The 397,977-nt window shown below is 58.5% G+C and carries 388 protein-coding genes, 6 tRNA genes, 1 other RNA gene and 1 pseudogene (1 of these 396 only partly in view); 161 read left to right on the forward strand and 235 right to left on the reverse strand.

From position 1 onward, the window contains the following. Both ugpC and ACR0B7_RS06655 read left to right on the forward strand, forming a co-directional pair. Positions 1–883: the 3' portion of a sn-glycerol-3-phosphate ABC transporter ATP-binding protein UgpC gene (ugpC, locus tag ACR0B7_RS06650; protein WP_170483028.1), read on the forward strand. Its footprint begins 173 nt before the window's first position; the window shows 883 of its 1,056 coding nt (coding positions 174–1,056); the start codon falls outside the window, past its left edge; the stop codon is at positions 881–883. Next, positions 883–1,830, forward strand: coding sequence for a glycerophosphodiester phosphodiesterase family protein (locus tag ACR0B7_RS06655; protein WP_170569175.1), 948 nt, complete (start codon positions 883–885; stop codon positions 1,828–1,830). Before ugpC ends, ACR0B7_RS06655 begins: the two co-directional genes overlap by 1 nt. Positions 1,831–1,891: 61 nt before the next feature. Here the strand turns inward: ACR0B7_RS06655 and ACR0B7_RS06660 are convergent. After that, positions 1,892–1,981 (reverse strand) — tRNA-Ser (locus tag ACR0B7_RS06660). A gap of 202 nt (positions 1,982–2,183) precedes the next feature. Between ACR0B7_RS06660 and ACR0B7_RS06665 the strand changes: the two genes are divergently transcribed. The 8 genes from ACR0B7_RS06665 to ACR0B7_RS06700 all read left to right on the forward strand — a co-directional run bounded on the left by ACR0B7_RS06665 (position 2,184) and on the right by ACR0B7_RS06700 (position 9,649). Further along, the gene (locus ACR0B7_RS06665; RefSeq protein WP_170576550.1) at positions 2,184–3,344 is read left to right on the forward strand and encodes an SPOR domain-containing protein; all 1,161 of its coding nucleotides are present in this window, start codon (positions 2,184–2,186) and stop codon (positions 3,342–3,344) included. A gap of 16 nt (positions 3,345–3,360) precedes the next feature. Then, positions 3,361–4,536 carry a D-alanyl-D-alanine carboxypeptidase family protein gene (locus ACR0B7_RS06670; protein WP_170483746.1) on the forward strand — a complete coding sequence of 392 codons (1,176 nt, stop codon included), beginning with the start codon at positions 3,361–3,363 and terminating at the stop codon, positions 4,534–4,536. Continuing rightward, the gene (tmk, locus tag ACR0B7_RS06675) at positions 4,533–5,159 is read left to right on the forward strand and encodes a dTMP kinase (protein WP_170483749.1); all 627 of its coding nucleotides are present in this window, start codon (positions 4,533–4,535) and stop codon (positions 5,157–5,159) included. The genes ACR0B7_RS06670 and tmk overlap by 4 nt, the downstream gene beginning before the upstream one ends. Positions 5,160–5,166: 7 nt before the next feature. After that, entirely contained in the window at positions 5,167–6,288 is a 1,122-nt protein-coding gene (locus tag ACR0B7_RS06680; RefSeq protein WP_170576551.1) for a DNA polymerase III subunit delta', read from the forward strand. Next, positions 6,285–7,091, forward strand: coding sequence for a TatD family hydrolase (locus tag ACR0B7_RS06685; protein WP_170483752.1), 807 nt, complete (start codon positions 6,285–6,287; stop codon positions 7,089–7,091). Before ACR0B7_RS06680 ends, ACR0B7_RS06685 begins: the two co-directional genes overlap by 4 nt. Next, positions 7,088–7,885, forward strand: coding sequence for an MBL fold metallo-hydrolase (locus ACR0B7_RS06690; RefSeq protein ID WP_170576552.1), 798 nt, complete (start codon positions 7,088–7,090; stop codon positions 7,883–7,885). The genes ACR0B7_RS06685 and ACR0B7_RS06690 overlap by 4 nt, the downstream gene beginning before the upstream one ends. Positions 7,886–7,946: 61 nt before the next feature. Beyond that, positions 7,947–8,879, forward strand: coding sequence for an AEC family transporter (locus ACR0B7_RS06695; protein ID WP_170483756.1), 933 nt, complete (start codon positions 7,947–7,949; stop codon positions 8,877–8,879). A 71-nt stretch (positions 8,880–8,950) separates the two neighbouring features. Then, positions 8,951–9,649, forward strand: coding sequence for a CbiX/SirB N-terminal domain-containing protein (locus ACR0B7_RS06700; RefSeq protein WP_170483758.1), 699 nt, complete (start codon positions 8,951–8,953; stop codon positions 9,647–9,649). A gap of 10 nt (positions 9,650–9,659) precedes the next feature. Here ACR0B7_RS06700 and ACR0B7_RS06705 read toward each other — a convergent pair. The 4 genes and pseudogenes from ACR0B7_RS06705 to ACR0B7_RS06720 form a co-directional block, all read right to left on the reverse strand. Then, positions 9,660–10,103, reverse strand: a pseudogene (locus ACR0B7_RS06705) (heme NO-binding domain-containing protein); the annotation flags it as partial. A 120-nt stretch (positions 10,104–10,223) separates the two neighbouring features. Next, positions 10,224–11,783: a trimethylamine methyltransferase family protein gene (locus ACR0B7_RS06710; RefSeq protein WP_170483762.1), complete on the reverse strand. Its 1,560-nt coding sequence runs from the start codon at positions 11,781–11,783 to the stop codon at positions 10,224–10,226. A 121-nt stretch (positions 11,784–11,904) separates the two neighbouring features. Then, positions 11,905–12,597: an HAD family hydrolase gene (locus tag ACR0B7_RS06715; RefSeq protein ID WP_170562434.1), complete on the reverse strand. Its 693-nt coding sequence runs from the start codon at positions 12,595–12,597 to the stop codon at positions 11,905–11,907. 24 nt (positions 12,598–12,621) lie between these two features. Further along, on the reverse strand, positions 12,622–12,906 hold the full coding sequence (locus ACR0B7_RS06720; protein WP_170483766.1) for a DUF3572 domain-containing protein: 285 nt from the start codon (positions 12,904–12,906) through the stop codon (positions 12,622–12,624). A gap of 88 nt (positions 12,907–12,994) precedes the next feature. Here ACR0B7_RS06720 and ACR0B7_RS06725 point away from each other — a divergent pair, with 88 nt between their 5' ends. Further along, positions 12,995–14,383 (forward strand): diguanylate cyclase, encoded by a 1,389-nt coding sequence (locus tag ACR0B7_RS06725; RefSeq protein ID WP_170483768.1) that lies wholly within the window; start codon positions 12,995–12,997, stop codon positions 14,381–14,383. Positions 14,384–14,387: 4 nt separating this feature from the next. On the opposite strand, the gene ACR0B7_RS06730 is transcribed toward ACR0B7_RS06725, so the two are convergent. Genes ACR0B7_RS06730 through ACR0B7_RS06745 form a run of 4 tightly spaced genes read right to left on the reverse strand, consistent with a single transcriptional unit; the run spans position 14,388 to position 16,287 of the window. Further along, the gene (locus ACR0B7_RS06730; RefSeq protein ID WP_170483770.1) at positions 14,388–14,861 is read right to left on the reverse strand and encodes a periplasmic heavy metal sensor; all 474 of its coding nucleotides are present in this window, start codon (positions 14,859–14,861) and stop codon (positions 14,388–14,390) included. After that, a complete protein-coding gene (locus ACR0B7_RS06735) occupies positions 14,858–15,205 on the reverse strand; it encodes a hypothetical protein (RefSeq protein WP_170483772.1) in 348 nt (115 codons plus the stop codon). Before ACR0B7_RS06735 ends, ACR0B7_RS06730 begins: the two co-directional genes overlap by 4 nt. Further along, positions 15,202–15,813 (reverse strand): RNA polymerase sigma factor, encoded by a 612-nt coding sequence (locus ACR0B7_RS06740; RefSeq protein ID WP_170576553.1) that lies wholly within the window; start codon positions 15,811–15,813, stop codon positions 15,202–15,204. The genes ACR0B7_RS06735 and ACR0B7_RS06740 overlap by 4 nt, the downstream gene beginning before the upstream one ends. A gap of 6 nt (positions 15,814–15,819) precedes the next feature. Continuing rightward, positions 15,820–16,287 carry an EF-hand domain-containing protein gene (locus ACR0B7_RS06745; RefSeq protein WP_170483776.1) on the reverse strand — a complete coding sequence of 156 codons (468 nt, stop codon included), beginning with the start codon at positions 16,285–16,287 and terminating at the stop codon, positions 15,820–15,822. Between the two features lie 190 nt (positions 16,288–16,477). On the opposite strand from ACR0B7_RS06745, the gene ACR0B7_RS06750 reads away from it, so the two are divergent. Both ACR0B7_RS06750 and ACR0B7_RS06755 read left to right on the forward strand, forming a co-directional pair. After that, on the forward strand, positions 16,478–16,873 hold the full coding sequence (locus ACR0B7_RS06750) for a DUF983 domain-containing protein (protein WP_170384220.1): 396 nt from the start codon (positions 16,478–16,480) through the stop codon (positions 16,871–16,873). Positions 16,874–16,901: 28 nt separating this feature from the next. Then, entirely contained in the window at positions 16,902–17,594 is a 693-nt protein-coding gene (locus tag ACR0B7_RS06755; RefSeq protein WP_170483778.1) for an NUDIX hydrolase, read from the forward strand. On the opposite strand, the gene ACR0B7_RS06760 is transcribed toward ACR0B7_RS06755, so the two are convergent. From ACR0B7_RS06760 to ACR0B7_RS06905, 30 genes are all read right to left on the reverse strand, one after another. Next, positions 17,584–19,254, reverse strand: a complete 1,671-nt coding sequence (locus ACR0B7_RS06760) for a ribonuclease J (RefSeq protein ID WP_170483780.1) — start codon at positions 19,252–19,254, stop codon at positions 17,584–17,586. The two genes, ACR0B7_RS06755 and ACR0B7_RS06760, sit on opposite strands and share 11 nt — an antisense overlap. Further along, positions 19,251–20,030 carry a type III pantothenate kinase gene (locus tag ACR0B7_RS06765; RefSeq protein ID WP_170483782.1) on the reverse strand — a complete coding sequence of 260 codons (780 nt, stop codon included), beginning with the start codon at positions 20,028–20,030 and terminating at the stop codon, positions 19,251–19,253. Before ACR0B7_RS06765 ends, ACR0B7_RS06760 begins: the two co-directional genes overlap by 4 nt. A gap of 11 nt (positions 20,031–20,041) precedes the next feature. Continuing rightward, complete coding sequence (locus ACR0B7_RS06770; RefSeq protein ID WP_170569201.1) at positions 20,042–20,791, reverse strand: biotin--[acetyl-CoA-carboxylase] ligase; 750 nt, start codon at positions 20,789–20,791, stop codon at positions 20,042–20,044. A gap of 54 nt (positions 20,792–20,845) precedes the next feature. Continuing rightward, complete coding sequence (gene nuoN, locus ACR0B7_RS06775; protein ID WP_170483787.1) at positions 20,846–22,288, reverse strand: NADH-quinone oxidoreductase subunit NuoN; 1,443 nt, start codon at positions 22,286–22,288, stop codon at positions 20,846–20,848. Positions 22,289–22,303: 15 nt separating this feature from the next. Further along, a complete protein-coding gene (locus tag ACR0B7_RS06780) occupies positions 22,304–23,848 on the reverse strand; it encodes an NADH-quinone oxidoreductase subunit M (protein WP_170483789.1) in 1,545 nt (514 codons plus the stop codon). After that, positions 23,848–25,989 carry an NADH-quinone oxidoreductase subunit L gene (gene nuoL, locus ACR0B7_RS06785; protein WP_170483791.1) on the reverse strand — a complete coding sequence of 714 codons (2,142 nt, stop codon included), beginning with the start codon at positions 25,987–25,989 and terminating at the stop codon, positions 23,848–23,850. Before nuoL ends, ACR0B7_RS06780 begins: the two co-directional genes overlap by 1 nt. Positions 25,990–25,995: 6 nt before the next feature. Beyond that, positions 25,996–26,301, reverse strand: coding sequence for an NADH-quinone oxidoreductase subunit NuoK (gene nuoK, locus ACR0B7_RS06790; RefSeq protein ID WP_005984024.1), 306 nt, complete (start codon positions 26,299–26,301; stop codon positions 25,996–25,998). 4 nt (positions 26,302–26,305) lie between these two features. After that, complete coding sequence (locus ACR0B7_RS06795) at positions 26,306–26,908, reverse strand: NADH-quinone oxidoreductase subunit J (RefSeq protein WP_039534292.1); 603 nt, start codon at positions 26,906–26,908, stop codon at positions 26,306–26,308. Then, entirely contained in the window at positions 26,905–27,315 is a 411-nt protein-coding gene (locus ACR0B7_RS06800; protein ID WP_170384237.1) for a carboxymuconolactone decarboxylase family protein, read from the reverse strand. Before ACR0B7_RS06800 ends, ACR0B7_RS06795 begins: the two co-directional genes overlap by 4 nt. Continuing rightward, entirely contained in the window at positions 27,312–27,806 is a 495-nt protein-coding gene (gene nuoI, locus ACR0B7_RS06805; protein WP_170483793.1) for an NADH-quinone oxidoreductase subunit NuoI, read from the reverse strand. Before nuoI ends, ACR0B7_RS06800 begins: the two co-directional genes overlap by 4 nt. A 1-nt stretch (position 27,807) precedes the next feature. Beyond that, positions 27,808–28,845 (reverse strand): NADH-quinone oxidoreductase subunit NuoH, encoded by a 1,038-nt coding sequence (gene nuoH / locus ACR0B7_RS06810; protein WP_170483795.1) that lies wholly within the window; start codon positions 28,843–28,845, stop codon positions 27,808–27,810. A gap of 204 nt (positions 28,846–29,049) precedes the next feature. Further along, positions 29,050–31,071, reverse strand: coding sequence for an NADH-quinone oxidoreductase subunit NuoG (gene nuoG / locus ACR0B7_RS06815; RefSeq protein ID WP_170483797.1), 2,022 nt, complete (start codon positions 31,069–31,071; stop codon positions 29,050–29,052). Positions 31,072–31,076: 5 nt separating this feature from the next. Continuing rightward, on the reverse strand, positions 31,077–31,556 hold the full coding sequence (locus ACR0B7_RS06820) for a DUF5333 domain-containing protein (protein WP_480681148.1): 480 nt from the start codon (positions 31,554–31,556) through the stop codon (positions 31,077–31,079). Further along, on the reverse strand, positions 31,553–31,948 hold the full coding sequence (locus ACR0B7_RS06825) for a hypothetical protein (RefSeq protein ID WP_480681150.1): 396 nt from the start codon (positions 31,946–31,948) through the stop codon (positions 31,553–31,555). The genes ACR0B7_RS06820 and ACR0B7_RS06825 overlap by 4 nt, the downstream gene beginning before the upstream one ends. Then, entirely contained in the window at positions 31,948–32,364 is a 417-nt protein-coding gene (locus tag ACR0B7_RS06830) for an MAPEG family protein (RefSeq protein ID WP_170483799.1), read from the reverse strand. Before ACR0B7_RS06830 ends, ACR0B7_RS06825 begins: the two co-directional genes overlap by 1 nt. A gap of 5 nt (positions 32,365–32,369) precedes the next feature. After that, positions 32,370–33,668: an NADH-quinone oxidoreductase subunit NuoF gene (nuoF, locus tag ACR0B7_RS06835; protein WP_170483801.1), complete on the reverse strand. Its 1,299-nt coding sequence runs from the start codon at positions 33,666–33,668 to the stop codon at positions 32,370–32,372. A 12-nt stretch (positions 33,669–33,680) separates the two neighbouring features. After that, positions 33,681–33,902 (reverse strand): DUF5337 domain-containing protein, encoded by a 222-nt coding sequence (locus ACR0B7_RS06840; RefSeq protein WP_170384982.1) that lies wholly within the window; start codon positions 33,900–33,902, stop codon positions 33,681–33,683. 81 nt (positions 33,903–33,983) lie between these two features. Further along, the gene (gene nuoE / locus ACR0B7_RS06845; protein ID WP_170483803.1) at positions 33,984–35,033 is read right to left on the reverse strand and encodes an NADH-quinone oxidoreductase subunit NuoE; all 1,050 of its coding nucleotides are present in this window, start codon (positions 35,031–35,033) and stop codon (positions 33,984–33,986) included. Continuing rightward, entirely contained in the window at positions 35,033–36,256 is a 1,224-nt protein-coding gene (locus tag ACR0B7_RS06850) for an NADH-quinone oxidoreductase subunit D (RefSeq protein WP_170384253.1), read from the reverse strand. The genes nuoE and ACR0B7_RS06850 overlap by 1 nt, the downstream gene beginning before the upstream one ends. Next, complete coding sequence (locus ACR0B7_RS06855; protein WP_257599041.1) at positions 36,256–36,378, reverse strand: hypothetical protein; 123 nt, start codon at positions 36,376–36,378, stop codon at positions 36,256–36,258. The genes ACR0B7_RS06850 and ACR0B7_RS06855 overlap by 1 nt, the downstream gene beginning before the upstream one ends. 1 nt (position 36,379) lies before the next feature. Further along, positions 36,380–36,556: a hypothetical protein gene (locus ACR0B7_RS06860; protein WP_170384255.1), complete on the reverse strand. Its 177-nt coding sequence runs from the start codon at positions 36,554–36,556 to the stop codon at positions 36,380–36,382. Between the two features lie 2 nt (positions 36,557–36,558). Continuing rightward, positions 36,559–37,161: an NADH-quinone oxidoreductase subunit C gene (locus tag ACR0B7_RS06865; protein WP_170384257.1), complete on the reverse strand. Its 603-nt coding sequence runs from the start codon at positions 37,159–37,161 to the stop codon at positions 36,559–36,561. Positions 37,162–37,172: 11 nt separating this feature from the next. Beyond that, complete coding sequence (locus ACR0B7_RS06870; protein ID WP_037307875.1) at positions 37,173–37,706, reverse strand: NuoB/complex I 20 kDa subunit family protein; 534 nt, start codon at positions 37,704–37,706, stop codon at positions 37,173–37,175. Continuing rightward, a complete protein-coding gene (locus ACR0B7_RS06875) occupies positions 37,697–38,062 on the reverse strand; it encodes an NADH-quinone oxidoreductase subunit A (protein ID WP_050602775.1) in 366 nt (121 codons plus the stop codon). Before ACR0B7_RS06875 ends, ACR0B7_RS06870 begins: the two co-directional genes overlap by 10 nt. 187 nt (positions 38,063–38,249) lie before the next feature. Further along, positions 38,250–39,038, reverse strand: coding sequence for a crotonase/enoyl-CoA hydratase family protein (locus ACR0B7_RS06880; protein ID WP_170483805.1), 789 nt, complete (start codon positions 39,036–39,038; stop codon positions 38,250–38,252). Between the two features lie 8 nt (positions 39,039–39,046). Next, positions 39,047–39,901 (reverse strand): hydroxymethylglutaryl-CoA lyase, encoded by an 855-nt coding sequence (locus tag ACR0B7_RS06885; RefSeq protein ID WP_170483807.1) that lies wholly within the window; start codon positions 39,899–39,901, stop codon positions 39,047–39,049. Positions 39,902–39,967: 66 nt separating this feature from the next. Beyond that, positions 39,968–41,896 carry an acetyl-CoA carboxylase biotin carboxylase subunit gene (locus tag ACR0B7_RS06890; RefSeq protein ID WP_170483809.1) on the reverse strand — a complete coding sequence of 643 codons (1,929 nt, stop codon included), beginning with the start codon at positions 41,894–41,896 and terminating at the stop codon, positions 39,968–39,970. Between the two features lie 5 nt (positions 41,897–41,901). Beyond that, entirely contained in the window at positions 41,902–42,321 is a 420-nt protein-coding gene (locus ACR0B7_RS06895) for an ASCH domain-containing protein (RefSeq protein WP_170483811.1), read from the reverse strand. A gap of 5 nt (positions 42,322–42,326) precedes the next feature. Next, complete coding sequence (locus tag ACR0B7_RS06900; RefSeq protein WP_170483813.1) at positions 42,327–43,931, reverse strand: carboxyl transferase domain-containing protein; 1,605 nt, start codon at positions 43,929–43,931, stop codon at positions 42,327–42,329. Further along, positions 43,932–45,461, reverse strand: a complete 1,530-nt coding sequence (locus tag ACR0B7_RS06905; protein ID WP_170483815.1) for an AMP-binding protein — start codon at positions 45,459–45,461, stop codon at positions 43,932–43,934. Positions 45,462–45,597: 136 nt separating this feature from the next. Between ACR0B7_RS06905 and ACR0B7_RS06910 the strand changes: the two genes are divergently transcribed. Continuing rightward, positions 45,598–46,203, forward strand: coding sequence for an OmpW family outer membrane protein (locus ACR0B7_RS06910; protein ID WP_170384986.1), 606 nt, complete (start codon positions 45,598–45,600; stop codon positions 46,201–46,203). 52 nt (positions 46,204–46,255) lie between these two features. Here ACR0B7_RS06910 and ACR0B7_RS06915 read toward each other — a convergent pair whose 3' ends face one another. The 3 genes from ACR0B7_RS06915 to ACR0B7_RS06925 all read right to left on the reverse strand — a co-directional run bounded on the left by ACR0B7_RS06915 (position 46,256) and on the right by ACR0B7_RS06925 (position 49,476). After that, entirely contained in the window at positions 46,256–47,419 is a 1,164-nt protein-coding gene (locus ACR0B7_RS06915) for an isovaleryl-CoA dehydrogenase (protein ID WP_170384271.1), read from the reverse strand. A 155-nt stretch (positions 47,420–47,574) separates the two neighbouring features. Further along, positions 47,575–48,765, reverse strand: coding sequence for an aminotransferase class I/II-fold pyridoxal phosphate-dependent enzyme (locus ACR0B7_RS06920; protein WP_170483817.1), 1,191 nt, complete (start codon positions 48,763–48,765; stop codon positions 47,575–47,577). 39 nt (positions 48,766–48,804) lie between these two features. Further along, positions 48,805–49,476, reverse strand: a complete 672-nt coding sequence (locus ACR0B7_RS06925) for an HAD-IA family hydrolase (RefSeq protein WP_170483820.1) — start codon at positions 49,474–49,476, stop codon at positions 48,805–48,807. Positions 49,477–49,610: 134 nt separating this feature from the next. Here ACR0B7_RS06925 and glmU point away from each other — a divergent pair, with 134 nt between their 5' ends. Genes glmU through ACR0B7_RS06940 form a run of 3 tightly spaced genes read left to right on the forward strand, consistent with a single transcriptional unit; the run spans position 49,611 to position 53,477 of the window. Further along, positions 49,611–50,963 (forward strand): bifunctional UDP-N-acetylglucosamine diphosphorylase/glucosamine-1-phosphate N-acetyltransferase GlmU, encoded by a 1,353-nt coding sequence (gene glmU, locus ACR0B7_RS06930; RefSeq protein ID WP_170483822.1) that lies wholly within the window; start codon positions 49,611–49,613, stop codon positions 50,961–50,963. Between the two features lie 3 nt (positions 50,964–50,966). After that, a complete protein-coding gene (gene glmS / locus ACR0B7_RS06935) occupies positions 50,967–52,787 on the forward strand; it encodes a glutamine--fructose-6-phosphate transaminase (isomerizing) (protein ID WP_170483824.1) in 1,821 nt (606 codons plus the stop codon). A 3-nt stretch (positions 52,788–52,790) separates the two neighbouring features. Continuing rightward, complete coding sequence (locus ACR0B7_RS06940) at positions 52,791–53,477, forward strand: DNA alkylation repair protein (protein WP_170484299.1); 687 nt, start codon at positions 52,791–52,793, stop codon at positions 53,475–53,477. Here ACR0B7_RS06940 and ACR0B7_RS06945 read toward each other — a convergent pair. After that, on the reverse strand, positions 53,465–53,887 hold the full coding sequence (locus ACR0B7_RS06945) for a hypothetical protein (RefSeq protein WP_170569210.1): 423 nt from the start codon (positions 53,885–53,887) through the stop codon (positions 53,465–53,467). The two genes, ACR0B7_RS06940 and ACR0B7_RS06945, sit on opposite strands and share 13 nt — an antisense overlap. Positions 53,888–53,977: 90 nt before the next feature. Here ACR0B7_RS06945 and moaA point away from each other — a divergent pair, with 90 nt between their 5' ends. Next, positions 53,978–54,988: a GTP 3',8-cyclase MoaA gene (gene moaA, locus ACR0B7_RS06950; protein ID WP_170384286.1), complete on the forward strand. Its 1,011-nt coding sequence runs from the start codon at positions 53,978–53,980 to the stop codon at positions 54,986–54,988. Position 54,989: 1 nt separating this feature from the next. Then, a complete protein-coding gene (locus tag ACR0B7_RS06955; protein ID WP_170483829.1) occupies positions 54,990–56,312 on the forward strand; it encodes a 3-deoxy-D-manno-octulosonic acid transferase in 1,323 nt (440 codons plus the stop codon). A gap of 46 nt (positions 56,313–56,358) precedes the next feature. On the opposite strand, the gene ACR0B7_RS06960 is transcribed toward ACR0B7_RS06955, so the two are convergent. The 7 genes from ACR0B7_RS06960 to ACR0B7_RS06990 form a co-directional block, all read right to left on the reverse strand. Further along, positions 56,359–57,522 carry a M20 aminoacylase family protein gene (locus tag ACR0B7_RS06960; RefSeq protein WP_170483831.1) on the reverse strand — a complete coding sequence of 388 codons (1,164 nt, stop codon included), beginning with the start codon at positions 57,520–57,522 and terminating at the stop codon, positions 56,359–56,361. Between the two features lie 40 nt (positions 57,523–57,562). Beyond that, entirely contained in the window at positions 57,563–58,705 is a 1,143-nt protein-coding gene (locus ACR0B7_RS06965; protein ID WP_480681158.1) for an MFS transporter, read from the reverse strand. 69 nt (positions 58,706–58,774) lie between these two features. Further along, positions 58,775–60,052, reverse strand: a complete 1,278-nt coding sequence (locus ACR0B7_RS06970; protein WP_170576554.1) for a DUF3422 domain-containing protein — start codon at positions 60,050–60,052, stop codon at positions 58,775–58,777. 108 nt (positions 60,053–60,160) lie between these two features. Further along, positions 60,161–60,517 carry a VOC family protein gene (locus ACR0B7_RS06975; protein ID WP_170484304.1) on the reverse strand — a complete coding sequence of 119 codons (357 nt, stop codon included), beginning with the start codon at positions 60,515–60,517 and terminating at the stop codon, positions 60,161–60,163. 157 nt (positions 60,518–60,674) lie between these two features. Next, positions 60,675–62,126, reverse strand: a complete 1,452-nt coding sequence (locus ACR0B7_RS06980) for an NAD(P)(+) transhydrogenase (Re/Si-specific) subunit beta (RefSeq protein WP_480681160.1) — start codon at positions 62,124–62,126, stop codon at positions 60,675–60,677. A 13-nt stretch (positions 62,127–62,139) separates the two neighbouring features. Beyond that, complete coding sequence (locus tag ACR0B7_RS06985; RefSeq protein ID WP_170483835.1) at positions 62,140–63,711, reverse strand: Re/Si-specific NAD(P)(+) transhydrogenase subunit alpha; 1,572 nt, start codon at positions 63,709–63,711, stop codon at positions 62,140–62,142. Between the two features lie 131 nt (positions 63,712–63,842). Next, positions 63,843–64,292 (reverse strand): methyltransferase family protein, encoded by a 450-nt coding sequence (locus ACR0B7_RS06990; RefSeq protein WP_170483837.1) that lies wholly within the window; start codon positions 64,290–64,292, stop codon positions 63,843–63,845. Between the two features lie 195 nt (positions 64,293–64,487). Here ACR0B7_RS06990 and kynU point away from each other — a divergent pair, with 195 nt between their 5' ends. After that, positions 64,488–65,681, forward strand: coding sequence for a kynureninase (gene kynU, locus ACR0B7_RS06995; RefSeq protein ID WP_170569213.1), 1,194 nt, complete (start codon positions 64,488–64,490; stop codon positions 65,679–65,681). Here kynU and ACR0B7_RS07000 read toward each other — a convergent pair. Then, the gene (locus tag ACR0B7_RS07000; protein WP_480681163.1) at positions 65,674–66,267 is read right to left on the reverse strand and encodes a TetR/AcrR family transcriptional regulator; all 594 of its coding nucleotides are present in this window, start codon (positions 66,265–66,267) and stop codon (positions 65,674–65,676) included. The two genes, kynU and ACR0B7_RS07000, sit on opposite strands and share 8 nt — an antisense overlap. Before the next feature lie 88 nt (positions 66,268–66,355). On the opposite strand from ACR0B7_RS07000, the gene ACR0B7_RS07005 reads away from it, so the two are divergent. Together ACR0B7_RS07005 and ACR0B7_RS07010 are read left to right on the forward strand one after the other, a co-directional pair. Further along, a complete protein-coding gene (locus ACR0B7_RS07005; protein WP_170483841.1) occupies positions 66,356–66,820 on the forward strand; it encodes a (2Fe-2S)-binding protein in 465 nt (154 codons plus the stop codon). A gap of 3 nt (positions 66,821–66,823) precedes the next feature. Further along, positions 66,824–69,064, forward strand: coding sequence for a molybdopterin cofactor-binding domain-containing protein (locus ACR0B7_RS07010; protein ID WP_170576555.1), 2,241 nt, complete (start codon positions 66,824–66,826; stop codon positions 69,062–69,064). A 46-nt stretch (positions 69,065–69,110) separates the two neighbouring features. On the opposite strand, the gene ACR0B7_RS07015 is transcribed toward ACR0B7_RS07010, so the two are convergent. The 3 genes from ACR0B7_RS07015 to ACR0B7_RS07025 form a co-directional block, all read right to left on the reverse strand. Beyond that, positions 69,111–69,890 (reverse strand): gamma-glutamyl-gamma-aminobutyrate hydrolase family protein, encoded by a 780-nt coding sequence (locus ACR0B7_RS07015; RefSeq protein WP_170483846.1) that lies wholly within the window; start codon positions 69,888–69,890, stop codon positions 69,111–69,113. 219 nt (positions 69,891–70,109) lie between these two features. After that, a complete protein-coding gene (locus tag ACR0B7_RS07020; protein WP_170410912.1) occupies positions 70,110–70,535 on the reverse strand; it encodes a GlcG/HbpS family heme-binding protein in 426 nt (141 codons plus the stop codon). 98 nt (positions 70,536–70,633) lie between these two features. Further along, complete coding sequence (locus ACR0B7_RS07025) at positions 70,634–72,769, reverse strand: malate synthase G (RefSeq protein ID WP_170803622.1); 2,136 nt, start codon at positions 72,767–72,769, stop codon at positions 70,634–70,636. A 205-nt stretch (positions 72,770–72,974) separates the two neighbouring features. Between ACR0B7_RS07025 and pepN the strand changes: the two genes are divergently transcribed. The 5 genes from pepN (at position 72,975) to ACR0B7_RS07050 (ending at position 79,496) form a co-directional block, all read left to right on the forward strand. Beyond that, on the forward strand, positions 72,975–75,527 hold the full coding sequence (gene pepN, locus ACR0B7_RS07030; RefSeq protein WP_480681166.1) for an aminopeptidase N: 2,553 nt from the start codon (positions 72,975–72,977) through the stop codon (positions 75,525–75,527). Further along, entirely contained in the window at positions 75,524–75,952 is a 429-nt protein-coding gene (locus ACR0B7_RS07035; protein WP_170483852.1) for a hypothetical protein, read from the forward strand. Before pepN ends, ACR0B7_RS07035 begins: the two co-directional genes overlap by 4 nt. A 196-nt stretch (positions 75,953–76,148) precedes the next feature. Further along, entirely contained in the window at positions 76,149–77,339 is a 1,191-nt protein-coding gene (locus tag ACR0B7_RS07040) for a hypothetical protein (RefSeq protein WP_480681169.1), read from the forward strand. Between the two features lie 71 nt (positions 77,340–77,410). Next, positions 77,411–78,922 (forward strand): Asp-tRNA(Asn)/Glu-tRNA(Gln) amidotransferase subunit GatB, encoded by a 1,512-nt coding sequence (gene gatB, locus ACR0B7_RS07045; protein ID WP_170483855.1) that lies wholly within the window; start codon positions 77,411–77,413, stop codon positions 78,920–78,922. A gap of 169 nt (positions 78,923–79,091) precedes the next feature. Further along, positions 79,092–79,496, forward strand: a complete 405-nt coding sequence (locus tag ACR0B7_RS07050) for a DUF4177 domain-containing protein (RefSeq protein ID WP_170483857.1) — start codon at positions 79,092–79,094, stop codon at positions 79,494–79,496. Between the two features lie 17 nt (positions 79,497–79,513). Here ACR0B7_RS07050 and ACR0B7_RS07055 read toward each other — a convergent pair whose 3' ends face one another. Beyond that, positions 79,514–79,768, reverse strand: a complete 255-nt coding sequence (locus ACR0B7_RS07055; protein WP_170384324.1) for a BolA family protein — start codon at positions 79,766–79,768, stop codon at positions 79,514–79,516. 107 nt (positions 79,769–79,875) lie between these two features. Between ACR0B7_RS07055 and ACR0B7_RS07060 the strand changes: the two genes are divergently transcribed. Then, positions 79,876–80,502 (forward strand): J domain-containing protein, encoded by a 627-nt coding sequence (locus ACR0B7_RS07060; RefSeq protein ID WP_170384326.1) that lies wholly within the window; start codon positions 79,876–79,878, stop codon positions 80,500–80,502. Between the two features lie 9 nt (positions 80,503–80,511). Here ACR0B7_RS07060 and ACR0B7_RS07065 read toward each other — a convergent pair whose 3' ends face one another. Further along, positions 80,512–81,396 carry a Hint domain-containing protein gene (locus ACR0B7_RS07065; protein WP_170483859.1) on the reverse strand — a complete coding sequence of 295 codons (885 nt, stop codon included), beginning with the start codon at positions 81,394–81,396 and terminating at the stop codon, positions 80,512–80,514. 488 nt (positions 81,397–81,884) lie between these two features. Between ACR0B7_RS07065 and cobS the strand changes: the two genes are divergently transcribed. The 4 genes from cobS (at position 81,885) to ACR0B7_RS07085 (ending at position 87,196) form a co-directional block, all read left to right on the forward strand. Further along, positions 81,885–82,868, forward strand: coding sequence for a cobaltochelatase subunit CobS (gene cobS, locus ACR0B7_RS07070; protein ID WP_170384331.1), 984 nt, complete (start codon positions 81,885–81,887; stop codon positions 82,866–82,868). Between the two features lie 207 nt (positions 82,869–83,075). Then, entirely contained in the window at positions 83,076–84,953 is a 1,878-nt protein-coding gene (cobT, locus tag ACR0B7_RS07075) for a cobaltochelatase subunit CobT (RefSeq protein WP_170410937.1), read from the forward strand. Positions 84,954–85,006: 53 nt separating this feature from the next. Beyond that, on the forward strand, positions 85,007–86,788 hold the full coding sequence (locus ACR0B7_RS07080; protein ID WP_170483862.1) for an aminopeptidase P family protein: 1,782 nt from the start codon (positions 85,007–85,009) through the stop codon (positions 86,786–86,788). A gap of 66 nt (positions 86,789–86,854) precedes the next feature. After that, the gene (locus tag ACR0B7_RS07085) at positions 86,855–87,196 is read left to right on the forward strand and encodes a DUF427 domain-containing protein (RefSeq protein WP_170483864.1); all 342 of its coding nucleotides are present in this window, start codon (positions 86,855–86,857) and stop codon (positions 87,194–87,196) included. Here the strand turns inward: ACR0B7_RS07085 and ACR0B7_RS07090 are convergent. After that, positions 87,193–88,518, reverse strand: a complete 1,326-nt coding sequence (locus ACR0B7_RS07090; protein ID WP_170483866.1) for an NAD(P)/FAD-dependent oxidoreductase — start codon at positions 88,516–88,518, stop codon at positions 87,193–87,195. The genes ACR0B7_RS07085 and ACR0B7_RS07090 overlap by 4 nt on opposite strands. Before the next feature lie 561 nt (positions 88,519–89,079). On the opposite strand from ACR0B7_RS07090, the gene ACR0B7_RS07095 reads away from it, so the two are divergent. Next, positions 89,080–90,447: a DUF3179 domain-containing protein gene (locus ACR0B7_RS07095; RefSeq protein ID WP_170569227.1), complete on the forward strand. Its 1,368-nt coding sequence runs from the start codon at positions 89,080–89,082 to the stop codon at positions 90,445–90,447. On the opposite strand, the gene ACR0B7_RS07100 is transcribed toward ACR0B7_RS07095, so the two are convergent. The 17 genes from ACR0B7_RS07100 to ACR0B7_RS07180 form a co-directional block, all read right to left on the reverse strand. After that, positions 90,444–92,129 carry a chloride channel protein gene (locus ACR0B7_RS07100; RefSeq protein WP_170483871.1) on the reverse strand — a complete coding sequence of 562 codons (1,686 nt, stop codon included), beginning with the start codon at positions 92,127–92,129 and terminating at the stop codon, positions 90,444–90,446. The genes ACR0B7_RS07095 and ACR0B7_RS07100 overlap by 4 nt on opposite strands. A gap of 79 nt (positions 92,130–92,208) precedes the next feature. Next, the gene (gene recN / locus ACR0B7_RS07105; protein WP_170483873.1) at positions 92,209–93,858 is read right to left on the reverse strand and encodes a DNA repair protein RecN; all 1,650 of its coding nucleotides are present in this window, start codon (positions 93,856–93,858) and stop codon (positions 92,209–92,211) included. 35 nt (positions 93,859–93,893) lie between these two features. Then, the gene (locus ACR0B7_RS07110) at positions 93,894–94,736 is read right to left on the reverse strand and encodes an outer membrane protein assembly factor BamD (RefSeq protein ID WP_170384348.1); all 843 of its coding nucleotides are present in this window, start codon (positions 94,734–94,736) and stop codon (positions 93,894–93,896) included. A gap of 127 nt (positions 94,737–94,863) precedes the next feature. Then, entirely contained in the window at positions 94,864–95,784 is a 921-nt protein-coding gene (gene lpxC / locus ACR0B7_RS07115) for a UDP-3-O-acyl-N-acetylglucosamine deacetylase (RefSeq protein WP_170483875.1), read from the reverse strand. Between the two features lie 213 nt (positions 95,785–95,997). Continuing rightward, positions 95,998–97,608, reverse strand: coding sequence for a cell division protein FtsZ (gene ftsZ / locus ACR0B7_RS07120; RefSeq protein WP_170483877.1), 1,611 nt, complete (start codon positions 97,606–97,608; stop codon positions 95,998–96,000). A gap of 54 nt (positions 97,609–97,662) precedes the next feature. Beyond that, complete coding sequence (locus ACR0B7_RS07125; protein ID WP_170483879.1) at positions 97,663–97,842, reverse strand: hypothetical protein; 180 nt, start codon at positions 97,840–97,842, stop codon at positions 97,663–97,665. A 113-nt stretch (positions 97,843–97,955) separates the two neighbouring features. Continuing rightward, on the reverse strand, positions 97,956–98,369 hold the full coding sequence (locus ACR0B7_RS07130) for a hypothetical protein (RefSeq protein WP_480681175.1): 414 nt from the start codon (positions 98,367–98,369) through the stop codon (positions 97,956–97,958). Further along, entirely contained in the window at positions 98,356–99,690 is a 1,335-nt protein-coding gene (ftsA, locus tag ACR0B7_RS07135; protein WP_170411978.1) for a cell division protein FtsA, read from the reverse strand. The genes ACR0B7_RS07130 and ftsA overlap by 14 nt, the downstream gene beginning before the upstream one ends. An 8-nt stretch (positions 99,691–99,698) precedes the next feature. Beyond that, a complete protein-coding gene (locus ACR0B7_RS07140) occupies positions 99,699–100,700 on the reverse strand; it encodes a cell division protein FtsQ/DivIB (protein ID WP_170483884.1) in 1,002 nt (333 codons plus the stop codon). Beyond that, positions 100,688–101,611 (reverse strand): D-alanine--D-alanine ligase, encoded by a 924-nt coding sequence (locus tag ACR0B7_RS07145; RefSeq protein ID WP_170483886.1) that lies wholly within the window; start codon positions 101,609–101,611, stop codon positions 100,688–100,690. Before ACR0B7_RS07145 ends, ACR0B7_RS07140 begins: the two co-directional genes overlap by 13 nt. Positions 101,612–101,712: 101 nt before the next feature. Further along, positions 101,713–102,639 (reverse strand): UDP-N-acetylmuramate dehydrogenase, encoded by a 927-nt coding sequence (gene murB / locus ACR0B7_RS07150; protein ID WP_170483888.1) that lies wholly within the window; start codon positions 102,637–102,639, stop codon positions 101,713–101,715. A 45-nt stretch (positions 102,640–102,684) separates the two neighbouring features. Then, entirely contained in the window at positions 102,685–102,939 is a 255-nt protein-coding gene (locus ACR0B7_RS07155) for a DUF2484 family protein (protein WP_170483890.1), read from the reverse strand. Then, positions 102,936–103,184: a DUF2484 family protein gene (locus ACR0B7_RS07160; protein WP_170410981.1), complete on the reverse strand. Its 249-nt coding sequence runs from the start codon at positions 103,182–103,184 to the stop codon at positions 102,936–102,938. Before ACR0B7_RS07160 ends, ACR0B7_RS07155 begins: the two co-directional genes overlap by 4 nt. A 74-nt stretch (positions 103,185–103,258) precedes the next feature. Beyond that, positions 103,259–104,668, reverse strand: coding sequence for a UDP-N-acetylmuramate--L-alanine ligase (murC, locus tag ACR0B7_RS07165; RefSeq protein WP_170576557.1), 1,410 nt, complete (start codon positions 104,666–104,668; stop codon positions 103,259–103,261). Beyond that, positions 104,665–105,762: a UDP-N-acetylglucosamine--N-acetylmuramyl-(pentapeptide) pyrophosphoryl-undecaprenol N-acetylglucosamine transferase gene (locus ACR0B7_RS07170; RefSeq protein WP_170483894.1), complete on the reverse strand. Its 1,098-nt coding sequence runs from the start codon at positions 105,760–105,762 to the stop codon at positions 104,665–104,667. The genes murC and ACR0B7_RS07170 overlap by 4 nt, the downstream gene beginning before the upstream one ends. Further along, entirely contained in the window at positions 105,762–106,925 is a 1,164-nt protein-coding gene (gene ftsW / locus ACR0B7_RS07175; protein ID WP_170384375.1) for a putative lipid II flippase FtsW, read from the reverse strand. The genes ACR0B7_RS07170 and ftsW overlap by 1 nt, the downstream gene beginning before the upstream one ends. A 173-nt stretch (positions 106,926–107,098) precedes the next feature. Beyond that, positions 107,099–107,497, reverse strand: coding sequence for a rhodanese-like domain-containing protein (locus ACR0B7_RS07180; protein ID WP_170483896.1), 399 nt, complete (start codon positions 107,495–107,497; stop codon positions 107,099–107,101). Between the two features lie 137 nt (positions 107,498–107,634). Here ACR0B7_RS07180 and ACR0B7_RS07185 point away from each other — a divergent pair, with 137 nt between their 5' ends. Beyond that, on the forward strand, positions 107,635–108,813 hold the full coding sequence (locus tag ACR0B7_RS07185; protein WP_170483898.1) for a BaiN/RdsA family NAD(P)/FAD-dependent oxidoreductase: 1,179 nt from the start codon (positions 107,635–107,637) through the stop codon (positions 108,811–108,813). On the opposite strand, the gene ACR0B7_RS07190 is transcribed toward ACR0B7_RS07185, so the two are convergent. The 9 genes from ACR0B7_RS07190 to mraZ form a co-directional block, all read right to left on the reverse strand. Continuing rightward, complete coding sequence (locus ACR0B7_RS07190) at positions 108,810–109,184, reverse strand: glycine zipper family protein (RefSeq protein WP_480681179.1); 375 nt, start codon at positions 109,182–109,184, stop codon at positions 108,810–108,812. The genes ACR0B7_RS07185 and ACR0B7_RS07190 overlap by 4 nt on opposite strands. A 105-nt stretch (positions 109,185–109,289) precedes the next feature. Then, a complete protein-coding gene (gene murD / locus ACR0B7_RS07195; protein WP_170576558.1) occupies positions 109,290–110,690 on the reverse strand; it encodes a UDP-N-acetylmuramoyl-L-alanine--D-glutamate ligase in 1,401 nt (466 codons plus the stop codon). Positions 110,691–110,840: 150 nt separating this feature from the next. After that, entirely contained in the window at positions 110,841–111,923 is a 1,083-nt protein-coding gene (gene mraY / locus ACR0B7_RS07200) for a phospho-N-acetylmuramoyl-pentapeptide-transferase (RefSeq protein WP_170576559.1), read from the reverse strand. 24 nt (positions 111,924–111,947) lie between these two features. Further along, positions 111,948–113,342 carry a UDP-N-acetylmuramoyl-tripeptide--D-alanyl-D-alanine ligase gene (locus ACR0B7_RS07205; protein WP_170576560.1) on the reverse strand — a complete coding sequence of 465 codons (1,395 nt, stop codon included), beginning with the start codon at positions 113,340–113,342 and terminating at the stop codon, positions 111,948–111,950. Then, on the reverse strand, positions 113,339–114,820 hold the full coding sequence (locus tag ACR0B7_RS07210) for a UDP-N-acetylmuramoyl-L-alanyl-D-glutamate--2,6-diaminopimelate ligase (RefSeq protein WP_170483908.1): 1,482 nt from the start codon (positions 114,818–114,820) through the stop codon (positions 113,339–113,341). Before ACR0B7_RS07210 ends, ACR0B7_RS07205 begins: the two co-directional genes overlap by 4 nt. A 22-nt stretch (positions 114,821–114,842) precedes the next feature. After that, complete coding sequence (locus ACR0B7_RS07215; protein ID WP_170576561.1) at positions 114,843–116,630, reverse strand: peptidoglycan D,D-transpeptidase FtsI family protein; 1,788 nt, start codon at positions 116,628–116,630, stop codon at positions 114,843–114,845. Continuing rightward, positions 116,627–116,995 carry a cell division protein FtsL gene (ftsL, locus tag ACR0B7_RS07220; RefSeq protein WP_170384392.1) on the reverse strand — a complete coding sequence of 123 codons (369 nt, stop codon included), beginning with the start codon at positions 116,993–116,995 and terminating at the stop codon, positions 116,627–116,629. The genes ACR0B7_RS07215 and ftsL overlap by 4 nt, the downstream gene beginning before the upstream one ends. Next, positions 116,992–117,984: a 16S rRNA (cytosine(1402)-N(4))-methyltransferase RsmH gene (rsmH, locus tag ACR0B7_RS07225; protein WP_170483910.1), complete on the reverse strand. Its 993-nt coding sequence runs from the start codon at positions 117,982–117,984 to the stop codon at positions 116,992–116,994. Before rsmH ends, ftsL begins: the two co-directional genes overlap by 4 nt. Before the next feature lie 4 nt (positions 117,985–117,988). Next, a complete protein-coding gene (gene mraZ, locus ACR0B7_RS07230; RefSeq protein ID WP_170483912.1) occupies positions 117,989–118,492 on the reverse strand; it encodes a division/cell wall cluster transcriptional repressor MraZ in 504 nt (167 codons plus the stop codon). Positions 118,493–119,403: 911 nt separating this feature from the next. Here mraZ and ACR0B7_RS07235 point away from each other — a divergent pair. Further along, a complete protein-coding gene (locus tag ACR0B7_RS07235) occupies positions 119,404–119,628 on the forward strand; it encodes a DUF1127 domain-containing protein (RefSeq protein WP_170384398.1) in 225 nt (74 codons plus the stop codon). 518 nt (positions 119,629–120,146) lie between these two features. Here the strand turns inward: ACR0B7_RS07235 and ACR0B7_RS07240 are convergent. Further along, on the reverse strand, positions 120,147–122,540 hold the full coding sequence (locus tag ACR0B7_RS07240; protein ID WP_170483914.1) for a UvrD-helicase domain-containing protein: 2,394 nt from the start codon (positions 122,538–122,540) through the stop codon (positions 120,147–120,149). A gap of 181 nt (positions 122,541–122,721) precedes the next feature. Here ACR0B7_RS07240 and ACR0B7_RS07245 point away from each other — a divergent pair, with 181 nt between their 5' ends. The 3 genes from ACR0B7_RS07245 to ACR0B7_RS07255 all read left to right on the forward strand — a co-directional run bounded on the left by ACR0B7_RS07245 (position 122,722) and on the right by ACR0B7_RS07255 (position 129,273). Further along, a complete protein-coding gene (locus ACR0B7_RS07245) occupies positions 122,722–124,494 on the forward strand; it encodes a sensor domain-containing diguanylate cyclase (RefSeq protein WP_170483916.1) in 1,773 nt (590 codons plus the stop codon). A gap of 58 nt (positions 124,495–124,552) precedes the next feature. Next, positions 124,553–125,689, forward strand: coding sequence for an alpha-hydroxy acid oxidase (locus tag ACR0B7_RS07250; protein WP_170576562.1), 1,137 nt, complete (start codon positions 124,553–124,555; stop codon positions 125,687–125,689). A 146-nt stretch (positions 125,690–125,835) separates the two neighbouring features. After that, a complete protein-coding gene (locus ACR0B7_RS07255) occupies positions 125,836–129,273 on the forward strand; it encodes a pyruvate carboxylase (RefSeq protein WP_170483920.1) in 3,438 nt (1,145 codons plus the stop codon). Between the two features lie 52 nt (positions 129,274–129,325). Here the strand turns inward: ACR0B7_RS07255 and ACR0B7_RS07260 are convergent, their stop codons facing one another. Next, the gene (locus tag ACR0B7_RS07260) at positions 129,326–130,291 is read right to left on the reverse strand and encodes a hypothetical protein (RefSeq protein WP_170483722.1); all 966 of its coding nucleotides are present in this window, start codon (positions 130,289–130,291) and stop codon (positions 129,326–129,328) included. Positions 130,292–130,422: 131 nt separating this feature from the next. Then, positions 130,423–130,806 (reverse strand): MAPEG family protein, encoded by a 384-nt coding sequence (locus ACR0B7_RS07265; protein ID WP_170483922.1) that lies wholly within the window; start codon positions 130,804–130,806, stop codon positions 130,423–130,425. A 214-nt stretch (positions 130,807–131,020) separates the two neighbouring features. Between ACR0B7_RS07265 and ACR0B7_RS07270 the strand changes: the two genes are divergently transcribed. From ACR0B7_RS07270 to ACR0B7_RS07280, 3 genes are all read left to right on the forward strand, one after another. After that, positions 131,021–131,095, forward strand: a tRNA-Gly gene (locus tag ACR0B7_RS07270). A gap of 36 nt (positions 131,096–131,131) precedes the next feature. Next, a tRNA-Gly gene (locus ACR0B7_RS07275) sits at positions 131,132–131,206 on the forward strand. Positions 131,207–131,290: 84 nt separating this feature from the next. After that, positions 131,291–132,157, forward strand: coding sequence for a GNAT family N-acetyltransferase (locus tag ACR0B7_RS07280; RefSeq protein WP_170483924.1), 867 nt, complete (start codon positions 131,291–131,293; stop codon positions 132,155–132,157). Here the strand turns inward: ACR0B7_RS07280 and ACR0B7_RS07285 are convergent. After that, positions 132,154–132,393: an Lrp/AsnC family transcriptional regulator gene (locus ACR0B7_RS07285; RefSeq protein ID WP_170411035.1), complete on the reverse strand. Its 240-nt coding sequence runs from the start codon at positions 132,391–132,393 to the stop codon at positions 132,154–132,156. The genes ACR0B7_RS07280 and ACR0B7_RS07285 overlap by 4 nt on opposite strands. A gap of 155 nt (positions 132,394–132,548) precedes the next feature. Here ACR0B7_RS07285 and hisB point away from each other — a divergent pair, with 155 nt between their 5' ends. Next, on the forward strand, positions 132,549–133,136 hold the full coding sequence (gene hisB, locus ACR0B7_RS07290) for an imidazoleglycerol-phosphate dehydratase HisB (protein ID WP_170483926.1): 588 nt from the start codon (positions 132,549–132,551) through the stop codon (positions 133,134–133,136). Next, positions 133,137–133,775, forward strand: a complete 639-nt coding sequence (gene hisH / locus ACR0B7_RS07295) for an imidazole glycerol phosphate synthase subunit HisH (RefSeq protein ID WP_170483928.1) — start codon at positions 133,137–133,139, stop codon at positions 133,773–133,775. It abuts the gene before it with no gap. Between the two features lie 3 nt (positions 133,776–133,778). On the opposite strand, the gene ACR0B7_RS07300 is transcribed toward hisH, so the two are convergent. Next, positions 133,779–134,180 carry a DUF2147 domain-containing protein gene (locus tag ACR0B7_RS07300; protein ID WP_170384421.1) on the reverse strand — a complete coding sequence of 134 codons (402 nt, stop codon included), beginning with the start codon at positions 134,178–134,180 and terminating at the stop codon, positions 133,779–133,781. A gap of 131 nt (positions 134,181–134,311) precedes the next feature. Here ACR0B7_RS07300 and hisA point away from each other — a divergent pair, with 131 nt between their 5' ends. Next, entirely contained in the window at positions 134,312–135,031 is a 720-nt protein-coding gene (gene hisA, locus ACR0B7_RS07305) for a 1-(5-phosphoribosyl)-5-[(5-phosphoribosylamino)methylideneamino]imidazole-4-carboxamide isomerase (RefSeq protein ID WP_170384423.1), read from the forward strand. A gap of 1 nt (position 135,032) precedes the next feature. Here hisA and ACR0B7_RS07310 read toward each other — a convergent pair whose 3' ends face one another. Then, positions 135,033–135,479, reverse strand: coding sequence for a DUF302 domain-containing protein (locus ACR0B7_RS07310; protein WP_480681187.1), 447 nt, complete (start codon positions 135,477–135,479; stop codon positions 135,033–135,035). A 118-nt stretch (positions 135,480–135,597) separates the two neighbouring features. Between ACR0B7_RS07310 and hisF the strand changes: the two genes are divergently transcribed. The 3 genes from hisF to ACR0B7_RS07325 are packed head-to-tail and all read left to right on the forward strand — an operon-like array spanning position 135,598 to position 137,300. Next, the gene (gene hisF, locus ACR0B7_RS07315) at positions 135,598–136,359 is read left to right on the forward strand and encodes an imidazole glycerol phosphate synthase subunit HisF (RefSeq protein WP_170384425.1); all 762 of its coding nucleotides are present in this window, start codon (positions 135,598–135,600) and stop codon (positions 136,357–136,359) included. Beyond that, complete coding sequence (locus ACR0B7_RS07320) at positions 136,356–136,673, forward strand: phosphoribosyl-ATP diphosphatase (protein WP_170384427.1); 318 nt, start codon at positions 136,356–136,358, stop codon at positions 136,671–136,673. Before hisF ends, ACR0B7_RS07320 begins: the two co-directional genes overlap by 4 nt. A gap of 60 nt (positions 136,674–136,733) precedes the next feature. Further along, the gene (locus ACR0B7_RS07325; protein WP_170562205.1) at positions 136,734–137,300 is read left to right on the forward strand and encodes a hypothetical protein; all 567 of its coding nucleotides are present in this window, start codon (positions 136,734–136,736) and stop codon (positions 137,298–137,300) included. Between the two features lie 4 nt (positions 137,301–137,304). Here ACR0B7_RS07325 and ACR0B7_RS07330 read toward each other — a convergent pair whose 3' ends face one another. From ACR0B7_RS07330 to rlmB, 4 genes are all read right to left on the reverse strand, one after another. Continuing rightward, positions 137,305–137,775, reverse strand: a complete 471-nt coding sequence (locus ACR0B7_RS07330; protein WP_170483930.1) for a CoA-binding protein — start codon at positions 137,773–137,775, stop codon at positions 137,305–137,307. A gap of 199 nt (positions 137,776–137,974) precedes the next feature. Beyond that, complete coding sequence (locus tag ACR0B7_RS07335) at positions 137,975–138,424, reverse strand: YHS domain-containing (seleno)protein (protein ID WP_480681190.1); 450 nt, start codon at positions 138,422–138,424, stop codon at positions 137,975–137,977. Positions 138,425–138,532: 108 nt separating this feature from the next. Next, the gene (locus ACR0B7_RS07340) at positions 138,533–138,811 is read right to left on the reverse strand and encodes a hypothetical protein (RefSeq protein ID WP_170778203.1); all 279 of its coding nucleotides are present in this window, start codon (positions 138,809–138,811) and stop codon (positions 138,533–138,535) included. Positions 138,812–138,824: 13 nt separating this feature from the next. After that, positions 138,825–139,598 carry a 23S rRNA (guanosine(2251)-2'-O)-methyltransferase RlmB gene (gene rlmB, locus ACR0B7_RS07345; RefSeq protein WP_170483932.1) on the reverse strand — a complete coding sequence of 258 codons (774 nt, stop codon included), beginning with the start codon at positions 139,596–139,598 and terminating at the stop codon, positions 138,825–138,827. A 116-nt stretch (positions 139,599–139,714) separates the two neighbouring features. Here rlmB and ACR0B7_RS07350 point away from each other — a divergent pair. Further along, a tRNA-Tyr gene (locus tag ACR0B7_RS07350) sits at positions 139,715–139,798 on the forward strand. Positions 139,799–139,871: 73 nt separating this feature from the next. Here ACR0B7_RS07350 and ACR0B7_RS07355 read toward each other — a convergent pair. From ACR0B7_RS07355 to ACR0B7_RS07390, 8 genes are all read right to left on the reverse strand, one after another. Further along, positions 139,872–140,909 (reverse strand): tyrosine-type recombinase/integrase, encoded by a 1,038-nt coding sequence (locus ACR0B7_RS07355; RefSeq protein WP_170576563.1) that lies wholly within the window; start codon positions 140,907–140,909, stop codon positions 139,872–139,874. A 3-nt stretch (positions 140,910–140,912) separates the two neighbouring features. Beyond that, positions 140,913–141,176: a helix-turn-helix transcriptional regulator gene (locus ACR0B7_RS07360; RefSeq protein WP_170352524.1), complete on the reverse strand. Its 264-nt coding sequence runs from the start codon at positions 141,174–141,176 to the stop codon at positions 140,913–140,915. Between the two features lie 4 nt (positions 141,177–141,180). After that, positions 141,181–141,483, reverse strand: coding sequence for a helix-turn-helix transcriptional regulator (locus ACR0B7_RS07365; RefSeq protein WP_480681193.1), 303 nt, complete (start codon positions 141,481–141,483; stop codon positions 141,181–141,183). Positions 141,484–141,485: 2 nt separating this feature from the next. Next, the gene (locus ACR0B7_RS07370; RefSeq protein ID WP_170352522.1) at positions 141,486–142,025 is read right to left on the reverse strand and encodes a helix-turn-helix transcriptional regulator; all 540 of its coding nucleotides are present in this window, start codon (positions 142,023–142,025) and stop codon (positions 141,486–141,488) included. Between the two features lie 55 nt (positions 142,026–142,080). Beyond that, the gene (locus ACR0B7_RS07375; protein ID WP_170576564.1) at positions 142,081–142,551 is read right to left on the reverse strand and encodes a hypothetical protein; all 471 of its coding nucleotides are present in this window, start codon (positions 142,549–142,551) and stop codon (positions 142,081–142,083) included. A gap of 433 nt (positions 142,552–142,984) precedes the next feature. Continuing rightward, on the reverse strand, positions 142,985–144,493 hold the full coding sequence (locus ACR0B7_RS07380; protein ID WP_170352520.1) for a DUF1254 domain-containing protein: 1,509 nt from the start codon (positions 144,491–144,493) through the stop codon (positions 142,985–142,987). Positions 144,494–144,662: 169 nt separating this feature from the next. Further along, entirely contained in the window at positions 144,663–145,619 is a 957-nt protein-coding gene (locus tag ACR0B7_RS07385) for a helix-turn-helix domain-containing protein (RefSeq protein WP_170352519.1), read from the reverse strand. A gap of 115 nt (positions 145,620–145,734) precedes the next feature. Beyond that, positions 145,735–147,753, reverse strand: coding sequence for a type I restriction-modification system subunit M (locus ACR0B7_RS07390; RefSeq protein WP_170352518.1), 2,019 nt, complete (start codon positions 147,751–147,753; stop codon positions 145,735–145,737). 456 nt (positions 147,754–148,209) lie between these two features. Here ACR0B7_RS07390 and ACR0B7_RS07395 point away from each other — a divergent pair, with 456 nt between their 5' ends. Then, on the forward strand, positions 148,210–149,175 hold the full coding sequence (locus ACR0B7_RS07395) for a GIY-YIG nuclease family protein (RefSeq protein WP_170352517.1): 966 nt from the start codon (positions 148,210–148,212) through the stop codon (positions 149,173–149,175). 402 nt (positions 149,176–149,577) lie between these two features. Here the strand turns inward: ACR0B7_RS07395 and ACR0B7_RS07400 are convergent, their stop codons facing one another. From ACR0B7_RS07400 to ACR0B7_RS07435, 8 genes are all read right to left on the reverse strand, one after another. After that, positions 149,578–151,617 (reverse strand): AAA family ATPase, encoded by a 2,040-nt coding sequence (locus tag ACR0B7_RS07400; protein ID WP_170352516.1) that lies wholly within the window; start codon positions 151,615–151,617, stop codon positions 149,578–149,580. Positions 151,618–151,890: 273 nt separating this feature from the next. Further along, a complete protein-coding gene (locus ACR0B7_RS07405) occupies positions 151,891–153,012 on the reverse strand; it encodes an alanine racemase (RefSeq protein ID WP_170483933.1) in 1,122 nt (373 codons plus the stop codon). Beyond that, a complete protein-coding gene (locus ACR0B7_RS07410; protein WP_170483934.1) occupies positions 153,009–154,256 on the reverse strand; it encodes a D-arabinono-1,4-lactone oxidase in 1,248 nt (415 codons plus the stop codon). The genes ACR0B7_RS07405 and ACR0B7_RS07410 overlap by 4 nt, the downstream gene beginning before the upstream one ends. Before the next feature lie 87 nt (positions 154,257–154,343). Continuing rightward, positions 154,344–154,865 carry a DUF2478 domain-containing protein gene (locus ACR0B7_RS07415; RefSeq protein ID WP_170411061.1) on the reverse strand — a complete coding sequence of 174 codons (522 nt, stop codon included), beginning with the start codon at positions 154,863–154,865 and terminating at the stop codon, positions 154,344–154,346. A gap of 72 nt (positions 154,866–154,937) precedes the next feature. After that, a complete protein-coding gene (locus ACR0B7_RS07420; protein WP_170483936.1) occupies positions 154,938–155,603 on the reverse strand; it encodes an NnrU family protein in 666 nt (221 codons plus the stop codon). Between the two features lie 105 nt (positions 155,604–155,708). After that, positions 155,709–157,769, reverse strand: coding sequence for an ABC transporter permease subunit (locus ACR0B7_RS07425; RefSeq protein ID WP_170569334.1), 2,061 nt, complete (start codon positions 157,767–157,769; stop codon positions 155,709–155,711). Next, a complete protein-coding gene (locus tag ACR0B7_RS07430) occupies positions 157,766–158,815 on the reverse strand; it encodes a betaine/proline/choline family ABC transporter ATP-binding protein (protein ID WP_170483940.1) in 1,050 nt (349 codons plus the stop codon). The genes ACR0B7_RS07425 and ACR0B7_RS07430 overlap by 4 nt, the downstream gene beginning before the upstream one ends. Positions 158,816–158,825: 10 nt before the next feature. Continuing rightward, complete coding sequence (locus ACR0B7_RS07435; protein ID WP_170384450.1) at positions 158,826–159,776, reverse strand: ABC transporter substrate-binding protein; 951 nt, start codon at positions 159,774–159,776, stop codon at positions 158,826–158,828. Between the two features lie 391 nt (positions 159,777–160,167). Between ACR0B7_RS07435 and ACR0B7_RS07440 the strand changes: the two genes are divergently transcribed. Further along, entirely contained in the window at positions 160,168–160,830 is a 663-nt protein-coding gene (locus ACR0B7_RS07440) for a DNA-3-methyladenine glycosylase I (protein WP_170483942.1), read from the forward strand. Between the two features lie 41 nt (positions 160,831–160,871). Continuing rightward, complete coding sequence (locus tag ACR0B7_RS07445; RefSeq protein WP_170384455.1) at positions 160,872–161,558, forward strand: hypothetical protein; 687 nt, start codon at positions 160,872–160,874, stop codon at positions 161,556–161,558. A gap of 3 nt (positions 161,559–161,561) precedes the next feature. Here ACR0B7_RS07445 and ACR0B7_RS07450 read toward each other — a convergent pair whose 3' ends face one another. Continuing rightward, the gene (locus tag ACR0B7_RS07450; protein WP_170483944.1) at positions 161,562–161,966 is read right to left on the reverse strand and encodes a c-type cytochrome; all 405 of its coding nucleotides are present in this window, start codon (positions 161,964–161,966) and stop codon (positions 161,562–161,564) included. 92 nt (positions 161,967–162,058) lie between these two features. Between ACR0B7_RS07450 and ACR0B7_RS07455 the strand changes: the two genes are divergently transcribed. Continuing rightward, entirely contained in the window at positions 162,059–162,496 is a 438-nt protein-coding gene (locus ACR0B7_RS07455) for a DMT family transporter (RefSeq protein WP_170483946.1), read from the forward strand. Here the strand turns inward: ACR0B7_RS07455 and ACR0B7_RS07460 are convergent. After that, complete coding sequence (locus tag ACR0B7_RS07460; protein ID WP_170384461.1) at positions 162,480–163,166, reverse strand: ABC transporter ATP-binding protein; 687 nt, start codon at positions 163,164–163,166, stop codon at positions 162,480–162,482. The genes ACR0B7_RS07455 and ACR0B7_RS07460 overlap by 17 nt on opposite strands. Next, positions 163,159–164,454 carry a lipoprotein-releasing ABC transporter permease subunit gene (locus ACR0B7_RS07465; RefSeq protein ID WP_170483948.1) on the reverse strand — a complete coding sequence of 432 codons (1,296 nt, stop codon included), beginning with the start codon at positions 164,452–164,454 and terminating at the stop codon, positions 163,159–163,161. The genes ACR0B7_RS07460 and ACR0B7_RS07465 overlap by 8 nt, the downstream gene beginning before the upstream one ends. Positions 164,455–164,805: 351 nt before the next feature. Here ACR0B7_RS07465 and ACR0B7_RS07470 point away from each other — a divergent pair, with 351 nt between their 5' ends. Continuing rightward, positions 164,806–165,168: a hypothetical protein gene (locus ACR0B7_RS07470; protein WP_170411086.1), complete on the forward strand. Its 363-nt coding sequence runs from the start codon at positions 164,806–164,808 to the stop codon at positions 165,166–165,168. Here ACR0B7_RS07470 and ACR0B7_RS07475 read toward each other — a convergent pair. Next, positions 165,162–166,073 (reverse strand): glycosyltransferase family 2 protein, encoded by a 912-nt coding sequence (locus tag ACR0B7_RS07475; protein WP_170483950.1) that lies wholly within the window; start codon positions 166,071–166,073, stop codon positions 165,162–165,164. The two genes, ACR0B7_RS07470 and ACR0B7_RS07475, sit on opposite strands and share 7 nt — an antisense overlap. Continuing rightward, positions 166,057–167,397: a proline--tRNA ligase gene (gene proS / locus ACR0B7_RS07480; protein ID WP_170384470.1), complete on the reverse strand. Its 1,341-nt coding sequence runs from the start codon at positions 167,395–167,397 to the stop codon at positions 166,057–166,059. The genes ACR0B7_RS07475 and proS overlap by 17 nt, the downstream gene beginning before the upstream one ends. Before the next feature lie 167 nt (positions 167,398–167,564). Between proS and ACR0B7_RS07485 the strand changes: the two genes are divergently transcribed. The 5 genes from ACR0B7_RS07485 (at position 167,565) to ACR0B7_RS07505 (ending at position 173,360) form a co-directional block, all read left to right on the forward strand. Continuing rightward, positions 167,565–168,929 carry an FAD-dependent oxidoreductase gene (locus ACR0B7_RS07485; protein ID WP_170483952.1) on the forward strand — a complete coding sequence of 455 codons (1,365 nt, stop codon included), beginning with the start codon at positions 167,565–167,567 and terminating at the stop codon, positions 168,927–168,929. Beyond that, positions 168,929–169,903 carry a 2OG-Fe(II) oxygenase family protein gene (locus ACR0B7_RS07490; RefSeq protein WP_170483954.1) on the forward strand — a complete coding sequence of 325 codons (975 nt, stop codon included), beginning with the start codon at positions 168,929–168,931 and terminating at the stop codon, positions 169,901–169,903. The genes ACR0B7_RS07485 and ACR0B7_RS07490 overlap by 1 nt, the downstream gene beginning before the upstream one ends. 90 nt (positions 169,904–169,993) lie before the next feature. Continuing rightward, positions 169,994–171,076 (forward strand): AI-2E family transporter, encoded by a 1,083-nt coding sequence (locus tag ACR0B7_RS07495; RefSeq protein ID WP_170411097.1) that lies wholly within the window; start codon positions 169,994–169,996, stop codon positions 171,074–171,076. Continuing rightward, on the forward strand, positions 171,077–171,754 hold the full coding sequence (locus ACR0B7_RS07500) for an HdaA/DnaA family protein (protein ID WP_170384478.1): 678 nt from the start codon (positions 171,077–171,079) through the stop codon (positions 171,752–171,754). It abuts the gene before it with no gap. 61 nt (positions 171,755–171,815) lie between these two features. Continuing rightward, the gene (locus ACR0B7_RS07505) at positions 171,816–173,360 is read left to right on the forward strand and encodes a Ppx/GppA family phosphatase (protein WP_170483956.1); all 1,545 of its coding nucleotides are present in this window, start codon (positions 171,816–171,818) and stop codon (positions 173,358–173,360) included. A 3-nt stretch (positions 173,361–173,363) separates the two neighbouring features. Here ACR0B7_RS07505 and ACR0B7_RS07510 read toward each other — a convergent pair whose 3' ends face one another. The 6 genes from ACR0B7_RS07510 to scpA form a co-directional block, all read right to left on the reverse strand. Then, positions 173,364–173,735: a hypothetical protein gene (locus tag ACR0B7_RS07510; protein ID WP_170483958.1), complete on the reverse strand. Its 372-nt coding sequence runs from the start codon at positions 173,733–173,735 to the stop codon at positions 173,364–173,366. Positions 173,736–173,773: 38 nt separating this feature from the next. After that, a complete protein-coding gene (locus ACR0B7_RS07515; protein WP_170569345.1) occupies positions 173,774–174,778 on the reverse strand; it encodes an exonuclease/endonuclease/phosphatase family protein in 1,005 nt (334 codons plus the stop codon). Positions 174,779–174,783: 5 nt separating this feature from the next. Next, on the reverse strand, positions 174,784–175,464 hold the full coding sequence (locus tag ACR0B7_RS07520) for a molecular chaperone DjiA (RefSeq protein WP_170483962.1): 681 nt from the start codon (positions 175,462–175,464) through the stop codon (positions 174,784–174,786). Positions 175,465–175,473: 9 nt separating this feature from the next. Then, positions 175,474–175,998, reverse strand: a complete 525-nt coding sequence (locus ACR0B7_RS07525; RefSeq protein ID WP_170483964.1) for a GNAT family N-acetyltransferase — start codon at positions 175,996–175,998, stop codon at positions 175,474–175,476. Continuing rightward, positions 175,995–176,597, reverse strand: coding sequence for a VOC family protein (locus ACR0B7_RS07530; RefSeq protein WP_170483966.1), 603 nt, complete (start codon positions 176,595–176,597; stop codon positions 175,995–175,997). The genes ACR0B7_RS07525 and ACR0B7_RS07530 overlap by 4 nt, the downstream gene beginning before the upstream one ends. Positions 176,598–176,696: 99 nt before the next feature. Then, positions 176,697–178,823, reverse strand: coding sequence for a methylmalonyl-CoA mutase (gene scpA / locus ACR0B7_RS07535; protein ID WP_170483968.1), 2,127 nt, complete (start codon positions 178,821–178,823; stop codon positions 176,697–176,699). A 169-nt stretch (positions 178,824–178,992) separates the two neighbouring features. Here scpA and ACR0B7_RS07540 point away from each other — a divergent pair, with 169 nt between their 5' ends. Next, a complete protein-coding gene (locus tag ACR0B7_RS07540) occupies positions 178,993–179,439 on the forward strand; it encodes a DUF4174 domain-containing protein (protein WP_170483970.1) in 447 nt (148 codons plus the stop codon). Positions 179,440–179,515: 76 nt separating this feature from the next. Here the strand turns inward: ACR0B7_RS07540 and ACR0B7_RS07545 are convergent, their stop codons facing one another. The 5 genes from ACR0B7_RS07545 to ACR0B7_RS07565 form a co-directional block, all read right to left on the reverse strand. Further along, entirely contained in the window at positions 179,516–181,561 is a 2,046-nt protein-coding gene (locus tag ACR0B7_RS07545; protein WP_170483972.1) for an acetyl-CoA carboxylase biotin carboxylase subunit, read from the reverse strand. A gap of 114 nt (positions 181,562–181,675) precedes the next feature. Continuing rightward, positions 181,676–181,879: a hypothetical protein gene (locus ACR0B7_RS07550; protein ID WP_170384500.1), complete on the reverse strand. Its 204-nt coding sequence runs from the start codon at positions 181,877–181,879 to the stop codon at positions 181,676–181,678. A 502-nt stretch (positions 181,880–182,381) separates the two neighbouring features. After that, the gene (locus ACR0B7_RS07555; protein WP_170411130.1) at positions 182,382–182,735 is read right to left on the reverse strand and encodes a hypothetical protein; all 354 of its coding nucleotides are present in this window, start codon (positions 182,733–182,735) and stop codon (positions 182,382–182,384) included. A gap of 136 nt (positions 182,736–182,871) precedes the next feature. Beyond that, positions 182,872–183,357, reverse strand: coding sequence for a DUF6497 family protein (locus ACR0B7_RS07560; RefSeq protein ID WP_480681203.1), 486 nt, complete (start codon positions 183,355–183,357; stop codon positions 182,872–182,874). A gap of 100 nt (positions 183,358–183,457) precedes the next feature. Then, the gene (locus ACR0B7_RS07565) at positions 183,458–184,990 is read right to left on the reverse strand and encodes an acyl-CoA carboxylase subunit beta (RefSeq protein WP_170576566.1); all 1,533 of its coding nucleotides are present in this window, start codon (positions 184,988–184,990) and stop codon (positions 183,458–183,460) included. Positions 184,991–185,173: 183 nt separating this feature from the next. Here ACR0B7_RS07565 and ACR0B7_RS07570 point away from each other — a divergent pair, with 183 nt between their 5' ends. Both ACR0B7_RS07570 and ACR0B7_RS07575 read left to right on the forward strand, forming a co-directional pair. Then, complete coding sequence (locus ACR0B7_RS07570) at positions 185,174–186,379, forward strand: multidrug effflux MFS transporter (protein WP_170483976.1); 1,206 nt, start codon at positions 185,174–185,176, stop codon at positions 186,377–186,379. Between the two features lie 65 nt (positions 186,380–186,444). Next, the gene (locus tag ACR0B7_RS07575) at positions 186,445–187,845 is read left to right on the forward strand and encodes a helix-turn-helix transcriptional regulator (RefSeq protein WP_170384510.1); all 1,401 of its coding nucleotides are present in this window, start codon (positions 186,445–186,447) and stop codon (positions 187,843–187,845) included. 75 nt (positions 187,846–187,920) lie between these two features. On the opposite strand, the gene ACR0B7_RS07580 is transcribed toward ACR0B7_RS07575, so the two are convergent. From ACR0B7_RS07580 to lysE, 6 genes are all read right to left on the reverse strand, one after another. Then, a complete protein-coding gene (locus tag ACR0B7_RS07580) occupies positions 187,921–188,160 on the reverse strand; it encodes an HP1242/YdcH family protein (RefSeq protein ID WP_170483979.1) in 240 nt (79 codons plus the stop codon). 78 nt (positions 188,161–188,238) lie between these two features. After that, complete coding sequence (gene betA, locus ACR0B7_RS07585) at positions 188,239–189,897, reverse strand: choline dehydrogenase (RefSeq protein ID WP_170483981.1); 1,659 nt, start codon at positions 189,895–189,897, stop codon at positions 188,239–188,241. Positions 189,898–189,967: 70 nt separating this feature from the next. Beyond that, the gene (betC, locus tag ACR0B7_RS07590) at positions 189,968–191,476 is read right to left on the reverse strand and encodes a choline-sulfatase (RefSeq protein WP_170483983.1); all 1,509 of its coding nucleotides are present in this window, start codon (positions 191,474–191,476) and stop codon (positions 189,968–189,970) included. Then, positions 191,473–192,045 carry a choline-binding transcriptional repressor BetI gene (betI, locus tag ACR0B7_RS07595; protein WP_170411144.1) on the reverse strand — a complete coding sequence of 191 codons (573 nt, stop codon included), beginning with the start codon at positions 192,043–192,045 and terminating at the stop codon, positions 191,473–191,475. The genes betC and betI overlap by 4 nt, the downstream gene beginning before the upstream one ends. Positions 192,046–192,133: 88 nt before the next feature. Then, complete coding sequence (locus ACR0B7_RS07600) at positions 192,134–193,042, reverse strand: DMT family transporter (protein WP_170483985.1); 909 nt, start codon at positions 193,040–193,042, stop codon at positions 192,134–192,136. Positions 193,043–193,082: 40 nt separating this feature from the next. Next, entirely contained in the window at positions 193,083–193,682 is a 600-nt protein-coding gene (gene lysE / locus ACR0B7_RS07605) for an L-lysine exporter (protein ID WP_170483987.1), read from the reverse strand. Positions 193,683–193,767: 85 nt separating this feature from the next. On the opposite strand from lysE, the gene ACR0B7_RS07610 reads away from it, so the two are divergent. Continuing rightward, a complete protein-coding gene (locus tag ACR0B7_RS07610; RefSeq protein WP_170576567.1) occupies positions 193,768–194,628 on the forward strand; it encodes a LysR family transcriptional regulator ArgP in 861 nt (286 codons plus the stop codon). Positions 194,629–194,661: 33 nt separating this feature from the next. Here the strand turns inward: ACR0B7_RS07610 and ACR0B7_RS07615 are convergent, their stop codons facing one another. Both ACR0B7_RS07615 and ACR0B7_RS07620 read right to left on the reverse strand, forming a co-directional pair. Then, complete coding sequence (locus ACR0B7_RS07615; RefSeq protein ID WP_170483992.1) at positions 194,662–195,936, reverse strand: MFS transporter; 1,275 nt, start codon at positions 195,934–195,936, stop codon at positions 194,662–194,664. Positions 195,937–196,086: 150 nt separating this feature from the next. Then, positions 196,087–196,827 (reverse strand): YebC/PmpR family DNA-binding transcriptional regulator, encoded by a 741-nt coding sequence (locus ACR0B7_RS07620; RefSeq protein ID WP_170411159.1) that lies wholly within the window; start codon positions 196,825–196,827, stop codon positions 196,087–196,089. 110 nt (positions 196,828–196,937) lie between these two features. Between ACR0B7_RS07620 and ACR0B7_RS07625 the strand changes: the two genes are divergently transcribed. From ACR0B7_RS07625 to ACR0B7_RS07640, 4 genes are all read left to right on the forward strand, one after another. After that, a complete protein-coding gene (locus ACR0B7_RS07625; protein WP_170483994.1) occupies positions 196,938–198,710 on the forward strand; it encodes an SLC13 family permease in 1,773 nt (590 codons plus the stop codon). A 16-nt stretch (positions 198,711–198,726) separates the two neighbouring features. After that, positions 198,727–199,461 (forward strand): glutamine amidotransferase, encoded by a 735-nt coding sequence (locus ACR0B7_RS07630; protein WP_170483996.1) that lies wholly within the window; start codon positions 198,727–198,729, stop codon positions 199,459–199,461. Between the two features lie 72 nt (positions 199,462–199,533). Beyond that, entirely contained in the window at positions 199,534–200,391 is an 858-nt protein-coding gene (locus ACR0B7_RS07635; protein ID WP_170483998.1) for a bile acid:sodium symporter family protein, read from the forward strand. An 11-nt stretch (positions 200,392–200,402) separates the two neighbouring features. Further along, the gene (locus ACR0B7_RS07640; protein WP_170484000.1) at positions 200,403–202,064 is read left to right on the forward strand and encodes an FAD-binding dehydrogenase; all 1,662 of its coding nucleotides are present in this window, start codon (positions 200,403–200,405) and stop codon (positions 202,062–202,064) included. Between the two features lie 12 nt (positions 202,065–202,076). Here ACR0B7_RS07640 and ACR0B7_RS07645 read toward each other — a convergent pair whose 3' ends face one another. The 3 genes from ACR0B7_RS07645 to ACR0B7_RS07655 all read right to left on the reverse strand — a co-directional run bounded on the left by ACR0B7_RS07645 (position 202,077) and on the right by ACR0B7_RS07655 (position 205,590). Then, positions 202,077–202,817 carry a YbaY family lipoprotein gene (locus ACR0B7_RS07645; RefSeq protein ID WP_170484002.1) on the reverse strand — a complete coding sequence of 247 codons (741 nt, stop codon included), beginning with the start codon at positions 202,815–202,817 and terminating at the stop codon, positions 202,077–202,079. A gap of 98 nt (positions 202,818–202,915) precedes the next feature. Beyond that, complete coding sequence (locus tag ACR0B7_RS07650) at positions 202,916–204,694, reverse strand: SLC13 family permease (RefSeq protein WP_170484004.1); 1,779 nt, start codon at positions 204,692–204,694, stop codon at positions 202,916–202,918. An 80-nt stretch (positions 204,695–204,774) separates the two neighbouring features. Continuing rightward, positions 204,775–205,590, reverse strand: a complete 816-nt coding sequence (locus tag ACR0B7_RS07655; RefSeq protein ID WP_170484006.1) for a TIGR00282 family metallophosphoesterase — start codon at positions 205,588–205,590, stop codon at positions 204,775–204,777. Positions 205,591–205,678: 88 nt separating this feature from the next. On the opposite strand from ACR0B7_RS07655, the gene ACR0B7_RS07660 reads away from it, so the two are divergent. Then, positions 205,679–205,906: a DUF333 domain-containing protein gene (locus ACR0B7_RS07660; RefSeq protein ID WP_170484008.1), complete on the forward strand. Its 228-nt coding sequence runs from the start codon at positions 205,679–205,681 to the stop codon at positions 205,904–205,906. An 8-nt stretch (positions 205,907–205,914) separates the two neighbouring features. Here the strand turns inward: ACR0B7_RS07660 and ACR0B7_RS07665 are convergent, their stop codons facing one another. After that, positions 205,915–206,478, reverse strand: coding sequence for a 5-formyltetrahydrofolate cyclo-ligase (locus tag ACR0B7_RS07665; protein WP_170384549.1), 564 nt, complete (start codon positions 206,476–206,478; stop codon positions 205,915–205,917). After that, positions 206,475–207,869 (reverse strand): magnesium transporter, encoded by a 1,395-nt coding sequence (gene mgtE, locus ACR0B7_RS07670; RefSeq protein ID WP_170484011.1) that lies wholly within the window; start codon positions 207,867–207,869, stop codon positions 206,475–206,477. Before mgtE ends, ACR0B7_RS07665 begins: the two co-directional genes overlap by 4 nt. Before the next feature lie 140 nt (positions 207,870–208,009). On the opposite strand from mgtE, the gene guaD reads away from it, so the two are divergent. Further along, a complete protein-coding gene (gene guaD, locus ACR0B7_RS07675) occupies positions 208,010–209,299 on the forward strand; it encodes a guanine deaminase (RefSeq protein ID WP_170484013.1) in 1,290 nt (429 codons plus the stop codon). Positions 209,300–209,367: 68 nt separating this feature from the next. On the opposite strand, the gene ACR0B7_RS07680 is transcribed toward guaD, so the two are convergent. The 3 genes from ACR0B7_RS07680 to ACR0B7_RS07690 form a co-directional block, all read right to left on the reverse strand. After that, the gene (locus ACR0B7_RS07680; RefSeq protein WP_170484015.1) at positions 209,368–210,702 is read right to left on the reverse strand and encodes an 8-oxoguanine deaminase; all 1,335 of its coding nucleotides are present in this window, start codon (positions 210,700–210,702) and stop codon (positions 209,368–209,370) included. 115 nt (positions 210,703–210,817) lie between these two features. Continuing rightward, complete coding sequence (gene hisN, locus ACR0B7_RS07685; RefSeq protein WP_170484017.1) at positions 210,818–211,609, reverse strand: histidinol-phosphatase; 792 nt, start codon at positions 211,607–211,609, stop codon at positions 210,818–210,820. Between the two features lie 44 nt (positions 211,610–211,653). Then, entirely contained in the window at positions 211,654–212,025 is a 372-nt protein-coding gene (locus tag ACR0B7_RS07690) for a helix-turn-helix domain-containing protein (RefSeq protein WP_170384559.1), read from the reverse strand. A 336-nt stretch (positions 212,026–212,361) separates the two neighbouring features. Here ACR0B7_RS07690 and ACR0B7_RS07695 point away from each other — a divergent pair, with 336 nt between their 5' ends. Further along, positions 212,362–213,318 carry an NADPH:quinone oxidoreductase family protein gene (locus ACR0B7_RS07695; protein ID WP_170484019.1) on the forward strand — a complete coding sequence of 319 codons (957 nt, stop codon included), beginning with the start codon at positions 212,362–212,364 and terminating at the stop codon, positions 213,316–213,318. Here ACR0B7_RS07695 and ACR0B7_RS07700 read toward each other — a convergent pair. Further along, complete coding sequence (locus tag ACR0B7_RS07700) at positions 213,315–214,196, reverse strand: LysR family transcriptional regulator (protein ID WP_170576568.1); 882 nt, start codon at positions 214,194–214,196, stop codon at positions 213,315–213,317. The two genes, ACR0B7_RS07695 and ACR0B7_RS07700, sit on opposite strands and share 4 nt — an antisense overlap. A gap of 127 nt (positions 214,197–214,323) precedes the next feature. Between ACR0B7_RS07700 and ACR0B7_RS07705 the strand changes: the two genes are divergently transcribed. After that, positions 214,324–214,533, forward strand: a complete 210-nt coding sequence (locus ACR0B7_RS07705; RefSeq protein WP_170484022.1) for a YjiS-like domain-containing protein — start codon at positions 214,324–214,326, stop codon at positions 214,531–214,533. A 181-nt stretch (positions 214,534–214,714) separates the two neighbouring features. Next, entirely contained in the window at positions 214,715–215,491 is a 777-nt protein-coding gene (locus ACR0B7_RS07710) for a Bax inhibitor-1/YccA family protein (protein WP_170484023.1), read from the forward strand. A 170-nt stretch (positions 215,492–215,661) separates the two neighbouring features. Here ACR0B7_RS07710 and ACR0B7_RS07715 read toward each other — a convergent pair whose 3' ends face one another. Together ACR0B7_RS07715 and rpmG are read right to left on the reverse strand one after the other, a co-directional pair. Continuing rightward, complete coding sequence (locus ACR0B7_RS07715) at positions 215,662–216,168, reverse strand: hypothetical protein (RefSeq protein ID WP_170484024.1); 507 nt, start codon at positions 216,166–216,168, stop codon at positions 215,662–215,664. 217 nt (positions 216,169–216,385) lie between these two features. Further along, on the reverse strand, positions 216,386–216,553 hold the full coding sequence (gene rpmG / locus ACR0B7_RS07720; RefSeq protein WP_005630270.1) for a 50S ribosomal protein L33: 168 nt from the start codon (positions 216,551–216,553) through the stop codon (positions 216,386–216,388). Positions 216,554–217,085: 532 nt separating this feature from the next. Here rpmG and ACR0B7_RS07725 point away from each other — a divergent pair. Then, on the forward strand, positions 217,086–217,721 hold the full coding sequence (locus tag ACR0B7_RS07725; RefSeq protein WP_170384571.1) for a DUF1326 domain-containing protein: 636 nt from the start codon (positions 217,086–217,088) through the stop codon (positions 217,719–217,721). A 12-nt stretch (positions 217,722–217,733) separates the two neighbouring features. Next, positions 217,734–218,576: a DUF2182 domain-containing protein gene (locus tag ACR0B7_RS07730; protein WP_170576569.1), complete on the forward strand. Its 843-nt coding sequence runs from the start codon at positions 217,734–217,736 to the stop codon at positions 218,574–218,576. Between the two features lie 9 nt (positions 218,577–218,585). On the opposite strand, the gene rnpB is transcribed toward ACR0B7_RS07730, so the two are convergent. The 5 genes from rnpB to gatC form a co-directional block, all read right to left on the reverse strand. After that, positions 218,586–218,985: RNase P RNA component class A (rnpB, locus tag ACR0B7_RS07735), an RNA gene on the reverse strand. Positions 218,986–219,108: 123 nt separating this feature from the next. Beyond that, positions 219,109–219,792: an N-acetylmuramoyl-L-alanine amidase gene (locus ACR0B7_RS07740; protein WP_170484026.1), complete on the reverse strand. Its 684-nt coding sequence runs from the start codon at positions 219,790–219,792 to the stop codon at positions 219,109–219,111. Beyond that, entirely contained in the window at positions 219,776–220,465 is a 690-nt protein-coding gene (locus ACR0B7_RS07745) for a hypothetical protein (protein ID WP_170484028.1), read from the reverse strand. Before ACR0B7_RS07745 ends, ACR0B7_RS07740 begins: the two co-directional genes overlap by 17 nt. 40 nt (positions 220,466–220,505) lie before the next feature. Then, the gene (gene gatA, locus ACR0B7_RS07750; RefSeq protein ID WP_170569361.1) at positions 220,506–221,993 is read right to left on the reverse strand and encodes an Asp-tRNA(Asn)/Glu-tRNA(Gln) amidotransferase subunit GatA; all 1,488 of its coding nucleotides are present in this window, start codon (positions 221,991–221,993) and stop codon (positions 220,506–220,508) included. A 3-nt stretch (positions 221,994–221,996) separates the two neighbouring features. Continuing rightward, on the reverse strand, positions 221,997–222,284 hold the full coding sequence (gatC, locus tag ACR0B7_RS07755) for an Asp-tRNA(Asn)/Glu-tRNA(Gln) amidotransferase subunit GatC (protein ID WP_170325838.1): 288 nt from the start codon (positions 222,282–222,284) through the stop codon (positions 221,997–221,999). A gap of 227 nt (positions 222,285–222,511) precedes the next feature. On the opposite strand from gatC, the gene ACR0B7_RS07760 reads away from it, so the two are divergent. Together ACR0B7_RS07760 and ACR0B7_RS07765 are read left to right on the forward strand one after the other, a co-directional pair. Continuing rightward, positions 222,512–222,670 carry a hypothetical protein gene (locus tag ACR0B7_RS07760; RefSeq protein WP_170484032.1) on the forward strand — a complete coding sequence of 53 codons (159 nt, stop codon included), beginning with the start codon at positions 222,512–222,514 and terminating at the stop codon, positions 222,668–222,670. 145 nt (positions 222,671–222,815) lie between these two features. Further along, positions 222,816–223,379 (forward strand): DUF4202 domain-containing protein, encoded by a 564-nt coding sequence (locus ACR0B7_RS07765; RefSeq protein ID WP_170384583.1) that lies wholly within the window; start codon positions 222,816–222,818, stop codon positions 223,377–223,379. Here the strand turns inward: ACR0B7_RS07765 and ACR0B7_RS07770 are convergent. Beyond that, positions 223,370–224,026 (reverse strand): ceramidase domain-containing protein, encoded by a 657-nt coding sequence (locus ACR0B7_RS07770; protein ID WP_170484034.1) that lies wholly within the window; start codon positions 224,024–224,026, stop codon positions 223,370–223,372. The two genes, ACR0B7_RS07765 and ACR0B7_RS07770, sit on opposite strands and share 10 nt — an antisense overlap. Before the next feature lie 59 nt (positions 224,027–224,085). Between ACR0B7_RS07770 and ACR0B7_RS07775 the strand changes: the two genes are divergently transcribed. Next, positions 224,086–224,778, forward strand: coding sequence for a metal-dependent hydrolase (locus ACR0B7_RS07775; protein WP_170576570.1), 693 nt, complete (start codon positions 224,086–224,088; stop codon positions 224,776–224,778). An 8-nt stretch (positions 224,779–224,786) separates the two neighbouring features. Here the strand turns inward: ACR0B7_RS07775 and ACR0B7_RS07780 are convergent, their stop codons facing one another. Continuing rightward, positions 224,787–225,248, reverse strand: coding sequence for a nucleoside deaminase (locus tag ACR0B7_RS07780; RefSeq protein ID WP_170484037.1), 462 nt, complete (start codon positions 225,246–225,248; stop codon positions 224,787–224,789). Here ACR0B7_RS07780 and ACR0B7_RS07785 point away from each other — a divergent pair. The 15 genes from ACR0B7_RS07785 (at position 225,229) to ACR0B7_RS07855 (ending at position 242,164) form a co-directional block, all read left to right on the forward strand. Next, the gene (locus ACR0B7_RS07785; protein WP_480681215.1) at positions 225,229–226,119 is read left to right on the forward strand and encodes a pseudouridine synthase; all 891 of its coding nucleotides are present in this window, start codon (positions 225,229–225,231) and stop codon (positions 226,117–226,119) included. The genes ACR0B7_RS07780 and ACR0B7_RS07785 overlap by 20 nt on opposite strands. Positions 226,120–226,294: 175 nt before the next feature. Next, complete coding sequence (locus ACR0B7_RS07790) at positions 226,295–227,209, forward strand: 5-bromo-4-chloroindolyl phosphate hydrolysis family protein (protein ID WP_170576571.1); 915 nt, start codon at positions 226,295–226,297, stop codon at positions 227,207–227,209. A gap of 28 nt (positions 227,210–227,237) precedes the next feature. Further along, positions 227,238–228,428 carry a toxic anion resistance protein gene (locus tag ACR0B7_RS07795; RefSeq protein WP_170411238.1) on the forward strand — a complete coding sequence of 397 codons (1,191 nt, stop codon included), beginning with the start codon at positions 227,238–227,240 and terminating at the stop codon, positions 228,426–228,428. Positions 228,429–228,432: 4 nt separating this feature from the next. Continuing rightward, positions 228,433–229,389 (forward strand): DUF2927 domain-containing protein, encoded by a 957-nt coding sequence (locus ACR0B7_RS07800; protein ID WP_170484041.1) that lies wholly within the window; start codon positions 228,433–228,435, stop codon positions 229,387–229,389. Positions 229,390–229,411: 22 nt separating this feature from the next. Then, a complete protein-coding gene (locus ACR0B7_RS07805; RefSeq protein WP_170576572.1) occupies positions 229,412–230,560 on the forward strand; it encodes an SPFH domain-containing protein in 1,149 nt (382 codons plus the stop codon). Between the two features lie 38 nt (positions 230,561–230,598). Continuing rightward, positions 230,599–231,687, forward strand: a complete 1,089-nt coding sequence (locus ACR0B7_RS07810; RefSeq protein WP_170484043.1) for a TFIIB-type zinc finger domain-containing protein — start codon at positions 230,599–230,601, stop codon at positions 231,685–231,687. Positions 231,688–231,787: 100 nt separating this feature from the next. Continuing rightward, complete coding sequence (locus ACR0B7_RS07815; protein WP_170569376.1) at positions 231,788–232,456, forward strand: nitroreductase; 669 nt, start codon at positions 231,788–231,790, stop codon at positions 232,454–232,456. A 19-nt stretch (positions 232,457–232,475) separates the two neighbouring features. Then, positions 232,476–232,913, forward strand: coding sequence for a D-aminoacyl-tRNA deacylase (gene dtd, locus ACR0B7_RS07820; protein ID WP_170576573.1), 438 nt, complete (start codon positions 232,476–232,478; stop codon positions 232,911–232,913). Continuing rightward, the gene (locus ACR0B7_RS07825) at positions 232,913–234,016 is read left to right on the forward strand and encodes a DUF4147 domain-containing protein (protein ID WP_170484049.1); all 1,104 of its coding nucleotides are present in this window, start codon (positions 232,913–232,915) and stop codon (positions 234,014–234,016) included. The genes dtd and ACR0B7_RS07825 overlap by 1 nt, the downstream gene beginning before the upstream one ends. A gap of 51 nt (positions 234,017–234,067) precedes the next feature. Then, on the forward strand, positions 234,068–236,059 hold the full coding sequence (locus ACR0B7_RS07830) for a CocE/NonD family hydrolase (RefSeq protein ID WP_170484051.1): 1,992 nt from the start codon (positions 234,068–234,070) through the stop codon (positions 236,057–236,059). 125 nt (positions 236,060–236,184) lie between these two features. After that, positions 236,185–237,771 (forward strand): ABC transporter substrate-binding protein, encoded by a 1,587-nt coding sequence (locus tag ACR0B7_RS07835; RefSeq protein ID WP_170484053.1) that lies wholly within the window; start codon positions 236,185–236,187, stop codon positions 237,769–237,771. 15 nt (positions 237,772–237,786) lie between these two features. Continuing rightward, positions 237,787–238,743 carry an ABC transporter permease gene (locus ACR0B7_RS07840; RefSeq protein WP_170484055.1) on the forward strand — a complete coding sequence of 319 codons (957 nt, stop codon included), beginning with the start codon at positions 237,787–237,789 and terminating at the stop codon, positions 238,741–238,743. Beyond that, positions 238,740–239,555, forward strand: coding sequence for an ABC transporter permease (locus ACR0B7_RS07845; protein WP_170384613.1), 816 nt, complete (start codon positions 238,740–238,742; stop codon positions 239,553–239,555). Before ACR0B7_RS07840 ends, ACR0B7_RS07845 begins: the two co-directional genes overlap by 4 nt. After that, positions 239,552–241,189, forward strand: coding sequence for an ABC transporter ATP-binding protein (locus ACR0B7_RS07850; RefSeq protein ID WP_170484057.1), 1,638 nt, complete (start codon positions 239,552–239,554; stop codon positions 241,187–241,189). The genes ACR0B7_RS07845 and ACR0B7_RS07850 overlap by 4 nt, the downstream gene beginning before the upstream one ends. Before the next feature lie 138 nt (positions 241,190–241,327). Beyond that, positions 241,328–242,164 (forward strand): alkaline phosphatase family protein, encoded by an 837-nt coding sequence (locus ACR0B7_RS07855; RefSeq protein ID WP_170569383.1) that lies wholly within the window; start codon positions 241,328–241,330, stop codon positions 242,162–242,164. Here the strand turns inward: ACR0B7_RS07855 and ACR0B7_RS07860 are convergent, their stop codons facing one another. The 8 genes from ACR0B7_RS07860 to ACR0B7_RS07895 all read right to left on the reverse strand — a co-directional run bounded on the left by ACR0B7_RS07860 (position 242,165) and on the right by ACR0B7_RS07895 (position 251,102). Continuing rightward, positions 242,165–243,088 carry an alpha/beta hydrolase gene (locus ACR0B7_RS07860; RefSeq protein ID WP_170484061.1) on the reverse strand — a complete coding sequence of 308 codons (924 nt, stop codon included), beginning with the start codon at positions 243,086–243,088 and terminating at the stop codon, positions 242,165–242,167. A 12-nt stretch (positions 243,089–243,100) separates the two neighbouring features. Beyond that, positions 243,101–244,990, reverse strand: a complete 1,890-nt coding sequence (locus tag ACR0B7_RS07865; RefSeq protein ID WP_170576575.1) for an acyl-CoA synthetase — start codon at positions 244,988–244,990, stop codon at positions 243,101–243,103. A 156-nt stretch (positions 244,991–245,146) separates the two neighbouring features. Then, positions 245,147–246,967 carry an ABC transporter transmembrane domain-containing protein gene (locus ACR0B7_RS07870; protein ID WP_170411267.1) on the reverse strand — a complete coding sequence of 607 codons (1,821 nt, stop codon included), beginning with the start codon at positions 246,965–246,967 and terminating at the stop codon, positions 245,147–245,149. Positions 246,968–247,095: 128 nt separating this feature from the next. Continuing rightward, positions 247,096–247,170, reverse strand: a tRNA-Gly gene (locus ACR0B7_RS07875). 139 nt (positions 247,171–247,309) lie between these two features. Then, complete coding sequence (gene nagA / locus ACR0B7_RS07880; protein ID WP_170576576.1) at positions 247,310–248,446, reverse strand: N-acetylglucosamine-6-phosphate deacetylase; 1,137 nt, start codon at positions 248,444–248,446, stop codon at positions 247,310–247,312. Further along, positions 248,443–249,471 carry an SIS domain-containing protein gene (locus ACR0B7_RS07885; RefSeq protein WP_170484068.1) on the reverse strand — a complete coding sequence of 343 codons (1,029 nt, stop codon included), beginning with the start codon at positions 249,469–249,471 and terminating at the stop codon, positions 248,443–248,445. Before ACR0B7_RS07885 ends, nagA begins: the two co-directional genes overlap by 4 nt. A 19-nt stretch (positions 249,472–249,490) precedes the next feature. After that, positions 249,491–250,240, reverse strand: a complete 750-nt coding sequence (locus tag ACR0B7_RS07890; RefSeq protein WP_170484070.1) for a GntR family transcriptional regulator — start codon at positions 250,238–250,240, stop codon at positions 249,491–249,493. Further along, a complete protein-coding gene (locus ACR0B7_RS07895) occupies positions 250,227–251,102 on the reverse strand; it encodes a BadF/BadG/BcrA/BcrD ATPase family protein (protein ID WP_170484072.1) in 876 nt (291 codons plus the stop codon). Before ACR0B7_RS07895 ends, ACR0B7_RS07890 begins: the two co-directional genes overlap by 14 nt. Before the next feature lie 169 nt (positions 251,103–251,271). On the opposite strand from ACR0B7_RS07895, the gene ACR0B7_RS07900 reads away from it, so the two are divergent. The 7 genes from ACR0B7_RS07900 to ACR0B7_RS07930 all read left to right on the forward strand — a co-directional run bounded on the left by ACR0B7_RS07900 (position 251,272) and on the right by ACR0B7_RS07930 (position 259,396). Then, on the forward strand, positions 251,272–252,165 hold the full coding sequence (locus ACR0B7_RS07900; RefSeq protein ID WP_170484075.1) for an N-acetylmuramic acid 6-phosphate etherase: 894 nt from the start codon (positions 251,272–251,274) through the stop codon (positions 252,163–252,165). Positions 252,166–252,182: 17 nt separating this feature from the next. After that, positions 252,183–253,436, forward strand: a complete 1,254-nt coding sequence (locus tag ACR0B7_RS07905; protein ID WP_170484078.1) for an ABC transporter substrate-binding protein — start codon at positions 252,183–252,185, stop codon at positions 253,434–253,436. A 66-nt stretch (positions 253,437–253,502) separates the two neighbouring features. Then, positions 253,503–254,417 carry a carbohydrate ABC transporter permease gene (locus ACR0B7_RS07910; protein WP_170484080.1) on the forward strand — a complete coding sequence of 305 codons (915 nt, stop codon included), beginning with the start codon at positions 253,503–253,505 and terminating at the stop codon, positions 254,415–254,417. 10 nt (positions 254,418–254,427) lie between these two features. After that, positions 254,428–255,267: a carbohydrate ABC transporter permease gene (locus tag ACR0B7_RS07915; RefSeq protein ID WP_170384640.1), complete on the forward strand. Its 840-nt coding sequence runs from the start codon at positions 254,428–254,430 to the stop codon at positions 255,265–255,267. Next, entirely contained in the window at positions 255,264–256,298 is a 1,035-nt protein-coding gene (locus tag ACR0B7_RS07920) for a Gfo/Idh/MocA family protein (RefSeq protein WP_170484081.1), read from the forward strand. Before ACR0B7_RS07915 ends, ACR0B7_RS07920 begins: the two co-directional genes overlap by 4 nt. Further along, positions 256,295–257,287, forward strand: coding sequence for an ABC transporter ATP-binding protein (locus ACR0B7_RS07925; protein ID WP_170484083.1), 993 nt, complete (start codon positions 256,295–256,297; stop codon positions 257,285–257,287). Before ACR0B7_RS07920 ends, ACR0B7_RS07925 begins: the two co-directional genes overlap by 4 nt. A gap of 219 nt (positions 257,288–257,506) precedes the next feature. Beyond that, positions 257,507–259,396 carry a PhoX family protein gene (locus tag ACR0B7_RS07930; RefSeq protein WP_170576577.1) on the forward strand — a complete coding sequence of 630 codons (1,890 nt, stop codon included), beginning with the start codon at positions 257,507–257,509 and terminating at the stop codon, positions 259,394–259,396. Positions 259,397–259,416: 20 nt separating this feature from the next. On the opposite strand, the gene ACR0B7_RS07935 is transcribed toward ACR0B7_RS07930, so the two are convergent. Then, entirely contained in the window at positions 259,417–259,983 is a 567-nt protein-coding gene (locus ACR0B7_RS07935; protein ID WP_170484087.1) for a tetratricopeptide repeat protein, read from the reverse strand. Positions 259,984–260,025: 42 nt separating this feature from the next. Then, the gene (locus tag ACR0B7_RS07940; RefSeq protein ID WP_170411303.1) at positions 260,026–260,502 is read right to left on the reverse strand and encodes an Lrp/AsnC family transcriptional regulator; all 477 of its coding nucleotides are present in this window, start codon (positions 260,500–260,502) and stop codon (positions 260,026–260,028) included. 103 nt (positions 260,503–260,605) lie between these two features. Here ACR0B7_RS07940 and putA point away from each other — a divergent pair, with 103 nt between their 5' ends. Both putA and ACR0B7_RS07950 read left to right on the forward strand, forming a co-directional pair. Further along, entirely contained in the window at positions 260,606–264,007 is a 3,402-nt protein-coding gene (putA, locus tag ACR0B7_RS07945; RefSeq protein ID WP_170484089.1) for a bifunctional proline dehydrogenase/L-glutamate gamma-semialdehyde dehydrogenase PutA, read from the forward strand. A 42-nt stretch (positions 264,008–264,049) separates the two neighbouring features. Continuing rightward, positions 264,050–264,793, forward strand: a complete 744-nt coding sequence (locus tag ACR0B7_RS07950; RefSeq protein WP_170569394.1) for a rhomboid family intramembrane serine protease — start codon at positions 264,050–264,052, stop codon at positions 264,791–264,793. Here the strand turns inward: ACR0B7_RS07950 and ACR0B7_RS07955 are convergent. Next, complete coding sequence (locus ACR0B7_RS07955) at positions 264,764–265,561, reverse strand: IclR family transcriptional regulator (RefSeq protein WP_170484093.1); 798 nt, start codon at positions 265,559–265,561, stop codon at positions 264,764–264,766. The genes ACR0B7_RS07950 and ACR0B7_RS07955 overlap by 30 nt on opposite strands. Positions 265,562–265,789: 228 nt before the next feature. Here ACR0B7_RS07955 and bhcA point away from each other — a divergent pair, with 228 nt between their 5' ends. From bhcA to bhcD, 4 genes are read left to right on the forward strand one after another with little or no spacing between them, the layout of a single operon-like run. Further along, on the forward strand, positions 265,790–266,980 hold the full coding sequence (gene bhcA / locus ACR0B7_RS07960; protein ID WP_170484095.1) for an L-aspartate--glyoxylate aminotransferase BhcA: 1,191 nt from the start codon (positions 265,790–265,792) through the stop codon (positions 266,978–266,980). 11 nt (positions 266,981–266,991) lie between these two features. Further along, a complete protein-coding gene (gene bhcB, locus ACR0B7_RS07965; protein ID WP_170576578.1) occupies positions 266,992–267,963 on the forward strand; it encodes a beta-hydroxyaspartate dehydratase BhcB in 972 nt (323 codons plus the stop codon). An 11-nt stretch (positions 267,964–267,974) separates the two neighbouring features. After that, positions 267,975–269,138, forward strand: coding sequence for a 3-hydroxy-D-aspartate aldolase BhcC (gene bhcC / locus ACR0B7_RS07970; RefSeq protein WP_170484099.1), 1,164 nt, complete (start codon positions 267,975–267,977; stop codon positions 269,136–269,138). A gap of 15 nt (positions 269,139–269,153) precedes the next feature. After that, positions 269,154–270,137 carry an iminosuccinate reductase BhcD gene (gene bhcD, locus ACR0B7_RS07975; RefSeq protein ID WP_480681226.1) on the forward strand — a complete coding sequence of 328 codons (984 nt, stop codon included), beginning with the start codon at positions 269,154–269,156 and terminating at the stop codon, positions 270,135–270,137. Positions 270,138–270,192: 55 nt separating this feature from the next. On the opposite strand, the gene ACR0B7_RS07980 is transcribed toward bhcD, so the two are convergent. Both ACR0B7_RS07980 and ACR0B7_RS07985 read right to left on the reverse strand, forming a co-directional pair. After that, complete coding sequence (locus tag ACR0B7_RS07980; RefSeq protein WP_170484103.1) at positions 270,193–270,978, reverse strand: inositol monophosphatase family protein; 786 nt, start codon at positions 270,976–270,978, stop codon at positions 270,193–270,195. Positions 270,979–271,074: 96 nt separating this feature from the next. Then, positions 271,075–271,980, reverse strand: coding sequence for a LysR family transcriptional regulator (locus ACR0B7_RS07985; protein WP_170484309.1), 906 nt, complete (start codon positions 271,978–271,980; stop codon positions 271,075–271,077). Positions 271,981–272,074: 94 nt separating this feature from the next. On the opposite strand from ACR0B7_RS07985, the gene metF reads away from it, so the two are divergent. Together metF and ACR0B7_RS07995 are read left to right on the forward strand one after the other, a co-directional pair. Next, positions 272,075–272,941 carry a methylenetetrahydrofolate reductase [NAD(P)H] gene (gene metF, locus ACR0B7_RS07990; protein ID WP_170484105.1) on the forward strand — a complete coding sequence of 289 codons (867 nt, stop codon included), beginning with the start codon at positions 272,075–272,077 and terminating at the stop codon, positions 272,939–272,941. Between the two features lie 173 nt (positions 272,942–273,114). After that, the gene (locus ACR0B7_RS07995) at positions 273,115–273,777 is read left to right on the forward strand and encodes a J domain-containing protein (protein WP_170484107.1); all 663 of its coding nucleotides are present in this window, start codon (positions 273,115–273,117) and stop codon (positions 273,775–273,777) included. Between the two features lie 50 nt (positions 273,778–273,827). On the opposite strand, the gene ACR0B7_RS08000 is transcribed toward ACR0B7_RS07995, so the two are convergent. Beyond that, positions 273,828–274,346 (reverse strand): YHS domain-containing (seleno)protein, encoded by a 519-nt coding sequence (locus tag ACR0B7_RS08000; RefSeq protein ID WP_170384674.1) that lies wholly within the window; start codon positions 274,344–274,346, stop codon positions 273,828–273,830. Between the two features lie 247 nt (positions 274,347–274,593). Here ACR0B7_RS08000 and yghU point away from each other — a divergent pair, with 247 nt between their 5' ends. Further along, complete coding sequence (yghU, locus tag ACR0B7_RS08005; protein WP_170484109.1) at positions 274,594–275,472, forward strand: glutathione-dependent disulfide-bond oxidoreductase; 879 nt, start codon at positions 274,594–274,596, stop codon at positions 275,470–275,472. A gap of 39 nt (positions 275,473–275,511) precedes the next feature. On the opposite strand, the gene ACR0B7_RS08010 is transcribed toward yghU, so the two are convergent. Further along, entirely contained in the window at positions 275,512–276,300 is a 789-nt protein-coding gene (locus tag ACR0B7_RS08010) for an SseB family protein (protein ID WP_170484111.1), read from the reverse strand. After that, positions 276,293–276,880, reverse strand: a complete 588-nt coding sequence (locus tag ACR0B7_RS08015; protein ID WP_170484113.1) for a uracil-DNA glycosylase family protein — start codon at positions 276,878–276,880, stop codon at positions 276,293–276,295. Before ACR0B7_RS08015 ends, ACR0B7_RS08010 begins: the two co-directional genes overlap by 8 nt. A 230-nt stretch (positions 276,881–277,110) precedes the next feature. On the opposite strand from ACR0B7_RS08015, the gene ACR0B7_RS08020 reads away from it, so the two are divergent. The 4 genes from ACR0B7_RS08020 to ACR0B7_RS08035 are packed head-to-tail and all read left to right on the forward strand — an operon-like array spanning position 277,111 to position 281,672. Next, a complete protein-coding gene (locus ACR0B7_RS08020) occupies positions 277,111–277,770 on the forward strand; it encodes an ATP-binding cassette domain-containing protein (protein ID WP_170384682.1) in 660 nt (219 codons plus the stop codon). Next, entirely contained in the window at positions 277,748–279,322 is a 1,575-nt protein-coding gene (locus ACR0B7_RS08025) for a capsule biosynthesis protein (protein ID WP_170484115.1), read from the forward strand. Before ACR0B7_RS08020 ends, ACR0B7_RS08025 begins: the two co-directional genes overlap by 23 nt. A 5-nt stretch (positions 279,323–279,327) precedes the next feature. Continuing rightward, entirely contained in the window at positions 279,328–280,161 is an 834-nt protein-coding gene (kdsA, locus tag ACR0B7_RS08030) for a 3-deoxy-8-phosphooctulonate synthase (RefSeq protein ID WP_170384686.1), read from the forward strand. Positions 280,162–280,175: 14 nt separating this feature from the next. Then, on the forward strand, positions 280,176–281,672 hold the full coding sequence (locus tag ACR0B7_RS08035; protein WP_170484117.1) for a phosphomannomutase/phosphoglucomutase: 1,497 nt from the start codon (positions 280,176–280,178) through the stop codon (positions 281,670–281,672). 40 nt (positions 281,673–281,712) lie between these two features. On the opposite strand, the gene ACR0B7_RS08040 is transcribed toward ACR0B7_RS08035, so the two are convergent. Beyond that, positions 281,713–283,668 carry an AsmA family protein gene (locus tag ACR0B7_RS08040; protein WP_170484119.1) on the reverse strand — a complete coding sequence of 652 codons (1,956 nt, stop codon included), beginning with the start codon at positions 283,666–283,668 and terminating at the stop codon, positions 281,713–281,715. A 96-nt stretch (positions 283,669–283,764) separates the two neighbouring features. On the opposite strand from ACR0B7_RS08040, the gene rimO reads away from it, so the two are divergent. Further along, complete coding sequence (rimO, locus tag ACR0B7_RS08045) at positions 283,765–285,153, forward strand: 30S ribosomal protein S12 methylthiotransferase RimO (protein WP_170484121.1); 1,389 nt, start codon at positions 283,765–283,767, stop codon at positions 285,151–285,153. Positions 285,154–285,257: 104 nt separating this feature from the next. Beyond that, positions 285,258–285,674: a hypothetical protein gene (locus ACR0B7_RS08050; RefSeq protein ID WP_170484124.1), complete on the forward strand. Its 417-nt coding sequence runs from the start codon at positions 285,258–285,260 to the stop codon at positions 285,672–285,674. Positions 285,675–285,693: 19 nt separating this feature from the next. Here the strand turns inward: ACR0B7_RS08050 and ACR0B7_RS08055 are convergent, their stop codons facing one another. After that, positions 285,694–286,050, reverse strand: coding sequence for a diacylglycerol kinase (locus ACR0B7_RS08055; protein ID WP_170484126.1), 357 nt, complete (start codon positions 286,048–286,050; stop codon positions 285,694–285,696). A gap of 94 nt (positions 286,051–286,144) precedes the next feature. After that, positions 286,145–286,333, reverse strand: a complete 189-nt coding sequence (locus ACR0B7_RS08060; RefSeq protein WP_170384698.1) for a hypothetical protein — start codon at positions 286,331–286,333, stop codon at positions 286,145–286,147. Positions 286,334–286,548: 215 nt separating this feature from the next. Here ACR0B7_RS08060 and ACR0B7_RS08065 point away from each other — a divergent pair, with 215 nt between their 5' ends. Then, positions 286,549–286,791 (forward strand): CDGSH iron-sulfur domain-containing protein, encoded by a 243-nt coding sequence (locus ACR0B7_RS08065; RefSeq protein WP_170385010.1) that lies wholly within the window; start codon positions 286,549–286,551, stop codon positions 286,789–286,791. Here ACR0B7_RS08065 and ACR0B7_RS08070 read toward each other — a convergent pair whose 3' ends face one another. The 5 genes from ACR0B7_RS08070 to ACR0B7_RS08090 form a co-directional block, all read right to left on the reverse strand. Then, positions 286,792–287,049 carry a DUF6455 family protein gene (locus ACR0B7_RS08070; protein ID WP_170484128.1) on the reverse strand — a complete coding sequence of 86 codons (258 nt, stop codon included), beginning with the start codon at positions 287,047–287,049 and terminating at the stop codon, positions 286,792–286,794. Positions 287,050–287,051: 2 nt separating this feature from the next. Beyond that, positions 287,052–287,321, reverse strand: a complete 270-nt coding sequence (locus ACR0B7_RS08075; RefSeq protein ID WP_480681232.1) for a DUF6455 family protein — start codon at positions 287,319–287,321, stop codon at positions 287,052–287,054. Beyond that, entirely contained in the window at positions 287,321–287,584 is a 264-nt protein-coding gene (locus ACR0B7_RS08080; RefSeq protein WP_170484130.1) for a DUF6455 family protein, read from the reverse strand. Before ACR0B7_RS08080 ends, ACR0B7_RS08075 begins: the two co-directional genes overlap by 1 nt. A gap of 68 nt (positions 287,585–287,652) precedes the next feature. Continuing rightward, positions 287,653–288,021 (reverse strand): YigZ family protein, encoded by a 369-nt coding sequence (locus ACR0B7_RS08085; RefSeq protein WP_170484132.1) that lies wholly within the window; start codon positions 288,019–288,021, stop codon positions 287,653–287,655. Then, positions 288,018–288,725 carry a M48 family metallopeptidase gene (locus ACR0B7_RS08090; RefSeq protein WP_170484134.1) on the reverse strand — a complete coding sequence of 236 codons (708 nt, stop codon included), beginning with the start codon at positions 288,723–288,725 and terminating at the stop codon, positions 288,018–288,020. The genes ACR0B7_RS08085 and ACR0B7_RS08090 overlap by 4 nt, the downstream gene beginning before the upstream one ends. Positions 288,726–288,848: 123 nt before the next feature. On the opposite strand from ACR0B7_RS08090, the gene ACR0B7_RS08095 reads away from it, so the two are divergent. The 3 genes from ACR0B7_RS08095 to ACR0B7_RS08105 all read left to right on the forward strand — a co-directional run bounded on the left by ACR0B7_RS08095 (position 288,849) and on the right by ACR0B7_RS08105 (position 290,651). Then, entirely contained in the window at positions 288,849–289,094 is a 246-nt protein-coding gene (locus tag ACR0B7_RS08095; RefSeq protein WP_170384710.1) for a hypothetical protein, read from the forward strand. A 283-nt stretch (positions 289,095–289,377) separates the two neighbouring features. Beyond that, positions 289,378–289,956, forward strand: a complete 579-nt coding sequence (locus ACR0B7_RS08100) for a nitroreductase family protein (RefSeq protein ID WP_170484136.1) — start codon at positions 289,378–289,380, stop codon at positions 289,954–289,956. Further along, positions 289,956–290,651, forward strand: a complete 696-nt coding sequence (locus ACR0B7_RS08105) for an EI24 domain-containing protein (RefSeq protein WP_170484310.1) — start codon at positions 289,956–289,958, stop codon at positions 290,649–290,651. Before ACR0B7_RS08100 ends, ACR0B7_RS08105 begins: the two co-directional genes overlap by 1 nt. Positions 290,652–290,654: 3 nt before the next feature. Here the strand turns inward: ACR0B7_RS08105 and ACR0B7_RS08110 are convergent, their stop codons facing one another. After that, complete coding sequence (locus tag ACR0B7_RS08110) at positions 290,655–290,930, reverse strand: DUF1467 family protein (RefSeq protein ID WP_170484138.1); 276 nt, start codon at positions 290,928–290,930, stop codon at positions 290,655–290,657. Between the two features lie 21 nt (positions 290,931–290,951). Then, positions 290,952–291,356, reverse strand: a complete 405-nt coding sequence (gene mce / locus ACR0B7_RS08115) for a methylmalonyl-CoA epimerase (RefSeq protein WP_170384716.1) — start codon at positions 291,354–291,356, stop codon at positions 290,952–290,954. Positions 291,357–291,492: 136 nt separating this feature from the next. Between mce and ACR0B7_RS08120 the strand changes: the two genes are divergently transcribed. Together ACR0B7_RS08120 and ACR0B7_RS08125 are read left to right on the forward strand one after the other, a co-directional pair. Further along, the gene (locus ACR0B7_RS08120; protein WP_170484140.1) at positions 291,493–292,209 is read left to right on the forward strand and encodes a response regulator; all 717 of its coding nucleotides are present in this window, start codon (positions 291,493–291,495) and stop codon (positions 292,207–292,209) included. Beyond that, positions 292,210–292,344 carry a hypothetical protein gene (locus tag ACR0B7_RS08125; protein WP_480681236.1) on the forward strand — a complete coding sequence of 45 codons (135 nt, stop codon included), beginning with the start codon at positions 292,210–292,212 and terminating at the stop codon, positions 292,342–292,344. Positions 292,345–292,404: 60 nt separating this feature from the next. Here the strand turns inward: ACR0B7_RS08125 and aspS are convergent, their stop codons facing one another. From aspS to ACR0B7_RS08145, 4 genes are all read right to left on the reverse strand, one after another. Next, positions 292,405–294,180, reverse strand: coding sequence for an aspartate--tRNA ligase (gene aspS / locus ACR0B7_RS08130; RefSeq protein WP_170484142.1), 1,776 nt, complete (start codon positions 294,178–294,180; stop codon positions 292,405–292,407). Between the two features lie 79 nt (positions 294,181–294,259). Then, positions 294,260–294,931, reverse strand: coding sequence for a CPBP family intramembrane glutamic endopeptidase (locus tag ACR0B7_RS08135; RefSeq protein ID WP_170484144.1), 672 nt, complete (start codon positions 294,929–294,931; stop codon positions 294,260–294,262). Continuing rightward, the gene (locus tag ACR0B7_RS08140; RefSeq protein WP_170484146.1) at positions 294,928–295,575 is read right to left on the reverse strand and encodes an aminotransferase class IV family protein; all 648 of its coding nucleotides are present in this window, start codon (positions 295,573–295,575) and stop codon (positions 294,928–294,930) included. Before ACR0B7_RS08140 ends, ACR0B7_RS08135 begins: the two co-directional genes overlap by 4 nt. Further along, positions 295,530–296,657 (reverse strand): aminodeoxychorismate synthase component I, encoded by a 1,128-nt coding sequence (locus ACR0B7_RS08145; protein WP_170484311.1) that lies wholly within the window; start codon positions 296,655–296,657, stop codon positions 295,530–295,532. The genes ACR0B7_RS08140 and ACR0B7_RS08145 overlap by 46 nt, the downstream gene beginning before the upstream one ends. Positions 296,658–296,833: 176 nt before the next feature. Between ACR0B7_RS08145 and carB the strand changes: the two genes are divergently transcribed. Next, on the forward strand, positions 296,834–300,178 hold the full coding sequence (gene carB / locus ACR0B7_RS08150; RefSeq protein WP_170484148.1) for a carbamoyl-phosphate synthase large subunit: 3,345 nt from the start codon (positions 296,834–296,836) through the stop codon (positions 300,176–300,178). Between the two features lie 59 nt (positions 300,179–300,237). Here carB and ACR0B7_RS08155 read toward each other — a convergent pair whose 3' ends face one another. Genes ACR0B7_RS08155 through ACR0B7_RS08165 form a run of 3 tightly spaced genes read right to left on the reverse strand, consistent with a single transcriptional unit; the run spans position 300,238 to position 304,800 of the window. Continuing rightward, complete coding sequence (locus ACR0B7_RS08155; RefSeq protein WP_170484150.1) at positions 300,238–303,288, reverse strand: efflux RND transporter permease subunit; 3,051 nt, start codon at positions 303,286–303,288, stop codon at positions 300,238–300,240. Positions 303,289–303,298: 10 nt separating this feature from the next. Next, positions 303,299–304,336 carry an efflux RND transporter periplasmic adaptor subunit gene (locus tag ACR0B7_RS08160; protein ID WP_170484153.1) on the reverse strand — a complete coding sequence of 346 codons (1,038 nt, stop codon included), beginning with the start codon at positions 304,334–304,336 and terminating at the stop codon, positions 303,299–303,301. After that, a complete protein-coding gene (locus ACR0B7_RS08165) occupies positions 304,333–304,800 on the reverse strand; it encodes a MarR family transcriptional regulator (RefSeq protein WP_170384747.1) in 468 nt (155 codons plus the stop codon). Before ACR0B7_RS08165 ends, ACR0B7_RS08160 begins: the two co-directional genes overlap by 4 nt. A 170-nt stretch (positions 304,801–304,970) precedes the next feature. On the opposite strand from ACR0B7_RS08165, the gene ACR0B7_RS08170 reads away from it, so the two are divergent. Beyond that, positions 304,971–306,095, forward strand: coding sequence for a beta-ketoacyl-ACP synthase III (locus ACR0B7_RS08170; RefSeq protein WP_170569405.1), 1,125 nt, complete (start codon positions 304,971–304,973; stop codon positions 306,093–306,095). 78 nt (positions 306,096–306,173) lie between these two features. Here the strand turns inward: ACR0B7_RS08170 and ACR0B7_RS08175 are convergent, their stop codons facing one another. Then, entirely contained in the window at positions 306,174–306,635 is a 462-nt protein-coding gene (locus ACR0B7_RS08175; RefSeq protein ID WP_170484157.1) for a hypothetical protein, read from the reverse strand. Between the two features lie 354 nt (positions 306,636–306,989). Here ACR0B7_RS08175 and ACR0B7_RS08180 point away from each other — a divergent pair, with 354 nt between their 5' ends. After that, positions 306,990–307,568: a thymidine kinase gene (locus tag ACR0B7_RS08180; protein ID WP_170484159.1), complete on the forward strand. Its 579-nt coding sequence runs from the start codon at positions 306,990–306,992 to the stop codon at positions 307,566–307,568. Here ACR0B7_RS08180 and ACR0B7_RS08185 read toward each other — a convergent pair. The 5 genes from ACR0B7_RS08185 to ACR0B7_RS08205 form a co-directional block, all read right to left on the reverse strand. After that, positions 307,565–308,515 carry a 2-hydroxyacid dehydrogenase gene (locus ACR0B7_RS08185; protein ID WP_170484160.1) on the reverse strand — a complete coding sequence of 317 codons (951 nt, stop codon included), beginning with the start codon at positions 308,513–308,515 and terminating at the stop codon, positions 307,565–307,567. The two genes, ACR0B7_RS08180 and ACR0B7_RS08185, sit on opposite strands and share 4 nt — an antisense overlap. Next, complete coding sequence (locus ACR0B7_RS08190; RefSeq protein WP_170484161.1) at positions 308,515–308,853, reverse strand: tRNA-binding protein; 339 nt, start codon at positions 308,851–308,853, stop codon at positions 308,515–308,517. Before ACR0B7_RS08190 ends, ACR0B7_RS08185 begins: the two co-directional genes overlap by 1 nt. Continuing rightward, positions 308,846–309,661 (reverse strand): pyrroline-5-carboxylate reductase, encoded by an 816-nt coding sequence (gene proC, locus ACR0B7_RS08195; protein ID WP_170484162.1) that lies wholly within the window; start codon positions 309,659–309,661, stop codon positions 308,846–308,848. The genes ACR0B7_RS08190 and proC overlap by 8 nt, the downstream gene beginning before the upstream one ends. A 39-nt stretch (positions 309,662–309,700) precedes the next feature. Next, complete coding sequence (locus tag ACR0B7_RS08200; RefSeq protein WP_170484163.1) at positions 309,701–310,201, reverse strand: YbjN domain-containing protein; 501 nt, start codon at positions 310,199–310,201, stop codon at positions 309,701–309,703. 310 nt (positions 310,202–310,511) lie between these two features. Further along, a complete protein-coding gene (locus ACR0B7_RS08205; protein ID WP_170384762.1) occupies positions 310,512–310,760 on the reverse strand; it encodes an accessory factor UbiK family protein in 249 nt (82 codons plus the stop codon). Between the two features lie 97 nt (positions 310,761–310,857). On the opposite strand from ACR0B7_RS08205, the gene lgt reads away from it, so the two are divergent. The 5 genes from lgt (at position 310,858) to ACR0B7_RS08230 (ending at position 315,078) form a co-directional block, all read left to right on the forward strand. Further along, a complete protein-coding gene (gene lgt, locus ACR0B7_RS08210) occupies positions 310,858–311,745 on the forward strand; it encodes a prolipoprotein diacylglyceryl transferase (RefSeq protein WP_170484164.1) in 888 nt (295 codons plus the stop codon). Beyond that, positions 311,742–312,809 (forward strand): SAM-dependent methyltransferase, encoded by a 1,068-nt coding sequence (locus tag ACR0B7_RS08215; RefSeq protein WP_170484165.1) that lies wholly within the window; start codon positions 311,742–311,744, stop codon positions 312,807–312,809. The genes lgt and ACR0B7_RS08215 overlap by 4 nt, the downstream gene beginning before the upstream one ends. Further along, positions 312,806–313,564 carry a peptidoglycan editing factor PgeF gene (gene pgeF / locus ACR0B7_RS08220; protein ID WP_170484166.1) on the forward strand — a complete coding sequence of 253 codons (759 nt, stop codon included), beginning with the start codon at positions 312,806–312,808 and terminating at the stop codon, positions 313,562–313,564. The genes ACR0B7_RS08215 and pgeF overlap by 4 nt, the downstream gene beginning before the upstream one ends. A 269-nt stretch (positions 313,565–313,833) precedes the next feature. Further along, positions 313,834–313,962: a hypothetical protein gene (locus ACR0B7_RS08225; protein WP_480681242.1), complete on the forward strand. Its 129-nt coding sequence runs from the start codon at positions 313,834–313,836 to the stop codon at positions 313,960–313,962. 333 nt (positions 313,963–314,295) lie between these two features. Next, positions 314,296–315,078: a Hint domain-containing protein gene (locus tag ACR0B7_RS08230; protein WP_170384768.1), complete on the forward strand. Its 783-nt coding sequence runs from the start codon at positions 314,296–314,298 to the stop codon at positions 315,076–315,078. A 119-nt stretch (positions 315,079–315,197) separates the two neighbouring features. Here the strand turns inward: ACR0B7_RS08230 and ACR0B7_RS08235 are convergent, their stop codons facing one another. Further along, entirely contained in the window at positions 315,198–315,698 is a 501-nt protein-coding gene (locus tag ACR0B7_RS08235) for an Lrp/AsnC family transcriptional regulator (RefSeq protein WP_170384769.1), read from the reverse strand. Between the two features lie 228 nt (positions 315,699–315,926). Here ACR0B7_RS08235 and trxB point away from each other — a divergent pair, with 228 nt between their 5' ends. The 3 genes from trxB (at position 315,927) to ACR0B7_RS08250 (ending at position 320,598) form a co-directional block, all read left to right on the forward strand. Then, positions 315,927–316,868: a thioredoxin-disulfide reductase gene (gene trxB, locus ACR0B7_RS08240; RefSeq protein ID WP_170484168.1), complete on the forward strand. Its 942-nt coding sequence runs from the start codon at positions 315,927–315,929 to the stop codon at positions 316,866–316,868. A 123-nt stretch (positions 316,869–316,991) separates the two neighbouring features. After that, on the forward strand, positions 316,992–318,662 hold the full coding sequence (locus ACR0B7_RS08245; protein ID WP_170484170.1) for an adenylate/guanylate cyclase domain-containing protein: 1,671 nt from the start codon (positions 316,992–316,994) through the stop codon (positions 318,660–318,662). Between the two features lie 217 nt (positions 318,663–318,879). Beyond that, the gene (locus tag ACR0B7_RS08250; protein ID WP_170484172.1) at positions 318,880–320,598 is read left to right on the forward strand and encodes a bifunctional sulfate adenylyltransferase/adenylylsulfate kinase; all 1,719 of its coding nucleotides are present in this window, start codon (positions 318,880–318,882) and stop codon (positions 320,596–320,598) included. Positions 320,599–320,656: 58 nt separating this feature from the next. On the opposite strand, the gene ACR0B7_RS08255 is transcribed toward ACR0B7_RS08250, so the two are convergent. The 4 genes from ACR0B7_RS08255 to ACR0B7_RS08270 form a co-directional block, all read right to left on the reverse strand. Beyond that, complete coding sequence (locus tag ACR0B7_RS08255; protein ID WP_170484174.1) at positions 320,657–321,517, reverse strand: hypothetical protein; 861 nt, start codon at positions 321,515–321,517, stop codon at positions 320,657–320,659. Between the two features lie 2 nt (positions 321,518–321,519). Continuing rightward, positions 321,520–322,401, reverse strand: coding sequence for a PhzF family phenazine biosynthesis protein (locus tag ACR0B7_RS08260; protein ID WP_170484176.1), 882 nt, complete (start codon positions 322,399–322,401; stop codon positions 321,520–321,522). 92 nt (positions 322,402–322,493) lie between these two features. Beyond that, positions 322,494–322,718: a DUF1150 family protein gene (locus tag ACR0B7_RS08265; RefSeq protein WP_170384781.1), complete on the reverse strand. Its 225-nt coding sequence runs from the start codon at positions 322,716–322,718 to the stop codon at positions 322,494–322,496. Positions 322,719–322,723: 5 nt separating this feature from the next. Beyond that, the gene (locus ACR0B7_RS08270) at positions 322,724–323,137 is read right to left on the reverse strand and encodes an Hsp20 family protein (RefSeq protein WP_058275530.1); all 414 of its coding nucleotides are present in this window, start codon (positions 323,135–323,137) and stop codon (positions 322,724–322,726) included. A gap of 164 nt (positions 323,138–323,301) precedes the next feature. Between ACR0B7_RS08270 and ACR0B7_RS08275 the strand changes: the two genes are divergently transcribed. The 3 genes from ACR0B7_RS08275 to ACR0B7_RS08285 all read left to right on the forward strand — a co-directional run bounded on the left by ACR0B7_RS08275 (position 323,302) and on the right by ACR0B7_RS08285 (position 325,151). Then, a complete protein-coding gene (locus ACR0B7_RS08275; RefSeq protein WP_010441787.1) occupies positions 323,302–323,526 on the forward strand; it encodes a YdcH family protein in 225 nt (74 codons plus the stop codon). A gap of 76 nt (positions 323,527–323,602) precedes the next feature. Beyond that, positions 323,603–324,091, forward strand: a complete 489-nt coding sequence (gene purE / locus ACR0B7_RS08280; RefSeq protein ID WP_170484178.1) for a 5-(carboxyamino)imidazole ribonucleotide mutase — start codon at positions 323,603–323,605, stop codon at positions 324,089–324,091. After that, positions 324,084–325,151 (forward strand): 5-(carboxyamino)imidazole ribonucleotide synthase, encoded by a 1,068-nt coding sequence (locus ACR0B7_RS08285; protein ID WP_170576579.1) that lies wholly within the window; start codon positions 324,084–324,086, stop codon positions 325,149–325,151. The genes purE and ACR0B7_RS08285 overlap by 8 nt, the downstream gene beginning before the upstream one ends. Before the next feature lie 62 nt (positions 325,152–325,213). Here the strand turns inward: ACR0B7_RS08285 and ACR0B7_RS08290 are convergent, their stop codons facing one another. The 6 genes from ACR0B7_RS08290 to ACR0B7_RS08315 form a co-directional block, all read right to left on the reverse strand. Next, a complete protein-coding gene (locus tag ACR0B7_RS08290; RefSeq protein ID WP_170576580.1) occupies positions 325,214–326,365 on the reverse strand; it encodes an alpha-D-ribose 1-methylphosphonate 5-triphosphate diphosphatase in 1,152 nt (383 codons plus the stop codon). Next, positions 326,362–327,135, reverse strand: coding sequence for an alpha/beta fold hydrolase (locus ACR0B7_RS08295; RefSeq protein WP_170484184.1), 774 nt, complete (start codon positions 327,133–327,135; stop codon positions 326,362–326,364). The genes ACR0B7_RS08290 and ACR0B7_RS08295 overlap by 4 nt, the downstream gene beginning before the upstream one ends. Before the next feature lie 38 nt (positions 327,136–327,173). After that, positions 327,174–328,016, reverse strand: coding sequence for a DMT family transporter (locus ACR0B7_RS08300; protein WP_170484186.1), 843 nt, complete (start codon positions 328,014–328,016; stop codon positions 327,174–327,176). A gap of 176 nt (positions 328,017–328,192) precedes the next feature. Continuing rightward, complete coding sequence (groL, locus tag ACR0B7_RS08305; protein ID WP_170484188.1) at positions 328,193–329,836, reverse strand: chaperonin GroEL; 1,644 nt, start codon at positions 329,834–329,836, stop codon at positions 328,193–328,195. A gap of 56 nt (positions 329,837–329,892) precedes the next feature. Next, positions 329,893–330,180: a co-chaperone GroES gene (gene groES / locus ACR0B7_RS08310; protein ID WP_170352338.1), complete on the reverse strand. Its 288-nt coding sequence runs from the start codon at positions 330,178–330,180 to the stop codon at positions 329,893–329,895. A 151-nt stretch (positions 330,181–330,331) separates the two neighbouring features. After that, a complete protein-coding gene (locus ACR0B7_RS08315) occupies positions 330,332–331,006 on the reverse strand; it encodes a DUF2161 family putative PD-(D/E)XK-type phosphodiesterase (protein WP_170484190.1) in 675 nt (224 codons plus the stop codon). Positions 331,007–331,142: 136 nt separating this feature from the next. On the opposite strand from ACR0B7_RS08315, the gene ACR0B7_RS08320 reads away from it, so the two are divergent. The 8 genes from ACR0B7_RS08320 (at position 331,143) to ACR0B7_RS08355 (ending at position 338,361) form a co-directional block, all read left to right on the forward strand. After that, entirely contained in the window at positions 331,143–332,123 is a 981-nt protein-coding gene (locus ACR0B7_RS08320; RefSeq protein ID WP_170576581.1) for a TraB/GumN family protein, read from the forward strand. Between the two features lie 100 nt (positions 332,124–332,223). Continuing rightward, entirely contained in the window at positions 332,224–333,144 is a 921-nt protein-coding gene (locus ACR0B7_RS08325; protein ID WP_170384808.1) for a manganese-dependent inorganic pyrophosphatase, read from the forward strand. Positions 333,145–333,275: 131 nt separating this feature from the next. Next, positions 333,276–334,352: a DUF389 domain-containing protein gene (locus tag ACR0B7_RS08330; protein ID WP_170484196.1), complete on the forward strand. Its 1,077-nt coding sequence runs from the start codon at positions 333,276–333,278 to the stop codon at positions 334,350–334,352. A 105-nt stretch (positions 334,353–334,457) separates the two neighbouring features. Further along, the gene (locus ACR0B7_RS08335; RefSeq protein ID WP_170576582.1) at positions 334,458–335,333 is read left to right on the forward strand and encodes a TIGR01459 family HAD-type hydrolase; all 876 of its coding nucleotides are present in this window, start codon (positions 334,458–334,460) and stop codon (positions 335,331–335,333) included. 100 nt (positions 335,334–335,433) lie between these two features. After that, complete coding sequence (locus ACR0B7_RS08340; RefSeq protein ID WP_170384816.1) at positions 335,434–335,877, forward strand: MaoC family dehydratase; 444 nt, start codon at positions 335,434–335,436, stop codon at positions 335,875–335,877. Between the two features lie 47 nt (positions 335,878–335,924). Next, complete coding sequence (locus ACR0B7_RS08345; RefSeq protein ID WP_170484200.1) at positions 335,925–336,857, forward strand: bifunctional riboflavin kinase/FAD synthetase; 933 nt, start codon at positions 335,925–335,927, stop codon at positions 336,855–336,857. Further along, positions 336,854–337,327, forward strand: a complete 474-nt coding sequence (locus ACR0B7_RS08350; protein WP_170384822.1) for a YcgN family cysteine cluster protein — start codon at positions 336,854–336,856, stop codon at positions 337,325–337,327. Before ACR0B7_RS08345 ends, ACR0B7_RS08350 begins: the two co-directional genes overlap by 4 nt. Beyond that, positions 337,327–338,361, forward strand: coding sequence for a threonine aldolase family protein (locus tag ACR0B7_RS08355; RefSeq protein WP_170484202.1), 1,035 nt, complete (start codon positions 337,327–337,329; stop codon positions 338,359–338,361). The genes ACR0B7_RS08350 and ACR0B7_RS08355 overlap by 1 nt, the downstream gene beginning before the upstream one ends. Before the next feature lie 22 nt (positions 338,362–338,383). On the opposite strand, the gene ACR0B7_RS08360 is transcribed toward ACR0B7_RS08355, so the two are convergent. Together ACR0B7_RS08360 and ACR0B7_RS08365 are read right to left on the reverse strand one after the other, a co-directional pair. Then, the gene (locus ACR0B7_RS08360; protein ID WP_170484204.1) at positions 338,384–339,205 is read right to left on the reverse strand and encodes an alpha/beta fold hydrolase; all 822 of its coding nucleotides are present in this window, start codon (positions 339,203–339,205) and stop codon (positions 338,384–338,386) included. Beyond that, positions 339,202–339,804, reverse strand: a complete 603-nt coding sequence (locus tag ACR0B7_RS08365; protein WP_170484206.1) for a 2-hydroxychromene-2-carboxylate isomerase — start codon at positions 339,802–339,804, stop codon at positions 339,202–339,204. Before ACR0B7_RS08365 ends, ACR0B7_RS08360 begins: the two co-directional genes overlap by 4 nt. 108 nt (positions 339,805–339,912) lie before the next feature. Here ACR0B7_RS08365 and ACR0B7_RS08370 point away from each other — a divergent pair, with 108 nt between their 5' ends. After that, the gene (locus ACR0B7_RS08370) at positions 339,913–340,932 is read left to right on the forward strand and encodes a ribose-phosphate pyrophosphokinase (RefSeq protein WP_170484208.1); all 1,020 of its coding nucleotides are present in this window, start codon (positions 339,913–339,915) and stop codon (positions 340,930–340,932) included. Between the two features lie 73 nt (positions 340,933–341,005). Beyond that, on the forward strand, positions 341,006–341,455 hold the full coding sequence (rpiB, locus tag ACR0B7_RS08375; protein ID WP_170384839.1) for a ribose 5-phosphate isomerase B: 450 nt from the start codon (positions 341,006–341,008) through the stop codon (positions 341,453–341,455). Positions 341,456–341,483: 28 nt separating this feature from the next. Here the strand turns inward: rpiB and ACR0B7_RS08380 are convergent, their stop codons facing one another. The 7 genes from ACR0B7_RS08380 to ACR0B7_RS08410 all read right to left on the reverse strand — a co-directional run bounded on the left by ACR0B7_RS08380 (position 341,484) and on the right by ACR0B7_RS08410 (position 347,867). Then, positions 341,484–341,834 (reverse strand): H-type lectin domain-containing protein, encoded by a 351-nt coding sequence (locus ACR0B7_RS08380; RefSeq protein ID WP_170484210.1) that lies wholly within the window; start codon positions 341,832–341,834, stop codon positions 341,484–341,486. A 128-nt stretch (positions 341,835–341,962) separates the two neighbouring features. Continuing rightward, entirely contained in the window at positions 341,963–342,373 is a 411-nt protein-coding gene (locus ACR0B7_RS08385) for a F0F1 ATP synthase subunit epsilon (protein WP_170384845.1), read from the reverse strand. Between the two features lie 12 nt (positions 342,374–342,385). Then, positions 342,386–343,810: a F0F1 ATP synthase subunit beta gene (gene atpD, locus ACR0B7_RS08390; RefSeq protein WP_170411511.1), complete on the reverse strand. Its 1,425-nt coding sequence runs from the start codon at positions 343,808–343,810 to the stop codon at positions 342,386–342,388. Positions 343,811–343,828: 18 nt separating this feature from the next. Continuing rightward, on the reverse strand, positions 343,829–344,707 hold the full coding sequence (locus ACR0B7_RS08395; RefSeq protein WP_170411514.1) for a F0F1 ATP synthase subunit gamma: 879 nt from the start codon (positions 344,705–344,707) through the stop codon (positions 343,829–343,831). A gap of 12 nt (positions 344,708–344,719) precedes the next feature. Continuing rightward, a complete protein-coding gene (gene atpA, locus ACR0B7_RS08400) occupies positions 344,720–346,258 on the reverse strand; it encodes a F0F1 ATP synthase subunit alpha (RefSeq protein WP_170576583.1) in 1,539 nt (512 codons plus the stop codon). After that, on the reverse strand, positions 346,259–346,819 hold the full coding sequence (locus ACR0B7_RS08405; RefSeq protein ID WP_170484213.1) for a F0F1 ATP synthase subunit delta: 561 nt from the start codon (positions 346,817–346,819) through the stop codon (positions 346,259–346,261). A gap of 313 nt (positions 346,820–347,132) precedes the next feature. Continuing rightward, positions 347,133–347,867 carry a methyltransferase domain-containing protein gene (locus tag ACR0B7_RS08410; protein WP_170411520.1) on the reverse strand — a complete coding sequence of 245 codons (735 nt, stop codon included), beginning with the start codon at positions 347,865–347,867 and terminating at the stop codon, positions 347,133–347,135. 61 nt (positions 347,868–347,928) lie between these two features. Between ACR0B7_RS08410 and gloB the strand changes: the two genes are divergently transcribed. Then, a complete protein-coding gene (gloB, locus tag ACR0B7_RS08415) occupies positions 347,929–348,696 on the forward strand; it encodes a hydroxyacylglutathione hydrolase (protein WP_170484215.1) in 768 nt (255 codons plus the stop codon). A 175-nt stretch (positions 348,697–348,871) separates the two neighbouring features. Beyond that, positions 348,872–351,196, forward strand: coding sequence for an ATP-dependent Clp protease ATP-binding subunit ClpA (gene clpA / locus ACR0B7_RS08420; RefSeq protein ID WP_170484217.1), 2,325 nt, complete (start codon positions 348,872–348,874; stop codon positions 351,194–351,196). Between the two features lie 270 nt (positions 351,197–351,466). Here clpA and ACR0B7_RS08425 read toward each other — a convergent pair whose 3' ends face one another. From ACR0B7_RS08425 to ACR0B7_RS08435, 3 genes are all read right to left on the reverse strand, one after another. After that, on the reverse strand, positions 351,467–353,146 hold the full coding sequence (locus ACR0B7_RS08425) for a peptidoglycan -binding protein (RefSeq protein ID WP_170484219.1): 1,680 nt from the start codon (positions 353,144–353,146) through the stop codon (positions 351,467–351,469). Between the two features lie 3 nt (positions 353,147–353,149). Continuing rightward, positions 353,150–354,331, reverse strand: a complete 1,182-nt coding sequence (locus ACR0B7_RS08430; protein WP_170484221.1) for a biopolymer transporter ExbB — start codon at positions 354,329–354,331, stop codon at positions 353,150–353,152. Between the two features lie 69 nt (positions 354,332–354,400). Continuing rightward, positions 354,401–354,931 (reverse strand): gamma-glutamylcyclotransferase, encoded by a 531-nt coding sequence (locus ACR0B7_RS08435; protein ID WP_170384872.1) that lies wholly within the window; start codon positions 354,929–354,931, stop codon positions 354,401–354,403. Between the two features lie 67 nt (positions 354,932–354,998). Between ACR0B7_RS08435 and ACR0B7_RS08440 the strand changes: the two genes are divergently transcribed. After that, a complete protein-coding gene (locus ACR0B7_RS08440; RefSeq protein WP_170484223.1) occupies positions 354,999–356,000 on the forward strand; it encodes a DUF2125 domain-containing protein in 1,002 nt (333 codons plus the stop codon). Here the strand turns inward: ACR0B7_RS08440 and ACR0B7_RS08445 are convergent. The 4 genes from ACR0B7_RS08445 to ACR0B7_RS08460 form a co-directional block, all read right to left on the reverse strand. Beyond that, entirely contained in the window at positions 355,997–356,824 is an 828-nt protein-coding gene (locus tag ACR0B7_RS08445; RefSeq protein WP_170484226.1) for an extensin family protein, read from the reverse strand. The two genes, ACR0B7_RS08440 and ACR0B7_RS08445, sit on opposite strands and share 4 nt — an antisense overlap. Next, on the reverse strand, positions 356,821–357,741 hold the full coding sequence (locus ACR0B7_RS08450; RefSeq protein WP_170484228.1) for a prephenate/arogenate dehydrogenase family protein: 921 nt from the start codon (positions 357,739–357,741) through the stop codon (positions 356,821–356,823). Before ACR0B7_RS08450 ends, ACR0B7_RS08445 begins: the two co-directional genes overlap by 4 nt. After that, positions 357,738–358,823 carry a histidinol-phosphate transaminase gene (hisC, locus tag ACR0B7_RS08455; protein WP_170576584.1) on the reverse strand — a complete coding sequence of 362 codons (1,086 nt, stop codon included), beginning with the start codon at positions 358,821–358,823 and terminating at the stop codon, positions 357,738–357,740. Before hisC ends, ACR0B7_RS08450 begins: the two co-directional genes overlap by 4 nt. A 65-nt stretch (positions 358,824–358,888) precedes the next feature. Continuing rightward, positions 358,889–360,304, reverse strand: a complete 1,416-nt coding sequence (locus ACR0B7_RS08460) for an aminotransferase class V-fold PLP-dependent enzyme (RefSeq protein WP_170484232.1) — start codon at positions 360,302–360,304, stop codon at positions 358,889–358,891. Positions 360,305–360,406: 102 nt separating this feature from the next. Here ACR0B7_RS08460 and ACR0B7_RS08465 point away from each other — a divergent pair, with 102 nt between their 5' ends. After that, the gene (locus ACR0B7_RS08465) at positions 360,407–360,868 is read left to right on the forward strand and encodes an Lrp/AsnC family transcriptional regulator (protein WP_170484234.1); all 462 of its coding nucleotides are present in this window, start codon (positions 360,407–360,409) and stop codon (positions 360,866–360,868) included. Between the two features lie 125 nt (positions 360,869–360,993). Here ACR0B7_RS08465 and rpsD read toward each other — a convergent pair whose 3' ends face one another. The 3 genes from rpsD to ACR0B7_RS08480 all read right to left on the reverse strand — a co-directional run bounded on the left by rpsD (position 360,994) and on the right by ACR0B7_RS08480 (position 364,848). Further along, a complete protein-coding gene (gene rpsD, locus ACR0B7_RS08470) occupies positions 360,994–361,614 on the reverse strand; it encodes a 30S ribosomal protein S4 (RefSeq protein ID WP_170325974.1) in 621 nt (206 codons plus the stop codon). A gap of 270 nt (positions 361,615–361,884) precedes the next feature. Continuing rightward, a complete protein-coding gene (locus ACR0B7_RS08475) occupies positions 361,885–362,379 on the reverse strand; it encodes a hypothetical protein (protein WP_170484236.1) in 495 nt (164 codons plus the stop codon). A 186-nt stretch (positions 362,380–362,565) separates the two neighbouring features. After that, positions 362,566–364,848: an adenosylcobalamin-dependent ribonucleoside-diphosphate reductase gene (locus ACR0B7_RS08480; protein ID WP_170484238.1), complete on the reverse strand. Its 2,283-nt coding sequence runs from the start codon at positions 364,846–364,848 to the stop codon at positions 362,566–362,568. Positions 364,849–364,977: 129 nt separating this feature from the next. Between ACR0B7_RS08480 and ACR0B7_RS08485 the strand changes: the two genes are divergently transcribed. Beyond that, positions 364,978–365,409 (forward strand): DUF1489 domain-containing protein, encoded by a 432-nt coding sequence (locus ACR0B7_RS08485; protein ID WP_170384898.1) that lies wholly within the window; start codon positions 364,978–364,980, stop codon positions 365,407–365,409. Here ACR0B7_RS08485 and hisG read toward each other — a convergent pair. The 3 genes from hisG to hisS are packed head-to-tail and all read right to left on the reverse strand — an operon-like array spanning position 365,406 to position 368,770. Continuing rightward, positions 365,406–366,095: an ATP phosphoribosyltransferase gene (gene hisG, locus ACR0B7_RS08490; RefSeq protein ID WP_170484240.1), complete on the reverse strand. Its 690-nt coding sequence runs from the start codon at positions 366,093–366,095 to the stop codon at positions 365,406–365,408. The two genes, ACR0B7_RS08485 and hisG, sit on opposite strands and share 4 nt — an antisense overlap. After that, positions 366,092–367,180 carry an ATP phosphoribosyltransferase regulatory subunit gene (locus ACR0B7_RS08495; RefSeq protein ID WP_170484242.1) on the reverse strand — a complete coding sequence of 363 codons (1,089 nt, stop codon included), beginning with the start codon at positions 367,178–367,180 and terminating at the stop codon, positions 366,092–366,094. Before ACR0B7_RS08495 ends, hisG begins: the two co-directional genes overlap by 4 nt. Positions 367,181–367,183: 3 nt before the next feature. Beyond that, entirely contained in the window at positions 367,184–368,770 is a 1,587-nt protein-coding gene (gene hisS / locus ACR0B7_RS08500) for a histidine--tRNA ligase (RefSeq protein WP_170569434.1), read from the reverse strand. 125 nt (positions 368,771–368,895) lie between these two features. Between hisS and ACR0B7_RS08505 the strand changes: the two genes are divergently transcribed. Continuing rightward, on the forward strand, positions 368,896–369,090 hold the full coding sequence (locus tag ACR0B7_RS08505) for a SlyX family protein (protein ID WP_170440680.1): 195 nt from the start codon (positions 368,896–368,898) through the stop codon (positions 369,088–369,090). Between the two features lie 4 nt (positions 369,091–369,094). Here ACR0B7_RS08505 and ACR0B7_RS08510 read toward each other — a convergent pair whose 3' ends face one another. The 3 genes from ACR0B7_RS08510 to dnaE all read right to left on the reverse strand — a co-directional run bounded on the left by ACR0B7_RS08510 (position 369,095) and on the right by dnaE (position 373,321). After that, entirely contained in the window at positions 369,095–369,463 is a 369-nt protein-coding gene (locus tag ACR0B7_RS08510) for a hypothetical protein (protein ID WP_170647804.1), read from the reverse strand. A 48-nt stretch (positions 369,464–369,511) separates the two neighbouring features. Beyond that, positions 369,512–369,730 carry a hypothetical protein gene (locus tag ACR0B7_RS08515; RefSeq protein ID WP_170411560.1) on the reverse strand — a complete coding sequence of 73 codons (219 nt, stop codon included), beginning with the start codon at positions 369,728–369,730 and terminating at the stop codon, positions 369,512–369,514. 90 nt (positions 369,731–369,820) lie between these two features. Further along, positions 369,821–373,321: a DNA polymerase III subunit alpha gene (dnaE, locus tag ACR0B7_RS08520; RefSeq protein WP_170484249.1), complete on the reverse strand. Its 3,501-nt coding sequence runs from the start codon at positions 373,319–373,321 to the stop codon at positions 369,821–369,823. Positions 373,322–373,665: 344 nt separating this feature from the next. Here dnaE and xdhA point away from each other — a divergent pair, with 344 nt between their 5' ends. From xdhA to ACR0B7_RS08555, 7 genes are read left to right on the forward strand one after another with little or no spacing between them, the layout of a single operon-like run. Continuing rightward, positions 373,666–375,063 carry a xanthine dehydrogenase small subunit gene (gene xdhA, locus ACR0B7_RS08525; protein WP_170484251.1) on the forward strand — a complete coding sequence of 466 codons (1,398 nt, stop codon included), beginning with the start codon at positions 373,666–373,668 and terminating at the stop codon, positions 375,061–375,063. Further along, positions 375,060–377,462 (forward strand): xanthine dehydrogenase molybdopterin binding subunit, encoded by a 2,403-nt coding sequence (gene xdhB, locus ACR0B7_RS08530; RefSeq protein ID WP_170484253.1) that lies wholly within the window; start codon positions 375,060–375,062, stop codon positions 377,460–377,462. Before xdhA ends, xdhB begins: the two co-directional genes overlap by 4 nt. Next, the gene (xdhC, locus tag ACR0B7_RS08535) at positions 377,462–378,397 is read left to right on the forward strand and encodes a xanthine dehydrogenase accessory protein XdhC (protein WP_170576585.1); all 936 of its coding nucleotides are present in this window, start codon (positions 377,462–377,464) and stop codon (positions 378,395–378,397) included. Before xdhB ends, xdhC begins: the two co-directional genes overlap by 1 nt. Continuing rightward, positions 378,394–379,911 (forward strand): ABC transporter ATP-binding protein, encoded by a 1,518-nt coding sequence (locus ACR0B7_RS08540; RefSeq protein ID WP_170576586.1) that lies wholly within the window; start codon positions 378,394–378,396, stop codon positions 379,909–379,911. Before xdhC ends, ACR0B7_RS08540 begins: the two co-directional genes overlap by 4 nt. A 38-nt stretch (positions 379,912–379,949) precedes the next feature. After that, a complete protein-coding gene (locus ACR0B7_RS08545) occupies positions 379,950–381,032 on the forward strand; it encodes an ABC transporter permease (RefSeq protein WP_170411579.1) in 1,083 nt (360 codons plus the stop codon). Further along, on the forward strand, positions 381,032–381,952 hold the full coding sequence (locus ACR0B7_RS08550; RefSeq protein ID WP_170384942.1) for an ABC transporter permease: 921 nt from the start codon (positions 381,032–381,034) through the stop codon (positions 381,950–381,952). Before ACR0B7_RS08545 ends, ACR0B7_RS08550 begins: the two co-directional genes overlap by 1 nt. 31 nt (positions 381,953–381,983) lie before the next feature. Beyond that, the gene (locus ACR0B7_RS08555; protein WP_170484258.1) at positions 381,984–383,057 is read left to right on the forward strand and encodes a BMP family ABC transporter substrate-binding protein; all 1,074 of its coding nucleotides are present in this window, start codon (positions 381,984–381,986) and stop codon (positions 383,055–383,057) included. 135 nt (positions 383,058–383,192) lie between these two features. Here ACR0B7_RS08555 and ACR0B7_RS08560 read toward each other — a convergent pair whose 3' ends face one another. Then, entirely contained in the window at positions 383,193–384,425 is a 1,233-nt protein-coding gene (locus ACR0B7_RS08560; protein WP_170384948.1) for an HlyD family secretion protein, read from the reverse strand. 3 nt (positions 384,426–384,428) lie between these two features. Continuing rightward, positions 384,429–384,806, reverse strand: coding sequence for a hypothetical protein (locus ACR0B7_RS08565; protein ID WP_170484312.1), 378 nt, complete (start codon positions 384,804–384,806; stop codon positions 384,429–384,431). Between the two features lie 144 nt (positions 384,807–384,950). On the opposite strand from ACR0B7_RS08565, the gene ACR0B7_RS08570 reads away from it, so the two are divergent. The 3 genes from ACR0B7_RS08570 to ACR0B7_RS08580 all read left to right on the forward strand — a co-directional run bounded on the left by ACR0B7_RS08570 (position 384,951) and on the right by ACR0B7_RS08580 (position 387,077). Next, entirely contained in the window at positions 384,951–386,024 is a 1,074-nt protein-coding gene (locus ACR0B7_RS08570) for an FAD-dependent oxidoreductase (RefSeq protein ID WP_170569437.1), read from the forward strand. After that, complete coding sequence (locus ACR0B7_RS08575) at positions 386,021–386,674, forward strand: DUF938 domain-containing protein (RefSeq protein WP_170484262.1); 654 nt, start codon at positions 386,021–386,023, stop codon at positions 386,672–386,674. The genes ACR0B7_RS08570 and ACR0B7_RS08575 overlap by 4 nt, the downstream gene beginning before the upstream one ends. A 67-nt stretch (positions 386,675–386,741) precedes the next feature. Further along, positions 386,742–387,077: a carboxymuconolactone decarboxylase family protein gene (locus ACR0B7_RS08580; RefSeq protein WP_170576587.1), complete on the forward strand. Its 336-nt coding sequence runs from the start codon at positions 386,742–386,744 to the stop codon at positions 387,075–387,077. Between the two features lie 283 nt (positions 387,078–387,360). Here ACR0B7_RS08580 and ACR0B7_RS08585 read toward each other — a convergent pair whose 3' ends face one another. The 6 genes from ACR0B7_RS08585 to ACR0B7_RS08610 all read right to left on the reverse strand — a co-directional run bounded on the left by ACR0B7_RS08585 (position 387,361) and on the right by ACR0B7_RS08610 (position 395,690). Continuing rightward, positions 387,361–389,868 carry a GcvT family protein gene (locus ACR0B7_RS08585; protein WP_170484266.1) on the reverse strand — a complete coding sequence of 836 codons (2,508 nt, stop codon included), beginning with the start codon at positions 389,866–389,868 and terminating at the stop codon, positions 387,361–387,363. 141 nt (positions 389,869–390,009) lie between these two features. Further along, the gene (locus ACR0B7_RS08590; RefSeq protein ID WP_170484268.1) at positions 390,010–390,969 is read right to left on the reverse strand and encodes a hypothetical protein; all 960 of its coding nucleotides are present in this window, start codon (positions 390,967–390,969) and stop codon (positions 390,010–390,012) included. After that, positions 390,891–391,331, reverse strand: coding sequence for a hypothetical protein (locus tag ACR0B7_RS08595; protein ID WP_170569443.1), 441 nt, complete (start codon positions 391,329–391,331; stop codon positions 390,891–390,893). The genes ACR0B7_RS08590 and ACR0B7_RS08595 overlap by 79 nt, the downstream gene beginning before the upstream one ends. A 95-nt stretch (positions 391,332–391,426) precedes the next feature. Next, a complete protein-coding gene (locus tag ACR0B7_RS08600) occupies positions 391,427–392,839 on the reverse strand; it encodes an FAD-linked oxidase C-terminal domain-containing protein (protein ID WP_170569446.1) in 1,413 nt (470 codons plus the stop codon). Between the two features lie 24 nt (positions 392,840–392,863). Then, positions 392,864–394,657, reverse strand: a complete 1,794-nt coding sequence (gene ggt, locus ACR0B7_RS08605) for a gamma-glutamyltransferase (protein WP_170569449.1) — start codon at positions 394,655–394,657, stop codon at positions 392,864–392,866. Positions 394,658–394,703: 46 nt separating this feature from the next. After that, complete coding sequence (locus ACR0B7_RS08610; RefSeq protein ID WP_170411998.1) at positions 394,704–395,690, reverse strand: 2-hydroxyacid dehydrogenase; 987 nt, start codon at positions 395,688–395,690, stop codon at positions 394,704–394,706. A gap of 167 nt (positions 395,691–395,857) precedes the next feature. Here ACR0B7_RS08610 and ACR0B7_RS08615 point away from each other — a divergent pair, with 167 nt between their 5' ends. After that, positions 395,858–396,349 carry an SH3 domain-containing protein gene (locus ACR0B7_RS08615; protein WP_170385029.1) on the forward strand — a complete coding sequence of 164 codons (492 nt, stop codon included), beginning with the start codon at positions 395,858–395,860 and terminating at the stop codon, positions 396,347–396,349. Positions 396,350–396,360: 11 nt separating this feature from the next. Here the strand turns inward: ACR0B7_RS08615 and ACR0B7_RS08620 are convergent, their stop codons facing one another. Then, the gene (locus ACR0B7_RS08620) at positions 396,361–397,269 is read right to left on the reverse strand and encodes a haloalkane dehalogenase (RefSeq protein ID WP_170484277.1); all 909 of its coding nucleotides are present in this window, start codon (positions 397,267–397,269) and stop codon (positions 396,361–396,363) included. Positions 397,270–397,573: 304 nt separating this feature from the next. Here ACR0B7_RS08620 and ACR0B7_RS08625 point away from each other — a divergent pair. After that, positions 397,574–397,648: transfer RNA gene (locus tag ACR0B7_RS08625), tRNA-Gln, on the forward strand. Positions 397,649–397,977: the final 329 nt, after the last annotated feature.

The raw sequence follows: 397,977 nt of genomic DNA on the forward strand, positions 1-397,977 counted from the left end.
CGAAATCCGAATTGGAGAGGAACGAGCCAACGACAAAGAGCCGATGGATCGGGACATCGCGATGGTGTTCCAGAACTATGCACTTTATCCACATATGTCTGTGCGCCAGAATATGGGGTACGGCCTTAAGATCGCCGGTCTGCCCAAGAACCAGATCGACCAGAAGGTGACTGAGGCCGCCAAGCTGTTGCAACTGGAACCCTTACTGGAACGCAAACCAAGACAACTTTCCGGCGGCCAACGTCAGAGGGTTGCAATGGGTCGGGCTATTGTCCGCGAACCAGCAGTATTTCTGTTTGATGAGCCGCTTTCGAACTTGGACGCTAAATTGCGTGTTCAGATGCGTCTGGAAATTCGTGAGCTTCAGGAAAAGCTGGGCATCACCTCGCTTTACGTAACCCACGATCAGGTCGAAGCGATGACGATGGCAGACAGGATGATCGTCATGAACGGCGGCATCGCCGAACAGATCGGAACACCGCTAGAGGTGTACGAAACACCGAGAACACTGTTCGCGGCACAGTTCATTGGGAGCCCCGCGATGAATGTGTTTGATGCCTGGCGCGAAAACGGGACAGTCAGGATCGGTGAAATTGAAGTTGGCCCATCTGCGGGTCCCGATTGCGCGTTGAAGCTGGGCATCCGCCCAGAGCACCTGTTGTTGGATGACAGTGGTCCGCTAGAAGCGGCGATCCAAATGGCAGAACCGTTAGGGGCCAACACTCTGTTACACGGTCAACTCGCGAGAGTCGGCGGAGCGATCACGATAAGCCTTCCGGGCGTCCATCCGATCGAGGGCCGGCATCCGAACATGCGGTTTTCGGTCGCCTCCGAGCACATGCATCTGTTTGACCAATCAACCGGGGAAAGGTTGGAAAACTAATGGGGTTCCCGCAGGTCGAAGCATTTCGTGGTGGCAACAACCTGATCCGTGTTGTGGGACATCGAGGGGCAAGAGGCGTTTTGCCTGAAAACAGCATGATTGGCTTTGACTTTTCGCTGTCCATCGGCGTACCGCTTCTTGAATTTGATGTCGTTCTGACGGCTGATGACGTTCCGGTCATAACCCACAATCATCGTCTGCACGCATCTAGCTTTCGCGACACCAATGGCCTGTTTCTGTCCGGAAAAGAGCCGAAAGTCTCATCTCTGACTTTCGAGCAGATCCAGCAATTCGATATTGGACGGTTAGACGGGCATTCTGCCTATGGCCAACGCTTCCCGGATCAGGCGCAACTGGACGGCGTGCGCGTCCCAAGACTGATAGACCTGCTCGATTTGGTAGCCGAACAAAAATACGGCGATGCCTATCTGATGCTCGAACTGAAGTCGGATCCTGACCTGGCTCACGATGCGCTTTATCGAGAGAATTTTGTTAAGCGCGTTCTTCAGGAGGTTCGCGCCAAAGATCTATCTACGCGCGCGGTTTTGCACAGTTTTGACTGGAACCTACTAGAAGAATGCCAGCGACAGGCTCCGGATATGCCGTCTTCTTACCTTACGCAGCTTCCGGAAAATGAGGACGATGTGGGCGAGGATTCCTCAAAGGCGGTTTGCCCAGACTTCCGAGGTCGCCGCGACGAAATCCCACTTTTGGTCAAGCAAGCCGGTGGTTCGCTTTGGTGCCCATATTATGCGGATGTAACAGCAGAAAATGTGGCCCTCGCAAAAGAGCTGGGCTTATGTGTCGCCGTTTGGACGGTCAATGAGCACGAAGAAATAAGCAGGATGATCGACCTGCGCGTGGATGCAATCGTATCTGATTACCCTGGGCGGGTTCAAAGGCATCTGTCGGATTTAGGCATGGGGTGGCATGTCGACAACCAGTGAATTCTGCGTCGCTAAAGCAAAGCAAGTCTAACAAGACCGACTCACGATAAATTAGGTGGGGTGGCGGGGAGACAGGGATTCGAACCCTGGGGACGCTCTCACGCCCAACGGTTTTCAAGACCGCCGCATTCGACCACTCTGCCACCTCCCCGCGTGAGGGAGGGTCTAAGGCCAACCGAAACCGGTGGCAAGACCAAATAGGGAAATCTTGCCGAAGCTCACGCAGCGGTCTTTCCATGACACATTGGGCAGGCTATGATCCACTCGAAAGACCGTATCAGGCTGGCAATTCAGAACCGGCTATCGGCGGCGGGGCTCAGGAAACGAGGCCCCTTCAGGCAAGGGATGACAAAATGAAGCGAGCGACCGAGACACGCGCAAAACCGCGAGCTTTGGCGGTTCTGGCCGTTATTTCTGCTGTACTGGCTGGCTGTGATGAGACGTTGTCACCTGACAACGTATCTTCCGAGGCCGTGACTGACAGTGCCCAGAACGACGGCGTAGTCGAACTTTTCCCGGATGCTACGGGAAACAAGCGCGATGACGTCGAAGCGCCCGAAGTTTTCGAGCTGACCGAGGCTGGCTTGTGGGACGGTCGTCCTTCGCTGGGCGGCGTTTGGGTGGCCCACCCTGATGTTACACAGCCCGAACGGGTGCGTATCAAGAACACGGCGAACAACAAAACCGTCACCGGTGCGCTGTTCCGCCGGGAACGAAACCTGCCGGGACCGGCCCTCCAGCTATCTTCCAATGCTGCAGAGGAACTGGGCATTCTCGCGGGGTCTCCTACCAAAGTTCAGGTCGTTGCATTGCGCCGCAAACCAGTCGAGCCACCTGAACCCGAGCCCGAGGAAGCCCCAGAATCGACGGAACAGGCTTCGGCGCAGGAAGATGATAAATCCCAGGTTGATGCGGCTGAAACGGCCTCTGATGGCTCCGAAAAACCCGCCAAGCGGAAATGGTGGCAAAAGAAAGAAACGACCGCCGCCGCTGCAGGTGCTGCTGCGGTAGCTTCGGAAACCGCGGCCGAGACAGCAAGTGAAGCCACGACAGAAGCTGTCGAAGCAACCGTAGAAGCGGCCCCAACGGCAACCTTGAGCGACCCAGAGGTTACTCCGCCCGAGGAAAAAACCACCAAGCGGAAATGGTGGCAAAAGAAACCGGCCGACGAAATCACGGAAACCCCGCTTGATCCGATCCAAGGTGCTGCCGCCGCGATTGAAGCCTCTGAACCGACCCCTGCCAGCAGCACGGCGGCACCGGAAAGATCATCTGGTTCACTGTCGAAGCCCTATGTTCAGGTCGGCACATTCGGCGTCGAAGCAAACGCAAAAAGTGCCGCTGATAAGATACGGCGCAACGGGTTGCCCGCCGAGGTTCGCAAACTTGAAACCGATGACAAATCTGTCTGGAGGGTTCTGGTCGGCCCGGCCTCGACACGAGGTGAACGCATCGCCCTTCAAAGCGATGTAAAAGACCTGGGCTTCTCGGACGCCTTCCTGGTCAAAAACTGAAACAAAGGAGGCCCAAGTGCTGTCCTCATTGCGATCATCTGTCTTGACCCTCGGGCTGGCGCTGTTCGCCCTGCCCGCTCAGGCATTCGACACAACGGCGCGCGCTGCCTATGTGATGGATCAAACAACAGGCACCGTCCTGTTGGCCAAAGACGCGGACCAACCGCTGCCACCGGCGTCGATGTCCAAACTCATGACACTTTACGTCGCATTCGAGGCGCTGCGTGACGGCCGCCTGACGCTGGACGAAGAACTGCCCGTTTCGGAACACGCCATGAGCTATGGCGGCTCGACCATGTTCCTGAACACTCAGGACCGCGTCCGGGTCGAAGATTTGTTGCGGGGCATAATCGTGTTGTCCGGCAACGATGCCTGTGTGGTGATTGCCGAAGCACTCAGCCCCGACGGAACCGAAGCCGGGTTCGCGCGTTACATGACCCAGCGCGCCGAACAGATGGGCATGGACAACTCGAATTTCGCCAATTCCAACGGCTGGCCCGCAGCAGGGCATTTGATGTCGGTTCATGATCTGGCAGTTCTTGCGGATCGACTGATCACCGACTTTCCGGAATATTACCCTCTGTTCGCCGAGGAGGAGTTTGAATTCGATGGCCGCGCGCCTTCAAACTCGCGCAATCGCAACCCCCTGCTCAAGCTAGGTATCGGTGCGGATGGATTGAAAACCGGCCACACGCAAGAGGCAGGATACGGGCTTGTTGGTTCAGCCGAACAGGGCGACCGTCGTGTAATTTTTGTGCTTTCCGGGCTCGACAGTACCGCTCGCCGCGCAGAGGAGGCTGAGGCCGTGGTTAACTGGTCGTTTCGCAATTTTGTCGAGAGGACAATTGCCAACGCCGAAGCGCCGATAGCCCAAGCCAAGGTCTGGATGGGCGCGGAAAAGACGGTTGGGCTGGTTCCCGATGGTGATCTGACTTTCCTTCTACCTGTTCTGGGCGACAAGGATGTCGAGGCCGAAATAGTCTACGACGGACCCGTCGACGCATCGGAAAACTCGATCAAAAAGGGGCAGAAGCTGGCCGAGTTGGTCATCAAGCCCGAAGGTCTACCGGAAATCCGCCGCCCACTGGTCGCGGCAAACGATGTTGCAACCGGCGGATTTGTGGTGCGGATGATGACTGTAGGCAGCCTTGTTTTCACTGACGTGATCGGCAATCCGTTGGACGCACTGTGACGAGTAGCGGATTGTTTCTGACCTTTGAAGGTATTGATGGATCAGGCAAGTCATCGCAAGCGCACAAGCTGGCAGAGCATTTGCGCAGCAAGGGTCACGACGTTGTCCTGACCCGCGAACCTGGCGGGTCCGAAGGGGCCGAAGAAATCCGCAGGCTCGTGCTTGAAGGCGACCCCGACCGGTGGTCCGCCGAAACAGAAATTCTGCTATTCACTGCCGCACGACGCGACCACTTGGAGCGCACGATCGAACCCGCCCTGGCCGCTGGTAAAGTCGTGATATGTGATCGCTTTGCCGATAGCACCCGCATGTATCAAGGGCTTTCACGCGGTGACTTGCGGGGGCTGGTGGACCAGTTGCACAGCCTGATGATTGGTCGCGAGCCTGATCTGACCATTCTGATCGACATGGACCCTCAAATCGGATTGTCCCGCGCCAAGGGTCGTCAGGGAACGGAAGAACGGTTTGAAGATTTCGGCCTGGACCTTCAGCAAAAAATGAGGGCCGGTTTTCTTGCCCTTGCAAATGAGTTTTCTCAACGGTTTCGCGTGATCGACGGCAACAGGAACATGGACAGTGTCGCCCGAGATGTGACAGAAATCGTTGAACAGGCTTTGCGGTAAACCACTGATGAGCGACGAACCCCAGCCCCCGGATCAGGCACCCGGTGCCCCTCACCCGCGTGAGACCCGACAGCTTTTCGGGCAAACCGAGGCCGAGCAAGCGTTTCTGACCGCATACAACTCGGATCGTCTGCATCACGGCTGGTTGCTGACCGGGCCACGCGGTGTCGGGAAGTCCACATTGGCGTGGCGTATTGCGCGGTTTTTGCTGGCCACGCCGGTCGCTGAAGAAGACGGCCTTTTCGGTGCGCCTCCGCCGCCGGCGTCTCTGGATATTGACGAGGATCACCCTGTTTCCCACCGCATTCGGGCCGGAGCTGACCCGGGCTTGGCCTCGATCATCCGGACAGTCAATGACAAGGGGAAGATGCGCAACGAAATCGTGGCCGAGGATATCCGTAAACTCGGACGGTTCTTCGGTCTATCGTCAGCCGACGGTGGGCGTCGGGTTGTCATCGTAGACTCTGCGGATGAGATGAACGTCATCGCGGCGAATGCCCTGCTGAAGATGCTAGAGGAGCCCCCGGCTCGCACCACGATTCTGATGGTGTCGCACCAACCCTCGCGTCTGCTGCCGACGATCCGGTCACGGTGCCGGACGCTCAGGCTTTCGCCGCTTGGCACTGAGGATATGCTGACGGCTTTGACTCAAACCGGAGCAGAGCCACCCAGCAACCCCGATCATCTGACCGCCCTGGCTTCGGGTTCAGTCGGTGCTGCCGTGCGTCTGATCAATCTGGGCGGGTTGGAAATTTACGCGGAACTGATCGCCGTACTTGGCACACTTCCAAGGTTGGATCGCCAGCGCGCGCTTGCATTGGCCGAAGCTGCGGCGCAGCGCGGTGCGGCCGAACGCTTTGAATTGCTACTCACGTTGACCGAGATCGCTCTGTCGCGGTTGGCTGTCACAGGCGCATCGGGTGCGCCGCCGATGCCAGAAGCAGCCCCCGGCGAGGCGGAACTGTTGTCCCGCTTGTCCCGATCCCCCCATCAGGCCCGCCAATGGGCGGACACGGCAGCCCTGGTCACATCACGGGCGCGACATGGTCAGGCCGTGAACCTTGACCCTGCCGCTTTGGTCCTAGATACGGTGTTCAAGATACAGGAAACCGCCGGTCAGAGCAGATGAGCGACACGCCCCAAATTACAGACAGTCATTGCCATCTGGACTTCCCCGATTTCGATGGCCAGTTGAACGAGATCGTGACCCGCGCAGCCCAAGCAGGCGTGACCCGGATGGTTACGATCTGCACCCGGTTGCGCAATGAACCCACCATCCGCGCGATCGCAGAGGCGCATGCGCCGGTCTTCTACGCCGCTGGCACGCACCCCATGAGCGCCGCTGATGAACCGATGGCAACCGTTGACGAATTGGTGGCTCTTTCACAGCACCCCAAATTCGTGGGCATTGGTGAGACCGGTCTGGATTATCACTACACCGCCGATAGCGCCGAGGTGCAAAAGCAATCCCTGCGCATCCACATCGAAGCCGCGCAACGGACGGGCCTTCCACTGATTATCCATGCCCGCGCTGCCGACGATGATATGGCGCGGATTTTGAACGAGGAATATCGCAACGCGCCGTATTCCTGCGTTATGCACTGTTTTTCATCTTCGGCGGACTTGGCGAAAGCTGCATTGGACTTGGGCTTTTACCTGTCAATGTCCGGCATCGCCGCCTTTCCCAAAAGCCAAGAGCTTCGGGACATATTCGCCAGCGCCCCGGTCGACCGCATCCTTGTCGAAACCGACGCACCCTATCTGGCGCCGCCTCCGTTCCGAGGTAAGCGCAACGAACCTGCCTACACGGCCCATACTGCCCGAAAAGGGGCCGAGGTTTTTGGAATGGACTACCCTGAATTCGCAGCCCAGACGCAGGCGAATTTTGACCGGCTGTTCACCAAGGCCGCAACGTACAAGGCGGCTGCATGACAACGCTGCGCTGTACGATCCTTGGTTGCGGGTCTTCTGGCGGCGTTCCCCGGTTGGGTGGTCACTGGGGCGACTGCGATCCGACGAACCCCAAGAATGTGCGCCGGCGCTGCTCGATGCTGGTAGAACGCGACGGCCCCGAGGGGACGACTTCGGTTCTGATCGACACGACACCAGACATGCGCAGTCAGTTGCTTGATACGGGCACTGGCCGTCTGGACGGCGTAGTCTATACCCATTCGCATGCAGATCACGTGCACGGCATCGACGATCTGCGCATGATCGTTTTCAACATGCGTGAACGTGTGCCCGTTTGGGCGGATGGAGACACTCAAAACGATCTTCTGGGACGGTTTGGATATGCGTTCATTCAGCCCGACAGCTCGCCTTATCCCCCGATCCTCGATCTGAAAACCATTGATGGCCCTTTCGAGGTCAACGGCCCCGGAGGACCCATCCCCTTCCGTCCGTTCAAGGTCAACCACGGCTCGATCGACGCTTTGGGGTTTCGGATGGGCAATCTGGCCTATCTGCCCGACGTTGCCGAGATTTACGACGATGCCTGGACGATGATGGAAGGGTTGGACTGTCTGATCATTGATGCGCTGCGGCGGTCACCGCACCCTACTCATGCGCATCTGGAAAAAACGTTGGGTTGGATCGAAAAACTGCAACCCAAGACCGCTGTTCTGACCAACATGCATATCGACCTCGACTTTGCCAAGGTCCAAGCGGAAACCGCTGATCACATCACCCCTGCTTTCGACGGCATGGTGATCCATCAGGCGCTGTGACGCCCTGACCGCCTGCACCACGATAACCATGCCCAACGCGGCAATTTTTGTGGGGCGGTAGATGCTGCAAAGCCTGCTTGATGTAATTCTTCCGGTTTTCCTTGTGATTGGAGCGGGTTACGCCTCAACTCGGGCCGGGTATTTCAAGCAAGTCCACGTCGATGGGCTGATGAAATTCACCCAAGGGTTCGCGATCCCGTGCCTGCTGTTTCTGGCGATTTCCCACCTGGACCTTAGCGCCAGCTTTGATCCGCGTTTGCTCGCCAGCTTTTACACTGCCGCCGCGCTATGCTTTTGCGCCGGAATGTTCGGTGCGCGCCTGATTTTCAATCGAGATTGGGAGGACTGTGTCGTCATAGGGTTCTGCTGCCTGTTCTCCAATTCGGTTCTGCTGGGGCTGCCGATTACAGAACGCGCCTATGGGCCCGAGAATCTGACGGGCAACTACGCAATTATCGCCTTCCACTCTCCCTTTTGCTATGGCGTTGGCATCACGGTGATGGAGGTAATTCGGAACCGCGGCAATGGCAGGGCGCTTATGGTTCGCTCAGTCCTGTCGGCCATGTTTCGGAATGCCCTGATCCTCGGCATCGCCTTAGGTTTTGCCGTCAACCTTTCGGGGATCGCAGTCCCTGCGGTCGTGGATGAGGCGCTTGGCCTGATGACGCGCGCAGCGTTGCCCGGCGGGTTGTTCGCATTGGGCGGTGTTCTGGTCAAATACAAACCCGAAGGCGACTTGCGTGCGATTGCATTTGTCTGTTGCGTATCTCTTATGCTTCACCCAAGTCTGGTTTGGCTGTTTGGATCAACGGTTGGGCTGCCACAGGATCTGTTCCGTTCCGGCGTCTTGAATGCGGCCATGGCACCCGGCTTTAACGCCTATATCTTTGCGAATATGTACGGGCGGGCAAAACGGGTCGCAGTGTCCTCGGTTTTGATCGGTACGGCGGCATCCATTCTGACGGTGTGGCTCTGGCTGACATTGCTGGGGTAACCCACTCGAAATACACATTGACTTTGTCCATGCCGGACACACCTTTCGCGAAACCTAGCAGGACGACTTCAATGCCCCACGCTCTTATCGTTGCCCACGGTCAGCCTTCTGACCCGGAGCCCGCAGAGGCAGCGCTGGCCGCATATGCAGCCGAGGTAAACAATCTAAGCAACGGCATAACCGTTACGTCCTCTACGCTCGCCGCCCCTGGCAGGCTTGAATCCAAACTGGATGAATTGCCCGATGACACAGTTATCTACCCACTGTTTATGGCCAAGGGGTGGTTCGTGACCAGCGCGCTGCCAAACCGCGTTGGGGACAGACCTGTGCGTATTCTTGATCCTTTGGGCACCGACGCCAACTTACCCTCGCTGGCTTCGGAAGCCCTGCGAGACACCCTGGCGGAAACCAAATGGGAGCCCAACTGCACGCACCTCATATTGGCAGCCCACGGATCGGGCCGCAGCCGCAACCCGTCGGAAGTTGCCAGAACTTTCGCACGCAATCTCGAAAGGGTACTGGCGTTTCGATCGGTGCGCGTCGGGTTCGTCGAGGAACCTCCATCCATTTCCGAAGTGGCCGAGGGTACCGGTGCACAAGCAATCTGCCTGCCATTTTTTGCCTGTATGGGCGGCCATGTGCTTGAGGACATCCCGCAAGAGCTGGATCGCGCCTCTTTCCAAGGCCGGGTTTTGCCAGTTGTCGGGGAACTTCCGCGCGTTAAGCGGCACATTGCAGAGGTCCTGACCGCTGTCGCTAGGGAAATGTGACACGGCTCGGCAAAACGCCAACCATTACACTGGAATAGCCTTGTAGACCCGGATAGCAGTACAGTTGGAACTCTGCCGGCGACAGCTCTCGCAGCTCAAGCGTGGGAAGCTTCAAATCAGAGACTGCCAACCTGACCCGGTCAGACAAATCGTCCAGTGAATGCAGAAATTCGACGTAGGTTTCCCCTCCGAACCGCAGCAGACGCCGCAATCCTTCCATGTTGGGATGCGACACCAGATACGTGCCGAGGTCTTCTAGGATTTCAGCGCGGGCCCGTTTCAGCTTGGCACAGAGGACATCCAGAACCCTAAGGGTCATATCATCGTCGTAGACAAGCATCGCCTCGAACTCGGAGAAACCCAAGTCTGCCGCTTCGGTCACTTTCAGCCAGCACGACTGCCCGTAGGTCGCACAAACAAATGACTGTACCGCCCGATTGATCAGACCATGCATAAGATGCCCCAGTGTGGTTACATCCTCAGTCTGATCCTAGAATCCTTAACAAAAAGCCAAGAAACCCGGTGAGATAGGTACAATACGCCCTAGTCTCAAACGAGAAGTTTCCCTTTCGCATTAGAAATCCGTCGGAGCCCCTCCTTCGGCTTTTCGGCGGGTCACGAAATCTGCCAATTCTTCGCGTATTCCGTCATCCATCGCCGGAGGCTCGAAGCTGGTGATAATTTCCTTGAACATGTGATGCGCACGCTCTGCCGTCCAGATTCCTCCGGCGACGTTCCAGCCTTCGTAGTTTTTCCAATCGCTCAGGAACGGCTGATAAAACGCGGTCGTATAGCGATCCTGCGTGTGTTGGATGCCAAAGAAGTGGCCATCGTTTCCAACCGCCTTAATTGCCTCCAACGCAATTTCATCCGGTCCGGTGGCCGTGATTTCTGGCTGCATATAGCGTTGAATTTGCTGCAGAATCTCGCAGTCCATAATGAACTTTTCCGGGCTTGCGATCAGCCCACCTTCAAGCCAACCGGCTGCGTGATAAACCATGTTGGTGCCCGATTGAACGGCTGCCCACAGAGAGTTCGAGGTCTCCCAAACGGATTGCCCGTCTGGAACGTTGGCCGCGCACACTCCAGAAGATCGCATCGGCAGACCGTAATACCGCGCCATCTGGCCTGTCATCTGGGTCGAGCGCATGTATTCCGGTGTCCCGAATGCAGGCGCACCCGACTTCATGTCGACATTGGAGGTAAATGTACCGATCACGCAGGGGATACCCGGACGCACATACTGGAACAAAGCGATCGCACACAGCGCCTCGGCCAGAGACTGCGCCACCGCCCCGGCCATCGTCACCGGTGCCATTGCCCCCGCAAGAGTGAACGGGGTCACGACTATGGCCTGCCCTCTCCGTGCCAGACGCAGGCAACCGTCAATCATTGGATGGTCATGTTTCAACGGCGAGGTTGAGTTGATGTTCGTATACATCCGAGGCTCTGCCTCGAATTCCTCATCGCTCAGACCACCTGCGATCCGCACCATCTCCATGACATCTTCAACCCGCTCCTTGCCCAGAGAATAAGCGTGCATCGCCTTGTCCGTCAGGGTCAGCTTGTCATAGAGCACATCCAGGTGGCGAACGCTGGCATGGATATCAACCGGTTCAACCGGATACCCGCCAGCAAAGTGGATACAGTTGAAATACTGCGTCAATTTCAACAGGTTCCGACACATTTCGCGGTTACCCGGTACTTTGGTTCCGATCTCCATGTCCCAGTAATTCGGTGGCGAAGACACGTTTCCGAAAAGCATGTTTTTCCCGCCGATCTCGATCTTCCGATCCGGGTTGCGCGGCGTTATCGTGAACGAGGACGGAGCTTTTCGGACCATCTCCATGACAAAGTCGCGCCCCATACGGACATTGTCACCCTCTATCGTACATCCGGCTTCGCGCAGGATTGCGATGGCTTCTTCGTTGTAGAATTCGATCCCGATTTCTTCGAGGATGCGCATGGCCCCTTCGTGAACCGCCTCGATACCGGCTTCGTCCAGAGGTTCGGTGGGATTGTCGATATTGACCGGAGGGTTCCAGGGCATCTGGTCAATCACCGCGGTTCCTCGGCGCTCGGCGGCACCCGCGCGCCCTCCGCTGCGGCGTCTACGCGTTTTTGTCTCGGCCATTGGATCCTCCCGGAGCTTGCCTTTTCTCAAGCAAGCCCCGAAGTCCGACGGCTGGCCGCTCTGTCTGCGACAAGCTATGTCGGATTCAATGCCCGAACCGGCGATTCTGACGCCAATTTGTTCAGAACTTCGCCAGCCACCCCGGAATATGCCCGATGTCAGGCAGCACAACATCAGCCATTGGCGCCAGCGCGTCGGCTTGCGCAAGTCCGGTCAGCACTCCGACTGTAGTCATGCCTGCCGCGCGCCCGGCTTGCAGGTCGTGAAGGCTGTCGCCAACCATGGCGACCCGTTCGGGGGAAACCTCAACATGCGCCGCAAACGCCAAAAGCTGCCCCGGACCCGGTTTGAAACCGTGCCCGCTGTCATACCCCGCAACAAAATCAAAGTGATCGCGAATACCGGCCGAGGCCAGATGCTCTAACGCGGGCATCTCTCCGTCATTCGTGGCCACGCCCAGCTTCAAGCCTGCCTGCCGTAGGCCATCCAAAAAGGGAACCAACGGAACCGCAGGTGCCTGCGGTGCCAAAGCTGACTCGGTATTCAATACATCTATAAGGGCGTCCTGCGTCATTTCAGGAAGATGAGGGGCCAATGCCTCGGCGACCTCCTCCACCGTTCCTGCGATAACGACGCTATCTTCCGAATAAGCCACCTTTTCCAAGTCGAACCCGATAACGCGACCCAGTTCGGCAGCGTGCTGATGATTTCCTTCTGCCAGCCGCAACAACACGTTGCGTCCAAAAGCCCCCCAGGTGTTTGCGAAATCAAACAGGGTACCGTCCTTGTCGAACAGGATCGCGTCGATGGGCATTGTAGACTCCAGAAAAGTTAGAACTCAGGTCCAGTGAACATCCGCGCCGCCAGACAGAACGACACGCGCTTGGCCGGGCAACTCGTAAGGTACGGATTTGGCATCACAAAAGGCCACCACCCACGAATCGTCAAGCATTAGAAAGTCCAGCACGGACCCAAGGAAACCCGTGTCACCCGCCCCGTCTCTGATGTCCTGAGCGGACGCACCGGTCGAGCCAAGAAACACAGGCAAAAGTTCTTCGTTCCCCACCAGCCAGCCCAGAACATCGAGCGCCAGCGTTTCAGCGGATTGGGCAGAGAGTGCCATAAAAGTGACCCCGGATCAGACATTGGAAAGGGTTTGTTAACCAGACTCATAAAGACTTTGGCAACACATGCAATCAACGGTGACTCATATGTCCGTGCAGGGAACCATCCTTGTCCTAGACGGGACCTCTACCAATCGCATCATGCTGAAAGTTCAGCTGACAGCCGCTTGGTATCACGTGGTCCAAGGTGAAAAACTGGACGGTCTGGCCGGGTTATTAAGGCGTACGCGGCCCGATCTTGTGCTGACGGCGCAATCGCTTCCTGATGGCACTGCCGCGGACGTCAAAAACCTGGTGGCGGCAGACCCCGATCTTGTGGACGTGCCGGTTGTCGCCATTGCCGCGCAAAACGACAGGGCCGCCAGGCTGAAAGCGCTTTCCGACGGATTGGACGATGTCCTTGCCCCGCCTTTCAAAGATACACTATTGCTGGCCCGGGTCCGCAGCCTGCTGCGTGCACGAGCTGACACTCAGGAACTCAAGGTCGGAAGCGGGTCGCAGCCGATTGGCTTTGCTGAACCTGTTGCGGGCTTCAATGCTCCGCGAAAGAAAGCGCGTGTTGCTGTTCTGGCCCAGACTTCCAGAACAAGCGCGCTGTGGCACAAGGCGCTGTCAGATCGTACGCACCACAACCTGACCGCTCACACATCTTCGAATTTGCAGAGGCTTTTGTCAGGGCCGCTTCCGGATGCAATCGTAGTTGAAATCGGGGCAAACGCCTCAGATTTGAATACCCTTGCCGATCTCAGGTCCAGGGGGGCAACGCGGCGAACCGTATTGATCGGGGTTCTGCCCCAAGAAAACGCCTCTCTCGCGTCCGAGGCGCTTGATCGCGGGGTGGATGCGATCTGTTTGGGCGGTTTTTGCCCCGAAGAAGTTTTACTGAGACTGGATAACCAGATCGCTCGGAAAATCCGAATGGACCAAATGCGCGCGTCGCTTCACCGCGGGATCGCTGAATCCTGGATCGACCCCCTGACCGGCCTGCACAATCGTCGCTATGCAATGCGGGCAATGGATCAGATCGCTCGGAAATCCTCTCGGGTCGAGCAGGGATTTGCCATCATGCTGGCTGATCTGGACCATTTCAAATCCATTAACGACCGCTATGGCCACGACGCGGGCGACTTTGTTCTGACCGAAGCCGGACGAAGGATGGAGCGCACAGTCGGTTCATCCGGCTTCGTCGCTCGCATAGGTGGCGAGGAGTTTCTGATTGGTTTGCCAGAAACGACCCAAGCATCGGCCCTGTCCACGGCCCGTACCCTATGCGACTGTATTCGCCAGACACCGTTTGCGCTGCCCGGCTCTTTGAACAGGGTGCCGGTGACAATCAGTATCGGGCTTATCGCGACCCAACCGCCACATTCGCAACGGGAACCGTTGGATGGTTTGATAAAATCCGCCGATACCGCGCTTTATGCCGCGAAACGGGCCGGAAGAAATCAGGTTCGGGTCAGACAATGCGCTGCCTGACACTTCAATTCTTTTTCTTGCGGTCATGCGGCCCGCGCCGAATGACTTCTTCCAGCCGGTTCGCATAGGCCGTGCGCTCGGCATCGGTCATCGCCGAAATGCGAGCAAGCCACTTGTTCTGCAATGCAACTTGCAGTTCGGCCGTGGACTGCGCTTGTCGGGTCAGAAGGGTCTGGATGGTGGCCGGGTCAAAGGGTTCGGCGCGCAATGCCTCGTTCAGCGCAGCAAAGTCCTGATACCGACTGCTGGCCCCTTTCCTGTGCCGGTCCGACAAATCCCCACGCAAAGTCTTCCGATCCTCTTTCGGCAAGGCCCGATAGAGCGCCGAACCAAAGCCGGGCGGAGCCTTGGCGCGTTCGCCTCCTTTGACACGAAGGGTCGCTCCAACGGCAATTCCGATGATCAGCAAGTTCAGGGCCAAGGACACGCCCAACAAGACTGGCATCCACCGACGCTTGGGTTTTGGGCTATCGCTCATTCGGCGTCCTCCAGAAATGATGTGTCAAGATCCGCGAGCACAATGCTGGTGTCTTGACCGAATAGAATTGTCGCCGGGTCCGGCAGGAAACCCGGCGCGGCAAAACCGATCCAAACCCCTGCAACACTGGCCGCAACCAACCCGCCCATGCCTTGCCAACCTCCGACGCCGTCAACAATCCGCGCCCAAAGAGCCCGAGAGGGCTTGCCTTCCGGCTTCGTCCGGCCGAGGCGCACTTCTTCCGCGTCGGTCAAGATGCGAACCGCAAGCGCGTCAGGCAACTCTGGCCGGTCCTGCCGGGCCTGCGCAAACAACTGATCCAAGCGTTTTTCGTCTTCAGTCATCGGTCATACCCCAGTTCATCTCGTCTTCCGGCCAATATCCCTGTCAAAGCCCGCTTGCCACGAGCAGTCAAACTCTCGACCGCTTCTACGGAAATGCCCATGATCCCGGCAATCTCGGGGTTGGGCAATTCTTCGATATGCCGCAATACAACGGCCTGTCGCTGACGCTCGGGCAATTGCGATAAGGCCAGCTGCAGCGCATCTTTGCGGGCGTCGTCCTGCATGCGCTCGGCAACACTGGCCTGACCATCCTCTGGCTCAGGAATCTCTGCCAGTCGGTAAGGTTTTTGCTTGCGCAGGTGATCCACGCACAGGTTCATCGTTACGCGATACAGCCATGTTGAAACCTTGGCCTGCCCCGAAACCCATTCCGGAGCCACCTTCCACAGGCGCATCATGGCCTCTTGCGTGATATCTTCGGCCTCAGCCCGTGACCCCAGCATCCGCAGGGCAACCGAAAAACTTCGCGGCCCAAGCCGGTCAGTCAGAACGCGCGCGGCGGCTGCATCGCCACGGGCGAACTGACCCAGCAAGACGTCATCGCTGGGCGTGTCCGCGGTGCAGGTGGCACCGCGAACATCGTTCAGTGGAGAGGTCAGATCCTCCATCCCGCATCAGCTGTCGTCAGAACCACCCTTGTCGCGTTTCTTGTGGTGCCGACCCATCTTGCTTTTCGCATCCGCAAATTCCTGTTCCGAAATCGCACCGCTATTGTCTGCGTCTATACGGTCAAACATCTTGTCAGCGCGGCGCGGTTTGGGCAACTCATCCTCGCTCAGAAAACCGTCCTGATTGGCATCGTGCCTCTCGAACATCTTCGAGACGCGCTCGTTCACCTTCTTCTGGCTGGCCGCCTGCAGTTCCTCAACGCTCAACTGGCCATCGCCGTCAGTATCGGCGTCGGTGAATCGCTGGCTTCGGTGGGCCTGCATTTCTTCAAGCGTCACCTGACCGTCATTGTTGGCGTCCAGCTCTTCAAAGGTCACAGGTTCGTGACCGCGCGGACCTGCCGCCAGAACCGAGGTGCCTGTAATTGCGACCGCAGAAAGGACAATCGCCGGGATAAACTTCGCGCTTTTCATATCGGTTTTCCTTTGTTTGTGCGGCGTCTTTGCCGCTGCTCACATAGGTTCAAACGTGGCGATGCGCGGGTTCCGTCGCAGAAACCCGAAAAAGTTTATCACTGCGCAGGCGCACAAAGCGACGCACCCCCCTTTTCTGCAGCGGAAAAGATGCGCAATATCCCTCAAACTGGAACGTGTGAGTATCACAATGACAGATCAGACGATCGACACCATAGCCCAGCACGAACGCCCGACCTGGCCTGCATTGGTCAAAGGGTTTCGGTGCCGTTGCCCGAAATGCGGTGAAGGAAAGCTGTTGCATAGCTATCTAAAAGTGAACGACAGTTGCGCGTCCTGTGGGCAAGAACTGTTTCACCACAGGGCGGATGACGGCCCGGCTTACCTGACGATTCTGCTGGTCGGACATTTGTTGGCACCTGCTTTGCATGTCTCATACGTGCATTGGCGGCCCGAGCCTTTGACGATGTTCCTGATATTCGCGATAGGCTGCACGGCGCTATCCCTTTTCCTATTGCCGCGACTGAAAGGTGCCGTGGTCGCCTATCAATGGGCGCGCCGCATGAACGGGTTTGAAAAGTCGTAATGACCCGGACTATCCAGATGGGCACATCATGACGGTTGATAAAACAGCGATCCGTGACGCGGCGACGGTTATCGTTCTGCGCGACCGTATGACAAAGCCGTCCATCCTGATGGGGCAACGTGGGGCTAAAGCCGCGTTCATGCCCAATAAGTTCGTGTTTCCCGGTGGCGCGGTCGACAAGGAAGATGCCGAGATCCCTCTGGCCTCTGCCATGCCGCCCCTATGCCAAGAACGCCTGGCCGAGCGGTCCGAACCGAACCTCCAAAACGCTCTGGCCGCTGCCGCAATTCGTGAGTTGTGGGAGGAAACCGGGCTGGTTTTGGGGCACCCCGAAGCATGGCCTGCGCCCGCCCCATTGGATTGGACCGGTTTCGCCGAGCTAGGTTATCGTCCGGCGGCCGAGGCACTGCAGTTCGTGTTCCGCGCTGTGACCCCTCCTGGGCGTCCCCGTCGATTTGATGCGCGGTTTTTCCTTGTCGATGCTTCTGCAATTCAAGGGGATCTGGATGATTTCAGCCGCGCGTCGGATGAGCTGTCCCATCTGCAATGGGTCCCGCTGGAACGTGCGCGCGAATTCGACCTTCCTTTCATTACCGAAGTCGTTCTGGCCGAAATCACGGCGCGGGTTACAGACACCGCACCGCCAACGTCGGTCCCCTTCCTGCTGAATCAGGAAGAGGAGAGCTTGTTTCTAAAGCTCAAAGGCTATCCTATGCCCTAAGACGACTGATGACAGTTGAGACTTCGGGCTTTTTGCCGATCTCTGACTTGGCTGTATGGCGCACAATACGGCGCATCGCTTCTTCCAGCTTGTCATCATCGCGCAGCGTCTTGGCATCGGCGCGCATCAGGAACTGGTTCAGGTCTTCTTCCAGTACTTCAACCAAGGCCGCCCGCGATGTTCCCAACTCAGGCAGTCCCATTGTATCGCACCATGGTTCGCCCAGCGGTTCGTCTTCATCATCAAGAATGACCGTCACGGTCACATGACCGTTCAGCGCCATTCGGATTCGGTCACGCACTACACCATCCAAAGCGCCAACCTTGACCGTACCGTCCAGATATGTCCGGCCCGTTTCGACATAATCCACCACCTGCGGCGCATTGCCGGTCAGATCCAGCATGGTGCCGTTCACCGCCAGAACACCCGTCCGACCTCCGGCTTCGGCCAGTTTCGCGTGCTCGCGCAGGTGTCGATGTTCACCATGCATCGGAATGACGATCTGAGGGTCGATCAGCGCGTGCACTTTCTCAAGATCCGGCCGGTTGGCATGGCCTGATACGTGATACAGGCCGGAACTGTCATCCACGACATCCACGCCTTTTTCGCTGAGCTGGTTGATGATGAAGATCACGCCCCGCTCGTTCCCCGGAATTGTCTTGGACGAGAACAGGAACAGGTCACCCTCTTTGAGCTCGATCCCGCGATATTTGCCACGGGCCAGTTGTGCACTGGCAGCGCGACGCTCGCCCTGGCTGCCGGTCACGATCAGCATCAGGTTCTGGCGCGGCACATCCACCGCCTCTTCCGCGCTGATTACTTTTGGGAAATCCGAGAGAATTCCTGTTTCGGTCGCTGCTTCGATCATCCGGCGCATCGCGCGGCCCAACAAAACGACCGAGCGCCCCGCTTTTTGCCCCGCCTCTGCCAGCGTTTTCACCCGCGCGACATTCGACGCAAAGGTGGTGGCCACGACCATGCCGCTGGCATTTTCGACCAGCTTGGTAATTTCAGGCCCGACCTCGGATTCCGATCGCCCGTCATGGGGGGAAAACACGTTGGTACTGTCACACACCAGCGCTTTAACGCCGGGCTTTGCGACTTCGGCCCAGAGGTCTGGGTCGAAAGGCTCACCCACAACCGGGTTGGCATCCAGCTTGAAGTCACCGGAATGCACGATCCGCCCTTCGGGTGTATCAATGACCAGTGCCGCGCTTTCGGGGATCGAATGTGAAACCGGCAAGAATCCAACCGTGAAAGGGCCAACTGAAATCTGCTCTGGCCAAGCAGAAACCGTCTGCACTGCATCTTCAGGATGGCCATGCTCTTCCATTTTGCGTCGCGCAATGTTCGCGGTGAAGGCGCGGGCATAGATCGGCGCGCCCAATGCCTCATAGCAATGGGCGACTGCACCTACATGGTCTTCGTGGGCATGGGTGACAAACACCGCGTCCAGACGATCAGCACGCTCTTGCAGCCACGAGATGTCGGCGTGGATCAGATCGACGCCCGGCGTTGTGTCCATGTCCGGGAATGTCACCCCGAGATCGACGAGGATCAGACGCTCCTGCCCCGGCTTACCATAGCCGTAGACATAGGCATTCATGCCGATTTCGCCTGCACCGCCCAGCGGCAGATAGATCAGTCGTTCACTGCTCATGTTGAGCCATTTTCCTTGTTATAGCGATGGATCACGGTCAGGCCGTGCATCGTCAGGTCATCCTCGATCGCGTCAAACCCAACGTCCGCCTGGTCGAACAGAGGCGCAAGCCCACCGGTTCCAACGACCTTCATCGGCATTCCGTATTCCGCTTTGATGCGGGCAATCAGCCCTTCGATCAATCCCGAATAGCCCCAATACACGCCGGATTGAATACAGCCAACCGTATTCGTACCGATCACCTTTTCGGGGCGCGTAATGTCGATATGCGGCAGTGCGGCAGCGCCCTGGTGCAATGCCTCAAGGCTGAGGTTGACGCCCGGCGCAATGATCCCGCCTACATAAGACCCATCCGAGGCGACCACGTCAAAATTCGTGGCAGTGCCGAAATCGACCACGACGACATCGCCGCCGTGACGGTCAAACGCGCCAACCGCATTGGCCAGCCTGTCCGGGCCGGGGATGGTTCCTTCGTCAATGCGAGGGGCCACGGGCAGCAGGCATTCAGGTTTACCGACCACCAGCGGTCTGCAACCAAAGAACCTGTCTGCGAATATACGCAGATTGAACACCACACGCGGCACGGTTGAGGCGATGACGACATCCGTGATGTCCGCATCTATCCCATAGTGTTTCACCAGTGTGGAATACCACGTGAAATACGCATCTGCTGTTCGTGAGTGGTGCGTCGACGTGCGCAGAGTGCACAGGAAGGTTTCGCCATCCCAGATCGAAAACACTGTATTCGTATTGCCGCAGTCAATTGCCAGAAGCATTTCAGCCTCCTTCAGAAAAACACATCCGCCGCCGGAATGCTGACGCGGCCTTTGGCGGTGTTTAAGACAAGGTTGCCGCCCGCGTCCACTGTTTCAAAGGTTCCAACCGTCTCGGACGCTGCGGTACGGGCGGTGATCACCTCACCCAGCCGGGCCGCACGCGCAAGCCAGGCGGTGCGGATCGGTTCAAAACCGTAAGTTACGAATTGGCTTTCATACTTTGCAAACGCGGCTGCAAGCTCGGTCAAGAAGTCCTCGGGGGTCACATCCGCGCCGGTTTCCGATAGCAGCGAAACCGGACGCACCGCACCGGGTTCAATCGCCTGCGCAGATGGGGCTTGGGACAGGTTCACGCCAATCCCAACCGCCAGGTGAGATATCCCGCGCCCCTGCCCGGTGCTTTCCAACAAAATGCCCGCCAGCTTGCCACCGTTCAGCAAGACGTCATTTGGCCACTTCAGAGACAGGCCACTGGCGCGACCCGTGACCGCCACACAAGCATCGAATAGGGCGAGTGCTGCCACGAAACTGCGCAACGCAGCGTGTTCCGGGCTTCCCTCGGGGCGTAGAAGCAAGGTCGCCGCAAGGTTGCCCTTTGGGTTCTCCCACGCCCGACCGCGCCGACCCCGAGCTGCTGTCTGGTGGTGCGCCAATATCCAAACCGGGCCTTGCGCGGTCGACGCGATGCGCGCTGCCTCGTTCAGCGTGCTGTCAACTTCCTGCAAAACGTGCAGGCCATATCCTTGCGGCCATTGGGTCATGTCAAAAAGGCCCGGTCTGACGACCGAGCCTCCTGCGTCTGGATGATGCGGCTATCAGTTGACAAGTGTTGCAGCCGCAGCAGCCGCTGCGCCTTCGACACCGAACTGGTAAAACACCCCGATCAGCATCAAGGCAGCCGACCCCATCAATGCCCCCCACAGTACAGGAGAGGAATTCGTTTCGATCGGGTCATCATTCTCAGCGCCGAAATACATGTAGAACACGATCCGAAGGTAATAGAACGCCCCAATGACCGAGGATATGGCCGAAACGATTACCAGACCGGTCAGCCCTGCCCCTACACCGGCCTGCCACACGCCGAACTTGGCAAAAAAGCCCAGCATCGGCGGTACACCCGCAAGGCTGAACATCAAGATGAGAACCGCAAGCGCCTTGCCCGGATCGCGTTTTGAGTACTGACGCAGCGCGTCGATATCCGTCACCGGCTTGCCTTCGCGCTCCATCATCAGGATGAAGGCGAATGTTCCGATATTCATGGTCACGTAAATCGCCAGGTACATCAGCATCGCCTTGATGCCCATTTCCGTACCAGCCGCCAGACCAATCAGCGCATAGCCCATATGAGCAATCGAGGAAAACGCCATCAGTCGCTTGATGTCTCGCTGACCGATCGCCGCAACCGCGCCCAGCAGCATCGACAGGACCGAGAGCAGGACGATCACCTGCTGCCAATCTTTGACCACCCCGCCAAAGGCATCATGCAGCAGCCGTGCAAACAGAGCCATCGCCGCCACTTTTGGCGCTGTGGCAAAGAAAGCGGTGATCGGCGTGGGCGAGCCTTCGTACACGTCCGGCGTCCACATGTGGAACGGAACAGCCGAGACTTTGAACGCCAGACCCGAGATCAGGAAGATCAGCCCGAACAGCAACCCGACTGAGACGTCTCCGTGATGAACCGTCTGGATGATGCCCGAAAATAGCGTGGTGCCCGTGAAGCCGTACACCAGCGACGCACCGTACAGCAGCAGGCCCGAGCTGAGCGCGCCCAGAACGAAATACTTCAGACCGGCCTCGGTGGACTTCGCGCTGTCACGACGCAAGGCAGCCACGACATAAAGCGACAGAGATTGCAGCTCTAGCCCCATATACAGGGACATCAGGTCGCCCGCGCTGACCATCATCATCATACCCACGGCAGCCAAGGCCACAAGCAGCGGGTACTCGAACCTAAGCAGTCCGCGCCGCGCCATATAGTCTTGGCTCATCACCAGAACGGCCGCGGCAGACAACAGGATCGCAACCTTGGCAAAACGCGCGAAACCGTCGTCCACAAACATGCCGTTGAAGGCCACGTTGGTGCCATCACCATTCGTCGCGATCCATATCGCAAGCAAAGCCATCAAACCGGCGGTGGCCCACACCAGTGCAGGCGCCAGCCCGTCCTTGGTGGTGTAAACTGCCCCAATCAGCGCCGCCATCGCATACAAAGCCAGAACGATCTCTGGCAAAATTATTGTCAGATCAGCCTGGATCATGTCTCCAAAGCCTCCTTAATGCGAAGCGGCTGTCTGGGTCACGGCCTCAGCCGCGGCCAGAGCCGTGTCATAGTTAGAAATCAATGCCGCGGTCGAGTTGCCGATAACATCGGTCACAAGCGACGGGTAGACACCCAACAGGATCGTCATAATGATCAGTGGCGCAAAGATCAGCCGCTCGCGCGAGCTCATGTCGGTCATCGCCTTCAGGCTTTCTTTGATCAGGTCGCCAAAGACCACCCGGCGGTAAAGCCACAGGGCGTAACCGGCCGAAAAGATCACTCCGGTCGCCGCCACTGCGGTCACCCATGTATTAACCTGGAAAGCACCCATCAGTGTCAGAAACTCACCGATAAAGCCCGAGGTACCCGGCAGGCCCACATTGGCCATCGTGAACAGCATAAAGACCAGTGCATAAGCGGGCATGCGAATGACCAGACCGCCATACGCCTCGATATCGCGGGTATGCATCCGGTCATAGATCACGCCGACACATAGGAACAACGCCGCCGAAATGAACCCATGGCTCAGCATCTGGAAGATCGCGCCATCAATGCCCTGCTGGTTCGCCGCAAATATCCCCATGGTCACAAAACCCATATGCGCGACCGAGGAATAAGCGATCAGCTTTTTCATGTCCTCCTGCACCAGCGCCACCAGCGAGGTATAGACGACAGCAATCGCCGACATCCACAGGACCAGATCAGTCATCACAGCCGAGCCCACTGGGAACATCGGCAAGCTGAACCGCAGGAAACCATAGCCGCCCATCTTCAGCAGGATCGCCGCCAGCACGACCGAGCCTGCGGTCGGCGCCTGCACGTGTGCATCCGGCAGCCAAGTGTGGACCGGCCACATCGGCATCTTCACCGCGAACGAGGCAAAGAACGCCAGGAACATAAGCGTTTGCATCCCGCCCACGATGTAGACGCCCAGCACGCTGAACCCTTCGGACGAGAACTGATGGCTCATCAGCGCCTCGATATCCGTGGTGCCCGCATCCGCATACATCGCGACCATCGCCACCAGCATCAGCACCGAGCCGAGGAAGGTATACAGGAAGAACTTGAAGCTCGCATAAATCCGGTTCGCCCCGCCCCAGATGCCGATGATCAGGAACATCGGGATCAGACCGGCCTCGAAGAACAGGTAGAACAGCACCAGATCCAACGCCATGAACACGCCCAGCATCAGCGTTTCCAGCAGCAGGAAGGCGATCATGTATTCCTTAACCCGGTCGGTCACGTTCCAGCTGGCCAGAATAGTCAGCGGCATGATGAAAGTGGTCAGCAGCACGAACAGAACACTGATCCCGTCGACACCCATCTTGTATTTGAGGCCCAGCAGCCACTCACCTTCTTCCACCATCTGAAAGCCGGTGTTGGACGGATCAAAGCCCGTATAGATACCGATCGAAACCAGGAACGTCACCGTAGTCGCCACCAGCGCGACCCATTTCGCGTTGCGCTGCGCGGGCGCGTCCTCGCCATGCAGAAACAGGGCCAGTATGCCTGCTGCCACGGCGGGGATGAAGGTGACGATGGAGAGGATATTATCCATTAGTGAGCGCCTCCGCCGATCGACATCCAGGTGACAAGGGCCGCGATGCCCAAGACCATCCAGAAGGCGTAAGTAAAGATGTAACCCGTCTGCGCCTTGCCTGCGAGGCGGGTAAAGAAGGGAACAACGCCCATTGCGACACCGTTCAGGAAGCCGTCAATCGTGTTGCCGTCGCCGCGTTTCCACAGGAACCGACCAAGCGCCACGGTGGGTTTGACGAAGATCGCGTCGTAGATCTCATCAACGTACCACTTGTTCTTGAGGAACAGGTACAGCGGGCGCTGGTTCTGAGCCAGACGTCCCGGCAGTGACGGGTTCACGATGTAGAACCAGTACGCCACGACAAAGCCCAACAGCATCGCAACGAACGGCGAAACTTTCACCCATTTCGGGGCTGCATGCGCGTCGTCCAGAATGTGATTGTCCGGTGCCATATACAGGGCACCCTCGCCCGGCTCTCCGACAAAGGCATAGTGATGGTCACCATGAGCGTCTTTCTCACCATGACCGTTATCCGCGTGATCGTCACCGTGGCCATCTTCTGCGTGGCTGTCATCACCATGCGCATCGGCTTTGCCGTGATCGCCATCCTCGGCATGTTCCGACGCCTCAGCAACCGGGATACCGTAGAACTTGCCGACTTTATCCGCATGACCAAAGAAGTTGCCGTACCAGATCATGCCCGCAAAGACCGCGCCCAGGGACAGAACACCAAGCGGCACCAGCATGACCATTGGGCTTTCATGCGCGTGATCATGCGTATGCTTATCGCCGCGCGGCTCACCGTAGAAGGTCAGGAAGATCAGACGCCAGCTATAGAAGGACGTGAACGCCGCCGCGATCACAAGCAACCAGAATCCGTAGGCGGAACCACCTGCATAAGCGCTCTCGATGATTGCGTCCTTCGACAGGAAGCCAGCGAAACCGAACGTGGTCAGCGGGATACCGACGCCAGTAATGGCCAGCGTGCCGATCATCATCGCCCAGAACGTATAGGGGATCTTTTTGCGCAGCCCGCCATACTCGGTCATCTCTTGTTCATGATGCATGGCGTGGATCACCGACCCCGCGCCAAGGAACAGCAGCGCTTTGAAAAAGGCATGCGTGAACAGGTGGAACATCGCCGCTGAGTACATGCCGACACCCGCAGCGACGAACATATAGCCCAGCTGCGAACAGGTCGAATAGGCAATGACGCGCTTGATGTCGGTCTGAACCAGACCCACGGTCGCAGCAAAGAACGCGGTCGAGGCACCCAGCACCGTGATGAACCCGGTCGCACCCGGAGCAAACTCCATCAACGGCGACATGCGGCAGACCAGGAATACACCTGCGGTCACCATGGTCGCGGCGTGGATCAGGGCGGACACCGGTGTCGGGCCTTCCATCGCATCCGGCAGCCAGGTGTGCAGGATCAACTGCGCCGACTTACCCATCGCACCGATGAACAGCAACACGCAGATCACTTCGATCGCAGTCCATTCGCCCCACAGGAAATGCAACTGCGTTTCCGCAAGCTCTGGGGCTGACGCGAAAATGTCCGAGAAGTTGATGCTGTCCGTGAGGAAGAACAACGCGAAAATCCCCAGCGCAAAGCCAAAGTCACCTACGCGGTTCACGATGAACGCTTTCATCGCGGCAGCATTGGCGCTCGGCTTTCGGTAATAGAACCCGATCAGCAGATAAGACGCGACGCCCACGCCTTCCCAGCCAAAGAACATCTGCACAAGGTTATCCGCCGTAACCAGCATCAGCATCGCAAAGGTGAAGAAGGACAGATAGGCAAAGAAACGCGGCTTATAGCTTTCGCCCTCGCGCCACTGCGGGTCGTGATCCATGTAGCCGAAAGAATAGAGGTGCACGAGCGCCGAGACGGTCGTCACGACGATCAGCATGATCGCGGTCAGACGGTCCAGACGAATGGCCCAGCTTGTCGACAGCGATCCGCTCTCGATCCAGCGCATGATCTCGATCTGTTGTGTCACCCCGTCGAAGGTGAAGAACACGATCCACGACAGCAGACAGGCCAGAAACAGCAAGCCCGTGGCCGTCCACATAGCTGCCTTCTCACCAATGAACTTCCAGCCGAAACCGCAGATCAGCGCGCCCACCAACGGGGCAAAGAGGATGGTGGTTTCCATGTTCCCTTACCCCTTCATCATATTGACGTCTTCAACCGCGATGGTGCCACGGTTGCGGAAGAAGCAGACCAAAATGGCCAGCCCAATCGCCGCTTCAGCCGCCGCAACGGTCAGAACAAACAGCGTAAACACCTGCCCGACCAGATCGCCGAGGAAGCTGGAGAACGCTACGAGGTTGATATTCACCGCCAGCAGCATCAACTCGATGCTCATCAGCAGGATGATGACGTTCTTGCGGTTCAGGAAGAGACCGAAGATGCCGATGACGAACAGCGTCGCCGCGACCGTAAGATAGTGTTCAAGTCCGATCATCGTCTTAAAGCCCCTGCCCCGGTTTCACGTCCTTCAACTCCATCGCCTTGGCCGGGTCGCGCATCATCTGGCCGATGATGTCCTGACGCTTGATGTCCTGACGGTGGCGCAGGGTCAGTACGATGGCACCAATCATGGCCACCAGCAGGATCAGGCCCGCAAGTTGGAACAGAAGGAAGTATTGATCGTAAAGGATGACGCCGAGCGCCTCAGTGTTGTGACGGTCCGCCGGGACCGGCTGGGCAAGGTTAGCCGCCGCACCCTGCGCGCTGTCCCAAGCGCCGAAGGCCATGACAAATTGCATGAGGATCACCAGACCGATCAGCAAGGCCAGTGGCATATAGCGCGCCATCTCAGCCTTAAGCTCGGCAAAGTCCACGTCCAGCATCATCACCACGAACAGGAACAGCACCGCGACCGCGCCCACATAGACGATGATCAGCAGCATCGCCACGAACTCGGCCCCCAGCAGAACAAACAGCCCTGCCGCAGACAGGAAGGACAGGATCAGCCACAGCACCGAGTGTACCGGCTGGCGGCTGATCACCGTGAACAGCCCGCCGGTGATGGCGCTGATGGCAAATAGATAGAAGGCAAAGACGGTCATTGATCCTCATCCTCGTTGTCGCCCATGACTTCCTGCGCCAATTCCAGCGCGCGGGTCATGGCCGGGATGCCGGCAAAGACCGACATCTGCCCGATCGTTTCCACGATCTCTTGTTTCTTGGCTCCGGCCTCCAGCGCATGGCGTACGGTCTGGCGCACGGCGGTATCGGCCTGTGCGCCCTGACAGGTCAGCCCGGCCAGTGTCAGCAGCAGACGGGTCTTGGCATCCAACCCGTCGGTGTTGACGGTGTTGCCGAACATCATCTCCATGACCTCTTTCGGCATGGTCGGCCACAAAGCCTCGAACCCTTTGGGCGAGAAATTCTCCATCGCCGGGTTCATCGCCTTGGCCATGTCCTGAGCCTGCTTCATCATCAACTCGAACGGATTTGTCGGCGTGTCAGTCATCGGTACGGCGCGTCCATTTCCAGATTGCGGGCGATCTCGGCTTCCCAGCGTTCGCCGTTCGACAGGAGTTTTTCCTTATCGTAGAACAGCTCTTCGCGGGTTTCGGTCGTGAATTCAAAGTTCGGGCCTTCGACAATGGCATCGACCGGGCACGCCTCTTGGCAGAAGCCGCAATAGATGCATTTGGTCATGTCGATGTCGTACCGCGTGGTGCGGCGGCTGCCGTCCTCGCGCGGTTCGGCGTCGATGGTGATGGCTTGCGCCGGGCACACGGCCTCGCAGAGTTTGCAGGCGATGCAGCGCTCCTCGCCGTTGGGATAACGACGCAGGGCGTGCTCGCCCCGGAACCGCGGGGACAGAGGGCCTTTTTCATGCGGGTAGTTCACGGTGGCTTTCGGGGCGAAGAAGTACTTCAGCCCCAGCTTCATGCCGACCCAGAAGTCTTGCAGAAGGAAGTACTTGGCGGCGCGGGTATAGTCGATTTGGGTCATATCAGCCTCCTACGCTCCAACGGGCGAACGCGCCCCAGAACCAGTCAAACCTTGCAGCGAAGGCCACGAACACCACCCAGATCAAGCTGAACGGCAGGAAGACTTTCCAGCCCAACCGCATCAATTGGTCATAGCGGTAGCGAGGCGTGATCGCCTTGACCATCGCAAACAGGAAGAAGAAGAACGCCATCTTCGCGACCATCCACAACACGCCATCTGGTAGGCCCGGGATCGGCGACAGCCAGCCGCCGAAGAACAGCAGCGAGGTCAGCGCGCACATCAGGAAGATGGCGATGTATTCACCGGCCATGAACAGCAGGAAGGGCGTGGCCGAATATTCGACCTGATAGCCCGCGACCAGTTCCGATTCCGCTTCGGGCAAGTCAAACGGCGGGCGGTTGGTTTCGGCCAAGGCCGAGATGAAGAACAGGAAAACCATCGGGAAGTGTGGCAGCCAGTACCAGCTAAAGAACCCGAACGAGCCATCCTGCGCACGCACGATATCGCCAAAGTTCATCGAGCCGGTCGAGATGATGATGCCGATGATGATCAGACCGATTGAAACCTCGTAAGAAATCATCTGAGCGGCCGAGCGCAGCGATCCAAGAAACGGGTACTTTGAGTTCGACGCCCAACCACCCATGATCACGCCATAAACTTCCAGCGATGACACGGCGAAGACATAGAGGATCGCGACGTTCAGATCGGACAGAACCCAGCCGTCGTTGAACGGGATCACCGCCCAGGCGATCATCGCCAGCACGAAAGAGGTCAGCGGTGCCAGAATAAAGACCGTGCGGTCTGCACCAGCCGGGATCACGACCTCTTTGACCACATATTTCAGCGCATCCGCCACCGATTGCAGCAGGCCATAGGCACCGACCACGTTGGGCCCGCGCCGCATCTGGACAGCGGCCCAGATTTTGCGGTCTCCGTAGACGAGGAACAAGAGCGAGATCATCACAAAGGCAACAACGGCAAGCACTTGCGCCAGAATGATGATGGCTATTCCGCCTGGGGTGTTAAAGAAATCAGCCATTGGTCCTCACACCGTGGGTATTCCGTTTTCCGCGCGTGACGCAAAGGCCAGATGCCTGCGCGTTTCGCGGCTGGGTCGGCGCGTTGGTGTAAACAGCATCTACTGCCATTGCGCCACCCTTATTCTTTCGCTTCAAACGCAATTCGGACGCAGGTACCTGCCACAAGGCGGCCGCGCGCGAGTGCGATATGAAAAGGTTCTGGTTCATTCGGCCGCAATCTTTTCGGATTTGCGGGCCTGCGCCTGCGCTGACAGTTCGGCCATCAACTGAGAGGCGCGCGCGACCGGGTTGGTCAGGTAGAAATCCTTGACCGCGCTCCGGAAGGTCGCTTTCCCCAGCGGACCGGCCTCAAGCGGCTGAACCTCGTTTTCGATCACCTGGTCGATCTGAGCCAGGTGCGGCACAGCTTCGATCAACGCGCTGCGGAGTTGCGCCAACGAGTCGAATGGAAGCGTAGCGCCAAGTTCAGCGGACAGAGCACGCAAAATGGCCCAGTTTTCCTTGGCCTCACCCGGAGCAAACCCCGCACGCATCGCCAGTTGCGGTCGCCCTTCGGTGTTCACAAACAGGCCGTTTTCTTCCGTATAAGCGGCACCCGGCAAGATCACATCCGCGCGATGAGCGCCGCGATCACCGTGGCTGCCCTGATAAATTACAAAGGCGCCTTCGCCGATCTCAACCTCGTCCGCACCGAGATTATAGATCACGTCTGCGGCGCTGATTGCGTCCATACCGCCTTCGTTGGTGGCCGCCACATCCATCGCGCCCACGCGCGACGCGGCTGTGTGCAGAATGATCAGTCCGCTTTCTGTATTGGCGGCTATCGTCTGCGCAGCGGCCAAAACTGCTGCACCGTCTGCCTCTTGCAGCGCGCCCTGCCCAACGACAACCAACGAGCGTTTGGCCTTGATCTCGTCATCTTCACCCATATCAAGGACTTTTTGCAGCGCGGCACGGTCATCGCCCATGTGATGATAGTCATAGGTCAAATCCACAGCCGGACCGACCAAGGCAACCTCGGCCCCGTGCGCCCAAGCCTTACGGATGCGCGCATTCAGCACCGGAGCTTCGTCCCGAGGGTTGGTTCCGATCAGCAGGATACGCTCGGCCATGTCGATATCTTCGATGGCGGCAGTCCCGGCATAAGCACCACGATTGCCCGCAGGCAGCTTGGACCCGTCGGTACGGCATTCGACGACACCGCCCTGCCCTTCGATCATCTGCTTAAGCGCAAAGATTGCCTCGACCGGAGCCAGATCGCCTACGATACCGGCGGGCTTTTCAGCACCTTTGAGTGCTTCGGCGACCTTGGTCAGCGCTTCGGGCCATGTGGCCGGACGCAACTTTCCGTTTTCGCGCACATAGGGCTTGTCCAGACGCTGACGGCGCAGCCCGTCCCAGACGAACCGGGTCTTGTCGCTAATCCATTCTTCATTCACGCCGTCATGGTTGCGCGGAAGAAAGCGCATCACCTCGCGCCCTTTCGTATCCACACGGATGTTCGAGCCCAGAGCATCCATGACGTCGATGCTCTCAGTCTTAGTCAGCTCCCACGGACGAGCGGTAAAGGCATAAGGCTTTGAGGTCAGCGCCCCAACCGGGCACAGATCAATAATGTTGCCCTGCAGGTTCGAGTCTAGCGTCTGGTTCAGGTACGAGGTGATCTCGGCATCTTCGCCACGCCCCGTCTGGCCCATCTGGGTGATCCCGGCGACCTCGGTGGTAAAGCGCACGCAACGGGTGCAGCTTATGCAGCGCGTCATCGCCGTGCCGACCAGCGGACCCAGATCCAGATCGTCAACGGCACGCTTGGCTTCCTTGAAGCGTGTACCAGACAGACCATAGGCCATCGCCTGATCCTGCAAATCACACTCACCACCCTGATCGCAGATCGGGCAATCCAGTGGGTGATTGATCAGCAAAAACTCCATCACCCCTTCGCGGGCCTTCTTGACCATGGGCGAATTCGTCTTGACCACAGGCGGCTGACCCTCCGGTCCCGGTCGCAGATCACGCACCTGCATCGCGCAAGACGCCGCAGGCTTCGGTGGCCCCCCTACAACCTCAACCAAACACATCCGGCAGTTCCCGGCGATCGACAGACGTTCGTGGTAACAGAAACGCGGCACCTCGACCCCGGCTTGCTCACAAGCCTGGATCAGGGTCATCGCACCATCGACTTCGATTTCCTGCCCGTCGATATTGATCTTGCGGAGGTCAGACATGGCTTTCAGTTCGCCCTCAAATACACGCCAATGGCGCTGTTTCTATCGATTTCCTTCTTGCCCAACGTGCAGAAGGATTTGGGGTTTTCGTAGGACGCACCGTTTTGCGCCAGATACGCCTCGCCCTTGGCGCGCATCCGGGCTTTTTCAGCGTCAGACTCCACGTACTCTCGGATTTCCTTGTCCGAATACCCCAGTTCGTTTGCTTTGGACCGGAGGTTCCACATCACGCCTATCGCCTTCAGCCGACGTCCGGTGATCGTCGGGCAAATCTCCGAAATCTCGTTTGCGATAGCGATGTAGTAAAGTTCGTTGTCGATCTCTTTGACATCGCGCAAAGGCGCTTTGGCCTGGGCCAAGTCCGGGAAGGTCAGCAATAGCGTTGCGACAAGCAATTTCGCACCCAGCCGCACGACGCCACACTGCTCGGAAAGCCCGAAACCTCTGGCGCGCATAATGGCATGATATGCGAAAGTGCGTTTCATGGGCGCAGGCACTTTCCGGCAAACGTCAGCTTGTCATCACTGATGCGTAGGTTCTGCGGATCCGTATCCGGCCCGACTTTCCAATCAATCCGAGACGAGCCAAAATTCGCGATACAGAACTTGGTTCCCTCGTAGCGCCCAGCCTCACGTGCTCCGTCAAGTGATGCAGACACCCCGTTCACCACCACGGTAAAATCGGTAAGCGACACTTTCTTGTCCACGACTTTTGCCTTTGCGCGAAAGTACTGACCGTCAAAAACCACGCGGTCAGAGGACGGCGTCACCAATCCACACGAGGACACGAATACCAGGGCGGCCAACGCGCCAAGAACCCGGGCATGCGGTGCCGTTCGGTAAGACCGGGAAGCCAGATGATCGTCTCGCAATACCATCAGAACGCGGCCACCAACGCCAGAATTGCCGTGACGAACATGCACGCCCAGCCAACCACATAAAGAACAGACCGCAACCCACTGTAAGCTTTACCAATTCCGCGGATGTGAACAAACAGCATTGCCAGACGCGCCAATAGCGCAATCGATGCCAACAGGTTCACCCAGAACGGGCTGACACTCATCAATATCGCGGCGAATGTAACCGCTGCATAAGCTGGCAGAGTTTCGGTTCCGTTCAAATAGGCACGGTTCAGGCGATAGGCCCGGTCCTCATAATCCTGCTCGGGCGAGGCGCCCGGAGCCAGCCCTTTACCCTGCTTGGCCAATGCCGTGAACGGTGCTAAAAACAGCACGGCAAGAGTGAAAACCATCACTGACGCGACTGCGTGACCGTATTCTGCAAAAACGTCCATGCCCTCTACTCCGCTGCCATCGCACCCAAACGACCCGATTTCTGAGCCTTGATGCGATCTTCAATCTCTTCGCGGAAGTTGCGGATCAGCCCTTGGATCGGCCATGCGGCGGCATCCCCCAGGGCGCAGATCGTGTGACCTTCGACCTGCTTGGTCACGTCGAACAACATGTCGATCTCTTCCAGTTCAGCCTCGCCCCGCACCAAACGGTCCATAACGCGCATCATCCAGCCTGTACCCTCGCGGCACGGCGTACACTGACCACAACTTTCGTGTTTGTAGAACTTAGACAGCCGCCAGATGGCCTTGATGATATCAGTGGACTTGTCCATCACGATCACCGCCGCCGTCCCAAGGCCCGAGCCAAGGTCGTTGCGCAGGTAGTCAAAATCCATGATCGCGTCGCGCATGTTCTCGCCCCGCACACACGGCACAGACGAGCCACCCGGAATGACCGCCAGCAGATTGTCCCAGCCACCGCGAATACCGCCGCAATGAGTTTCGATCAGCTCCTCGAACGAAATCGACATCGCCTCTTCGACCACACAAGGGTTGTTCACATGGCCTGAAATCGCGAACAGCTTGGTGCCAGCGTTGTTCTGACGGCCAAAACCGGCAAACCAGTCCGCGCCACGGCGCAAGATGGTAGGCACAACCGCGATGGATTCCACGTTGTTCACTGTGGTCGGGCAACCATAGAGGCCAGCTCCCGCAGGGAACGGAGGCTTCATCCGCGGCATCCCCTTCTTACCCTCAAGGCTTTCGATCAGCGCGGTTTCTTCGCCGCAGATATACGCGCCCGCGCCGTGATGCAGGAACAGGTCGAAATCCCAGCCCGAGCCAGCGGCGTTCTTGCCCAGCAGCCCGGCGTCATAGGCTTCGTCAATCGCGGCCTGCAGTGCCTCGCGCTCGCGGATATACTCACCGCGCAGGTAGATATAGCAAGCATGCGCATTCATCGCGAAAGAGGCGATCAGGCACCCTTCGATCAGCGTATGCGGATCATGGCGCATGATCTCGCGGTCCTTGCAGGTGCCCGGTTCGGATTCATCTGCATTTACAACCAGATAGGCCGGGCGTCCGTCGCTTTCCTTGGGCATGAACGACCATTTCAGGCCAGTCGGGAAGCCCGCACCGCCACGACCGCGCAGGCCCGAGTCCTTCATCGTCTGGATGATCCAGTCACGGCCCTTTTCGATCAGGCCAGCCGTGCCGTCCCAATGCCCGCGCGCCTGCGCACCACGCAATGTGCGCTCATGCATCCCGTAGATGTTGGTAAAGATCCGGTCCTGATCCTTCAGCATCGCGTGTTACCTTCAGCTATCCTGACGCATGCGCCAGAGTTGAAAAATGTTGACGCCCGCATAAATGAAACCCGCCAGAGCAGCGAGATCAAACAACACCGCATGACGCGCTGTCAGTTGCAGGGCCGGGCCAACGAACAGGTTCATGGCAAGCCAGAACAACATCGTCACGGCGATGACGATGCCTATGTGACGTCCCTTGCGGGCTATGGCTTGTTCTTTGTCCTTGTTCATCTCACCCTGATGCCCCGGATGGGCAACGTTGTTCCATTTTCGCAAGCGCCGCCAGAAGCCGCGCTTATTGCAGTTTCAAATTCACTCGCCAGCAGCGAGTTCGGCGGCTTGTTCAATCCAGCCATCACGTTCGATCCGGCCCTTGAACTTCAGTTGCGCGTCCACCCAGGCCACCTGTTCAGGTGTCCAACTCGCGATCTGGTCAAAGTGGAAAAACCCAAGCGCATTCAGTTTTTCTTCCAGCTTCGGTCCGACCCCTTTCAACAATTTCAGGTCGTCGGCCTTGCCGTCTCGTGCTGCCGTCAGAGTTTCGGGCTGCACTTCCTTGGCCTTCGCCTCTTCTGCCTGCTTTACTGCTGGTTTCGCTGGCGCAGGCGCTTTCGGTGGTTTCGGCGCAGCCTTGGTCGCGGCCGCCTTACCATCCGCACCCAGCCAAGGCGTCAGAATCGGGACTTCGGTTCCGTCGATACGCTTGACCGTGTCGCCCAGATCGGTCGCAATCTCAACACTGGCGTTGTATTTGGGCTTTCCAGCTTCGTACTCGTTCAGGCTGCTCAGGCCGCTTAGCGGTTCCGCCGCATAGCGCCCATTCTGCGGTCCTGGTGTCGGCACCTTACCCGCAACCAGATCGTCGATGATCTTGCCAAAGCTCCCAGCCGTCAGGTCTTCGTAGTAATCCTTGCCGATCTGCGCCATCGGCGCATTGGTGCAGGAGCCGAGGCACTCGACCTCTTCCCAGCTCAGCTTGCCATCGGCGGACAGTTCATGCGGTTTCGCTGAAATCTTGTCCTTGCAGACCGCGATCAGATCCTCGGCCCCGCAGATCATGCAGGACGTTGTGCCGCAGACCTGAATATGCGCAACAGAGCCAACGGGCTGAAGTTGGAACATGAAGTAGAACGAGGCCACCTCAAGCACGCGGATATAGGCCATGCCCAACATGTCGGCGACAGATTCAATCGCAGGACGGGACAACCATCCCTCTTGCTCTTGCGCGCGCCACAGCAGAGGGATCACCGCACTGGCCTGACGACCCTCGGGGTATTTGGTGATCTGCGCTTCGGCCCATTGCTGGTTGGCAGCGGTGAAGGCAAAGCTTTCGGGTTGTTCGGGGTGAAGACGGCGGAGCATTAGCGGTCAATCTCTCCAAATACGACGTCCATGGTGCCGATGATGGCGGCGACGTCGGCCAGTTGGTGGCCCTTGGCGACGTGGTCCATGGCTTGCAGGTGCAGGAAGCCCGGCGCGCGCAGCTTTGCGCGATAGGGTTTGTTGGTGCCGTCGGCGACCAGATAAACGCCGAACTCGCCCTTGGGGGCTTCGACGGCGGCATAGACCTCGCCCGCAGGGACGTGGAAGCCTTCGGTATACAGCTTGAAATGATGGATCAGGCTTTCCATCGAGGTCTTCATGTCCGAGCGTTTCGGCGGTGTGATCTTGCCTCGCGCCAGAACATCTCCGGGGCATTCGCGGATTTTGGCGATGGCCTGACGGATGATCGACAGCGACTGGCGCATTTCTTCCATGCGAACAAGGTAACGGTCGTAACAATCACCGTTCTTGCCAACCGGAATCTGGAACTCAAACTCGTCATAGCATTCATAGGGCTGCGCGCGGCGCAAATCCCATGCCAGACCCGAGCCGCGTACCATCACGCCCGAGAAGCCGTATTTCTGGATGTCATCCTCGGACACCACGCCAATATCGGCGTTGCGTTGCTTGAAGATGCGGTTTTCGGTCAGCAGCCCGTCAATATCATCCAGAACGGCGGGGAATTCGTGGCTCCATGCCTCGATATCGTCCAGCAGCTCGGGCGGAAGGTCCTGATGTACACCACCGGGGCGGAAATACGCGGCGTGCAGGCGGGCACCGCAGGCGCGCTCATAGAACACCATCAGCTTTTCGCGCTCCTCGAACCCCCACAGAGGCGGAGTCAGCGCGCCCACATCCATCGCCTGCGTGGTCACGTTCAGCAGGTGGTTCAGGATGCGCCCGATCTCGGAATACAGAACCCGGATCAGTGAGCCTCGGCGCGGCACTTCCACACCGGTGAGTTTCTCAATCGCCAGACACCAGGCATGTTCCTGATTCATCGGCGCGACGTAGTCCAGACGGTCGAAATACGGCAGGTTCTGCAGATACGTCCGGCTTTCCATCAGCTTTTCGGTGCCACGGTGCAGCAGGCCGATATGCGGGTCGCAGCGCTCTACGATCTCGCCGTCCAGCTCGAGCACAAGACGCAGAACCCCATGCGCCGCAGGGTGTTGCGGGCCGAAGTTAATGTTAAAATTGCGGATCTTCTGTTCTCCGCTCAGCGCGTCCGTGCTGCCGTCATCGTATCTTGAGCCGTCCATCAACGCCCTCGTTTCTTCTTCGCTTCGGCCCGAACCCGGACCTTTTCGGCCTCGGCCGCTTTCGCTGCGGCCCCTGCCAGCAATACGCCCAGCGCGCCCAAAATTATCAGTTCGCCCATCATGTCAGCGTCGCTCCATCTCTTGCAGCTTCAGCGCCATCATCCAAAGCAGGACAATCACCACCGGAGAGATGATGCATGCAAACGCCCAGTTCTTATTGATCCCGAAATGCGGAAGCAGCTTGATCATCGGAACGACCGTCGCCACCACCAGTGCTATCCAGATCAGGAACTCAAACATGACTACGACTCCTGTTTTTCATCCCCCGGCAAAATGTAATTTGCGCCTTCCCAAGGGGACATGAAATCGAATTGCCGGTATTCCTGAACAAGGCTGACGGGTTCGTAGACCACGCGCTTTTGCGACTCGTCATACCGCACCTCGGTATAGCCAGTGGTCGGGAAATCCTTGCGCAGCGGATAGCCGCGAAATCCGTAGTCGGTCAGAATACGCCGCAAGTCCGGGTGCCCCGAGAACAGGATGCCGAACATGTCGAACACCTCACGCTCGAACCAGTTGGCCGAAGGGTGAACGTCAACGATCGAAGGCACCATGTCTTCTTCGCGGATGGAGACCCGCAGGCGGATACGCTGGTTCTGGTACATCGACAGGAAGTGGTAAACCACATCGAACCGCTTGGCGCGTTCGGGGTAATCCACGCCCGTGATGTCCACGAGGGTCGAGAACTTGCAGTTCTGATCCGATCTGAGAAACTCGACAAATTCCACAAGGTTCGACGGGGCTACGTCCACGTTCAGTTCGCCATGGGTCACATCCCAGGACAAAACACAGTCTGCCCGCTTCAGCTCTAGCTGCATGCCGAGTTCTTTGAGTGCTTCGCTCATTTGCCCCCTCCTCAGCGCACGATGGTTCCGGTGCGGCGGATTTTACGCTGCAACTGCATCAGCCCGTACAAAAGCGCCTCAGCCGTCGGAGGGCAGCCGGGTACGTAAATGTCGACAGGAACGATGCGGTCACACCCACGCACGACGGAATAGGAATAGTGGTAATACCCGCCACCATTGGCGCAAGACCCCATCGAGATCACATAGCGCGGCTCGGGCATCTGGTCGTAGACCTTGCGCAGCGCCGGGGCCATCTTATTGGTCAGCGTCCCCGCAACAATCATCACATCCGACTGACGCGGAGAGGCGCGCGGCGCAATGCCGAACCGTTCGGCGTCATAACGCGGCATCGAGGTGTGCATCATCTCAACCGCGCAGCAGGCCAGACCAAAAGTCATCCAGTGCAAAGACCCGGTGCGCGCCCAGTTAATGATGTCCTCGGTCGAGGTCAGCAGAAAGCCTTTGTCCTGCAATTCAGCATTCAGGGCTTGGGTCGCGACTTCCTTGTCGACGCCTGCGGTATTTGCGCCCGTCATCACTCCCATTCCAAGGCCCCTTTCTTCCATTCATAGGCAAAGCCAATGGTCAGAACGCCCAGAAACACCATCATGGACCAGAACCCCACGTCGCTGATGTCCTTGAACCCAACGGCCCAGGGGAACAGAAAGGCGATTTCCAGATCGAAGATGATGAAAAGAATCGAAACCAGATAGAAACGGACATCGAACTTCATCCGCGCATCATCAAAGGCGTTGAAGCCACATTCATATGCGCTGACCTTTTCAGGGTCGGGATTGCGGACCGCCAGAACCACAGCAGCCAGAATCAAGACGATTCCAAGGCCCACGGCAACGGCCAGAAACACCAGGATCGGGAGGTACTCCCGCAGCAGGTCTTCCACGAATAGCTCCTTTCCTGCGCATGTCCCGAAAGGACGCGCCGTCAATTGGCGTGTTGACTGGACATTCTCTATCCGCGCGGGGTCAGAGGGTCAACCGAACACAAACGCGCAGGAGCTTAATAATACCTTTCCCCTGGCGTATATTCTGACGGTTATTTCTCTTTTGGCTCTGGGCACCTGCCGGAACCTAAACCTTAGTGTTCCATACAGGTTTTCTCTTGCCGAAAAATGCGCTGATTCCCTCGTGAGCCTCATCGGTTTCCCAGCGGTCCACAAGCGCCCGGATCGTCTGATCAATCACCGCGTCGTCGATCTGTGGCCCCAGCTTTTGAACCAGTGCTTTGGCCGAGGCCACGGCACCCGGCGCACAGGACAGATAAGGCACAACTTCAGCCTCAACCGCGTCGGCAAGCGCGCCCACTTCAACTACGCGGGCAAGCAACCCAAGTTGTACAGCTTCGGTCGCGTCGAAGATGCGCGCCGACATGAAAACACGCCGCGCCCGCGCCTCGCCCATACGGGCAACAACATAGGGGCCAATGGTTGCGGGAATCAGGCCAAGGCGGGCTTCGGTCAGCCCCATCTTTGCTGTCTTCACTCCGATCGCAACATCACACACCGCCGCCATGCCTACGCCGCCGCCAAATGCGTTGCCCTGAACTGCTCCGATCAGGGGTTTCGGCAACGTGTTCAGCGCCTGCAACATCTCGGCCAACTTGCGCGCTTCGGTAAAGCGGGTCTGGGGATCGGCGGCCATCTGGTCCTGCATCCATCCCAAATCCCCTCCGGCGCAGAAACTTTTACCAGCGCCGGACAACACGACCACTCGCACCGATGTGTCCGCGCCCAACTGTTCGGCGGCCTGTGTCAGTTCGGAAATCATCTGCGCCGACATCGCGTTGTGCTTTTCCGCACGATCAAGCGTCAGTGAGGCCACACCTCGGGTGTCCACTTGAACTGAAATCGTTTCAAACATGTCTGCCCTCACGCCCCGCGCATTGCACGCGCCATCTCTGCGGCTTCTTCAACGATGATCGGATCGACACCTGTTTCGTATCCAAGCCGCTCCAGATGCGCCACAACTGCTTCTGTCGCCACATTTCCTGCGGCTCCAGGCGCGTAGGGGCACCCTCCCAATCCTCCGACCGCCGAGTCGAAGGTGCGCACACCCAAGGCAAGCGCAGCGTCGATATTGTCGATGGCCCGTCCGTTCGTGTCGTGAAAATGGCCTGCCAAACGCGTTACCGGCACCCGCTTTTGCACCGCCAGCAGCATATGTGCGACGGTATCAGGCGTGCCCTGTCCAACCGTGTCGCCCAAAGACACTTCGTAGCAGCCCAGCGCAAACAGCGTATCCGCGACCTCAGCAACCTTTTCGGGATCCGTCGGGCCGTCATAGGGACAGTCCGTCACACAAGAGACATAGCCCCGCACGGGAAGGTCAATGTGCCGAGCAGCTTCCAGAATCGGGGTAAAGCGTTCGATGGATTCTGCAATCGAGGCGTTGATATTGGCCTTTGAAAACCCCTCGGAGGCTGAGGCGAATACGGCAATCTCATCCGCCTTGGCCGCCAGCGCGTCTTCGTACCCGCGCATATTCGGTGTCAGCGCGGCATAGCGCACACCATCGGCACGAGAGATCCCGGCCAGCACTTCGGCACTGCCCGCCATCTGCGGCACCCATTTGGGCGAAACAAAGCTGGCCACCTCGATACGGTTGAACCCGGCACGGCTCAGACAATCGACCAGAGCGATCTTTTCGGCCACCGGGATTTCCCGCTTTTCATTCTGCAGGCCGTCGCGCGGCCCCACTTCAAAGATTTCAACCCGATCACCCATGGCTGCGCCCCTCCCTGATTGCCGCTGTGAACCCGACCTTGCCACGTTGCGTCCGCATGGGACAGGTCATTCCTCCTCCAACCGGACCAGAGCGGCACCGGCCTCGACCTGCCCGCCAGCTTCGGCGAGCACTTCGGCAACCACGCCGTCACGCGCCGCCAGTAAGGAATGCTCCATCTTCATGGCCTCCAGAATGGCCAGACGATCGCCTTCCTGCACGGTTTGCCCGACCTGCGCGAAAATGGCCTTTACCAATCCGGGCATCGGAGCCTCGATCACATTGGTGTCGCCAACGGCGCTTGCATCTCGGTCCAGCGGGTCGACGACATCGAACGTCTGCCCGTAGTTCTCGAAAACCGTGATCCTGGACCCTGCCATGGCAACGCGCGGCATGGGTTGGCCACCCACGATCCATTTTCCAGCTTTTCGTTCGGCCAGAACCGAGTTGTCCCCGACCTGCCAAAGTTGTCGGTCCGGCCCGTCCACCTGAACATCCAGATCAATCACGTCCTCGGCCATCAATTGGGTCGCCCGATGCAGTGGCGCCCAAAGCGAGAACCCGCATTCTTCGTCCGTATCCACCAAACCCAGCGCCGTCATCGCCGCCGAAACACAGGTGGACGCCGCAACCGGCACGGGCTTGATCAACGCATCCAAGTCTCGCCCGATCAACCCTGTATCCACGTCCCCCACAGCAAATCCGGTATGTCGCGTCAACGCCCCCAGAAACCCAAGGTTTGTCACGGTCCCGGCGACCTCGGTTCGCGACAGCGCCCGGTGCAACTGTTCCAACGCAATCTGACGTGTTGGCCCGTGCACAATGACCTTGGCGATCATCGGATCGTACCAGGGACTGATCGTATCACCCGCCCGAACACCACTATCTGCCCGACACGCCGTCGGGAACTGCAAGTGAGTCAGCTTGCCCGTCGCAGGCAGGAACCCCTTGGGCACATCTTCGGCGTAAAGCCGCGCCTCGAACGCGTGGCCGGTGATCGACAGCTCTTGTTGTTTCTTCGGCAGCGTCTCACCCGAGGCAACGCGCAGTTGCCATTCAACCAGATCGACACCCGTAATAGCCTCGGTCACCGGATGTTCGACCTGCAGGCGCGTGTTCATTTCCATGAACCAGAACCGATCTGGCCGCAGCCCGTCCGAAGCATCGACGATAAACTCAACCGTACCTGCGCCCTTGTAGCCAATCGCCTCGGCCGCCCTGACACCCGCCTGCCCCATGGCTTCGCGCATTTCGGGCGTCATACCGGGGGCGGGCGCTTCCTCGATCACCTTTTGATGACGTCTCTGCAACGAACAGTCCCGCTCGAACAGATGCACCGCATGGGTCCCATCTCCGAAAACCTGCACTTCGATATGGCGCGGCTTAGCGACGAACTTCTCGACCAGAACGGCATCGTTGCCAAAAGCTGTACGCGCCTCGCCACGCGCGCTGTCCAACGCTTGCGTGAAATCCTCGGGTTGTTCAACCAGCCGCATCCCCTTGCCGCCACCTCCGGCAACAGCCTTGATCAGCACAGGATAGCCGATGGTGTCCGCAGCACCCGCCAGATGCTCGGGGTCCTGATTTTCGCCGTGATAACCCGGCACAACCGGAACGCCCGCCTGCTCCATCAACACCTTGGCCGCGTCTTTGAGACCCATTTTGCGGATGGCATCTGCCGAGGGGCCAATAAAGGTTAATCCAGCCGCCTCAACCGCATCCACGAAATCCGGGTTCTCGGACAAAAACCCATATCCGGGATGGATCGCCTGCGCGCCGGTGTCCAGTGCGGCCTGAATGATCACATCGCCCTTCAAATAGCTCTCAGCCGGGGCCGCACCGCCGATATGCACCGCCTCATCCGCCATCTGCACATGTTTGGCCGAAGCGTCCACGTCAGAGTAGACCGCGACGCAGGCCACACCCAACTTCTGAGCGGTTTCCATCACGCGGCAGGCGATCTCACCCCGGTTGGCAATCAGGATTTTGTTGAACATGCTTCTTACTCCTCCGATGCCAAATCTTCGACCAGCCGAAACCGCTCGCAGAGCAATTCCATCTCTGGGTCAAATCCGCCATTGCGCTCGAAGTATCGGCGGTGATCCTCGCGCCAACCTTCAAGTGTTTCGTTCTCGCCTTCAGCCAGGGCAAACGCCTCGGTCATATCGCAGAACCGGCTGACCGTGACCTCAAGCGTCTCGATCACCAAAGCCGGACGACCACCCCACTCCAGAGCAATATAGCGCCGCCCCACCACTGGCGTCTCTGCGCTGCCTTCCGGATAGTCCCGCAGCGCGCCGCAGGTTGCCGTTTTCCGACCTGCGCGTACCAAGCCCAACAGTTCAGCGCTCATCGATGCGCTGTCACCGAACTTGAAGGTTTGCGCACCGGGATAACGGGTCAAAACGTCCTTTAAGGTCATGACGGTCACATCCTGAACACGCCGAAACGTGTCTCCTCGATCGGGGCATTCAGCGCGGCGCTCAGCGACAGGGCCAGCACATCGCGCGATTTACGCGGGTCGATGATGCCGTCATCCCAGAGCCGCGCCGAAGCATAGAGAGGGTGCGATTGTTCCTCGAACATATCCAGCGTCGGGCGCTTGAATTCGGCTTCTTCCTCGGCCGACCAAGTGCCGCCCTGCCGCTCGATCCCGTCGCGTTTGACAGTGGCCAGAACACCCGCCGCCTGCTCGCCGCCCATCACGGAAATGCGCGAGTTCGGCCACGTCCACAGGAACCGTGGCTGATAGGCACGACCGGCCATCCCGTAGTTCCCAGCCCCGAATGAGCCGCCCACCAGCATCGTGATCTTCGGCACGCTGGTGGTCGCCACCGCCGTCACCATCTTGGCCCCGTGCCGCGCGATGCCCTCGTTTTCGTATTTCCGACCGACCATGAACCCGGTGATGTTCTGCAAAAACACCAGTGGGATGCGACGCTGCGAACACAGCTCGACAAAATGCGCGCCCTTCTGTGCGGCCTCGGAAAACAGCACGCCGTTATTGGCAATGATCCCCACCGGGCAGCCTTTGACATGGGCAAACCCGGTCACCAACGTCTCACCAAACCGAGGCTTGAACTCATCGAACCGAGAGCCATCGACCAGCCGAGCAATCACTTCGCGAATATCGTAGGGCGTGCGCAGATCGGCGGGGACAACGCCCAGAATTTCCTCGGGGTCATAGGCCGGGTCTTCGGGGTTGGCCCAATCTACCGTCTGCGGCTTGTGCAGGTTTAGCGAGCCAACAGCCCGGCGCGCCAAGGCCAACGCATGCGCGTCATCTTCGGCCAGATAGTCCGCCACACCAGACAGGCGCGTATGAACATCACCACCGCCCAGATCCTCGGCGCTGACGACCTCACCCGTCGCGGCCTTGACCAGAGGCGGTCCGGCCAGAAAGATCGTACCCTGTTCTTTCACGATGATCGTCACATCCGACATCGCAGGCACATAAGCCCCGCCCGCGGTACACGACCCCATTACCACCGCGATCTGAGCGATCCCCTTGGCGCTCATCCGCGCCTGATTGTAGAAGATCCGGCCAAAGTGGTCGCGGTCGGGGAAAACCTCATCCTGATTAGGCAGGTTCGCGCCACCACTGTCGACCAGATAGATGCAGGGCAGTTGGTTTTCCTCGGCGATCTCTTGCGCGCGCAGGTGTTTTTTGACCGACATTGGATAGTAAGTGCCGCCCTTCACGGTGGCGTCGTTGCACACCACCATGACCTCACGCCCCTGCACCCTGCCAATGCCCGCGATCACCCCGGCAGCAGGTGCGGCATCGCCATACATCCCATGCGCCGCCGTCGCGCCGATCTCCAGAAACGGAGACCCCGGATCGAGCAGGTTCGCCACCCGCCTGCGCGGAAGCATCTTGCCGCGCGATTCATGCCGCGCACGGGATTTCTCGCCCCCACCCATTCGGGCGGCTTCGGCAGCGGCTGAGATTTGCGCCAGAGCGTCCAAGTGCGCTGCGCGGTTCGACCGAAAGCCCTCAGAGGCGGGCATGGCTTTGGATGTGAGTTTCATTTACGCGGTCTCCAATTCCAACTTCGCACGACGCTTCAATTCCTTCCGAATAACCTTCCCCGTCACCGTCATCGGCAATTCCTCCAGAAACGCCACTTCGCGCGGATAGGAATACTGCGCCAGACGGTCCTTGACCCAGTCCTGCAACTCCTCGCTGGTTGCCTCGGCCTCTGGTTTCAGCACCACATAGGCCTTCACGATCTCAGTCCGCAGCTTGTCGGGCTTACCCACCACACCCACCGTCGCAACCGCGGGGTGGGTCAGCAGGCAATCCTCGATCTCGGCGGGGCCGATGCGGTATCCGGCCGAAGTGATCACGTCATCATCGCGCCCGACAAAGCGTAGGTAGTCGCCCTCCCACACGCCACGATCGCCGGTGATCAGCCAATCGCCCCGGAATTTCTGCGCTGTTTCTTCTGGCCGGTTCCAATATTCCAGCAGCATCGAGCCCGAGCCGCGCCGGATGGCTACGTCACCCTCGTCGCTGGTTGGGTTGCCGTCTTCGTCGATCACCGCCACCTCATGCCCCGGCACCGGTTTACCGATGCAGCCGGGACGCACGGGGAAATCTTCAGCGCAGGAGGAGACGACCATATTGCACTCGGTCTGCCCATAGAATTCGTTGATCGTCAGGCCAAACGATTGCTGCCCCCATGCCAGCATCTCGGCCCCCAGCGGCTCACCGCCCGAGGCGACCGAGCGCAGGCCGGGGATGCTCTGATCCGCCGCTTTCAACATCCGCAATGCGGTGGGGGGAAAGAACACGTTCCGTGCCTCACCGCGCGCGACGACATCGGCGCAGGCTTCGGGGGTGAACTTTTCAAGCCGTGCCGCGACCACCGGGATGCCCAGCGCCAGACCCGGCATCAACACATCAAACAGCCCGCCAATCCATGCCCAGTCAGCAGGCGTCCATAGGCAGTCGCCTTCACGCAAGTGATTGTGGCTAATCGAAACACCCGGCAAGTGGCCCGTCAAAACCCGATGCCCGTGCAGCGCACCTTTCGGGCTTCCTGTGGTGCCAGACGTATAGATCAAAACTGCCGGGTCATCAGGACCCGTATCGGCAAAAGGAATTTGCTCGCCCGTTGACGGAATCTGATCAACCTGAACCGGGTGCGCCAGACCACCCAGCATTTTGCTGCCCTCGGAATCGGTCAGTACACTTTCGACGCCCGCGTCCGCTATCCGAGAGGCAAGCGCGTCATGTTTGAACAGTTTGAACAAAGGGACCGAGATCGCGCCGATCTTCCAGATAGCCAAATGAGCCGCAGCGCACCACGGTGATTGACTGAGAAGCACCCCAACCCGATCGCCGGGTTGCACCAGTTGCCGCAAATGCCCAGCGACCCCATCTGTCATTCGGGCCAGTTTTCCAAAATTGATGTCCTGACGCGTACCAGACGTCAGATCAACAATCGCGGTGTTCTCGTCGGGTTGAGAAAGGCATTGCCGCGCCATGTTCAACCGGCCGGGGATCGCCCAGCCTCCATCAGCGTGCAAACCGGGTATGCGCCTAGAGGGACACATGACGGAAACCCCTTGTTTTCCTAAGGTTTCCTTGACCTGCGTCGCCACCACAAATCACGTGAACTTGATGCAGATCAGAGTTGGCAGCGATCCGGTCGTGCAAAACGCCAGCATCAACAAACCTAAAGGCAGTAAAATGACCAATAAACTCGCCGCTTTGACCCTCTCCACTGCGCTTGTTGCGCTGGCTGTCCCCGCTTACGCCCAATCCCAGGGTGACTGGACTGTAGGTCTCGGTATCGGCTACCTCTCGCCCAAGTCCGACAATGGAACACTTGCTGGCCTCGACGCCGAAATTGATTCGGACACACGCCCGATCTTCACTGTCGAGTACTTCGTTCGTGACAATCTGGGCGTTGAATTGCTGGCTGCCACACCGTTCAGCCATGATGTAACCCTGGGAGGCAGCATTGACGCCGGAACCGTCAAGCACTTGCCGCCCACCCTGTCGCTGAACTATCACTTCCCCACCAACAGCGCGTGGAAGCCTTACGTCGGCGCGGGTATCAATTATACCTTTTTCTTTGACGAAAGTTCGCCTCTGGGTGACCTGAAGCTGGACGACTCGGTTGGCGTCTCGCTGCAGGCCGGTCTGGACTACATGGTCACCGAAAAAGGCGCGGTACGTCTGAACGTCCGTTGGTTCGACATCGAATCCGACGTCAAGCTGGACGGCGTCGACATCGGCACTGCCGAGATCGATCCGTGGCTGGTCGGCGTTTCCTACGTCCATCGCTTCTGATCCTTTTCAGGAACGCCCCGCAGTGACCTCGTCTGCGGGGCGTTTTCTTTCGTCAGAGCATTTCGCTCATCAGCTCACGGCCAATAAGCATCCGGCGGATTTCACTGGTGCCCGCGCCGATCTCCATCAGCTTCGCATCGCGGAAAATCCGGCTGACGGGTGAATCCGACAGGAACCCGGCCCCGCCCATTGCCTGCACAGCCTGATGCGCTTGCGTCATCGCGGCCTCGGACGCGTAAAGACAGCAGGCCGCAGCATCCTGACGGGTCACATCGCCACGATCGCAGGCTTTGGCCACTTCATACACATAAGCCCGCGCCGAATTCATCGCCGTATACATGTCGGCAATCTTGCCCTGCATAAGCTGGAAATTCCCGATGGGCGTCCCGAATTGCTTGCGTTCGGCCAGATAGGGCATGATTTCGTCCAGACAGGCCGCCATGATGCCGGTGCCAATTCCGGCCAGCACCACACGCTCATAGTCCAGCCCGGACATCAGAACAGCGACGCCCTTCCCTTCCTCGCCAAGCACGTTTTCAAACGGCACTTCAACGTCTTCAAAGATCAGTTCCGCCGTGTTCGACCCGCGCATCCCCAGCTTGTCGAAATGGGGTGAGGTCGAAAAGCCGGTCATTTCTTTCTCGATCAGAAAGGCTGTGATTCCGCGCGATCCGGCCTCTGGATCGGTCTTGGCGTAAACGACCAGAGTATCGGCGTCCGGCCCGTTGGTGATCCAGTATTTGCTTCCGTTCAGACGGTAATGATCATTGCGCTTCTCTGCCCGCAATTTCATCGAAACCACGTCAGACCCTGCCGACGCCTCAGACATCGCCAGCGCGCCCACATGCTCACCCGAGATCAGGCGCGGCAGGTATTTCGCCTTTTGCTCATCCGTCCCGTTCAGCTTGATCTGATTGACGCACAGGTTCGAGTGCGCCCCGTAAGACAGCGATACCGAAGCCGACGCCCGAGCGACCTCCTCGACGGCGACAGTATGGGCCAGGTACGACATGTCGGCCCCACCGAATTCCTCGGGCACCGTAATGCCCAACATCCCCAAATCGCCCATTTCCTTCCAAAGCTCATTTGGAAATGCGTTCGAGGCATCAATTTCGGCGGCCATCGGCTTGACCCGCTCCTGCGCCCAGCGGTGAACCATTTCACGCAGGGCGTTCACATCCTCGCCCAGATCAAACTGCATGGTAGCCGCGAACATATGCGATCTCCTCTCTCGCATTAATGAACAGTTGTTCAATAAGTATCAGCGAATCTTTTCCGGGTCAACGATAGCCACACAGAAACACACCACCGACCCGTCAGGGGTGGTGGTGTCAAAGCATCAAGCGTGCGCTTTCAGCGCACTCCTTTGGATTATGATTGGTAGACGGCCCCGACCTCGGCCCGGATGATCCGCGCGATCAGGCGGCAATCGTCCAGTGAGAATGTTAGCGGCACGCGCATATCCATGATCCCGGCCAACACGCGGTCACTGTCGGGTAAAGGCGCGCTGTCCGCATAGCGCCAGCTGTCATAGCGCGATGTAAACCCGGTGGGTTCGGCACCGCCGAACCACTTCAATTCCACTCCGCGAGCCGCACAGCGGCTAATCACTTCGGCAATGCGTTCCGGCGTCCAATCCAAAAGCAGGAACTGAATGGATGAGCCCACATAGGTCTCGTCCTCTGGCCGTTCGACGATCGTCAGACCGGGCGTGCCGCGCAAACCCTGTTCAATCGCGTCGTAGCGCTCATTCCACCGCCCCACCTGCCGGTCCAGATCCCGTAGCTGAGGCCGCAGGATCGCCGCCCGCAGATTGTCCATCCGGCCCGAGACATTGGGCGTGGTGTATTTAATCCGCTCAAACACCTCCGGCCCCGGCGCGGCCAGATGACGTTCGTACAGCATGTATGACCCCGACAACATCGTCGCCTTGGCCGCCAGCTCCTCATCATCGGTGATCAGCAAGCCGCCCTCACCGGAATTCACATGCTTATAAGTCTGGCAGGAATAGCACCCGATCGCCCCTTGCCGCCCCGACAACTGCCCACGCCACGCCGCGCCCATCGTATGCGCGCAATCCTCGATCACGGTCACACTGGCCGCGTCGCACATCTGCATCAACCGATCCATGTCGCACAGATGCCCGCGCATATGGCTGAGCATCAGAACCCGCGCCTGATCCAGCTTGGCCTCTAGATCATCCAGATCAATCACCAACGCCTCGGTCACGCCCACAAAAATGGGCTTTGCCCCGACCGAGGCGATTGACCCCGGCACCGGGGCCAGCGTGAAGGCATTGGTTAGAACCGGATCACCGGGCTGCACACCCACTGCGCGCAAAGCGGTCGCCAGAGCGTAACCGCCCGAGGACACGGCCAGACAATATTTCGCCCCCATCTGCGCGGCAAATTCCTGTTCGAGCAAAGCGGTTTCGCCCAACTCTCCGGCGGCCACGTTATAGCGATGCAATCGCCCGTGGCGCAGAACCGCCAATGCGGCCTCGATCGCTTCGTCGGGGATGGGTTCCTGCTGCGTGAAACTGCCAGTGAATGTCTCGGTCATACGCCCGTTCTGAGGCCGCGCGTGCGCAGCGTCAAGGGCTTACGCCACCGCTCCGATCAGACTGGTCACAACCTCGGGCAGATCATCGAAATGATGCAGCAACGCCTCGGGCTCCAGCGCGGCCATATCTGCGCCCGACGGACCAAACGTGACCAACACCGACGGCACGCCAGCGGCGCGCGCCGTGTTGCGGTCGGTATCGGAATCCCCGATCAGCACGCAAAGATCGGGATGCCCCCCTGCCCGTCGCGCGGCCTCGCGCAGCGGTTCGGGATTGGGCTTGCGAACCGGAAGGGTATCGGCCCCCACCAATGAAGCAAACTGATCGCGCACGCCCATCTGCGTCAACAACTGATCTGCCAGAGCTTCTGGCTTATTGGTGCAGATTCCCACGCCGTAGCCTGCCGACTTAAGCCCCTCAACCGCATCGAGTGCCCCTGGATAGAACTGCGTATAGGTGTCTATGGACTGGGAATATGCCTCAAGCAGCATCGGATAATACGCCAGAACGGTGCTTTCGTCATAGGCTCCGACCCGCTTCAATCCGTGCGTCAGCATCATCCGGCCTCCCCGCAGCGCGACCGCGGCATCCTGCCCGTGAACCAGAACGTCTCCGTGCCCCATATGACGAAAACAGTGGTTCGCAGCCTCGAGCAAATCGCCCGAGGTATCGGCCAATGTCCCGTCCAAATCGAAGATAACCGTTCGCATCGTGCCTCCTGCTTCGGCGGTTTTTCGCCGTATCCTGTTGCAAACGGCAATCTTGTTTGATGGCTGAACCGCTTGCGCCTTTGCCCTCAGCGGATAAAACGGACCGCAACAAAACACAAAGAGAAAACGATTTCATGAGCACCGCCCTTGTCATCCTTGCCGCAGGTAAAGGCACCAGGATGAATTCGGACATCCCCAAAGTCCTTCATCCGATTGCCCAGACACCGATGCTGGTTCACGCCATGCGTGCCGGAGCCGCGTTGTCGCCCGAACGTACCGTTATCGTCACCGGGCACGGGTCCGAGGCTGTGGCGAAAGTGGCAAAGGCCGAAGACGAAACTGCCCAGATCACGGAACAGGGTGAACAGTTGGGCACCGCTCATGCCGTCGCTCAGGCACGCGCTGCGTTGGAAGGGTTTGAGGGCGACGTGGTGGTTTTGTACGGTGACACACCGTTCCTTCAGCCTCAGACGCTGGAGCGCATGATTGAGGCACGCGCGCAGAACGATCTGGTTATCCTGGGGTTCAATGCCGCCGATCCAGCGCGTTATGGCCGCCTGGTCATGGACGGAGACAATCTGGAGCGGATTGTCGAATTCAAAGATGCCTCAGATGAAGAACGCGCGATAACCTTCTGTAATTCTGGCCTTTTGACCTGCAATGCTGAGGTTTTGTTTTCCCTGATCGACGCCGTAGGCAACGACAATGCGGCTGGGGAATACTATCTGACTGACGTTGTCGAAATCGCCCGCAGCCGTGACCTGAAAGTCACCGCAGTCGCTTGCGATGAGGCCGAGACGCTGGGCGTCAACTCACGCGCAGATCTCGCCGCTGCTGACGCAGTTTTCCAAACCCGCGCGCGGTCGGAACTGCTGGACCTTGGTGTGACCTTGATGGCGCCTGAGACAGTTTATCTTGCCGCCGACACGATCATCGGACGCGACACGGTCATCGAACCCAACGTGGTTTTCGGCCCCGGTGTCACTGTCGAAAGCGGCGCGACCATCCGGGCGTTTTCTCATCTGGAAGGCTGTCACGTCAGCCGTGGCGCTATCGTCGGCCCTTATGCCCGCCTGCGCCCGGGCACCGAACTGGCCGAAGACACGCGCATCGGCAACTTTGTGGAAATCAAGAACGCTGAGATCGCCGAAGGCGCGAAGGTCAATCACCTGAGCTATATCGGCGACGCAGCGGTCGGCGCGGCCACGAATATCGGCGCGGGCACGATCACATGTAACTATGACGGCATGATGAAGCACAAGACGACCATTGGCCGGAACGTGTTCATCGGATCGAATACCATGCTGGTGGCGCCTGTGACCGTGGGCGATGGCGCCATGACCGCGACCGGAACGGTGGTCACACGCGACGTAGAAGCCGACGCACTGGCCGTGGCACGTGCCAAGCAGGACAACAAACCCGGCTATGCGCGTAAATTGTTTGAGATGCTCAAGGCGAAGAAGGCTCGCCGCGATAAAGGAGCCTGACCGATGTGTGGAATTGTAGGCGTTCTGGGGCAACACGAAGTCGCCCCCATCTTGGTCGAGGCGCTGAAACGTCTGGAATATCGCGGCTATGACAGCGCCGGGATCGCAACGGTCAATGGTGGCGATCTGGGGCGTCGCCGGGCCGTGGGCAAGCTGGTGAACCTCAGCGATCTGCTGGTGCATGATCCTCTGCCCGGTAAGTCCGGCATCGGCCACACACGCTGGGCGACCCATGGTGCACCCTCGGTGACGAATGCGCACCCGCATCGGGCGGGTCCAGTTGCCGTAGTTCATAACGGCATCGTCGAAAACTACCGCGAGCTGCGCGCGGAACTGGCCGAACATGGCGTGGGCTTCGTGACCGAAACCGACACCGAAACCGTCGCTTTGATGGCTGAGCACTATCTGTCGTCGGGGCTTTCCCCGGTTGAGGCCGCCTTCAAAACAATTGACCGGCTAGAAGGCGCGTTTGCACTGGCCTTTCTGTTCGAGGGACAAGAGGACCTGATCATCGCCGCGCGCAAAGGGTCGCCACTGGCGATCGGGCATGGGGATGACGAGATGTTCGTCGGTTCCGATGCCATCGCGCTGGCACCGCTGACAGACCGCATCACCTATCTTGAGGAAGGCGACCGCGCGGTGCTGACCCGTACCTCGCTGGAGATTCGCAACGAAGCGGGCGATCTGGTCAACCGTGACGTCCGCCGGATCAAGCTGGACACTGCGCGCGCTGACAAAGGCGGGCACAAGCACTTCATGGCCAAGGAAATCGCGGAACAGCCCGTGGTCGTGGCCGAAGCGATCCGCTCGTATTTGCCCACCGGCGGCGATGAGGTTGTTCTGCCTGCAGAGCTGGACTTTACCAAGCTCGACCGTCTGACGATGGTTGCCTGCGGCACTGCCTTTTATGCCTGTCTGACCGCCAAGTACTGGTTCGAGAAGTTGGCCAAGATGCCGGTCGAAGTCGATATCGCCAGCGAATTCCGGTACCGGGAACCTCCGATCAGTGACCGGACCGCCGCGCTGTTCGTCAGCCAGTCCGGGGAAACAGCGGATACGTTGGCGGCGCTTCGGTACTGTGAAGGCAAAGCCGACAAGATCGTTTCGGTAGTCAATGTCCCCGAAAGCTCGATCGCGCGTGAAAGCGACGTGGCCTTGCCCATTCATGCCGGGGTCGAGATCGGAGTGGCCTCGACCAAGGCTTTCACATGCCAGTTGAGCGTGCTGCTGATGCTCGCGCTGAAGGCCGCCTCGGATCGCGGAACGTTGACAGCAGACGAGCTGGCCGACCACGCCGCAGCGTTGCGCGGATTGCCTGCGGTTCTCAACGTCGCGCTAGAACAGAACGACGCCATCCGCGCATCCGCCCAAAGACTATCCGAGGCGCGAGATGTTCTGTTTCTGGGGCGTGGCCTGATGTATCCTCTGGCCATGGAAGGCGCACTGAAGCTAAAGGAAATCAGCTATATACACGCCGAAGGTTATGCGTCTGGAGAGTTGAAGCACGGCCCCATCGCCCTGATCGACAAACACATGCCGGTGGTTGTAATGGCACCGCGTGACGCCGTTTTCGACAAGACAGTATCGAACATGCAAGAAGTCATGGCGCGCAAGGGCAAGGTCATTCTGATCTCGGATGGAGACGGGATCGCCGAAGCCGAGGACGGCGTCTGGAGCACGATCCGCATGCCGCTTGTTCACGAAAGCCTCGCCCCGATCCTGTATTCGATCCCGGCGCAGTTGCTGGCATATCATACGGCCGTCGCCAAAGGGACGGACGTGGATCAGCCGCGCAATCTGGCGAAATCTGTCACGGTGGAGTAGCAAATCGTGGACGCCTATCTGGATCAGATCAAGGCGCATGCCGACCCTGAGCGCGCCACGCAGATGGCGGCCTACCACAAGGCCGACCGTCTATATTTGGGGGTCGCAAACCCGATCCTGAACGACCTGACAAAAGCGTGGCGGCAGGACCTTGACGTGGCCTCTCGGGTCCAACTGGCCGATGATCTGTGGCAAACCAATATTCACGAGGGTCGCTTGGCCGCCGCCAAGCTGCTGACTCAGGCGCGTATCCGGCCGGATGATGCGGTTTGGGACGTGCTGCAAAGCTGGTTGCCGGATTTCGATGCCTGGGCCGTCGCAGACCACGCGTGCATGGCGATGCAAAAGCGACTGTCGGCCGATCCGGGCAGGCTGGATCAGGTGGAAGGCTGGACAACCTCTGACCACATGTGGACACGCCGCGCAGCATTGGTGGCAACCTTGCCGTGGACCAAGCAAAACCACCCCAAACCGGATGATCTGGACCGCCGAGACCGCATTTTGACCTGGGCCGCCGGATATGTCCCCGACCGTGACTGGTTCATCCAGAAAGCCGTCGCGTGGTGGTTGCGCGAGCTATCCAAGCACGACCCGTCCCGAGTTATCGCCTTCCTGAACACATATGGGGACGCAATGAAGCCATTTGCGCGTAAACAGGCCGGAAAATACCTGAAAGGTCAGTTTGAGTAGATCTCAAGCTCGACCAATTCATCAAAAGGCAGCAGCAATGCCCGCATCGCATCCAGCGACAACCGGCTGCCCCCACCTTCCGGCCCCGGAGCAGGCACCAAAGTAATGTAAGCCTGCGCTCCGGTCCTCGGAACCACTACCCGCCCGGTAAATTCGGTTTCGACCAAAGGTGTTTCCAGCCAGCGACCGGGCGTTGTGGGGTCCCCTAGCCCGGCCACAGTGGTTTTCGGGCCAACCCAACTGGCAGCGCTGACCGCTACAGGTTCGGGGTCGGCAACTTCTGCCACTTCTACCGCTTCGGGCTCGGCCTGGGCCTGTTCGCCATCGCCGCCAAAGACGCGGTCTGTCGTGGACCGGACAGTGTCACACCCCGCAACAGCGGTTAACAAAACGAAAAATGCAATCCTCATACCAATAATCTACCGCTCAAGGGACATCTGATCCAGACCAAAGCGCAGTTCGCCCTTGTCGCAGCCGGGTCGCCGCTTTACCTATGTGGCATGACTGCTGCTCCGCTTATTGACCCGTTTGCCCGTGCAATCACCTACCTGCGTGTTTCCGTCACGGATCGCTGCGATTTTCGCTGTGTTTATTGTATGTCCGAGGACATGAAGTTCCTTCCCAAAAAGGACCTTCTGACCCTGGAAGAACTGGACCGGATGTGCTCGACCTTTGTCAACATGGGTGTCGAAAAGCTGCGCATTACAGGGGGTGAACCCTTGGTTCGCCGGAACATCATGGCGTTCTTCAACGCAATGACCCGCCATCTGGAGAGCGGCGCATTGAAGGAGCTGACCCTCACAACCAACGGATCGCAACTTCACCGCTTCGCCGACGACCTTTACGCGGCTGGCGTGCGCCGTGTGAATATATCGCTGGATACGCTGGACGAGGACAAGTTCGCCCAGATCACTCGCTGGGGACGCCTGAAACAGGTCTTGAAGGGCATCGACGCGGCTCAGAAGGCCGGGCTGCGCATCAAGATCAACGCCGTTGCCCTGAAGGGTTTCAACGAAGAAGAACTCCCGCACATCACGCAGTGGTGCGCCGAACGCGACATGGATCTGACCTGGATCGAAGTCATGCCAATGGGTGACATCGGCAACGAAGACCGCCTTGATCAGTACTGGTCGCTGAAAGACGTGCGCAAAGAGTACGAAAACCACTACACGGTCTCTGATCTGGCCGAACGCACGGGCGGACCTGCCCGCTATGTGCGGCTTGAAGAAACCGGACAGAAAATCGGGTTCATTACCCCGCTGTCCCATAATTTCTGCGAAAGCTGCAACCGTGTACGCCTGACCTGTACCGGAGAATTGTATATGTGCCTTGGTCAGGAAGATATGGCTGACCTGCGCAGTTCCCTCAGGGATCACCCCAACACCGAGGAACCGCTGGAACAGGCGATCCGCGCGGCCATCAATCTGAAACCCAAGGGCCACGACTTCGACTATTCCCGCCAGTCCGTTGACGGAAAGATGAGCCGTCACATGAGTCACACAGGCGGCTGACATGCCCGATCCCTCAGAACGGCCAACGCTGCTCTACAACCTGTATTGCGGCCTGACCGGGGTTATCGCGCCAATCGCTTGGCAATCGGTCAGAAAGAAAATGCAGGCCGCGGATGTCCCGGTCGAGCGTCAGCACGAGCGGTTAGGCCATGCAAGCCTGCCGCGACCCAGCGGCCAACTGATCTGGTTTCACGCTGCAAGCGTGGGGGAAACCCTGTCCGTTATCACCTTGATCAAACGTCTGGGCCAGCGCCTGCCCAAGGCCGAGTTCCTTATCACATCCGGCACGCCAACCTCAGCCGCGCTGATCGCAAAGCGTATGCCCCCGCGCACGCGCCACCAATTCCCGCCACTGGACACGTCCGGGCCCGTTCAGCGTTTCCTGAACCATTGGCGACCCGACGCCGGTATTTTCGTCGAAAGCGAAATCTGGCCCCGGCTCATCGTTGAAAGCGCCGATCGCAACATCCCGCTGGCCCTGCTGAACGCCCGGCTGTCCGACAGTTCCGTGGAAGGCTGGAAAAAGCGACCGAAAACCGCGCGGTTCATCTTGGACAAGTTCCAACTTTTCCTGACCCAAAACGACAAGACAGCCGAAAATCTTCGCCAGATGGGGGCCGCGCCCGAACGCGTTCAACAAGGCACCAATCTCAAGGCTATGTCCGACCCACTGCCCGTTGACCAGAACACCGTATCGGAGATCCAAAACCAGATTTCTGGCCGCCCAGTCTGGATCGCCAGTTCCACCCATCAAGGCGAGGAAGACGCCGTTCTCGCGGCACATGCGCAGTTGTTGAAACAACGCCCCGATTTGCTGTTGCTTCTGATCCCTCGCCATCCAGAACGCCGGGACGAAGTCGCCACCCTTATCACGCAAGCCGGGCTGACAGCAGCTTTCCGGTCTTCAAACGAAGCGATCTCGGACACAACACAAATCTATGTGGCGGATACTTTGGGGGAAACCGGTACGTGGTACGCAATCTGCCCCATCGTGTTCCTCGGCGGCTCATTGAAAGAAATCGGAGGACACAATCCCTTTGAACCCGCACAAGCCGGGGCTGCAGTCATCACCGGGCCGGGTTACTACAATTTTGCCGAAACCTTCGCGCCCCTGATCGAAACCGGAGGCGCGGTGGAAATAAACTCTGCCCCGCAACTGGCAGCTATCGTTGACAAATGGCTGTCTGACCCAAGCGCATTAAACTCAGCCCAATCCGCCTCAAAATCCTGCGTCAATACGCAAAAATCTGCCCTCAACGATGTCGTCGAAACTTTGTGTGACAGGCTTTCTTTACTGCCTCGGGATCCCGCTTCATCTGGCTAAAAATATCCCGGGGGTGTGGGGGCAGCGCCCCCACGCACGTCGCAAGTCACGCAGCAGGCATTCGCTGTTCGACAATTTCTGCCCACCAACTGCACCCGGCGGGAATGGCCTCATCATTGAAATTGTATTCCGGGTGATGCACGGCCGCCGTGTCGCCATTTCCGACCAGTATATAAGCCCCGGGGCGCTCCTCCAGCATGAAGGCAAAGTCCTCACCTCCCATGACCAAAGGTGCATCGGCACAATCACCAGCCACGGATCGCGCGACATCAGCCGCAAAATCGGTCTGTTCATCGCTGTTCACCATCACCGGATAACCACGATAATAAGTGACATCGGCCTTTCCACCGAAGGTGGCTGCAACACCGTTGCAGATTTCACCGATCCGTTTCTCGGCCAGATCCCTCATCGCTTCGCTCATCGTGCGCACAGTCCCCCTCAGCTTGACCGTCTGCGGGATCACGTTGAACGCCGTCGAGGACGTTTCAAATGACGTCACCGACACAACCACCTGATCAATGGGATCAGCATTGCGCGACGCTATTGTCTGCAAGGCCATGACCGCTTGCGCGGCAAGAACTGTCGTATCAACGGTTTCATGAGGCTTGGCCGCATGCCCCCCTTCGCCTTCAAACACGATATCGAACTGGTCGGTCGCGGCAAAAAAGGCGCCGGGGCGAATAGCAAAGCTCCCGACCGGACGGCCGGGCCAGTTGTGCATGCCATAGACCTCCTGAATGCTCCAGCGGTCCATCATCCCGTCTTCGCACATCTCACGGCCTCCTCCACCGCCTTCCTCGGCGGGTTGAAAGATGACCACGACGGTGCCGTCAAAGTTCCGCGTTTCCGAGAGGTATTTCGCCGCCCCCAACAGCATCGCCGTGTGCCCGTCATGACCGCAGGCATGCATGGCACCGTCTGTCTTGGACGCATAGTCCAGCCCGGTCGCCTCATGAATCGGCAGAGCGTCCATATCCGCGCGCAGACCGATCACCTTGCCTTTGGTATCGGTCTTGCCCTTGATGACGCCAACAACTCCCGTGCGTCCAATCCCGGTTACGACCTCGTCACATCCAAATTCCCTGAGTTTTTCAGCAACCAGAGCGCTGGTGCGATGGGTTTCAAACAGGATTTCGGGATTTTGGTGAATATCACGCCGCCACTCGGTGATTTCATTTTGCAGTTCCGCAAAGCGGTTTTTGATCGGCATGTCTATCTCCCATATTTTTCTTGTTCCCTGCTCTCGGCCGTCAATCCAGTGCCGCAGGTCTCAGTGCACCCGACAAGATAACAATCATGATTGCAAGCGGCAGTAGGGCCATGAATGCCAACCGCAATGTAAGCATCTCTGCCAAAAACCCAATAAGCGGAGGTCCAATCAATAGCCCCCCGTATCCCAGGGTTGCCACGCTTGCGATGGCTTGACCGGGCGGGACATGCGGGTCGTTAGCGGCTCGGCTGAACGCCAAGGGCATAATGACCGCATAGCCAATCCCCATCAGCGCAAAGCCTGCGAGCGCAAGCATTGGCTGCGTAGCCGATACGACCCCCAGAACGCCCAATGCCGCGCAAACACCGCCAAATCTGGCCGTCGCGACCGGCCCGAACCGAGAGATGACCAAGCCTCCGGCCAATCGGAAAGCAACCATGGTGACCGAGAATACAGCGTACCCCAATGCCGCGACACTCTCGGCTGCACCGGTCACGTCCCGCAGGAAAATCGCGCTCCAATCCGCGACCGCGCCCTCGCCCAATGCGCCGCACAAGGCTGTGAAGCCGACAAGGATCAGCGCCCCGGATGGCAAGGCAAAAACCGCGCCGCCAGACGAAGCCGCCCTGCGGGACGTCCAGCGCACCCAAGACAAGACCAGCGCCAAACCAACCACGACGCCGCCCGCCAGCAGAAAGTGCTGCATCACAGTCATACCAAGCTGCACCGCCCCGTACCCGCTGAGCGCACCCAGCCCGGCCCCAAGGCTCCACATCGCGTGAAACGAAGACATGACGGGCTTGTCATAGGCTTGCTCAACCTCAGCAGCCCACGCGTTCATCGCAACGTCCATCGACCCGTGAAACGCGCCGAAAACAAACAAGAAGGCCGCCAACGCCCAAAAACTGCCGGCAAAGGCCAGCAGAATAAGCGACAGCGTATAGAGAACCGCAATGACACGCGTGATGGAGACCGCCCCAAACTTGTCCGTCAGGCGACCGGTAATCGGAAAGGAACACACGGCCCCGGCTGCCATGAACAGCAAGCCAAGCCCAAGCGCTTCGTGCGTCAGGTCCAGCCTGTCCCTAACCGCCGGGATACGCGACGCCCATATGCCGAACAACGCACCATTCAGGATGAACATGGCAGCTACAGCCCGCCATGCGGCTACGATTCCAATCACGGGTCTACCCTCAGCTCTCCCCCTGCCCCGGTCAGTACTACAGACACGACACAGAATGGCAAACGAGGTTTACTCCAACCGCTTTCGGATTTGCCGGATCGCAAACCACACGATCAGCACAACCGGAATCGTGACAGTCGCTGTCAGCATGCCCTTGCTGATCCCGGCTTTAGTCACCGGATACAACAGGTAGCTGACCAGCGAGACCGCGTAATAACTAATGGCAACCACCGACAACCCCTCGACCGTGTGTTGCAATCGCAGAGCTAGATCGGCGCGGCGGTCCATACTTTCCAACAGCGCCTGGTTCTGTGCGCTGCGTTCAACATCCACCCGGGTCCGCAACAGCTCACCTGCTCGGATAGCCCGATCCGACAGGGCCTGCAAACGACGTTCAGTCGACTTCACGGTGCGGATCGCGGGGTCATAGCGCCGCATCATGAAATCGGCAAAGCTCTGACGGCCATCGAACCTCTGCTCGCGCAACACTTCGATGCGCTGATTGACGATGGCCTCATAAGCGCCTGTTGCGCCGAAACGAAACGAGCATCGGGCAGACAATGTCTCCAGCTCAATCGACGTGGCAAGCAGGTCCGGCAAAAGATCATCAGGATGGGCCGAGTTATCAGTCATCTGCCCCATTAGCTGCGTAAGCTGCGCGTCCAACTCACCGATCCGGGGCGTCATCTGCTTGACGCGAGCAAAGCCAAGCATCGACATCGCCTTATACGTTTCGATCTCGCACAGGCGTTGAATGATCCGCCCGGTTCTGCGCCGTCCCGTGCCTTGGGTCACAAACAGCGCAAAGCGCATATGACCAGCCGGATCAATCCGAAAGTCGCTGGCACAAATGGCCGCATCATCCAGTACTCTCGCCACGGCAAGGCTTTCAGGCTCGAACCAATCGGACAGTGATGCCTTAACCGCTGCATCGTTCTCCAAATCCACGACCCGCATCATGGCCGAGGTCACACGCTGACCCGGACTGGCCATCAACCAATCCGGTGGAAATACCTCAAAGTCGGCAGGGTTAAAGGCACGGTCGCTGACATTCTGCGTGATCGCGGTATAGGTCACAAACTCGGTATGCTGCTCCCACTTGAGCCAATGACGGCCGATCTGCCCCGCATAGTGGGTGGCCTCGGGCTGCGGATGCGGCGCACCATGACGATCCAGCAGATTGATCAAATGCGCCATATCTTCGTTTCGATCCCGCGCAACCGCTGCAGTGGGCTTCTTTATGGCCAGAAACACCACCGTACATGGGGTCGACGCCACCGGAAATGGCCGCGCGTGCAGTTCGTTGGCCAACGCATAGCGCAATGGATGGTCATCAATGGGCGTCATTCAAGGCTCCGGGTCTGATCGGCGCACTATACGATACCTCAAAAATACATCAATTCTCTTTTTATTTCATATGCTTACAAGGATACAACGGTATACAAATCCGCTATCTCATTGATTTGGCTGCCACAGCTCAATTGGGTTGCCCTCTGGATCATGGATTCGGGCGAACTTTCCGACCTCACTGTCCCATTCAGCGCGTGTCTCAACGAGGATGCCGGCGGCCTCAAGCTGCGTGATCATCGCGTCCAGATCGTCGACGCGAAAGTTAATCATCCATTGCTGTTCGGTGCGTCCAAAATAGTCCGTGTCCTGCGCAAAGGGCGCAAAGACCGTGTACCCGGCGCTCTGCTTCCAAGGCAGCGGGTTGAGCTGGTTCACACCGAGATGCTTTTCATACCACCGTCCAAGCGCTTCTGGATCGCGCGCACGGAAAAACAAACCGCCTATGCCATTCACTTTCTGCAAAACCAACCCAATCGCGATCACCTCACGACAAGAGTATCACATCCCGCCCGCTTCATCTGGCCAAAAATATCCTGGGGGTTTGGGGGCAAAGCCCCCAACAACAAAAAAAGAAAAGGGCGCCCGCAGGCGCCCTTTGCAATGTCCCTGAACCAAATGATCAGTCGATCATCGGCAGCAGCTTGTCCAGCGACTGCTTGGCGTCGCCATAGAACATGCGAGTGTTCTCCTTGAAGAACAGCGGGTTTTCGATGCCCGAATAGCCAGTACCCTGACCACGCTTGGACACGAACACCTGCTTGGCCTTCCAGCATTCCAGAACCGGCATCCCGGCGATGGGGCTGTTGGGGTCTTCCTGCGCCGCGGGGTTCACGATGTCGTTCGACCCGATCACGATGGCCACATCCGTTTCCGGGAAGTCCTCGTTGATCTCGTCCATCTCCAGCACGATGTCATAAGGCACCTTGGCCTCGGCCAGCAGCACGTTCATGTGACCCGGCAGACGACCGGCAACGGGGTGGATCGCGAAACGCACCTCTTTGCCCTTGGCGCGCAGCTTGCGGACCAGCTCGCTGACCGACTGCTGTGCCTGCGCAACCGCCATACCGTAACCCGGAATGATGATCACGCTGTCTGCGTCGTTCAAGGCCGCGGCAACGCCATCGGCGTCGATGGCAACCTGCTCGCCTTCCACTTCCATTTGCGGACCCGAGGTGCCACCAAAGCCGCCCAGGATCACACTGACAAAGTGACGGTTCATCGCCTTACACATGATGTAGGACAGGATCGCACCGGACGAGCCGACCAGCGCGCCAACCACGATCAGCAGGTCGTTGCCGAGGCTGAAACCAATCGCTGCCGCAGCCCAACCCGAATACGAGTTCAACATCGACACAACCACCGGCATATCCGCGCCACCGATACCCATGATCAGGTGATAACCGATGAACAGCGCCGCCAGCGTCATCAGGATCAGCGGGAACAGACCGCCCGACGCGGTGTACCAGATCAGACAGATGAACGAGAGACCCGCAGCCGCCGCGTTCAGTGCGTGACCGCCGGGCAGCTTGGTTGCCGCCGAGGTCACTTTGCCTGCCAGCTTGCCATAGGCCACGACCGAACCAGTAAAGGTAATCGCACCGATGAAGATACCCAGGAACAGTTCCACATGCAGGATCGTCAGTTCCGCCGCCGTTTTCTTGGCGATCAGCTTCGCAAACGCGCCCAGATCGGACAGGTCCGCCTCTTTCGCGCTGTCAGCAATCGCCATGACCTGCGCCACGTTGCCGATCTCAAAATGCGCGTTGAAGCCTACGAATACAGCCGCCAGACCAACCAGCGAGTGCATCGCGGCCACAAGCTGCGGCATCTCGGTCATCTGCACGCGCTTGGCCACGTAGGAACCGATCAGACCGCCGCCTGCGATCAGCAGCAACGACAGCAGCCACAAGCCCGAGCCCGGACCAACAAGCGTGGCGAAAACCGCCAGCGCCATACCGACAATGCCGTACCATACGGCGCGCTTGGCGCTTTCCTGGTTCGACAACCCGCCCAGAGACAGGATGAAAAGGACAGCCGCAAGAACGTAAGCGGCAGTGGTGAAGCCAATCATCTACCCGGCCTCCTTAAGATTTCTGGAACATGGCGAGCATGCGCCGGGTGACAAGAAAGCCGCCGAAGATGTTGATCCCGGCCATAAAGACAGACAGCGCCGCCAGCAGGATCACCAGGAACGAGCCCGACCCGATCTGCATAAGCGCCCCAACGATGATGATCGACGAGATCGCGTTGGTGATTGCCATCAGCGGCGTGTGCAGCGAGTGTGCAACGCCCCAGATCACCTGGAAGCCCACAAACACAGCCAGCACGAACACGATGAAGTGCTGCATGAAGCTGGCCGGAGCGACCAGACCCACCAGCAGCATCAGCGCGCCGCCCACTCCCAGCAGCGTGAACTGCTGCTTGGTCTGCGCCTTGAACGCTGCGATCTCCTGCGCCTTTTTCTCCTCCGGGGTCAGTTCCTTGACCTCGGGCTTTTTCTGCGCCGCGATTGCCTGCACTTTCGGCGGCGGCGGCGGGAAGGTGATCTCACCCTCGAAGGTCACGGTCGAGCCACGGATCACGTCATCTTCCATGTCGTGATTGATCTGACCGTCCTTTTCAGGCGTCAGGTCCGACATCATGTGGCGGATGTTGGTCGCATACAGAGACGACGACTGCGATGCCATCCGGCTGGGGAAGTCGGTATAGCCGATGATGGTCACGCCGTTGTCGGTCACGATTTTCTCGTCCGCCACGGTCAGCTTGCAGTTACCACCCTTTTCCGCCGCGAGATCGACGATGACCGAGCCCGGCTTCATGCTTTCGACCATGTCCTTGGTCCAAAGCTCGGGCGCTTCGCGGTTCGGGATCAGCGCGGTGGTGATCACGATGTCCATCTCAGGCGCAAGCTCACGGAATTTAGCCAACTGAGCGTTGCGGAATTCCTCGGACTGGACCGAGGCATAACCGCCGGTGGCTGCGCCATCCTGTTGGTCTTCTTCAAAGTCCAGATAGACGAATTCTGCCCCCATGGATTCGACCTGCTCGGCCACTTCGGGGCGCACGTCGAAGGCATAGGTAATCGCACCCAGCGAGGTCGATGTCCCGATCGCCGCCAGACCAGCCACACCGGCACCGACGATCAGAACCTTGGCTGGCGGTACTTTACCCGCAGCCGTCACCTGACCGGTGAAGAAACGACCAAAGTTGTTACCGGCTTCGATAACCGCGCGGTAGCCCGCGATATTGGCCATCGATGACAGCGCGTCCATCTTCTGCGCGCGCGAAATACGCGGCACCATTTCCATGGCGATAACGTTCGCGCCTTTGGACTTGGCCAGCTCCATCCCTTCTTCATTCCCCGCAGGGTTGAAGAACGAAATCAGCGTCTTGCCCTTGGTCAGACGCTTCAGCTCGGTCTCATTCGGCTGACGCACCTTGGCAACGATATCAGCAGCCTTCCAAAGCGCGGCGGCTGTTTTGACAATCTCGACGCCTGCGGCCTCATAAACGGCATCCGAAAACCCGGCCGCAGCGCCCGCACCGGATTCAATGGCGCAGTCGTAGCCCAGTTTTTGAAGCTGAACTGCTGAATCCGGAGTCATTGCGACCCGATTCTCACCGTCCATTATCTCTTTTGGTGTACCTATCTTCACCGGCATTATCCCCCTAATTTTCACTCACAATGAGCGGGTGGTCGGTATTGTTCATCAAGCATCCATGTATCCCGCGCAATATTATTTCGCAAGCGCAGCAAAACTTACGTTGTGTCATAACGCGTAAATCCTCAGATCCAACGGCGCGTGCTGCGCTCGTATCTTGCGAAGTCGGCGCGGAATGTTTTTCGCAGGCGATCCTCTTCCGGCAGAATGAAGCGGCGCTCCAGCAGCCATACAAAAACAGGTATCAGCACAAGAGACAGAACTGCGTCAAAGCGAAGAACGAGTCCCGTCAGGATAAGGATATCGCCCAAATAGATCGGATTGCGACTACGCTTGAATATCCCACTTTGTACTAACGATGTGGGTGTTTCATGCGGAATAACGGTCGTGCGGTGACGTCGGAATTCGACAATGGCCATCAAGACAAGGATCAGGCCTCCGCCAATCAGTACACCGCTCAGCAAGTCCGTGAACCCGCCATCCAGAGACAGTCCCAAAGATAGATGTTGCGCTTGAAGCCACGCGAGCGCAGCAAAGCCCAGCAACCAGACCGGCGGTATGTCGAGTTTACGCATGGACAGGGCTACTTTCTGCTCGGCCTCAAAGGGGAATGTCGCTTTTGCTCATTCGTTTACCGCTTTCTGACACAAATCGCAAAATAACAGATAGTCGCAGGAATTTTTTTCAACCACGGCCAGCACCGGCATCAATAGACAGGTGGTGTCGTATCAGCTAGCCCTTGTTCACTGACCAATATCAAGAGCAAGCCGATGACCGATTTTGCCGCGACCAAAGCCATGTTCGATTTGCCTGAGGGCGTGATTTACCTTGACGGGAACTCGCTGGGTCCCTTGCCCAAAGCCGCTGGGCGTCGGGTCAGCGACATGATGACCGAGGAATGGGGACAGATGCTGATCACCGGCTGGAACAAGGCCGGATGGATGGGGCTTCCGACTGGGTTGGGCGATCGCATTGGCCGCCTGATCGGGGCCGAGCCCGGCAGCGTCGTTACCGGCGACACACTGTCCATCAAGGTTTATCAGGCTGTCGCTTCTGCGTTGGACCTATGCCCTGATCGCAGGGTGGTTCTGTCGGACTCCGGCAACTTCCCTTCGGACCTGTACATGGTGGACGGGCTGCTTCGCTCTCTGGGGCCGGACTACGAATTACGTGTCGTTGCGCCCGAAGATGTAGCCGAAAACGTGACCGAAGACGTTGCTGTTTTGATGCTGACCGAGGTCGACTACCGTTCGGGCCGGATGCACGACATGAAGGCGCTGACCGAACTTGCGCATGCCAATGGAACCGTCACCGTCTGGGATCTGGCCCACTCAGCGGGGGCGATCCCGGTTGACCTGTCCGGTTGCAATGTCGATTTTGCGGTTGGCTGCACGTACAAATACCTTAACGGAGGACCGGGCGCGCCTGCCTTTATCTATGTCGCCCCGCGTCTGGCCGACCAAGTGCGCCCGGCACTGTCGGGCTGGCTTGGACACGAATCCCCGTTTGCGTTTGACCTGGATTACCGCCCCGGCAGCGGGATTGAGAGGATGCGGGTCGGCACCCCTCCGATACTCCAGATGACGGCTTTGTCCGCCGCGATGGACATTTGGGACATGGCAGACATGGAAGATGTACGCGCCAAGTCCATCGAGCTGACAGAACTGTTCATCCATCGAGTCGAGGCCACCTGCCCCGACCTGCAATTGGCCAGCCCACGCGACCCCGACCTTCGCGGCAGCCAAGTATCATTCCGCTTTGCCGAAGGCTATGCTGCGATGCAGGCGTTGATCGACCGCGGAGTTATCGGAGATTTCCGCGCCCCCGACATCATGCGCTTTGGCTTCACCCCTTTGTTCATCGACGAACAGGACGTGCTTAAAGCCGTAGAGATTCTGGCCGACATCATGACGAACAAGCTGTGGGACACGCCAGAATACAAAGTGCGGCAGCGGGTTACTTGACCTCAAGCCCCGCGCCGATGACCGTGGCAAGGTTCGAGTTGGATCGGGTGAATTCCTGATAATCCGTCGCCGACGTCTTTACCCCGCGCAGCGCAAAGGAAATCATTTTGGCCGTTTCGCGCGGGCCGTCAAACAATCGAATTCGCCCCTGCTCTGCTTCGCGCCCAAGCCATTCAGCGTATAGCGCCATCAGCCGTGCCTCTCCCTGAGTCACAATGTCTGACGCGGTGGACACACTTGCATCCAGCAACTCCAACCCATGAGGTGACGACATGATTTCGGCCATGCCGTCCGTCTGAACATGTATTGCGTTGCCAATGATCTGAGAGACAGACCCCTCCATGCTCAGCGCTTCGGCAACGGCGATGGCCCGACGCTCATAGTATAGACCAGTCAGCTTGCGCAGGATCGCCTCTTTGTTGTCGAAGTACAGATACAGGGCCGGTCGGGACATGCCCGCGCCCTTCGCGATGTCGTCCATCGACGTTTTCTTGAACCCATAGGCCGAAAACGCACTCAGCGCTGACGCGAGGATCGTCTGGCATTTATCGTCTAAAACAACGTCTTTCATTTGAGCTCGTGACATTTTTAACTCATTTTGTCAGTTGACTGCCTGACACTTTAAACTATCTATGTCAGAAAGTTAGCAAAGCCACAAGGCGAGAGGGTGCACGATGGCGACCAATCTTAAAGTTAACGGGACCTCTTATCAGGTGGACCTGCCTGACGATGTTCCCCTGCTTTGGGTCCTTCGCGATGAGGTCGGCTTGACCGGCACCAAGTTTGGCTGTGGCGTGGCCGCGTGTGGGGCGTGCACCGTTCACATTGATGGCGAGGCCGTCCGGTCGTGCCAGGTCGCGCTGTCGGATGTCTGGGGCGATGTGACCACGATCGAGGGGCTGGGCACTCCGGATGCGATGGCCAAGATCCAGCAAGCGTGGGTCGATCATCAAGTCGCGCAGTGCGGATATTGCCAGTCGGGACAGATCATGCAAGCGGCAACTCTGCTTTCCGAAAACCCCGCCCCCACAGACGCTGATATTGATGACGCGATGCAAGGCAATCTGTGTCGCTGCGGCACCTATCCCCGTATCCGCGCCGCGATCCACGACGCAGCCTCGAAGCTGAAGGAGGCGTAAGCGATGGCGTCCATTGGTAAAATCCTCCGCCGCACCTTCCTGATTGGCTCGGCCGCCGTGGTCGGCGGCGTCGCGTTTGGTGCGTATTACGTCACCCGCCCTGCGGCAAACCCGCTGAAACCGGGCGAGGGAGAGACTGCCCTCAGCCCCTTTATCCTGATCGACCAGCAGGGCGTGACGCTGTTCGCCCCACGCGCCGAGATGGGCCAGGGTGTCATGACAACCTGGGCCGCCCTGATCGCGGAAGAACTGGATGTGGAACTGGATGACATCCGCGTTCTGCACGGCCCGGCTGCAGCGGCCTACTACAACTCGGCACTGATCGGTGAAGGCTTGCCGAACAAGGGCTACGACATCTCGGACTTCCAGCACAATCTGGGACAAGCCCTGGGCGTCATAGGCAAGGTGGTTAGCCTTCAGGTCACTGGTGGTTCAACTTCGATGCGCGATGGGTTCGAGCGGATGCGCGAGGCCGGAGCAACCGCGCGCGAGACGCTGAAACAGGCTGCCGCAGACCGGCTGGGCGTCGACCGTGCGCAACTGAAGACTGAAAGTGGCGCAGTAGTTGCACCGGATGGAACCCGCATCCCTTACACCGAACTGGCTGAAGCTGCTGGTCAGATCGACCCACCGAATATCGAACTGCGCGACCCGTCCAAGTGGCGGATGCTGGGGCGGAACCTGCCTCGCGTGGATGTGGTTGGAAAGTCGACCGGCACTGCCGAATTCGGGATTGACGTGCGCCCCGAAGGTTTGAAATTTGCGTCGTGCCGGATGAACCCCAAGCTGGGTGGCGCGATGAATGGATTTGATGCCAGCGCAGCCGAATCCATGCCCGGCGTAGAAAAGGTAGTCGACTTGGGGAATGGCGTCGCCGTCATCGCCAACAACACCTGGCTGGCCATTCAGGCGGTCGAAGCGATCGAGGTGGACTGGGCAGACGCCCCGTACCCGCCCGAGACGGATCAGATTTTTGCGCAGATCGCAAAGGCATTCGATGACGCGCCGAACACAACTCTGCGCGATGACGGCAACGTAGACACTCTGCCCGAAGGTGCCACCGAGATCACAGCCGAGTATCAGGTGCCGTATCTGGCGCACTCGACGATGGAACCGATGAACGCGACGGCGCTGTTCACTGGCACCAAGCTGGACCTTTGGTGCGGCAACCAGGCTCCGACATTCGTGCAGCGCAAGGCCGCCGCAACCGCCAACCTGGACCGCGATGCTGTTGAGGTTCACACCACCTATTTGGGTGGCGGTTTTGGTCGGCGCGGGGAACTGGACTTTGCCGAAATTGCCACCAAGGTTGCTATGGCAATGCCCGGAGTGCCCGTTCAGACCACATGGAGCCGAGAAGAAGACACGCGCCACGACTACTACCGCCCAGGCGCAATCGCGCGGATGCGCGGTGCGGTAAAAGACGGCACCGCGGTGCTGATCGACGGCAAGGTCGCGACGCAATCCAGCTCTCATCAGGTGGTTGGACGTTACATGGACCTGCCCGGTGGCGGCCCCGACAAGGTGATCGTCGAAGGGCTGTTCAACCAACCATATGCCGTCCCGAATTACCGCATCAGCGGCCACGTCGCAGACCTATCGCTGCCCGTAGGGTTCTGGCGCTCGGTGGGCAACAGTCACAATGGTTTCTTCCACGAGACATTCATGGACGAGATGGCGCACGCAGCCGGTCGGGATCCTTTGGACTTCCGTTTGGAACTGGCCAAGTCCGAACACGCACCCTCGGCAGGTGTTCTGCAGGCCGTAAAAGAGATGTCGGGCTGGACCGGCAAAACCCCGGACGGTGTCGGTCGCGGCGTGGCGATGACCTACAGCTTTGGAACTCCGGTTGCGCAAGTGATCGAGGTGGTTGACGAAGACGGCACGATCCGCATCTCAAAAGCGTGGATCGCCTGCGATGTCGGCCTTGCGCTGGACCCCGGAACGGTCGAGGCACAAATGTTCGGCGGCATGATCTACGGCCTGTCAGCGGCCGTTATGGGGGAAATCACTTTCGCCGATGGCGAGGTCGAGCAATACAACTTCCCGGACTACGACGCCCTGCGGATGCACAACACACCCGTCACGGAAGTGCAAGTTCTGGAAACCAAACAACATTTGGGCGGCGTTGGTGAGCCTGGCACACCGCCTGCGATGCCAGCGCTCGGTAACGCCTTGTTCGATCTGACGGGTGAGCGCGCGCGGACCTTGCCGTTGATCAATCAGTTCAATTTGCTGATTTGATCCTGATGCGCCGGTCTGGTTCTTCTCTCCCGGACCGGCGCACGTTTTATGCGCTCTGCTGCATCAGGCTCGCTCCTGATCCGGTGGACCACGCGTGCACTGCTTCTCCGAAGGCTTTGAACAATGGGCGCGAGACGGGGTCGTTTTCAGCGTCCCATTCCGGGTGCCATTGCACCGACAGAGTGAAACCGGGGGCGTCCTTTACGTAGATCGCCTCGGGCGTTCCATCGGGTGCGTGACCGTCGATCTCAATCCGGTGCCCCACTGTCTTGATCCCCTGCCCGTGCAGAGTGTTCGTCATCACTTCGGTCGCGCCCATGAGCCGATGGAACACTCCGCCCTCGGACAAAGACACAACGTGCCGAAGGGCAAACTTCTCCTCCAACGTGCCATCAGGCGGCATACGGTGATTCATCCGACCCGGCAGATCACGAATTTCCGGGTACAGCGTGCCGCCCAAGGCCACGTTCACCTCTTGGAACCCCCGGCAAATACCAAAGAAAGGCTGGCCGCGTTCCACGCAGGCACGCACCAACGGCAGGGTGATCGCATCACGTGCACGATCAAAATCGCCATGCGCCTCTGTAGCGGGCTCTCCGTATTCCTCTGGGTGAACATTGGGGCGGCCGCCGGTCAGCAAGAAACCGTCGCAGATTTCAAGCAGCTCCTCTACCGAGACATACCGCGGGTCCGCCGGAATCAGCAGGGGCATACAGCCGGACACATTCGCCACTGCCTCAGAGTTCATTGTCCCGCCGGCATGGGTTGGGTATTGATTATCCACCAGGTACGAGTTGCCGATAATACCAACGATGGGTCGCGACATTCTGCTTTCCTAATTCTCAATGTTTTAGAAAAGCTATCCGCAGGGTCTGAGGCGCGCAATAGCACAAGCCCTGTGTGTTAGCGCAAGTACTTGTTCAACGTTGCACACAGAAAACAATGCCCGAACTGGGCGCGTTTTTGCCCCGCCTGCCCATTTGTAAGGCGTTCCCAGAACGCAGGGGGCGGAGAGCCGCAATCGGCTCTCCCAGAGTTCTTTGAATCAGATTTCGCCAGTCAGTCCGGCAGCTTCGATCCCGGCCATAGCGGCGATGGCGTCATTGTCCGAAGTATCGCCCGTGACACCAACAGCACCGATAACAGCACCTTTCTTGTCACGCAGCAGAACGCCGCCCGGAACCGGCACGACCTGACCGCCATAGACGCCGTTCACGGCGGCCATGAAATAAGCCTGTGCCTCGGCGCGCGCCATCTGAGCGGTACCCGCCATGCCCAGCATGACCGAGCCATAAGCCTTGCCCTGCGCAATCGCAAAACGGCCGGGTGCTGCACCGTCTTCGCGTTCAAACGCGATTACGTGCCCACCAGCGTCCAGCACGACTACCGACAAAGGTTTCAATTCCAGTTCGCGGCCCTTTTCCAAAGCCTTCCGCACAATCGTGCGCGCCTTACGCAATGTAACAGCCATCCCTGATCCCTTTCATCTGGCTAAAAATATCCTCGGGGGTGAATTGGCCCAGCGGGCCAAGAGGGGGCAGACAGCCCCCTCGTTCCCACCCTATCCAATCACACCAAGCTGGCTTTCAGCTCCAAACGGCGCGCGTGCAAAACCGGCTCGGTATAGCCCGAAGGCTGAACGCGACCTTTGAAGACCAGATCGCAAGCCGCCTGAAACGCCACGCCGTCAAAGCCGGGCGCCATCGGACGATACAGCGGGTCACCTTCGTTCTGACGGTCCACCACGGCGGCCATTTTTTGCATGGCGGCCATCACCTGTTCTTCGCTGACCACATCATGATGCAACCAGTTAGCCAGCGCCTGAGACGAAATCCGGCAGGTCGCGCGGTCTTCCATCAGGCCGATATCGTTGATGTCCGGTACTTTGGAACAGCCAACGCCCTGATCGACCCAGCGCACCACATAGCCAAGGATGCCCTGCGCGTTGTTCTCGATCTCACGCGTGATCTCATCATCGCTCAGGTTACGGCCACCCAGCAGCGGTACGGTCAGCAGATCATCCAGCGTGCCGCGCGCTCCACCGGCGGCAAGCTCATCCTGACGGGCCAGAACGTCAACCTTGTGGTAGTGCGTGGCGTGCAGGGTCGCGGCGGTCGGAGACGGCACCCACGCGCAGGTCGCGCCCGAGTTCGGGTGACCGATCTTCTGCTCCAGCATATCGCCCATCCGGTCGGGCATCGCCCACATGCCTTTGCCGATCTGCGCCTTGCCCTTCAGGCCACAGGCCAGACCGATATCGACATTGCGATCCTCATACGAGGCAATCCACGGCGTCGCCTTCATGTCACCCTTGGGCAGCATCGGGCCTGCTTCGATCGAGGTGTGAATCTCATCCCCCGTGCGGTCCAGGAAACCGGTGTTGATGAAGGCCACACGCGACTTCGCGGCGCGGATACACTCCTTGAGGTTGGACGAAGTACGGCGCTCCTCATCCATGATACCCAGCTTCACCGTATTGCGCGGCAGGCCGAGGATATCTTCGACCATGTCGAAAATCTCAACCGCGAACGCAACTTCGGCGGGGCCGTGCATCTTGGGCTTCACGACATAGACCGAACCCTTGACCGAGTTTCCGCCCTCGCGCTGCAGGTCATGCATCGCAATCAGCGTGGTGCAGAGCGCGTCCATCAGGCCTTCGCCGATTTCATTGCCCTCGCCGTCCAGAACGGCCGGGTTGGTCATCAGGTGGCCTACATTGCGGATCAGCATCAGCGAGCGGCCTTTCAGCACGTCCTGCGCACCGCCTGCGGTGGTATAGGTCAGGTCTTCGGCCAGCTTGCGGGTGAACGTGGTGCCGCCCTTGGTCACCTCTTCGGCCAGATCGCCCTTCATCAGGCCCAGCCAGTTACCATAGGCGACAACCTTGTCTTCGGCATCCACACACGCGACCGAGTCCTCGCAGTCCATGATCGTGGACAGCGCCGATTCCAGATAGACGTCAGCGATGCCAGCAGGGTCAGCCGCACCGATATTGCTAGAGGCGTCAACGACGATTTTCACATGCAGGCCGTTGTTTTTCAGCAGTACGAAATCGGGTTTCTCGGCCGCGCCGCCAAAGCCCACAAACGCCGCAGGGTTGCCCAGCGCAGGCACCAGCGCACCACCTTCTACGCGCAGCTCGGACACATCCGCCCACGAGCCAGCAGCCAGCGGTACCGCATCATCCAGAAAGCCCTTGGCCCATGCGATCACACGAGTGCCCCGCGCTTCGTCATAGCCACCGGCGGCGGGCAGATCGCCCATCGCGTCGGTTCCGTACAGCGCGTCATACAGGCTGCCCCAACGTGCATTGGCCGCGTTCAACGCGAACCGGGCGTTGGTGATCGGCACAACAAGCTGAGGGCCGGGTGTTGCGGCAATCTCGGGGTCGACATTGGCGGTTTCGATTTGGAAATCGTCACCTTCCTCGACCAGATAACCGATCTCACTCAAGAAGGCTTTATAGGCGTCGGCGTCGTGATCCTGCCCTTTGCGATCAACGTGCCAAGCGTCCAACTGCGCCTGAACCTGCTCACGCTTAGCGAGAAAATCCCGGTTCTTTGGTCCCAGTTCTGATACCATGCGCGACAGACCATCCCAGAACGTATCGGCGGTCACGCCTGTTCCCGGCAGGGCTTTGCCCTCGATAAACTCGGCCAGAACCGTATCGACCTGAAGTCCGCTGCGTGTCTGTCTGCTGGTCATGATTTTCCTCTCACCCATGTACGCCGTTGTATGCCGCCTGCATTTAGAGGGTATGTTTCCGATAGGCAACGTGTGCCGTTGCATTTCGGTAAAAAAACTTTACCAAAATTCCTCATTGCGACAGCAATGCACCGCTTTGCGCCGCTTGCAGCCCACCGCCACAGCCCATAACGTCGCGCCAGACATCAAATGAAGCGAGGTCCCGATGCGCGACGCTGCCCCCCAAACGATCTATCTGAAAGACTACACGCCGTTCGGCTATATCGTGGACAGCGTGCACCTGACCTTTGATCTGGCGGCCCACGCGACCCGTGTGACCTCGCGCATCGCGTTCCGCCCGAACCCCGACGCGTCAGACCGCACCTTCTTTCTGCATGGTGAAGACCTGACCCTGATCCGCGCGTCAATCGACGACGTCGAAATCTCTCCCGAAATCACCGACAAGGGGCTCACCGCCCCTGCCCCCGACGCGCCATTTGTCTGGGAGGCCGAGGTTGAAATCGACCCCGGCAACAACACCGCGCTTGAGGGGCTGTATATGTCCAATGGCATGTACTGCACCCAGTGCGAGGCCGAAGGGTTCCGCAAGATTACCTATTACCCCGACCGCCCTGACGTGATGTCCACCTTCACCGTGCGCATTAATGGCGATCTGCCGGTGCTGCTGTCCAACGGCAACCCCTCGGGCAAAGGCAAAGGCTGGGCCGAATGGACCGACCCGTGGCCCAAACCCGCCTATCTGTTCGCGCTGGTCGCGGGCGATCTGATTGCCCATCCCGGTCAGTTTACCACCATGTCGAGCCGCGACGTCGAACTGAACCTCTGGGTCCGTCCGGGGGATGAGGGCAAGTGCGCCTTTGGGATGGAGGCGCTGAAAAAGTCGATGAAATGGGATGAGGACGTCTATGGCCGCGAATACGATCTGGACGTGTTCAATATCGTGGCCGTGGATGATTTCAACATGGGCGCGATGGAGAACAAGGGGCTGAACATCTTCAACTCGTCCGCTGTGCTGGCCAGCCCTGAGACCTCGACCGATATGAACTTTGAGCGGATCGAGGCGATAATTGCGCATGAGTATTTCCACAACTGGACAGGCAACCGCATCACCTGCCGCGACTGGTTCCAACTGTGTTTGAAAGAGGGGCTGACCGTGTTCCGCGATGCGCAGTTTACGTCCGACATGCGATCCGCCCCGGTCAAGCGCATCCACGACGCCATCGACCTGCGCGCACGGCAATTCCCCGAGGACAACGGGCCGTTGTCGCATCCCGTCCGTCCCGAAAGCTTTCAGGAAATCAACAACTTCTACACCGCCACTGTCTATGAGAAAGGCGCCGAAGTCATCGGAATGCTGAAACGGCTGGTAGGGGATGAGGCATACGCGAAAGCGCTGGACCTGTATTTCGACCGTCATGACGGCCAAGCCTGCACGATCGAAGACTGGATCAAGGTTTTCGAGGATACGACCGGGCGCGATCTGAGCCAATTCAAACGGTGGTACAGTCAATCCGGCACACCGCGCGTGACTGTGGCCGAGGATTGGACGGACGGCACCTACACCCTGACCCTGTCGCAGCGCACCGAACCCACGCCGGGTCAGGATGAGAAACTGCCGCAAGTGATCCCCGTGGCTGTCGGTCTGCTGGGCCCCAACGGAGACGAGGTCCGCGCGACCGAGGTTCTGGAACTGACCGAAGCCAGCCAGAGCTTTACCTTTACCGGACTTGCGGCCAAACCGACGGCTTCGATCCTGCGGGATTTCTCGGCCCCGGTTATTCTGGAGCAGGTTCAAAGCAGCGCGGAACGGGCCTTTTTGCTGGCCCATGACACCGACCCCTTCAACCGTTGGCAGGCCGGGCGTTCGCTGGCCGAGGAAACTCTGCTGGCGATGATCCAAACCGGCGCGTCCCCCGATGCCGACTATCTGGACGGGCTGCTGGCCGTGCTGCGTGACCGCGATCTGGACCCGGCCTATCGCGCGCTGATGCTGGGCCTGCCGACGCAATCAGAACTGGCGGCAGCTTTGCACGAACGTGGTGAAACACCTGATCCGATGGCGATCTGGACAGCCGTAGAAACCCTGCGGCAGGTAACCGCGCAGCATGTTCAGGACCTGCTGCCGCGTCTGCACAGCGAAACCGTGATCGACGCGCCCTTTAGCCCTGACGCCGAACAATCAGGCAAGCGCGCGCTGGGTGGCGCTGCGCTGGCACTGACCTCGCGACTGGACGGTGGAGCCAAGGCAGCCGGGGACTACGACGATGCCGACAACATGACGCTGCAACTGACCGCCCTGTCCTGCCTTCTGCGCGCAGGGAAGGGTGAGGCAGAACTGTCCGCCTTCTACGACCAGTGGCAGCATGACAGGCTGGTGATGGACAAATGGTTCGGCCTCCAGGTTTCAATGGCTGCGCCCGAAACCACAGCAGATGTGGCACGCAAGCTGACCGAGCACCCGGATTTCAACTGGAAGAACCCCAACCGTTTCCGCGCGGTCATGGGTGCGTTGGCGATGAACCACGCAGGGTTCCACCGCGAAGATGGTACCGGGTACACCCTGCTTGCCGACTGGTTGATCAAGCTGGACCCCGTCAACCCGCAGACCACAGCACGAATGTGTTCGGCCTTTCAGACGTGGAAACGGTATGACGCAGATCGTCAGGACCTGATCCGCACGCAACTGAGGCGTATTGCCGATACAGCAGGCCTGTCGCGCGATACGACCGAAATGGTCTCGCGTATTCTGGGCGCATGACGCCGTTCACGTATACAAGGCACAACCGATCGCCACGGTCGGTTGCAATCCTGATCCTGGTCTACGCGGCCCTCATCGCGTTGGTGATCCTGTTCGACGCTGTCTGGTGGCTTGTCGGCTTGCTTGCCCTGACTACTCTGCCCGCGCTTTGGGACATCCTACAGGACACCAGCGCGGGGCTGACGCTCGATCAGAACGAGCTGAGTTGGTTCACCGGAGCCCGCCAAGCCAAGGTCACTCTGGCCGACATCGACTATGTCCGGTTTGACACGCGCTGGGACTTCACAGTGCGCGTGTCACTGGTTCTGAACACGGGAAAACGAATACGGCTACCGGATGAATCAACCCCACCCCACACCGAATTTGAGCCAGTTCTACAGCAGTTTGGATTAAGGGTTGAACGGCATCATTTCAGGGTTTTCTAGGCTTAATCGCGAGAAAAAAACCTCACTGTTCACCAATTCAGGACAAAAAGCCCCCCAAATCTTGAATTTGATGCAAATTCCGGTGACCTTTGTTCTTACGTTACCAGTTTTTGCAGTTCCGAGTTTCACCATGTTCCGGTTTTTTCGTACACAGAATCCCACCGCTCCGTCTTCTTGCATGCAGTTGCAGGCAGACATGCACCTTTCGTCTGATGTAGCTGCCGCGCTGCCTGATCAGGGGCAACTCAACATCCCAGTGGCAGAGATGCGAGCCGAGGATTTGATCGGCCGCGAAACAATCGAAAACGGACGGCATCTGGCGCGTCAGGGGCGTTGGTCAGAGCTCTCACGACAAATGCGTGCAGCCGACGAAACCCGTGAAGCCGCGCCCGACGGGATGCCGATCGCGGACTTGCTGGCTTTTGGCGCTCGTTCGGACGTTGTTCTGGCGGTCGAACACGCCCTGTCTGATGGGAAGGCACTGTCAGATTACGATCTGTTGTGCGGAATATCCGAGCTGGAAGACGAGATGCGCGAACATGACGGTGATCCCATGATCGCCCTAGTGGTTGCTCTTGCGCATATCGACTTGGCATGGGCATGGCGTGGCACCTCAACGGACGCCAAACTGCCGCCCCTGCACCAATCGCGCTGCGCAGCACATTTCGACCGGGCGGCGGCGATCTTGCCAAAGTGCCGCGAAGCTGCGCCGGACAGTGCGCTTGTTGCCGCGGCTGACTGCGCATTGCTTGCTGGGCAGCGCAGGACGAACATCCGCGTTGCTGACAAATACGAGCGTCTGATCACTCTGGACCCGCATAACCAACGCCACATGCGCGCTATGGGGACGCACCTGCTGCCACGCTGGTTCGGCAGCTACGACGAGCTTGAGGTTCAAGCCCTGCGCAACGCCGCACGGACCCATGCAATCTGGGGCGCGGGTGGTTACACATGGGCGCAGTTCGACGCCATTGCCCTTGACCCGGAGGCATGTGCCCGGCTGGACGTAGAGTACTTTCTTGAGGGGCTACACGACATTCTGAACCGCCGCCCAGACCAGGAAACCGTCAACATGCTGGCGGCCTACTGCGCCATCACGATCCAAAGCGGCGCTGGCCTGAACGAAAAGGCCGACGAAGTTCGCGCGCAAATTCACGAGGCCGCAAACTGGCTGATCCGCGACCACATGACCGAGCTGCATCCGCTGATCTGGGCGCACGCTGCCAATGGGTTCAACAACTCGGTCCGCATCAACTCGCCCGAGAGGTTTGCGGCGCGTGGTCACCGCGATGCCCTACGTGCGATTGGCGATTTGTTCCGCGAAGAATTGCGCAGCGGTATGGACGTCACCTTTACGCCTTCGGGTCTGCACCTGTCGGGTCACTGATTCCCCCTTGCTCCTTTGGCGCAGCGCGCCTAATACGCAGGCTTAGACTTCTGCGGAAATAGAGGCGCGCCATGCTCGACCTGACATACGAAATGCCCAAAATCAAAACCATTGCCGGGGCCAAGCACGATTGGGAACTGGTAATCGGGATGGAGGTGCACGCTCAGGTCTCGTCCAACGCCAAGCTGTTTTCCGGCGCGTCGACCCAGTTTGGGGCCGAGCCGAACTCGAACGTGGCCTTCGTGGACGCGGCGATGCCGGGGATGCTGCCGGTGATCAACGAATACTGCGTTGAACAGGCGGTGCGTACCGGGCTGGGCCTGAAGGCAGATATCAACCTGAAATCGGCGTTCGACCGCAAGAACTATTTCTACCCCGACCTGCCGCAAGGCTACCAGATTTCGCAGCTTTACCACCCCATCGTGGGTGAAGGTGAAGTGCTGGTGGAAATGGGCGACGGTACCGCGCGCATGGTGCGCATCGAACGCATCCACATGGAGCAAGACGCCGGTAAGTCCATCCACGACATGGACCCGCATATGTCCTTTGTCGACCTGAACCGCACAGGCGTCTGCCTGATGGAGATCGTCAGCCGCCCCGATATCCGTGGCCCCGAGGAGGCCGCCGCCTACATCGCCAAGCTGCGCCAGATCATGCGCTATCTGGGCACTTGTGACGGCAACATGCAGAACGGCAACCTACGGGCGGACGTGAACGTCTCGATCTGTTTGCCGGGGGCGTATGAGAAGTATCAGGAAACGCAGGACTTCTCGCATCTGGGCACCCGCTGCGAGATCAAGAACATGAACTCGATGCGCTTTATCCAGCAAGCGATTGAGGTCGAGGCCCGCCGTCAGATCGCCATTGTCGAAGGCGGTGGCGAGGTCGAGCAGGAAACCCGCCTGTATGACCCGGACAAGGGTGAGACCCGCTCGATGCGGTCCAAGGAAGAAGCGCACGACTATCGCTATTTCCCCGATCCCGACCTGCTGCCGTTGGAGATTGAACAAGCTTGGGTCGATGACATCGCCGCCAAGCTGCCCGAACTGCCCGACGCCAAGAAAGCGCGGTTTATAGAGGCGTTTGGCCTGACGGACTATGACGCTTCGGTCCTGACCGCCGAAGTGGAATCAGCCGCGTATTTCGAGGAGGTGGCCCAAGGTCGCAACGGCAAGCTGGCCGCGAACTGGGTGATCAACGAACTGTTCGGTCGGTTGAAGAAAGAAGACCACGACATCACTGAATCGCCGGTTTCGCCCACCCAACTAGGTGGGATCATCGACCTGATTTCGTCGGATGCCATCTCGGGCAAGATCGCCAAGGACCTGTTCGAGATCGTCTATACCGAAGGCGGCGACCCGGCGCAGATCGTCGAAGATCGCGGCATGAAGCAGGTCACGGATACCGGCGCGATTGAGGCTGCTTTGGATGAGATCATCGCCGCCAACCCCGCGCAGGTCGAAAAGGCCAAGGTGAACCCGAAACTAGCTGGCTGGTTTGTGGGTCAGGTGATGAAAGCCACTGGCGGCAAGGCCAATCCTAAGGCCGTGAATGAACTGGTGAGCAAGAAGCTAGGCTCGTAAGTCATCCGATTTCAAGGAAATTAGCGGCTGAGCGTTGCGCGCCCAGCCGCTTTTCTTTTGCGCTGACATGCGGCAAGACTAGCACCGGAAACCCTCTGGCACACGAAGATGACTTTCCCAATGCTGTCAACGTGCTAGATTGCCGGGAACTGACAGGTAGGAAGATCCGATGCCGCGCTACGAATACAAAGTTGTCCCTGCTCCGCAGAAAGGTGCCAAAGCCAAAGGCGCAAAAACCGTCGAGGATCGTTTCGCCGTGTCAGTGGAACAAGTACTGAACCAGATGGGGCAGGACGGATGGGAATACCAGCGCGCCGAACTGCTGCCCAGCGAGGAACGGTCTGGCCTGACCGGGTCCACCGTCAACTGGCGCAATGTTCTAGTGTTTCGCCGTGCTGTCGAAGATGAGCCCGCGCCTGCACTGACAGAGATCCCGAACGACACAGTCATGGCGCAACCGATTCCCGGACCCAGCGAAGTGGACGCTCCTGCCCCTATTGCCGAGCAAGCCGAGGAGCCGCCACTGTCCCTTAAGGGCACCGAAGTGGAATTCCGGCATACCGAAAAACCCTAAACCGTCTCGGCCCGCCCCTAAACGCCAATATCCAGCGCAAGTGCGTGGATGCGCGGGACGATGTCGCCCAGCGCCTTGTGAACAGCGCGATGTCGCGCCACACGGGACTTGCCCTCAAACGCAGAGGCACGAATACGGACGTTAAAGTGGCTTTCGCCCCCCTCTTGATACCCGGCATGACCACGGTGGCTTTCGCTATCATCGACCACCTCAAGCTCATGCGGATCAAAGGCAGCCTGCAGGCAAGTACGGATTTCGTCGGTCACAGTCATTTTTACGCCTAGCGGCAAAATTTTTGCCGCCCCCCTCTTCTACTTTCGGCTGCTTAGATTAAACTGCTGCCTCCGAGTCGAGAAGATGCGTTCTTAAGGATCACAGCATGACGAAATCAGACCCCTTTGGATTCGATATGTCCGTCTCCAACGCCAAGAAAAAGAACCCGCGTGGTCGCCGGGGGATGTCGGGCGCGTCTGAAACCTCGGTACGCATCTGTGACCACGAAGGATGCGAAGAAGCGGGAAAGTTCCGTGCGCCCAAAGCGCCGGACGTGCTGGACGATTTCTTCTGGTTCTGCCAGCAGCACGTGCGCGAATATAACCAGAAATGGAACTTCTTCGACGGCACGACCGAGGCTGAAATGAATGCGCAGCGGTCCAAGGACAAGGTCTGGGAACGTGAAACCAAGCCCATGGGTGACCCCGAAGCGCGTGCATGGGCTCGTTTGGGCATCGAAGATCCGCATCAGGTGCTGGGCGCGAACGCCACCAAGAACCCCGGTCGCACATCCGGCGGTGGTGGCCGCCGCCTTCCGCCCACCGAACGCCGCGCGATCGAGATTCTCGAGGCGAATGACAGTTGGACCAAGGCAGAGGTACGCAAGGCGTATAAGAAGCTGATCAAGGTTCTTCACCCGGATATGAATGGCGGGGACCGATCTCAGGAAGAACAACTGCAAGAGGTCGTTTGGGCTTGGGACCAGATCAAGGATAGCCGGAACTTTAAGTAATTCCGCAGATTACCGGAACAAACCTTGCAATGCGCTGGCCTCGGTCCGCTTGAGGCAACGCAGCCGCGTTTGTAGCTTTGATCTGGTGTGTTCCAGTTCGGGAAACAGCGCAAGCAATTCGGCAATGTCCTCGCGGTGGAAGGACTTCAGCGCGCGATCCCCCAGAAACAGGCTTTCGCTGCGCAAACCGTGGGATGTCAGTATGGCGTGTTCCTCGCAGGCGATGTGATAGTACGTCACTGGCTTATCCGCTTGCACCTGATGGACTGTATCTCCGTTCACCAGATGAATGGCGGCACAAAAGACGCTGTCTTCACCGAACAGTAATTCAGCCCACCACCCCTCGAGAACGATCCGGTGCTGCGGCGACACATAGAGATCCCGGCTAGGCAACCCCGCACCCAACGCATCGCGCTGAATCCGCACCGGCCGATACTTTGGCTGAATATGCAAGGTATGCGCACTAAGGGTTCGTTGACCGATCCAGACAATGGGTAGAGATTGCCCCTCTGCCCCACGAACCCAATCCCCAACTTTCAGATCCTCTACGGCGCGTGGACCTCGATCTGTCTCGATCAACGTGCCCGCGACAAAGCATGGCGGGTCCGTCGGGTCGAGATCGCCCTGATCAATCTTCCAGTTGCCGGTACGCATCGGGCCAGTCGGATTATTGGTATCCCAGGCGTAAATATTGCCGCCGACTCGGATAAATTCACCGGATTCACCGGTTCCCCGATAGTTCCCCTGACCAAGATAGGTATAGGGCTGATAGGTTGTCCCCCCATCAAACGAGATTGTCTGGCCATCAATGATCGCAGTTTGCGTCGAGTTGCGAACGATATAGTCGCCACCTCCGGTGGTCCTTACATCATGAAGGAGCACGTCAAATGCCATGGGCTGCCCCCCCTTGCCCTGCAAAGCGCCATCACAGACATGCCACCGCCCGACAGGGCGCAGCAATCACACGTGAGTTTGACCTTGGAAACCATGGCCCGCACTCTGCACTCTCACAAAAACACTACACTTCGCCAGTCTAACCGCCAACTAGCTCAAATCAAAACAACATATTGACTGATTTCTCAGATGATTGCAGCAGCGCTATGTGACAACTGCTCGTCCGTCCTGACAGAGGATGAATGTTGCTGGGACTGGGAGCTATGTGCAGACGTGCCTTCGGCCTGTGGATGAGAGCGGCCCAATCAAACTACCAGCGACATTTCTCAGTGACGAAAAGTACACGACTTTGAGGCCAGCACAGAAGAAACACCCGCCAGCGGCACTGCGCGGGCGGCTTTCCCTTGCCCTTGCTCGTAATATGTTGCACCACACACAGGGTCGGAAGCCCCGCTCGAGGCTGCGGTATCAGGATAAGGACGACAGGCATGGATTGGCCGATTGACGCAAACGCACACCCTACAGAAGAAATTTCGGTCCGCGAAGTATTCGGCATTGACTCCGACATGCAGGTCAAACGCTTTTACGAATTGACTGAGCGGGTGCCCGAAATCGACCCGACATACAAGTTTGATCCTGAAACCACTCTGGCAATTCTGGCAGGCTTTACTCATAACCGCAGGGTGATGATCCAAGGTTATCACGGCACAGGTAAGTCGACACATATCGAACAGGTTGCCGCCCGCCTGAACTGGCCTGCTGTACGCGTAAACCTCGACAGTCACATCAGCCGGATCGACCTGATTGGTAAAGACGCGATCAAACTGCGTGATGGCGTTCAAATCACCGAATTCAGCGAGGGTATCCTGCCCTGGGCTCTGCGCAACCCGGTTGCGATCGTGTTTGACGAATACGATGCCGGACGTGCGGACGTGATGTTCGTGCTGCAGCGGGTTCTGGAAGCCAACGGCAGCCTGACCCTGCTGGACCAGAACGAGATTCTGACCCCGCACCGGTATTTCCGTATGTTCGCCACCGCCAACACAGTTGGCTTGGGCGACACGACGGGTCTTTATCACGGGACACAGCAGATCAACCAAGCCCAGATGGACCGCTGGTCCCTTGTCGCCACGCTGAACTATCTCAGTCATGACGCCGAGACGATGATCGTTCTGTCCAAGGCACCGCACTACAACACGGCCGAAGGTCGCAAGATCGTCAGTCAGATGGTCAGCGTCGCCGACCTGACCCGGACCGCCTTCATGAATGGTGATCTGTCCACAGTGATGAGCCCCCGAACCGTTATCAACTGGGCTCAGAACGCCGAGATTTTCCGTGACGTTGGCTACGCCTTCCGCCTTTCATTCCTGAACAAATGCGACGAGCTGGAGCGCCAGACGGTGGCCGAGTTCTACCAGCGCTGCTTTGATGAGGAACTGCCCGAAAGCGCGGCAAGCGCCAGCTTGGGGTAAAAAACGGCAAGCGCTCTTGGGTTCTTCAAAAGGGCCAAGAGCGCTGAATGTTTAATCGCGCTAAACGCGGATGATATCGCCGCAACCGAAACTCGTTTTCTTCACGGGGCGTTTGGCGCTTAGGCCGGAAATCGGGGCCGACCCTATGGTCAAGACACTGGAATGGCTCTAGGTTGCCGGGACAGAACAAGACCGGACCTGCCGCCGATGAGCAAACAAAACGATAACCCCGCCGATCCGTTCAAGAAGGCTCTGGCCGAGGCCACAAAAGTGATGGCCGACGATCCTGAGCTGAATGTGTCCTATACGGTCGATCCGTCGGGCATGTCGGGCGAGTCGATGCGCCTGCCGCAAGTCAGTCGCCGAATGACTCGGGAAGAAGTGTTGTTGGCACGCGGCACGGCGGACGCGCTTGCATTGCAGCGCAGGTACCACGACGACGCGACCCACGCGCGGTATGCCCCTCCGGGTGACATGGCGCGGGATCTCTATGAGGCGATGGAGACTGCCCGGTGCGAAGCGATGGGGGCACGCGATATGCCCGGCACCGCCAGCAATATCGACGTCAAGATCGGGCATGAGGCGATCCGGCGCGGCTATGATCAGTGCAAACAGCCTGCCGACGCGCCTCTTTCGGTCGCAGCGGGATACCTAATCCGCCACTTGGCAACCGGGCGCGACCTGCCCCCGGCAGCAGCCAACGTTATGAACCTGTGGCGCGGCTTCATCGAGGAACAATCGGGCGGAACGCTCGAAAACCTAAATGAAATCCTGTCCGATCAGGCAGAATTTGCCAGGTTCGCCCGTCAGATGATCAAGGACCTCGGCTACGGCGACCAACTGGGCGACGATCCTGATGAACTGGACGACGAACAGGAAGATCAGGCCGAGGAGGACGCGGAAGAACAGCCCGATCCTGATAGCACTGGTCAGGACGACCAGGATGAACAGGACGCTGACGCCACGCCCGAACAGACCCAGGAAGAGCAGCAGGACCAATCTCAGGCACAAGTCTCGATGGACGAGATGGCCGACGAGGAGATGGGTGAAGAAGCTGAGATGCCTGAAGGGGAAGCTCCGCTAGAGCCGCCTGCCCCGCCGCCTGCGTCCGAAGCGGATCCTGATTATAAGGTATATCTGAATACCTTCGACGAAGAGATCGAGGCCGAGGATTTGGCCGAACCCGCCGAACTGGAACGGCTGCGCGCCTATCTCGATCAGCAGCTTGAACCGCTTAAGGGGGCGGTTAGCCGTCTGGCCAACAAGCTGCAACGCCGCCTTCAGGCTCAGCAGAACCGGTCGTGGGAATTCGACCGCGAGGAAGGCATTTTGGATGCGGGGCGTCTGGCGCGTGTCATCGCGAACCCGACAACTCCGCTCAGCTTCAAAGTCGAAAAGGATACCGAGTTCCGCGATACCGTCGTGACGCTATTGCTGGATAACTCGGGGTCGATGCGGGGCCGCCCGATCTCGATCGCGGCGATCTGCGCAGATGTTCTGGCGCGGACACTTGAACGCTGCAACGTAAAGGTCGAAATTCTGGGCTTCACCACCCGCGCATGGAAAGGTGGTCAGGCGCGTGAGGCATGGCTGAACGACGGTCGACCCCAGCAACCCGGTCGATTGAACGACCTTCGCCATATCATTTACAAGGGTGCGGATGCCCCGTGGCGTCGCGCGCGCCCCAATCTGGGCCTGATGATGAAAGAAGGTCTGCTGAAGGAAAATATCGACGGTGAGGCGCTGGAATGGGCGCATCGCCGGATGATGATGAGACGCGAACAGCGCAAGATTTTGATGGTGATATCGGATGGTGCGCCGGTTGACGATTCAACTCTCAGCGTTAACCCCGCGAATTATCTGGAAAAACACCTGCGCGACGTGATCGCAATGGTTGAAAAGCGCAAGATGGTCGAGTTGTTGGCCATCGGGATCGGCCACGATGTGACGCGTTATTACGACCGGGCAGTTACAATTACGGATGTCGAACAACTGGCCGGCGCGATGACCGAACAACTGGCCGCGCTGTTCGACAGCGATCCAAGGGCGCGCGCCCGTGTGATGGGGATGAAAAGAGCGGGCTAATACCATTTCCCGAAAACAAGTCGGGGTTTGCTCCGATCTGAACGAGGTGAGACATGTTTCAATCCTTTGCCGTGACCGCTCGTCCGGAACAAGGCCCGCCGCGGCTGGCTGCACTACGAACCGAGATGGCACGCGAGGGGTTGGATGGCTTTCTGATCCCACGTGCGGACGCGCATCAGGGTGAGTACGTCGCCCAGAGGGATGAGCGTCTGGCATGGCTGACCGGTTTTACCGGGTCGGCGGGGTTTTGCGCCGCCCTGACCGATGTCGCAGGGGTGTTTGTAGACGGACGCTACCGCACTCAGGTCAAAGCGCAAGTTGCGTCCGACTACACCCCGGTGCCGTGGCCCGAAGTCGGCTTGAGTGCGTGGTTGAAGGAACAACTGCCAAATGGGGGGAAAGTAGGCTTTGACCCCTGGCTGCATGCGGCCGGTCAAATCTCGGGCGCTCTGAAAGAGTTGTCCGGCAGCGGCATCAAGCTGGTGCGCAGCCCCAATCTGGTCGACCGCATTTGGAAAGACCAACCGGAACCGCCGCTAAACCCGGTCAAAGAGCATCCTTTAGAATTCGCCGGTGAAACCGCAGAGAGTAAAATCGCGCGTCTTGCCAAGGATTTGCGCGAGGCAGGATGCTCGGCCGCTGTGATCACGCTGCCGGACTCGATCATGTGGCTGTTGAACATTCGCGGTTCTGACATCGGCTACAACCCCGTTGCCCACGGTTTTGCAATTTTGCACGCGGATGGGTCAGTGGACTTGTTCATGGCCAAGGAAAAACTGGTCATTCCTCTGGGCGATCAGGTAGCTGTCCACGAACCGAACGCATTCTTGGACAGCCTCGCCACGCTTGAAGGCAAGGTACAGGTCGATCTGGGCACGTTGCCGCAGGCCGTGGCCGATGTGCTGCAAGACCGGATGGTGGACGGCGGCGATCCTTGCGCCCTGCCCAAAGCCTGTAAGAACCCTGCCGAGATCGCAGGCAGCGCCGAGGCCCATTTGCGCGACGCTGTAGCCGTGGTCGAAACGCTCTGCTGGCTGGATGCGCAAGCCCCCGGCACAGTGACGGAAACACAAGTCGTAGCCCGGCTTGAAGAAAACAGGCGCAAGGACAACGCGCTGCAGGACATCTCGTTCGACACAATCGCCGGAACTGGCCCGAACGGTGCGATCATGCACTACCGGGTAACCGAAGAAACCGACAGCCTGCTGAACGACGGGCACATCTTGGTTTTGGACAGCGGCGGCCAGTATTTGGACGGCACCACTGATATCACTCGAACCATTGCCATCGGGGATGTTGGTGCCGAGGAAAAAACCTGCTTTACCCGCGTGTTGAAGGGCATGATTAACATGTCCATGCTGCGCTGGCCGGTCGGTTTGGCCGGGCGTGACATTGAGTGCATCGCGCGCGCACCGCTTTGGGCGGCGGGACAAGACTTTAACCATGGCGTCGGTCACGGAGTCGGGGCGTACCTGAGCGTACACGAGGGGCCGCAGCGCCTGTCCCGCGTCAGCTCTGTCCCACTGCAACCCGGTATGATCCTGTCGAACGAACCGGGCTATTATCGTGAAGGAGCGTTCGGGATCAGGATCGAAAACTTGGTCGTCGTGCAAGAAGCACCTGCCCTACCCGGCGGCGATGCCGAGCGCGCAATGCTGAATTGGCGAACCCTTACCTATGTTCCGATCGACCGGCGGTTGATCGTGGTCGACATGCTGACGGCCGAGGAACGCGGTTGGCTTAACGACTATCATCGCGACGTTGCGGAAAAAATCCGGCCAAGGCTGGGCGCAGAGGCGCAACTGTGGTTGGATGCCGCAACCAAGCCGGTTTGACACCGGACTGTTACAATCACCGGGCAGAGGAGAAGCCCGGAAAAAAGATGAGGGGAAGGAACAGGTATGGCCAAGATCACCATCCGAAAAGCACCAGGAAAATGGAGCGTTCGATCAGGCGGCGCGGTACTGGGCGAAAGCACAAATGCACTGGAGTTGTTGGAAGGTGATCTGGAGCCTGTAATCTATTTTCCTCGGTCAGACATCGCTATGGCGTTTCTGGATCGCACCGACAAACTCACCCATTGCCCGCTCAAGGGTGACGCCACGCATTTTTCGATCGTCAACAAGTCATCGATTACCGAAAACGCCGCTTGGAGCTATGAGGACCCAATTCCCGAAGTCTCTGAAATCAAAGGGCATGTCGCCTTTTACCGGATCGAATCGGTTAAGGTTGAGCAGATTTAAATCGCCTCTCTTACCGCGTTAGATGCGGCAAGGTCATGGCGCACGCGTCCGAATGCCTGCGCCATTGAGGTCAACGTATGCGGCGGACAGCCGATCTCGGGCAGGCAGGACGCATCGATTGCGCGCACGCGCCCGTTGAAGGCAGACTTCACTACCTGGTCTACCGGCTCTTTCCGCCGTCCAATCGTCAATCGGTGATAGTGAAACCCCTGCCCCGGATCTGTCACGCCCAACGAGCCGCGAACTTTGTGTGACGCGAACCAGCCGAGAAGATCCTGCAAACCCTCGTCCAGATCAGGGTTTGGCATCTGAATGGCTTCGATTCGCCCATGCCGTGGCAAATAGCGAAGCTGAACCTGGGTTTTCGGGGTCCATATCCGCACGGGTTGAACAAAATCAATCATTCGCCCAACGCGACGCCCCCGAAACCGTGGACCGAACCCGAACCGCGTTGTCAAAAGGCTGACCGGCGCCTGCGAAACAATGTAAACCGAAGCGAACAGGTCGCACCGTCCGTCCTTTTTTCGCCTAATCGTCATCGCGTTGTAGTTTCCCCGCTTTGTATAACTGCGCGGCGACCCCAGAACCCGACCCAGCCTGAGACAGTTGATCGTATAAGGCGCATGATCACTAAAACCGGTTTCAGAGACGCGCGAGAGGCTGCGCGCTAGTATCGAAGCCGTGCCGAAAACACCCGCCGCCAAAAAGACGCAACGCGCGCGAACCCGAGAGCCATCGTCCAGTTCCAGACGCACGGTTTCGCGTTCCAACTCGATACGGTTCACGCGACCGGTCCGGACTTCGACGTCAGACATTTGGTTCAATCGTTGCTTTACGGCGTTGGCCATAGCACGCAACCCGGAACCCGGCGCTCCTTTCGTTCCGGTCAAAAGCCTCGGGGCGCATTTTTCATAGCCGTTTTCCAGGCTTTCTTGCCGGTCACCGCCAACAACTTCAAAATCGGATTGCAGCGCCCTGCACGCCTCGGCGTAGGCTTTCCAATTCTTCAAAAAGGGCCCCCGCCCCCAAGGGTCATCGCTTTCATACACCTGAAGCTGTTTTCCCCAGTAATTTGCAAAGCCGCCCACCTCGGCCGAGGCAAACATCGGGGGCGCATCACCCACAACCGCAGTCCGCTCGGCCAGATGTGCCGGTTCTTGCCGCTCGTAGGCGACCGAGACAAACTTTGCGGTCGCCCCTTGAAAAGGCTCGGTCGCGGCCCCGGTGACAACGACCAATGAACCGGAATACCCGCGCAACGCGGTCAGTGCGGCGTAACCAGCGGGACCGGCGCCTACCAAGGCAACGTCAAAAATGCGCATGACACAGCCCCGCGTTCAAAACCCTGCACTGCACGGATCGACAGGTAATTTGGCTGCTGTTGAACGCACTGATGCCGCGCCTCATTCCACAGACGAACAGCCGCAGATCAAGAATGAGGCTTCTTGTTCGACAAGAGTACCGATAAGCGAGACGCAGTAAAAACATATGAATTGCCCCCAAATCAAATGAGCCTTGGTGCAAAGTCGTATTTTCGTCGTCCAGTCGTTCACAGGTCCGCGTTTTCGCGGTGCCAGACATCGGGGAACTGGTAAGGAACTCGCTTAGATACTAAAAAATCAGTCCAGCTTTGCCGGACTTTATAGGAAAATCGTGCTTTTGGTCAAGAAAACGGGGATTTTGGCGCATTTTGCTTAGTCCCACCGGGTCTTGCGCGTGGCCAGCCTTTGGACCGCAAAGCCAGTTCCCAACGGGCGTCGTGTTTGATTACTCAGTCTGCAGCCTTGCGCCAGATTTGTGCCTCACGCCTTCCTCACGCGGCTGTTCAATGCATTTGATCAGCAAACCAAGCAAACTGGAAAGGCACACTACCGGAGGACGCCATGCAGATCACCCGACGCAGTTTTTTGGGAACGTTCGGGGCAGGAACTGTTCTGCCCCAAGTGCTTTGGTCGCAGACCGATCCAGTACTGGAGGCGGTGCGATCAACCCTCTACGGCAGCAGCTCCGAGTTCCAACGGGGCATGGCGTATTTGACAGAGAGGGGCAATCCCGATGTGGTTCCGGCCCTTTTGACCGGGATGCGCTATGGCCGGCAACGAAGCAACGAGATTGCGAAAGTGATGCGCGACCTGACTGGCGAGACGATCGGCGCTGATTGGTTCGACTGGATGCTTTGGCAAGAAAAGAACCCGCAACTGGCCCCACACCCTTCGCTGATCCCGTTCAAGCGCGAGGTTCTGCTAGGGATCGACCCCAATTTTGACGATTTTCTGCGCCCCGAGTACTTGCAACGCGACAAGATGAAGATTCGGCTTGAAGAAATTGCCTGGGGCGGCGTTCGCAAGGATGGCATTCCCTCGCTGGACAATCCAACGTTGATATCCGCATCGCGTGCGGACTACCTCAAGGACGACGATCTGGTCTTCGGCGTTTCGATCAACGGGGACGAACGCGCCTATCCTCTGCGGATCATGGGTTGGCACGAAATGTTCAACGAAGTGATCGGGGGCGTTCCTGTCGCGCTTGCCTATTGCACCCTCTGTGGGTCTGGCATCCTGTTTGAAACGCAAGTGGAAGGGAGGCAAGAACCGTTCGTCTTCGGCTCTTCGGGTTTTCTATACCGCTCGAACAAGTTGATGTTCGACCGTAAAACACACTCGCTGTGGAACCAATATACTGGCCGACCCGTCGTTGGTCCTTTGGTCAACAGTGGGATCGAACTAAAGCAGCGCCCTGTCGTTATCACCACGTGGCAAAGCTGGAAGACCTCGCACCCCGACACCAAAGTCCTGTCACTCGAAACCGGGCATCGTCGCAACTATGGGTCAGGTGTGGTTTACCGCGAGTACTTCGCCTCGACCGAGTTGATGTTCCCCGCGCAGGTCGATCAGTCACAGCATCGGCAGAAGGACTACGTTTTCACCATCCGTCAATTCGGCGCGGCACGGGCGTGGCCCTTGGATGCGTTTACAAACACACGAGTAATCAACGATGCAATCGCCGACCGTCCGCTGGTTCTCGTGGGTAATCCAGACAAACGTGCAGTACGCGCCTATGAGCGCAAATCGTATCGCTTCACCGCATCAGACAGAGTGTTGGTCGATCAAGACGGCCAGAAGTGGACCATGACCGAGGAGGAACTGATCGGGCAGGATGGTACGCGATTGCCCCGCGTGGCCGGACACATCTCATACTGGTTCGCATGGGACAATTATCTAGGGGACGCAGCAACCGTGTATCCGGGTTAGGAATGTTCCTCGGCCGCTGTTGCCGCCAGCGCGCGGTTATATGCCTTGAGCGCATCAACGTGATACAGCGCGCCCACAGGGTTCTCGCAACCATCCTTGTCCACGATAACCACCGGTATGCATGGAATGTCCACCCGGTCGAAATACGGCATTGCCGCTTCGAGGGTGGCACTTGCCTGCACGCAAAGCCCTTGCTCGATCAACTCCAGCGCCTCTTCCTTGGAAATCGACCGAGCATCGCCGAGGGGACGCATAACCGACCCGGCGCGAAGCATCGCCAACAGATAGGCTTGCGGCCCGGCTGCCAGGTGTACGTCGCGCCGTTCCAATTGCGTCAAGAAGAACGACCGATCCACAAGACGTGAGGCCAATGCAGTGGACATTGAGACCGAGACCATAACGGCAAGGCCGATCTGCCAATCCCCGGTCAGCTCGAATACGATCAACGTGGTTGATATCGGCGCACCCAGCACCGCAGCCGCTACAGCCCCCATCCCGGCAAATGCGTACAGAGTATGAGTCCCCGAGACATCCGGCAGCAACCCGGTGGCTATCAGGCCAAATGCGAGGCCGGTCAACGCTCCGATCATCAGTGATGGGGAAAACACGCCGCCGCCCATGCGCCCGCCCATAGTTATCGCCACCGCGACCGTTTTTATCACGGCAAACAGGATGGCTGCGGTCAGGACCAGATCACCGGCCAAGGCGCGGATTGTTGTTTCGTAGCCGACGCCGATGATATGCGGAAACCAGATCGCCAGAAGTCCGAGCATTGCGCCCGATACGGCCGGTCGCAACCAACGCGGCAAAGACAACCGCGCCTGAATGTGGTTCCCGATATCCTCGGCAAAAAAGATCGAGCGCATCAGCAGCAGGGACACTAGCCCGCAGATCAGCCCAAGGATCAGGAAGGCGGGCAGTTCCACATAAAACTGCAATGACCCGGGTGTTTCGAGCACGAACTCAGTCACATCGCCATATTCCAATCGGTTGATCACCGTCCCCGCGACCGAGGCAATGACGATGGGCGCAAAGGCGTGAACAGCGAAATGGCGCAACACGACCTCTAGCGCGAACAACGCCCCCGCAATCGGAGAATTAAAGCTGGCCGAGACTGCGGCGGCCACAGCGCACCCCAACAGATCGCGACCGGTTATGCCGTCGGCATGGATGCGATTGCTGACCCAAGTCGAAATCACCCCAGCCATATGCACCACCGGCCCTTCACGACCTGTAGAGCCGCCCGTGCTGAGGGTAATCAACGAGGCAAATAGCGACGCAATCCCCGCCTTGCCTTCAACCCTGCCGTTGGTCAGCGCGGCACCTTCGATCACATCGGCAACCGACCGGACGCGGCCGTCATCGGTGAACTTGTGCAGGATAATCCCTACGACCAAACCTCCGATGATCGGGGTTATCAGGATTACGAACCACGGCAGCTTTTCGGCATGGCTGTGTAACAGCAGGATGTCGTCGGTGTCGTATACATAGGCTTGCAATGCCCGGATCGCCTTGCGGAAACCCAGCGCCATGAAACCCGCAGCAACACCGATGGCCAGCGCGATAAACCAAAACTGGATCTGGCTTGGCCCCCGCCGCAGCATCACCCGCCACGCATCCTTGATCGCGGCCAGAGCCTGATTGAGCTGGTTGCGCAAAACTGTGCGGGTTGACTGGGTCATTTGCCCTCGGGGATCATTACATACCCCTTACTAAGCCACGGAGCGCGCAGATAAAAGGCGGATCGCGGCTGACTGCCGGCTACGCGTCCAGCAAGGCACGGGCGGCGGCGCGTGCCTCGTCAGTGATGGTATCACCTGCAACCATGCGGGCGATTTCGTCTACACGGTCAGGATCGGCCAACGGGACCACAGTTGAAAGGGTCTGCCCGTCTTCCACATGTTTCTGTACGCGCCAGTGATGCGCCGCACGCGCCGCGACCTGGGGGGAATGGGTTACGACAAGGACCTGCCCACCATGTGCCAAAGACGCCAGGCGGCGGCCCACCGCATCAGCGGTTGCCCCACCCACACCCCGGTCAATTTCATCAAAGATCATGGTGCGCGCGCTGTCCTCACCGGTAAGGCAAACCTTTAGCGCAAGAAGAAATCGGCTGAGTTCACCCCCAGACGCAATCTTGTTCAGTGGACCGGACGGCGCGCCGGGATTGGTCGCCACGGTAAAAGCCACTGCGTCGGCTCCTTCGGGGCCGGGATCGGCAGAGGTGACCTGAGTCACAAAGACTGCACGCTCCATCTTTAAGGGCGCAAGCTCCTCCATAACCGCTGCGTCCAGTTCAGCGGCTGCCTTTCGCCGCACAGCGCCAAGGGCAGCAGCAGCGGCATCATAGCCCTTCTGCGCAGCCTGCAGAGCGGCGCGTTGCTCTGCGAGATCGGCGTCGCCTGCCTCAAGCCTGTCCAAACGATCACGCAATGTGCCTGCAAAACCGCCTAAATCGTCCGGGGCGACATCATGCTTGCGTGCCAGCGCGCGAATGGCGAACAAGCGCTCCTCGGTCAGCTCCAGTTCGGCCGGGTTGAACTCCAGCGCCTGAAGGCAGGCGTTGACCCCTTCCTGAGCCTCGCCCAGTTCGATCAGTGCGCGTCCTAGCGCCGCGATCGGTTCTTCCAACTGACCGCCCGCGTTGTCGGACACACCTTCCAGCCAGCGTATGGCGTCAGACATGGTGCCCTCTGCCCCCTGGCCACCCAGCAGATCAAACGCACGTGCCACATCGTCACGGATGCGTTCGGCCCCCTGCATCATACGGCGTCGGGAATCCAGCTCGGCATCTTCGCCGGGCTGCGGGTCCAGATCGTCCAACTCGGCAACGGCGTGACGCAGGAACTCCTCTTCAGCGCGCATGGCGGCAAGCGTCGCCTCTGTCTCGGCCAACGCCCTGCGGACCCGCGACATTTCGGCCCACGCAGTGCGGACCGCCGCCAGGTGATCACCTGCCCCGGCGTAGTCATCCAACATTGCCCTATGGCCGCGCGGGTTCAGCAGACCGCGATCATCATGCTGGCCATGAAGTTCCACCAGAGTTTCCGACAAGGCGCGCAACACCTCGCCCGAGCAGCGGCGGTCATTGACCCAAGCCGTCTTGCGCCCCTCGGCCGTGTTGACACGGCGCAGGATCAACTCGTCTCCGGCAGGCAACCCGGCCTCTGCCAAAATCGCATGGGCCGGATGGTCCGGGGATAGCTGGAATTCGGCCACAACTTCACCCTGCGCAGCGCCCTGCCGCACCAGCTCGGCCCGGCCACGCCACCCCAGAACGAAGCCAAGGGAATCCAGCAGAATCGATTTTCCTGCACCCGTCTCACCGGTCAGAGCGTTCAAACCCGGCTGGAATGTCAGTTCCAACCGGTCGATGATCAGCATGTCGCGGATATCGAGGGCGCGCAGCATCGGGTCTTAGCGTCCCACGCCTTTGGTCATGGCGATTACAACCACTCGCCCTTGATCGTCTGGCGATAGATCTGGCTGAGCCAATTATTTCCTCGGCTCTTCAGGTCAAGCCCACGCGAGACGAGCAGTTTGTAACCCGCGTCATACCATTCGGATGACTGATAGTTGTACCCCAGGATCGCACCGGCTGACTGTGCTTCGTCCACCAGACCCAGCGACAGATAGGCTTCGATCAAACGATACAGTGCTTCGGCTGTATGCGAGGTGGTCTGGAAATCCTCAACCACGACACGGAACCGGTTGATGGCTGCGGAATAGTGATCTTGGCGCAGGTAATAGCGGCCAATCTCCATTTCCTTTCCGGCCAGATGGTCAAAAGCCAGATCGAATTTCAACACCGCCGAAGTTGCGTACTCACTGTCGGGATAGACCTCGATGACCGTGCGCAAGGATTGCAGCGCCTGGAAAGTCAGTCCCTGATCCCGCCCGACCTCGTCAATCTGGTCGTAATAGCTCAGCGCTAGCAGGTACTGGGCGTAAGCCGCATCTTCATCCGTTGGGTAGAAGTCGATATACCGCTGCGCCGCTGCGCGGCTTTCTTCGTAATTCTTATCCGAGTGGTACGAGAACGCCTGCATGATCAGCGCGCGCTTGGCCCAATCGGAATAGGGATACAGACGCTCAACTTCCGAGAAGTACCACGCCGCATCATCCGAACGATTCTGCGACAGTTCATATTCCCCGCGCGTGAAAATCTGTTCCGGAGTGAACCCTTCAAGGTTCTGATTGCGGTCTGCGCCTTTTCCGCCGCAAGCCGTCAAAACTGCTGTCAGAAGAATCGCCCCTGCGAATCTGACTGCCGCTTTGGTGCCAACCATTCCGCCTATCCTTGTCGTATTGATTATTGGGGCAAACCCCGGATTTGGCCTTGGTTTAGCACATATAATTGCGGGGCAAAACGCCTTAGTAAGCCCTCAGGTGCAATTGTCGACAGAGTTGATCCAATCAGGCGACTTCGGGGATTTCGTCCCAGACAAGACCCTGACCCGGCAGACGCGCGGCCTGTTCGGGCGTGCACAGGATCGGACGCACGGCACCCGGCGTTTCAAACAGTTTGCGCAGCAAAGTGTTGGTCATGGCGTGGCCCGACTTGTCACCAGTGAAGTGACCCAGGATGGGTCCGCCTGCCAGATACAGGTCACCCAGAGCATCAAGCATCTTGTGGCGCACGGCTTCATCTGCCCGACGGAACCCGCCGGGGGTCAGTACGTCGTCGCCCTGAACGACGACCGCGTTATCAAGTGTTCCACCAAGAGCCAGGCCATTCTCACGCATCGCTTCGACATCGGTTCGACGGCAGAACGTACGACAATCGCTCAGCTCACGTGCAAACGAGCCGTTGCGCATATCCAGAGTCTTTGTCTGGCTTCCGATGGCGCTGTCTTCAAAGTCGATGTGGAAGTCGATGATCAGACCATCCGCAGGCGCAATCGAGGCACAGGCCCCTTCTCGGGCTGCGTTCACCGGCTTGAGCACCTCGTAGGCCAAAACCGGGCTGGCCTGACGGCGAACGCCTTTGGCCATGATGCCACGCACGAACTCTATGGACGAACCATCCATGATTGGCACTTCGGGGCCGTCAATCTCGATCAGCGCATTATGGACACCGCAACCCGCCAGGGCTGCCATGATATGCTCGACGGTTGATACGGACACACTCGCTTCGTTGACCAGACGGGTGCATAGCGGCGTACGCTCGACCACGTCGTAGATGGCAGGAATCAATGCATTGCCCAAATCGATATCCGTCCGTTTGAACCAGATGCCATGACCGGCCGCGGCCGGCTTCAGGACCATCGTGGCAGGCTTGCCGCTGTGCAGCCCGACGCCTGTAAACGTGATCGGAGATTTGAGCGTGTGTTGCAAAATGAACCTCGGTGAGTGGTGTCCAGCCTGCTTTGGCCGTGTTGGTCATTCAGTTAAGGAACCCTGACCAAAGGCTCAACTCACTCTTTGTAACTGAATGAAACATGAGTGTAACAGATCGGCAAAAGACTGCTTACACCCCCTTAAATACCTGCTTTTAAACAAGAAAGGGCCGCCAAGTGGCGACCCTTCCAGAGTATTTTGTTACCGCGATCAGTTCGCTTGACGGCGCAAGAAGGCGGGAATTTCGATGCGATCCTGCTCGGGATCGACCTCATCCTGCGCAGGTGCCGTAGCGTCAGATTGGCGCATGACGGGCTGTTGGCGCGGCGGTTGAGCCGGTGTGTCAGCGGCGTGACCCGTCATCCGGTCGATCAGCCGGTTGAACCCGAACCGGGGCCGGTCGGCCTCTGGCTGCGGTGCTGACTGAGGCGTTTGCGCATGGGGCGCAGCATGGCCACGCTCGGAAGTGGGAACGTTTTGAACCGCTGCCTGCAAACGCTGCAAAGCCTCGGGCGACGGGGTGCCCGCAGCAGATTGGGGCTGAGGTGCGACGTAGCTTTCCGGCGCAGCTTCTACTGGTGCAGGGGTCGGTTCAAACTCGGCCACTTGCGGCTGATAAGCCGGAGGGGGAAGGCCATCGTCTTCCTGCTCGGCACGGGGCTCAAATCGCGGCTCCGAAACCTCCTCTGACGCCTCGAACAACGAAGGTTCGCGGTTCACTTCGGGCTGAGGTGCAGGTTCCGCCATTTCTGCGGCGGCGGGGGCTTCTTCCTGAGCCTGTTCTTCCGCCGCAACCGTGCGAGTCAGCGGAGCGGACATCGAGCGTCGTGCAACCGGAACATCTTCGTGTTTTTCGCTGGCGTCGATGCCTGTTGCAACAACCGAAACGCGCATGCCACCTTCCATCGCGGTATCCAGCGTCGAACCGACGATGATGTTCGCTTCGGGATCGACCTCTTCGCGGATGCGGTTTGCCGCCTCGTCCAGCTCGAACAAGGTCAGGTCGTGCGAACCGGTGATGTTGATCAGCACACCCTTTGCCCCTTTGAGGCTGATTTCGTCCAGCAGCGGGTTGGCGATTGCTTTCTCTGCCGCCTGAACAGCGCGATCCTCGCCGGTGGCCTCGCCCGTTCCCATCATCGCCTTGCCCATTTCGTCCATCACGGCGCGAACGTCAGCAAAGTCGAGGTTGATCAGGCCAGGACGCACCATCAGGTCGGTCACACCTTTGACGCCCTGGTACAGGACATCGTCTGCCATCGAGAACGCCTCGGTAAACGTGGTCTTTTCATTGGCCAGACGGAACAGGTTCTGGTTCGGAATGATGATCAGTGTGTCAACGACCTTTTGCAGCATCTCAACGCCGTCTTCGGCCTGACGCATCCGCTTGGCCCCTTCAAACTGGAAGGGTTTGGTCACAACGCCAACGGTCAGAACGCCCAGCTCACGGGCGGCCTGAGCGATGATCGGGGCAGCGCCCGTGCCGGTGCCACCACCCATACCGGCGGTGATGAAGCACATATGCGCGCCGGCAAGATGATCCACAATCTGCTCGATGCTTTCTTCGGCGGCGGCTGCGCCTACTGTCGGACGCGCACCCGCACCCAGACCCTCAGTCACCTTGACGCCCAACTGCACCCGAGCCGAAGAATGGCTTTGCTGCAGCGCTTGTGCGTCGGTATTGGCGACCACGAAATCCACGCCATCCAACTGCTTTTCAATCATGTTATTGACTGCGTTACCGCCTGCACCGCCAACGCCAAATACAGTAATCCGAGGCTTCAGTTCGTCGTGCCCGGGCATCGAAAGATTCAATGTCATGCTCAGTCCGCCTGTTTATATGATCCGCCAAAGCGGTGTTTTTCTTACCTATCCTTAAACAATTCTACCGACCGAAACGGCAAAGGTCACGCCAAAAATCGCTGGAATCCACAAAATATGGAGGAAATAAGGCGGATCATCGCCGTATTTCGCATTGATTGCCAGATGTTGCGGAATGAACTCAAAGCACCACAAAACACGCGACCCACGCACCAAGGCTGACGGGCGCGTCACTTGAACTTCCATCGGTTTTCAGGTGCGGGAAACTGCTCTGGTCCTGCCGCGAGGCATCTGACGTGCCTTATGGACATTTTGGGATATTACAGCACGGTCCGCAACACATTTCTTTAGCTAATTTGGGGACTTGGGCAGTTCAGACCGTCCTCGGTTATGCTGCGCACTTCTTGGATTTCGGTATAGGCAAAGGTCGTCAGGCGAACCAGCAGGCGGCCTTCGTGCAGAAAGGGCCACCAGCAAACGGGTACACCGTCCGGGTCGTCATCGTACAGAAAACAGATTTGCCCGTCCGGGGTTGTGATCTGACCGTAAACACAGCCCCTGCCCTCCATTCGCCAGACCGAGAGAGTCGGACTGAGAAACTCCTCAGTGCCGACCAGATCGCCGTCGGGATATAAATGAAACTTGACGGTCTTGCCCTGAACAGCTTCCAGAAACGCTTCGGGAGTGATCCGGGTCTGCGCGTGCAAGGTAAGCGGAGTCGCGGCAAAAAACGCCGCGACCAGTGCCTTACCAATTGTCACGGAACCAGCGCACCGCGCGTTTGAAAGGCCGCGCGGCATAGGTGTCGACGGGAATTTCAAAGTCCCACCATTCGTCCTGCGGATGTGCCGCGAACAGGCTGAGGCCAACAGCAGAGGAAAAGCCCGGCCCCGTTGCAGATTGCGGCAACCCGTGGACGCGCAGTGGGCGACCCAGACGAACGCGCTGTCCCAGAATACGGGTAGCTAGCCCATCCAGACCCATGATCTGACTTCCTCCGCCGGTCAGAACGATCTGCTGGCTGGGCATATGCTCAAAACCGGCAGCGTCCAATCGAACGCGGACTTCTTCAAGAATTTCCTCTACCCGAGGGCGCATGATGCCAATCAGTTCGGCGCGGCTTACGGTCCGGCGATCATGTTCCCAATCGCCGGTATCGCCGCCTATGTCGATCAGGTCGCGATCATCCGCTCCGGTCGCATGAACGCCGCCGTTAAAAGTCTTGATCCGCTCGGCCACACTCGCGGGAACGCCCAACCCCATGGAAATGTCCGAGGTCACGTGATCACCGCCCATACGCACGCAATCGGCGTAGATCATGTGTTTTTTCATGAAGATCGACACGCTGGTCGTGCCACCACCCATGTCGATACAGGCTGCGCCCAGCTCTTGCTCATCCTCAACCAACGCAGAGATTCCTGACACATAGGCCGAGTTCGCAATTCCGGCGAGCTCCAGATCGCAGCGCTTGATACAGCGCACGATGTTCTGGATCGCAACGGCGTCAACTGTAAGCATGTGCATGTCAACTGCCAGCGATTGCCCCATCTGACCACGTGGGTCGATCAGGCCAGAGCGGTTGTCCAACGCAAAGTTCACCGGCTGCGCGTGCAGCACTTCCCTACCGGCGCCATAATCCGGTACGTCGCAGGCATTCAAAACGCGGCCAACTTCAGCCTCGGTCACGACCTGCCCCTCTAGATCGACCTGAGCGTCCAACCCGTATGATCGGGGATTGGCCCCCGAGAAACATGCAATTACGTGATCCACTCGGATATCAGCCATCTTCTGCGCTGTCTGCAAGGCCGTCCGAATGGCGCGCTCAGTCTCTTGCATGGCGGTGACTTCACCGAACTGCACGCCACGGGACCGGGTCGTTGCCGCACCGATCACACGGAACCCGGACTGACCAGCCAGCGATCCGATCCCGCTGTCTTCGTTCAGGCGGCCAGCACCATCAAACCGAAGCACAAGGCAGGCAATCTTTGAGCTGCCGACATCCAAAATAGCGACCACACCGCGCTGCATCGCCTGTCTGCGCATTTGCCGCATGGCCCGTTGAGACTGATAAAGGTCGGTCATCATGATCGTTACTGCCCGCTACTCACATCTACTTTTGTATTCCACCAGTCTTCGCTGGCGGCTTTGGTCATCCTGATTGTCGGTCGCTGGCCGAGGCGCATGTCAACCACGGCCACGTCGCGCTCCAACAGGTCCTGAACTTCGTTTACGGCCAGCACACGTTCCAGTGCGCGCACGGGGCGTTCGGTTGGCAGCATGATGCGCTGACCACGGTCCAACACCAGATCCCACCGGCGTTCGCCTATGCGCACCAAACCGCGCGCCCTGTTGCCAAGGCTGCGCGCGGTCGCCAGCAGTTCCAATGCCTCTGGGACATGCGCATCAGCGCCCTTGCCAGCAATCAGCGGCAGGCTCGAGTAATCCTTGCGCGAGGCAATACGCTCCACATGCGCGCCCGTGTCGTCCAACAGCTCGGTCCCGCGACGGGTACGCCAGACAACGACGGGCTGACGCTCGACCACGTCCACCTGCAGGATGCCACCCGGCCGCACGCGCACCGTGGCCGATTTGACAGGGTCCAGCGCCGTGATCGTATCCCGGATCTGATCTGCCTCCAGATCCCAGGAGCTGATCGGGAAATCCAGCGGCACAACCGCGCGGATGTCTTCCGCCAGACCGGTTCCTGCCCCGTCGATCGCCATCAGATTGACCATGAATTCGGGGCGTTGCTGGATGGACGTTTTGATATCGTTTGCATAAGCCACCAAGGCGTCGCGTCGATCCTGTGACCCGAAATAGAGACCGATGGCCGCGCAGATCGCAAAAATCGGCAGCCCAACCTTCAAGCCACGCCGCACGCCCGGTGTCAGCATCCAGCGTTGCATCCGGTAGCTGAGGCGCGAGGGCGCGGGATCAAAGCGCCGGGACTTGCGGCCAAACAGCTTTGCCCCCTGTAAACGCAGCTTCGGCTCAACATCGTGGTGATCACCCGACGCGAACTCAGCGTCCGGCCCCGACAATGGTTTTGATCGGTGAATGACAGGTGCGCGGGTGGCTCTTAGCGGTCGCATGAGGCGTCCTCCACAATCCAGGCGCAAAGCTGTCCAAACGTCATGCCGCAATGCGCGGCCTGTTCCGGCACCAGAGACGTCGGCGTCATGCCCGGCTGAGTGTTTGTCTCTAACAGGAACAACCCGTCCGCGCCCATGCTGTCATCCCAGCGATAGTCGGTACGGCTTACGCCCCGGCAGCCCAAAGCATTGTGGGCTTTCACCGCATATTCCATACAGAGCTGAAAGATGTCCTGTGGAATGTCAGCAGGCAGTACGTGCCAAGATCCGCCCGGCTTGTACTTGGCATCGTAGTCGTACCAACCACCATCCGTCATGATCTCGGTCACGGTGAGGGCGCGGTCGCCCATCACGGTCACCGTAAGTTCGCGCCCGGCCACGTATTTTTCGACCATGACATGCTCGGGCATATCATCCGACAGTTGCGGCGGTCCGTTGGAACCTTCGTGAACGATGTAAATCCCGACGCTGGACCCTTCGTTATTGGGCTTGGCCACGTAGGGTGGCTCCATCACGTGAACTTCTACAACCTCGACCTTGGGCACGATCACGCTGGGTACGACGGGCAAACCTTCGGCTTGATAAACCTCTTTGCTGCGCTGCTTGTCCATCGCCAAAGCTGAGGCCAGAACACCTGAGTGTGTATATGGAATCCGCATCCATTCCAGCAGACCCTGCACACACCCATCCTCGCCCCAGCGTCCGTGCAGAGCGTTGAAAACAACGTCAGGATTGATATCCAAAAGGCGCGCGGAAAGGTCGGGACCCGCGTCCAGCTCGACCACTTCAAAGCCTTCTCCCCTGAGGGCGGCTGCGCATTCACGCCCGCTGCTGAGTGACACCTCGCGTTCCGCCGAGGGGCCGCCCATCAATACCGCCACTTTGGGGTGTGTCCTGCTCGACTTACCCACTTAGCGCCTCAATGTCCCCGGACCTTATCTGGTGGTCCGTATACGTTTATACCCTTGATCCGTCGCCTGAATTTGCCTGTTTTGGTCTGACGGTTGGGGTCTTAATCTGTCAGCGGATCACCGACCCGCATGATTTCCCACTCTAGCGTGATGCCGCTTGTTTCGTAAACCTTTTTTCGCACCTCTTCGCCCAGACCTTCCAGGTCGGCGGCGGTGGCTGTACCGGTATTGATCATGAAATTTGAATGCTTGGGGCTCATCTGTGCGCCGCCTTTGGTCGCACCGCGCATTCCCGCGTCATCGATCACCTTCCACGCCTTCAGATCATGCACGTCATCGGCGCGACCGGTCGAGGAAAATCCGGCTGGGTTACGAAAAGTGGACCCAGCGCTGCGATCCTTGGTGGGCTGGGTTTCGTCGCGTTTCTTCAGTTGCGCGGTCATGCGATCATGCAAGACCTGCGGGTCAGCAGAAGGCCCCTCAAACGTCGCCGAGATCAGCACGGCACCCTCGGGCAGATCGGACTGGCGATAGCTGAAATTCAGCTCGTCAGGGGTTAACTCCACAACGTCACCCTGACGCGTCACTATGGTCGCCTTGCGCAAAACGTCCGCCGTATAGCTGCCATAGCACCCGGCGTTCATGCGCACGGCTCCACCGATGGACCCGGGAATGGTGCGCAGGAACGTCAGATCCACCCCTGCATCCGCCGCCTTACGCGCCACATGCGCATCCAGCGCCGCAGCACCCGCCGTTACGCGGTTACCTTCGACGGAAATCCCGTTGAAACCGCGCCCCAGACGGATCACAACCGCCCTCAGCCCTCCGTCACGCACGATAAGATTGGACCCGACACCCATCGGAAAAACCGCCATGTCCTCGGGTAGCTCTCGCAGGAAACCCCTCAGGTCATCCAAATCGGCTGGCTGAAACAGATAGTCCGCCGGACCGCCGACGCGCAGCCAGGTGAGATCGTTCAAAGGTCGGTTTTCAGAGAGTTTGCCGCGTGGCGTGGGTAGAGATGTCATGCCTGCTAATTCGCGGATTTGAACCTGCAACGCAAGCCGTATTGGTCAGGGCGTTGCGCCAAGTACTTTGCGCACCCACCGTCCCAGATAGATCACCGGCCAACGCAACACGGACATCCCCGCCGCCAGAACGATCAATCCAATCCAGGGACCGTTTTGCAAAGTGACATAGCCAAGGATTGGGATACCAACCAAGATAAGGACATAAGCCCTGGTCCAGTGGTTGTCTTTGCTGGGGATCATCGCCAGAACATTCGCGGCGATCCCCCACCCGAAAGCGAGGGCAAGAGACAGGTTCATTCGTCAACCTCCTGCCCTGTCCACCGTCGCCAGTAGTGACGGATGGGATTTCTGAACATTGACGCAAAAGCTGCGAAGGCCAGCACAGCGAAGAACCAACCAAAGTCGTAGCCCAGCCAGACAATCAACGCCGGCGCGCTGACGAACAAAACAACGCCGGGTGGAAACTGCAGGCGCAAAGGCAGCATGGCCACGGCGGTCGAGGCTACAACCCACAATCCTGCAAATAGCACTGAATAAACCATTCGCCCCTCCAAGGACGCTTTCTGGCGATTCCGACCACGCTCTTTAAGGTTGTGCGCGGACAGAGTCCATTGCCTTATCCAGCTTGCTTCCGCAGCAAACGCTCGGGCAGACCATTCGCCCACGTGCTGATCGTACCGGCACCAAGACAGACAACCATGTCCCCGGGGCGGGCTTGTTCGCGGACCAGACGTTCAAGATCGTTCTCATCCAGCAACGCGCGGGCGTGGCGGTGGCCGTGGCGGATCAGACCTTGCACCAGATCATCGCGCGACGCCCCCTCGATCGGGTCTTCTCCTGCGGCAAAGATGTCGGCAATGGCGACCACGTCGGCGTCGTTGAAACAGGTGCAGAAATCGTCAAACAGGTTCGACAAGCGCGAATACCGGTGCGGCTGATGCACGGCAATCACGCGGCCCTCGGAAGCCTGACGCGCAGCTTTCAATACGGCTGCGATTTCAACCGGATGGTGGCCGTAATCGTCGATAATGGTGACACCGTCGACCTCTCCCACCTTGGTGAAACGACGATTGACGCCACCAAAATTGGCCAAAGCCTCGCGGATTTCTGCAGTTTTCATACCCAGATGGCGGGCAACGGCCACGGCGCTCAGCGCATTCGAGACATTATGGTCGCCCGGCATCGGCAGCGTACAGCCTTCGATCACCGTGTCTTCATATTGCAGGTGGACATCGAAATGCGCGACGCCGCCCTTATAGGTCAGGTTCACCGCCCGCACATCAGCCTGCGCATTGAACCCATAAGTGCGCACGCGGCGGTCGGTGATACGGCCGACCAGCGTCTGCACCTCGGCATGGTCAGTGCAACAGACCGCGAGGCCGTAGAAAGGAAGGTTCGAGACGAACTCATAGAACCCGTCGCGGAGCTTATCGAAATCGCCCCAATGCTCCATATGCTCGGGGTCGATATTGGTGACGATGGCAATGGTCGCGGGCAGACGGTTGAACGAGCCATCCGATTCGTCGGCCTCGACCACCATCCATTCGCCCTGCCCCATCCGCGCGTTCGAGCCATAGGCATGGATGATGCCGCCATTGATGACGGTGGGGTCGAAATCACCCGCCACCATCAGCTCGGCCATCATGGTGGTGGTGGTGGTTTTGCCGTGCGTTCCGGCGATGGCGATATTCGACTTCAGGCGCATCAACTCGGCCAGCATATCCGCGCGGCGCACCACTGGCAGACCCTGTGCACGGGCTCCGTCCAATTCGGGGTTACCCGGCTTGATCGCAGTAGACACAACCACAACGGCTGCATTTTCAAGGTTTTCGGCGCGCTGGCCTACGAAAATCTCGGCCCCCAAACTGGCCAGACGGTCGGTGATCTTGGACGCCTTCAGGTCCGAGCCCTGCACCCTGTACCCAAGGTTCAGCAGAACTTCTGCGATCCCGGACATCCCGATCCCACCGATCCCGACAAAGTGGATCGACCCTACGTCTTGCGGCAGTTTGGTTGCTGGATTCATGTGGTCTCCTTCTGCGCCAACTGTTCGACGAGGTGTACCAGACGCTCGGTCGCATCCGGCGCCCCGGTCGAGAGGGCGGCGTGGGCCATCTTTTGCGCGGCTTCGGGGTTAGTCAGAACTGCGGTGATTTGCTCGGTCAGCGCGGGAACGTCAAGCAGGTTTTCTGGGATCATGATCGCACCGCCTGCCTGCACCAGCCCACGCGCATTGGCCGTTTGATGATCTCCGGCAGCGGCGGCGAAGGGGATCAGGATCGAAGGCCGCCCGATCACCGAGATATCGGCGACGCTGGAGGCGCCCGAGCGGCTGATGACAAGTTGCGCGTCGGACATGCGTCGCGGGACGTCATCGAAGAATGGCAGGACTTCGGCACGAATTCCGTTGTCGGCGTAAAACGCGGTGACGCGTTCGCCGTCCTCATCCCGCGCCTGATGAGACACCCGGATATGGGCACGCAACTCTTCCGGCAGTGCCGCTATCGCGCCGGGCACAACGTCGCTGAGGATACGTGCCCCCTGTGAACCGCCCATAACAAGGACGGACATCGGGTAATCACCGGGGGGAATATACCCTGACGCCGCGCGCTCTAACACGGCAGCGCGGACCGGGTTGCCGGTGTGGACGCCCTGTGCGCCGTCGGGCAGGTCCGTGGGCCAGACACCGCAGGCCACCTGCGCCACGCGCTTGGCAAACAACTGGTTCACGCGGCCCAACACACCGTTCTGTTCGTGGATCATGCGCGGGATATTCAGCAATGTCGCCGCCCCCAACGCAGGGATTGAGGGGTATCCGCCGAAGCCCACAACCACGTCAGGCCGGTCGCGCATCATCTGCATCGCCATGCTGGTCACGCCGCCCGCGATCTTTGGCCCCACCATTGCCTTGGCAGCCAAACCGCCCCGCGCGAAAGTGGCCGAGGATGCCTCGACAATCTCGGTCGAATGGGGAAAGCCGCCAGTATAACGCGCACCGCGCGCATCGGTAGACAGGCGGACGCGCCAGCCTTTGTGCAGCATAGCTTCGGCCAGAGCCTGCGCCGGGAACATGTGACCCCCGGTGCCGCCAGCCGCAATCAGAAGATAAGGTGCTGTCATCAACCTCGTCCGCGCAGAATGTCGCCAAGTTCACCCTGTGGCCGGGTTCGGGTAAAGGCCAACAGCATACCAACCGCAATACCACCCGCGATCAGCGAGGAACCGCCATAGCTGACAAACGGCAGCGTCATGCCCTTGGCAGGCAGCAGGCGCACGGCCACACCCATGTTGATCATTGCCTGAACGCCAAACATGCAGGCCAGACCGGTTCCGGCCAGACGGATGAACATATCGCGTTCACGCATCAGCCGCAGGAGCGAACGCACGACGATCAGGGAATAAAGCGCGATGATGATCAACACGAGGATCAGCCCGTATTCTTCAGCCGCCACAGCGATGATGAAATCTGTATGTGCATCAGGCAAGGACCACTTCACCTGACCTTCACCCACGCCAACCCCGAACAACCCGCCCTCGCGAATGGCGTTGGTGGCATAGCCTAGCTGGGTGGTCGGATCGACCTCTTGGTTCAGGAACCCGTCAATGCGGCGCGCAAAGTGTTCCGAGTTGGAATAGGCAAACATCCCGCCCAGAACGACCGCGCCCGCCATGCCGACCAGCAGCAGCATCGGCGCACCGGCCACAAAATACATCACACCCCAGCCGAACAGGATCAGGCAAGCCTGACCGAAGTCGGGTTGCAGCACCAACATCGCCACGATCGCCATGCACAACGCAAAAGACCACAACCGCCCCGGAGGGCCGTTGATCTCTTGCGACGCAGCCAAAAGCCACGCGGCCACGACGATAAAGCCGGGCTTCAGAAACTCGGACGGTTGCAGCGAGGCAAAGCCCAGCGAGTACCAGCGTACCGCGCCCTTGCCGAAATCGGTCCCGAAGACAGGCAGGAAAGCCAGCGCCACAAACGCGCCCAGAAAGCCCAGCACCGCCAGACGCCGCACCAATGTCGGCGACATCATCGAGGTCAGCAGCATCGCGATCAGCGCCAAGCCACCGAACAGAGCCTGTCGTTCAACGTAATGGAACGGGTCGAACCCATTACGACCGGCCAGCGGCGGTGAGGACGCCAGCCCCAGCAACAAGCCGATGACAAACAGGATCAGAACGCAGGACATTGTCCAGCGGTCAATCGTGCGCCACCACTTTGGTAGAATCGGTTCGCCGCGCTGGTCCTGGACCGCGCCATACACCATCTCAGTCATGAGATACCGCCACTCTCTGCCTCGTTCACGTCCCGTTTTCGGGATCTGATTGAGAGTCTATCCCGATTTTTGCGTCTGGGCCAGTAAAATGAGGGGTTTGAGCAAAAACAGCGCGTCGTCAGCAAAGTCCCGCCGTGACGGGAGTTCGCAGAATGATGCTGGCCTAAATCTGACTACTCAACTTCTTCAATCGGCGCGCCGGACTTGGCCCAAGCGGTAAACCCGCCTTCGATATGAACGACTGGTTTTAGCCCCATCTCCATCGCGGTTTTGGCACTGAGCGCCGACCGCCACGCGCTGGCGCAATAGAACACATAGGTCTTGTCTTGGTCGAAGATGTCCTTGTGATACGGGCTTTCGGGGTCAATCCAGAACTCGAGCATCCCTCTGGGGCATGAGAATGCCCCTGGTATTTTGCCAGACCGCTTTAGTTCACGAATGTCGCGCAGGTCGATCAGAACGTGGTCGTCGCTATCCATCATGGCCTGTGCCTGCTCCACCGAAACCGACGAAACAACCGCATTCGCTTCGTCCAGCAGCGCCTTGATTCCCTTAGTTATTGTCTGAGACATGTTGGCCCTTCCCTAAAAATTCGTGCGTCGGTGCAGAGAACACCTCGCAGCTCATAGCATCAAAGAAAGCGTGACAACAAACGTGGCCAGTGCCAAGCCCTCTTGCCATCCTCTGTAATCCGCGCCATGCGCAGCACATGGACTTTGACACGATCATCCTTGGCGCCGGCGCAGCCGGTATGATGTGCGCCGCCCATTGCGGTGGGCGCGTGTTGGTGATCGACCACGCGAAAGCCGCGGGCGAGAAAATCCGCATCTCGGGCGGCGGGCGCTGCAACTTTACGAACATGTATGCAGGTCCCAGCAACTTCCTGTCGCAGAACCCGCATTTCTGCAAATCCGCACTGGCGCGGTACACTCAGTGGGATTTCGTCGACTTGGTCGGGCGGCACGGTATCGCGTGGCATGAGAAAACGCTGGGGCAGTTGTTCTGCGACGGCTCCTCAAAACAGATCATTCAGATGCTGCTGGATGAAATGGCCACAACCGGGGCCGAATTGTGGGTCCGCACCGAGTTGCGGGACCTTCGCAAAACCGAAAACGGGTTTACCCTTGACGTCGATCGTGAAGGGCAGCGCGTCACCCTAACCTGCAGCAATCTGGTGCTGGCGACGGGCGGCAAGTCGATCCCCAAGATGGGCGCGACAGGGCTGGCTTATGACATCGCGCAACAATTCGGCCTGCGCATGACCGATACACGGGCGGCGCTGGTGCCGTTTACGTTCTCGGACGCAAAATTCAAGGAGCTCTCGGGCGTATCCCTGCCAGCGCGCCTATCAAACGCGCGCACCAGTTTCGACGAAGCGCTGCTGTTCACCCATCGCGGCCTCAGCGGGCCATCCGTCCTGCAACTGTCCTCGTACTGGCGCGAGGGCGAGGACATCAGCGTCAATCTTATTCCTGATCTCGCGCTGTATGACGTGCTGCGCGATCAGCGGCAGGCCGGAGGGCGCAAGGCTTTGACCACCGAACTGGCCCGGCACCTGCCCGGTCGTCTGGTGGAATACCTCAGCCGCATCATCCCCATGCAAGGCAACTTGGCCGACCAATCCGATGCCGCTCTGTCGGAACTGGTCAAAGCCCTGTCTAACTGGCAACTGACCCCATCCGGAACCGAGGGCTACCGCACCGCCGAGGTCACGCTTGGCGGGATCGACACTGACAACCTGTCGTCCAAAACGATGGAGGCCAGGGATGTCCCCGGCCTCTATGCGATTGGCGAAGCAGTGGATGTCACAGGTTGGCTTGGCGGCTACAACTTCCAGTGGGCCTGGTCATCGGGCCACGCCGCCGGAACTGCAATCGCGGGGCGTTAACCTACGACGTTATACCCACGTCCGCGCATACAGTTGCGCACAATCACTTCCTGATTTTGGGTGTTGTTGATCGCACTTGCACCCGCACCTACCAGCGCACCTGCAACGGCGGCACGCCCCAGATCGCTGGCACTATCGTCAATGATCGCCTTGGTACCGGCAGCACCCGCAGCGCCAATCGCAGCAGCGCCCGCCGTACGGCCATCAACCGTCGGCTGCGACCGCGCAAGCGCCTGACACTGGGCCAGATCCGCGTTGTAGTTTGGCCCAACGGGTCCATCGACGATCGGCTGGTAGTTGGCACCGACATTGGTGCAGGCTCCTACCACCAAGATGGCGGGCAGGATCACAGAGAATTTACGGTATGGCATAATCATAACCTCACGTTGAATTTGACGGCAGGCAAAACCAATAATCTTGGCGCGTCAAGCTGATAGCAACTTAACTTGGCTCAACCGGCGGTCTATTGCAAATGACTATTCCGACAGTCTTTGCCGAACCTGCGCCTCGAAGTCTTCTCCGCGTCGCTCGAAACTGTCGTATTGGTCAAAACTGGCCGCCGCAGGCGCCAACAATACGGTTTCACCCGGCTGGGCGTCCGACATGGCCTGTGCCACAGCCTCGGCCATGGTGGTGCAGACCAGAGTGTCTGCGTCAAGCTGGATGGCAAATCCGGCAGCCTCGCGCCCGATCACATAGGCTTTGATTACCCGCGCCGAAGCAGCATTTAGTGCCGACAATCCGCCCTCTTTCTCCAGTCCGCCGCAAATCCAGCGAATTTTGCCGAACGCGTTCAGCGCCTTTAGCGCACTGTCTACGTTGGTGGCCTTAGAGTCGTTCACGTAGGCGACGCCATCTGCTTCGGCGATGATCTGGCTGCGGTGTGGCAGGCCGGGATAGCTGTGCAGGGCGTCCTCGATCACGCGGGGGGCCAACCCCAGCGCGCGACAGGCTGCGTAGGCGGCGCAAGCGTTCTGGTGGTTATGCGATCCGGGCAGCCCCTTGATCCCGCGCATGTCAATCGACCCGGCCTGCCGACCCTTGCGGTATTCGGACAGAAACCCCTTGCGCGCAAAGACCTGCCATCCGGGTCCAGTCAGTTTGCGCGCAACCGATACGCGGATCACCCGGTCGTCCGAGGGCCCTTCGGCAAGTTGACCGGCCAGAAACGCCCCCTCTTTCTCATCAATGCCGATCACGGCGCGATCCGGTCCGCCTTCGGCAAACAGCCTCCGCTTGGCCGCGAAATACCCTCCCATTCCACCGTGGCGATCCAGATGATCTGGCGAAAGATTGGTGAAAACCGCGATATCCGGCGTCAAGGCTCGGGCAAGTTCCGTCTGATAGCTGCTCAGTTCCAGCACCACGACAGAGCCATCCCCGCCCGGCTCAATATCCAGAACGCCCCGCCCGATATTCCCGGCCAGCTGAGCCTCTCGCCCCGCTTCGGTCAGGATATGGTGGATCAAAGCGGCCGTGGTCGATTTGCCGTTCGATCCCGTCACCGCAATCACGCGCGGAGGCATATCGTAGTTGTTCCATTCCGCCCCCGCGAAAGACCGGAAGAACAACCCGATGTCATTGTCCACAGGCACGCCCGCATCCAAAGCGGCGGCCACCACCGGGTTCGGGTCAGGATAAAGATGCGGAATCCCCGGCGAAACGATCAGCGAGGCGATGTCGTCAAACGCACCATGATGCAGAAGATCGGCGCAGGCAAAACCTTCGCCTTCCGCCTTCTCGCGGGCCGCTGGGTTGTCATCCCAACAGACCGGCTCTGCGCCGCCAGCCCTTAATGCGCGTGCGGCGGCCAGCCCTGACCGGCCAAGCCCCAGAACCGCAACTTTATGTCCTGAAAACCCTTTGACCGGGATCATGCTGCCCACCCTTTTTTGACTTTGGTTTAGGCGTCACCCTGCGCAGAAGACCCCTTCATTGGCAAGGGCGTAGACAGGCTCGCGCGCCAGCGTGAGCCGGGCCCAACAGGTGGCAGGTGGACCAAAGGTCCGCCGAACCTGGCGGGAGCGCTACCGGACTTTCAGTGTCGCCAGTCCAATCATTGCGAGGATCAGGGAAATGATCCAGAACCGGATCACGATCGTCGGCTCTGCCCACCCTTTTTTCTCATAGTGATGGTGGATCGGTGCCATCAGGAACACGCGGCGTCCGGTGCGCTTGAAGTACAAAACCTGAATGATCACGCTCAGCGCTTCGACAACGAACAGACCACCGACAACGGCCAGCACCAACTCGTGCTTGGTGGCAACTGCGATTGCTCCCAGCGCGCCCCCCAAAGCCAATGAACCGGTATCGCCCATGAACACAGCGGCGGGCGGCGCGTTGTACCAAAGAAACCCAAGCCCCGCGCCGAAAAGCGCCGAGGTAAAGATGAAGATTTCACCCGTTCCCGGCACATAATGCACATCCAGATATTCGGTAAAGTCGACCCGGCCCACCGCATAGGCGATGATCCCCAGCGTCGATGCCGCGATCATAGCAGGCATGATCGCAAGCCCGTCCAGCCCATCCGTCAGGTTCACGGCATTCGCCGCGCCCACGATCACGACAATCGAGAACGGAATGTAGAACACTCCCAGATTTACCAGCGTGTCCTTGAAAACTGGCACGGCCAACTGGTTCTGCAAAGCCTCAGGATGGTGCAAAGTCGCCCAAAGCGAAGCAAGAACGGCAATAATGACCCCCAGAGCAAGCCTCATCTTGCCCGAAACGCCCTTGGTGTTCTGCTTGGACACTTTGGCGTAGTCATCTGCGAAACCGATCGCCGCGTAAGCCAAAGTGATAAACAGCACCATCCAGACATAGGGGTTGTCCCACCGCGCCCAGACCAGAGTCGACGTCACCAGCGCCCCCACGATCAGCAGACCGCCCATGGTTGGCGTTCCCGCCTTTGAGAAATGCCCTTCGGGACCGTCATCCCGGATCGGCTGACCCTTGCCCTGCTTTCTGCGCAATACGTTGATCAGCGGTTTTCCAAACAGGAAACCAAAGATCAACGCAGTCATGAAAGCGCCGCCTGCACGGAACGTGATGTACCGAAAGAGGTTGAAGAAATCCCCCCCGTCCGACAGGCCGGTCAACCAATAGAGCATATTAAAACCTTTCTCGTGCGGCGATCATGGGTCAAGCGCGCTCCCTTGCCCCATTTTCCGCAGACCGTCAACAATCTGCGCCAAAGCCATGCTCAAAGAGCCTTTGGCCAATACCGTGTCACCGGCCTGTATCAACTCCGGCAAATGCGCCGCCATTTCAGCGCTGGTTTCAAACCACAGACCACGTTTTTCGTCCGGCAAAGCGTCGTGAAGCGCCTTCATCAGCGGGCCGATACAATGAACACGATCAACCCGCTGCATGGCATCCACGCGGACCATATTGGCGTGCATTTCGGCTTCCTGAGCACCCAACTCTTTCATATCGCCCAAGAATGCGATCTTGCGGTTACCCTGTGACGCGGCCAGCACGTCCAGCGCGGCCTCCATCGAGGTTGGATTGGCGTTATAGCTGTCGTCCAGCAATTCGACCTGACCACCAGCAGAAAGCGCAATCTGCTCTCGCACCCCGCGCCCCTTGACCGGAGACCACCGGGCCAATCCAGCAATCGCTTCTTCCAGCTCGACGCCCAACTCGACACAAGCGGCCAATGCCCCCAGCGCGTTCATCGCGAAATGCGTTCCGGCAGATTGTACGTCAAACGCGAATTGGACATCGCCGACCATCGCCGCGGCATGGATCGAATCGGGCGATTGCGTGACGTCCTTCAGGACATAGTCCGCAGCGGATCGCCCGAACTCTACAACCCCAGCCCCGTTTTCCAGGGCACACTCACGCAGAATTTCTGCGTGCTCTACATCCGCGTTAACGATAGCCGCGCCGCCTTTGGTCAGACCTTCAAAAATAGCGGCCTTTTCATGGGCGATCCCGGCAACGGACTCGAACGCCTCAAGGTGGACGGCCGCTACAGTGGTCACCAACGCCACGTGCGGGCGGGCCTGCCGTGCCAAGGGCGCAATCTCTCCGGGGTGGTTCATGCCAATCTCGATCACGGCATATTCTGTGTCGCGTGGCATACGCGCCAATGTCAGGGGAACGCCCCAATGGTTGTTGTAGCTGGCTACGCTGGCATGAGTTTTTCCCTTCGTTTCCAAGATGTTAGCCAGCATTTCCTTGGTCGAGGTCTTCCCGACGCTGCCCGTGACCCCCATCACCCGCGCGCCCGTGCGCGCACGCGCGGCCTGCCCCAACGCCTCCAACCCTGCCTGAACGTCGTCCACGACCAGCAAGGGCGCGTCTTCAGATACACCATCAGGAACACGGGACACCAGCGCGGCCCCTGCCCCTTTTTCCAACGCCTGCGCGACGAACTCATGCCCGTCGCGCGCCGCTTTCAACGCTACAAAAAGATCGCCGGGCTGCAGGGTTCGCGTATCAATCGACACGCCGTCCGCCGTCCAATCGGTTGTCGTATGCCCGCCGGTGGCTTGGGCGGCCTCGGATGCGGTCCACAAGGTCATGCGACTCTCCCGTCAAGGGCAGCCACGCTTATGCTGGCCTGTTCCACATCATCAAATGGCAAAACCTGATCACCGACGATCTGGCCGGTCTCATGCCCCTTGCCTGCAATCAGCAGCGCGTCGCCGGGTTGCAAGGCATCGACACCGCGCAGAATGGCCTCGGCCCTGTCACCGACTTCGGTTGCACCCGGTGCCCCTTGCATCACGGCCTCGCGGATCGCTGCGGGGTCTTCACTGCGCGGGTTGTCATCCGTTACGAAAACCACATCGGCGTTGTTCGCAGCAGCCTTGCCCATCAGAGGGCGCTTCCCCGCGTCCCGATCGCCACCTGCACCAACGATTGCAATTAGCCTGCCCATGACATGCGGACGCATCGCCTTGAGCGCGGTTGCAACCGCATCCGGCGTGTGGGCGTAGTCCACAAAAACCGCCGCCCCGTTCTCTCGCGTTGCGGCCAGTTGCATGCGTCCACGCACGGTTGTCAGGTGCGGTAAGGTTTCAAAGACACGCTCGGGGTCTTCTCCGCCAGCGATCACAAGCCCGCAGGCCAAAAGGACATTCTCGGCCTGAAACCCTCCGATCAGGTTCAGGCGCGTTTGAAAGACCTTTCCCTTCCATGAAAAGCGCAGGTCTTGACCCGTGGAGTCAAACCGCTGGTTCATCAGACACAGGTCTGCATCCCCCAAACCTACGGTCAGCACATCCTGCCCACGGTCTTCGGCGATCTTGCGGATATGCGTGCCTTTGGGGTCGCTCATGTTGATGACGACCGTTCCATCCTGTGGCAGCACGCGATCAAACAGACCCGCCTTGGCCGCAAAATAGGCCTCGAATGTTTCGTGGTAGTCCAGATGGTCCTGCGTGAAATTTGAAAACCCCGCCGCAGACAAGTTCACCCCATCCAAGCGCCTTTGTTCCAAACCGTGCGAGGACGCCTCCATCGCGGCATGGGTCACGCCGTTTTCAGTCGCTTCTGCCAGACACCGATGTAGGGTGATAGGCTCTGGCGTTGTATGGGCCAGTGGCGCAGTCCATGCCCCCTCAACCCCGGTTGTGCCAAGATTGACTGCGGCGTGGCCCAGCTCCATCCAGATCTGCCGCACAAAGGTTGCAACCGATGTCTTGCCGTTTGTCCCGGTCACGGCAACGATGGTCTGCGGCTGCGCGCCGAACCAAAGTGCAGCACATCCCGCCAACGCCTGACGAGGGTCCTCGACGACGACCAGCGCGGCATCCGAGCCCGACAACTCATCCGCCGCAATCGCAGCACCCTCGGCGTCCGTCAGGATGGCCGCTGCGCCCATCCGCAGGGCGAACTGAATAAACTCGCCCCCGTGAACCCGCGTTCCGGGAAGGGCAGCGAACAAGTAGCCGTCCTTGACCTCTCGGCTATCGACGGCGAGCCCGGTAATTTCGGGGTTTGCGCCACCTCGGGCGGTCAGGGCCAGTTGGCTGAGTTTCTTTGTCCTTGTGCCCATCGCCCACCTCTTGCCGGACAGTCTAATTTGAGGTCAGCTTTATAGCAGCGCGCGCCTCAGGCTCAAGCCGGGGACGCAACCCCAGCAAAGGCGCAATGCGACCGATCAATTCGGCGGCCACGGGCACCGCTGTCCAGCCCGCCGTGCGGCGCTTTTCGCCATAGGCAACAATGGAGGGTTCGTCCAGCGTGACGATCAAAACATATTTGGGATCATAGGCCGGAAAGATCGTCGCGAACGTCGCGATGACCTTGTCGTCATAATAGCCGCCGCGTGGTTTCGGTTTGTCAGCTGTGCCGGTTTTACCCGCAACATCATAACCCGCCACGTCACCGAAGCTGGCTGTCCCGTCCGTAACCACCTTGCGCAACATCTTCTGCGCCTGAAGCGCGGCACCATGTGACAGCACGCGGGGACCATACTGCGGGCCGTTCTTTCGCAAGATCGTCGGGCTGACGTAGTGCCCGCCGTTGGCGATCGCAGCATACCCGGCGGCCAGATGCATGGGGCTGGTCGACAACCCGTGGCCGTAAGAGATGGTTACGGTGCTCAACTCGCCCCATTTCTTGGGCTTGAGAGGCTCGCCGCCAGCGGCTTCGACAATCTCAAAGGGTGTGGGCTCAAACATGCCGAGTGCGCGCAGAAAATTCTGCTGCCGCTGCGCCCCGATTTGCAGGGCCAACCGCCCGGTACCCCGGTTCGAGCTGTGGACGATCACATCCGCAACGCTGATTTTTCCGTAGTTCTTGCCGTTGAACTCACCAATCGGGAAACGCCCGATTTTCATCGGCCCAGAGGTGTCGATGATCGTCTCAGAGTTCACCAGCCCCAGTTGCACCGCCTGCGCAGCCGTGAAGATCTTGAAGACCGATCCCAGTTCGTAAACACCCTGCACATAGCGGTTGAACAAGGGGCTGTCAGAGGGATCAAAGCCCGAGGTCGGTGGGCGCGGACGGTCGTTGGGGTCGAATGACGGCAACGACGCCGCAGAGATCACTTCGCCCGTATGCGCGTTCATCAGAACGGCCGAGGCACCCTTGGCGTTCATGATATTCATGCCGCCATACAGGACCTGCTCGACCGCAGCCTGAATGGTCAGGTCCAGCGACAGTTGCAGCGGCTTGTTGCCGTTCGCCGGATTGCGCAGATAGTCGTCGAACTGCTTCTCGACCCCGGCAACGCCAATCACCTCGGCAGCGCTGACGCCTTCGCGCCCAAAGCCCGATCCGCCAAGAATATGCGCGGCCAGTTTGCCATTAGGATACAACCGCATCTCGCGTGGGCCGAACAGGATGCCAGGATCACCAATGTCGTGGACGGCCTGCTTCTGCTCGGGAGAGATGCGCTTTTTGATCCACAGGAACTTGCGGTCGCCGGTGAAGTCCTTGACCAGTCGTTCTTTTTCCAGATCAGGAAAGATCGCGACCAACTGATCGGCGGCAGCCACAGGGTCGATCATCAGGGGCGGCTGGGCATAGACCGAATAGGTATCCAGATTGGTTGCCAGAATTCGCCCCTCGCGGTCGACGATATTGGCCCGCTGCATCGCAATCGCAGCCCCCGGCGCACTGGCCAGCGGCTCTTGCGCCTCAGACGTTGCCAGCATCCCCATTCGGATACCCACCACCGCGAAGGCACAGAAAAAGAACAGGCCGAGCACCAAAAGCCGCCCTTCCGCACGGGCGCGGGCGTGATCCTTCATGTCTTCGTGGCGTTGGCGAATGTTCTCGCGCTCGATGGCCTTGGGGTTTTCCCCCCGCGCGCGCGCGTCGAGAATATGGGCCAGAGGGCGAAGTGGCGTGCGCGTCATGGGATCTGCACCTCGCCCAGAGCCTGAATGTTGGTCAGTGCCTGCAGCTCGAACGGATCCACGATTGGCAGGTCGGGGTCTTCTGCATAGGCAATCTGGTCAGCCCGCCCAAACTGTTCGGCGCGCAGGGGAAGCAAGCCCAAACGCTCAAAATTCAGGTCGGCCAGCTCGCGCAGGCGATCCGGGCGGTTGAGATACGCCCACTCAGCGTTCAGGACCGCAAGCCGCACCTGAGCCACGCCAATCTCGCGCTGCAACTTCTGAGTTTCTTTCACGACCTGCTGGGTGCGGTAATTCTCTTGATACGCCCAAAGCGCCAATCCGAACACGGCCAAGGCAGTCAACACATACAATACACTTTTCATCTTGCCCTTCCCCCAAGTTGCGGCATCCCAATGGCGCGGGCTTCAATTTCCCCCGCCGGTGCCTCGGTCCGCACAGCCACACGCAGCTTGGCCGAGCGCGCGCGCGGGTTTTCCTGCAATTCCTGCTCATCCGGCCCAACAGCCTTGCGGGTCTTGAGCGTAAACTGCGGCTGGTCCTGTTCCACTTCCGGCGCATACCGATTTGCACGCCCGGTCTTGCCAGCACGGGACTGCAGGAACCGTTTGACCATACGGTCCTCGATCGAGTGAAACGTCACCACCGCAAGCTGCCCGCCCGGTTTCAACGCCCGCTCAGCCGCCATGAGCCCCTGGAACAGTTCTTCATATTCCGCGTTCACCGCGATCCGCAGACCCTGAAAGCTGCGCGTCGCCGGATGCGATTGACCCGGCTTTGGACGCGGAAGGCAGGATTCTATAATCTCTGCAAGACGCAGCGTCGTGGTAATCGGCGCCTCGGCCCGCGCCTTTACGATGGCCTTGGCGATCCGGCGGCTGGCGCGTTCCTCGCCAAAATGGAAAAGGATGTCGGCCAGTTGCGCCTCGCTTGCCGAATTGACCAGATCAGCGGCGCTTTCACCCTGCTGGCTCATACGCATATCCAGCGGACCGTCTTTCATGAAAGAAAAACCGCGCTCGGCCTGATCCAGCTGCATGGACGAGACCCCAAGGTCCAGCACCACCCCATCCAGATCCTGCGCATATTCATCCATCCGAGAGAACACGCCCTGCTGCATCACCAGCCGGTTGCCATACTCCCCCGCCCAATCAGCGGCCATCTCAAAGGCCAGCGGATCCCGATCCACGCCGATGACTTTTTCAGCACCAGCATCCAGCAAGCCGCGTGTATACCCTCCGGCACCAAAGGTTCCATCCAGCCAGACGCCAGACACGGGCGCCACGGCTGCAAGCAACGGACGCAGAAGGACAGGAATGTGAGGTTTCTTGGTGGGGGTCTCAGCGCCGGCCATGCCGTTACGCATCCCCGGTGCCGTCTAGGAACTCCAGAGGATCAAAGTCCCCCGGCTGTTCGTCCAACCATTCTTCGGCCGAAGCCAATTCTTCCGATTCATATGTCTCGGGCTTCCAAATCTGGAACGTATCCCCGGCCGCGATAAAGAATGCCTCGCCCTCAAGTCCGATCTTGTTGCGCAGCTTGGCCGGCAACACCAGACGGCCGGTCTCATCCACCGTTGTCGGGAAGGACTGGCCATGGAACATGCGCTGCAGCAGCTTCCGCTGCATCGAACCGCGCGGCAGAGCGTCGATCTTGTCATCAACTTCGTCAATCGCCCGCATCGTGTAGCATTCAAGAAATTTCCGACGGTGGTCGCCATAGACAATCACAAGCTCTGGATTATTGCCGGGCTGCCAGTTGGGGTCACAGGATTCAAGCACACGGCGAAAAGAGGCCGGGATCGAGACCCTGCCCTTCGTGTCCACCTTATGGTGGCTTTCACCTCTAAACCTGCGCGCCAAGACGACTGTCCCTTTCGCTTGCGCCCCACCTAAAATTCACGTTCCCCCCGGATGAAAAACGGCGGGTTGATCTGCTGCCACTGATCAACCCGCCGCATTGACCCGCCTTGCGGGATGTCCAGCTGCGCGCGCCACCTGGGGGGATGTCTGCTCGCCCGCGCGCCGGATCTCTTGAGTGATGAAAGCGAGATGCCTGTATGAAACCTGAATTTTTTTGGTTCGGGGTCGTTTGGTGCCCCATGTGCCTCGTCCTCATCGGATGAATAAGGGATGACATGGGAAATCATGGAAATCAACAGGAATTTTTAGCACGCAACTGCGATTCAATGAACATATCCAACAGAAACGAAGTTGAAAACACCAAAGTTTACCCACAAATTGTGCCATAAGGACATTTAGACACATTATATAGCCAAAAGTTGCCCGTCCAAGTTATCCCACGATTTCCCAAAAAAATTTCAAGAATCGTGTTTTTGACTGAAAGTGGCCGCGTACCTCACCTGATATCGACGAATCGACTGCGCCCAATTCCCAATAAAACCGCCAGACGAAAGACCATTCCCGGAAAGGACCCATGAATTCCCGTGACCCTTTGAAACCGAGGCCAACCTCCGCGAAATGCGGCCACAAAATTTCAAATCGCCCAAATTTCAGGACACCTCGCCCAAAGAGGCGGCAAAATCATGCACTGCAGTATCTACGTGAAAACCACTCACCAAGGCGCCACCTATGAAAAGTCATATTTTAAAGGCACTTTCCCACTCAGGTTTACAACTCTTTGATATCCATGCGCTTGCCGCATAGCAGCAATGATCACGTGACCTATTGTGCAACCGCAGCATTGGCTTATTTTCAGTCTCAAGCAAACGCCGGCAGACACCGGCAACGACACAACAAACCGGGTTACGCACATGGCTGTAGCAACACATCAGACCGCGCTTGAAAGCGCTCCGGCAACCGGCCTGGCTTCGCTGATCGAGGCCGCAAAAACCCGGTACGGTCGCTATCGCATCTACCGTCAGACGGTGAACGAACTGTCGGAACTGTCGAACCGCGAGCTGGCCGATCTGGGCCTGCACCGTTCGATGATCCGCCGCCTGGCAATGCAAGCGGCCGAAGAACACTACGCGCGCTAAGCGCAACATATACCGAGATCAGGTCCTTCCTCCTCCCTTAGGACCTGTATTTCAGCGGCGACATTTCTCCTCCTCCCTAATGTCGCCGCACCTTATACCGGCCCTAACTGCCGGAAACTGATACACCGGGTACTCCTCCTCCCTTTCTCGGTGTTGAAAGCGCGCGGCGACGTCTCTCCTCCTCCCTGACGTCGCCGCGTCTTACAGATACCGGGATCAAACCCGGATAGAATACATCAGGGCTCTCCTCCTCCCTGCCCTGATGTTGAAAGAGCGCGACGACACCTCTCCTCCTCCCTGGTGTCGTCGCGACTTACACATACCGGGATTAAACCCGGGTTCGGATACATCGGGACTCTCCTCCTCCCTGTCCTGATGTTGCAATGAACGGCGGTTTCCTCTCCTCCTCCCTGGAAACCGCCGTTTTTCTTTGCTCGAAACAAAAAAGAGGGCGCGAACGCCCCCTGCTTCTTCTGTTCAAAATACTTCGGAGCGCGAGGCAGAGCCTCGCAAAAAACTCAGAACGGCACGTCATCCTTGGCCGACAGGAAACGCGAGACGACTTTCTTCACCCCCGCCTTGTCAAAATCGACTTCGACCTTGTCGCCTTCGATTCCAATCACTGCGCCATAGCCAAACTTCTGGTGAAACACACGCTCTCCCATTGTGAAACTGGCCACTGCGGTCGCATCAATCACAGTGTTCCGGCTTTCGCGGGGCTGAGACGTCCCATATTGCCCCTGCCGCGCCTGCATCCGCTTCCAACCCGGAGAGTTATAGACATTCGCTTCGGCCGCGCGGTTTTCGATGCTGGCCGTCGCCTGCCCCCCGCCATAAAGACCCGGAGGCGTCAGAACCTCCACGTGATCCTCGGGCAATTCGTCAATGAAACGCGAGGGCATAGAGTTCTGCCATTGCCCAAACACCCGCCGGTTGGCGGCAAATGAAATCGTGCAAACTTCTTCGGCGCGGGTAATCCCCACATAGGCCAGGCGCCGCTCTTCCTCCAGCCCCTTGATCCCCGATTCATCCATTGACCGCTGTGAGGGGAATAAGCCATCCTCCCACCCCGGCAGGAACACGGCGGGAAACTCCAAGCCTTTGGCCGCGTGCAGCGTCATGATCGAGACCTTGGCCCCGTCGCCATCCTGTTCGTTGTCCATGACCAAACTGACATGCTCCAAGAACCCTTGCAGATTCTCGAAATTGTCCAGTTGATTGACCAGCTCCTTCAAGTTCTCCAACCGACCCGGAGCCTCGGGCGTCTTTTCGTTCTGCCAGTGGGCCGTGTAGCCGGATTCGTCCAAAATGATCTGCGCCAGCTCGATATGAGAGACTTCGGGCTCTCCAAACCGCAGCGGCGCACCGTCGTCGATAACCGAATCGTCCTCGACCTCGATCCGCGGCCCGCGCGTCATCGCATTCCACCGCGCCAGCCCGTCGATCAACTCGCGCAGCGCCTTTCCGCCCTTGCCTTTGATCAGCCCGCTATCAACCGCAATCCGCGCCCCGTCGACCAGAGACACACCATTTTCGCGCGCGGTCATCTGGATCTTTTGCTGCGCCTTGTCGCCCAAACCCCGTTTGGGCGTGTTCACGATCCGCTCGAACGCCAGATCATCGCCGGGGCTGACCACCAACCGGAAATAGGCCATGGCATCGCGGATCTCCATCCGCTCATAGAACCGAGGGCCGCCGATCACCTTGTAAGGCAGACCGATGGTCAGAAACCGATCCTCAAACGCGCGCATCTGGTGTGAAGCGCGAACCAGAATCGCGATCTCGTCCAATCCCATCGGTCGAACGCCGCGCGTTCCGCCCTGCATCGCGTCGATTTCCTCACCGATCCAGCGCGCCTCTTCTTCGCCATCCCAGTGACCTATCAGACGAACCTTTTCGCCGTCCTCCGCGTCGGTCCAAAGCTCTTTGCCCAGCCGACTTTCATTGCCGCGAATGACGTTGGACGCAGCGGCCAGAATATGCGGGGTCGAGCGGTAATTCTGCTCAAGCCGAACGACATAGGCACCGGGAAAGTCTTTCTCGAACCGAAGGATGTTGCCCACCTCGGCCCCGCGCCAGCCATAGATCGACTGGTCATCATCGCCCACGCAACAGATGTTCTTATGCGCCCCCGCCAGAAGGCGCAGCCATAGGTACTGAGCGACGTTTGTGTCCTGATATTCGTCCACCAGAATATAGCGGAACCAGCGCTGATACTGCTCTAGAACATCCTGATGGGTTTGGAAAATCGTAACCACGTGCAGCAGCAGATCACCAAAATCGACCGCATTCAGTTCGCGTAGGCGGGTTTGGTATTGCGCGTAAAGCTCTATGCCCTTGTTGTTATACGCCCCAGCGTCCGCAGCGGGCACCTTGCCAGGCGTCAACGCGCGGTTCTTCCAGTCGTCGATGATCCCGGCCAGCATCCGTGCAGGCCAGCGCTTGTCGTCGATATTAGAGGCTTGGATCAACTGCTTGAGCAACCGCAACTGATCATCCGTGTCCAGAATGGTGAAATTCGATTTCAGGTCGACCAGTTCCGCGTGGCGGCGGAGAAGTTTAACGCAGATCGAGTGGAAGGTCCCCAACCAAGGCATGCCCTCGGCAGGCTGACCCAATAGCCGCCCGACCCTTTCTTTCATCTCGCGCGCTGCTTTGTTGGTGAATGTGACAGACAGGATCTCATTCGGTCGGGCACGCCCGGTACTCAGCAGATGCGCAATCCGCGCAGTGAGCGCCTTGGTTTTTCCAGTTCCCGCACCAGCCAGCATCAGAACCGGCCCATCCAGACGTTCAACCGCTTCACGCTGGGCTGGATTCAACTCGTCAAGATAAGGTGTGGGGCGCGTAGCCATTGCCCGCGCCGACAGCGATGCGCCTTCAAAGGCGTCCATTTCGTCGAAACTGCTCATGAACCCAAACTACGCTGGATGAGCACTGAGGGAAAGGGTTTGTTCACGCCTTGTTCGCAAAGAATTCTACTGTTTGGTTTTCGACAATTCAACTCAACTCGTCCGTTTCGATCAGAGAGAAATTAACCTTCTATCAAAACTTGCGCCAGATGCTCTGCGACACTGCTGTGGGAGCGCGAACATGAAACACAAAAGCGAAACGGGCTGGTCGTCCCGCCTTAAATTTGCTGCCATCATCCTGACATTGGGGGTTCTGACGGTCTTATCGGGCTGGGGCATATATGCCGTCCCGGCACCTGTCGTCGACAGGATGCTGGAATCCGATCTACGGAAAGACGCCACCCGGCTGGGCAAGCAGGTCACTTCGCATCTTCGGGATGTAGAAGCCACGTTTCAGACAGGTTTCGTCAATGGCCAGGATCAGGAATTTCTGGAACTTCTTCCGGCAACGTCCGACATATACAGGTTCAAGCTGTTTAATGCCGACGGACGTGTTTTCTGGTCTTCGCGCCACTCGGATCTGGGCGCGACGAACACAAAACCCTTTTTTCAAAGCGTCATCCGTCAGGGAAACATGTACTATAAACATGAAGAAAAACCCCTGACCGAAGTCGAGGATTTTGACGGCGCGGCGATTCAGACATCCGGACCCGAAACGCGTCACGTGGCCGAAATCTACACACCAGTTATTCGCGACGGGCGTTTTCTTGGGGCGATGGAGTTCTATTCGGACATCACGGATGTGCGAAACCTGTTCACTCAGCGCGTCCGACTGTTGCTGTTCATTCTAAGCGCCGTGGCGCTGCTGGCTCTGACCATCGTAACGCTGGTGGTCTTCCGCGCGAACCGCCGCCAGGTGAGCAGCCTGCGCGGACGGGCTGTGAAAGAACGGCAGTTAATGGACGAACAACTCCGCCTTGCGCGTGAGGTTCGCTTGCTCGGCGAATTGAACGAATGGCTGCAATCAAGCCGGTCGCTGGACGAGCTTTTTGACATGGTATCGCGCTTTATGACCCATATCCTCCCGGAAGCGGAAGGCAGCGTCTATGTCTACTCGAATTCTCGCGACGTACTAGACGGCTGCGCCAGTTGGAACGGCGGCTGCCACAAAGCGCACATCCACCCCGAGGGGTGTTGGGGTCTGCGCCGGGGTCGGACCTATGAATTTGGGGCGTCGGAGATCGATTTTGTGTGTGAGCATGCCGAACCCCATGACGGCAGACCCTATTTTTGTTTTCCAATCCTGGCGCATGGGGAAACGGTCGGCCTACTGCACTTACGTGCGCTCGAAGGGAAACATGAGAGCTTTCACGCCAGCAAGAAGCTCGCCCAGCTTTGCGCCGAGCAAATCAGCATGGCAATCGCCAACGTTCGCATGCGCGATCAGTTGCACGACCAGTCGGTTCGCGATCCTCTGACGGGGCTGTTCAACCGCCGGCACATGACGGAAACCCTCCGCAAATCCATCAATCGCAGCCAACAAACGGGTGCGCCACTCAGCCTGATCGCCGTCGACGTGGATCACTTCAAAAAGTTCAATGACACCCACGGGCACGACGCCGGGGACATGGTTCTTCGTGCAGTCGGTTCCGCGCTGGAACAAGGTTGCGACCGGGACGAGATTGCTTGTCGTATCGGCGGCGAGGAATTCATGCTGATATTGCCTGACAACACCCCCGAAGACGCAATGACCCGTGCTGAACAAATTCGTCAGGCTGTCGAAGCTGTCTCGGTCCGGTATGGTGAGAAATCGCTGCCGCGCATCACAATCTCTGTGGGCGTGTCCCACTATCCTGCGCACGGAACAATGACGCAGGACCTGATGCGCGCAGCAGATGACGCATTGTACTCCGCCAAGGACAATGGGCGTAATCAGGTTCAGGTCGCGCGCGGCCACACTGCATCGAATGAAACTCCGCTGCGTTCCGTGAAGAAACAGATGGGGGGTGGCTGAAACCGTGCCAAAAGCTTAATTTTCTTGCCGAATCGCACGTCAGGTCTGATCAATCCTTATGGACCTACACACCAGCTACCCCGGAATTGCCGACCTGAAACGCCGCGCCAAACGCAGGATACCGCATTTCGTGTGGGAATATCTGGACAGCGGAACCGGGGCCGAAGCAACACTACAGCGCAATAGGGTCTCATTGGATCGTGTCGGATTTCTACCGTCGATCCTGCATGGTTCCATAAACTGCGACACGCAATGTCAGTTTTTGGGCCAGACCTACCCTCTGCCATTTGGGGTCGCGCCAATCGGAATGGCTGGCTTGATCTGGCCCGACGCCGAGGGGTTGTTGGCGCGAGCGAGCGCAAAGGCTGGCCTGCCCTTTACCCTTTCAAACGTCGCCACCCAAAGCCCCGAGGACGTGTCCCCTCATCTAGGGCAGAATGCGTGGTTCCAGCTTTACCCGCCCAAAGACCCCGACATTCGCCGCGACTTGTTGGATCGTGTAAAGGCGGCAGGGTTTTCCACCCTTGTGATGACCGCCGATGTACCGGTTGCATCACGCCGCGAACGCCAAACGCGATCCGGCCTGACCAACCCACCAAAACTGACCCCGCGCCTGCTGATGCAGATTGCGCAGCGGCCCGCGTGGGCGATGGCCATGGCGCGCAATGGACCTCCGAGAATGCGCACGTTGGACAAGTATACTGACAACTCCAGCAACCTGCCCCCGACAGCGCATGTCGGGTATCTGCTCCGAACATCGCCGGATATGGAATATGTGCATTGGTTGCGCGATGCGTGGGATGGCGACCTGATCGTCAAAGGCGTCATGAGGGCCGAGGACGCAGAGCCCCTCAAGAAGGCTGGCGTAGACGCGATTTGGATATCGAATCACGGAGGGCGGCAGTTTGACGGAGCACCTGCCGGTATTGAGGTCCTGCCAGCGATCCGGGCAGCAACCGACCTGCCGCTGATCTTCGACAGCGGCGTCGAAAGTGGGCTGGACATATTGCGAGCGCTGGCTCTTGGGGCTGATTTTGTCATGCTGGGCCGTGGTTTTATGTACGGTTTGGCCGCATTGGGCCAAAACGGTCCAGCGCATGTGATCGACATTTTGCGGCAGGACCTGCAGGCGAATATGGGGCAGTTGGGGGCCGCAACACTGGAACAAATCCCGCAGATCTTGACTCTGGATTGATGCCGCAGCGCAGCGCGTGTAGTAAGATAGCGCTAACAAAGGGCGTTTGCGAGCGTTAACATGCCGGTTCTACCCAGAACGACTGATATACGTGCGCGTATTGTCTGCCTATCAACACGGCCAAACAAGTAGGACCGGGACCTGACATGACCGACTTTACCAAGATCCTGATCGCCAATCGCGGCGAGATTGCCATTCGCGTGATGCGCGCAGCCAACGAGATGGGCAAACGCACCGTTGCTGTCTTCGCCGAAGAGGACAAGCTGGGCTTGCACCGTTTCAAGGCGGATGAGGCATATCGCATTGGCGAAGGGATGGGCCCGGTTGCGGCATATCTCAGCATTGATGAGATCATCCGCGTCGCCAAGGAATGTGGCGCGGACGCGATCCATCCGGGCTATGGCCTTCTGTCGGAAAACCCCGAATTCGTGGATGCCTGCGTTCAGAACGGCATCACCTTCATCGGCCCCAAGGCCGAGACCATGCGCGCCCTTGGTGACAAGGCCAGCGCCCGTCGCGTCGCGATTGAGGCGGGCGTGCCGGTTATCCCCGCGACCGAGGTTTTGGGCGATGACATGGACGCAATCCGGGCCGAAGCCGCCGAGATCGGCTATCCGCTGATGCTGAAAGCGTCTTGGGGTGGCGGTGGACGCGGGATGCGCCCCATCGAATCCGAGGCAGAGCTGGAAGAAAAAGTTCTGGAAGGCCGCCGCGAGGCTGAGGCCGCATTCGGCAACGGTGAGGGCTATCTGGAAAAGATGATCACCCGCGCCCGCCATGTCGAGGTTCAGATTCTGGGCGATAAGCATGGTGAGATTTATCACCTCTATGAACGCGACTGCTCGGTCCAGCGCCGGAACCAGAAGGTCGTGGAGCGCGCGCCCGCCCCGTACCTGTCCGACGAACAGCGCGCGGAAATCTGCGAGTTGGGCCGCAAAATCTGCGCCCATGTGAATTACGAGTGCGCGGGCACGGTCGAATTCCTGATGGATATGGAGACCGGCAAGTTCTACTTCATCGAGGTGAACCCTCGCGTGCAGGTCGAACACACCGTCACCGAAGAGGTCACGGGCATCGACATCGTGCAGGCTCAGATCCTGATCGCCGAGGGGAAGACTTTGGCCGAGGCCACCGGAGCCGCCAGCCAGTCGGATGTGCATCTGAACGGCCACGCGCTGCAAACCCGGATCACCACCGAAGACCCGCAGAACAACTTCATCCCCGATTATGGCCGCATCACCGCCTATCGCTCGGCCACCGGGATGGGTATCCGTCTGGATGGCGGTACGGCCTATGCAGGCGGGGTGATCACGCGGTATTACGACTCTCTGCTGACCAAGGTCACGGCATGGGCACCGACGCCGCAAGCCGCGATTGCCCGGATGGACCGCGCCCTGCGCGAGTTTCGTATTCGCGGTGTCAGCACCAATATCGACTTTGTCATCAACCTGCTGAAACACCCGACATTCCTGTCGAATGAATACACCACCAAGTTCATCGACACGACGCCGGACCTGTTCACCTTTAAACGCCGCCGCGACCGGGGCACCAAGGTTCTGACCTATATCGCGGATATCACCGTGAACGGGCATCCCGAAACCAAGGACCGCCCCGAGCCTCGCGCCGACCTGAAAGAGGCCAAGCCCCCCGCGTTGAAGGGTGAACCCAAGATGGGCACCCGCAACCTGCTGGAACAGAAAGGCCCCCAGGCCGTGGCCGACTGGATGAAGGCGCAGCGGCAATTGCTGATCACCGACACCACCATGCGCGACGGGCATCAGTCGCTGCTGGCCACCCGGATGCGCTCGATCGACATGATCAAGGTGGCCCCCACCTATGCGGCCAACCTGCCGCAACTGTTCTCGGTCGAATGCTGGGGCGGCGCGACGTTTGATGTGGCCTATCGGTTCCTGCAAGAATGCCCGTGGCAACGTCTGCGCGACCTGCGCGAGGCGATGCCGAACCTTATGACTCAGATGCTGCTGCGCGGGGCGAATGGGGTTGGGTACACCAACTACCCCGACAACGTGGTGCAGGAGTTTGTCCGTCAGGCGTCACAGAATATCGACGTGTTCCGCGTGTTCGACTCGCTCAACTGGGTCGAGAATATGCGCGTTGCCATGGATGCGGTCATCGAGAACGGCAAGATTTGTGAGGGCACCGTTTGTTATACGGGCGATATTCTGGACCCCGATCGCGCCAAGTACGACCTGAAATACTATGTCGGCATGGCGAAAGAGCTGCGCGACGCTGGTGCGCATGTGCTTGGCCTCAAGGATATGGCAGGTCTTCTGAAGCCGGCCTCGGCCCGCATTCTGATCCGCGCGCTGAAAGAAGAGGTTGGCCTGCCGATCCATTTCCACACCCATGACACCGCCGGCATCGCCAGCGCCACCATTCTGGCGGCGTCCGAGGCGGGCGTGGACGCGGTAGATTGTGCGATGGACAGCTTCTCTGGCAACACCTCGCAGGCGACGCTGGGCACCGTGGTCGAAGCCCTGCGCCATACCGAGCGGGACACCGGGCTGGACATAAAGGCCATCCGCGAGATCAGCGACTACTTTGAGGCCGTGCGAGGCCAATACGCGGCGTTTGAATCCAGCCTTCAGGCTCCGGCCTCCGAGGTTTATTTGCATGAGATGCCGGGCGGTCAATTCACCAACCTCAAGGCGCAAGCGCGCAGCTTGGGGCTGGAAGAACGCTGGCACGAGGTTGCGCAGATGTATGCTGACGTGAACCAGATGTTTGGCGACATCGTCAAGGTGACGCCGTCGTCCAAGGTTGTCGGCGATATGGCGTTGATGATGGTCAGCCAGGGTCTGACCCGCGATGACGTGGAAAGCGCGGATACGGATGTGGCCTTCCCCGACTCGGTCGTCGATATGATGCGCGGCAATCTGGGCCAGCCTCCGGGCGGGTTCCCCGATACGATCATCAAGAAGGTGCTGAAGGACGAAACCCCCAACACCGACCGCCCCGGCAAGGACGTGCCTGCCGTCGATCTGGAAGCCACCCGCGCCGAGCTGTCAAAGCTGCTGGAAGGCAAAGAGGTTGATGACGAGGATCTGAACGGATACCTGATGTATCCCAAAGTCTTCCTCGACTATATGGGCCGTCACCGCACCTATGGCCCGGTGCGTACCCTGCCCACGCGCACCTTCTTCTATGGCATGGACCCGGGCGAAGAGATCACGGCCGAAATCGACCCCGGCAAGACGCTGGAAATCCGTTGTCAGGCCATCGGTGAGACCGACGAGAAAGGCGAGGTCAAAGTCTTCTTTGAACTCAACGGCCAACCCCGCGTGATCCGAGTGCCGAACCGTCTGGTGACGTCGTCCACACAGGCCCGACCAAAGGCCGAGGCAGGCAACCCCAACCATATCGGCGCACCGATGCCAGGGGTTGTTGCGACCGTGGCCGTCTCTGCCGGGCAGGAAGTCAAAGAAGGCGATCTGTTGCTGACCATCGAGGCCATGAAAATGGAAACCGGCATCCATGCGGAACGCGACGCGGTGGTTAAGTCGGTCCAAGTTCAGCCCGGCGGCCAGATCGACGCCAAAGACCTACTGGTCGAACTGGAATAACAAAAAAGGCGCGCCAACCGGCGCGCCCTTTCATTTTGTTTCATTGCCAGTGTTAGCCGTCGATCACTTCTTCTTCGGTATTCTCTGGCAACGTTTGCACACCGTCATCGATCGACACCTCGTATTCCTCGGGTGCAGGCAGGTCCAGAAGGTCGTGCAGCTCGTTCAGCGCATCATCGCTCAGCTCGCGCCCACCTGTCAGTGTGTCCAAAGCCTCTTGCGGGTCAGTCTCGGCCAGCGTTTTTTCCGCTTCGTCCAAGGCCAGTTGAGCTTCTTCGACCGCCGCATCGTACTTGTCCTGCGCGGTGAGTTCAGGGTTGTCCAAAAGCTCGTCTTCGGTCGGGGCGAATTTCGTTAGAATGTCATTTTCTTTCATGCCCAACAGGGTGTCCAACTCCATCTGTTTGTCCGAAAGATCCGTTGAGGCGTCCGTGAACCCAAGGATGCTCTGCTGATAGGTATACAACTTGCCCGGCATACTGTTGGGAGATGCGTTCAAAAGCGCGGTCTGGCTGGCATGAGCGGCATTGAGCCCCTTTAGTTCAGAGGCGATCTTTCCGTGCTTATTTGGATGAATGTACTCTTCCTCCACAACGACCGATTTCGTGACGACCTTCGTCGTCTTTTTGTTTCCCTTGACCAGATTCTCAAGAGTACCAAGCAGGCCGGGCTTGTTTTGACCGGAGGCTTGCGCCTTTGCTGATTTCTGCTTGTCCGTCTTGTTGAGGCCAATAGCGCCAAGCAAACCCTTACCGGTGCCTTTGGACTTGGCTTCGGAACCTCCCTTGGCCTTCGCGCTTTTTTCGCCGGATTTGCCGTTGGACTTGCCACCAGCGTTTTCGCCTCCGTTGCCTTTGCCACCCCCCTTGCCGCCGCCATTTCCACCGCCATTGCCACCGCCATTGCCGTTTTTTGCGATGGCCACTTCGGGGACAGCAATAACCGCGACAAAACTGGCCGCCCCAATCAAAAGAAAAGAGGTCGCCAAAACGCGCCCGATAGACACAATCCGTTTCATTTGTTCACCTGTCCCAGCTTCGAGTGGCAGCGAAAATCGGTCATTTGCGCGTGCAAAATCTCGACTATGGAAAGGTTAGCTACACAATCAGGCGGAAATGCGTCTTTTCTTTGTCATGGAGTGCCGCGCAATCAAAGCGCTAGAATCAGGTTTGCGACCGCCGAAACAAGAAGGGACGTAAAGGTTAGAACCATCCCGATCTGCCGCAAGATAACAACCTGAGGCGAGCGTCCAAAGCCATACGCGTGACATACGCGCCCCACCAACAGCAACAGCCCAAGAAAGTTTATCAACAGCCATCCGCCGCCCTGCAGTTCGGCCATTGCCATCAAAAACAACGTAAAAGGCGCGTATTCAGCAAAGTTTCCATGAGTTCGGATGGCTTTGATCATTGGGTCTTTGCCGCCATCTCCATAAGAGATTCTGTTACTTCTGCGACGACCAATCACGCTGAAGCTCAATCCAAGATACAAAAAGGCAGCGAGAGAGGCGTAGATAGGTGTGATGGTTAGCATGCTGTCTCCGATTTCCAGTGCTTCCCGTTTACGGGCACACGCTGTCTAGCGGATTTTGCTCAGCTTTTCAGGCTTGTTCGTGCAGATCGGTCTGTCTTGACGTTTGGTTAATAGAGATGATCACCACATCGTCGGGAAAGATTTTTTGCGAAAGACGCGTTTTTCCTCTTGCAGCTTTCCGCCAGAATTTATACTTCACGCCTCACTCAACGGCGCGGGCGTAGCTCAGGGGTAGAGCATAACCTTGCCAAGGTTAGGGTCGGGCGTTCGAATCGCCTCGCCCGCTCCATTGAGAGGTCTAAGGACCAACATATATGTATCTGATGCGGGCGTAGCTCAGGGGTAGAGCATAACCTTGCCAAGGTTAGGGTCGGGCGTTCGAATCGCCTCGCCCGCTCCAGATACGATTGTTTCCTAAACTTTTCTGGTTTCCGGAATGATGTTGCGCCATGCTAGTGGCGTTACCGATTTCAGGATTTTAACCATGTCAAATTATATTGTTCGCCCGCTGAGCGCTGCGGAATTACAGAATGCTGTGGATTGGTCTGGGCACGAGGGGTGGAACCCCGGCCATAACGATGCTCAATGTTTCCGGTCAATCGACCCCGAGGGTTATCTGGGCGGATTTCTGAATGGCGATATGATTTCATCCGTTTCAGCCGTTAACTATGACGATACGTTTTCCTTTCTTGGGCTATATTTCGTTCGCCCGGAATATCGCGGATCGGGCCACGGGCTTGAAATCGCTCAGCACGCATTGGCCCGTTGCGGGCGGCGCAATATGGGATTGGACGGAATTGCTGAGCTGCAAGACAGCTACCGCAAGTCAGGCTTTACATTCGCGCACAACAATTTTCGTTTCTGCGCAAAGGTTGCAGACATTCTGCCCAAGCTCGGTCAAGTCTTGGGGCGGGGCATTACAGCGGTGAACGACGCGCCAGATGCCCTGATTGCTTATGATCGCAAACTGTTCCCTGCCCCACGTGACGCCTTTTTGCAAAGCTGGCTGAGCGCGCCCAACCACGTTTCGCGGGTTTACACCGAAGCAGGGCAGATCAAGGGCTACGCCACACTTCGGCCGTGCCAGTCCGGTTTCAAGGTCGGCCCTTTGTTTGCCGACGACAGCGCAATCGCGCTTGCATTGTTGGCCAGCCTGCTGACAACCCTGCCGCTGGACAAGGGCCAGCACGAGGTTTTCATCGATATGCCTCAACCCAATGAGGCCGCATTTTCGGCGGCTGCGCTGCTTGGTCTTGAGAAAGTATTTGAAACGGCGCGAATGTATTCCGATCACGAACCGGATATCGACATGAACCGAATCTTTGGCATTACCACGTTTGAACTGGGCTAAAATGCCTTGAACGTCATCGTGGTCAGTGAACGCTCGATATTCGGGATCACCAGCAGATGCTCATTGATGAAATGACCCACATCTTCGGATTCGGGGATATAGAGCTTTAGCATCAGGTCGTATTCGCCACTGGTCGAGTACAGTTCGGAGTGAATTTCGCGCAGGGCGATTTCCTCGGCCACCTTGTATGTTGTGCCGGGTTTGCAGCGGATCTGGATGAAGACGCAGGTGGACATGGGCCGGGCCTTAGTTGTTCAAGTTGCGTGCAGGCTGGCACGGCGTGACGCCCGGCGCAATCCCCTGCAACAGTTTGCGCGGAATGGCACGAGCGGTCTGGATAACCCCTCCCATCCGCGTCTATAAGCGCGGCTGTAGCAAAAGGAATTCGCCCATGCGCAGCGCAAAGATCAGCCGTCAGACCACCGAGACCGAAATCTCGGTCGAGGTCAATCTGGACGGCACCGGCCAGTATGACAACCAAACCGGCGTCGGGTTTTTCGATCACATGTTGGACCAGCTTGCGCGCCATTCGCTGATCGACATGACGATCCGCGCAAAGGGCGACTACCACATCGACGATCACCACACGGTCGAGGATACCGGTATCGCGCTGGGTCAGGCTTTGACCGAAGCCCTGGGCGACAAGAAAGGTATTCGGCGGTATGGCGAATGTCATTTGCCGATGGACGACGCGCAGGTGCGCTGCGCGCTGGACCTGTCGGGCCGTCCGTTCCTGATCTGGAATGTGGACCTGCCGACACCCAAGATCGGAACGTTCGACACCGAACTGGTGCGCGAGTTCTTTCAGGCGCTCAGCACTCATGGCGGCATAACGCTGCATATCGACCAGTTGCACGGTTTCAACAGCCACCACATTGCCGAGGCCGCGTTCAAGGCGGTCGCGCGCGCGTTGCGTCTGGCGGTTGAAACCGACCCACGCAAAGCCGATGCGATTCCGTCCACCAAGGGCGCGTTGTAAATGCTGACAGCCATTATCGACTACGAGAGCGGCAATCTGCACTCGGCAGAGAAGGCGTTTCAACGCATGGCGCGCGAACTGAATGCGGGTGAGGTCGTTGTGACCTCGGACGCTGACGTCGTTGCGCGCGCGGATCGTCTGGTGCTGCCAGGTGACGGCGCATTTCCTGCCTGCGCTGCCGAGCTGCGGGGCCACAAGGGTATCTATGACGCCATGGTCGAAGCGGTCGAACAAAAGGGACGGCCGTTTCTGGGTATCTGCGTTGGGATGCAGCTTATGGCCTCAAAAGGCCACGAATACGCCGAAACGGACGGTCTGGGTTGGGTTGCCGGGGATGTGGTGCGGATCGCCCCTTCGGACAGCGCGCTAAAGGTACCGCATATGGGGTGGAACGATCTGGTGCTCGAAAGTGACCACCCGGTCTTTGAGGGGGTGAAGTCGGGCGACCATACCTATTTCGTCCATTCCTACCATTTCCGCGTCACCGATCCGGCGCAACGGCTGGCCTATGTGGATTATGGTCAGGAAGTCACGGCCGTGATCGGCCGCGACACGATGATTGGCATGCAGTTCCACCCCGAAAAAAGCCAGGATGTTGGCCTGCGTATGATCGGGAACTTCCTGAACTGGACGCCCTAAGCCTTACTGAACGCGCGTCCACGTCTGCCCACGGCAGACCAGACCGCCAGCAACACAGCCTTTTACGGTCAGTTGGTTCTGGCCGTTCAGCGACATTTTCGAGTTGTAGGTCTTGTCCTTGTCCGGGGCCCAGATTTTACCGCCGCCGTAGGCTCCGTCACCCTCTGGCGTCATGTCCCAGATCATCTGTTTGCCCAAGTGCTCATAATCCAGCACCTGATCGCCCGAGCCGTCAAATGCGCTGTCGATGGTGCCGCAGGTCGCACTTCCGCAGGGCTGGATCGAAACCTGAAGATAATTGCCATCTTCATTCGGCTCGGTCTTCCACAGACCGTCAACCGGATCAGCCGTTGCCGCCGTGGAAAGAACGCACAGGGCTGCCGCTGCAATGATCGAATATTTCATGATGTTCTCCATTTGGTGGCGATACTGTGTCGCGCAGAAGGCCGTGCCGCAAGATTGACCCAGCGTCGCGTTGCAAACCCTGCCCCGCTTGTGCGATATCCCGCCGGAACGACCATGAAAGAAGGCCCAAAATGATCCTTTACCCCGCTATCGACCTCAAAGACGGCCAGGCCGTGCGCCTGCTGCGCGGTGAAATGGACAAGGCAACCGTGTTCAACGACGACCCGGCGGCGCAGGCCAAAGCCTTCGTCGACGCGGGATGTGACTGGCTGCATCTGGTTGACCTGAACGGCGCTTTCGCTGGCGAGCCGGTCAATGCGGCACCGGTCGAGGCGATTCTGGCAGCCTGCAACGTACCCGCACAACTGGGCGGTGGCATCCGTGACATGGCAACGATCGAAACCTGGATCGACAAAGGGCTGGCGCGTGTCATTCTGGGCACCGTGGCCGTTGAAAACCCTGATCTGGTGCGCGAAGCGGCGCGGGAATTCCCCGGCAAGGTCGCCGTGGGCATCGACGCGCGCAACGGAATGGTCGCCACCAAAGGCTGGGCCGAAGAAACCGACGTGCAAGTTACCGATCTGGCCCGCAGCTTCGAGGACGCGGGCGTTGCGGCGATCATCTACACCGATATCAACCGCGACGGAGCCATGCAGGGCCCCAATATCGAGGCCACCGCCGCCCTTGCCCGGGCCGTGTCAATTCCTGTGATCGCGTCTGGCGGCGTCAGTTCCCTGGACGATCTTATTGCCCTGCGCGATTGCGGCGTGGAACTGGACGGAGCGATTTCCGGGCGCGCACTTTACGACGGCGCGATTGATCTGGCCGAGGCCATCCGCGCCCTAGGCTAGGTTACTGCGCGGCCGCAGCGGTCAACTTGGCCAAAGCGCCGCGCATCTTGTCGATCACCGGTGATTTCTCGACCTCATCCAGCTCATCCATCGTCTCTTTGGGGTCTTCGTAGGCCAGCCACACCTGACCATCGGCGTCTTCGTATGCCTGAACCTTCAACGGCAGGAACAGGCCGGCCCTCGGGTCGATCTGCATCGCGGGTGTGCCAAGCGCTGGGTTGCCAAAGATCAGGACCTGATTGGCAGGGATCGGCGTGCCAACCTTTTCGGCGCCGGCTGCATGGTCGACCCGAGCGAACACGGTTGCGCCCGCATTGCCGACGGCTGTCTCGAGCGCGTCCAGCGCCTCGGCGACAGATTTGTCTGTAGGGATTTTGATAATGTCGTCTGCCATAGCGGACAGAGCGCCTCCGAAAGTCAGAAAAGTTGCCAGTATCAGATTGCGCATATCGGAATTCCTTTGTTGAATTTCACCCCAGTTTTCACAGCTTTGCGCCATGCGGCAATCACAAGTCTGGCATCGGCGGGGCTTTGCCGGTAGACGTGCCCGCAATAGAGGACACCACATGCTAAAAACCCGCATCATTCCCTGTCTGGATGTCGCCGATGGCCGTGTGGTCAAAGGCGTCAATTTTGTTGGCCTGCGTGATGCGGGCGATCCGGTTGAGTCGGCAAAAGCCTATGACGCAGCCGGAGCCGATGAGATCTGTTTTCTGGACATCCACGCCACCCATGAAAACCGGGGCACGATGTTCGATGTGGTCCAGCGGACGGCGGAGCAGTGCTTTGTTCCTCTGACCGTGGGCGGCGGCGTGCGCACCAAAGAGGACGTGCGCGCCCTGCTGCTGGCCGGTGCTGACAAGGTCAGCTTCAACTCGGCAGCCGTGGCGAACCCGGATGTGATCGCGGAATCGGCGGATCAATTCGGCAGCCAATGCATCGTCTGCGCAATCGACGCCAAAACTGTCAGCCCCGGCAAATGGGAGATATTCACTCATGGTGGCCGCAAGCCAACGGGCATCGACGCAGTGGAATTCGCGAAAACCGTGGTTGCCAAGGGTGCCGGTGAAATCCTGCTTACTTCGATGGACCGCGATGGCACGAAGGCTGGGTTCAACCTGCCTCTGACCCGCGCCATTTCCGACGCCGTTGACGTGCCGGTCATTGCTTCTGGCGGTGTCGGCAATCTTGACCATCTGGTCGAGGGCGTGACCGAAGGCGGTGCAAGCGCCGTTCTTGCCGCCTCGATCTTTCATTTCGGCGAATACACAATCCGCGAGGCCAAAGAGCATATGGCCGCCGCAGGCATACCGATGAGGCTGACATGAGCATCCTGCAAGACCTGGCCACAACGATTGAGGCGCGCAAGGGCGCTGACCCGGACAGCAGTTGGACCGCTAAGTTGCTGGCAAAAGGCCCCGAAAAATGCGCCGAGAAGTTCGGTGAAGAAGCTGTAGAAGCGATCATCGAAGCCGTTAAAGGCGATCAGGCAAAGCTGACCTCCGAGGCTGCGGATGTGCTTTATCATCTTCTGGTTATGCTGGCCGCGCGTGACGTCGCGTTGGACGACGTACTGGATGAGCTGGCGCGGCGTCAGGGCGTCAGCGGTCTGGAAGAAAAGGCAGCGCGACCAAAGGGGTGACGTCCGCCCTCGCAATCTCTTAGTGTGTCCTTGGACGGTTCACAGATCAAAGGCGCGGACATGATCAAAGCTTTGGGGTTTGTATTTGCGCTTGCGATACTGGGCGCCTGTTCGGTCGCCCCGCCTTCAACCGGAGACGAGGTTCAGCGGCTGGCGTCCGAAATTCGCAGCCTTGGCCCCGATATCGACCCCGAAGAAGCAGACCGTGCGGCGCGTATCGCCTATTCCTACACCGCGCAGTTGGTGCAGGAGTACGAAATCACGGACCCTCCGCTGATACACAACGCCAAGGTCAACAAGGGGCTGCGCCCTCGCGGGTTGTGTTGGCACTGGGCTGAAGACATCGAGCGGCGGCTGGATCAAGAAGGCTTTCAAACGCTGGAAATGCATCGCGCTATCGCCAATGCGGACAACCCGTTCCGTATCGACCACAGCACCGCGATCATCAGCCGCAAAGGTGAGACCATGTACGATGGCGTCGTTCTGGACCCATGGCGGTACGGTGGAACCTTATTCTGGTCGCCATTGCCGGAAGATACGAAATACGAATGGGTGCCGCGCGAAATCGTACTTGAACAGCGGCGGCTAGAGCAGGTCGCACGGCTGAAGCCCCTGCCCGACGGTTAAACCTTCAGAGCTTGGACGATATCACCCCGGTCGCAAAGCCGCCCATGCGAAGCTCTCCGAACAGGCGTTGATATTCGATTTTCGGGCAACGATTCATCACAACATCAACGCCGTGCGCTTCGGCTACTGCGGCGGCTTCAGGGTTTTCCACGCCGATCTGCATCCAGACTGTGCGCAAGTTTGGAAACGCCTTCAGCGCCTCATCAACGATTGGCGGAACAGCTTCTGAACGTCGGAAAATATCCACCATGTCTACCGGCCCGGAAATATCCGACAGCGAAGCGCGGACCGTCTCACCGAACAACATTTTGCCTGCGTGCCCCGGATTGACAGGGATCACCTTGTATCCCTTGAGCGATAGGTAACGCGCCACATAGTAGCTGGGACGGACCGGATTCATCGAAACGCCAACCACGGCGATCGACTTGGTTCGCTGCAGAATGTCTTTCAGAAACGCATCGGTATAGTCAGTCATGCGGCCACCCTATTCGGACCACACAAAAGAAAAAAGCGCTCAGATCGAAATCTGAGCGCCAGTTGTTGGAACGAGGGACAGTGAAATGACCCGCGGCAGTTCCGTTCCGCGGTCACTGTGACATTTAGGCATAAGTTTTCAGAAAAAAAGAGGTCGCGCTCATTTTTGTGATGACACGCCAAAAAAGGCGGGAATTCGCCTACTGATCATAAAGAGCGGCAGGCCAATATGACTCGGCCATACGGATATATTCCGGGGCATCACTGTTCCAAATAAGTTCAATCTCAGGCGAATGGGTCAGGTAAAGGCGGCCATCGACCACTTGCCATAGGTTCGGGTCCGTACTGACCAATTGCCCCTGCGCCATTGCATATGCGCAGTACCCACCAAACTGAGGAGCATAGGCCCGCGGGTTCATCTCAAATGCATCCCGATTCTCGGCTGACACAAAGTGCCACTCGGCCCCTTTCCACATCACAGAGAATTCGGGCAAACCTTGAACGGGTGTTCCGCCATTGAAATAGGAAACCGCATCGTAGCCCGCCATAGCTGCGCCGCCCGTCTCGAAAAAGATGGGCATGTCCTGCGCATAGGCAGCCGGGGCAAAAACAGCAGCGGCGATCGCGCCAAGAAGGAAACGTCGGTTCATCGTCATCAAGTCACGTTTTGAGAGTCAGGGTATCAAATTGCAATTTTTCTTTGCATCTGGAACCCCCATTAACGTGGTTGTGATCAGGCGCGACGCGAAAACAGCCGATCAATCAAAGATATCTTCAATCACGTCCCAGGCTTCGTCCAGAACACGAGAGAAAACACCCTTTTTCTTCTTCTTTTTGTTCTTGTAAGGGCGATGATATTTTGCGTTATCCCGCGCGGGCTTGCTTTCCGACAGTTTGCGCTTGGGCACCATTTTCAAGTCGTGCAGCGGGGCGCCACAGCTTGAACAACTAAGCTCATGACGCTGCTTCCCTTTGAGAACCAGCGCCGCGCGGGTTCCGCAATAGCAGCAGGTGGCGATTTTCGAGGGCGTGGAAATGGTGCTCTCCTGTTTATCTGTGCCTTGAGGCATATAGGGCAATCGCGGCCGCATTTGAGACGTTCAGAGAACCAAACCCACCCGCTGCGTCGATTTTCACCAGGTGATCAACGGTTTCCTTGGTCTTTTGGCGCAGGCCCGGCCCCTCGGCCCCAAGCACCAGCGCCACTGGTTGATCCAGTTTGCCGTCCAAAGTGACCTCGATAGTAAGGTCCGCTTCGCCGTCCAGACCCAGCACCAGAAAGCCCATATCCTGCAACGCGACTATAGCATCGGCCAGATTGCGAACACGCAGGTAGGGCTGCCTTTCCAGCGCACCACTGGCGGTTTTTGCAAGCGCCCCCGTTTCCGGGGCCGAATGATGGCGCGTTCCGATAACCGCGCTGGCCCCGAGCACTTCGGCCGAGCGTAGAATCGCCCCGACATTGTGCGGGTCTGTCACGCGGTCCAGCAGGATCACGCGCGGGTGTTCGCGCCCGATGCAGTTCTCGGCCAGCCCACCCCAATCCAGCGGCTTTACCTCTAACGCCGCGCCCTGATGCACGGACCCCGGATCAATCGGAGCGGTAAATTTGCGCGGATCGACCATCTCGGGTTCAATCCCTGCAAACTCAATGGCTTCGGCCAATTTGTCACGCGCATTGCGGGTCACTATCAAGCGCAGCTTCTGCCGTTCTGGGTTCATCAAGGCGTCGCGTACAGCGTGCAGTCCGAACAGCCAGACGGTTTCGGACGCCGCAGCTTTGCGCGCCTGTTCCTTTTCAACGACCCACTTGGGTTTTTTCATTTCTTGGGCCTCCGGGCCGGGAAATCGGTTTCCTGCGCCAAAGCGATATTTTCCTGTTGACGCTCCTTTAAGGCGCTAGTAATCACGCCTCCACGTCAGGTGCAACGCCTGACAGTGGGCGACAGGCCGCAAGGTGTGGCAGGGGACTGTAACTCCCTCGCGGAGACGCACGCCTGGTTCGATTCCAGGGTCGCCCACCATTTCCAAATTTCACTTAAAATAGTCAGATACTTACAGAGCGAATTGTCAAACTTTTGTATGAGGTTTGACAGTTTACGTTCTTTCTTTGACCTTACCCATTGATGCCATAGCGTCCTCAGACAGTTGCGCGCGGCTTGCGGCCACAGTGTAACGGGTGACTTCGGACAGGGTTTTGTGACCGCTGATAGCCATGATTTGATGCGGTGTGCATCCGCCTTCTGCCAACATTCGACAAGTTGCCTTGCGCAGACCGTGAGCTGACAAGCCAGAAAGTCCGGCGTCTTGAACCATGCGCTTGAACCAATTGGTGAAACTCTCGGGCTTCAGCGGGCCGCCTCGGTCGGACACCAAAAATGTCAAATTGTTTTTCGGCAAAGAATCGAGGGTACGTTTCAGCTCAAAGTGTATCGGGATCGAAACTTGCTGGCCCGTCTTTTGCTGCGTGATCGTCAGCACATTGTTTCTGACGTGTTGCCGCCCCATGCGCACCACATCGGCCCTGCGCTGCCCCGTGTAGAGCAAAAGCATCAACGCCAAATGCGCCCGAGACCCGGGCTTATGATGCGCCAAAAAACGTTCAATGTGTTCATCCTCCCAAGTAGTGAAGCCCCCTGTATTTTCTTTCAGCTTGCGCACGCCTATGGTCGGATCATCGCGACGCCAGCCCATTTCAACTGCGTGACGCATAAGGATGCGGATCATTCGCAAGAGGCGGTTCGCAGCGGATGGTGTTCCTGCCCTTTCGTTCACCAATCTTTGAATGTGCCGGCGCTGAAGCAAGGCCACCCTCTTGTCTGCGTGCTCCTTTCGAAACCGTTCTAAGATGTTGCGATACGTGCGTTTTGTTACATCGGACAGGTTGGTGAAGTCGGACGTGCGGTAGTAACTAGCCACCAGTGCGGTGATGGTCCCCGGCTTGCTCTTGGTCCTGCCCACGTCCATGCGTTCGCCTTGGGCCGCCAGCTCATAAGCGGCCATGAACTCGGGACTCCATGGCAAACCGGACAATGCAGCACGGGGATAGCCCGTGCGGCGATAATACCAGCGCATCTTGCCATGTCTGTCTTCAAAGCCCTGACAGTATTTGGGCGGTCTTCGGAGTTGTTTCATTGGTCAGTCCCATTCATTGATGTCGGAACCGCCAGCATCTGACGAGTCTTGGTCGCCCGGCAAGGCATCAATCGCACTGTCGAGCGCACGCACGTCCCAAAGCACGCGATTATACACACGCTTGGGGCCGGGCATCAGGCCATCGCCCATCATGCGGTCAAAAGTATTCGGGCTAACCCCGGCATATGCTGATGCCTCTCCACGTGACAGCAGCCTTGCGCAAGGCGGCGGCAAGACCCTGTGTCGTACTTGGGAGGCGGTGGCCATTGACTTACCTCTTCGCATCCGTAGCCAATACGGCCAGCGCATCGATGATCTCCGGCTCAGAATATATTACAGTCCGTGGACTCACCCGTATCCCTCGCGGAAAGATGCCGCGCCGACGCAAGCGATACTGGGTGCCTCGTGAAACTCCGAAGCGGGATACGATCTGACGCTCACGGATATAAGGGGGGCGAATGTCTGTATTTGGCAGGGTTTTCTTACTCACTATGCGGGCCTCACAAAGCTTCTTGGGCGTTCTGAGCAAAACATGGAGTATTTCTTCGGTGTTTTCTGGTGCCCTAAAAGGCACTTTTACAACTCTCGCCTCCGATAACCCTTCGTTTGGTTCTCGATCGCCCTGCGATGATTGGTTTCCAAGTCTTCGATTAAGGCGGAAACGGATACACCTCTCGATCTGGCCGACTGGTCTAGCCAATCTTCCAAGAGTTGCCGACGGAAGTTGTCAATTGGATAGAACTTCTGGCCGTTTCCAATCTGAACACTTGGCGGACTGACGATGAGCGATTGGCCCAACGCTTCGAAGCAAGCTTGGATAGTATTGAGTTTGGGAATAGTTCGAGATTTTTCGTCGCTGCTGAACCATTTCTTGATAGTCCGGGAGGGAACGCCTGAGAGGTGTGAAAGCTGATCGTATGAAACACTTTTCTTGTTCATTAACTGCGCGAGCCATTGGACAATATCGTCGGCTCCTGCCAACCCGTTGCGGCCAGGTAGACGAGAAACGATAGTATTATCTTGGTCTTCGGTATCGGTAGGTTCTAAAGGTATCGGCGGCCATTCCCTTTGCGGCGGCATAATCTCACGTTTCTTGCGTTTTCGTACTTCGGTCATTGCGGGACTATCCGTTGGAAAGAGCTTTTGAAGTTGGCGTATGGTGTGTTCAGCTTCAACCTTCTTGCTCGGCTTCTAAGGCCGCAACATCGTGCTGCTGTTTCCAGACTGTTTGCGTCTGTTTCGAGCCAACCACTTCTACAAAGTCGTCGGGGGTCTGTTTCGCGAACTGCATCACCGCCTCGCGCCCCCTTCCATAGTAGAGCGTCGTTCCAGTGATTGGCTCCACTCCGGTGTTCGTCTTGTCGCCAACCGCTTGGTCCCAGAACCCAAGGTGTTCTGCTGCTTTTCGCAGATGCGCGTATGACCAAGGGAACTGATCGCCGAACACCCCTACGATGGTTGGACGCATCACGTCGACGGCGTCTTTGGTTCGCATTGGGTTGCGGGGGTCATTGTCGGCGGGCGCAGCCAATTGGACGTTGCCCACAAGTTTGTACGCGGGTGCGCCGTCGTCCTGAACAAGCGTTCCCTCGTCGATAACATTCATGTCCGCTGCGGCAGTCTCAGGCAGATAGAATGTCATTTCTTGCCCATCATCTTCTGCGCCGCTCCTAGGATCCGCGACAATCACCTGATCGAACCCAATGTCGCGCCCCCGGCTGAGATATGAGAATATTTCGCTACGGGTCTTATCGTCGCGAGAGTTCAGAAGTTGCGAAAACTCTTCACCCGTTATTGGAGCAGTCTGCCCCCTACGTCGGGTGTAGACAGCCAGCCGTTCACTTAAGTTGTGCCCCCGACGCCTCGTTGGGGGTGTCATTTTGTGGTCAACTTCAGAAAGCTACAAAATGTTGTGGATTCGACGAGGAATTGCTTTTCTGCCGGTTGCCACGAGAGCAATAGATACTTCGCGATTGTGAAAGGTCAGATTCCTTGGTGCGCTGCGATCACAGTTGTCCAGGAAGCCCACAGTTCCCTGCGGGCTTTCAGAACTTTTTTATCCAACGATTTGAAAATTAGTCAATTTTCGCAACATCGTCGGGTTTCCAAGTTTGGTCGAAGAACTCGATACCCGTTCCAAACAGTCGCACAGCTGTCAGGAAGTTTCTTCCCTCAACGGTCTTGATGAAATTGGACTCAGGAGCGCCGTCTGGCAGCGTCGGACCGAAGTAGAGATCAACCGAACCATCATCATTCTTCTCGTAATCGTTGAATTGATTGATAGACGGCATGAACTGGTCAGTTTCCGGCATCGTCCCATCGGTTACGTTGTAGAGCGTTACTGCCCAGAACAGCTTCGCCGGAATACCCGCCGGCAGATGTAGCTTGTAGTGGTGGCTACCATTCAAGAATTCGCCGTCCGCGTCTCTGGCAGTAACCGGATATTTTGCACCACCATTGATAACGCGTTTAACCATTGCTGGTGACGTGCTGTATGCAAATTGCATAAAGGCAGCCCTTTGGTCGATGTCGAGGTAGCCGTCCTGCATAAACTCGGCGGTAGCTCCAGACCAAACGCGTTCATACTGTCTGTCATAGTAATAGAAGTTACGGCCATCCGGTCGACCGACCTGCCTGGAGGCAAAGATCATCTTTGGTGCAACTTCCATCGCCTTGTTCAAGGATTCCATTTGCTTGGCAGTTGGATTAAATGGCTCACCCTTCTTGATGCCGAGGGAAGCCAAAACACCGCGAGTAGCCGGCGGAATGGCCGAGTAAGGCTCATGGTCCACGAACTCTTTCATTTTCGTCCAAAAGTCGAAATCGGTTTCATACATCATGTTGAGGCGCTTGCCCGAGGCGTTCGGGAACTCCATTGCCGGAATATCCTTCTCCACTTCCCAAAGTGGGTAAATACGAATTTGTTCCGCCGTCGCGACCGCCTCGGAGGGATCTGGACCACCATCACCCTGCTTCATGATTGTGCGAAAGAAGATAAACACGTTGTATGTCGGAGACTCGAACGTGTAATACCCGCCATTCGGAACCGGGCCATCGTAGTTGGGTGGAAGAAGGAGATACAGTCCGCCTTTTCCGCCATCTGGACCAGCGGCGCCTACGTCCGTCAACGTTACTTGGAAGAAATCTGTGAGCATGCTCACTGTATTGGGTGGAGCCGCAACAACCAATGGGCCGGTTTCTTTGAGATCTGCGTAACCCATTGAATAAATAACGTCAGCGTTAGGTGTCGGAACCCAGGCGCGGGAGTCCATTCTTTCTTTCCAGATCGGAATGACGTTGTAGCCCGCTCCAAACACTGCCTCAGACCCATCGCGCAGGCCAATGGTGTTCATTGCCGGTAACATGTCGTAGTAGGCCTGAATCGCTCTATGATAGTAGAGTTCGTCTACCAATTTCTGCGCCTCAGACTCCTCAAGCCAGTTGCCATTGTTGATTTGCTGCATCAATGGCGGAAGCTCCGTTGAGACAGTGTCCTCATTTGCATGGGCCTTGGAGGCGCTGGCGCCCGCCGCAATGAGGCTGAGGGCAATTGCCGCCGATAAATGATTGGTAAGAAGTTTCATGTATCTCTCCTAAAAAATTTGATCGGAATTCTTGTGGCTGAAGGCGCCGCTGCGCAACCATCAGACTACTCGACAATGGTGGCCTCTTTGGCTGTCAAAATCACGCATCATTCTTATCCAAAATCTGCAAACATCTCTTGAGACTGGGTTTTTGAGACTAAACTTCCGTCTAATTGCGATGCAGTGTTTCCGATGGCAGGCAGCCGAACAGCCGCTTGTATTGGTTCGTGAAATGCCCTTGATGGTGAAAGCCGTAAGTCGCGGCCACGCTGCCTATTGTAGCCCCATTCGAGATCGCGCCTTGCAGTTCGCGATGCACTCTATTGAGCCTCATGCGTCGCAGCCAGGTCGCAGCTGAAAGGCCCGTGACATCTTTGAATGCATAGTGAAGTGTCCTAAGGCTGACACCATAATGAGCGCAAAGAGTGGTCAATCCTATGTTTCCGGTCACGTCGGATAGAACCAGATCTGTTGCGTCCCCCACCAGTCTGGCCGGTCTGGAAACCCGGTGTTCCTTTAGGCCGCCGCCATTTGACTTCACCAGCTCCCAAAGAAACAACTTGATAAACTGATCGGAGAGACGCTTAAGAGCGGCTCTGTCGTCGGAAAAATCTGAGATAGCCCGGTCAATGAGCGATTGTCCCTGATGGCGTAAAGAAGCTGCACCTGCCGTCGAAAGGGTTGAGGCCCCATGCAAGTTGCCACTGATTTCGCCTTTCCCAGATAGCGCCGATGAAATCCGGAACACGTCGTTTTCAGGAACTCCGAGCACCAGCGCGTCGTAGAAATTGGAGGAAATCAGATCGCCGGCCTTGTTTGGTGCTTGCATGAGAACTGTGTCCACGCCCGCTTTCTGGCCGATCCAGTTTGCATCTCCTTGCTGATCGAACGGCAAAGCAAAGGCAAAAGCCCCAGCTGGGGCTGTTCCACGGTAGCGAATTTTTTGTCCCCATCGAATTCTGAGGATCTGGGACTCATTAACCTGCGCCAGCTTGAGGCCACCCTCGAATTGACCGCCCGACAACTGGTCATACTCCTGATCCCAGTTGACGACTGCGTCGCTTAGCTCTTCAAAGCTTTGCGTTTTAAGGCTGAACGACTCAACTATATCATCGTGGCTTTGCATCCATCGAATCCCAACAACGATACCTAGCCGTTTATCAGGTCAAAATGATCACGAACGCGATACCAACTAGAAAATTCTCCGAACGCCATTTTCCAGTCTTCATGAACCGCGAAACTCACTCAACCACCTCCCGAAGCAGATCTGCAATCTCTGCCTCCAGCTCCTTTAACTCGGCATCGATCTCGTCGAGCGGACGGGGTGGAACGTATTTGTAGAAATAGCGATTGAAGTTGATCTCATACCCGACACGCCCAACGTGGCCGTCCTGCCCATCGGTGTGAGTTTCATCCACCCAGGCATCCGGGACAAAGGGCAGGACCTCACGTCTCACATAATCGCGCCAGTCCTCATTCAGCGGCACCAATTCGTGATCGCGCAGATTGGTGTCCGGTTCAGTGTTGCCCTTGCTGTCAGCGCAAGCCTCGGCGTCTTCATCACGCTCCGACAAGGCCGAAAGGATCGCCTTTCTAACCGGCGCTCCAACCTTGAGGCCAGACTCTTTAAACGCCGCTGTGAGTGCCTTGTCGAAGTCGTCGCGGTTGATCCAACGTTCATCGGTAGGAAGGGCCTCCAACGCCGCCAGAACGCGGCTCTGCTCACTTTCTTCAAGTTTTTGAAATGGCTTGGCCTCGCGCACCGTCTCAAGTCCCTCGGGGGTCACCGCAAAGGCGAGTTTCAACGGTCGATCCACCCGAATTTCACGATAGCCAAAGTCGGTCGTCTTAAAGATTTTTGAAACTTCGCCCCAGTCACCGTCGCCGTTCAACATCTCAGCGTAGATGCGGGCGATCTCATCGCAGGCTTCAATCGGAATTTCGCGACGCTTGGACCCGAGGGACTTGCGCATGGACTTCCAGAAACGCTCACCACTGGCGTCAATCAGCTGCACCTTGCCGCGCCGGGCTGTGTCCTTGCGGTTCGTGAGCAGCCAAACATATGTCTGGATGCCGGTGTTGTAGAATAGGTCGGTGGGCAGCGCGATGATAGCCTCCACCCAGTCGTTTTCAAGCATCCAGCGACGTATCTCACTCTCGCCGGATCCGGCCCCGCCCGTGAAAAGCGGTGAGCCATTCATGACAATACCAACACGCGAGCCTTGCTCATCGTTCCGCATCTTCGAGATCATGTGCTGTAGGAAGAGCAGCTGTCCGTCCGAGATCCGCGGCAGGCCTGCACCAAAGCGCCCGCCCATGCCTAGTTCTGCAGCCTCGTCCTTGATGGGGTCAGCGTATTTCTTCCAGTCCACGCCATAGGGCGGATTTGATAACATGTAATGGAAGCGTTTGTTAGCGTGGGCGTCTTGGGTCAGCGTGTTGCCGAAGGCGATGTTCTCGGGGTTGTGCCCGGTCACCAGCATGTCGGATTTGCAGATCGCGAAGGACTCGGGGTTCAGTTCCTGCCCGAAGAGTTCGACGCGGATGCGGTCGTTGAGCGCCTTCATCTCCATCTCAGCAATTGACAGCATCCCGCCTGTGCCCGCTGCCGGGTCATAGACCTGCCGGATGACGCCAGAGCCGGTCAGCGCGTCCTTGTCGTTGATGAGCAATAACGAGACGATGAGACGGATGACCTCGCGCGGGGTATAGTGTTCCCCTGCTGTCTCGTTTGAAATCTCCGAGAAGCGGCGGATGAGGTCTTCGAACAGATACCCCATTTCAAGGTTAGAGATCGCGTCGGGGTGCAGGTCAATCTGGGTGAAGCGGTCGAACACCTGATAGAGCAGCCCGGCATCGTTCAGCCGTTTTAGCTGATCAGTGAACAGGAACTTGTCGAGGAAGATGTCGCGGACGTTGCCTGAGAACTTGGTGATGTAGTCGAGCAGGTTCATATGGATGTCTTTGGCATCCTGCCCCTTGAGCGAAGCAAAGGTGAAGTGGGACAAGTTGTAAATGCGGATGTTTTGACCAACAGAGCCAAAAAGCAGCGTGTCGCGTGCCTCGTCGTCCATATCATCTGGCAGCGATGCGGCCATGTCGAGGACGCTCTGCTTGCTCTCTTCAAGAATGCAGTCTAGGCGTCGCAGCACGACAAAGGGCAATATTACTTTGCCATACTCAGATTGCTTAAAATCCCCACGAAGCAGCTCAGCTATAGACCAGACGAAAGAACTAAGTGATTTAATATCTGCGCTCATAGTATACAGCCTGCTCTTATCTTTGTTTTCTTAAGCGGGAATCCTCCCACTGTATCTTTGGCGGCACGCTAACATGAGAATTTGGGCATATCCAAGGCGGCTCGGATAATGGTTTGCCAGTATGGCGCAAAATGCGTCTGTCAAGTTAGGTAACGCTGAATCCTCATTGCGTCTGCCCAAGGCTGTTACTGCTTTCCTACGGGTTGTTTCGAAACCGCTTATCTTTACTTTGGCAAATAGTTGATAGAAAGGCCGGGTTGCAGGTTTCGTCTTGCGCCCCCGCAAATTCGCAGATGATTGGAAGTCAGAAATGAGATGGCATAAACTTCGTTGAACAATCAGTACATATCCGGCCCGAACCTCGGTTTCGAGGCGACCCACAGCCTCCTAATACTCATGCTGATGTCGGGCGAAATTTGTATCGTGGGGGAGTGAGAAGGCGATGGAGGTTGTAGCATGAGTTCCCGACTAGGGAGATCGGTAAAATTGTTTCTTGCCGAAGGCACGGCGTCCGGCCTGACAACGGCCGAGATAATGAACTGGACTGGTCATGTCCTATCCGGGTCACGGAATGGATTGCCTGCTTTCCTCAAACGCTCGGAACTTGACCGTACCGGAATCTATTTCCTGACTGGTCGCGATCCTAAGGACCCGGATACCCTTCAACTCTACATCGGTGAAAGCGACAATGTCCGAAAGCGTCTCGTTCAGCACAACAGAGACTCCGGCAAGGATTTCTGGGAGAGCACTTGCGTTGTAACCAGCAAAGACCAGAACATCACTAAGGCGCATGCGCGTTATCTAGAGGCGCGGTTGATTGCTATCGCAAACGCTGTGGGCAACTCCAGTGTTCAGAATAGCACGGCACCCCCGCCGGTCGCCCTGCCGGAGGCCGACGCGTCCGACATGGAGTACTTCATAGACCAGCTTCGCCTCATCCTGCCGGTCCTTGGGTTTGATTTCCTTCGCCAGCACAGAGCCATGACCAAGGTAGTTTCCGCCGGGGACGAAATCACCTCAGAAATCGAAGTCGCACCACTGTTCAAGTTTGTCCACAGTAAGCTTGGGTTGGAAGCGCGCGCCCGCGAGGTCGAAGGGGAATTTATTGTTCTGGAGGGATCGGACGCAGTGAGTGCCTGGTCGAGCACTTCGGACCACAGCTATTCAAAACGGCACGCGCAGCTAATCAAGACGGGCAAGCTGGTCCCGGGGCAAAAGGGCCTTCTTAGCTTTGCGCAAGATGTCGCGTTCAATAGCCCAAGCGCGGCATCTGCGGTGGTTTACGGGCGCCCCGACAACGGTCGCTCGTCTTGGAAGGTCAGCGGCTCCAACGTTTCCTATGGGGACTGGCAATCAGAACAAGTGGCGAAGACTGCTGTTGAAGCGGCGGGTGAGAACGACGACATCGAGTCCGATGGATGAATTTCTCCAGCGACCTCGTCGAGGAAGCCACTGGATCTGTTATGGCGCAGGGTCCAAAAACCTAGGAAGCAATCCTATGGTTAAAGCCTTGATTGCAAGCTGGCACGAGATGCTGAAACCATACATGGCGGGCGAAATAGGTCTGTTATCGTTAGAGGCCCCAAAAACTATGGAAAACTGGGGCTCGGCGCACCCCCCGGAGCAAGCCTCCCTCGGGAAGGACCCGAGCGAACAGCTTCCCCGCCGTGGCTCTCCTTATGAATTTCTCAACACTGTCAAAATGGCATTTGAGGGGCGGTGACTTGGGACACCCCCTCTAAGGGGTGTGTCCTGTCCCGTCCCCTGCCCATCTCCCGGTTTGCCGGGGACGTGAGGGGAAGTGTTTCCTGAAAGTCCCGTCTCTCACAGGATCTCATGGTCGTCCTCCGGCTGCGCCCCGTGGTCATTTTCCGTCAGAACAAAACCCCGATCGCGAAGTGCGATCAATTCTCGGTCTGCAAGGTCCACGCGGGCCTCGCGGAATGTCTTGCGTTTTCCGTTATCAGTTTCCGCCGCAGAGAACTTCGGATCGGCGATACACGCCGCCCGCCACTCATCTTCAGAAACACTACTCTGCCACCGGAGCAAGTCTGTCAGGATTTCGAGTGCGACACGTTTACTTCGGGCCAATGGCTTGCCTGTCTTTTGCAGTTCGGTGGCGTGCTCCTCCACGCAGATCGCGGTCAAGACCGGCTCGCCGTCATCGTCATTTCCCATCTGGACCGTGTCAACGCGAAAGGCCAGTTGCTGATCAGTGCTGCCGTTCCGGTTCTTGGTCGGTCGGACGCAGACCACCTTGCCGTTGCGCTTCAGGTGCAGTGACAGGTCCAACGCGCCGTTCAGGATGGAGTGACCTCGCGGCAGCCCGTCGCCGGCCTTGGTGTCGTGGTGGACAAGCACGACGGCGGCACCCCATCGGGTCAAGCTACGGGCTACAGCAACGACTCGGCCCATCGCCTTCGCCTCGTTCTCTTCTAAGCCTGGGAAGGCAATAGCGAGCGTGTCGATCACAATTAGCACCGGGCGCCGGTCCTCAACAGCGATCAGCAATGCCTTCAGGTCTTCGCTGTTTTCGCTCAATAGATCGGAGACGCCTTCCACCAACCTGAAGGCATCGGCATCACCGTATTGACCTCGGAGTGCCTGAACTCGCGCGCGCATGCCATGGCTATCCTCTGCGGCAACGTAGAAGACGCCGCCCTGTCGGTTCCGGCAGCCGAAGACTTCCGCGCCTTGCGCTATTGCATAGCCCAGATAAGGGGCCAGAAGAGATTTACCCGCACCCGGTGCGCCAATGACAGCGGCAACGTCGCCCTCGCCCAGCAGACCCTTGATAAGATAGTTCCGGGTAGGCAGGGTTTCGCAATCAGTCGGGCTCAGAAATTTCAATCGCGAGGGCGGAAGCCCCAATAGTTCGCGGGCTTCTGCATCCAGCGACCCGTGCCCAGCGGACCGCAAATCAGTCGTCTCGCCAATCTCAACATCCGCGTCAGTCAAGAGCGCAAGCGGGTCGTCCCAACCATGCTCACGCGCTTTCATGAAAAGTGTTTTTTTTGTGATAGAATTACCTTCGAATTTGCCGAATGACCGCCACTTACTCTGGACTTCTTTGATGGAAAAACCATCGTAGCCCGCAGACCATGCCAGAGCGAGAGCAAGCCCCTCTTCCGCGCCGCCGGTTGCGTGATGAACGGCCATTAGGGTTTCAATCCAGTCGCCATAGTAGAGGTCATTGGGCACGACATTCAGTGCATCACGGATCGTGTCTAGATCGCACTCGCCGAGTGCAGATTGTTCCTTCTCGCATTTCTGTTTCGTGAGTGCATGAAAAATTAGCTGAGGGACAGCGGTCAAACAACCAAGTTGAAGATAGTTCAAATCACCCCGTTTTATTCGGTATTCCCCGAAGACCGTCCGGGCACCGGGGGCAAACACGAAGCCGCCTTTTCCGCGTGTGTCGATGCCCGGGGCGATATTGTCTTGTGAAATGCTGAGACCAATCGAGTTCTCAAAATAAAGGTGCTCGCCCCCAGACGGTGTTTCTACAGTGAAAAGCGCATCTTCCGGGTCGAGACCCATAGCCTTGTATGCAGCGGAACCGTCCTTCCCGTCGCGATCATCCAAATCAATCACAAGAAAATCGCCAGTTGGCATCCCCGGAACCGCACTAGGGTTTTCATCCCACCAACTGTTAATCTGGACGGGATCAGTCGAGGCGTCTTTCACCCAAGATTTGACAAGAACCTTGGCTTTCTTCTTGCCGGGCTTTTTCGGGTCGTGGGTCACGTGAACGGGGAATACCCGCAGGTCATGAGCTGCAGCATCTAGGGCCGCTTGTCTGTTCTGGTCATAAACTTGTTGCGCTTGTGCTTTGGTGGTGGTTTTGCTATTTTTATTCAGCATCTTGCTTCCTTTTGGCAGAGGATTGCGGGATCGTTTTTTTTGGATGCCTCCGCCGTTTTTCTCGGCGGGGGTTTTTTGTAATCGTCAAGCGTGATTCATGCTTCAGTTCCTCTCTTGAGGCCCTGTAAAGTTTGACAGTTCACGTGAAAGTCCTTGAAAAACAATAAGACGCTTTCGCCGGGGTTTACACTTCAAGCCATTGATTTAGCTTGAAACTACCAGTTCAGGGTCGCCCACCATCTTCTTCAGATGGTGACAAAGTTCAACGGGCCGTTAGTTCGGCAGGCATTGCCACTCGTCCACCACCTGCCCCCCTTTCAAAACCAGAAGCGGTCCGAACTGATTCAGCACGGCCTCGCTTTGTGTTGGCCGCAACAGAGCGATGTCCCCGGGTTTCACGTTTGAACCCAATGGACCGGTCCATACTTCCTGATTGCTTGAGCGGCCGAAGATCGACGAATAGGAAAAACCGTCTGGAAACACAGGCTGCCCCAGAAAATGCCCGCCAAATATCGCCAAGTCAGTCTTCCGTCTGGGCAAGATGTCCAAACCGGGCAACGCGTTGCCTTGCATCACTTTCAGAATTGGCGAGGCAATAAAAGCGGCAGGTTGAAATGCCGTCGTCGTCGCATGGTCAAAATCGGTGGGCTTGACCAATACCGACCCAAAGGCGACCTCGTTGGCTGCTCCGTCAGCGGCATAGGACTGAAACGTCAGGCTGCCCCCGGTATTGAGGCAAAGCCCCTCGCCTGCATTTGGCAGCCCCGCTACAGCGCGTTGGAACGCACCTGCGCTGGACCGTGCGGCGCGGGATTTCAGGACACGGGGCAACTTGGCCAGATGCGCCTCGTACCCCATGACCCCGGCCAACCTCGCATATGGGTGGCTGCCAATACGCTGCACGATCCCAGGGACGTCTTCGGGACGCAGCCCACCCCGGTGTAAGCCGACATCGGTTTCCAGCGACACGCGAAGCGGAACACCAGTGGTTTCTGCCAGCTCCAGATAAGCGTCCAAATGTTCCCGTGTGTCGATGAGCCACTGCACACGCTCGGCCGCACTTGTGCAGTTTCGCAAAATCCGAGCCGCTGAACTGACAGGAAGGGGTTTGCCGATCAGATGGTCAGTGTCAGGTTCAGCCTGCAATAGCGCCGCAAGCATAGGCTCGGAGAAGGTCATAAGACCAGATGACGGTATCTGCGTCCGGATATGATCAAGCAGCGGCAAGCATGGAAGGGACTTGGCAACAAGACGACACGCCAGACCCGGCGCGACCGAGCCACGCGCCGACGCGCAATTTGCATCCAGCCGATCCAGATCGACGACGGTCACTGGTTTGTCGACGCCATAGTCGCGCAGCGTGCTGGACAGGTTTTGCAAATACGTCGCTGTCATGGTCGGAACAGCTTGGCCAAGGCAGGCGTGAGAAACTTGCCACCAGGGTCCATTTGTTCCCTCAACGCGCAAAAACGATCGAAGTCAGGGTAGAGGCGCGAAAGTTCTTTATACGTCAGATTATGCATCTTTCCCCAATGTGGTCGGCCTCCGGCCTCAAGCAGCAGAGGCTCGATTGCCGAGAAATAGCGGGCGTGATCCTCGGCCGCGTCGGTGTGCAGCGCGATCGAAATGCGCGGCCCGCCCTGAAACGGCGAGAGGCAGGCCGTGTCACCCGCAGTTTGCCTGACCTCGATGGGAAAATATATGTCCTTATGATCACGATGTAGGCGCGTCAGCACCTCACGCAACACCTCGTCCGCGACACCGGGTGGGAGGTGATATTCCATCTCGTTGAACCGAATGTGGCGGTCGCTGCACAGAACACGCCAGCTTTCACCCACATAGTCTTCATCCGAGTGTGCCAATGTTAGCAACTTCAGCAATACGCTTCGCAGGCTGTCGCTGACCCGGCCAGCGTTTCTGGCCAGTCTCATCATCTTGACCGCGATCATATCCAAATCGCGCGGAGCTTTGGTCTCGGCTGCTTCGGTCAGTTCATGACGAATCTCAACGGCCTTGCCGGTGAAGGGGATATAAAAGAATTCAAAGTTCCGAAATTCGGCCCACTTCTGATGCATGCTGGCCAGAGTTTCTTCAAGCGGAGCCAGCCGCACGCGGCGGCGCAGGTTGTGTTTCGGGACCACCGCGATCTGAACCTCGGACAAAACGCCAAGAGTACCAAGCGAGACCTGCACCATTTCAAGTGGGATGTCCTGCGTCGACAGGATGTCCCCGTCCGCGCCGACCAGACAGGCCGCAGTTATTTCCGCCGCAAGGCACGGCAACGTGCGCCCCGTCCCATGCGTCGCGGTTGATACTGCGCCCGCAATCGACTGCGCGTTGATGTCGCCAAGGTTGCGAAAGGCCAATCCATGGTCGGCAAGCGCCGGAGACAGATCGCTCAGACGCGCGTTTGCATTTGCCCACACCCTGTCTTCGCCGACCTGACCTAATGTCGCCAATTCAAGGCTGGACAGGTCCAGCATCCGGTCCGCGCCCGACACAATCGGTGTAAATGAATGCCCCGATCCGACAACCCGCAGACTACCGGGTTGTGCGACAGCCTGTTGCAGATCAGCGAGCGAAACAGGGCGTGTAATTGGCGCGCTTGAACTTTGGCTTCCCGACCAGTTGGTCCACATCTGCGATCTCCTCCGGGTCGGAGGATTGCAGCACATTGACCCCGAAACAAGTCAGGTTTCCAGTAGCTTACCCTACGGAAGGCACCTTCAGGCAGCAGCCGCGCGCTCTGCTGTCACCCGGTCGAACCACCCTATGATCGCCTCAAGTTCGGGTGCGATCTGCTCGGCGGCTCCTCCGGTGAATTCCTCGAACTTTTCCTTGTTCAGACCATTCACTCCGACCAGAACAGGGATGTCCTGCGCGAGTGCCTCGGCAATAACAGGACGGAAACCGCGCCCATCCGCTTCGTGCTTGCCGAACTTGTTCACGATCAAAAGTTGCGGTGCATCCGCCAGCGAAGCCGTGACATACCCCACAGCTTTTTCCAGCGCGGCGGGATCCAGACGGCAGCCCCGTGATTGCGAACCAAGCGACTGAGAGATGCGAATGGTTTCTCCTGCTGGCAGGACGCGGACATCCATATCGCACTTGCTGCTGTCGGCGCATTCGGTGTTGGTTTGCACCACGCCCACCAGCCGCGCGCCGGACTCGAGCATTTGTTCCGCAGCCGCGCTTAGCAACCGGTCAGTGGCTCCGCGATCAGTGGTTGTTACATAGGCCAAGTACATTCAGGGGACCCCCGTCGAAAAACTGTGACATTCCAAATAGCACGCATGTCCCTGTCCGACCACTGTTCTACGTCATGGTAGAGGAGAAAGCCCGATCACGGATGCGTGCAGGTAAAGCAGTCCCGCAAAGACGACCAGCGAAACCAGCCAAATCCAAAGGCCAGGCCAAGGGTGCGGTGCGCGCAGGGACAGACGCGCGGTATTGCGGGAAAGGCGTTTCCATTCGGCACCCAATTCTGTCGATTTACGACGATCTATCAACATCATGCCCATTGCAGAGAACCCCGCGAATAACCCAAAGAGGATCACATGGGACAGGCTGCCATTTGCAAGCAGATGCGAGATCGACCACAGCGAAAGCGCCGCAAGCATCGGATGGCGCGTGCTGCGCAGAATACCGGGGTTGTCCGGGTCGAAGGCGCGGCTCCCCACCCCTCCGAATGAGAAAGGGTTCTGAATCGACAGCCCGGCAATCGCCAGCCAGCAAGCGACGGGCATTATCAACAACGGCACCCACCGCAAGATCGCAAGCGGCGGGATGACCTCGACGTAGGGTGCGTGTGCTGCGGCGGCTATAAGCCAACCAAGAGCCGACAGAGACACTACGGAATAGGTCGCAAAATACCCTTTGCGACCCAGCACCTGAATCAGCCAATTTCGCACGGACGGTCGGGCCGGAATAACGTGCGTCAGCAGAAAAGTGATTAGCGCGGCCAGGAACACTACCCACCCGGTCATGCGAGCCTCCAAACAACCCGCGGCTGGTTTAAGCCAGCTCGGAAGAAGTGTCTTTGTCCGATATCAATTGGGACGCAGAGGCGGACACGCCGCCCCTGCCCTTTCTTACAAGCCCAGCGCTTTGCGGCGTTCTTCGGCAAACCCCTGCACCATACGGTCAGCGATCAACGCAAGTATGGCCATCGCAGCCCCCGCTGAAACACCCAAGCCCACATCTGCCTGCCCTAGCGCCAGGTAGATCGACTGACCCAGACCGGTGGTCCCGATCAGCGCCGCGATCACCAGCATGGCAAAGGCATAGAGGATGGTTTGGTTCAGCCCCAACAGGATGGTCGGCGCGGCATAGGGCGCGCGCACGTCGCGCATGATCTGCCACTCGGTAGCGCCGCTGGAAATGGCGGCCTCCATCATTTCTTCGGGAGTGTTGACCAGACCGTGGCGCGTGTAACGGATCATCGGGACGATCGCGTAAGCGCAGATGGCAAGGAAGGCCGAGAACTCTCCGATCTGGAACACCATCAGCACCGGGATCAGGAACACGAACAGAGGGATCGTCTGCAGCATGTCGCAGATCGGGCGGACGACTTTCCACACCGGCTCCCATACTGCACTGGCCAGGCCGATCAGCCCGCCGACAACGGCGCATGAGAACACCGCCGCGCCGCTGAGGTATAGCGACAGCAAGGCGCGCTCCCACAGGCCCGAGACGAGGATGGTGCAGAGCAGCCCCACCGACAGTGCCGCCAAACGCCAACCTCCCGCGACATAACTGAGCGCAGCAGCGCCAGTCAGCACGAAAGGCCACGGCAGGTTTGCGATGCCGGTTTCCAACATGCCGATCAGAATCAGCACGACCAGCCCGCCGGTCAGATGCCCGCGCCATGCCATCAGGGTGGCGATCACGGCGGCCAAGGCGAACAGGCCATAGCTCATGCCCGGCGTCCACTGGAACCCCCATGTGAAGGGTAGCACCGCCTGATCCAGCCCGATCCGCAACGGCAGCAGCACGTAGAACAGCGAGTTATTCTTGAGCGCATCCAGCCATGGGCCATTGGCCTGAGTGAACGCGGTTAGGCCACTGTCAATCGCCCCGGCTACAGGGTCCAGCAGGGTCAACTCAGACGGGTTCGGGAGCCACAGCCAGAAGGCGGCGGTGAACAGGACAGTAAAGCCCAAAACTGCCCAGACAACACGCTGGTCATAGCGTTTGCGCTCGGTCGCGAGCGTACCGCTCATCCGGTCGATGACGACGGCAAAGACGACAATGACCAAACCGGCCATCAGGGATTCGCCGAATTGCGCCTTGCGCATGGTCAGCAGGACTTCCCATCCGATATCATTGAACCCGCCAATCACGGCGGCGATGATGACCATCGACAAGGCAGCCATCAGGCATTGGTTCACACCAACCATGATCTGCGTTGCAGCCGCCGGGATTTCCACCTGAAACAGTTGCTGGAACCGGGTGCCGCCGGACATGATGGCGGCCTCTTTGATCTCGGGCTCGACACGTTCCAACCCCAGCATCACATTGCGCGCCATCGGCGGTGCGGCGTAGATGGCCGAGGCGATCAGGCCCACAACCGGACCGAAGCCAAACAGCAGCAATAGCGGCGTTAAATAAGCAAAGGTCGGCACGGTCTGCATGATATCAAGCACTGCCTGAACCAAGGATTTCACGCGGGGGATTTCATTGGCGAGGATACCGATCCCGCCGCCGACAACCAGCGCCACAGGGACCGAGACGGCGACCAGCGCCAATGTATTCATGCTCTCGGCCCAGTAGCCCGAGGCCAGCACAAAGCTGAGACCAAAGAACCCCAGCGCCGCCATAGGCAGCCCGCCCAGATACCAGCCCAGCGCGGTCACAAGCCCGATCAGGATCGGCCAAGGCGTGTTCGCCAGAACGAAGTTCGCCGCGTCCATCGGATAGGTCATCAGGTCAGAAAACAACCGCATCGCCGGTTTGATGCCGTTCAGGAACCAGTCGAGGAAGGCTCCGACCCACTGCGTCGCGGGCAACTCCCATGCGGCGGGCCATTTAACCAGCCAAGGGGCGACGCCCTCAAGCACCAGACATACAGCCCCGACGATTACCGTGATCAGCGCAGCCTTGGCCCCCACCGTCAGACGGGCCTGCGTGGGGATGTCCGTGACGGCGCTCATGTCTCATCCACCTGAAGCGCCGCAGCCAGATCGGACGGGTGCACCGTGCCGACGATGTTGCCCGCCTCATCGCGCACAGGCACAGGCTCGTGCAGTTCCATGCAGTGGGCAAGAGCCGCGTCCAGCGTCATGCTGGTCGTCAGACCAGGATCGTCCGGGCCACGCTGATCGTCGTCGCGCATGACTGAGGCGACCTTGGCGTGCCGCCCCTTGGCGACGTCCTTCGAGAACTCGCGCACATAGTCGTCGACTGGACGCAGCACGATATCCGTTGGCGTGCCGATCTGCACGATCTTGCCATCGCGCATGATGGCGATCCGGTCGGCCAGTTTCAGCGCCTCTTGGATGTCGTGAGTGATGAACACGATGGATTTCTTCAACGTCGCCTGAATGCGCAGGAATTCGTCCTGCAACTGGCGGCGGATCAAGGGATCGAGGGCCGAGAACGGCTCGTCCAGAAACCAGATGTCGGGGTTCACAGCAAGGCTGCGGGCGATGCCCACGCGCTGCCTCTGACCGCCCGAAAGCTGCCGGGGGAAACTGTCCTCGCGGCCCTCCAGACCGACCAGCGAGATCACTTCCTGCGCCCGCGCCAGCCGTTCCTTTTTGCCGACACCCTGCACGCGCAGCGGATAGGCCACGTTTTCGGCGACGGTCATATGGGGGAACAGACCGAAATGCTGGAACACCATGCCCAGTTTCTTGCGACGTAGGTCTGTCAGAACTTTCTTTGACGCGCCCATGACGTTCTCGCCATCCACGCGAATCTCGCCCCCCGTGCCGGACAGCAGTTGCGAGATACAGCGGATCAGCGTCGATTTCCCGGAACCCGACAGACCCATAATGACGAATAGTTCGCCTTCTTTGACCTCGAAATTGGCGTCCTGAACGGCGGGAATAAATCCGTTTTCCCGCAATTCAGCCGCGGCTTTGTCGGCGTCGCTCCCTGACCGAGACAACGCGTCGGTCAGGGCTTTTTCAGCACCGGAACCAAAGACCTGCCAGAGATTCTGGCAGGCAATGGCTGGCGTACTAGCGTCAGTCACTTAAACAGGCTCACTGGGTTGCCGCGTCAACGACCGGACGCCACTTGCCTTCGTTCTCGGTCATCCACGCGGCGACGACCTCTTCGACCGAGCCACCATCAACGTCGATCGCGCCCATCATCGGCTGCTGGTCTTCGACCGCCAGTTGATAGTTGGTCAGGATCTCATATGCAGCGGGCCATTTGTCTTCCATGCCGCTCCAGCTTGCCTTGAAGATGCGCGAAGGCGAAAAGTCACAGTCGTTCACCGCGTTCGGGTTCGGCCCCCAGGATGGGTCATTAAAGCACGCTTCTTCACCGGCTGGCAGCTCAACGAATTGCACGTCATAGGCCGACATCGCCCAATGCGGCTGCCAGAAGGTGATCAGCAGCGGCGATTTACGCTCGGTCGAAGCACGCAGCTCCGCGATCAGAGCGCCCTCGGACCCAGCAGGAACCGCTTTGAACGGCAGCTCAAGGCCAACCATGCGGTCCGCACCGGGGGTGCCCCAATCGGCCGGATAATCGACCAGACGACCACCGGGCAGCGTTTCCGCCGTCGCAAAGACCTGCGCGCAGTCTTTCAGGGCTTCCCAAGCAGGCAAGCCCGGGCACAGTTCGGCCACGTGCGCGGGGTACGCGATACCCTCCTTGGCATCCAGACCCAGATCACCGATTTCAACAACGGTGCCTTCTTCGATCTTCTTGGCGTATTCGTCCGAGACGTTCGACGACCAGATTTCAAGCGTCGCGTCGATGTCGCCATCGGCCAGCGCCTGGAACTGGTTCATCATGCCCGCGGTGACATATTCCACGTTATAGCCCGCGGCCTTTAGCATCTCACCAGCAACATGCGTGGTGACATGCTGACCGGTCCATTCGTTGATCGCCAGTTTGATCGGCTCGTCCACAGCGCCCATATCGGCTGCGTATGCTGATCCGGCTACCGTCATCGCCAAAAGGCTTACACTCAGTTTTTTCATCGACATTCTCCCTGTCTTCTATTTTTTTGCCCAAACCGGCGCGGTCGCGCGCCGGAAGGCTTGTCGCATGACAATACCATGTCGCAACATGCACAAATTTGGCCGGAAAAGGGAAGCAAGCAGTTTAGTCGAGGCAAATTGGCCCCGCCCGTCAACTGATCGTATTTTCCCACCGTTCGTATTGCGCAGCGCACCCGCCCCAACGTGTTTTCACATTTGGTCGGGCCGGAAGTTGATTGACGAGTCAATCACAAACCGGAATCACTCGCTTTGTCGAGTATTTCTTTCTCAAATTGCGTGAATTTCTGTATGTCGCGCAAAAAACAGACCCCAACAGGAACCTTGCATCGGCCGCATCTACACGCGACCCTGAACTCGGAGGACGCCTTTGATGCATCATTTTGACGAGATTTATTCCATCGCAGCGCAACGACACGGTGGCCCGGACGCCTTGGAACAAAACCTTGGAAAACCCAAAACCCTGGCTGAACTTGCGTCGATGCCCGAGGACAGATGGCTATCGATCATAACCAAGTGCATTTTTCAGGCTGGCTTCAACTGGAAAGTCATTGAGAACAAGTGGGAGGGATTCGAGACCGCTTTTGATGGGTTCGATGTCGGTCGGTGCGCCTTCATGGATGATGAGAAATTCGACTCGCTGCTTCAGGATACTCGTATCGTCCGCAATGGCACCAAGATCGCGACAGTACGCGACAACGCCGCCTTTCTGCTGGAGCTTCGCACAGAAGGTGGCGCAGGACAGGTTCTGGGGGGCTGGCCCTCGAGGGATTTTGTCGGGTTGTTGGCAATGCTAGGCAAGCGCGGGTCTCGCCTTGGCGGAGCTTCGGCCCAATACGCAATGCGTTTTGCCGGTCGCGACAGTTTCATTCTGTCCCGAGACGTCACCGCGCGCCTGATTGCAGAAGGTGTCGTCGATAAGGCTCCGACTTCAAAAAAGGCAATGGCTGCCGTTCAATCGGCCTTTAACACTTGGATGGAACAATCGGGGCGCTCCCTGACCGAAATAAGCCGCGTTTTGGCGATGAGCCTGTGAAAACGGCTTGCAGAGCGTAGGCAACGCATTAGGCTTTGATTATGACGCGTTTCATTTTGATGACGTTTCTATTGCTGCTTGCCGCCTGTGGTCGTCCACTGACGGATCAGGAGGTCGCGTTTGCCAGCGCTGTTCAGGGCGACACACTGAACGTGAAAAACGTGCGTCTCGTCGAAGGTGCTCCGGTCGCGCCGATTACGTTTTATCGCGAAAAGCGCCCTCGCCTCGCCTGCCGGGAACGTATCCTACCGCCTGCCGAAGAAGGGATCGTTACGGCGAAACCTGCCGCTGTTGCCCTGTTCAATCGTGTCTACTTTACGCGCGATTGGTATCTTGAGGATTATATGTCGGAATTCCCCGAGCAAATGGACCTGATCGCAGCAATGCTGCTGGCGCATGAGCTTACCCACGTCTGGCAATGGCAAAACCGGAAAACAACTGGCTACCACCCCCTGCGCGCAGCCGCAGAGCATGGCGGGAACAAAGACCCCTACCTGTTCGATCTGGACAGCTCACCCGATTTCCTGTCGTACGGGTTTGAACAACAGGGCGCGATTGTCGAAGAATATGTGTGCTGTAGGGCACTGGACCCGGCCGCGCCACGCACCCAGAGATTGCACGTCATGTTGGGTGAACATTTCGACTTGTCGCCGCTGCCGAAACAGCAACGCGAACGTGCCGTTGTCATTCCTTGGGCCGACGCCAAAATCGAAGGCATCTGCCACTAGGGATCAGCCGCCCTGCAATGTCTCAAGATACGCCACCAAATCCACAATCGGCTGGCTTGTCAGGATCGGCTGGCCATCAGGCGTTTTCATCGAGGTATCCTGCCCTTCAAAATATGGCCCGTAGACCGGCATCGGACTGCCGTGGCTGACCAGTGGATCGCGCCCGTCAATGCGCGCCACGACCCGAGCGGTCGGGAAAACGCCATCCTCACCGGCAAGCTGGGTCAGGTCTGTGGGCTGAATGACCAGAACACCAGCCATCGGTCCGTGTCCCGTCGCGTCGATCCCATGACATGTCGCGCAATAGTGCTGGTAGAGCTCGGCCCCGGTGTCCACATCCTGAGCAACTGCCTGCGACGCCATCGTCGCCAGCCCTATGGAAACTGTCCTGAGTATCTGTCTGATCATCCTATCCTCCTGTCGCGATTGACATTTACAGGCTTGCCCGAAGCCTCGCATGGCGCAATGATCCAGATCAACGAAGCAGGAGGGTACAGGCAATGACTCAATATGCGGCGATTATGCTGGCGGCTGGAATTGGCGTGCCCATCCTTGCAGCGCTGAATGCGGCACTGGGGAAGCTGATCGGTTCGCCCACCACGGCTGCGGTGATCCTGTTCGCCATCGCCTTCATATCATCTGCTGTGGTGATGCTGCTTTTTCCCGGTGTCGGGTCGCTGCCCAAGGCAGTAGACGCCCCCAAACATCTTCTGCTGGCTGGCGTCCTAGTCGCCTTTTACGTCCTGTCGATTACCCACGTGGCCCCGCATTTCGGCGTCGGAAACGCCGTATTTTTCGTGCTATTGGGGCAGTTGGTCAGCACAGCCGCAATCGACCACTTCGGTCTGTTTGGCGCTCAGGTCACGCCGCTGACATGGGTGCGGGCTGGCGGTATCGCAGTTATGGCCGCAGGGGTTGCCATCACTCAACTGGCCTGAGCACGCCTCCATCCAGCTTCAGCTTGCGGTCCATCCGTGCCGCAAGATCCATGTTGTGAGTGGCGATCAGGGCGGAAAGCCCCTCATCCCGAACCAGCGCCATCATCGCGTCAAAAACCTGATCCGAAGTATCAGGGTCCAGGTTGCCCGTCGGTTCGTCCGCCAGCAAAACCCGAGGTCTATTGGCGAGCGCTCTGCAAAACGCCACCCGCTGTTGTTCACCGCCGGACAAGGCCGCCGGTCGGTGATCGGCGCGTTGGGCAACTCCAACACGTTCTAGCAAAGACTTCGCCCGGTCCTGCGCCGCCTTCTCCGAGACGCCGTTGGCCAGTTGGGGCAGAGTGATGTTTTCAAGCGCAGTGAACTCGGGCAACAGGTGGTGAAACTGGTAGACGAACCCGATATCCTGCCGTCGCCGCGCCGTTCGCGTGCGGTCGCCTTTTCCAGTTACGTTCTGCCCAGCTATTTCCACGGACCCCGCATCGGGCGTATCCAGCAACCCTGCGATATGCAGCAGGGTGGACTTACCCGCGCCCGACGGCGCAACCAGCGCAACTGCTTCACCCGAGCGCAACTCTAGGTCAGCGCCGCGCAGCACCTGAACCTCGCCCGGCGTCCCCTTCAGGTAGGTCTTTGTCAGACCGTTCAACCGCATCGTCACATCACTCATAGCGCAGCGCCTCAACCGGGTTCAGCCGCGCGGCTCGGCGCGCCGGAAAATAGGTAACAAAGAAGGACAGGCCCAACGACAGCCCGATAGCCTTGAGAACATCAGCCAAGTGCAACTCGGCCGGCAACGCATAGATGCCTCGGATGGACGGATCCCAAACCCCTCCTCCCATGACAAAGTTCACAAAGCTGAAAATCGGATCGATATAGATCGCGAACAGGCATCCCAGAACGACGCCCATCGCTGTTCCAATAATCCCCGTGAACGCTCCGCAAATAAAGAACACGCGCAGAACTGATCCTTCGCTCAGACCAATCGTGCGCAATATCCCGATATCCCGCCCTTTGTTCTTAACCAGCATGATCAGCCCGGATACGATGTTCATCGCGGCAATCAGGACGAGGATCGAAAGGATGATGAACATCACATTGTCCTCGACCTCAAGCGCCCGGAGGAACCCACCCGAAGCATCTTGCCACGTCCAGATTTGGCTGCGTTCTCCGGCAGCCTCAAGGATCGGGATCAGGATTGGTGTCATCTCCTCTGGGCGTTCGATCATGACTTCAATCTCGTCGGCGACACCTTCGCGGTTGAAAAAGCTCTGCGCCTGCTCAAACGGCATGTACACCCGCGTGCGGTCGATGTCATAGCGCCCAGCCGAGAACACATAGACCACGCGATAGGCGTTCACCCGCGGCGAGGTGCCAAACGCGGTTTTCACCCCGTTGGGCGAAGTCAGCTTGACCGTATCCCCAACGGTTGCGCCGATGCTGCGGGCAACCCCCGACCCGATGGCGATCACATCCTGACCGTCCTGAAACTCTGAAAGATCGCCGACGGCCTGCTCGCTTTCGACCACACCCGGCAGATCAAGCAGGTCATCAGGCTGGGTACCGAACACTTCTACACCACTGCTGCGATCACGGTTGGTAATCAACACCTGCCCTTTAACCAAAGGCGCGGCCCGGCTCACACCGGGCACCTGTGCGATACGCTCGGCCATGTCAGAGTAGTCCGAGATGGTACGGTCCACGCGGCCCTGCGCGTCCAGCTCTCCGGCCGAGAAAACCGTGACATGGGCATTTGCGCCCAAAATCGTGCCCACAAATTCCGACCGGAATCCCGACCGCACAGCCAGTGTCGCAATCAGAGCGAACACCGCCAGAGTAATTCCGATCAGCGAAATCCACGTCATGACACTGACGCCACCTTCGGCACGGCGCGCGCGCAGGTATCGCCAGGCGATTTTCCATTCAAATGGGGCAAAGGGCGGGGGTGTTTTGGCCATGCCTGCTCCGGTTTTTGGTTTGACGCGACACTTTCGGCATTTCGCCAGATGGTCAAGCAGGTAGTCTGTCGAAAGGCTTGGATTTCACCGCACGCCCGCCCAGCGCGAATCAAATTTGTCCGAACCAACCGAATCAAAGGTGACATATGCCCAAACCGTCACGCCCAAGGGTGTGACATCGCTCACAGACAGCCCGCAATTGTTTCAGCTATGAAATTAATGTGAGTATTCGGGCGGCAACTGAACTTAAAATGCAACATTTTGAAAGCAACTTTGTTTCACTTTTTGCTTATTTTCGGAAACTTTGTCACCCTATTGGTGGGGGAATACATTTCAGAGCGGGGGTCGCTCATGAGTATTCAAATTGAAACGGAAGAAACGGGTGCAATTTCAACCCGACAAGCCTCAACAGAACTGGATTGTGAAACCGCAGCCCTGCTGCGTGCAGCGATCCTGCCTGTATTCGCCAGCGCAGTAAGCTGGGGCAGTCTGACGGACGTACTCAAAGACAAAGGGTACCGCCTAGCATTTCGACAAGGAAGGCTGTGCGTAACAGATCGCGTTTCAGGCGACAGGATTTGCGGAATGAGGTTCCTTGGACTCGAGTTCCAAGACCTTGTGAGCAAGCTGGGCAGACCGATTGTCGTTGCCAGAGGCAGCGGTGCCGATGGTGATCTTTTGGCCACGCGACCAGGACTGACCGGGTTTCAGTAACGACGCCAGAACTGCACCGAACGCCGCATGGTTTTTGTCATGCTGTATATGGCAGCCCGCGCGATGGTTGGATGCGTGAGGGAATTCGCCAGTATTGAGGCCGAAACCTTCACCGGAAGGTGCCCTTTCTTGTACCAAGCGATACGCTGGTCCTCGTCGTAGGCAGACATGTCGCAGTAATCCGCAAAGTTCTTACGCCAACATTCCGCCATCTCAGCTCCGACTGCATCAATGTCCGCCGAAACACCGCCCTTTCGGAAATACGACAACGGGGATTGCAGCCTGTACCCCTGGTGGCCCGCCAAAATCATCCGAAGGATCATGTCGTAGTCTCCGACGATACGAAAACGCAGATCATGCCCCCCCAATTTCTGAAACAGAGACTTTCGGATCAGCATCGCGTTATGGCCGAAGGGCATCCGCTGCAATATCGACTTGATGGTCAGCCGCTTGGCATGACGTTGCCGCCCGTCCTCTTCAACAAAGATGGTTTCTCCGTAGATAAAGTCGGGCCGGGTATCTTTGATCGCCTTGTCCACGTTCAGCAAACAATCTTCGCCCGGGATCAAGTCGTCCGAGTTCAGGAACAGCACATATTCGCCTGTGCAGCGCTCAACCGCTTTGTTCATTGCGTCGTAGAGGCTCTGATCTGCCTCGCAAATATAGCGGATTGGGATACTACCGGGCGACGACGCGATTTCTTCGATGGCCTGTGTCAGCAACGCCTGAGTCCCGTCAGTGGACTCACCGTCCCAAATGACATGCTCGACGCCGCGAAACCTTTGAGATTGCACGCTGCGAAGGGCGTCGAGAATGGTTTCCTTGCGCCCTTCCTCAATCAAGTTTCTGGTTACGGTAATAACAGAAACAAGCGGCGGATTCTCGGTTTCAGGCAACGTTCTCATAGATCTCGGCAATCCTTGTGACGGCGGCCTCGGGGCTAAGCTCTTCGCTTTCCCCGGTGCGGCGGCAGGTCAGTTCGACCACACCGTTCTTCAGACCGCGCGGACCAACGGTGATGCGCCACGGCAGACCGATCAGGTCCATAGTGGCGAATTTGCCCCCTGCCCGTTCGTTTCGATCATCGTATAGCGGCTCAAGCCCCAGCGCGGTCAGGGCCCCGTAGAGTTTCTCGCACGCCGCGTCCGCTTCTTCGTCGCCTTGCTTGAGGTTCACGATACCGCAATGGAACGGGGTCACGCCTTCGGGCCAGATGATGCCCTTGTCGTCATGGCTGGCTTCGATGATGGCCCCGATCAAACGGCTGACGCCGATGCCGTGGCTGCCCATGTGGACGGGGGTCGGCTTGCCATCTGGCCCCTGAACCGTCGCGCCCATCGCCTCGGAATACTTGGTGCCGAAATAGAAGATCTGCCCCACCTCGATCCCTCGCGCCACGCGGCGGCGTTCCTCGGGCACCTGATTGAACAGCGCCTCGTCATGGGTCTCGTCGGTGCGCGCGTATTTCGAGGTAAACTCCTCGAGGATAGCCTGACACTGTGCGCGATCGTCATAGTCGATCTGACGATCACCAAAACTCAGGTCGGTGACAGCACTATCGTAGAAAACCTCGGACTCACCGGTATCGGCCAGCACCAGGAATTCATGCGTGTCGTCGCCACCGATGGGGCCGGAATCGGCACGCATCGGGATGGCTTGCAGGCCCATGCGTTCGTAAGTGCGCAGGTAGCTGACCAGATGGCGGTTATAGGCGTGCAGCGCGTCTTCTTTGGTCAGGTCGAAGTTGTATCCGTCCTTCATGTAGAACTCGCGCCCCCGCATCACACCGAAACGCGGGCGGATTTCGTCGCGGAATTTCCACTGGATTTGATACAGCGTCAGCGGCAGGTCTTTGTAGCTGTTGACGTGACCACGGAAGATATCCGTCACCAGTTCCTCGGCGGTGGGCGTGAACAGCATATCCCGGTCGTGCCGATCCTTCATCCGCAGCATTTCCTGACCGTAGTCATCGTATCGTCCAGATTCGCGCCACAGGTCCGCCGATTGGATGATCGGCATCTGGATCGCGATGTGGCCGGCACGCGCCTGCTCCTCATGGATGATATTTTCCAGCTTGCGCAGAACTTTGAAGCCCAGCGGCAGCCACGAATAAATCCCGGCGGATGCCTGCTTGATCATACCCGCACGCAGCATCAGCCGGTGGCTGACGATCTGAGCCTCGGAGGGGTTTTCCTTGAGAACGGGCAGAAAGTAACGGCTGAGGCGCATTGGGTGACCTTCAAAGGTGAGAATTTCGCTGCAAGGTGATTATGCCAAAGCCTCGCCGGGGGCAATCACGCATTGGCGTTTTTGCGACCTCGGGTCAGTCGCATTTTTTATTGACCCGCCAGTCAGGAAACTCAAATGTGGCAGAAATGCAAAATCATGAGGCTGCGATGCAGACAATCTCGGAACCCGCCCGCCAAGTTCCTGTCGTACATCAAACGGATGTTCTGGTCGTGGGCTCTGGTCCCGCTGGGCTGGCCGCTGCGCTGGCCGCCGCTCGGGCCGGGGCCGAGGTGTCTCTGGTCGACCGGTTCGGCTGCATGGGCGGCAACATCACCGCCGTTGGCGTCGAGGGGTTCGCCTGGTATCGCCATGAACAAACAGTCGAAGCAGGCGGCATCGGCATGGAGTTCGAGACCCGCGCGAAAGAGATGGGCGCGGCGGTGCCCGAAAGCCAGTCGCTCAGCTATGAGCTGGATAGCGAAGGGTTCAAGCTGGTGGCTGACAAGCTGGTGCAAGAGGCCGGCGTGCATCCGATGCTGCACCGTCAGTTCGTCGCGCCCATCATGGACGGTGACCGGATCACCGGCATCATCACCGAATCCAAAGCGGGGCGCGAGGCGATTCTGGCCCGTGTGGTGATCGACGCGACCGGAGACGCCGATGTTGCCCACCGCGCAGGCGCCCCCACTCACAAAACCGCGCGCGAGGATATGATGGCCGCCTCGGTCATGTTCCATCTGGCCGGAGTCGACAAGCGCGCGTTCATGGAGGGCGTCAAAGCCGACCCACAGACCTACAAGGACTGGGGTGGTGGCGGTGAATGGAATATTGAGACCTCGGGCAAAGAGGACGACATGTTCTCGCCCTTCGTGCACAAACCCTTTCAGCAGGCGATTGATGCGGGGATGATCCCGCCGCACCTGAACACCATCGCAGGCACATGGGGCGCGATGCATGACACGGGTGAGCTGACCTATATGAACCTCATCCATCTGGCCGAGATTGACGGCACCGATCCCGACAGTCTGACGCGCGGCGAGATTGAAGGCCGCCGTCAGTCCATGCTGGCGATTGAGGCGCTGCGCCGCTTTATGCCGGGTTGCGAAAACGCCCGACTGCGGAACTTTGGCATGACCATCGGTATCCGTGACACCCGCAAGATCGACGCTGTTTACAACATGACTGAGGAAGACGCCCGCCATCAGGGACGGTTCGAGGACACGATCGGCATCTATCCCGAATTCATAGACGGTTACGGCATCCTGATCCTGCCGACCACCGGGCGGTATATGCAGGTGCCCTACCGCTCGATGCTACCCAAGGGGATCAAGGGGCTGCTGGTCGCGGGGCGCTCGCACGGGGCGGACAAGGTGGCCCACGCCGCCACGCGCAACATGGCCTGCTGCGCTGTCATGGGTCAGGGCGCGGGTATCGCAGCCGCGCTGTCGCTTAAAAGCAATCAAGACGTTCACGAACTGAACCTCGCCCCCGTTCACAAGGAACTGGAACGACAGGGCGTAAGGATTCACTGATGGAACACATACCCACGATCAACATTGAACCGCTCCGTCAGCCGGATCATCCGCACTATGCAGAAACGGTTGCGCAGATCATCGACGCCTGCACCGGGATCGGCTTTTTGTCCATCACGGGCACCGGTATAACGCCTCAGACCGTGGACGCGGTACGAGCCTGTGTCCGGGAAATTTTCGCGATCGACGAAGACTCGAAATGGGATCAGGCGATCACGCGTCAGAATTACCGAGGCTACATTCCAATGGGGTTTTTCACCCCAAACGACGGCTCGGGCAAGGCAGACAAATACGAAGGCTACAAACTGCATTGTGAGGTCGCCTCTGACGCGCCTATTCGCAAGGACTGCGAACTTTACGGCCCAAATATCTGGCCCCGCGAAGTACCCTCTGCCCGCGCTACCATCCTGAAGTACTGGGCCGAGTTGGACGGCGTGGCCGACCTGTTGCTTGCTGCTCTGGAAGTTGGGTTGACCCTTCCCAAGCGCACCCTGCGCGATGCGTTCTACGAGCCGATGACCAACATGACACTGCTGCACTACCCGCCACAGGCCGCTGACGATGGCGGCTATGGCATTCATCCACACAAGGACACTGACGCGCTGACCATCATCGCGCCCGATCCAGTCGGCGGGCTAGAAGTTCAGACTCGGGACGGTGGCTGGATCACGCCGGACTGCCCTCCGGGTGGGTTTATCGTCAATATCGGCGATATGCTTGAACTGTGGTCCGGAGGTCGGTTGAAATCCACGCCGCACCGGGTCGTCAACCGGTCCGGCAAAGAGCGCTACTCGTTTCCCTATTTCGCCGTTCCCCGTCACGACGTTGTCGTCTCTCCCCTACTCAACCCAGTTCCCGGATTTGACCGGCCCTCCGTCCATTGCGGCCATTGGTCGGCGGAAATTTGGCGTACCAACTGGCCTGATGAGGCAGCACATGAAACCACACCAGAGCTGGGAACTCTGAGCGACTAACGGTCATATTTGCATCATATATGAACCGCTTGCATCAAAGGCCCACATACGCCAAGAACGTCTGTAAGAACCGATAAAAAGGGGACGAGCATGGCTTTGCCGGTGAAGGATCAACTAAGATACTGGGGCATCGCCACTGCGATATTTGTTCTGCTTTTATGGGCACTTGGCGACGTTTTGCTTCCGTTCGTGATTGGCGGCGCAATCGCGTATTTCCTTGATCCCATCGCTGACCGGCTGGAAGACATGGGCCTGTCACGGATAGCGGCAACCGGGATTATAACTGTCGTCGGCGTATTGGGCTTCATCTTGATGGTTCTGATGGTAGTGCCCGCACTGATCACGCAGCTTATTGAATTGGTTGAGTTCATGCCCAACCTGGTCAAGCAACTGCGCGGGTTCATCGAACAGCAGTTCCCGTCTCTACTGGATCGCGAGTCCAACTCGCACCAATTTCTCGTGTCATTGGGCGAGACCCTGCAGTCCAAAACCGGGGATGTCCTGCAATCCGTTGCCGCATCACTGGGGTCTGCCATCAACGTTGTGGTGCTGATGGTGATCGTTCCAGTGGTGGCGGTCTATCTGCTGCTGGACTGGGACCGCATGATCGCCCGCATCGAAGAGCTTTTGCCACGCGATCACGCCCCTACAATCGAACGACTGGCCAGCGAGATCGACGACGTTCTTGCGTCTTTCGTGCGCGGCATGGGAACGGTCTGCCTGATCCTCGGAACCTACTACGCCGTGGCGTTGATGGCTGTCGGGCTGCAATTCGGTCTGATCGTAGGATTTATCGCCGGTCTGGTTACCTTCATCCCCTATCTCGGAGCCTTGATTGGCGGAACATTGGCTATTGGTCTGGCCTTGTTTCAATTCTGGGGCGACTGGGCCCAGATCGGTCTGGTTGCCGGTATTTTCGTGTTGGGACAGGTGACCGAAGGTAATTTCCTGACACCCAAACTGGTGGGTAACTCGGTTGGACTGCATCCGGTCTGGCTGCTGTTGGCCCTGTCAGTTTTTGGCGCTTTGTTCGGCTTTGTCGGCATGCTGATCGCCGTACCGGTTGCCGCGGCTTTGGGCGTGCTGGCACGGTTTGCCACGTCGATCTATCTGGAAAGCCGGTTATACACCGGTCTAGAAAGCGCTGAACAGGCTGACCAGAAAGACGAGTAAATGGCCCAACAACTGAGTTTTGATCTTCCGGCCAAGACTGCGCTGGGACGAGGGGACTTTTTCGTCTCACCGGCGAACGCATTGGCTGTTGCCATGATCTCGGCCACGTCATGGCCGGGAAACAAGCTGGTTCTCAGCGGCCCGGCTGGGGCGGGAAAAACGCATCTGGCCCATGTCTGGGCAGCCGAAACAGGCGGACGCATCGTGCAGGCAAAAGACATCACGCATGACGCCGTGCCTGGACTTGCCCAGTCAGCCATTGCCGTTGAGGATGTGCCCATGATCGCGGGTGACATCGAGCAGCAGAAAACGCTGTTTCACCTGCACAATCTGGTTTTGGCCGAAGGACATGCCCTGCTGATGACGGGGCGCATGGCTCCGAAGTTCTGGGAACTGCCCTTGCCCGATCTGCAAAGCAGGATCGAAGGCGCACACCATGTCGCCTTGGACCCGCCGGACGACGCCCTTCTGGGTGCGGTTCTGGCCAAGCTATTTGTCGACAGGCAACTGAACCCCGGACCCGAGGTCATTGCCTATCTGGTCAAGCACATGGACCGGCGTTTCGAGACGGCTGCCGAAGTCGTGGAGCAACTGGACCAGTTGGCACTGTCGGAAAAACGCGAAATCACGCGAACTTTGGCTGCGCGCGTCCTTAACTCGGAACGCGATGAATTCTAATCTGGCAATTGACCCGCACCCGGTGATCTCGCATTCTAAGCCCGGAATATCTGGAAAAGACATGGATCAGACCGTCGAAACCGACATCCCCGACTGGGGGCCTTTCGGAAAGCCACTGTTCGACGACCCCGAGGCCCGCGCCCTGTCGCGCGTGGGTGTTGTTGATGTCGGGTCAAACTCGGTCAGGATGGTGATCTTTGACGGGGCTGCGCGTTCCCCGGCGTATTTCTACAACGAAAAAGTCATGTGCGAACTTGGGGCTGGCCTCTCTGAGACCGGTCGCCTGAACCCACGCGGACGGCAGCGTGCTCTGGCCGCGCTGCAAAGGTTCAACCAACTGGCCGAAGATCTTGGCCTGCCCGGGCTACATGTTGTCGCGACCGCCGCCGTGCGCGAGGCCAAAGACGGCCCCGAGTTTTGCGCCGAAGTTCACCGTGAAACCGGCCTGACTGTTTCAGTCATCGATGGTGAAGAAGAGGCGCGCCTGTCTGCGCAGGGCGTCTTGCTGGGGTGGCCCGGCGCCTATGGGCTGATCTGCGATATAGGCGGATCATCCATGGAACTGGCCGAGATTGGCGACGGTCAGGTCGGGCGGCGCGTGACCTCGGCTCTGGGTCCGCTCAAACTGCGGGACATCAAAGGCGGACGACGCGCGCGTAAAAACCACATCAAGAGCACGATGGAGGATCTGCGCGCACAAATGGGTCCGCAACGTGATCGCCTGTTCCTGGTCGGTGGCAGTTGGCGTGCCTTCGCGCGTCTGGACATGCTGCGGCGGGGGTATCCGCTGAACGTCCTGCACGAGTATCGCATGACCACGTCGCAAGTACGCGAAACCATCAAGTTCATTGAAAAAGGCGACCCTGAAAAGCTGCGCAGCCAAGCGGGGGTTTCCGGGTCGCGCATGGCGCTGATCCCTTATGCAATGGACGTGCTTGCCCGACTGGTGCGAACATTCAAACCCAAGGACATCGCGATATCCAGCTATGGAATCCGCGAGGGACTTTTGTACGAGCAAATGCCTCAGAACCTACGGGACCGGGATCCGCTGATAGAAGCCAGCCGCTTTTCCGAGGCCAAGGACGCGCGTCTGCCCGGTTTCGGCAAACACCTGTTCGACTTCGTCATGCCCCTGTTCAAATCGGCCCCTACTGCTCGGGTTCGGCTGATCAAGGCCGCGTGTCTGCTGCATGATGTAAGCTGGCGGGCGCATCCTGATTACCGGGCCGAAGTTTGTTTCGACAATGTGACCCGGGCCAATCTGGGCGGTTTGAAACACTCTGAACGGGTCTTCATCGGACTTGCATTGCAGCATCGTTACCGCAACAAACGCGAGGGCAACCGGTTCGCGCCGCTATACGAACTGCTTGACGAAAAAGGCCAGAAACAAGCTGAAATTCTGGGCAAGGCCATGCGCTTTGGGGCGATGTTATGGATGCAGAGCGATGCGCCAATGGGAACGTTGCGCTTCTACCCCAAAAAGCGGCACCTGGACCTTTTCCTGCCAAAGTCAGCGGGGCTTCTGTTCAATGAGGTCGCCGAAGCGCGGCTGAACTCTTTGGCCAGCGCACTGAAGTCCGATACCCGCGTGATCATCAAGGGCTGATCCTTAGATATCCGTTGCCCCTTCCGGCACTTCGTCGGGCTGTGCGGGCAGCGGTTCCGCCTCTGGCTGTTTTTTCCTGATGATAATGTCGCCATTGGGCAGGATTTCCGGTGCTTCGTAGGTGCTCCAGTCCTGAATTTCACCTGCCAATTCCGCCAATGCTGGCCCCATTTCCTGGAAAAAAGACTGCATGGCAGGACCGAACTGATCCGCCAGCCCCAGCAAATCTTCCAGCGCAGGTTCCATTTCCTGACGCAGCCCTTCTAAGAACAGCTCTGCGCCCTGCTCCATCAAAGATTGTCCGGTTTCGTCTTCAGCATGCGCTGGAAACGCCATCACGGTGGTTATCGCACAGATCGAGAAAAGGTTTTTCATAGTCAGAGATATAAGCGCTTGAGGCGGTTGATGAAAGGTCAGAGGTCAATATCCAAGGTTACCGGGAAGTGGTCTGACGCTGTTAGCAGAGCGTCGTGCAAATCTTGCCGATCGCGGCAAACCGGGTCGTGAAACGGATGCCAGATGCGCCAGTCCGGGCGGTGCCCGCGCAACCTGTCACTGATCATGATGTAATCCAAAAGCGCATCAAGATACCCGCCTGTGTCCGGGCGTGGGAAACGGGCCGTAGACGGAACAAGTCCCGGCTCTGGCCCATAGGCGGTGACAGCGTTGGGATCATACAACCCGGAACCCAGCAGAATCTCGACCGAAGACCGACCGAACAGGTTCTCGAACTCATCAAGGCCCGGCCCATCATTCAGATCACCCAAAAGAATGACGTCTTCGCCTTCGGCAATATGGGCCTTGATCCGTCGCGCCAGCCAAACCGCTTGGGCGAGTTGCTTGCGCCGGTTGGCGATAGAAATGCGGATCGCCTCGTCGCGGCTGTCCGCCCCATGCGGAGCTTTGGATTTCAGATGCGCTCCGATCAGGCGAAACGAAGCACCGGCCGGAGTTTTGATGGCCAGTTCCATCGGCGGTTTTGAAAATCGCACCTGATCCTCGGTCTCATCAATGTCGAGATCGATTTGAAACACCGAATCGAAGCGAGGGGAATCCGACTGTGCTGCGTCATCTCCAATCGGGTCATGAACCGCAGAAAGAGCGCCCGGATCATACAGCAAGGCCAATTCCTGATGCGTGTCGTTCGCGAACCCCATGACCGCATGACTGGTTCTCAGGTCAAATGCCTCGGCAAACCGCTGCAAAGCGCGGACTGTATTCTGTGTTTTTCCAGTGTTCGGCGCTTCGACGATCAAGACGGCGTCGGCGTCGATTGCTGTCAGTACCTTGGCGATCGCTTCGACCTGCTGGGCGGTCGTGACATCGTGCCTGCCCGACCAACTGTCGTCAAAAATCAGCCGGTCATTGCGGTCGAATAGATTGGCAAACCACTCGATATTGTAGGTCGCCAATCGCATAAGCGTCAGGCTCGGGCGCCGTTGATCTGATCCCAGGCGCGATTGATGTCGATCATCTTTTTCTCGGCCAGACGAATGGCTTCTTCGGGCACCCCGCGCGATATCATTGCATCCGGGTGCGTTTCGCGCACTAATTGCCGCCAGACCTTGCGGATATCGGGCAAGGGCATGTCACGCGGGACGCCCAGCACCGTATAAGGGTCTTTGGGCGCGTCCGGCACAAACCTTTCCCGCAGCGCAAGAAACTGGGCTTCGGTCTGCCCGAAAATCCGGCTGACCTCCTCTAGAAACTCGTTTTCGTTCGGATGATAAAACCCGTCAGCCATCGCGATATGGAACAATCCTTCCATCAAATCGCAGAGCGTGGTGCTGTCATCGGCGAACATTCCGGCGATCTTGCGGGCGTATTCCTGATACCCCGCAACGTCGGTCCGGGCCATGTCGAAGACGCGGGCAGCGCCGGCCTCGTCTTCGCGTGCAATCCGGAACACATCGCGAAAGGCTGTGACCTCATCCCGCGTCACCTGCCCATCAGCCTTGGCCATTTTCGCACCCAGCGCGATTACGGCGATGGTAAACGCGATCGACCGTTCGGGAGGCGTACGCAGTTTCTCGAAAACAGCGGTCAGGCTTTCGCCCTGTGCAAGCGCGCTCAGCGCGTCAGATATGCGGGTCCAGATCGACATGATCGCACCCTAGCGCCCCAATTCGCCGGTGTCAGGTGCAACCAATGGGTCTGCGGCAAGAATTTTCTGCATCAGCACAAGATCCAGCCTTTTGCCCCACTTGAACCCAACCTCGGGCATGTGCCCGACTGTCTTGAAGCCAAGTGCCGCATGAAACGAAACCCCCACCGGGTTTGCCGACGATATCCCAGCAACCAAGACATGAACGCCCTCGTCCTTGGCCACGGCCTCTAACGCGGTCATCAACGCTCGGCCAGTGCCGTGCCCACGCGCCTCGGGTGAGAGCTGGATGGAGTGCTCGCGGCATTGCGCGTATCCGGGACCTGCACGAAACGGGCTGTAGGTGGCAAAGCCCACAACCTGCCCCTCCAACTCGGCCACCAGATAAGCCGGGCCACGGTTTTGGATATCGCCGGCTATGCCGTCCGCGTCGCGCTCTGCGGTGGTAAAGGTTATGAGAGTGTCCCGAATGATCTGATTGGTGATCTCAGCAATGGCATCCGCATCGGCAACTTTTGCCTGACGAATGATCATTCCAGCACGCGTAAGCCATGGGGCGTTTCAAATTCCGCGCGCAAGGCAGCGGGGCCGGAATCGAACACTACGCGGTCCATCGCACCCAGCAGTTTTGCCAGTTCAAGCGCGTCAGGATGGAACACAACCAACTTTCGCAGGCGGCATCCGCTATCTTGCAACATCTGCGCGGGGTGCAAATCCCCGTGCCATTGGATCAATGCAGGAAACAAGTTGTCAAAGGGCAGCCGCCCGTTGGGGGGAACCGCCATTCGCCAGCTCAGTGCGCCTCTGGTCAGGTCAATGGGATGTCCGACACCATCCGGGAAAACGTCAAGCGATGCTTCGATGTTCGGGACACGGCAAATCCAGTTTGTCAGTCGCGGGCTTCCCTGAAACCGATCAAGGTCGAACCAGCGTGTCCGATCAGGGCGCGGCGCAGACGGGTCAATCGCGATCGCCTCAAGGTACAGGCCATCCGCCAGGCCGAGCAGCCGATTGTATGTTCCGAACTTCTCGTGCTTTCCGCCGTCCTGCAAGGGGACACCCAGCGCCTGCTCGACATGAGCAGCGGCTTCTTCAAGCGTTTCACCCGCGACAGCCAGATGATCGAGTAACATACGCGCCCTCCTACGAAAAACGACCAGACCCAAGCGGATCTGGTCGCATGTTTCCGTCAAAGACGCAGGATCACAAGAGTTTTCAGCGGGAAATCCGCATTAACCCTTGGCCTCACCGATCAGGCGCAGAATGTCCTGCGCCGCCTCGGGGATATTTGTGCCCGGACCAAAGATCGCCTTGACCCCATGATCATAGAGGAACTGGTAATCCTGCTGAGGGATCACACCGCCGCAAATGACGATGATATCCTCGGCCCCGGCTTTCTTGAGTTCTTCCACCAACTGCGGGGCCAGCGTTTTGTGACCCGCCGCCTGCGACGAAATCCCGACCACATGCACGTCGTTGTCCACTGCATCCTGCGCGGCCTCAGCCGGCGTCTGGAACAGAGGGCCAACATCCACGTCAAACCCGATATCGGCAAAGGCGGTTGCGATTACCTTGGCACCCCGGTCGTGACCGTCCTGCCCCATCTTGACCACCAACAGACGCGGGCGGCGGCCTTCGGCCTCGGCGAACTCCTCGATGGATTTCTGGATGGCGGCGAAACCTTCGTCGCCCTCATAGGCGGCCCCGTAGACACCGGCCAGCGTCTTCACTTCGGCGCGGTGGCGGCCGAACTCTTTTTCCATTGCCATGCTGATCTCTCCTACGGATGCGCGGGCGCGGGCGGCTTCGACCGCAGCAGCCAGCAGGTTTCCACCCTCCTGGGCGGCCTTGGTCAGCGCGTCCAGCGCCTTTTCGCATGCAGCTTCGTCACGGGTGGCGCGGATACGCTCCAGTCGCGCCACCTGCGCTTCGCGCACAGCGACGTTGTCGACGTCCAGAATGTCGATCGGGTCTTCCTGTTCCTTACGGTACTTGTTGACGCCAACGATCACCTCTTCGCCCCGGTCGATCATCGCCTGACGGCGCGCGGCGCTTTCCTCGATCCGCAGCTTGGGCATGCCCGAGGCAACGGCCTTGGTCATGCCGCCCATCTCCTCGACCTCTTCCATCAGCGCCCAGGCTTTTTCGACCAGCTCATTGGTCAGACTTTCGATATAGTAGGACCCTGCCAGCGGATCGACCACGTCGGTCACGCCGGTTTCTTCCTGCAACACAAGCTGGGTGTTCCGCGCAATGCGGGCCGAGAAATCGGTAGGCAGGGCAATCGCTTCGTCCAGAGCGTTCGTGTGCAACGACTGCGTGCCGCCCAGCACCGCGCTCATCGCCTCGTATGCGGTGCGGATAACGTTGTTATAGGGGTCTTGTTCCTGCAACGACACGCCAGACGTCTGGCAGTGGGTGCGCAGCATCTTGGATCGTTCGGATTTCGCCCCAAAATCGGTCATCACGCGGTGCCACAGGGTGCGGGCTGCGCGCAGTTTGGCGATCTCCATGAAGAAGTTCATACCGATGGCAAAGAAGAACGACAGACGGCCCGCGAATTTGTCCACGTCCATCCCGGCCTGCGTCGCGGCGCGCACATATTCGCGGCCATCGGCAAGCGTATAGGCCAGCTCTTGCACCAGGTTCGCCCCGGCCTCTTGCATGTGATAGCCCGAGATCGAGATCGAGTTGAATTTGGGCATTTCGTTCGAGGTATAGTCGATAATGTCCGAGATGATCTTCATCGACGGCTCGGGCGGGTAAATATAAGTATTCCGCACCATGAACTCTTTCAGAATGTCGTTCTGAATGGTTCCGGACAAGACGGATTTGTCGTGGCCCTGCTCCTCACCGGCGACAATGAAATTCGCCAAAATCGGGATCACCGCGCCGTTCATCGTCATCGAGACCGAGACCTTGTCGAGCGGAATACCGTCGAACAGGATTTTCATATCCTCGACGCTGTCGATGGCCACGCCAGCCTTTCCCACATCGCCCACAACGCGCGGGTGGTCGCTGTCATAACCGCGGTGCGTGGCCAGATCGAAGGCCACAGACACGCCCTGCTGACCGGCCGCCAGATTGCGGCGATAAAAGGCGTTCGATTCCTCAGCTGTCGAGAACCCTGCATATTGCCGGATCGTCCACGGGCGGCCCGCATACATCGTGGCCTTGACCCCGCGCGTGAACGGGCCGAACCCCGGCAACGTGCCCATATGCGGCAGATCAGCAGTGTCCTCGGCCGTATAGAGCGGCTTGACGTCGATGCCTTCCAGCGTCTCTTTGGTGAGGTCTTCCAGCGGACGACCGCGCAGCTCTTTCTCGGCCAGCGCCTGCCAGTCTTTGGTATCGGTCATGGCGATTTCCTTTTCCTATTTCGGGTCGCGCACAGAGAGGAACCTGCCCGCAGTTATGTTTCGGATTGCCCGGTCCAGTCGGGCTGCACGCAACAAATTGAGCGCGCATTGCATTTCACTGGTCGCATTCATCGACACAGGGGCTATATTCGATGGGACAGGAGGCCCAATGACACGAACGCTTGCCCTTGTTTTCTCGGCACTAATCCCGCTGGCGGTCCTCGCCGCTGACGGGTCTGCGTCTGCCGAAGACGAATTCGTCCGCCCCGCTGGTGACAGCGATCTCAGCGAGTTTTTGTGGGTCAGCCGACCCATCGTCGTCTTTGCCGACACCCCAGCGGACCCACGGTTCCAACAGCAGATCGACATGCTGGTCGAGGGCGAAGCGGCCATGCGGGACCGCGACGTCGTGGTGCTGACAGATACGGACCCGTCGGCCCGGTCCCCGATCCGGTCGCAACTGCGTCCGCGCGGGTTCCAGATGGTGTTTGTCGACAAGGACGGTGTGGTCAAACTGCGCAAACCGTCGCCGTGGAGCGTGCGCGAGATTGGCCGCTCCATCGACAAGACCCCCCTGCGTGAACGCGAAATCCGCGAACGGCGCGGGGGCGGCTGAACGCTTTTGCCACGCCCCAATCCCCCGGCGCGGAACGCCGGGGCATCAAAGGGATATGACAAAAGCGCCGCCACGATCACTCGAACTCGATGATCACATCATCCACGGCAAGGCTGTCGCCGGGGCCAGCATTAATCTTGGCGACCACGCCCTTTTTCTCGGCGCGCAGGATGTTTTCCATCTTCATCGCCTCGACGGTGCACAGTGCCTGACCTTCCTGCACCTCCTGCCCCACTTCGACATCGACCTTCACGATCAGGCCGGGCATCGGGCAGAGCAGCATTTTCGAGGTATCGGGCGGCAGTTTCTCGGGCATCAGTTTGGCCAGCTCCGCCTGGCGCGGACGGCGCACATGCACTTTCAGGTCTGCGCCCCGGTTGCGGATACGGAACCCGCCCGAGACTTTACCGACCTTCATGACCAGCGGATCACCGTCCACTTCGACCACCGCAAGCTGATCACCGGGCGTCCATTCGGAGGCGACGCGCAGGGTTGATCCGTCCTCGAACCGGACTGTCGCGCCGTCCTTGTCCGCCCCGACGCGAACCGCAAAATCCTGCCCTTGCAGCGATACAACCCAACGGTTGCCGACTTTGCGTTCGTGATTGTCCATACGGCCCGACACGCGAGTCCGACGGATTTCAGCAACGCGGTACATGGCTGCGCAGGACGCCGCGATACGGCGCAGGTCGCCGTCGGGCAGTTCGACACCCTCGAACCCGTCCGGATATTCCTCGGCGATGAAGGCGGTGGTCATGTCGCCGCTGATGAACTTCGGGTGATCCATCACGGCAGACAGGAACGGCAGGTTGTGGCCAATGCCTTCAACCTCAAAGCTGTCCAGCGCCACGCGCATCGCCTCGATCGCGGCCTCACGGGTCGGGGCCCATGTACACAGCTTGGCGATCATCGGGTCGTAATACATGCTGATCTCACCGCCCTCATAGACGCCGGTGTCATTGCGCACTGCGGCCTCACCTTCGGGCGCATCACCCTGCCATTTGCCGTTCACCAGCATGGGACCGGCAGCCGTTTCCATTGGCGGGCGATAGCGGGTCAGACGACCAATCGAGGGCAGGAAGTTGCGATAGGGATCCTCGGCATACAGACGGTTTTCAATCGCCCAGCCGGTCAGGGTCACGTCATCCTGCGTGATGGTCAATTTCTCACCAGCCGCCACGCGGATCATCTGTTCCACCAGATCGACGCCAGTGATCAGCTCGGTCACAGGGTGTTCCACCTGCAGACGCGTGTTCATTTCCAGGAAGTAGAAATTCTTGTCGCCATCCACGATGAATTCCACCGTCCCGGCACTTGCATAGTCCACGGCCTTGGCCAACGCGACCGCCTGTTCGCCCATGGCCTTGCGGGTCTCGGGGTCAAGAAACGGCGACGGAGCCTCCTCGACGACTTTCTGGTTACGGCGCTGGATCGAGCATTCACGCTCGCCCAGGTAAATGCCGTTGCCGTGGCTGTCGCACAGAACTTGAATCTCGATATGGCGCGGCTGGGTCACGAATTTCTCGATGAAGATACGGTCATCACCAAAAGAGTTCGCGGCCTCGTTCTTGGACGACTGGAAGCCTTCGCGCGCTTCTTCGTCGTTCCACGCGATCCGCATGCCTTTACCACCACCGCCAGCGCTGGCCTTGATCATGACCGGATAGCCGATTTCATTTGAAATCTTGACCGCTTCGTCCGCGTCCTCGATCAGGCCCATATATCCGGGAACCGTCGAAACACCCGCGTCCTGCGCGATTTTCTTCGAGGTGATCTTGTCGCCCATGCTTTCAATCGCACCAACCGGCGGGCCGACAAAAGCAACACCTTCAGCGTCCAGGGCCTCGGCAAACTTAGAGTTCTCAGACAGGAAACCATATCCGGGGTGAACCGCCTGTGCACCGCTTTGACGGATCGCATCCATGACCTTGTCGATCACGATGTAGGACTGGTTCGCAGGCGGCGGCCCGATATGGACAGCTTCATCCGCCATCGACACATGCAATGCGTTCTTGTCCGCATCCGAGTAGATGGCGACGGTGCCAATACCCATTTTACGCGCGGTCTTGATGACCCGGCAGGCGATCTCGCCCCGGTTGGCGATCAGGATCTTGTTGAACATGGGACGTCCTTTGTCTTGGTGTTCTGGAAACGCAAAACGCCGCCGCAGGGCCTAAACCCCGCGACGGCGTGATGCGCGATGACGGTCGAGGCGACGCGCGCCCCGAAGATTACGTTAGTAGCAGTTTCTCTGTGTTTTACAGTAAAGCACGTTGCCGGCGGCACCGACTGCAGCCCCCACAAACGGGTCGGCGCTAAGGACGGCCGCCCCCAACGCGCCTGCGCCGCCGCCAAGCAGCGCCTGTTCGCCCGTGTTTTCACCGCAGGCCGCAAGGCCCGCGCATGTCGCCAGTACGAGAACGACTTTTGAAATTCGCATGATGTCTGCCCCTTCAGGTATTTAGATGCGTTCGGGGGCACATGTCGGATTCGCACCTTGTTATTCAATATCAGGCAGATCAAATTTGGAGTTTGCGCAGATTTATGCCGCTTTTTGCGCAATTCATGCGCAAAGAAAAACGCGGGCAGGGAATTGTGGGTCTCACAAGCCTGCCCGCGGAAGGAAGGGGTACGGAATAGTAGGTGCATGTGCGGCGCAGGCAAAGTAGAGCCGCACGGCCCACTCACCATGCACGGAGAGGTTGCGGCTGCAAACCGGGATTCACGACATACAATCTTTCCGGCTGGAATCTGCCCATCCGGGCAGGTCTCGCGCAGAAATGCGCCGACCGGCAACCCCCCATATTCCACTGAATCCGCCAGAGAATCCGCCCCGACACCGCGACGAACCTGCGATGATTTCCGAATTGCCACCCGGCCCGCTGATCCCATCGGACGGCGAGACGTGCTCTCGCAGAGATATGAGGCAGCGGCGCGCACGGTCAGCGAACTCCGTCGAAGATATCTGGAAAGGATAGTTTTGCGACATCAAGGTCTATCACCAGCAGCGCATCATAGCTGGCAGGGTCAAACGGATCCTCGGCTGGAACGACCTCACGCTCGAACAGCCAGCTCAGACGGCCAGCATCAAGGTTCCCGCGCTCGAACGGTTGATCCCCGAACTGGGCCCACAGCGCCTCAATGAAAGCAGCATCGGCGCGCCGGTCAGCAGGTTTGCGATCGCGGAACCGCTCACGTCGTGTCAAAGGCGTAACGCCTTTTGGGTTCGCCCGGCGAATTGTGAATTGATAATCCGTTCCGGCCAGTCGTCCCGGAAAACCGCGATGTTTTAGCATGTTGTCACCTCGCCTGCGAAAAAACGAGATAAGATAAGACAATTATGTCCACTGCCGGACGAAGCCATTTCGCGCACCTCCAAAGCCTCTGTGCTGTTCAGAAATGCTTTGACTGATTCAAGACTGTGTTTCACCGTCAAAGCCCCTCCCAGATACACTGCGACTGCTCCAGCCGGTAGGCTTCAAAAAACTGTGTGGCATCGGGGGACGCTCGACCGAATTCGGTGGGCCGATCAGACAAAGAGATAACAACCCGCGCCGGCACAAGTTCGTATTGTGCGACATAGGCAACTGCCAGCGTTTGGCACAAATGCTCCATATCCACCGAGGCGACATCGTAACCGATTCGCCCGACCTCGGCCCCGATCTTGGGCGCGACAAAACGAAAGCGCACCCACAGCTCACCCGGATTGGTGTCCAGCAGAACATCACTCAGGTGCACAGGCTGGCCAGAGGGAACAGGCAACAAAGCCTCAGAATCTGCGAACGTAAGGGAAGGCAAGCCAAGAAAGATCAGAATAAAGGCGCGATCCCGGACCCACCAAAGGCAGGCTCCTCTCTCCGGGATCGCGCGCGCATGGCTTGTGGCCCGCGCTTTCCAATTTCTGATAAACACATTCATTTAACAGCTTTGACCTCAAAGTCAAACTTGCCGCTAGGTAAGCCACCCCACCCGAATTCGCCTGCGGGCAGAATCCAGGTGGACTGGCTTGCTGACGGCGTTACAGCGGAATATTGTCGTGCTTTTTCCACGGGTTCTTCAGTTGCTTGTTCCGCAAACTTGCAAAGGCGCGGGATATACGACGGCGGGTAGACTGCGGCATGATCACCTCATCAATGAAGCCGCGTTCAGCCGCCACGAACGGGTTGGCGAAACGATCCTCATAGTCCTGCGTGTGCTGAGCGATCTTTTCCGCATCGCCAAGATCGGCGCGGTGGATGATCTCGGTCGCACCCTTGGCACCCATCACAGCAATCTCGGCCGTTGGCCACGCATAGTTGAAATCGCCGCGCAAATGCTTTGAGGCCATCACGTCATAAGCCCCGCCATATGCCTTGCGGGTGATCACTGTGACTTTGGGTACAGTAGCTTCACCATAGGCGAACAGCAGCTTTGCGCCGTGCTTAATGACACCGCCATATTCCTGTGACGTTCCGGGCAAGAAGCCCGGCACATCCACCAGCGTCAGGATCGGAATCTCGAAGCAATCACAGAAGCGCACAAACCTTGCCGCTTTGCGCGAGCTGTCGATGTCGAGACACCCGGCAAGAACCATAGGCTGGTTGGCCACAACGCCAACGGTCTGCCCTTCAAGCCGGATAAAGCCAGTGATGATATTCTTGGCGTAGTCTTCCTGAATTTCGTAGAAATCGCCCTCATCCGCCACCTTGGTGATGAGCTCTTTCATGTCATAGGGCGTGTTCGGATTGTCTGGTATCAGTGTATCCAGCGAGGTTTCTACACGGTTTGGCTCGTCAAAAAACGGGCGAACCGGCGGTTTTTCGCGGTTGTTGAGCGGCAGGAAGTCGACCAGACGGCGAACCTCGGCCAGAGCCTCGACATCGTTATCGAACGCGCCGTCCGCGACCGAGGACTTCTTGGTGTGGGTGGACGCTCCGCCCAACTCCTCGGCCGTGACGACCTCATTGGTGACTGTTTTCACAACGTCCGGGCCAGTTACGAACATGTATGACGTGTCTTTGACCATAAAGATGAAGTCGGTCATCGCAGGGCTGTAGACTGCGCCACCAGCGCAGGGCCCCATGATCACGCTGATCTGAGGCACGACGCCCGAGGCCATGATGTTGCGCTGAAACACCTCGGCGTACCCAGCCAGCGACGCCACGCCTTCCTGAATTCGCGCCCCGCCCGAGTCGTTGATCCCAATCACGGGGGCACCATTCTGGATCGCCATGTCCATGATCTTGCAGATTTTCTGCGCGTGCGTCTCTGACAGGGATCCGCCAAACACTGTAAAATCCTGACTGAACACATAGACCATACGGCCATTGATGGTTCCCCAACCGGTGACAACGCCGTCGCCTGCAGGCTTTTGGTTTTCCATCCCGAAATCGGTGCAGCGATGGCTGACGAACATATCGAACTCTTCAAAGCTGCCTTCGTCTACAAGCAGCTCAATCCGCTCGCGCGCAGTCAGCTTTCCACGCGCGTGCTGAGCGTCGATACGCCTTTGTCCACCCCCAAGCCGGGCGTCGTTGCGGCGGTCCTCAAGTTCGGTCAGGATGTCTTTCATGACGTTGATCCCCTATGAAATTTGGCGGGACATTATACGCATCACCCCCTGGACCAAAGCGACTTTCGGCAAATTTGCAAATCTTTGGCAATAATCTTATGGGAAATTGTAAACTTGCTAATCTCAGACAGAAACCAGCAAGTCGGATGGTAATTGCAAACAGGCCCTTTATACACATGAACCATGCAGTTTAGCTCATCCCAGGCGCGACGCTCGCCCCCCTCAATTGCCACGCTTGTCCTACTGTCGGGGCTGTCTGCGCTTAGCCTGAACCTGTTCCTGCCCAGCTTGCCGAATATGGCCCTGTATTTCGATGCCGACTACAAGGTCATGCAACTGTCGATCGCCCTTTACCTTCTGGTCAACGCGGTCCTTCAAATTCTCATAGGTCCGATTGCGGACAAAGCCGGGCGCAGGCCCGTTCTTCTCTGGGGGCTTGTGCTGTTTCTGCTTGCGACCCTCGGAAGCATCTACGCCCCGAACGTACAGGTCTTTTTGGCCTTCAGGATGTGCCAGGCGGTCATCGTTGTTGGGATGGTCCTAAGCCGGGCTGCGGTCCGCGACCTTTACGATCAAGACCAGGCCGCCTCGATGATCGGCTATGTCACGATGGGAATGGCCGTCGTCCCGATGATCGGACCAGCCATCGGCGGAATGCTGGAGGAGAGCTTTGGATGGAAGGCAAACTTCTGGCTGCCCTTCGCGCTCGGCGTACTCACACTGCTGCTTATTTACATGGATTTTGGCGAAACAGCAGCCAAAAGCGGCAAGACATTGGGCCAGCAATTCCGGGAATATCCCGAACTACTGATGTCCCCACGGTTCTGGGGCTATTCCCTGTCATCGGCGCTGTCATCCGGCGCATTTTTCGCCTATCTGGGCGGTGCCCCGTTCATAGGCACAGAGCTGTTCGGCCTAAGTGCATCCGAGGTTGGCATATATTTCGGCGCCCCTGCGATCGGGTACTTTGTGGGCAACTTCGTCAGCGGCCGCTACTCTGTCCGGTTTGGTATAAACCGTATGGTTCTGTGGGGATGTATATTGAACGCCGCTGGCGTCGTACTGTCAGCACTAGTGTTCCTTGCCGGCCTCGGAACCGCCCTTAGCTTTTTCGGTTTCATGACGTTCGTTGGCGTTGGAAACGGCATGACCATCCCGAACGCAACCTCTGGAGCTTTGTCCGTGCGCCCCCACCTCGCGGCCACAGCATCGGGCCTGAGCGGGGCAATCATGCTTGGCGGAGGCGCCGGGCTCAGCGCCCTTGCCGGAACGCTGCTAACCCACGAAACCGGTGCAATGCCCCTGCTTTGGTTGATGCTGGCAACCGCGGTTCTGGCTGTATGCGCAATTGCCTCGGTTATTCGGCGCGAGCGGGCCTTGGGCCTTTGACGCGACTTGCGCCCAAGGATTTGCAAAGTTAGCTTGGCGCAACGGAAAAGTTGCAAAGGCACGCGATGGCGACCCAAAAGCTGTACGCAGGAGCGAAACTGCGCGAAATGCGCACCCGGCTGGCTCTAACCCAAAAGGAATTCGCAGCCAAGCTGGGCGTATCCCTGCCCTATCTGAACCAGATGGAGAACAACAACCGTCCGATCTCGACAACGGTTGTCCTGGCGCTGGCGCAAGAGTTTGGCATGGACGTCACCGAACTCAGCACCGGCGATAGCGAACGACTGGTGTCTGACATGCGCGAGGCTCTGGCCGATCCCGTCTTTGATGACGCCATTCCACCCCTTGCGGACCTGCGCCTTACGGCGTCGAACGCCCCTGCGCTGGCCCGCGCGTTCATTGCTCTGCATCGCACCTACCGCCAAACCCACGAAAGGCTGGCGTCACTGGACGAAGCATTGGGCCGAGAGGACGCGCAGATTCAGGCAAGCCCGTGGGAAGAAGTGCGCGACTTCTTTCACTATTGCGACAACTACATCGACGCCGTCGATCGCGCAGCCGAGAGGTTCTCGAGCCGCGCTCAGGACGCCAGCAGCATACGCACAGCGGCAATAGACAGCCTTGGCCAACGCGGTATCCGCGTACAGTTCCCGGACATCGAGGCGACACGCAAATACGACGCGGACAGTAAAACGCTGTTCCTTTCGTCGCGGACTACGCCTCAGACACAGGTCTTTCAACTTCTGCTGCAAGTCGCGTTGATCGAACAGGATAAACTACTCGAAGCCACGCTGGATTTCGCCAAGTTTCAAAGCGAAGAAGCCCGTTCCATCGCCAAGATCGGGTTGGCAAATTATTTCGCAGGCGCTTCACTGATGCCATACAGCGCGTTCCTAGCTGCGGCACAGGAATACCGGCACGATCTGGAATTGCTGAGTAACCGGTTCGGCGCATCAATTGAACAAGTCGCACACCGCCTCTCTACGCTGCAACGCCCGGGCGCCAAAGGAATTCCCTTTTTCTTCGTGCGCGTGGATCAAGCCGGGACGATCACCAAGCGTCACTCTGCAACACGCCTGCAATTCGCCCGGTTCGGAGGGGCGTGTCCCCTCTGGAATGTCCACCGCGCGTTTGAAACACCGGGCCACTTCCTCAGGCAGCTTGCTGAAACCCCTGACGGTGTTCAATACATCTCATTGGCTCGGGACGTATCCAAATCCGGCGGCTCATTTGGGGCACCGGTGCGCCGCTACGCCATTGCCCTTGGGTGCGAAGTAAGACACGCCGAGGCGCTGGTTTACGCGGACAATCTGGATATCAACAACGACAGCGCCTATGAACCTATCGGCATCTCTTGCCGCATCTGCGAACGGCAGAACTGCCACCAGCGGTCGGTGCCACCACTCGAAAGACGACTTTCCATAGACGCGCATACGCGCGGCACGCTGCCCTATGAAGTCACCTGATCTTCACCTGGCGTGAAAATATCCCGGGGGAGTCGCGGCCTGCCGCGACGGGGGCAGAGCCCCCGCCCCTTTTTCTCAGCCCTTAGACAAGATCGCCCAGATCTCGTCCTTCAAGGCCGCGCGCTTTTTGCGCAGTTCACCCTCAGCCAAATCTTCCATGGGCTCAATGTTCGTTTCCGCGCGATGCACGACGCGGTTGATCTCGTGATACTCCTCTGCCAGTCGCGCAAAATGAGCGTCCGTCTGCTTGAGCTGGCTCATCAGCTCGACTTTTTCTGGAAACTCTTCGGCCAGCTCGTGCGGGGTGTGGGACATTCCTGTTCGCTCCTTAAATATGTCGTTGCGATTCAGGTCTATAAGTTTTTCCCACTCCCCTCTTTGACGCGGATCAAATCAGCGCTGCTCAGAAGCCCATTGAGGATGAATCCAAGGACGGTCATTCGCCTTGGGCAATGGGTCTTTGCCCAACAGATGGTCCGACACCTTTTCCCCAACCATAATCGACGGGGCATTCAGGTTTCCGTTCGTAATCTGAGGGAAAACCGAACTGTCCGCTACACGCAGACCGCCTACACCGATCACTCGGCCTTCGGGGTCAACCACCGCCATCTTGTCATCCGCACGCCCCATCCGACAGGTACCACAGGGGTGATACGCGCTTTCGGCGTGCTCAGCGATAAAGCCGTTCAATTCCTCATCGGTCTGAAGGCCCGCCCCGGGCTGGATTTCCTTTCCGGCAAAGGGCTTGAATGCCTCCTGACCGAAAATCTCGCGCGTCAACCGAATGCAGGTGCGGAAGTCGTCCCAGTCCTGCTCGTGGCTCATGTAGTTGAATTGGATTACCGGCGCGTCCTCTGACCGGTTTGAACGCAGCGTGACCGACCCGCGCGACGGAGACCGCATCGGCCCCACATGCGCCTGGAATCCGTGCCCCTCGGCCGCTGCCTGACCGTCATACCGCACGGCGATGGGCAGGAAATGGTACTGAATATCGGGGTACTCGACGCCCGGCTTCGACCGGATGAACGCGGCGCTTTCAAACTGGTTCGACGCGCCCAGACCGGTTTTGGTGAACAGCCATTGCGCTCCGATCAGACCTTTGCTGACCAGATTCCAATGCTTGTAAAGCGTGATAGGCTTCAATGACGCCTGCTGGATATAAAGCTCAAGATGGTCCTGCAGGTTTGCCCCTACGCCCGGCCGGTCCGCAATGACTTCGATCCCATGCTCTGCCAGTTGCGCTGCGGGGCCGATGCCGGACAACATCAGCAGCTTGGGCGAGTTGATCGACGATGCTGCCAACACCACTTCGCGACGGGCACGGATGATCTCTTTCTTGCCGCCTCGGATCAGTTCGACCCCGGTTGCCCGTCCGTCCTCGATCACGACCCTTGAGGCCAGACCACGCACGATATCGCAGTTTTCGCGCTTGAGCGCAGGCTTCAGATAGGCATTGGCCGCCGACCAGCGCCGTCCTTTCCAGACGGTCTGCTCCATCGGGCCAAAGCCTTCCTGCTTTTCGCCGTTATAATCGCCTGTGACTTCGTAGCCCGCCTGCTGCCCCGCATCGACGAAAGCCTGAAAAAGCGGGTTCGCGCGCGGTCCGCGAGATACGTGCAGCGGACCATCCGTGCCACGCCACGCGGTGTCTCCACCGTGACCGCCATCGTGCCATGTCTCCATACGTTTGTAATATGGCAGCACATCTGCATAGGACCACCCGTCAGCCCCCATCTCGGCCCATGTGTCGAAATCACGAGCGTGGCCGCGCACATAGACCATCCCGTTGATCGAAGACGACCCACCGATCACCTTACCGCGCGGACAAGCCAGACGACGGTTGTTGAGATACTGCTCAGGTTCGGACTCATAACCCCAGTCGTAGCGAGACATATTCATCGGATAGCTCAGCGCCGCTGGCATCTGGATGAAAGGTCCAACATCCGTGCCGCCATGTTCGATCACCAGAACCGAGGCTCCGGCCTCGCTTAGTCGATATGCCATCGCGCAGCCTGCGGAACCTGCGCCGACGATGACGAAATCTGCTTCCATAATTACGACTCCTTGCCCCGCCGCGCCAATTCCCAAGGCTCCGGTCGGGAGTGTTCAAACGGTCAAAAGGTTATTCGCCGCGCGGGAAGCGCTGACTTTCCTCGACGATGTTCAGATCCATGTGGTTGCGCATGTAGCGCTCGGATGCCTTTTGCAGCGGCTGGTAATCCCACGGGTAATAGCCCCCCTGCCGCAGCGCCTCGTACACAACCCAACGGCGGGCCTGGCTTGCGCGGACGTCCGCGTCAAAGCTGTCCAGATCCCAGCGTGCCTCGGACTTGGCACGCAGAGTTTGCAGGGTGCCTGCGTGCTCGGGCTTGTCCGCGAGGTTCTCCAACTCGTGCGGGTCGGCCTCAAGGTCGAAAAGCTGATCGGGGTCCAGCGCACAGCGGTTGTACTTCCACTTGCCATAACGCAGCGAAACCAACGGGGCATAAGACGCCTCGGCCGCGTATTCCATTGCAACGGGGGCGGTGCGTTCAGCACCCTTGGCCAGTGGCACAAGGTCCGACCCATCGGTCCACGGCGCGATCTCGGCCATATCGACACCTGCCAGCGCGCCCAGCGTAGGGGTCACGTCGATGGTTGAAACAGGCGTATCAATTCGCCCCACCGGAAGGTCAGGGGCTGAAATCATAAGCGGCACACGCGATGAGCCCTCAAAGAAGGTCATCTTGAACCACAAACCCCGTTCGCCCAGCATGTCGCCGTGATCGGACACGAACAGGATAATTGCCTCTTGGCGGGTCGTTTCCAGCACCTCGAGAATCTCGCCGATTTTATCGTCTAGATACGAGATATTCGCGAAGTAAGCGCGCCGTGACTTGCGTATGTCTTCCTCGGTGATGTCAAAACTGTGCCAGTCGTTTGCATCAAAAATCCGTTTGGAGTGCGGATCTTGATTGTCGTAGCCGAGGTCGGCAACCTCTGGCAGCAGATGCTCGCAATCTTCGTACAGGTCCCAGTATTTGCGTCGCGCCACATATGGGTCGTGCGGGTGAGTAAAACTGACGGTTACGCACCAAGGACGCTCATCTTTGCCACGTGCCAGATCATACAGCTTGGCCTTGGCGTTGTAGGCGACCTCGTCGTCATATTCCATCTGGTTCGAGATTTCGGCCACGCCTGCACCCGTCACCGATCCCATGTTGTGATACCACCAGTCGATCCGCTCACCTGGCTTGCGATAATCCGGGGTCCAGCCGAAATCGGCCGGGTAGATATCGGTGGTCAGGCGGTCCTCGAACCCGTGCAGCTGATCAGGCCCGACGAAATGCATCTTGCCAGACAGACAGGTGTAATACCCAGCCCGGCGCAGATGATGCGCGTAAGTCGGGATGTCACTACGGAACTCAGCCGCGTTGTCGTAAACGCCTGTCCGAGAGGGCAACTGGCCAGACATGAAACTGGCCCGCCCCGGCGCGCACAAAGGCGAAGCCGTATAGGCATTGGCAAATCGAGTTGAACGCTCAGCCAGCTTTTTTAGGTTCGGAGCATGAAGCCAGTCAGCGGGACCGTCTGGAAAGAGGGTCCCGTTCAACTGATCCACCATCAGGATCAGAATGTTTGGTTGTGTCATTTTTCAGCCTCAAGGAAGGTGTTGAGCACCCGGATGGCATGATTGACGGCCAGTTGCGGCTCTTCCGGGGCGCTCAGCGCGGCGCGGATGTAAAGGCCGTCAATCAGCGCAATCATGTTTTCAGCCGCCTCGACAGGATCAGCAAGCATTGGACGCAGGGCGAAAATCAGGTTCGACCGGATACGCGACTGATAGATTTGCCAAAGGCGCAGCGCATCGTCGTTTGTCTGGGCCAGCACATAAAAGGTCATCCACGCGGCAATCACGTCCGGCGTGAAGCAAGACGGCGCAAAACATGATCTGATGATGGCCTGCGCGCGTTCATTCGGGGCAGCAGCCTTAAGCTCATCGCGGGCCTCGGCCCCGAAGTCTGACAGGATACGACGCATGGCAGCCAGAAAAATCTGGTCTTTCCCACCGAAATAGTGATGCGCCAACGCACTGGACATCCCGGCGCGTTTCGCGATCTGGCTGACGGTCACGTCGAGAGATTTTTTCGCCCCAAGCTCGGCGATCGTTGCCTTAACAATCGCGTCACGACGGATTGGCTCCATTCCGAGTTTCGGCATCACGACCCCTCACCTGCTACTGGTGCAAAAAAGCTAGGGGGTTTTTATTGACTCGTCAATCAATAACGTTTTCTCGCGTGCGAAACAGCTAAAGTTTGGGCGCGATACTGGGGGTCGTCAAGCTGCTTCGGTTCAGTACAGCTTCGCGCCATGCGATAAAACTGACCGCCGATAGAATCAGAGTGCCGCCGGCGACAACCCAGATGTCCACGCTTTCGTGGAACACCAGCGCTCCAACCAGTGTGGCCCAGATCAACTGTAGGAAGGTGACCGGCTGCGTGACGGCCACTGGCGCAGCCTGCAGCGCGAGGGTCATGAAATAGTGGCCTAGGGTCGCGAAACTGGCGACGAGGAACAGAATTGCCAGATCATACACACTGAGCGGTTCCCAGACCGCAGCAGCGAACGGAATAAGCGCAACCGTTACCCAGATCGACATATGAGCAACCACAACAGACGGCGGCAAATCCCGCACAAGGGTTTTGGCTAAAAGATACGAAGCTCCCAGCATCAGTGAAGTAAACAGCATCGTCAAATGCCCAGCTGATATTTCGCGGAACCCGGGTCGCAGGACGATGGCAACCCCTATCAAAGCAACGCAAATCGCCGCTATTCGACGAAACGCCAGCTTTTCGCCCAGAAACAGCACCGCGCCCAGAGTGATGTAGACCGGGGTCATGTAGTTCATCGCTGTAACCTCGGCCAAGGGAATCTGGGTCATCGAAAAGAACCACAGCATGACCGCGACAGCGTGGACGACTCCGCGCACTCCGAACAGAACCAGGTGCCTGCGGGTAAAATGAGTCGTTACGATCAGCCGCAGCGCAGGCAACAAAAAGATCAGCCCAAACGCGAACCTCAAAAACGCCGCTTGAATGGGATGCACGGTTGATCCCAGCGACTTGACCAGCGCTGTCATAACGACAAACGACAACCCGGCGGAAAACATCCAGAACATGCCCGCGACGGGGCGATAGGGGGCGGCTAAAGTTGACATGTTAACGGTTCAACACCGAATTGCCGGCGGGGACAAGCCGTTACATCGCCAAAAGCTTTGCCGCGATCGCCAGCATGACCACCCCAATCACCACGTCCAGCGCCTGCCACGCCCTTGGTCGCGCAAATATCGGCGACAACGCTTTTGCGCCGAATCCCAGAGAAAAGAAGAACACGAAACTGGACAGCATCGCCCCCAATGCAAATGCCAACCGGTCCTCGTACTGAGCGGAAATTGAGCCGATCAGCACCACGGTATCCAGATAGACGTGCGGATTAAGCCAGGTAAACGCAAGTACCGTAGCCAGCACCGATCTCAGGCTTGCGCTGTGGCCCTGATCGACCCGCATCGCGGCTCCGCCCTTCCAAGCAGAGTTCAAGCTGCGCAGCCCGTACCATGTCAGAAAAAGCGCGCCGCCATAGCGCATGAGCGTTTCAAACCAAGGCGCTGCCTGCGCCAAAGTCCCGAACCCGGCAACCCCCGCTGCGATCAAGACAGCGTCCGAGACCGCGCAGGTCAGGCACACAGGCAATACGTGCTGCTGCCGCAATCCCTGACGCAGAACAAAGGCATTCTGCGCACCGATGGCAAGGATCAGACTAAAGCCAAGCGCAAAGCCAGCGATCAGGGATGTGGACATGGAACCTCCTGCATTTGTCACGTTGACTACGCCCAACACAGCGCCCTATCAAATTAAAGATGTTGACCTCAGTTAAGTTTGACTAATGATACTCGACCCCAATCACCTGACCGCTTTGTCCGCCATTCTGCGTCACGGCAGCTTTGAGGCGGCGGCCTCGGACCTTTCGGTAACGCCGTCAGCCATTTCGCAGCGCATCAAAGCGCTGGAGGATCGCGTCGGTGCAGCCCTGATCAATCGCGGCACACCTTGCACTGCAACGCCTGCGGGCCTGCGTATTGCGCAACATGCCGAAGATATCGGCTTGCTCGAGGCAAAACTCGCCCGCGAACTGACGCTGGATCAAGACTCTGGCCCAGCTCGGGTTCGTATAGCCGTGCCCGCAGACAGTCTTGCGACGTGGTTCATCTCGGCAATGGCAGAAGCTGAGGGTCTGCTTTTTGATCTGGTCATCGACGATCAGGACTATTCGGCCGAATGGCTGCGGCGCGGAGAAGTCAGCGCGGCAATAACCGTTGGAGGGCAACCTGTTGCGGGGTGCGATTCCGTTGCCATTGGCGCACTAAGGTATCTGCCCACGGCCAGCCCGGAATTCCTGCGTGAATGGTTCCCGGACGGAGTCAACGAATCCAGCCTGAGCCGCGCGCCATGCCTGACCTTCAACCGCAAGGACGGCCTGCAAAAAGCATGGATCGCGCAGCAGACAGGCCGCCGAATTTCGCCGCCTTCTCACTTTTTGCCTTCGTCGCAGGGGTTCGTCGACGCGGCAATCGCCGGACTAGGTTGGGGTATGAACCCGGTTGGCTTGGTCGAGCCTGCCTTGTCGGACGGCAGGCTAGGCGTCCTCGTACCTGACGCACCGCTGGATGTCCCGCTTACGTGGCAGGTCGGGCGTATTCTGGCCCCCGCTGAAACCATTGACCACCGCGGTTCTTGGATGTGCTGAAAGCGCGCTGCTGCCCGTCAGCGAAGGCGATGGTTAGGACTGAACCGGTGCCTTGTCCTGCGGGATGGCAACACGGAAACACGCGATGGCTGCGAACAGGCTGACGATCACGATAAACAAGATCGCCCAGGCTACTTCGTGCATATGGGCGACCCCAGCTAGGGCGGCCGAAAGGATAACCCCGGAAATTCGACAGATGCTCTTGATCGCAGCGGCACCTTTCACCCGCTGATCCTTGGGCGCAACATCAAGAAAATAAAGCTTGCGCGCGCCACTGATGCCCGTAACGGCCACGGTAACAATGAACAGAGCAACGGCGTGCAAGTGAACGTCGTGATCCATCCCTAAATAGTGGACAGACAACAGCGCGGCACCTGTCAGGGCCACCAACAGATTTCCCGCCACCATGACGGTGCGATGCGATTTCATGTTCACCAGCTGCCACAACGGGGCCGATACAAGGTAGCCCGATGCCGATGAGACGATCATTGCGGTCAAGCCCTTGGCGGACGTGTGATGCGCCTCGGCTGCGATCAAGGCAAAGAACGGGACAGAAAGGGAAACCGCGACAAGAGGCAAGCGCATGACAAGATAGCGGCGGAACCACGCCTCACTGAACATCGCAGCAATATCCGTGAAATTCTCAATGAACTTCCTCTGTTGTGCTGGTTTTTCTTTGTCGACTTCCTCGCGGATGGAATCGCCCTCGGCCATTGCCAGAATGGACAGGCCAGATAGGACAAAGAAAGCCACCGACACCGCGATAATTGCGGAATGGCGCGAAAATGGCGGGTTTTCCTTCGTGACCTCGTGCACCAGCAGCGCCAGCCCTATGGCGCCCAACCCTCCGACGCCAAGCTGCAGATAGTGCATGACCATCCGGGACTTGGACTGCAGATGGTCGCCCAGAAGATCCGTGTACATCAGCGACTGAATTTCTTCGATCAGGCCGATCAGAAAGAACGCTGAAACAAAGGCCAAGGCTATCAACGGAACAATACCTGTCGCAGCGATCGCCAGCGCCATGACAAGACACGCCCCGATTGCGATTTCCGTCATGGCAATGCCACGCTTTTTGCGTTGCCGCGCAGAAATCGGCTGCGCCAGGAACACGTCGGAAATCATACTGCCGCACATCCGCACCGATACCAGCGCACCCGCGACAAACATCGGCAGTTCCAGCGAGACCGCCAGAAACGGTAAAACGATGGAAGGGCTGCCCAAGGTCCACGCAACCTGAGACAAAATACTCTGCCCGGCCAGAACAGGTATGTTTCTTTTCGCGGCGTCCGAGGAGCTTTTCGTCATGCACTCGTTCGTGTGAAGACCCTGAGCGGCCTTGGAAATCCGCCTTGGGATGATTGCGTTTCAACGCAGCTTACCGGGTATGGCGCAACCGGCCAAGCAAACAAAAAACCCGGCCAAAGGCCGGGTTCTTGAAAGGTCTTGCAGGTCGGATCAGAGCTGAGCCATAACCTCGTCCGAAGCCTCGAAATTGGTCGTTACGCGCTGTACGTCATCGTCGTCTTCCAGCGCATCCACCAGCTTCATCAGCTTTTGCATGTCGTCCAGACCCAGTTCGGTGGTCGTAGTGGGTTTCCAGACCAGCTTGGTCGACTCGGTCTCGCCCAGTGCGGCTTCCAATGCGTTGGACACGTCATTCAGATCGGTATCGGCGCACCAGATGATGTGACCCTCGTCCGAGCTTTCGACATCTTCGGCACCCGCCTCGATCGCCGCTTCAAACACGGTATCAGCGTCGCCTACGGTCGCGGGGTAAACAACTTCGCCCTTGCGCTCAAACATGAACCCGACCGAGCCAGTCTCGCCAAGGTTTCCGCCATTCTTCGAGAAGGTCGAGCGCACGGTCGACGCGGTCCGGTTCCGGTTGTCGGTCATCGTCTCGACGATCACGGCCACACCGTTCGGGCCATAGCCCTCGTACCGGATTTCTTCGTACTCGTCGCCTTCACCTGCGACAGATTTCTTGATCGCGCGGTCGATCACGTCCTTGGGGACCGAGTTCGACTTGGCTTCCTTAACGGCCAGACGCAGGCGCGGGTTCTTGTCGGGATCGGGGTCGCCCATCTTTGCGGCGACGGTGATCTCTTTCGACAGCTTGGAAAACAGTTTGGACCGCGCGGCGTCCTGACGTCCCTTGCGGTGCTGGATATTGGCCCATTTGGAGTGGCCTGCCATGATGCGTCCTCGTGATAGTGATTGCGTATTCGGCGCTCATATAGACGTTTGCGGGCCTCGGGATCAAGAGAGCGGCTTGCGGGGTGGTCCCTTGCGGGTATGGTGTCGGCATGACGACAGATCAGATTATTCTTTTTGCCCTTTTTGCCACTGTATTTGGAATGCTGCTGTGGGGGCGCTACCGCTACGACCTTGTGGCGTTTTCGGCCCTGTTGATTGGCGTCGTTCTCGGAGTCGTTCCGGTGGACAACGCCTTTGCCGGGTTTGGCCACCCGGCCACGATTATCGTGGCGCTGGTTCTTGTTGTGTCCGCCGGGCTGGTGCGGTCGGGTGCCGTGTTCATGATCACGCGCACTTTGGTCGATGCGTCGCGCGGCCTTGGTGCGCATATCGCCTTGATGGGCGGAATCGGGGCTGTCCTGTCAGCGTTCATGAACAACGTGGCAGCGTTGGCCCTTCTGATGCCGGTCGACATTCAGACCGCGCGCAAAGCGGGGCGGTCCGTCGGGCAGACGCTAATGCCGCTCAGCTTTGCGACCATTCTGGGCGGTATGGCCACGCTGATCGGCACACCTCCCAACATCATCATTGCCTCGATCCGCGCTGAGACTCTGGGCGAGCCGTTCCATATGTTCGATTTCGCCCCGGTTGGCGGCTTGGCGGCCATTGCGGGCCTGGCTTTTGTCTCGTTGGTTGGCTGGCGGCTGATCCCCAATCGCGGCCCGCAAGAAGAAAGCACAGAGGTGTTGGCCGAGTACATTGCCGAACTGACGATCCCGCCGGACTCGGCCCATATCGGCAAACGGGTCAGCGAGCTGTACGAGGCAGCAGAAAAGTCGGACGTCGCCATCATCGGCCTGATCCGGGATGGCAAACGGCGGTACGGCCGGTCGGCGCACGCGACCCTGCACGAAGGCGACGCGCTTGTGCTGGAGGCCCGACCCGAGGCGCTGGACGAATTCCGTGCCGCGCTGAACCTGAACTTCTCGGACACGCGGCGGCAGGAGTTGCTGACGGCCGAAGGCGACGGGCTGGAAGTGATCGAGGTCGTCGCCACCGAGAGCGCGCGCATCACCGGGCGCACTGCGCAAGGGTTGGGCTTGGCTTGGCGTCAAAGCACGGTTCTGATGGGTATCTCGCGCCAGGGACGCCGGATCACCGAGCAGGTTCGGAAGACCGAAGTCGAAGCCGGTGATATCCTATTGCTGCTCTGCCCCCGCGACCGGAGTGCGGATGTCACCGAATGGCTGGGATGCCTGCCCTTGGCGGAACGCGGATTGAACGTCACCGCCAATGACAAGGCCTGGCTTGCGATTGGTCTGTTTGCTGCTGCCGTGATTGCGGCCAGTGTCGGGCTGATCTACCTTCCGATTGCGCTGGGACTGGTGGTCGTTGCTTACGTTCTGACCAAGATCATGCCCATTGCCGATCTCTACAACCATATCGAATGGCCCGTGGTCGTTCTATTGGGGTCGATGATCCCGTTAGGCAGCGCGCTCGAAACCTCTGGCGGTACGGAACTGATCGCAAACGGGCTGCTCCAACTTACCGACGGAATGCCCGCATGGGCTATCCTGACGGTGCTGATGGTCGTCACGATGACCCTATCGGATGTGCTGAACAACACGGCAACGGCGATCGTCGCGGCCCCTGTTGGCATCCAGATGGCCCGCACGCTTGAGGTTTCACCCGACCCGTTCCTGATGACTGTCGCCGTAGCAGCCTCGGCCGCGTTCCTCACGCCGATCGGACATAAGAACAACACGTTGGTGCTGGGTCCCGGCGGGTATCGCTTTGGTGACTACTGGCGCATGGGGTTGCCGCTGGAAATTCTGATCGTTGCGGTTTCGGTCCCGGCAATCCTTGTGTTCTGGCCGCTGTGACGGGTAAAGGCTGCGTATGAAACGATTTCTGATCCTGCAACTGCGCCCTGAAACCGATGCATCGGACGCTGAATATGCCTCGATTCTGGACAAGACGGGACTGACGCCCGACCAAACGCACCGTTTCCGGCTGGACCGAGAAGACCTGCCCGAGGGGTTGGACGTGACGGACTATGCAGGCGTGATTGTCGGCGGTGGCCCCGGTTGCGTCAGTGACGATCCGGCGACAAAATCGGCGGTCGACGCGCGGGTTGAGGCGGCGATCATGGGGCTGATGCCCCAGATCACCGCACAGGATCACCCATTTATGGGGTGCTGCTACGGTCTGGGGATTCTAGCGGCCCATCTGGGCGGAGAGGTCAGCAAGGATCGCTTCGGCGAACCCGTCGGCCCATCCACTTGCCGCCTAACGGAAGACGGAATGCAGGACCCGCTGACCTCGGGTCTAGAGCCAAACTTTGACGCCTTTGTCGGCCACAAGGAAGCTGTTCAATCCTTGCCCGAAGGTTGCGTGCACCTGTTGGCCTCGGACCCCTGCCCGTTTCAGATGATCCGTTGGGGTCAGAACGTATATGCCACTCAGTTCCACCCCGAAGCCGACGCGCGCGACTTTGAAGAACGGATCAATATCTATAAGCATCACGGCTATTTCCCGCCCGAAGATGCCCAGCGCCTGATCGACATCTGCCATGCGGCGGACGTCACCCAGCCGCGCGAAATCCTGCGGCGGTTTGCACAACGGTACGGATGACCCTACGGCGCTATTGCCTGATCGCGCGCCCCTCGCATAGGCTGCCCGGAACAGCTTTGGGAGGAGTTGTTCTTGGATCTCATAATAAATGTCGGCCTGCCCCTGTCGCTGGCCATCATCATGCTGTCGTTGGGCATCGGGCTGGAAGTCGCCGATTTTCGCCGTGTTCTAAGCAGGGGCTACCCTTTTGCGATCGGGGCCATTTCGCAGGTCATCCTGCTGCCCGTTGCAGCCTTTGCGACGGTAAAGCTGTTTGCCTTGCCGCCGGAAATCGCAGTCGGCTTTATGCTTCTCAGCTTTTGCCCCGGCGGGGTCACAAGCAATATCCTGTCCAAACTGGCCAAGGGTGACGTCGCCTTATCGGTCAGCCTGACGGCGGTCATCAGCCTTCTGTCCATGCTGACCGTTCCCATTCTGGCCGCGTGGTCCATCGCCCACTTCATGGGAGAGGACGCGCCCGAAGTCTCGATCACCGGGTTGGCCATCGCCCTGTTCCTGATCACCACACTGCCCGTCGCCATCGGTGTGAGTATCCGACATTTCGCAACCGGGTTCGCCAATCGTGTCGACGCCCCGTTGTCTAAACTGGCCACGATCTTGTTTGTCCTGATCGTCATTGCCGCGCTTGCAGGTAACTGGCAGTTGTTCGTGGACAATCTCAGTATAATGGGCGCGGGCTTGATCACGCTGAATATCGCCTTGCTGCTGATTGGTCTTGGCTTGGCGCGCGCCGCTAACCTGTCGTGGAATGAGAGTAAGACGGTCTCAATCGAAACCGGCATTCAGAACTCGACCTTGGGAATAACACTGGCCGCGTTAATTACAGGCACGGAAAGCGGGTTTAGTCCGCTTGCACTTCCATCCGCCGTTTACGGGATAACGATGTACGCGGTTGCCCTTCCCCTGATCCTTTGGTTCCGCCGCCGCTGAGAGGAGTTTTCATGTCCAACAATACTGCTGACGCCATTGTTGTAGGGGCTGGTCTGGCTGGTCTGGCCGCCGCAGCCGAACTGGGGGATCGCGGCAAGAAGGTGATCGTACTGGATCAGGAGCCGCAACATTTTCTTGGCGGACAAGCGTTTTGGAGCCTTGGCGGGCTGTTCATGGTCGACACGCCCGAACAGCGCCGGATGGGAATCCGCGACAGTCACGAACTGGCCATGAGAGATTGGCTGGGCAGCGCCCAGTTCGACCGGGACGATGACGCCTGGCCGCGCAAATGGGCCGAAGCCTATGTCGAGTTCGCCGCCGGGGAAATGCGCCCTTGGCTGCATGACATGGGTTTGCGTTGGTTCCCGATCGTCGGCTGGGCAGAGCGCGGCGGGTCTTATGCGGATGGTCACGGAAACTCGGTTCCCCGGTTCCACATCACATGGGGCACCGGTCCGGGCGTTCTGGAACACTTTATCCGCCGTGTGCAGGAACATGTCGACGCCGGTCTGATCGAGATGAAGTTCCGCCATCAGGTCAGCCACATCATCATGCAGAACGGATGCGCCAAAGGTGTCTCGGGCGAGGTGTTAGCCGATGACACCGCTCAACACGGTGCCAAAACCAACCGCGATGAAGTTGGAGAGTTTGAAATCTATGCCCCGTCCGTCATCGTCAGCTCTGGCGGGATCGGCGGTAATTTTGAGATGGTCCGCAAGAACTGGCCCCGCGACCGGTTGGGGGAACCACCGAAAGATATGGTTGCGGGTGTGCCCTTTCATGTTGACGGCCGCATGATCGCGATCAGCGAAAAGGCTGGCGGACATGTGATCAACGGCGACCGAATGTGGCACTACACCGAAGGCGTGCGAAACTGGAACCCGATCTGGCCGTCCCACGGAATTCGCATCCTGCCCGGCCCAAGTTCGATGTGGTTTGATGCACGTGGAAACCGGATGAAACCCCCTAGCCTGCCGGGGTTTGACACGCTGGGAACGCTGAAGGAAATCCTGAAAACCGGGTATGAATACAGTTGGTTTGTTCTGACCCAGAAGGTGATCAAAAAGGAATTCGCCCTTTCGGGGTCTGAGCAAAACCCGGACATGACCGAAGGCGGATGGCGCGAAGTGCTGTTGCAGCGCATATTGACCGGCTCGAAGGCCACAGCCCCGGTTGAGGCATTCAAGGAACACGGTGAGGACTTTATCGTCGCCAACACACTGACCGAGCTGGTCAGCGGCATGAACCAGATGGGCGGCGGCCTGATCGACGAAGCGCATCTGCGCGCCCAGATCGAAGCGCGGGACTCGCAGATCGACAATCCGTTCACCAAAGATGCGCAGATGGCGGCGATTCTGGCGGCGCGCAACTATCGCGGCGACCGCCTGATCCGCACCGCCAAACCGCACAAGTTTCTTGACCCGGCCAACGGGCCTCTGATTGCGGTCAAGCTGCACATTCTGACCCGCAAAACTCTGGGCGGTTTGCAAACGAACCTCGACAGCCAGATGATCGGAGCCGACGGTCAAGTCGTCCCCGGCCTTTTTGCCGCCGGAGAGGTCGCCGGGTTCGGGGGTGGAGGCTACCACGGGTACAATGCGCTGGAAGGCACGTTCCTAGGGGGCTGCATTTTCTCAGGCCGTAACGCCGGGCGCTCTCGGGCCGTCGCCTGACGGCCCCGGCTATCAAGTCGCCCGCGCGAACTGGATGACGGCCTGCCCTGCGCTGTCCAACAGTACAAGTGTGTCCCCTTTGAACGCATAGGCCGTCACGACTGACAGAGCCTTGAGGAACTCTCGCTCAATCTCATCCAACGGCGGCGGGCATGCCATCAGGGTCGCGGCCATATTGTCCGGGAAATCAATCTGACTGCCGGTGATCTCGGCCTGACCCGTGAACCGGTTGCAGCCGCTGCTGCCTGAAAACGCCCCGCCTTCGGCAAAGTTCAGTTCCGGGCGCTTTTCTGTCTCGAACGGCTTGCCGTTCAGCCCGGTCGCCATCCACTTTGTGTTCTCTAACGTGGCAACCCCCTGTGGCTGGGCCTGAACCAGAACCAGATCGGTCGAGCTTCCCCCACCATTCGTTAGAACCGGATAGGCCGTATCCGTGGTGAACAGCAGTTTATCCCCCTGAAAGATCGACCCGCGCACGACATACCGCGTTCCGTCGCGGATCAGCGCGTCGTCATAGCTCAGCTCGAATTGGGCGGGCACTCCGGTCAGTGCATAGCGTTTTGAGGACAGCGTTACCGACGGCGCATCGGCGCGCGAAACATCCTGCAACTGGACCAACAGGGTCGCATCAGGCGGAACCGCGATACGCTCGCGATAGGTGGCTGTGCCTTCAATTGTTCCGGCGCTTGCGACGCCCCCCAGAACCGTGGACATGGCGACAACGGCCAGGGCAGAAGATCCGAGTTTGAGCATACGTTTGCTCCTTCCTGCAAAATCACTTTCTACAAAGATTGTAATAGAGGTCGATTTTACAAGGACTTCGCCGGAAAACCAGCGGTTATGCGCCGATGCTACAGAGGCCAGATCAGCGGGATCAGAAGCGACGCCAACAAGCCCACGGTCAGGTTCAACGGGATACCCACCTTCATGAAGTCGACGAATCTGTACCCGCCCGGACCATAAACCATCATGTTGGTCTGATACCCGATCGGCGTAGCGAACGACGCCGAGGCCGCGACCATAACCGCAACGACAAGCGGGCGCGGGTCAATTCCAACAGCCTGCGCCAACCCAATGGCGATGGGCGTTACGACGACCGCAACCGCATTGTTGGACACCAGTTCGGTCAGCACCGAGGTCAGCAGATATACGGCCCAGATGATCAGGAAAGGCGGTAGCGCGCTTAGCCCCGGCGCAATGGCTTCGACGATCAGCGAAACAGCGCCCGATTTGTCCAACGCGGCACCAATGGCCAGCATGGAAAAGATCAGCGCCAACAAGCGGCCTTCGACAAAAGAAAACGCCTCGTCCGCGTCGATACACCGTGTCAGCAGAACCACAGCGACGGCAAGAATCGACAACAGCAAAATCGGAGCAACGCCCAGCGCGGCCAGCACAACGATACCTGCAAGCGCGCCGATCGCAATCGGCGCATGGCTGCGACGGAACGCACGGGCAGAGGGCTGCGTGACATCGACCATGTCCATATCAGCCGCAAGCCGCTGAATATCCTCGGGCGACCCTTCCAGCAGCAGGGTATCACCTACCCGCACCACAAGCTCATCCAGTTGCCGCCCGATATTCTGGTTCCGGCGGTGCACCGCAAGCACATAAACACCATAGCGCCGCCGCAAGCGCATCGCGCCCAGCGTGCGCCCAACCATGCGGCAGCCCGGAGTAATCAGCACCTCGACCGTTTTGGTCTCAACAGCAGAAACCTGATCCACGCGCTTCAGTTCCTTGTTGCGCTGTAGACTTAGCAACTCGGTCATTTGGGTACGCAGAACCACGCGATCACCCAATTTCAACTGGACCCCCTTGAGGTTCCGACGCAGCGATTCGTCGCCGCGGATGACGTCGATCAGGCGCACTCCGGGCCGTTTGAAAAGCTGAACGCCGGTGACTTCCCGACCGATCAGGTTGCTTTCCGGGGGGATGACCGCCTCGGTGAAGAACTTCATTTTGGACCTGTCGCTTAGAAGCGACGCCATGCTGTCCCGCTCGGGCAGCAAACGTGGCGCGACAAATCGCAGATACACCATGCCATAGATCACCAGCGCGATACCCAGCGGCGTGACCTCGAATATCGTGAACGGAGTCATGCCCTGCGACCGGGCCACACCGTCCACCAAAAGGTTGGTCGAGGTGCCGATCAGGGTCAGCGTTCCACCCAGAATGGCCGCATAGCTCAGCGGGATCAGCAGTTTCGAGGCCGGGACGTTAAGTGTCCGCGCTATCTGCACAAATACCGGGATCATCACGACAACGACGGGCGTGTTCGACACAACCGCCGACGCCAGCACCACGAAGGCCATGAGCAATCCGATAGCGATACGCGGGTTCACCTGCGCCTGTTTCTGTGCGGTCGATGTGAACGCGTCCAACGCTCCGGTCCGCACCAACGCCCCCATGATGATGAACATCGCGGCAATGGTCCAAGGCGCAGGGTTTGACAGCACGGCCAAGGCGCTTTGGTACGGAAGGATGCCTGTCACCAGCATCACGGCCACGCCGCCGATGGCGACGACCTCGGTCGGGTAGACCTCTCGCAGGAACATGACGAACATGCCTGCGACGACCAACAGCGCTAGTATCGCGCTTCCTGTTTCTGTCAGTTGGAGGAAATGCATTCTTGGTATTCTGTCCGAACCCTGGCTTGGCAAACGCGCCCGGCAAGCAGTTTCCCGCATTGCGCGGGTCAGAGCAAGCCTTACTGCGGCCCCGCCTGCTGTAACCGCCCGCCAACGCGTACCATTTGGACAGATTTCGCCTGCCCGTTCTGATCATCGGTCTCGACAAACACGCCGCTGAGCGTCGCTTCACCATTGGCTGGGGTGAATCTTGCCTTGGGCATTCCGGTGATAAAGCGGCGCATGGGTTCCACCTTGTCCATGCCGATCACCGAGTCGTAGTCCCCGCACATACCCGCATCGGTCAAATAGGCCGTGCCGCCCGGAAGAATCTGCGCGTCCGCCGTTGGCACATGCGTATGCGTGCCCACCACAAGGCTGGCGCGTTTGTCACAGTAGTGACCCATCGCCATTTTTTCCGAGGTCGCCTCGCAATGCATGTCGACGATGATCGCCTGAGCCTGCCCACCAAGCGGATGGGACTTCAGGATCGGCTCGATGGCCGAAAACGGATCATCAAAGGGCCGTTTCATGAACACCTGCCCCAGCACCTGCACCACCAGCACCTTGCGTCCACCCGGCGCGGTATACAGGCGATGCCCCCGCCCCGGTGCGCCTTTGGCAAAATTTACGGGGCGCACAATGCGCGGCTCATTTTCGATGAACTGCAGCATGTCCTTCTGGTCGAACGCATGATCGCCCAGCGTCAGGCAATCCGCGCCCGCATCCAGCAGCAGCTTGGCGTGATCCCCGCTCAGCCCCATCCCGTTCGAGGCGTTCTCACCATTGACCACGACAAAATCCAGCCGCCATTCGTCACGCAGACGCGGCAGATGCTGCTGAATGGCCGCGCGTCCCGCCCGGCCCATTACGTCACCCAAAAACAGTATTCTCATTCAAACCGTCCTAAGTGTGGCATCCGTCAAGCACAAGTGGTTAAACTGGCGCTATAAACTTACAAATCCTATTCCAAGGGAGATCTTTATGAACCGTTTCCTTATCTCGGCTGCAATTCTGACGCCGCTTGCGGCCTGTGACCCTGTGCCAGAGCAATCAACAGAACTGGCAAATCCCGCAGCGACATTCTGCGTTGAAAGCGGTGGAACCTACGAAATCCGTGACGGTTCCAATGGGCAAACCGGGGTCTGTATTCTGGCAGACGGTCGCGAAGTCGACGCCTGGGACTATTTCCGCGAGAACAACCCGGGGTAAGGCCGTTTTCAGGTCGGAAAGGTCAACACGCGACTTTCTGTAACAACCATGTCTAACGGCTGATCGGTTGCCTCAAGAGGCAGCCCGTCAGCCTCTTGCGCATCGAATGCGAAACCAATGGCCAGCGTTGGCCGCTTTGCCCGCAATCCTTCCAGCGTGCGGTCATAAAAGCCGCCGCCATACCCCAGCCGCCCTCCTTGTGCGTCAAAAGCAACTAAGGGGACGATCAGGATTTCCGGCTCAAAATAATCATCGACCTCGGGCACTTTCGCGCCGAATGGTCCGTCCTTCAATGCGCCCTCTGGCGTCCAGCGAGAGAACTTCAAAGGCTGCCCCGCGGCCTGTATGACCGGCACTCCAACCGGGCCATAAGCCGACGCTTCGGCCATCGCAGGCAGGGGGTCAATTTCTGTTCGGATCGGCATGTAACCAGACAGCGCCACGCCCCTGTGACCGGCCAAAACTTCGGACAGGCGTCCGGCGGCTCCGGGCAAGCGTATATCAAACGCGGCCTTGCGGCGTGCAAAAGCCGCCTTGCGCGCGGCTGCTTTAACTTCGGTCAGATCGGTCACAGTAGCACCACGCTGGCAAGCCCAAGGAACAGGAAGAACCCCATGACATCCGTTGTGGTTGTCACAAAGGTGCCGGACGCAAGCGCCGGGTCAGCGCCCAGACGGTCCAGCACCACCGGTACTACCGTACCAACGAAACCAGCGATGATCATGTTCACGACCAAGGCGGCCCCGATCACGACACCCAAGAGCGGCGAGTCGAACCAAAGCATCCCGACTGTCCCCAACACAATTGCGAAACACAGGCCGTTCAACATGCCCACCAGCAATTCACGACGGATCACCCGCAACACGTTCGACGGCGTCAGGTCGCGCGTCGCAAGCGCACGCACGGCAACCGTCAGCGACTGTGTCCCGGCATTGCCCCCCATCGAAGCCACGATCGGCATCAAGATCGCCAGCGCGACCAACTGGTCGATCGCCGCCTCGAATTGCGAGATCACCAGCGAGGCACAGATCGCCGTGCAGAGGTTCACGGCCAACCACGGCAAGCGCCGCCTGCTGGTCGCTGCCACCGAGTCAGACAGCGAGCTTTCGTCGCTGACCCCCGCCAGGCGCAGGATGTCTTCCTCATGCTCTTCGTCCAGAACCACCATCGCGTCGTCGATTGTGATGACCCCGACCAGCCGCCCGTCAGCATCCACAACCGGGGCCGAGATCAGGTGGTACTGGTTGAAGGCATAGGCCACGTCCTCCTCATCCTGATCGACGGGAATTGTGTGGAATTCTTCTTCCGTGATGTCCAGCAATGGCACTTCGCGCCGCGCCGCCATCAGCTTGCCCAACGTAACCTGAGCCGAGGGCTTCAGCCGGGGGTCAACCAGCACGACGTGATAGAACTGTTCCGGCAGACCATCATTGGCACGCATGAAGTCGATGGCTTGCCCAACCGTCCAATGCTCGGGCGCCATGACAACTTCGCGCTGCATAAGACGACCGGCCGAGTTTTCGGGGTAAGACAGCGCCTGTTCCGCCGCGATCCGCTCGGAATCCTCAAGCGCGTCCAGAATGGCCTCTTGCTGCGGTTCTTCGAGATCCTCCAATAGGTCAACGACATCGTCGCTTTCCATGTCGCGGACGGCCTCGGCCAGAACGTCCGGGTTGAGGATGCCGATGATTTCCTCTCGAACGGCCTCATCGAGTTCGGACAGGATATCGCCGTCAAATTCCTTGTCGTACAGCCGGATCAACCGAGCGCGGTCGTAGGGATTGATCTGTTCAAGAAGGTCCGCGATGTCAGCCGGGTGCAACGGCTCCATCAGCTCGATCAGCTTGTTGCGGTCCTCGACGTCAACCGCATAGAGGATCGCAGCTACGGTTTTGCGATCCAGCGCATAGACGTCTTCTTCACTGCTCGTGTCGATTACGGGTTCATCAAAGCCTGTGGTCATATCTGCCCCCGTTCCGTTCGGTCATTGCCCCCTAATTAGAAGAAGCAGCTACCGGAAAACAATGACAATGCGCCGATTTACCGGCAAGTTTCCCGCCCTTATGCTGTTTCACAGTCCCAGACAGGCGGAGATGAATGAAAATGGCGCAAAAAACGCTGCTGAAAGGGCGTGTTCTGAGCTTCACCGGTTCCCCTTTTGAAGGAGAGCCGACCGAAGCCGTCAAGATCAGCGAGGCCGTTCTGATCGAGGACGGCCGGATTTCGGCCGTGGCGGATGCTGACAGCTTGCGCTCAGCGCATCCCGAGGCCACCGTGGTTGACCACGGCAATCATGTCATCATGGCTGGGTTCGTGGATGCGCATGTGCACTATCCCCAGACCGCAATGATCGCCAGTTGGGGCAAACGCCTGATCGACTGGTTGAACACCTATACTTTCCCCGAAGAGATGAAGTTCGGCGATCCTGTCTACGCCTCGGAGATCGCGAACCGCTATCTCGATCTGACGGCGGCCCATGGAACGACGACGATGTGCAGCTTCTGCACCATCCACCCAGAAAGCGTCGACGCCTTTTTCTCGGCCGCGCAGCAGCGCAATCAGCGTGTGGTCGCGGGCAAAACCTGCATGGATCGCAATGCACCCGAGGGGCTGCGGGACACGGCGCAGACGGCCTATGATCAATCCCAAGCGTTGTTGGAGAAATGGCATGGGGTCGACCGCCTGTCCTATGCCATCACGCCCCGCTTTTCTCCGACGTCCACGCCCGAACAGCTTGAGGCGATGGGTGCGCTCTGGGCTGAGCACCCGCACTGCCTGATGCAAACGCATCTCAGCGAGCAGACCGACGAAATCGCATGGGTCCGCGAGCTGTTCCCCGAGGCGCGGGACTATCTGGATACGTATGAGAAATTCGGCCTGCTGGGATCGCACGGCGTCTACGGCCACGTCATCCATCTGGAGGCGCGTGAGCGCGACCGCCTGCGCGAAGTGGATGCAGCCCTGATCCACTGCCCGACGTCAAACACGTTCATCGGCTCGGGTTTGTTCGACATGAGCGGCCTGATGCAGGACGGCCACCGCGTTGGCTTGGCAACGGATACAGGCGGCGGGTCGAGCTTTTCCATGTTGCACACGATGGCTTCGGCCTACGAAATCGGACAATTGCGCGGCGCGCCTTTGCACGCGGCACAACTGCTGTGGTTGGGCACTGTTGGTTCTGCCCGCTCGCTGCGGCTGGATGACAGCATCGGCAACGTCGCACCGGGGATGGAGGCGGACCTGGTCGTTCTTGACCTGGCCTCAACCCCGGCGATTGCCCAGCGCGAAGCCTGCGCCGATGATCTTTGGGAGGCTATCTTCCCCACAATCATGATGGGCGACGACCGCGCCATTGCCGAGGTCTGGATCGGCGGTCGGGCCGTATCGGTTTGAAGGGAATGGGCCTATGGCCCATGCCTCCGGCGGGGATATTTTTGGCCAGATGAAGAACGGATCCGCGCCTAACCCGCCAAAGCGTGGGCGAGGCGGTTTTGGGTTTCGATGACTTTGGGCAGGTCGAGCGTTGTGATCTGCCCGTCGCGCACGATCAGGCGGCCCTCGACAAACAGGTGTTTGACTTTCGTCGGCCCGGCCAGCAGCAAGGCGGCCGGATCCCAACTGCCGGCACTTTCGACGCCGTGCGTATCCCAGATGGCGATATCGGCGCGTTTGCCCGGCTCCAACCGGCCGCAATCAGGGCGGTTCAGCACATCCGCGCCGCCTCGGGTGGCGATTTCCAGCGCTTCGCGCGAGGACATGGCATCGGCCCCATTTGCCACCCGTTGCAGTAGCATGGCTTGCCGTGCCTCAAGGATCAGGTTTCCGCTATCATTGCTGGCCGACCCATCCGCGCCAATCCCAACGGGTACACCGCGATCCCGCATGGCGCGCACTGGTGCGATGCCGGACCCCAAGCGGCAATTTGAGCATGGGCAATGGGCCACCCCGGTTTGCGTACGTGCGAACAGGTCGATCTCGGTCCCGTCCAGCTTGACACAGTGGGCGTGCCAGACGTCAGCCCCGGTCCAGCCCAATTCTTCAGCATATTGCCCCGGTCGGCAGCCGAACTGCGCCTGAGAATAGGCGATATCCTCGTCATTCTCAGCCAGATGCGTGTGCAGCATCACACCCTTGTCGCGGGCTAAAACTGCAGAATCTCGCATCAGGTCGCGGCTGACCGAGAACGGCGAACACGGTGCCAGCCCGACCCGGCACATGGCTCCGTCAGAGGGATCGTGGAATGCATCGACCACGCGGATCATGTCCTCGAGAATGGCGGCTTCGGCCTCGACCAGGGAATCCGGCGGCAGGCCACCGTCGCTCTCGCCTATGCTCATGGCACCACGCGTGGGATGAAACCGCATGCCGATCTCGGCAGCCGCTGCGATGGTGTCGTCCAGTCTTGCGCCGTTCGGGTATAGGTACAGGTGATCGGAGCTCAGGGTACATCCCGAGAGGGCAAGCTCTGCCAGGCCAATCTGCGCCGAGACAAACATCTCTTCCGGTCCAAACCGGGACCAGATTGGATAGAGCGTCTTCAGCCAGCCGAACAACAACGCATCCTGTCCCCCCGGTACGGCGCGTGTCAGAGTTTGATACAGATGGTGATGTGTGTTCACCAACCCGGGGGTCACGACGCAACCCGACGCATCATGGATTTCGCCACCCGTTTGCAGCGCGTGGCCGATCTGAGCAATCTGCCCGTCACGGATCAGAATATCCGCGCCCGAAAGCTCTTGGCGCGTGTCGTCCATCGTCAGGATGGTATCGGCGTTTTTGATAAGGATTTCGGTCATTTCGCCCTCCTTGCACAAGCCCGTTTCATGCATGGAGTGCGAAGGCTGGCGGAAAACGGGCATAAGAACCAGCAGGGCGGAACTTACCCGACTGGCCCCACCACGGCAACAGGTTTCAATAGTCGCGCAGGATTTCCAAAGCTGCAGCGTGTAAGTCAGGATTTGCGGCGGCCAAAGCACGCCCACCATTGTGGGCAGCCCCGCCTTGCCAATCCGTGACAATACCGCCAGCGGCCTCGATCACGGCGATTGGTGCCTGTATGTCATAGGCGTTCAGGCCGGACTCGATCACCAGATCGACCTGCCCCGCGGCCAACAACGCATAGGCATAGCAATCCATTCCGTACCGGGTAAGACGTGCGTGTTGCGCGACGGCCTCAAAACCGGCCCGGTCCTGCAAAGAGCCCACTTCAGGGAAAGTGGTGAACAAGATTGCCTGGTCCAGCGAACGTGTCGACCGCGTCCTGAGCTGCGTTGTCCCGGTTGGGCCAATCGAGCGAGCCACACCCGCAGACCCCACAAATCTTTCGCCGATATACGGTTGATCAATGACGCCCATGATCGGCCCGTTTTGAGTGCTCAGCGCGATCAGAACACCCCAAGTCGGCGTACCGCTTATGAACCCCCGCGTCCCGTCGATCGGGTCCAGAACCCACGTTCGACCGCTGCGGCCTTCAACCTGCCCGAATTCCTCGCCGAAGATACCGTCTTCGGGACGGTGACGGGCGAGAACCTCCCGCATGACCTGTTCGGCCTCGCGGTCGGCAATCGTTACCGGGTCAAACCCGTCAGCCAGCTTGTTGGATGTTTCCAGGTCAGACTGCCTGAAATAAGGAAGAATGGCCTTGCGTGCTGCATCGGCCATTTCTTCGGCGACTTCCAAATCATTCAGCGTAGTATCCTGCATGCGCTACCCGTGCGGCGCGCACGCAACAGAGTCAACCCGCTATCTTATGCGACATCGCTGAGAACCCGCGCCAGTTCAAACAGACGACGGCGTTGGTTTTCAGGGATCGCATAGTAAGACCGCACAAGGTCCAGAGCCTCTTTGTCCCCCATCAGGTCGGCAGGTACGGACTTCTTGCCAGCGCTTTCTTTCTCGGCCTCCTCCAGACCTTCAAAGAAAAAGCTGACCGGTACATCCAACGCCTCGGCAATATCCCATAGACGAGACGCACTGATCCGGTTCGCACCCGTCTCATATTTCTGAATTTGTTGGAACTTAATACCAACCTGCTGCGCCAGTTGCTGCTGAGTCATGCCGATCAGCCAGCGGCGATGCCGGACGCGCTTGCCCACATGGACATCCACGTGATGAGTCATTGGTATTCTCCTCTCCTACACACAACCACAAGGGGCGCGCGACGGTTTTCACTGCCGCATCACTAGTGAGCTGTGCTTAACCACTCCCTAATTTGGAACATGCCCCCAAATCAGCACCATAGCGCAATATTGCTTCTTTTTGGTATTTTTTCAAGCGGGTTGAATCTGCGTCAAAGAACAAAGATTTAAAGTTGTGCTATGCTGGCATACTCACAGCAAAAGCCCGTTGAGACTGGTAATTAATTTGCCGATCTGCACGCCTTTGGTCTCGCAGGGTAAACGATTGACAATCATCGGCCAAAGCGAATCTATGCTCGGAAAACACGGAGCGCGACCATGCTGGCCTATAGAATCCAATCCGCAGGGGCCAAAGCCCAACTATGTGAAACAGCCCTTCCCGAGCCGGGTCCGGGTCAAGTTCGCGTTCAGATCAAGGCTTGCGGATTGAACTTCGCCGATCTGCTCATGCAAAAAGGCACCTATCAGGACACCCCGAACACGCCGTTCACACAGGGCATGGAAATTGCTGGCATCGTTGAGAAATCCGGCGAAGGCGTTACAAATCTGCACCCCGGTGACCGGGTCGCGGTGTACTCGGGTCAAGGTGGCTTGGCCGAATTCGGCGTGTTCGACGCCGACCGCGCTATTCCAATGCCCGATTCGATGAGCTTCGAGGACGCAGCGGCCATTCAGATTGCATATGGCACCAGCCATATCGCACTGGATCACCGCGCCCGCCTTCAACCCGGCGAAACACTGTTGGTCACGGGCGCAGCGGGCGGCGTCGGCCTTACGGCTGTCGAGATCGGCAAGCTGATGGGTGCCACCGTCATCGCCCAGGCGCGCGGTGCTGAGAAACTTGAGGTTGCCCAAGCAGCAGGGGCCGACCACCTGATTGATGCGTCCGAAGACCTGCGAACGCGGGTGCTGGAACTAGGCGGAGCGGATGTCGTCTACGACGCGATAGGCGGAGATGTGTTCAAGGCAGCCTTTCGCGCAACCAACCCCGAAGGCCGTCTGCTTCCAATAGGGTTCGCCGGCGGAGATGTCCCCCAAATTCCGGCAAACCACCTGCTTGTCAAGAACCTGACCGTGATCGGATTTTACATTGGCGGCTACCTGAAGTTCCGCCCCCAGATCGTACAGGACAGTTTTGAAACCCTGTTTCGATGGCATAGCGAGGGGCGGATCAAGCCCCACATCAGTCACACCCTGCCTCTGACAGAGGTCGAACAGGGGCTACAGCTATTGAGGGACCGCGCCGCGACTGGCAAGGTCGTGATCACTCCCTAGCCCACCACGGCCTTCAACTGCGTCCCGCCAACCAAAAGGAAATTCTGCCGGACGAGCGACGCCAACGCCTCGACCACCGCTCCGCGACCGGATTCACCGCCGTAAAGGTTGATCATGTGCACTGGAAGTTCGGGCAACACGCCTCCGTCGTCGATTTGCGACAGATGCGCGGCTTCGGTTCCGTCCAGCATCGCGTGTACGGCCAAGTCCGCGCTGACCGTCGCTTCGATCGTGCGGTCGTTCTCGGTTTCGACTGACAGCTCCCACGGGATACCGGCCTCGTCCAATGCCGCGATGACCTGCGGGCGGAACAGACACCTGCGACCCAACGCCAGAGGTATAGGACGCTTGCGCCAAGCCGAACCGCCCGGCGCGCCTATCCAGCGCAACGGAAGCTCGGCAATCGTTTCAGCGCCCTCGCCAACAGTCGCCTCTGTCGTCAGGATCAGGTCACACTCTCCCTTTTTGAACATGTCCTTCAGTTGCAGCGAATAGGACGAAACCAGTTGAACCCGCACGCGCGGGAAATCGGCGTTGAACCGTTGAAGCACCCGAGGGATGGCAGGATAGACTATGTCGTGGGGCACACCCAAAACGACCTCACCCTCGAAAGCCTGATCCGTGAGTTTTGAAATTACTTCATCATTCAGGGCGATCATGCGTCGGGCATAGGCCAGCAATTGATCGCCCGACGCGGTCAGCGCGATCGTCCTGCCGCTTCGGTCCAGCAATTCGAGGCCCAACAGCTCCTCCAAACGTTTCAACTGCATGGAGACGGCAGATTGCGTCAGGTGCAGAAAACCCGCAGCCCGAGTCACACCGCCCTGGTCGGCAACAGCCACGAATGAGCGCAACGTGGTTATGTCCAAATTTCGCATGTTCACGAATCCTTATGCATCGGTTCATAAATATTCATTTTTAAAATGTGTCATACTGAGCCATATAAATCAAGGAAGTTGATGGAACAGAACCAAACCATCGAGATTTACGGAAAGGACAAAAGCTATGACCCAAATAACTCTGACTTCACATTGCACTTCGCACCGCCGCTTTTCGGTAACTTCGCTTTGGGACGTCCTTTCACTCCAACGCCAACGCCGCAGCCTTGGTCAGTTGGACGATCGCGCACTGGAGGACATCGGAATTACCAGGGAACAAGCCAAAACAGAGGCTTCCCGCCACATCTGGGATGCGCCGGATTATTGGCAAAAGTGACCACAGGATGCATCTTTTTCGATTGAATGGCGGCCCATGTCAGCAGGCCGCCATTTTTGTAGCGTGTTTTAACCAGTTTCCGGCGTTAAACCCTTGAAACGTAGCTCGCACTTGCCGATATTTGCGGGGAACGCGCGCTGAATTCAGGGCGCAACAAGAATATGTAAAGGGAGACCCTTTAATGGCACAATTTGACACGATCCGGACAGCGACCGGTGCACGCGCTGCCGAGATTGACGAGGGCCTGCGCGCCCACATGAACAAAGTCTACGGCACCATGTCCGTGGGCATGCTGATCACGTTTGCAGCGGCTTGGGCGATTGCTGGCCTTGCAACGACGACCGATCCGTCGGCTGCTGCCGCTCAACTGAGCGCCAACAAATACCTGACTTCCTTCGGCGCGACGCTGTTTGCCTCGCCCCTGAAATGGGTCATCATGTTCGCTCCGCTGGCCTTTGTGTTTGGCTTCAGCGCCGGAATCAACCGACTGTCCGCGGCGGGCGCGCAAACGGTATTTTACCTGTTCGCCGCCGTTATGGGCGTGTCGATTAGCTGGATCTTCCTGGTCTTTACCGGTCAGTCGATCATTCAGGTCTTCCTGATCACGGCAATCGCTTTTGCCGGTCTGTCGCTGTACGGCTACACCACCAAGAAAGACCTGTCCGCCATGGGCACGTTCCTGATCATGGGTGTTATCGGTCTGATCGTCGCTTCAATCGTGAACATTTTCATCGCGTCGTCGGCCGTAGCTTTTGCCATTTCGGTAATCGGCGTTCTGATCTTTGCGGGCCTGACTGCTTATGACACGCAGAACATCAAAACCACCTACCTGCAGATGGCCCACTCGGGCGACAAGGAATGGCTGGGTAAAGCTGCGATCATGGGCGCGCTGAGCCTGTATCTGGACTTCATCAACATGTTCATGTTCCTGCTGCAACTCTTTGGCAGCCGCGAATAACGAACTGACGATTTTCAAACGAAAGGGCGGGCCAATTCGGTCCGCCCTTTTCTTTTTGGTCAACCGCCAGCGGTCAAACCGTGTGTGCACGCTGTAGCCCATCCGCACTGTGGTCAAAGAAAAAGCCTCCACCCAAAGGTGAAGGCTTCATCCGAAGAATAGTGAGCGGTTTAGCTACAGTTCAAAGGAACCGCAAAACCAGAGCTGCGTTGCGACGAGCCCTTGCGGTAGACGTCACCCGCCGGAAGACACCCGGTAAACTGTTCAGCGTTACGGCCAAAGGCAGCGCCTACTTCGTTGTCCACTCTGGTGCTGCTGCTATCTGTGCGCAGAACGCCATACAGCGTTCCATTCACGCTGACCGTGCTCAGGAACATATTGGTCGAAAGCCCCGTCAGGGCCACCGAATTGGCGTCGCTACGACCACCGTTGTCGATCGCCACACGAGCAAGTTTCTGAGGGTCCGTTTCACCGGAAGTCACCTGAACGGCTGGCAGCACGGCCAATTCCGCCGGAACGTTGGTCGCTCTGGGAAGGAAAGAGACAGCACCCGGAATATCCGAGATTGTGCGAGGCTCTCCATCTATACCCGTGAAGCCAACACCCTGACGGTTATAGGGGTCCTCACAAGCTGCAAGGGCCAAAACAGTTATTGTGGATAACAAGATTTTTTTCATGACGGCCAACATTTTGGAACGAGTTGTTGAAGCGTAGGGGCAAGCCATTCAAAAAAGCAACCCACCGCTTTGTCGATTGACCTAACTGCTGATGCTTCGTTGCAACGGCCTACAGCGCAGTCACACAGGCCGTTTGCACTCTAGTCCGCGCCAGAAAGCACGAAAAAGGGTCCCGCCAAAGCGGAACCCTTTCAAACTGTCCAATCTGGACGGCAGATTACTTGATCTTGCCTTCCTTGTACTCGACATGCTTCCGAGCGACCGGATCGTATTTACGAACGGTCATTTTCTCGGTCATGGTACGCGCGTTTTTCTTGGTCACGTAGAAGTGGCCCGTGCCCGCGGTCGAGTTCAGACGGATCTTGATTGTCGTCGGCTTCGCCATGGTTATCTCCTGCGTCCGAAAAGGCAGGAGCCCTTCGGTTGAATTCCTATGAGCGTGCGCTTTTACGCCCTGCACCGCCTATGTCAAGCGCAATCGCACCTGACAACCAACCTAACGAGGTTTGTTTTCGGATGGACAGGGTGGCACGTGGAAACAGGAATGAATCAAGTCCGATTTTCCGCTGGATATCCCATGTCCAAACACCTCAGCTTCAAATCCGATGTACCATAATCAGTATTCAACCGAATCGCACCCATCACAGAGGTGCGCCCCAGCGCCGGAAACCCGCAGCGGCCCCGAAGGTGTCCATTTCGGTCATCCATTTGACCTGGGACGAACGCAAAGCAGCCCTCAAACAAGGTACTTTGCAGCGAGAATTTCCGTAAGTTTGTGACAATCACTTAACCGTGGTAACTTCCCCTCAGTTCCAAAATCGAAGAAGCCACTGAACGGCTCGGTTTTTGAGGCACCAAAAACAGGCAAGCACGAATGACGGCAGCGTTTGTAGCTTGATATTTTTTGGGGGGACATCATGACAGAATGGACAATTCAGGGCGAAGAACTGGCCAACTGCAACTGTAACTTCGGCTGCCCATGCCAGTTCAGCGTGTTGCCGACACACGGCAATTGCGAGGCGGTTGTCGCGTATGACATTAAATCCGGGCACTATGGCGACACCGATCTGGCCGGGTTGCGCGCAGCAGGCGTCTATTATTGGCCGGGTCCCATCCACGAAGGCAATGGTCAGATGCAATTGATCATCGACGAAAGCGCCTCGGCGGATCAACGGGCCGCGCTGGAAGCCATCATGAAAGGCGAGGACACGGACGAGATGGCGACCTTCTGGTACGTCTACAGCGCCATGGCGCCGACCAAACACGAAACCCTCTACCTTCCGATTGAGCTGGATTGGTCCCGCGAAGACCGCAAAGGATACGCAAAGGTTAAGGGCATCTTCGATCTTGAGGTTAATCCGATCCCTCATATCGTTTCAGGACTGCCGCATCGGGCGTCCATCCAACTGCCCAACGGGTTCGAGTATCGGCACGCCGAGTCCGCATCCGGGACAACAAAAACGACGGGTGGGGAAATCAGCCTGACATTTGATGCAACGCATGCGCATCTGGCCCACCTCAATATCTCTGGCCACGGCGTAATCGGCGCGTGATCCCCTGCAGATATGACCACTAAGTCAAATCAGCCGCACGTAGGAGCGGTCGACTATGTCCTGCGGCGAGACAGCGGCGTCGTTCTGCTTTGCGTCACCCTGATCGTGTTTGGGGCCGCGTGGTACACCATTGTCGGCATCGGTATGAACATGACCGCCGTCGAGATGACCCGCATGGCGGGGCCGATCGGCGAGCCTATGCAGATGGGCGGACCGGTTGTCTGGTCCCTGCCCTACACCATCCTGATATTCCTCATGTGGTGGGTCATGATGATCGCGATGATGACGCCCAGCGCCGCGCCGACCGTGCTTTTGTACGCAGCCATCAAGCGCATGGGACCAGATAAGAAGCGCACAACCTTGCTCAGTCTGGTTTTTCTAACCGGCTACCTCGTCGTTTGGGCTTTTTTCAGCGCATTTGCAACGGGTGGGCAATGGGGGCTGGAACAGATTGGCCTGTCAGACGGTCCCATGATGACGATCCGGTCAAAGGCGTTTGCCGGGTGTGTCTTGCTGGCGGCCGGTCTGTATCAATTGTCCAGCTTGAAGTCAGCCTGCCTGCGCCACTGCCGCAGCCCGGCCCAGTTTCTGTCCGAGCATAACCGACCCGGCGCACCGGGGGCATTTCGCGTGGGCGCGGTTCACGGCGTGTATTGTCTGGGCTGCTGCTGGGCCTTGATGCTGCTGCTCTTTGTCGGAGGTGTCATGAACCTCTACTGGATCGTCGGTATTGCGATCTATGTGGGACTGGAGAAGCTGCTGCCGCGTGCGCGATGGCTGGGTCCTGCGACTGGTATCGCACTGATCGTTGCAGGGCTGTGGCTGATCGGAAGCGCGGTCGCTGTCGCGACCTAAAGGAGGAATACGCGCGGAGGGCCTGTAAGCCGGATCTTGTTCCGGGGTTGCCCCCTTCGATGACCATTCCTCTAGGCCGTGCATTGCTGCGCGGCTCAAGCTGCCAACCCGGTCCCTCTCGGCCAAGACGCGCTTAGCGGCGGTATCGGCTTGCGCCGACCGGCCCGCGCGGGGACCCTATTTGGCATTGCTCCCGGTGGGGCTTGCCGTGCCGCCCCTGTTGCCAGGGGCGCGGTGGGCTCTTACCCCACCGTTTCACCCTTACCTTTGACAGATGTCGCAGGCGGTTTGATTTCTGTGGCGCTTTCCGTCGGGTTACCCCGCCCGGGCGTTACCCGGCACCGTTGTCTTGTGGAGTCCGGACTTTCCTCTCGGGTCTTGCGACCCCAGCGGCCATCCGGCCCTCCGCGCGTGGGCTGGGTATGCCTTGTGTCCTGCGGCGTCAAGGGTGGAGAACGGGTGAAGGGGCCAGCCCCTTCTTGGCCTGCGGCCAATTCAACCCCGGGATATTTTCAGCCAGATGAAGAACGGATCAGCTTGATCCGGTTTTCCTGATCAACGGAGTGAGGTCGTCGTGCGTCAGAGGTCCCCTGCCCCAAGGTCGATATCTCAGGCGAACTGTATTTAGAAGTGTCTCGTCGTCCACGTTTGCGGTGAAACCAGCCTCTTGCGCCAAGCGTTTGAACTCTTGCATTTCAGCGTTCTGCGGGTGCTCACCGGTGCTTCGCGGCTTTGCCAGCCCCTGATGTTCGAGACGCTGCCAGTCAAATCGGGAGCCCGGGTCCAGCTTGCGACCGGGCGCCATATCAGAATGGCCGATGACGCCTTTGGGGGGGATTGTCCATCTTTGCGATAGACCGGTCAGCAGGCGCTCAAGAACTATCATCTGCGGCTCTGAGAACGGGTGGTCGCCGCGATTGTCGAGTTCGATGCCGATCGACCGGGAATTGATGTCGTCCTGCCCACACCACTCACCTGCCCCGGCGTGCCAGGCGCGATCCTTTTCGCGCACCATCTGCCAGAGACTGCCGTCTGATCCAATCAGGTAATGGGCGGACACTTCGTATTGCGGATCGCACAGGCGATCCAACGCCTCCTGCGCGCTGTCCATTGCTGTGTAGTGCAGGACAATCAGAGACGGCTTCAAACCGCCTCGACGTTCGCCAAAGTTGGGCGACGGGTGCCAGATCGGGTTGAGGTCAGTTGTTGACGGCACTGCGGAACGTGCTGGGATCCCAACCACAAGCGTAACCGTCCCCGTCCGGGTCCAGTCCTTTGCGATCGCGTTGGGGACCGCCGCTTGCAAGAAACTCGATCTGCGCCTGATCTGACGAGGGATACCGGGCGCAATTGCGCTGTGCTTTGGCCTGCAGGTTAAACCCCGCGCGGCTGTAAAGCTGAGTACCAACTGGGTTCGACGTATTCAGAGCATATTGAACGATGTTGGGCTGACCATCCGTACCCCGCTGCGGCACGGCGGTCGGTGCAACAACTTCGTAGGTCTGGCTATTTTGCTGGATCCGGGCTGCGTCGGATTCGATGGTGCGACGCCCGGATACGGCCTCAAAATCCTGTTCGTCCGAAATCGCGTTATTGCTTGCGATTGGCGTCGCTGCTGGAACTGAGGTGTTTGCCAGCGCCACAGCGGTTGCCGAAGCGATATCCGCGTTCTCTCCGGTTGGGGGAAGCGGATCACCGGGGGCGCCGAGCTGTTGTTCGGTCACGTCAACGGGTCCCAGCAAGGGGTTACCGGTCAGCCCTTGCCCTGCCAATTCAGCTTCGCGCTGCGCCTGATATTGCGGGGTATTGAAGCTCGTGCCCTGTACCGGGGCCACCGTATTACAGGCGGCCACCAAGCCAATGGCGGGAATCAGAAGCGTAAGGCGCATTCAGCTGCTCCGTTTTAAGTCGTCTTGCCTGAGCAGAGATTTACCACCATTTGCCCGGCTTGGCTACAAAACCCGCCGCGCTTTCCAGCGCGTAAGCCGTGTTCAGCAGATCGCCCTCGTCCCATGGGCGGCCGATCAGTTGAAGACCCAGCGGCAAACCCTGCGTATCCAAACCGGCAGGCACCGAAATGCCCGGCAGACCGGCCAGGTTCACGGTCACGGTAAAGACGTCGTTGAGGTACATCTGCACCGGATCCGCCTCGGTCATCTCACCCAGACCGAAGGAGGCCGACGGCGTTGCCGGGGTCAGGATCGCATCGACACCCGCAGCAAAGACATCTTCAAAGTCTTTCTTGATCAGGGTGCGAACGCGGCGGGCACGATTGTAGTAGGCATCGTAGAAACCAGCCGACAGCACATAGGTGCCGACCATTACGCGGCGCTGGACCTCGTGGCCGAAACCTTCGGCGCGGGATTTCTCGTACATCTCGGTGATGCCATCACCCTGCGCCAGCGTCGCGCGGCGGCCATAGCGGACACCGTCATAGCGGGCAAGGTTCGAGGACGCCTCGGCAGGGGCAATCACATAATACGCAGGCAGCGCGTATTTGGTGTGCGGCAGCGAGATATCGACAATCTCGGCACCCGCAGCTTTCAGCATCTCGGCACCGTCAGCCCAGAGCTTTTCAATCTCGGCAGGCATTCCGTCCATACGGTATTCTTTCGGGATACCGATTTTCTTGCCCTTGATGTCGCCGGTCAGCATCGCCTCGAAATTCGGAACCGCAAGTTCGGCGCTGGTGGAATCCTTGGGGTCGTGGCCGCACATGGTTTCCAGCATGATCGCTGCGTCGCGCACGTTCTTGGTCATTGGACCAGCCTGATCCAGCGAGGACGCAAAGGCCACAATGCCCCAGCGCGAGCAGCGCCCATAGGTTGGCTTGATCCCGGTGATGCCAGTGAAGGCCGCAGGTTGACGGATCGAGCCGCCCGTGTCGGTGCCGGTCGCGGCCAGGCACAGGTCGGCGGCCACAGCCGAGGCCGACCCGCCCGACGAACCGCCGGGTGTCAGTTGCGCATCGTCATTGCCGCGCCGCCACGGGCTGACCGCGTTGCCGTAAACGGATGTTTCGTTGGACGAGCCCATGGCGAATTCATCCATGTTCAGCTTGCCCAGCATCACGGCTCCGGCATCGGCCAATTGCTGCGAGACGGTGGATTCGTATTCCGGCTTGAAGCCTTCCAATATCTTCGACGCCGCCTGTGAGGGCACGCCCTTGGTGCAGAACAGATCCTTGATGCCAATGGGCAGACCACACATGGCAGGCGCGTCGCCTTCCTTGATCCGCGCGTCCGCAGCCTTGGCGCGCTCCAGCGCGATCTCGGGCGTTTTGTGGACAAAGGCATTTAGCGCGTCGGCTTCGTCGATGGCCTTGAGGCAGGATTCCGTCAATTCCACCGAGGTCACTTCTCCGGCACGCAGCGCGTCGCGGGCTTCGGCCAGACCCAGTTTGTTCAGATCGCTCATGTCTTACTCCACCACTTTGGGGACTGCGAAAAAACCCTCGCGCGCGTCGGGGGCGTTGGCCAGAACCTTGTCCTGTTGGTTTCCGTCGGTGACCACATCCTCGCGACGTTTCAGGCGCATTGGCTCGACCGACACCATCGGCTCGACGCCTTCGACGTCCACTTCGTTCAGTTGCTCGATAAACCCAAGGATGGTGTTGAACTCGGATGCCAGCGCAGGCAGCGCGTCATCCTCGACCTTGATCCGGGCCAGTTTAGCCACCTTTGCGGCAGTGCTTTGGTCAATCGACATCGGAAAACCTCATATGCGTTAGGGGGCGTTTACCTGTCTGATGCTTTGGTCGCAAGGGGACCGCTTGGCGGATTTCATCGTGCGTCGATCGCTTTGACAATGCCGCCATACAATTTTGCATATCGGGTATGCGAAAAAGTGAACCGATTAGTTCACTTCTTGCCTTGAATTTCTAAACTGAACTGTTCATTTCAATACCACGACACAGCCATCACCGGAGTAAGACGATGAAAACTCTCATGACTGCCTTTGTATTGGCGACAACGGTTCTTGCTGCGCAAGCCCACGCGTTTGGACCATCAATGGACAGCATGTTCCCGGACCTGAGCTTCCCTGATCAGGTCTCAGAGCCCGTTTCACAGGACAAGGCGAAGCCTGCCAGCTAAATAGCCTGCTTCGTCCGGGCCGGGTACTCCTCTCCCCGGCCCGAAAATTCAATTGCTTGCTGCACGCAGCGTAGCGACTCGATAGGGTAGCTTTGAACAACTGGTCAGGCACGACCGCTGAACCAGAAGAACAACGGAGCACCCCATGAGCACGCGCAAGCAAGCAGTACTGGACGCAATAGATGCGGCCAACGCCAAAGACCCCAATCTGGAAGACGGCCAACCCGCCGCCCTGCTCTATGGTCAGCGTATGAGCGCCGAGCTGGATCGGCTGTTCCCCGATGCCTCGGACCCGCTGCAAATAGCGGCGCGTGGTCAGCACGTCGAACGCTGGAAACTGGCGCGCACCGAATACCCCGAAGGGCGTGCAGGATATTTAGCGTGGCGAAAGGCGCAGGGCGTGCATCACGCCGAGATTGTCACGGGCCTGATGGAGCTGAGTGAATACGGCGCCGAAGATACCGAAGCCGCTGGTCGCATGCTGCGCAAACAGGGTATCAAGCGCGACGACGAGGTGCAGGCGCTGGAGGACGTGATCTGTTTCGTTTTCCTCAAATGGTATTTTGCCCCTTTCGCGGCCAAACATTCGGCCGAGAAAATTCAGAGCATTGTCGAAAAAACAGCCCGCAAGATGTCAGCCGAAGGCCGCGCGCGTGTTCTGGACGAGTTTGACCTGCCGGCAAACCTCGCCGCCGCTTTTCAAGCCTGAGACGTTCGTTTCATGTGCCTGCGATACACTTCGATCATCCAGCCCAGCATGGTCGCGTTCAAGATATGCCACATGAAATGCGTTCCAGTTTCAAACTGAACGCAGATCGGCTCATCCAGCGCGCGGAACGTGATTGAAGCGATCAGAATCGCGGCACCACTCGCCAGCCCTGCTGCGGTCTCGGGGAATCTGCTGCGCAGGAGGAATGCATAGATCAGGATCAGCAGCGGAACCGGCGCATAGGCCGCCGATCCACCCAAACCGGGCACCAGTTGAAAAATCGGAACGGTTGCCGCCGCATAGGGGACAAACATCGCGGTGGCGATCCCGGCGTAAAGCGGCCGCATTTGCCAGACGTCGCGATTGATTGCGTAGATATAGACCAGAATATACAGCAGGATTGGTGCCACATCCGCCAGTGCCGCCCAGACCTGTGCATGGGTGTGAAAAAGGTAGCTGCCCACTCCGATCGCAGCCAGAATCACCACTAGCGCCACTGCCAGCGGCATTCCCTGCCCGCGCACCCGCCTCCACATGATGAAAGCGGCGACGATAAACGCGGCGTTTGTCACGGCATTAATCGGCTCTGCCCAATAGTCGGGCGACAACCGCTCACAATATCCGTCAATTTCCTGAAACCAGTCCATGAAATTTTACATAGCCGATGCTAGGTTAAAGCCAACAGTCTGTTTCGGAGGATTTTTTCATGAACATCATTTGGCTGGGCCACGGCAGCTTCCGCATTGAGACCGGCGGTCAGGTATTGCTAATTGACCCGTGGCTGACCGGCAATCCTGTCTTGCCCGAGGATCAGCACGACGCAGCCCTGGACGGCGCGACGCATATCCTTCTGACGCACACGCATTTCGACCACGTGGCCGACGTTGTCTCGTTGGCCAAACACCTCAAGGTTCCGGTTGTGGGTCAGTACGACCTGATGGGGTATTGGAGCGAGTCTGAAGGGATCGAGACCGTAGGCTTCAACAAAGGCGGCACGGTGAATTTGAACGGGGTGATGGTGTCGATGGTTCCGGCCTCGCACAGCTCGACCTTTTCGACACCCGACGGTCTGCGCACCGGCGGTAGCGAGGTTGGGTTCATGATCTCGGCCGATGGTCACATGCTATATGTGTCAGGCGATACAGATATCATGGCCGACATGGACTGGATGGGCGATTATTACAAACCCGATATCGGCATCCTGTCGGCGGGCGGACACTTTACCATGGACATGAAAGGCACGGCCTACGCCGCCAAGCGCTATTTCAACTTCAAGACGGTGATCCCCTGCCACTACAAGACCTTCCCGATCCTGGAACAGTCGGCGCGGGCGCTGGTTGAGGGATTGCCGGGCGTCGATGTAATCGAGCCGGAAGTGATGCAGCCAATCAAGCTGTAGGCCGGGCTTCAGTTCGGGGCGTCCCCCCGACGTGCCGCAAAAAACGCCTTCAAAAGCGCCGCGGCCTCCTGCCCTGCGATACCGTCATAGACCTCAGGCACATGGTGCGACTGCGAATGGGTAAAAACCCGCGCACCATGGGCCACGCCGCCCGATTTCGGGTCGGCCGCGCCGTAGTAAATCCGCCGGATACGCGCCGCGGCCAATGCAGCGGCACACATCGCGCAAGGCTCCAACGTGACGTAGAGGTCATGGTCCGGCAAACGCTCTGACCCAGCGGCAGAACAGGCCGCGCGCAGAGCAAGAATTTCGGCATGGGCCGTCGGATCATTCAGCTCGCGTGTGCGGTTGCCTGCCGCCGCCACAACACGATCGCCCGCGACGATCACGGCCCCGACGGGAACCTCGCCTCGGTCTGCTGCGGCGCGCGCCTCTTGCAGCGCGATATTCATGAACGATCTGAACTCCATGCCTTTGACTGCATCAGAAACGCGTCTTTCGCAAGGCGACCGGATGCGCTATGGGCTGCGGATGAACAAAACCCCTCCTCCCGGCGACCGGATCGCCAAAGTGCTTGCCCGCGCAGGCGTTGCCTCGCGCCGTGAAGCCGAGCGCATGATCGAAGCCGGTCGTGTGAGTGTGAACGGCAAGGCCATCACCAGCCCCGCCCTGAACGTCACCGGCAAAGACAGGATCACTGTAGACGGCAAACCGGTATCCGAGCCGGAACCCTCGCGCCTGTGGCTGTATCACAAGCCCTCTGGTCTGGTGACGACGACGCGCGACGAAAAGGGCCGCGCGACGATTTTCGACAACCTGCCCGAGGACATGCCCCGCGTCATGAGCGTCGGGCGCTTGGACCTGAACTCGGAAGGCTTGCTGCTGCTGACCAATGATGGCGGCATCAAGCGTAAGCTGGAACTGCCCTCAACCGGGTGGTTGCGCAAATACCGTGTGCGGGTGAATGGCCGCCCCAAGGACGAGGATTTCGCCCCCTTACGCAAGGGTCTGGTGATCGACGGCGAGCGGTTTTTGCCCATGGATGTCTCGCTGGACCGTCAGCAGGGCGCAAATGCATGGCTGACCATTGGCTTGCGCGAAGGCAAGAACCGCGAAATTCGCCGCGCGATGGAGGATATCGGCTATGCCGTGAACCGCCTGCTGCGCGTGTCTTATGGCCCGTTCCAACTGGGCAATCTGAAACCCGGTGAGGTCGAGGAAATCCGCCGCCGCGTGATGCGCGATCAACTGGGGCTGGACGCAGATCCTGCTACCCCGGCCAAACGCCCTGCGCGTCCGCAACGAAAACGTGCGCCAATCGGCAAGAAACCTCGCAAGTGACGCCAGTTAAACAACCTTCCCCCTAGCTTCACCGGCCTTCTTGCCCTAGATTTTCTGCAAGGAAAGTCTTTGGGGGGCGTCATGTCCGGGACCGGAGTACAAAAACTGGCCTATGTGGTCTTACTTGTACTGCTCTTTGGTGTTTGCACCGGCGTACTTGGGGGCTTGTGAGCACATGGCCAAACGCTATGGCGGAAAATTCAGTCCACAGGGTGACTCGTCACAGCCAGACCAGCCCCCGCGCGGTCAATTTGACGGTGCGCGTGTAGAACCTGCGGGTGCGCGCGCAAACCTGCTTTTCCTGCCTGCCGTTCCGCTGGTGTTTCTCTCGCTCAACGATGGCGCGGTCGGAATGACGATCGGATTGATCGCGGCGAGCGTTCTGACTGCGGCCGCGTTCCTGCTGCGAGAGGGCTTGCGCGCCGAAGCCGCGTATAACGCGCGGCGAACAGCGCGGAGGCCGGCCTTTCCCCGAAAGAAATTCGCCAGCGTTCTCACCGGTATCGGCGCAGCTTTGGCATCCTATCGGTCCGAGTTTCTGGATGCGGCGTCCGCGTCCGAGGTCAGCTTGATCGCACCCGTCCTGTTTGGCGCGGTGGCGACGGTTTTGCATTCGGTTTCTTTCGGGCTTGATCCGCTTTCAGACAAGGGAATGGAGGGCGTCGACACGTTTCAGCAAGACCGCGTCGCCCGCGTTGTGGAGGATGCAGAACAGCACCTGACCGAGATGACAGACGCCATAAAACGCGCTGGTGACCGAAGGATCGAGGCGCGGGTGGAACAGTTTCAGGACACGGCCCGTGACCTGTTTCGCACCGTGGAAGAAGACCCGCGCGATCTGGCCGGGGCGCGCAAATACATGACGGTGTATCTGCAAGGCGCTCGGGACGCGACGGTCAAATTTGCAGATGTGTATGCGCGTACACGCGACGCGCAGGCCTTGGCTGACTATTCGGCCCTTTTGGATGATCTTGAACAGAATTTCGCGGCGCGAACCCGTAAAATGCTTTTGGATGACCGCAGCGACCTGACCGTAGAAATTGACGTGCTGCGCGAAAGGTTGCAGCGCGAAGGCGTTCGGTTGGATTGACCGGCCATATTTTGAGAAAGGATTTCACATGTCCAATGAGATCAAGAACAAGGCGGTAGAAGCAGAAACGCTGGTGCAGGAAGTGACGGCCGTCGCGCTCCCCGAACCCACGGCCGAGGTGGTCTCGCTGGAGGAAGCGGATGAACCCGTAAGCGCGGAAATCCGCAAACGCATGGACGAGATTGACATGGGCAACACGAATTCGATCGTCGCGTTCGGGTCATCCGCCCAGGCCGAGTTGCAAGAGATCAGCCAGGCGATGCTGGCGGACGTGCGCAACAAGGACGTCGGCCCTGCCGGAGACAGCCTGCGCAATATCGTGACCACGATCCGCGGCTTCTCGGTCAGTGAGTTGGATGTGCGCCGCGAAAGAAGCTGGTGGGAGAAACTGATCGGAAAAGCGGCCCCATTTGCAAAGTTCACCGCGCAATACGAAGAGGTTCAGGGCCAGATCGACAGGATCACGGACGACTTGCTGGGGCATGAACACACGTTGCTCAAGGACATCAAGTCGCTGGATTTGCTGTATGAAAAGACACTTGGGTTCTATGACGAGCTTGCACTTTACATCGCTGCTGGCGAGGAAAAGCTGACCGAGCTGGACAGCCACGACATTCCCGAAAAAGAAGCCGAAATTGAGGCTGCGCCCGAGGACGAACAGGTGATGAAGGCGCAGGAGTTGCGCGATATACGCGCCGCCCGGGACGATCTGGAACGCCGGGTCCACGACCTGAAGCTAACGCGGCAGGTGACGATGCAGTCTCTGCCCTCGATCCGATTGGTGCAGGAAAACGACAAGTCGTTGGTGACCAAGATCAACTCGACATTGGTGAACACCGTCCCGCTCTGGGAGACACAATTGGCGCAGGCCGTCACTATCCAACGCAGCGCAGAAGCAGCCTCGGCAGTGCGGGATGCAAATGATCTGACAAACGAGTTGCTGACCTCAAACGCGGCCAATCTGCGGCAGTCGAACAAGATGATCCGCGAAGAAATGGAACGAGGCGTCTTCGACATCGAAGCAGTCAAACAGGCCAACGCCGATCTGATCGGAACGATTAACGAAAGCCTTGCAATTGCAGACGAAGGTAAGGCACGGCGCGCCGCTGCCGAACAGGAACTGCAAAAGATGGAGGCCGAATTGCGCGACACACTGGCGGCTGCCAAAGCCCGCAAGGACGGAACTGGCGACAACGCCGGCACCGCGGTGCCGGGATAACAGAATGCGGCGACCGGGATTATTGAAACCTTTACTGGGCCTTGTTTCGCTATTGGCGCTGGCCAATTGTGACGAAACGCTTACGTCTTCCATCGTGCCCGAGGCACGCCCGGACCCTCCGGCACCTGTGGCGAATGCCTATGTCCCTCCGTCCGCTGCCAGCCAGGACCTTGCCCGTTTCTACGAACGGGTCGAGAGCGATCTGTTGACCCGCGGATTACTGCGCACAGATGGTGGAGGGCCGGATACACCGTATGACGCAGACGACTTGGCGCGGAACTTTGAAACCATAGCGTTTTATAGCGAGTATCCTGACCATGCCGTCGCCGCTTCGTCACGGCAAACGGACGGGCAGCTCAGCCGCTGGTCCGGGCCTGTACGCGTACAGACAGAATTCGGCCCTTCAGTCTTGCCTGCCACACGCACTGAGGATGCAGCCGAGGTTGAATCTTTTACCGCACGATTGGCAAGGCTGACCGGGCACCCAATCTCGGTCGTGAATCGCAGGGCGAACTTCCACGTCTTTTTCGCAGGCAAGGATGACAGCGCCTACGTTGTAGCTCGGTTGAAGGAGCTGATCCCGAATATCAGTCAGGCCTCGCTGGAGCTGGTCGCCAATCCACGTGCGAATATCGACTGTTTTGTCTTTGCGTCGGCCACAAGTTCTTCTCCCTACAAATACGTGCGTGCTGTCACCTTGATCCGAACCGAGTTGCCGGAATTGCTGCGCCGTAGCTGCATCCACGAAGAAATCGCGCAAGGATTGGGGTTGTCCAACGACAGCCCGGCGGCCCGACCTTCCATATTCAACGACGATGACGAATTTGCGCTGTTGACCAGCCATGACGAAAAGCTGCTGACCATGCTGTATGATCCGCGCCTCGAACCCGGCGTGACCGTGGACAACGCGCGCCCGGTGGTCCGGATTATTGCTCGCGAATTGATGGGCCAGCCGCTCTGAGCCCCCTGAAAGGAGACCCCAAATGGGTATTTTCGATTTTCTGACCGGCGAATTTATCGACGTCATTCACTGGGTCGACGACACCCGCGACACGATGGTCTGGCGGTTCGAGCGTGAAGGCCACGCCATCAAATACGGCGCCAAGCTAACGGTTCGCGAGGGGCAGTCAGCCGTGTTCGTGCATGAAGGACAGTTGGCGGATGTGTTCACTCCGGGGCTTTATATGCTCGAAACCAACAACATGCCGATCCTGACAACCCTGCAGCATTGGGATCACGGGTTTCAGTCGCCGTTCAAGTCCGAGATTTATTTCGTCAACACCACGCGGTTCAACGACCTGAAATGGGGCACCAAGAACCCCATCATGCTGCGCGACCCCGAGTTTGGGCCGACCCGAATTCGCGCGTTCGGCACCTATACGATCCGCGTCAAGGATCCGGCGAAGTTCATGGTCGAGATTGTCGGCACTGATGGCGAATTCACCATGGATGAGATCAGCTTTCAGATCCGCAACATCATCGTGCAGGAGTTTAGCCGCGTGATCGCCGGATCGGGTATTCCGGTTCTGGACATGGCCGCGAACACCGCCGATCTGGGCAAGCTGATCGCGGCCGAGGTCTCACCCGTACTGGACAGCTATGGGCTGGAGATGCCCGAGTTCTACATCGAGAATATCTCGCTTCCTCCTGCGGTCGAGGCGGCGCTGGACAAGAGAACCTCGATGGGATTGGCGGGTGATCTGGGCAAGTTCACGCAGTACTCAGCGGCCGAGGCGATGACAGCGGCTGCCAACAATCCCGGTCAGGGCGGCGGCATGGGCGCCGGACTTGGAATGGGCATGGGGATGGCGATGGCCCAGCAGATGTCAAACATGGCAGCGGGTCAACCGAGCGGCCCGTGGGGAAGCCCCGCCCCCGCTGCCCCGCAACCGTCAGCGCATGCGGCACCGCCGCCCCCGCCACCCGTCGAACATGTCTGGCATATCGCCGTAGATGGGCAGACCAGTGGGCCGTTTTCCAAGGCAAAAATGGGGCGCATGGCCTCCGAGGGCGAAATCACGCGTGACACCCACGTCTGGACGGCGGGTCAGGACGGGTGGAAAAAGGCAGGTGATGTTCAGGAACTGGCTCAGTTATTCACTATCCTGCCGCCACCTCCGCCGGGTACCTGATCGGTTCCGCGTTTGTCTGCGATGAACAAGGGGGCAGCATGACCGAAGAACATCGATTTCCCTGCGATCAATGCGGTGCAGATTATCGGTTCAACCCCGGTGACGGCACCCTGATCTGCGATCATTGCGGGCATTCCGAGAGCATCGCCGCCGGTCCTTGGGGTGGTGCAAGCCTGAAAGAGCTGGATTTCAACGCCGCGCTTTCAGAAAACCTGCCCGAAGGTGAAATCGAAGAAACGCGCGTTCTGACCTGCCCCAACTGTGCAGCCCAAGTCGAGTTTGACCCCGACACCCATGCTGCGGAATGTCCGTTCTGCGCCACGCCTGTGGTCACCGGCACCGGTGTCAGCCGGCATATCAAGCCACGCGGTGTTCTGCCCTTTGCGCTGGACGAGCGTTCAGCGCACAAAGCGATGGGGGACTGGCTTGGCCGATTGTGGTTCGCGCCCAATGGCCTAAAGGACTATGCGCGCAAGGGGCGCAAGATGCAGGGCATCTATGTGCCCTACTGGACGTTCGACGCGGATACGCAATCCTCTTACAGGGGTGAGCGGGGGACAGTCTATTACGAAACCCGCACGGTGATGCGTGACGGAAAGCGGGTGCAGCAGCAGGTCGCCAAGGTCCGCTGGTCCCCAAAATCCGGACGGGTGGCGCGCTTTTTCGATGACGTTCTGGTCCTGGCCTCCCGGTCCCTGCCCAAAAGCTATACGGATGCGCTGGAACCGTGGGACTTGCCTGCGCTTGAGCCTTATCAGCCCGAATATCTGGCAGGCTTTCGCGCCGAAGCCTACACGGTAGAACTGCAAGACGGATACACCGAGGCGCGCGGACATATGGCCCGTGTGATTGAACGCGATGTTCGGTTCGATATCGGCGGTGATCGTCAGCGTATTCACTCGGTCGATACGGACGTGCGCAACGTGACGTTCAAGCACATTCTGCTACCGGTCTGGATGGCGGCCTACAAATACCGGGGCCAGACCTACCGGTTTGTTGTCAACGGACGTACAGGACGCGTTCAGGGTGAGCGTCCATGGTCGGCGATCAAGATCACGATTGCGGTCGTTATCGGCCTGCTGGTGGCAGCAGGCGTTGGGTATCTGATCGCGACCGGACAACAATAACCAAGCGTTCGGAAACAAGACAGGTTTCGCCGTTTAAGCGCTTGAACATCCTCAGGCCACACGCCATCCTCGCCGCGTCGATGCCGATGGGGAGGCCAGTGTGACGTTATCAGACCTGAACACGTTATTGGCTGAGCGCCACTCTTGCCGGGCATTCCGCCCCGATCCGGTTCCTCGGGAACATATCGAACAAATCCTGACCAGCGCAGCGCGTGTACCCAGTTGGTGCAATGCGCAGCCTTGGAATGTTGCCATTACCAGCGGCGAACAGACAGAAAAGTTTCGCCAAGCTCTGCAGCAGGAGGCATTGACCGGCGCGCCTTCACCTGACCTGCCCTTTCCGACGTCTTATTCAGGGGTCTATCAGGGCCGCCGCCGGACCTGCGGGTGGGCGCTTTATGAGGCCGTCGGCGTTGAAAAAGGAGACCGCAAGGCGTCCGCGCGGCAAATGATGGAGAATTTCGCACTGTTCGGCGCTCCGCATTGCGCAATTATTTCCAGCCCTGCCGAACTTGGCCCTTATGGGGCTATGGACTGCGGCGGCTTCATCACCGCTTTTACTCTAGCAGCTCAGGCTCTTGGCATCGCCACGATTCCACAGGCGGCCGTCGCCAGTTACGGCCCGTTTTTGCACAGGCACTTCAATATCCCCGACGACCGGCTGATTTTGTGTGCAATATCTTTCGGTTACGCCGATACAGAACACCCCGCCAACGGATTTCGCACGGATCGGGCCAATCACACCGACTTTGTTGAGTGGGTCGGCTAAGAAAGACACGGAGTACAATTTGCGCGCTGTATTGCAACGAGTTTCACATGCCAAAGTGTCTGTAGACGGAAACGTCGTCGGGCAATCAGGCCCGGGGTTGATGATCCTTGTATGCGCGATGCTCACAGATGATGAGGCAAAGGCAGAACAACTTGCCACCAAGGTTTCAAAACTGAGAATATTCAAGGATGACGCAGGCAAGATGAACCGATCCATTTTGGATATCGAAGGCTCTGCTCTGGTAATCAGCCAGTTCACGCTTGCGGCAGATACATCGCGCGGAAATCGACCGGGCTTTTCCGAGGCGGCACCGCCCTATGTCGGCAAACACCTTTACGAAGTTTTCGCGCGTCATCTGGCTGCCTGCGGTGTTCCGGTAGAAACAGGGCAATTCGGTGCGGACATGGCCGTGGAACTTGTCAACGATGGGCCGGTCACGATTTGGGTGGAAAGTTGATGGATCAAAAACAACAGGCAGTACGGATTTGGCAGGCGGGGGTCGATGCTGTCGGTGGCTACGCCGCGACCGAGGCCGCTTTGGACGAAATTGCCACCCCGGATCAGATTCTGGCCGTCGGAAAACCTGCTGCGGCCATGGCACGCGCGGCGCTTGCGCATTTCGGACCAAAACCAACGCTGGTTGTGACCAAGGACGACCACGGACGAGACCTGCCTGATCATGTTAAGGTGATCGAGGCTTCTCATCCGGTGCCTGACGCCCGGAGCCTTGAAGGCGGGCGCGCCTTGCGTGAAACCGTCGAGTCGATGGGTCCATCCTCGCATTTGCTGCTATTGGTGTCTGGCGGCGCCTCATCGCTGGCAGAGGATCTGGTGGCAGGCAAAACGCTGGCCGATCTGGAACAACTGAACCGGAAACTGCTGTCGGAAGGTTTGGACATAACCGCCATGAACGCCGAACGCCGCAAGATGTCTCGCATCAAAGGGGGCGGGCTGTTGTCCCATTTCAAAGGAGACCGCGTGACCGTTCTGGCGATTTCTGACGTTCCCGGAGACGACCTGAACGTAGTCGGTTCAGGCATTGGAGCATTGCCAGAGGCGCGCGACTATCTGGCCTCGGCGCAGATCGTGGCGTCCAATGCCCATGCCCGAGACGCCGCGGTTGACAGGGCAAAGTCCGACGGAGCGACTGTGCTGGCGAACGAAGAAGGCCTGCACGATGACTTTCTGCGCGTCGCGTCACGGCTGGGACAACGCCTGCGCGATATGCAAAGCGGCGTGATGGTTTTTGGCGGCGAACCGACAGTCGTCTTGCCGGAAAACCCTGGGCGCGGCGGGCGCAATCAGGCTTTGGCCTTGGCCTTGGCCAAAGAGATCGCCGGCATCCCGGGATTGACGGTTGTGGTCGGCGGCACAGACGGCACCGATGGCCCAACGCAAGCCGCCGGAGCCGTCGTCGACGGGACCACTTGGGGCGAAGGGGCTGATCAAGCGCTTCAGAACGCAGACAGCGGCAGCTATCTGGACCGCGCGGGCGCATTGCTTGTCACCGGACCGACCGGCACAAATGTGATGGACCTGCTTGTCGCAATCCGCGATTGATTTGACGATTTTGAACCGACCCCAAGAACAAAAGCGCCGGAGACTGACGTTATGACGCGCGACTCCAATTCTCTACGCGAGATTCAGGACCTTCCTGACGTCGGTATCCGCATGCCGGACGGCTGCCGCCTCTCGGCGCGTGTCTGGCGGCCTCTGGATTCCGAAACCGATCCGGTTCCCGCCATTCTTGAGTTCTTGCCCTATCGCAAGCGCGACAGCACTGCGACAAGAGACGCGCTGACGCATCCGTGGTTTGCAAAGCGAGGCTATGCCAGCATCCGTGTGGACATGCGCGGCAACGGCGACAGCGAAGGGTTGATGGCCGATGAATACACGCAGCAGGAACTAGACGACGCGGTCGCGACGATTGCATGGCTGGCGAACCAGCCTTGGTGCACCGGAAATGTGGGTATGATGGGCATCAGTTGGGGCGGGTTCAACGCGCTGCAGGTCGCCGCGATGCAACCCGAGGCTCTCAAGGCGATCATAACCCTGTGTTCGACTGCCGATCGTTACGCTGACGACATCCACTACAAAGGTGGTTGCCTGCTGAACGAAAATTTGGGCTGGGGGGCCACGATGTGGTCCTATTCTTCGCGTCCACCCGACCCGGCCTTACGTCCGGACTGGCGTGCGCTGTGGCTGGACCGGCTTGAGAATGAACCGTTCTTGCCCTCGGTCTGGCTACGTCATCAGACACGGGATGCTTACTGGCAGCACGGGTCCGTCTGCGAGGATTTCAGCGCAATCCAAGCGGCGACCTTGGCCGTTGGTGGCTGGGGAGATGCGTATAAGAACACCGTTCCGCTGCTCGTTGAAGAATTGGACGCGCCAGCAAAGGGGATTGTTGGCCCCTGGGTGCACAAATACCCGCATTTCGCCGTCCCCGAACCGAGAATCGGCTTTCTCCAAGAAGCACTCAGGTGGTGGGACCGCTGGTTGAAAGGCGTGGATACCGGTGTTGAAACCGACCCTGACTATCGCGCCTATCTGATGGATGGCGTACGTCCGCAACGCTGGTACAACGAACGTCCCGGCAGGTGGATTGTCGAAAGCGAAGGCGCAACATCGCACCTGCCCAAAGTCACGTGGCATCTGTCAGACGACGGGCTGGGGGAACACGGCAGGTTGGACACCAAGATACGCTCACCTCAGACCTGCGGTATGGAAAGCGGTGAATACTGCGCGATTTGGCTCGGCCCCGACATGCCCGGCGATCAGCGTACAGACGATGCAATGTCGGCCTGTTTCGATAGCGCACCACTGACCGAGGCATTGGACATCGTCGGCGCACCTAGCCTTCGGATCCGTGTCGCCGCCGACAGACCGCAGGCGCAGATCGCTGTTCGTCTGAATCACGTTCACCCGGATGGCGCATCAACGCGCATTACTTACGGCGTGCTGAATCTTTCTCATCGCGATAGTCATGCGCAGCCAGAACCGCTTTTGCCCGACACGCCGTATGAGGTCGCTCTGGACTTGGATCATATTGCCTATCGGGTTCCAGAAGGGCACCGCATTCGTGTTGCAGTCTCAAGCGCATACTGGCCGTTGATCTGGCCGTCACCGGAACAGGCTGAATTGCACCTGACCCAAGGCTGCATCTCGATCCCCGTCCGCACGAGCGCATCCGATGAGTATGTATTCCCACCAGCCGTGTCCGACATCGAACGAGACGTCACCACCCTGCGCGACAGTTCCAATTCAAGGCGGGTCGAGACTGATATGAATACCGGTCAAACCAAATTGATCATCGAAGATGACTTTGGCTTGATCACCGACAACCATCACGGGCTAACCCACGGGGGCACCGCCTACGAATGCTGGTCGATCCACCCTGATGATCCTCTGTCGGCACATGGCGTTTGCCACTGGACGCAAGAGATAAAACGGGACGCGATCGACCTGCGGACCGAAACCTCCTGCCAGATGTGGTCGGATCGTGATAACTTTTTCCTTAAAGCAAAATTAAGTGCATTCGAGGGCGAAGTACTGGTATTTTCAAAAGAAACGGAGGATACCATACCGCGTAAACATATGTAATTTTCGGGCGGGTATGCGAAGGACATTTACCCTTGCTCGTTAGGCCGAAATGCGCCTACTTTGACTCATGCGTCAATAAAAAGCCCGCAAAGGGCGGAAAATCCAACCAATTGGGAGATCATTGGATGAACGAACAACTCACTCACATGTCCAAACAGGTTACTGCGGGCAAGCTGACCCGCCGCGAATTCATGGGGAAAGCGGCGGCTCTGGGTGTATCGGCAGCTATGGCCAGCACCATGTTCGCGGATGCCGCACGCGCGGCTGGCCCAAAAAAGGGCGGCGATCTGAAATTCGGCCTTCAGGGTGGTGAATCCACCAACTCGCTGGACCCGGCGACCTATGCAAGCTCGGTTCCCTTTCAGAATGGCAAGCAATTCGGTGACCAGCTTGTCGAGGTTGCACCGGACGGTACGATTGAACCGCGTCTGGCCGAGAGCGTAGAAGGCAGCGCCGACGCCAAGGTCTGGACCTTCAAACTGCGTCAGGGTGTCGAATTCCACAACGGCAAAACCATGACCAGCGAAGACGTGCTGAAGACCATGGAACGTCACTCGAACGAGGACTCCAAGTCCGGTGCTCTGGGCATCATGAAGGGCATCGAGTCCATGAAGGCCGATGGTGACAATTTCCAGGTCACACTGACCGAGCCGAACGCCGACCTGCCTTATCTGATGGCCGACTATCACCTGATCATTCAGCCGGATGGTGGCATGGATAACCCCGGCGCCGGCATCGGAACCGGCCCATACAAAGTCGAAGTTGACGAGCCCGGCGTGCGCCATCTGTTCACCAAGTTTGAAAATCACTGGAACAGCGATTTTGGCAACTTCGACAGCGTTGAAGTGGTTGTTATCAACGATGCGACGGCACGTACTGCTGCTTTGCAGTCAGGTCAGGTTCACGCGATCAACCGTGTCGAACCGAAGGTCGCCGATCTGCTGGGTCGCGCGCCCAATCTGACCGTTCATTCAACCGCGGGACGCGGGCACTATGTCTTCATCATGCATGTAGACACAGCTCCGTTCGACAACAACGATCTGCGTATGGCGCTGAAGCATGCGATCAATCGTGAAGATCTGGTTGAAAAAGTTCTGCGTGGCTACGGTTCGATCGGGAACGACATGCCGATCAACGCGGCTTACCCGCTGTTTGACGACTCCATCCCTCAGCGCGAGTTCAGCGTTGAAAAAGCGGCTGAGTACTATCAGAAATCCGGTCACGACGGATCGCCGATCATTCTGCGCGTTGCAGACGGTGCCTTCCCCGGAGCTGTGGATGCTGCTGCCCTGTTCCAGCAGTCGGCCGCCGAAGCGGGCATCCCGCTGGAAATCAAGCGTGAACCCAACGACGGCTACTGGTCGGAAGTTTGGAATGTTCAGCCCTTCTGTGCGTCCTATTGGGGTGGTCGTCCGGTTCAGGACCAGATGTACGCAACCGCGTATCTCTCGACAGCGGACTGGAACGACACGCGCTTCAAAGTGCCGGAATTCGACGAAATGCTGTTTGCGGCACGTGCCGAACTGGACGCTGAAAAGCGTAAAGGTATCTACAGCAAAATGGGCATGATGGTGCGCGACCAGGGCGGTCTGATCTGCCCGATGTTCAACGACTTTGTCGAGGGCATCAGCAATCAACTTGCCGGTTGGGAGACAGACCCGACACAGGAAATGATGAACGGCAACGTTTCCCGCAAGATGTGGTTCGCGTAAATCGGGTCACGGATCATGCATCCTATCATCAAACTGGTTTCCCAGCGCCTTGCGCTGGGACTCCTGCTTCTCTTCGGTGCATCGGCTCTGATTTTCGGCCTCACCGAAGCCCTGCCGGGAGACGCTGCGCAAGCGGTCCTTGGTCAATCCGCAACCCCCGAGGCGCTGGCAAACCTGCGCGAGGAAATGGGCCTCAACCGTCCAGCCCTGACCCGCTATTTTGAATGGCTGGGTGGCATCCTGCAGGGTGATCTGGGTCAATCCCTTACAAACAAACTGGATATTGCCGACTCGGTCGGAAATCGTCTGGGCAACACACTGTTTCTGGCGTTCTGGGCTGCTATCGTTTCGGTCCCGCTTGCCATTTTTCTGGGCCTGCTGGCCGTCCGTTACCGCAATCGCTGGCCGGACAAGTTGATTTCAGCAGTCACCCTGACCACGATCTCGATCCCCGAGTTTCTGATCGGTTACGTTCTGGTCTATTTCGTCGCCGTGAAGCTGGGCATGTTCTCACCGCTTGCGATGATCAACGACAGCATGACGCTGGGCCAAAAGCTGAATTCGATCGCCCTGCCCGTCATCGTTCTGACTATGGTGGTTCTGGCGCATATGATGCGCATGACACGCGCTGCGATCCTGAATGTGATGCAGTCTGCCTATGTCGAGACGGCTGAACTGAAAGGTCTGACCAACTTCAAGATTATCTACCGCCACGCGCTGCCCAACGCGGTCGCGCCTATCGTCAACGTGGTGATGCTGAACCTGGCCTATCTGGTCGTCGGCGTCGTCGTGGTCGAGGTGGTATTCGTCTATCCCGGCATGGGACAGTACCTTGTGGATCACGTGACCAAGCGCGACGTCCCTGTGGTTCTGGCCTGCGGCGTAATCTTTGCCGCTATCTATATCGGGCTGAATATGGTTGCCGACATCGTTGCCATTCTGGCCAACCCAAGGCTGAGGCATCCGAAATGAAGAACATCCCTATCTCTGCAATGATCGGGCTGGCCTTCACAGCCCTGTACTTCATCATCGCGATATTCGCCCCCCTACTCGCGCCGTATGGCATGGCCGAGGTGGTCGGCGACGTTTGGGAGCCCTCCAGTTCGCAGTTCTGGCTGGGCACCGACAATATCGGCCGTGACCTTCTCAGCCGCATGATCTACGGCGGGCGCACGACGATCTTTATTGCGACGGCGGCAACGATCCTCAGCTTTGTGACCGGTTCGATCCTTGGTTTTCTGGCCGCTGTTCTGGGTGGCTGGGCCGATCAGGTCATGTCACGGACAGTCGATCTGATCATGTCGATCCCGTCGCTTATCACCGCGCTGGTCGTTCTGGCGATGGTGCCGGTAACTATCCCGGTACTGATCGTCGTTATGGGCCTGCTGGACGCCACCCGTGTCTATCGCCTGGCCCGTGCGGTCGCTGTGGATATCGCTGTCATGGACTATGTCGAAGCCGCCAAACTGCGCGGTGAAGGACAGTCGTGGATCATCTTCCGCGAAATTCTGCCCAATGCCTTGTCGCCGCTGGTGGCAGAGCTGGGGCTGCGGTTCATCTTCATGGTTCTGTTCGTCTCGACCCTGTCGTTCCTTGGCCTGGGTGTCCAACCACCGCTGGCCGATTGGGGCGGCATCGTGAAGGAAAACAAGGACGGTATCGTCTATGGCATCGGCGCGGCGCTGTATCCTGCTGTGGCCATCGCCACGCTGGCTATCTCGGTCAACCTTGTGGCTGACTGGATCCTGAACCGCACCACATCGCTGAAAGGAGGCCGGGGATGAGTGATACCCTTCTCAAGGTCCGCGACCTCAAAATCGGCGCGACCGTCTATCCGCCGGGTGAGAAACCCCATGACATCGAGATCGTGCACGGGGTCAGCTTTGACCTCGAACGCGGCAAGGTGCTGGGGCTGATCGGTGAATCCGGGGCTGGTAAATCCACCATCGGCCTTGCTTCGATGGCATATGGCCGAGGTGGAGTTCAGATCACCGGGGGCGAGGTTTGGGTCAACGGGCGCGACATCCTGAAGACCTCATACGGCGACATCCGCAAGCTGCGCGGAGGTGAGGTCACTTACGTGTCTCAATCCGCCGCGGCGTCCTTCAACCCCGCCAAGAAGATCATGGATCAGGTGGTTGAGGCAGCGGTGGAACAGAAGAAGTTCAGCCGCAAACAAGCCGAAAAACGCGCGCGGGAGTTGTTTGCCAAGCTGGGCCTGCCCGATCCGGACAATATCGGTGAGCGGTATCCGCACCAAGTATCCGGCGGCCAGCTTCAGCGCTGTATGACTGCGTTGGCGCTGTGTCCTGAACCCGATCTGGTGGTGTTCGACGAACCCACGACGGCGCTGGACGTGACCACTCAGATCGACGTTCTGATGGCCATCAAAGAGGCCATCGCTGATACCGGCGTTGCCGCTCTCTATATCACGCACGACCTTGCGGTTGTGGCGCAGGTGAGCGACGACATCATGGTTCTGCGCATGGGCAATACGGTCGAGTATGGAAATACCGACCAGATCATCAACAACCCGCAGGAAGAGTACACCAAGGCTCTGGTCTCGGTGCGCTCGATCGAGCACGAGGAAAAGCAGCCCACACCCGAACCGGTGCTGAGCGTTGACGGAATCACCGCACGCTATAAGGGGCTAAATTTCGACGTGCTGCACAACGTCAATGTCGAGCTTCATCCGGGGCAGACCTTGGCGGTTGTTGGCGAATCCGGCTCGGGCAAGTCCACGCTGGCGCGGGTGATCACTGGCCTGTTGCCGCCGCGCGATGGTGAGATCACCTTTGCCGGGCGCAAGCTGTCGCCTGACCTCAAGGGCCGCACCCGCGAAGACCTGCGCGAGTTGCAGATGATCTATCAGATGGCCGACGTCGCCATGAACCCGCGTCAGACCGTCGGAACCATCATCGGCCGCCCGTTGGAGTTCTACTTCAACATGCGCGGCGCGGAAAAGCGCAAGCGGATCATCGAACTGCTGGATGAGATCGAACTGGGCGAAAAGTTCATCGATCGCTATCCGGCAGAGCTGTCGGGTGGGCAGAAACAGCGTGTCTGTATCGCCCGGTCGCTGGCAGCCAAGCCCAAGATGATCATCTGTGATGAGGTCACCTCGGCTCTGGACCCGCTGGTGGCGGATGGCATTCTGAAACTGCTGCTGGACCTGCAAAAGATCGAGGATGTGGCCTATCTGTTCATCACCCACGATCTGGCGACGGTCCGTGCGATCAGTGACAGTATCGCGGTGATGTATCAGGGCCGCGTCGTGCGGTACGGCCCCAAGTCACAGGTGCTGAGCCCGCCCTTTGATGACTATACCGACCTTCTGCTCAGCTCGGTCCCCGAGATGCATCTGGGCTGGTTGGAAGAGGTCGTCGCCCACCGCAAGATGGAGAGTGCGGGGAACTAAACTCGCGCAAAACACTTATGAAATCCCGGCACTTGTCACAAACAGGTGTCGGGATTTTGCTATTTGGGGCGGGAATGGGCGGCTTATCCAGGGCGAATCCCCTAGGCTCTCCCAAAGAACTAACGAAAAGGCCGGACCATGGACCGCAAACTCCTTCTCATTATCCTCGACGGTGTTCCGTGGCGCAATTTCCGCCGCTTGTTCGGCAATCTTGAGGGCTGGGTCGACAGCGGCGAGGCGCGGGTATGGAAGCTGCGCTCGGTGCTGCCATCGACCTCGGCCAGTTGCTATGCCTCGATCCACACGGGTGTCACGCCGCAGGAACACGGGTGCACCGGCAATGGAAACGTCTTCCGTCTGAGCCACAAGGACGTGTTCAGTCAGGTGCGCGAGGCTGAAGGTGTCACCGGCGCTGTCACCCACAGCTATTGGTCGCAATTCTTCAACCGCCACCCGTTCGATTATGTGCGCGACGTGGAATATGACGAACCGGATAGCAAGACGATCAATCACGGCCGGTTCCACACCATGACCGGCTATGGCAAGGCCAACCAGATGACGCCCTGCGACGTGGACCTGTTCGCGCAGCTCACCAACATGTGCCTGCGCTTTGGGCTGGACTACGGCATCCTGCACACCTGCACGCTGGACAGTATGGGACATCGATTTTTCCACGAAAGCGAAGAAATGGACCACGCCTGTTTCGTAATGGACGAGATGCTGGCACCCTTCATCCCCCGCTGGCTGCAACTGGGGTACGAGGTGATCGTCACCGCCGACCACGGTCAGGACGAACGCGGCCACCACGGAGGCCGCAGCCCGTTGCAGCAAGAAACCGCGCTGTACTATTTCGGCGATGCGGAAGGCCCCGAGGCGGATGCGGCCATCGACCAGCTTCAGCTTGCGCCGACGATCCTGACCCGGATGGGCGCGCCCGTGGCCGAGACCATGAAGGCACAGCCGTTCCTCAAGTAATCAGTCGTAAGGCCAGATCTGCTGGCCCAGCGCCTCGATCGCGACCGAGATCCGCTCAAAACTATCCGCGGCGCGTTTGACCGAGGTACGCGCCCGCAAATATCCATGCACCAGCCCCGCTTCGTTGATGCAATGCGCTTTCCCACCTGCCTCGGTGATCTGGGCGCAGTAGTCCGGCCCGTCGTCGCGCAACGGATCGCAGTCGGCTGTTATGACGACAGTCGGCGGCAGGTTTGAGAAATCGCTGTCGTGCAATGGCGCGTAAGTCGGGTCAGCCTGCGGAGCTGGTCCGCCGCATCGCACCTTTTCGTAGAAAACGATATCCTCCAGCGTCAAAAGCGGCGCATGGGCGTGTTCAAGATACGACCCCTTCGACCGATCCCCGCCCAGCCCGGGATAGATCAGCACCTGCCCCAGCACCGTATCCAGTCGCCCGCGCGCGTGATGGGCGACAGCCGCTGCCAGATTTCCTCCGGCACTGTCTCCGGCCAACACCAGCGCATCCCCGTATTCCGTTGCAGCCCAAGTTACCGCAGTCCAGGCGTCCTGAAACTGGGCGGGATGAACATGTTCCGGGCACAGCCGATAATCCACCGATACAACGCGATACCCGGTTTGGGCGCAAATCTCGGCGCAGACATCGTCGTGGCTGTCCAGACCTCCGACAACGAAACCGCCGCCGTGGAAATAGACGACAGTTCGCGTCGGTTCACCAACAGTATAGATGCGAACAGGCACGCCATTGGCGCGCCTGTCTTCTGTTTCAACACCCGGAGGTCGCGGCTGGCGAAAATCCCTGCACATCGCGTCATAGACACGGCGCTGATCGTCGATCGTCAGATCGACCGCGTCATCAGGATAACTTTCAGCGGTTCGTCTTATGAACGCCCAAGTTTCTTCATCAATCAGGCGTTCATAATCCATGTTCCCTCCTGGTCAGGCAGCCCATTCCCACGGCCGGGTAAACGATCCCAGCACCTTGGCTACATCGTCGTCCGAGGAACCGTTCGCGTCAAGCTGCGCGACAAGCCCACGTTGCTTGTCGTCGATCACCGACACGACGCGCGCATCGACCCCAGCCTTTTCCAAGGCACCGTTATAGATACGGGTAATCGCCTGTTTGCGCAGTTCGGGCTTGAAGACCTTGCCAACCGCAGTTTTGGGAAGCTCGTCCAGAATGGTCATGTGCTTGGGCTGCGCCGCACGTTCGTGGACGTGAACGTCGCAATATTCCATAAGCTCCTGCTCGGTGACCGAAGCCCCTTCGACCAGTTCGACAAAGGCACAGGGCACCTCACCCGCATAAGCGTCAGGCTGACCGATCGCACCTGCAAACGCGACGGCATCGTGACCCAGCAAGGCTTCTTCGATCTCTGCAGGGTCGATATTGTGACCGCCACGGATGATCAGGTCTTTGGCGCGACCGGTGATCCAAAGATAGCCATCCTCGTCAAAGCGGCCCAAATCCCCCGTACGGAGGTATTTGTCGCAGTGATACAAGTCTTTGTTCTTGTCGACCTCGGTATAGGTATTGCCGGCATAAACCCCGGGGTTCGATATGCAAATCTCACCGATCTCGCTTGTGCCAACTTCAATCGGCCCATCCGGTCCGTCCTGAAGGATTTTCACATCGGTATACGGGAACGGAAACCCGATCGAGCCGATTTTCTTCTCGCCATCTACCGGGTTACAGGAAACCAGACATGTCGCTTCGGTCAGACCATACCCTTCGATGATGGTCACGCCGGTCGCTTCTTCAAATCGGCGGAATAGTTCCACCGGCAGCGGGGCCGAACCAGAGAAAGCCGTTTTCACACTTGAGATATCTGCGTCCACGGGGCGCTGCATCTTGGCGGCAATCGCCGTCGGCACGGTGATGATGAACGTGACTTTCCAACGCTCGATCAGCTTCCAGAAATTGTCGAACACACCGTCACCACGATACCCGGCCGGGGTCGGGAACACGACATGCGTACCCGAGGACACTGCAGACATCATAATCACGTGAACCGCGAATACGTGGAACATCGGCAGCGGACACATCACGACGTCGTCCGGCGTGAAAAGCAGCGTTTCGCCCAGCCAGCCGTTGTAGATCATGCCCGAGTATTTGTGCTGCGCCACTTTCGGCATCCCAGTGGTGCCGCCAGTGTGGAAGTAACAGGCGACCCGGTCTTCCTTGCTGTCTTCAAACGTCAAGGTCGTCGGCTGTTTGGCCAGTTCCTTGTTGAAGTTCTTGTAGTTCGCATGGGCCAGATGTTCCTTGTCCCCCATCTTTGGGCGCAGGAACGGAACCAACCAGGACTTGGGGGGCGTCAGATAGCGGTTCAGGTCGATTTCAAGGATCGTGTTGACCTTGGGTGCGTGACGCACGGCCTCTTCTACCTTCTGCGCGACATCCGTTTTGGGGAACGACTTCAGGGTGACCACGACCTTGGCACCTGTCTCGCGCAGGATTGCGGCGATCTGTTCAGGTTCAAGCAGCGGGTTGATCGGATTGACGATACCGGCAACAGCACCGCCCATCATGGTGATCAATGTCTCATTACAGTTGGGCAACACATAGGCCACAACGTCTTTTTCACCCACGCCCAGAGATCGAAAGAGGTTGGCTGCCTGATTGACCTTGCCCAGCAATTCCGACCACGTCAGTGTCTCGGCCTTGTCCGTGGGACCCGAAGTAAGTTGAAAGCTAACTGCGTTTCCATTCGGAAATTTACCCGCAGTCCGCGACAAAAGTTGGTGGAACGTGACCGGTACATCCCGATCCTCCCACGACATTTCCTGCTCAAGCCGCGCCTTGTCTTCCAGTCCCGCAAAGGCCATGTGGTTCCTCCCTGATCTCTTCCCGTGTGGTGCCCGGGTTTGAATTCAGCCACAGGATGGAAGCAAAACCGCGCACGTGCAAGCACGCGAATATCGCCAAATTGCGCAATTTTGCAGCGTGACGCTACGGCGGTTCAGCCTTACCCCCACGTAAGGTTACTCAGCAGCTACTCCGTCGGTAAACTGTAGACGTGCCAATCGAGCATACAGACCGTCCTGCGCCACCAGGTCGTCATGGGTTCCTTGGGCCACGATCTGCCCGGCCTCCATCACGACAATGCGGTCTGCCTTTTTGACGGTTGCCAAGCGGTGCGCCACAATCAGCGTCGTGCGGCCCGCGCGCATCTGGTCTACGGCACCCTGCACTGCACGCTCGCTTTCGGCATCCAGCGCCGAGGTCGCCTCGTCCAGCAGCAAAACCGGTGCGTCACGCAGAATCGCCCGCGCAATCGCTATGCGCTGTTTCTGGCCACCCGACAGCATCACCCCGCGCTCGCCGACAAAGCTGTCATAGCCTTCGGGCAACGCCGAGATAAACCCATGCGCAGCAGCGGCACGGGCAGCGGCCTCGACCTCGGCATCGGTGGCGTCCAGACGGCCAAACCGGATGTTTTCACGCGCGGAGGCCGCAAAGATGATCGGATCCTGCGGAACCAATGCCATGTGACGGCGAAAATCGGCCCGATCCAGATCACACAGATCAACACCGTCCAAACTGACACGCCCAGAGTCCGGATCGTAGAACCGCTGGATCATCTGAATCACTGTTGTCTTACCAGCACCTGACGGGCCTACGAAGGCAACGGTCTCGCCGGGGTTAACCTTAAGCGAAAGGTGATCCAGCGCCACAACATCGGGCCGTGCCGGATAGCGAAAAGTGACCCCTTCAAAGTTGATCTCGCCGCGCACCGGCGTTGGCAAAGTCGACGCCGAAGAAGGATCCTTTACAGTATCTTGCGCATTCAGCAGTTCAACCAAACGTTCGGTCGCACCAGCGGCACGCTGCAGCTCGCTCCAAATCTCGGACAGGGCAGCCACGGACCCGGCCATGATAATCGAATAGATAACGAACTGGATCAGAACGCCCTCGGTCATCACGCCGTTGCGAACGTCGTTGGCCCCCATCCAAAGCACGCCGACAATGCCGGAGAAAACAAGGAAAATCACGATGACCGTCAACAGGGCGCGTGTGTGGATACGGCGCAGCGAAACGACATACGAAGTTTCGGTCATGTCCCCAAACTGTTTGCGACTTGCCTGTTCATGAGTAAACGCCTGTACGGTCTGCACGGCCGTAAGCGCCTCGCCCGCGTTGCCTGAAGACGCTGCGATCCAGTCCTGGTTTTCACGACTGATCGCGCGCAATCGACGGCCCAATACCAAAATCGGAACCACGACCAGCGGAATCAGCAGCAGCACCATCCCTGTCAACTTGGCCGAAGTCAGCAGCATCAGCACAAGCCCGCCGACAAACATTAGCATGTTGCGCAGGGCGATCGAGACCGACGACCCGAGGACCGACTGAATCAGCGTGGTGTCCGTGGTGATCCGGCTCAGAACCTCGCCCGTCATGATGCGTTCATAAAATTCGGGGCTCATCCCTATAACACGGTCGAAAACAGCCTTGCGAATATCCGCCACAACACGCTCGCCCAAACGTGTCACAAGCGCGTAACGGATGCCCGTACCAATCGCTAGAATCGCGGCAATCCCCAAAGCCGCCATGAAGTACCAATCCAGCAACTCGCCATCTTCGATCCGAAAGTTGTCAACCACGCGGCGGACAGCCAGAGGCAAAGTCAATGTCATCCCTGCGGTCAGGATCAAGGCCAACGTCGCACCGATCATGAGCAGCCGATAAGGTTTCATAAAAGGCCAAAGCGACGCAAGAACACCGATTTTCTTAGAGGTGGCGCGATCTTCAGTCGCGCCGGGGGCGGGGTTTCCTGCAGGGCTGGCTGAGGCGGATTTTGCCATGACTGGGCCTTTTGTCGTGTTCGCGCGTAGGTGACAGCTTCTTGGCGGCAGCAGCACTTGGGGTCAAGCAGGCCAACATGATTTGGACCCTCAAAGAGCCTTTTTGACGCAGAAAAAACAGGCTGATTTGGAGCGGGCGGCGGGAATCGAACCCGCTTCATCAGCTTGGAAGGCTGAGGTAATAGCCAGTATACGACGCCCGCTCAGCGGAGGTCGGTTTAAGCGATGCGCAAGGTGCCGTCAAGCGCAGTTCGACAGCAGATTTCGATTTCAACAAGCGAAACTCAGAACGCATCCCGCGCGTTTTACTTTTGCCCCGGCAGGAGAGGTTGCGAGAGACTTTCAAGCCCGTTGAGGCAGCCATTCGCACGATTCAAGCCGGGCAGAAATTCGGATCATCGACGCGTACCGAAGCTGCTGCGCACCTGAATGTGCGATCAGTTGTGCAGGATATGAGGTCGCGGCTGCCAGCGCTTGGGGCAAGGGAACACCGACCTGCGTGACCAGCACGCGAATCGCGGTCGTCAAATCCAGATCGGCCCCGGCCAATGTGCCGTCCTCAAGGGTCAGCCTGCCATTTTCCCGCGTGATCCGGCGGCCTTCTAGTTTGAACTCGGCCTGATCCGTCCCCGCGACGGCCATCGCGTCGCTTACCAGGAATATCTGACCCGGAGCGGATTTCGCCGCCCAAGCAGCACGCATCACTTCGGGGTGTACGTGAACGCCGTCAGCGATGATCCCAGCGGACAGCCCACCGTTGGCCAGCGCAGCGCCGACAAGTCCGGGTTCTCGATTTCCTAGCTGGCTCATGGCGTTGAACAAATGCGTCACGCACCTTGCGCCTGCCGCCGCATATTGCTGGCACGTCGCGAAATCGGCATCGCTGTGCCCCAACGAGACCAGAACTCCGGCTTCATGGAGCGCGGAAACCTGCTGCTCAGTTACGGCCTCGGGCGCAACGGTGACCATCAGGCAGGGCAATTCGGCAGCCGCCGCAATCAGCGCGGCCAAATCAAGTTCGTCCATCGGCCGGATCAACGCAGCATCATGCGCGCCCTTGCGAGCGACGGATAGGTGCGGCCCTTCCAAGTGCAGCCCGACTACGCCGGGCACGCCCGCACGGATCGCCTTCACAGTCGCCTCAATCGCAGTTTGCGTCTTTTCCCTGGTATCGGTGATCAAGGTTGGAAGCAGCGATAAAACGCCAAGCCTCCGGTGCGCCTCGGCGATTCGACGGATCGTTTCAACCGACGGGTCATCATTGAACATGACGCCGTCGCCGCCATTGACCTGTAGGTCACAGTAACCGGGGCTTAGAATATCGCCTTTCAGATCAACAATTTCCCCGTCCCCTGCGGCACTCGCGTCAGGCAGGATTTCGCCCTCGCCCTCGCCTCGAAAAGTAATGGCGTGGTCGTACAAAAGCCGGTTGCCGTCAAAGATGGGACCGTTTCGGAAGGTTACCGTTCGATTTGTCATACCGTCTCAGTCACTTTCTTAAGGTGCCGAGGCGCGTCGGGGTCGATCCCTCGGGCACCAGCCACGGCCTCTACCATACCATAGAAGGCCGTGATGGCAGTGATCGGGTCCGTAATCCAGTGGCCTGTTTCAACCACCGGCAGGGCTGTCGCCCGCGAGACCTTTCGGGTCGTCGCGAATACGGCTGCCCCCTTGTCCGCCAGGGCGTCAGCGGCTTGCGCCGTAGCGTCCTCTGCCGCGTCCCGAGCCGCGAACACGATTGCGGGGAACCCATCCTCGACGATCGAAACCGGCCCATGCAGAACCTCGGCCACTGAATAGCTTTCCGCATGAATTTGACAGGTTTCCTTGATCTTCAACGCCGCTTCTCCGGATATGGCGAAAGACGGACCCCGGCCAAGGGTAAACAGGGATCTTCCGGTAATGGTGTCGGCGGCCTCGGACCAATCACAGTGGGCCGCTTTTTCCAACAATGGCGGCAGCGCCTGGATCGCACGGACAAGATCGGAGTCTTGCTTTACTTCGGCCAGCAACCAAAGCCCGGCTATCAACGATGTCACAAAGGTTTTCGTCGCCGCCACGCTCAACTCTGGGCCTGCGTGTAAGGGCAAAACTGCGTCGGCGACCTCGGCCAAGCGCGAGGCTGTGTTGTTGGTGATCGCAACCGTTGCCGCCCCCGAGCTGCGCAGCGAACGCGCAAGCCCTACGATATCCGGGCTTTGCCCCGACTGGGACACGGACAAGCAGACCGAGCCTTCCGCCTTCAATTCGGCACCATAGATTGAGCTTACAGAAGGGCCCACCGACGCAACCGGCAAGCCCAACAACAGCTCGCTTGCATACTTCAAGTAGCTGCAAGCATGGTCGGATGATCCACGCGCCACTGTAATCAGAAAGCGTGGTTCTGCGTCGCGCACGATCCGGGCGGCTTCTTGGATTTTTGGCGCACCCTGGGCAAGCAACCTGTCGACCGCGTCCGGGATTTCCAGGATTTCCTGACGCATTTTCGATGTAGATTCAGACATGAATTTCCGGTCCTTCCGGTTACAACCGCAGCTCGGCCACAAAGTCGTAGGCGTCGCCGCGATACAACGACCGGGTCAGTTCCGCGACCCGCCCGTTCTTGAGAAATGAGATACGCTCGATATTCAAACCGGCAGCGCCTTCGGGGACTTCCAGCAATTCAGCCTCGCGCGCAGCAAGGTTGAGAGCCGAGATTTTCTGAACAGCCCGCACCGGACGACGCCCCAGATCGTCAAGAACTTCGTACAGAGATGTTGTCACCTCGATCGGATTCGGCAGGATATCCAACGGCAGCGCCGCGCGCTCAAGCGCAAGGGGGCGGCCATCGGCTTCACGCAACCGATAGATGCGGGCTATTTGCTCACCTTCCGCAAGGTTCAGCGCAGCAACTTCTTCGGTCGTTGGCGCGAAAACTCCTCGTTCAAGCCACTTCGAGGCGGTCTTCATGCCCCGGCTCGACATGTCCTCGGTAAAACTGGTCAGATGCGTCAAGGATTGCTCGACCTTTGGCACGCGTTCGCGGATGAAGGAACCCGACCCCTGCCGCTGTTCGATCACGCCTTCCTGAACCAGCTCTTGAATGGCCTTTCGCACGGTGACGCGCGACAAGTCGGTAATCTCAACCAATTCACGCTCGGACGGAAGCGAGGAATTGGGGGCAAGAACGCCTGTGTCTATACCTTCCTGCAATCTGCGCCGCAGTTGAACGTATCGAGGGCCATTCTCGGGAGAAAGCCACGAGTCAGCCCGAAGAAATTCAGTGATGCTCATGCCGGACCTCCTTGGCCAGTTCCAATGCGCCCGTCAGGGGTTCAGCCAACGGCGCAAGCAAGGCGGAGCGCATTTCAGGCGGAAGATAATCCGCAAACTGCGCCGCTATTCCTCCGGTCAGGCAAAATGCCTGATCGGAACGCCAGCCCAAAAGCCCTGCCATCTCTGCGATATAATCTGCACCGGCCTGCATAATCTGTCTGGCGACCGCATCGCCACGGCTGGCTGCCAATGTCACATCAGGCGCAAGTGCACCGAACTGATCAGGCGTCGCAGACCCCGCAAAGCGCACGATACCGGCGGCACTGTCGAAACGGACCAACAGTTCGCGCGTCAAACCGGTTTCCGCTTTGACCCCGTCGACCACATTCAGCGCCTCTGTCAAAGCGCGGCGACCAACCCATTGGGCCGAGGCTTCGTCGCCTAAAACAGACCCCCACCCCCCGGCGAACCTCATTTCGCCGCCCACCTGAACAGCCAGAAATGATCCGGTTCCGCAATGTGCAATCAAGCCGTCCCGCGCACCCAACGCACCGCGCAGGGCTGCGGGCCGGTCATCCTCGATCCGCGCCTGCGTCAAGCCCAAGGACACCCGCAATCGGGACGCAATCTCGGCATTGGTCACCCCGGCCAGCCCAACAAATGAAGGCCATTGCAGCAAGTCGCCCTTACCGCGACCCAGACTGCTGGCCAACCGCTCTAGACCGACATTGATCTGCTCAACCGCGCCGTCAAAATCACTCGAAACATTGGCCGGGCCAGTTTCCACCGAGTGGACCGCACCATCCATGTCACAAGCAACACGGCACCGCGTTCCACCCCCATCAACCGCCAGAACGGCACTATTTCGAGACTCAGTCATGACAATACCATTATAATACCTTTCACCATCAGGAAAGGCAAAAATGGACGACAACGAACCGAATTCACCGCCAAACTGAATATTTTTTCGAAATTTAGACCGTGAAAAGAAAAATATAGACAAGTGGTATTCAATAGGTATTGTAAAGGAAACCAATGGGGGGATTCTCTTGACGCTGCCGTCGACTGAACAACTGCACCAAGACGCTGCGCGGCTTGACCGGGGCGACCTGACGCTGTCCGCCCGCCTCCTGGCTTCGGGACAGGTTGCTGCCGCGAAAACCGCACTTGAGGCGGTGGACGCAATTGCAGGCGGAGCGGCAGCAATGGCAAAAACCATCCGTTCCGGCGGCGTGATTCACTATGTTGCCGCGGGTTCCTCTGGCCTTATGGCGGCCGCCGACGCGCAAGAGCTTGGGGGCACGTTCTCAATCCCCGCGAACCAATTGCGGATTCACATGGCGGGCGGGCTGCCAACCGGCGTTGAAATGCCTGGCGCAGCCGAAGACGAGGACGCGGGCCTCAGAAACGACCTGCAAGACCTTCAGGCCAATGACACGGTTATCGCAGTGTCAGCCAGCGGGTCCACGCCATACACATTGGCGGCCTGCGAAATCGCTCAACGGAAAGGTGCCACCGTGATCGGCATCGCCAACAACGCGCAAAGCCCGCTGCTGGAAAACGCCGACATCCCGATCCTTCTGGCCACACCGCCTGAACTGATTTCCGGATCAACCCGCATGGGCGCAGGGACGGCGCAGAAGATTGCTTTGAACATGCTGTCTTCGCTGATGGCGCTCGAACTTGGGCACGTACATCAGGGCATGATGGTCAATCTGCGCGCTGACAATGACAAGCTGCGCGCGCGGGCCGCCGGTATCGTATCTCGGATCGCCAAAGTGGATGCGGCCTCAGCACAATCAGCTTTGGACAGTGCGCGCGGCGACGTTAAGCCCGCCATCTTGATCGCAGCGCGCGACCTGTCTCTGACCCAAGCAACGGAACAACTAAAGGCGACAAACGGCATCCTGAGCGCCGCATTGGAAACCAAAAACAACTGCTAACCAACTGGGAGAATACAATGAAACGCAAAAGCCTGAAACTTGCCCTATTGAGCACAACGCTTATGGCAACCTCTGCCTTGGCCGAGGACGTGACGCTGACCATCGAAAGCTGGCGCAACGACGACCTGACGCTGTGGCAGGAAAAAATCATCCCGGCATTTGAAGCCGCCAACCCGGGCATCAAGGTGAACTTCACGCCCTCTGCCCCCGCGGAATACAACGCGGTTCTGAACGCCAAACTGGAAGCTGGCTCTGCGGGCGATCTCATCACCTGCCGCCCCTTCGACACGTCGCTTTTGCTGTTTGAAAACGGGAACCTGGCTGACCTGAGCGATCTGGGCGCGATGGATAACTTTTCGGATGTGGCGAAATCCGCGTGGCAGAACGATGACGGCTCAGCCACTTTCTGCGTACCAATGGCATCGGTGATCCACGGGTTCATCTACAACAAAGACGCATTTGCAGAATTGGGCATCGACGTTCCCACTACGGAAGACGAGTTCTTTGCCGCGCTGGACAAGTTCAAGGAAGACGGCACCTATATCCCGATGGCAATGGGGACCAACGACCAGTGGGAAGCCGCCACGATGGGCTACCAGAATATCGGCCCCAACTACTGGAAGGGTGAGGAAGGCCGTCTGGCGCTGATCTCAGGCGAGCAGTCCTTGACCGATCCGCAGTGGGTCGAGCCATATGAAACCATTGCACGCTGGAAGGACTATCTGGGCGACGGTTTCGAGGCACAGACCTACCCCGACAGCCAGAACATCTTTACCCTTGGACGCGCTGCGATTTATCCGGCCGGTTCGTGGGAGATTTCGGGCTTCAATGCGCAGGCCGATTTCGAGATGGGCGCGTTCAAGCCCCCGGTCCGCAACGCGGGTGACGATTGCTATATCTCTGACCACACGGACATTGCGATGGGCTTGAACGCGGCGTCGGAAAATGCCGAAGCAGCGCGCACCTTCCTTGACTGGATGGGCACATCCGAGTTCGCCACGATCTATGCCAACGCTCTGCCGGGCTTCTTCTCGCTGTCGAGCCACGACATCGCGATGGAAGATCCGCTGGCGCAGGAATTCGTAAGCTGGCGGAATGACTGCGGCTCAACAATCCGGTCCACCTACCAGATCCTGTCGCGCGGCACGCCGAACCTTGAGAACGAAACCTGGAACGCTTCGGCTCAGGTCGTCAAAGGCGCGGAAAGCCCCGCCGATGCAGGCGCGCGACTGCAAGAGGGTCTGGCCTCGTGGTACGCACCGCATCAGTAAGTTGACGCATACCCGGGCGGAACTATTCGCCCGGGTACCCCCCTTCACTCCTTTGAAAGCTGATCCATGAATCGCCCCCGCTTCCGCTGGCATATCGTTGTATTTCTGGCACCTGCCGTGCTGGTTTATACGGCGGTGATGATCTTCCCGCTGTTCAACACGCTGCGACTGGCGCTGTATACCGAGGTCGATCAAAGCCGCGTGTTCGTTGGATTGCAGAACTTTCAAACCCTGTTTTTCGACCCCATCTGGTCCGAGCAGTTCTGGAACGCCCTGGGCAACAACTTTTGGTTCTTCCTGATCCATATGCTGGTGCAGAACCCCATCGGCATCGCGCTGGCGGCGCTGCTCAGCCACCCGCGTCTGCGGTTCTCGGCGCTCTATCGGTCGGCGATTTTCATCCCGACGATCCTGAGTTTTGTGATCGTTGGCTTTGCATGGAAACTGATCCTGTCGCCCATCTGGGGCATCGCCCCTTCAATGCTGGACGCCATTGGCCTGAAATCCCTGTTCGCGCCCTGGCTTGGTAAAGAGGAATACGCCTTAACCACGCTTGCGCTGATCTCGGTCTGGCAATTCGTGGGCATCCCGATGATGCTGATCTATGCCGCCCTGCTGACCATCCCCGAAGAAATTCTTGAGGCCGGAGAGATTGACGGCATCACAGGGGCCTCGGCCTTCTGGAAGATCAAGCTGCCGCTGATCCTGCCGTCGATCGGGATCATCTCGATCCTGACTTTCGTGGGGAACTTCAACGCGTTCGACCTAATCTATGCCGCGCAGGGCGCGTTGGCGGGGCCGGATTTCTCGACCGATATCTTGGGCACCTTCATGTATCGCACCTTCTTTGGCTTCCAGTTGCAACTGGGCGACCCACATATGGGATCGGCTATCGCAGGCGCCATGTTCGCGATCATCCTTGTGGGCGTCTGCATTTACCTGTTCGGCATCCAAACCCGGATGCGCCGGTATCAACTGTGAGGGTCCTGCGATGAACAAAGCACGCCATAACCCGATCAACACCGCCGCAATGCACGGGGCGCTGATCCTTTACACCCTGATCGCCCTGTTCCCGGTCTTTGTGATCCTGATCAACAGCTTCAAATCCCGCCGCGCGATCTTTCGCGAACCACTGGCGCTGCCGAATGCCGACAGTTTTTCAATGATTGGCTACGAGACGGTGATGAAGCAGGGGGATTTTTTCCTCTACTTCCAGAACTCGATGATCGTCACCGTCGCGTCGCTGTTCTTTATCCTGCTGTTCGGGGCGATGGCCGCCTATGCGCTGTCGGAATATCAGTTCAAGGGCAACTTGGTGATGGGTCTGTATCTGGCGCTGGGCATCATGATCCCAATCCGCATCGGCACCGTGGCCATCCTTGAGATGATGGTGGCCACCGGGTTGGTGAACACGCTTTGGGCGTTGATTCTGGTCTACACGGCCCAAGGACTACCGCTGGCGGTGTTCATCCTGTCCGAGTTCATGCGGCAGGTTAGCGATGACCTGAAAAACGCGGGCCGCATCGACGGGCTGTCGGAATACACGATCTTTTTCCGGCTGGTTCTGCCTCTGGTCCGGCCCGCGATGGCGACCGTGGCCGTGTTCAACATGATCCCGATCTGGAATGACCTCTGGTTCCCGCTGATCCTTGCCCCGGCAGAAGAGACCAAAACCCTGACGCTGGGCAGCCAAGTCTTCATCGGGCAATTCGTCACCGACTGGAACGCGGTTCTGTCAGCACTGTCGATGGCGATCCTGCCGGTATTGATCCTCTATGTCATTTTCTCGCGCCAGCTTATCCGCGGCATCACTTCAGGAGCTGTCAAATGACCAAAGTTCTGATTGCTGGCCTTGGCAATATGGGGCTGAGCCACGCTCTGGCCCATCACAACCACCCCGACGCGCAGATCGTGGGGTTGGTGAACCGGTCCGGGCGCGTGGATCATCCCGAGCTGGGTCAATATCCCGCCTATTCGGATTTCCAGACCGCGCTGGCTGAGACACAACCCGATCTGGTGATCGTCGCCACCTATTCCGACAGCCACGCCGATTTCGCCTGCGCCGCGATGGAGGCAGGTGCGCATGTGTTTGTGGAAAAACCGCTCGCCACAAACGTGGCAGATGCGCGGCGCGTGGTGCAAACCGCCACCCGACTGAACCGCAAGCTGGTCGTGGGATATATCCTGCGCCACCACCCCTCATGGATGCGACTGATCTCTGAGGCTCGCGATCTGGGCGGGCCTTACGTGTTCCGCCTGAACCTGAACCAGCAATCCTCGGGCGCGGAATGGGAGACACATAAGGCGCTGATGCAGACCACCTCACCCATCGTGGATTGCGGCGTGCACTATGTGGATGTGATGTGCCAGATCACCGATGCGCAGCCGGTTCGCGTGCATGGTATGGGCCTGCGCCTGTCCGATGAAATCGCCGAGGACATGTATAATTACGGCCAATTTCAGGTGATCTTCGACGACGGCTCGGTCGGCTGGTATGAGGCCGGATGGGGTCCGATGATGTCTGAGACCGCGTTTTTCGTGAAAGACATCGTCTCGCCCAATGGGTCGGTCTCGATCACCGATGGCAACAAGGGCGCGTCGGCTGATATCGACGGCCACACCAAGGTTGGCGGTCTGCTGATCCACACGCCGGGCGGCGACCGCACCGTCGAGATGCCTGACGAACCCGGCCATCAGGAACTGTGCGACGCCGAGCAAGCCTACATGCTGCGCGCCGTCGCAGACGATATCGACCTGACGCGCCATATGAATGACGCCGTCCAATCCCTTGCCATTTGTCTGGCCGCAGATGAAAGCATCCGCACCGGCCAACCCGTTTCGCTCAAGGAGCCCACGACATGACCGCTCTGACCCTGACCAATGTGAACAAGTCCTTTGGCAATGTGCATGTTCTGAAAGACATCACGCTTGAAGTCGAAGAAGGTGAGTTCGTCGTTTTCGTCGGTCCCTCGGGCTGTGGCAAGTCCACCTTGTTGCGCGTGATTGCGGGGTTGGAGGATGCGTCCTCGGGTGAGATCAATATCGACGGCCAGCAGGTCAATCTGGTGCCGCCCTCGAAACGCGGGATCGCAATGGTGTTCCAAAGCTATGCGCTTTATCCGCACCTGAACGTGCGCGGGAACATGACGCTGGCTTTGAAACAGGAAAAGCAGTCCAAGGCCGTGATCGAGGAACGCGTCGCTACGGCCAGCCGGATGCTGAACCTCGAGGAATATCTGGATCGCTACCCCTCGGAACTGTCCGGCGGTCAGAGGCAGCGTGTTGCGATCGGACGCGCCATCGTGCGCAAGCCGAAACTGTTCCTGTTTGACGAGCCGCTGTCGAACCTCGACGCCGCGCTGCGGATGAACACGCGGATTGAGATTGCAAACCTGCACCGGGCGCTGGATGCCTCGATGATCTATGTCACTCACGACCAGACCGAGGCGATGACGCTGGCCGACAAGATCGTCGTGCTGCGCGACGGGCGGGTCGAACAGATCGGCAGCCCGATGGAGCTGTACAACAACCCCGCCAACCAATTCGTCGCCGGGTTCCTTGGATCACCATCGATGAACTTCCTGCCCGAGGGGTTGCTGGGTGAAGGCCAGAACACCATCGGCATTCGCCCAGAGGATCTGTTCCTGTCCGATGACGGCCCACTGACCGCGCGGGTTAGCCATGTTGAAAAGCTGGGCGGCGATACGAATGTCATCGCCAAGGTAAACGACCATTCGGTAACCGCCCGATTGTTTGGCCAACACGCGATCCGCGAAGGTGAGGAGCTGCGATTCGCCTATACCCCGGACAAAGCCTATCGCTTTGATGCCAACGGGCAGCGTTTGCGCTAGGCGCGCTCACAAACACCAAAACTCCATAGCACTCCAACAAGCACCGAAGTTAAAATCCTGCCATTTGGTTGGAACTTCGGTTCTTTGGAGCATATATTTCGGGCAGTGCCAGCCTAGCAGAAGACCAGCCAGACGCTTGTGCGAAGGTTGCTATTCAATTGTCACAATAGGGCTGTAAGTCCTTTTCATAGCTATTCGTTCCAAGCCAGGAGCTGCCCCATGAAAGACGCTGATCGCATGCCCCTCTCTGCAGACGATTGGGACGAATTGCACTTTCCGCGCCCCGAGGAAAACGGATTTGACCGCGTCGTTGAAAGCGCCATCTCTCGCCGAGGGTTTCTGGGCGGTGTTCTGGCGTTCGGCTCGGGCGCGGCGGCAATGGGTGCCGGTCTGTTCGGGTCAACATCTACGCAGGCGGTCGAAGCCTCGCGCTTTGCCTTCACACCGATCCCAGCACAGACAGACGGCACCGTTCACGTGCCGGACGGGTATGAATGGAAGGTTCTGGCACGTTGGGGCGATGCGCTGTTCTCGGACGCTGACGGGTACGAGATCACCGATGGTGGGCCGGTCGAAAACTCGGACAGAATCTTTGGTGAAAACACCGACGGGATGGAAACATTCTCGTTCAAGGGATTAGAGCTGATCGCGATCAACCACGAATTTCCAAACAACGACATCAATCTTCCCGCCGCGCAGGAGGGTGCTCCGGCCAGCGCAGAAGACGTTCTGAAACTGCAGAATATTCAAGGCGTTACGGTGATGGAGATCAAGGAAAGCCCGGATGGATGGTCCGTCGTAAAAGACAGCCCGTTCAACCGCCGCATCCACCACAACACCCCTATGAAAATCGTCGGTCCCGCCGCCGGTCACGACCTGCTGAAAACCACAGCCGACCCAACCGGCACCACGTCGCTGGGCACCATGAACAATTGCGGCGCAGGCAAGACTCCATGGGGGACGTACCTAACCTGCGAAGAGAATTTTAACAGCTATTTCGGATCGTCCGACGAAACCCTGACCTATGATCAAATAGTAGCCGATGGATTTGCGCGCTACGGCGTCAAAGCCCAAAGCTGGAACGGCTACGAACTGTTTGACCCGCGTTTTGACACGTCGAAGAACCCCAACGAACCGCACCGCGTAGGATGGGTCGTCGAAATCGACCCGACCAAGCCCGACAGCACTCCGATCAAGCTTACCGGTCTGGGCCGTTTCAAGCACGAGAACGCCGAGGTGACTCTGGCCGCGGATGGCCGTGTGGTCGTTTACATGGGCGACGATGAGCGGGGCGAATACCTGTATAAGTTCGTCTCGAACGGCACCTATCAGCCGGGCGGCGAGACCGAGAGCCTGCTGAACGACGGCACCTTGTATGCAGCCAAGTTCGACGACGACCTGTCGGGTGAGTGGCTGCCTTTGACGCCGGAAACAACAGGCATGGACGCCGCAGAGATTTCGATCTTCACGCGCATGGCGGCCTCGAAAGTGTGCGCCACAACAATGGACCGCCCCGAATGGGTTGCCTCCAGCCCGGTTGCGGTTGAGGCGTATTGCTGCCTGACCAACAACAAAAACCGGGGTATCAAGCCAAACGCAGGTGGTGACGATACCTCGGTCAATGGGCCTAACCCGCGCGAGGCCAACAAATACGGCCAGATCGTGCGTTGGCGGCCAAGCAACGAAGACCACGCCGTAGACACATTCGACTGGGATCTTTTCGTCATGGCAGGTAACCCAGCCGTGCATACGGATGCCTATGCGGGGTCGCCCAATGTCAATAAAGGCAACCTGTTCAATTCCCCGGATGGGATGGTCATCGACACAACCGGGCTGATCTGGATTCAAACGGACGGCAATGACAACAACTTGGAAGACTTTGCCGGAAACGGGAACAACCAGATGCTGGTTGGAGACCCGATCACCGGTGAGATCGCGCGCTTCATGACAGGTCCGAAAGGGTGTGAAGTCACGGGCCTCTCGTGGTCAACCGACCTGCGGACAATGTTCGTCGGAATTCAACACCCCGGCGGAAATTGGCCCGATGGCGGCACGCCACGATCCTCGATCATCGCGATCAAGCGGACTGACAATGGCTTGGTCGGCTAATACACCTTTTGGGGGCGCTGTCAGATTTCCTCTCCCGGAGGAGCCAGCGGCCCGCCGGGGGCCATCAGGTGACGCTCTGACAGCCACGGGTTCAATTCCAAAGCCTGCTGCAGAGCTTCCCGCGCTTCGTCCATTCGCTGAAGTCCCAGCAATGTCAGCGCACGGCCGCTGATCGCGGCGACGTGGTTTGGTGACAGCTCAATCGCACGGTCCAGATCGGGCAATGCAGCCTGAAAATCCTGCCTCAGATAATGGGCAAAGGCGCGCTGGTTGTACCCCTCGGCATAGGATGGGCAGTATTCAATCAGCTTGTCGAAATCCTCGATCGCGCCCAACAAGTCCCATGCGTTTCGACGTGTCATACCCCGGTCCAGAACGGCCTGAGCCGTTTCGTCCGGCGCATCCGTCCAGAACTCCCACAGTTGACTGGACAGCGCACGGGCGGCCTGTTCGTTTTCGGCCTGTTGTATCTGCGAGATTATTCCGGTCACTCCGGCAGAATGATCCGGTGCCATGGGGCATTCACCAGCAAAGGCGGCACCCGAGGTTGCGGCAACAAAGGCAGAGGCAAGGAAAAGCTGTTTCATAAAGCAATGGTGGCGCTTGCACGGCTTTCGTCAACCCAGCCTTCAGAACGCGCCCGAAACGCCGGTTTCCTTCACTGCCTCCATCGCGACAAAGGTCGACGTGCTGGCCACATGGGGCAACGAGGAAATTTTCTCGGCCAGAACAGCCCGATATTCGGACATCGAACCGGTGCGAATTTTCAGAAGGTAGTCGAAATTCGATGCAATCATATGGGCTTGCTCAATCTCGGCCACCTTGCGCACGGCCGCATTGAACTCGGCCAATGCCTTTTCGCGGGTATCGGTCAGACGCACCTCGACAAAGGCTACATGATCCAGACCAAGGCGGATCGGGTCCAGCAGGGCGCGGTATCCGGTGATGATGCCATCGGCCTCAAGTCTTTTCACACGTGCTTGAGTGGGCGATTTCGACAACCCGATGCGCCGCGCAAGGTCAGCGATGGGGATGCGCCCATCCTCTGACAGAATCGTCAGAATGGACTGATCGAACCGATCCAGACCCGGAAAGTCCTTTTGCACTGTTTTTTCCTCAAACTTCAGGTCATTCGCCTTACCAAAGCAGAAAATAAGGCAATCCTCCTGCCAAATCGACCCTATATTTATCAAAAGCCCCGGAGGATACATGTCACACAGCCTACGCGCCCATATCGACGGCCAGACCTATGCCGATCAGTCAGTCATTCTGGACCACCTGATTGCGCAGGCTGATCTTACGGAAGCTGATCGCCAGTCCATATGCGCGTCTGCCGCTCAGTTGGTGCGTGATATCCGTTCCAGCACGTCACCCGGCATGATGGAGGTGTTTCTGGCCGAATACGGCCTGTCCACCGACGAAGGCGTGGCGCTGATGTGTCTGGCCGAAGCCCTGCTACGAGTCCCCGATGCCGACACGATCGACGCTTTGATCGAGGACAAGATCGCGCCCTCGGACTGGGGGAAACATCTGGGGCAATCCTCGTCTTCGCTGGTCAATGCCTCAACCTGGGCCTTGATGCTGACGGGCAAAGTTCTGGATGAAGGCAAAGCGTCCCCAGTCGGTGCCCTGCGCGGCGCGATCAAGCGATTGGGCGAGCCGGTGATCCGCACCGCTGTAGGACGTGCCATGAAGGAAATGGGCCGTCAGTTCGTTCTGGGCGAGGCCATCCAGTCTGCAATGGACCGCGCCGAAGGGATGGAAGCCAAGGGCTACACCTACTCCTACGATATGCTGGGCGAGGCCGCCCGGACCGAGGCCGACGCCGCCCGCTATCACCTCTCCTATTCGCGTGCGATTGCGGCCATTGCCGATGCCTGCACCCATGACGACATCCGCGCCAATCCCGGAATTTCAGTGAAACTATCGGCGCTGCACCCGCGTTATGAACTGGCGCAGGAACAGCGCGTCATGGATGAGCTTGTGCCCCGCCTGCGTGCGCTCTGCCTGCTGGCCAAAGCCGCCGGGATGGGCCTGAACGTGGATGCCGAAGAAGCCGACCGCCTGTCCCTGTCGCTGCAAGTGATCGAAGAGGTCATGGCCGAGCCCGCCCTATCCGGATGGGACGGGTTCGGGATCGTGGTTCAGGCCTATGGCCCGCGCGCCGGGGTGGTTCTGGACACATTGTATGACATGGCCCAACGCCATGATCGCAAGTTGATGGTCCGGCTGGTCAAAGGCGCCTATTGGGATACCGAGATCAAGCGTGCTCAGGTCGAAGGCGTTGATGGATTCCCCGTCTTCACCCGCAAGGCGGCGACCGATATCTCGTACATCGCCAACGCGCGCAAATTGCTGGGTATGACCGACCGGATCTATCCTCAATTCGCTACCCACAACGCTCAAACCGTCAGCGCGATCCTGCATATGGCCAAGGATCAACCCTACGAATTCCAGCGCCTGCACGGGATGGGCGAAACGCTGCACGGGTTGGTCAAAGATCAGAACTCTACCCGTTGCCGCATCTACGCTCCGGTCGGTGCGCATCGTGACCTGTTGGCGTATCTGGTGCGGCGACTGCTGGAGAACGGCGCGAATTCATCTTTCGTGAACCAGATCGTGGATGAGACTGTGCCACCCGAAGACGTCGCTGCAGACCCTTTCAACACGGTCCGCGAACCTGCGCGGCCTCTGCCCACAGGACCCGAGCTGTTTCAACCCGAACGCCCGAACTCGCGCGGGTTTGACCTGCATCACACGCCCACACTGGATCGGATCGACGCCGCGCGCGATAGCTTTCGGGCGCACCATTGGTACGCACAGCCGCTTCTGTCCGGGGATGCGATGCCCGAGGATGATCAGCTCGTCATCAACCCGGCCCAACCGCAGGACCGCCCCGGCGCTGTCGCCCCCGCAAGCGCCGAGGATGTCGAACTGGCTCTGGCCTCTGCCGCACCGTGGCACTCACCAGCGACCGAACGATCCCGCATCCTGAACGCGGCTGCCGATCTGTACGAAGACCATTACGGAGAGCTTTTTGCCCTGTTGTCCCGCGAGGCTGGGAAGTCGCTTCCGGACGCTGTCGCTGAACTGCGTGAAGCCGTTGATTTCCTGCGGTATTATGCTGCGAATATCCCTGATCTTGCGCCTGCGGGAACCTTCACCTGCATCAGCCCGTGGAACTTTCCGCTGGCCATTTTCACCGGCCAGATTGCTGCGGCCCTTGCGACCGGCAACGCTGTACTGGCAAAACCTGCCCCGCAAACACCCTTGATCGCACATCGTGCCGTTCAGTTGATGCACGAGGCAGGCGTGCCGCGGGATGTTCTGCAATTGCTGCCGGGTGGCCCTTTGGTGGGCGCGGCACTGACCTCGGATGCGCGGGTATCGGGCGTGGCTTTCACCGGCTCGACCGCGACCGCCCTGAAAATCCGTGAGGCGATGGCAGAAAACTTGCGGCCCGGCACACCGCTGATTGCGGAAACCGGCGGGCTGAATGCAATGATAGTGGACAGCACCGCCCTGCCCGAACAGGCCGTTCAATCCATCATCGAAAGCGCGTTTCAATCGGCGGGTCAGCGCTGCTCGGCCCTTCGGTGCCTCTATGTTCAAGACGACATCGCGGACGATCTGCTGACGATGCTGAAAGGCGCGATGGAGGCTCTGCAGGTTGGCGATCCTTGGCTGATTTCAACCGATTGTGGCCCCGTTATCGACAATGATGCGCGGCAGGTCATCGTAGATCACGTCGCAACCGCCCGTCGCGAAGGGCGCATCCTGAAAGAGATGCCAACGCCGCCCGACGGTACGTTCGTCGCGCCGACGCTTATCGAAATCTCCGGCATTGCCGCGCTCGAACGCGAGGTTTTCGGCCCGGTTCTACATGTCGTGCGGTTTAAGGCGTCCGAGATTGATCAGGTGATCGCCGACATCAACGCGACTGGATACGGCCTGACCTTTGGTCTGCACACGCGCATCGACGACCGTGTTCAGCACATCACCGAAGCCGTTCACGCGGGGAACATCTACGTGAACCGCAATCAGATCGGTGCGATTGTCGGCTCGCAACCCTTTGGCGGCGAAGGGCTTTCAGGGACTGGCCCCAAGGCCGGTGGCCCGAACTACATGACCCGTTTCTGCGCACCCGACCGCCAGAGCAGCGCCGGGATGTGGGGCACAACGATGGGCGACCTGCCCGCCCCCGACGGCGAAGCGGCGTCGGTTCAAACCCGATCCCTGCCCGGCCCGACCGGAGAATCCAACCGTCTTAGCGAGTTCCCCCGCCCACCTCTATTGTGTTTGGGCCCGGGTGAGGCCGCGGTTCAGGCGCAAGCGGCTGCCGTTAAGGATTTGGGCGGTTCAGCCATCCGCGCCACAGGAGCAATCGACTTGCACCGACTTGAGAATGCGACAGGTATATCTGGCGTTTTGTGGTGGGGGGATGAAGCCACAGCCCGAGAGATTGAACGGCATCTGGCTCGCCGCACCGGTCCGATCCTGCCCCTGATCCCCGGCCTGCCGGACAAGGCCCGTGTTCTGGCCGAGCGTCATGTCTGCGTCGACACAACAGCCGCAGGGGGTAACGCGGCGTTGCTGGGAGGTGCGGCTTAGACAGACCTTGACGCTGGGCTGCGGAAAGCCCAGCGTCGCGCCATGTTTCCGATCCGTGATCATAACCCTTCCGGGCGCACTCCGTTCGTCGTTTATCTGCTGATGGCGGCGAATATTCTGATCTTTATCAGCTATGCAGGCGCCATGGATGACGCGCGGCTGATCAACCAGATCTATTATGACTACGCCGTGATACCGGCGCGGATCACGGACGGTTTTGCGTTCGATACTCTGGTGACGTCAATGTTCCTGCACGGGGGCTGGATGCACCTGATCGGGAACATGCTGTTCCTGTGGATCTTTGGCGACAACCTCGAAGATGAGATGGGCCACCTGCCCTTTTTGCTGTTCTATCTGGCCGCCGGAATCGGAGCTGGCCTGATCCACGTTCTGACAGCCCCCGGTTCATTGGTCCCCACTATCGGCGCATCGGGTGCGATAGCCGGTGTGATGGGCGGCTATTTGCTGCTGTTCCCAAAGGCGCAGGTCGATATCCTGTTGATCCTGATCGTTTATATTCGCGTCTTCACCATTCCGGCCTTTGTCATGCTGGGCGCTTGGCTAGCCATACAATTTCTGGGCAGCCTCGCCAGTAACCCGGACGAAGGAGGGATTGCGTATTGGGCGCACACCGGAGGGTTTGTCGTAGGATTGATCCTGTGCGCCCCTTTGTGGTTGCGGCGCGGCGGCGTGAAATACTGGAACCGGACACACGGCCATCCACCCCACCCCGAGCAGACTTACAAGTTTTCGCAATCACGCATCCCCCGCATCCCGCGCAGGTAGACGGCCTCCGCTTAGCTCGGTGATTTCCCGGGCGGCGGCCATGACCAAGCCACCCAAGTCCGGCGCACGATCTGCTTTGAACCGGACCGTCGGGCCAGATACGGAAATTCCGGCGCAAGGTTCGGCGCGGTCGTTGAATATCGCTGCGCCAATGCAGGACATGCCCTCATAGCGTTCCTCTTGATCATGCGACCAGCCCCGCTTTCGGGTCTGCGCCAAATCCGACTGCAAATTGGGCCCGGGCAGCAAAGTATTCTCGGTAAAGGCAACCGGATCACCCAAACCCAACGCTTTGGTCAACCCGGCCTCCCCCAGTTCAGCCAAGATCGCCTTGCCTGTTCCTGACGCATACATCGGCGTCCTGGCCCCCGGTGGAAAGAACGCCCGGATGGGGTTGCCGGTTTCGACCTGTCCAACAAAAACAACCTCGAACCCGTCCGGTACCGCTAGATTGGCCGTCTCGCCGCTGTCCTGCATCAAACGTCGCAGGATTGGCCGTCCGATCTCGATCACGCTGTTGCGACGCAGGAACGACGCACCGGTTCTATAAGCCTCGATGCCAATCATCCACTCCTGACGCTCATCGTCGAAACTGACAAAGCCGTGTTTCTGCAACGTGACCAGAATGCGATGCGTTGTGGCTGTGGGCACCCCGATCTCTCTGGCCAGATCACTCAGCGCGGCGCGTTCCAGGCGCGCAACCGTGGTCATCACGCCCAGTGCCCGGTCCAAGGATTGCATGGTCCCGGCCGAACTTTCCTTGAACATGGATTTCGGCCGACCCCGCGGTCTTTTTTGCGGCTCTTGTCCCAATTTCCATCCTCCTGTGCCCAAATTTTTTTCGCGAGGTGGTTTCGCTCCGTCAAAATGAAAAACGGAAATTCCCGCGAATTTCGCCAGTTATGGATTTTTTGGCAAAAATGAAAATATTTTTCAAGAAAATTGCATGACGCCACGTTATCTCGGAAAGTGACCTCCAAAGCGGAGGAATAAGAGATGTCCAACCAAAACCCGGTTTTCATACCAGGCCCGACAAATATCCCGGACCGGCTGCGGCTGGCCATGCAGGTTCAAACGCAAGACCATCGCGCCCCGGACTTTGTCGATACGTTCGCCCCGGTTCTGGAAGATACAAAGCGGGTCTTTGGCACTCAGACCGGTCAGATCGTAACATTCCCTGCCTCGGGCACCGGCGGATGGGAAGCGGCGATCACCAACACCCTAAGCCCCGGAGACAAGGTTCTGGTGGCCCGCTATGGCGTTTTCAGCCACCGCTGGATCGACCTGTGTCAGCGGCACGGGCTGGACGTGCAGGTCATTGACTGCCCGTGGGGGACGGGCGCACCTGCCGACCTGTTTCAGGCAGCCCTTGCCAAGGACACGTCACACGACATCCGCGCTGTGCTGGTGACTCATAACGAAACTGCAACCGGAGTGCTTTCGGATATCGGCGCAGTGCGTCAAGCCATGGACGCCGCAAACCATCCCGCGATGCTGTTCGTGGATTGCGTAAGCTCGCTGGCCTCTGTGCCGTTTGAGTTTGACACATGGGGCGTCGACATTGCCGTGTCCGGGTCGCAAAAAGGGTTCATGCTGGCGACCGGGATGGCGATCTTGTGTGTCAGTGACAAAGCGCAAGAGGCGATGGCGTCCGCCAAGCTGCACCGCACATTCTTCGATTTCCGCGACATGATGGCGGCGAATGCGTCGGGTGGGTTTCCCTACACGCCGCCGCTGCAACTGATCTACGGAATGCGCGAAAGCCTCAAGATGCTGTTCGAGGAAGGCTTGGACAACGTCTATGCGCGCCACCACCGGCTGGCCGAAGGTATTCGCCGTGCCACCGACGCCTGGGGCTTGAAGTTGGTTGCGCAGTCGCCCGACCTCTATTCCGATACGGTCAGCGCGATCTATGTGCCCGATGGTTTCGACAGCAACGCCCTGACGGACCATGCGTTTAACGCATATGGCGTGTCCTTCGGGATCGGCCTTGGGCAACTGAACGGAAAGGCGTTTCGCATTGGTCATCTGGGCAGCCTGACGGATGTGATGGTTCTGTCTGGCCTCAGCGCGATCGAGATGGCGATGGCGGACCTGAATTACCCGGTCTCACTGGGCAGCGGGGTCGCGGCCGCGCAGGAGTTCTATCGCTCCGGCTCGTCCGACAACGCAAAGGCGGCAGCCTGAGGAGAATGACCATGCTGGATCACACCCCCGCCGCAGAGCTCACGATCAACGACATGCGAGCGGCGCATGAACGGATCAAACCATATATCCGTCGAACCCCGGTCATGGTGTCCGACTTCCTGAATGATCTGACCGGAGCAGAGCTGTTTTTCAAGTGCGAGAACTTTCAGGAGGCTGGTGCCTTCAAGGTTCGCGGAGCAAGCAACGCCGTGTTTGGCCTAAGCGATGAGATGGCGGCAAAGGGTGTCTGCACCCATTCCAGCGGCAACCACGCGCTTTCGCTGTCCTATGCGGCCGGGCGGAGGGGCATCCCCTGCCATGTGGTCATGCCGCGCACAGCACCTGAGGCCAAGAAGGACGCGGTCCGGCGTTTTGGTGGAACGATCACCGAGTGCGAGCCGTCGACCACCTCACGTGAGGCGACCTTTGCCGAAGTACAGGCCCGAACGGGTGGCGAATTCGTCCACCCCTACAACGACCCCCGCGTCATCGCTGGCCAGGCGACATGTTCGGCAGAACTGCTAGAACAAACGGGCGGAGTGGATGCGGTCATCGCACCGATTGGCGGCGGCGGCATGGTGTCGGGAACCTGTCTGACGGTGTCAAACCTAGCACCTAGCACCGCGATCTATGCTGCGGAGCCGGAACAGGCGGACGACGCTTATCGTTCGTTCAAGGCGGGCCGTATTATCGCGGATGACGCGCCTAAGACGGTTGCCGATGGTCTGTTGGTGCCGCTCAAGGAGAACACGTGGCACTTCGTGTCCAACCACGTGACCGACATCTTCACCGCCTCAGAAGACGAGATCGTCGAGGCGATGAAACTGACGTGGAAATACCTGCGCGTGGTGATGGAGCCGTCCTCGGCAGTGCCTCTGGCGACCATTCTCAAAAACCCGGACGTGTTTCGAGGAAAACGCGTCGGCGTGATCATCACCGGCGGCAACGTGGATTTGGACAAGCTGCCCTGGCTGAAAGGGTAAGGAGGAAGAACATGAACAAACCTGTGAAATTTGACGATCTCGAAGTCGGCTTCGACATCCCTGCCGCGATCGGTATGGACGAAAGCGACATTCAAACACCGTGCCTGATACTCGATCTGGACGCGCTGGAGCGGAACATCAGGAAGATGGGCGACTATGCCAAGGCACATGGCATGCGCCATCGCGTGCACGGCAAGATGCACAAATCCGTTGATGTCGCCAAACTTCAGGAGAAACTGGGCGGCGCGGTGGGCGTCTGCTGTCAGAAAGTCTCGGAAGCCGAAGTTTTCGCGCGCGGCGGCATCAAGGATATCCTCGTGTCAAACCAGGTGCGTGACCCGGCCAAGATCCAACGGCTGGCACAGCTGCCCAAGACCGGCGCGCGCACCATCGTCTGCGTGGATGACGTCAACAACGTCGCGGACCTGTCTGCTGCTGCGGTCAGTGCTGGCACCGAGTTGGAGGTTCTGGTCGAAATCGACTGCGGCGCTGGGCGGTGCGGCGTGACCACAACTCCGGCAGTGGTCGAGATCGCCGAGGCGGTCGTGGCAGCCCCGAACCTGAAATTCACAGGCATTCAGGCGTATCAGGGCGCGATGCAGCATCTCGACACGTATGAGGCCCGAAAAGAGAAACTGGATGCCGCAATCGCGATGGTCAAAGACGCTGTTGACGGTTTGAAAGCCGCAGGCATCGACTGCGAGCTGGTCTCGGGCGGCGGCACCGGATCGTATTATTTTGAAAGCAATTCAGGCGTTTACAACGAGTTGCAATGCGGGTCCTACGCCTTCATGGACGCCGACTATGGCCGTATTCTGGACAAGGACGGCAAGCGGATCGACCAGGGTGAGTGGGAAAACGCGCTGTTCATCCTGACCAGTGTCATGAGCCACGCCAAAGCGGACAAGGCGATCTGTGATGCAGGTCTAAAGGCGCAGTCGGTCGATAGCGGCTTGCCATTCATCTTTGGGCGCGACGATGTCGAATACCTCAAATGCTCGGATGAGCACGGCGTGATCGGTGATCCGGGTAATGTTCTCAAGGTCAACGACAAGCTGCGTCTGGTGCCCGGTCACTGTGACCCAACCTGCAACGTCCATGACTGGTATGTGGGTGTCCGGGACGGCAAGGTTGAAACGCTCTGGCCCGTTTCGGCCCGTGGAAAAGCGTTCTGAGCAATGAGGGATATCATGACTTCACAAGACGGCCTGCTGATCGTGGGCGAAGATCTTTGCAAGCAACTGGTCGGTCGCCAGCAAGCCTTTGACGCGGTTCAATCGGTCTTTGGCGCAATGGCCAGCGGCGGGGCGTGGAACTTTCCTGTTGTGCGCGAGGCGCTGGGTTACGCAGACGCTTTGTATGGCTTCAAGTCCGGCTTCGACAGGGATGGTCAGGTGCTGGGCGTAAAGTCCGGCGGGTATTGGCCCGGCAATGCTGAAAAGAACCTGACAAACCACCAATCGACGGTGTTTCTGTTCGATCCTGACACCGGGCAGCTCTCTGCGCTCGTCGGGGGCAATTACCTGACGGCGGTGCGCACGGCGGCCTCGTCAGCGGTATCGATTGCACATCTGGCCCGGAAAGACTCGAAGGTTCTGGGGATGGTTGGCGCAGGTCATCAATCCGCCTTCCAACTGCGCGCGGCGGTCGAACAGCGCGCGTTTGAGAAGGTCGTCGCCTGGAACCCCCACCCGGACATGCTGCCGCGCCTAGCTGCCGTGGCCGAGGAAATCGGGCTGGAGTTTGAAGCGGTCAGCCAACAGGAACTGGGTGCGCAGGCGGATGTGATCATCACGATCACCTCGGCGTTCGAGCCGCTGTTGATGAAGGACTGGATCAAACCCGGCACGCACCTGGCCTGCATGGGCACCGACACGAAAGGCAAGCAAGAGGTCGATCCCGCGCTTGTGGCCGCAGCAACCGTCTTCACGGACGAGGTTGCCCAATCCGTCACCATCGGTGAAGGCCAGCACGCCATAAACTCGGGCGCGCTGACGCAGGATCAGATCACCCCGATTGGTACCGTGATCAATGGGGATCACCCCGGTCGGATCAGCGAAGACGAAATCACCCTGTTCGACGGAACCGGGGTTGGCTTGCAGGACTTGGCCGTTGCGTCGGTCGCCGCGCGATTGGCGGATGAGGCAGGACTTGCGCAGCGAGCAACCCTATAAAACGAAAAAGCGCGCCTCGTTCGGGGCGCGCAACTTCGATTGTTTCGATCAGGTCTTAGCCCCGGATCACCTTTGCGAACTGGTCGAAAATCGGTTCGTTTGAACAAATCACTTCGCCATCTTCCAGTACGCTGCCTTCGGGGTTCAAAGCCTGCACAAACCCACCGGCTTCTTTGACGATGATGATCCCGGCAGCCAGATCCCACGCATTCAGGCGGCGTTCCCAAAAGCCTTCGTACCGACCAGCGGCCACGTAAGCCATGTCCAGCGCGGCGGCACCCCAACGGCGCACGCCTGCGCATACCGGCATCAAACGCGCCAGATCCTGCAGCGTCGCTGGCAAGTCCGAACGGCCACCGAAAGGCAAGCCCGTCGAAAAGATCGACTCGATCATGCGATGACGGCCCGAGACGCGAATGCGGGTGTCATTCATCCACGCGCCCTCGCCTTTTTCGGCAAAGAACATCTCGTCCTTGGCGGGGTCATAGATCACACCGGCGACGATCTTGCCCTTGTGTTCCAATGCGATCGAAATCGCCCAGTGCGGCAGGCCGTGCAGGAAATTCGTCGTCCCGTCCAGCGGGTCCACGATCCAGCGGCGGGTCGGGTCTTCGCCCGCTATTTCACCACCCTCTTCGGCCAGCCAGCCATAGGTTGGGCGCGCGCCCAGTAGTTCCTCTTTCAGGATCGCTTCGGCGGCGATATCTGCCTTGGACACAAAATCGCCCGCGCCTTTCATCGACACCTGCAGGTTCTCGACTTCACGAAAATCCTTGACCAAAGACCGCCCCGCCTTGCGCGCGGCTTTAATCATGATGTTGAGGTTTGCACTGCCAACCATTGTCCAAAGGCTCCTGTCCGGTCAAACCGCGCGTATACTGATGCAAAGCGCCCTTGCCAAGGGGAATGATACGCATAGCAGACCCGCGATTTGCGCCTATTGCAGTTGCAGCTTGCGCGCCTCGGTTCCGGCCAGTTGAATCAACTCCTGCACATAGGGCTTTTCAAGGTCTTCTGAGCGAACCGCCGCGTACAGCCTGCGGGTAATTCCGTCCTTGGTCAGTGGGCGCGTCACATAGTCCGAATTGTACTTCACCTCACGCACGACCCAGTCCGGCAGCACCGCAACCCCTCGGTTCGAGGCGACCAGCAGCAAGATCACCGCGGTCAGTTCGACCTGCCGGATCGCGGCCGGTTCCACCCGCGCAGGGATCAACAACTGGCTGAACACGTCCAGGCGGGTGCGCTCGACCGGATAAGTTATCAGGGTCTGCCCCCGGAAATCCTCGGCCTCGACAAAGTCCTTTTGCGCCAATGGGTGGACAGAAGCGGCGACAAACACGGCGTCATAGTCGAAAAGCTCGATGAACTCGACGCCCGGCAGGTCTTCGGGGTCGGACGAAACGACCAGATCGACCTCCTCTTTTTGCAAGGCAGGCAAAGCGTCGAACGCAAGGCCCGGCCTGATATCGACATCCACATCCCCCCAAGACTTGCGGAAGGTCTCCAGCACCGGGAACAACCACTCGAAACAGGCATGGCATTCGATAGCGATGTGCATCCGACCGGTTCGGCCATCACGCAGGGACGAGAACTCCTGCTGGGTCGCCTCGACCTGCGGCAGGATCTGTTCGGCCAACCGCAACAGGCGCAGACCGGCGGCCGATAGTTTCATCGGTTTGGACCTGCGCAGGAACAGTTCAACACCCGCCTGATCTTCCAGCCCCTTAATCTGATGACTCAGCGCCGATTGCGTGATGTTCAACTGGTCGGCAGCGCGGGCAAGCCCACCACATTCGTGGATCGCCTTGATCGTGCGCAGGTGCCGGAATTCGATGTGCATTTCAGGATGGCTCATGTTGTTCTTGAAGAATATGAGTTTGTCTCACATTGCGGAAACTGGCACAAGGGCCGGGAACGGAACAAATGAGGCCAAGATGAGCAATCCAGAAATTTCATTCGAGTTCTTCCCGCCGCAATCGCTGGAAGCCTCATTCCGTTTGTGGGACACAGTTCAAACTTTGGCCCCGCTTGACCCACGGTTCGTGTCCGTCACCTACGGTGCAGGCGGAACTACGCGCGAGTTGACCCGCGACGCGGTGGCAACACTGCACAAGTCTTCCGGGCTGCCTGTGGCTGCACATCTGACCTGCGTTGACGCCACTCGGGAAGAAACGCTCGCAATCGCGGACAGTTTTGCCAAATCGGGCGTGAGTGACATTGTCGCCCTGCGCGGTGACCCGCCCAAAGGTCAGGACAAGTTCGTTCCACATCCTGATGGCTTTGAAAACTCTGTCGAACTGATTGCGGCGCTGGCGGATACTGGAAAGTTCAATATTCGCGTGGGTGCCTATCCCGACATCCACCCCGAGGCGCAAAACGCGCGTACCGACGTGGACTGGCTCAAGGCTAAGTTGGACGCAGGCGCAGACGAAGCCCTCACGCAGTTCTTCTTTGAGGCCGAGACATTCTTTCGCTTTCGCGACGCCTGCGCCAAGGCGGGAATCGACAAGCCAATCGTTCCGGGCATCCTGCCGATCGAGAATTGGAAGGGCGCGCGTAACTTCGCCCGTCGCTGCGGCACTCGAATTCCAACATGGGTCGAACAGGCGTTTGAAAAAGCTGTGCGCGATGACCGAGAGGATCTGCTGGCTACGGCACTATGCACTGAGCTGTGCTCGGATCTGATTGAGGGCGGTGTAGACAAACTGCATTTCTACACCCTGAACCGCCCCGAACTAACACGGGACGTCTGTTTTGCCCTAGGCATCACACCCAAGACCGACCTGCAAAACGTCGCCTGATCCAAAGCGTTCAGACTACTGGAAAATACGCCGCAATCGCTGGGAAAGCAGGGAACAATCACACGGGCATCGCCCTGATTGTTCCCTTGAGATCACAAATTTTTTGCCTTATTTGACAAAAACCCACTCGTCCTGACACTGGATCGCATAGTTGTTTAACGAGTGTTTTTGTTATGGAACCTGTTGATAAAATCAGGGCGCGCGCAGAGGCGTTTCACGTTCTTGGACTGGATCAAAATGCCGGGTCTGAAGACATCAGAAAAGCGTGGCGCAGCATCGCATTTCATGCCCATCCCGATTGTTCCGACGCGGATTCCTCGAACTTTGCACGTGCGAAAGACGCGTATGACCTGCTGCGCAAAGAAGGGCTGGCTGGCAAAAGCGCCTGCGCCGGGAAACCCAAACGGCCCAAACTGCGCAAGCGCGTGATTACCCTGAAAGACACCGATATCGACGCTTGCCGCGCGTTGCTGAACAAGGTTCTGGAATGCGTTTCCGATGCGTCGGACGAAGGTCAGCCGGCACCAGAAAACGACCATATGGCAGCTTCTGATCACGTTCCAGAAGCAATAGGCTGCTTTGGCCGCAATCTGACATATTTTGTTTCGTCACCGGTGTGCCAGGGCGCGAACCGTGTCGCTCTGCCCACATCGGTTCTGGCCGGATCTCGCCGCACGGAAACAGAGCTGCTGAGCTTCCAGTCCAAGGACGCCGGAGCAGGCGAGGTCATCGTCCCCGAGGCGATCATGAACCGCAAGTTTCCGGGCGCAAAAAGTGTTCGCATCCGTTTTGAGGCGGATCAATCGGCGCAGGATGAATTCTGGCTGGCGAGTTGACGCAAAAAACCCGGCCAATCCAAGCCGGGTTTCCATTTTTCAAAACAAGCTTAATTTGCCACCGGGCCTTCCGAAGTGAACTTTGGAATGACGCTGGTGGATGCGGCATCTGCCTCGATCCCCGGCCAGTTGCCTTCGGCGAGATTGATGTTTCCGGGAATATCTTCCTCAAAAAAACCTACGACGACATCCGTGATGTTAAGATACAGCTTGTCGTCAACGATCCGCCACAAGTTCGGATTTGCCGGAACCTTTCCGCCGCGCGAAACACCATATGCGCAATGCCCGTCATACTGCGGCGCGTAAAAAGCCGGGTTCTCAAGGAACTTGTCGCGGTTCTCCTCGGTTGAGAACGCCCAGGTCGCGCCGTTGTAATCCGCGGTGATGTCGGCGCTGCCGCGCACGCCTTCGGGCTGCGCCTGACCGACCGGAGCCTGATCCAGACCGCGATAGGCCACGACGTCATAACCTGAAACCGCGTAACCAGTGCCGTCCACATACTGATCTCCGGCAAATGCGGGTAACGTCATCGCCAGAGTGGCGGCTACGGTCAAGGCAAAGCGTTTCATGTAATTGGTCCTTTTGTCCGAGGAGCGGTTCATCGCTCCGGTTTCCGGGTTCGGTCAGAGAATAGGTGATTTGAGTGCTCTGCGCAGTCTCGCTCGCGCTGCTGTGACGTGGCACGAAAAAACGTGAAGGTTTCGCGCCCTTTGTTACAAAAACGACCCAACTTCCGGGGTTGGACTCTGTTGTCTGCAATATTAGCTGTTGTGACGGACGGACAATTCACCTGAACTTTTCTGAGAAAGACGGACAATGAGCGAGCAATTGACCTATACACCCCCAAAGGTCTGGACATGGGACAGTAAGAACGGCGGCCAGTTCGCCAATATCAACCGGCCCATTGCCGGGGCCACGCACGACAAGGACTTGCCGGTCGGACGCCACCCGCTGCAGTTGTACTCGCTGGCGACCCCGAACGGTGTAAAAGTAACCGTTATGCTGGAAGAACTGTTGGCGCTGGGGCATGAAGGCGCCGAATATAACGCATGGCTTGTCAATATTGGTGACGGCGACCAGTTCGGATCCGGCTTTGTCGAGGCCAACCCGAACTCGAAGATCCCTGCCCTTTGGGACCGCTCTGGCGAAAAGCCCGTGCGTGTCTTTGAAAGCGCTTCGATCCTGTTTCAGCTAGCGGAAAAGTTTGATGCCTTCCTGCCCAAGTCCGGCCCGGAACGCGCAGAGGTCATGAACTGGGTATTCTGGCAAATGGGCAGCGCCCCCTATCTCGGCGGCGGGTTCGGGCACTTCTACGCCTACGCGCCCGAAAAGTTCGAGTACCCGATCAACCGTTTCGCTATGGAGACCAAGCGTCAACTCGACGTGCTGGATCGTGAGCTGGCTGACAAGACCTATATCGCGGGCGACGACTATACGATCGCGGATATTGCGATCTGGCCATGGTACGGCCAGTTGGTTCTGGGGCGTCTTTACAGCGCGGCCGAATTCCTGGACGTCGAATCCTACAAGAACGTCATGCGTTGGGCCAAAGCGATTGACGCGCGCCCAGCCGTCAAACGCGGTCGTATGGTGAACCGTCCCTTCGGAGAGAAACACACGCAGCTTCACGAACGTCACGAGGCCAGCGATTTTGAAACTCGCACGCAGGATAAGCTTGAGGCCGCGGCGGAATAATGTGCTTGGACCTCGCGGGGGTGTGCTCCGCGAGGTTTTTTATTTCAGAATAGGCGGTTTTTCCGGATCGCTGCCTGGAACAACCTGGGTTGTGACGCGCGCTTCGGGCTGCGGCAGGTCAAAGCGCAATCCGACACGGGCCAGCGCTGCCGCCGTCGCATCATGTGCTCTAAAGAACCCGACATCCATCGCCCCGGCCTCAATCCCCGAAAACGTCAGCGCCTCGGACGCAGCTTTGGCCAACGCAGCCTCGGCACCGTCCACCGCGCCGACAAAGCCCAACATGTGCCCTGCCCCACCTTCTTTCGATCGGGTGCCCACGAGATAGGCAGCCTGAGCCAGCCCAACCGCTGTGGCCAGCTTGGTGTCCAGTGCAGTCAGCAGATCATCTGGCAATCCCGCAGGGGGCACAAACTCTGAAAAGTGCTGCTGAACTTCTTCGGGGCCATGTTGCAGGGTTGTCGCCAGCCAACCCAGCGCCTCGGACGGGATCAGCATCGAAGACGGTGCCGTTTCCAGATTCAGGCCCAGCCCGATACCCTGCCCCGCCAACATCGATGAAAGGACGCGCCCTGATACAGCGACGTAGGGAACCGGGCGACCGGCGAACTGCGCCAGACGATCCTCACGATCAAAGGCCAGCACGAAACTGCCATCCGCAACGTCAAAGAGTTCGGGCGAAATGTTTTCGTCCCGCGCTTCTTCGGTCAGCATCAGGAACAGTTCACTGTCCGCCAGCCGTTCAAAGAACCTCAGGCGCGCAGCGTCGTTTTGCGGGTCAGCCTGCATCGCGGCGTGTGCGGTATCCAGAGCAGTTGTTTCAGTCATTCAGAACCTCTTGCACCCGCGCCTGCAAAACCGGCAACAGATCAGTCACGAACCACGGGTTTTTCTTGATCCATGCCGTATTGCGCCAGGACGGATGAGGCAAGACAAAGACCCGCGGCGCATAGTCTCGCCAGTTGCGCACGGTGTCGGTCACTGACCCTTGCGCCTGAAGATGATATTTGAAGGCGTGGCCGCCAACGAGAATTGTCAAGGGAACCTCACCCAGCGTCTGCATCACCTTGTCATGCCAGGTTTGGCCGCAAACGGTTGGGGGCGGCAAGTCAGCCTTACGCGCGTTGTAGCCCGGAAAGCAAAACGCCATCGGTACGATGGATACGCTGGACCGGTCATAGAAAGTGGCTTCATCCACGCCCAGCCAATCGCGCAGACGATCACCTGAGGGGTCAGTGAAAGGACGCCCCGACGCATGCACCCGCGCGCCCGGCGCCTGACCCGCAATAAGGATAGATGTACCTTGGCGAAACCAGACCACAGGTCTTGGTCTGTGGGCTGTCTCGGTCGCCGCGAACCTATCCGCGCAAATCCGACAGGCTGCGATTTCTTCTTCAAGTGAGTTCATAAGATCGCAAGGTTTCCTGAAACAAACTGGTTGAGAGTCGGACTTCAAGATAGTCGCCGCGATGCTCAGAACAAACAGGTGGAAAAGTCACAAAACCAACAGTCTGAACCGGAACGCATTGATCATTTGTTTCATAGTTCGACATAATGTAGCCAACATGAAACGAGAAAAACCGGCCCTTTCTGTGCTTTTGCAGGGGCCCTAAGTACAGGCAACGCAGCAGGCTTTGGATGCTTGAGTTTGAAAATGTCAGCAAGTCCTTCTGGACCGGGACCCGCCGCAAAGTGATCCTGGACAGGGTTTCGTTCCGGGTCGAACTTGGCAAGTCCATTGGTATTCTCGCGCCAAACGGCACCGGGAAAACGACGCTTATCAACATGATGGCGGGGCTGGAAAAACCGGACGAGGGGGTAATCCGAAAATCCTGCAGGGTCTCGTTTCCGATGGGATTTACAGGCGGCGTCTCGAACAAGCTGTCAGCTCTGGAAAACGCGCGCTACATCGCAAAGATTTACGGCATGGATCCCGATTATGTCGAAGCGTATTGCAGTTGGCTTTGTGGCTTGGGGGAATATTTCGACCAACCGCTGGCCACCTATTCCTCTGGCATGAAGGCACGGTTTACTTTTGCCCTCATGCTGGCTTTGGATTTTGACATGTATCTCATTGACGAAGGGATGCCCGCGACGACCGATGTCGACTTTAACCGGAAAGCAGGCGATATCCTGCAGGAAAGGCTGCGCACTACCACTTTGGTGATAGTGTCCCACAGCCCCGAAGTGCTTGAGAAATTCGCGCGGCAGGCCGCCGTGCTAGTGGACGGGCAGCTCCATATGTTCGACACCTTGGAAGAGGCAAAACAGCTATATGACTACCAAACCCAAGGCTAGAATTTACGGCTGGAAGCGCAATCGCAAGGGCGCCGGAACCGCCGAGGCCCGAGCGGACGCCATATCGCGGATCCGAAAGGCGACCAATGCGCCGGACGCCGCAAACGAACCGCAACCCGGCACGACTATCGAGGACATCAAACGTGAGGGGCTGACAGGACGCCAATTACGGGTCGCACGGCGATTGGCGCAGAAACACGGCCTGTCAGCGACGTCCGACTATGACGCCGTTCGCTTGCTTAGAAAGAAAGGTATCGACCCCTTTGAACGCGCCAGCCTTCTGGACCTGGCCGCTGAAAAGGAACGCGCCGGGGATGAGGCCAAAGACAAAATCAAGATTCAGCTACCTCAGACACTTGCGGAAAGCCCACAGACACTGCCCGGCCCCGAGTTAAGCCCAGCGCAGCGCCGAGAGTTTGAGATCAGCGAAATACAAAAAGATATCGCGCGGCGACGCAGACGAAAACTGCTGGCACTGTTTGCTCGGTTGACGGCATTTATCCTTATCCCAACCCTGATCGTGGGCCTGTACTTCTATCGCTTTGCAACGCCGATGTATGCCAGCGACTCGGCCTTTTCGATATTGCAGGCAGACGGGGGCGGCGCGGCGTTCGGCGGTCTTCTTGCGGGCACACAGTTCGCTACAGCGCAGGACTCGGTCGCCACGCAGGAGTTTCTGGAATCCAAGGACGCCCTGATCAGGTTGGAGCGCGATATGGGGTTCTCGGACATATTCAAGCAGGAATGGATTGATCCGATCCAGCGCCTTTCGCCGGATGCAAGTCTTGAAGAAACCTATAAGCTGTACAAGCGGATGGTCACGATTGGCTATGACCCAAGCGACGGAATAATCCGTATGGAAGTCGCAGCGCCAGATCCGGAGATAGCGGTGGGGCTGTCCAATCGACTTCTTTCCTACGCCGAGGAAACGATCAACGGATTGACCGAATTGAAACGCGAGGACCAGATGCGTGACGCGCTGGCTAGCTTTGAACTTGCCCAGGAAGAACGCAGACAGGCGCAGGAAAATCTGATCGAGCTGCAATTGCAGGGCGCGGTTCTGGACCCTGAGAACGTCATTGCCGGGCTTCGCGCCCGAATAAACACGCTCGAGACCCAGCTTCAGGAAAAAGAGCTTCAACTGGCCGCCCTGCTGGACAACCTGCGCCCGAACAAGGCCAAAGTAGATGGCGCGCGTGCGGATATTGCACGCCTCGAAGGGGTTCTTGAAGAACTCAACGCCGAAATGCTGGATGTCTCTGCCGGTGAAAACTCTCTTGCGCGGTTAAGCGTTCGTATTCAGATGGCACAAGCTGACCTCGCCGCGCGGGACATGATGCTGCAAACGGCAATGCAACAGATGGAAACCACTCGCACCGAAGCGAACCGAAAGGTCCGTTACCTGACCGTGTCCGTGAACCCTGTCCCAAGCCAGGATCCAACTTATCCGCGCAAATTTGAAAATACGATTTTGGCTTTCCTGTTGTTTGCTGGTATTTACCTGATGATCTCGCTAACAGCGTCGGTCCTTCGTGAACAGGTATCCTCGTAAGACACATGAAACATGTAAAAATCTCCGATCTCACGGTCGGCAATGATCTGCCTCTGACAGTCATTGCCGGTCCTTGTCAGCTTGAAACCGCTGACCATGCTCAAATGATAGCCGGCAAAATGAAAGAGGCGTGCGATGCCGCCGGTGCGCAGTACGTTTTCAAAGCCTCCTATGACAAGGCAAACCGCACATCCCTGTCCGGAAAGCGGGGAATGGGGATTGATGCCGGGCTGAAGGTTCTGGATGATATCCGCAAAACGATGGGTATTCCGGTTCTGACCGATGTCCATACCGAAGCCCAATGCGCTATCGCCGCCGAAGCAGTGGACGTCCTGCAAATCCCGGCGTTTCTGTGCCGCCAGACGGATATGTTGCTGGCCGCCGGGAACACCGGGAAAGCTGTGAACGTCAAAAAGGGACAGTTTCTTGCCCCGTGGGAAATGACCAATATCGTCGATAAGGTCGAAAGCACAGGAAACCAGAACATCCTTCTGACCGAGCGTGGGACCTCGTTTGGGTACAACACGCTGGTGGCCGACATGCGGGCGCTGCCTCAGATGGCGCAAACCGGGTACCCCGTTGTCATGGATGCGACCCACTCGGTTCAGCAACCCGGCGGCAAAGGTGGATCATCCGGCGGACAGCGTGAATTTGCGCCAGTCATGGCCCGAGCTGCTGTCTCTTTAGGCGTTGGAGCGGTTTTCATTGAAACCCATCAGGATCCGGACTCGGCACCTTCTGATGGTCCGAATATGATCCCTTTGGATCAAATGCCTCAATTGATTGACACATTGATGCGCTTTGATGCACTGGCCAAAGCCAACCCAATTCAAATTTGAGCAAGAGCAATAATATGACCAAACCCATCCCCGAGGTGACCCCAAACACCTGGAGCTTTCTGCGCGACGCGATGATCAAACCCACCGGGTTCCGCGAATACGACGCCCGCTGGAAATACCCTGAAGAGATCAATCTGCCCGGCATGACCGCCCTTGGTCTGGGTCTGGGGACGCAGATGCGCAAACGCGGGATCGAACCTGTGATTGCGGTGGGCAACGACTATCGCGACTATTCGCTGGCCATTAAGAACGCACTGATCCTGGGACTGATGCAGGCGGGGATTCAGGTCAAGGATATCGGCCCCGCACTTAGCCCGATGGCCTATTTCGCGCAGTTCCATCTGGATGTGCCTGCGGTGGCGATGGTCACGGCCAGCCACAACCCTAACGGCTGGACCGGAGTGAAGATGGGCTTTGAGCGCCCCCTGACCCACGGCCCCGATGAGATGTCCGAGTTGCGCGATATCGTCCTGAACGGCGAAGGCCAGACACATGACGGCGGGTCATACGAATTCGTCGATGGCGTGAAGGAAGCCTATATCGACGATCTGGTTGGTGATTTCAAAATGTCGCGCCCGCTGAAGGTGGTCTGCGCAACGGGGAACGGCACCGCCTCGGCCTTTGCGCCCGAGATTTTTGAGCGGATGGGCGTCGAAGTGGTCCCCAGCCACAACCGGCTGGACTACACCTTTCCCAACTACAACCCCAACCCCGAAGCCATGGAGATGTTGCACGACATGGCCGATACCGTGAATTCCAGCGGTGCGGATATGGCGCTGGGATTTGACGGCGATGGCGACCGGTGTGGCGTTGTTGACGATGAAGGTGAGGAGATTTTTGCCGACAAGGTCGGCGTCATCATGGCGCGCGATCTGGCGAAACTTTACCCCAACTCCACCTTTGTGGCCGATGTAAAGTCAACCGGTCTGTTCGCCAGCGACCCTGAGTTGCAGGCCCACGGGGTCAAGGCTGACTATTGGAAGACTGGTCACAGCCACATGAAGCGCCGGGTCAAAGAGATCAACGCGCTGGCCGGGTTCGAGAAATCGGGCCACTACTTTCTGGCTGAACCCATCGGGCGTGGATATGACTGTGGGATGCGCGTCGCGGTCGAGATTTGCAAGCTGATGGACCGCAACCCGGACCAAAGCATGTCTGACCTGCGCAAGGCTCTGCCAAAGACGTGGTCAACGCCGACCATGTCCCCCTATGCGGCGGATACCGAGAAATATGACATCCTCCAGAGGCTGGTCGACAAGTTGGTCGCCAAATCCGAAGCGGGTGAGACCTTTGCGGGTCGCGCAATCAAAGAGGTCGTAACCGTCAACGGCGCGCGGGTCATTCTGGACAACGGCAGCTGGGGTTTGGTGCGCGCATCATCAAACACACCCAATCTTGTTGTGGTCTGCGAAAGCAGCGACAGCGAAGACGAAATGCGTGCAATCTTCGCAGACATAGACGCCGTCATTCGCACCGAACCCGGCGTTGGTGACTACGATCAGACCATCTGATTTGATCGCAGGGTTGGGGCGCGGATAACGCCCCAACCTATCAATCTGCGCCGAGCAGTTTCAAAAGCCCTTTCTTGGCCTCGTCTTCCAGCTTCTTCTTTACCGCTTTTTCAAGGCTTTCGCTGTCCGTGACGGCGGTGCCCAATTCGTCGCCGACCTTTTCAAGAACCTTCTGCTTGGCGTCCCCCTCCAGCGCCTTGATCTTCCCTTCTGCGGCGGCCTCGATCACCTTGCTCAGGTCGGGCTGAATCAACGGATTGCTCCACGGCCCCACGATTCTGACCGGTACCGAGAGCCCCTGCCCCGAGTTCGCCCGCAACGCGGTCGGCGTGAACAGATAATCAATGTTTCGTTCGCCGATACCTATTCGTCCTTTTCCATCAGCGCGGAAATTGTCCAGAGACATCAGCAAATCGTCGTTCCTGAGCACGCCCTGATCGATGGTGAAACTTGCCGACAGGCTGTTAAAGACTGTGGCTCCACCGCTCCCTTCTCCGCGCCCCATCAAACGGTCCAGATCGATACCGGAAATGACGCCCTTCCCCGTTTCCAATCGCCCCTTGCCACTGAGCGAACGCATGATTTGCGCTTCGGTTTGGCCAACACCCAAGAACTCGAATGATCCCGATCCGGTGCCTGACAAGCGGTCGATATCCGCAACCGTGGTCAACGCTTGTTCAATGTCGATGCCCTCGGCCTGTAGATTGCCGCCGACAGATAAGCCGTTCCGGTTGTTTGCGACGACCTGTCCCGTTAACTGACCCGCGAACAGGGTCGCTGGATTCATGTTCAAGACGGCACGCGATCGGTCCAGATTCAACGTCAGATCACTTGGCCCAAAGGTTAGTCCGGGAACAGCAATCGAATTGGCCGTAAGCCGGATTTTTCCATTGGCCAATGCAAGGGCCGACGCATCAATTGGCGCGGTCGACCACCCTTGTGCGGGCGTAATCGTCGCCGATCCGCCGCCGTCGCCAGCCTTGCCTGAAGGCGCGTTGAAGCGCGATAGATCAAGATCACCGCCGTCCAGTCGCGCGGTAATCTGCGGAGGGTCCGAGATCACGATATCCGCCTCTCCCGCCAGCCGGTTATCGTCCAGTTGCGCCACCATTTCACGCAGCGAGATACGGCCCTCGCTGGTGTAGGTCATATGGCCCGCGACTTCGGCGGTTCGCCCAAGGCCAAGCGGCACGCCAACGCCAGCCTGTCCAAAAGCGGCCAGCATCCTTTCGGTGTCTTGCGCTTTGACGTGCAGCTTGCCGTCCATCTCTCCGGCGAGGTTAACCAAACCATCGAAATCCACTTCTCCGCCCGGTGCGCGTAAGAGCAATTCCAGTGGCGTCGCGACGCCGGTGGCGTAGGCAGGTAAGTCCGGGATTTTCAGATCAACCTCTACCTTGCCGCCGGGGACACCCATCTTTGCCTTGATGAATAGCGGTGCAGTCACATCAGGCCAGTTTGCCGACAGGTCCACGTTGGCAAAGTCGAACTTCACCGCTTTGTTTTCCACATAGACAAGACGGGCGTTGGTCAGTTCCAGAAAATCCAGCGTTACCGTACCCGTCTCATTTTGCGAGGGGGTACTCACCGTATTGCCAGAGGATACAGGTGCCGTCCGGTCGAATTGCCAGTTGCCACGCCCGTCGGACAGCTCAAGCCGCAGCGTCGGGTTTTCTGCGATGATCCGGCGGATCTTCAGATCCCCCGAGATCAAGGCCGCAGCATCCACACCAACCGCCATGCTGTCGGCGCTCAGCATGGGCTCAGGTCCGGCCCATGACGCATTGCTGAACGTCACGGGGCCGGTTTCCATACCCAAGACCGGCCAGAACGACAGCTTTACATCGCCGGATAGCTTTAAATCTCGTCCAGTCTGGGCGCGCACCTGCTCGGCCAGGATCACTGCCAGCTTGCCCCCGGGCATCATCAACAATGCTCCGATCACCAGCCCAATAACGGCCACAAGAAGGAAGGCGATGCGCAACAGCCATTTCATTTTTCTGCTCTCCGCTTATCTGGCATGCGTTGAAAAGATCATTCAAAGCCTGCACAGCATTTGCAAGGGGAAGCTTTCCCCACTATATGCCGCGCCATGACCACAAACCCGCCGAACCTCCGCCCCGACCTGGCGCCTGCCGCCCGGATCACCGAGACACCCCGCTCAAACCAGCCGACCATCGGCATGGTGTCGCTGGGCTGCCCCAAGGCTTTGGTGGATAGCGAGCGTATTCTGACCCGCCTGCGGGCCGAAGGGTACGGGATATCGCCCGATTATTCAGGGGCGGATGCCGTGATCGTGAACACCTGCGGGTTTCTCGACAGCGCCAAGGCCGAGTCGCTGGATGCCATCGGTGAGGCTCTGGTCGAGAACGGCAAGGTGATCGTCACGGGATGTCTGGGGGCTGAACCGGATTACATCCGTGAACATCACCCGCGTATCATGGCTGTCACCGGCCCGCATCAGTATGAACAGGTGCTGGATGCAGTACATCAGGCGGTGCCGCCCGATCCCGACCCGTTCGTGGACCTGCTGCCTGCTGCCAGCGTGCAACTGACCCCGCGCCATTACAGCTATCTTAAAATTTCCGAGGGCTGTAACCACAAGTGCAAGTTTTGCATCATCCCGGACATGCGCGGCAAACTGGCCAGCCGTCCCGCTCATGCTGTTCTGCGTGAGGCCGAGAAACTGGTCGAGAATGGCGTGCGCGAGTTGCTGGTGATCTCGCAAGACACCTCGGCCTATGGGCTGGATCGCAAATACGACGTGAACCCGTGGAAAGACCGTGAGGTCCGCAGCCATATCACCGATCTGGCGCGCGAGCTTGGGCAGTTGGACGCATGGGTGCGCCTGCACTACGTTTACCCCTACCCGCATGTGCGCGAGTTGATCCCGCTGATGGCGGATGCGGGCTGCAACGTGCTGCCCTATCTGGACATTCCGTTCCAACATGCCCACCCCGACGTTCTGAAACGCATGGCTCGCCCTGCGGCCGCCGCCAAAACGCTGGATGAGATCGCCGCGTGGCGCGCAACCTGCCCGGACATCACGCTGCGCTCGACCTTCATCGTCGGCTATCCCGGTGAAACCGAAAGCGAATTCCAAACCCTACTGGACTGGATGGACGAGGCCCAGTTGGATCGTGTCGGATGTTTTCAATACGAAAACGTGAATGGCGCACGCTCGAACGACTTACCGGATCATGTCCCGGCCGACGTCAAACAGGACCGTTGGGAGCGTTTCATGGAAAAGGCGCAAGCGATTTCCGAGGCGAAGCTGGCCGCCAAAGTCGGCCAGACACTCGACGTGATCGTGGATGAGGTCGATGACGAGGCCGCCACCTGCCGCACGAAAGCCGATGCGCCAGAGATCGATGGCAACCTATTCATCGACGAAGCCTTTGAAAGCCTGAAGCCCGGCGACATTGTTTCTGTCGAAGTGGACGAGGCTGGCGAATACGACCTTTGGGGCAAACTGGTCTGACCTGCTCGGCCAAGATCGTTGGGGCGTGAAACAAGTTTATTGGCGTTTTGCGCCCATTTCATGGATCATGACGGGACAGCCTGCCTTGAAATCAGGAGGGTCCCTTGTCCAGCTTGCACCGTTTTGGCCTGAATTTGTTGGCGCTGGTCGTCGTCGCCCAGCTTTGCGCCCTACCCGTATTCGCCAATAGCAAAGGAACAGGCGGGTTCATTTTCATCGGGTCGGACTCGGTCAGCCTGCACCTTCGCAGCAAACACCGGGTCCACAGGTACTATGCTGCGCCGAAAGTGTATCACCGCAAGACTACACCCACGGTAGACGGGCACAAATCTAACGCGACCGTGCTTGAATACACAGGGAAACCCAAGGTCCACCACAACAAAGACCATCGCTATAAAGCCAAGTCAAAACGGTATTACGGCAAACCAGCGAAGCGGTATCACTACTCGGTGCACAGCCCTTTCAACCGCTTGTCTTCGCCCTATTACATTCCGCAAAACTACGGCATTCGACGCCGGTAGGCGCGGCCGAAATCTGACATCAGAACAGGCTGATAAGCCCGATAACCCATGCCACACCAGCGGCAACTGCGGTCAACGCAACAGCAGCACTGGCCGCGTCTTTTGCCTGCCCCGCCAACACGTTGTGATCCGTGGACGTATGGTCAACCGCGCGTTCAACTGCCGTATTGAACAGCTCTGCCACCATCACCAACACGCCCAGCACAATAATCAGCGCGCGCAGGCCGTCGGACAGCGGCAACAAAAGAGCCAGGGCGATCGAAACAAGGTTGGACCACGCCCAAGCGCGAAACGAATACTCATCCTTCCACGTCGCGGCGAAACCCTGCCAGCTCCAGCGTGTGCGATCTATCAGGCGTGCAAAGAAATTTTTCATGAACCCTCGGCTTTCAGGCAAGAAAAAGCCGCCCGAATGGGGCGGCAGAACGTCCGGGTGCAGGCGGCCCGAACTTGGGCCACCTGCTGAATGTTTATTGTGCGACTGGATTACAGACAGTCTGACCAGCCTCGGTCGTGGCCAACTCGGTTCCTGCCGGGCAGCTCGGAGTGCCGTATTTGTCGTACTCAGGCGTGATGTAGACCGGAGCCGGCTCTTCTTGCTGCGAGCATGCAGCCAGAATCAGGGCGATTGCGCTAACGGCAGCGAATTTAATTTTCATGTCCGTCATTCCTCTATCAATTTTCTAGTATTGCCCTGAAATTCGGGGCCGCGCTAAAAATACGACTTCATTGACTTTTTTGCAACAAAATCAATCACGAATATGTGAGAGCGGCAAAACCATGCTGCCAAACCCGCTTAAAGGGACACCACTACAGTTTTCCCAAAACCGCTCTACACTTGGAAAAAGAACGCAGCAGAGCAAGGAAAAGCCCCATGTCAGACGCCCCGATCATAGCTCAGAAATCCCCATATCCTGTCGAAGTGACCGAGGGCAAAAACTATTTCTGGTGTGCTTGCGGCCGCTCGAAACGGCAGCCCTTTTGTGACGGCTCTCACAAAGGCACAGGGATTGAGCCGATAAAATACACAGCGGATTCCAGCAAAAAGGTATTTTTCTGCGGCTGTAAAAACAGCGCAAAAAGGCCGCTTTGCGACGGATCGCACTCGAAACTCTGACTACGTTTTCAGTGCATTCAGCGAGTCTGCGTTTGCGCAGAAGTGTGGCGCAGAGTCGGATTGCGCCTGCTGTACTGACAGCCAAGCCGCGCACCGCTGGCTGCATTGAGAGGCGCGGCAGCGCGTGACCATCTCGGTGTATTTGTCAGGGCTGAGGCGTCCGTCGGCCATGGCCTCGGTCAGGGACACATTCATGCATCTTGCCACCGATCGGGTAAGCCAAAAGTGCTTTTCGACATCCCCAAGAATATCCGGCATCGTCAGCCATCCCGTGCTTGCTGCGCCTTGAGCGCTGTAAACCTCTTGCGGTTGGGGCAGGTTCGCGGAGCCCGTTCGACAGTTTCGTTTTCGTCCAGCCATTCAGGGCACTTGGCCGCCCACGTGCATCCCTGACACGACCTCACCATTTCGGCCCAGTCCTGCTGACTCAGCCGCCCCTGCCGGTGTGCGGCAACGACATCTGTACCCGTCGTCTTTCCCATACGCAGCACAAGCCGCATGTGAGTCATGAGCTCTCCCAACCTCTGCATCAGCGGTCCGATGCTGGGATCAGTTGGTTGAAAAGAGGCTTGTTCCTACAATATTCCGGAGTATTCCCGGTCATCTCGGCCCGGTTCAGTAGGCTTTGGCAATGATCTGGATTTGCGCACCCGGTACAGCGAAGAACGGCGTCCGAGATTTGGTCGATCGAAACATCCCCGCGGATTGCGGCATCTTCCAAATCGACGCCAACCCTATTCGCCATTCGGTCGACCAGTTCGGCGTGTTTTCTAAGCGTTTCCCGGCTATGCATACGGCATCCTTTCCCTAACGCATTTGCTCTAGGATAGACGATGCCCCGGCACAGGCATTTGACTCAGGTCAAGACCCGGCCGCTATGTGATCAAGGTAGGCGCGCGTGGCGTCCTGAACGCGGCGAAAGCGATCTCCGCCAAGTTTCTTGCCGCCATACCACCGCGTGACGATGATGACGTGACCGTCCAACTCCGCACGCTCCATCATGCGCAGGATCACCATGCCTGCGCCGCTTTCGCCATCATCGGCTTTCAACGCTCCGGTTGATAGCATAGCCGCCCAGGTATTGTGCGTCGCCTTGGCATAGCTTTTGTCTGACTTCAGTTCCTGCAAGACGGCATCTACATCCTCACGCGTGGTCACAGGCGCGCCGGTGACCGCATATTTCGATCCGCGATCCGTCAGAACAACTCCCAACCGCGTCAGTGCTGTCATTGGGTCAGCCCAAGTTGGCGCGCGGTTTCAACGACGATCTGCACGCGCTGCTGGTTCGGTGGGTGCGTTCCCAGAAAACTATCGTCAGGATCAGGGAGGCGATCAAAATACTTGGCCCCGATCAGGGGGTTGTACCCAGCCTTGAAGGTGATGACCGTACCGAGTTGATCCGCCTCTAGTTCAAAATCCTTGATGTAAACCTGCGCCCCCACCTGCGCGCCCAGTTTCTGTGCCTTTTCCACATCGGCCCCGTCTGCACCGCCCAACCGAGCCAATTCGCCGAAAATCTCGGCGCTTTCGCGCGCGTTTACGGTCTGGCGCGGTATGTGCCGCAGGATGTGATGAGCCGCCTCGTGCCCCATGACAAAAGCCAGCTCATCGGGGTTCTGGGCAGACTGGATCATCGAGCGGGTGAAAATGATGACAGGCTGGTTATTGTCGTCCAGCGTCTGAAATGCATTGGCCGGAGCCTTAGGGTCCAGGTCAACCAAGATCGTAAAGTCGCAATTGGTGACGTCGGACCGCGTCAGACACTCTGTTCTTGCCTGCTGTCCGACCTTCTGACTGATCTCCTGAAACTTGACAGCTTCGACCCGGAAATCGTCCGTATCCTGCTGCCATTCGGCCGCAGGTTGAACACGCAGGATTTCGGCTTCGCAGGCCGCCAGCATCAGGGGAAGCAACAGATAGGTCAGACGGCGCATGGATCATCCTTTGAAACGGTCTTGCCGTTTTATTTGACCATAGCGCGGTCGCAAAGGGACCGCCACAGCATGATTGCGACTGAACGGGTTGCATTGCAATCAATCGCCCTGCACTGTTGCCTTATGTTTTCGATAGAGCATGAATTCGACTCGACGGTGATCACTCTGGTGGATGAAGGCGCCAAGCCTTTGCAAGAGGATGTGGTTATCAACAACTTCGCTGAATGTGTAACGCTGGAACAACTGGATCCGCGCACGGACACGGTGCAGAAAATCACCCTGTCGCCCGAACAGGTACGAGACCTCGCAGCCGCGCTGGACTTACCCGAAGGCGTCTATCAAATTCACGAAAAGCCCCATCCAGGTTGATAGACCAACCCCGCGCCTCATGCCCGAACAGTCGCAAACTTAGACGACGCCCCATGTGATGCGCTTGGGGACTACTTTAACCGCGATGCCATCCCGAGCGGCCAAACCGATCGGCATTCGTCGGTTATGCGGCTACAGTCCGGTCATTCTTCCCGCCAGACCGCAAACGCCCTTGCAAGGCTGACCATTGGATGAAATTGATCTGGGCAACCCAGCCGTTTGCCCTTGAAACCCGCCAGGCGTTCGACCAGATACACATTGCCCATGTAAAGGAAGTTAACATATGTCCTTGAAGAATCCGGCCGCCTTGGAGTTTCTGCAATCGCGCCGGTCCCGTCCTGCAAAAACACTTATGGCTCCGGCCCCGTCGCGCGAAGAATTGATGCCGTTGCTGACTGCGGCCGCGCGTAGCCCGGATCATGGCAAGCTGGAACCCTGGCGTTTTATCGTCCTCGAAAAAGGCGCGATGCCACGACTGTCGGCATTGACGCAGGAGTGCGGAGAACGACTGGGTAAATCCCCCGAAGACATCGCAAAAGCCCGCAGCCAGTTCGACATGGGTCATCTTGCTGTTGCGGTGGTAGAAGTGCAAAAGCCTTCCGAAAAAGTTCCGGCCATCGAACAGACATATTCGGCGGGGGCAGTATGCCTTGGCCTGCTAAACGCCGCGCTCTCCTCGGGCTGGGGTGCGAACTGGTTGTCGGGCTGGCAGACCCATGATGCCGAATTTTGCCGCTCTGCTTTCGGGCTACAGGACAACGAGCGCGCGGCCGGATTGATTCATATCGCAACAGAAGGCGCCACGCCTCCTGAACGTCCGCGTCCTGACGTTGCCTCTCTGACCGAATGGGTGTCCGAATGATGATCCTGAACGCATTCTTTGCGGCCCTGGGTCAGATCGGCGATGCCAAGTTCCGTGCCGTATTGCTGCGCGGCGTCGGCCTGACCATCGCCCTGTTGATTGCCGCTTGTGCGGCGGCAATCTGGCTGATCAATTGGCTATCCAGTGGTGAAATTTCCTTGCCCTTCGTTGGCGCGGTGCCGTGGCTCAACGACGTGCTGAACTATTCTGGCATCTTCGTTGTCCTGATTCTTCCGGTTTTCCTGATGATGCCCATCGCCTCGGCCATTATCTCGATGTTTCTGGAGGAAGTCGCGGAAGCCGTCGAGGACAAACACTATCCCAACTTGCCCAAAGTGCCCGGAATTCCGTTCAGCGAAGGCGTCCGCGACGCCATCAGCTTTATGGGTGTTCTGATCGCAGCAAACCTTTTGGCCCTGATCCTCTACGCGATCTTCACACCGCTGGCCCCGTTTATCTTTTGGGCAATGAACGGATTCCTGCTGGGCCGGGAATACTTCACGTTGGCCGCGATGCGTCGGATCGGGCGCGAGGGCGCGCGCAAGCTGCGCTCCAAACACTCCACTACCATTTGGCTCGCAGGCACTCTGATGGCGATTCCGCTGTCGGTGCCATTGGTGAACCTGGTTATTCCCATCATAGGCGCCGCCACGTTCACTCATATCTACCACAAGCTGTCAGGGTCGGCACCCTGACGCTTAATCGCGCGATTCCAACTGGTTCAGCCAATCGAAATCGCGCACCGAGATCACCCCAGAAACGATGATCCCCGCGATGATCGCCCAAAGCACCACCGATATGCCGGTGGTGATCCACATCTTCTTTTTCATGTGATGAACTTCGGGCGCTCCGGCGTGTGTGCCCGGCACGATATCACCCAGGTCGCCCTGCGTCTTGATGCGGATCGGCAGAACGATAAGCAGCGTCATGAACCAGATGACGGCAAACAGAACAAGTGCAGCTGTGATGGTCATGACGCCACTCCGAAACTTGACTTAAACCTGTTCTAGCTCGACCAGACAGCCATTAAAGTCCTTGGGATGCAGGAAAAGGACCGGCTTGCCGTGCGCCCCGATCTTGGGTTCGCCCGACCCCAGAACCCGGGCACCGGTTTCCTTCAGGTGATCGCGCGCGGCGATGATATCTTCCACCTCATAGCAGACATGATGGATGCCGCCCGAAGGATTCTTTTCGAGAAACCCGTTGATTGGGCTGTCATCGCCAAGCGGGTAAAGAAGTTCGATCTTGGTGTTGGGCAGTTCGATAAAAACCACCGTCACGCCGTGATCGGGTTCATCCTGCGGCGCGCCGACCTTGGCGCCCAGCGCGTTGCGGTACTGGGCGGAAGCAGCCTCTAGATCGGGAACTGCAATGGCGACGTGGTTCAGGCGACCAATCATAGAACTCTCCTCTTTTCTCAGTGTTGCAGCGGTTATGGGGACTGTTCCAGCAAAGAACAAGTGCGCCAAATTGCCGTTAACGTGGTGTTAGCCAGAAGTTCCTAGCGTCAAGCATCTGCTGAATAGGAGTTCTGCCATGGACGATTCGTGCCCCATTTCTTCGCCCGCGCAGCCGACCGCCACACGGCCACTGCTGGGTCAAACGATTTTGGTTGTTGAGGACAGTCGCTACACCTGCGACGCGATCCGCCTCATGTGTCTTCATTCCGGCGCTCGAATCCGGCGCGCGGATTGTTTGAAGTCAGCCAGGCGTCATCTGCAAATCTATCGCCCATCCGTCATTTTGATCGACATGGGCCTGCCCGACGGATCTGGCGCTGAGCTTATCGCGGAACTGGTCGACGCCACGCCGCGGATCGGAGCTATTTTGGGCATGTCAGGCGACGACAACACCGAACCGACCGCCCTTACAGCCGGAGCCGACGGCTTTCTTGAGAAACCTCTTAATTCTCTGGCGTATTTCCAGACCTCTATTCTGGAACGCCTGCCCGAAGACCGCCGCCCTCACAGCCTTCATGCCGTTCGGGATGAGGTCATCACCCCGGACCATATGGCGTATCAGGACGACATGGCGCACATCGCCGATGTACTGGCCGGGCCGAATGATCACCGCTCATTGGACTATGCGGCACAGTTCCTGCGCGGCGTGGCCCGTGACGCAGGTGACACGGTCCTGGCTGACGCGGCACGACAGCTTGCGAAGTCGCGGTGTGACGGAACGCCCGTCACTGCCGTGGTCGCGCAGCTAGCTGGAATTGTGCAATCCCGTCTGGCACAGCGCGAGGCGATCTGAATGGCAGCAGCCTATTTCGTGACCGCCACAATCCTGAGTATTTGGGTATATGCACAGACTCGCACGGCAGCCCGCAACATTCGGCAGGCGCGGACAAAACTGCGCGATCCGATTGAAAGAACCGGTCAGCTTTGAATGCGTCACGAAGGGCTGAACCGAAGGCTAGGCGCCGTCGATTCAGCGGTAAGTTTCGACTTACTCCTGGGGGATAATCCGCAGCCCCAGTTCCATCATCTGATCCGAGGTTGGGTCAGACGGCGCATCCATCATCAGGTCTTCGGCGCGCTGGTTCATGGGGAACATCATGACCTCGCGGATATTGGCCTCATCCGCCAACAGCATCACGATCCGGTCGATACCCGCAGCGCACCCGCCGTGCGGCGGCGCGCCATAGTGGAATGCATTGAACAAAGCACCAAAGCGGGATTTCACTTCATCTTCACCATAGCCCGCCAGTTCAAACGCTTTCAACATAATCTCAGGCTTGTGGTTCCGGATCGCACCCGAGACCAGCTCATACCCGTTACAGGCCAGATCGTACTGATATCCGCGCACGTCCAGAGGATCACCCTGCAGCGCCTCCATCCCGCCCTGCGGCATCGAGAACGGGTTGTGTTCAAAATCGATCGCGCCGGTTTCTTCATCCTGCTCATAGATCGGGAAATCAACGATCCAGGCAAAAGCAAAGCGGTCTTTTTCGGTGAGGCCAAGTTCTTCACCGATCACGTCGCGCGCCTTGCCAGCCACCTTTTCAAAGGCCTTCGGCTTGCCACCCAGGAAGAACGCCGCATCGCCGACACCCAGACTCAGCTGCTGACGGATCGCCTCGGTGCGCTCGGGGCCGATGTTCTTGGCCAGCGGTCCTGCGGCCTCCATCCCTTCGCCCTGATCGCGCCAGAAGATGTAGCCCATCCCCGGCAGACCCTCTTTCTGAGCGAACGCGTTCATACGGTCACAGAACTTGCGGCTGCCACCTTTCGGCGCTGGGATGGCGCGAATTTCGGTGCCTTCCTGCTCTAGCAGCTTCGCGAAAATCGCGAAGCCAGACCCGCGGAAGTGGTCGGAGACCACTTGCATTTTAATAGGGTTACGCAGGTCGGGCTTGTCGGTGCCGTACCACAGGGCCGCGTCCTTGTAGGAGATTTGCGGCCAATCCTGATCCACCTTGCGGCCACCGCCGAATTCCTCGAACACACCGGTCAGAACGGGCTGGATCGTGTCGAAAACGTCCTGCTGCTCGACAAACGACATCTCAAGGTCAAGCTGGTAGAAATCGGTGGGCGAGCGGTCGGCGCGCGGGTCTTCATCGCGGAAACACGGCGCAATCTGGAAATATTTATCGAAGCCCGACACCATGATCAGCTGTTTGAACTGCTGAGGTGCCTGCGGCAGCGCGTAGAACTTGCCCGGATGCAGGCGCGAGGGCACCAGAAAGTCGCGCGCGCCTTCGGGGGACGAGGCCGTGATGATCGGCGTCTGGTATTCGCGGAAGCCCTGATCCCACATGCGTTTGCGCATCGAGGACACGACGTCCGAGCGCAGGGTCATGTTCTGCTGCATCGCCTCACGGCGCAGGTCCAGATAGCGATAGCGCAGGCGGGTTTCCTCGGGGTATTCCTGATCGCCGAACACCATCAGCGGCAGTTCGTCGGCCGCGCCCAGCACTTCCAACTCGCGCACGTAAACCTCAACCTCGCCAGTGGGCAGTTTAGGGTTCACCAACTCCGGGTCACGCGCTTTGACGGTGCCGTCGATGCGGATACACCATTCCGAGCGGACCTTCTCCAGCTCGGCGAAGGCAGCGCTGTCACCGTCGCACAGAACTTGTGTCACTCCGAAATGGTCGCGCAGGTCGATGAACAGCACGCCGCCGTGATCTCGGACGCGATGCACCCAACCGGACAGGCGGACGGTTTCACCAACATTGGCGGCGGTCAGAGCGGCGCAGGTGTGGCTGCGATAGGCGTGCATGGATCATATCCCTTCGGGCGCAGAATTCGTCGCGCCGATACACCCTGTCAGGCTTGGAAAGTCAAGGCGGGTCAGCCCGTCAAAACGGCCTTTGCACGTTGCCCGAGTAGAAATAGATGCCCAGACCCGCCGCAAAGATGATGTTCCCTGCAATCGCGTGCAGCAGCACCGCGTAGAAAAACGAGCCGCGTCTGCGATAGGCCCAAGTGAACAGCAGCCCGCCACCAAAGGTCATGATGGCAACGATCCAGCTCCAATACATTAGGTGAGCCAGTGAAAACAGGGACGCATTCAGCAGGTAAAAGGCGCGGCCATCCGGCAGGATGGCGTGGTATCGGCGGTAAAACAGGACCCGGAACAGCAATTCCTGCGGCAATGCCGAGATCAAAGGATAGAAAGTCCAGATGACGATCAGAAACTCGGGCCGGTTGCGCAGCAGAAAGAATGCGGCCTCGGGCTTTGTGGACATCACAAGCGCGCTGCAAAATACCGTCATTGCGACGGTAAAAATTGCCACTTCGCCCCAAGACCAGTTTCGCCAGTTGTATCGCAGCTCAGCCCAGGCAAAGCCCGGCGTATAGTGCAAAAGCAATATGCCCAGCGCCGTAAAGGTGAACAGGGATGGGAACATCCAATTCGGCGGGAAGAACACCGCGATCAGAACCGGGACCGCCACGAAGAACAGCCCAAACTCCATTCGCAACCGCAAAAGCGGTGCCGCGCGGTCGACCCAATCGGTTTGTTTGCTCACTCTGCCGCCAACTCCGCTCGGATCAGACCACGCAAGGAATTTCCTACGAAGACTTTTTCCGCATTTCGCAGATCGGTCAAGGTCAGAGCGGCCTCGGCAACTTGTTTATTATCAAGCAATTCTTCGCGCAGGATGCCGGGCAGCAAACCGCTGGATAGCGCGGGCGTCAGGCAACGACCATCCGGCATGAGCAAGAACACGTTGGTGATCGTGCCCTCGCACAGTTCTTCGCGGTCATTGAGAAACAGAAACTCGTCGATCCCCTTGGGCAGCGCAGCGCGGGCCGTATCATAAAGCGCCCGTTGCGTTGTCTTATGTTGCAGCCAGATATCCGAGGCTGTCAGGCGCTGATCCGCCACCGCCACCCGCCAGACCGGAGGGTTCTCGGCCAAAGCCCCTGTCGTAACCTCAAACTCGCCGTTCGCAGCCAAGGTCAAACGACAGCGCAGCGGCGAAGTCCCGGCGACACGATCCAGCGCCTCCTCTGCCTGCTGCGTTCCGAACGGTATTCCCAGCGCCTTGGCCGTGCGGCCCATCCGCGCCAGATGACGATCGCGGCGCACAAAGCCCTTCTCCGGTCGGAAGGCCAGCGTTTCGATTATGCGGAAGTCAGGGTCATCTGGCGGGCGAAGCGGGCTTTCCATAGCGCCTCCTCATATTCTGACGGGGCGGTGCTGTCCCAGACGACGCCGCCACCCACGTTTAAGGTCGCCTTGCCATCCTCGACCATCAACGTGCGGATTGCCACGTTGAATTCCGACCGCCCATCCGGGGCCGCCCAACCGATCGCACCACAATAGATATCGCGCGGCCAAGGCTCGAGGTCGGACAGAATCTCCATCGCGCGGATCTTGGGCGCGCCAGTGATCGAGCCGCAGGGGAACAAGGCCATCAGGATATCCGACAGCTCGGCCCCCAGATGCAACTGCGCCTGCACCAATGAGATCATCTGGTGCACGGTCGCATAGGTCTCAACCTTGAACAGCTCGGGCACTTTGACCGAGCCGGGCAGCGCGACACGGCTGATATCGTTGCGCAGCAAGTCTACGATCATCAGGTTTTCGGCCCGGTTCTTTTGGTCCACTGACAAAAATTCGCGACGTCGCGCGTCCTCGGCCATATCCTCGCTGCGGGGCTGAGTACCTTTCATCGGGCGCGTTTCGATCCCACGGTCCGTATCGGTACGAAAGAACAGCTCGGGCGAGCGGCTAAGCAGATCGGGCAGGCCGTCCTGCTGGACAAGCGCGCCGTGACCCACCGGCTGCCCTGAGGCAAGTGCGGCGTATAATGCGGCGCTGTCGCCCTCGACTGTCAGATCGATCGGAAAGGTCAGATTGGCCTGATAGATGTCACCTGCGCCGATGGCGTCGTGGACCTGCTGAAAGGCGCGGGCGTATCGTGCCTCGTCCCAGCGCGGCACAAACCCGGTGATTCCACCGCTGGCGGCTGGCAGATCGTTGCGAACGGGCGCGTCGTAAACGCCGAAACACAGCAAAGGCAGGCGGCGGTTGTCCGGCATCCGGGCTGCAAGGCGAGGCTCCAGCACATATCCCACCTCATAACTCGCGTAACCTGCCAACCACCGGCCTTCGGCGCGCGCCTCATCCAGCGCCGCCAACGCCTGGGGCACATCCTCCGCCGTGTCAGCGCGGATCACATTGGCGGGCCTGTCAAAACTGGTTCCCGGCCCCGCCGGGCCATGATCAAAACGAATACGCAAGTGCATCCTCATTTGCCGTGCTGCGCGGTATAGAGGATAAGGCGGCAAGGGAAAGAGGGGAAAGCGGCAATTTCGCCGCCGTTTCCGATACCCCTTGAACCTTTTCGCGCGGTCCCTATAACGCAGGACAATTTGGGCGCTTGGGGGCGCCCTGACTCGCGAACAATCGAAGGAACGTGGCCATGCCCAGAAGAACCGACATCCAGTCGATCATGATCATTGGGGCGGGCCCCATTGTTATCGGTCAAGCCTGCGAGTTCGACTATTCCGGCGCGCAAGCGTGTAAAGCGCTGCGGGAAGAAGGGTATCGGGTTATCCTGGTGAACTCAAACCCGGCCACCATCATGACTGACCCCGGTCTGGCCGATGCCACCTATATCGAGCCGATCACCCCCGAGGTTGTCGCCAAGATCATCGAGAAAGAGCGCCCAGACGCCCTGCTGCCCACCATGGGCGGTCAGACCGGTCTGAACACCTCGCTCGCGCTCGAGGAAATGGGCGTTCTGGATAAATTCGGTGTTGAGATGATCGGCGCCAAGCGCGACGCCATCGAAATGGCCGAAGACCGCGCCCTGTTCCGCGAAGCAATGGACCGGCTGGGCATCGAAAACCCCAAGGCCGAGATCGTGACAGCCCCCAAGGACGCGGACGGCAAGAAAGACCTGGACGCAGGTGTGGCGCTGGCTTTGGAGACACTCGAAACAGTCGGCCTGCCAGCCATCATCCGCCCCGCCTTTACACTGGGCGGGACCGGTGGCGGCGTGGCCTATAACCGCGAGGATTATATCCATATTTGCCGCACAGGTATGGATGCCTCCCCTGTTGGCCAAATCCTGATCGACGAAAGCCTGCTGGGTTGGAAAGAGTATGAGATGGAGGTGGTCCGCGACACCGCCGACAACGCTATCATCGTCTGTTCCATCGAAAACGTGGACCCGATGGGTGTGCATACCGGGGACTCGATCACCGTGGCCCCTGCCCTGACGCTGACCGACAAAGAATATCAGATCATGCGCAATCACTCGATTGCCGTGCTGCGCGAGATCGGGGTCGAAACCGGCGGATCGAACGTACAATGGGCCATCAACCCGGACGATGGCCGGATGGTTGTGATCGAGATGAACCCGCGCGTGTCGCGCTCGTCGGCGCTGGCGTCCAAGGCAACCGGTTTCCCGATTGCCAAGATCGCTGCAAAACTGGCCGTGGGTTACACTCTGGACGAGTTGGACAACGACATCACCAAGGTCACGCCCGCCTCGTTCGAGCCGACCATTGACTATGTCGTCACCAAAATCCCGAAATTCGCTTTTGAGAAGTTCCCCGGCTCGGAACCCTACCTGACCACCGCGATGAAGTCCGTGGGCGAGGCCATGTCCATCGGTCGCACAATCCACGAATCGATGCAAAAGGCCTTGGCCTCGATGGAGTCGGGTCTGACCGGATTTGATGAGATCGAAATTCCCGGCCTGAACGTGGGTCTGTGGGACGAAGCTGATGACAAGGCCGCCGTCATCAAGGCGATCAGTCAGCAGACGCCGGATCGTCTGCGCACCATTGCGCAGGCCATGCGCCACGGTCTGACCGACGACGAAATCTTTGGTGTGACCAAGTTCGACCCGTGGTTCCTGGCCCGCATCCGCGAGATCATCGAAGCCGAGCGTCAGATTCGCAAAGACGGCCTGCCCGTCACCGAGGAAGGCATCCGCAAACTCAAGATGCTGGGTTTCACCGACGCGCGTTTGGGCAACCTGACCGGCCGGGATGAAGACAACGTCCGCCGCGCCCGCCGCAATCTGGGCGTTAAGGCCGTATTCAAACGCATCGACACCTGCGCCGCCGAGTTCGAGGCGCAGACGCCCTATATGTACTCGACCTACGAAGCCCCGATGATGGGTGAGGTCGAATGTGAGGCGCGCCCGAGCGACCGGAAAAAGGTTGTCATTCTGGGCGGTGGCCCGAACCGGATCGGTCAGGGGATCGAGTTTGACTATTGCTGCTGTCACGCCTGTTTCGCGCTGACCGAAGCGGGCTATGAGACCATCATGGTCAACTGCAACCCCGAGACGGTCAGCACCGACTATGACACCTCGGACCGTCTGTATTTCGAGCCGCTGACCTTTGAGCACGTCATGGAAATCCTGACGAAAGAACAGGAAAACGGCACGCTGCACGGTGTAATCGTTCAGTTCGGCGGTCAAACGCCGCTGAAACTGGCCAACGCGCTCGAGGCTGAGGGCATTCCGATCCTCGGCACCACGCCCGACGCGATTGACCTGGCCGAAGACCGTGAACGGTTCCAGGCTCTGGTCAACGATCTGGGTTTGAAACAGCCCAAGAACAGTATCGCCTCGACCGACGAACAGGCGCTTGAGATCGCGGACGAGATCGGCTTCCCGCTGGTCATCCGCCCCTCATACGTTCTGGGCGGGCGCGCGATGGAAATCGTGCGCGATATGGAGCAGTTGAAGCGCTACATCAACGAGGCCGTCGTGGTCTCGGGCGACAGCCCAGTGTTGCTGGACAGCTATCTGGCCGGAGCGGTTGAACTGGACGTCGACGCGCTGTGCGACGGCACCGATGTACACGTCGCTGGCATCATGCAGCATATCGAAGAAGCCGGCGTACATTCGGGCGACTCGGCCTGTTCGCTGCCGCCCTATTCGCTGTCCAAGGATATCCTCGACCAGATCAAGGATCAGGCGTTCAAACTGGCCAAGGCGCTAAACGTCGTGGGCCTGATGAACGTGCAGTTCGCGATCAAGGATGGCGAGATTTACCTGATCGAAGTGAACCCACGCGCCTCGCGCACAGTGCCGTTTGTCGCAAAGGCCACCGACAGCGCAATCGCGTCCATTGCGGCGCGTATCATGGCGGGTGAGAAACTCTCGGCCTTCCCGATGCGCCCTGCATACAAAGAAGGTCAGGACACCAAGATCGCCGACCAGATGACTCTGGCCGACCCGGACATGCCGTGGTTCTCGGTGAAAGAGGCCGTGCTGCCCTTTGCCCGCTTCCCAGGTGTCGACACCATTCTGGGGCCGGAAATGCGTTCCACCGGCGAGGTCATGGGCTGGGACCGCGACTTCCCGCGTGCCTTCCTCAAGGCGCAGATGGGGGCCGGAATGGTTCTGCCATCCGAGGGCCGCGCATTTATCTCGATCAAAGATGCCGACAAGACCTCTGCAATGCTGGAGGCTGCACAGGTGCTGACCGCGCAAGGCTTCTCGCTGGTCGCCACACGCGGCACGCAATCGTGGCTGGCGGAAAAGGGTGTGGCCTGCGACGTGGTCAACAAAGTCTATGAGGGCCGCCCGGACGTGGCAGACATGCTGAAAGATGGTCAGGTGCAGTTGGTGATGAACACCACCGAGGGCGCACAGGCGGTCGAGGACAGCAAGGCCATCCGCTCGATCGCGCTTTATGACAAGATCCCCTACTTCACTACGGCAGCCGCCAGCCATGCGGCAGCCTTGGCGATCAAGGCGCAGGCCGAGGGCGATGTTGAGGTCAAGTCCCTGCAGGGCTGACCCCAACACTCAAACCAGAATAAAGCAAAACCCCCGGTCATCGACCGGGGGTTTTTCATTTAAACAACAGGTTGCGGAGCCTTCTTTCGCCTATCCTCTGGCAGAAAGAACACCAAGTAGAACACTGGCGCAGCGACCATCGTCAGAATGGTGGCAAAGGCCAGTCCTCCCATGATCGTCACCGCCATCGACTTGAAGAACGCATCTGTCAACAACGGCGCCATGCCAAGAATTGTGGTGATCGCCGCCAGCATCACCGGACGCAGACGCGAGACCGACGCTTCGATGATCGACTCGCGCAGCCCCTTGCCAGTTTCGCGGACAAGGTCGATTTCTTCGACCAGAACGATCCCGTTCTTGATCAGCATACCGGACAGGCTGAGCAGGCCCAACAGGGCTGTAAAGGTGAACGGCAGACCGGTTCCCAACAGGCCGATCACCACGCCGTTGACCGACATCGGCACAAGCAACCAGATAATGATCGGCTGGCGAACGGCGTTGAAGATCAAAACAGAGATCAAGACCATGATCAGCAGGCTCAGAGGCAACTGCCGGCCAAGGCTTTCATTCGCGTCCCCCGCATTTTCAAACTCACCGCCCCATTCCATACGATAGCCGGTCGGAAGGTCCATGGATTCAATGGCGCTACGCACTTCAGAATGCACCTGCGCCGCCGTCAGGTCAGACGGGATATCCGCCCCGACTGTGACGGTCAGCACCCTGTCGCGGCGATGCACCAACGTGTTCACGGCCTTGTATTCAAACCCATCAACCATTTGCTCGATGGGGACGAACTTTCCGGATTGATCCGAGAAAACCACCTGATCAACGATCGAGTAATCTCCGTCTGCGGGTCGCCGCAGAATAATCGGGATCAGGCGATCGCGTTCGCGCAACATGCCGCCAGATATCCCGTCTGTCGAGAATTGCAGCGTGGCGGCAATATCCTCGCGCGTGACCCCGGCGGTCTGCGCCCGTTCGGTTGCATAGATTGGCTGCACCACCAGCTCTTTCTCGCGCCAATCGTGGTGCACGTTCAGCACGTTGTCCGACGCCTCTCGCATCCGCAAAACGGCCTCATCCGCAAGCTGCCTCAATACGGCCGGGTCACTGCCCGAGAAACGCGCCTGAATTGGATCGCCGCCACCGGGACCAAATACCAGACGCCGGGTCCGGAATTCGCCCTCTGGGAACTGGGCCGTACCAAAGGCCTCGAGCTCCGCCTGCAACGGCGGAATATCATCCAGCGTTTTTGTGCGGATGATCAGATGGCCGTAGCTCGGATTAGGCTTTTCCGCTGAATAGGTCAGAAGAAAACGGGTCGCCCCCTGTCCCACGAATGTCGTGACAGAAACCACTTCTTCACGCTCGGCAAGCCAGTCTTCAAACACAGCCATATCTTCTGAGGTCCGAGAGATCGGAGTGCCCTGCGGCAGCTTGTAGTGGACGAAAAACAAAGGCGTGTTCGAGTCAGGGAAAAACTGCTGTTTCACAAGACCAAAACCGGCGAAACAGGCGACTGTCACCCCAACCAGACCGGCAATCACCAGCCAGCGGAACCGCAGCGCCCAGCGCAGGATAGCGCCGTAGATGCGGAACATGATCCCACCATAAGCGTCCACCGCGCCCTCTTTGCCCTGTTTGAAAAAGTAGTGGCCCAGCAGCGGGGTTACGGTCAGCGCCAGTACCCAGCTCAGAAGCAGCGAGATACCAATCACGGCAAATAGCGAGAACAGGAACTCGCCCGTCGCATCAGGGCTGAGGCCGATACCCGCAAAGGCCATGATCCCGATGATCGTAGCGCCCAACAGCGGGATTTGTGTCTTGGATGCAGCCTCGTCCGCAGCTTCGCGTGAGGCCTTGCCCCGCAACATCGCGATCTGCATGCCCTCGGCGACCACGATGGCGTTGTCCACCAACATCCCCATTGCGATGATCAGCGCGCCTAGCGAAATCCTCTCCATCTCAATCGAGAAAATCGACATGAACAGCAGCGTGCCGACAACGGTCAGCAACAGGGTCGTGCCGACAACGATCGCCGCGCGCCACCCCATGAACAGCGCCAGCACTGCAACCACAATGGTCACGGACAGCGCGAGGTTCACGAGGAAATCGTTCGAGGCTTGTTCAACCACGACGTGTTGCTGATAGATCGGCTGTATTTCCACGCCGAAGGGAACCTGAGAATCCAGCTCGGCAAACTTGGCGTCGGCCCGCTTGCCGACCTCGACGATATTTTCCGACGACAGGCCAGCAATGCCCAGCGTGAAAGCCTCGGACCCGTCAAAGCGGATGACGACGTCTGGATCGGTTTGACGTCCGCGATAGACGTCGGACATGTCAAACAGGTTGATCACCTGCCCCTGAGACCCAACGGACAGACCAGCAATGGCTGAAACACTGTCGGACCCTTCTGCTGTCAGAATGGTTGTTCGTTCATTCTCGGTCCTGACCGAGCCCGACGCATTCACCGAGTCTGCATTGGCAATGGCTTGGTTGATCGCCTGAATAGGCACGTTCTGGTTCACCGTGATCGCCAGATCAGGTTCGACGAAGATCGCCTCTTCAGGCAGTCCCATCACCTCGACATCGGCCACGCCTTCGACAGTCAGCAACTCGCGGCGCAAAAAGGTTGAAAGCTCGTGCTTTTCGGCGTCAGAGAACCCGTCCGCAGTCACGGCGTAGAACAATCCAAACACATCGCCAAAGCCGTCATTGACCCGTGGCTCACTTACGCCCGAAGGCAGTTGTCCTGCGGCGTCACGCATCTTGGCGCGCAGTTTGGTCCACACATCAGGCAGTTCCGTGCCGTCATAGGTGGATTTGATTTCAACCTCGATCAGCGAGAAACCGGGCTGGTTGATCGAGGTAATCGTATCAACCTCGCCCATCTGCTGGATGGCCGATTCCAAAGGTTCGGACACTTCCAGCGCGACTTGCTCTGCCGTAGCACCTGGATATTGAGTGGAAATGACCGCGTTCTTGATGGTGAAGGCCGGATCCTCAAGCCGACCCAGCGACAAGAATCCCCAGATACCGCCGAGCAAGGCAATCAGGATGATCAGCCATGTGTAGATCGGGCGGTCGATGGATGCGCGTGCAATGTTCATCCGTCAGCCCTCAGTTCGCAAAGCCGACAAAGCGGCGCACGGCCTGTCCGTCGGTCAGCGCGCCACCCCCGGCAACAACGATCTCATCCCCGCTGTTCAGACCTGTCAGAACGCGGACATCACCGGATTGCGTTGGCTCGATCGTAACAGGAACACGGCGAATGGTGCCTTCATCTGCGCCAACAGGCGAAAACACCATGACGCCCAACGCGCCCTCAGCATCGGCGACAATAGCGGTAGAGGGCACGATGATGCCTGTGCGGTGATCCTGCACCTGCACGTTTACCGTCACCGACGATCCGGGCAGAATTTGCAACCCTTCAGGAGGAGTTAGCCCGAACTGGATGCGAAATGTCTGCCCCACGCTCGACGATTCTGCATCGAATTCACGGATCTGCAACGGGAAGACCTCGTCGCTGACAGGGAATTTGGCGGTGATTTCGATGTCATCCTGCTGGCCCGAGCGCTGGAAAAGAATCTCGGGCACGTCGACTTCGATCCGCAGTTCGGACATGTCGTGAATACGCACGATCGGGGTTCCGGCCGACACAGTGGTAAAGGATTCGACCGCACGACTTGAAACCAGAGCGTCAAACGGTGCCGTCAGAGTGGCCTGTTCCAGATCGTATTGCGCATCGCGCACTGCAATTTCAGCAAGCTGCGCGGCGGTTTCAGCGTCATCCACGGCCACCTGGCTGGCTGCAGTCCCCCGCAAACGCGACAGACGCGCCAAGGTGCGATCCGCCTGATCCTTTTGCAGCACGGCCCGGTCATACCGGCGTTGGAACGGTTCCTGATCCAACTGCGCGATCAATTCATCTTTGGGGATCACGAAACCCTCGGTGACGGGAAGTTGGACGATCTGCCCGGCCACTTGAAAAGCCAGATCGACCGTCTGCCGGGCTGCAACCCGGCCAAAAAACTGACGCGAAAATCCAGGAGACGTTTCCTGAACCACCATGAGCTTGACCGGTTTCGCAGTGTCCTGCGCGGCCAAAGGTGTCGCAAGTATCATCAGAGCAACGCTCAGAGCGGAGAAGATCTTCATTTCGTCAATCCCTCAGGAATTCCTGTTTTCAGAATGTTTTCGCGGATTTTCCGGGCAAGCCGCGCGAATTCAGCGGTTTCGGCGTCATTCAGACCTGACGCCCGGTGAAACAGTTCGCCTGCCTCAGACAGAATCTTCTGTCGCATTTCCAGCCCCTTGCCTGACAGAACCAACAGCCACGCGCGCCGGTCTTCGGGATCGCGCTGACGTTTCAGGTAACCCGCCGCCTCAAGCGCGTCGGCGGTTGAGGTAATGGTCGATGGCACAGTCAACATGTCCGCCGCCAAAACGCCCATACGTTTTGGCTGATCAAGCTTGATCATCATGTGGCATTCCTGTTGGCTCAGCTCGACATCGATAAGGTCCAGGCTTTCCTGCAGCTTCCAGTAGAGCGCATACACCCCCAGCATCGCCTGCATTTCAGGGCTAAGCCGATTTACAATTTCACTGTCATCAAGGGTCATAGGCCGAATCCGTTTCAGAGTTCGTTGTCGCGATATACTTCGGAAAATGAAATATTCAACAAGTGAAGTGGATTTGCCTTTATTCTTTGATATTCCCTTGGGTCAATCTACCTTGAACTAACCCCAAGTTGACTGCATTTTGGGCAAATTCGAGATTTCCAGGGACTGTCATGTACACGCCAGCAATCACCGGCACCGGTGTCTTCACACCAGAGAACGTTATCACGAACGCTGAACTCGTTACGGCGTTCAATGCATATGCCGACAAGATGAACGCCAAGAATGCAGACGCTATTGCAGCAGGTGAGATGGAGCCTATGCAACATTCGTCCGAGGAGTTCATCCTGAAAGCCTCTGGTATCGAAAACCGTTACGTGATGGACAAAAGCGGCGTCCTGGACCCCGACGTCATGCACCCCCTTCTGCGTCAACGCAGCGATGACGAGCCGGGCATCATGACCGAAATGGCCGTGGACGCCTGCAAGAAAGCACTGGCACAAGCCGGGCGCACGGCGGAAGACGTCGATCTGGTGATCTGCGCGGCCTCTAACCACGAGCGCGCGTACCCAGCGATTGCGATCGAGATTCAGCAGGCACTGGGCATAAACGGCTTTGGCTTTGATATGAATGTCGCCTGTTCTTCGGCCACCTTCGGTATTCAGGCCGCCGCCGACATGGTCCGGTCAGGTTCGGTCAAAAGTGCGCTGGTCGTGAACCCCGAAATTTGCACCGGACATCTGGAATGGCGTGACCGGGATTGCCACTTCATCTTTGGCGATGTCGCAACGGCGACCTTGATCGAGCGGATCGAAGACGCGGACGGCCCGCATTTCGAGATCCTCTCGACCCGTTGTGCCACCGAGTTCTCGAACAACATCCGCAACAACAACGGATTTCTGCGCCGCACCCGCCCCGCCGGGCTGGAGGATCGCCGCGACATGCAGTTCATGCAGAATGGTCGGAAGGTGTTCAAGGAAGTATTGCCGATGGTCAGCAAGCATATCGCCGACCATATGGAATCCGAGGGTGTCAGCAGCGAAAACCTGAAACGGCTGTGGCTGCATCAGGCCAACAAAACGATGAACGATTTCATCGGGAAGAAAGTTCTGGGTCGCGAGCCTGCGCCGCAAGAGCAGCCCAACATCCTACAGGACTATGCCAACACGTCCTCGGCTGGTTCGATCATTGCGTTTTCAAAATATTCCGAAGATTTCGCCGAGGGCGAAGTCGGTCTGATCTGCTCTTTCGGGGCGGGGTATTCCGTAGGATCGGTGATCGTAAAACGCCACGGGTGACGCAAGTTACCTGACAAACCAGAATCCCAAGATGAAAGCGTCGGCCGCGCCCCTATTCAACGCGTAAGAGCAGAGGGTTCAGCTAACGCTTTCTTCTTCAAGGTGCAGCTTCATCTCGATCAACACCTGTTGCAGAAGGCTGGTTTCTTTCAACAGGCGCTTCGCTTCGTTCACGGTGATAATACCGTCTTCGATCGCGGCCTGATATTCGGTCATCAGCATAGCAAACCGCTGACTCAGAGCGATTACGTCCGAGTTCACCCCCCCTGTGCGCGGGGTGTCGGCGTTCCGCCCGTCATACGACAGCGTTATGTTCTTGAGATCGGCCAGCGCCGACGTCACATGCGGGAAGTTTGCCACAGCCTCTAGCCGCGCCACCGAGTCCACAGGCATGAACCGATCGGCATGTTCGGCATTGTCGGAGTAATATCGGCCCAAAGTCGCCTTGGACTTGCCGGTAATCTCACAAGCGGATTCGATTCCAACGTCCTTAACCAACGCTTCGGTATGCTTTTTCAGATAGGCCCCGATATCTGCCATGTTTTAACCTCTGTTGCCTGCCGCCCTACCGCATCTGCCATTGCGGGGGAAAGGGAAACGAAATTTCCCATAACCGAGTCATAATTGAAATGGTATATATTGGCTATCCCTCAGATATGCGGGGGTTTTGTGAGTGAGTGGCGGCAGTTCATGCCGGTTACGAGTGACCGCGGGGCGTTTTTCTGGCCCTGCACCGTTCAGGCCGCATGTTGGCCGACGACGTCGCTGTTGTTGACGTTCGGGTATCCATCCCCATTGAGCTTATGCTCGACCCTGGCAACGACAACGGCGGCGTCGCTTCATCTTGGCGTTTGATGACTTGCCCGCATCGGTCAGGCGTTTTAGACCCGGGCCATGGCAAAGCTGTACTTCAATTATTCCACTATGAACGCAGGCAAATCGGCCGTTCTGCTGCAAGCCTCGCACAACTACCGCGAGCGGGGCATGGACACCTATCTGATGACGGCCGCATTGGATGGGCGCGCGGGTGTGGGCAAGATTGCCTCGCGTATCGGCATTTCGGCCGAGGCCGATACGTTCGGCGCAGGCGACGATGTGTTTGCCATGATCAAGGCGCGGTTGGACAAGGGTGATGTCGCTTGCGTGTTCGTGGACGAAGCACAGTTTCTGACCGACGATCAAGTCTGGCAGCTTGCGCGCGCCGTGGACGACCTGCACGTCCCGGTACTGGCCTATGGGCTGCGGGTGGATTTTCAGGGACGACTGTTTCCCGGCTCGGCTGCGTTATTGGCGTTGGCCGACGAAATGCGCGAGGTTCGTACCATCTGTGAATGTGGACGCAAGGCGACCATGGTGATTCGTCAGGATGAGAACGGCAACACCATCACCGAAGGCGCGCAGGTACAGATTGGCGGGAACGAAACCTACGTCTCGCTTTGCCGCAAACACTGGCGTGAGGCTGTGGGCAGCTAAACCGGGTTCGGCAGCGGACGCCCGTCGATAAAGGCGGCAACGTTGTCCAGAGCCATGTGCCCCATATCGCTGCGCACTTCTTCGGTCGCGGTGCCCAGATGGGGCAACAATGTCACGTTCTCCATTTCACGCAGGACCAGCGGGACTGTGGGCTCGAACTCGTAGACATCCAAACCCGCCCCGGCAATCTGACCAGAGCGCAGCGCAGCGATCAACGCAGCTTCGTCCACGACTTCTCCGCGCGCGATATTGATCAGAAGGGCCGAAGGGTTCATCGCCTCTAGTATCTGCGCATCAATCAGGTGACGGGTTTCCGCGCCTCCGGGGACCGCCAGGATCAGGAAATCGACCTTGGCGCACAGCTCTTGCAGGTCAGGAACATATTCCGCCGGAAAGTCGATCTCTTTCTTGCTGCGGGATTGATAGAGGACCTGCATGCCAAACCCAAAGTGGCACCGACGCGCGATCGCCTGACCGATGCGGCCCATGCCGACAATCCCAACACGCTTGCCGGTCACGTGATGGCCCAGCATCTGTGTGGGATGCCATCCTTGCCAAGTGCCAGCCCGGACTTGCCGTTCCCCTTCCCCCGCACGCCGAGCGGTAGAAAGCAGCAAGGTCATCGCTATGTCGGCGGTTGCATCCGTGACCGCACCCGGAGTGTTCGTCACGGCAACGCCTGCGGCCCGTGCCGCGTCCACGTCGATGTGATTATACCCGACCCCGAAATTTGCCAGCAATTTGCAGCGCGGGTTGGACACCTGCGCGAAGATCTGTTCCGAAAAAAGATCGCCCAAAGTCGGGACCACCACGTCGAATTCGGTCAGGGCGCGCAGCATCTCGTCCTGCGTCATCGGCAACGTCTCTTCGCGAAACTCGACATCAAATTCAGCCTGCGCGCGTGCTGTGACGGCCGCTGTCATTGGGCGGGCAACTAGCAATCTCATCAGTGCATCCGCCCGCCGACAGGAACTTCACCATCAGGGCCGATCAGTACAATCTCGCCATTTTCATCGGGAAGGCCCAACACCAGCACTTCTGACATGAAGCGACCGATCTGACGCGGGGGGAAGTTCACCACAGCCATCACCTGTTTGCCCACCAGCGTAGCCGGATCGTAATGCGTGGTGATCTGGGCCGACGTCTTGCGCTCGCCAATCCCATCGCCAAAGTCGATCCACATCTTGATCGCGGGCTTTCGCGCCTCGGGGTACGGTTCCGCACGGATGACCTTGCCGACGCGAATGTCGACCTTGAGAAAATCATCGAATGAAATCTCACTCACGAGACAGCTCCTTGGATCGATCAGTGGCGGCTTTCACGGCACGGTGCAGCAGATCGGGGAAGCCTTCCTCTTCGTGCATCAACACCTCAAGCGCGGCCTGAGTCGTACCGTTGGGAGAGGTCACGTTGATCCGCAGTTGTGATGGATCTTCGTCAGCAGCCATCGCCAGCGCCCCAGCCCCGGCCACAGTAGATTTGGCCAGTTTCATCGCCAGATCGTGCGGCAATCCCTGCGCCTGACCCGCAGCGGCCAAGGTTTCGATCAGGTGGAAGACATAGGCCGGGCCAGAACCACTAAGCCCCGTAACCGCGTCCATCTGAGATTCGTCATCCAGCCGGACGGTCTCGCCAATGGCTGACAACAGGTTTTCGGCCAGCGCGACATCGTCATCCGATGCAACAGAATTCCCGATCAAAGCCGTGATCCCCTGTCGGATCGCTGCCGGTGTGTTTGGCATCGCGCGCACGATTGGCGTGCCCGCGCCCAATACGGACTCGAATGTGGCGGTCGAGGTCCCGGCCGCGACCGAAACGAATAGGCTGCCGCCGCCGCCCAGCGCCTTGATCGCAGGCAGTGCCTCGCCCATCATCTGCGGCTTGACGGCCACCAGCACCACGGCAGGGGCTTCGGGCAGCGGTGTATTGATGTTGACGCCCCGCGCCTTCAACCAGTCCGATGGGTACGGATCAACGACCCAGACCGAGGACGCAGTAAGGCCATGCTCCAACCATCCAGCGAGCATGGCCGATCCCATCTTGCCGCATCCCAGAAGCACCAGCCCCTGTTCGGCGACGCGTGACATGTCCATGATTGCCCCTCCCCTTACTTGTCGGTTTGGGGCAAAGCTTTACGCGCGCCCGTAAGCCTCTGCAATGGCGACCTGCATTGCGTCTTCGGGTTCGCGGTTGCCCCATGTGACCAACTGGATCGCGGGGTAATACCGCTCGGCGCTCAGGACCGCTGCGGTTATCATCGTGTCAATTTGTTCGGGGCTGGCCGTCTGTCCGCCAGCGAGAACCAGACCGTAGCGATAGACCATCAGCTTCTGGTTTGCCCAATACGTGAACGCACCCGCCCAGCACTGATCATTCATCTTGTTCAGCAGTTCATAAAGCTCGGATTCACGCTCGGACGGTGGGTCCATTTCAAACGAACACACCATGCGCAGGGTTTCGTCATAGTTCGACCAAGCCAGCGTAATCGAGTAAGTGCGCCACTGTCCTTCGACGGCCATTGCGATCTGGTCATCCCCGATCCGGTCAAAGTCCCAGTCGTGGTGTTCAGCCAAGTGTTCAACAATGTCGATCGGATGAAGGTCTTCTTCAAGAAACTGCTCGGAAAGGGCCATAATGCCACCTCACTAATTTCTAGCATTTTGGGGCTGGCAGCGCCCCAGCGCTAGTTGCCTGCTCTACAAGCCGGGCTTCCCCCGTGGGCCTGTACTAAATATGGTGCGCTGCCAGTACCCGTCTGGCAACCCTATTTATTGGGGATAACAGCAATAAGTTGTGGACGAACGGTCACGGCGATCAAAATATTGGCGTCACGTGCAGCTTTGTCTTGATTAAATTCCGCAAGGCGGCAAGATGCACAACACCGCACAATCCCTACCCGGATCGCGCGGCGTTTCTCTTGCATCGAAAATTTGGATTCGGACGTTACTTGTCCAGTTTCGCCTCAAGCGCGGCGATGCGCTCTTCCAGCGCCGCATTCTCCTCTCGCGCTTTCTGAGCCATCGCGCGAACGGCGTCGAATTCTTCGCGCGTGACAAAATCCCGGTCGGCCAGCCAGCGGTCGATCATCGACTTCATCGCATTCTCTGCTTCTTCTCGTGCGCCCTGAGCCACGCCCATTGCGTTGGTCATAAGCTGGGATACATCGTCGAGAATCTTGTTGCGGGTTTGCATGGCTTTGCTCCGATATCGAGGTCACCCCCTATATGGGTAAAGAATGGCGCGGGCTCAAGGTTGACTTGCACTGCTAACCCCGGGCAATGAGACGCACATGCAGGCTGTTCTGAATTTCCCCGATCTGTCGCCCGAACTGTTCTCGATCTCTCTGTTCGGAACAGAGTTCGCGCTGCGCTGGTACGCGCTGGCTTATATTGCAGGTATTCTGATCGCGTGGCGCTTGGGGGTGATGGCTCTGCGGCGGCCTGCCCTCTGGCGGGAATCAACGCCGCCTATGAAGCCCGAGCAACTGGAAGATCTGCTGACCTGGATCATTCTCGGCGTCATTCTGGGCGGTCGGCTGGGTTTCGTGCTGTTCTATCAACCCGCCTACTATCTGGCGAATCCGCAGGACATCCTGAAAGTCTGGCAAGGTGGGATGGCCTTTCACGGCGGACTGCTCGGCGTGGTCGTTGCCTCTTACCTCTATGCCCGTCGCCACAAGATTTCGGTATTGTCTTTGGCGGACCTCATCGCGCACGCGGTTCCGCCGGGGCTGTTGCTGGGACGGCTGGCCAACTTCATAAACGCGGAATTGTGGGGACGCCCCAGCGAGGTGCCGTGGGCCGTCATCTTTCCCGGAGGGGCCGCGCAGGATTGCCCCGGCGTATTGGTCGGAATGTGCGCACGGCACCCGTCACAACTTTATGAAGCAGTGCTAGAAGGGCTGCTGCTGGGGGCAGTGCTGCTTTGGCTGGCCTATCGGCGCGGCGCGTTCCAAAAACCCGGTTTGATCATGGGCGTCTTCATGGCCGGTTATGGTGCCTCGCGATTTATTGTCGAATTCTTCCGGCAACCGGATGCGCAATTCATCTCGCCCGGTAATCCGCTGGGGCTGGCATGGCATATCGGCGGCTATGGGCTGACGATGGGTCAATTGCTGTCAATTCCCATGATCGCACTTGGGCTGTGGTTCGCGCTACGTGCGCGGGCGGCACGATGACGCTGGCCGATCACTTGCTTGTGCGCATAGCGCAAGACGGTCCGATGAGCGTGGCCGACTACATGACCGAGTGTTTGCTGCATCCGACGCTTGGATACTACTCAACGCGCGACCCTTTGGGCGCACGGGGGGACTTTGTCACCGCCCCTGAAATAAGCCAGATGTTCGGAGAATTGATCGGCTTGTCGCTGGCGCAAAGCTGGCTGGATCAGGGGCATCCCGAGCGCTTTGTTCTTGCCGAACTGGGACCGGGGCGTGGCACGCTGATGGCTGATATCCTGCGCGCGACAAAAGGCGTTAAGGGATTTCACGACGCGGCTCAGGTCGTTCTGTTTGAAGCCTCGCCTGCCCTGCGGGGCATCCAGTCGGAAACACTGTGCGATTACGCTCCTCTCTGGATCGACACGGTTGCAGATCTGCCTGATGCACCGTTGTTCCTGGTTGCAAACGAATTCTTCGATGCGCTGCCCATCCGCCAGTTTCTGCGCGACGAGGATGGTTGGCGGGAACGCCTGATCGGAAGGGATGGCGACTCGCTGACCTTCGGAATGGGTCCGAAAGCGGATCAGGTGGCTTTGACAGATCGGCTGGACGATACGCAAGACGGCGATCTAGTCGAACTCTGCCCATCCGCGATTCCGATTATCACCGTCGTGGCTGGCCGGATCGCGACGCATGGTGGTGCCGGACTAATCATCGACTATGGCGACTGGCACTCGTTGGGCGACACGCTACAGGCCGTTCGCGCACATGAGCGGACGGAGCCGCTTACAGACCCCGGAAAAGCCGACCTTACAGCCCATGTGGACTTTGAACCCCTGGCCACAGCAACACGCGCCGCCGGATGCGCCCACACGCGCCTGACACCACAGGGTGTGTTTCTGGAGCGACTGGGAATCACGGCACGTGCGCAGGCGCTTGCCGCGCCTCTCGGCGGGGACGAGCTTGATTTGCTGGTTTCTGCACATCGCCGGTTGACGCACCCGGATGAAATGGGAAACCTGTTTAAAGTACTGGGCCTCTACCCTTCCTACGCCGCCCCTCCTCCGGGACTGGAATCATGACACTGGAAATTCTGACATCGGACATGCTGTCCTCTGTTCGCCACGGGTTCTTCAGCCGTCGCGGAGGTGCATCTTCCGGCATTTTCGCCGGGCTCAACTGTGGGTACGGGTCGTCCGATCAGACCGAGGCCGTTACGATCAACCGCAATCGCGTCGCGGACGCGATGGAGGTCGCCCCCGACGCCTTGATAGGGGTTCATCAGGTCCACTCCCCGACGGTGCTGACGGTCGACGCCCCTATCAATGGTAGCAAACCAAAGGCAGACGCCGTCGTCACATCGACGCCCGGTCTGGCGTTAACCATTTTGACAGCAGATTGTCAGCCGGTTTTGTTCGCCGATTCCGACGCGCAAGTCGTCGGGGCAGCTCATGCCGGATGGCGCGGCGCATTGGATGGCGTGCTAGAAGCGACGCTGGACGCTATGGAAGCATTGGGGGCAAAGCGCGAAAGTACCGTCGCAGTGATCGGGCCGACAATTTCACAAAGCGCCTATGAGGTCGGCCCGGAATTCCTGGATGATTTTGTTGCGGACTCGCCCGATAATCTACGGTTCTTTGCAAACGGAACCGGCGACAGGGTTCAATTCGACCTGCCTGCATTTGGCCTGCATAGGCTGCGGCAGGCGGGAATCGGTCAGGCCGAGTGGACGCGCCATTGTACGTATTCCGACCCTGACAGGTTTTATTCATACCGCCGGTCGACCCATGCGAAAGAAGCCGACTATGGCAGGCTGATTTCTGCAATCAAATTGTAAACCAAGTCTGAATTGTGGCAATTTCGCCGCTTTTTCGCCACATTCTTTGTGTCTATCTGAGTCGGAACAATTTGATTTTTATTGTCCGCTCTCAGGTGCTTATCTGCCAATGCTCCAGCAGAGTCGGACAGTATTAAGAAAGAGGAGCTGCCAACCTTCATTTTGTCCTGAATTGATCCCGGATCAGCCTTATCGGTGCCTCAATATGGCGTCACATTGGGTAATCAGAGGGAACGGGGTGTCAAACCCCTGAGGAGCAGGAACATAAAATGAAGGTAAAATCTCGCTTTCTCATCGCCGTTGTCGCGGCGAGCAAAGAGAAGGGGCTGGAGATGCCATGGAAACATGTCTCCAGCCACTCGATCAGAGTTGCCCGCCGCCTGGCGGCGCAGGGCTGAACGAGATGCCCAGGGTGCCAAGCTGCCGGCCCCCAGGGTCAAGAAACACATCGGAGGGGTGCTCCGGTCCGATGTGTGACCTGCCGCACGTATTGGTCGCGGCCAGGATCAGGGGCATGTGTGCGCCGGCAATTACCGCCTGCGTTGTTGTGAGTTTGTTTGGGGGGTCAAAATGTTGGCCAAGGGTCTGCGGAACTTCATTTCGTCGCGTCGTCGATACAGTCGTCGCCCTGGTGTTGCCCTTTCAATCAAAACAAAAAATAAAACTGGTCAGACGGGCTTGGACCGAAGAGTCCTCCTGTCTGAGCAGGCTCTAGAAGGGACGGAATAACAATGCCTATTCCACATTCGCTCTCGCGTGCTGCCAGGAATGCCGTTGATACATCGGCAATGCTGCGCGATGCATCAAGGACGCCTAACAAGCCTAAGGCGCAGCTGCGGCGCTATGAGGTCAGCGCGCTTATGCCGAACGGTGACATTTCACAGACCCGGCACATCGCGCCTGCCCTGCCAATGTTCGAGGACGCATTTTGTGCCTTTACGCGCGGCTCGCTGGTCGAGACCAAAACAGGCCCGCTTGCGATTGAGGACCTTCTGCCGGGCGACACTGTTTTGACTCAGGACGGATCCTCGCAGACCGTGTTATGGAAAGGTTCCGTCACCCTGATCCCGGGCCGAGAGGATTCGCGGGGCCGCACCCGACCATTGACGCGCATCATGGCGGACACGTTTGGTATGCAAAAGCCACTGTCAGGCGTAATTGCGGGGCCAGCAGCACGTATCGTCGGCACTCCTGCCCACCTTCGCCACCTGCACAGCAACGAAACGATCCTGACACCTGTTCATGAATTTCAGGACGGTATGAGCGTAATCGAAACTCTGCCGCCCACACCGGTCGAGCTGTTTCACATCTGCCTGAAACGCCACGCGGTGATCAAAGTCGACGGGCTTCAGTTCGAGACATATCACCCCGGTGTGAACGCCGTGCGAATGATCAGCCATTCACTGCGGACTATTTACCTGAACCTGTTTGCGCATGTCGATTCGCTGAACGACTTTGGTCCGCTGCTGATGCCGCGTGCCGGTGACGGAGAGGTCGACGCGATCACAGCGTAAAAAAATACAACGATAACTGCAAAGTGGGGGCTTTTTGCAGATTTTATTGGGTTGGGCACTGTTTCTGATCGTCACGGCGATTCTGCCACCGTGTTGTGCCGCACATAAACGGATGCGCTTTAAGCCATCCGGCTCATTCGTTCTTCCAGCACGTCAAAAGGCACACCGGGCTCGTCCTTAGCACCCCGGATCACCAGCGACGTTTTCACACTGGCTACGTTCGGCGTAGTCAGCAGCTCACCTGTGAGGAACTGCTGAAAACTGCTCAGGTCCGGGGCTACGCATTTCAGGATGAAATCGACCTCACCGTTGAGCATGTGACACTCACGGACCAGCGGCCAGTCGCGGCAGCGTTCTTCAAAGGCGCTGAGTTCGGATTCCGCCTGGCTTTCCAATCCGACCATGGCAAAGACCTGAACCTCGAAACCCAACTCGCGCGAGTTTACCTCGGCATGATATCCGCGGATCAGCCCGGATTCTTCCAACGTGCGAACACGTCTCAGGCAGGGCGGGGCAGAAATTCCCACGCGCTTTGCCAGTTCGACATTGGTCATGCGACCGTCTGCCTGCAATTCCGCCAGAATCTTGCGGTCAATCTCATCCAGCCGTGTCGCGACCATCAATTGCTCCTGATTTTTTCGGTTGTTATATCAGCACCCCAAAGATGCGCAATAATCTTTCGTGAAAGCGCAATATTCTTTATTTTCAATGTTCTTTTTTTAGGCGCTATTCGATGGCTGCATACCGGATGGTGAACAGGAAGGGGCTTTAAGCGCCGCACAGTGGTCGCTATATCCATTCGCCAAGGGGCCACGCGCCCAAAACAGGCAGATCGAGTTGGGGGTACCATGGCCGAAACACGTCACACGAAGGTTCTGATCATCGGATCGGGGCCGGCCGGTTATACTGCGGGCGTCTATGCCAGCCGCGCCATGCTTGAACCGATCCTGGTTCAGGGCATCGAACCCGGCGGTCAGTTGACCACCACCACCGAGGTCGAGAATTGGCCCGGTGATACCGAAGTTCAGGGGCCGGACCTGATGGTGCGCATGCAGGACCACGCCAAGGCGATGGGTTGCGAAATCATCGGCGATATCATCAACGACCTGGACGCCTCGAAACGCCCGTTCACCGCAAAGGGTGACAGCGGCACGGTTTATACGGCCGACGCCGTCATTCTTGCCACCGGTGCACGCGCCAAATGGCTGGGCCTGCCGTCGGAAGAAAAGTTCAAGGGGTTCGGTGTATCCGCCTGTGCAACCTGTGACGGCTTCTTCTATCGCGGGCAAGAGATCGTGGTGATCGGTGGCGGCAACACTGCGGTTGAAGAAGCGCTGTTTCTGACCAACTTCGCCAGCAAGGTGACGCTGATCCACCGCCGTGACGAGTTGCGGGCCGAGAAAATTCTGCAGGACCGTCTGCTGAAAAACGAAAAGATCGAGCCGCTGTGGTTCCACGAGCTGGAAGAAGTCGTCGGCACGGATGCCCCGCTGGGCGTCGAAGGCGTGCGCGTCAAGAACGTAAAGACCGGCGAGGTCTCCGAGATCCCGTGTAAGGGCGTATTCGTCGCGATCGGTCACGCACCTGCGAACGAGTTGGTGAAGGACACGCTTGAAACCCATATGGGCGGATATGTCGTCACCAAGCCGGGCTCGACCGAGACGTCGGTTCCGGGTGTTTTTGCCGCAGGTGACCTGACCGACCACATATATCGTCAGGCCGTCACCAGCGCTGGCATGGGTTGCATGGCCGCGCTGGACGCGGAACGTTTCCTCGCGGAACAAGATTAAGATACAAAAGACCCCCCCCGGAACGACCGGGGGGATTCGCCCTACCCTGCGCAACCTTGCCTTGACCGCCAGCCGACCTCATATCAGACTCGACGCGCGAGCAAGACAACCCAGGTGGCTCAGGTGAACAGCGTTTTATGGCAAGGCGGGTGGGCAACCCGGCTACGGATTATCAGTGGGCTGGTCCTGTTTGCCTTCGCGTTCTTTCATTTCATCAATATTGGTCTGGGCCTTTTTCACACAGACTATCTTCACGGGATGCAGGACGGGCGCCACGCTGTCACCCGGCACGATATTGGCAGCGCAATCTTGTACGTGGCTTTGCTGACCCATTTCGGCTTGGCCTTGTATTCGATCAGCCAGCGCCGGACGTTGCGGATGCCCTTTAGCACCGGTCTGCAAGTTGTGCTTGGGTTGCTGATTCCCTTGCAACTGATCGCCCACATAGTTCACACACGCTATGCGCACGAGATCTACAGCGTGAATGACGAGATGGGGTATATCATCGCTTTGATGTGGCCCAGTTCCGCGATCTACATGCAAACCCTTCTTTTGCTGGTTGTCTGGGTCCATAGCTGCATTGGGTTGCACATGTGGCTTCGACTTACCCGTTGGTGGCCCAAAGTGGCCCCCTATCTGATCGGGCTGGCTGTTTTTGTTCCGTCTTTTGCCCTTGCGGGCCTGCTCACCGAAGGGCGTAGGATTTGGGCCGATTTTGCCGATCCTTTCCTGCGCGAACAATATATCGAGCACTACAACTGGCCCTCGCCCGAGGAATTTCAGGCTCTTTTCAGTGTCAAAGACAACGCAATGCTGGCGTTCTGGATCGCGCTGGCCACGTCCCTTGCGGTGTTTCTTGGGCGCAAGCTATGGCGGCGCAGACACTCTGTTCGGATCAAGTACGTAGAAGGCCCCGAAGTGGTGGCCGAGAAAGGCATGACGCTGCTTGAGATATCACAGGCCAATGGCATCCCACACACCGCACTGTGCGGCGGAAAGGGGCGCTGTACTACATGCCGGGTGATTGTCGAGGACGGTGCAGACCAGCTTCCTGCACCCAGTGACGTTGAGGCGCGCAGCCTGGCAGCCGTCAGCGCGCCAGACGGTGCTCGGTTGGCGTGCCAGATTCGCCCGACCGAACCGATCACCGCTTTTCGGATGTTCCGCCCAGATGGTGGGCGTCAGCGGGCTCATGCCAGTCAGGGGCAAGAGCGCAAGCTGGCCGTGCTATTTCTGGATATGCGCGGCTTTACTTCGCGCACCACCGGGCAACTGCCCTATGACATCGTTTTCCTCCTGAACCGGTTTTTTGACGCCATCGTTCCGGCCATCACCGCGGACGGGGGTGTCGTCGACAAATACATGGGTGATGGGCTGCTGGCGGTGTTTGAAACGCCTGACGCAGCAAGCTCAGCCAAGGCCGGCCTGAACGCCGCCGCTGATGTGAGCCGTGCGCTGAGGCGGTTCAACCAGCAGTTAGAGGCAGAGGGAAGCCCGCGCATAAGAATCGGCATGGGCCTTCACCTGGGCGATTTGGTGCTGGGGGAAATCGGCGCAGCAGGCAACGCGGCACGCACGATCATCGGGGACGCCGTCAACGTGGCCAGCCGACTGGAAGGAGAAACCAAGGCCCTGGAGGTAGAGCTTTTGGTTTCGGCCGATCTGCTCAAGGCGGCGGGGTACGAACAAGACCTGATCGACCTGCGGCCCTTTCAGTTGCGCGGCGTGACGCGGCCGATTCCCGCCCTTCCGGTAAAAAGCGCGGCGGACTTGATGCAGGGCAGCCCTGCATAGGAACACATTCACTGGTTCCTGCCAATTTGTCGGCCATTGCCGGGATCGTGGTCGCTTTTTAACGCAGATGTCAGAAAATCCTTCCATTCCGCGAAAAAACCGCGCATTTCGTCCTTTGTTTCATAAATGTATATGGACTTCGGCAAACGGTCGGGGCAAATGCCCCGCAAACGCCCCTGAATCACTGGCAAAACCGCACTTCGACAAGAGTATTCCTATGACGATGTTAAGTAATCTCGCTCCGATCCCAGAACTATATGTTTCCTACGAGTCAGCTCAGAAGCTGAAAGTAGAAGCCGCTGACTTGACAAGCTGGGATCTCAGCCCGCGTCAAATCTGTGACCTGGAGCTTCTGATGAATGGCGGGTTCAACCCGTTGAAAGGGTTTCTGTCCGAAGCCGATTACGACAACGTCGTAGACAATATGCGTCTCGCTGACGGCACCCTGTGGCCGATGCCCATCACGCTGGATGTTAGCGAAGACTTTGCCGAAACCATCGAGCTGGGTCAGGACATCGCGCTGCGCGACCAAGAGGGCGTGATCCTCGGCACCATGACCGTGACCGACCGCTGGACCCCGAACAAGGCACGCGAGGCCGAAAAGGTGTTCGGTGCGGATGATGATGCCCACCCCGCCGTGAACTACCTGCACAACGTCGCAGGCAAAGTTTACCTGGGCGGCCCCGTCACCGGCATCCAGCAGCCCGTCCACTATGATTTCCGCGCCCGCCGCGACACGCCGAACGAGCTGCGCGCTTATTTCCGCAAGCTGGGCTGGCGTCGTATCGTTGCGTTCCAAACCCGCAACCCCCTGCACCGCGCGCACCAAGAGCTGACCTTCCGCGCCGCGAAAGAAGCACAGGCCAACCTGCTGATCCACCCGGTTGTCGGCATGACCAAACCCGGCGACGTCGATCACTTTACCCGCGTGCGTTGCTATGAGGCGGTTCTGGACAAATACCCGGCCTCGACCACCTCGATGTCGCTGCTGAACCTGGCGATGCGTATGGCTGGCCCGCGTGAGGCGGTCTGGCACGGTCTGATCCGCGCCAACCACGGCTGCACCCACTTCATCGTTGGTCGTGACCACGCTGGCCCGGGCAAGAACAGCCAAGGCGAAGATTTCTACGGCCCCTACGATGCGCAGGATCTGTTCCGCAAATACCAGGACGAGATCGGCCTCGAGATGGTTGACTTCAAGCACATGGTCTATGTGCAGGAGCGCGCCCAGTACGAACCGAATGACGAGATCGAAGACAAGGACAACGTCACGATCCTGAATATCTCGGGCACCGAACTGCGCCGCCGTCTGGCGGAGGGTCTGGAAATCCCCGAATGGTTCAGCTTCCCCGAGGTTGTGGCCGAGCTGCGCAAGACCAAACCGCCGCGCAGCCAGCAGGGTTTCACCGTATTCTTCACCGGGTTCTCGGGTTCCGGCAAATCCACCATCGCCAACGCGTTGATGGTCAAGCTGATGGAGATGGGTGGCCGTCCGGTTACGCTGCTGGATGGTGACATCGTGCGTAAGAACCTGTCGTCGGAACTGGGCTTCTCGAAGGAACACCGCGACCTGAACATCCGTCGTATCGGCTATGTGGCCAGCGAGATCACCAAAAACGGTGGCATCGCCATCTGCGCGCCGATCGCACCTTACGCGACCACGCGCCGCGCGGTTCGGGAAGATATCGAACAGTTTGGTGCCTTCTGCGAAGTGCACGTTTCAACCAGCATCGAAGAATGTGAGCGTCGCGACCGCAAGGGTCTGTACAAGCTGGCGCGCGAAGGCAAGATCAAAGAGTTCACCGGTATCTCGGACCCTTATGACGTGCCTCAGAACCCTGAGCTGAGCGTCGAAACCGAGAACGTGGATGTCGACAACTGCGCCCATCAGGTACTGCTCAAGCTGGAAAGCATGGGCCTGATCGCAGCGTCCTAAGACACTGCTGACACTCTATGAAAGGCTCTCGCATCGCGGGAGCCTTTTCTGTTTCAGGCTATAGTTCCGCGCGTAGGGCCGCGACTGCTCGGCCTTCAAAATCACCGAACTCGGCCGCCTTTGGCTGTATCGCTTGTAGGTGCGGCAAGCGCGTTGCGTAATCCTCATCTGACGCCGTCTGAATGGCGCGATGGATATCATCCTCGGATTCGCAGATGATCATGCCGGACGTATCCATGAAATCGCCGATGTTTGGACAGCCCCAATATATTGGAACGGCAGAACACAGGATCGTATCTGTCAGCTTTTCCGAGAAATAGTTCCGCTCGCGCACATTCTCGATCACGACGGAATAGCGGTAAGGGGCCAGCCCGTCAGACTTAAGGTCGAACGGATTGTAACCGCGCCCCATGATGTCGACATCTGCGTTGGTCCGACGCACCCAATCGATCACGGAATGGCGCAATTGGTGCCCTTCAAGATCACGTTTGGCCGAAGCGATCAGCGAGCATGATTTGACTTTTGTGACGTCCAAATCTTGCCAGTCGGGGATCATTGTCACGCCATAGGGCAGGAATACAGCGTTTGGGATGCTGCCCAGCAGCGCATCGTGGAACGTCATGACCCGGAAAAACCGCCGCCATGTATAGCGCAGTATCCGGTCGTGTTTACCGTGGATGGCAGAAGGCTCTCCCATCATCAACGATATCTGTGCCCGAGTGCCGCGCCGCAGGCGCATGTGGACCGTGGAATTGGGGTACATGATCAGGTGATCCGTGACCTCAAGGTCTCCGACAGTCTTGCCGGTCAATCGGTCCGGGCAGCCTTCGGGCCAGATCATTTCGGACAAGGGAACTGACGCCAGCTTTGGCCCCAAACGGTGTCCATAAGGCAAAATGGCAATCGCGGGTTCGTTCATAGCTATACCTCGGTAAGATCGACCTGACCGCGCATCAAAACGCGCCCACTTCCCGCGACCCGGATACCCGTCATCGCGTCGCATGACCCGACTCGAGTAACGGTGGCTTGACCGGGACGCCCCATGTCGTGCCCTTGTTCGGCGGTAAATGAATCCTTTGACATCAGCCCATGTTTCCACAGATAGGCAGCCATTGCACCGGTCGCAGACCCGGTGAACGGATCCTCTGGCGGGCTGGGCGGGGCAAGCAACAAGCGCGAAAACGTGTCACCTGCCTCGGTCGCACCTTTTAAGGTCACGAGGAAAGGCTCGGCCATATCAGAGCCAGAGAACCCTGCCATTTCCGTTATTTCGCGCAGCGAGTCCACATCCAGACTTGCGGCCCGCAACGCATCGTGATCGCGTAGAACGGTGATGCAAAAGGGCAGCCCCGTGGATACGAATTGCGGAGGCGAAATGATCGCTTCTTCCGGTAGACCTACGGCAGCGGCAACCAGATTCGCGGGGACACAATCACCGAACTGCGGTGCGACCTGAGTGATTTCGATCTCATCCCCGTTCAGACGAACCGGAACGACCCCTACCCCAGTTTCAAGCAACAGCGAATCGCCCTTGAAAAGACCGCGCGACCGCATGGCTTCAACGGTCGCGATGGTTGGGTGCCCGGCAAAGGGAATCTCTCGGCTTGCCAGAAAATAGCGAACCCGGATGTCGGCCACATCTGACGGACCCGTAAACGTACATTCGACAAGCGAAGTCTCGCGCACATAGGCCATGCAGATATCGTCCGGCAGGGCCGCGCCGCCATGAACCACAGCACATCCATTGCCGCCGAAGGCTTGGTCGCTGAAGGCGTCCACCCAGTCAAAGTCGAACCAGCCCATTCCCCGCGCCTTTCCCTACGCAAACCGCTTCAAGTTCGCATATCTCACCCGGCACGAGGAAGATGTCACGGGTAAATCGTATGCAGGCTGATTCAGTGGACCGCAACCGGCGAGAAATCATGTTCCCGCGCTAGGTTAAAGGCCAGCTTTCGGTCGGCCACCAATGCAAGCCGCTGCCCTTCGGAATCATGAACGGCGTACAGCAGTTCAAGATCACCGGCCTGCTCGCGGACTTCCCGAGGCAGATCAGCGACTTCGACCGTTTTGACATAAACGATCCGGTCGCCTTCGGTGTTCAGTTCGATCGGTGTATTCATTGCTCTTACCCCTTTCTTATGTTGATCGTTTGCACCACGGTTTCGGGCACCGCGCGGGTCAGGTCCACATGCAGCAGACCGTTTTCCATGATCGCCTCGCCCACTTCGACCCCGTCGGCCAGCACGAACATGCGCTGGAACTGGCGCGCCGCGATGCCGCGATGCAGGAAGATGCGTCCTTCGCTATCGTCGCGTTGACGGCCCCGGATCACCAGTTGGCGATCCTCGATGGTGATCGACAAATCCTCTTCCGCGAACCCGGCTACCGCCAGAGTTATGCGATACGAAAAGTCCGAGGTCTGTTCGATGTTATAGGGCGGGTATCCTTCGTTGCCGGCCTTTGCAGACCGTTCCAGAAGGCGTTCCAATTGCTCGAACCCCAGAAGATGCGGGTATGAGCCAAGAGTAAGTTTTGACACGTATTTTCGTCCTTTATTGTCAAAGCGACGTGTTTTGCGGCCCCTTTCTGGCAACCGCATGCTATAGAATATGGGAAGAAACCAGGATGTCCACAAGGTCTGGCGGGATAACGCCTGACACACTATCTTGTGTGATAAGCACCACAATAACCACCGAGTCGCCCATGAACGCGCCCACCGATCTTTCAATGAAAACAGATGAGGTTTTACGGGTAGAGCTGGAGGTTTTTCGCCGCCAGCACCGTGATCTGGACGAGGCGATCGAAGCGTTGCAGGCCAAGGGCACGTCCGATCAATTGACGATCAAACGGCTGAAAAAACAAAAACTGCGCCTGAAAGACATCATCCGCCTGATCGAAGACCGATTGACCCCAGATATCATCGCCTGAACGCGCTGTACCGCATTGCCACAAAAGCGGATTTGGCTATAGTGCGCGCTCTTTCCAAAGGCAGAGGCAAAAGCGGATGAGCGACGTGAAAGTGGGGATCATCATGGGCAGTCAATCGGACTGGTCCACGATGAAAGAAGCCGCAGACATTCTGGATGAATTGGGCGTTGCGTATGAAAAGCGCATTGTCTCAGCGCACCGTACCCCTGACCGCCTCTGGGACTATGGAAAAACCGCCGTGTCGCGTGGCCTCCAAGTGATTGTTGCCGGTGCGGGCGGAGCAGCGCACCTACCGGGAATGATGGCCTCGAAAACGCGGGTGCCGGTGATTGGGGTGCCTGTTCAGACGCGGGCTTTGTCCGGGGTCGATTCGCTTTATTCCATCGTGCAGATGCCCAAAGGGTTTCCCGTGGCGACCATGGCCATCGGATCGGCGGGTGGTGCCAATGCCGGGCTTATGGCCGCTGGCATACTGGCCTTGCAGGACGACGCACTGGCAGAACGGCTGGACGCGTGGCGCGATGCGTTGTCGGCCTCAATCCCGCAGGAGCCTGTCGATGACTGAGATGCTGCAGCCCGGCGCAACGATCGGTATTCTTGGCGGTGGTCAGTTGGGACGGATGCTGTCCGTTGCAGCGGCCCGTCTGGGATTCGTCACTCATATCTATGAGCCCGGCGCGAACCCTCCTGCCGGTCAGGTGGCCGACCGGGTGACCACGGCAGCATATGACGACGCCGACGCTTTGAAAGCCTTTGCCGAGTCGGTTGATGTTATCACTTATGAGTTTGAAAACATCCCGACTGAGGCGTTGGACATTCTGGAATCTCACCGCCCCATTCGCCCCGGACGCGAGGCGTTGCGCGTTAGTCAGGATCGCCTGACCGAAAAGACTTTTCTGCAAGGGTTGGGCCTGCAAACCGCGCCATTTGCCGACATCACTGATTTGGACAGCCTGAAGGCCGCAATCGAACAAATCGGAACGCCTGCGATTCTGAAAACCCGTCGTTTCGGCTATGACGGCAAGGGGCAGGCCCGACTACGCACCCCCGAGGACGCCGAGACCGCTTTGGCAGACATGGCCGGTGCGCCCGCAATCCTCGAAGGTTTTGTCGATTTCAGTCACGAGGTCTCGATCATTGCGGCCCGCGGGCTGGATGGTCAGGTGGCCTGTTTCGACCCCGGTGAAAACGTACATCGCGATGGCATCCTGCATACGACAACCGTCCCGGCACGTCTGCGCCCGGCGCAGCGCACGGATGCGATTTTGCTGGCCGCCAATATCCTGAACGCCTTGGACTATGTGGGCGTGATGGGGGTCGAGCTGTTTGCCACGCCCGGCGGCCTGATCGTGAACGAGATCGCTCCGCGCGTACATAACTCGGGCCATTGGACACAGAACGGATGTGCTGTGGATCAGTTCGAGCAGCATATTCGCGCGGTAGCCGGATGGCCCTTGGGCGACGGGCAGCGTCACGCAGACGTGGTGATGGAGAACCTGATCGGCGACGACATGAACCGCGTGCCGGAATTGGCACAGGAACGGGACGTGGCGCTGCATCTATACGGCAAGGCAGACGTTAAAGCCGGTCGAAAGATGGGCCATTTCAACCGTATCGTCCGCTGAGAAATCGCGCTGTCGCGCGATGCCTCCGGCGGGGATATTTTTAGCCAGATGAAGCCTGCGGATCAGGCTAGGAACCGGGCCGCGATATCTCCGGCCATGTAGCTGATCCGGCCTGCTGCCATTGTGGTGGCAACCCGGTGTGTCTTAGCGTCCAAAATGACCAGATCGGCACGTTGGCCGGGTGCCAGCGTGCCACGGTCCTGCAGTCCCAGAACCTGCGCCGGGCCGGAGGATACAAGGCTCCAGGCACCGGCAAAATCCAGCAGACCGCTTTTGGCCAACATCAATGCGGCACGACGTGGGCTGGGGTAATGGTAGTCCGAGGCCAGAGCGTCGCACAGCCCCATGGCGATCAAGTCAAGCGCACTGGCATTACCTTTATGCGATCCGCCACGCACCACATTCGGGGACCCCAGAATAACGTGATCTCCAGCAGAACGGGCGGCCTCGGCTGCCTCAAGCGTTTCGGGAAACTCGGAAATGCGCGCGCCCCGATTTCGCCAGTCGGTCCGGGTTGTCGAGGTCGCGTCATCGTGGCTGCCCATGCGCACCCCCTGTCCCGCCAGCGCAGCGCAGAGATCATCCAGCGCCTGAGGCACCTCGGCACTGCGCGCGTGCATGGACAGCAGCATCTCAAAGTGTTTGTCCGGGTTGCGCCCGGCCTTCAGCGCCTGTCCGGTCAGGCGCGGCGGTTTGCGTCCTTCCGACAGACGGTCATGCGGCAGGTGATCGTTGAAAACGACATAGGGCACTTGCCATTGCTTGATCCGTTCCGGCAGGCCGGCGTAGTCGTCCAGCATGTGCGTCTCAAACCGCAGTTGAGGCATCAGATCGGTAACGACGCGACCTTTTACCGAAGCAATCGCATCAAACACCTGCCCCGCAAATTCGGGACCGCGCACGCCGCCTTCCCAACTGTAGAACTGCGCCAAAACAGCGGTTGTGATTCCGTTGGCGGCCAGCTCGGACTCGACCGACAGAATACCCTCATCCATCTGTTTCATCGCCCCTCGGCGCGGCGCGATATGGCGCTCGAACCCGTCGCCTTGCAGGTCAATGATGCCAGGTAGTACAAGGTACCCCGACAGGTCGATGACCCGTCCGGTACGGTCAGACCGAATGATCCCCTCGGCCAATGACAGGTCGGCAGAGGTCAGGCCACTGTCGGGCAACAGAACCTCCGCCCCGGTCAGTGTCAGGTTGAGCGGGGTCATTGCGAGGGCTCCGAAGCAGGTTCCGAGCAATCCTGCCCGATACAGATTTCATCAATGATATCCTGCACCCCGTCCAGCCACGTGATTTCCGGATCGAACTGGCCAAACTCGATAAAATGCAGCGCCTGAGCCATGACGCGCGGGTTGTTCATCATGAACGTATGAGTCACAGGCAAGACGATATGGTCCTTCATGCCGTCGACTTTGGTGGTTTCGACAGAGACCTTGCCGTCGTCTTTGCCATCGATCATTGAGGAAAACAAAGGGTTCAGAGAATTCTCACCCGCGATTACCCCCAACTCAAAATCAACCGGCGGCAACCGGGCCGTTATCCCTTCTGGGCCAGTTCCTAGCGCCAGACCAGCAGGCCCGTGGAGCATTCCGAACACCTCATATGCGCCCAATTCATCGACCAGTTGGCTGCCCTGATTAGGCGGTCCAAGCATGACCACGCGGCCCAGGTTCTCGGGCTGATTGTCCTGCAACCAGTACCGCAGGAGGATGCCCCCCATCGAATGGGCCACGACATTGACCGCATCGTCACCACAGGCCGCAAATGCTTTGGGCAGAGTTTGGTTGGCCAGTTCAGGAATCGGCAGATCCGTCGACGGGTAGCCGGGCCGCACGACCGTATAGTCATGCGCCTTGAACAACTGCTCCATCACGGTAAAGGACGCTTCGGTGCGGGCCAGCCCATGCAACAGCACAACGCATTTTGCCTGCGAAACGGCAGGAAATAGAAAAAGAACAAGGGCAAGCAGGTATCTCATAGCGGCCAGATAAGCCCAAACAGAGGGTAATAAAACCCCTAGCGCTGCTGCAACCTAAGGACCGCCAGCGCAATGCCACCCAACACAAGTGCTGCACCAAGAACAAGGCGCAGAGAAGCGACCTCACCCAACAAGACAATACCGCCAGCAATCGCGATGATCGGAACGCTCAACTGGACCACCGCCGCCGTGGTCGGAGCCAGCTGCGGCAGAACACGGTACCAAAGCGCATAACCCATTCCAGACGTGACACCCCCAGAAAGGGCAGCCAGCAGATAACCGTTCACAGTCATGTGCCAGTCGGTGCCGCCGAACAACAGCACCAACCCCGTGACCGGCAGCGCAACAACAAAGTTGGCTGCGGTGCCGGCCAATGCGTCCGGCTCGGACCGGCCGACCAACGAATAGATAGCCCAGCCCACGCCAGCAGCAGTCATCAGGGCTGCGCCAACCGGGTCCACGCGCACTTCGCCAGAGGGCCATAAAACCCAGGCAAGCCCGGCAAGTGCAATCGCGGCCCCAGCAATCTGGCGAGCGCCCGGAGCGGTACCGGTCACCGACGTCACCGCAAACATGGTGATCTGGACGACACCGAACAGGATCAACGCGCCCAATCCCGCGTCCAGCGTCAGGTAAGCAATCGAAAAGCCGATCATGTACAATGACAGTGACCCGGCCCCGACTATCCGGCGTGTGTTTCCCAACGGCAGGCGCCCACCTCTGAGAAAGACGAGCGCCGCCAAAACCGCAGCCCCGGCTAGAACGCGCACAACGGCAAACCCAGCGGGATCAGCAGCGCCGCTGTCGATGGCCAGCCGGTTCAGAATCGAATTCGCCGCAAAAGCGCACATGGTCAGGGCAGTGAGCAAAAACAGTCGCATACCCACCGCATAGCGGGTTCCACGCCGTTTGCACACTCACTTTCCCGCAAACGAAACCCCAACTTTCTTCTGTTCAAAAATACTTCCGCCGGAGGCATGACCGCGCAGCGGGCATTCCAAACGAAACGGGGCCGCCAAAAGGCGACCCCATCCATAAGCACTAAGGCTTAGGCAACTTACATCATGCCGCCCATGCCGCCCATGTCGGGCATGCCGCCTGCAGGTGCCGCGCCTTCTTTGGCCGGACGATCAGCAACCATCGCTTCGGTGGTGACCAGCAGACCAGCAACCGATGCCGCGTCTTCCAGAGCGGTACGTACAACTTTGGCCGGGTCGATCACGCCGAACGAGAACATGTCGCCATATTCTTCGGTCTGGGCGTTAAAGCCGAAGGCTGCTTCCGAAGATTCACGGATCTTGCCAGCGACAACCGCACCGTCAACACCTGCGTTTTCGGCGATCTGGCGCAGCGGCGCTTCGATTGCCTTACGAACGATGTTGATGCCTGCGTTCTGGTCAGCGTTTGCGCCTTCCAGAGTTTCCAATGCTTTACCGGCCTGAACCAGAGCAACACCGCCGCCCACAACAACGCCTTCCTGCACAGCAGCGCGGGTCGCGTTCAGAGCATCGTCTACACGGTCCTTACGCTCTTTCACTTCAACTTCGGTCATGCCACCGACGCGGATCACAGCAACACCGCCTGCCAGTTTGGCAACGCGCTCTTGCAGCTTCTCACGGTCGTAGTCCGACGAAGTTTCTTCGATCTGAGTGCGGATCTGCGCAACACGTGCTTCGATCTCGGCTTTCTCGCCAGCACCGTCAACGATGGTGGTTTCGTCTTTGGTGATCTCGATCTTCTTGGCGGTGCCCAGCATGTCCATGGTGACGGACTCGAGCTTCATGCCCAGGTCTTCGCTGATGACCTGACCGCCGGTCAGGATTGCGATGTCCTGCAGCATGGCTTTGCGGCGATCGCCGAAGCCCGGTGCTTTGACAGCAGCAATTTTCAGGCCGCCGCGCAGTTTGTTGACAACCAGAGTCGCCAGCGCTTCGCCTTCAACGTCCTCGGCAATGATCAGCAGCGGCTTCTGCGACTGGATCACCTGCTCCAGCAGCGGAACCATCGGCTGCAGCGAGGACAGTTTCTTTTCGTGCAGCAGGATCATGCAGTCGTCGAGCTCTGCGATCATCTTGTCTGCGTTGGTGACGAAGTAAGGCGACAGGTAGCCACGGTCGAACTGCATACCTTCGACAACATCAGTCTCGGTTTCCAGACCTTTGTTTTCTTCGACGGTGATGACGCCTTCGTTGCCAACCTTCTGCATCGCGTCTGCGATCTGCTGGCCGATTTCGGCTTCGCCGTTGGCCGAGATGGTGCCAACCTGAGCAACTTCTGCCGAGTCTTTGACTTCGCGCGACGCGTCTTTGATGCCTTCAACAACCTTGGCGGTCGCCAGGTCGATGCCGCGCTTCAGGTCCATCGGGTTCAGGCCAGCAGCAACCTGCTTGAGACCTTCGCGAACGATGGCTTGTGCCAGAACGGTTGCGGTGGTGGTGCCGTCGCCGGCTTCGTCATTGGTGCGGCTGGCGACTTCTTTCACCATCTGCGCGCCCATGTTTTCAAACTTGTCTTCCAGTTCGATTTCCTTGGCAACCGAAACACCGTCTTTGGTGATGCGCGGTGCGCCGAAGGATTTGTCCAGAACCACGTTGCGGCCTTTGGGGCCCAGGGTCACTTTAACAGCATCGGCCAGGATGTTCACACCTGCCAGCATACGGTTACGGGCATCGGTGTCGAACTTGACGTCCTTTGCAGCCATGTCGTTTCTCCTTGAGAAATAAGTTGGGAACGAAGATCAGAGTGAAGCGCTTGGGCTTACTCGATGATCCCCATGATGTCGCTTTCTTTCATCATCAGCAGCTCTTCGCCGTCGACCTGAACCTCGGTGCCCGACCATTTGCCGAACAGGATCTTGTCGCCAGCTTTTACAGCCATTGCGATCAGCTCGCCGCTGTCCTTGCGCGCGCCTTCGCCGGTTGCAACGACTTCGCCTTCGCTGGGCTTTTCTTTTGCGCTGTCAGGAATGATCAGGCCGCCTGCGGTTTTTTCTTCGCTTTCGGTACGGCGAACCAGCACACGGTCATGAAGCGGTTTCAATGCCATCTTTGCAGCTCCTTGGGCTCAAAGTTGTTAATCCTCCCCTCGCCGGATGGCGGGGCGTTAGCACTCAGGGTGTGAGAGTGATAACGACGCATAGCTAGGGAGTTCAAAACCCCGAGTCAACAAGCAGTGATAGTTTTTTTGACGTTGGGTCTTATTCCGGCTGGTCCCAACTGTAGGCCCAATGCTTCAGCCCCTCTTGGCCAGCTTCGGTCAGGCAATAGACGCCCTTCTCTATTTTATCAAACCAGCCGTAGTGATTGTCCCGCATCAGGCGGGTGGCTTCGGAAACACCGGTGGCCTTGGCGACCTCGGCCCCTTTGGTGGCGCCCTGTTCGGCAAGGTGGGCGGCACATCTCAGGGCATCCTGGCGGTAGGCCGTTACGATCCCATGCCGCGTGGCACCTCCGGCGTTGGGGTCACCCTCCAACCGGTCAAACTCGCGCAGCAACCGAGCAGCCTTGGCCTTGTTTTTGCGCGGCGCATAGGGGCCGGGATCGCACTGCACCTCAACCGCGCCATCCGCGCGGACCGTGATCAGGCCCAACCCCAAGCGTCGGCACAGCGCAACATTGTCCTTCAAAGCACGTCGCGCCGTGCGTCCGGTCGGTTTGCTCACCCCGATATAGACCTGATCGGTCACTTTCAGTCGGGTGATGGCCTGATGGAACAACGCCAATGAAAACCGCAGCTTCAACTCGACAATCACCGGTTCTTCATCAGCGCGAATAGCAACGATATCAGCCGCGCCAACCTCGCCTTTGACGGTGTAACCCTGACGCTCCAGCAGCGTTTTGATGGGGGGATAAAGGTCCTGCTCGCGGTTCATCCTTCTATGCTAGGCGTTTTGCTGTGGAATGCCAGACACAGATCGGCCTTGCCCGCCTCCAAGTCGCTTGAACCGACACCTTGAGCAAGGCAAGGTCGCGACACATATCTGTACGTGGTTAAACGGGATGGTCCTGATGCGTTTTCTCTTTGTCTTTCTCTTTTCACTTTTGCCGCTGTCCGCTTATGCGGCTTGTGAAGGGCGGGATTTGCGGTCCGACATGTCGGCCGAGATGCAGGAGGAATTGCAACAGTCCCTGACCGACTTCCCCTTTCCCGAAGGCAACCATTGGACCGCCACGAAGGGCGACACGGTTCTGCACCTGATCGGCACGGTGCATACCAACGACCCACGCATGGACGCCGTGGTCGAAAGACTGGCCCCGACCCTCAGCCAAGCCGATGTGTTCTACTTCGAGGTGACCAAATCCGAGATGGACGCGTTTCAGAAGGATCTGGCGCAAGACCTCAGCCCGGTTCTGATCACGTCCGGACCAACTTTGATCGACATGATGTCCGAAGAGGACTGGGCCGCACTATCCAAGGGCTTGGAGGATCGCGGGATTCCCGGTTGGATGGGTGCGAAAATGCGCCCGTGGTTCCTGAGCATGACCCTAGGCGTCCCTCCCTGCATGATTCAGGATCCTGACGCCAATTACGGCATGGATGCGCGCCTGACAGACCTGGCAAAGGAAAACGGCATCCCGCAGCACTCGCTCGAGCAGATCGACGAGCTGATGGCCATGTTCGACGAATTCCCAATGGAAAAGCAGGTGCAATCCCTGGTTCGGATGGCGGATGCCTTTGAAAGCAGCGAAGATCAGCTCACCACCATGCTCAACACGTATTTGGAAGAAAAGCACGGAGAGATCATCCAATTCGCCCGCCTGCAGGGTCTTGAGAGTTCGGGCCTGACGCAAGAGATTTTTGACGAGGAATGGGGCGGCTTCGAGAAGCAGCTTCTGGTCGAGCGCAATAACAACTGGATGCGGCACATTCTGGACATTCAGGATCAGATGGCGGTGATCGCGGTCGGTGCAGGCCACCTTGGGGGCGAACACGGCCTGCTGAAACAGTTGGAGCAAAGCGGATACACTTTGGAAAGGGCCGATTTCTAAGCAATCTTATACCCATCGTCGCAGTTTACCGGTGGGCAGGTGACAAGCCTGCAGGACCGCCCTATAAGGCGCGCAAAATTACCATCCTCAGGACGCTGACATGACAACCCTCGTATTTGGACATAAATCCCCCGACACCGATTCCACCGGTTCTCCGATCCTGTGGTCGTGGTACCTGAACGAAGTCAAAGGCGAACAGGCCGAGCCCGTACTGCTGGGCGAACCCAACACCGAAGCGGCGTTCATGCTGCAACGCTGGGACCTGCCCAAGCCGCGCATCATTGACGACGTCGAAGCCGACGCGCCGGTTGTCATCGTAGACACCAACAACCCCGCCGAGCTGCCCGCCAGCGTCAACAGCGCCGACATCCGTGCCATCATCGACCACCACAAGCTGGTAGGCGGTCTGGAAACCAAAGGCCCGATCGACATCACCGTTCGTCCGCTGGCCTGCACCGCGACGATCATGGTTGACCTGATGGGCGACGACGCAGCCAAAATGCCCGAGGCCATCAAAGGCGCGGCGCTGACCTGCATCCTGTCGGACACGCTGGAGTTCCGCTCGCCCACCACCACCGCGCATGACCGCGCCGTGGCCGAGAAACTGGCCGCCGAGCTGGGTCTGGACGTCTCGGCCTATGCTGCTGACATGTTCGCGGCGAAATCAGACGTTTCCTCGTTCTCGGATGCGGAACTGATCCGCATGGACAGCAAGGAATACGAGGTCGACGGCACCAAGTTCCGCGTCTCGGTTCTGGAAACCACCGCTCCGGGCGTTGTGCTGGACCGCAAGGACAGCCTCGCAACTTCAATGGCCGATGTTGCCAAGGAAGACGGCGTGGATCAGGTTCTGCTGTTCGTGGTCGACATCCTGAACGAAGAGGCCACCCTGCTGGTCCCCAACGATCTGGTCAAAACCGTCGCCGAGAAAAGCTTTGGCGCAAGCGTTGATGGCGACGCCGTTGTTCTTCCCGGCATCATGAGCCGCAAGAAGCAGATCATCCCGAACCTCAAAGTCTGATCTGACTTTACTGTTGTTGAAAAGGCGCCCAGCTTGGGCGCCTTTTTTGTTTGCATCTAGAGATTTGCGAGAACCATTTCCGTTGCTACTCTGATCAAAGCTACGGCGGAAACGCGGATCTAACGAAATGCATGAGCATGCTCAACTATAGCACGACCAGGGATATCCTGCGGTTCGAGGGCAAGGACAAAGCCGCATATTGGCGGCGCTTTGCCATGCTGCTGACCCTGTCGGTGGTCATTGCCACGATGGGTATGCTGCGCGATTCCGGTGCCGTGGTTATCGCCGCCATGCTGGTCGCTCCGCTCATGTCTCCGATACTCGGGGTCGCAGCGGCGATGGTCATGGGGTGGCTGAAACGGGCGCTTTCCCTTGCCCTCACGGTTTGTGCAGCAGCATTTCTGTGTGTCTTTCTGGCATGGTTTCTCGTCTATATCGCCGATGTTCCACGCGGCATCCTGATCCCCGACCAAGTACTTGCCCGAACAGATCCCGGAACCGAAGACCTTATTGTGGCTCTCGCCGCTGGCGTGGCAGCCGCTTATGTGCAGATCAACCGGTCCGAGGCCAGCCTTCTACCCGGAGCGGCCATCGGCGTATCGCTGGTTCCGCCTTTGTCTGCATCAGGCGTACTATTGTATTTTGGTGAACCCGCCGACGCCTATGAAGCCGGGCTGCTCTTTGCAACAAACCTTGGTGCGATCATCCTGTCTGCCTGTTCGGTATATATCGTTTATGCCGCACGTTCCGTTGTCTTCAGCAAAGGCAAGCGCAAGCTGAACTTTACGGCCAGCGTATTCGTGACGCTGGCATTTCTGGCGGCCGTTGTCCTGCAACTGGGGAAGTCCACCTATAATCGCTATCTCGAAACCCGGACCGAGTCGCGGGTCGCGCAGACAATTCGAGATTGGGCCGACCCCGTTTCGGTCGAGATCATCCGCGTAGATGTAAACCCCAAGCGCAAACACGCGGACATATGGCTGATCGTCGATCTTCCCATCGAAGCCGCTTTCAAGGTTTCCTCGATTGCCGGACTGCTTCCTGAAAGCCTGCGCGAACAACCTTTGGTCGATGTTTTGCAAGACGAATTGGGGCCCGGCTATTTGGTCGTGGTTCGGTTTCAGAACAGGATTGGTGCGCAGGTCATACTGGGCACTGAAAACGTCCAGCAGGCACCGGGCGTGGAAGATATTTCCGAAGAAAACTGACGCGCAAAGGCCGCAACCCCTGTTATTTGCATTGTGGGATGGTCAAAACGAACCAGCTTTGCCATAGCTGACGCAACTTCGACCTTTGACCCCGAGGGCACGCACATGACCCAGATCGTCCATTCGCTTTCTGAAATCTCTGACCGCTACAAAGCTCTGTTCGTGGACCTTTGGGGATGCGTTCACAACGGCATCACGGCCTTTCCCGAAGCCGTCGCCGCCCTTCAGGAATATCGTGCCAAAGGCGGAATTGTCGTTCTGGTCACCAACTCTCCCAAACCGCGCGCCGGTGTCGCAGAGCAGCTTGAACAGTTCAATGTTCCCGACAACGCCTACGACACGATCGCGACAAGCGGAGATTCAGCCCGGTCAGCCATGTTCCGTGGGGCCGTCGGCCAAAAGGTCTATTTCATGGGCGAATGGGAGCGCGACGCGGGATTCTTTGAACCGCTGAAGCTGCTGGATCACCCCATTCACATCGAACGCGTACCACTGGCCGAAGCCGAGGGCATCGTATGCTGCGGCCCGTTCGATCCCATGGCAGATCCAGCGGTGAACCGGGCGGATTTCCTATTCGCCCAGCAAAAGGGCATGAAACTGCTCTGCGCCAACCCGGACATCGTCGTTGATCGGGGCGAGGTTCGCGAGTGGTGCGCGGGCGCGTTGGCGAAACTATACACCGAGATGGGCGGAGAAAGCCTCTATTTCGGCAAACCGCACCCTCCGATCTACGATCTGGCGCGTCGTCGGCTGCAAGAATTGGATCAGGATATCCCCGATGGCGATATTTTGGTGATCGGCGACGGGCCTCATACGGACATTCTGGGCGGCATGGGTGAGGGAATTGATTCTCTGTTCATCTCAGGCGGACTGGCAGCGGCTGAAACAAAAACGTCGCATCATCCGCACCACGAATCCCTAACCGCTTACATTGCAAGGGAAAATATAAATCCCACCTATACGATCGGACGTTTGCGCTGAGCAGAAAAGGCTTGATTTTCTGCGCTTGCGAAGTAATAAAGTTGCCAAACACGGGCATCTAAAGTTTTTTTGTTGCCCACAGGCTTTGAGTGAGGGCGACATGTTGGACAATCTTCCGCGCGGCACGATCTGCATTGAAGACATCGAAATGGGCATGACCCGCCACCTGCGCAAAGTGGTAACGGACGAAGATATCGAGATGTTCGCGCAGGTTTCAACCGACCGGAATCCGGTTCATCTGGACGATGACTACGCCCGCGACACGATCTTTCAAGGACGCATTGCGCATGGGATGCTGACGGCTGGGTTGATCTCAGCCGTGATCGGCGAGCAACTGCCCGGCCACGGTACGGTTTACATGGGCCAATCCTTGAAATTCCTGGCTCCGGTGCGCCCCGGCGACATGGTTTATGCCGAGGTCAAGGTGATCGACATCGACTTTGCCAAACGCCGGGTCAAGCTGGATTGCCACTGCGCGGTTGATGGTAAAAAGGTGTTGGTGGGCGAAGCCATGGTGCTGGCCCCATCGCGCAAGTTCGACTGATGCTTCAAGCCCTTGAACAAGGGCGGCAGTCCCGTTAGGCAAGCGCTATGCGCACCATTCGGGATTTCCAATATATCGAGCCTCGGGATCGAGGCGCCAGCGTCGCGATCGGGAACTTTGACGGGGTTCACATCGGCCATCGGTCGGTCATTGAACTGGCACGCAAGGCCGCCCCCGACGCCCCGCTGGGCGTAATGACGTTCGAGCCGCATCCGCGTGAGTATTTTGCTCCGGCGGCCCCGCCTTTTCGCCTGATGCGCGGCAATGCACGCGCGCACCGGCTCGAGAAACTGGGCGTCCAGAAGTTGTACGAACTGCCATTCAATGCAGCTCTTGCTGGTTTGACCCCCGAAGAATTCGCCCGCAATGTGATCTGCGACGGGCTCGGCCTGTCCCATGTTGTTGTCGGAGCGGATTTCTGTTTCGGCAAAGGGCGAAGTGGCTCCGCCGAGGACATGATCCGCTTTGGGCGCGAGATGGGTTTTGGCGTCACCATCGCCCCATTGATGGAGCGGTCTGAAAACATCGTCTCCTCCACCGCGATCCGCACTGCACTGACCGAAGGTCGCCCGCGCGATGCAGCCGCCATGCTGGGCCATTGGCACCGGATCGAAGGCGAAGTCATTGGCGGGGAACAGCGGGGGCGCGAACTGGGCTTTCCTACCGCAAACATGTCGATCGAGGGGCTACACCCGCCAAAGTTTGGCGTCTACGCGGTGTTGGTCGATGTGCTCGACGGTCCGCATAAAGGCAGCTATCACGGCGCGGCTTCGGTTGGGACGCGACCAATGTTTCAGGGCGAAGTTCCCAATATTGAAACTTTCCTGCTCGATTTCTCTGGCGATCTGTACGGCGCGACCCTGTCTGTCGGTCTGGTCGAGTATCTCCGCCCAGAGATGACCTTTGACGGTCTGGATGGGTTAATCTCACAGATGAACTCTGATTGCGAAAAGGCCCGCACCCTGCTGGCGGCGTTATGACGACCGATCCGATTGACCGCGATGGCCTGGCCCCTCGATTTTGGGAACGTAAACCGCTGACTAAAATGAACCAGCGCGAATGGGAAGCGCTGTGTGATGGTTGCGGCAAGTGCTGTCTGAACAAACTGGAGGACGAAGACTCGGGCGAGGTCGCCCTGACTTGTGTCGCCTGCCGCCTTTTAGACGACGAAACCTGCCGCTGCACTCAATACGATATCCGCCACCAGTTCGTGCCGGAATGTATCGTTATGACGCCGGACAATATCGACAGCCACGCCTATTGGCTGCCCCAAACCTGTGCCTATCGGTTGCTGTGGGAAGGGAAACCACTTTACGACTGGCACCCTTTGATATCTGGTACGCCCGATAGCGTGCATGCTGCCGGAATATCCGTGCAGGGCCGCACGGTGTCCGAGTTTGAAACCCCCATGGAAGAGTGGGAAGACTATATCATCGAGGAGCCTAGCTGATGTATTTCGCCTCTGACAATTCCGGGCCGGTTCACCCGCAGGTCATGGCAGCCTTGAACGCGGCCAACGAAGGGTATCAGATGGCCTACGGCGCCGACTCGTTGATGAACGAGGTACGGGATCGGATTCGCGGGGTCTTTGAAGCTCCGGGTGCGGCGGTGTATCTGGTGGCCACAGGGACGGCGGCGAATTCGCTGGCTTTGGCGACCCTCGCGCAGCCGTGGGAAACAGTGTTTTGCTCACCCGTCGCCCATATCCACGAAGATGAATGCAACGCGCCCGAGTTCTACAGCGGAGCCAAGCTGACGCTGGTGCCCGGCAGCGACAAGATGAACCCCGAGGCGCTTCGCGGTGCGATTCTGACCGAAGAAACGCGCGGCGTGCATGGCCCTCAGCGCGGTCCGGTCTCAATCACTCAGGTGACCGAACGTGGGTCGGTGTATTCGTTGGGTGAATTGCAGGCGCTGTGCGGTGTGGCCAAGGAATACGGCCTGCCTGTTCACCTTGACGGTGCGCGCTTCACCAACGCTCTGGTTGCGCTGAACTGTTCCCCAGCCGAAATGACATGGAAATCGGGTGTGGATGTGGTCAGCTTTGGCGGCACTAAAAACGGCCTGATGGGTGTTGAGGCCGTTGTTTTCTTTGACGAGACGAAGGCTTGGGAATTTGAACTGCGGCGCAAACGCGGGGCGCACCTGTTCTCCAAGCACCGCTATCTGTCGGCGCAAATGGCGGCATACCTGCAAAACGACCTGTGGCTGACTATGGCGCGTCAGGCCAACGCCAACTGCGCTCGGCTTGCGGACGGGCTGCGCGCGAAAGGAGCCTCGTTCCTGCATGAGCCACAAGCCAACATGATCTTTGCAGAGTTCTCGCGGGCGCGCCACAAGCAGTTGCACCAGGCGGGCGCGGTCTATCACCTGTGGGGCGCGGAACTTGAAGGCGCAGACGAGGAAGAACCCCTCGCCTGCAGGCTTGTTTGCGACTGGTCGATCGGTACAGATGACATCGACCGCTTTCTGGCCTTGCTATAGGCCGCTAACAAGGCGGCCAATCTTATGCAGGTGTCTTAGCAGTGTCCCAAAACCGCTGCACAAGCTGCGCTGTGGCCTTTGGATGAGAAATCGGCAGCATGTGCCCCGCCCCTTCGACGACATCGAAGGACGCGTTGGGCAGACGGCGCTGCAACCCCTGACCGATCACAGGCATGACGGGGTTCGTTTTTGAACCGCTCAGAACCAAGATGGGCATGGTTGCGCGGTCCAGAACACCGGGTTTCAAAAAGCCCTTTTGGTCGTTAAACACCGCTTCTTTCACGGCCGGCACGACAGGCACACCGCGTATCATCGCAGTGCGGGTTTTCTCCTGCATTTCTGTCCACCGCGGACTGATATCCGTGCTCCACATTCTGTTGAACAACCGAGCCGCCAGTTGCATATCCCCAGCGGCCAAGGCATCGGCATAGGGCTGTGCCTCTTGATCATGGCGGGCAAGGATGTCGGGCGCATCCTGCGCGGCCACGGCAAAGAAAACCGGTTCTATCAACACGGCGCTGCGGACGCGGTCCGGGTATTCCAGCGCAAGGCGCAACGCGACCATTGCGCCGAAAGAATGGCCAATCACGTCCATCGGCTCGGTCAACAAATTGGCCGAAAACCCAGTCGTAAGATCAAAGAAATCCCCCTGCCCGTCCCAATCCGGGCTGCGCCCATGTGAAAGCATATCCGGCGCTATCAAAGTAGCCTGATCATCCAGCGCAGAGGTCAGACCGGCCCAAACACCGGAATGCGCGATAGTGCAATGCAGGGCGAGCACCTTGCGCGCGCCCTGCCCAAGCGTTCTGACAAAAACCGGTGATGAGGTCATTCCGTCCTTCATCCTTTCATCTCCGCCAGGTGCCGATCCAGATCATCCAGCCTATCCTGCCCCCAGAATCGCTGATCATCTTCGGTAATATAAAAAGGGGCGCCAAACACGCCGCGATCAACGGCTTCTTCCAGATTGGAGGCATAGGTTTCGGCACCAACCAGCAACCCGCTATCAGCCAGGCTTGGGTCATAGCCCGCCTTGGACAGACAATCCCGGATGACATCGTCCTGCGCGATGTCTTTCTCCTCAGCCCAGCACGCGCGAACGAAGGAATGAACCAGCTTTCCAATATCCCCCGATCCGTCCTTTAGCGCAGCAATTACGGCATAGGACGACGGTGCGGCATTTGTCGGCCAATGTGCCGGTTGCAGATTGAACTCCATACCCAACTTTTTCGCCTGTCTTTGCAGCTCCTGCGCCCGGTACTCAATGCGCGAGATATGCCGATCCTTGGGCGGCGTCCCGCCCGTGCGACCGAACAGGGCGATGATATCCAGCGGTTTATAGTTGATCGTGGCCCCGTGTTTGGCCGCTATCTCCTCCAGCCGAGAACCCGCCAGGTAAGTGTAGGGCGAGAGTGTCGCAAAATAGTAGTCAATGGTGGCCATGTGCACTTTCTCCGCTGCGTAATCTTTGCGAGACGGTAAGGCCATGATAAGCGGTGTCAACATCACGAATCTGTCACATTGCCATTGCTGCCCGGGGAAAAACAGCCGATGCCGACACTCAACGAACCCAAGCTCATCGCTGGGAACGCCAACCTTCCTCTTGCCGAAACCATCGCGCGTCGAATGAGCCTGTATCGCGGAGTCGATCAGGGATTGGTCGATGCTCGCGTCGAGCGGTTCAATGACGGCGAGATTTTCGTCGAAGTTTTCGAGAATGTGCGGGGCGAGGACATGTTCATCGTTCAGCCGACCTCGAACCCTGCAAACGACAACCTGATGGAGCTGCTGATCATCGCCGACGCGCTGCGCCGCTCGTCCGCCCAGCGGATCACCGCCGTAATCCCCTATTTCGGTTATGCCCGTCAGGACCGCCGCACCAAGGCGCGCACGCCGATTTCCGCCAAGCTGGTCGCCAATATGCTGACCGGCGCAGGGATCGAGCGGGTCTTGACCATGGACCTGCACGCAGCCCAGATTCAGGGGTTCTTTGATATTCCGGTGGACAACCTTTATGCCTCGCCGATCTTTGCGCTGGATGTAAAAAACCAGTTCAAGGACAATATGGACGAGATCATGGTGGTTTCACCCGACGTTGGCGGCGTAGCCCGCGCACGAGAGCTGGCCAAGCGTATCAATGCCCCTCTGTCGATCGTGGACAAGCGCCGCGAGAAAGCAGGTGAAGTGGCTGAGATGACCGTGATCGGCGACGTAAAAGACAAGATTTGCCTGATCGTGGATGACATGTGCGACACGGCCGGCACATTGTGCAAGGCGGCGCAGGTGCTGCTGGATAACGGCGCGAAAGAGGTTCATTCCTACATCACCCATGGCGTCATGAGCGGCCCGGCGGTCGAGCGTGTGACCAACTCGGTGATGAAATCACTGGTGCTGACGGACACGATCCAACCCACCAAAGAAGTCGCCCAGGCCAAGAACATCCGCATCGTGCCGACCGCGCCGATCTTTACGCAGGCGATCCTGAATATCTGGAACGGCACCAGCGTGTCGTCCTTGTTCGAGGACAAGACCCTGACCCCGATTTACGAGTCCATGTACCAGACGGATTAAAGCAGTAGGGCGAACACTTCCAATCGCCCTACCCTGACCGCGCTATCTTCCACGGCTTTCTATGGGAAACCCAATGACCACCACCAAACGGATCGTACTTTCCAGCGACCACGCAGCCATTGACCTACGCAATGCAGTCGCAAAGCATATCGCAGCCAAAGGCTGGGAAGTTGTCGATATCGGACCGACAACACCCGAGAGCACGCACTACCCGATTCACGGAAAGGCAGCGGCGCAAGCCGTTGCTTCGGGTGACTGCCAATTGGGGATCATCCTGTGCGGCACGGGACAGGGCATCATGATGGCAGCCAACAAGGTTCCCGGAATACGCTGCGGGGTCTGCGCCGACGCATTCTCGGCGCGTATGATCCGCCAGCACAATAATGCCAACATGCTTTCGATTGGCGCACGCGTCGTCGGGGAAGGTCAGGCATTGGATATTGTCGATGCTTTCCTGACGGCCGAGTTTGAAGGCGGTCGCCATGCCACGCGTGTCGATATGATCGAAGCGCAAGACGGCTAAAAAACCTACCTAAACAATGTGATGTGGCTCAGGAGATGTCCCAATCATCCTCATGAGCCACTTCACCTATCGCGGTCCACTTCACTCGAATCCGTGCAATGCGCGTGTCTGACCAGGTGCGGAAGACAGCCCAAAAGCCTGTCTCCGTTACGTCTTCTGCCACCACCTCTGCGCGCAGTGCCGAAGACGTATCCACATCCCATAGCGAAATACTGATCTGGATCACCGGTGCGGACCGAAACGGCTGACTGAACGTAACAGCCGAGCGCCTTTCCCGTGCGCCCTCACCTGTCCACATTTCTCCGCCGTTCGAGAAATCAGAAAACAAGACGGTTTCGCCTTGATCGATACCAATGGGATGAGTTTGAAAAACCTTCATTTATGTCTTCGGTTATTTCTACTTTGCCAACTATTCCGGTAGCTTATTCCGCCGCCTTGGCAAAATCACGACAAAAAAACGGCCCCGCACTGGCGGAGCCGTTTTGATTTCTGGGTATGATGTGAACCTTACAGGCTCATATGCGTCCCAAGCGCTTCCATGTCGGCCAGCAGCTTGGCTGCATCGTCAACGATGGTCTGATCGTCGCCCGCTTTCGCGGCTTCATGCGAGGCGCGCGCCTCGGCGATCAGGTCGTCCAGATGCGACCGGGTCACTTCGGCAACCGGAATGGCCTTTTCAGCCAGAACCGACATGCTGTCGCCGTTGATCTGGGCAAACCCGCCGGTGACCAGGTATTCGCTGGCTCCTTGGGGTGCCTCAACCTTCAGCAGACCGGGGCGCAGCGTGGTGATGGTGGGGGCATGATCGGGCATCGCCGTCATGTCCCCGTCCGCGCCGGGAATCTGGACCGCGGTGGCCTCAAGCGAAGCAAGGCTCCGCTCGGGGCTGACGAGGTCGAATTGCATCGTGTTTGCCATCAGGGATACTCCTTAGGCGGCTTCTGCGGCCATCTTTTCCGCTTTGGCGATCACTTCTTCGATGCCGCCAACCATCAGGAAGGCTGCTTCGGGCAGGTGATCGTATTCGCCAGCGACAACCGCTTTGAACGACGCGATGGTCACGTCCAGAGGAACCTGAACGCCCGGCGAACCGGTGAAGACTTCGGCAACGTCGAACGGCTGCGACAGGAAGCGTTCGATCTTACGGGCACGGGCCACGGTCAGTTTGTCTTCTTCCGACAGTTCGTCCATGCCAAGGATGGCGATGATGTCCTGCAGCGACTTGTAGCGCTGGAGGATCTGCTGAACGTCGGTCGCAACGCCGTAGTGCTCTTCACCCACAATCGCAGGGTCCAGCAGACGCGAGGACGAGTCGAGCGGGTCAACAGCCGGGTAGATACCCTTTTCCGAGATCGCACGGTTCAGAACGGTGGTCGCATCCAAGTGAGCGAACGAGGTCGCCGGCGCGGGGTCGGTCAGGTCGTCCGCAGGCACGTAGATCGCCTGCACCGAGGTGATCGAGCCCGACTTGGTCGAGGTGATCCGCTCCTGCAGAGCGCCCATGTCGGTGGCCAGTGTCGGCTGGTAACCCACAGCCGAAGGAATACGACCCAGCAGAGCCGAAACCTCGGAACCCGCCTGCGTAAAGCGGAAGATGTTGTCGACGAAGAACAGAACGTCGGTACCGGACTGGTCGCGGAACTGTTCGGCCAGGGTCAGACCGGTCAGAGCAACACGCGCACGCGCTCCGGGAGGTTCGTTCATCTGACCGTAAACCAGCGCAACCTGCGATTCCGACAGGTTGTCGGGCTTAATCACGTTCGATTCGATCATCTCGTGGTACAGGTCGTTCCCTTCACGGGTCCGTTCACCAACACCCGCGAACACGGAAAAGCCCGAGTGCACTTTTGCGATGTTGTTGATCAGTTCCATGATCAGAACGGTTTTACCAACGCCGGCACCACCGAACAGGCCGATCTTACCGCCTTTGGCGTAAGGGGCCAGCAGGTCCACAACCTTGATGCCGGTCACCAGGATTTCCGACTCGGTCGACTGTTCCGCGAACTCGGGTGCGGGCTGGTGGATTGCGCGGGTTTCCGACGCGACAACCTCACCTTTTTCGTCGATCGGCTCGCCGACCACGTTCAGGATTCGGCCCAGGGTAGCGTTGCCAACCGGAACCGAGATCGGTGCGCCGGTGTCGGTTACGACCTCGCCACGGACCAGACCTTCGGTCGCGTCCATCGCGATGGTACGGACGGTGTTTTCACCCAGGTGCTGAGCAACTTCCAACACCAGGCGCTTGCCGTTGTTGGTTGTTTCCAGCGCGTTCAGAATTTCAGGCAGTGCGTCATCGAACTGCACGTCAACGACGGCCCCGATGATCTGTGTGACTTTGCCTTTTGCATTCGCCATGTTTCGTCTCCGGTTTTCTTACAGCGCTTCGGCGCCGGAAATAATTTCAATCAGCTCGTTGGTGATCACGGCCTGACGCGAGCGGTTGAACTGGATCGTCAGCTTGTCGATCATCTCACCCGCGTTACGTGTCGCGTTGTCCATCGCGGACATCCGTGCACCCTGTTCAGACGCTCCGTTCTCGAGCAGGGCCGAGAAGATCGCAGTTGCAACCCCCTTGGGCAGCAAGTCGGCCAAGATGGCCTCTTCGCTGGGCTCGTAGTCGAAAATGGCACCGCTGTCGTCACCCGCCGCTTCGTCCTCGAACGAGGCAGGGATAACTTGCTGGGCCGTCGGGATCTGGGTCACGACGTTGACGAACTTCGAGTAGAAGATCGTGGCAACATCGAACTCACCCCCGTCAAAGCGAGACAGGATGTCCTTCGCGATGTCCTGCGCGTTGGTGTAACCAATGCGTTTGACTTCGCTCAGGTCGATATGTCCAACGAACAGATCGCCAAAATCACGCTTGAGCGCGTCGCGGCCTTTCTTGCCGACGGTCAGAACCTTGACCGTCTTGCCTTTGGCACGCAGCTCTTCCGCCTTTTGGCGGGCGAGCTTGGCAATGTTCGAGTTGAAGCCACCGCAAAGGCCGCGTTCAGCTGTCATCACAACCAGCAGATGCACATCATCACTGCCCGTACCACGGAGCAGCTTGGGGGCGCTGTCGCTGCCCCCGACCGAAGCCGCCAGCCCCGCCATCACGGCATTAAACCGCTCGGCATAGGGGCGCGAGGCTTCGGCAGATTCCTGGGCGCGGCGCAGTTTTGCGGCCGCGACCATCTGCATGGCCTTGGTGATCTTGCGGGTCGATTTGACCGACTCGATCCTGTTTTTAAGGTCCTTCAGACTAGGCATCGGAACCCCCTATCAAGCGAAGGTCGCGGCGTATTCGTCGATCGCTGCCTTGATCTTGTCGGACGCGTCACCCTTGATCTTCGGATCTTCGTCGGTGAGCCACTTAAGCAGGTCGGCGTGCTTGCCACGCAGGTGCGCCAGCAGACCAGCTTCATAGCGGCCAACATCCGAGACGTCGATCTTGTCGAGGTAACCTTTGGTACCTGCGAAGATGACACAGACGATTTCCGCGTTGGTCAGCGGCGAATACTGCGGCTGTTTCATCAGCTCGGTCAGACGCGCACCACGGTTCAGCAGCTGCTGGGTCGCGGCGTCAAGGTCAGAACCAAACTGCGCAAAGGCGGCCATTTCACGGTACTGAGCCAGTTCCAGTTTAACCGGACCAGCGACCGACTTCATCGCGTTGGTCTGGGCGGACGAGCCCACACGCGAAACCGACAGACCGGTGTTCACAGCAGGACGGATGCCCTGATAGAACAGTTCGGTTTCCAGGAAGATCTGGCCGTCGGTGATCGAGATCACGTTGGTCGGAATAAAGGCCGAAACGTCACCACCCTGGGTTTCGATAACCGGCAGAGCGGTCAGCGAGCCAGCGCCAAAGTCTTCGTTCAGCTTCGCCGAACGTTCCAGCAGACGCGAGTGGAGATAGAAAACGTCACCAGGATAGGCTTCGCGTCCGGGCGGGCGGCGCAGCAGCAGCGACATCTGACGATAGGACACAGCCTGTTTCGACAGGTCATCATAGATGATCAGCGCGTGGCGGCCGTTGTCGCGGAAGTATTCTGCCATCGCGGTCGCGGCGTAAGGTGCCAGGAACTGCATCGGTGCCGGGTCGGACGCGGTCGCGGCCACAACGATCGAGTATTCAATCGCGCCGGACTCTTCCAGTTTCTTCACCAGCTGCGCAACGGTCGAACGTTTCTGACCAACCGCAACGTAAACGCAGTACAGTTTCTTCGACTCGTCGTCGCCTGCCGCGTCGTTATAGACTTTCTGGTTCAGGATGGTGTCCAGAGCCACGGCGGTTTTACCTGTCTGACGGTCACCAATGATCAGTTCCCGCTGGCCACGGCCGATCGGGATCATCGCGTCAACCGACTTCAGGCCGGTTGCCATCGGCTCGTGCACCGACTTACGCGGGATGATGCCCGGGGCTTTGACGTCTGCAACGCCACGCTTGGAGGCATTGATCGGGCCTTTGCCGTCCAGCGGGTTGCCCAGACCGTCTACAACGCGGCCCAGCAGCTCATCACCGATCGGAACGTCCACGATCGAGTTGGTGCGCTTGACGGTGTCACCTTCTTTGATGTCACGGTCAGAACCGAAGATAACGACACCTACGTTGTCGCTTTCCAGGTTCAGCGCCATACCCATGATGCCGCCGGGGAATTCGACCATCTCACCGGCTTGCACATTGTCCAGGCCGTATACGCGGGCGATACCGTCACCGACGCTCAGCACGCGGCCGATTTCGGCTACTTCGGCTTCCTGACCAAAATTCTTGATCTGGTCCTTCAGGATTGCAGAAATCTCTGCAGCTTGGATTCCCATTTATCCGACCTCTTTCATTGCATTCTGTAGGGAGTTGAGCTTGGAGCGGATCGAGCTATCGATCATCTTCGAGCCCACTTTAACGACAAGACCGCCGATGAGGCTTTCATCAACGGTCGCATTGATTGTTACGGTCTTGCCCACACGCTCGGACAGCGTCTTGGACAGTTTTTCCAGTTGCGTCTTGGTCAGCGCCTTGGCCGAGGCGACATCGGCGGTCACTTCGCCACGCTCATCTGCCAGCATGGTACGCAGAACCTGAACCAGCTGCGGCACGACGAACAGGCGGCGTTTCTGCGCCATCAGTCCCAGCGTGTTACGCAGGATGGGGTTCAAACCCATCTTGTCAGCGATCGCGGTAATCGCGCCTTCCTGTTCGGCGCGCGAAACCAGAGGCGAAGCGATCAGGTCGCGCAGTTCGGCGCTATCGCCCAAAGCTGCTGCCAGATCGTTGATTCCGGTTTCCAGACCTGCAAGGTCATTATTCTCTTTGGCGATCTCGAAGATCGCAGTGGCATAGCGCTCGGCAATGCCAGTGGAAATCGAAGCTGGTTCGGACACGTCCACCCTTCCGATATTTGAGGCCCCGAATTCGCGTTGCGGCAGCTACCCCGGGGGCGTGAAGAAACCCCGCCCATGCGGTCGGGGATCAAAATCACCGGGGATGTAGCAGAGCCGAACCAACCTAGCAATACGTTATAATCCCCCCCGCGTTATCCACAAAATTTTTTATTTCAATCACTTACGTAAGGTGCGACCCTTTTATCCGGCTGAGGAGCGCGAAAAATGTTACCAAAGTGTAGGTTTTTGCGATTCCTGCGGCCTTTTTGCCGCAATTTCTGCGTCTGACGTCCCGTTAAATGCTTGGCGCGGCCTAGGCCGGTTTCAGCAGACCATCAAGCGCCTTGATTGGACGTCGTTCAGTGTCTTTTGTGACACTGCCGCTGGGTGGTCGGATATGCTTGGTCACCTCAACCATTAGCACTCCACCCGCCATGATCGTCGGCAGACGTTGCCCGGTTTTCTCGATCAAGCTCCCGGATTTCAGCCAGAACCGGCGGAAGGACGGTGGCAAATACAAAGCCGAGCAGTGGTTTTCCGGGATGAAGTGATGGGACTTGAGTTGGCTCTCAAGCTGCGACGCAGAATAAGGGCGGCCAAATCCAAAGGGGGTGCGGTCGGTCCGTGACCACAGCCCGGCCCGGTTGGGCACGATAAAGAAGGCTCGGCCTCCGGGCCCCAATACGCGCCAGCATTCATCCAGCAACTCGCTGGGTCGCTGTGATGTCTCAAGCCCGTGCATGACTACCAGCTTGTCGACATGGCCCGTTTCAATCGGCCACAGCGTCTCTTCCGTCAGGACTGACACGTTGGGCATACCCGCAGGCCAGGGCATCACTCCCTGTGGCCCCGGCATCAATCCGATCACGCGGCGCGCCTCGGCCAAATAGGGCCGCAGCAAAGGAACGGCAAAGCCGAATCCGACCACGGTTTGCCCTTTGGCTTCGGGCCATAAATCCGTCAAACGCCCACGTATCGCAGCCTGCGCCGCACGACCCAGGGTGCTGCGGTAGTAAAAGTTCCTCAGATCCTGCACATCAAGATGCATTGCGGACACCCGGTCAATCGGCTTAGCTGTGCGCAGTCTAGCAACGAAAGGGCAAAAGGCCATGCCTCTTGAGATCGTCACCATCCCATGTCTCAGCGATAACTACGCTTTTTTGGCCCATGACGCAGAGGGCGGCAATACCGCATTGATCGACGCGCCAGAAGCCGGGCCCATTCTGGCCGAGCTGGAGAAACGCGGATGGACGCTTAGTCACGTATTGTTGACCCACCATCATTTCGACCATGTGGACGGCCTGCCCGCCATTCTCGAAAAACACGCGGCCAAGGTGATCGGAGCTGCCGCAGACGCGCATCGCCTGCCTCCGTTGGATCAGCAGGTGAGCGAGGGCGACGTGTTTGAGGTTGGTGGAGAGCCCGTGCAAGTCATGGATGTCTCGGGCCATACGGTCGGTCATATCGCCTATTACATGCCGCAGAGTTCCGTCGTTTTCACCGCTGATAGTCTGATGGCCCTTGGATGCGGCCGTCTGTTTGAAGGCACCGCGCCGCAAATGTGGGCCTCGCTGTCGAAACTGGCCGCCCTGCCCGACGACACGCTGGTTTGTTCAGGGCACGAATACACGCAGTCCAACGGGAAATTCGCAGTAACTGTCGATCCTGACAACGCGGCATTGCAGGACCGTGTCGCAGATATCGCACGCGCACGCGCTGCTGGAAAGCCAACTGTGCCATCCTCTTTGGCGCTGGAAAAGGCCACAAATCCGTTCCTTCGCGCCACCGATCCGGCGATTCAGGCACATCTTGGGATAGAAAATGCCGATCCTGCCGCAGTTTTTGCGGAAATCCGGGCTAGAAAAGACCGCTTCTAGTGCTTATTTCGCGCTCTTCACGGCCACGGTCACAATAAATGTGACTGTCAAGTGAAAGAAAACCCTTGAAGCCGGGCCGCGATCAACCAAACTCTAATAGTATGAGGACATGGTTGGGATGGGGATCCGGCCTAAAGCCCGCGCCCCTTCCGACCCAAGACAGAGGAGCACCCGCGTGCCTTCATTCTCGAGCACATTAGAACAAGCCATTCACGCGGCCTTGGCTGCTGCGAACGAACGGCGACATGAATTTGCAACGCTGGAGCATCTGTTGCTGGCGCTGCTGGAAGAACCTGATGCGATCCGCGTCATGAAAGCCTGTAGCGTTGACCTGGATGAGCTGCGAAGCACTCTGGTCGAATTCATTGACGAAGACCTGTCGAACCTTGTCACGGATATCGACGGGTCCGAAGCCGTGCCAACGGCCGCCTTCCAGCGCGTGATCCAACGCGCAGCGATCCACGTCCAAAGCTCGGGCCGGACCGAAGTGACGGGTGCCAACGTGTTGGTTGCAATTTTCGCTGAACGCGAAAGCAACGCGGCCTACTTCCTGCAGGAACAGGACATGACTCGCTATGACGCGGTGAATTTCATTGCGCACGGCGTCGCCAAAGACCCCGCCTATGGCGAGAATCGGTCGGTTTCCGGCGCAGATCAGGTCGAAGAAGAAGTTCAGTCAAACGCCGGAGAGGGCGAACAGAAAGAAAGCGCGCTTGGGAAATACTGCATTGATCTGAACGCAAAATCGCGCGCAGGCGATGTTGACCCGCTGATCGGTCGCGCTGACGAGGTTGAACGCTGTATTCAGGTTCTGTGCCGTCGCCGCAAGAACAACCCACTGCTGGTGGGGGATCCGGGCGTAGGCAAAACCGCCATTGCCGAAGGGCTGGCCCACAAAATCGTCGCGGGCGAAGCGCCGGACGTGCTGTCGGAAACCACGATCTATTCTCTGGACATGGGCGCGCTGCTGGCAGGCACCCGCTATCGCGGCGACTTCGAGGAACGTCTGAAAGCTGTCGTGACCGAGCTGGAAGATCACCCTGACGCGGTGCTGTTCATTGACGAAATCCATACCGTGATCGGTGCCGGTGCCACTTCGGGTGGCGCGATGGATGCGTCCAACCTGCTGAAACCTGCGTTGCAGGGTGGTAAGCTGCGCACGATGGGCTCGACCACGTATAAAGAGTTCCGCCAGCATTTTGAAAAGGACCGCGCGCTGAGCCGCCGGTTCCAGAAGATCGACGTAAATGAGCCTTCGGTCGAAGACAGCGTGAAAATCCTGCGCGGTCTGAAACCCTATTTCGAGAAACATCACGAGATCAAATACACCGCCGACGCGATCAAGACAGCCGTCGAGCTTTCGGCGCGGTATATCAACGACCGCAAACTGCCCGACAAAGCCATCGACGTGATTGATGAGGCCGGTGCCGCACAGCATCTGGTCGCGGAAAGCAAGCGCCGTAAGACGATCGGCGTCAAGGAAATCGAGGCTGTCGTGGCCAAGATCGCCCGTATTCCGCCCAAGAATGTCACCAAGGACGATGCCGAGGTTCTGAAAGACCTTGAAGCCTCGCTGAAACGGGTGGTGTTCGGACAGGATGACGCCATCGTCGCACTATCCAGCGCGATCAAACTGGCCCGCGCCGGTCTGCGCGAGCCTGAGAAACCCATCGGCAACTACCTGTTTGCCGGTCCGACCGGTGTGGGCAAAACCGAGGTTGCGAAACAGCTCGCGGATACGCTGGGTGTGGAACTGCTGCGCTTTGACATGTCGGAATACATGGAAAAACACGCGGTATCCCGTCTGATCGGCGCGCCTCCGGGCTATGTCGGGTTTGACCAAGGTGGCTTGCTGACGGACGGCGTCGACCAGCACCCGCACTGCGTGCTGCTGCTGGATGAGATCGAGAAAGCCCACCCCGACGTGTTCAACATCCTGTTGCAGGTGATGGACCACGGTGAGCTGACAGATCACAACGGCCGCACGGTGAATTTCCGCAACGTGGTTCTGATCATGACCTCGAACGCCGGTGCACAGGAACAGGCCAAGGCCGCCATCGGCTTTGGACGGGACCGCCGCGAAGGTGAAGATACGGCCGCGATCGAACGGACCTTTACGCCAGAGTTCCGCAACCGTCTGGACGCTGTAATCTCGTTCGCGCCGCTGCCGAAAGAGGTCATTCTGCAGGTTGTCGAAAAGTTCGTCCTGCAGCTTGAGGCACAGTTGCTGGATCGGAACGTGACCATCGACCTGACGCCCAAAGCCGCCGAATGGCTGGCTGACAAAGGTTATGACGACAAGATGGGCGCGCGCCCACTGGGTCGTGTCATTCAAGAGCACATCAAGAAACCTCTGGCCGAAGAGCTGCTGTTCGGCAAACTGGCCAAAGGCGGTGTGGTCCGTGTCTCGGTCAAGAAGGGTGATCTGAACCTGGAAATTCTTGGCCCCGATCAGCCACGGATTCCGGGCGACAAGCCGCCGTTGCTGACAGCGGACTGAGAAAACCGCAAACCCTGATACAAAGCCCGCCATCATCTGATCGGCGGGCTTTTTTACTCTCCGGCATCTCTACTTGAGCTCTGCCAAGGGCTTTCTTACCCACCACCGAAGCGATGGATACGTTTGATCAATACTTAGCTAAAACCAGTTCCCTTCCACCGGCATAACCCCATTATCGTGTTTTCACCCAACGCATCACGTCGACCTTGGGATCAATCAAAACCTGTGAATGTGTCTGGGATCGGGCGACGCGTCCCTCGGTCGGCCCCACTACCGCTCGGTCAGCTTCAACTCGATCCGGCGGTTCTGAGCACGGGCTTCAGGCGTATCGGCAGGATTGACGGGTTGGAACTCACCAAACCCGTTCGCAGCCAGTCGGTTTGGTGGAATACCCAGCGCCTCGACCATGTAGCGCACGACCGATAAGGCCCGTCCCTGGCTCAACTCCCAGTTATCGCGGTAACGCCCAGTCCCGGCCAGAGGTACGTTATCCGTGTGGCCGTCGACCCGAATAACCCAATTCAAGCCCTCTGGGATTTCAGCCGCAACGGTTCGCAGAATATTCGCGACTTTGGCGACTTCCAACTGCCCTTCCCCAGACAGCACGGCCGAGCCCGTGTCGAACAGAACTTCGGACGAAAACACGAACCGATCACCTTCGATCCGCACACCTTCCTGATCGCCCAACACATCCCGCAGCCGGCCAAAGAACTCCGAGCGATAGCGCTGCAGGTCTTCGGCCTGGGCCACAAGTTCTTCATTCTGACCTGACAACACCTCTGCTTCGGCTTCCAGACGGGCGCGTTCGGCTTCCTCCAACAGTCGGCGGCGGCGTTCCTCGGACGCGGCACGGGCAAGAGCCGCGTTGAGGTCCTGCCCAAGCGTCTGGATTTGAATGTCCGCAGCCGCATTGCGTTCCTCGTAGTCGTCCAGCAAAGCCTGCAACCCACCCAGTTGCTCTCGCAGTGCGGCCATTTGCTGATTCAACAAGGCTGCTTCGCGTTGGGCTTTTTCGGAAATTGTCTGCTCAACCGATAGGGTTTCACGCGCGACCGCAAGCAGGGCTGCGCGTTCTTCAGCCAGAGTCCTCTGCTCTTGCGCCTCGGCCTGCGCTTCGGTCTGTGCGGCCAACGCCGCCTCAAGCCGGACTTGAAGATCCTGCGAGCTCAACTCTCCGAACTGCCGTTCTAATTCAGCCTTTGCCGCTTGCGCCGCGGCCAGAAGGGTCAGAGTGTCCTCAGCCTCTTTTCGCTGCGCCTCAAGCGCTAGTGTCATGGCGGTCAGTTCCGCGTCAGCGTCTTGCAACCTGTTGCGCAGGTTTTCGGCGGCTGCGGCTTCGGCCAGCCTTGCGGCTTCTTCGGCGCTCAGTTGATCTTCAAGTTCCGTGATCAGTGCCGATTGCGCTGCTTCGCTTTGCTCAAGATCGGCGATCAACGCTTCAAGCGCCTCGCGCCGGGCAGCGGCAAGACGCGCGGCCTCGGTCTGTTCGTCAATCTCGGCGCGGCTTTGGGCAAGCGCGAGATTCAGCGCATCCTGTTCATTCAGAAGTTCGTCCCGCTCGGATTCCAGACCGGCGATGGCCCCTTTTGCCCGTTCCTGCTCGGCCAGCAGCGCAGTGACCTGATCTTCAAAACTCGTGATCCGAATTTGGGCCTGAACAAGCTCTGTTTCGACCTGCGACAGTGTCGAGTTCAACGCCCCGAGCCTTGCCTGAAGGCGGCTGTTTTCCCGCTCCTCCAGGCCGAGAGCACCGGCCAGGGCCGCAATTTCGTCAGACAGGGCGGTCAGTTCGTCCTCTTGCCCGGAAATGGTTTCCCGCAAGACGTATTGCACGACCATGAAGATGGTCAGCACAAAAGTCAGCACCATCAATAGCCCCGTGATCGCGTCCACGAAACCGGGCCAGACCGACCCCTGGAACCGCTGACCTGTGCGACGGGACAGCGCCATGGCTTACTCTCCTTCCGGAGCAGAACGCACGGCACCTCGGGGGAGAGTAAGCGCTTTGACCAGCAATTCGATGTCCTTGCGCAGCTCGCTCATGCTTTCTTGACGGCCCGCCGAGATTTCTTCGAGGATGCGCAACAGTTGCACGTCCATCGAGCGTAGACGCATACGGCTTTCGGCATCGATCCCGTCGCCAGCGCCTTGTTCCCTCATGTGATCAAGCAGGGCGTCCTGTCCCAGCGCAACCCGCTCCAGCGCGGCGGTTACTCCTTCGTTGTCGGACTGCCGCTGGTTCATGTCACCGATCGCGTCTACAAGTTGACCGAGTTTCGTCGACAACTCGACCCGATCGCGTTCCTGTGCCGAGAACAGATCCTGCAGGGCATCCATTTGTTCGGACATCGAATCCAAAACGGGCGTCAGAACGGCCAGCTCTGCACTGCTGCCTTCGTCACCAGCAGCGAAACCGACGCGGGTGATCGAGGACAGCCATTCCTCAAGCTCTCGATAAAAGCGGTTCTGACCGTGGCCTGCGAACAGCTCGAGCAGCCCAACGATCAGCGAACCGGCCAGCCCCAAAAGCGAGGATCCGAACGCCACGCCCATGCCCTGCAACTGAGATTCAAGGCCAACCATCAAACGGTTGAAAACCGCCAAACCTTCTTCGCCTTCCTGCGGGTTGAGGCTGCGAATTGTATCGACAATGGCTGGAACCGTCGTGGCCAATCCGAAAAACGTCCCCAAAAGACCAAGATAGATCAGAACGTTGGTGATATATCGCGTGATCTCTCTTTCTTCTTCGACACGCTCGGCCACCGAATCCAGAATGGACCGCGTCGAAGATGAACTGATTTGTGACCGAGCGCCTCTTTCACGCAACAAAGAGGCCAGCGGCGCAAGCAGTTGCGGCGTGCGCGCATCTTCGCGAACAACACCGCCGACGAATGCTTCGATCCAACGAACTGAACCGATCAACTGAGTGACCTGATAGAAACAGGCGAAAACGCCGATCACGAAGACCAGTATGATAAACCCGTTCAGATACGGGTTGGCGTAAAACACCGGCAAAACGTAAGGCAGCGCCATAAAGACGCCCAGCCCCGCCAAACCAATTGCGACCAGCATCGTAACGATCTGACGAATGGGTTGCGAGAAATGAGGTCCCGCGTCCTGATGTGCCTGCGCCATGCGCGTGGCTCCCGGTATTTTCCTGCTCTAAAGTGAATCTAGCGAAAATACGCCGGTGACGCCAAGGGTTTATGCGGTAATGCTGCGCACCCGTTGCGCCAACCACTCAAGATCAGGATCGTGCAGACCAATCTCGGTCAGGTGTTCGGCGGTATTATACAGGTATTCCGTATTCGGACCGCGCCCCCCGACCGCATGTGCGATGATCTGGGCCTGCTCCTCCAGCGGCATCCCACCGCAATACTGCACATGATCTTCGTCGATCACATAGGTCACGGCCGTAACGACCTGTCCGTCATGCAGATGCACATCCAGCATCTTTTCAACATAGGCCGACGAAATCAGCTCTCGGTCGCGCAATTCTTGCAGTGTGCGGTCCTCGTGCCCCGCTTCAACCGCAAGAGCCAGACCTGTGCATTTCGCTTCGGTCTGTTCGTCCAATGCAAGCACAAGACCGGGGTTTTCCTCGGTCCCGCGATGGTGAATCGAACTCATGCAGAATGAGCGCGCATACCCGTGCAAAGTCGCGTGCTCGCTACGGGCCACCGGAAAGCCGGGATTCCACAACAGCGACCCATATCCGAAAACCCACATCGTCATAGCTCTGGTCCTTGCCCGTTTGCGCCTATAAACATCAATTCAAAGGTGGGAAAAAGGGTCAACTGCAATGCGCGGTTTGATAAGAGCAGTCATTTTCGTCGGCGTGATCTGGAGCGCCTATTGGCTCATAGCCGGAATTGGCCTGCGCAATGCGATCACCACGTGGTTTAACCAGCAGCAAGAGCTGGGCTGGCAGGCGGACTTCTCGGATGTCTCAACCGCGGGGTACGCTACTCACCACGTCACACGGCTGGCAAACCCGGCGCTGGCGGATCCCGTCAATGGGACAGCCTGGAGCGCCGATTGGATCGAATTTCAAAGTCCCGCAATCTGGCCCGGACGACAGTTGCTGCGGTTCGCCGACACGCCTCAACGCTTGTCCTACTACGATCAAACCGCCACGATTCAGGCCAAGAACCTTCAGGCTGAGTTGCATTTGCAGCCCGGCGTGGCGCTGGTGCTTGAGAAGATGTCTCTGACAGCGGACCCCTGGTCAATCACCGAGGACGCCGATGCGCTGGCGGGCGGCGAAACGCTTGGGCTGACCATGGAGCAAACCGAGATTCCCGAAGCCTACAACATCAGCGCTCGGATTGACGGCTTTGCCCCCGGCGACGACTTGCGTGATCTCATGCGGTCAGCCACCACTTTGCCCCAGTCGTTCGAGACGCTGGAACTGGATATGACGACCACATTCGACAGGGCTTGGGATCGCTCCGCCCTTGAGCAGAGCAGACCTCAGCCGGTACAGATCGACCTGCATCTGGCCGAAATGGAATGGGGTGCGCTGCGTTTGTTCGCCGCCGGAGAGCTTGCGGTGGATGCCCAAGGCATTCCAACGGGCGAAATCGCGATCAAAGCCGAAAACTGGCGCGACATGATCGCAATGGCAAATGCTGCAGGCGCCCTGCCCGATCAGGCCGTCAATCCGGTGACTCGCGCATTGAATTTCATGGCCGGACTTGGGGGCAATCCCAACGCGCTGGACATGCAGTTGAATTTCCGAGACGGGTTTGTCGCCTTGGGCCCATTGCCGCTTGGCCCGGCGCCGCGCCTGATCCTGCGTTAACGGCAGAACGCCCCACGGCGATGGCGCGCCGTGTCCAAGTGGAAATGATCGCGGTGATACCGGTCAGAATTTGGCCCCAGAACCGTGCCAAACGGTCCGCACGCGCCGCGCCAGACCTTGATCAACTGTTTTTGCGATGGGTTCTTGCGCCAACCGTTCAGCACAGTAACGACTTCTCCGTCCGCCATCTTGAAGCCCGAGATATCTATTGCGCGCCCCTTTCCGTGTTCGGAGATACGCGCTCCCTTTTGGTTGTTTCGGGTCCGGCAGGCATAGTGGGCCGCGACCTGCAGTTCGACCACCGGACCGCGTCGCTTGAAGGTCGGAATGACCGTCTTGTCCACCCATTCATTCAAAGCGATCGCCGTGCCACAGTCCATTGTCGATGGGCGGCTTAACGCAACGCCCGAGATCGAAGTGACCTGAACCGCATCCTTGATCCCGCAAGCTTTGATCTTGCCGGGAACCTTGCCAACGGCCTTGCCCTGAATCTGAATATCACCGCAAACTGACCCTTTGCGGAGCTTGCGCTTTTTGAACAAAGCCTCCTGTTCCAGCGTTTTGGGGCGCAGATAGGGCATCAGGGACGTATCTGGCCCAAAGGTCGGCACATCCACAGTGCGCGCCGCGACCGCCAGAACCTGCGCCGACACAGGGCGCAATTCGGGGCGCATCTTGGACGGGGTTGGGCTTGCAAAGGCCAAGACCGGGGCCGCAGATGGTCGCTCTGGCGGGATCAGCGAATACTCCAAAGGGGCCGCGTTTGAAAACGTGGCACTAAGCGCCACAACTCCAATCACAAGACCCTTTTGGAAACGTATCATGGACCTGCTTTCCCCCGTCCGAAATCAGGGGCATCCGTATCCTGCCCCGCATCAATGATCCCACGGCGGATCGCGCGGGTGCGAGTAAAATAATCAAACAACTGATCACCATCACCGGTACGAATAGCCCGCTGCAAGGCGAAAAGCTCCTCGGTAAAGCGACCAAGAATTTCCAGCGTTGCATCCTTGTTGGTCAGGAACACGTCGCGCCACATGGTCGGGTCCGAGGCTGCAATCCGCGTGAAATCCCGAAAACCGGCGGCCGAATACTTGATGACTTCGCTATCGGTCACCCGGCGCAAGTCATCTGCCACACCGACCATCGTGTAGGCGATCAGGTGCGGCGCGTGCGAAGTCACTGCCAGAACCAGATCGTGGTGATCTGCATCCATCTCATCGACGTTGGAGCCCATACCCTCCCACAACGCACGCAATTGCGCGACAGCGTCAGGGTCGGTGCCTTCGACCGGCACCAAAAGGCACCAGCGGTTGTCAAACAACTCAGCAAAACCAGCTTCGGGGCCGGAATGTTCGGTTCCCGCCAGCGGATGAGCCGGAATGAAATGCACACCGTCGGGGATGTGCGGTGACACCGCCTGAATGACATGGCGCTTGACCGAGCCTACATCCGAAACGGTCGCGCCCGGTTTCAATACTGGCGCGATATCGGCGGCTACCGCGCCCATCGCGCCAACCGGCACACAGAGAACGACCAGATCAGCCCCTTCAACGGCCTCTTGTGCGGTGTCACACACCCGGTCGCACAAGCCAATCTTGCGCGCAGTGTTGCGGGTTGCCTCTGAACGGGCATATCCCGTCACCTCACCCGCCAGACCAGCGCGTTTGATCGCCCAGAACATCGAGGATGCGATCAGGCCCAACCCGATCAGCGCAACACGGTCGTAAACTTGGGTCATGCCACGCCCTCTTTGAATTCAGTGATCGCCGCAACGACACGGCGGCAGGCCTCTTCGTCGCCCACGGTGATCCGCAAGGCGTTCGGCAGGTTGTAACCCGCGACACGGCGCACGATCAAACCCTGCGTTTTCAGATAATCGTCGCACGCCTCGGCTTCGGCCTGATCTGTGAACCGCGCGAGTATGAAGTTGGTGCTGGACGCATCCGACGCGACGCCGATCTTCGCAAGTTCATCAGCCAGCCAAACGCGCAAACGCGCATTCTCGGTGTGACAGAACGTCAGATAGTCCTCATCCTTGATCGCAGCTTCCGCCGCAGCCAGCGCAGTCAGCGACAGGTTGAAGGGCTGGCGTACTCGGTTCAGCACGTCGATGATCGACTGCGCGGCATAGCCCCAGCCGACGCGCATCCCACCCAGCCCGTAAATCTTGGAGAACGTCCGGGTCATGATCACATTCTCGAACCGGTCCACCAGTCCGGCGCCACCGTCGAAACCAGCAACGAATTCGGCATAAGCTCCATCGATGACCATCAGGCAGGACTGGGGCAAGGCGTCGGCCAGCCTCTCCAACTCGGCCTCTGGGATCATGGTCGAGGTCGGGTTGCCCGGATTGGTTACGAATACGATCCGCGTTTGCCCGGTAACGGCTGCCAGAATTTTGTCGACATCCACGCGACGGTCCGTCTCGGGCACCATGACCGGCGTTGCCCCTGCCATCCGCGCGACGATCGGGTACATGGAAAAACCATGCTCGGTATAGATGACCTCATCCCCCGGCCCTGCATAGGCTTGCGCCACGAATTGCAGCACTTCGTCACTGCCCACACCACAGATGATCCGTGACGAGTCCAGCGCATGGCGCGCGCCAATCGCAGCGCGCAGGCTGGCATGGTCGGTGCTGGGATAACGATGCAGAGTGGCGGCACTGTCGCGCACGGCCTCAATCGCCTTGGGGCTGGGACCAAACGGGTTTTCGTTGGAACTCAGCTTGATCGCATGCTTGACCCCGGCCACATGCGACTGACCGCCCTGATAGAGCGCGATGTCCATAATGCCGGGTTGCGGGGTGATCTTTGTCATAAGAGGCTCCGTTTATTGGAGCCTCTCTTACCTGTCTCAACGCGTTGAGAAAAGCGGCAATTCCGTCACGCCGCTTTGAAGCGGGCCGTTGCCGGATCAGCATTGTAATAAGGCGCGAATTCCTCGGTCCGGCGGGACAGGTCGTTGACGCTGTCGATAATGAACTGAACCGTCTCATCACTCATCAGGTATGAAAAGTTCAGACGCACCCAGCCCGGTTTCTTCATCTCTTCCCCAGCGGACAACGCGGCGTGCAACCCCTCGGACGCCGCTTGATCGATACCCAGCAACCGATGCGCATAGGGTCCGGCGCAGGCGCAACCCCCGCGCGCCTGAATACCGTAGATGTCGCTGAGCATCCGGGTGAATAGCTGCTGATGAACCGGATGACCCGCGTTGTCGCGCACAAGGAATGAAAAGATCGGCAACCGATGCGGATGATCCGCGCCCAGCAGGGTCAGGTTCGGGTTGTCGCCCCACCCGTTCAGGGCCATTCGGTTATAGCGTTCCTCCCGTCTGGCAATCTCATCCGTACCGACCACATCCTTGACGATAAAGGCCAGCGCAGCCCGGATGTCCCCGATCACGTTCGGGGTTCCAGCTTCTTCGCGCGTGGCAAGGTCTTCGCTATAGTCGTGCCGCCACGGAGAGACAAAGCTGACCGTACCACCGCCCGGCCAGCTCGGGCAAGTGCGATTGACCGCAGCCTTATTGACGATCAAAACGCCCGATGCACCCGGCCCGCCCGGAAACTTGTGGGGTGACACAACGATGGCATCCTTGCGCGCATCTTCTGGCCCCATGTCCATTGGCAGATAAGGACCGCCCCCCGCATAATCCCAAACGGATAACGCCCCATGAGATTTGAGCAGCCGCGTCACCGGATCCGGGTCGGTAACGATACCGGTCACGTTTGAGGCCGCCGAGAATGACCCGATGATCAAGTCCGACGCGGCATGATCTACCAACATCCGCTCCAATACGTCGAGGTCGACGCCACCATCCGGCGCTTCTGGAATCTCGATCACACGTGCCTTGCTTTCGCGCCAGGGCAGAATGTTTGAGTGGTGTTCGTATGGCCCAATAAATACAACCGGCCGGTCAGCCGCCTCCACACCAAGCAGGCTGACCAACCGATTGAGACCCGCAGTGGCGCCGGCCCCGGTGAAGATCACCGCGTCCTCTTCCTTGGCGCCAACAATGCGGGCGATTTCTGCGCGTGCCTCACGACGCAGACGGGTCATGTAGGACCCGCAATAGGAAGCCTCGGTATGGCTGTTTGCATAGAAGGGCAGCACCTGTTCAGCGACAAAGTCTTCGACCTGCCGCAGCGCCCGACCCGAGGCGACGTAATCCGCGTAAACCAGCGGAACATCCCCATGCAGACCCGGAATCAGAACATTCTCTCCGATCAATCCATCGCGCAGGCTTGAGATAGGAGTGGTGGCTTCTATTGCTGTGCGAAATTTGGACAAGGTCATTTGATGGCTCCGTATTGCACCGTCAAATATGATTGAGATCACCTAAACAAACTTCACCATACTTTCGATAGTTTTATCATATTTTGTGTCATATGATTAGATATGGCGAAAAAAATAGATCAAATCGACAATCGAATACTGCGTGAGCTTCAGAAGGACGCGACTCTGTCTCAGCGGGAATTGGCGGATCGTGTCGGACTGTCGCAAAACGCGTGTTGGCGTCGGTTGAAGGCTTTGAACGAGGATGGGGTAATCACCGGCTCGTCAGCCCAAATCTCGCGCGAGAAGCTGGGGCTGAACCTGGTTGTCTTCGTCATGCTGCGCACACGGCACCATTCTGCGGAATGGCTGCAATCTTTCCGAAGCCACGTTCTGACCATCTCCGAAGTGGTGGATTTTCACAGGATCGGTGGGGATTATGACTATCAGTTGAAAGTCGTGACCGAGGACATGGCGGCCTATGACAAGGTTTATCAGCGTTTAATCGAAAAAGTCGAACTGGACAGCGTGACCTCGTATTTCGCGATGGAGGCCATTGCCGAAGGGCGGCCGCTGCCGATCTGATCCGCCTCTTCATCTGGCCAGAAATATCCCCGGGGAGTCGCGCAGCGACGGGGGCAGAGCCCCCCCACAAACAAAAAAGACCGCGCTGAAAGCGCGGCCCTTTGGATCATGTGTATCGGCGAAGATTAGTTCTTCGCGTAGAATTCGACGACCAGGTTCGGTTCCATCATGACCGGGTAAGGCACATCGCTCAGGCCCGGTGCGCGAACGAAGGTCGCGGTCATTTTCGAGTGGTCGGCGTCGATGTAGTCAGGCACATCACGCTCGGCCAGAGCAACAGCTTCCAGAACAACAGCCAGTTGCTTGGACTTGTCACGCACTTCGATCACGTCGCCTTCTTTGACGCGGTAGCTGGGGATGTTGACCCGCTTGCCGTTCACTTTGACGTGGCCGTGGTTCACGAACTGACGTGCGGCAAACACGGTCGGCACGAACTTGGCGCGGTAGACAACAGCGTCCAGGCGGCGCTCCAGCAGACCGATCAGGTTTTCACCGGTGTCGCCTTTAACACGCTCGGCTTCGGCGTAGATGCGGCGGAACTGCTTCTCGGTCAGGTCGCCATAGTAGCCTTTCAGCTTCTGCTTGGCGCGCAGCTGCAGACCGAAGTCCGACAGTTTACCCTTACGACGCTGACCGTGCTGGCCGGGGCCGTATTCACGACGGTTGATCGGGGATTTCGGACGACCCCAGATGTTTTCGCCCATCCGGCGGTCGATTTTGTACTTGGCAGACGTGCGTTTAGTCACGGCTGATCTCCTTCTTAAGTGGCATTGCAGCTTGATCCGAAAACCGGTTCCCACTTTTCGGGCTGCAATCGCGTCTCCGCTCAACCCGATGCGAGATGTCTTTCGGCCGCACCGCAACAATGAAGGGCGTTGTCCTCTTGAGGTTTCCCCCATGACAGGCATCCCCTTGCGGGGTCCACCAACACCAATGAAGCCGCGCTTATATCCGCAGAACAGGCAGAGTCAACACATCGCAAGATGGCGTATTGTATTTTTTGTCAGGGGGCGGCCCTAGTCCCGCATCGGACCGGCGTTCACCGCCGGACGCCGCGCGGGCGCTTGACCGTCTGTAGCAGAGCTCAGTCTATTCGGGAAAACGACCACAGTGTCGTCTACAGGCGCGGCTTCGCCGCTGGACTGTCTCATCTGGATAAACTCGGTGACCCAGAATTCCTGCTCGCGCGCAGGGTAGCCATTCGCGAAAACAAGGATTGGTTCTGACTCGCCGGATATCAAGCACAGGTCCGCCGAAAACTCCTGCGCTCCATTGGTCAGAACAACGACGCCCTGCACGCTGCCTTCCAGATCGTGAAAGGATCGAAAATGGTTCGGTGAAACGATGGTTTGAGTAGACTCCTGATCAGCCGGATCAACAAGAAACATGACCTGTCCGCGCCACGACCACGCAGCACCAACATCCAAAAAGGAAAGAGGCGCCGCCTCTAACCCATCTAGTTCCGTCTGTTTCCATTGAATGGCTATTCGACCGTTTAGTCCGGTTCTCATTTTACCGCCCGCACCTTCAACTCACTCACTGTTTATTGCGATATCCCTATCAGCGAAACCCTCGGCAGGAAAGTCTTGTTAATGTACAGTTAACAAAAATGTTGCCAAAGAGATTCAGCCGCTGTGATCTGACAAGAAACCCTCCTGCCAGATCACAATCTTTGCCTCAAATCCAGGCGTCAGACGTCACCCGCACTTGGAGTGGCCGCAACTGCGGCATGTCATGCAGCCCTCGATCATCACCATATCGAACTGCCCGCAGGACGGACACGCCTTACCGCGTGGGCCATCCATGTTGACGACCTGCGCCTGAGGGTCGGATTTCAGCCCCATGCCCTCGCCTTCCAGAAACCCGATATTGATCAGGTGCTGTTCAATGACACCACCAATCGCGGCGAGGATCGACGGGATGTACTTGCCCTTGACCCAAGCCCCGCCACGCGGATCGAATACGGCCTTAAGCTCCTCGACCACAAAGGACACATCCCCGCCCCGCCGGAACACGGCCGAGATCATGCGGGTCAGCGCCAATGTCCAGGCGTAGTGTTCCATGTTCTTCGAGTTGATGAACACCTCGAACGGGCGGCGACGACCCCCGATGACGATATCGTTGATGGTCAGATAGATCGCGTGCTCGCTGTCAGGCCACTTCAGCTTGTAGGTCGAACCTTCCAGCGACTGCGGACGGTCCAGCGGTTCGGACATGTAAATCACGTCGCCGCCATCAACCTCGTGCGGCGCGTCTGCACTTTCGCCCGGCACTTTGTCTTCGCTTTCCGAGACGGTCAGGACCGATCCGGTCACATCATTCGGACGATAGGTCGTGCAACCTTTGCAACCCTGATCCCAAGCCTGCATGTAGACGTCCTTGAAGGCGTCAAAGCTGATATCCTCGGGGCAGTTGATGGTTTTCGAGATCGAACTATCAATCCATTTCTGCGCCGCAGCCTGCATCTTGACGTGATCGGACGGGGACAGCGTCTGCGCGTTCACGAAATAATCCGGCAACTGCGTGTCCCCGAACTTGTCGCGCCACATCTGCACGGCATAGTCCACGACCTCTTCTTCGGTGCGCGAGCCATCTTTTTGCAGCACTTTGCGCGTGTAGGCGTAGGCAAACACCGGCTCGATCCCCGAGGACACGTTACCCGCATAAAGCGAGATCGTCCCCGTCGGCGCGATCGAGGTCAGCAAGGCGTTGCGGATACCGTGTTCGCGGATCGCGTCGCGCACGTCTTCGTCCATCTGCAGCATCGTGCCGCTGGCAAGATATTTCTCGGCATCGAACAGAGGGAACGCCCCTTTCTCCTTCGCCAAGTCCACCGACGCCAGATACGCGGCGCGGGCGATCGCGTGCAACCAGCGCTCGGTCTGACGCGCCGCTTCGTCCGAGCCATAGCGCAGGCCCAGCATCAACAGCGCATCCGCAAGCCCGGTCACGCCCAGCCCGATGCGGCGCTTATCCTGCGCCTCTGCCTCTTGCTCGATCAGCGGGAATTTCGACGCATCCACCACGTTGTCCATCATGCGGACCGCTGTGGCGACCAGTTCCTGCAATGCAGCCTCATCCAGATGAGCGGCGTCCTCGAAAGGTTCCGCCACCAGCCGCGCTAGGTTGATCGAGCCCAGCAGACACGCGCCATATGGCGGCAGGGGCTGCTCACCACACGGGTTCGTCGCCGCGATGGTTTCCACATAGCTGAGGTTGTTGGCCTGATTGATGCGGTCGATGAAGATTACGCCCGGCTCGGCGTAGTCATAGGTGGCCTGCATGATCTTGTTCCACAGATCACGCGCCTGAACGGTGTGATAGACCTTGTCGCCAAAGACCAGTTCCCACGGGCCATCGGCTTTGACGGCCTCCATGAACGGGTCCGTCACCAGCACAGACATGTTGAACATGCGCAGGCGAGCGGGGTCGGATTTGGCGGTGATGAATTGCTCGATGTCCGGGTGATCGCAGCGCATCGTCGCCATCATCGCCCCACGGCGCGAACCGGCAGACATGATGGTGCGGCACATGGCGTCCCACACATCCATGAACGAAAGCGGCCCCGACGCATCCGCCGCAACCCCATGCACATCCGCGCCGCGCGGTCGGATGGTCGAGAAATCGTAACCGATGCCCCCACCCTGCTGCATGGTCAGCGCGGCCTCTTTCAGCATATCGAAAATGCCGCCCATGCTGTCGGGAATGGTGCCCATGACAAAGCAGTTGAACAGCGTTACCTGACGCGCGGTCCCCGCGCCTGCAGTAATGCGTCCGGCGGGAAGGTATTTGAAATCCTCCAGCGCCTCAAAGAACTTGTCTTCCCAATGGGCCGGGTCTTTTTCCACACGCGCCAAATCGCGGGCGATGCGCCGCCAGCTATCCTCGACGGTCTGGTCGATAGGTGTGCCATCCGCCTGCTTAAAGCGGTATTTCATGTCCCATATCTGCTCGGCGATGGGGGCGGCAAAGCGGCTCATTTGTGATTCCCTGTCTTGAAAGAGGTATCCAGACTACCCTATTTCACCGGCTCACCACAACACCTTGATGAATGCTCGATCAGAGCTACAATATAGAGATCAAGCTTGGGACGACTCTGTGGGAAAGCTGTGGATAACTACGTAAACCTCATCAAACTTTCGGTCGGATCGGACAGCGTCGATACGCTGATCGCATGGCAGGACAGCCGCAAACCGCTGTATGAGGACGGCTGCCCGCGCCATGTGACCCGCATGTGGCCCAAGCGCGAGGCCGAGATTCTGAACGGCGGATCAATCTATTGGGTGATCAAGGGGGTGATCCAATGCCGCCAGCGCATCCTGCGATTGGATGAGGTACGGGGCGAGGACGGCATCCGCCGTTGCGCCATCGTGCTGGACCCCGAAGTGCACCGCACCCAAAACGCCCTGAAGCGCCCCTTTCAGGGGTGGCGCTATCTCAAACCCGAGGATACCCCAGCCGACCTGCCCAAAGGTCGCGCGCAGGACGATGCCCTGCCCGACGATCTGAACCGCGCGCTGGCGGATATCGGGGTGCTTTAACTCAGACGGTCTAAAAGTTCGGACAGAACGGTTTTGTCCTCGGCCTCATACTTGGCCACTCGACTACGCCACAGCGTCGCCTGTGATTGCAGGATCGACCCGTCGGTCAGGATCTTTAGGTGGTTCGCCCGCAGCGTTTCCCCGGTCGAGGTGATGTCGGCAATCGCTTCGGCGGTTTCGTTCATCACGGTGCCTTCGGTCGCGCCCTGACTGTCGACCAGAGTGTAATCGGCCACGCCTGCATCCGTCAGGAATTCCCGCACAAGCCGATGATATTTGGTCGCAATCCGTAGCCGGTGACCGTGCGTTCTTCGGAAGGCTGCCGCCGCCGCGTCCAGATCGTCCAGCGTGTCCACGTCCACCCAACAGGCGGGGGTCGCGATGATCAGGTCCGCCTTGCCAAAACCAAGCTGCGAGACCTCCTCGACCTGCTGTTCCCAGCGCGGCAGCTTCTCATGCACCAGATCAATGCCGGTCACGCCCAGATGAATGCGCCCGGCGGCCAGTTCACGCGGGATTTCTCCAGCGGACAGCAAGATCAGCGAAACACCGTCGATCCCATCCACTTTACCCGCATATTCCCGATCCGATCCGCTGCGCGACAAGGTAATGCCGCGCTTTTCAAACCACGAGAAGGTCTTTTCCATCAACCGGCCCTTCGAGGGCACGCCCAGTTTCAGGCTCATTGTGCGGCCTCCTCGATCTCCAACATCAGGTCGGGACGAATGACACCCCCAACGGCGGGAATTTCAGCACCGTTCCCCAACTGCCGGGTCAGCGCGTCATAGCGCCCCCCAGTCGCGATCGGAGGCAGGTCAGGACGGCCCTCGGCGTAGAAACCAAAGACAAAGCCGTCATAATATTCCATCGACGTCCGACCATATGAGGCTTCAAAGTCCAGCCGTTCCACCTCTACGCCTCGCGCTTGCAACGCGGCGATCCGCGATTCAAGCCTGTCCAATGCAGGGGTGATTTGCGGCAGGTCCACCGCCACATCTCGCAACCGTTCAAGCGCGAAGGGCATAGTTTCTCGGACGTTTAGCAGAGTCTCGAGCCCCGCCAGTTCATTGTCCGAAATCGGCTGCGTATCGCGATCTTCGCGCAGCGCAGCGATCCGCGCCTCGATCTCGGTCGCGCGGCGCTTGCCGATCATGGGTGCGTCAGTGGCAAGTGGGTCTTTGGCATCCAGAAGCGTATCGCGTCCTTCCGGGCCGGGCTTGCGCCCAGCGAAGCGATCCAAAAGAACGCGGAACCGACGCGGACGCCACAAGTGCCGCATCAGCGCAGCTTTGCGCCGGTCAGTGGTTTTCAGACCAGCCACAGCCGCAGTCAGAATCCCGATATCCCCAGTCGCAGCGCGCAGCGGCAAGCCACGCAGTTGCAGCGCAAACAACGAGAACACTTCGGCATCCGCGCCTGCGGGGTCGTTGCGGTCGAATACCTCATAGCCGACCTGAATATATTCATTCGCGCGGTCCGGGTCATGCTCCTGACGGCGGAAAACCTCGCCAGAATAGGTATAGCGCGCGGGCTCGGCCCCCTCGCGCATATGCATCTGCACCACGGGCAGCGTGAAATCCGGGCGCAGCATCTGCTCACCCCGCAGCGCGTCCGAGGTCACATAGGCGCGCGCGCGGATATCCTCGCCATAAAGGTCCAACAACGTGTCCGCCGGTTGCAAAAGCGGAGGGTCAACGACCTGCGCGCCTGCGGCCTCGAACCTGACGCGCATCGTCTCGGCGCGGGCCTTTATCTGGGAACGCTTGGCCATGGTTCAGTCCTGACTGTCCAGAATTTCGCGCACCTTGGCGACCAGATCACCGCGCGGCACTTCAAACTGACTGGGGCGTTCTTTCCATTCCTCAAGCGTGGCGCTTTCGGCGATCTTGGCGCCAAGGATCAGGTCCTTGATCTGCACGATCCCGTTTTCCTTTTCATCCCCGCCTTCGATCACCGCGATGGGCGAGTTCCGCTTGTCCGCATATTTCAACTGGTTGCCAAAGTTCTTGGGGTTACCCAGATACACCTCGGCCCGTATACCAGCGTTGCGCAGCTCGGCCACCATCGCCTGATAATCGGCCATACGGTCGCGGTCCATCACGGTCACAACCACGGGGCCAGTGGCCTGCGCCGCGATCCGACCCTTTTCGCGCAGGGCGGCCAATAGGCGGTCAACGCCGATTGAGACACCAACAGATGGGACAGATTGACCAGTGAAACGTTTGATTAGATCATCGTAGCGGCCGCCTCCAGCAACCGAACCGAATTGCCGCTTTCGCCCCTTTTCATCAAAAATATCAAAGGTCAGTTCGGCTTCAAAAACTGGGCCAGTGTAATAACCCAATCCTCGAACTACAGAAGGATCAATGACGATTCGATCAGCAAAGTAACCCTGAGAAGCAACAAGCTTAGCTATCGCTTCTAATTCATCAACGCCCTCATTGCCGATTTGACTTAAGCCGACCACTTTACGCAAGTAACTGCAGGTGGCGAAGTTTTGCGGTGCTATTTTCCAGTCTTCGTCTTCGTGTGAAATGTAGTCAAGATCCTGCGGAAGCTCAGGATAAGGGTTTTCATCAATAGTTCTCTTAGTAGCCATGTAGGTCATGATAGTCGCAGCTTGATGGCTCGTGAGACCGGCGCCCTCAGTAAAATCGCCGCTCGAATCCCTTCGACCGGAAGTAAGAAGCTGGAGCACTCCGTCTTCACCCAAACGATCCAGCTTATCGATCGCTCGTAAAACGATCCCCCGCTCTTTTTCAAACCGCTGAGGGTCCAGTGGGTCATATACCCCCGCCACCTCCAGGACACCGTTTAGAACTTTGCGGCTATTTACACGTATTATGTAATCACCGCGGGGAATGCCCACGGTCTCCAGCGTGTCCGAAAGCATCGCGCAAATCTCGGCATCCGCGGCCATCGAGGCCGTGCCCACCGTATCCGCGTCACATTGATAAAACTGACGATACCGTCCCGGTCCCGGCTTTTCGTTCCGCCAGACCGGCCCCATCGCATAGCGACGATACGGCGTCGGCAGGTCGTTGCGGTGCTGCGCGTAGACACGGGCCAAAGGCGCGGTCAGGTCATAGCGCAAGGCCATCCAGTCGCCATTCCCGCCCTCGTCAAATTCCTGCCACGCAAACACGCCTTCGTTCGGGCGATCCACGTCGGGCAGGAACTTGCCCAGCGCCTCGACCGTCTCAACCGCGCTGCTCTCCAGCGCGTCAAACCCATAGCGATGATAGACGTCCGCAATCGTCTGCAGCATCTGCGTGCGCTGCGAGACTTCCTGGCCGAAATAGTCGCGGAACCCTTTCGGCGTTACGGCCTTGGGGCGGGGCTGTTTCTTGGGCTTGGCCATGTGGGGCGTCCTTGGGCGTTTAGTGTTCCGCGCGCGGTCTATCCCATGCCCCGCATCGGGGCAAGGCGCGCTTTCGCTGGCCTTGACGCCACTGGGTCGCTATGACCGCACCCAAGGAGACCCAAATGCAACATCTGGAAGAACAGATTGCCCATCTGACCCGCACGGTCGAAGAGCTGAACACCGTCGTCACACGTCAGCAAAGCGAGATCGACCGCCTGACCCGCCGGGTCGAGATGCTTTTGCAGCGCGAGGCTGAACGGGCGCAGGAAGGCTCGGGCGGTGTTGTCTTTGGCGACGAACGCCCGCCGCATTACTGACGGCTTACAATCCCAAGGTCTTTTTCACCGCAGCATCGACCACTCCGCCCAGCAGCGCGTCCTCGTCACCGTCACACCCTTCGGTCAACGCGGCCAGAAAGGTTTCGCGCAGTTTGGCCTTGTCTTCGTCGGACGCCGCGTATGCCTCGATGTCGATCTGTCGATTATAGAGCGACAAGGCTGTCATCTTGCCGACGACATCCAAGACGTATTCGTCATTCCCATCTGCCTCTTCAATGACCGAGGCACAAGTGTGATACATCAACGGCAAAGCGTCCTGCTTCATCTGATCCGCTTCATCGTCGGCCATAGCTGTCACAGGCATAGCCAAAAACGCTGCGGCTGAAACCAGCTTGAATACGTGAAAACGCATATCCATTCCTTTCAAAATTAGCTTTTGCACTCAGCGCAACGGACTCGATCAGTTCTTGTTGGCACCGATAATGGCACCGACAACCGCACCGGCTGCCGCGCCTTTGCCGTCACCGACCAAAGCTCCGACCCCTGCGCCGATCAAAGCGCCCTTGATCGCGTCTTCTTCCTTTTTCTTGTCTGCCAATGCCTGTGTCGCCGGCACCAGAACCAGCGAGGCCGCAACAACGATCGCCCATGTCTTTAAATGCAGTCTGGAATTTCCCATTTGGCGTCCTCCCGCGACTTAACCCAAATGAATTTCAACAGAATTCCAGCCTAACCTGACAGACGTCTTCTGGCAATGAACCGTGGGGGATCAGATTTCCTCGACTGACATGACGCCGTCCAGAGATTTGATCGCCCCTTTGATCTGCGGGTTGATCGGAAAATCCTGCCCAAGCTCCATTTCGACGTCTCCGGGCAGGCCGGGATCAAGAAGGCACATGTGGATCGGTCCTTTGGACGCGCTCTTGGCGGCACCTGCTGCATCTTGCAGAACCTTGGCCACCGTCGGCAGAACCTGCGGCTGGTTCACGAAAATGCGCAACCCTGTCGCGCCTGCTTCGGCCACAACGGAATCCACCGGCCCAACCGAGCGGCCGAGCAGCTTGAGCTGATCGGATTCCATCGTCGCCTCGGCCGTCAGTACAACCTGCGCGCCGGTCTCCAGAAACTCGCGCGATTTCTCCAGCGTTTCAGAGAACAGCGTCACCTCATACGCGCCCGTCGGGTCCGAGAGCTGAGCAAAAGCGAACCGGTTGCCCTTGGCGGATTTTCTCTCCTGTCGCCCTGCGACCACGCCTGCCATCTTTGCAATAAACGGGCCAGAGCGCGCCTTTTCCGTCACCTCATCCAGCGTCATCACCCGCTTGCGCTTTAGCGCGGGCATGTAGTCGTCCAGCGGGTGCCCCGAAAGGTAAAACCCGATGGCCTTGAATTCCTCGCTCAGCCGCTCGGCTGGCAACCAGTCCGGCGTCGTGGATAGGCGCGGTTCAGGCAGATCATCCCCGGCCTCGCCGAACAGAGACACCTGGTTTGAATTCTTCTGTTCATGGATCGCGGCCGAGTACTGCACCAATTGCTCGAGGCTTTCAAATACACGGCGGCGGTTCTTGTCGAGCTGATCGAACGCACCTGCGCGGGCCATCATCTCAAGCGGGCGTTTACCGACCTTTTTCAGGTCAACCCGGCGGGCAAAGTCGAACAGGTTCACGAAAGGCTTGTCAGCCCGCCCCTCAACGACAATGTTCATCGCCTCAACGCCCACGTTTTTCAACGCGCCCAGCGCATAAACCAGCTCTCCGTTCACCACGTCGAACGTCGCCAAGGACCGGTTCACGCAGGGCGGCACATAGGGCAGCTCCAGCCCCTTGCGGACCTCTTCAAAGTAGACGGCCAGCTTATCGGTCAGGTGGATATCGCAGTTCATGACACCAGCCATGAACTCGACCGGGTGGTTCGCTTTCAGCCAGCCAGTCTGATAGCTGACCACCGCATAAGCCGCGGCGTGGGATTTGTTGAAGCCATAATTGGCGAATTTTTCCAGCAGGTCGAAAACCTCAGAGGCTTTCTTGGCATCCACACCGTTTTCACCCGCGCCTTTTTCAAACTTGGGGCGCTCGGCGTCCATCGCCTCTTTGATCTTTTTACCCATCGCACGACGCAGCAGGTCGGCACCACCGAGGCTATACCCAGCCATGACCTGCGCGATCTGCATCACCTGTTCCTGATAGACGATAATGCCCTGCGTTTCCTCAAGGATGTGGTCAATCAAGGGATGGACGGATTCGATTTTCCGCTGCCCATTCTTGACCTCGCAATAGGTCGGGATGTTTTCCATCGGGCCGGGACGATACAGCGCCACAAGCGCCACGATATCCTCGATACAGGTGGGTTTCATCCGCTTGAGCGCGTCCATCATGCCCGAGGATTCCACCTGGAACACCGCGACCGTCTTGGCAGCGGAATAGAGCTTATACGTCGCCTCATCATCCAGCGGGATGGCGTTGATCTGGTTCTCGGCCCCCTCAGCCGGCTCATAGAGTTCCGTGCCATCGGCCGCGATGTGCAGGGGTCGCCCGGACTTGAAGATGATGTCCATCGCGTTCTGGATCACGGTCAGCGTCTTCAGACCCAGAAAGTCGAATTTCACCAATCCGGCCTGCTCAACCCATTTCATGTTGAACTGGGTTGCGGGCATGTCCGATCGCGGATCCTGATACAGAGGCACCAGCGCGTCCAGAGGACGATCCCCGATCACCACCCCCGCCGCGTGGGTGGACGCATTGCGCAGCAGTCCTTCGACCTGCTGGCCATAGGTCAACAGCCGGTCCACGACCTCTTCATTCCGCGCTTCTTCACGCAGGCGCGGCTCGTCTTTTAGCGCTTTTTCGATGGAAACGGGTTTGACACCCTCGACGGGGATCATCTTGGACAGGCGGTCCACCTGACCGTAGGGCATCTGCAACACGCGCCCAATATCCCGCACTGCAGCTTTGGACAGCAAAGCACCAAAGGTGATGATCTGCCCCACCTTATCGCGCCCGTATTTCTGCTGCACATAGCGGATCACTTCTTCGCGGCGATCCATGCAGAAGTCGATATCGAAGTCAGGCATCGAGACCCGTTCGGGGTTCAAAAACCGCTCGAACAGCAAGCTGTATCGCAGCGGATCAAGGTCGGTGATCGTCAGCGCATAAGCCACCAGCGACCCCGCGCCCGAACCCCGCCCCGGCCCCACCGGGATGTCGTGATCTTTGGCCCATTGGATAAAGTCCGCAACGATCAGGAAATACCCGGGAAAGCCCATGCCTTCGATAATGCCCAGCTCAAAATCCAGCCGTTCCTGATATTCCTCGAGCGTCACCGCGTGCGGGATCACGGCCAGACGTTTCTGCAGACCTTCGTTGGCGATCCGGCGCAGCTCGGCCACTTCGTCATCTGCAAATTTCGGCAGGATGGGATCGCGGCGATAGGCCATGAACGCGCAGCGTTTGGCAATCTCAACCGTGTTCTCAATCGCTTCGGGCAGGTCGGCGAACAAAGTCGCCATTTCCTGCTGCGACTTGAAGTAGTGCTGCGCTGTCAAACGACGGCGGCCGTCCTGCTGGTCAACATACGCACCCTCAGAGATACAGATCAGCGCGTCATGCGCCTCATACATATCCGATGTGGGGAAATAGACATCGTTGGTCGCCACCAGGGGCAAGTTCTTGGCATAGGCCATCTCGACATGGCCGCGCTCGGTCAGGCGCTCAGCCTCGGGCTGCCCACCTTCCCCCGGATGGCGCTGCAATTCGATGTACAGACGATCCGGGAACATACGGGCCAGCCGATCCACCAAAGCCTCGGCCGCCGGGCGTTGCCCTTGTTGCAGCAGCATACCAACTGGCCCGTCCGGTCCACCAGACAAGCAGATCAGGCCATCCGACCGCTCCGCCAATTCGTCTAAAGTGACCTGCGGCAACTGCCCGCCCTTGTCCACGTAAAGACATGAGCTGAGCTTCATCAAGTTTTCATAACCGACCTCAGACTGCGCAAGCAGCACCAGCGGCGCGGGCGCCTTAGGCTTTTCTCCGGGCTGCGCCTGAACGTAAGTCAGATCAACCTGGCATCCCATGATCGGCTGCACACCCGCACCGCTGGCGGTCACAGAAAACTCCAAAGCCGAGAACATGCTGTTGGTGTCGGTGACAGCGACGGCCGGCATCTCCAACTTCTCACACAGACCCGGCAGCTTTTTCAGCCGCACGGCGCCTTCCAACAGGGAATATTCGGTGTGAACGCGGAGGTGAATGAATCGAGGGGTACTGCTCATGACCGCTACGCTATCCCAGCCTGCAGCCCGGCAAAAGCGGGAACCGCACCCTTTCGATGCCTAAAAAATCAGCGCTCATTATTCGGTTTTTCCAGAAGGTGCTTCGGGAACCGAAACGCCGCATCTTGAGAAAATAGTTTAATAACAAATGACTAATTGCTATGCAAAACAAACAAATTCGCGTTGGGTGCGCGTAATGGTGCATAATATAGGCAGTTTTTCTTGCCAGATAAGGCGCGCTGTTTCTAACATCTGACGGCAAGCTATCCGCCCGCCACTCTTTCTACGTCGCATCGAAGGAGGGCACCCAAGGGCGCAACCGGGTAAGGCGACGGGTTTCTCGAATGGATATCACGTTTCTTCTGAACGGAGAGACAGTGGAGCTGTCGGATGTCGATCCGACGGCCACCCTGCTGGACTGGCTGCGCGACGATCGCGGTCTGACTGGCACCAAAGAAGGCTGCAACGAAGGCGACTGCGGAGCCTGCACCGTCATGGTAACAGACGAGGGCAGCGCCAAGGCGCTGAACTCCTGCATTTTGTTTCTCCCGCAATTGCATGGCAAAGCGGTGCGCACCGTCGAAGGCGCGAGCAGCCCGAACGGTGAGGCTCATCCGGTGCAACAGGCCATGGTTGACCTGCACGGCTCGCAATGCGGCTTCTGCACACCCGGCTTCGTGATGTCGATGGTCGCAAGCCACGCAAATGGCGCAACCGACCACGATACGCAGCTCGCCGGCAATCTCTGCCGCTGCACCGGCTATGCCCCAATTATTCGTGCCGCCAAAGCCGCCGAACCGCACCCCGTCCCGAAATGGATCACCGACGACCAGTCCTTCTCTTGTTCAGAAATACTTCGGGGGGAGGCCGCAGGCCGGGGGGCAGAGCCCCCCTACCTCCCCGGCTCCGCCGACGAACTGGCAGCTCTCTACACGCAACACCCGGATGCGACACTGGTTGCCGGGGCCACGGATGTGGGCCTTTGGGTCACCAAACAATTGCGCAATCTGGACCCGGTGATTTTCCTCAGCCGCTGCGAAGACTTGAAAGAGATCACGATCACCGACGAAGAAATCCGTTTTGGTGCCATGGTCGACATGAACCGTATGGGCGCGGCTCTGACCGACCTCCACCCCTCCTACGCCGAGATGATCCGACGCTATGCCAGCGTTCAGGTCCGCCATGCGGCCACGGTGGGGGGCAACATCGCCAACGGATCGCCCATCGGGGACAACCCACCCGCCTTGATTGCCCTTGGTGCAACCTTGCATCTGCGCAAGGGTGATGAGCGGCGGTCAATACCGCTGGAAGATTTCTTCATCGACTATGGCAAACAAGACCGCGCGCCCGGAGAATTCGTTGAGGCCGTCAGCTTCCCGCGTCAGGTGGACCGCCTGAAGGCGTACAAACTCAGCAAACGGTTCGATCAGGATATCTCGGCTGTCTGCGGGTGTTTCAACATCACCGTCACTGATGGCACCGTGACTCAGGCCCGGATCGCGTTTGGCGGCATGGCAGGCACTCCGAAACGGGCAACTCATGTCGAGGCCGCACTGACCGGCAAGCCGTGGACCGCTGCGACCATTCAGGCCGCTCTGCCCGCTTTTGCCGAAGACTATGCGCCACTCACGGACATGCGCGCATCAGCCACCTATCGTCTGGAAACCGCCAAAGCGATGCTCGAGCGCTATTTCCTCGAAGATCAGGGTGAAATCACCAACGTGCTGGAGGTGTCGGCATGAGCGTGACCAAACCCCTCCCCCATGATGCAGCACCACTGCACGTCTCAGGCTCGGCACGGTACGTGGATGACATCCCCACGCCCAAGGGCAGCCTGCATCTGGCCTTTGGCCTCAGCCCGATTGCCAAAGGCAAAATTTCGGGCATGGACCTTTCGGCTGTGAAGGCCGCTGACGGGGTTGTCATGGTCATGACAGCCGATGACCTGCCCTTTGCCAACGATGTTTCGCCTTCGATCCATGATGAGCCGCTGCTGTCGGGCGGCACTGTTCACTATATCGGCCAACCGGTGTTTCTGGTCGTCGCCACCAGCCATCTGGCCGCGCGAAAGGCCGCGCGTCTTGGCAAGATCGACTATGCTGAGGAAACCCCGATCCTGACGATTGAGGACGCGCTGGCCGCCGACAGCCGGTTCGAGGACGGCCCACGCATCTATGCCAAGGGCGATGCGGATGCGGCCATTGCGGACGCAGCTCATGTGATCGAAGGGTCATTTGAACTCGGCGGGCAGGAGCATTTCTATCTGGAAGGTCAGGCCGCACTTGCCGTGCCGAACGAGGGCGCGGACATGCTGGTGCACAGCTCGACCCAGCACCCGACAGAAATTCAGCACAAAGTAGCGGACGCTCTGGGCGTTCCCATGCATGCCGTTCGTGTGGAAACCCGCCGAATGGGTGGCGGTTTTGGCGGTAAGGAAAGTCAGGGCAACGCCCTGGCGGTGGCCTGCGCCATAGCTGCGCGGGCAACGGGCAAAGCCTGCAAGATGCGTTATGACCGTGACGATGACATGATCATCACCGGCAAACGCCATGCCTTCCGTATTTCCTACAAAGCCGGGTTCGATGAGAACGGTCATATTCAGGGCGTATCGTTCCTGCACCACGCCATTTGCGGCTGGGCGCAGGACCTGTCCCTGCCCGTGGCGGACCGCGCGATGCTGCATTCCGACAACGCCTATCTGCTGCCCAACGCACGGATTGAAAGCCACCGGCTGAAAACCAACACCCAGTCCGCCACCGCCTATCGCGGATTCGGCGGCCCTCAGGGGATGGTCGGGATCGAGCGGGTGATGGACCACGCGGCGCACGCGTTGGCAATGGACCCAGTCGAACTGCGCCGCCGGAACTACTATGAACCCGCGCACAAGGTGGCCGAAGCTGAACCGACGGAAAAACCGCTGGGCCACCCGGACCCGCGCGAGGATTTGACCAGCCGTGGCGCGGTTGAAACCGGCAACGCGCCCGTGCGCCCGCTGCCCGCTGGCGGCAACACCACGCCCTACGGCATGGAGGTCAGCGATTTTGAGCTACACGGCATGACCGAGGCATTGCTGAAATCCAGCGACTATGCCGCGCGTAAAGCCGCCATCCAGAATTGGAACGCCGAGAACAGTGTGATCAAGAAGGGCATCGCCTTCTCTCCGGTCAAATTCGGGATTTCCTTCACACTGACCCACCTGAATCAGGCGGGCGCGCTGGTGCATGTGTACCAAGACGGCTCGGTCCACCTGAACCATGGCGGCACCGAGATGGGACAGGGCCTGTTCCAGAAGGTCGCGCAAGTGGCTGCGTCTCGGTTCGGAATTCCGCTGGACATGGTCAAGATCACCGCGACCGATACCGCCAAAGTGCCGAACACGTCGGCGACTGCGGCATCCTCTGGCAGTGACCTGAACGGCATGGCCGTCAAAGCCGCCTGCGACACGATCCGTGATCGGATGGCTGACTATCTGGCCGAGCGGCATCAGGCCGATCCGTCGGCAGTGACCTTCACGGATGGTCACGTTTCGGTGGGTGAAGAACGCTATACCTTTGCCGAAGCTGCGGCGCTGGCCTATCAGGGCCGGATCAGCCTGTCCGCCACCGGATTCTACAAGACCCCCAAGATCGAATGGGACAGGATCGCAGGCCGAGGGCGACCGTTCTTCTATTTCGCCTACGGAGCCTCGATTACCGAGGTCGCGGTGGACACTCTGACCGGCGAAAACCGTATCCTGCGCACCGATATCCTGCATGACGCAGGCGCGTCCCTGAACCCGGCGCTGGACATTGGGCAGGTCGAAGGTGGCTATGTGCAAGGCGCGGGGTGGCTGACGACCGAGGAGCTGGTCTGGGACGGCAAGGGCAATCTGCGCACCCACGCGCCCTCGACCTACAAAATCCCGGCATGCTCGGACCGGCCCGATATTTTCAACGTTGCGCTTTGGGATGGCGAGAACCGCGAGGACACCATCTATCGCTCGAAAGCGGTGGGTGAGCCGCCCTTCATGCTGGGTATCTCGGCTTGGCTGGCGCTGTCGAACGCGGTCGCTGCGTGCGGGGACAGCTATCCCGCGCTGGATGCCCCTGCCACGGCGGAACAGGTCTGGCATGGCATTCAACGGATGAAGGGAGACATCTGATGGGATTTGACTTGGAGGCTTTGAGGGAGGCGGTCAAAACCCACGGGAAAGTCACCCGGGTCGTCATCGCTGCGATCAAGGGGTCATCCCCGCGAGAAGTCGGCGCCGCCATGCTGGTCTGGCAGGGCGGGCAATCCGGCACGATCGGCGGCGGCACGCTGGAATATCAGGCGGCAGAAGCAGCGCGCTCGCAGACTGTGCCGTGTCGTCTGACGCAACACGCGCTTGGTCCCGATCTGGGGCAATGCTGCGGTGGCGCTGTGTCTTTGCTGACCGAGGTCTATGACCTTGATGCATTGAACGCGCTGGACGACACGATCATCGCACGTTCAGCGTCCAGCACCGAAATGCCGTTGTCGGTCAAACGTCTGATGGCACAGGCGCGCGGACAAGGAACTGTCCCGCAGCCCCAGCTTCTGGATGGATGGATGGTCGAGCCCGTTCACAAACCGACCCGCAAGCTGTGGATTTGGGGCGCTGGCCATGTTGGGCGCGCATTGGTCGACGTTCTGTCACCACTGCCCGAGCTGGCAATCACATGGGTCGATACCGGCCCGGAACGGTTTCTCGACGATATCCCGGCCTCCGTCACGGCTGTGCCCGTTGCAAAACCCGCCGAACTTGTCCGTCATGCCCCGCGTGATGCCGAGCATCTGGTTCTGACCTATTCCCACAATCTGGATCTGGAACTTTGCAACCGGTTGTTGACGCACGGTTTTGGCTTTGCCGGACTGATCGGCTCGGCTACGAAATGGGCGCGATTCCGGTCGCGGTTGGCGGCCCTCGGGCACGCGCCCGAGCGGATCGGCCGGATCACCTGCCCCATCGGTGACCCCGGTCTGGGCAAACACCCGCAGATGATCGCCGTTGGCGTTGCAGCCCAATTACTGCGCCCCGCCCGGCAGAACGAGTTGAAGAAGGACCTGAGCGCGTGACCACTCCACTCCTAAGCTTACAAGGGCTGACCAAAGCCTATCCCAGCGTCGTGGCCAATGATCAGGTGTCCTTTGACATCGGCGAAGGCGAAGTTCACGCCCTGTTGGGCGAGAATGGCGCGGGCAAGTCCACGCTGGTGAAAATGATCTATGGGCTGGTGAAGCCAGACAGTGGCACGATGCTGCTGCGCGGCCAGCCCTTTGCCCCCCCCGAACCCCGCGCGGCGAGGGCTGACGGGATCGCAATGGTATTCCAGCATTTTTCGTTGTTTGACGCGCTAAACGTGGCCGAAAACATCGCGCTGGGGATGGAGAACCCGCCGCCGATGGGCGATCTGGCCTCGCGTATCCGCGAAGTGTCCGAGACCTATGGCCTGCCTCTGGACCCATATCGCACCGTCGGCGATCTGTCGGCAGGTGAGCGGCAGCGGGTCGAGATCATCCGCTGCCTGTTGCAGGACCCCAAGCTGCTGATCATGGACGAGCCGACCTCGGTTCTGACCCCGCAAGAGGTCGATATCCTGTTTGAAACGCTGAACAAACTGCGGTCCGAGGGCACCTCAATCCTGTATATTTCGCACAAGCTGGAAGAGATCCGCACGCTCTGCGACCACGCCACAATCCTGCGGCTGGGTAAGAACGTGGGCGAATGTGTTCCGGCAGAAACCTCGGCCCGTGACATGGCTGAAATGATGGTGGGCTCGACCCTGCAGACACCTGAACGCGGTGGCCGAGAATTTGGCGACGTCGCGCTGGATGTCAGCGGATTGTCGGTGCCCTCGCCTTCGGAATTCGGCACGGCGCTGCGCAATGTGCACATGAATGTCCGCAAGGGTGAGGTTCTAGGCATTGGTGGCGTCGCCGGTAACGGTCAGGACGAACTGCTGGGCGTTTTGTCGGGAGAAATTCTCACGACAGCCGATGCAATCAAGTTCAACGGTCAGAAGATCGGCAAGCTCGGCCCCACCGCTCGGCGCAAGCTGGGCGTGCTGACCGCGCCCGAGGAACGTCTGGGCCACGCGGCCGCACCGGATATGAGCCTGACGGAAAACGCCCTGCTGACGGGTTCTGTCCGCGAAGGTTTGGAAAACAATGGGTTCCTGAAATGGACCGATACCAAGAACTTTGCGGAGAAGATCATTAAGGCGTTCGACGTACGCACGCCGGGGCCAGAGAACGCCGCGCGCTCACTGTCGGGCGGGAACCTGCAGAAATTCGTGATCGGTCGCGAGGTTCTGCAAAACCCGGATGTGCTGGTCGTGAACCAACCCACTTGGGGTGTGGACGCGGCAGCTGCGGCCTCGATCCGGCAGGCCATTCTGGACTTGGCGGCCAAGGGCACAGCGGTCATCTGCATCAGCCAGGATCTGGATGAGCTGATGGAAATCTCGGACAGTTTCGCGGCCTTGAACGAAGGACGACTAAGCGCACCCCGCCCGACCACCGGGCTGACGGTTGACGAAATCGGCCTGATGATGGGCGGCGCACACGGCATGGAGGTAGCCCATGTCTAAAGCATTACAGAAAAAGATGAAAACGGGGGTGTGAGTAGATGATTGTGTTGGAGAAACGGCCTCAGCCGTCCAAGGCGTGGTCTTATGCCACCCCTCTGGTTGCGGTGCTGGCAACGATGCTTTTCGGCGGCATTCTGTTCGCCATTCTGGGTAAGAACCCGGTCGAAGCTATTGGCACCATTTTCTGGGAACCCCTATTTGGTGAGTTCGCCTTTTATTACCGCCCGCAACTTCTGGTGAAAGGTGCGCCTCTGGTGTTGATCGCCATTGGCCTGTCGCTGGGTTTTCGCGCCGGTATCTGGAATATCGGGGCCGAGGGTCAGTACATCATGGGTGCCATCTTTGGCGCAGGTGCAGGTCTGGCCTTCTATCCGCTGGACGCGTTCTACATCTTTCCGATCATGGTGATTGCTGGTGCGTTCGGTGGCTGGCTCTGGGCGATGATCCCTGCCTTTCTGAAGGTCCGCTTTGGCACCAACGAAATCCTCGTGTCACTGATGCTGGTCTATGTGGCCGAACAGATGCTGGCCTCGGTCTCGCTGGGCCTTTTGAAAAACCCCGAAGGGTTCGGCTTTCCCGGTTCACGCAACCTGCAAGCCTATGACAGTGCGCATAACGCGGAACTGATCGCCGGGTCCGGGATGCACTGGGGCGTGGTGACAGCACTGATCGCCGTGATCTTTGCCTATGTCCTGCTCAATCGTCACATGCTGGGTTTCCACATCCGCCTGACCGGAGAGGCACCGCGTGCCGCCAAGTTCGCAGGTGTCAATCCGGCCCGCCTGATCCTGTTCTGCCTCGGCATGTCAGGAGCACTGGCAGGACTGGCCGGAATGTTCGAGGTTTCGGGACCTTCGGGTGTGGTCAGCATCGACTTCAACGTCGGCTATGGCTTTACCGCGATCATCGTGGCCTTTCTCGGTCGTCTGCACCCGGTGGGCATCCTGCTGGCCGGTGGCCTGATGGCGCTGACCTATATCGGCGGCGAAATCGCGCAGTCTCAGCTTGGCCTGCCTGCCGCCGCCATTCAGGTGTTCCAGGGGATGCTTCTGTTCTTCCTGCTGGCTTTCGATCTTCTGACAAACTACCGCATCCGTGCGGCCCGTAGCGAGGTAGCGTAATGGACCTTGGTGAAATCAACCCCGTCCTCTTGGTCGCCTCTCTGATGGTGGCCGCAACCCCCCTGCTTTTGGCCGCGATCGGAGAGCTGGTCGTCGAAAAAGCAGGTGTTTTGAACCTCGGCGTCGAGGGCATGATGATCGTCGGCGCAATCAGCGGCTTTGCGATCTCGGTCGAGACCGGATCACCCTGGCTGGGCTTTATCGCTGCGGCCATCGGCGGTGCGGTGCTATCCCTGCTGTTCGTGCTGCTGACGCAGGTTGCGCTTGCCAACCAAGTCGCCAGTGGCCTCGCGCTAACCTTGTTTGGATTGGGTTTCAGCGCCCTTCTAGGTCAAAGCTATGTGGGGATCAAACCGCCCAGCATGGGGGATATTCACATCCCGCTGATCAGCGATATTCCGGTTATCGGCCCGATCCTGTTTCAGCATGACCCAATCCTTTATGTCGGGATCGCCCTAACCGCAGCGGTTTGGGCCACGCTGAAATACACCCGAGTCGGTCTGATCCTGCGCGCGGTCGGGGAAAACCACGACGCGGCCCACGCGCTTGGCTACAAGGTCATCAAGATCCGCATCATGGCGATCCTGTTCGGCGGAGCCTGCGCAGGTCTGGGCGGCGCTTACATCAGCCTTATCCGCGTCCCGCAATGGACCGAGGGCATGACCGCCGGTGTCGGCTGGATCGCCCTTGCACTGGTGGTCTTTGCCAGTTGGAAACCGTGGCGTGCATTGCTGGGTGCCTATTTGTTTGGCGGCATCACTGTGTTGCAGCTTAATTTGCAGGCAGCAGGCGTTGCCATTCCTGTCGAGTATCTGGCAATGTCGCCCTACATCATCACGATCCTTGTGCTTGTGATCCTTTCGGCCGACAAGAGCAGCGCACCTGCCTCACTGGGCCGGACCTTCCATGCCTCGCACTAGAGGCCAACTGAACCAACTTGGGAGTAACTTCATGAAATTCACTTCACTTCTGACAAGCGCAGCGATGGCGCTGGGTCTGGCGACGGGCGCCATGGCCGAAGACAAAACCAAAGTCGGCTTTGTCTATGTCGGCCCCGTAGGTGACGGCGGCTGGACCTATGAACACAACAAGGGCCGTCTGGCCGTTGAAGAAGAATTCGGCGACAAGGTTGAAACCGTTTTCGTTGAATCCGTCCCCGAAGGCCCGGATGCAGAACGCGTGATGACCCAGATGGCGCTGGAAGGCGCGGATCTGATCTTTACCACCTCGTTCGGCTACATGGACCCGACGATCAACGTCGCCAAGAAATTCCCGGACGTGAAGTTCGAGCACGCGACCGGTTACAAAACCGCGCCGAACGTCTCGGTCTATTCGGCCCGCTTCTACGAAGGCCGCGCCGTTCAGGGCCACATCGCTGGCAAGATGACCAAGTCAAACATCATCGGCTATATCGGCTCGTACCCGATCCCCGAAGTGATCCGTGGCATCAACTCGGCCTATCTCCACGCCAAAAAGGTGAACCCGGATGTCGAGTTCAAGATCGTCTGGGCTTACACCTGGTTCGACCCGGCGAAAGAGGCTGACGCGGCTACCGTTCTGATCGAACAGGGCGCGGACGTGATCCTGCAGCACACCGACTCGACCGCGCCGCAGGCGGCTGCGCAAGAAGCGGGCGATGTTGTCACCTTCGGTCAGGCCTCGGACATGAGCGAATACGCTCCGTTCCCGCGCGTATCCTCGATCATTGATGACTGGGCACCCTACTATATCGCACGGACACAGGCCGTGATGGACGGCACATGGGAAAGCGCCAACACGTGGGACGGCATCCGTGAAGGCATGGTCGCAATCGGCGAGATTTCCGACGCGGTGCCTGCTGATGTCAAAGAAGAAGCGCTGGCTTTGAAAGCAGCTATGGCCGCAGGTGAATACCACCCCTTCACCGGCCCGATCAAAAAGCAGGACGGCAGCGACTGGCTGGCCGAGGGCGAAGTGGCCGATGACGGCACGCTTGCCGGCATGAACTTCTACATCGAAGGGCTGGAAGGCGAAATTCCGCAGTAAGCTGCGCAATGCAGAAAACAACAAAGGCCCGCCTAATTGGCGGGCCTTTTCCTTGGGCGCCTATACAGACAAGCGCTGTGCTGGACGTCCCTGTATGGGCAGCGAGGCCGAGCCCTCATCTAGGTGCCAAACCCATCAATGCCCGGTCAGCACCAGCGTATTCACCGGCATCAGGATCAGACGCAGGCGCAAGCCTGCTGCGTGAACCACGCCGATCGTGTCGACCACGTGAAGAAACGCCGCGTGCCAGAAGCCAAGGTCCTCATGCTCCAGCCGTTCGTGGTTGTCGGTATAGACGTTTGCCAAACAGTTGCTGCCCGGCGGAATGTCGTCCGCAGCACCCTTGTACAGAGGTTCCATGTAGACCAGAACGGATCCGGGATTGGTATTTGTCTGAACGTCACGCAGCTCGTCCGTAGGGCGAATCTGGCCCGAGGGGATGACGTCCTGCACTTCGACCACGATCATGGGGATCACGGTAAAGGGCTTGGTCATGCAGCCCAACTCTCCGATCATGCCGGGCTTGATGACTTGTGCTGACATCTGGTTGAACGCCGCCTGAAAACGGTCGTGGCCCGAGTGCGAGGGAACAAGGATACCGGCAGGCCGCAGCAGTGGACTGACATAGTCTCCGACCTGCAGGCCGAACTGCTCTATCCGGCCCGTCACCCCAGCGCTGATTACGGTCTTGTCCAACTCGGTCAGGGCCGCGTCCAGTTCGGCATTGGCCGCAACCAGTTGAGCGGGGATCAACTCCTCGATCTGCTGAACAACGGCCGCGCGCCGGGCTTGGGCTGCAACCAGTTGCGCCTCGCGCTCTGCGACCAGATTTTCCAGCCGGTCGATCTCGGCCAGACGCACGGCGCTTGAGCCTTCATCCCGAAGCGTCGTGTTGCGTTCCAGATCCTCAAGCGACTGATCCAGCGCAGCCTTGGCACCGGCTATCCCGGCGGTGGCCTCGGCCAGATCGGTTTCAGCCACTTTCAAAGACGCCTGAACCTGCGCAATCTGGGCATGAGCCGCCTGAACCTGAGCGGTCTGGGTAAAATCCTCGATCCGGAAGATCGGCTGGCCTGCAACCACCTGCTGGTTATTTGTTACATACACTTCGGACACCCGACCGCCGAGTTGAGGCAGAATGGTGACTGTCCGAAAATAGGACGCCGCCGTCTTACTGGCCGGGTGGAAATAGAACAGGGTGGTGATCACGGTTAGCGCCAGAATTGCACAGGTCGTCAGCCCCCAGCGCAGTTCGTACCACATGGTAAACAACGTAATCTCATGCCCGATCCGTTTTCCCTGCACAAAGCGTCGATACAAGTAGTCAGGCAGCACCGTGACCAGCGCGCACATCAGTGTTTCAAGCATGGCTTACTGCTCCTGCGGCGCCGGTTGAGGGTCAGGTTCTTCGGCTGCGGCCTGTTGGTTTTGCGCACCCAGTGACCGGATCGCGTCAGCTATGGCGCGCAAAGGCGCTGCGACGTCTGGAAACTGAAACCCGGCCACCAAAATCGCAGCCACCCAAAACAACCCGTTATGTGTAAACAACGCCAGCAAAGCCAGAATGCCGACAAGCTGAAACTGCGGGTGATTGGATTCATGGGCTATCTTTTCAGGGATGGAATGCAGCGTGAAGTAGCCGACGCCGATCAAGACAATGACCAAAACCGTGAAAATGAACATGAACGTCAAAAGAAAATCACTGCCGTCCGCCTGGGCCACATAGGACGGAATATGCCCCGTGGCCATGGGGTGTAAGTCTGCGGTACTCCCCCTGCCCTCCTGTTATTGCTTGATCCTTGTTTGGATGGGTTGATGCGTAAATTCAACCCTGCTTAAAGTTCGCAGACGCTTTCACCGACGAAATGCAAAAGCGCAGAAAATAGGGACTAAATGATTGATTTCCTGATCATCGGCGGCGGGGTTGCGGGCCTCAGCGCAGGGGCACGTCTATCCCGACATGGAAAAGTGACTGTGCTCGAGGCTGAAGACGTTCTCGGGTATCACGCTTCGGGCCGCTCGGCCGCGTTGTTTGAAGAAAGTTATGGTCCAGCCTCGGTCGTCGCGCTGAACAAGGCAAGCGCCGCGTTCCTGACGACAGAAAATGGTGGATACCTCACACCGCGGGGCCTGATGCTGATCGGTGGCAGAGACCAGCGAGACATTTTCGCGCGCGATGTGGTTGATCTGAACATGCATGAGTTGCCAGTCGCAGAGGCCCGCGACCGCGTACCGGTCCTGAACCCGGATGCCGTGGGTTTTGCCGCGATCAGCGATGCCGCATTTGATATCGATACCGACAGGCTTTTGCAGGATTTTGCCCGAACAATCCGAAGCAATGGCGGAAATGTCCTAACCAAAAACAAGGTCACTGCCATACGCAAGGACAAGCACTGGATAATCAGTGCAGAACAGACCTACGAAGCCCGCAATATCGTGAACGCAGCCGGACCGTGGGTGGACGAGATTGCAGTCATGGCAGGCATTGCTCCAATCGGCATCTCACCCCGCCGCCGGTCGATGGCGCGACTACCGGCTCCGGGCGGACACGACCTGCGCGGTTGGCCGATGCTTCTGGGTGCAGGAGAGGCATGGTACGCAAAACCAGATGCAGGGAAACTGATCGTCTCACCGTCAGAGGCTGACCCGGTTCCTCCACACGATGCCTTTGCTGACGACATGGTTCTGGCCGAAGGTCTGGCCAGATACGAAGAGATGGTCACGGAACCCGTCACTCGGGTCGAGGCAAACTGGGCCGGTTTGCGCAGTTTTGCCCCTGATGGCACACTGGTGCTTGGCCCTGATCCCGTTGATACGACATTTGTCTGGTCCGCTGGTCAGGGCGGGTATGGTTTCCAGACTGCCCCTGCCGCATCGAAACTGGTGGCCGATCTTGCGACCGGCCACACGCCCGAGATAGATGACGCCAGCGTTGCGGCGCTGAAACCGGAAAGGCTGCGCCGATGATCAAGCGAACCCTGCCCTCTAGCGCAAGCGTCGCGACCGAAGGCGAAGGAGGGCGGCTGGTTGCCCCCGCCGCGTCTCGCAATTCGGACGTACTGTGCGATCTGTTGGCGCAGTGGGCCCCGACCGGCGGGAGGGCGTTGGAAATCGCCAGCGGCACCGGACAGCACGTCAGCGCCTTTGCGCAACGCCTTCCTCAGCTTCACTGGCAACCAACCGAAGTCGACCCGGACCGGCGTGCCAGCATAGACGCCTATTCCCACGACCAGCCCAATATCTCGGCCGCCATTGCACTGGACGCAACTTCCGACGGTTGGCACCAGCGTTTTTCCGGGCAGGACCTGATCGTGTTGATCAACCTCGCTCACCTGATCAGCTGGCAAGAAACCCAAACGCTGATCTCCGAGGCCGCGCTTGCCCTGGCTTCGGGTGGGCGCTTTGTCCTGTACGGCCCGTTCATGCGATCAGGGAAGCTCACCAGCGACGGGGATCAACGGTTCCATGACGCTCTGGTGCAGCAAGACATTGAAATCGGCTACAAAAACGACGACGACATCGCGACGGAAATGCGTGCGCACGGCCTGGATGTCATCGGGATGATCGACATGCCAGCGAACAATCTCGCCTTCATCGCCGAAAAACCTCGAACCTGATCAAGATCAAAGTTCGCAAGAGTTTTCTCGATCACATTCCGCATATCGCATGTGAATGAGGATCGACATGACTTGGCAGAAAAAGCTGACCGATACCCGCAACGGGCTACGCAATCTCAACGGTGCAATCCCCGAAACCGCACGCGCCTTTGGCGCCTTGGGTAAATCAGTCAAAGAAGGCGGAGTGCTGGATTACAAAACCAAGGAGTTCATCGCACTTGGCATATCAATCGCCATCCGGTGCGAGCCTTGCATCAAATTACACACCGAAGCATTGGCCAAATCAGGCACATCCCGAGACGAGTTTTCGGATGTTCTTGCAATGGCCATCCAAATGGGCGGAGGACCGTCGATGATGTATGCGGCCAAAGCTTTGGAGTGTTTCGACGAACTGACGGCCTGAAAACCTTTAAGCGCAAAAAGCCTGCATCCGCAGGCTTGCCTCCGGCGGAAGTATTTTTGAACAGAAGAAGAAACGGTTTCTTAACCTATTGAGGTCAAAAATGGCCTTGCGGTACAGGCGGAAGCGCCGATGGCCGTAACAGGAGAAGGCCCCCCTCGCCAAAAGCAGGGGGGCTGGATCGTTTTCCAACCCCCGCTTCTTCTGTTTAAAAATACTTCCGCCGGAGGCATGTGCCGCTGCAAGCGGCGCATTTCTTCCACGCCGCCCACAACAATGCCCCGGATCAGCCGTCCTTGCGGATGGTTTCGTTCTTCGGGTCGTAAGGGCTGTCGCAGGTGACGACGGCATCCCACAGCTTATCCTGAATTTTGACCTTCAGCTTGGTGCCCTCGACGGCCAGTTCGGGCTTTACATAACCCATGCCGATGGATTTCTCGAATGCCACCGAGTATCCACCCGAGGTCAGGCGACCGACGCGCTCACCCTCTGCGGTGTAAAGCGCCTCACGGCCCCATGGGTCTGCATCGTCAGGTCCGTCGATCAACAGAGTACAGCATTTCACGCGCACGCCGGTCTCTTCCAGCTTGGCCTTGCCGTAGAAGTTTTTCGACAGGTCGACAAAACGCGGCAGGTCAGCCTCGAGCGGGGTCGCGTCGCGACCAAGTTCAGTGCCGAAGGCGCGATAGGATTTCTCCTGACGCAGCCAGTTCTGGGCGCGGGCACCGACCAGCTTCATACCATGTTTCTCACCGGCTTTTTCCAACAGGTCGAACAGGTAGTTCTGCATCTCGATCGGGTGGTGAAGTTCCCAGCCCAGCTCTCCGGTATAGGCCACGCGGATTGCGTTCACCGGGCACATGCCCAATTCGATCTGGCGAGCAGACAGCCACGGGAAGCGCTTGTTGGACAGTGCGGTTTCCGGATCGGCGTCCTTGATGACCTCTTTCAGAACGTCGCGAGACTTGGGTCCGGCGATGGCAAAGACGCCCCACTGGGTGGTTACGTCCTGGATCTCGATATAGCCGAACTCCTCCATCTTGTCCTCGGCCGCCTTGCGCAGATAGTCGGCGTCATATTCGGTCCAGGCACCGGCGGAGACGATGTAGTAGCTGTTCTCGCCATTGCGGACGATGGTGTATTCGGTTCGGGTGGTGCCGTGCGAGGTCAACGCATAGGTCAGGTTGATACGACCGACCTTTGGCAGCTTGTTGCAGGTGAACCAATCCAGGAATTGAGTGGCACCGGGGCCTTTGACGACGTGCTTTGTGAAGGCTGACGCGTCAATCAGGCCAACGCCTTCGCGGATCGCTTTGGCTTCTTCGACGGCGTATTGCCACCAACCGCCACGACGGAAGGAGCGGCTTTCCTTGTCGAAGTTGTCAGGTGCATCAACAGGGCCAAAATAGTTGGGACGTTCCCAGCCATTGACCCAGCCGAACTGCGCGCCACGCGCTTTCTGGCGGTCATAGGCAGGAACGGTGCGCAGGGGACGGCAGGCTTCCCGCTCTTCATCCGGGTGGTGCAGGATGTAGACGTGCTCATAGCACTCTTCGTTCTTGCGGGCCGCGAACTCGGTAGTCATCCAGTTGCTGCTATAGCGTTTGGGGTCCAGCGAGGCCATGTCGATCTCGGCTTCGCCATCGACCATCATTTGTGCCAGATAATAGCCGGTGCCACCTGCGGCGGTAATCCCGAAGCTGAAGCCCTCGGCCAGCCACATATTGCGCAGACCCGGAGCGGGACCGACCAGCGGGTTACCATCAGGCGTATAGCAGATCGGGCCGTTGAAATCGTCCTTCAGGCCGGATTCGGCGCATGAGGGCACACGTTCGGCCATCGCCATATACTGTTCGGCGATCCGGTCCAGATCCAGCGGGAACAGGTCGGCGCGGAAGCTGTCCGGTACACCGTATTCAAACTGCGCAGGCGCACCATGTTCGTAGATACCCAGTATCCAACCGCCGCGTTCTTCGCGCGCATAGGATTCGTTGTCAGCGTCGCGGACAACGGGGTGCTCAGGGTTGCCGGCTTCGCGCCATTTGACCAGCTCGGGGTCTTTGTCCATGACGATGAAGGTGTGTTCAACCGGGATGGCAGGCATCTTGATGCCCAGCATCTTGGCGGTGCGCTGTGCGTGGTTGCCCGACGCGGTCACAACGTGTTCTGCGGTGATCACGACCTGCTCGTCCGACGGCACAAGGTTGCCGCCCTTTTCGACCATCTTGGTGCAGGTAACTTCCCAGTGCGAGCCGTTCCAATGGAAGGCGTCGGCCTGCATCTTGCGCACGATATCCACGCCGCGCTGACGGGCACCCTTGGCCATGGCCTGTGTTACATCGGCAGGGTTAATATAGCCGTCTTCGGTATGATAGATCGCACCTTTCAGATCGCCGGTTTCGATCAGCGGCCAGCGCTCCTTGATCTGCTCGGGCGTCAGCCATTCATAGGCCACGTCGCAGGTTTCGGCGGTTGAGGCATAGAGCATGTATTCGTCCATACGCTCTTGCGTCTGCGCCATGCGCAGGTTGCCGACCACAGCGAAGCCTGCGTTCAGGCCGGTTTCTTCTTCAAGCTGCTTGTAGAAGTCGACCGAGTATTTGTGAATGTGGGTCGTCGCATAGGACATGTTGAACAGCGGCAGCAGGCCAGCGGCGTGCCATGTGGAACCGGACGTCAGCTCGTCCCGTTCAATCAGCATCACATCATCCCAGCCCGCTTTGGCCAGGTGATAGGCAATCGAGGTCCCAACGGCGCCACCGCCTACGACCAGTGCTTTGACTTGGGTTTTCATAACCGGGCGTCTCCCCTTGGATTCTGTTGACACCATATGGCGCAATTGCCGGGCCCGGCGCGACATTCATCCGACCAGTGATATAAAAAAAACGACCCCCGGATTGCCGGGGGTCGCTTTTCAGCATCTTGAGTCGGCCAGTTAGCCGTCTGTCAGAGTGCATGTCTTGTAGGCGTCCTTGGTCGCGCATTTGCTTACCAGACCTGCGCCCCCCTTGTTCACGCGGACTTCGGGTGCCTGCGCCGTTTCACTTTTTTGGAACATGGACATTAGCCCATCCATAAAACCGCCGCCCTTGTTGCTTGCCTCTTTCTGCTCGTCGTTCGCCTTGAACGAGGCGAATAGACGACCGAACATGTTTCCGCTTTGCGCATCGGCTTTTTGAACCTCACCTTCCAGAAGAATGTTGAGGCCAGTGCGGTAGCCTACCTGAATCAATTCATCCGCAGATTCGATTTTGTTTGCCGTCAAATCGAATGTGTCGCTGGGCAATCCGTACTGCGAGGCCAGCGAGTTGGCCACAAGCGAAAGCCCGTTGATGTTGTCCAGTCGAAGCCGCGCCAGCTCGGCCCGCAGCTTCATGAACTCACCCCGAAGGCCAGCCATCTCGATGGCCAGTTCAACCTCGGTTTCGGGGTTCGTGGTCCTATCGTTGCTGACGCCGGGCACCGGCTTGCGAAGCAGTGCATTCATCCCGTCATAGTCCAGCTTCGCCAGAAACTTTCGGACCTCATGCGGGGGCGCGTCGGAATACATTTGCATCCGAACTTCCTGACCAAGACCAAGGGCACCTTTGTAGATGTCAAACTCGACCGGAGCTTCCAAATCCGTGATACCCGCCGTCACCATCGACCAGAGGGATCGGTCATTCACGGTGATGACGCTGTGTTTGTTTTGCTTGAATTGAAAATAAGCCACGCCACCAACGATCGCGAAAGGGGCATAGTCGGCACCGCTTTTGCCCAGCGTATCAACAGATCGCACGATATTGCCGGTCAGAGTATTGGACCGCGCGTCCTCTTTCAAAGAAACCTGAAGCCAGATTGTGTGCGTGCCGTTTTCATAGACCCAACTGGTACGATCCAGCTTTTCGGCCAGCACCTGCACTTTCTGGACCGCGACCTGCTTGGCCAGCGGGCGGGCGCCTCGCTGATACCATCCTGCAGGACACCTTCGCGGGCGTCGCGGGTATAGTCACGGTCCACAATGGCGCGACGCACCCAGTCCTCGCCCGATTTCGGGGCAAAAGGCTCGCTTCCGGCGCGCCAACGCTGTTGACGTTCACGTTCCAACTGCTCGGCATCCAGCTCCTTGTCATACTGCGCCAAACGCTCTTTGATCGTGTCGACATAACCGCTGGCAGACAGCGTGCCCGTACTTTTCTTGTCCTGTTGGTAGTAGTCGAGCCCGGCAAGGACCAACACAACAACCAACGCAAATCCGATAATTCGCACTACGCCCATTTGAATACCTGAAATCAATTACTACTCGTTTTGGCGATTGATACAGACGAATTTGGGCAACCTTGTGACCTAGACGCGAAGTTTCCGTAGCGTTATCAATAATTTGAGGATGGCAAAATCTTTCCCGGATTCATGATATTGTCGGGATCCAACGCCTTTTTGATCGCGCCCATATAGGCAACGGCTGGCCCCAACTCTTTAAGCAGATACGGCCGTTTGCCCTGCCCGATTCCGTGTTCGCCGGTACACGTCCCCTCCATCGAGATGGCAAGGTCGTTCAGCCAGCCAACGAACCCTTCGGCATTAGCGACCTCGTCAGGGTTGTCCATGTCAATCAATAGCAGTGTGTGGAAGTTTCCATCGCCCACATGCCCGACCATTGGGGCCATCAGGCCCAGCTTGTTCGCGCGATTCTGCGTTGCCGTCACACACTCTGCCAGACGTGAGATCGGGACGCACACATCGGTCGAGATTCCGCGCGCGCCAGGGCGCAGTTGCAGACACGCCCAGTACATGTCGTGCCGAGCCTGCCACAGCTTGTTCCGTTGTTCCGTCGTCGACGTCGCCGCGAAATCTGTACCCCCGAATTCCTCGGCGATCTGCCCGAAGGTCTCGGCCTGCTCAACCGCACCGCTTTCGGATCCGTGAAATTCAAGCAGCAGCAATGGCGTTTCCGGCAAGGTCAGGCTGGAATAGGCATTCGCGGCCTTCACAGACATTTCGTCCAGTAACTCGATCCGGGCAACCGGTACGCCGTACTGGATCGTCATCATCACAGCTTGGCAGGCCGCATCGACCGTAGGAAAGGAACACCGTGCCGAGGTGATCGCCTCGGGGATGCCCTGAAGACGCAACGTGATCTCTGTGATGATACCCAGCGTTCCCTCGGCACCGATCAGCAATCGCGTCAGGTCATATCCGGCAGAGGACTTCTTGGCCCTGTGTCCGGTACGAATAATCTGGCCGTCGGGCATCACGGCTTCGAGGCTGAGGATGTTGTCCTTCATGGTCCCATAGCGCACCGCGTTGGTTCCCGACGCCCGCGTTGCGGCCATGCCCCCCAATGAGGCATTCGCACCGGGGTCGATGGGAAAGAACAACCCCTGATCGCGAAGGTGCGTGTTCAGGTCTTCGCGCGTCACGCCGGGCTGAACGACACAATCCAGATCACTGGCATTAACCTGCAACACCTTGTTCATCTGGGTCAGGTCAACCGATATCCCACCAGCGGGCGCGTTCACATGCCCCTCCAGCGACGTCCCCGTGCCAAAGGCGATCACTGGAACCTTATATTCGGCGCAAACTTTAACGATCTCAGATACTTCTTCGGTCGAATGTGGGAACACCACCGCGTCCGGAGACTGGTTTTCGATCCAAGTCGTGGTGTGCCCGTGTTGTTCGCGGATGGCCTGCCCTGTCTGCAGGCGATCCCCGAAGGACTGTTTCAGATGACCAACGACTATCTGAATGCCCGCATCGTTTCGCGGCAACGCAACTGCTTGCGCCATGCTGTTCCTCCCTAAAACGCCGGGCTATTCGCCCAGCGCAATCCCCTCGCGGCGTGGATCAGCCCCGCCTGTCAAGACATCCCCGATCTCGATCGCATGAAGCCCCGAGGTCAGGTCGCGCGGATTGACCTCATAGCCAAGTTCCGTCAGGGCATCCACAAAGCCTTCTGCTGACGTGCCTTGTTCGACATCGAAAGTACCGAAACGGTTCACCAGATGGGGCATCGACAACGCCTGCTGCACATCCATGTCCCAATCCGCCCAAGCGATGATCGACTTGGCGACATAGCCGATAATCCGGCTTCCACCGGGCGAGCCAATGGCCAAAACCGGTTTGCCGTCCTGCATTACAATTGTCGGGCTCATCGACGAACGGGGGCGTTTGCCCGGCTCCAGTCGGTTTGCGATCGGGACACCGTTGCTGTGGGTCTTGAACGAGAAATCCGTCAGTTCATTGTTCAGCAAAAACCCGTTGGTCATCAATCGCGATCCGAACCCGTTTTCAATCGTCGTGGTCATCGACAAGACATTTCCATACTGATCAACGATCGAGATATGAGAGGTCGACGGCAATTCCAGAGACACGTCATCCGCCCAATTCGACGAATGCTCGAATTCGGGGTTTCCGGGCGCTGCGTCGATCAGTGCCGCATCTCCGCTCATCAACGCGCCACGTTCCGATAGGTAGTCCGGATCAACCAGCCCCTTTGTCGGCATCGGGACAAAATCGTGATCGGCCATGTACCGCCCGCGATCCGCGAAAGCCAGACGCGAGGCATCACCGATCAGCCGCCATGTATTGATGTCCTCAGGCCCCATCGCGGCCAGGTCGTAGCCATCCAGCATGCCCAGAATCTGACCCACAGTCAGCGCGCCGGACGATGGGGGACCCATTCCGCACACCTCATAGACACGGTACGCCGCACAGACAGGCTCGCGTTCGATCACCTGATACAGCGCCAAATCTATTCCCGACAGAATCCCCGGATTGCCCGGAGCATTCCGCACCGTGTTGACGATACCCGCAGCGATCTCACCGCCGTAGAAACCAGCAGATCCCTCACTGGCAAGAACGCGCAGAGTTTCTGCGTAATCGGGGTTCATCAGGCGCTGGCCCTGCGCCAAGGGTGTCCCATCAGGCAGGAAATACGCAGCGGTCGCGGGGAAGCGGGACAGGCGTTCGGCATCCTTTTCGACAAGGCTGGCCAGACGCGGAGATACAAGAAACCCTTCGTCAGCCAGCGTTATCCCATCGGCGAACAGGCTGGGCCACGGGCTGCGACCCCAGCGCCGGTGCGCCTCTTCCAGCAAAGCGGGCGTACCCGGTGTCCCCACCGACAAACCGCCCACGACGGCGTCGAAGAACTTCAGCGGTTCGCCATTTTCATCTTGGAACAGCCGGTGGTTTGCCTCCAGCGGCGCGGTTTCACGCCCGTCCAGTGTCGTCAATTCGCCAGTGGCGGCATCGTACCAGACAAGAAACGCCCCACCGCCAAGGCCGGAAGACTGTGGCTCGACCAGGCCAAGCACAACCTGAACGGCTACCATCGCATCCGCAGCCGATCCACCGGCCCGCAAGACCTTAGCTCCGGCTTCAACGGCCAGAGGGTTCGCAGCCGCAACCATCCAATTCTGCGAGGAAACCGGCGCACCGGCCAGTTTCGCCTCAAGCGAGGCAATTACTTCTTCGGTCAATCCCTGCACTTGCCCATCCGAGGCACCTTCGGGGGCAACAGCGTCGGCTGTCTCTTGTGCGACCGAGGGGCCAGCAATTGCCATTGCGGTCGCAAACAACCCGGAAATCAAACTTCTTTTCATAGTATCCTCCTGAAAATAATGTAATTTTACGGGGTGCCGCAATATCCTACAGCATGGCAGGAACCACCTGATCCGGCGGACGGTGGCCGTCTTCAAATGTCTTGATGTTGATGATGACTTTCTCACCCATCTCGATCCGACCTTCCAGAGTGGCCGACCCCATATGCGGCAGCAGAACAACATTGGGCAACTGCCGCAGGCGCGGATTCACATCCGTCCCGTGTTCGTAAACGTCCAGCCCTGCCCCTGCGATATCACCGGATCGGATCAGGCGGGTCAGTGCGTTTTCGTCCAACACTTCACCGCGCGAAGTGTTCACGATCACTGCCGAGGGTTTCATCAACTTCAGCCGCCGCGCGTTCATCAGGTGGAACGTGGACGGCGTGGATGGACAGTTGATCGAGATGACATCCATCCGCGCAACCATCTGGTCAAGACTTTCCCAATAGGTCGCTTCCAGTTCTTGTTCCGTTTCCGGGCGAAGCCTGCGGCGATTGTGATAATGAACCTGCATGCCAAAGGCGCTGGCCCGGCGCGCCACAGCCTGACCAATGCGTCCCATGCCCAGAATACCAAGACGACGGCCACCAATGCGGCCACCCAACAGCGCGTTCGGAGCCCAGCCCTCCCACTCGCCTTTTTGCATCACTGACAACCCCTCGGGGATACGTCGCGTGACGGCCAGTATAAGGGCCATGGTCATGTCGGCGGTATCGTCAGTCAGAACTCCCGGAGTGTTGGAGACAAGAATTCCCCGCTGCCGGGCGGTCGCGACGTCAATATTGTCGACCCCTGCCCCGTAGTTGGCGATCAGGCGCAGCTTTTCGCCCGCCTGCCCCAGCAATCCGCCGTCAATTGTATCCGTGACCGTCGGCACAAGGACATCCGCGCTCTGGACTGCGGCGACCAGTTCTTCGCGTGACATAGGAGCGTCCTCGGTCCGCAACTGCACGTCGAACAACTCGCTCAACCGGGTTTCTACCGCCTCGGGCAACCGTCGCGTTACGACAACACTCAGACGTTCTCTTGGCACCTGTGCACTCCCACTGCTTTGCAAACCTTCGCGCGCCATGGCATCGTGGCGCAGGATAAGGCGGGGCACAAGAACCCCCGAGGCATTGAGTCGACCTTTTTTGAAACAATATCAACAGGCACAAGAGCAGACAGTCCGTGAGTGGTTTTCTACCCGTAAAGCACCGTTTGGCGGCGGTTTTATCCGTGTTTTTAATCGTCACTGGCACATTGGCAGCCAGCGCGCAGGGCGAACGTGGCCCGGTGACCAATCTGCCCCTGCCCCGATATGTTTCGATGAAAGCCGCTGAAGGCAATGTGCGTCGCGGCCCATCCCTGACTCATCGAATCGACTGGGTCTTCAAACGTCGCGGGATGCCCCTGCAAATCACGGCCGAGTATGGAAACTGGCGCAAGGTTCAGGATCGCGACGGTGCTGGCGGCTGGGTTCACTACGCGTTGCTGTCCGGCGTTCGCACAGTCCTGATCGAATCTGACATGCTGCCTGTTTATGCAAACCCGGACCCGAACTCGCAGGTCAGCGCACAGTTTGAATCCGGCGTGGTCGCCCGTCTTGGAACCTGCACCGTTGATTGGTGCCGAGTTTCAGCTGGCGGCTATCGGGGCTGGACCCTCAAGTCGAACCTTTGGGGGGTCGATCCCTCGGAAATCCGGGAATAATCCAGCAATTCTCAGGACGTGCGCGCGATAAAATCGCAAGTTAGCTCAACCAGTTCGGGGCCGACATCCTCTTGCAGAAAATGACCCGCATTAGGCAAAATCGTATGAGGTTGCCCGGCCGCGCCCGGACAAAGACGCTGAAACACCGCATCTATCCCGGCCATTACTTTGTCATCAGCCCCAAACGCCGTCAGGACAGGCGTTTGCAGGCCGCGCAGCACACCCCAGGCCTGCCGGTTCGCATCCGACTCGGGATCATCGGGCGAAGACGGCACCAGCATCGGGAATTGCCGCGCCCCCGCCTTGTAGCTTTCGTCGGGAAACGGCGCGTCATACGCCGCAATGGTCGCATCGGATAGCGGCCTGGCGGTTCCCCCCTTTAAAATCCCACCGGCTGGAAAAACGGGCACGTCCTGACTGAACCTGCGCCAGTTTTCAAAAGCCTCGCCCATCGGCTGATCACCGGTCGGCAACGCGGTGTTGGCGACTACAACCCGCGCAAACCTGTCAGGCATTTCAGCCCAAAGCCGCAATCCGATCAAACCGCCCCAATCCTGACAGAACAGAGTGATATTGCGCAGGTCCACCTGTCGCAGCCAATCCCCCATCCACGCGACATGGCGCGCGTAAGTGTAGTCGCTGCGTTCCGTTGGCTTGTCTGATCGACCGAACCCAACCAGATCCGGCGCAACAGCACGATGTCCCTGCTTCACAAACCCGGCGATCATATGGCGATACAAATACGACCAGCTCGGCTCTCCATGCATCATCAACACCGGATCGGCATCGGCAGGACCCTCATCCACATGATGGATTCGCAACTCTCCTCCTTCAGTGTCGTCGACCAAAGAGTAGTGCGGTTCAAAACCATAGTCGGCCAGTGCCTCAAACCGAGAGTCCGGCGTGCGCAGGAATTTCATGTTTCACCTATACTTTCGATACCGAGCTTGTCCCGCGACAGTCAGGATACGACACAGAATGTCACCCGCGCCCCCGTGAGCATTTGAATTATATAGAGAATAGCAGAGTAGGTGTTTTCAGAAAACACTCTGAAGCTGATCAAACAACCCGATTTCAACACGCAGAGCACCCCAGCCAAAAGAGCCAGAAAACCCAACCACGCGCTCCGATCCCGGCTTTGAAAATTTTTTCCGAACCTTGCTCATTTTTTGCGGGAAAGGTCTTGAACCCTCCAAACAACAATCGTAGATAGCGCCTCACCGTTGGGGTGTAGCCAAGTGGTAAGGCAGCGGTTTTTGGTACCGTGTATCGTAGGTTCGAATCCTACCACCCCAGCCAGATCATCGGAACATGGAACAACAGCAGGCGCTTGGGTCACCGATACCCCAGAAATGCCCCCGTTTATGCCCCCGCTCAGATCACACATGTCTTGCTAGTCTGCAATGCTGTTTGCACGGTCAGCAGTGACCTCCCCCAGACAAAGGGAAAGGCCGATAGCGGTTATGGCCGAGTATAGTCGGGCATAGGGATAAGTAATGGAAAACGCAGGATAAAGGGGAGAAGAGAAACTCAAGCCTCTCCCCCCCCGAACATCCAGTTTCCTCATCCCCCCAGAGAATCCAGATAAGCCAACCGCTCATCGAAGATACGCTGACGGACCCTGTAGG

The organism is Ruegeria sp. BB6, assembly GCF_056539385.1.

Coding starts and splice junctions, on each gene's coding strand:
- ACR0B7_RS07395 (WP_170352517.1), top strand. CDS start 148,210: ATGAGTTCCCGACTAGGGAGATCGGTAAAATTGTTTCTTGCCGAAGGC.
- ACR0B7_RS06970 (WP_170576554.1), bottom strand. CDS start 60,052: ATGACGCCCATTGATGACCATCCATTGCGCTATGCGTTGGCCAACGAA.
- ACR0B7_RS07565 (WP_170576566.1), bottom strand. CDS start 184,990: ATGAAAGACATCCTGACCGAACTTGAGGACCGCCGCAACGACGCCCGG.
- ACR0B7_RS07995 (WP_170484107.1), top strand. CDS start 273,115: ATGGAACCTGTTGATAAAATCAGGGCGCGCGCAGAGGCGTTTCACGTT.
- ACR0B7_RS08600 (WP_170569446.1), bottom strand. CDS start 392,839: ATGGCGCAAGCAGTTGCGTTGCCGCGAAACGATGCGGGCATTCAGATA.
- ACR0B7_RS07625 (WP_170483994.1), top strand. CDS start 196,938: ATGACGACAGATCAGATTATTCTTTTTGCCCTTTTTGCCACTGTATTT.
- ACR0B7_RS06715 (WP_170562434.1), bottom strand. CDS start 12,597: ATGCCCATCGACGCGATCCTGTTCGACAAGGACGGTACCCTGTTTGAT.
- ACR0B7_RS07705 (WP_170484022.1), top strand. CDS start 214,324: ATGACCCAAATAACTCTGACTTCACATTGCACTTCGCACCGCCGCTTT.
- ACR0B7_RS07850 (WP_170484057.1), top strand. CDS start 239,552: ATGAGTGATACCCTTCTCAAGGTCCGCGACCTCAAAATCGGCGCGACC.
- ACR0B7_RS07715 (WP_170484024.1), bottom strand. CDS start 216,168: ATGAAAAAAATCTTGTTATCCACAATAACTGTTTTGGCCCTTGCAGCT.
- ACR0B7_RS07540 (WP_170483970.1), top strand. CDS start 178,993: ATGACACGAACGCTTGCCCTTGTTTTCTCGGCACTAATCCCGCTGGCG.
- ACR0B7_RS07360 (WP_170352524.1), bottom strand. CDS start 141,176: ATGGCCACCGCCTCCCAAGTACGACACAGGGTCTTGCCGCCGCCTTGC.
- ACR0B7_RS07300 (WP_170384421.1), bottom strand. CDS start 134,180: ATGAAATATTCGATCATTGCAGCGGCAGCCCTGTGCGTTCTTTCCACG.
- ACR0B7_RS07100 (WP_170483871.1), bottom strand. CDS start 92,129: ATGACCCAGTCAACCCGCACAGTTTTGCGCAACCAGCTCAATCAGGCT.
- ACR0B7_RS07765 (WP_170384583.1), top strand. CDS start 222,816: ATGAGCACGCGCAAGCAAGCAGTACTGGACGCAATAGATGCGGCCAAC.
- ACR0B7_RS07935 (WP_170484087.1), bottom strand. CDS start 259,983: ATGAAACAGCTTTTCCTTGCCTCTGCCTTTGTTGCCGCAACCTCGGGT.
- ACR0B7_RS07695 (WP_170484019.1), top strand. CDS start 212,362: ATGCTGGCCTATAGAATCCAATCCGCAGGGGCCAAAGCCCAACTATGT.
- ACR0B7_RS07610 (WP_170576567.1), top strand. CDS start 193,768: ATGATACTCGACCCCAATCACCTGACCGCTTTGTCCGCCATTCTGCGT.
- ACR0B7_RS07180 (WP_170483896.1), bottom strand. CDS start 107,497: ATGTCTCAGACAATAACTAAGGGAATCAAGGCGCTGCTGGACGAAGCG.
- atpD (WP_170411511.1), bottom strand. CDS start 343,810: ATGGCGAATGCAAAAGGCAAAGTCACACAGATCATCGGGGCCGTCGTT.
- ACR0B7_RS07795 (WP_170411238.1), top strand. CDS start 227,238: ATGTCCAATGAGATCAAGAACAAGGCGGTAGAAGCAGAAACGCTGGTG.
- ACR0B7_RS06980 (WP_480681160.1), bottom strand. CDS start 62,126: ATGATTGGCTTCACCACTGCCGCTTACGTTCTTGCGGCTGTCCTTTTC.
- ACR0B7_RS07420 (WP_170483936.1), bottom strand. CDS start 155,603: ATGACCGGGTGGGTAGTGTTCCTGGCCGCGCTAATCACTTTTCTGCTG.
- ACR0B7_RS06665 (WP_170576550.1), top strand. CDS start 2,184: ATGAAGCGAGCGACCGAGACACGCGCAAAACCGCGAGCTTTGGCGGTT.
- ACR0B7_RS08205 (WP_170384762.1), bottom strand. CDS start 310,760: ATGCAAACCCGCAACAAGATTCTCGACGATGTATCCCAGCTTATGACC.
- bhcB (WP_170576578.1), top strand. CDS start 266,992: ATGCTGGATCACACCCCCGCCGCAGAGCTCACGATCAACGACATGCGA.
- gatC (WP_170325838.1), bottom strand. CDS start 222,284: ATGTCGATTGACCAAAGCACTGCCGCAAAGGTGGCTAAACTGGCCCGG.
- ACR0B7_RS08020 (WP_170384682.1), top strand. CDS start 277,111: ATGCTTGAGTTTGAAAATGTCAGCAAGTCCTTCTGGACCGGGACCCGC.
- ACR0B7_RS08315 (WP_170484190.1), bottom strand. CDS start 331,006: ATGAACCGCGAGCAGGACCTTTATCCCCCCATCAAAACGCTGCTGGAG.
- ACR0B7_RS08380 (WP_170484210.1), bottom strand. CDS start 341,834: ATGAAGGTTTTTCAAACTCATCCCATTGGTATCGATCAAGGCGAAACC.
- moaA (WP_170384286.1), top strand. CDS start 53,978: ATGACTGCTGCTCCGCTTATTGACCCGTTTGCCCGTGCAATCACCTAC.
- ACR0B7_RS08100 (WP_170484136.1), top strand. CDS start 289,378: ATGTCCTTGAAGAATCCGGCCGCCTTGGAGTTTCTGCAATCGCGCCGG.
- dnaE (WP_170484249.1), bottom strand. CDS start 373,321: ATGAGCAGTACCCCTCGATTCATTCACCTCCGCGTTCACACCGAATAT.
- ACR0B7_RS06720 (WP_170483766.1), bottom strand. CDS start 12,906: ATGGCACTCTCTGCCCAATCCGCTGAAACGCTGGCGCTCGATGTTCTG.
- ACR0B7_RS08275 (WP_010441787.1), top strand. CDS start 323,302: ATGAACGCGCCCACCGATCTTTCAATGAAAACAGATGAGGTTTTACGG.
- ACR0B7_RS08550 (WP_170384942.1), top strand. CDS start 381,032: ATGGACCTTGGTGAAATCAACCCCGTCCTCTTGGTCGCCTCTCTGATG.
- ACR0B7_RS07475 (WP_170483950.1), bottom strand. CDS start 166,073: ATGAGAACGTTGCCTGAAACCGAGAATCCGCCGCTTGTTTCTGTTATT.
- ACR0B7_RS08340 (WP_170384816.1), top strand. CDS start 335,434: ATGTTGGACAATCTTCCGCGCGGCACGATCTGCATTGAAGACATCGAA.
- nuoF (WP_170483801.1), bottom strand. CDS start 33,668: ATGCTGAAGGATCAGGACCGGATCTTTACCAACATCTACGGGATGCAT.
- ACR0B7_RS08090 (WP_170484134.1), bottom strand. CDS start 288,725: ATGCGCCGTCTGACCTATCTGTTGCTTCCCCTGATGCTGGCGGCCTGC.
- ACR0B7_RS06955 (WP_170483829.1), top strand. CDS start 54,990: ATGCCCGATCCCTCAGAACGGCCAACGCTGCTCTACAACCTGTATTGC.
- ACR0B7_RS07520 (WP_170483962.1), bottom strand. CDS start 175,464: ATGTCGATCTGGACCCGCATATCTGACGCGCTGAGCGCGCTTGCACAG.
- groL (WP_170484188.1), bottom strand. CDS start 329,836: ATGGCTGCAAAGGACGTCAAGTTCGACACCGATGCCCGTAACCGTATG.
- ACR0B7_RS08430 (WP_170484221.1), bottom strand. CDS start 354,331: ATGGCGCAGGCACATCAGGACGCGGGACCTCATTTCTCGCAACCCATT.
- ACR0B7_RS07570 (WP_170483976.1), top strand. CDS start 185,174: ATGCAGTTTAGCTCATCCCAGGCGCGACGCTCGCCCCCCTCAATTGCC.
- ACR0B7_RS06945 (WP_170569210.1), bottom strand. CDS start 53,887: ATGAGGATTGCATTTTTCGTTTTGTTAACCGCTGTTGCGGGGTGTGAC.
- ACR0B7_RS06750 (WP_170384220.1), top strand. CDS start 16,478: ATGACAGATCAGACGATCGACACCATAGCCCAGCACGAACGCCCGACC.
- ACR0B7_RS07560 (WP_480681203.1), bottom strand. CDS start 183,357: ATGAATGTGTTTATCAGAAATTGGAAAGCGCGGGCCACAAGCCATGCG.
- xdhB (WP_170484253.1), top strand. CDS start 375,060: ATGAGCGTGACCAAACCCCTCCCCCATGATGCAGCACCACTGCACGTC.
- cobS (WP_170384331.1), top strand. CDS start 81,885: ATGGATTGGCCGATTGACGCAAACGCACACCCTACAGAAGAAATTTCG.
- xdhA (WP_170484251.1), top strand. CDS start 373,666: ATGGATATCACGTTTCTTCTGAACGGAGAGACAGTGGAGCTGTCGGAT.
- ACR0B7_RS06870 (WP_037307875.1), bottom strand. CDS start 37,706: ATGGGAGTGATGACGGGCGCAAATACCGCAGGCGTCGACAAGGAAGTC.
- ACR0B7_RS08385 (WP_170384845.1), bottom strand. CDS start 342,373: ATGGCAAACACGATGCAATTCGACCTCGTCAGCCCCGAGCGGAGCCTT.
- ACR0B7_RS07355 (WP_170576563.1), bottom strand. CDS start 140,909: ATGAAACAACTCCGAAGACCGCCCAAATACTGTCAGGGCTTTGAAGAC.
- nuoK (WP_005984024.1), bottom strand. CDS start 26,301: ATGATCGGACTTGAACACTATCTTACGGTCGCGGCGACGCTGTTCGTC.
- bhcC (WP_170484099.1), top strand. CDS start 267,975: ATGAACAAACCTGTGAAATTTGACGATCTCGAAGTCGGCTTCGACATC.
- ACR0B7_RS08025 (WP_170484115.1), top strand. CDS start 277,748: ATGACTACCAAACCCAAGGCTAGAATTTACGGCTGGAAGCGCAATCGC.
- ACR0B7_RS07760 (WP_170484032.1), top strand. CDS start 222,512: ATGAAAACTCTCATGACTGCCTTTGTATTGGCGACAACGGTTCTTGCT.
- ACR0B7_RS07700 (WP_170576568.1), bottom strand. CDS start 214,196: ATGCGAAATTTGGACATAACCACGTTGCGCTCATTCGTGGCTGTTGCC.
- ACR0B7_RS08330 (WP_170484196.1), top strand. CDS start 333,276: ATGAGCATGCTCAACTATAGCACGACCAGGGATATCCTGCGGTTCGAG.
- ACR0B7_RS08170 (WP_170569405.1), top strand. CDS start 304,971: ATGTACACGCCAGCAATCACCGGCACCGGTGTCTTCACACCAGAGAAC.
- ACR0B7_RS07775 (WP_170576570.1), top strand. CDS start 224,086: ATGAACATCATTTGGCTGGGCCACGGCAGCTTCCGCATTGAGACCGGC.
- ACR0B7_RS07805 (WP_170576572.1), top strand. CDS start 229,412: ATGGGTATTTTCGATTTTCTGACCGGCGAATTTATCGACGTCATTCAC.
- ACR0B7_RS08175 (WP_170484157.1), bottom strand. CDS start 306,635: ATGGCAGATATCGGGGCCTATCTGAAAAAGCATACCGAAGCGTTGGTT.
- carB (WP_170484148.1), top strand. CDS start 296,834: ATGCCCAGAAGAACCGACATCCAGTCGATCATGATCATTGGGGCGGGC.
- ACR0B7_RS07855 (WP_170569383.1), top strand. CDS start 241,328: ATGGACCGCAAACTCCTTCTCATTATCCTCGACGGTGTTCCGTGGCGC.
- hisB (WP_170483926.1), top strand. CDS start 132,549: ATGCGCAGCGCAAAGATCAGCCGTCAGACCACCGAGACCGAAATCTCG.
- ACR0B7_RS07640 (WP_170484000.1), top strand. CDS start 200,403: ATGTCCAACAATACTGCTGACGCCATTGTTGTAGGGGCTGGTCTGGCT.
- ACR0B7_RS07620 (WP_170411159.1), bottom strand. CDS start 196,827: ATGGCAGGCCACTCCAAATGGGCCAATATCCAGCACCGCAAGGGACGT.
- gloB (WP_170484215.1), top strand. CDS start 347,929: ATGCCTCTTGAGATCGTCACCATCCCATGTCTCAGCGATAACTACGCT.
- ACR0B7_RS08165 (WP_170384747.1), bottom strand. CDS start 304,800: ATGACCCTTGATGACAGTGAAATTGTAAATCGGCTTAGCCCTGAAATG.
- rpmG (WP_005630270.1), bottom strand. CDS start 216,553: ATGGCGAAGCCGACGACAATCAAGATCCGTCTGAACTCGACCGCGGGC.
- ACR0B7_RS08225 (WP_480681242.1), top strand. CDS start 313,834: ATGAAGGTAAAATCTCGCTTTCTCATCGCCGTTGTCGCGGCGAGCAAA.
- ACR0B7_RS08585 (WP_170484266.1), bottom strand. CDS start 389,868: ATGAAAACCCAAGTCAAAGCACTGGTCGTAGGCGGTGGCGCCGTTGGG.
- ACR0B7_RS07680 (WP_170484015.1), bottom strand. CDS start 210,702: ATGACCGAAATCCTTATCAAAAACGCCGATACCATCCTGACGATGGAC.
- ACR0B7_RS07380 (WP_170352520.1), bottom strand. CDS start 144,493: ATGAAACTTCTTACCAATCATTTATCGGCGGCAATTGCCCTCAGCCTC.
- ACR0B7_RS06840 (WP_170384982.1), bottom strand. CDS start 33,902: ATGAACAAGGACAAAGAACAAGCCATAGCCCGCAAGGGACGTCACATA.
- ACR0B7_RS07210 (WP_170483908.1), bottom strand. CDS start 114,820: ATGGGCACAAGGACAAAGAAACTCAGCCAACTGGCCCTGACCGCCCGA.
- ACR0B7_RS08545 (WP_170411579.1), top strand. CDS start 379,950: ATGATTGTGTTGGAGAAACGGCCTCAGCCGTCCAAGGCGTGGTCTTAT.
- ACR0B7_RS08425 (WP_170484219.1), bottom strand. CDS start 353,146: ATGGCGCTGTCCCGTCGCACAGGTCAGCGGTTCCAGGGGTCGGTCTGG.
- ACR0B7_RS07925 (WP_170484083.1), top strand. CDS start 256,295: ATGACCGCTCTGACCCTGACCAATGTGAACAAGTCCTTTGGCAATGTG.
- ACR0B7_RS07770 (WP_170484034.1), bottom strand. CDS start 224,026: ATGGACTGGTTTCAGGAAATTGACGGATATTGTGAGCGGTTGTCGCCC.
- ACR0B7_RS08055 (WP_170484126.1), bottom strand. CDS start 286,050: ATGAAAAATTTCTTTGCACGCCTGATAGATCGCACACGCTGGAGCTGG.
- ACR0B7_RS07730 (WP_170576569.1), top strand. CDS start 217,734: ATGACCACTAAGTCAAATCAGCCGCACGTAGGAGCGGTCGACTATGTC.
- proC (WP_170484162.1), bottom strand. CDS start 309,661: ATGGACATGTCACGCGTCGCCGAACAGGGGCTGGTGCTTCTGGGATGC.
- ACR0B7_RS08035 (WP_170484117.1), top strand. CDS start 280,176: ATGACCAAACCCATCCCCGAGGTGACCCCAAACACCTGGAGCTTTCTG.
- ACR0B7_RS07255 (WP_170483920.1), top strand. CDS start 125,836: ATGACCGACTTTACCAAGATCCTGATCGCCAATCGCGGCGAGATTGCC.
- ACR0B7_RS07010 (WP_170576555.1), top strand. CDS start 66,824: ATGGCGTCCATTGGTAAAATCCTCCGCCGCACCTTCCTGATTGGCTCG.
- ACR0B7_RS07790 (WP_170576571.1), top strand. CDS start 226,295: ATGGCCAAACGCTATGGCGGAAAATTCAGTCCACAGGGTGACTCGTCA.
- ACR0B7_RS06690 (WP_170576552.1), top strand. CDS start 7,088: ATGACAACGCTGCGCTGTACGATCCTTGGTTGCGGGTCTTCTGGCGGC.
- ACR0B7_RS08345 (WP_170484200.1), top strand. CDS start 335,925: ATGCGCACCATTCGGGATTTCCAATATATCGAGCCTCGGGATCGAGGC.
- ACR0B7_RS07260 (WP_170483722.1), bottom strand. CDS start 130,291: ATGAAACGGATTGTGTCTATCGGGCGCGTTTTGGCGACCTCTTTTCTT.
- ACR0B7_RS07980 (WP_170484103.1), bottom strand. CDS start 270,978: ATGGTTGGCAGTGCAAACCTCAACATCATGATTAAAGCCGCGCGCAAG.
- ACR0B7_RS07950 (WP_170569394.1), top strand. CDS start 264,050: ATGTTTCCGATCCGTGATCATAACCCTTCCGGGCGCACTCCGTTCGTC.
- ACR0B7_RS06655 (WP_170569175.1), top strand. CDS start 883: ATGGGGTTCCCGCAGGTCGAAGCATTTCGTGGTGGCAACAACCTGATC.
- ACR0B7_RS08125 (WP_480681236.1), top strand. CDS start 292,210: ATGGCAGCAGCCTATTTCGTGACCGCCACAATCCTGAGTATTTGGGTA.
- ACR0B7_RS08560 (WP_170384948.1), bottom strand. CDS start 384,425: ATGCTTGAAACACTGATGTGCGCGCTGGTCACGGTGCTGCCTGACTAC.
- ACR0B7_RS06850 (WP_170384253.1), bottom strand. CDS start 36,256: ATGGACGGCTCAAGATACGATGACGGCAGCACGGACGCGCTGAGCGGA.
- ACR0B7_RS08080 (WP_170484130.1), bottom strand. CDS start 287,584: ATGCATAGCCGGGAAACGCTTAGAAAACACGCCGAACTGGTCGACCGA.
- yghU (WP_170484109.1), top strand. CDS start 274,594: ATGAGCGAGCAATTGACCTATACACCCCCAAAGGTCTGGACATGGGAC.
- lysE (WP_170483987.1), bottom strand. CDS start 193,682: ATGTCCACATCCCTGATCGCTGGCTTTGCGCTTGGCTTTAGTCTGATC.
- ACR0B7_RS07245 (WP_170483916.1), top strand. CDS start 122,722: ATGAAACACAAAAGCGAAACGGGCTGGTCGTCCCGCCTTAAATTTGCT.
- ACR0B7_RS08465 (WP_170484234.1), top strand. CDS start 360,407: ATGGCGAAAAAAATAGATCAAATCGACAATCGAATACTGCGTGAGCTT.
- ftsW (WP_170384375.1), bottom strand. CDS start 106,925: ATGACTGAGATGGTGTATGGCGCGGTCCAGGACCAGCGCGGCGAACCG.
- ACR0B7_RS08265 (WP_170384781.1), bottom strand. CDS start 322,718: ATGAATACACCGATCGAACTGAACACCGAAGGCGACCGGATCGTTTAT.
- ACR0B7_RS08110 (WP_170484138.1), bottom strand. CDS start 290,930: ATGACCATCACAGCTGCACTTGTTCTGTTTGCCGTCATCTGGTTCATG.
- ACR0B7_RS07840 (WP_170484055.1), top strand. CDS start 237,787: ATGCATCCTATCATCAAACTGGTTTCCCAGCGCCTTGCGCTGGGACTC.
- ACR0B7_RS06710 (WP_170483762.1), bottom strand. CDS start 11,783: ATGGCCGAGACAAAAACGCGTAGACGCCGCAGCGGAGGGCGCGCGGGT.
- ACR0B7_RS07580 (WP_170483979.1), bottom strand. CDS start 188,160: ATGTCCCACACCCCGCACGAGCTGGCCGAAGAGTTTCCAGAAAAAGTC.
- ACR0B7_RS06735 (WP_170483772.1), bottom strand. CDS start 15,205: ATGACTGAAGACGAAAAACGCTTGGATCAGTTGTTTGCGCAGGCCCGG.
- ACR0B7_RS07215 (WP_170576561.1), bottom strand. CDS start 116,630: ATGACGCGCACGCCACTTCGCCCTCTGGCCCATATTCTCGACGCGCGC.
- ACR0B7_RS07545 (WP_170483972.1), bottom strand. CDS start 181,561: ATGTTCAACAAGATCCTGATCGCCAACCGGGGCGAGATCGCCTGCCGG.
- ACR0B7_RS07725 (WP_170384571.1), top strand. CDS start 217,086: ATGACAGAATGGACAATTCAGGGCGAAGAACTGGCCAACTGCAACTGT.
- ACR0B7_RS08495 (WP_170484242.1), bottom strand. CDS start 367,180: ATGGCCAAGCGTTCCCAGATAAAGGCCCGCGCCGAGACGATGCGCGTC.
- ACR0B7_RS07080 (WP_170483862.1), top strand. CDS start 85,007: ATGTTTCAATCCTTTGCCGTGACCGCTCGTCCGGAACAAGGCCCGCCG.
- hisN (WP_170484017.1), bottom strand. CDS start 211,609: ATGCAGGATACTACGCTGAATGATTTGGAAGTCGCCGAAGAAATGGCC.
- ACR0B7_RS07490 (WP_170483954.1), top strand. CDS start 168,929: ATGGAACACATACCCACGATCAACATTGAACCGCTCCGTCAGCCGGAT.
- ACR0B7_RS08230 (WP_170384768.1), top strand. CDS start 314,296: ATGCCTATTCCACATTCGCTCTCGCGTGCTGCCAGGAATGCCGTTGAT.
- ACR0B7_RS07645 (WP_170484002.1), bottom strand. CDS start 202,817: ATGCTCAAACTCGGATCTTCTGCCCTGGCCGTTGTCGCCATGTCCACG.
- ACR0B7_RS08160 (WP_170484153.1), bottom strand. CDS start 304,336: ATGAAGATCTTCTCCGCTCTGAGCGTTGCTCTGATGATACTTGCGACA.
- ACR0B7_RS06860 (WP_170384255.1), bottom strand. CDS start 36,556: ATGTTTGAGTTCCTGATCTGGATAGCACTGGTGGTGGCGACGGTCGTT.
- ACR0B7_RS07660 (WP_170484008.1), top strand. CDS start 205,679: ATGAACCGTTTCCTTATCTCGGCTGCAATTCTGACGCCGCTTGCGGCC.
- ACR0B7_RS07320 (WP_170384427.1), top strand. CDS start 136,356: ATGAGCATCCTGCAAGACCTGGCCACAACGATTGAGGCGCGCAAGGGC.
- ACR0B7_RS08075 (WP_480681232.1), bottom strand. CDS start 287,321: ATGCAGAGGTTGGGAGAGCTCATGACTCACATGCGGCTTGTGCTGCGT.
- ACR0B7_RS08575 (WP_170484262.1), top strand. CDS start 386,021: ATGATCAAGCGAACCCTGCCCTCTAGCGCAAGCGTCGCGACCGAAGGC.
- ACR0B7_RS08255 (WP_170484174.1), bottom strand. CDS start 321,517: ATGAACGAACCCGCGATTGCCATTTTGCCTTATGGACACCGTTTGGGG.
- ACR0B7_RS07460 (WP_170384461.1), bottom strand. CDS start 163,166: ATGAGTGATGTGACGATGCGGTTGAACGGTCTGACAAAGACCTACCTG.
- ACR0B7_RS06725 (WP_170483768.1), top strand. CDS start 12,995: ATGTCCGTGCAGGGAACCATCCTTGTCCTAGACGGGACCTCTACCAAT.
- ACR0B7_RS07845 (WP_170384613.1), top strand. CDS start 238,740: ATGAAGAACATCCCTATCTCTGCAATGATCGGGCTGGCCTTCACAGCC.
- lgt (WP_170484164.1), top strand. CDS start 310,858: ATGCAGGCTGTTCTGAATTTCCCCGATCTGTCGCCCGAACTGTTCTCG.
- ACR0B7_RS06920 (WP_170483817.1), bottom strand. CDS start 48,765: ATGACCGAGACATTCACTGGCAGTTTCACGCAGCAGGAACCCATCCCC.
- ACR0B7_RS08295 (WP_170484184.1), bottom strand. CDS start 327,135: ATGAGATACCTGCTTGCCCTTGTTCTTTTTCTATTTCCTGCCGTTTCG.
- pepN (WP_480681166.1), top strand. CDS start 72,975: ATGCGCGACGCTGCCCCCCAAACGATCTATCTGAAAGACTACACGCCG.
- ACR0B7_RS07155 (WP_170483890.1), bottom strand. CDS start 102,939: ATGAACCTGTCTCTTGCCCTCGCTTTCGGGTGGGGGATCGCCGCGAAT.
- nuoH (WP_170483795.1), bottom strand. CDS start 28,845: ATGGCTGATTTCTTTAACACCCCAGGCGGAATAGCCATCATCATTCTG.
- ACR0B7_RS06905 (WP_170483815.1), bottom strand. CDS start 45,461: ATGTGTCCCTCTAGGCGCATACCCGGTTTGCACGCTGATGGAGGCTGG.
- ACR0B7_RS07555 (WP_170411130.1), bottom strand. CDS start 182,735: ATGCTAAAACATCGCGGTTTTCCGGGACGACTGGCCGGAACGGATTAT.
- rsmH (WP_170483910.1), bottom strand. CDS start 117,984: ATGGCCGGCGCTGAGACCCCCACCAAGAAACCTCACATTCCTGTCCTT.
- nuoN (WP_170483787.1), bottom strand. CDS start 22,288: ATGATCCAGGCTGATCTGACAATAATTTTGCCAGAGATCGTTCTGGCT.
- ACR0B7_RS08070 (WP_170484128.1), bottom strand. CDS start 287,049: ATGCCGGATATTCTTGGGGATGTCGAAAAGCACTTTTGGCTTACCCGA.
- ACR0B7_RS08515 (WP_170411560.1), bottom strand. CDS start 369,730: ATGGGAAATTCCAGACTGCATTTAAAGACATGGGCGATCGTTGTTGCG.
- ACR0B7_RS08370 (WP_170484208.1), top strand. CDS start 339,913: ATGCCGACACTCAACGAACCCAAGCTCATCGCTGGGAACGCCAACCTT.
- guaD (WP_170484013.1), top strand. CDS start 208,010: ATGGCGCAAAAAACGCTGCTGAAAGGGCGTGTTCTGAGCTTCACCGGT.
- ACR0B7_RS07655 (WP_170484006.1), bottom strand. CDS start 205,590: ATGAGAATACTGTTTTTGGGTGACGTAATGGGCCGGGCGGGACGCGCG.
- ACR0B7_RS07500 (WP_170384478.1), top strand. CDS start 171,077: ATGGCCCAACAACTGAGTTTTGATCTTCCGGCCAAGACTGCGCTGGGA.
- glmU (WP_170483822.1), top strand. CDS start 49,611: ATGAGCACCGCCCTTGTCATCCTTGCCGCAGGTAAAGGCACCAGGATG.
- ACR0B7_RS06900 (WP_170483813.1), bottom strand. CDS start 43,931: ATGAAACTCACATCCAAAGCCATGCCCGCCTCTGAGGGCTTTCGGTCG.
- betA (WP_170483981.1), bottom strand. CDS start 189,897: ATGGAAGCAGATTTCGTCATCGTCGGCGCAGGTTCCGCAGGCTGCGCG.
- ACR0B7_RS07630 (WP_170483996.1), top strand. CDS start 198,727: ATGAAACGATTTCTGATCCTGCAACTGCGCCCTGAAACCGATGCATCG.
- ACR0B7_RS07890 (WP_170484070.1), bottom strand. CDS start 250,240: ATGAGCATCACTGAATTTCTTCGGGCTGACTCGTGGCTTTCTCCCGAG.
- ACR0B7_RS07650 (WP_170484004.1), bottom strand. CDS start 204,694: ATGCATTTCCTCCAACTGACAGAAACAGGAAGCGCGATACTAGCGCTG.
- ACR0B7_RS07235 (WP_170384398.1), top strand. CDS start 119,404: ATGGCTGTAGCAACACATCAGACCGCGCTTGAAAGCGCTCCGGCAACC.
- ACR0B7_RS07025 (WP_170803622.1), bottom strand. CDS start 72,769: ATGACCAGCAGACAGACACGCAGCGGACTTCAGGTCGATACGGTTCTG.
- rpiB (WP_170384839.1), top strand. CDS start 341,006: ATGACCACCACCAAACGGATCGTACTTTCCAGCGACCACGCAGCCATT.
- ACR0B7_RS06800 (WP_170384237.1), bottom strand. CDS start 27,315: ATGACTGACACGCCGACAAATCCGTTCGAGTTGATGATGAAGCAGGCT.
- ACR0B7_RS08435 (WP_170384872.1), bottom strand. CDS start 354,931: ATGACGATGTGGGTTTTCGGATATGGGTCGCTGTTGTGGAATCCCGGC.
- ACR0B7_RS07110 (WP_170384348.1), bottom strand. CDS start 94,736: ATGGTTGGCACCAAAGCGGCAGTCAGATTCGCAGGGGCGATTCTTCTG.
- ACR0B7_RS08570 (WP_170569437.1), top strand. CDS start 384,951: ATGATTGATTTCCTGATCATCGGCGGCGGGGTTGCGGGCCTCAGCGCA.
- ACR0B7_RS07140 (WP_170483884.1), bottom strand. CDS start 100,700: ATGCGACCGCTAAGAGCCACCCGCGCACCTGTCATTCACCGATCAAAA.
- ACR0B7_RS07405 (WP_170483933.1), bottom strand. CDS start 153,012: ATGACAGCGACGTATTTGCAAAACCTGTCCAGCACGCTGCGCGACTAT.
- ACR0B7_RS07190 (WP_480681179.1), bottom strand. CDS start 109,184: ATGCCATACCGTAAATTCTCTGTGATCCTGCCCGCCATCTTGGTGGTA.
- recN (WP_170483873.1), bottom strand. CDS start 93,858: ATGCTGCGCGCCCTCGATATCCGCGACATGCTGATCATCGACCGGTTG.
- ACR0B7_RS07515 (WP_170569345.1), bottom strand. CDS start 174,778: ATGCGATTGGCGACCTACAATATCGAGTGGTTTGCCAATCTATTCGAC.
- ACR0B7_RS06880 (WP_170483805.1), bottom strand. CDS start 39,038: ATGTTTGAAACGATTTCAGTTCAAGTGGACACCCGAGGTGTGGCCTCA.
- ACR0B7_RS06780 (WP_170483789.1), bottom strand. CDS start 23,848: ATGGATAATATCCTCTCCATCGTCACCTTCATCCCCGCCGTGGCAGCA.
- bhcA (WP_170484095.1), top strand. CDS start 265,790: ATGTCCAACCAAAACCCGGTTTTCATACCAGGCCCGACAAATATCCCG.
- ACR0B7_RS07005 (WP_170483841.1), top strand. CDS start 66,356: ATGGCGACCAATCTTAAAGTTAACGGGACCTCTTATCAGGTGGACCTG.
- ACR0B7_RS08365 (WP_170484206.1), bottom strand. CDS start 339,804: ATGGCCACCATTGACTACTATTTTGCGACACTCTCGCCCTACACTTAC.
- ACR0B7_RS07050 (WP_170483857.1), top strand. CDS start 79,092: ATGCCGCGCTACGAATACAAAGTTGTCCCTGCTCCGCAGAAAGGTGCC.
- ACR0B7_RS07160 (WP_170410981.1), bottom strand. CDS start 103,184: ATGGTTTATTCAGTGCTATTTGCAGGATTGTGGGTTGTAGCCTCGACC.
- ACR0B7_RS08040 (WP_170484119.1), bottom strand. CDS start 283,668: ATGAAATGGCTGTTGCGCATCGCCTTCCTTCTTGTGGCCGTTATTGGG.
- ACR0B7_RS08580 (WP_170576587.1), top strand. CDS start 386,742: ATGACTTGGCAGAAAAAGCTGACCGATACCCGCAACGGGCTACGCAAT.
- ACR0B7_RS08105 (WP_170484310.1), top strand. CDS start 289,956: ATGATCCTGAACGCATTCTTTGCGGCCCTGGGTCAGATCGGCGATGCC.
- ACR0B7_RS06960 (WP_170483831.1), bottom strand. CDS start 57,522: ATGCCGATCAAAAACCGCTTTGCGGAACTGCAAAATGAAATCACCGAG.
- ACR0B7_RS07810 (WP_170484043.1), top strand. CDS start 230,599: ATGACCGAAGAACATCGATTTCCCTGCGATCAATGCGGTGCAGATTAT.
- ACR0B7_RS08095 (WP_170384710.1), top strand. CDS start 288,849: ATGTTTTCGATAGAGCATGAATTCGACTCGACGGTGATCACTCTGGTG.
- betC (WP_170483983.1), bottom strand. CDS start 191,476: ATGACACAACCAAACATTCTGATCCTGATGGTGGATCAGTTGAACGGG.
- ACR0B7_RS07830 (WP_170484051.1), top strand. CDS start 234,068: ATGACGCGCGACTCCAATTCTCTACGCGAGATTCAGGACCTTCCTGAC.
- ACR0B7_RS06765 (WP_170483782.1), bottom strand. CDS start 20,030: ATGCTTCTGGCAATTGACTGCGGCAATACGAATACAGTGTTTTCGATC.
- ACR0B7_RS08620 (WP_170484277.1), bottom strand. CDS start 397,269: ATGAAATTCCTGCGCACGCCGGACTCTCGGTTTGAGGCACTGGCCGAC.
- bhcD (WP_480681226.1), top strand. CDS start 269,154: ATGACTTCACAAGACGGCCTGCTGATCGTGGGCGAAGATCTTTGCAAG.
- ACR0B7_RS07250 (WP_170576562.1), top strand. CDS start 124,553: ATGGACCTACACACCAGCTACCCCGGAATTGCCGACCTGAAACGCCGC.
- ACR0B7_RS07780 (WP_170484037.1), bottom strand. CDS start 225,248: ATGGAGTTCAGATCGTTCATGAATATCGCGCTGCAAGAGGCGCGCGCC.
- murC (WP_170576557.1), bottom strand. CDS start 104,668: ATGAATCCAGCAACCAAACTGCCGCAAGACGTAGGGTCGATCCACTTT.
- ACR0B7_RS06730 (WP_170483770.1), bottom strand. CDS start 14,861: ATGAGCGATAGCCCAAAACCCAAGCGTCGGTGGATGCCAGTCTTGTTG.
- ACR0B7_RS07455 (WP_170483946.1), top strand. CDS start 162,059: ATGACTCAATATGCGGCGATTATGCTGGCGGCTGGAATTGGCGTGCCC.
- ACR0B7_RS07550 (WP_170384500.1), bottom strand. CDS start 181,879: ATGCGAATTTCAAAAGTCGTTCTCGTACTGGCGACATGCGCGGGCCTT.
- ACR0B7_RS07065 (WP_170483859.1), bottom strand. CDS start 81,396: ATGGCATTTGACGTGCTCCTTCATGATGTAAGGACCACCGGAGGTGGC.
- ACR0B7_RS07465 (WP_170483948.1), bottom strand. CDS start 164,454: ATGGCCAAAACACCCCCGCCCTTTGCCCCATTTGAATGGAAAATCGCC.
- nuoL (WP_170483791.1), bottom strand. CDS start 25,989: ATGGAAACCACCATCCTCTTTGCCCCGTTGGTGGGCGCGCTGATCTGC.
- ACR0B7_RS07440 (WP_170483942.1), top strand. CDS start 160,168: ATGCATCATTTTGACGAGATTTATTCCATCGCAGCGCAACGACACGGT.
- ACR0B7_RS06830 (WP_170483799.1), bottom strand. CDS start 32,364: ATGGACGTTTTTGCAGAATACGGTCACGCAGTCGCGTCAGTGATGGTT.
- ACR0B7_RS07745 (WP_170484028.1), bottom strand. CDS start 220,465: ATGCGCCTTACGCTTCTGATTCCCGCCATTGGCTTGGTGGCCGCCTGT.
- ACR0B7_RS08410 (WP_170411520.1), bottom strand. CDS start 347,867: ATGCATCTTGATGTGCAGGATCTGAGGAACTTTTACTACCGCAGCACC.
- ACR0B7_RS06695 (WP_170483756.1), top strand. CDS start 7,947: ATGCTGCAAAGCCTGCTTGATGTAATTCTTCCGGTTTTCCTTGTGATT.
- ACR0B7_RS08440 (WP_170484223.1), top strand. CDS start 354,999: ATGCGCGGTTTGATAAGAGCAGTCATTTTCGTCGGCGTGATCTGGAGC.
- ACR0B7_RS07525 (WP_170483964.1), bottom strand. CDS start 175,998: ATGATCATTCGTCAGGCAAAAGTTGCCGATGCGGATGCCATTGCTGAG.
- ACR0B7_RS07085 (WP_170483864.1), top strand. CDS start 86,855: ATGGCCAAGATCACCATCCGAAAAGCACCAGGAAAATGGAGCGTTCGA.
- ACR0B7_RS08065 (WP_170385010.1), top strand. CDS start 286,549: ATGTCAGACGCCCCGATCATAGCTCAGAAATCCCCATATCCTGTCGAA.
- ACR0B7_RS07375 (WP_170576564.1), bottom strand. CDS start 142,551: ATGACATTCTATCTGCCTGAGACTGCCGCAGCGGACATGAATGTTATC.
- ACR0B7_RS06820 (WP_480681148.1), bottom strand. CDS start 31,556: ATGAAACGCACTTTCGCATATCATGCCATTATGCGCGCCAGAGGTTTC.
- ACR0B7_RS08250 (WP_170484172.1), top strand. CDS start 318,880: ATGACGATGTTAAGTAATCTCGCTCCGATCCCAGAACTATATGTTTCC.
- glmS (WP_170483824.1), top strand. CDS start 50,967: ATGTGTGGAATTGTAGGCGTTCTGGGGCAACACGAAGTCGCCCCCATC.
- ACR0B7_RS07285 (WP_170411035.1), bottom strand. CDS start 132,393: ATGTCCACCTGCGTCTTCATCCAGATCCGCTGCAAACCCGGCACAACA.
- ACR0B7_RS08260 (WP_170484176.1), bottom strand. CDS start 322,401: ATGGGCTGGTTCGACTTTGACTGGGTGGACGCCTTCAGCGACCAAGCC.
- ACR0B7_RS06770 (WP_170569201.1), bottom strand. CDS start 20,791: ATGACCCAATGGCCGCAAGGATATGGCCTGCACGTTTTGCAGGAAGTT.
- mraY (WP_170576559.1), bottom strand. CDS start 111,923: ATGCTCTATTGGTTGACCGGCCTGTCGGACGGGGGGGATTTCTTCAAC.
- ACR0B7_RS08325 (WP_170384808.1), top strand. CDS start 332,224: ATGACAACCCTCGTATTTGGACATAAATCCCCCGACACCGATTCCACC.
- ACR0B7_RS06910 (WP_170384986.1), top strand. CDS start 45,598: ATGACCAATAAACTCGCCGCTTTGACCCTCTCCACTGCGCTTGTTGCG.
- hisC (WP_170576584.1), bottom strand. CDS start 358,823: ATGACAAAGATCACCCCGCAACCCGGCATTATGGACATCGCGCTCTAT.
- ACR0B7_RS07860 (WP_170484061.1), bottom strand. CDS start 243,088: ATGGATTATGAACGCCTGATTGATGAAGAAACTTGGGCGTTCATAAGA.
- ACR0B7_RS07895 (WP_170484072.1), bottom strand. CDS start 251,102: ATGACTGAGTCTCGAAATAGTGCCGTTCTGGCGGTTGATGGGGGTGGA.
- ACR0B7_RS08355 (WP_170484202.1), top strand. CDS start 337,327: ATGTATTTCGCCTCTGACAATTCCGGGCCGGTTCACCCGCAGGTCATG.
- ACR0B7_RS07600 (WP_170483985.1), bottom strand. CDS start 193,042: ATGTCAACTTTAGCCGCCCCCTATCGCCCCGTCGCGGGCATGTTCTGG.
- ACR0B7_RS07530 (WP_170483966.1), bottom strand. CDS start 176,597: ATGTTACTCGATCATCTGGCTGTCGCGGGTGAAACGCTTGAAGAAGCC.
- ACR0B7_RS07905 (WP_170484078.1), top strand. CDS start 252,183: ATGAAACGCAAAAGCCTGAAACTTGCCCTATTGAGCACAACGCTTATG.
- ACR0B7_RS07370 (WP_170352522.1), bottom strand. CDS start 142,025: ATGACCGAAGTACGAAAACGCAAGAAACGTGAGATTATGCCGCCGCAA.
- trxB (WP_170484168.1), top strand. CDS start 315,927: ATGGCCGAAACACGTCACACGAAGGTTCTGATCATCGGATCGGGGCCG.
- ACR0B7_RS07170 (WP_170483894.1), bottom strand. CDS start 105,762: ATGACAGCACCTTATCTTCTGATTGCGGCTGGCGGCACCGGGGGTCAC.
- ACR0B7_RS07920 (WP_170484081.1), top strand. CDS start 255,264: ATGACCAAAGTTCTGATTGCTGGCCTTGGCAATATGGGGCTGAGCCAC.
- ftsZ (WP_170483877.1), bottom strand. CDS start 97,608: ATGACATTGAATCTTTCGATGCCCGGGCACGACGAACTGAAGCCTCGG.
- ACR0B7_RS06990 (WP_170483837.1), bottom strand. CDS start 64,292: ATGCGTAAACTCGACATACCGCCGGTCTGGTTGCTGGGCTTTGCTGCG.
- nuoE (WP_170483803.1), bottom strand. CDS start 35,033: ATGCTCCGCCGTCTTCACCCCGAACAACCCGAAAGCTTTGCCTTCACC.
- ACR0B7_RS08555 (WP_170484258.1), top strand. CDS start 381,984: ATGAAATTCACTTCACTTCTGACAAGCGCAGCGATGGCGCTGGGTCTG.
- gatB (WP_170483855.1), top strand. CDS start 77,411: ATGCTCGACCTGACATACGAAATGCCCAAAATCAAAACCATTGCCGGG.
- ACR0B7_RS06700 (WP_170483758.1), top strand. CDS start 8,951: ATGCCCCACGCTCTTATCGTTGCCCACGGTCAGCCTTCTGACCCGGAG.
- ACR0B7_RS08185 (WP_170484160.1), bottom strand. CDS start 308,515: ATGAGATTGCTAGTTGCCCGCCCAATGACAGCGGCCGTCACAGCACGC.
- ACR0B7_RS07510 (WP_170483958.1), bottom strand. CDS start 173,735: ATGAAAAACCTTTTCTCGATCTGTGCGATAACCACCGTGATGGCGTTT.
- ACR0B7_RS07450 (WP_170483944.1), bottom strand. CDS start 161,966: ATGATCAGACAGATACTCAGGACAGTTTCCATAGGGCTGGCGACGATG.
- ACR0B7_RS07335 (WP_480681190.1), bottom strand. CDS start 138,424: ATGAACCGACGTTTCCTTCTTGGCGCGATCGCCGCTGCTGTTTTTGCC.
- rimO (WP_170484121.1), top strand. CDS start 283,765: ATGACCACAAACCCGCCGAACCTCCGCCCCGACCTGGCGCCTGCCGCC.
- kdsA (WP_170384686.1), top strand. CDS start 279,328: ATGAAACATGTAAAAATCTCCGATCTCACGGTCGGCAATGATCTGCCT.
- ACR0B7_RS06745 (WP_170483776.1), bottom strand. CDS start 16,287: ATGAAAAGCGCGAAGTTTATCCCGGCGATTGTCCTTTCTGCGGTCGCA.
- ACR0B7_RS06680 (WP_170576551.1), top strand. CDS start 5,167: ATGAGCGACGAACCCCAGCCCCCGGATCAGGCACCCGGTGCCCCTCAC.
- ACR0B7_RS07015 (WP_170483846.1), bottom strand. CDS start 69,890: ATGTCGCGACCCATCGTTGGTATTATCGGCAACTCGTACCTGGTGGAT.
- ACR0B7_RS08060 (WP_170384698.1), bottom strand. CDS start 286,333: ATGAAAATTAAATTCGCTGCCGTTAGCGCAATCGCCCTGATTCTGGCT.
- ACR0B7_RS07495 (WP_170411097.1), top strand. CDS start 169,994: ATGGCTTTGCCGGTGAAGGATCAACTAAGATACTGGGGCATCGCCACT.
- ACR0B7_RS08000 (WP_170384674.1), bottom strand. CDS start 274,346: ATGAAACGCTTTGCCTTGACCGTAGCCGCCACTCTGGCGATGACGTTA.
- ACR0B7_RS07435 (WP_170384450.1), bottom strand. CDS start 159,776: ATGAAAAAACTGAGTGTAAGCCTTTTGGCGATGACGGTAGCCGGATCA.
- ACR0B7_RS08140 (WP_170484146.1), bottom strand. CDS start 295,575: ATGGAAAGCCCGCTTCGCCCGCCAGATGACCCTGACTTCCGCATAATC.
- ACR0B7_RS06865 (WP_170384257.1), bottom strand. CDS start 37,161: ATGAGCGAAGCACTCAAAGAACTCGGCATGCAGCTAGAGCTGAAGCGG.
- purE (WP_170484178.1), top strand. CDS start 323,603: ATGAGCGACGTGAAAGTGGGGATCATCATGGGCAGTCAATCGGACTGG.
- hisH (WP_170483928.1), top strand. CDS start 133,137: ATGCTGACAGCCATTATCGACTACGAGAGCGGCAATCTGCACTCGGCA.
- ACR0B7_RS07615 (WP_170483992.1), bottom strand. CDS start 195,936: ATGACGAAAAGCTCCTCGGACGCCGCGAAAAGAAACATACCTGTTCTG.
- ACR0B7_RS06885 (WP_170483807.1), bottom strand. CDS start 39,901: ATGGGTGATCGGGTTGAAATCTTTGAAGTGGGGCCGCGCGACGGCCTG.
- ACR0B7_RS08565 (WP_170484312.1), bottom strand. CDS start 384,806: ATGGCCACGGGGCATATTCCGTCCTATGTGGCCCAGGCGGACGGCAGT.
- ACR0B7_RS08360 (WP_170484204.1), bottom strand. CDS start 339,205: ATGAAGGACGGAATGACCTCATCACCGGTTTTTGTCAGAACGCTTGGG.
- mgtE (WP_170484011.1), bottom strand. CDS start 207,869: ATGACCACAGGCTTTGATGAACCCGTAATCGACACGAGCAGTGAAGAA.
- ACR0B7_RS07280 (WP_170483924.1), top strand. CDS start 131,291: ATGTCAAATTATATTGTTCGCCCGCTGAGCGCTGCGGAATTACAGAAT.
- mce (WP_170384716.1), bottom strand. CDS start 291,356: ATGATTGGTCGCCTGAACCACGTCGCCATTGCAGTTCCCGATCTAGAG.
- ACR0B7_RS07870 (WP_170411267.1), bottom strand. CDS start 246,967: ATGGCAAAATCCGCCTCAGCCAGCCCTGCAGGAAACCCCGCCCCCGGC.
- nuoI (WP_170483793.1), bottom strand. CDS start 27,806: ATGACCCAAATCGACTATACCCGCGCCGCCAAGTACTTCCTTCTGCAA.
- ACR0B7_RS07055 (WP_170384324.1), bottom strand. CDS start 79,768: ATGACTGTGACCGACGAAATCCGTACTTGCCTGCAGGCTGCCTTTGAT.
- ACR0B7_RS07445 (WP_170384455.1), top strand. CDS start 160,872: ATGACGCGTTTCATTTTGATGACGTTTCTATTGCTGCTTGCCGCCTGT.
- ACR0B7_RS08475 (WP_170484236.1), bottom strand. CDS start 362,379: ATGAGAACCGGACTAAACGGTCGAATAGCCATTCAATGGAAACAGACG.
- ACR0B7_RS07310 (WP_480681187.1), bottom strand. CDS start 135,479: ATGCGCAATCTGATACTGGCAACTTTTCTGACTTTCGGAGGCGCTCTG.
- ACR0B7_RS06915 (WP_170384271.1), bottom strand. CDS start 47,419: ATGTTCGCGGCTACCATGCAGTTTGATCTGGGCGAGGATGTGAACGCC.
- ACR0B7_RS07575 (WP_170384510.1), top strand. CDS start 186,445: ATGGCGACCCAAAAGCTGTACGCAGGAGCGAAACTGCGCGAAATGCGC.
- ACR0B7_RS08015 (WP_170484113.1), bottom strand. CDS start 276,880: ATGAACTCACTTGAAGAAGAAATCGCAGCCTGTCGGATTTGCGCGGAT.
- ACR0B7_RS07800 (WP_170484041.1), top strand. CDS start 228,433: ATGCGGCGACCGGGATTATTGAAACCTTTACTGGGCCTTGTTTCGCTA.
- ACR0B7_RS08120 (WP_170484140.1), top strand. CDS start 291,493: ATGGACGATTCGTGCCCCATTTCTTCGCCCGCGCAGCCGACCGCCACA.
- nuoG (WP_170483797.1), bottom strand. CDS start 31,071: ATGTCTGACCTCCGCAAGATCAATATCGACGGGCAGGAAATCGAAGTC.
- ACR0B7_RS08155 (WP_170484150.1), bottom strand. CDS start 303,288: ATGAACATTGCACGCGCATCCATCGACCGCCCGATCTACACATGGCTG.
- ACR0B7_RS08320 (WP_170576581.1), top strand. CDS start 331,143: ATGCGTTTTCTCTTTGTCTTTCTCTTTTCACTTTTGCCGCTGTCCGCT.
- ACR0B7_RS08300 (WP_170484186.1), bottom strand. CDS start 328,016: ATGCGACTGTTTTTGCTCACTGCCCTGACCATGTGCGCTTTTGCGGCG.
- ACR0B7_RS08215 (WP_170484165.1), top strand. CDS start 311,742: ATGACGCTGGCCGATCACTTGCTTGTGCGCATAGCGCAAGACGGTCCG.
- ACR0B7_RS07035 (WP_170483852.1), top strand. CDS start 75,524: ATGACGCCGTTCACGTATACAAGGCACAACCGATCGCCACGGTCGGTT.
- ACR0B7_RS08335 (WP_170576582.1), top strand. CDS start 334,458: ATGACCCAGATCGTCCATTCGCTTTCTGAAATCTCTGACCGCTACAAA.
- proS (WP_170384470.1), bottom strand. CDS start 167,397: ATGCGCCTCAGCCGTTACTTTCTGCCCGTTCTCAAGGAAAACCCCTCC.
- ACR0B7_RS07835 (WP_170484053.1), top strand. CDS start 236,185: ATGAACGAACAACTCACTCACATGTCCAAACAGGTTACTGCGGGCAAG.
- ggt (WP_170569449.1), bottom strand. CDS start 394,657: ATGAAAAGAAGTTTGATTTCCGGGTTGTTTGCGACCGCAATGGCAATT.
- hisF (WP_170384425.1), top strand. CDS start 135,598: ATGCTAAAAACCCGCATCATTCCCTGTCTGGATGTCGCCGATGGCCGT.
- ACR0B7_RS08505 (WP_170440680.1), top strand. CDS start 368,896: ATGCAACATCTGGAAGAACAGATTGCCCATCTGACCCGCACGGTCGAA.
- groES (WP_170352338.1), bottom strand. CDS start 330,180: ATGGCATTGAAACCGCTTCATGACCGTGTGCTGGTTCGCCGTACCGAA.
- aspS (WP_170484142.1), bottom strand. CDS start 294,180: ATGCACGCCTATCGCAGCCACACCTGCGCCGCTCTGACCGCCGCCAAT.
- ACR0B7_RS07060 (WP_170384326.1), top strand. CDS start 79,876: ATGACGAAATCAGACCCCTTTGGATTCGATATGTCCGTCTCCAACGCC.
- ACR0B7_RS07410 (WP_170483934.1), bottom strand. CDS start 154,256: ATGTGGACCAACTGGTCGGGAAGCCAAAGTTCAAGCGCGCCAATTACA.
- ACR0B7_RS07020 (WP_170410912.1), bottom strand. CDS start 70,535: ATGGCTGTTACATTGCGTAAGGCGCGCACGATTGTGCGGAAGGCTTTG.
- ACR0B7_RS07425 (WP_170569334.1), bottom strand. CDS start 157,769: ATGAGCGCCGTCACGGACATCCCCACGCAGGCCCGTCTGACGGTGGGG.
- ACR0B7_RS07470 (WP_170411086.1), top strand. CDS start 164,806: ATGAGTATTCAAATTGAAACGGAAGAAACGGGTGCAATTTCAACCCGA.
- hisA (WP_170384423.1), top strand. CDS start 134,312: ATGATCCTTTACCCCGCTATCGACCTCAAAGACGGCCAGGCCGTGCGC.
- ACR0B7_RS07095 (WP_170569227.1), top strand. CDS start 89,080: ATGCAGATCACCCGACGCAGTTTTTTGGGAACGTTCGGGGCAGGAACT.
- hisS (WP_170569434.1), bottom strand. CDS start 368,770: ATGGCCAAGCCCAAGAAACAGCCCCGCCCCAAGGCCGTAACGCCGAAA.
- ACR0B7_RS07910 (WP_170484080.1), top strand. CDS start 253,503: ATGAATCGCCCCCGCTTCCGCTGGCATATCGTTGTATTTCTGGCACCT.
- ACR0B7_RS06890 (WP_170483809.1), bottom strand. CDS start 41,896: ATGTTCAACAAAATCCTGATTGCCAACCGGGGTGAGATCGCCTGCCGC.
- ACR0B7_RS07390 (WP_170352518.1), bottom strand. CDS start 147,753: ATGAGCGCAGATATTAAATCACTTAGTTCTTTCGTCTGGTCTATAGCT.
- ACR0B7_RS06895 (WP_170483811.1), bottom strand. CDS start 42,321: ATGACCTTAAAGGACGTTTTGACCCGTTATCCCGGTGCGCAAACCTTC.
- ACR0B7_RS07985 (WP_170484309.1), bottom strand. CDS start 271,980: ATGCACATCGAATTCCGGCACCTGCGCACGATCAAGGCGATCCACGAA.
- ACR0B7_RS07090 (WP_170483866.1), bottom strand. CDS start 88,518: ATGCGCATTTTTGACGTTGCCTTGGTAGGCGCCGGTCCCGCTGGTTAC.
- ACR0B7_RS07205 (WP_170576560.1), bottom strand. CDS start 113,342: ATGACCTTGTGGACCGCATCCGAGGCCGCCCAAGCCACCGGCGGGCAT.
- gatA (WP_170569361.1), bottom strand. CDS start 221,993: ATGAGCGATCTGAACAAACTGGGTCTGGCCGAAGCCCGCGACGCGCTG.
- ACR0B7_RS08450 (WP_170484228.1), bottom strand. CDS start 357,741: ATGACCCAAGTTTACGACCGTGTTGCGCTGATCGGGTTGGGCCTGATC.
- ACR0B7_RS07915 (WP_170384640.1), top strand. CDS start 254,428: ATGAACAAAGCACGCCATAACCCGATCAACACCGCCGCAATGCACGGG.
- atpA (WP_170576583.1), bottom strand. CDS start 346,258: ATGGGAATCCAAGCTGCAGAGATTTCTGCAATCCTGAAGGACCAGATC.
- nagA (WP_170576576.1), bottom strand. CDS start 248,446: ATGACAAATCGAACGGTAACCTTCCGAAACGGTCCCATCTTTGACGGC.
- ACR0B7_RS07240 (WP_170483914.1), bottom strand. CDS start 122,540: ATGAGCAGTTTCGACGAAATGGACGCCTTTGAAGGCGCATCGCTGTCG.
- cobT (WP_170410937.1), top strand. CDS start 83,076: ATGAGCAAACAAAACGATAACCCCGCCGATCCGTTCAAGAAGGCTCTG.
- ACR0B7_RS07885 (WP_170484068.1), bottom strand. CDS start 249,471: ATGTCTGAATCTACATCGAAAATGCGTCAGGAAATCCTGGAAATCCCG.
- ACR0B7_RS06760 (WP_170483780.1), bottom strand. CDS start 19,254: ATGAGCAGTGAACGACTGATCTATCTGCCGCTGGGCGGTGCAGGCGAA.
- ACR0B7_RS06795 (WP_039534292.1), bottom strand. CDS start 26,908: ATGACCGTCTTTGCCTTCTATCTATTTGCCATCAGCGCCATCACCGGC.
- putA (WP_170484089.1), top strand. CDS start 260,606: ATGTCACACAGCCTACGCGCCCATATCGACGGCCAGACCTATGCCGAT.
- murB (WP_170483888.1), bottom strand. CDS start 102,639: ATGACATCTCTACCCACGCCACGCGGCAAACTCTCTGAAAACCGACCT.
- ACR0B7_RS07330 (WP_170483930.1), bottom strand. CDS start 137,775: ATGACTGACTATACCGATGCGTTTCTGAAAGACATTCTGCAGCGAACC.
- ACR0B7_RS08180 (WP_170484159.1), top strand. CDS start 306,990: ATGGCAAAGCTGTACTTCAATTATTCCACTATGAACGCAGGCAAATCG.
- ACR0B7_RS07265 (WP_170483922.1), bottom strand. CDS start 130,806: ATGCTAACCATCACACCTATCTACGCCTCTCTCGCTGCCTTTTTGTAT.
- ACR0B7_RS08235 (WP_170384769.1), bottom strand. CDS start 315,698: ATGGTCGCGACACGGCTGGATGAGATTGACCGCAAGATTCTGGCGGAA.
- ACR0B7_RS07785 (WP_480681215.1), top strand. CDS start 225,229: ATGAACGATCTGAACTCCATGCCTTTGACTGCATCAGAAACGCGTCTT.
- pgeF (WP_170484166.1), top strand. CDS start 312,806: ATGACACTGGAAATTCTGACATCGGACATGCTGTCCTCTGTTCGCCAC.
- ACR0B7_RS06825 (WP_480681150.1), bottom strand. CDS start 31,948: ATGGTATTGCGAGACGATCATCTGGCTTCCCGGTCTTACCGAACGGCA.
- ACR0B7_RS08285 (WP_170576579.1), top strand. CDS start 324,084: ATGACTGAGATGCTGCAGCCCGGCGCAACGATCGGTATTCTTGGCGGT.
- ACR0B7_RS08350 (WP_170384822.1), top strand. CDS start 336,854: ATGACGACCGATCCGATTGACCGCGATGGCCTGGCCCCTCGATTTTGG.
- kynU (WP_170569213.1), top strand. CDS start 64,488: ATGACCGATTTTGCCGCGACCAAAGCCATGTTCGATTTGCCTGAGGGC.
- ACR0B7_RS07040 (WP_480681169.1), top strand. CDS start 76,149: ATGCACCTTTCGTCTGATGTAGCTGCCGCGCTGCCTGATCAGGGGCAA.
- ACR0B7_RS08200 (WP_170484163.1), bottom strand. CDS start 310,201: ATGGCCCTTTCCGAGCAGTTTCTTGAAGAAGACCTTCATCCGATCGAC.
- scpA (WP_170483968.1), bottom strand. CDS start 178,823: ATGACCGATACCAAAGACTGGCAGGCGCTGGCCGAGAAAGAGCTGCGC.
- ACR0B7_RS07385 (WP_170352519.1), bottom strand. CDS start 145,619: ATGCAAAGCCACGATGATATAGTTGAGTCGTTCAGCCTTAAAACGCAA.
- ACR0B7_RS07930 (WP_170576577.1), top strand. CDS start 257,507: ATGAAAGACGCTGATCGCATGCCCCTCTCTGCAGACGATTGGGACGAA.
- ACR0B7_RS07415 (WP_170411061.1), bottom strand. CDS start 154,865: ATGTACTTGGCCTATGTAACAACCACTGATCGCGGAGCCACTGACCGG.
- ACR0B7_RS08460 (WP_170484232.1), bottom strand. CDS start 360,304: ATGACCTTGTCCAAATTTCGCACAGCAATAGAAGCCACCACTCCTATC.
- ftsA (WP_170411978.1), bottom strand. CDS start 99,690: ATGACCGACCTTTATCAGTCTCAACGGGCCATGCGGCAAATGCGCAGA.
- rlmB (WP_170483932.1), bottom strand. CDS start 139,598: ATGAAAAAACCCAAGTGGGTCGTTGAAAAGGAACAGGCGCGCAAAGCT.
- ftsL (WP_170384392.1), bottom strand. CDS start 116,995: ATGAAAAGTGTATTGTATGTGTTGACTGCCTTGGCCGTGTTCGGATTG.
- ACR0B7_RS08445 (WP_170484226.1), bottom strand. CDS start 356,824: ATGATACGTTTCCAAAAGGGTCTTGTGATTGGAGTTGTGGCGCTTAGT.
- hisG (WP_170484240.1), bottom strand. CDS start 366,095: ATGAGCCTGAAACTGGGCGTGCCCTCGAAGGGCCGGTTGATGGAAAAG.
- ACR0B7_RS07825 (WP_170484049.1), top strand. CDS start 232,913: ATGGATCAAAAACAACAGGCAGTACGGATTTGGCAGGCGGGGGTCGAT.
- ACR0B7_RS08290 (WP_170576580.1), bottom strand. CDS start 326,365: ATGACCCCGCTCAACCTGACACTGACCGGGGCGGAGGTTCTGTTGCCC.
- ACR0B7_RS07710 (WP_170484023.1), top strand. CDS start 214,715: ATGGCACAATTTGACACGATCCGGACAGCGACCGGTGCACGCGCTGCC.
- ACR0B7_RS08145 (WP_170484311.1), bottom strand. CDS start 296,657: ATGCACTTGCGTATTCGTTTTGATCATGGCCCGGCGGGGCCGGGAACC.
- ACR0B7_RS06925 (WP_170483820.1), bottom strand. CDS start 49,476: ATGCGAACGGTTATCTTCGATTTGGACGGGACATTGGCCGATACCTCG.
- ACR0B7_RS07955 (WP_170484093.1), bottom strand. CDS start 265,561: ATGTTCAAGGAAAGTTCGGCCGGGACCATGCAATCCTTGGACCGGGCA.
- ACR0B7_RS07000 (WP_480681163.1), bottom strand. CDS start 66,267: ATGTCACGAGCTCAAATGAAAGACGTTGTTTTAGACGATAAATGCCAG.
- betI (WP_170411144.1), bottom strand. CDS start 192,045: ATGCCGAAACTCGGAATGGAGCCAATCCGTCGTGACGCGATTGTTAAG.
- ACR0B7_RS07185 (WP_170483898.1), top strand. CDS start 107,635: ATGGACTTTGACACGATCATCCTTGGCGCCGGCGCAGCCGGTATGATG.
- ACR0B7_RS07485 (WP_170483952.1), top strand. CDS start 167,565: ATGCAGACAATCTCGGAACCCGCCCGCCAAGTTCCTGTCGTACATCAA.
- ACR0B7_RS08510 (WP_170647804.1), bottom strand. CDS start 369,463: ATGCGTTTTCACGTATTCAAGCTGGTTTCAGCCGCAGCGTTTTTGGCT.
- metF (WP_170484105.1), top strand. CDS start 272,075: ATGAGCAATCCAGAAATTTCATTCGAGTTCTTCCCGCCGCAATCGCTG.
- ACR0B7_RS06755 (WP_170483778.1), top strand. CDS start 16,902: ATGACGGTTGATAAAACAGCGATCCGTGACGCGGCGACGGTTATCGTT.
- ACR0B7_RS07690 (WP_170384559.1), bottom strand. CDS start 212,025: ATGACTCATCACGTGGATGTCCATGTGGGCAAGCGCGTCCGGCATCGC.
- ACR0B7_RS08595 (WP_170569443.1), bottom strand. CDS start 391,331: ATGGGCGTAGTGCGAATTATCGGATTTGCGTTGGTTGTTGTGTTGGTC.
- ACR0B7_RS08395 (WP_170411514.1), bottom strand. CDS start 344,707: ATGCCTAGTCTGAAGGACCTTAAAAACAGGATCGAGTCGGTCAAATCG.
- ACR0B7_RS07400 (WP_170352516.1), bottom strand. CDS start 151,617: ATGCTGAATAAAAATAGCAAAACCACCACCAAAGCACAAGCGCAACAA.
- ACR0B7_RS08010 (WP_170484111.1), bottom strand. CDS start 276,300: ATGACTGAAACAACTGCTCTGGATACCGCACACGCCGCGATGCAGGCT.
- ACR0B7_RS06855 (WP_257599041.1), bottom strand. CDS start 36,378: ATGATGGGCGAACTGATAATTTTGGGCGCGCTGGGCGTATTGCTGGCA.
- ACR0B7_RS06685 (WP_170483752.1), top strand. CDS start 6,285: ATGAGCGACACGCCCCAAATTACAGACAGTCATTGCCATCTGGACTTC.
- xdhC (WP_170576585.1), top strand. CDS start 377,462: ATGGGATTTGACTTGGAGGCTTTGAGGGAGGCGGTCAAAACCCACGGG.
- ACR0B7_RS06740 (WP_170576553.1), bottom strand. CDS start 15,813: ATGGAGGATCTGACCTCTCCACTGAACGATGTTCGCGGTGCCACCTGC.
- ACR0B7_RS08085 (WP_170484132.1), bottom strand. CDS start 288,021: ATGACAGCACTGACGCGGTTGGGAGTTGTTCTGACGGATCGCGGATCG.
- murD (WP_170576558.1), bottom strand. CDS start 110,690: ATGATCCCGGTCAAAGGGTTTTCAGGACATAAAGTTGCGGTTCTGGGG.
- ACR0B7_RS08480 (WP_170484238.1), bottom strand. CDS start 364,848: ATGAGCCGCTTTGCCGCCCCCATCGCCGAGCAGATATGGGACATGAAA.
- ACR0B7_RS07865 (WP_170576575.1), bottom strand. CDS start 244,990: ATGGCCTTTGCGGGACTGGAAGACAAGGCGCGGCTTGAGCAGGAAATG.
- ACR0B7_RS07505 (WP_170483956.1), top strand. CDS start 171,816: ATGGATCAGACCGTCGAAACCGACATCCCCGACTGGGGGCCTTTCGGA.
- ACR0B7_RS07325 (WP_170562205.1), top strand. CDS start 136,734: ATGATCAAAGCTTTGGGGTTTGTATTTGCGCTTGCGATACTGGGCGCC.